Annotated in this window: 412 protein-coding genes, 11 tRNA genes, 1 other RNA gene and 1 riboswitch (2 of these 425 cut by a window edge); of the genes, 259 read left to right on the forward strand and 165 right to left on the reverse strand. The window is 55.8% G+C overall.

Features of this window, described 5'->3' with window-relative positions; genetic code table 11:
- On the forward strand, window positions 1-191 hold the end of the coding sequence (gene gndA, locus JYB84_RS05700) for an NADP-dependent phosphogluconate dehydrogenase (protein ID WP_207322464.1). 1,330 nt of this gene lie to the left of the window's left edge; only the last 191 of its 1,521 coding nucleotides appear in the window; the start codon falls outside the window, past its left edge; it ends in the stop codon at window positions 189-191.
- A gap of 65 nt (window positions 192-256) precedes the next feature.
- Here gndA and JYB84_RS05705 read toward each other — a convergent pair whose 3' ends face one another.
- Window positions 257-1,141, reverse strand: coding sequence for a 1,4-dihydroxy-2-naphthoate polyprenyltransferase (locus tag JYB84_RS05705; protein ID WP_207322465.1), 885 nt, complete (start codon window positions 1,139-1,141; stop codon window positions 257-259).
- Between the two features lie 187 nt (window positions 1,142-1,328).
- Here JYB84_RS05705 and JYB84_RS05710 point away from each other — a divergent pair, with 187 nt between their 5' ends.
- The 20 genes from JYB84_RS05710 (at window position 1,329) to JYB84_RS05805 (ending at window position 22,597) form a co-directional block, all read left to right on the forward strand.
- Window positions 1,329-2,219, forward strand: coding sequence for an SDR family NAD(P)-dependent oxidoreductase (locus tag JYB84_RS05710; protein WP_207322466.1), 891 nt, complete (start codon window positions 1,329-1,331; stop codon window positions 2,217-2,219).
- 89 nt (window positions 2,220-2,308) lie between these two features.
- Window positions 2,309-3,175: an acyl-CoA thioesterase II gene (gene tesB / locus JYB84_RS05715; protein ID WP_207322467.1), complete on the forward strand. Its 867-nt coding sequence runs from the start codon at window positions 2,309-2,311 to the stop codon at window positions 3,173-3,175.
- A complete protein-coding gene (locus tag JYB84_RS05720; protein ID WP_207322468.1) occupies window positions 3,176-3,571 on the forward strand; it encodes a YbaY family lipoprotein in 396 nt (131 codons plus the stop codon).
- A 14-nt stretch (window positions 3,572-3,585) separates the two neighbouring features.
- Window positions 3,586-4,152: a nucleotidyltransferase family protein gene (locus tag JYB84_RS05725; RefSeq protein ID WP_207322469.1), complete on the forward strand. Its 567-nt coding sequence runs from the start codon at window positions 3,586-3,588 to the stop codon at window positions 4,150-4,152.
- Window positions 4,153-4,444: 292 nt separating this feature from the next.
- Complete coding sequence (ompW, locus tag JYB84_RS05730; RefSeq protein WP_207322470.1) at window positions 4,445-5,083, forward strand: outer membrane protein OmpW; 639 nt, start codon at window positions 4,445-4,447, stop codon at window positions 5,081-5,083.
- 186 nt (window positions 5,084-5,269) lie between these two features.
- Window positions 5,270-6,214, forward strand: coding sequence for a homoserine O-acetyltransferase MetA (gene metA, locus JYB84_RS05735; RefSeq protein ID WP_207322471.1), 945 nt, complete (start codon window positions 5,270-5,272; stop codon window positions 6,212-6,214).
- A 260-nt stretch (window positions 6,215-6,474) separates the two neighbouring features.
- Window positions 6,475-7,659, forward strand: coding sequence for a thiolase family protein (locus JYB84_RS05740; RefSeq protein WP_207322472.1), 1,185 nt, complete (start codon window positions 6,475-6,477; stop codon window positions 7,657-7,659).
- Between the two features lie 116 nt (window positions 7,660-7,775).
- Entirely contained in the window at window positions 7,776-9,269 is a 1,494-nt protein-coding gene (locus JYB84_RS05745; RefSeq protein WP_207322473.1) for a CoA-acylating methylmalonate-semialdehyde dehydrogenase, read from the forward strand.
- A gap of 83 nt (window positions 9,270-9,352) precedes the next feature.
- A complete protein-coding gene (locus JYB84_RS05750) occupies window positions 9,353-10,510 on the forward strand; it encodes an acyl-CoA dehydrogenase family protein (protein ID WP_207322474.1) in 1,158 nt (385 codons plus the stop codon).
- 54 nt (window positions 10,511-10,564) lie between these two features.
- Entirely contained in the window at window positions 10,565-11,338 is a 774-nt protein-coding gene (locus tag JYB84_RS05755; protein WP_207322475.1) for an enoyl-CoA hydratase, read from the forward strand.
- A gap of 9 nt (window positions 11,339-11,347) precedes the next feature.
- Entirely contained in the window at window positions 11,348-12,448 is a 1,101-nt protein-coding gene (locus JYB84_RS05760) for an enoyl-CoA hydratase/isomerase family protein (RefSeq protein ID WP_207322476.1), read from the forward strand.
- 60 nt (window positions 12,449-12,508) lie between these two features.
- A complete protein-coding gene (gene mmsB, locus JYB84_RS05765) occupies window positions 12,509-13,420 on the forward strand; it encodes a 3-hydroxyisobutyrate dehydrogenase (protein WP_207322477.1) in 912 nt (303 codons plus the stop codon).
- 3 nt (window positions 13,421-13,423) lie between these two features.
- Entirely contained in the window at window positions 13,424-14,182 is a 759-nt protein-coding gene (locus tag JYB84_RS05770) for an SDR family oxidoreductase (protein ID WP_207322478.1), read from the forward strand.
- Between the two features lie 171 nt (window positions 14,183-14,353).
- Window positions 14,354-14,578 (forward strand): hypothetical protein, encoded by a 225-nt coding sequence (locus JYB84_RS05775; RefSeq protein ID WP_207322479.1) that lies wholly within the window; start codon window positions 14,354-14,356, stop codon window positions 14,576-14,578.
- 38 nt (window positions 14,579-14,616) lie between these two features.
- The gene (locus JYB84_RS05780; protein WP_207323118.1) at window positions 14,617-16,686 is read left to right on the forward strand and encodes a S9 family peptidase; all 2,070 of its coding nucleotides are present in this window, start codon (window positions 14,617-14,619) and stop codon (window positions 16,684-16,686) included.
- 132 nt (window positions 16,687-16,818) lie between these two features.
- Window positions 16,819-18,174, forward strand: a complete 1,356-nt coding sequence (locus JYB84_RS05785; protein ID WP_228290896.1) for an MATE family efflux transporter — start codon at window positions 16,819-16,821, stop codon at window positions 18,172-18,174.
- Between the two features lie 439 nt (window positions 18,175-18,613).
- Window positions 18,614-19,357, forward strand: coding sequence for a substrate-binding periplasmic protein (locus JYB84_RS05790; RefSeq protein ID WP_207322480.1), 744 nt, complete (start codon window positions 18,614-18,616; stop codon window positions 19,355-19,357).
- A gap of 197 nt (window positions 19,358-19,554) precedes the next feature.
- Window positions 19,555-21,147: an ABC-F family ATPase gene (locus JYB84_RS05795; protein ID WP_207322481.1), complete on the forward strand. Its 1,593-nt coding sequence runs from the start codon at window positions 19,555-19,557 to the stop codon at window positions 21,145-21,147.
- A 217-nt stretch (window positions 21,148-21,364) separates the two neighbouring features.
- The gene (locus JYB84_RS05800) at window positions 21,365-21,745 is read left to right on the forward strand and encodes a VOC family protein (RefSeq protein WP_207322482.1); all 381 of its coding nucleotides are present in this window, start codon (window positions 21,365-21,367) and stop codon (window positions 21,743-21,745) included.
- Window positions 21,746-21,883: 138 nt separating this feature from the next.
- Window positions 21,884-22,597, forward strand: coding sequence for a DUF6445 family protein (locus JYB84_RS05805; protein WP_207322483.1), 714 nt, complete (start codon window positions 21,884-21,886; stop codon window positions 22,595-22,597).
- Window positions 22,598-22,659: 62 nt separating this feature from the next.
- Here the strand turns inward: JYB84_RS05805 and JYB84_RS05810 are convergent, their stop codons facing one another.
- On the reverse strand, window positions 22,660-23,217 hold the full coding sequence (locus tag JYB84_RS05810; RefSeq protein WP_207322484.1) for a DUF1415 domain-containing protein: 558 nt from the start codon (window positions 23,215-23,217) through the stop codon (window positions 22,660-22,662).
- Between the two features lie 199 nt (window positions 23,218-23,416).
- Here JYB84_RS05810 and JYB84_RS05815 point away from each other — a divergent pair, with 199 nt between their 5' ends.
- Together JYB84_RS05815 and JYB84_RS05820 are read left to right on the forward strand one after the other, a co-directional pair.
- Entirely contained in the window at window positions 23,417-25,537 is a 2,121-nt protein-coding gene (locus JYB84_RS05815; protein WP_407696016.1) for a TonB-dependent receptor, read from the forward strand.
- Window positions 25,538-25,623: 86 nt separating this feature from the next.
- A complete protein-coding gene (locus tag JYB84_RS05820; protein ID WP_207322485.1) occupies window positions 25,624-26,847 on the forward strand; it encodes a PepSY-associated TM helix domain-containing protein in 1,224 nt (407 codons plus the stop codon).
- On the opposite strand, the gene JYB84_RS05825 is transcribed toward JYB84_RS05820, so the two are convergent.
- A complete protein-coding gene (locus JYB84_RS05825; RefSeq protein WP_207322486.1) occupies window positions 26,838-27,017 on the reverse strand; it encodes a hypothetical protein in 180 nt (59 codons plus the stop codon). The genes JYB84_RS05820 and JYB84_RS05825 overlap by 10 nt on opposite strands.
- A 158-nt stretch (window positions 27,018-27,175) precedes the next feature.
- On the opposite strand from JYB84_RS05825, the gene JYB84_RS05830 reads away from it, so the two are divergent.
- Window positions 27,176-29,824 (forward strand): glycoside hydrolase family 16 protein, encoded by a 2,649-nt coding sequence (locus JYB84_RS05830; RefSeq protein WP_207322487.1) that lies wholly within the window; start codon window positions 27,176-27,178, stop codon window positions 29,822-29,824.
- Window positions 29,825-29,912: 88 nt separating this feature from the next.
- Entirely contained in the window at window positions 29,913-32,942 is a 3,030-nt protein-coding gene (locus JYB84_RS05835) for a TonB-dependent receptor (protein WP_207322488.1), read from the forward strand.
- A gap of 79 nt (window positions 32,943-33,021) precedes the next feature.
- Here the strand turns inward: JYB84_RS05835 and JYB84_RS05840 are convergent, their stop codons facing one another.
- The 5 genes from JYB84_RS05840 to JYB84_RS05860 form a co-directional block, all read right to left on the reverse strand.
- Entirely contained in the window at window positions 33,022-33,840 is an 819-nt protein-coding gene (locus tag JYB84_RS05840; RefSeq protein WP_207322489.1) for a DUF2797 domain-containing protein, read from the reverse strand.
- A 171-nt stretch (window positions 33,841-34,011) separates the two neighbouring features.
- The gene (locus JYB84_RS05845) at window positions 34,012-36,912 is read right to left on the reverse strand and encodes a TonB-dependent receptor (RefSeq protein WP_207322490.1); all 2,901 of its coding nucleotides are present in this window, start codon (window positions 36,910-36,912) and stop codon (window positions 34,012-34,014) included.
- A 281-nt stretch (window positions 36,913-37,193) separates the two neighbouring features.
- Entirely contained in the window at window positions 37,194-38,195 is a 1,002-nt protein-coding gene (locus JYB84_RS05850; RefSeq protein WP_207322491.1) for a LacI family DNA-binding transcriptional regulator, read from the reverse strand.
- A gap of 22 nt (window positions 38,196-38,217) precedes the next feature.
- On the reverse strand, window positions 38,218-39,549 hold the full coding sequence (locus JYB84_RS05855) for a glycoside-pentoside-hexuronide (GPH):cation symporter (RefSeq protein WP_207322492.1): 1,332 nt from the start codon (window positions 39,547-39,549) through the stop codon (window positions 38,218-38,220).
- A 13-nt stretch (window positions 39,550-39,562) separates the two neighbouring features.
- Window positions 39,563-40,921 (reverse strand): GH1 family beta-glucosidase, encoded by a 1,359-nt coding sequence (locus JYB84_RS05860; protein WP_207322493.1) that lies wholly within the window; start codon window positions 40,919-40,921, stop codon window positions 39,563-39,565.
- Between the two features lie 196 nt (window positions 40,922-41,117).
- Between JYB84_RS05860 and JYB84_RS05865 the strand changes: the two genes are divergently transcribed.
- The 4 genes from JYB84_RS05865 (at window position 41,118) to JYB84_RS05880 (ending at window position 47,012) form a co-directional block, all read left to right on the forward strand.
- Complete coding sequence (locus JYB84_RS05865; RefSeq protein WP_207322494.1) at window positions 41,118-42,371, forward strand: sugar MFS transporter; 1,254 nt, start codon at window positions 41,118-41,120, stop codon at window positions 42,369-42,371.
- Window positions 42,368-44,920: a glycoside hydrolase family 3 protein gene (locus tag JYB84_RS05870; protein ID WP_207322495.1), complete on the forward strand. Its 2,553-nt coding sequence runs from the start codon at window positions 42,368-42,370 to the stop codon at window positions 44,918-44,920. Before JYB84_RS05865 ends, JYB84_RS05870 begins: the two co-directional genes overlap by 4 nt.
- Before the next feature lie 39 nt (window positions 44,921-44,959).
- Window positions 44,960-45,892, forward strand: coding sequence for a fructokinase (gene mak, locus JYB84_RS05875; protein ID WP_207322496.1), 933 nt, complete (start codon window positions 44,960-44,962; stop codon window positions 45,890-45,892).
- 244 nt (window positions 45,893-46,136) lie between these two features.
- On the forward strand, window positions 46,137-47,012 hold the full coding sequence (locus JYB84_RS05880) for a DMT family transporter (protein ID WP_207323121.1): 876 nt from the start codon (window positions 46,137-46,139) through the stop codon (window positions 47,010-47,012).
- 43 nt (window positions 47,013-47,055) lie between these two features.
- Here JYB84_RS05880 and JYB84_RS05885 read toward each other — a convergent pair whose 3' ends face one another.
- A complete protein-coding gene (locus tag JYB84_RS05885; protein WP_207322497.1) occupies window positions 47,056-47,556 on the reverse strand; it encodes a glycine cleavage system protein R in 501 nt (166 codons plus the stop codon).
- 189 nt (window positions 47,557-47,745) lie between these two features.
- Between JYB84_RS05885 and JYB84_RS05890 the strand changes: the two genes are divergently transcribed.
- The 9 genes from JYB84_RS05890 (at window position 47,746) to JYB84_RS05930 (ending at window position 57,585) form a co-directional block, all read left to right on the forward strand.
- On the forward strand, window positions 47,746-50,004 hold the full coding sequence (locus JYB84_RS05890; RefSeq protein WP_207322498.1) for an ABC transporter permease subunit: 2,259 nt from the start codon (window positions 47,746-47,748) through the stop codon (window positions 50,002-50,004).
- Window positions 50,005-50,055: 51 nt separating this feature from the next.
- Window positions 50,056-51,708: a phosphate ABC transporter permease PstA gene (gene pstA / locus JYB84_RS05895; RefSeq protein WP_207322499.1), complete on the forward strand. Its 1,653-nt coding sequence runs from the start codon at window positions 50,056-50,058 to the stop codon at window positions 51,706-51,708.
- A gap of 35 nt (window positions 51,709-51,743) precedes the next feature.
- Window positions 51,744-52,562: a phosphate ABC transporter ATP-binding protein PstB gene (pstB, locus tag JYB84_RS05900; protein ID WP_207322500.1), complete on the forward strand. Its 819-nt coding sequence runs from the start codon at window positions 51,744-51,746 to the stop codon at window positions 52,560-52,562.
- Between the two features lie 41 nt (window positions 52,563-52,603).
- Entirely contained in the window at window positions 52,604-53,314 is a 711-nt protein-coding gene (phoU, locus tag JYB84_RS05905; protein WP_207322501.1) for a phosphate signaling complex protein PhoU, read from the forward strand.
- A gap of 186 nt (window positions 53,315-53,500) precedes the next feature.
- Window positions 53,501-54,073: a DUF502 domain-containing protein gene (locus tag JYB84_RS05910; protein WP_207322502.1), complete on the forward strand. Its 573-nt coding sequence runs from the start codon at window positions 53,501-53,503 to the stop codon at window positions 54,071-54,073.
- A 94-nt stretch (window positions 54,074-54,167) separates the two neighbouring features.
- A complete protein-coding gene (locus JYB84_RS05915) occupies window positions 54,168-54,524 on the forward strand; it encodes a YajD family HNH nuclease (RefSeq protein ID WP_207322503.1) in 357 nt (118 codons plus the stop codon).
- Window positions 54,525-54,695: 171 nt separating this feature from the next.
- The gene (locus JYB84_RS05920) at window positions 54,696-56,228 is read left to right on the forward strand and encodes a peptide MFS transporter (RefSeq protein WP_207322504.1); all 1,533 of its coding nucleotides are present in this window, start codon (window positions 54,696-54,698) and stop codon (window positions 56,226-56,228) included.
- A gap of 67 nt (window positions 56,229-56,295) precedes the next feature.
- Complete coding sequence (gene bla / locus JYB84_RS05925; RefSeq protein ID WP_207322505.1) at window positions 56,296-57,060, forward strand: subclass B1 metallo-beta-lactamase; 765 nt, start codon at window positions 56,296-56,298, stop codon at window positions 57,058-57,060.
- A gap of 144 nt (window positions 57,061-57,204) precedes the next feature.
- Window positions 57,205-57,585, forward strand: a complete 381-nt coding sequence (locus JYB84_RS05930) for a hypothetical protein (protein WP_207322506.1) — start codon at window positions 57,205-57,207, stop codon at window positions 57,583-57,585.
- Window positions 57,586-57,639: 54 nt separating this feature from the next.
- On the opposite strand, the gene JYB84_RS05935 is transcribed toward JYB84_RS05930, so the two are convergent.
- Window positions 57,640-57,864: a DUF1289 domain-containing protein gene (locus JYB84_RS05935; RefSeq protein ID WP_207323122.1), complete on the reverse strand. Its 225-nt coding sequence runs from the start codon at window positions 57,862-57,864 to the stop codon at window positions 57,640-57,642.
- A 175-nt stretch (window positions 57,865-58,039) separates the two neighbouring features.
- Window positions 58,040-59,944, reverse strand: coding sequence for an alpha-amylase (gene amyS / locus JYB84_RS05940; protein WP_228290897.1), 1,905 nt, complete (start codon window positions 59,942-59,944; stop codon window positions 58,040-58,042).
- Between the two features lie 156 nt (window positions 59,945-60,100).
- Here amyS and JYB84_RS05945 point away from each other — a divergent pair, with 156 nt between their 5' ends.
- Together JYB84_RS05945 and JYB84_RS05950 are read left to right on the forward strand one after the other, a co-directional pair.
- Entirely contained in the window at window positions 60,101-60,331 is a 231-nt protein-coding gene (locus tag JYB84_RS05945) for a hypothetical protein (RefSeq protein ID WP_207322507.1), read from the forward strand.
- Window positions 60,332-60,382: 51 nt separating this feature from the next.
- Window positions 60,383-61,759 (forward strand): GGDEF domain-containing protein, encoded by a 1,377-nt coding sequence (locus tag JYB84_RS05950; protein WP_207322508.1) that lies wholly within the window; start codon window positions 60,383-60,385, stop codon window positions 61,757-61,759.
- A gap of 6 nt (window positions 61,760-61,765) precedes the next feature.
- On the opposite strand, the gene JYB84_RS05955 is transcribed toward JYB84_RS05950, so the two are convergent.
- The 10 genes from JYB84_RS05955 to JYB84_RS06000 all read right to left on the reverse strand — a co-directional run bounded on the left by JYB84_RS05955 (window position 61,766) and on the right by JYB84_RS06000 (window position 67,465).
- Window positions 61,766-61,981, reverse strand: coding sequence for a DUF7661 family protein (locus tag JYB84_RS05955; protein ID WP_207322509.1), 216 nt, complete (start codon window positions 61,979-61,981; stop codon window positions 61,766-61,768).
- 60 nt (window positions 61,982-62,041) lie between these two features.
- On the reverse strand, window positions 62,042-62,251 hold the full coding sequence (locus tag JYB84_RS05960) for a hypothetical protein (protein ID WP_207322510.1): 210 nt from the start codon (window positions 62,249-62,251) through the stop codon (window positions 62,042-62,044).
- A 170-nt stretch (window positions 62,252-62,421) separates the two neighbouring features.
- Complete coding sequence (locus tag JYB84_RS05965) at window positions 62,422-62,940, reverse strand: GNAT family N-acetyltransferase (protein WP_207322511.1); 519 nt, start codon at window positions 62,938-62,940, stop codon at window positions 62,422-62,424.
- The gene (locus JYB84_RS05970; protein ID WP_207322512.1) at window positions 62,937-63,455 is read right to left on the reverse strand and encodes a GFA family protein; all 519 of its coding nucleotides are present in this window, start codon (window positions 63,453-63,455) and stop codon (window positions 62,937-62,939) included. The genes JYB84_RS05965 and JYB84_RS05970 overlap by 4 nt, the downstream gene beginning before the upstream one ends.
- Before the next feature lie 2 nt (window positions 63,456-63,457).
- Window positions 63,458-64,369 carry an EamA family transporter gene (locus JYB84_RS05975; protein WP_207322513.1) on the reverse strand — a complete coding sequence of 304 codons (912 nt, stop codon included), beginning with the start codon at window positions 64,367-64,369 and terminating at the stop codon, window positions 63,458-63,460.
- A gap of 260 nt (window positions 64,370-64,629) precedes the next feature.
- A complete protein-coding gene (locus JYB84_RS05980; protein ID WP_207322514.1) occupies window positions 64,630-65,172 on the reverse strand; it encodes a hypothetical protein in 543 nt (180 codons plus the stop codon).
- 44 nt (window positions 65,173-65,216) lie between these two features.
- Window positions 65,217-65,417, reverse strand: coding sequence for a tautomerase family protein (locus tag JYB84_RS05985; RefSeq protein ID WP_207322515.1), 201 nt, complete (start codon window positions 65,415-65,417; stop codon window positions 65,217-65,219).
- Window positions 65,418-65,468: 51 nt separating this feature from the next.
- Window positions 65,469-66,104 carry a LysE family translocator gene (locus JYB84_RS05990; protein WP_207322516.1) on the reverse strand — a complete coding sequence of 212 codons (636 nt, stop codon included), beginning with the start codon at window positions 66,102-66,104 and terminating at the stop codon, window positions 65,469-65,471.
- A 240-nt stretch (window positions 66,105-66,344) separates the two neighbouring features.
- A complete protein-coding gene (locus JYB84_RS05995; RefSeq protein WP_207322517.1) occupies window positions 66,345-66,728 on the reverse strand; it encodes a GtrA family protein in 384 nt (127 codons plus the stop codon).
- Window positions 66,725-67,465 (reverse strand): class I SAM-dependent methyltransferase, encoded by a 741-nt coding sequence (locus JYB84_RS06000; RefSeq protein WP_207322518.1) that lies wholly within the window; start codon window positions 67,463-67,465, stop codon window positions 66,725-66,727. The genes JYB84_RS05995 and JYB84_RS06000 overlap by 4 nt, the downstream gene beginning before the upstream one ends.
- 131 nt (window positions 67,466-67,596) lie before the next feature.
- On the opposite strand from JYB84_RS06000, the gene JYB84_RS06005 reads away from it, so the two are divergent.
- Window positions 67,597-68,661 carry a glycosyltransferase family 2 protein gene (locus JYB84_RS06005; protein WP_207322519.1) on the forward strand — a complete coding sequence of 355 codons (1,065 nt, stop codon included), beginning with the start codon at window positions 67,597-67,599 and terminating at the stop codon, window positions 68,659-68,661.
- A 71-nt stretch (window positions 68,662-68,732) separates the two neighbouring features.
- On the opposite strand, the gene JYB84_RS06010 is transcribed toward JYB84_RS06005, so the two are convergent.
- The 3 genes from JYB84_RS06010 to JYB84_RS06020 form a co-directional block, all read right to left on the reverse strand.
- Window positions 68,733-70,466, reverse strand: a complete 1,734-nt coding sequence (locus JYB84_RS06010) for a tetratricopeptide repeat protein (protein ID WP_207322520.1) — start codon at window positions 70,464-70,466, stop codon at window positions 68,733-68,735.
- Between the two features lie 144 nt (window positions 70,467-70,610).
- Complete coding sequence (locus JYB84_RS06015; RefSeq protein ID WP_207322521.1) at window positions 70,611-71,381, reverse strand: thiol:disulfide interchange protein DsbA/DsbL; 771 nt, start codon at window positions 71,379-71,381, stop codon at window positions 70,611-70,613.
- 283 nt (window positions 71,382-71,664) lie between these two features.
- Entirely contained in the window at window positions 71,665-72,108 is a 444-nt protein-coding gene (locus tag JYB84_RS06020; protein ID WP_207322522.1) for a hypothetical protein, read from the reverse strand.
- Between the two features lie 132 nt (window positions 72,109-72,240).
- Here JYB84_RS06020 and JYB84_RS06025 point away from each other — a divergent pair, with 132 nt between their 5' ends.
- The gene (locus JYB84_RS06025) at window positions 72,241-73,368 is read left to right on the forward strand and encodes an IS110 family RNA-guided transposase (protein ID WP_207319884.1); all 1,128 of its coding nucleotides are present in this window, start codon (window positions 72,241-72,243) and stop codon (window positions 73,366-73,368) included.
- Window positions 73,369-73,716: 348 nt separating this feature from the next.
- On the opposite strand, the gene JYB84_RS06030 is transcribed toward JYB84_RS06025, so the two are convergent.
- The 5 genes from JYB84_RS06030 to JYB84_RS06050 form a co-directional block, all read right to left on the reverse strand.
- Window positions 73,717-74,169: a hypothetical protein gene (locus tag JYB84_RS06030; protein WP_207322523.1), complete on the reverse strand. Its 453-nt coding sequence runs from the start codon at window positions 74,167-74,169 to the stop codon at window positions 73,717-73,719.
- Between the two features lie 373 nt (window positions 74,170-74,542).
- A complete protein-coding gene (locus tag JYB84_RS06035; RefSeq protein WP_207322524.1) occupies window positions 74,543-74,923 on the reverse strand; it encodes a hypothetical protein in 381 nt (126 codons plus the stop codon).
- Window positions 74,924-74,947: 24 nt separating this feature from the next.
- The gene (locus tag JYB84_RS06040; RefSeq protein WP_228290898.1) at window positions 74,948-75,484 is read right to left on the reverse strand and encodes a hypothetical protein; all 537 of its coding nucleotides are present in this window, start codon (window positions 75,482-75,484) and stop codon (window positions 74,948-74,950) included.
- 1,062 nt (window positions 75,485-76,546) lie between these two features.
- Window positions 76,547-77,677: an acyltransferase family protein gene (locus JYB84_RS06045; RefSeq protein WP_207322525.1), complete on the reverse strand. Its 1,131-nt coding sequence runs from the start codon at window positions 77,675-77,677 to the stop codon at window positions 76,547-76,549.
- Window positions 77,678-77,884: 207 nt separating this feature from the next.
- Window positions 77,885-78,688, reverse strand: coding sequence for a sulfite exporter TauE/SafE family protein (locus JYB84_RS06050; RefSeq protein ID WP_207322526.1), 804 nt, complete (start codon window positions 78,686-78,688; stop codon window positions 77,885-77,887).
- A gap of 260 nt (window positions 78,689-78,948) precedes the next feature.
- Here JYB84_RS06050 and JYB84_RS06055 point away from each other — a divergent pair, with 260 nt between their 5' ends.
- The gene (locus JYB84_RS06055; RefSeq protein WP_207323125.1) at window positions 78,949-79,371 is read left to right on the forward strand and encodes a helix-turn-helix domain-containing protein; all 423 of its coding nucleotides are present in this window, start codon (window positions 78,949-78,951) and stop codon (window positions 79,369-79,371) included.
- Window positions 79,372-79,406: 35 nt separating this feature from the next.
- On the opposite strand, the gene fos is transcribed toward JYB84_RS06055, so the two are convergent.
- Window positions 79,407-79,805, reverse strand: a complete 399-nt coding sequence (gene fos, locus JYB84_RS06060) for a fosfomycin resistance glutathione transferase (RefSeq protein ID WP_207322527.1) — start codon at window positions 79,803-79,805, stop codon at window positions 79,407-79,409.
- A gap of 284 nt (window positions 79,806-80,089) precedes the next feature.
- Here fos and JYB84_RS06065 point away from each other — a divergent pair, with 284 nt between their 5' ends.
- From JYB84_RS06065 to JYB84_RS06085, 5 genes are all read left to right on the forward strand, one after another.
- On the forward strand, window positions 80,090-81,400 hold the full coding sequence (locus tag JYB84_RS06065) for a methyltransferase (RefSeq protein ID WP_207322528.1): 1,311 nt from the start codon (window positions 80,090-80,092) through the stop codon (window positions 81,398-81,400).
- A 146-nt stretch (window positions 81,401-81,546) separates the two neighbouring features.
- Window positions 81,547-82,596 carry a 3-oxoacyl-ACP synthase III gene (locus tag JYB84_RS06070; RefSeq protein ID WP_207322529.1) on the forward strand — a complete coding sequence of 350 codons (1,050 nt, stop codon included), beginning with the start codon at window positions 81,547-81,549 and terminating at the stop codon, window positions 82,594-82,596.
- 5 nt (window positions 82,597-82,601) lie between these two features.
- On the forward strand, window positions 82,602-83,597 hold the full coding sequence (locus JYB84_RS06075) for an alpha/beta fold hydrolase (protein ID WP_407696017.1): 996 nt from the start codon (window positions 82,602-82,604) through the stop codon (window positions 83,595-83,597).
- Window positions 83,594-85,267 carry an olefin beta-lactone synthetase gene (gene oleC, locus JYB84_RS06080; RefSeq protein ID WP_207322531.1) on the forward strand — a complete coding sequence of 558 codons (1,674 nt, stop codon included), beginning with the start codon at window positions 83,594-83,596 and terminating at the stop codon, window positions 85,265-85,267. The genes JYB84_RS06075 and oleC overlap by 4 nt, the downstream gene beginning before the upstream one ends.
- Before the next feature lie 38 nt (window positions 85,268-85,305).
- Entirely contained in the window at window positions 85,306-86,391 is a 1,086-nt protein-coding gene (locus tag JYB84_RS06085) for an NAD-dependent epimerase/dehydratase family protein (RefSeq protein WP_207322532.1), read from the forward strand.
- Window positions 86,392-86,417: 26 nt separating this feature from the next.
- Here the strand turns inward: JYB84_RS06085 and JYB84_RS06090 are convergent, their stop codons facing one another.
- Window positions 86,418-86,939, reverse strand: coding sequence for a cysteine hydrolase family protein (locus JYB84_RS06090; RefSeq protein ID WP_207322533.1), 522 nt, complete (start codon window positions 86,937-86,939; stop codon window positions 86,418-86,420).
- A gap of 143 nt (window positions 86,940-87,082) precedes the next feature.
- Here JYB84_RS06090 and JYB84_RS06095 point away from each other — a divergent pair, with 143 nt between their 5' ends.
- Window positions 87,083-88,072 carry a GlxA family transcriptional regulator gene (locus tag JYB84_RS06095; protein ID WP_207322534.1) on the forward strand — a complete coding sequence of 330 codons (990 nt, stop codon included), beginning with the start codon at window positions 87,083-87,085 and terminating at the stop codon, window positions 88,070-88,072.
- Between the two features lie 96 nt (window positions 88,073-88,168).
- Here JYB84_RS06095 and JYB84_RS06100 read toward each other — a convergent pair whose 3' ends face one another.
- On the reverse strand, window positions 88,169-89,290 hold the full coding sequence (locus JYB84_RS06100) for a transglycosylase SLT domain-containing protein (protein ID WP_207322535.1): 1,122 nt from the start codon (window positions 89,288-89,290) through the stop codon (window positions 88,169-88,171).
- Window positions 89,291-89,528: 238 nt separating this feature from the next.
- Here JYB84_RS06100 and JYB84_RS06105 point away from each other — a divergent pair, with 238 nt between their 5' ends.
- The 3 genes from JYB84_RS06105 (at window position 89,529) to JYB84_RS06115 (ending at window position 92,608) form a co-directional block, all read left to right on the forward strand.
- Complete coding sequence (locus tag JYB84_RS06105) at window positions 89,529-91,268, forward strand: phospho-sugar mutase (protein WP_207322536.1); 1,740 nt, start codon at window positions 89,529-89,531, stop codon at window positions 91,266-91,268.
- 165 nt (window positions 91,269-91,433) lie between these two features.
- Window positions 91,434-91,817, forward strand: a complete 384-nt coding sequence (locus tag JYB84_RS06110; protein ID WP_207322537.1) for a VOC family protein — start codon at window positions 91,434-91,436, stop codon at window positions 91,815-91,817.
- A 98-nt stretch (window positions 91,818-91,915) separates the two neighbouring features.
- Complete coding sequence (locus JYB84_RS06115; RefSeq protein WP_207322538.1) at window positions 91,916-92,608, forward strand: helix-turn-helix transcriptional regulator; 693 nt, start codon at window positions 91,916-91,918, stop codon at window positions 92,606-92,608.
- A 110-nt stretch (window positions 92,609-92,718) separates the two neighbouring features.
- Here the strand turns inward: JYB84_RS06115 and JYB84_RS06120 are convergent, their stop codons facing one another.
- Window positions 92,719-95,583, reverse strand: a complete 2,865-nt coding sequence (locus JYB84_RS06120) for a TonB-dependent receptor (RefSeq protein WP_207322539.1) — start codon at window positions 95,581-95,583, stop codon at window positions 92,719-92,721.
- 336 nt (window positions 95,584-95,919) lie between these two features.
- Here JYB84_RS06120 and agaR point away from each other — a divergent pair, with 336 nt between their 5' ends.
- From agaR to JYB84_RS06155, 7 genes are read left to right on the forward strand one after another with little or no spacing between them, the layout of a single operon-like run.
- On the forward strand, window positions 95,920-96,702 hold the full coding sequence (gene agaR, locus JYB84_RS06125; protein ID WP_207322540.1) for a transcriptional repressor AgaR: 783 nt from the start codon (window positions 95,920-95,922) through the stop codon (window positions 96,700-96,702).
- 18 nt (window positions 96,703-96,720) lie between these two features.
- Window positions 96,721-98,097: a Gfo/Idh/MocA family protein gene (locus JYB84_RS06130; RefSeq protein WP_207322541.1), complete on the forward strand. Its 1,377-nt coding sequence runs from the start codon at window positions 96,721-96,723 to the stop codon at window positions 98,095-98,097.
- A gap of 5 nt (window positions 98,098-98,102) precedes the next feature.
- Entirely contained in the window at window positions 98,103-99,371 is a 1,269-nt protein-coding gene (locus JYB84_RS06135) for a class II D-tagatose-bisphosphate aldolase, non-catalytic subunit (RefSeq protein WP_207322542.1), read from the forward strand.
- A 5-nt stretch (window positions 99,372-99,376) separates the two neighbouring features.
- Window positions 99,377-100,561 (forward strand): SIS domain-containing protein, encoded by a 1,185-nt coding sequence (locus JYB84_RS06140; protein WP_207322543.1) that lies wholly within the window; start codon window positions 99,377-99,379, stop codon window positions 100,559-100,561.
- An 11-nt stretch (window positions 100,562-100,572) separates the two neighbouring features.
- A complete protein-coding gene (locus tag JYB84_RS06145) occupies window positions 100,573-101,646 on the forward strand; it encodes an ROK family protein (protein ID WP_207322544.1) in 1,074 nt (357 codons plus the stop codon).
- Window positions 101,633-102,850, forward strand: coding sequence for an N-acetylglucosamine-6-phosphate deacetylase (gene nagA / locus JYB84_RS06150; RefSeq protein ID WP_228290899.1), 1,218 nt, complete (start codon window positions 101,633-101,635; stop codon window positions 102,848-102,850). Before JYB84_RS06145 ends, nagA begins: the two co-directional genes overlap by 14 nt.
- Before the next feature lie 19 nt (window positions 102,851-102,869).
- Entirely contained in the window at window positions 102,870-104,237 is a 1,368-nt protein-coding gene (locus tag JYB84_RS06155) for a sugar MFS transporter (RefSeq protein ID WP_207322546.1), read from the forward strand.
- Window positions 104,238-104,243: 6 nt separating this feature from the next.
- On the opposite strand, the gene JYB84_RS06160 is transcribed toward JYB84_RS06155, so the two are convergent.
- From JYB84_RS06160 to JYB84_RS06175, 4 genes are all read right to left on the reverse strand, one after another.
- The gene (locus JYB84_RS06160) at window positions 104,244-104,546 is read right to left on the reverse strand and encodes an AzlD domain-containing protein (RefSeq protein WP_207322547.1); all 303 of its coding nucleotides are present in this window, start codon (window positions 104,544-104,546) and stop codon (window positions 104,244-104,246) included.
- Between the two features lie 34 nt (window positions 104,547-104,580).
- On the reverse strand, window positions 104,581-105,285 hold the full coding sequence (locus tag JYB84_RS06165) for an AzlC family ABC transporter permease (protein ID WP_207322548.1): 705 nt from the start codon (window positions 105,283-105,285) through the stop codon (window positions 104,581-104,583).
- A 132-nt stretch (window positions 105,286-105,417) separates the two neighbouring features.
- Complete coding sequence (gene panP, locus JYB84_RS06170; RefSeq protein ID WP_207322549.1) at window positions 105,418-107,064, reverse strand: pyridoxal-dependent aspartate 1-decarboxylase PanP; 1,647 nt, start codon at window positions 107,062-107,064, stop codon at window positions 105,418-105,420.
- A gap of 85 nt (window positions 107,065-107,149) precedes the next feature.
- Window positions 107,150-108,289, reverse strand: coding sequence for a glycerate kinase (locus JYB84_RS06175; protein WP_207322550.1), 1,140 nt, complete (start codon window positions 108,287-108,289; stop codon window positions 107,150-107,152).
- A gap of 307 nt (window positions 108,290-108,596) precedes the next feature.
- Here JYB84_RS06175 and JYB84_RS06180 point away from each other — a divergent pair, with 307 nt between their 5' ends.
- On the forward strand, window positions 108,597-110,081 hold the full coding sequence (locus JYB84_RS06180; protein WP_207322551.1) for a M4 family metallopeptidase: 1,485 nt from the start codon (window positions 108,597-108,599) through the stop codon (window positions 110,079-110,081).
- A 45-nt stretch (window positions 110,082-110,126) separates the two neighbouring features.
- Here JYB84_RS06180 and JYB84_RS06185 read toward each other — a convergent pair whose 3' ends face one another.
- The 7 genes from JYB84_RS06185 to JYB84_RS06215 form a co-directional block, all read right to left on the reverse strand.
- Window positions 110,127-111,107: a sensor domain-containing diguanylate cyclase gene (locus tag JYB84_RS06185; protein WP_207322552.1), complete on the reverse strand. Its 981-nt coding sequence runs from the start codon at window positions 111,105-111,107 to the stop codon at window positions 110,127-110,129.
- A 48-nt stretch (window positions 111,108-111,155) separates the two neighbouring features.
- Window positions 111,156-111,758 carry a uracil-DNA glycosylase family protein gene (locus JYB84_RS06190; protein ID WP_207322553.1) on the reverse strand — a complete coding sequence of 201 codons (603 nt, stop codon included), beginning with the start codon at window positions 111,756-111,758 and terminating at the stop codon, window positions 111,156-111,158.
- Between the two features lie 204 nt (window positions 111,759-111,962).
- Window positions 111,963-113,048, reverse strand: a complete 1,086-nt coding sequence (locus JYB84_RS06195; protein ID WP_207322554.1) for a M35 family metallo-endopeptidase — start codon at window positions 113,046-113,048, stop codon at window positions 111,963-111,965.
- Window positions 113,049-113,428: 380 nt separating this feature from the next.
- Window positions 113,429-115,591 (reverse strand): OmcA/MtrC family decaheme c-type cytochrome, encoded by a 2,163-nt coding sequence (locus JYB84_RS06200; protein WP_207322555.1) that lies wholly within the window; start codon window positions 115,589-115,591, stop codon window positions 113,429-113,431.
- Window positions 115,592-115,652: 61 nt separating this feature from the next.
- Window positions 115,653-117,569 carry an OmcA/MtrC family decaheme c-type cytochrome gene (locus tag JYB84_RS06205; protein WP_207322556.1) on the reverse strand — a complete coding sequence of 639 codons (1,917 nt, stop codon included), beginning with the start codon at window positions 117,567-117,569 and terminating at the stop codon, window positions 115,653-115,655.
- A 30-nt stretch (window positions 117,570-117,599) separates the two neighbouring features.
- The gene (locus JYB84_RS06210; RefSeq protein ID WP_207322557.1) at window positions 117,600-119,675 is read right to left on the reverse strand and encodes an MtrB/PioB family decaheme-associated outer membrane protein; all 2,076 of its coding nucleotides are present in this window, start codon (window positions 119,673-119,675) and stop codon (window positions 117,600-117,602) included.
- Window positions 119,676-119,687: 12 nt separating this feature from the next.
- Complete coding sequence (locus tag JYB84_RS06215; protein ID WP_207322558.1) at window positions 119,688-120,644, reverse strand: DmsE family decaheme c-type cytochrome; 957 nt, start codon at window positions 120,642-120,644, stop codon at window positions 119,688-119,690.
- A gap of 378 nt (window positions 120,645-121,022) precedes the next feature.
- Here JYB84_RS06215 and JYB84_RS06220 point away from each other — a divergent pair, with 378 nt between their 5' ends.
- The 3 genes from JYB84_RS06220 to glnS all read left to right on the forward strand — a co-directional run bounded on the left by JYB84_RS06220 (window position 121,023) and on the right by glnS (window position 125,402).
- Window positions 121,023-121,277, forward strand: coding sequence for a FeoA family protein (locus JYB84_RS06220; RefSeq protein WP_207322559.1), 255 nt, complete (start codon window positions 121,023-121,025; stop codon window positions 121,275-121,277).
- Window positions 121,270-123,564 (forward strand): Fe(2+) transporter permease subunit FeoB, encoded by a 2,295-nt coding sequence (feoB, locus tag JYB84_RS06225; protein WP_207322560.1) that lies wholly within the window; start codon window positions 121,270-121,272, stop codon window positions 123,562-123,564. Before JYB84_RS06220 ends, feoB begins: the two co-directional genes overlap by 8 nt.
- A 167-nt stretch (window positions 123,565-123,731) precedes the next feature.
- Complete coding sequence (gene glnS, locus JYB84_RS06230) at window positions 123,732-125,402, forward strand: glutamine--tRNA ligase (RefSeq protein WP_207322561.1); 1,671 nt, start codon at window positions 123,732-123,734, stop codon at window positions 125,400-125,402.
- Window positions 125,403-125,629: 227 nt separating this feature from the next.
- Here the strand turns inward: glnS and JYB84_RS06235 are convergent, their stop codons facing one another.
- Window positions 125,630-126,226, reverse strand: a complete 597-nt coding sequence (locus JYB84_RS06235; protein ID WP_207322562.1) for a Yip1 family protein — start codon at window positions 126,224-126,226, stop codon at window positions 125,630-125,632.
- 181 nt (window positions 126,227-126,407) lie between these two features.
- Between JYB84_RS06235 and miaE the strand changes: the two genes are divergently transcribed.
- Complete coding sequence (gene miaE, locus JYB84_RS06240) at window positions 126,408-127,193, forward strand: tRNA isopentenyl-2-thiomethyl-A-37 hydroxylase MiaE (RefSeq protein WP_207322563.1); 786 nt, start codon at window positions 126,408-126,410, stop codon at window positions 127,191-127,193.
- Window positions 127,194-127,285: 92 nt separating this feature from the next.
- On the opposite strand, the gene JYB84_RS06245 is transcribed toward miaE, so the two are convergent.
- Both JYB84_RS06245 and JYB84_RS06250 read right to left on the reverse strand, forming a co-directional pair.
- Window positions 127,286-127,996, reverse strand: coding sequence for a UDP-2,3-diacylglucosamine diphosphatase (locus JYB84_RS06245; RefSeq protein WP_207322564.1), 711 nt, complete (start codon window positions 127,994-127,996; stop codon window positions 127,286-127,288).
- A 10-nt stretch (window positions 127,997-128,006) separates the two neighbouring features.
- Window positions 128,007-128,501, reverse strand: a complete 495-nt coding sequence (locus JYB84_RS06250; protein ID WP_207322565.1) for a peptidylprolyl isomerase — start codon at window positions 128,499-128,501, stop codon at window positions 128,007-128,009.
- A gap of 141 nt (window positions 128,502-128,642) precedes the next feature.
- On the opposite strand from JYB84_RS06250, the gene cysS reads away from it, so the two are divergent.
- A complete protein-coding gene (gene cysS / locus JYB84_RS06255; RefSeq protein WP_207322566.1) occupies window positions 128,643-130,022 on the forward strand; it encodes a cysteine--tRNA ligase in 1,380 nt (459 codons plus the stop codon).
- A gap of 93 nt (window positions 130,023-130,115) precedes the next feature.
- Here the strand turns inward: cysS and folD are convergent, their stop codons facing one another.
- Window positions 130,116-130,970 (reverse strand): bifunctional methylenetetrahydrofolate dehydrogenase/methenyltetrahydrofolate cyclohydrolase FolD, encoded by an 855-nt coding sequence (folD, locus tag JYB84_RS06260; RefSeq protein WP_207322567.1) that lies wholly within the window; start codon window positions 130,968-130,970, stop codon window positions 130,116-130,118.
- A gap of 300 nt (window positions 130,971-131,270) precedes the next feature.
- Between folD and JYB84_RS06265 the strand changes: the two genes are divergently transcribed.
- The 9 genes from JYB84_RS06265 (at window position 131,271) to ppiD (ending at window position 140,273) form a co-directional block, all read left to right on the forward strand.
- A tRNA-Pro gene (locus tag JYB84_RS06265) sits at window positions 131,271-131,347 on the forward strand.
- A gap of 64 nt (window positions 131,348-131,411) precedes the next feature.
- A tRNA-Arg gene (locus JYB84_RS06270) sits at window positions 131,412-131,488 on the forward strand.
- An 11-nt stretch (window positions 131,489-131,499) separates the two neighbouring features.
- Window positions 131,500-131,575 (forward strand) — tRNA-His (locus tag JYB84_RS06275).
- Window positions 131,576-131,828: 253 nt separating this feature from the next.
- On the forward strand, window positions 131,829-133,133 hold the full coding sequence (gene tig, locus JYB84_RS06280) for a trigger factor (protein WP_207322568.1): 1,305 nt from the start codon (window positions 131,829-131,831) through the stop codon (window positions 133,131-133,133).
- A gap of 89 nt (window positions 133,134-133,222) precedes the next feature.
- Window positions 133,223-133,831 carry an ATP-dependent Clp endopeptidase proteolytic subunit ClpP gene (clpP, locus tag JYB84_RS06285; protein WP_207322569.1) on the forward strand — a complete coding sequence of 203 codons (609 nt, stop codon included), beginning with the start codon at window positions 133,223-133,225 and terminating at the stop codon, window positions 133,829-133,831.
- A gap of 84 nt (window positions 133,832-133,915) precedes the next feature.
- Window positions 133,916-135,193 carry an ATP-dependent protease ATP-binding subunit ClpX gene (clpX, locus tag JYB84_RS06290; protein ID WP_207322570.1) on the forward strand — a complete coding sequence of 426 codons (1,278 nt, stop codon included), beginning with the start codon at window positions 133,916-133,918 and terminating at the stop codon, window positions 135,191-135,193.
- Window positions 135,194-135,325: 132 nt separating this feature from the next.
- Window positions 135,326-137,683, forward strand: coding sequence for an endopeptidase La (gene lon / locus JYB84_RS06295; protein WP_207322571.1), 2,358 nt, complete (start codon window positions 135,326-135,328; stop codon window positions 137,681-137,683).
- A gap of 256 nt (window positions 137,684-137,939) precedes the next feature.
- Entirely contained in the window at window positions 137,940-138,212 is a 273-nt protein-coding gene (locus tag JYB84_RS06300; RefSeq protein WP_207322572.1) for an HU family DNA-binding protein, read from the forward strand.
- A gap of 213 nt (window positions 138,213-138,425) precedes the next feature.
- Window positions 138,426-140,273: a peptidylprolyl isomerase gene (ppiD, locus tag JYB84_RS06305; RefSeq protein WP_207322573.1), complete on the forward strand. Its 1,848-nt coding sequence runs from the start codon at window positions 138,426-138,428 to the stop codon at window positions 140,271-140,273.
- Between the two features lie 83 nt (window positions 140,274-140,356).
- Here the strand turns inward: ppiD and ung are convergent, their stop codons facing one another.
- The 8 genes from ung to pspF all read right to left on the reverse strand — a co-directional run bounded on the left by ung (window position 140,357) and on the right by pspF (window position 148,897).
- Window positions 140,357-141,010, reverse strand: a complete 654-nt coding sequence (gene ung, locus JYB84_RS06310; RefSeq protein WP_207323126.1) for a uracil-DNA glycosylase — start codon at window positions 141,008-141,010, stop codon at window positions 140,357-140,359.
- A gap of 110 nt (window positions 141,011-141,120) precedes the next feature.
- A complete protein-coding gene (gene fabV / locus JYB84_RS06315; protein ID WP_207322574.1) occupies window positions 141,121-142,323 on the reverse strand; it encodes an enoyl-ACP reductase FabV in 1,203 nt (400 codons plus the stop codon).
- A 105-nt stretch (window positions 142,324-142,428) separates the two neighbouring features.
- A complete protein-coding gene (locus JYB84_RS06320) occupies window positions 142,429-143,214 on the reverse strand; it encodes an ATP-binding cassette domain-containing protein (protein WP_207322575.1) in 786 nt (261 codons plus the stop codon).
- Window positions 143,195-144,202, reverse strand: a complete 1,008-nt coding sequence (locus JYB84_RS06325; RefSeq protein ID WP_207322576.1) for a peptide ABC transporter ATP-binding protein — start codon at window positions 144,200-144,202, stop codon at window positions 143,195-143,197. Before JYB84_RS06325 ends, JYB84_RS06320 begins: the two co-directional genes overlap by 20 nt.
- A gap of 4 nt (window positions 144,203-144,206) precedes the next feature.
- On the reverse strand, window positions 144,207-145,097 hold the full coding sequence (locus tag JYB84_RS06330) for an ABC transporter permease subunit (RefSeq protein ID WP_207322577.1): 891 nt from the start codon (window positions 145,095-145,097) through the stop codon (window positions 144,207-144,209).
- Window positions 145,084-146,115, reverse strand: a complete 1,032-nt coding sequence (locus JYB84_RS06335; RefSeq protein WP_207322578.1) for an ABC transporter permease subunit — start codon at window positions 146,113-146,115, stop codon at window positions 145,084-145,086. The genes JYB84_RS06330 and JYB84_RS06335 overlap by 14 nt, the downstream gene beginning before the upstream one ends.
- On the reverse strand, window positions 146,115-147,749 hold the full coding sequence (locus JYB84_RS06340) for an ABC transporter substrate-binding protein (protein WP_207322579.1): 1,635 nt from the start codon (window positions 147,747-147,749) through the stop codon (window positions 146,115-146,117). Before JYB84_RS06340 ends, JYB84_RS06335 begins: the two co-directional genes overlap by 1 nt.
- A 68-nt stretch (window positions 147,750-147,817) precedes the next feature.
- Window positions 147,818-148,897, reverse strand: coding sequence for a phage shock protein operon transcriptional activator (gene pspF / locus JYB84_RS06345; RefSeq protein ID WP_207322580.1), 1,080 nt, complete (start codon window positions 148,895-148,897; stop codon window positions 147,818-147,820).
- Window positions 148,898-149,073: 176 nt separating this feature from the next.
- On the opposite strand from pspF, the gene pspA reads away from it, so the two are divergent.
- The 8 genes from pspA (at window position 149,074) to ffs (ending at window position 154,984) form a co-directional block, all read left to right on the forward strand.
- The gene (gene pspA / locus JYB84_RS06350; protein ID WP_207322581.1) at window positions 149,074-149,754 is read left to right on the forward strand and encodes a phage shock protein PspA; all 681 of its coding nucleotides are present in this window, start codon (window positions 149,074-149,076) and stop codon (window positions 149,752-149,754) included.
- A 23-nt stretch (window positions 149,755-149,777) separates the two neighbouring features.
- A complete protein-coding gene (gene pspB / locus JYB84_RS06355; protein ID WP_207322582.1) occupies window positions 149,778-150,017 on the forward strand; it encodes an envelope stress response membrane protein PspB in 240 nt (79 codons plus the stop codon).
- Window positions 150,004-150,402 carry an envelope stress response membrane protein PspC gene (gene pspC / locus JYB84_RS06360; protein WP_207322583.1) on the forward strand — a complete coding sequence of 133 codons (399 nt, stop codon included), beginning with the start codon at window positions 150,004-150,006 and terminating at the stop codon, window positions 150,400-150,402. Before pspB ends, pspC begins: the two co-directional genes overlap by 14 nt.
- Window positions 150,403-150,458: 56 nt before the next feature.
- Window positions 150,459-151,853, forward strand: a complete 1,395-nt coding sequence (locus JYB84_RS06365) for a YcjX family GTP-binding protein (RefSeq protein ID WP_207322584.1) — start codon at window positions 150,459-150,461, stop codon at window positions 151,851-151,853.
- Window positions 151,854-151,869: 16 nt separating this feature from the next.
- Window positions 151,870-152,958 carry a TIGR01620 family protein gene (locus JYB84_RS06370; RefSeq protein WP_207322585.1) on the forward strand — a complete coding sequence of 363 codons (1,089 nt, stop codon included), beginning with the start codon at window positions 151,870-151,872 and terminating at the stop codon, window positions 152,956-152,958.
- 108 nt (window positions 152,959-153,066) lie between these two features.
- Complete coding sequence (megL, locus tag JYB84_RS06375; protein ID WP_207322586.1) at window positions 153,067-154,245, forward strand: methionine gamma-lyase; 1,179 nt, start codon at window positions 153,067-153,069, stop codon at window positions 154,243-154,245.
- Between the two features lie 105 nt (window positions 154,246-154,350).
- Window positions 154,351-154,662: a ComEA family DNA-binding protein gene (locus tag JYB84_RS18435; protein ID WP_323128526.1), complete on the forward strand. Its 312-nt coding sequence runs from the start codon at window positions 154,351-154,353 to the stop codon at window positions 154,660-154,662.
- A 225-nt stretch (window positions 154,663-154,887) separates the two neighbouring features.
- Window positions 154,888-154,984, forward strand: an RNA gene (ffs, locus tag JYB84_RS06385) — signal recognition particle sRNA small type.
- A gap of 12 nt (window positions 154,985-154,996) precedes the next feature.
- On the opposite strand, the gene JYB84_RS06390 is transcribed toward ffs, so the two are convergent.
- The 5 genes from JYB84_RS06390 to dinG are packed head-to-tail and all read right to left on the reverse strand — an operon-like array spanning window position 154,997 to window position 159,634.
- A complete protein-coding gene (locus tag JYB84_RS06390) occupies window positions 154,997-155,281 on the reverse strand; it encodes a late competence development ComFB family protein (protein WP_207322588.1) in 285 nt (94 codons plus the stop codon).
- 18 nt (window positions 155,282-155,299) lie between these two features.
- Window positions 155,300-156,205 (reverse strand): histone deacetylase family protein, encoded by a 906-nt coding sequence (locus JYB84_RS06395; RefSeq protein WP_207322589.1) that lies wholly within the window; start codon window positions 156,203-156,205, stop codon window positions 155,300-155,302.
- Window positions 156,205-156,864, reverse strand: a complete 660-nt coding sequence (locus tag JYB84_RS06400; protein ID WP_207322590.1) for a DUF2057 domain-containing protein — start codon at window positions 156,862-156,864, stop codon at window positions 156,205-156,207. The genes JYB84_RS06395 and JYB84_RS06400 overlap by 1 nt, the downstream gene beginning before the upstream one ends.
- A 9-nt stretch (window positions 156,865-156,873) precedes the next feature.
- On the reverse strand, window positions 156,874-157,536 hold the full coding sequence (locus JYB84_RS06405) for a primosomal replication protein (protein ID WP_207322591.1): 663 nt from the start codon (window positions 157,534-157,536) through the stop codon (window positions 156,874-156,876).
- A gap of 25 nt (window positions 157,537-157,561) precedes the next feature.
- Entirely contained in the window at window positions 157,562-159,634 is a 2,073-nt protein-coding gene (dinG, locus tag JYB84_RS06410) for an ATP-dependent DNA helicase DinG (RefSeq protein WP_207323127.1), read from the reverse strand.
- A 112-nt stretch (window positions 159,635-159,746) separates the two neighbouring features.
- Here dinG and JYB84_RS06415 point away from each other — a divergent pair, with 112 nt between their 5' ends.
- The 9 genes from JYB84_RS06415 to JYB84_RS06455 all read left to right on the forward strand — a co-directional run bounded on the left by JYB84_RS06415 (window position 159,747) and on the right by JYB84_RS06455 (window position 173,431).
- Window positions 159,747-162,137, forward strand: a complete 2,391-nt coding sequence (locus JYB84_RS06415; protein ID WP_207322592.1) for a DNA polymerase II — start codon at window positions 159,747-159,749, stop codon at window positions 162,135-162,137.
- A 209-nt stretch (window positions 162,138-162,346) separates the two neighbouring features.
- Window positions 162,347-163,552, forward strand: a complete 1,206-nt coding sequence (locus JYB84_RS06420; protein ID WP_207322593.1) for a porin — start codon at window positions 162,347-162,349, stop codon at window positions 163,550-163,552.
- Between the two features lie 305 nt (window positions 163,553-163,857).
- Complete coding sequence (locus JYB84_RS06425; RefSeq protein ID WP_207322594.1) at window positions 163,858-166,662, forward strand: TonB-dependent receptor; 2,805 nt, start codon at window positions 163,858-163,860, stop codon at window positions 166,660-166,662.
- Between the two features lie 1,814 nt (window positions 166,663-168,476).
- Entirely contained in the window at window positions 168,477-169,259 is a 783-nt protein-coding gene (locus JYB84_RS06430) for a DUF3450 domain-containing protein (protein ID WP_207322595.1), read from the forward strand.
- Window positions 169,259-170,614, forward strand: a complete 1,356-nt coding sequence (locus tag JYB84_RS06435; RefSeq protein WP_207322596.1) for a MotA/TolQ/ExbB proton channel family protein — start codon at window positions 169,259-169,261, stop codon at window positions 170,612-170,614. Before JYB84_RS06430 ends, JYB84_RS06435 begins: the two co-directional genes overlap by 1 nt.
- Window positions 170,614-171,141, forward strand: a complete 528-nt coding sequence (locus JYB84_RS06440) for a MotA/TolQ/ExbB proton channel family protein (protein ID WP_207322597.1) — start codon at window positions 170,614-170,616, stop codon at window positions 171,139-171,141. The genes JYB84_RS06435 and JYB84_RS06440 overlap by 1 nt, the downstream gene beginning before the upstream one ends.
- Before the next feature lie 13 nt (window positions 171,142-171,154).
- Window positions 171,155-171,559 carry an ExbD/TolR family protein gene (locus JYB84_RS06445; RefSeq protein ID WP_207322598.1) on the forward strand — a complete coding sequence of 135 codons (405 nt, stop codon included), beginning with the start codon at window positions 171,155-171,157 and terminating at the stop codon, window positions 171,557-171,559.
- A 1-nt stretch (window position 171,560) separates the two neighbouring features.
- Window positions 171,561-172,181, forward strand: coding sequence for an energy transducer TonB (locus JYB84_RS06450; RefSeq protein WP_207322599.1), 621 nt, complete (start codon window positions 171,561-171,563; stop codon window positions 172,179-172,181).
- Entirely contained in the window at window positions 172,181-173,431 is a 1,251-nt protein-coding gene (locus JYB84_RS06455; protein ID WP_207322600.1) for a tetratricopeptide repeat protein, read from the forward strand. Before JYB84_RS06450 ends, JYB84_RS06455 begins: the two co-directional genes overlap by 1 nt.
- A gap of 54 nt (window positions 173,432-173,485) precedes the next feature.
- Here the strand turns inward: JYB84_RS06455 and JYB84_RS06460 are convergent, their stop codons facing one another.
- Window positions 173,486-173,995, reverse strand: coding sequence for a diguanylate cyclase domain-containing protein (locus JYB84_RS06460; RefSeq protein WP_207322601.1), 510 nt, complete (start codon window positions 173,993-173,995; stop codon window positions 173,486-173,488).
- Window positions 173,996-174,071: 76 nt separating this feature from the next.
- Between JYB84_RS06460 and JYB84_RS06465 the strand changes: the two genes are divergently transcribed.
- From JYB84_RS06465 to JYB84_RS06505, 9 genes are all read left to right on the forward strand, one after another.
- Entirely contained in the window at window positions 174,072-175,886 is a 1,815-nt protein-coding gene (locus JYB84_RS06465; RefSeq protein ID WP_207322602.1) for a DUF885 domain-containing protein, read from the forward strand.
- Window positions 175,887-175,997: 111 nt separating this feature from the next.
- Window positions 175,998-176,276 carry a peptidylprolyl isomerase gene (locus tag JYB84_RS06470; RefSeq protein ID WP_207322603.1) on the forward strand — a complete coding sequence of 93 codons (279 nt, stop codon included), beginning with the start codon at window positions 175,998-176,000 and terminating at the stop codon, window positions 176,274-176,276.
- Between the two features lie 33 nt (window positions 176,277-176,309).
- Entirely contained in the window at window positions 176,310-176,846 is a 537-nt protein-coding gene (locus JYB84_RS06475; RefSeq protein WP_207322604.1) for a GNAT family N-acetyltransferase, read from the forward strand.
- Between the two features lie 73 nt (window positions 176,847-176,919).
- The gene (locus JYB84_RS06480; protein ID WP_228289709.1) at window positions 176,920-177,150 is read left to right on the forward strand and encodes an RNA-binding S4 domain-containing protein; all 231 of its coding nucleotides are present in this window, start codon (window positions 176,920-176,922) and stop codon (window positions 177,148-177,150) included.
- 13 nt (window positions 177,151-177,163) lie between these two features.
- Window positions 177,164-177,559 (forward strand): ribonuclease E inhibitor RraB, encoded by a 396-nt coding sequence (locus JYB84_RS06485; protein ID WP_207322606.1) that lies wholly within the window; start codon window positions 177,164-177,166, stop codon window positions 177,557-177,559.
- 125 nt (window positions 177,560-177,684) lie between these two features.
- Window positions 177,685-178,458 (forward strand): TSUP family transporter, encoded by a 774-nt coding sequence (locus tag JYB84_RS06490; RefSeq protein ID WP_207322607.1) that lies wholly within the window; start codon window positions 177,685-177,687, stop codon window positions 178,456-178,458.
- A gap of 66 nt (window positions 178,459-178,524) precedes the next feature.
- The gene (locus JYB84_RS06495) at window positions 178,525-179,667 is read left to right on the forward strand and encodes an exonuclease SbcCD subunit D (RefSeq protein WP_207322608.1); all 1,143 of its coding nucleotides are present in this window, start codon (window positions 178,525-178,527) and stop codon (window positions 179,665-179,667) included.
- Window positions 179,664-182,729 carry an AAA family ATPase gene (locus tag JYB84_RS06500; protein WP_207322609.1) on the forward strand — a complete coding sequence of 1,022 codons (3,066 nt, stop codon included), beginning with the start codon at window positions 179,664-179,666 and terminating at the stop codon, window positions 182,727-182,729. The genes JYB84_RS06495 and JYB84_RS06500 overlap by 4 nt, the downstream gene beginning before the upstream one ends.
- Window positions 182,730-182,859: 130 nt before the next feature.
- Complete coding sequence (locus JYB84_RS06505) at window positions 182,860-184,149, forward strand: peptidoglycan DD-metalloendopeptidase family protein (RefSeq protein WP_407696018.1); 1,290 nt, start codon at window positions 182,860-182,862, stop codon at window positions 184,147-184,149.
- Window positions 184,150-184,218: 69 nt separating this feature from the next.
- On the opposite strand, the gene JYB84_RS06510 is transcribed toward JYB84_RS06505, so the two are convergent.
- From JYB84_RS06510 to JYB84_RS06525, 4 genes are all read right to left on the reverse strand, one after another.
- Window positions 184,219-184,596 carry a hypothetical protein gene (locus JYB84_RS06510; protein WP_207322610.1) on the reverse strand — a complete coding sequence of 126 codons (378 nt, stop codon included), beginning with the start codon at window positions 184,594-184,596 and terminating at the stop codon, window positions 184,219-184,221.
- 94 nt (window positions 184,597-184,690) lie between these two features.
- Window positions 184,691-185,194, reverse strand: a complete 504-nt coding sequence (locus JYB84_RS06515) for a M48 metallopeptidase family protein (protein WP_207322611.1) — start codon at window positions 185,192-185,194, stop codon at window positions 184,691-184,693.
- Window positions 185,195-185,198: 4 nt separating this feature from the next.
- The gene (locus tag JYB84_RS06520) at window positions 185,199-185,636 is read right to left on the reverse strand and encodes a DUF3010 family protein (protein WP_207322612.1); all 438 of its coding nucleotides are present in this window, start codon (window positions 185,634-185,636) and stop codon (window positions 185,199-185,201) included.
- 46 nt (window positions 185,637-185,682) lie between these two features.
- Window positions 185,683-187,005 (reverse strand): DEAD/DEAH box helicase, encoded by a 1,323-nt coding sequence (locus JYB84_RS06525; RefSeq protein WP_207322613.1) that lies wholly within the window; start codon window positions 187,003-187,005, stop codon window positions 185,683-185,685.
- Between the two features lie 258 nt (window positions 187,006-187,263).
- Here JYB84_RS06525 and rssA point away from each other — a divergent pair, with 258 nt between their 5' ends.
- From rssA to ribA, 5 genes are all read left to right on the forward strand, one after another.
- Window positions 187,264-188,247 (forward strand): patatin-like phospholipase RssA, encoded by a 984-nt coding sequence (gene rssA / locus JYB84_RS06530; protein WP_207322614.1) that lies wholly within the window; start codon window positions 187,264-187,266, stop codon window positions 188,245-188,247.
- Between the two features lie 274 nt (window positions 188,248-188,521).
- Complete coding sequence (nrdD, locus tag JYB84_RS06535) at window positions 188,522-190,639, forward strand: anaerobic ribonucleoside-triphosphate reductase (RefSeq protein ID WP_207322615.1); 2,118 nt, start codon at window positions 188,522-188,524, stop codon at window positions 190,637-190,639.
- Between the two features lie 44 nt (window positions 190,640-190,683).
- Window positions 190,684-191,184, forward strand: a complete 501-nt coding sequence (gene nrdG, locus JYB84_RS06540; protein WP_207322616.1) for an anaerobic ribonucleoside-triphosphate reductase-activating protein — start codon at window positions 190,684-190,686, stop codon at window positions 191,182-191,184.
- 51 nt (window positions 191,185-191,235) lie between these two features.
- Window positions 191,236-191,592, forward strand: coding sequence for a YibL family ribosome-associated protein (locus JYB84_RS06545; RefSeq protein WP_207322617.1), 357 nt, complete (start codon window positions 191,236-191,238; stop codon window positions 191,590-191,592).
- Between the two features lie 145 nt (window positions 191,593-191,737).
- Window positions 191,738-192,355 (forward strand): GTP cyclohydrolase II, encoded by a 618-nt coding sequence (ribA, locus tag JYB84_RS06550; RefSeq protein ID WP_207322618.1) that lies wholly within the window; start codon window positions 191,738-191,740, stop codon window positions 192,353-192,355.
- Between the two features lie 69 nt (window positions 192,356-192,424).
- On the opposite strand, the gene JYB84_RS06555 is transcribed toward ribA, so the two are convergent.
- From JYB84_RS06555 to suhB, 10 genes are all read right to left on the reverse strand, one after another.
- On the reverse strand, window positions 192,425-192,799 hold the full coding sequence (locus tag JYB84_RS06555; RefSeq protein WP_207322619.1) for a hypothetical protein: 375 nt from the start codon (window positions 192,797-192,799) through the stop codon (window positions 192,425-192,427).
- A 57-nt stretch (window positions 192,800-192,856) separates the two neighbouring features.
- Window positions 192,857-193,267 (reverse strand): VF530 family protein, encoded by a 411-nt coding sequence (locus tag JYB84_RS06560; RefSeq protein WP_207322620.1) that lies wholly within the window; start codon window positions 193,265-193,267, stop codon window positions 192,857-192,859.
- Window positions 193,268-193,370: 103 nt separating this feature from the next.
- Window positions 193,371-194,804 (reverse strand): carbon starvation CstA family protein, encoded by a 1,434-nt coding sequence (locus JYB84_RS06565; protein ID WP_207322621.1) that lies wholly within the window; start codon window positions 194,802-194,804, stop codon window positions 193,371-193,373.
- A gap of 119 nt (window positions 194,805-194,923) precedes the next feature.
- Window positions 194,924-195,634: a two-component system response regulator BtsR gene (gene btsR / locus JYB84_RS06570; protein WP_207322622.1), complete on the reverse strand. Its 711-nt coding sequence runs from the start codon at window positions 195,632-195,634 to the stop codon at window positions 194,924-194,926.
- Entirely contained in the window at window positions 195,631-197,307 is a 1,677-nt protein-coding gene (locus tag JYB84_RS06575; RefSeq protein WP_207322623.1) for a sensor histidine kinase, read from the reverse strand. The genes btsR and JYB84_RS06575 overlap by 4 nt, the downstream gene beginning before the upstream one ends.
- Before the next feature lie 298 nt (window positions 197,308-197,605).
- Entirely contained in the window at window positions 197,606-197,953 is a 348-nt protein-coding gene (locus JYB84_RS06580) for a ribbon-helix-helix domain-containing protein (protein WP_207322624.1), read from the reverse strand.
- Entirely contained in the window at window positions 197,940-198,608 is a 669-nt protein-coding gene (locus JYB84_RS06585; RefSeq protein ID WP_207322625.1) for an AAA family ATPase, read from the reverse strand. The genes JYB84_RS06580 and JYB84_RS06585 overlap by 14 nt, the downstream gene beginning before the upstream one ends.
- A gap of 72 nt (window positions 198,609-198,680) precedes the next feature.
- Window positions 198,681-198,983 carry a PilZ domain-containing protein gene (locus JYB84_RS06590; protein ID WP_207322626.1) on the reverse strand — a complete coding sequence of 101 codons (303 nt, stop codon included), beginning with the start codon at window positions 198,981-198,983 and terminating at the stop codon, window positions 198,681-198,683.
- A 203-nt stretch (window positions 198,984-199,186) separates the two neighbouring features.
- A complete protein-coding gene (locus JYB84_RS06595; RefSeq protein WP_207322627.1) occupies window positions 199,187-200,359 on the reverse strand; it encodes an NnrS family protein in 1,173 nt (390 codons plus the stop codon).
- Window positions 200,360-200,496: 137 nt separating this feature from the next.
- Complete coding sequence (suhB, locus tag JYB84_RS06600; RefSeq protein ID WP_207322628.1) at window positions 200,497-201,300, reverse strand: inositol-1-monophosphatase; 804 nt, start codon at window positions 201,298-201,300, stop codon at window positions 200,497-200,499.
- Between the two features lie 152 nt (window positions 201,301-201,452).
- On the opposite strand from suhB, the gene trmJ reads away from it, so the two are divergent.
- The 12 genes from trmJ (at window position 201,453) to ndk (ending at window position 210,475) form a co-directional block, all read left to right on the forward strand.
- On the forward strand, window positions 201,453-202,175 hold the full coding sequence (trmJ, locus tag JYB84_RS06605) for a tRNA (cytosine(32)/uridine(32)-2'-O)-methyltransferase TrmJ (protein WP_207322629.1): 723 nt from the start codon (window positions 201,453-201,455) through the stop codon (window positions 202,173-202,175).
- Window positions 202,176-202,183: 8 nt separating this feature from the next.
- Entirely contained in the window at window positions 202,184-203,005 is an 822-nt protein-coding gene (gene cysE / locus JYB84_RS06610) for a serine O-acetyltransferase (protein ID WP_207322630.1), read from the forward strand.
- A 193-nt stretch (window positions 203,006-203,198) separates the two neighbouring features.
- Window positions 203,199-203,660 (forward strand): Fe-S cluster assembly transcriptional regulator IscR, encoded by a 462-nt coding sequence (gene iscR, locus JYB84_RS06615; RefSeq protein ID WP_207322631.1) that lies wholly within the window; start codon window positions 203,199-203,201, stop codon window positions 203,658-203,660.
- 84 nt (window positions 203,661-203,744) lie between these two features.
- A complete protein-coding gene (locus tag JYB84_RS06620; RefSeq protein WP_207322632.1) occupies window positions 203,745-204,959 on the forward strand; it encodes an IscS subfamily cysteine desulfurase in 1,215 nt (404 codons plus the stop codon).
- A 33-nt stretch (window positions 204,960-204,992) separates the two neighbouring features.
- The gene (gene iscU / locus JYB84_RS06625; RefSeq protein WP_207322633.1) at window positions 204,993-205,376 is read left to right on the forward strand and encodes a Fe-S cluster assembly scaffold IscU; all 384 of its coding nucleotides are present in this window, start codon (window positions 204,993-204,995) and stop codon (window positions 205,374-205,376) included.
- 12 nt (window positions 205,377-205,388) lie between these two features.
- Window positions 205,389-205,712, forward strand: coding sequence for an iron-sulfur cluster assembly protein IscA (gene iscA, locus JYB84_RS06630; RefSeq protein ID WP_207322634.1), 324 nt, complete (start codon window positions 205,389-205,391; stop codon window positions 205,710-205,712).
- A gap of 14 nt (window positions 205,713-205,726) precedes the next feature.
- Window positions 205,727-206,251: a co-chaperone HscB gene (hscB, locus tag JYB84_RS06635; RefSeq protein WP_207322635.1), complete on the forward strand. Its 525-nt coding sequence runs from the start codon at window positions 205,727-205,729 to the stop codon at window positions 206,249-206,251.
- A 39-nt stretch (window positions 206,252-206,290) separates the two neighbouring features.
- The gene (gene hscA / locus JYB84_RS06640) at window positions 206,291-208,150 is read left to right on the forward strand and encodes a Fe-S protein assembly chaperone HscA (RefSeq protein ID WP_207322636.1); all 1,860 of its coding nucleotides are present in this window, start codon (window positions 206,291-206,293) and stop codon (window positions 208,148-208,150) included.
- Between the two features lie 9 nt (window positions 208,151-208,159).
- Window positions 208,160-208,495, forward strand: a complete 336-nt coding sequence (fdx, locus tag JYB84_RS06645) for an ISC system 2Fe-2S type ferredoxin (protein WP_207322637.1) — start codon at window positions 208,160-208,162, stop codon at window positions 208,493-208,495.
- A 256-nt stretch (window positions 208,496-208,751) separates the two neighbouring features.
- Window positions 208,752-209,648: a 30S ribosomal protein S6--L-glutamate ligase gene (gene rimK, locus JYB84_RS06650; protein WP_207322638.1), complete on the forward strand. Its 897-nt coding sequence runs from the start codon at window positions 208,752-208,754 to the stop codon at window positions 209,646-209,648.
- 108 nt (window positions 209,649-209,756) lie between these two features.
- The gene (locus tag JYB84_RS06655; RefSeq protein ID WP_207322639.1) at window positions 209,757-209,915 is read left to right on the forward strand and encodes a hypothetical protein; all 159 of its coding nucleotides are present in this window, start codon (window positions 209,757-209,759) and stop codon (window positions 209,913-209,915) included.
- A gap of 128 nt (window positions 209,916-210,043) precedes the next feature.
- Window positions 210,044-210,475 carry a nucleoside-diphosphate kinase gene (gene ndk, locus JYB84_RS06660; protein WP_207322640.1) on the forward strand — a complete coding sequence of 144 codons (432 nt, stop codon included), beginning with the start codon at window positions 210,044-210,046 and terminating at the stop codon, window positions 210,473-210,475.
- A gap of 87 nt (window positions 210,476-210,562) precedes the next feature.
- On the opposite strand, the gene JYB84_RS06665 is transcribed toward ndk, so the two are convergent.
- Both JYB84_RS06665 and JYB84_RS06670 read right to left on the reverse strand, forming a co-directional pair.
- A complete protein-coding gene (locus JYB84_RS06665) occupies window positions 210,563-210,916 on the reverse strand; it encodes a TraR/DksA family transcriptional regulator (RefSeq protein ID WP_207322641.1) in 354 nt (117 codons plus the stop codon).
- 98 nt (window positions 210,917-211,014) lie between these two features.
- Window positions 211,015-211,968, reverse strand: coding sequence for a tRNA-dihydrouridine synthase (locus JYB84_RS06670; RefSeq protein ID WP_207322642.1), 954 nt, complete (start codon window positions 211,966-211,968; stop codon window positions 211,015-211,017).
- Window positions 211,969-212,244: 276 nt separating this feature from the next.
- On the opposite strand from JYB84_RS06670, the gene JYB84_RS06675 reads away from it, so the two are divergent.
- From JYB84_RS06675 to JYB84_RS06730, 12 genes are all read left to right on the forward strand, one after another.
- Window positions 212,245-212,778 carry an HvfA family oxazolone/thioamide-modified RiPP metallophore gene (locus tag JYB84_RS06675; protein ID WP_207322643.1) on the forward strand — a complete coding sequence of 178 codons (534 nt, stop codon included), beginning with the start codon at window positions 212,245-212,247 and terminating at the stop codon, window positions 212,776-212,778.
- Window positions 212,779-212,864: 86 nt separating this feature from the next.
- Entirely contained in the window at window positions 212,865-213,698 is an 834-nt protein-coding gene (locus tag JYB84_RS06680; protein ID WP_207322644.1) for an HvfB family MNIO-type RiPP peptide maturase, read from the forward strand.
- A complete protein-coding gene (locus tag JYB84_RS06685) occupies window positions 213,695-214,438 on the forward strand; it encodes an HvfC family RiPP maturation protein (RefSeq protein ID WP_207322645.1) in 744 nt (247 codons plus the stop codon). Before JYB84_RS06680 ends, JYB84_RS06685 begins: the two co-directional genes overlap by 4 nt.
- 265 nt (window positions 214,439-214,703) lie before the next feature.
- Window positions 214,704-215,090 (forward strand): YbaN family protein, encoded by a 387-nt coding sequence (locus JYB84_RS06690; protein ID WP_207322646.1) that lies wholly within the window; start codon window positions 214,704-214,706, stop codon window positions 215,088-215,090.
- 177 nt (window positions 215,091-215,267) lie between these two features.
- Complete coding sequence (apt, locus tag JYB84_RS06695; protein WP_207322647.1) at window positions 215,268-215,813, forward strand: adenine phosphoribosyltransferase; 546 nt, start codon at window positions 215,268-215,270, stop codon at window positions 215,811-215,813.
- A gap of 126 nt (window positions 215,814-215,939) precedes the next feature.
- A complete protein-coding gene (gene dnaX / locus JYB84_RS06700; RefSeq protein WP_207322648.1) occupies window positions 215,940-218,486 on the forward strand; it encodes a DNA polymerase III subunit gamma/tau in 2,547 nt (848 codons plus the stop codon).
- A gap of 96 nt (window positions 218,487-218,582) precedes the next feature.
- Window positions 218,583-218,912, forward strand: a complete 330-nt coding sequence (locus tag JYB84_RS06705; protein ID WP_207322649.1) for a YbaB/EbfC family nucleoid-associated protein — start codon at window positions 218,583-218,585, stop codon at window positions 218,910-218,912.
- Between the two features lie 13 nt (window positions 218,913-218,925).
- Window positions 218,926-219,525 carry a recombination mediator RecR gene (recR, locus tag JYB84_RS06710; RefSeq protein ID WP_207322650.1) on the forward strand — a complete coding sequence of 200 codons (600 nt, stop codon included), beginning with the start codon at window positions 218,926-218,928 and terminating at the stop codon, window positions 219,523-219,525.
- Window positions 219,526-219,706: 181 nt separating this feature from the next.
- Window positions 219,707-221,620, forward strand: a complete 1,914-nt coding sequence (gene htpG / locus JYB84_RS06715) for a molecular chaperone HtpG (protein ID WP_207322651.1) — start codon at window positions 219,707-219,709, stop codon at window positions 221,618-221,620.
- Between the two features lie 52 nt (window positions 221,621-221,672).
- Window positions 221,673-222,533: a tetratricopeptide repeat protein gene (locus JYB84_RS06720; RefSeq protein ID WP_207322652.1), complete on the forward strand. Its 861-nt coding sequence runs from the start codon at window positions 221,673-221,675 to the stop codon at window positions 222,531-222,533.
- Between the two features lie 129 nt (window positions 222,534-222,662).
- A complete protein-coding gene (adk, locus tag JYB84_RS06725; protein ID WP_207322653.1) occupies window positions 222,663-223,307 on the forward strand; it encodes an adenylate kinase in 645 nt (214 codons plus the stop codon).
- 277 nt (window positions 223,308-223,584) lie between these two features.
- Entirely contained in the window at window positions 223,585-224,889 is a 1,305-nt protein-coding gene (locus JYB84_RS06730; RefSeq protein WP_207322654.1) for an inosine/guanosine kinase, read from the forward strand.
- A 56-nt stretch (window positions 224,890-224,945) separates the two neighbouring features.
- Here JYB84_RS06730 and JYB84_RS06735 read toward each other — a convergent pair whose 3' ends face one another.
- Window positions 224,946-226,259 carry a dicarboxylate/amino acid:cation symporter gene (locus tag JYB84_RS06735; protein ID WP_207322655.1) on the reverse strand — a complete coding sequence of 438 codons (1,314 nt, stop codon included), beginning with the start codon at window positions 226,257-226,259 and terminating at the stop codon, window positions 224,946-224,948.
- 220 nt (window positions 226,260-226,479) lie between these two features.
- Here JYB84_RS06735 and JYB84_RS06740 point away from each other — a divergent pair, with 220 nt between their 5' ends.
- Window positions 226,480-229,005, forward strand: coding sequence for an Ig-like domain-containing protein (locus tag JYB84_RS06740; RefSeq protein WP_207322656.1), 2,526 nt, complete (start codon window positions 226,480-226,482; stop codon window positions 229,003-229,005).
- A 96-nt stretch (window positions 229,006-229,101) separates the two neighbouring features.
- Here the strand turns inward: JYB84_RS06740 and astB are convergent, their stop codons facing one another.
- Window positions 229,102-230,436, reverse strand: coding sequence for an N-succinylarginine dihydrolase (astB, locus tag JYB84_RS06745; protein WP_207322657.1), 1,335 nt, complete (start codon window positions 230,434-230,436; stop codon window positions 229,102-229,104).
- A gap of 338 nt (window positions 230,437-230,774) precedes the next feature.
- Between astB and topA the strand changes: the two genes are divergently transcribed.
- The gene (gene topA / locus JYB84_RS06750; protein ID WP_207322658.1) at window positions 230,775-233,408 is read left to right on the forward strand and encodes a type I DNA topoisomerase; all 2,634 of its coding nucleotides are present in this window, start codon (window positions 230,775-230,777) and stop codon (window positions 233,406-233,408) included.
- A gap of 99 nt (window positions 233,409-233,507) precedes the next feature.
- On the opposite strand, the gene JYB84_RS06755 is transcribed toward topA, so the two are convergent.
- Window positions 233,508-234,284, reverse strand: a complete 777-nt coding sequence (locus tag JYB84_RS06755) for a hypothetical protein (RefSeq protein WP_207322659.1) — start codon at window positions 234,282-234,284, stop codon at window positions 233,508-233,510.
- A 218-nt stretch (window positions 234,285-234,502) separates the two neighbouring features.
- Here JYB84_RS06755 and cysB point away from each other — a divergent pair, with 218 nt between their 5' ends.
- Window positions 234,503-235,477 (forward strand): HTH-type transcriptional regulator CysB, encoded by a 975-nt coding sequence (gene cysB, locus JYB84_RS06760; RefSeq protein WP_207322660.1) that lies wholly within the window; start codon window positions 234,503-234,505, stop codon window positions 235,475-235,477.
- 75 nt (window positions 235,478-235,552) lie between these two features.
- On the opposite strand, the gene JYB84_RS06765 is transcribed toward cysB, so the two are convergent.
- Window positions 235,553-236,929 (reverse strand): L-serine ammonia-lyase, encoded by a 1,377-nt coding sequence (locus tag JYB84_RS06765; protein ID WP_207322661.1) that lies wholly within the window; start codon window positions 236,927-236,929, stop codon window positions 235,553-235,555.
- Window positions 236,930-237,275: 346 nt separating this feature from the next.
- Here JYB84_RS06765 and nagZ point away from each other — a divergent pair, with 346 nt between their 5' ends.
- From nagZ to JYB84_RS06780, 3 genes are all read left to right on the forward strand, one after another.
- Window positions 237,276-238,286 carry a beta-N-acetylhexosaminidase gene (gene nagZ, locus JYB84_RS06770; protein WP_207322662.1) on the forward strand — a complete coding sequence of 337 codons (1,011 nt, stop codon included), beginning with the start codon at window positions 237,276-237,278 and terminating at the stop codon, window positions 238,284-238,286.
- 139 nt (window positions 238,287-238,425) lie between these two features.
- Entirely contained in the window at window positions 238,426-238,965 is a 540-nt protein-coding gene (gene ycfP / locus JYB84_RS06775; RefSeq protein ID WP_207322663.1) for an alpha/beta hydrolase YcfP, read from the forward strand.
- 406 nt (window positions 238,966-239,371) lie between these two features.
- Window positions 239,372-239,647, forward strand: a complete 276-nt coding sequence (locus tag JYB84_RS06780; protein ID WP_207322664.1) for an acylphosphatase — start codon at window positions 239,372-239,374, stop codon at window positions 239,645-239,647.
- Window positions 239,648-239,699: 52 nt separating this feature from the next.
- On the opposite strand, the gene JYB84_RS06785 is transcribed toward JYB84_RS06780, so the two are convergent.
- From JYB84_RS06785 to JYB84_RS06795, 3 genes are all read right to left on the reverse strand, one after another.
- Window positions 239,700-240,782 (reverse strand): peptidoglycan binding protein CsiV, encoded by a 1,083-nt coding sequence (locus tag JYB84_RS06785; RefSeq protein WP_207322665.1) that lies wholly within the window; start codon window positions 240,780-240,782, stop codon window positions 239,700-239,702.
- On the reverse strand, window positions 240,779-244,246 hold the full coding sequence (gene mfd / locus JYB84_RS06790; protein WP_207322666.1) for a transcription-repair coupling factor: 3,468 nt from the start codon (window positions 244,244-244,246) through the stop codon (window positions 240,779-240,781). Before mfd ends, JYB84_RS06785 begins: the two co-directional genes overlap by 4 nt.
- An 83-nt stretch (window positions 244,247-244,329) precedes the next feature.
- Entirely contained in the window at window positions 244,330-244,896 is a 567-nt protein-coding gene (locus JYB84_RS06795; protein WP_207322667.1) for a hypothetical protein, read from the reverse strand.
- A gap of 94 nt (window positions 244,897-244,990) precedes the next feature.
- On the opposite strand from JYB84_RS06795, the gene JYB84_RS06800 reads away from it, so the two are divergent.
- The 3 genes from JYB84_RS06800 to JYB84_RS06810 all read left to right on the forward strand — a co-directional run bounded on the left by JYB84_RS06800 (window position 244,991) and on the right by JYB84_RS06810 (window position 248,316).
- Window positions 244,991-246,223, forward strand: coding sequence for a lipoprotein-releasing ABC transporter permease subunit (locus JYB84_RS06800; RefSeq protein WP_207322668.1), 1,233 nt, complete (start codon window positions 244,991-244,993; stop codon window positions 246,221-246,223).
- A 138-nt stretch (window positions 246,224-246,361) separates the two neighbouring features.
- Window positions 246,362-247,051 (forward strand): lipoprotein-releasing ABC transporter ATP-binding protein LolD, encoded by a 690-nt coding sequence (gene lolD / locus JYB84_RS06805; protein ID WP_207322669.1) that lies wholly within the window; start codon window positions 246,362-246,364, stop codon window positions 247,049-247,051.
- Window positions 247,048-248,316, forward strand: a complete 1,269-nt coding sequence (locus tag JYB84_RS06810) for a lipoprotein-releasing ABC transporter permease subunit (RefSeq protein ID WP_407696019.1) — start codon at window positions 247,048-247,050, stop codon at window positions 248,314-248,316. The genes lolD and JYB84_RS06810 overlap by 4 nt, the downstream gene beginning before the upstream one ends.
- An 88-nt stretch (window positions 248,317-248,404) precedes the next feature.
- Here the strand turns inward: JYB84_RS06810 and JYB84_RS06815 are convergent, their stop codons facing one another.
- A complete protein-coding gene (locus tag JYB84_RS06815) occupies window positions 248,405-248,911 on the reverse strand; it encodes a DUF2062 domain-containing protein (RefSeq protein ID WP_207322670.1) in 507 nt (168 codons plus the stop codon).
- 29 nt (window positions 248,912-248,940) lie between these two features.
- Here JYB84_RS06815 and JYB84_RS06820 point away from each other — a divergent pair, with 29 nt between their 5' ends.
- The 6 genes from JYB84_RS06820 to JYB84_RS06845 all read left to right on the forward strand — a co-directional run bounded on the left by JYB84_RS06820 (window position 248,941) and on the right by JYB84_RS06845 (window position 257,616).
- On the forward strand, window positions 248,941-251,226 hold the full coding sequence (locus tag JYB84_RS06820) for a DNA internalization-related competence protein ComEC/Rec2 (protein WP_207322671.1): 2,286 nt from the start codon (window positions 248,941-248,943) through the stop codon (window positions 251,224-251,226).
- Window positions 251,227-251,259: 33 nt separating this feature from the next.
- Window positions 251,260-253,068: a lipid A export permease/ATP-binding protein MsbA gene (gene msbA, locus JYB84_RS06825; RefSeq protein WP_207322672.1), complete on the forward strand. Its 1,809-nt coding sequence runs from the start codon at window positions 251,260-251,262 to the stop codon at window positions 253,066-253,068.
- A gap of 1 nt (window position 253,069) precedes the next feature.
- On the forward strand, window positions 253,070-254,074 hold the full coding sequence (gene lpxK / locus JYB84_RS06830) for a tetraacyldisaccharide 4'-kinase (RefSeq protein WP_207322673.1): 1,005 nt from the start codon (window positions 253,070-253,072) through the stop codon (window positions 254,072-254,074).
- The gene (locus JYB84_RS06835; protein WP_207322674.1) at window positions 254,064-254,243 is read left to right on the forward strand and encodes a Trm112 family protein; all 180 of its coding nucleotides are present in this window, start codon (window positions 254,064-254,066) and stop codon (window positions 254,241-254,243) included. The genes lpxK and JYB84_RS06835 overlap by 11 nt, the downstream gene beginning before the upstream one ends.
- A gap of 227 nt (window positions 254,244-254,470) precedes the next feature.
- A complete protein-coding gene (locus tag JYB84_RS06840) occupies window positions 254,471-255,196 on the forward strand; it encodes a BUD32 family EKC/KEOPS complex subunit (RefSeq protein WP_207322675.1) in 726 nt (241 codons plus the stop codon).
- A 452-nt stretch (window positions 255,197-255,648) separates the two neighbouring features.
- Entirely contained in the window at window positions 255,649-257,616 is a 1,968-nt protein-coding gene (locus tag JYB84_RS06845; RefSeq protein ID WP_207322676.1) for an Ig-like domain-containing protein, read from the forward strand.
- Window positions 257,617-257,693: 77 nt separating this feature from the next.
- Here JYB84_RS06845 and JYB84_RS06850 read toward each other — a convergent pair whose 3' ends face one another.
- From JYB84_RS06850 to JYB84_RS06880, 7 genes are all read right to left on the reverse strand, one after another.
- Window positions 257,694-259,409 (reverse strand): hypothetical protein, encoded by a 1,716-nt coding sequence (locus JYB84_RS06850; protein WP_207322677.1) that lies wholly within the window; start codon window positions 259,407-259,409, stop codon window positions 257,694-257,696.
- A 195-nt stretch (window positions 259,410-259,604) separates the two neighbouring features.
- Window positions 259,605-260,972, reverse strand: coding sequence for a sigma-54 interaction domain-containing protein (locus JYB84_RS06855; RefSeq protein ID WP_207322678.1), 1,368 nt, complete (start codon window positions 260,970-260,972; stop codon window positions 259,605-259,607).
- Between the two features lie 85 nt (window positions 260,973-261,057).
- Entirely contained in the window at window positions 261,058-261,948 is an 891-nt protein-coding gene (locus JYB84_RS06860; protein ID WP_207322679.1) for an MBL fold metallo-hydrolase, read from the reverse strand.
- Between the two features lie 97 nt (window positions 261,949-262,045).
- Entirely contained in the window at window positions 262,046-265,093 is a 3,048-nt protein-coding gene (locus tag JYB84_RS06865) for an efflux RND transporter permease subunit (protein ID WP_207322680.1), read from the reverse strand.
- The gene (locus JYB84_RS06870; protein WP_207322681.1) at window positions 265,090-268,326 is read right to left on the reverse strand and encodes an efflux RND transporter permease subunit; all 3,237 of its coding nucleotides are present in this window, start codon (window positions 268,324-268,326) and stop codon (window positions 265,090-265,092) included. Before JYB84_RS06870 ends, JYB84_RS06865 begins: the two co-directional genes overlap by 4 nt.
- Window positions 268,327-268,341: 15 nt before the next feature.
- Entirely contained in the window at window positions 268,342-269,403 is a 1,062-nt protein-coding gene (locus JYB84_RS06875) for an efflux RND transporter periplasmic adaptor subunit (protein ID WP_207322682.1), read from the reverse strand.
- Window positions 269,404-269,681: 278 nt separating this feature from the next.
- Window positions 269,682-270,971, reverse strand: a complete 1,290-nt coding sequence (locus tag JYB84_RS06880; RefSeq protein ID WP_207322683.1) for a citrate synthase — start codon at window positions 270,969-270,971, stop codon at window positions 269,682-269,684.
- Between the two features lie 411 nt (window positions 270,972-271,382).
- Here JYB84_RS06880 and sdhC point away from each other — a divergent pair, with 411 nt between their 5' ends.
- From sdhC to JYB84_RS06930, 10 genes are all read left to right on the forward strand, one after another.
- Complete coding sequence (gene sdhC / locus JYB84_RS06885) at window positions 271,383-271,778, forward strand: succinate dehydrogenase, cytochrome b556 subunit (protein ID WP_207322684.1); 396 nt, start codon at window positions 271,383-271,385, stop codon at window positions 271,776-271,778.
- Window positions 271,772-272,119, forward strand: a complete 348-nt coding sequence (sdhD, locus tag JYB84_RS06890; protein ID WP_207322685.1) for a succinate dehydrogenase, hydrophobic membrane anchor protein — start codon at window positions 271,772-271,774, stop codon at window positions 272,117-272,119. The genes sdhC and sdhD overlap by 7 nt, the downstream gene beginning before the upstream one ends.
- The gene (gene sdhA, locus JYB84_RS06895; protein WP_207322686.1) at window positions 272,120-273,886 is read left to right on the forward strand and encodes a succinate dehydrogenase flavoprotein subunit; all 1,767 of its coding nucleotides are present in this window, start codon (window positions 272,120-272,122) and stop codon (window positions 273,884-273,886) included.
- Window positions 273,887-273,899: 13 nt separating this feature from the next.
- Window positions 273,900-274,607 (forward strand): succinate dehydrogenase iron-sulfur subunit, encoded by a 708-nt coding sequence (locus JYB84_RS06900; RefSeq protein WP_207322687.1) that lies wholly within the window; start codon window positions 273,900-273,902, stop codon window positions 274,605-274,607.
- Between the two features lie 196 nt (window positions 274,608-274,803).
- Window positions 274,804-277,626: a 2-oxoglutarate dehydrogenase E1 component gene (gene sucA, locus JYB84_RS06905; protein ID WP_207322688.1), complete on the forward strand. Its 2,823-nt coding sequence runs from the start codon at window positions 274,804-274,806 to the stop codon at window positions 277,624-277,626.
- 29 nt (window positions 277,627-277,655) lie between these two features.
- Complete coding sequence (odhB, locus tag JYB84_RS06910; RefSeq protein WP_207322689.1) at window positions 277,656-278,852, forward strand: 2-oxoglutarate dehydrogenase complex dihydrolipoyllysine-residue succinyltransferase; 1,197 nt, start codon at window positions 277,656-277,658, stop codon at window positions 278,850-278,852.
- 77 nt (window positions 278,853-278,929) lie between these two features.
- Window positions 278,930-280,096, forward strand: a complete 1,167-nt coding sequence (gene sucC, locus JYB84_RS06915) for an ADP-forming succinate--CoA ligase subunit beta (protein WP_207322690.1) — start codon at window positions 278,930-278,932, stop codon at window positions 280,094-280,096.
- Window positions 280,096-280,968, forward strand: a complete 873-nt coding sequence (sucD, locus tag JYB84_RS06920; protein WP_207322691.1) for a succinate--CoA ligase subunit alpha — start codon at window positions 280,096-280,098, stop codon at window positions 280,966-280,968. The genes sucC and sucD overlap by 1 nt, the downstream gene beginning before the upstream one ends.
- A gap of 80 nt (window positions 280,969-281,048) precedes the next feature.
- Window positions 281,049-281,960 carry an AEC family transporter gene (locus JYB84_RS06925; RefSeq protein ID WP_207322692.1) on the forward strand — a complete coding sequence of 304 codons (912 nt, stop codon included), beginning with the start codon at window positions 281,049-281,051 and terminating at the stop codon, window positions 281,958-281,960.
- A 42-nt stretch (window positions 281,961-282,002) separates the two neighbouring features.
- Window positions 282,003-282,503, forward strand: a complete 501-nt coding sequence (locus JYB84_RS06930; RefSeq protein ID WP_207323130.1) for a GNAT family N-acetyltransferase — start codon at window positions 282,003-282,005, stop codon at window positions 282,501-282,503.
- Between the two features lie 79 nt (window positions 282,504-282,582).
- On the opposite strand, the gene fur is transcribed toward JYB84_RS06930, so the two are convergent.
- On the reverse strand, window positions 282,583-283,011 hold the full coding sequence (fur, locus tag JYB84_RS06935; protein WP_207322693.1) for a ferric iron uptake transcriptional regulator: 429 nt from the start codon (window positions 283,009-283,011) through the stop codon (window positions 282,583-282,585).
- Window positions 283,012-283,262: 251 nt separating this feature from the next.
- Between fur and cobB the strand changes: the two genes are divergently transcribed.
- A complete protein-coding gene (gene cobB, locus JYB84_RS06940; RefSeq protein WP_207322694.1) occupies window positions 283,263-284,009 on the forward strand; it encodes a Sir2 family NAD+-dependent deacetylase in 747 nt (248 codons plus the stop codon).
- Entirely contained in the window at window positions 284,009-284,464 is a 456-nt protein-coding gene (locus JYB84_RS06945) for an AAA family ATPase (protein WP_207322695.1), read from the forward strand. The genes cobB and JYB84_RS06945 overlap by 1 nt, the downstream gene beginning before the upstream one ends.
- A 21-nt stretch (window positions 284,465-284,485) precedes the next feature.
- Here the strand turns inward: JYB84_RS06945 and bioA are convergent, their stop codons facing one another.
- Window positions 284,486-285,796 (reverse strand): adenosylmethionine--8-amino-7-oxononanoate transaminase, encoded by a 1,311-nt coding sequence (gene bioA / locus JYB84_RS06950; RefSeq protein ID WP_207322696.1) that lies wholly within the window; start codon window positions 285,794-285,796, stop codon window positions 284,486-284,488.
- 99 nt (window positions 285,797-285,895) lie between these two features.
- On the opposite strand from bioA, the gene bioB reads away from it, so the two are divergent.
- From bioB to bioD, 4 genes are read left to right on the forward strand one after another with little or no spacing between them, the layout of a single operon-like run.
- Window positions 285,896-286,963 carry a biotin synthase BioB gene (bioB, locus tag JYB84_RS06955; RefSeq protein WP_207322697.1) on the forward strand — a complete coding sequence of 356 codons (1,068 nt, stop codon included), beginning with the start codon at window positions 285,896-285,898 and terminating at the stop codon, window positions 286,961-286,963.
- Window positions 286,964-286,989: 26 nt separating this feature from the next.
- Window positions 286,990-288,147, forward strand: coding sequence for an aminotransferase class I/II-fold pyridoxal phosphate-dependent enzyme (locus tag JYB84_RS06960; protein WP_207322698.1), 1,158 nt, complete (start codon window positions 286,990-286,992; stop codon window positions 288,145-288,147).
- 47 nt (window positions 288,148-288,194) lie between these two features.
- Window positions 288,195-288,956: a methyltransferase domain-containing protein gene (locus JYB84_RS06965; protein ID WP_228290904.1), complete on the forward strand. Its 762-nt coding sequence runs from the start codon at window positions 288,195-288,197 to the stop codon at window positions 288,954-288,956.
- Entirely contained in the window at window positions 288,956-289,636 is a 681-nt protein-coding gene (gene bioD / locus JYB84_RS06970; RefSeq protein ID WP_207323132.1) for a dethiobiotin synthase, read from the forward strand. Before JYB84_RS06965 ends, bioD begins: the two co-directional genes overlap by 1 nt.
- 112 nt (window positions 289,637-289,748) lie before the next feature.
- Here the strand turns inward: bioD and pepE are convergent, their stop codons facing one another.
- Window positions 289,749-290,459, reverse strand: coding sequence for a dipeptidase PepE (gene pepE, locus JYB84_RS06975; protein ID WP_207322699.1), 711 nt, complete (start codon window positions 290,457-290,459; stop codon window positions 289,749-289,751).
- Between the two features lie 296 nt (window positions 290,460-290,755).
- Between pepE and htpX the strand changes: the two genes are divergently transcribed.
- Window positions 290,756-291,616 (forward strand): protease HtpX, encoded by an 861-nt coding sequence (gene htpX / locus JYB84_RS06980; protein WP_207322700.1) that lies wholly within the window; start codon window positions 290,756-290,758, stop codon window positions 291,614-291,616.
- Between the two features lie 168 nt (window positions 291,617-291,784).
- Here the strand turns inward: htpX and JYB84_RS06985 are convergent, their stop codons facing one another.
- From JYB84_RS06985 to JYB84_RS07000, 4 genes are all read right to left on the reverse strand, one after another.
- Window positions 291,785-292,252 (reverse strand): OsmC family protein, encoded by a 468-nt coding sequence (locus JYB84_RS06985; protein ID WP_207322701.1) that lies wholly within the window; start codon window positions 292,250-292,252, stop codon window positions 291,785-291,787.
- 35 nt (window positions 292,253-292,287) lie between these two features.
- A complete protein-coding gene (locus tag JYB84_RS06990) occupies window positions 292,288-292,704 on the reverse strand; it encodes an MAPEG family protein (protein WP_207322702.1) in 417 nt (138 codons plus the stop codon).
- Between the two features lie 80 nt (window positions 292,705-292,784).
- Window positions 292,785-293,429, reverse strand: a complete 645-nt coding sequence (locus tag JYB84_RS06995; protein ID WP_207322703.1) for a hypothetical protein — start codon at window positions 293,427-293,429, stop codon at window positions 292,785-292,787.
- Between the two features lie 95 nt (window positions 293,430-293,524).
- Window positions 293,525-293,983, reverse strand: coding sequence for a hypothetical protein (locus JYB84_RS07000; protein WP_207322704.1), 459 nt, complete (start codon window positions 293,981-293,983; stop codon window positions 293,525-293,527).
- Window positions 293,984-294,105: 122 nt separating this feature from the next.
- Here JYB84_RS07000 and JYB84_RS07005 point away from each other — a divergent pair, with 122 nt between their 5' ends.
- Complete coding sequence (locus JYB84_RS07005) at window positions 294,106-295,233, forward strand: IS110 family RNA-guided transposase (protein ID WP_207319884.1); 1,128 nt, start codon at window positions 294,106-294,108, stop codon at window positions 295,231-295,233.
- A gap of 342 nt (window positions 295,234-295,575) precedes the next feature.
- Here the strand turns inward: JYB84_RS07005 and JYB84_RS07010 are convergent, their stop codons facing one another.
- The gene (locus JYB84_RS07010) at window positions 295,576-295,941 is read right to left on the reverse strand and encodes a hypothetical protein (protein WP_207322705.1); all 366 of its coding nucleotides are present in this window, start codon (window positions 295,939-295,941) and stop codon (window positions 295,576-295,578) included.
- A gap of 1,188 nt (window positions 295,942-297,129) precedes the next feature.
- Between JYB84_RS07010 and JYB84_RS07015 the strand changes: the two genes are divergently transcribed.
- The 9 genes from JYB84_RS07015 to JYB84_RS07055 all read left to right on the forward strand — a co-directional run bounded on the left by JYB84_RS07015 (window position 297,130) and on the right by JYB84_RS07055 (window position 309,826).
- Entirely contained in the window at window positions 297,130-297,609 is a 480-nt protein-coding gene (locus JYB84_RS07015; protein WP_207322706.1) for a group I truncated hemoglobin, read from the forward strand.
- Window positions 297,610-298,009: 400 nt separating this feature from the next.
- Complete coding sequence (locus JYB84_RS07020; protein WP_207322707.1) at window positions 298,010-298,363, forward strand: cytochrome c3 family protein; 354 nt, start codon at window positions 298,010-298,012, stop codon at window positions 298,361-298,363.
- 227 nt (window positions 298,364-298,590) lie between these two features.
- Window positions 298,591-301,338, forward strand: a complete 2,748-nt coding sequence (locus tag JYB84_RS07025) for a nitrate reductase (RefSeq protein WP_207322708.1) — start codon at window positions 298,591-298,593, stop codon at window positions 301,336-301,338.
- Complete coding sequence (cobA, locus tag JYB84_RS07030) at window positions 301,331-302,155, forward strand: uroporphyrinogen-III C-methyltransferase (protein ID WP_207322709.1); 825 nt, start codon at window positions 301,331-301,333, stop codon at window positions 302,153-302,155. The genes JYB84_RS07025 and cobA overlap by 8 nt, the downstream gene beginning before the upstream one ends.
- Window positions 302,148-303,410 (forward strand): ANTAR domain-containing protein, encoded by a 1,263-nt coding sequence (locus tag JYB84_RS07035; RefSeq protein WP_207322710.1) that lies wholly within the window; start codon window positions 302,148-302,150, stop codon window positions 303,408-303,410. Before cobA ends, JYB84_RS07035 begins: the two co-directional genes overlap by 8 nt.
- 232 nt (window positions 303,411-303,642) lie before the next feature.
- Entirely contained in the window at window positions 303,643-306,192 is a 2,550-nt protein-coding gene (nirB, locus tag JYB84_RS07040) for a nitrite reductase large subunit NirB (protein ID WP_207322711.1), read from the forward strand.
- A complete protein-coding gene (nirD, locus tag JYB84_RS07045; protein WP_207322712.1) occupies window positions 306,189-306,518 on the forward strand; it encodes a nitrite reductase small subunit NirD in 330 nt (109 codons plus the stop codon). Before nirB ends, nirD begins: the two co-directional genes overlap by 4 nt.
- Window positions 306,518-307,981 (forward strand): NarK family nitrate/nitrite MFS transporter, encoded by a 1,464-nt coding sequence (locus tag JYB84_RS07050; RefSeq protein WP_207322713.1) that lies wholly within the window; start codon window positions 306,518-306,520, stop codon window positions 307,979-307,981. Before nirD ends, JYB84_RS07050 begins: the two co-directional genes overlap by 1 nt.
- 51 nt (window positions 307,982-308,032) lie before the next feature.
- Window positions 308,033-309,826 carry a bifunctional protein-serine/threonine kinase/phosphatase gene (locus JYB84_RS07055; protein WP_207322714.1) on the forward strand — a complete coding sequence of 598 codons (1,794 nt, stop codon included), beginning with the start codon at window positions 308,033-308,035 and terminating at the stop codon, window positions 309,824-309,826.
- Here JYB84_RS07055 and JYB84_RS07060 read toward each other — a convergent pair.
- Complete coding sequence (locus JYB84_RS07060) at window positions 309,809-310,714, reverse strand: cytochrome b/b6 domain-containing protein (RefSeq protein WP_228290905.1); 906 nt, start codon at window positions 310,712-310,714, stop codon at window positions 309,809-309,811. The two genes, JYB84_RS07055 and JYB84_RS07060, sit on opposite strands and share 18 nt — an antisense overlap.
- 266 nt (window positions 310,715-310,980) lie before the next feature.
- On the opposite strand from JYB84_RS07060, the gene JYB84_RS07065 reads away from it, so the two are divergent.
- Window positions 310,981-311,610, forward strand: coding sequence for a LuxR C-terminal-related transcriptional regulator (locus JYB84_RS07065; protein WP_207322715.1), 630 nt, complete (start codon window positions 310,981-310,983; stop codon window positions 311,608-311,610).
- A 138-nt stretch (window positions 311,611-311,748) separates the two neighbouring features.
- Here the strand turns inward: JYB84_RS07065 and JYB84_RS07070 are convergent, their stop codons facing one another.
- Entirely contained in the window at window positions 311,749-313,509 is a 1,761-nt protein-coding gene (locus tag JYB84_RS07070) for a M61 family metallopeptidase (RefSeq protein ID WP_207322716.1), read from the reverse strand.
- A 224-nt stretch (window positions 313,510-313,733) separates the two neighbouring features.
- Here JYB84_RS07070 and hinT point away from each other — a divergent pair, with 224 nt between their 5' ends.
- The 9 genes from hinT (at window position 313,734) to JYB84_RS07115 (ending at window position 322,275) form a co-directional block, all read left to right on the forward strand.
- Window positions 313,734-314,087, forward strand: a complete 354-nt coding sequence (gene hinT, locus JYB84_RS07075; protein WP_207322717.1) for a purine nucleoside phosphoramidase — start codon at window positions 313,734-313,736, stop codon at window positions 314,085-314,087.
- On the forward strand, window positions 314,087-315,082 hold the full coding sequence (locus tag JYB84_RS18520) for a PaaI family thioesterase (protein ID WP_207322718.1): 996 nt from the start codon (window positions 314,087-314,089) through the stop codon (window positions 315,080-315,082). Before hinT ends, JYB84_RS18520 begins: the two co-directional genes overlap by 1 nt.
- 103 nt (window positions 315,083-315,185) lie before the next feature.
- Window positions 315,186-315,291: riboswitch (TPP riboswitch) on the forward strand.
- Window positions 315,292-315,341: 50 nt separating this feature from the next.
- Window positions 315,342-317,573 carry a TonB-dependent receptor gene (locus JYB84_RS07085; protein WP_207323134.1) on the forward strand — a complete coding sequence of 744 codons (2,232 nt, stop codon included), beginning with the start codon at window positions 315,342-315,344 and terminating at the stop codon, window positions 317,571-317,573.
- Window positions 317,574-317,629: 56 nt separating this feature from the next.
- A complete protein-coding gene (locus tag JYB84_RS07090) occupies window positions 317,630-317,890 on the forward strand; it encodes a YkoF family thiamine/hydroxymethylpyrimidine-binding protein (protein WP_207322719.1) in 261 nt (86 codons plus the stop codon).
- Between the two features lie 17 nt (window positions 317,891-317,907).
- Entirely contained in the window at window positions 317,908-318,549 is a 642-nt protein-coding gene (gene pnuC / locus JYB84_RS07095; RefSeq protein ID WP_207323135.1) for a nicotinamide riboside transporter PnuC, read from the forward strand.
- Window positions 318,546-319,508 (forward strand): phosphotransferase, encoded by a 963-nt coding sequence (locus JYB84_RS07100; protein WP_207322720.1) that lies wholly within the window; start codon window positions 318,546-318,548, stop codon window positions 319,506-319,508. Before pnuC ends, JYB84_RS07100 begins: the two co-directional genes overlap by 4 nt.
- A 634-nt stretch (window positions 319,509-320,142) precedes the next feature.
- Window positions 320,143-320,985, forward strand: a complete 843-nt coding sequence (locus tag JYB84_RS07105) for a DUF6279 family lipoprotein (protein ID WP_207322721.1) — start codon at window positions 320,143-320,145, stop codon at window positions 320,983-320,985.
- Window positions 320,986-321,041: 56 nt separating this feature from the next.
- Entirely contained in the window at window positions 321,042-321,650 is a 609-nt protein-coding gene (locus JYB84_RS07110; protein WP_207322722.1) for an HvfX family Cu-binding RiPP maturation protein, read from the forward strand.
- A gap of 76 nt (window positions 321,651-321,726) precedes the next feature.
- Window positions 321,727-322,275 (forward strand): NAD(P)H nitroreductase, encoded by a 549-nt coding sequence (locus tag JYB84_RS07115; RefSeq protein WP_207322723.1) that lies wholly within the window; start codon window positions 321,727-321,729, stop codon window positions 322,273-322,275.
- Here the strand turns inward: JYB84_RS07115 and JYB84_RS07120 are convergent.
- Window positions 322,272-323,003, reverse strand: coding sequence for an oxygen-binding di-iron domain-containing protein (locus JYB84_RS07120; protein WP_207322724.1), 732 nt, complete (start codon window positions 323,001-323,003; stop codon window positions 322,272-322,274). The genes JYB84_RS07115 and JYB84_RS07120 overlap by 4 nt on opposite strands.
- A 20-nt stretch (window positions 323,004-323,023) precedes the next feature.
- Window positions 323,024-323,635 carry a chemotaxis protein gene (locus JYB84_RS07125; protein WP_207322725.1) on the reverse strand — a complete coding sequence of 204 codons (612 nt, stop codon included), beginning with the start codon at window positions 323,633-323,635 and terminating at the stop codon, window positions 323,024-323,026.
- A gap of 103 nt (window positions 323,636-323,738) precedes the next feature.
- Between JYB84_RS07125 and JYB84_RS07130 the strand changes: the two genes are divergently transcribed.
- The 5 genes from JYB84_RS07130 to JYB84_RS07150 all read left to right on the forward strand — a co-directional run bounded on the left by JYB84_RS07130 (window position 323,739) and on the right by JYB84_RS07150 (window position 326,716).
- Window positions 323,739-324,236 (forward strand): GNAT family N-acetyltransferase, encoded by a 498-nt coding sequence (locus JYB84_RS07130; RefSeq protein ID WP_207322726.1) that lies wholly within the window; start codon window positions 323,739-323,741, stop codon window positions 324,234-324,236.
- 204 nt (window positions 324,237-324,440) lie between these two features.
- Window positions 324,441-325,055 carry a 2OG-Fe(II) oxygenase gene (locus JYB84_RS07135; protein ID WP_207322727.1) on the forward strand — a complete coding sequence of 205 codons (615 nt, stop codon included), beginning with the start codon at window positions 324,441-324,443 and terminating at the stop codon, window positions 325,053-325,055.
- Window positions 325,056-325,184: 129 nt separating this feature from the next.
- Window positions 325,185-325,784 (forward strand): GNAT family N-acetyltransferase, encoded by a 600-nt coding sequence (locus tag JYB84_RS07140; RefSeq protein WP_207322728.1) that lies wholly within the window; start codon window positions 325,185-325,187, stop codon window positions 325,782-325,784.
- Window positions 325,785-325,817: 33 nt separating this feature from the next.
- Window positions 325,818-326,270: a GNAT family N-acetyltransferase gene (locus tag JYB84_RS07145; RefSeq protein ID WP_207322729.1), complete on the forward strand. Its 453-nt coding sequence runs from the start codon at window positions 325,818-325,820 to the stop codon at window positions 326,268-326,270.
- A 44-nt stretch (window positions 326,271-326,314) separates the two neighbouring features.
- Entirely contained in the window at window positions 326,315-326,716 is a 402-nt protein-coding gene (locus tag JYB84_RS07150; RefSeq protein ID WP_207322730.1) for a hypothetical protein, read from the forward strand.
- A gap of 57 nt (window positions 326,717-326,773) precedes the next feature.
- Here JYB84_RS07150 and JYB84_RS07155 read toward each other — a convergent pair whose 3' ends face one another.
- Window positions 326,774-327,592 carry a substrate-binding periplasmic protein gene (locus JYB84_RS07155; protein WP_207322731.1) on the reverse strand — a complete coding sequence of 273 codons (819 nt, stop codon included), beginning with the start codon at window positions 327,590-327,592 and terminating at the stop codon, window positions 326,774-326,776.
- Window positions 327,593-327,930: 338 nt separating this feature from the next.
- Here JYB84_RS07155 and JYB84_RS07160 point away from each other — a divergent pair, with 338 nt between their 5' ends.
- Window positions 327,931-330,759 (forward strand): ExeM/NucH family extracellular endonuclease, encoded by a 2,829-nt coding sequence (locus JYB84_RS07160; RefSeq protein WP_207322732.1) that lies wholly within the window; start codon window positions 327,931-327,933, stop codon window positions 330,757-330,759.
- A gap of 58 nt (window positions 330,760-330,817) precedes the next feature.
- Here the strand turns inward: JYB84_RS07160 and JYB84_RS07165 are convergent, their stop codons facing one another.
- From JYB84_RS07165 to JYB84_RS07180, 4 genes are all read right to left on the reverse strand, one after another.
- On the reverse strand, window positions 330,818-331,138 hold the full coding sequence (locus JYB84_RS07165) for a YdbL family protein (RefSeq protein WP_207322733.1): 321 nt from the start codon (window positions 331,136-331,138) through the stop codon (window positions 330,818-330,820).
- Window positions 331,139-331,147: 9 nt separating this feature from the next.
- On the reverse strand, window positions 331,148-331,336 hold the full coding sequence (locus tag JYB84_RS07170; RefSeq protein WP_207322734.1) for a YnbE family lipoprotein: 189 nt from the start codon (window positions 331,334-331,336) through the stop codon (window positions 331,148-331,150).
- 14 nt (window positions 331,337-331,350) lie between these two features.
- Window positions 331,351-334,518: a YdbH domain-containing protein gene (locus tag JYB84_RS07175; protein ID WP_207322735.1), complete on the reverse strand. Its 3,168-nt coding sequence runs from the start codon at window positions 334,516-334,518 to the stop codon at window positions 331,351-331,353.
- Window positions 334,519-334,637: 119 nt separating this feature from the next.
- Window positions 334,638-335,741: an MBL fold metallo-hydrolase gene (locus JYB84_RS07180; RefSeq protein ID WP_207322736.1), complete on the reverse strand. Its 1,104-nt coding sequence runs from the start codon at window positions 335,739-335,741 to the stop codon at window positions 334,638-334,640.
- 129 nt (window positions 335,742-335,870) lie between these two features.
- On the opposite strand from JYB84_RS07180, the gene JYB84_RS07185 reads away from it, so the two are divergent.
- Window positions 335,871-336,482, forward strand: a complete 612-nt coding sequence (locus JYB84_RS07185; protein ID WP_207322737.1) for a TetR/AcrR family transcriptional regulator — start codon at window positions 335,871-335,873, stop codon at window positions 336,480-336,482.
- A gap of 134 nt (window positions 336,483-336,616) precedes the next feature.
- Here the strand turns inward: JYB84_RS07185 and JYB84_RS07190 are convergent, their stop codons facing one another.
- The 4 genes from JYB84_RS07190 to JYB84_RS07205 all read right to left on the reverse strand — a co-directional run bounded on the left by JYB84_RS07190 (window position 336,617) and on the right by JYB84_RS07205 (window position 339,291).
- Entirely contained in the window at window positions 336,617-337,462 is an 846-nt protein-coding gene (locus tag JYB84_RS07190; protein ID WP_207322738.1) for a D-hexose-6-phosphate mutarotase, read from the reverse strand.
- A 131-nt stretch (window positions 337,463-337,593) separates the two neighbouring features.
- The gene (locus JYB84_RS07195) at window positions 337,594-338,202 is read right to left on the reverse strand and encodes a DUF938 domain-containing protein (protein WP_207322739.1); all 609 of its coding nucleotides are present in this window, start codon (window positions 338,200-338,202) and stop codon (window positions 337,594-337,596) included.
- Window positions 338,199-338,801: a VOC family protein gene (locus tag JYB84_RS07200; RefSeq protein ID WP_207322740.1), complete on the reverse strand. Its 603-nt coding sequence runs from the start codon at window positions 338,799-338,801 to the stop codon at window positions 338,199-338,201. The genes JYB84_RS07195 and JYB84_RS07200 overlap by 4 nt, the downstream gene beginning before the upstream one ends.
- A 10-nt stretch (window positions 338,802-338,811) precedes the next feature.
- Window positions 338,812-339,291, reverse strand: a complete 480-nt coding sequence (locus JYB84_RS07205) for a L,D-transpeptidase family protein (RefSeq protein WP_228289742.1) — start codon at window positions 339,289-339,291, stop codon at window positions 338,812-338,814.
- Between the two features lie 259 nt (window positions 339,292-339,550).
- Here JYB84_RS07205 and JYB84_RS07210 point away from each other — a divergent pair, with 259 nt between their 5' ends.
- Both JYB84_RS07210 and JYB84_RS07215 read left to right on the forward strand, forming a co-directional pair.
- Window positions 339,551-340,390 carry an ion transporter gene (locus tag JYB84_RS07210; RefSeq protein ID WP_207322742.1) on the forward strand — a complete coding sequence of 280 codons (840 nt, stop codon included), beginning with the start codon at window positions 339,551-339,553 and terminating at the stop codon, window positions 340,388-340,390.
- Window positions 340,391-340,399: 9 nt separating this feature from the next.
- Complete coding sequence (locus JYB84_RS07215) at window positions 340,400-341,878, forward strand: MATE family efflux transporter (protein ID WP_207322743.1); 1,479 nt, start codon at window positions 340,400-340,402, stop codon at window positions 341,876-341,878.
- 2 nt (window positions 341,879-341,880) lie between these two features.
- On the opposite strand, the gene JYB84_RS07220 is transcribed toward JYB84_RS07215, so the two are convergent.
- Window positions 341,881-342,072 carry a DUF2986 domain-containing protein gene (locus JYB84_RS07220; protein WP_207322744.1) on the reverse strand — a complete coding sequence of 64 codons (192 nt, stop codon included), beginning with the start codon at window positions 342,070-342,072 and terminating at the stop codon, window positions 341,881-341,883.
- Window positions 342,073-342,259: 187 nt separating this feature from the next.
- On the opposite strand from JYB84_RS07220, the gene yqfB reads away from it, so the two are divergent.
- Window positions 342,260-342,580, forward strand: a complete 321-nt coding sequence (gene yqfB / locus JYB84_RS07225) for a N(4)-acetylcytidine aminohydrolase (RefSeq protein WP_207322745.1) — start codon at window positions 342,260-342,262, stop codon at window positions 342,578-342,580.
- A gap of 88 nt (window positions 342,581-342,668) precedes the next feature.
- On the opposite strand, the gene JYB84_RS07230 is transcribed toward yqfB, so the two are convergent.
- Window positions 342,669-343,112, reverse strand: a complete 444-nt coding sequence (locus tag JYB84_RS07230) for a hypothetical protein (protein WP_207322746.1) — start codon at window positions 343,110-343,112, stop codon at window positions 342,669-342,671.
- 90 nt (window positions 343,113-343,202) lie between these two features.
- Here JYB84_RS07230 and JYB84_RS07235 point away from each other — a divergent pair, with 90 nt between their 5' ends.
- Window positions 343,203-343,892, forward strand: coding sequence for a hypothetical protein (locus JYB84_RS07235; RefSeq protein ID WP_207322747.1), 690 nt, complete (start codon window positions 343,203-343,205; stop codon window positions 343,890-343,892).
- A 134-nt stretch (window positions 343,893-344,026) separates the two neighbouring features.
- On the opposite strand, the gene JYB84_RS07240 is transcribed toward JYB84_RS07235, so the two are convergent.
- Window positions 344,027-344,383: a glutaredoxin family protein gene (locus JYB84_RS07240; RefSeq protein ID WP_207322748.1), complete on the reverse strand. Its 357-nt coding sequence runs from the start codon at window positions 344,381-344,383 to the stop codon at window positions 344,027-344,029.
- 156 nt (window positions 344,384-344,539) lie between these two features.
- Entirely contained in the window at window positions 344,540-347,596 is a 3,057-nt protein-coding gene (locus JYB84_RS07245) for a DUF748 domain-containing protein (protein WP_207322749.1), read from the reverse strand.
- A 210-nt stretch (window positions 347,597-347,806) separates the two neighbouring features.
- Here JYB84_RS07245 and JYB84_RS07250 point away from each other — a divergent pair, with 210 nt between their 5' ends.
- On the forward strand, window positions 347,807-348,802 hold the full coding sequence (locus tag JYB84_RS07250; protein WP_207322750.1) for a 2Fe-2S iron-sulfur cluster-binding protein: 996 nt from the start codon (window positions 347,807-347,809) through the stop codon (window positions 348,800-348,802).
- A gap of 99 nt (window positions 348,803-348,901) precedes the next feature.
- Here the strand turns inward: JYB84_RS07250 and JYB84_RS07255 are convergent, their stop codons facing one another.
- A complete protein-coding gene (locus JYB84_RS07255; protein ID WP_207322751.1) occupies window positions 348,902-349,279 on the reverse strand; it encodes a VOC family protein in 378 nt (125 codons plus the stop codon).
- 190 nt (window positions 349,280-349,469) lie between these two features.
- Between JYB84_RS07255 and JYB84_RS07260 the strand changes: the two genes are divergently transcribed.
- The 5 genes from JYB84_RS07260 (at window position 349,470) to JYB84_RS07280 (ending at window position 351,634) form a co-directional block, all read left to right on the forward strand.
- Window positions 349,470-349,898 (forward strand): GNAT family N-acetyltransferase, encoded by a 429-nt coding sequence (locus JYB84_RS07260; protein ID WP_207322752.1) that lies wholly within the window; start codon window positions 349,470-349,472, stop codon window positions 349,896-349,898.
- A 70-nt stretch (window positions 349,899-349,968) separates the two neighbouring features.
- Window positions 349,969-350,673, forward strand: a complete 705-nt coding sequence (locus JYB84_RS07265) for a DUF445 domain-containing protein (protein WP_207322753.1) — start codon at window positions 349,969-349,971, stop codon at window positions 350,671-350,673.
- Window positions 350,674-350,705: 32 nt separating this feature from the next.
- Complete coding sequence (locus JYB84_RS07270; RefSeq protein ID WP_207322754.1) at window positions 350,706-351,056, forward strand: VOC family protein; 351 nt, start codon at window positions 350,706-350,708, stop codon at window positions 351,054-351,056.
- Window positions 351,057-351,058: 2 nt separating this feature from the next.
- A complete protein-coding gene (locus JYB84_RS07275) occupies window positions 351,059-351,403 on the forward strand; it encodes a 5-carboxymethyl-2-hydroxymuconate Delta-isomerase (protein ID WP_207322755.1) in 345 nt (114 codons plus the stop codon).
- 30 nt (window positions 351,404-351,433) lie between these two features.
- Entirely contained in the window at window positions 351,434-351,634 is a 201-nt protein-coding gene (locus JYB84_RS07280) for a DUF1289 domain-containing protein (RefSeq protein ID WP_207322756.1), read from the forward strand.
- 99 nt (window positions 351,635-351,733) lie between these two features.
- On the opposite strand, the gene asnB is transcribed toward JYB84_RS07280, so the two are convergent.
- From asnB to purM, 5 genes are all read right to left on the reverse strand, one after another.
- Window positions 351,734-353,398 (reverse strand): asparagine synthase B, encoded by a 1,665-nt coding sequence (gene asnB, locus JYB84_RS07285; RefSeq protein ID WP_207322757.1) that lies wholly within the window; start codon window positions 353,396-353,398, stop codon window positions 351,734-351,736.
- A 384-nt stretch (window positions 353,399-353,782) separates the two neighbouring features.
- Entirely contained in the window at window positions 353,783-355,414 is a 1,632-nt protein-coding gene (locus JYB84_RS07290) for a M28 family metallopeptidase (RefSeq protein WP_207322758.1), read from the reverse strand.
- A 158-nt stretch (window positions 355,415-355,572) separates the two neighbouring features.
- Complete coding sequence (locus tag JYB84_RS07295) at window positions 355,573-356,319, reverse strand: HAD-IIA family hydrolase (RefSeq protein ID WP_207322759.1); 747 nt, start codon at window positions 356,317-356,319, stop codon at window positions 355,573-355,575.
- A 202-nt stretch (window positions 356,320-356,521) separates the two neighbouring features.
- On the reverse strand, window positions 356,522-357,166 hold the full coding sequence (purN, locus tag JYB84_RS07300) for a phosphoribosylglycinamide formyltransferase (RefSeq protein ID WP_207322760.1): 645 nt from the start codon (window positions 357,164-357,166) through the stop codon (window positions 356,522-356,524).
- Window positions 357,167-358,204 (reverse strand): phosphoribosylformylglycinamidine cyclo-ligase, encoded by a 1,038-nt coding sequence (purM, locus tag JYB84_RS07305; protein WP_207322761.1) that lies wholly within the window; start codon window positions 358,202-358,204, stop codon window positions 357,167-357,169. It lies immediately after the preceding gene.
- 238 nt (window positions 358,205-358,442) lie between these two features.
- On the opposite strand from purM, the gene upp reads away from it, so the two are divergent.
- The 3 genes from upp (at window position 358,443) to JYB84_RS07320 (ending at window position 362,205) form a co-directional block, all read left to right on the forward strand.
- Window positions 358,443-359,069, forward strand: a complete 627-nt coding sequence (gene upp, locus JYB84_RS07310) for a uracil phosphoribosyltransferase (RefSeq protein WP_207322762.1) — start codon at window positions 358,443-358,445, stop codon at window positions 359,067-359,069.
- A gap of 185 nt (window positions 359,070-359,254) precedes the next feature.
- A complete protein-coding gene (locus JYB84_RS07315) occupies window positions 359,255-360,823 on the forward strand; it encodes a glutamate synthase-related protein (protein WP_207322763.1) in 1,569 nt (522 codons plus the stop codon).
- Between the two features lie 89 nt (window positions 360,824-360,912).
- Window positions 360,913-362,205, forward strand: coding sequence for a cytosine deaminase (locus JYB84_RS07320; RefSeq protein ID WP_228290906.1), 1,293 nt, complete (start codon window positions 360,913-360,915; stop codon window positions 362,203-362,205).
- An 83-nt stretch (window positions 362,206-362,288) separates the two neighbouring features.
- Here JYB84_RS07320 and JYB84_RS07325 read toward each other — a convergent pair whose 3' ends face one another.
- Window positions 362,289-363,614: a Na+/H+ antiporter family protein gene (locus JYB84_RS07325; RefSeq protein ID WP_207322765.1), complete on the reverse strand. Its 1,326-nt coding sequence runs from the start codon at window positions 363,612-363,614 to the stop codon at window positions 362,289-362,291.
- Window positions 363,615-363,899: 285 nt separating this feature from the next.
- Here JYB84_RS07325 and JYB84_RS07330 point away from each other — a divergent pair, with 285 nt between their 5' ends.
- On the forward strand, window positions 363,900-364,505 hold the full coding sequence (locus JYB84_RS07330) for a peroxiredoxin (protein WP_207322766.1): 606 nt from the start codon (window positions 363,900-363,902) through the stop codon (window positions 364,503-364,505).
- A 56-nt stretch (window positions 364,506-364,561) separates the two neighbouring features.
- Here the strand turns inward: JYB84_RS07330 and rnt are convergent, their stop codons facing one another.
- Window positions 364,562-365,254: a ribonuclease T gene (gene rnt, locus JYB84_RS07335; RefSeq protein ID WP_207322767.1), complete on the reverse strand. Its 693-nt coding sequence runs from the start codon at window positions 365,252-365,254 to the stop codon at window positions 364,562-364,564.
- Between the two features lie 142 nt (window positions 365,255-365,396).
- On the opposite strand from rnt, the gene JYB84_RS07340 reads away from it, so the two are divergent.
- From JYB84_RS07340 to JYB84_RS07420, 17 genes are all read left to right on the forward strand, one after another.
- Window positions 365,397-366,266, forward strand: a complete 870-nt coding sequence (locus JYB84_RS07340; RefSeq protein WP_207322768.1) for a flagellar protein MotY — start codon at window positions 365,397-365,399, stop codon at window positions 366,264-366,266.
- Between the two features lie 709 nt (window positions 366,267-366,975).
- Window positions 366,976-367,377, forward strand: a complete 402-nt coding sequence (ybgC, locus tag JYB84_RS07345) for a tol-pal system-associated acyl-CoA thioesterase (protein ID WP_228289712.1) — start codon at window positions 366,976-366,978, stop codon at window positions 367,375-367,377.
- Entirely contained in the window at window positions 367,367-368,056 is a 690-nt protein-coding gene (tolQ, locus tag JYB84_RS07350) for a protein TolQ (protein WP_207322770.1), read from the forward strand. Before ybgC ends, tolQ begins: the two co-directional genes overlap by 11 nt.
- Window positions 368,053-368,490 (forward strand): protein TolR, encoded by a 438-nt coding sequence (gene tolR, locus JYB84_RS07355; protein ID WP_207322771.1) that lies wholly within the window; start codon window positions 368,053-368,055, stop codon window positions 368,488-368,490. Before tolQ ends, tolR begins: the two co-directional genes overlap by 4 nt.
- A gap of 3 nt (window positions 368,491-368,493) precedes the next feature.
- A complete protein-coding gene (gene tolA, locus JYB84_RS07360; protein ID WP_207322772.1) occupies window positions 368,494-369,471 on the forward strand; it encodes a cell envelope integrity protein TolA in 978 nt (325 codons plus the stop codon).
- Window positions 369,472-369,480: 9 nt separating this feature from the next.
- Window positions 369,481-370,806, forward strand: a complete 1,326-nt coding sequence (gene tolB, locus JYB84_RS07365; RefSeq protein WP_207322773.1) for a Tol-Pal system beta propeller repeat protein TolB — start codon at window positions 369,481-369,483, stop codon at window positions 370,804-370,806.
- 24 nt (window positions 370,807-370,830) lie between these two features.
- Window positions 370,831-371,370, forward strand: a complete 540-nt coding sequence (gene pal, locus JYB84_RS07370) for a peptidoglycan-associated lipoprotein Pal (RefSeq protein ID WP_207322774.1) — start codon at window positions 370,831-370,833, stop codon at window positions 371,368-371,370.
- Between the two features lie 30 nt (window positions 371,371-371,400).
- Window positions 371,401-372,135 carry a tol-pal system protein YbgF gene (ybgF, locus tag JYB84_RS07375; protein WP_207322775.1) on the forward strand — a complete coding sequence of 245 codons (735 nt, stop codon included), beginning with the start codon at window positions 371,401-371,403 and terminating at the stop codon, window positions 372,133-372,135.
- 137 nt (window positions 372,136-372,272) lie between these two features.
- Window positions 372,273-372,348 (forward strand) — tRNA-Lys (locus JYB84_RS07380).
- A gap of 23 nt (window positions 372,349-372,371) precedes the next feature.
- Window positions 372,372-372,447, forward strand: a tRNA-Lys gene (locus JYB84_RS07385).
- Window positions 372,448-372,482: 35 nt separating this feature from the next.
- Window positions 372,483-372,558: transfer RNA gene (locus tag JYB84_RS07390), tRNA-Lys, on the forward strand.
- Between the two features lie 28 nt (window positions 372,559-372,586).
- A tRNA-Lys gene (locus tag JYB84_RS07395) sits at window positions 372,587-372,662 on the forward strand.
- A 36-nt stretch (window positions 372,663-372,698) separates the two neighbouring features.
- Window positions 372,699-372,774, forward strand: a tRNA-Lys gene (locus tag JYB84_RS07400).
- Window positions 372,775-372,794: 20 nt separating this feature from the next.
- Window positions 372,795-372,870 (forward strand) — tRNA-Lys (locus tag JYB84_RS07405).
- A 33-nt stretch (window positions 372,871-372,903) separates the two neighbouring features.
- A tRNA-Lys gene (locus tag JYB84_RS07410) sits at window positions 372,904-372,979 on the forward strand.
- Between the two features lie 36 nt (window positions 372,980-373,015).
- Window positions 373,016-373,091 (forward strand) — tRNA-Lys (locus tag JYB84_RS07415).
- A 124-nt stretch (window positions 373,092-373,215) separates the two neighbouring features.
- Window positions 373,216-374,400, forward strand: a complete 1,185-nt coding sequence (locus tag JYB84_RS07420; RefSeq protein ID WP_207322776.1) for a DcaP family trimeric outer membrane transporter — start codon at window positions 373,216-373,218, stop codon at window positions 374,398-374,400.
- 49 nt (window positions 374,401-374,449) lie between these two features.
- Here JYB84_RS07420 and JYB84_RS07425 read toward each other — a convergent pair whose 3' ends face one another.
- From JYB84_RS07425 to JYB84_RS07460, 8 genes are all read right to left on the reverse strand, one after another.
- A complete protein-coding gene (locus tag JYB84_RS07425) occupies window positions 374,450-375,976 on the reverse strand; it encodes an HD domain-containing phosphohydrolase (RefSeq protein WP_228290907.1) in 1,527 nt (508 codons plus the stop codon).
- A 14-nt stretch (window positions 375,977-375,990) separates the two neighbouring features.
- Window positions 375,991-377,340 (reverse strand): sensor histidine kinase, encoded by a 1,350-nt coding sequence (locus JYB84_RS07430; RefSeq protein WP_207322777.1) that lies wholly within the window; start codon window positions 377,338-377,340, stop codon window positions 375,991-375,993.
- A 108-nt stretch (window positions 377,341-377,448) separates the two neighbouring features.
- Window positions 377,449-377,706 (reverse strand): GrxA family glutaredoxin, encoded by a 258-nt coding sequence (locus JYB84_RS07435; RefSeq protein WP_207322778.1) that lies wholly within the window; start codon window positions 377,704-377,706, stop codon window positions 377,449-377,451.
- A gap of 57 nt (window positions 377,707-377,763) precedes the next feature.
- Window positions 377,764-379,503, reverse strand: a complete 1,740-nt coding sequence (locus tag JYB84_RS07440; RefSeq protein ID WP_207322779.1) for a DEAD/DEAH box helicase — start codon at window positions 379,501-379,503, stop codon at window positions 377,764-377,766.
- 1,063 nt (window positions 379,504-380,566) lie between these two features.
- Window positions 380,567-381,007, reverse strand: coding sequence for a hypothetical protein (locus JYB84_RS07445; RefSeq protein WP_207322780.1), 441 nt, complete (start codon window positions 381,005-381,007; stop codon window positions 380,567-380,569).
- Between the two features lie 190 nt (window positions 381,008-381,197).
- Window positions 381,198-381,530, reverse strand: coding sequence for a hypothetical protein (locus JYB84_RS07450; protein ID WP_207322781.1), 333 nt, complete (start codon window positions 381,528-381,530; stop codon window positions 381,198-381,200).
- A 289-nt stretch (window positions 381,531-381,819) separates the two neighbouring features.
- Window positions 381,820-382,329 (reverse strand): hypothetical protein, encoded by a 510-nt coding sequence (locus JYB84_RS07455; protein WP_228290908.1) that lies wholly within the window; start codon window positions 382,327-382,329, stop codon window positions 381,820-381,822.
- A gap of 730 nt (window positions 382,330-383,059) precedes the next feature.
- Entirely contained in the window at window positions 383,060-383,758 is a 699-nt protein-coding gene (locus JYB84_RS07460; RefSeq protein WP_207322782.1) for a TetR/AcrR family transcriptional regulator, read from the reverse strand.
- An 84-nt stretch (window positions 383,759-383,842) separates the two neighbouring features.
- On the opposite strand from JYB84_RS07460, the gene JYB84_RS07465 reads away from it, so the two are divergent.
- Complete coding sequence (locus tag JYB84_RS07465; RefSeq protein WP_207322783.1) at window positions 383,843-384,553, forward strand: CPBP family intramembrane glutamic endopeptidase; 711 nt, start codon at window positions 383,843-383,845, stop codon at window positions 384,551-384,553.
- Window positions 384,554-384,565: 12 nt separating this feature from the next.
- On the opposite strand, the gene JYB84_RS07470 is transcribed toward JYB84_RS07465, so the two are convergent.
- The 5 genes from JYB84_RS07470 to JYB84_RS07490 all read right to left on the reverse strand — a co-directional run bounded on the left by JYB84_RS07470 (window position 384,566) and on the right by JYB84_RS07490 (window position 390,631).
- A complete protein-coding gene (locus tag JYB84_RS07470; protein WP_207322784.1) occupies window positions 384,566-385,120 on the reverse strand; it encodes a hypothetical protein in 555 nt (184 codons plus the stop codon).
- 207 nt (window positions 385,121-385,327) lie between these two features.
- A complete protein-coding gene (gene ilvN / locus JYB84_RS07475) occupies window positions 385,328-385,822 on the reverse strand; it encodes an acetolactate synthase small subunit (protein WP_207322785.1) in 495 nt (164 codons plus the stop codon).
- Window positions 385,822-387,543, reverse strand: a complete 1,722-nt coding sequence (locus JYB84_RS07480; protein WP_207322786.1) for an acetolactate synthase 3 large subunit — start codon at window positions 387,541-387,543, stop codon at window positions 385,822-385,824. The genes ilvN and JYB84_RS07480 overlap by 1 nt, the downstream gene beginning before the upstream one ends.
- Window positions 387,544-387,907: 364 nt before the next feature.
- Window positions 387,908-389,071 (reverse strand): multidrug effflux MFS transporter, encoded by a 1,164-nt coding sequence (locus tag JYB84_RS07485; protein ID WP_207323138.1) that lies wholly within the window; start codon window positions 389,069-389,071, stop codon window positions 387,908-387,910.
- 159 nt (window positions 389,072-389,230) lie between these two features.
- Window positions 389,231-390,631, reverse strand: a complete 1,401-nt coding sequence (locus tag JYB84_RS07490; RefSeq protein WP_207322787.1) for an aminotransferase-like domain-containing protein — start codon at window positions 390,629-390,631, stop codon at window positions 389,231-389,233.
- A 97-nt stretch (window positions 390,632-390,728) separates the two neighbouring features.
- On the opposite strand from JYB84_RS07490, the gene JYB84_RS07495 reads away from it, so the two are divergent.
- Together JYB84_RS07495 and JYB84_RS07500 are read left to right on the forward strand one after the other, a co-directional pair.
- Window positions 390,729-391,337: a LysE family translocator gene (locus JYB84_RS07495; RefSeq protein WP_207322788.1), complete on the forward strand. Its 609-nt coding sequence runs from the start codon at window positions 390,729-390,731 to the stop codon at window positions 391,335-391,337.
- 152 nt (window positions 391,338-391,489) lie between these two features.
- Window positions 391,490-393,223: a SulP family inorganic anion transporter gene (locus JYB84_RS07500; RefSeq protein ID WP_207323139.1), complete on the forward strand. Its 1,734-nt coding sequence runs from the start codon at window positions 391,490-391,492 to the stop codon at window positions 393,221-393,223.
- A 31-nt stretch (window positions 393,224-393,254) separates the two neighbouring features.
- On the opposite strand, the gene JYB84_RS07505 is transcribed toward JYB84_RS07500, so the two are convergent.
- Entirely contained in the window at window positions 393,255-393,461 is a 207-nt protein-coding gene (locus JYB84_RS07505; RefSeq protein WP_228290909.1) for a hypothetical protein, read from the reverse strand.
- Between the two features lie 116 nt (window positions 393,462-393,577).
- A complete protein-coding gene (locus JYB84_RS07510; protein ID WP_228290910.1) occupies window positions 393,578-394,306 on the reverse strand; it encodes a glutathione S-transferase in 729 nt (242 codons plus the stop codon).
- A 156-nt stretch (window positions 394,307-394,462) separates the two neighbouring features.
- On the opposite strand from JYB84_RS07510, the gene trhO reads away from it, so the two are divergent.
- The gene (gene trhO, locus JYB84_RS07515) at window positions 394,463-395,479 is read left to right on the forward strand and encodes an oxygen-dependent tRNA uridine(34) hydroxylase TrhO (protein ID WP_207322789.1); all 1,017 of its coding nucleotides are present in this window, start codon (window positions 394,463-394,465) and stop codon (window positions 395,477-395,479) included.
- A gap of 69 nt (window positions 395,480-395,548) precedes the next feature.
- On the opposite strand, the gene JYB84_RS07520 is transcribed toward trhO, so the two are convergent.
- Window positions 395,549-397,003, reverse strand: a complete 1,455-nt coding sequence (locus JYB84_RS07520; protein WP_207323142.1) for a Ppx/GppA phosphatase family protein — start codon at window positions 397,001-397,003, stop codon at window positions 395,549-395,551.
- A gap of 58 nt (window positions 397,004-397,061) precedes the next feature.
- Window positions 397,062-399,224, reverse strand: coding sequence for a polyphosphate kinase 1 (gene ppk1 / locus JYB84_RS07525; RefSeq protein WP_228290911.1), 2,163 nt, complete (start codon window positions 399,222-399,224; stop codon window positions 397,062-397,064).
- Window positions 399,225-399,480: 256 nt separating this feature from the next.
- Between ppk1 and yegD the strand changes: the two genes are divergently transcribed.
- Window positions 399,481-400,854, forward strand: a complete 1,374-nt coding sequence (yegD, locus tag JYB84_RS07530) for a molecular chaperone (RefSeq protein WP_207322790.1) — start codon at window positions 399,481-399,483, stop codon at window positions 400,852-400,854.
- 19 nt (window positions 400,855-400,873) lie between these two features.
- On the forward strand, window positions 400,874-401,362 hold the full coding sequence (locus JYB84_RS07535; RefSeq protein ID WP_207322791.1) for a CreA family protein: 489 nt from the start codon (window positions 400,874-400,876) through the stop codon (window positions 401,360-401,362).
- A gap of 72 nt (window positions 401,363-401,434) precedes the next feature.
- Here the strand turns inward: JYB84_RS07535 and JYB84_RS07540 are convergent, their stop codons facing one another.
- From JYB84_RS07540 to pdsR, 3 genes are all read right to left on the reverse strand, one after another.
- Entirely contained in the window at window positions 401,435-402,628 is a 1,194-nt protein-coding gene (locus JYB84_RS07540) for a cystathionine beta-lyase (protein WP_207322792.1), read from the reverse strand.
- Between the two features lie 93 nt (window positions 402,629-402,721).
- Window positions 402,722-404,881, reverse strand: coding sequence for a proteobacterial dedicated sortase system histidine kinase (pdsS, locus tag JYB84_RS07545; RefSeq protein WP_207322793.1), 2,160 nt, complete (start codon window positions 404,879-404,881; stop codon window positions 402,722-402,724).
- Window positions 404,878-405,573, reverse strand: coding sequence for a proteobacterial dedicated sortase system response regulator (gene pdsR, locus JYB84_RS07550; RefSeq protein WP_207322794.1), 696 nt, complete (start codon window positions 405,571-405,573; stop codon window positions 404,878-404,880). Before pdsR ends, pdsS begins: the two co-directional genes overlap by 4 nt.
- 238 nt (window positions 405,574-405,811) lie before the next feature.
- Here pdsR and pdsO point away from each other — a divergent pair, with 238 nt between their 5' ends.
- Genes pdsO through JYB84_RS07565 form a run of 3 tightly spaced genes read left to right on the forward strand, consistent with a single transcriptional unit; the run spans window position 405,812 to window position 409,293 of the window.
- Window positions 405,812-406,579, forward strand: coding sequence for a sortase-associated OmpA-like protein PdsO (gene pdsO / locus JYB84_RS07555; RefSeq protein ID WP_207322795.1), 768 nt, complete (start codon window positions 405,812-405,814; stop codon window positions 406,577-406,579).
- 30 nt (window positions 406,580-406,609) lie between these two features.
- Complete coding sequence (locus tag JYB84_RS07560) at window positions 406,610-408,652, forward strand: marine proteobacterial sortase target protein (RefSeq protein WP_207322796.1); 2,043 nt, start codon at window positions 406,610-406,612, stop codon at window positions 408,650-408,652.
- On the forward strand, window positions 408,649-409,293 hold the full coding sequence (locus JYB84_RS07565; protein WP_228290913.1) for a class GN sortase: 645 nt from the start codon (window positions 408,649-408,651) through the stop codon (window positions 409,291-409,293). Before JYB84_RS07560 ends, JYB84_RS07565 begins: the two co-directional genes overlap by 4 nt.
- On the opposite strand, the gene JYB84_RS07570 is transcribed toward JYB84_RS07565, so the two are convergent.
- From JYB84_RS07570 to JYB84_RS07585, 4 genes are all read right to left on the reverse strand, one after another.
- Entirely contained in the window at window positions 409,242-410,297 is a 1,056-nt protein-coding gene (locus tag JYB84_RS07570) for a GGDEF domain-containing protein (RefSeq protein ID WP_228289717.1), read from the reverse strand. The two genes, JYB84_RS07565 and JYB84_RS07570, sit on opposite strands and share 52 nt — an antisense overlap.
- A gap of 105 nt (window positions 410,298-410,402) precedes the next feature.
- On the reverse strand, window positions 410,403-411,266 hold the full coding sequence (locus tag JYB84_RS07575) for a hypothetical protein (protein ID WP_207322798.1): 864 nt from the start codon (window positions 411,264-411,266) through the stop codon (window positions 410,403-410,405).
- 248 nt (window positions 411,267-411,514) lie between these two features.
- Window positions 411,515-412,429, reverse strand: a complete 915-nt coding sequence (locus tag JYB84_RS07580; protein ID WP_207322799.1) for an ATP-grasp domain-containing protein — start codon at window positions 412,427-412,429, stop codon at window positions 411,515-411,517.
- A gap of 20 nt (window positions 412,430-412,449) precedes the next feature.
- Window positions 412,450-412,899 carry a DUF413 domain-containing protein gene (locus tag JYB84_RS07585; protein WP_207322800.1) on the reverse strand — a complete coding sequence of 150 codons (450 nt, stop codon included), beginning with the start codon at window positions 412,897-412,899 and terminating at the stop codon, window positions 412,450-412,452.
- 133 nt (window positions 412,900-413,032) lie between these two features.
- Between JYB84_RS07585 and hdfR the strand changes: the two genes are divergently transcribed.
- A complete protein-coding gene (hdfR, locus tag JYB84_RS07590) occupies window positions 413,033-413,905 on the forward strand; it encodes an HTH-type transcriptional regulator HdfR (RefSeq protein ID WP_207322801.1) in 873 nt (290 codons plus the stop codon).
- On the opposite strand, the gene JYB84_RS07595 is transcribed toward hdfR, so the two are convergent.
- On the reverse strand, window positions 413,902-414,273 hold the full coding sequence (locus JYB84_RS07595; RefSeq protein WP_207322802.1) for a diacylglycerol kinase: 372 nt from the start codon (window positions 414,271-414,273) through the stop codon (window positions 413,902-413,904). The genes hdfR and JYB84_RS07595 overlap by 4 nt on opposite strands.
- A gap of 219 nt (window positions 414,274-414,492) precedes the next feature.
- On the opposite strand from JYB84_RS07595, the gene JYB84_RS07600 reads away from it, so the two are divergent.
- On the forward strand, window positions 414,493-415,368 hold the full coding sequence (locus JYB84_RS07600) for a DNA ligase (RefSeq protein ID WP_207322803.1): 876 nt from the start codon (window positions 414,493-414,495) through the stop codon (window positions 415,366-415,368).
- Between the two features lie 49 nt (window positions 415,369-415,417).
- Complete coding sequence (locus JYB84_RS07605) at window positions 415,418-415,849, forward strand: low molecular weight protein-tyrosine-phosphatase (RefSeq protein WP_207322804.1); 432 nt, start codon at window positions 415,418-415,420, stop codon at window positions 415,847-415,849.
- 31 nt (window positions 415,850-415,880) lie between these two features.
- On the opposite strand, the gene ylqF is transcribed toward JYB84_RS07605, so the two are convergent.
- Together ylqF and JYB84_RS07615 are read right to left on the reverse strand one after the other, a co-directional pair.
- Complete coding sequence (gene ylqF / locus JYB84_RS07610; protein WP_207322805.1) at window positions 415,881-416,825, reverse strand: ribosome biogenesis GTPase YlqF; 945 nt, start codon at window positions 416,823-416,825, stop codon at window positions 415,881-415,883.
- Window positions 416,826-416,927: 102 nt separating this feature from the next.
- Entirely contained in the window at window positions 416,928-417,767 is an 840-nt protein-coding gene (locus JYB84_RS07615; protein WP_207322806.1) for an isopenicillin N synthase family dioxygenase, read from the reverse strand.
- Window positions 417,768-417,868: 101 nt separating this feature from the next.
- On the opposite strand from JYB84_RS07615, the gene JYB84_RS07620 reads away from it, so the two are divergent.
- Window positions 417,869-418,774: a bifunctional methionine sulfoxide reductase B/A protein gene (locus JYB84_RS07620; protein ID WP_207322807.1), complete on the forward strand. Its 906-nt coding sequence runs from the start codon at window positions 417,869-417,871 to the stop codon at window positions 418,772-418,774.
- A gap of 60 nt (window positions 418,775-418,834) precedes the next feature.
- On the opposite strand, the gene JYB84_RS07625 is transcribed toward JYB84_RS07620, so the two are convergent.
- Both JYB84_RS07625 and rne read right to left on the reverse strand, forming a co-directional pair.
- Window positions 418,835-420,391: a SulP family inorganic anion transporter gene (locus JYB84_RS07625; RefSeq protein ID WP_207322808.1), complete on the reverse strand. Its 1,557-nt coding sequence runs from the start codon at window positions 420,389-420,391 to the stop codon at window positions 418,835-418,837.
- A gap of 176 nt (window positions 420,392-420,567) precedes the next feature.
- Window positions 420,568-423,792, reverse strand: coding sequence for a ribonuclease E (gene rne / locus JYB84_RS07630; RefSeq protein ID WP_207322809.1), 3,225 nt, complete (start codon window positions 423,790-423,792; stop codon window positions 420,568-420,570).
- A 599-nt stretch (window positions 423,793-424,391) separates the two neighbouring features.
- On the opposite strand from rne, the gene rluC reads away from it, so the two are divergent.
- Both rluC and JYB84_RS07640 read left to right on the forward strand, forming a co-directional pair.
- Complete coding sequence (gene rluC, locus JYB84_RS07635; RefSeq protein WP_207322810.1) at window positions 424,392-425,354, forward strand: 23S rRNA pseudouridine(955/2504/2580) synthase RluC; 963 nt, start codon at window positions 424,392-424,394, stop codon at window positions 425,352-425,354.
- A 44-nt stretch (window positions 425,355-425,398) separates the two neighbouring features.
- Complete coding sequence (locus JYB84_RS07640; protein ID WP_207323145.1) at window positions 425,399-425,998, forward strand: HAD-IIIA family hydrolase; 600 nt, start codon at window positions 425,399-425,401, stop codon at window positions 425,996-425,998.
- A 73-nt stretch (window positions 425,999-426,071) separates the two neighbouring features.
- Here JYB84_RS07640 and JYB84_RS07645 read toward each other — a convergent pair whose 3' ends face one another.
- Complete coding sequence (locus tag JYB84_RS07645; protein WP_207322811.1) at window positions 426,072-426,659, reverse strand: Maf family protein; 588 nt, start codon at window positions 426,657-426,659, stop codon at window positions 426,072-426,074.
- Between the two features lie 254 nt (window positions 426,660-426,913).
- Here JYB84_RS07645 and yceD point away from each other — a divergent pair, with 254 nt between their 5' ends.
- The 11 genes from yceD to JYB84_RS07700 all read left to right on the forward strand — a co-directional run bounded on the left by yceD (window position 426,914) and on the right by JYB84_RS07700 (window position 436,448).
- Window positions 426,914-427,438 carry a 23S rRNA accumulation protein YceD gene (gene yceD / locus JYB84_RS07650; protein ID WP_207322812.1) on the forward strand — a complete coding sequence of 175 codons (525 nt, stop codon included), beginning with the start codon at window positions 426,914-426,916 and terminating at the stop codon, window positions 427,436-427,438.
- A gap of 16 nt (window positions 427,439-427,454) precedes the next feature.
- A complete protein-coding gene (gene rpmF / locus JYB84_RS07655; RefSeq protein WP_011496728.1) occupies window positions 427,455-427,625 on the forward strand; it encodes a 50S ribosomal protein L32 in 171 nt (56 codons plus the stop codon).
- A 15-nt stretch (window positions 427,626-427,640) separates the two neighbouring features.
- Complete coding sequence (gene plsX, locus JYB84_RS07660) at window positions 427,641-428,669, forward strand: phosphate acyltransferase PlsX (RefSeq protein ID WP_207322813.1); 1,029 nt, start codon at window positions 427,641-427,643, stop codon at window positions 428,667-428,669.
- A gap of 15 nt (window positions 428,670-428,684) precedes the next feature.
- Window positions 428,685-429,644, forward strand: a complete 960-nt coding sequence (locus JYB84_RS07665) for a beta-ketoacyl-ACP synthase III (RefSeq protein ID WP_207322814.1) — start codon at window positions 428,685-428,687, stop codon at window positions 429,642-429,644.
- 55 nt (window positions 429,645-429,699) lie between these two features.
- Entirely contained in the window at window positions 429,700-430,626 is a 927-nt protein-coding gene (fabD, locus tag JYB84_RS07670; RefSeq protein WP_207322815.1) for an ACP S-malonyltransferase, read from the forward strand.
- A gap of 10 nt (window positions 430,627-430,636) precedes the next feature.
- Window positions 430,637-431,383, forward strand: a complete 747-nt coding sequence (gene fabG, locus JYB84_RS07675) for a 3-oxoacyl-ACP reductase FabG (RefSeq protein ID WP_228289719.1) — start codon at window positions 430,637-430,639, stop codon at window positions 431,381-431,383.
- A gap of 163 nt (window positions 431,384-431,546) precedes the next feature.
- Window positions 431,547-431,780: an acyl carrier protein gene (gene acpP / locus JYB84_RS07680; RefSeq protein WP_006081231.1), complete on the forward strand. Its 234-nt coding sequence runs from the start codon at window positions 431,547-431,549 to the stop codon at window positions 431,778-431,780.
- Window positions 431,781-431,987: 207 nt separating this feature from the next.
- Window positions 431,988-433,226, forward strand: a complete 1,239-nt coding sequence (gene fabF / locus JYB84_RS07685) for a beta-ketoacyl-ACP synthase II (RefSeq protein WP_207322816.1) — start codon at window positions 431,988-431,990, stop codon at window positions 433,224-433,226.
- A gap of 285 nt (window positions 433,227-433,511) precedes the next feature.
- A complete protein-coding gene (locus JYB84_RS07690; protein WP_207322817.1) occupies window positions 433,512-433,991 on the forward strand; it encodes an acyl-CoA thioesterase in 480 nt (159 codons plus the stop codon).
- 4 nt (window positions 433,992-433,995) lie between these two features.
- Entirely contained in the window at window positions 433,996-435,525 is a 1,530-nt protein-coding gene (locus JYB84_RS07695) for an FGGY-family carbohydrate kinase (protein ID WP_207322818.1), read from the forward strand.
- A 47-nt stretch (window positions 435,526-435,572) separates the two neighbouring features.
- A complete protein-coding gene (locus tag JYB84_RS07700; RefSeq protein ID WP_207322819.1) occupies window positions 435,573-436,448 on the forward strand; it encodes an NAD(P)-dependent oxidoreductase in 876 nt (291 codons plus the stop codon).
- Between the two features lie 77 nt (window positions 436,449-436,525).
- On the opposite strand, the gene cdd is transcribed toward JYB84_RS07700, so the two are convergent.
- Window positions 436,526-437,419 carry a cytidine deaminase gene (gene cdd, locus JYB84_RS07705; protein WP_207322820.1) on the reverse strand — a complete coding sequence of 298 codons (894 nt, stop codon included), beginning with the start codon at window positions 437,417-437,419 and terminating at the stop codon, window positions 436,526-436,528.
- Window positions 437,420-437,506: 87 nt separating this feature from the next.
- On the reverse strand, window positions 437,507-438,919 hold the full coding sequence (sbcB, locus tag JYB84_RS07710; protein WP_207322821.1) for an exodeoxyribonuclease I: 1,413 nt from the start codon (window positions 438,917-438,919) through the stop codon (window positions 437,507-437,509).
- Window positions 438,920-439,172: 253 nt separating this feature from the next.
- On the opposite strand from sbcB, the gene JYB84_RS07715 reads away from it, so the two are divergent.
- The 3 genes from JYB84_RS07715 (at window position 439,173) to JYB84_RS07725 (ending at window position 441,374) form a co-directional block, all read left to right on the forward strand.
- Window positions 439,173-439,973 carry a hypothetical protein gene (locus tag JYB84_RS07715; RefSeq protein ID WP_207322822.1) on the forward strand — a complete coding sequence of 267 codons (801 nt, stop codon included), beginning with the start codon at window positions 439,173-439,175 and terminating at the stop codon, window positions 439,971-439,973.
- 52 nt (window positions 439,974-440,025) lie between these two features.
- Window positions 440,026-440,865, forward strand: a complete 840-nt coding sequence (gene rlmA, locus JYB84_RS07720; protein WP_207322823.1) for a 23S rRNA (guanine(745)-N(1))-methyltransferase — start codon at window positions 440,026-440,028, stop codon at window positions 440,863-440,865.
- A 299-nt stretch (window positions 440,866-441,164) separates the two neighbouring features.
- Window positions 441,165-441,374 (forward strand): cold-shock protein, encoded by a 210-nt coding sequence (locus JYB84_RS07725; RefSeq protein WP_011072720.1) that lies wholly within the window; start codon window positions 441,165-441,167, stop codon window positions 441,372-441,374.
- A 221-nt stretch (window positions 441,375-441,595) separates the two neighbouring features.
- On the opposite strand, the gene JYB84_RS07730 is transcribed toward JYB84_RS07725, so the two are convergent.
- The 4 genes from JYB84_RS07730 to JYB84_RS07745 all read right to left on the reverse strand — a co-directional run bounded on the left by JYB84_RS07730 (window position 441,596) and on the right by JYB84_RS07745 (window position 444,949).
- Entirely contained in the window at window positions 441,596-442,495 is a 900-nt protein-coding gene (locus tag JYB84_RS07730; protein ID WP_207322824.1) for an ABC transporter ATP-binding protein, read from the reverse strand.
- On the reverse strand, window positions 442,492-443,334 hold the full coding sequence (locus JYB84_RS07735) for an ABC transporter permease subunit (RefSeq protein WP_207322825.1): 843 nt from the start codon (window positions 443,332-443,334) through the stop codon (window positions 442,492-442,494). The genes JYB84_RS07730 and JYB84_RS07735 overlap by 4 nt, the downstream gene beginning before the upstream one ends.
- 35 nt (window positions 443,335-443,369) lie before the next feature.
- Window positions 443,370-444,017, reverse strand: a complete 648-nt coding sequence (locus JYB84_RS07740) for a YceH family protein (protein ID WP_207322826.1) — start codon at window positions 444,015-444,017, stop codon at window positions 443,370-443,372.
- A gap of 98 nt (window positions 444,018-444,115) precedes the next feature.
- Window positions 444,116-444,949 (reverse strand): CvfB family protein, encoded by an 834-nt coding sequence (locus tag JYB84_RS07745; protein WP_207322827.1) that lies wholly within the window; start codon window positions 444,947-444,949, stop codon window positions 444,116-444,118.
- Between the two features lie 675 nt (window positions 444,950-445,624).
- On the opposite strand from JYB84_RS07745, the gene speE reads away from it, so the two are divergent.
- The 5 genes from speE to pdxH all read left to right on the forward strand — a co-directional run bounded on the left by speE (window position 445,625) and on the right by pdxH (window position 451,164).
- A complete protein-coding gene (gene speE / locus JYB84_RS07750; protein WP_207322828.1) occupies window positions 445,625-446,500 on the forward strand; it encodes a polyamine aminopropyltransferase in 876 nt (291 codons plus the stop codon).
- 30 nt (window positions 446,501-446,530) lie between these two features.
- Window positions 446,531-448,441, forward strand: a complete 1,911-nt coding sequence (gene speA / locus JYB84_RS07755; RefSeq protein WP_207322829.1) for a biosynthetic arginine decarboxylase — start codon at window positions 446,531-446,533, stop codon at window positions 448,439-448,441.
- Window positions 448,442-448,512: 71 nt separating this feature from the next.
- Window positions 448,513-449,442 (forward strand): adenosylmethionine decarboxylase, encoded by a 930-nt coding sequence (locus tag JYB84_RS07760; RefSeq protein WP_207322830.1) that lies wholly within the window; start codon window positions 448,513-448,515, stop codon window positions 449,440-449,442.
- Between the two features lie 31 nt (window positions 449,443-449,473).
- On the forward strand, window positions 449,474-450,403 hold the full coding sequence (gene speB, locus JYB84_RS07765) for an agmatinase (protein WP_207322831.1): 930 nt from the start codon (window positions 449,474-449,476) through the stop codon (window positions 450,401-450,403).
- 122 nt (window positions 450,404-450,525) lie between these two features.
- Window positions 450,526-451,164 (forward strand): pyridoxamine 5'-phosphate oxidase, encoded by a 639-nt coding sequence (pdxH, locus tag JYB84_RS07770; RefSeq protein WP_207322832.1) that lies wholly within the window; start codon window positions 450,526-450,528, stop codon window positions 451,162-451,164.
- 32 nt (window positions 451,165-451,196) lie between these two features.
- Here the strand turns inward: pdxH and JYB84_RS07775 are convergent, their stop codons facing one another.
- Window positions 451,197-451,409 (reverse strand): cold-shock protein, encoded by a 213-nt coding sequence (locus JYB84_RS07775; protein WP_207322833.1) that lies wholly within the window; start codon window positions 451,407-451,409, stop codon window positions 451,197-451,199.
- A 167-nt stretch (window positions 451,410-451,576) separates the two neighbouring features.
- Here JYB84_RS07775 and JYB84_RS07780 point away from each other — a divergent pair, with 167 nt between their 5' ends.
- The 4 genes from JYB84_RS07780 to JYB84_RS07795 all read left to right on the forward strand — a co-directional run bounded on the left by JYB84_RS07780 (window position 451,577) and on the right by JYB84_RS07795 (window position 453,439).
- Window positions 451,577-452,167 (forward strand): YceI family protein, encoded by a 591-nt coding sequence (locus tag JYB84_RS07780; RefSeq protein ID WP_207322834.1) that lies wholly within the window; start codon window positions 451,577-451,579, stop codon window positions 452,165-452,167.
- 88 nt (window positions 452,168-452,255) lie between these two features.
- Window positions 452,256-452,609, forward strand: coding sequence for a DUF3802 family protein (locus JYB84_RS07785; RefSeq protein WP_207322835.1), 354 nt, complete (start codon window positions 452,256-452,258; stop codon window positions 452,607-452,609).
- A gap of 98 nt (window positions 452,610-452,707) precedes the next feature.
- A complete protein-coding gene (locus JYB84_RS07790) occupies window positions 452,708-453,040 on the forward strand; it encodes a hypothetical protein (protein WP_207322836.1) in 333 nt (110 codons plus the stop codon).
- 27 nt (window positions 453,041-453,067) lie between these two features.
- On the forward strand, window positions 453,068-453,439 hold the full coding sequence (locus JYB84_RS07795) for a SpoIIAA family protein (protein WP_207322837.1): 372 nt from the start codon (window positions 453,068-453,070) through the stop codon (window positions 453,437-453,439).
- Between the two features lie 9 nt (window positions 453,440-453,448).
- On the opposite strand, the gene JYB84_RS07800 is transcribed toward JYB84_RS07795, so the two are convergent.
- Together JYB84_RS07800 and JYB84_RS07805 are read right to left on the reverse strand one after the other, a co-directional pair.
- Window positions 453,449-455,881 (reverse strand): PAS domain-containing protein, encoded by a 2,433-nt coding sequence (locus JYB84_RS07800; protein ID WP_207322838.1) that lies wholly within the window; start codon window positions 455,879-455,881, stop codon window positions 453,449-453,451.
- A gap of 228 nt (window positions 455,882-456,109) precedes the next feature.
- Window positions 456,110-457,618 carry a methyl-accepting chemotaxis protein gene (locus JYB84_RS07805; RefSeq protein ID WP_207322839.1) on the reverse strand — a complete coding sequence of 503 codons (1,509 nt, stop codon included), beginning with the start codon at window positions 457,616-457,618 and terminating at the stop codon, window positions 456,110-456,112.
- 410 nt (window positions 457,619-458,028) lie between these two features.
- On the opposite strand from JYB84_RS07805, the gene pheS reads away from it, so the two are divergent.
- Window positions 458,029-459,012 (forward strand): phenylalanine--tRNA ligase subunit alpha, encoded by a 984-nt coding sequence (gene pheS, locus JYB84_RS07810; protein WP_207322840.1) that lies wholly within the window; start codon window positions 458,029-458,031, stop codon window positions 459,010-459,012.
- A 15-nt stretch (window positions 459,013-459,027) separates the two neighbouring features.
- On the forward strand, window positions 459,028-461,373 hold the 5' portion of the coding sequence (pheT, locus tag JYB84_RS07815; RefSeq protein ID WP_207322841.1) for a phenylalanine--tRNA ligase subunit beta. Its footprint extends 42 nt past the window's final position; the window shows 2,346 of its 2,388 coding nt (coding positions 1-2,346); it begins with the start codon at window positions 459,028-459,030; its stop codon lies off the right edge, out of view.

The raw sequence follows: 461,373 nt of genomic DNA on the forward strand, positions 1-461,373 counted from the left end.
TACCTGCACCCTGCATCACCTCGGCACTGGCTTATTACGACGGCTACCGCTGTGAAACCCTGCCGGCGAACCTGTTGCAGGGCCAGCGGGATTACTTCGGTGCCCACAGCTTTGAGCGCACCGATACCCCGGCGGGGGAGAAATATCACCTCAACTGGAGCAGCCCCAAGCGTGAGTTGGTAAAACTCTGACGGCAAAAAGGTTGAACAAGAAAAAGGCTTCCCTCGGGGAAGCCTTTTTTGTGTTGCCCAGCTTATCAGCCCTTGGCGAGCACTATCAGTAAACCTGCGCAAAACAGCAGACTGAAAATCAGCGTCAGGCGGGCGGTGCGCCCCAGCAGCGGATTGAGGTCGGCGCCGCTCAGCTCGGCAAATTCCCGCGCCAGACGGCGGGCTATGATGAGCGACAGTCCGGCGAGAAACACCGGCCAGCCCGGTAACAGCCCCATCAGGAAACCACCGATTATGATGCCAAAGGGCAGGTACAGCAGGGCCTGATAGAGGATCCTCGCTTGGGCCTCACCCAGACGCACCGCCAGGGTGCGCTTGCCGGCCCGCTCGTCTGTGACCATGTCACGGGTGTTGTTGACCAGCATGATGGCGGCATTGAGTGACCCTATGGCCGTGCCCAGTAACCAGGCCTCCAGGTTGGTGTGTCCGGCCTGCAGAAAATAACTGCCGACCACGGCCACCCATCCGAAAAACACCAGCGCTGCCACTTCCCCCAGACCGTGTGATGCCAGCGGGTAGGGGCCGCCGCTGTAACCCAGGGCTGCCAGCATGGAAGCCGCCGCCAGCAGGGCTATGGGCAGGCCACCGTGCCAAATCAGGATACCGCCGACCGCCAGTGCAGCCAGCAGGCTGGCTATCATGGCCAGGCGCACCTTGTGGGGCGCTATCAGGCCGCTCTGGCTGACCCGCACCGGCCCCAGTCTGTCTTCGGTGTCTATGCCGTGTTTGAAATCGAAATAATCGTTGGCCAGATTGACCGCCACCTGCAGCAGCAGGGCGCAGACAAGGGACGCTATGGCTATGCCAACATGAAAGCTCTCCAGCCCCAATGCCAGGGCGTTGCCTACCAAGAGTGGACCTATGGCGGCGGGCAGGGTACGGGGCCGTATGGCCAGGAACCAGGGATTCATCGCGGGGCGAATGTCCTTATTTAATGGCTAAAGGCGCTTAGCATAACAAGTTTTGGCGTCCTTGTGAGCTGGATCTGTTATTGATAAAGCCACTGTATCTTCATGGTTATTTTGTAACCAGTGTCAAGGTTTTACCCGGGGGCCTGTGCTTTATTTGGCTTGAGGATTCCAGTGAAGGAGCAGACTCATGCGTTTTGACAATCAGCGGGCACTTATCAGCGGTGCCGCGGGTGACCTGGGACGGGCCTGTACGCTGGCGCTGGCGGAGCGGGGGGCGACCCTGGTGTTGGTTGACAGACCCGAAGCCGCCGAGAACATGGCCTATTTGCGCCAGTCCCTGGCGACCCTGGGCTGTGAGCCCAGATGCATCAGCCTGGATCTGGCCGACAGCCAGGCCGTTGCTGCCATGGCCGAAGAGGTGCTGGCAGAAGGCCCGGTGGATCTCCTGCTCAACAGCGCGGGCATTCGTGTTGCCAAACCCTTTGGCCAGCTGACCCTGGCCGATTGGCGCGCTCAGATGGCGGTGGATCTCGATGCCGCTTTCCTGCTGACCCAGGCATTCTGGCCCGGCATGTTGGCACGCAAATATGGCCGGGTACTGATGATGAGCGCTGCCACCGCGCTGTTCGGCGATCCCGATATGTGTGCCTATGGCAGCGCCAAGGCCGCGCTGCTGGGCCTGACCGCCAGCCTGGCCAAAGAGGGCGCCGAGCACAATGTCCATGTCAACAGCCTGAGCGCCCTCGCCGCTACCTCGATGACGGCCGGTCATTTGGCGCCCCAGGTGCAGGAGCTGTTTCCCAAGGAGCTGTGCACCGCCGCCATGCTGTTCCTGCTCGGTTGTAAGGCGCCTAACGGCCATCACCTGCAGGCCGCGGGCGGCAGTATCAGCGAACTGTGCCTGGCGGAATATCGCCATCTGTATCTGCTGCCCGAGCAGCGCACGCCGGAAATCCTCGCCCAACGTTGGGGCGACATAGTCCGAGCCTATCCGGTACTGGAACACGGCAGTGGTGAGGAGCAGACTCTGGCGCTGGCGCGCCGTGCCGCCCGGGAAATGGGCGTCAGCATTGACTGACGGCTGTGGGAGCGCGGCTCCGCTCCTCTGGTCAGTGGGGGCTCATGTCTGATAATCTTGGTTAATCCAAGGTTTAGCTGTGAGTTGCCATGAGTCAGGTATTGAACGACCTAGTGTCTTTGTTGTCCCTGGAACAGCTGGAAATCGGCCTGTACCGGGGCCAGAGCCAGGATCTGGGTTTTGGCCATGTGTTCGGCGGCCAGGTGATGGGCCAGGCCCTGAGCGCCGCCCGCCAGACTGTGGATCCCGAACGCAAGGTGCATTCGCTCCATTCCTACTTCCTGCGTGCCGGCGATGAGAAACTGCCCATAGTCTATGACGTGGAGATCATGCGCGACGGCGGCAGTTTCAGTGCCCGCCGGGTCAAGGCGGTGCAAAAGGGTCGGCCCATCTTCTACATGACCTGCTCCTTCCAGACCCCGGAAGAGGGGTTTTCCCACCAGCAGACCATGCCCCAGGTGCCGGGCCCCGAAGGCTTGCTGAATCAGCAGGAGCTGGCCATGACCCTGAGGGACAAGGTGCCGGCCAAAATGCTGGAAAAATTCATGGCCGATGCGCCGATTGAGATGCGCCTGGTGGCCCCCCACAGCGCCGTGGCGCCGGCATCACGGGAACCGAACCGCTACGTGTGGCTCAGGGCCAACGGCGACCTGCCCCAGGACAGCTGCATGCACGATTACCTGCTGGCCTATGCCTCCGATTTCAATTTTCTGGTGACCGCCGCCCAACCCCACGGGGTGTCTTTTTTGACGCCGGGGATGCGGATGGCCACCATAGATCATGCCATGTGGTTCCACCGTCCGGTCGATATTGGCCAGTGGTTGCTGTACAGTATCGACAGCCCCAATGCCAGCGGCGGCCGGGGCTTCGTTAAAGGGCATTTTTTCAATCGCCAAGGTGAATTGGTGGCATCGGCAACCCAGGAGGGACTGATGCGAATGGTAAAGGATAAATAAATGAAATTGTTGCAAACCCTGTGGCTTGGCCTGGCATTGTTGTTCTTGGGGGGCTGTGTCACCGTTGAGCCGCCAAAGCCTGTGATAGTCAATGGTGCCGCCGGCTATCTGGAGAAGCTGTTGTTGCCGCCGGACAGCAATATCACCATTGCCATCATAGATTTGGACACGCCCGGCGTGATTGTGGCCCAGAAGAGCTTCAACATAGTGCGTGCGCCCGTGCCCTTTAAATTCATATTGCCGGCGGAAACCGTCGATAAAGGCATCAACTATGGCGTGGTGGCCATGATAAAAAATCAGGGCAGGGTGCTGTTCCAGACCTATGATCGCTTCCCGGTGATCAGCAACGACAAGTACACCACGGAAGTCATAATGCGGGCCGTGGCCAATCCCTGAACCGCTTGCCATCCATGTCTCCCTTAGACCTGCGGCTGCTTACCCTGGTGGCCGACTGTCCGCTGCGGATGCGGGCCCTCAGGCATGCCGCGGCCGTCATGGCTGATGCCGGCATCGGGGACTGGTATCTTGCGGCCGGCGCGATTCGCAATCTGGTGTGGGACCAGTTGCACGGTTTTGTCAGCCCAGTGCCGGCGGATCTTGACCTTATCTACTTCAACACCCCGGACGGCGACATTGAGTTGGAGCTGCAATTGCAGCAACGCCTCCTACAACTCTCGCCGGACTTACCCTGGTCGGTCAAAGATCAGGGCCGGATGCACCTGAAAAGCGGTGATGAGCCTTATCACTCCACCCTTGAGGCCATGGGCCGCTGGCCAGAGCAGGAAACCGCCATAGGGGTGCGGCTTGAGGCCGGAGGACTGCAACTGGCGGCTCCCTTTGGACTTGAGTCCCTGTTTGACCTCAGGCTCAGCCCCAATCCGGCGCGCCCCCTGGCGCTGTTTCACTCCCGTCTGCAAGCCAAGCGCTGGCTTGTGCAATACCACCTGCTGCGCGCCCTTTCTGTGGCGGCCGATTAAGCTCTTCCAACATTCCTCTGTGGCTATTGTTCCGCGGCAACGGACGCCTTTTCACTGTGACAAGGATTTCGTGAAGATGCCGTATGTCAGCCGGTTACCGGCCGAGTTCAGCCTCTGAATTTGTGATCTGATTCATGGGCTCATTACCCCAAACTGGGTATCAGATCCTGAATTGATTTGGATCAAGAAAAAAATGCAAACACTCTGGCAGGGTAGCCGTCATTCGAACGGGATCAGCCCAAAAATAACCCGGGCGCCCAATAAATAAGCCCAAGTGGCCAAATGGAGATTGATGATGAAAAAGAGCACCCTGTCTGCTGTTATCGCCGCCACCCTGCTGAGTGCAGCCCCTGCCATGGCCCACCAGGCCGGAGATATCCTGGTCCGTGCCGGTGTTGCTACCGTAGCCCCCAATGAGTCCAGCCCAGTGGTGGCCGGTGTGGCCGAATTTGGCGTCAGTAACAACACCCAGCTGGGTTTGAACTTTGGTTACATGCTGACCGACAACTGGGCGGTGGAACTGCTGGCAGCCACACCTTTCTCCCACGATGTCAGCCTGGGTGCCCTGGGTAAGATTGCCGAAACCAAACACCTGCCACCCACACTGATGGCCCAGTACTACTTTGGCAACGCCAAGTCCAATGTCCGTCCTTATGTGGGCTTTGGTATCAACTACACCAACTTCTATGACACCAATTTCACCAACGATCTGGATGGTGCCCTGACCGATCTGAGCCTGAGCACCTCTTTGGGCTGGGCCGCCCATGCCGGTCTGGATTACCAGTTGAACGACAAATGGATGCTGAACGCCTCCGTGTGGTACGCCAAGATTGATACCGATGTGAAGTTCAAGCTGGCCGGTGAAGCGGTCAAGGTTAACACCGACATCGACCCTTGGGTCTACATGGTCAGCGTTGGCTATAGCTTCTAAGCAAATTACTGACTGAAAAGGGCGCCTGCGGGCGCCTTTTTTATTGCCCGGTACGGGAGGGCTACTGGCGGGGCAAAAGCAGAATACTATTCAAGTTGGCGGTATAGACATCCAGATGTCTTGGTGTATGATTGTGGCATTAAGGGGCCAAGGCCCTGGTTTTAGGTGAAAGAGGCACACAGCACTATGCCGGTAAAAATTCCCGATAACCTGCCGGCGGCAGGGATACTGGAGTCGGAAAATATTTTCGTCATGTCCGAGACCCGGGCGGCGCACCAGGACATCAGGCCGATGAAGGTGTTGGTCCTGAATCTGATGCCCAACAAGATAGAGACAGAGACCCAGCTGCTGCGACTGCTTGGCAACACGCCGCTGCAGGTGGATGTGGAGCTGCTGCGCATTCACGACCGCGAGTCCAGGCACACGCCGCTGGATCATATGAACACCTTCTACCGCGATTTCGAGCAGGTGCGGCACAAGAATTACGATGGCCTTATCATCACGGGGGCGCCCCTGGGGCAATTGGACTTTGCCGAGGTGGAATACTGGGATCATATCCGTGAAATCATCGACTGGTCCCAGCAACACGTGACCTCAGTGCTGTTCCTGTGCTGGGCGGCCCACGCCGGCCTGTATCACCTTTACGGGGTGGAAAGGCGGATATTGGCAAGCAAACGTTCCGGCGTGTTCAACCATCGTCGCAGCCTGCAACACTTTCCGCTGCTGCGGGGCTTTGACGATGAGTTCTTTGCACCCCATTCCCGCTATGCCGAGATCCCCCTGGCCGAACTGCAGCGCCATCCCGCGCTCAACGTGCTGGCCGAATCCGATGAGGCAGGGGCCTATCTGGTGCTCAGCAAGGACAATCGCAATCTGTTCGTGATTGGTCATCCCGAGTATCAAAAATCCACTTTGGGTGATGAATATCAAAGAGATACCTTGGCGGGTCTCAACCCCTCAGTGCCGCTGAATTACTTCAGAAACGACGATCCCGCGCAGGAGCCCGTAGCCCGCTGGCACAGCCATGGCAGCCTGCTGGTGAGCAACTGGCTCAATTACTATGTGTATCAACTCACCCCCTACGATTTGTCCGATATGAGTGCCAAGACCCCCTGGGAATCCAAGGTCTGATATTACCCCTTCGGCGGCGGCCCGATTGCCGGGCCGCCCGCATCCTTAAGCCCCGCTATGGGCTGCGTTCGCTGTAAGCAAACTGTAAATACAGAGTGACAATATAAGCCTGAGAAATGCGGCTCATTAGACCAATTACTACTTGCTTTACGTTCGCGTAAACGTCAGAGTGCAGATATTGGGCCGCCATCCCTTGGCGGCAGTGTGTTTGCGACGCCCGGACCCAGCTCCGGCGCCGGTTAGTCAATCTGGAGTGTGAAATGAGTGTAACTGATCAGGATATCGTCATTGTTGCGGCGAAACGTACCGCCATGGGTGGCTTTCAGGGCAGTCTGGCCTCTGTGCCATCGCCCAAACTGGCAGCCACTGCGGTCAAGGGCCTGCTGGATGCCACGGGCGTTGCCGGTGAGCAGGTTGATGAACTCCTGATGGGCTGTGTGTTGCCGGCCGGTCTTGGTCAGGCGCCTGCCCGTCAGGCCGCTCTGGGTGCCGGTTTGCCCCTGTCCGTCGGTGCCACCACGGTTAACAAGGTGTGCGGCTCTGGCATGAAAACCGTGATGCTGGCCCACGACCTCATCAAGGCCGGCAGTGCCGAAGTGGTGATCGCCGGTGGTATGGAGAGCATGAGCCAGGCACCTTACCTGCTGGATAAGGCCCGCGGCGGTATGCGCATGGGCCACGGCAAGGTGATGGACCATATGTTCCTCGACGGTCTGGAAGACGCCTACACAGGTGGTGCCATGGGCACCTTCGCCCAGAAAACCGCCGATGACTTCGGCCTGACCCGTGAAGCCATGGACGCCTTTGCCCTGAGCTCACTGGAAAAAGCCAATGCGGCCATCAGTTCAGGTGCCTTTGAAGCCGAAATCGTGCCCGTGACCGTATCCGGTCGCGGTGGCGACGTGGAAGTTAAAATCGACGAGCAGCCAGGCAATGCCAAGCCGGAGAAGATCCCGGCCCTGCGTCCGGCCTTCGCCAAAGACGGCACCATCACAGCCGCCAACTCTTCCTCCATCTCAGATGGCGCCGCGGCGCTGATGCTGATGAGCCGTGCCAAGGCCAGTGAACTGGGTCTGGAGGTTATGGCGACCATCAAGGGTCACAGCACCCACGCCCAGGAGCCATCCATGTTCACCACTGCGCCCGTCAGCGCCATGGCCAATCTGCTGGCCAAGCTGGGCTGGAACAAGGACGAAGTGGATCTGTATGAAATCAACGAAGCCTTCGCCATGGTGACCATGCTGGCCATCAGCGAGCTGGGCCTGGATGGGGCCAAGGTGAACGTCAACGGCGGTGCCTGTGCTCTGGGCCACCCAATCGGTTGTTCCGGTGCCCGTCTGCTGGTGACCCTGATCCACGCCCTCAAGGCCCGTGGCCTCAAGCGCGGTATGGCGTCTCTGTGCATTGGCGGCGGCGAAGCCACCGCACTGGCCATAGAGATCTGATAACCGGCGCTGACAGCGACTAGACTCAACAAGACCGGCCTGCGGCGAGAACCAATAATGATTCCAGGGTTCAGCCGCGGCCATCAGCTTAACCTCGACTCTCAAAGGGAAGCGATATGACCACTCAAGTTAAACATTACATCGGCGGCGAATTTACTCCAGGTACCGGCGATCGCGTTATCACAGTGACCAACCCGGCCAACAACGAGGCCATTGCCCAGATCAACTGCGCCACCGATGCCGAAGTGCACGGTGCCATTGCCAGCGCCAAGGAAGCCTTCAAGACCTGGAAAGAAGTACCTGTGTCCGAGCGCGCCCGGGTAATGCTGCGTTACCAGCACCTGCTGAAAGAGCACCACGACGAGCTGGCCACCATTCTGGCCAAGGAAACCGGCAAGACCTTCGACGACGCCAAGGGCGACGTCTGGCGCGGTATCGAAGTGGTTGAGCACGCCTGTAACATCGCTTCCCTGCTGATGGGTGAAACCGTTGAGAACGTAGCCCGCTCCATAGACACCTATTCCTACATCCAGCCCCTGGGTGTGTGCGCCGGTATCACGCCGTTTAACTTCCCGGCGATGATCCCCCTGTGGATGTTCCCCCTGGCCATTGCCTGCGGTAACACCTTCGTGCTCAAGCCTTCCGAGCAGGATCCCATGACCCCACAACGTCTGGTGGAACTGTTTGAACAGGCCGGTGCGCCAAAAGGCGTGCTGCAACTGGTACACGGCGACAAGACTGCTGTGGATATACTGCTGCGCCATGAAGACATCAAGGCCATTTCCTTCGTCGGCTCTGTGGGCGTGGGTCAATACATCTACAAGACAGGTACCGACCACCTGAAGCGCGTACAGGCCTTTGCCGGTGCCAAGAACCACTGCGTGATCATGCCCGATGCCAACAAGCAGCAAGTGATCAACAACCTGGTGGGTGCCTCTGTGGGCGCTGCCGGTCAGCGCTGTATGGCCCTGTCGGTTGCCGTGTTCGTCGGTGAAGCCAAAGAGTGGATCCCCGAGCTGCGTGATGCCATCGCCAAGGTCCGTCCCGGCCTGTGGGATGACAAGGAAGCCGGCTACGGCCCGCTGATCAGCCCCGCCGCCAAGGCCCGGGTACTCAAGCTGATTGAACAGGGTAAGGCAGAAGGCGCCGACTGTCTGCTGGATGGCTCCGACTTCACAGTCCCCGGCTACGAGTCCGGCAACTGGGTTGGCCCCACCATGTTCGACAAGGTGACCACTGACATGAGCATCTACAAGGAAGAGATCTTCGGCCCCGTGCTGTGCTGCATGGAAGCCGAGTCCCTGGATGCGGCCATCGAGCTGGTGAACGCCAGCCCCTACGGTAACGGCACTTCCATCTTCACCGCCTGTGGCGCTGCGGCCCGCAAGTACCAACACAATATCGAAGTGGGTCAGGTGGGTATCAACGTGCCTATCCCTGTGCCGCTGCCATTCTTCTCCTTCACCGGTTGGAAGGGCAGCTTCTACGGCGATCAACACGCCTATGGCAAGCAGGCGGTTCGTTTCTACACCGAAACCAAGACCATCACAGCCCGCTGGTTTGAGTCCGATATTCCAAGCGGCCCCAACATGACCATCACCCTGCGTTAATCGCGGACTTTCATCCACACGCATAGGCCGGCAGCATTGCCGGCCTGACACATTAAGTGACCCCAGAGTCACGGGAGTTCCAGATGGATTTCAATTTAAACGAAGACCAACGCCAGTTTGCCGATCTGGCCCGCCAGTTTGCCGCCGAAGAGCTGGCCCCCTTTGCCGCCAAGTGGGATGAAGAACACCACTTTCCGAAAGACGTGATCCAAAAGGCCGGTGAGCTGGGCTTCTGCTCGCTCTATTCCCCCGAGTCCGAGGGCGGCATGGGCCTGTCCCGTCTCGACGCCTCGATCATTTTCGAAGAGCTGGCCATGGGCTGTACCGCCACCACAGCCATGCTGACCATACACAACATGGCCACCTGGATGGTTACCACCTGGGGCAGCGAGTCCCTGCGCGCCGAGTGGTCCGAAGCCCTGACCACGGGTCAGAAGCTGGCCTCCTACTGCCTGACCGAACCCGGTGCCGGCAGCGACGCCGCATCCCTGGCCACCAAGGCCGTGCGCGAGGGCGACGAGTATGTGATCAACGGCAGCAAGATGTTTATCTCAGGCGCCGGTGCCACCGAACTCTTGGTGGTGATGTGCCGTACCGGTGAGGCCGGTCCCAAGGGGATCTCCGCCATCGCCATTCCCGCCGATGCCGAAGGCGTGATCTACGGCAAGGCCGAGGACAAGATGGGCTGGAACGCCCAGCCAACCCGTCTCATCACCTTTGAAAACGTACGCGTCCCGGTGGCCAATCTGCTGGGTGAAGAAGGCCAGGGCTTTACCTTCGCCATGAAGGGCCTGGACGGCGGCCGTATCAATATCGCCACCTGTTCTGTGGGTACCGCCCAGGCGGCCCTGGAGCGCTCCATCGCTTACATGAACGAGCGCAAGCAGTTCGGCAAGCCGCTGGCCGCCTTCCAGGCGCTGCAATTCAAGCTGGCCGACATGGCCACCGAGCTGGTGGCCGCCCGCCAGATGGTGCGCCTGGCCGCATTCAAGCTGGACAACAAAGATCCCGAAGCCACGGCCTATTGCGCCATGGCCAAGCGTTTTGCCACCGATGTGGGCTTCGCCGTCTGTGACGCCGCGCTGCAAATTCACGGTGGTTACGGCTACATCCGTGAGTACCCACTGGAGCGTCATTTCCGCGATGTGCGGGTACACCAAATTCTTGAAGGCACCAATGAAATTATGCGCCTGATCATCTCCCGTCGCCTGTTGGACGAGAGTGCCGGCTCTATACTGTAAGAAGGCCATAATTGACGGACTTTTCAGTCCACCCCAAGAGATAAGGAGAAGCACATGTCATACATCAAGGAACGCATTGAAGGTCATACCGCCATATGGACCATCAGCAATCCGCCGGCCAATACCTGGACCGCGGACAGTCTGGGTGAGCTTAAGACCAAGGTCATAGCGCTCAACCACAACAAAGATATTTATGCTCTGGTGCTGACCGGTGAAGGCGAGAAGTTTTTCTCCGCCGGTGCCGATCTCAAGCTGTTTGCCGACGGCGACAAAGACAACGCCCAGGCCATGGCCGATCACTTCGGTCAGGCCTTTGAAACCCTGAGCGGCTTCCGCGGTGTGTCCATCGCTGCCATCAATGGCTACGCCATGGGCGGTGGCCTGGAAGTGGCCCTGGCCTGCGATCTGCGCATTGCCGAAGAGCAGGCCGTAATGGCACTGCCTGAAGCCACAGTGGGCCTGTTGCCCTGCGCCGGTGGCACCCAGAACCTGACCGCCCTGGTGGGCGAGGGCTGGGCCAAGCGCATGATCCTCTGCGGTGAACGCCTCGACGCCGCCAAGGCCCTGAGCCTGGGTTTGGTGGAAGAAGTGGTGCCGACCGGTGAATCCCTGAATGCCGCCATTGCCCTGGCTGCCAAGGTCGCCAAGCAGAGTCCCTCTGCGGTCAAGGTGTGTAAGCAGCTGATCCAAAGTGGTCGCAACATGCCCCGTAACCAGGCACTGCCTCTGGAGCGCGAGCTGTTCGTCAGTTTGTTTGATACCGAAGATCAGGCCGAGGGCGTCAATGCCTTCCTGGCAAAACGCGCTCCGGCGTGGAAAAACTGCTAAGGAGGCGCCGTGTCACAACAGAAAGTGATTTTCCAGACCCTGGGCACTGCCTCGGGCAAGTTAATCGGGGTGGCGACCCTCAATGTGGAAGCCGCCCTCAACGCCCTGGATCTGGATATGGTGCGGGCCCTGACGGGCCAGCTCCAGGCCTGGCATAACGACAGCAATATCGCCATGGTGTTGCTGGACGGTGCCGGTGACAAGGCCCTGTGTGCCGGTGGTGATGTGCGTGCCCTGTATAACGCCAGCAAGGAAAACCCCGGCAGCACAGAGACCCTGGCCAAGACCTTCTTCGAAGAGGAATACCGCCTCGATTGCCTGATCCACAATTTCGGCAAACCTATCCTGGTGTGGGGCGATGGCATAGTCATGGGTGGCGGCCTGGGCCTGATGGCCGGTGCCAGTCATAGAGTGGCCACCGAGCGCTCGCGCATTGCCATGCCCGAGGTCACCATAGGTCTGTATCCGGATGTGGGTGGCAGCTATTTTCTGTCACGTATGCCCGGCAAACTGGGTATGTTCCTGGGGCTGACCGCCTGGCAAATGAACGGCGCCGATGCCTTCTTTGTCGGCACCGCCAATTTCTTCCTGGGCAGCAACGACAAGGAGCCCTTGATGGACGCCCTGGCCGAAGTGGCCTGGAGCGACGATGAGGCGGCCAACAGTGCGGCGCTGAGCGCCGTGCTGGAAAGCAGGCCACAGCCTGAGCAGGCAAGCGTGCTGCGCAAATACGAAGACGAGATCAACGCCCTGTGTGAGGGCAGCGTGGCCGACATCATGGCGCGCTTCGAGGCCCTGGATAACCCGGACTTTGCCCGTGCCCGCGGCGCGCTGCTGGCCGGCAGTCCCCTCAGTGTGCAGCTTATCTGGCGTCAGGCACAGCTGGACAAGGGCATGAGCCTGGAAGATTGCTTCCGCTGGGAGCTGGGGGTCAGCGTCAACTGCTGTGCCCTGGGTGACTTTGTTGAAGGGGTGCGCGCCCTGCTGATAGACAAGGACAGGAACCCAAGCTGGCAGTTTGCCCATGCCACAGAGGTCAGCGACGAGGCCATAGCCAAACTGCTGACCGCGCCCTGGTCAGCCGAGGCTCACCCATTGGCCGATCTCTGAGGCCCAACCCGACGATGAAACCACCGCAACAGCGGTGGTTATCCCTATAAGGAGTCAGTGATGACAAAGATTGCGTTTATTGGTCTGGGAAATATGGGCGGCCCTATGGCTGCCAATCTCATCAAGGCGGGCCACAGCCTGCAGGTGTTCGATTTGATGCAAAGCGCCATGGCCACCCTGGCACAAGCCGGTGCCAAGGCCTGTGACAGCGCCATTGAAGCCGCCACCGGTGTCGATGTGGTGATCACCATGTTGCCGGCCGGCAAGCATGTACGTGGTCTGTATTTGGGCAATGGCGCTACCCAGGGCCTGATAGAGGTGGTGAATCCCGGCACCTTGCTGATAGACTGCTCCACCATTGATGCCGGCAGTGCCCGCACAGTGGCAGAAGCTGCCGCCGCAAAAGGCCTGGAATTTATCGACGCCCCCGTATCCGGTGGCACCGCAGGTGCCGCGGCCGGCACCCTGACCTTTATCTGTGGAGGCACGGATTCGGCCTTCGAGCGTGCCAAACTGGTACTGGCCAACATGGGCGTGAACATATTCCACGCCGGTGGTCCAGGTGCCGGTCAGGTAGCCAAGATCTGTAACAACATGCTGTTGTCCGTACTTATGGTGGGTACCAGTGAGGCCCTGTCTCTGGGCATGGACAATGGTCTGGATCCCAAGGTGCTGTCGGACATCATCAAGGTGTCCAGTGGTGGCAACTGGACCCTGGAGAAGTACAATCCCTGCCCGGGCGTGATGGAGAATGTGCCTTCATCCAAGGGTTATCAGGGCGGCTTTATGGTGGATTTGATGGTCAAGGATCTTGGCCTGTCCCAGGAAGCGGCGCTGGCGAGTCAATCAAGCACCCCCATGGGCGCCTTGGCCCGCAGCCTGTACGTGTCCCATGCCAGGGCCGGCAATGGCAAGCGTGACTTCTCCAGTATTTTTGAACAATTTGCCAAAAGCGAAGAAAAAAAGGGATAAGCAATGGATATTCAGGGTAAGGTTGTTGTTATCACCGGTGGTGCCGGTGGTCTGGGACTGGCCATGGCACACAGCCTGGCCAAGGCCGGCGCCAAGCTGGCACTGATCGACGTGGATCAGGACAAGCTGGAGCGCGCCTGTGCCGAGCTGGGTGACGCCACCGAAGTCCAGGGCTATGCCCTGGACATCACAGACGAAGAAGACGTGGTGGCCGGTTTCCGCTACATCCTCGAAGACTTCGGCGCGGTCAACGTGCTGGTGAACAACGCCGGTATTTTGCGCGACGGCATGCTGATCAAGGCCAAAGACGGCCAGGTAACAGACAGAATGTCACTGGATCAGTTCCAGTCGGTGATCAACGTTAACCTGACCGGTACCTTCCTCTGTGGCCGCGAAGCTGCCGCCGCCATGATCGCTTCTGATCAGAGTGGTGTCATCATCAACATCTCCAGCCTGGCCCGTTGCGGCAACATGGGCCAGAGCAACTATTCCGCCTCCAAGGCCGGTGTGGCTGCCATGGCTGTGGGTTGGGCCAAGGAGCTGGCGCGCTACAATATTCGCGCAGCCGCCGTGGCGCCCGGTGTGATTGCCACCGAAATGACCGCGGCCATGAAGCCCGAGGCGCTGGAGCGTCTGGAGAAGATGGTGCCCGTCGGTCGTCTGGGGCAGGCCGAAGAGATTGCCTCCACAGTGCGTTTTATCATTGAAAACGACTATGTTAACGGTCGTATCTTTGAGGTGGATGGCGGTATTCGCCTGTAAGTCTCAGTTCTTTAGAGAGCCGGCAACGCCGGCTCTTTTTGTTTGTCCGGCAATTGCGGGCCGAGCGTTGACAAATCTTTGCTGGAATTGAACAATTCCGGTATGGGGAACACGGGGTTGTGCCTTGTTCCATCGGATGCCACCAAGCGGAGTCTGCAGTCAGAGTAAGTTATGTCCTGGCTCGAAAACACCATTAAAAAAATAATGCTCTGGGTGGGTTATCTGGGGGTAGTGATCATCTATGGCGGATTTCTGTTTCTGCTGCTCAGTGGCAGAGACACCAGAGGGATTCCCTGGTTCTTTTTACTGTCACCCTGGATTTGTATTTATTTCGGCCTGAGCGAGCAAGAGCAGCGCTCGGCCATGCGTTGGTTGCTGAGTCGTTTCAGGCGTTAAACCCTGAAATCGGGCGGCCGATTTCCCTGGGGGAGATGATGAAATATCGTAATGGCCTGCTTTGCCTTTTGGCGGCGTCGGCCTGGTCGCTGTGGCTTTGGGGTTGTGAACCCAGTTCGTCCAGGGGCCTTATCAGCGAACAGGAGCCGGTAAGGGCCGCTGCCTATGGCAGTTGGGCCTCGCCCCTGTCTGCGGCCGATGTGTATCGTCAAACCGATCAGTTGCTGACGCTGCAAAGTGTCGGCAACCGGCTGTATTTCTCCCAAAGCTATGGTGAACAGGGCGGTGGCGTGGGTGTTGGTCGTCTGGAGCCCGATGGCGCCGTGGTACCGGTAGTGGGGGCTGGCTTTGATGCGGTCAGCCGGATCCATGAATACGGCGGTGCCCCATTTCTTGCCATAGGGCAGACCCTGTTCGCCACCCGCCGCAGCGATCAGCTGTTTTACCGCTTTGCGCCCAATCAGCCTCCGTTGGCACTGACCCCCAACGGTACCCGCCATGGTGACTGTATTGCCTATCCCAAGGGATCACGCATCATCTGTGTCCGCGAAGATCATCGGCAGCAGGGCGAGGCCAGGGCCAGCCTGGTGACCATTAACCTCAATTTCCCCGGCGAAGGCGACACCCTGGTGGATGGCCATGATTTTATCAGCTCACCCACCATCAACGCCGACAACAGCCAACTGGCCTGGCTGACCTGGGAGCATCCCAATATGCCCTGGGATAACACCCAACTATGGCTTGCCGATCTCGACCGCAAGGGCCAATTGCAAAATGCCCGGGTGGTGGCCGGCAATATCCGCAAGGGAGCTGTGACCCAGCCTCTGTTTTCCCCGGCCGGCACCTTGTATTTTATCGCCGACTTTGACAATTGGTGGAACCTGTACCGGCTTAACCCCAATGGTCAGGTGCAGCAGGTGCTGCGCCGCCCTGCGGACTTTGCCGTACCTGCCTGGCGTATGGGGTCACACAATTTTGCCTTCGAATCCGAAAATCAACTGATAGCGGCCTACCTGCACAACGGTGAAGCATCCCTGGTGCGCATCACCCTCGACAGTGGCTCGGTGGAAAAACTGGCGGTGGACTTCGGCGAAATCAGTCAGGTGGTGAAGGGCCATGATGGCGTCTATTTTATCGGGGCCAAGGAAACACCGGAAAAGGGCATATACAGGGTGGCAGGCCGCGGCGTGGAACTGGTCTATACCCCCCAGCTGGCCAGCCTTGATCCCCGTTATGTGTCACGGGCACAAAATATCAATTTCCGCACCTCCGGCGATCAATGGGCCTGGGGTTACTTCTATTGGCCCCGTAATCCCCATTTCCAGGGGCTTCCTGATACCCGGCCGCCGCTGCTGGTGACCCTGCACGGTGGCCCGACCGCCAAGGCCAGTCTGGCATTTCGCAGTGATATCCAGTTCTGGACCAGTCGCGGCTTTGCCGTGCTCGACCTCAACTATCGTGGCAGCAGTGGTTTTGGCCGTGCCTATCGCCAAAGCCTGTACGGCAATTGGGGTAAGGCGGATGTGGAAGATGCCGTTTATGCCGCCAAACACTTGGTGGACAAAGGTTGGGTTGATGACGAGCGTTTGGCCATCAGTGGCGTCAGCGCCGGTGGAGCTACCGTGCTCGGCGCCCTGGCCTATGACGATACCTTCAAGGCCGGTGCCGCCCGCGGCGCCATCAGCGATCTGGAATCTTTGGCCCAGGAAACCCACAAATTTGAGAGTCATTACCTGGACAAGCTAATTGGTCCCTGGCCCCAGGCGCGGGAGGTATATCACAACCGCTCGCCTCTGTACCGCCTGGACAAGCTGGCCGAGCCGCTGCTGCTTGCCCAGGGACAGCATGATAATGTGGTGGCCCCAACTCAGGCGCGGGCCATACGCGATTCCTTGCTGGCGCGCCATGTGCCGGTCGCCCTATTGGAATTTCCTGACGAGGCCCACGGTCAATGGAAACCGGATAATCTCGCCAGGGTGCTGGAAAACGAGCTGGGCTTTTACGGTAAGGTGTTTGGCTTCACGCCTGCTGACCAGGTGCCTGTGCCGGATCTGATGCCCATGCCCGGCTCAGTCGTAAGTCCCGCGGCGGATGCCGGAAGTCATTAGTACCCGGACATACAAGTACCCAGGCATACAAGTACCCAGATATAAAAGTACACAATAACAGCCATGCTGCTGCGGATGAGTCGCCCATGAGGCGCAGCCCCACGGCAGGGCAATTGAAAACAAGGACAGTTGATGAAAGATCTTACCCAAGGCTCCATTGTGGGCCACCTGACCCGCATGTCTGTACCCATAGGCATAGGTATGCTGATTCAGACCTTATATTTTCTGGTGGATCTGTACTTTGTCGGCCGGTTGGGGGAGGCGGCGCTGGCGGGCGTGGCGGCCGCTGGTAATCTGCTGTTTCTGGTGATGGGCCTGACCCAGGTACTCAATGTCGGAACCGCTACCCTGATAGCCCAGGCCGTCGGCCGCAAGCAACAACAACAGGCCAATATGCTGTTCAATCAATCTACCCTGATAAGCCTGCTGCTGGGACTGGCGGTCCTGCTTGGTGGTTATGGCTTTGGCAGTCGCTATATGCAGACCCTGTCAACGGATGCGGCAACCGTGAGTGCCGGCCGTGATTACCTGTTGTGGATGTTGCCCAACATGGGGCTGCAGTTTGCCGCGGTGGTGATGGGGGCCGCCCTGCGGGGTACCGGGGTGGTCAAGCCGACCATGTTGGTGCAAATGTTGTCTGTGCTGGTCAACATAGTCCTGGCGCCAGTGCTTATCGCCGGCTGGGGCACGGGTCATCCCATGGGGGTGGCCGGTGCAGGGCTGGCCAGCTCTTTGGCCGCCCTGGTTGCCGTGGTCATGCTGGCTGTCTATTTCCAACGCCTGGAACATTATGTTGGATTTGACCTGGACTTGTGGCGTCCCCAGTGGCCTGTATGGCGCAAGATATTCGGTGTTGGCCTGCCTGCCGGAGCCGAGTTTATGCTGATGTTTGTCTACATGGGCGTGATCTTCTTTGTTATCAAGGGTTTTGGCGCCGATGCCCAGGCAGGCTTTGGGCTGGGTTACCGGGTAATGCAGGCCGTGTTTTTGCCTGCCATGGCGGTGGCCTTTTCCATTCCGGCCATCGCCGGGCAAAACTTCGGCGCCGGACTCGGAGATAGGGTACGGTCGACCTTCTATTACGGCGTTGCCATCACAGCTGTGTTGATGGCGCTGCTGGGGATCCTCTGTTATAACGAGGCGCCGCTGTTGGCGACCGTTTTCAGTCAGGATCCCGGCGTGCTTGCGATAGCCGCGGGTTTCCTGACCATAGTCTGCTGGAACTTTGTACCTTCGGCGATAGTATTTGTCTGCTCCGGATTGTTTCAGGGCTTGGGCAATACCTGGCCGGCATTGCTGAGCACCGCCAGCAGATTGCTGACCTTTGCCATCCCGGCACTGTGGATGTCACAACAAGCGGACTTCTATATCGAACAGATCTGGCTCCTGTCTGTGGTCACAGTGATTTTGCAGTGTTGTTTCAGCCTGTGGCTGTTGCAGCGGGAAATGAACAAGCGCCTCGATTTTGTCGAGATCCAACAGAGCTGATGCTATTTAGCCGGTAGGCAGCCAAGTCCCAGTAAATTAGTGCAATGAGGCTGGTGACCACCCTGACATCGATTTTGTCGAGGTCCAACAGAACTGGTGCTATTCACCCGGATGACCGTCCAAGCCTTCCAGAATAGGGCAGTGGGGCTGATGGCCGCCCTGGCATTGGGCCACCAGACCGGCCAGAGTGTGGTGCAGCTGCGCTATTCGGGCCATCTGTTGCGCCAGTGCCAGCAGATGCTTTTTCGCCGCCAGCTTGAGCCCTCAGTCACCGATTGGCAAGCGCGCTTAACTTGGTTAATGTTTTGATTATACGCAAGGTTTAAATTGATCTACTCTTAACCTCAGGTCGGGCGCAACCCAAGACTCTGGGCTGCACCAAGCGGTAATTTTGCAAGCGGCTGACCCGCACCCATGGCCCCCTATTGCCGGAGAATGAATGCCCAAACGCCTGTTGCCCGCGCTGCTGCTCCTGACTTGCATCTGTTGTGATGCGAGTCCGGCATCCATTGTGGTGGAGTATCGCGACAAGCCCCCTTACAGCTATACCGAGGCCGGTGTCCCCAAGGGGTTCTTGATGGACAGAACCCGGGCTATTTTCGAGCTGGCGCAGGTATCGGTGCATTATCAGGAAATACCGGTGCGGCGCATTTTGTCGGATATCCGCCGCAATCTTCAGCCTATTTGCTCCCCCAGCTGGTACAAGTTGGCCGAGCGGGAGCAGTTCGCCAAGTTTTCCTTGCCAATACACCAGGACAAGCCCCATATCATACTGGCTCCGGAGCGGGTGCTGGCGGCAGTGAAACGCCATAAAACCCTGGCATCCCTGCTCAGTGACGATTCCCTTAAGCTGGGAATAGTGGCCTATGTGTCCTATGGCGCCGAGCTGGACAGGGCCATTGCCGGTGTGTCCCAGGCCTCGATCCAGACTGCCCCAAGTCCGGATAAGTTGGCACGCATGGTGTCCCTTAACCATGGCGCCGATTACATGTTTATCGACCAGGAAGACTTTGCCCATATCAACCAAAACGGTGAACTCTCGGCCCTGGGCATGCGGCCGGTGGAATTTCCCGATATGCCCCAGGGATTGAAGCGCTATCTTATGTGTTCAGCCAGCGTGGATGATGAGACTTTATCGCGCCTGAATCAGGCGATCCTGACGTTGTTGCCCGAGTATAATTAGCCCTGTCCGTGCCTTGGATGGCACGCCGAACGGTTGATAATTCATCCTGTGATGTTATAGTACCGCGCTTTATCCGGTGGCGTTCCCTGTTGGCGCCCCTTGGTATTTTGCGGCACGTTTGCCCCCGTGGCAGCGAAGACCGGCCTGCATTGGCTCAGGCGGGTTTATTGTCCGCTCACTCAAATTGGAAAACGCCCTTGATCACTACAGCTAACATCACCATGCAGTTTGGCTCCAAGCCACTGTTTGAAAACATCTCCGTCAAGTTTGGCGGCGGCAACCGTTACGGCCTTATCGGCGCCAACGGTTGCGGTAAGTCTACCTTTATGAAGATCCTCTCCGGTGAGCTGGAACCCACCAGTGGCAACGTATCTCTGGATCCCAACGAGCGTCTGGGTAAATTGAACCAGGATCAGTTCGCCTATGAAGAGTTCAGCGTGGTGGACACAGTGATCATGGGCCATAAAGAGCTGTGGAAGGTCAAGCAGGAGCGCGACCGCATCTACTCTCTGCCCGAAATGAGCGAAGAAGACGGCATCAAGGTGGCCGAGCTGGAGATGGAGTTCGCCGAGATGGACGGTTACACCGCCGAGAGCCGTGCCGGTGAACTGCTGCTGGGTGTGGGTATTCCCCTTGAACAGCATTTTGGCCCCATGAGCGAAGTGGCCCCCGGCTGGAAGCTCCGTGTGTTGCTGGCCCAGGCGCTGTTTTCCGATCCGGATGTGCTGCTGCTCGACGAACCCACCAACAACCTCGACATCGACACCATCCGTTGGTTGCAGGGCATGTTGAACCAGCGCAACAGCACCATGATCATCATTTCCCACGACAGATACTTCCTGAACTCTGTCTGTACTCACATGGCGGATTTGGATTACGGTGAACTGCGCGTTTACCCGGGCAACTACGACGAATACATGACCGCCGCGAGCCAGGTTCGTGAGCGTCTGCTGGCGGACAATGCCAAGAAGAAGGCCCAGATTGCCGAACTGCAAACCTTCGTGGCGCGCTTCTCTGCCAACGCCTCCAAGGCCAAACAGGCCACTTCCCGTGCGCGCCAGATTGACAAGATCAAGCTGGACGAGGTTAAGGCCTCCAGCCGGGTTAACCCCTATATCCGTTTCGAGCAGGACAAGAAGCTGTTCCGTAACGCCTTGATCGTGGAATCCCTGAGCAAGGGCTTCGACAAGCCGCTGTTCAGCAATTTCAACCTGATAGCCGAAGTGGGCGAGCGCATCGCCATCCTGGGTGAGAACGGTGCCGGTAAAACCACCATGGTGCGTACCCTTATCCATGAACTGGCCCAGGATTCAGGTACCATTCACTGGTCCGAAAACGCCAGCATTGGCTACTACGCCCAGGATCATGCCAGCGATTTTGAAAACGACATGAACCTGTTCGACTGGATGAGCCAATGGCGCCGCGAAGGCGATGACGATCAGGCGGTCCGCGCCGTGCTGGGTCGCATGCTGTTTGGTGCCGATGACATCAAGAAATCGGTCAAGGTGTTGTCCGGTGGTGAGCAGGGCCGCATGTTGTTTGGCAAGCTGATGCTGCAAAAGCCCAACATCCTGGTGATGGACGAACCCACAAACCACCTGGATATGGAATCCATTGAGTCCCTCAACAACGCTCTGGAAAGCTACGAAGGCACCCTGTTCTTCGTGTCCCATGACCGCGCGTTTGTAAGCTCGCTGGCAAACCGCATCATAGAGATCACCTCCAAGGGTGTGAATGACTTCAAGGGCACCTACGACGAGTTCCTGCGCAGCAAGGGCGTGGAAGAATAATCCTGCCTGTCTGACTGAAAAGCCAACCCCAGGGTTGGCTTTTTTGTGTCTGCTTGCGGCTGAATCCTTGCCAATTACTTGTTTTTGAAACGGCTATGCACTTTACTGGGGGCTGACGTCCGGCCCTTAAGCGCCGGGCTGCCAAGCAAGCTTGTCGATAATTTCATTAACGCAACGGACGGACTGCGGGGTAGTTGCCCGCCAAGGGAGACAGACAATGGCAAAGAATCCGATTTCCTGGTTTGAAATCTATGTCAACGATATGGACAGGGCCAGGGCCTTTTATGAAACCGTGCTGGATGTAAAACTGGACCGGTTGGATGTGCCCGCCGAGCAGGGATTCCAGATGTGGTCATTCCCGGCCGATATGGAAAGCTATGGCGCCAGCGGCGCCCTGGTGCGTATGCCGGGCTTCGATGCCGGAAACAACAGTACCCTGGTGTATTTTGCCTGTGAGGACTGCGCGCTGGAGGAGTCCCGGGTGGTGGCCGCCGGTGGTCAGGTGCAGCGTCCCAAGATGTCCATCGGCCAATATGGTTTTATCACGCTGGCCATAGATACCGAAGGCAATATGCTGGGGCTGCATTCCATGAAATAGGTTGCTGGCCCCGGCAGGCTGGTTGACTCCGGGGGCCTTGGCAATCGACGCTGAGGCTCCCAGGATTGGAAAAAGATTTGTCGCCAATTTAACCCTGTTGTAACATTCCCGCCTCTTTCAGCCGCAAATGGGCGTTTTATGTTCCCGATTATCCCCCCAGGTGTCGAATTGCCTGCTATTCCAAACGGCGTTCCACGATTGGATTACGAGGCCCCGGAACAGGGCAAGAACTTCTGGGTGGTGGACGATTTTCTTGATAAGCCCATGGACGTCGCCAACCGCTGTTTCAACGCCACTAACTGGAAAAAAGGTCACCCTTACACCAAGGAAAAATGGCCCGGCATGCGCACCAAAAAAGCGCTCAAGGCCCCGGAGCTGGCCAAGCTGGAAGACTACGTCAAGTCTGTGACCGGCGCATCCAAACTATGGCTGCCGGAAACGGCCCCGGGGATCACATTGGACTCCAATGTGGCGCAGCTGGTGGGCAAAACCGAATCCGGCCCGCTGCCGCACACCGACAGCCTGAACCTGTGCCGCCTGGCGGCGGTGATCTACCTGAGTCCAACGCCGGAACCCGCGGCCGGCACCAGTTTTTACCGCCTGCGTTATCCCAACGGTGCTGCCGGTGGCAATATAGTGACACCGCCCCATATCAATCTGCGCGATGCCCTCAATGTGCAATCCTTGCCGCCCCAGGCCTGGTACGAAGAGTTGAAGGTGGAAAATCGCTTCAACCGCCTGTTGCTGTACAAATCCAATCTGGTGCACAGCGCCAGCGGCTACTTTGGTCAGGATAAGCGCGATAAACGCCTGACGGCGCTGTTCTTCTGGATGGCAGATCTGCCGGAATAAAATAACCGCCAGCCCCATGGGGGAACTGGCGGTCATCTTGGCTTGGCTTGAGCCCGGCGCGTTTATTTATCGGGCTTGATGCACTGGGCCAACAGGGCCTCGAAGAAGGCACTGCCCTTGCGCCGGGCAAAGGCGATGTTGCGCTCCGGGATGCTTTCGGGCTCGTTGTAGCTTGCCAGTGCGGCCGCCATGCCTTCTTCGCGAATGATATGCAGCGTGGGGTAGGGCGCGCGATTGGTGTAGTTGGCCGGGTCATCCTGGGGCTCGCCGTCGAAACAGTAATCCGGGTGAAAGCTCGCCAATTGGTAAGTGCCCTCGTAGCCTTCTTCCACCAGCAAATCTTCGGCGATACCCAGCAAATCCAGATAGAGGTAAAAGCCTTCAAATCCCCGTGGCAGGATGAAGAGGGTTGTTTCTATGCCGGGCTGCTCATCCAGCAGCTTGCACTCGTCCAGCAGCGCCTGCAGCACATAGTCCATACGGGTCTCTTCGCAGACCCGATAGCGAATGCTTTTTCGCTCCACTTCGCGGCGGGCGAAGGGGCATATGTTGTACTTCATGATGACCGACTTGACCCAGGCCTCGGTATGGGCGGCAACCTGGGCGGTATTCTCATCCATCAGTGACTCCTGAAATTCTTGCCCGGCAGAAAAGGGCGCCATCATAAGTCTTGTCACAGTGCGGAGCAACCGCAAGTGGCCTCTTGGGAGCGCGGTCTTGTGTGTCAAAACCCTTGTCACACTAATTCTCACTTGATCATTAAATAAAAATCATTATCATTCGCATCTGATTTTAATCAGAACCAAAGGACTCCTGCGAGTGAAACCATCCCAATATTCTTTACTGACCCTGGCCATAATGGCCTGCTTCCCGCTGGCGGCCCAACAAATGCCGGCTGACGACAAGATTGAACGCATCATAGTGTCCGGCAGTCGGGTGATTGAAAGCATTGATGAAATTCCGGCATCTGTAACCCTTGTCGACCGGAACACCATTGAAGAGCAAATGCTGGTCAATACCCAGCTGCAGAGCATACTCGGCCTCACTGTGCCGGGACTGTCGGCGGCGACCGGCACCAGCAGTGATTCGGGGCAGACGCTCCGTGGCCGGCAGGCGCTGATCATGATTGACGGCGTACCTCAGTCGACTCCACTGCGTGATGGTGCCCTGGGAAGCCGTACCCTGGATCCCGCCGCCATCGAGCGCATCGAGGTGATTAAGGGCGCGACCTCCATTTTCGGCAACGGCGCCGCGGGCGGGGTCATCAACTACATCACCAGGCGCCCCGGAAAGGGCGAACTGCAGGCCCGGGTGGGCGCATCGGCCAACATGAGCCTGGTCAAGGCCGAGGACACCCTGGGGCACCGCCTGGAGGCGGCGGCCGATGGCAGCCTCGGCAAATTCAGCTATGTAGTGACCCTGGCCCGTGAAGAAACCGGACTGCAGCGCGATGCCGAGGGGGACGTCATCGGCCTGCAATACGGTCTGTCCGACAACAAGGCGCAAAACCTGTTTACCAAGCTGGCCTATCAGTTCGATGGCGACAAGTCATTGCAGGCCAGTTACAGCTACTACGAGTCGCAAACCGATTCCGATCTGGTGGATGTTGTGGGGGATGTGAATACCGGCATCAAGACCTATGCGGTAAAAAGCAGTGCCGACAACCCGCTGAAGGGCGAACCCCAGGGGCCCCGTGGCAATCACAATCTGATGCTCAAGTACACCGATGAGGAGATCTTCAGCAACACCCAGCTTACCCTGGATGCCTATGGGCAACGAATTGAAAACGTGTTCTTTTTCTCCCCGGTATTGGCGAATCCCGATGAGGGTTACGACGGCGGCCAGTCGATGATCAAGTCGGAAAAAATGGGCCTGCGGGGGCTGCTCAACACCCAGTACCAGTGGCAGGACGTGGAAGCGATCTTTATCTATGGTACGGATCTGCTCAATGACGTCACCTCTCAGCCGCTGCTGGACGGGCGTATGTGGGTACCGGAAATGGACATGAGCAACCGCGCCTTTTTCCTGCAGACCAAGTGGGTGATCATGGATGACTTTGTTATCAAGGCCGGGATCCGCGACGAGTCGATAGCGCTGGAAGTGGATGACTACCACACCCTCAAGCTCTGTCGTAAGGCGGATCAGTGCTCGGTGCCCATGGCGGTAAAGGGCGATACCCTGGACTACAGCGCCACCACCTATAACCTGGGATTGCGCTACACAGGCAACAGCCTGTTCTCGCCTTTCATCAACTACTCCCAGGGTGCCGACATCTCGGACATTGGCCGCTTGCTGCGCACGGCAACGGTCGCGGATATTCACGATATCCGTACCGAGGCCTCCATCATAGACAACTATGAAGTGGGCTTCAGCAGCAAGCTGGATGCGCTGTTCTTCACCTTTGCCGCCTTCAGAAGCACGTCGGAGCTGGGCACCAGCAATGTGTTCGACGAGAAAACCGGGGTTTATATGCCGGTCAGGGCTCCGCAGAAGATTTGGGGCTATGAGGCCACCGCCGATTATGAGGTTAACGACACCCTGAACCTCAAGGCCGCCTACAGTTGGGTCGAGGGTAAGGACACCGAGACCAACACCTATCTGGATGGCAAACAGATCAGTGCCCCCAAATTCACCGCCGCGGTCAACTGGCAGCCCCTGGATAATGCCAGTTTAAACCTGACCTATCTGCTGGTGGGTGACAGAGACCGCTTTGACAAGGTCAATGGCAAATGGGTTGGTGCCCAGGCGCCGGTGCACAGTTATGACCTGTTGAATTTGAGCGCCAGCTACCGTCTGGGGCAGTTGAAGCTGTTTGCCGGTATCGAAAACCTGCTTAACCGCGATTACTACAGCGCGCGCTCACAGGTCTACACCTACAGCAGCTACAACACCAAGGCCCTGGGGACCAGTCTCAATCTCGGGCTGCAGTACCAGTTTTAACGCTCTGTCTTAAAAGGGAAAGCGCACTGCGGGTGCGTCTTTCCCTTTACGCATTTTTAGTGAGCAGGCGCTCAAGAGGAAAATCCGTGATAACCCACCTATTGCGCAAGCTGCATCTATGGCTGGCCTTGGTCAGCGCTGTGTTTGTGCTGATCCTGTCACTGACCGGCAGCCTGTTGGTGTTCGGTCAGGACATAGAGCACGGCTTGAACCCGGGACAATGGACCCGCTCAGCGCCCGGCACCGACTTCAATCTCGATGAGCTGCTGGCCACTGTGACGGCGCAGACCGACACCCCGGTGCGTTTCATCCAGCTGCCCGAGCACGGGGACGAGGCTTTGCTGCTCAGCATGAGCGATGGCCGCTACATCAACCTCGACCCGGATTCGGGCACTTGGCTTAAACACTATAAAACCGGCGACAGCTTCTATGGCTTTATGATGCAGCTGCATCGCTGGCTCGCCTGGACCACTGCCGACGGCAAGCGTCCCTTGCAGGATCTGGTAAGCCTTGTCTCGTTGCTGCTGATGCTGAACCTGCTGTTTGGCATGGCGCTATGGCTTAAACCCAAGGCCCGCCTCAAACGGTTGAAGGTGAAGTTTTCCGCCAATCCCAGAATAGTGCTGCGCCAGCTGCACGGAACTTTGGGGATCCTGGCTGGGTTCTGCTTGCTGCTTATCGCCTTCAGTGGCATGGCTTTTCATTGGCAGGGGCCGACCCAATTTGTGGTCGAGGCGCTGGCGGGGGAGAGCATTGAGTTGCCACAGGCACCGGTAGCAAGGCCGTCAGGTCAAGCAATTGAGGTTAGGAGTGAGATACAGGGGACAGGTGCCTTGGCAGCCTCTTTGCCAGGTTCATTGACAGCTTCAATGACAAGTTTAGAGCTGGCGCTTACCCGGGCGCAGCAGGTCTTGCCCGGAGCCAAGCCGTACCGCATCTATCCGGCAACGGCGGATAAGCCGGTGGCGCTCAGGATGCAACTGCCCGGCGAAACACACGCCAACAGCTGGGTGTGGCTGGACCCCTATTCGGCCGAGGTGCTGGGCAGCTATGATGCCAGTCGGGCCAATTTGGCGACCCGGATTTGGCATTTCAGATACAAGTTTCACACCGGGGATTTTTGGCACGGGTCACTGCGCTGGCTGTGGCTGCTGCTGTCGCTGTTGCCGGCGTTTTTTTGTCTCAGCGGCCTGTACCTCTATTGGCGGCGGCAACCTGCTTGGCGACCGCGGCAGGCAAGGGGGCGGGCTCAATTCATAACCCGTGTATTTGCGGATAGTGATCACCCCGGTATCAAAAATCAGGCATAGGCCCTTGATGCCTGGCCTTCCCCGAGATCAGTACTCGGGCGACAATCACTTTCATCACTGCGTTCCAGCACTCCTGCCAGGCCAAAACATTCCTGCCAGGCAAAACAGCGCGCCATCAAAAGTCTTGAATAAAGCAGGGCCGGGGCATAGACATCCGGTGCTGCTTTCATGATCTGCGCCGCACTGCTTAAAAAAAGATCTTGAAACTCACAATTCATTCACATAGTTTATACAAATGTAAGCGCTTACATTGAGGCTGCAAGATATCCACGATGCAGGCGTTTGCACAGCATATCTTCCAATTAACACTATGGGTTGGGCTCCAAAAATGATTAAGAATTCTGGAACGACCAAATGTATTTCTCTTGGATTCCTGATGGCGGCGTTGCAGGGATGTGGGGGCGATACCAATACCAACACAGATTTGAGCTCAGTCAAACTTGATGGGCCAACGGCGGGTTGGCAGCTGGTCTGGAGCGACGAGTTTGATGGCAGCAGCATAGATGCGGCCAAATGGGCACACGAGGTGGATTGCGCCGGGGGCGGCAATCAGGAGTCTCAGTGCTATACCGCGGATGCGGCAAACTCCTTCGTTGCCGATGGCATGCTTAACATAGTGGCATTGAAGGCGCCCGAGGGCGCTGAAAAGCCCTATACGTCGGCCAGACTGACAACCAAAGGCAAAGCGGATTTCACCTATGGCCGCTTTGAAATGCGCGCCAAATTACCGTCCGGGCAGGGCAGCTGGCCCGCCTTCTGGATGCTGCCCACTGACAATGTTTACGGCATCTGGCCCAGAAGCGGTGAAATCGATATTGTCGAGGCGGTGAATCTTAAAGCCGCCACCGCTGACGGCAATCCTGAAGCCTATGTTCACGGCACTCTCCACTATGGCCGTGAATGGCCCAAGAATGAGCAATCAGGCAAGGCCTATTTGCTGCCCAATGGCGCCAATCCGGTCGATGATTTTCACACCTATGCCATTGAGTGGCAGCAGGGTGAAATCCGCTGGTATGTGGACGACTACCTCTATGCCACCCAGCGACGTTCTGAACTGAGATACAACTCCAAGGGCGAGGCCGTTGGTCTAGCCCACAAAGGCTGGTTTACCGAATACTACGATCAGTCCAGCGGTGATTTGCAGCTCAGCTGGAGTGATGCACCATTTGATGAAAAATTCCATCTGATAGTTAACTTTGCCGTGGGGGGCGGCTGGCCTGCCTCGGTGAATGAAACCGGTATCGACGATACAGCCTTTAACGAAAATAATAAGTATCAAATTGATTTTGTGAAGGTTTATCAGTGTGCAGCCAACCCTGATACAGGCAAGGGCTGTGAAACTGTGCGGCCGGGCTATGACAAGCCAGAGGACGCACTGGTGGAAGGCAAGGCGCCTGTGCCGGTGCCGCCTTCCGATGGTACGCCAAAAGATTTGCTGATTTTCGACAGCACCCCCAACCCTAACTGGGCTGCCTGGGACTGCTGCGGTGGTTCCACCCCAAGCCTGGTGGACGACGCCGATAAGGGGGCCGTGTATCGCTTTGTGGTAGGCGACAGCCCCACGGTAAACGGCTTTATCAGCCGCGCAGCCTTTATCACAGATCCTGCCGGTGTCCCCAGTCCCTTTGATGCAGCGCCCATTGAGGCAAGTGGCGTATTGAGCTTTGCCATGAAAGTGGTGAGTGCGCCGGCAAATCCCGGCTCAACCTGGATGATAAAGGTTGAGAGCAATGAAGGCGCGACTGCCGTTGAACTGCCGCTGACAGCAAGCAGTGAAGGTGTGGCACCTGCCGTTGGTCAGTGGCAAACCTTCAGCTTCCCGCTGTCTGAGCTGGCGGCCAAAGGCCTGGATCTGTCTGCCATCGATGTGGTGATGGTGTTCCCCGCCTGGGGCACCGGCAGCGGCGCCGAGTATCTGCTGGATGAAGTGAAGATTGCCCGCCCCAATGCGAGCCTGCCGTCACTGACCATCTTTTCCGACAACGAGAACCCCGATTGGCCTATGTGGGACTGCTGTGGTGGCTCGACTCCGCAAGTGGTCTCTGATGATGCAGAGCACGGCATAGTCTCTGAGTTCAGCATTGGTGCCAGCCCCACTGTGATGGGCTACATCAACCGCACTGCACTCGGTGGTGGTGGTAATCCCTTTGATGCCTCAACCCTGTACGAAAGCGGAGTGGTGCAATTTGACTTGAAAGTGGTCAATGCGCCGTCCACAGCAGATGCGCCCTGGCTCTTTAAAGTGGAGTCTGACAATGCGGCATCTGCCGTGGAACTGCCGTTAACCAGCAGCATTGAGGGCGTGGTGCCATCTTCTGAATGGCAAACCTTCAGCTTCCGTCTGAAAGATTTGGCTGATGCGGGATTGGATTTAAGCGCCATCGATGTACTTATGATGTTTCCAGCCTGGGGGCAGGGTGAAGGTGCCGTGTATCGCATTGATAACGTCAAAATCCATCAACCCGGCAGCGGCGCGCCATCCGCCTTCAGCTTGTTTGCTGATGCCGTGGCAGATGCCTGGTCAATTTGGGATTGCTGCGCCGGCTCAACCCCCACGGTTGAGGCCGATGATGCTGCCCATGGCGCCGTGGCGGAGTACGTGATTGGTGCTCAGCCAACTGTGGTGGGCTTTTTCGCCGCTGATGGTGTCTATCACGATGCATCCGCTGCTGTGGATACCGGCGTGGTGCGCTTTGAGATGAAGCTGGTTTCTGCACCAAACGATTCAAGCTCGGTCTGGAAATTCAAGATTGAATCCGGTGATGCCAGTACCGCCGTTGAGCTTAATCTGACCGACAGTGCCGAAGGCAGCGCACCTGTTGTAGGTCAGTGGCAGACCTACACTTTCCCGCTCAAGACCCTGGCCGATATGGGGCTCGATGCCAGTGCCATCGATGTGGTGATGGTGTTCCCTGCGTGGGGTACCGGTGAGGGAGCTGTGTTCCGACTCGACAACGCACTGATAGGCACGCCCTGATCCACCTGACCTTTGGCATGAATGGGAATGGCCAGCCGGACCTTGGGATTTGTCCGGTGTGGCCGCAGCGAAATAATAAGAGGCAATTATGTTAGATAAGGCATTTAAGCGTAACCGGTTGTCTGCCGCGCTGGCAGCCATCCTCGGCGTTGGCGCCATCCCGCTGGTATTGGCGGCTGACGAGGCGGCAACCGCGGCCGATGGCGTCGTGGCCGCCCAGAACGGCGCAGAAGAAGAGACCATAGAAGTCATTGAAGTGCGTGGGATTAGGGGCAGTTTGTACCGTTCCATGGACTTAAAGCGCGGCGCCAACGGCGTCGTCGATGCGATTTCGGCGGAGGAACTCGGTAAATTCCCCGACACCAACCTGGCCGAATCACTGCAAAGAATAACCGGGGTCACGGTCAGCCGTGCCAACGGTGAAGGCAGCCAGATCACCGTCCGGGGTTTCGGGCCTGAATACAACCTCATTACCCTCAATGGCCGCCAGATGCCGGGTACTGGCTATACCCGCTCTTACAATCTGGAGAACCTGTCATCTGAGGGGGTGAAAACCCTGGAAGTGGTGAAAACCGCCCGTGCCGATACCCCAACCGGCGGCCTTGGCGCCACGGTCAATATCATCACCCACAAGCCGCTGGATAATCCCGGGCAGTCTTTCAGTTTTTCGGGCAAAGGTATTTATGATGAGTCAAATGAGCTGGGTGATGATGTCACGCCTGAGCTGGCGGCCATTTATAGCAATACCCTGTTTGATAATAGGTTTGGGGTCATGGTATCGGTTTCCCATCAGGAGCGGGATTTTCGCCAGCAAACGGCCAACAGCCAGGGATGGATTGCCCAGACAGACAATAGCCGTTTGCCAACACTGGCGGGTGACAAAGGCATAGATGGGCGTGAAACCGATGCCGATGGCAACCCTGTCGCCCGTTTCCGTGATGCCGAAGGCAACGCAGTAGCGCCTTTTTTCTTCGCGCGGGACATGAACTTCAGCATCAATGATGTAGAGCGTGAACGCAGCAACGGCATGGTGACGCTGCAGTTTGTGGCGGCGGATAATTTGATTCTGACCGCCGACTACGTGGCAACACGGGCGTTGACCGCATCTGATGGCTTTGGTTGGGGGATCTGGAACTCATCCACGGATGGTGCACCTGTGATTGGCTATGAGCTGGATGCCAACGGCACTGCGCTTTACTCAGATATCCGCGGCGGCGATGGCTCTTTTACCGCCAACCGCAGTACCACTGAAGTGAATGCCGAGTCTGTTGGCCTGAACATCGATTGGAGCCCCAACGAAGCCTGGCGCTTTACCCTGGACTATCACAACTCCTCCAACGACATAGACAATGGTGCTGATAAAGGCCTTGGCAGTGCCGGTCAGGTGATTTTGGGCTCAGATAAGCTGGTTTCCAAGGTCTATGACTACCGCACAGGCGAGGTGCCCCATTTCCTGATCAACTGGAACAACGGCACCCATGTGCTGGATGCCGGCGACATAGACTCCAACTTCAGCCAGTTCATTCACTCACCGGGCGAGAGTGACATCGAGCAAGTTCAATTCAACAGCAACTGGTACCCCGAGTTCAGTGAGCATCTGGTGAAGGTGGACTTTGGTGCCGCCTACACCAAGCAAACCATGTCCGGGACCACCGCCTGGAGCGGCCTGCGTGGTGGCCCGGGTTTTAATCCGTCCTATGCGGAAATCTTCCCCGATGCCATGTTTGTGCTGCAGGATGCCTCTGGCCTGCTTGATGCCCTTGGCGGTGGCGGCAGTGAGCTGATGCCCGATTACTATTACAGCTTCAATTTCGATGAAGCCGTGGCCCGTCAGCTGGCCTTCATCACCCCGGCAGTGGCAGGAGACAACTATTACTCCATCGACCCCTACTTTGATGGCGTTGACAGTGCCAGCCTGGTGGAAGAAAAGACCCTGGCGCTTTATCTCACCACCCAATGGGGCTTTGATATTGGCGATGTGCCTGTGAATGTGAATCTGGGGCTCAGGTACGAGCAAACCGATGCCTCAAGTACGGTCAAGCAGCGGGTTGAGAGTCAGGTGGTGTGGGCCAGCCCCACCGAGTGGATCATGCAATATGCTCCCGGTGGCGATGACAACTACTTCACCCAGGGGGGGGATTACAATGTCTGGTTGCCTATGCTGGATATCAGCGCCGAGCCACTGGAGGATGTGGTGGTGCGCTTCTCTGCCGGCAAAACCATTGCCAGGCCGCTGCTTGGCGACATGGTGGCAGGACGAAGCCTGAGCGGCAGCCCGAAAATCGGTGCCCGCCGCGGTGGTCTGGGTAATCCGGGCCTGCTGCCGCTGGAGTCGGTGAATTTGGACCTGTCGCTGGAGTATTACTACGGTGATGCCAGTTATGCGGCCATTGGGTTATTCCATAAAGACGTGGATAACTTTGTCTCCCGCTCGACCGCTCAGCTTACCATTGAGGGACTGCACGACGTTTACGATAGCCCCAGATACCAGGAAGCCATAAGTCAGTTGGAAGCTGCCGGCACGCCGGTCAGTGAAAACACGATTTTTGAGCAGATGATTGCCAATGGTTATGGCAATGCCGATGGCCAGATAGTGCCGCTCGCCAGCGATCCGCTGATTGTGTGGGACATCACCAGCCCCATCAACAGCGACAGCAAATCGGTGCAGGGGATTGAGCTGGCGCTGCAGCACGTGTTTGGCGAGTCAGGCTTTGGTTTCGGGATTAACGGCACTTTTGTGGAGGGAGACGTTAAATTTGACCCCTACAGCCTGGCGCAGCAGCAGCCATTGGAAGGTCTGGGTGACTCGGCCAACTTCCAGGCCTTTTATGAGAAAGACGGTCTGTCTGTGAAGCTGACTTACGCCTGGCGTGACAGCTATCTGATTGGTGTGGGGCAGTCTCAGGGCTCCGCGGATGCGCCGCCCCAGTATGCCAAGGCCTTCGGTCAGCTGGACGCCAGCATTAACTACGATGTAAACGAGTATCTGACGGTGTTCTTTGAAGGTATCAACCTCAATAACGAAACCGAACAGGGCTATGGCCGTTTCGAAGAGCAGTTCCTGTTTGCCCGCCAGTACGGCAGCCGTTACGCTCTGGGTGCAAGAGTGCGCTTCTAAAGCGTTGTCTTTAAAAGAGGCATAAATGAAAAACGCCGGGCAATGCCCGGCGTTTTTATTGGCGGCAGATTATCGTTTTTCAGTACTCGATACTGACTTCATAACCCGTGTATTTGCGGATATTGATCACCCCGGTATCAAAAATCAGGTATTGGCCCTTGATGCCGGTCAGCACGCCCTCAATGATGGGGGCCTTGTCCAGATTGAAAGAGGTCACCTTGGTCGGGAACTTGGTCACCGGGAAATCGATGGGCTGGGGTTGGCTGACAAGTTCCTGCACCGCATCCTCGCCATACTCGGCGCGGATGTCCGCAAGCACAGGCGCCACTTCACTGAGTAAACGTGCAGCTTCGGCGGCCAAATCCATATTGGCATTGTTACCCTTTAGCATGGCCTGCCAGTGGGTTTTGTCGGCCACGTGTTTGGCAATTTCCACTTCAATCAGACCCGAGATTTTGCGCGAAGCGACCTTGAGGATCGGCAGCCCCTGGGTGGCGCCCTGATCTATCCAGCGGGTAGGGATTTGGGTGTGACGGGTAATACCGACCTTGAGTCCGGAGGTGTTCGATAGATAGACGAAGTGGGGCACGAAACAATGACTCAGTCCCCACTGCGGCTCACGGCAGGTGCCTTTATCAAAATGGCAGGTTTCGGGTTTTAGTATGCACATATCGCAGCTGGCGAGCTTTTGCATGCAGACGAAACAATGGCCTTCGGAGTAGCTTTTCTTGGTTTTTCGGCCGCAATTGCAGCAATAAATATTCCCTGAGTAGATAAGCTGCAATGGCTTGCCTATCAGCGGGTTGAGGGCAACCTCTGTGTCACCTAGCATCAGGAAGTAGTTGGCTGTGCCCTGGGCGTCGAGCCCGGTACGCATTTTTGTCAATGTGCCTTGCATGGGGGTCCTTGCGGCTGTTGCTGTGATGGGAAAGTGGTTTTCCCCCGTGATTATTACCCCAGTGTACCAGCAGCCTTGGTCAAGATAAAAAAAAGCCGCGGCATCAGCCGCGGCAAAGACCTCTCCCGGGGGATGGAAACCCCGGGATTTCCCACTTTTACAAGCTTGCTATCAGAAGCTGTAGCGAGCACCGATGGCGTAACGGGCAGCGTTTTGCTGAGCCAGCAGCATTTGCTCCTCGTAGCGACCGTAAACGCGCTTTTCCTGCTCCAGAATGTTGATACCTTCAGCGAAGATGGACAGGTTGTCGGTGAGCTGGTAGCTCACGCTGAGGTCCAACTGACCAAAGGCTTCGGTGAACTGTGGCGCGGGGCCACCGGCTTCTGCCTGACCCATGCCAGAGAGGAAGGTGTCGCGCCAGTTGTAGGCCAGACGCGCCTGCAGACCATCTTTCTCATAGAACACGGAGAAGTTGGCGGAGTCTGACATGCCGGGCAGGGCAAATTGCTCATCCACGCGCTCCACATCGTACTTGGTGTCACCGGAGACCAGGGTATAGTTGATACCCAGACCGAAGCCGGTATCCCAGAGCCAGTGTTGCCAGGCCAGTTCCAGACCGTGGATATTGAGATCTTCCACGTTGTTTGGCTTGCTGATGTCCCAGCTGGCTATTGGGTCGCCACCAGCCTGGGGCACGCGGCCTTCGGCATTGCCATAACCATTGTCGATCAGCCATTGGAACACGGCTTCATCGCTTGGGGTCTCGTTGTTGGCGATAAGCTCGGCACGGGCCTGCTCGGCGGCAGCGCCTATGTAAGGATCGCGCAACCAGTCGAATTCCACCTTGGAAATGGTGTTCACCAGGAAGTTTTCCACTTCTTTGTTGAAGTAGCCTACCGACACATAGCTGGCGTCGTCATAGTAGTATTCCAGCGACAGATCTATGTTGTTTGAGCTGAATGGTTTAAGGGCCGGGTTACCTGCGAAGCCGGTGCGCGAGCCTACCTTGGGGATGGGTGTCAGCGATGTGGTGGCGCGCATTGAACCCAGGGTTGGACGGGTAATGGTGCGGCTGTAGGAGAAGCGGGCAACAACGTCTTCCATCAGCTCCAGATTGATATCCAGATTGGGCAGGAATTCCTTGTAGTCATGGCTTTCATGGCTGAAGGAGAAATCATCGGCATAGATGGTCTGCCACTCGGTGGGGTTGAGCCACACCAGTTGCTGGGCTTCTTTCTGCATGGAGCTGGCGGTCACATCGGTTTGCTCATAACGCAGACCTGCAACAATGTTCAGCGGCATGCCGTTGAAGTCGCTGTCGATATTCGCCTGGATATAAGCAGCTGTGGTGTCTTCCTTAATCAGGTGATCGTCCTGCCAGGGAGCTGCCACATATTCCACGTCGTACAGGGCCTGGGCCTTGTCCATGGCGGCCTGCTGATCGTAGGTGTAGTAGTAGGGGATCAGCATGTCGCTGCCGCCACCTGAGAAGTCAGACAGGAAGTCCGACCCCAGACCCACGTAGCTGACGTCATCCTTCCACAGGCCCATATTGCCATACCAACCGGCGCTGATGGGCCCGGTATAGGAACCCTGGGCACGGGTTTCCATGGAGGTGAAGGACAGGCCAAAGTCTATGGATGACAGGGCGTCGCTCTTCTCATTCACCCAGTGACCGTCGAACTGATACTGGTTGACATCTGTCTCGTTGCGACCGGCACGCACACCGGCAAACAGTGACGCATAATGCTCAGGCAACAGGTGGGGTTCACCGGCGGGATTGAGGTTGGCGTAATGGGCTCCCAGCAAAGGGATCTCTGTGCCGGTGGCATCGTAGGTTTTGTCTGCCACGTTCAGGGCGCCGAGGATGAAGAACACGTTGTCGGCGCTGTTGCCCAGGGTGCCTTCGGCGGTGGCCTTGGAATCATGGGCATCAAATGCCAGCTCAAGGTTATCTGTGGCCTGCCACTTGATGTTCAGACCCAAAGACTTGTTGATGTTGTCAGAGGCATTCTGTTGCATTGTGCCTGAATAGTCACCGCCCACTTCGGTCACATAATCAAAGGTGCCGTTTTCATTGATATGGGCGTAGGTGGCGTTGCCAGGACCGGAGAACCACAGACCCCAGGTGTCGGTGTTGGAGACATCGGACAGTTTGGAGTAAGTGTAATCAGCGGTCAGCTCCAGTCGGTCCGATGGGGCATATTGGAATACCAGCTGGGCGTTGCTGCGCTCACGTTCGGTAGCCTGGCTGGCAAAACCCATGTTGCGGGCATAAAAGGTGTTGCCGTAGGGGTTTTTGCTTTCATTGACCACCACGGCATTGGGGTTCAGTTCACCGTCGATGTTCTGGCGCCAGCCATCTATGGTTGCCTTCTTGAGGTTGCTGTCACGCTTCTGGTATGACGCAGTCAGACCCAGACCCAGGGTGTCATCCATAAAGGTATTGCTGAAAATACCGGATATTTCAGGAGTTAACTTGCTGCCTTCATCCAGGCCGACTTCATGGTGTCCCTTCACGCTTACCGTGGCCACCAGATCACGGGTGTCAAAGGGGCGGGCAGTGCGGATATTGATGGTTGAACCTATGCCGCCAGAGCTGATATCGGCCTTACCGGTTTTGTAAATTTCCACACCACTGACGGCATCGGATGCCAGGTTGCCAAATTCAAAGGAGCGGGTAGATTCACCGGCCACCTGGGCGGTGGGCATGGTGCGGTTGTTGAGCAGCACCAGGTTAAAGTCGGGGCCGAAACCACGTACCGTGACCTTGCTGCCCTCGCCGTTGACCCGGTCAATGGACACGCCGGTGATACGTTGCAGTGATTCTGCCAGGTTGGTATCCGGAAACTTACCTATGTCTTCGGCCGAAATGGCATCAACCACACCGGCAGACTGGCGCTTGAGCTCCATCGATTTGGCCTGGGAACCACGTATACCGGTTACCTGGATAACTTCGATGTTGCTGTCTTCTGGTGCATCGGCCGCGTACACGGGAACAGCGGTCAACAGACCCAGTCCCAATGACAGGCTGGTGGCCAACTTGGTTTTTTTGAATTGTTTTTGTCGCATCGGTTCCTCTCCCTCAGACCTTGGCCGCAGTACACAGTCTGGGCCAATTTTAATGATTAGCCTGCTTTTACGCCGGCATACCACAACCGCTGCCAGCACAAATGTAAGCGCTTACATAAAGTAGGGTAAGGTCAATTTGATGTCAATCATCTTGTTGGTAAATGTTTAATATATGTTGCATTAGCCCTTGCTTATTCGGACTTAATGTTTTGATTTAATGTGAAAATGAAAATAAAAAAAGCGAGGAAGAAAATCCTCGCTTTAATGAGTTGCAACGCCGTTCAGCTCAGCTTGGCCACCGAATCACGCACCACAAGTTCGGGTTCAAATTTGTGGTTGAACACGGCATCGCGGCAATCGTACACCTGCTGCAATACCCAGTTGGCGGCCATCTTGCCCATGGACTGGATGGGGTTGGTAACCGTGGTCAGTTTGGGGGAGATATAACGGGGGAAGGGGATGTTGTCGAAGCCCACAAAGGAAATATCTTCAGGCACCCGCAGGCCGCGCTCCAGGCACAGGGCAATGGCACCCGAGGCCATCTGATCGTTGGCGCAGACCACGGCCGTGAACGGCTTGCCGCTGTCCAACAGTTTGGCCATGCCTTCATAGCCGCCTTCCTCGATAAAGTTGCCCTCATGGAACAGGGCCTCATCGAAGGGAATGCCTTTTTCCGCCAGCGCCTGCTTGTGACCCTGCAGACGCTCACGGGCATCAAGTTTGAACAGGGGGCCGGAAATGTAGGCCACCTGGCGGTGCCCGGCATCCAACACAAAGCGGCTGGCCAGATAGCCCCCCCTGAGGTTGTCCAGATGGACACAGTATTCGGCAATGCCATCCACCATGCGATTGATCAGCACCACAGGGGTCTTTCCCCGGCACAGCTGCACCAGATAGTCATTGCTGACGATTTCCGCATCCACGATCAGTGCGTCACATCCCCTTGAGAGCAGAAACTCGACGGCATCTTTTTCCTGGGCCTCATCGCTGTGGCCGGCGGCGATGATCACATGCTTGTTTGCCGCCCGCAACACGGACTCCACTTCCCGCATCATGGGGCCGTAAAAGGGACCGTCCAGTTGCGATACCAACACCCCCACGCTGTTGGAACGGTTGGAGGCCAGGGACTGAGCTATGGTATTGGGCCTGTAGTCCAGCTGCTCCATGGCATCCATGACCTTTTGACGGGTCTTGTCGCTGACCTTGCCGGTGTTGTTTACCACCCGGGACACTGTGGCCAGAGAAACCCCCGCCAGAAAGGAGACGTCGTAAATTGTGGCCATAAGGCTGACTTTCCTTGGATCTTTATGCGCTTGATTGCTGCTCCAGAGCCTGGTGTATTTCAGCAACCCTTTGGCCGTTCAGTGTATATCGTCTCATGACAAAGGCAACCAGCACCGAACCTATTGCCGGGTAGAAGGTGAAACAGAGCAGGATCCCGGACAAGGTTTGCTCAGATTGGGCCTGATCGGCCTGGTAGCCATAGGCCGCCAGCAACCAACCGGCCAGGGCTCCGCCAATGGCCAGGCCCATCTTGATGAAGAAAATCACCGAAGAGTACACCAGGCCCGTGGTTCTGATGCCTGTTTTATATTGTCCATAGTCCACGGTATCGGCCATTTTGGCCCACAGCAGCGGTGTGCCCATGTTGATGGTGAAGTTCCAGGCCCCGTACAGCAGCAATGCCGGAATATAATCCGCGGCCGGCACGAACCAGGCCAGGCTGCACAGCACTGCCGCCGCCAACTGCAAGCGGATATAGGCCTTGACCTTGCACATGCGATCGGACAACCACTTGGCCAGTGCCATGCCAAACAAATTGCCGATAACCCCAGTGGTCACGAAGACGCTGATCATCTCCCCCTGATTGAGGAAATATTTAACGTAGTAGATGGCAAGGGTGGTTTTGAGCACTATGCCGGTCAGCAAAAAGATGGCCGCCGCCGACAAGACCCGCCATTGATCATTGGCCCACAGGGCCTTCATGGCGAGCTTGAGATTGCTGCCTGAATCTTCCACCTTTCGGTCCCGCTCACGGGTACCGGCAAAGCAGGCAAGAAACATCAGGGTGCCCACTATGCTCATGGCGAGCATGGTCAATTGATAACCCTTGGCCTTATCCCCGTTGCCAAACCAGTCCACCAGGGGCAGGGTGAGGGCGCTCACCATCAAACCGCCAAGCATGGCAAACACAAAGCGATAGGTCTGTACCGACACCCGCTCGGCCGGATCCGTGGTCAGGGTCGCCCCCAGGGCACAGTAGGGAATATTGATGGCGGTATAGGCCAGCATCAGCAGGGCGTAGGTCAGCAGGGCATAGAGTTCCTTGCCGCTTTGACTGAAGTCCGGGGTGGTAAAGGCCAGCACGCTGATGGCGCCAAAGGGGAAGGCAAACCACAGCAGGTAGGGGCGGTAGCGCCCCCAGCGGCTTTGGGTGCGATCGGCCAGGTAGCCCATCAGGGGATCGGTGACCGCATCCATCACCCGCACCGCCAGGAACATGGTGCCGACAAAGGCCGCCGATATGCCAAAGATATCGGTGTAAAAGAAGGTCAGAAACAGCATAACCGTCTGGAATATGATGTTGCTGGCGGTATCGCCGAGCCCGTAGGCGACTTTCTCTCTGACGCTTAACATGCTGCCTCCCGGGCTATTTGGTTAATGATGCACGTTTTTGTGTCATCAGGCCACGGTATGCCTGGGCACTGGATTTGAGCACCCTTGCCTGGCTCTGATAATCCACATACACCAGCCCAAAGCGTTTGTTATAGCCCTCGGCCCATTCAAAATTGTCCATCAAGCTCCAGGCAAAATACCCGCGGATATCGACTCCGTCGCGGATGGCGGCGTCCACCGCCAGCAGGTGCGTTTGCAAGTAATCCAGGCGCATGGGATCGTGGACTGCGCCGTCCACCAACTTGTCATCTTCGGCCGCACCGTTCTCCGTGATGAAAATCGGCGGCAGGGTAAAGGCCTTATTGAGTGACACCAGCAGGTCGGTCAGTGCCGCCGGCACTATTTCCCAGCCCATGGCGGTGCGGGGTACCCCCTCAATGCGGACCTCTTCAAAGCCCAGATCGCCACCGGCACGGTACACATTACGGGTGTAATAGTTTATCCCCAGATAGTCCAGTGGCGCACTGATGATAGCCATATCGCCGTCCTCTATGGGCGGACGTTCATCGCTTGCCAACGCCTCCATGATGTCCGGGTAACGTCCTTCCATCAAGGGTTGCAGGTACCAGAGATTGAAATACTCATGGGCCAGTTGGGCGGCGCGGGTATCGGCCTCGCAATCGCTTTGGGGATAGGCCGGACCGAAGTTCAGCACTATGCCCGCCAGCGCCTTGGGAGCCAGTTGCCTGAGTTCAGCCATCGCCAGACCATGGCCGAGCAATAAATGATGGGCGGCAGAGCGTCCCATGGCCCGGCTTTGGTGGCCGGGGGCATGTATGCCGGTTTCGTAACCGAGAAACGCACTGCAGAAGGGTTCATTGAGTGTCGAGTAGGCATATACCCTGTCACCAAAGGCCAGTGCCACGGCCCGCACGTAATGGGCAAAGGCATGGGCCGTATCCCGGTTCAGCCAGCCGCCTTTGTCTTCCAGGTATTGGGGTAGATCCCAGTGGTACAAGGTCACAAAGGGCTTGATGCCACGGCGGTTAAGTTCATCGAGCAGGTCAATGTAGAAGGCCATGCCGTCCCGGTTGACGCTGCCATCGGCGTGCATCACCCGGCCCCAGGACACCGACAGTCGGTAGGCATCGACCCCCAGGTTATCAATCAGATCCACATCGTCACGCCACAGGCGCACATGATCGCAGGCGACGCTGCCGTCGGAGCCGTCGGCAATTTTGCCCGCAGTGGCACAAAAGGTATCCCAGATACAGGGCAGGCGACTGTCGGCCGCCCCTTCTATCTGGAAGGACGCTGTTGCCACGCCAAACAAGAAGTTATCGCTCATCATGGGCGAGTCAGCCGGCAGTTTGAAAGGGGGGATCTGTGTCATGGTTGTTGTTTCCTGGTGGTCAATCCCGGCATCGAGGCACATTTCCGGGGGTAAAATTTGTTGACATTAGTAAAGCCGATGTTAAAAATGAAAGCGCTTACATTAATCTAGTGGCAGATGAAACAAAGGTCAATGCCAAGGTGCCCAAGCCACCTGGTGGACCGACAAGCCACAGTGTCATTCAAGGGGAGAAAAGATGGCCGCGACACCCATTTCCAGCACAGGCGGCGTTGCCGTCCCGGCAGCGGGAGAAACCTTCCGTTTTGCACTCGGATCTCTGACCACACTGTTTTTTATGTGGGGTTTTATCACCTGTCTCAACGACATTCTGATCCCGCACCTCAAGGCGGTATTTTCACTTAATTACACCCAGGCCATGCTGATCCAGTTTTGCTTCTTCGGCGCCTACTTTCTGGTGTCTGTGCCGGCCGGGGTTCTGGTCAAACGCCTGGGATACCAGAAGGGCATAGTGGTGGGGCTGTTAACCGCGGCACTGGGCTGTGGCCTGTTTTATCCGGCGGCGGTGTCGGCGACTTACAGCGTGTTTCTGGGGGCGCTGTTTGTGCTGGCCAGCGGCATTACTGTGCTGCAAGTGGCGGCCAATCCCTATGTCACTGCGCTGGGGCCGGTGGACACAGCTTCGAGCCGACTGACGTTGACCCAGGCCTTTAACTCCCTTGGCACCACCATAGCGCCTGCCTTTGGCTCGGTGCTGATCCTGTCGGTCGCCGTCGGCGCCTCCGCCGAGGCGGAAGCCGATGCTGTCAAACTGCCCTATCTGTTGCTTTGCGGCATGCTGATTGTGCTGGCGGCGGTGTTTGCTTTGCTGAAATTACCCCACATCCATGATCAGGAAGATGAGGTCGCGGCGCCTGTACGCAGCGCCTTATCCCACCGTCATCTGGTGCTTGGTGCCCTCGCTATCTTTATGTACGTGGGCGGCGAGGTGGCCATTGGCAGTTTGCTGGTGAGTTTCATGGGTGAAGCCCATGTCGCCGGACTCAAGGAAGCCGACGCGGCCAACTACATCGCCTTTTATTGGGGCGGCGCCATGGTGGGCCGTTTTATCGGTGCAGCCGTGATGCAGAAACTCTCGCCCGGAAAGGTGCTGGGCTTCAATGCCGGGGTAGCTGCCTTGCTGGTGATTTTGGCAATGAGCGGAAATGGTCAGCTTGCCATGTGGGCCATGTTGGCGGTGGGTTTATGTAACTCCATCATGTTCCCCACCATTTTCAGCCTGGCGCTGAAGGGCCTGGGACGAGCCACGGCCCAAGGCTCCGGTATCCTTTGCCTTGCCATTGTCGGCGGTGCCGTGGTGCCGCTGATGCAGGGACTGTTGGCCGATGCGGTGGGATTGTCGGCGTCCTATGTGTTGCCGGTAATATGTTACCTCTACATAGTCTTTTACGGCCTCAAGGGCTCGGTGCCCCGCGAAGAGGCTGCAAAATGAAACTGAATCGAATTTCCCTGTTGCTCGCCCTGTCATTGGGGGCATCGGCACCGCTGTTGGCGGACACAATGCAAGACTCGCTGCAGCTGGAGCGTTGGCCCGCCAAGGTATCCCCATTTACGCCCGATGCCGCCCTTGAAGCGCGTATCGACGCCCTGCTGTCGACCATGACAGTGGCGCAGAAAGTGGCCCAGGTGATCCAACCCGAGATCCGCGATTTCACCGTGGAAGACATGCGCCGCTATGGCTTTGGCTCTTATCTTAACGGTGGTGGCGCTTTCCCCGGCAACAATACCAGGGCCACGGCCGCCGATTGGGTGGCGCTGGCAGACAAGCTGCATCAGGCCGCCATGGACAGCAGCGAGGATGGCATTGCCATTCCGCCTATCTGGGGCACGGATGCGGTTCACGGCCATGGCAATGTGTTCGGTGCCACCCTGTTTCCACACAATATTGGTTTGGGGGCCGCCCGGGATCCCGGCTTGATTGCCGACATCGCCCGGGCAACCGCCAAAGAGGTGCGCGCCACCGGCATAGATTGGGTGTTTGCGCCCACGGTCGCCATGGTGGAAGACCTGCGCTGGGGGCGCAGCTATGAAGGCTATGCCAGGGATCCCCAGCTTATCCGCGACTATGGCCATGCCTTTGTTGAAGGCATGCAGGGCAAGGTGGGTGACGCCACCTGGTTGCAGGGAAACCACACCATAGCCACGGTGAAACACTTCATCGGTGATGGTGGTACCCAGGATGGCAATGACCGCGGTGATACCCGCATCGACGAGCAAACCCTGATTGAGCGCCATGCCCAGGGATACGTGGGCGCGGTGGCGGCCGGGGTGCAGACGGTCATGGCCTCGTTCAACAGTTGGAACGGCGAGAAACTCCACGGCAGCCGCTATCTGCTGACCGAGGTGCTGAAGAACCGTCTTGGCTTCGATGGCCTGGTGGTCGGGGACTGGCTCGGTCACGCCTTTGTACCCGGTTGTGATGGCACATCCTGCCCGGCAGCCATCAATGCCGGTGTCGATATACTGATGGCGCCCGGTGATGCCTGGAAACCCCTGTATGACAATACCTTGGCTCAGGCACAGTCGGGCGACATTCCGGCGGCGCGGCTCGACGATGCGGTAAGGCGCATTCTCAGGGTGAAAATCCGTGGTGGTTTGTTTGATGCGCCTTCACCGGCAAAACGCTTGTTGGCCGGTGAACAGCAGCAGATTGGCAGTGAGGCCCACAGAGCATTGGCCCGACAAGCCGTACGCCAGTCTCTGGTATTGCTGAAGAACAACGACCAAACGCTGCCGATAGCCGCCAATGCCAGGGTGTTGGTGATAGGCGATGGGGCCGACAATATCCCCAAACAGTCAGGCGGCTGGAGCATGACCTGGCAGGGCACCGAAGTGCAGAACCAGGATTTCCCCGGCGCGACCTCCATCTTCGCCGGCTTGGTGGCCGGTCTCAAGGCGGGTGGTGGTGAGGCCAGACTCAGTGTCGATGGCACAATCCCCGAGGGTTTTGAGCCGGATCTGGTTTTGGCTGTGTACGGTGAAGACCCCTATGCCGAGGGCAATGGCGATCGGGACAACCTCGAATACCAGCGCGGCGACAAGCGGGATCTCGCCATGCTCAGGGCCATCAAAGCGATCAAGACCACTAAGGGAACAGGACTGCCTCTGGTGTCCGTGTTCCTGTCCGGCAGGCCATTGTGGATGAACCCGGAAATCAACCTTTCCGACGCCTTTGTTGCTGCCTGGCTGCCGGGCACCGAGGGGGCAGGGGTGGCCGATGTTTTGCTCGCCACTCAGGATGGCAAGCCCGGCTTTGATTTCAGCGGCCGCTTGCCGTTTCCCTGGCCGGCGACTCCCTTTGATGACGGTTACGCCAAGCGGGATTCCGAACCCTTGTTTGCGCAGGGAGAGGGACTGGCATACGCCAACCCGCGTCAGCTTGCCAAGCTTGATGAGCTGCAAAATAAGCTCAATGCCGCACCGGCAAGGCTGCCGATTTTTGACCTCGCCATCAAGGCTCCCTGGCGCCTGACGGTGAGCGACGGGAAAAAGCTGCACAGCGTAAGCGGCGGGATTTGGCAGCAGGACGCTCTGTCGGTGCGCAGCGTGAACTGGCAGGTACAGGAAGATGCCCGGCGCTTCAGCTTAGGTGCGCCGGCGACCTTGAGTTTCCGCGACGATTTTCCCATGGACCTGCGACGTTTTGATCCGCAAACGGCGGTGCTGAGCTTCTCCATGGCGCTGCAATCCCTGCCCGAGGGCGGAGCGCTGACACTGTCGATGGCCTGCGAAAAGAGCTGTGGCCGGGCAGTTGATATTGCCGGACACACCCGGGCCGATGGCCAGTGGCGCCAGTTTGAAATGCCGCTTCGTTGCCTGGCATTGGGCGCCAATGAACTGGCTCAGGTGCTGAGCCCCATGACCCTGACCCTGAGCCAGGGCGGCACCTTGACCCTGGCCAGGATCGCCATAGAAGCCGGCAGTAACAGTGAGGCCGTGCGCCTGGATTGCGATGCCATTGCTGCAGCCCAGGGCCAGTGACCTGCGGCTGCCCGATAACAGACTGAGTTGGAGAGTGTTATGTACCGGATTGGAATTGACTTGGGCGGCACCAAGATTGAACTTGTGATGCTCGATGGTGCCGGAGTCGAGGTATTCCGCAAACGTCGCCCCACCCCCCGGGATTACCCCGGGACCCTGGCGGCAGTGGTTGAACTGGTTAAGGAAGCCGAAGCCGAGACTGGGCAGCGCGCCAGCATAGGCATAGGTATTCCGGGCGTGGTGTCGTCCCTGTCCGGCAAGGTGAAAAACTGCAATGCCACCTGGATCAATGGTCAGCCCATGGACAAAGATCTCGGTGCCATGCTGGGCCGCGAGGTGCGCATTGCCAACGACGCCAATTGTTTCGCCGTGTCGGAAGCCGTGGATGGCGCAGGTGCGGGCAAGGCGCTGGTATTTGGCGTTATCCTCGGCACAGGCTGCGGCGGCGGTATTGCCATTTCCCACAAGGCCCATGCCGGTGGCAATGGCATTGGTGGCGAATGGGGACACAATCCCTTGCCCTGGATGACGGCGGAGGAGTTCAATTCCACCCGTTGTTTCTGCGGCAATGCCGATTGCATAGAAACCTTTGTTTCGGGCACCGGCTTTGTGCGGGATTTCCGCGCCCATGGCGGCGAAGCCACAAGCGGTATCGAAATTGTGGCCAGAATGGCCGAGGGTGATGCACTGGCCGGGGCGGCATTTGAGCGCTTTATTGATCGTCTGGCCCGGGCCCTGGCCCAGGTCATCAATACCCTCGACCCGGATGCCATAGTGCTGGGCGGTGGGGTGTCCAATATTGACCTGATTTACCAGCGGCTGCCGGCGCTGTTGCCAAAATATGTGTTGGGGGGCGAGTGTGCCACGCCGGTATTGAAAAACCACCACGGTGCCTCCTCCGGTGTCCGCGGAGCCGCCTGGTTGTGGGCGCCCGGCGAGCTTGCTGCTATCTCACCCGAGGCCTGTGCCTGAGCCCTGAGCCGCGAAAAATATCCGGCCCCGGCAGTTAGCCGGGGTCCAATAGTAAAAGTTCCTTTCTGTCGTTATGTGCTTTTGGCGCCCTTGTGGCGCCCTTTTTTTATCCTGCTTTTTAGCCTGAGCCCATGGGTATTCGCAGCGAAATGTCCTGGCGCTCCGGTGCAGCCATTGCCTGAGGTGTGAGCCTTGGGGTAATGTGAGGGTTTTGAATTTCAAGGGGAAGTCTGTGGCAAATCTGATGTTGTTGGTGGCGGCGGTGATCTGGGGCCTGGGGTTTGTGGCCCAGCGGCTGGGAATGGACCATCTGGCACCCTTTGCCTTTAATGGCATCAGGTTTTTCATTGGCGCTCTGAGCCTGGTGCCGCTGATTTGGTGGCTGAAACAAAGAGGCAGTTTGACCCTGACGACCGACGGCCTGTGGCGGGGGGCGCTGCTCTGCGGTGGTCTGCTGTTTATCGGCGCTTCGCTGCAGCAGGTGGGGCTGCTGTACACCACGGCCGCCAACGCCGGTTTTATCACAGGTCTCTATATAGTGCTGGTGCCCGTGCTGGGCCTGGCGCTTAAACACAAGACCGGCAGCAACACCTGGGCCGGTTGTGTCCTGGCCTTGGTGGGCCTGTATCTCCTGAGTATCCGTGATGGCCTCAGCATTGGCCTGGGGGATGGACTGCAGCTGATCGGTGCCCTGTTCTGGGCCGTGCATATTCTGGCCATAGATCATTTCGCCCGCCGCCATGCGCCTGTGCTGCTGGCCTGCCTGCAATTTTTCGTCTGTGCCCTGCTCAGCGCCCTGGTGTCTGTGGTTTTGGAAACCACCAGTTGGAGTGGCGTTATCGGTGGCTGGCAGGCGCTGGCCTATTCGGGGCTGATTTCGGTGGGGGTGGCCTATACCCTGCAGGTGCTGGCGCAAAAGCATGCCCATCCGGCCCATGCGGCCATCATCCTCAGCCTGGAAACCGTGTTCGCTGCCATAGGCGGTGTGTGGCTGCTGGATGAGCAACTCGACGGCCGGGCCCTGGTGGGCTGCGGCCTGATGCTGCTGGGTATGCTGGTGTCCCAGGTGCCGCTGCGTTACCTGGTGAAATCCAGGCATCAGCAGCCGCTGCAGGACTGAGCCGCTTTCGGATTGAGAGCGGCTGCCAAGCCGGAAAGGGGCGTTAACGGCCGAGTTTGTCGAGCACCACATCGTCCCCGATTCGGTACAGGGATTCGGTCAGCCGGGCTTCCTGGTCCTGATTGTCGAGCCCCAGGGAGAAGGTGGCGCGGAACAGGGCAACCCCCGTGTGACTGGCGCTCTCATACTGGCTGGAGAACTGCTCAATATTGATCCCAAGGGCGGTGATCTTGTTGGAGATATCCAGTACCAGTCCGGGTCTGTCGTAGGCCACCAGGCTGTAACTGCGCCTCAGGGCGGGCTTCTTGGCCACAGAGGTGCGGGCATAGGTGAGGGTGAGGCCGTCTATGCACTCGAGATTTTCAATCAGCTCCTCCCATTGCTGGGATGGCAGCTCCAGCAGGAGTATGGCGGCAAAGATGCCGTCAATGTGCCTGAGCTCCGAATCCAGCCAATTACCGCCGTGGCGGCTGACGGCATGGGCTATCTGTTCCACCAGGCCGGTTCTGTCGGGGGCCTGCAGGGTGATCAGGTATCGCAGCATGGCAAAATTCTCCTCGGTTTGGGCGTTAACTCGGCTGCCGGAAATTCAGGGGATGTAACACAACTGTCATTTTTGCGTCATATAATCTGCGCATCCATCAATGGGATGGCTGCTTTAAGCTTATAGTTAACACGGCATCGTAGCCAATCACAGTGAAAAAAAGCGCAAGCTTTTCAACAGAGGTTATCAATGGACAGTCAGGTCACTGAGCCCAAGGCTATGGCCAATTTCCTGGTGGCAAAGGGTAACAGCCGCCGGGCCTTCAAAGACAAGGCGACCCAGATAGGGGTGAGCATAGGCGGCATCATGGTCTTCGTGGCCCTGCTGCTGATCTTCTTTTATCTGCTTTACGTAGTGAAACCCATCTTTGATGGTGCCGAAGTCAGCCCCAAAGCCAACATGAGCTACCCTGACAATCGCGCCGCGGCCCTGATGGTGGGCAGCGACGAGCAGAATGAAATTGCCTATCGGGTATCAATTGCCGGTGAAGTGGACTTCCTGCGCGTGGCCGATGGCAGCCTGATTGAGTCCCATGTGCCTGACTTGCCGGAAGGTGTGACAGTGGTGAGCAGTGCCGTGGCCACGGCCGCAGAGCAAAAGTTTGCCCTGGGTCTGTCCAACGGTCAGGCATTGCTGTACCGGGTGGAGTTTGGTGTGACCTATCCCGCCGAGGGCAAAAGGCTTATCACCCCCAAACTCAGGGCCCTCAATGCCGATGGCGCCATTCAAGTGGATGAAGCCGGTGGCAGTCTGGACCAACTGGCCTTTGGTTTGGCCAACAACCAGATGACCTTTGCCTATCGCAGCGGCGCCGGCAAATGGCGTCTGACCCACCTTGAAGGGGAAGAGAACCTGCTGACCGAGGAAGTGGAGTGGAGCGCCAGCAATGCTGTGCTCGACGATGCCCCGGCCAAGGTCAACAGCGCCCTGATGACCCCGGATCAACGCCAGTTGATGCTGCAGGCGGGCTCCAAGGTCTACGTTTACGACATCCGTGATGCCGACAGCCCGAGTCTGTTGCAGGTGATTGATGCCGAGCGGGGCAAACTGGCCCTGACCCGTATGCGCCTGCTGGCCGGTGCCAGCTCCATCTTGCTCGGTTATGACAATGGCGATGTGGCGCAATATTTCCAGGTCAACGGCGAAAAGGGCCGTCTGTACCGTGAAATCCGTGAATTCAAGGGGCTGGGCAAGGTAGATACCCTGGCCAGCGAGTTTTATCGCAAGAGCTTTGCCACCGTCAGTGACAGCGGCAAGCTGACCCTGCTGTACACCACCAGTGAGCGCGAGCTGCTGAGTGAAACCTTTGATATCGCCCAGCCAAAGGCCATGGGCTTCAGTCCCCGTTCCAATGCCCTGGTGGTGGATGCCGGCAACAAGCTGCACCTGTTTGCGGTATCCAACGCCCACCCCGAAGTGTCCTGGAGTGCCCTGTGGACCAAGGTGTGGTACGAGGGCTATCCCGAACCTGCCTATGTGTGGCAGTCCACTTCGGGTTCCGATGACTTTGAAGCCAAGTTGAGCCTGATGCCGCTGGCGTTCGGGACCATAAAGGCGGCCCTGTATGCCATGCTGTTCGCCGTACCTTTGGCCATAGCCGGCGCCATCTATACCGCCTATTTCATGTCGCCCAAGGTGCGCGCCCTGGTGAAACCCACCATTGAGATCATGGAAGCCCTGCCGACCGTGATCCTGGGCTTTCTTGCCGGTCTGTGGCTGGCGCCGCTGGTGGAAGACCATCTGCCGGGTATAGTGCTGCTGCTTATCCTCTTGCCGGTGAGCATATTGCTGAGCGCCTTTGGCTGGAGCAAGTTGCCCGGTCGCTGGAAGCAGCGTTTGCCCGAGGTGTACCAGGAGCTGATGCTGATCCCTGTGATACTGCTGGTGGGCTGGCTGGCCTTTGAATTCAGCCCCATGCTGGAAGTGGCCCTGTTCGGTGGCGACACCCGACTGTTTATCACCCATGAGCTGGGTATTACCTTCGACCAGCGCAATGCCTTGGTGGTGGGTATTGCCATGGGCTTTGCGGTGATCCCGACCATCTTCTCCATTGCCGAAGATGCCATCTTCTCAGTGCCGCGCCATCTGTCCAACGGCAGTCTGGCTCTGGGTGCCACCCCCTGGCAAACCCTGACCCGGGTGGTACTGCTGACCGCCAGTCCGGGGATTTTCTCGGCGGTAATGATGGGCCTTGGCCGTGCCGTGGGCGAGACCATGATAGTACTGATGGCCACGGGTAACACCGCCATCATGGAGTGGAGCGTATTCGAGGGTATGCGTACCCTGGCGGCGAACATTGCGGTGGAAATGCCCGAATCGGCCATCGGCAGCTCCCACTACCGTGTGCTGTTCCTGGCAGCCTTCGTACTCTTTATCTTTACCTTTATTTTCAACACGGTAGCCGAAGTGGTAAGGCAGCGGCTGCGTGAACGTTACAGCTCGCTGTAACCTGGGGATTGCACATGTTTGAATTTTTGTCTGCATTGAGGGAAGGCCGTCATGGGTAAGTGGTTCAAATCGGGTTCGCCCTGGATCTGGATGACAGGCGGTGCCGTCAGCCTGAGCCTGATAGCCGTGCTGGGCCTGTTGCTGCTGATTGCCTGGCGTGGTCTGTCCTACTTCTGGCCGGCCGATATCTATGAGTGGAAACTCAAGGATGCCAAGGGCGCCGAGTCCGTGCTTATCGGCGAGATTTATGATAGCGAAGTGGTGCCATCCGAGCGCCTGCTGGCCGCCGGTGCCGAGTTTGTGACGCCTCCAGGTGAGTTCGTGACCCGTTATCTGGTCAAGACAGGTAACCGTGAGTTCGTGGGGCTGGATTTCCGCTGGATATTGGAAACCGACATAGTCAGTCGCAGCACGCCGGCGGACGTGGCGGTGTTGGAGCGCTCCAAGAACGGCAACTTCTACGGTTATCCTGTGGCCGTGATTGAAAACGGTCAGCGCCTGGAACTGAGCGATGTGGAAACCTCGCTGCAGCAGCACATTGACCGCGCCGTGGCCCTGTCCAAGCGTGCCGAACAGTTGCAGAAGAAAGACATAGGCGCAATCAACTATCAGCTGGAGCGCCTGCGCCTGAAGGAGCGGGGTTTTGAGCTCAATAACGAGTTGACCGACAGTCGTAAGCTGGAACTGACCGCCGAGCGCAAAGCGCTGCAGGACAAGTACCTGGTGCTGGAAAAGGAACTCTTCTCCCTGCGTGACGATGCCGGCCGTGATGCCGTGATAGTGCGCGACATGCGCGGTGAAGAGGTCAGCCTCAAGCTCGATACCGTGCTGCACGTGACCTATGCCAACCGTCTGGGCCTTGGCGGCCGTCTGCTGGCCTGGTTCGCAGGCGTGGGTAATTTCGTCAGCGACGATCCCCGTGAAGCCAACACCGAGGGTGGGGTATTCCCGGCGATTTTCGGCACAGTGTTCATGGTGCTGCTGATGGCGGTGATAGTGACCCCCTTTGGTGTTGTGGCCGCCATTTACCTGCACGAATATGCCAAGAAAGGCCCCATCACCAAGATGATCCGCATCGCGGTGATCAATCTGGCCGGTGTGCCGTCCATTGTTTACGGTGTGTTTGGTCTGGGCTTCTTCGTTTACATGCTGGGGGGCTCACTGGATCAGCTGTTCTTCCCCGAGGCGCTGCCATCGCCCACCTTCGGCTCTCCCGGGGTGATTTGGTCGGCCCTGACCCTGGCGATTTTGACTTTGCCTGTGGTGATAGTGTCCACCGAGGAAGGTCTGTCCCGTATTCCGAGCGCCGTGCGCCAGGGCAGTCTGGCCCTGGGTGCCACCAAGGCCGAAACCCTGTGGCGTATCGTGATCCCCATGGCGAGCCCGGCCATCATGACGGGGCTTATCCTGGCGGTGGCCCGCGCCGCCGGTGAGGTGGCACCGCTGATGCTGGTGGGTGTGGTGAAACTGGCACCGACCCTGCCCATCGACATGAACTTCCCCTTTGTGCATCTGGAACGCAAGTTCATGCACCTGGGTTTCCATATTTATGATGTGGGCTTCCAAAGCCCCAACGTGGAGGCGGCGCGGCCCCTGGTGTACGCCACTTCCTTCCTGCTGGTGTCTGTGATCGTGGCATTGAACCTTACCGCCATCAGTGTCCGCAACCACCTGCGTGAAAAGTATCGCTCCCTTGAGCATTAAGATTGCCGCGCTTATCCTGACAATTGGTACAGAATATGATTTCGATAGACAGTTCAGTTATGAAAAATGACACTCTGGATCTGGTAAACCTGCCCGAGGCAGAAACCGCGTTGGAGATCCGCAACCTGGATTTGCGTTATGGCGACAAGCAGGCGCTGTTCGACGTGTCGATGAAGATCCCCAAGAAGAAGGTCACTGCCTTCATCGGCCCCAGCGGCTGTGGTAAATCGACCCTGCTGCGCTGCATCAACCGCATGAACGACCTGGTGGACAACTGCAACATCAGCGGTGAAATCCTGCTGCACGGCCAGAACATCTACGACAAGAAGGTGGACGTGGCGGCCCTGCGCCGCAACGTGGGCATGGTGTTCCAGCGCCCCAATCCGTTCCCCAAGTCCATCTACGAAAACGTGGTTTACGGTCTGCGCCTCCAGGGCCTCAACAATCGTCGTGAACTGGACGAGGCCTGTGAGCGTTCACTGCGCGGCGCCGCCATTTGGGACGAGGTGAAAGACCGTTTGCACGACAACGCCTTCGGCCTGTCCGGTGGTCAGCAGCAACGTCTGGTGATTGCACGTGCCATCGCCATTGAGCCCGAAGTCTTGCTGCTCGATGAGCCCACCTCGGCACTGGATCCCATCTCGACCCTGACCATCGAGGAACTGATCACCGAACTCAAGGCCCAGTACACTGTGGTGATAGTGACCCACAACATGCAGCAGGCGGCCAGGGTGTCTGATCAGACCGCCTTCATGTACATGGGCGAGCTGGTGGAATATGCCGATACCAACACCATCTTCACCACACCGGCCAAGCGCAAGACCGAAGACTATATCACCGGCCGTTACGGCTAATGCCGCCGGTCACCCGAGAATCAGCAAGGGTTTGAATATCAATGGACAAGTTAAGCACCAACAAGCATATCTCCGGTCAGTTCAACGCTGAGCTTGAGGACATACGCAACCGGGTTCTCGCCATGGGCGGGCTGGTGGAACGCCAGCTGGAGCAGGCGCTGGATGCCCTGGGCAGCCTGGACGCCGAGCTGGCGAAAAAGGTGATCGACGGCGATCACAAGGTCAACAGCATGGAAGTGTCCATTGACGAGGAATGCACCCGCATTATCGCCAAGCGCCAACCGGCTGCCAGCGACCTGCGTCTTATCATAGCCATCTCCAAGACCATTGCCGATCTGGAGCGCATAGGTGATGCCTGCGTGCGTATCGCCAAGGCGGCACTGGAGAAGCGCAACAATAACCAGCAACCCCTGCTGGTGAGCATCGAAAGCATGGGCCGTCACGCCACCCGTATGCTGCATGCCACCCTCGATGCCCTGGCCCGTATGGATGCCGATGCCGCTTTTGAACTGCACAAGGAAGACGCCCGTCTGGACAAGGAATACGAGGGCATTATCCGCCAGCTGATGACCTATATGATGGAAGATCCCCGTTCCATCCCCGGTGTGCTGGACGTGCTTTGGGCCGCCCGTGCGGTGGAGCGGGTCGGCGATCGCTGTAAAAACGTCTGCGAATACATCATCTATTACGTGAAAGGCAAGGACGTGCGCCATGCTTCCTACGAGGACATGGAGCGGGATCTGCACCTCTGATTGCTGCTGCACACAACAACGCCGGGCTTGCCCGGCGTTGTCGCTTTTGTTTACCGGTCGGTGAGTGCCGGCTGGCACCACATGGCATTCATGCTATTATCGCAGCCCGGTATGGTGCCACTTCCGAATGCAAACCAGGCCTGCACCCCAAGACAGTTATACAAGACCTTTACTCAAGAGCATCCCATGAAGCGTACCCTGACCCGCGGTTTAATGAATCTGTTGCCCATGGCGTTGAGCCTGTGGCTGTTCTGGTCCCTGTTTGAATCCCTCGATGGCCTGGGCAATGTGCTGCTGGAGCTGGTGGCCATCCACCCCGCCTTTATCGGCGAGGGATTTTTGCTGGTGGTGGCACTGATTTTTGCCGCCGGTCTGCTGTTTTCCGTCAGCCCCTTCACCTGGCTGTGGGGCAAGATTGAACGCGCCCTGATGCGCTTTCCGCTGTTCAAGTCCGTCTATGGCAGCATCCGCGATATTGCCTCACTGATGAACCGTGACGGCAAGCCCAAGTCCCAGCAGGTGGTGCTGGTCAGGCAAGCCAACGGCGGCTACGTGGTGGGCTTTATCATGACCGATGCGCCGCCAAAACCACTGCAAGATGCCTTGCCGGAAGGGGACTGGGTACCCGTGCTGTTTCAACTGTCCTACCAGATGGCTGGGGTCACCAGTTTGGTGCGCCGTGAAGATCTGCTGCCGGTGAACTGGAGCTTTGAAGAGGCCATGCGCTTTAACCTGACCGCAGGGATTTCCACTCACTGAGCCACTGGTGTGCCGTTCGCGGTGGCGGTATGCTAGAGGCAGATACACCGATAGGCGTTGCCCCGCAGGCGACGCCGTTTGACAGAGAAAAGCAATGACCCAAAGTAAGTTGGACAAGGTACTGGCCGCTGAGCGTGAGTACCGCGAAAAGCGTGAGGGTGGCTATCGTGAAAAGGCCCTCAAGTTGTATCCCTGGATCTGTGGCCGCTGTGCCCGTGAGTTTACCCACAAGAACCTGTCGGAGCTGACGGTGCATCACAAGGACCACAACCACGACAACAACCCGCCCGATGGCTCCAACTGGGAACTCCTGTGTCTCTATTGCCACGACAATGAGCATTCCCGTTTTGAAGAGCTGATCCGTTACGGCGGTACCCAGGAGGCCAAACAGGAGGCCGCCACCTTCAATCCCTTTGCGGATCTCAAGGCCATGATGGCCAAAAAGGGTTGATGCCCGGTTATTGTCAAAAAGCGCCCAAGGGCGCTTTTTTTGTGCTCACTTGTGGAACCACGGCACTGAATTTGTAACTAAATCTGTAACCTTGCGTGGGGGGATTGGTTTGTTAAAGCCGCCCACATATACTCGGCGAACAATAATTTTAATCAAGATGGAAGCAAGCTTATGACTTTAGGGAAACCTCAGGTGAGTCAGACCCGGTCATTTATGACCGTATCGCTCATCGAATTGTGGGAACGTTTTGGCTTTTACGGCATGCAGGCGCTTATCGTGTACTTCATGGTGCAGCGTCTGGGCTTTGAAGACAGCCGCGCCAACCTGGTATGGAGCGCCTGTGCGGCCTTGATTTATGTGTCACCCGCCATCGGCGGTTGGGTTGGTGACAAGATCCTCGGCACCAAGCGCACCATGCTGATTGGTGCCGCTATCCTGTCACTGGGCTACGCCCTGATGACAGTGCCCACCGAAAACACCTGGTTCCTGTTCTCCGCCCTCGGCGTTATCGTGGTGGGTAACGGCCTGTTCAAGCCCAATGCCGGTAACCTGGTACGCAAGATTTACGACGGCGACGATTCCAAAATCGACTCTGCCTTCACCATCTACTACATGGCAGTGAACGTGGGTTCCACCTTCTCCATGCTGCTGACACCCTGGATCAAGGACTATGTCAACGCCACCTATGGCAACGAGTTCGGCTGGCATGCTGCCTTCGCCGTGTGCTGCGTTGGCTTGCTGGTGGGCCTGGCCAACTACATGGTGATGCGTCACACCCTGGATGCCTACGGCTCGGAGCCCGACTCCCGTCCGGTGGAAATGAAAAAGCTGGCGGCTGTGCTGGGTCTGGCGGCCCTGTCGGTGGTGGCCTCGGCCTTTATCCTGGAATACGAGGATGTGGCGCGGGTATTCGTCTACGGTGCCGGTGTCTGCGTATTGGCGATTTTTGCTCACCTTATCCGCACCAGTGAAGTCAGTGAGCGCGCCGGTCTGATTGCCGCCCTGGTACTGACGGTGCAGACGGTATTCTTCTTTATTTTCTACCAGCAAATGTCCACCTCCCTGGCACTGTTCGCCCTGCGTAACGTTGACTGGGACTTCCAGATGTTTGGTGCCCACCTGTGGACCTGGTCTCCGGCCCAGTTCCAGGCCTTGAACCCCATTTGGATCATGCTGCTGAGCCCCGTGCTGGCCTGGGTCTATGCCACCGCCGGTCGCAATAACAAAGACCTGTCCATCGCCGCCAAGTTTGCCCTGGGTTTTGCCGTGGTGGCAGCCGGTTTCTTCATCTATGGTATCGCCGGTGAGTTTGCCGTGAATGGCAAGACCTCATCCTGGGTGATGATAGGTGGCTACGGCGCCTATTCACTGGGCGAACTGCTGGTGAGTGGTTTGGGTCTGGCTATGATCGCCCGCTATGTGCCCGAGCGCATGGGCGGCTTTATGATGGGCGCTTACTTCGTGGCCTCGGGCATTTCCCAGTACCTGGGTGGTGTGGTGGCCAACTTCGCCAGTGTGCCCCAGGGCCTGACCGATCCGCTGCAAACCCTGCCCATCTACACCAGTTTGTTCAACAAGCTGGGCATGGCAGCCCTGGTCTGTACCTTTATCGCGCTGGCCGTATTGCCGCTGATGCGTCGTCTGACCGACACTCACCACAGCCATAACGGTAACAACAACAGCCTGTTGGCCGAAGCCAACTGAGGCACTGAGGTCTGATAGAATGCCGATCCTCTGGATCGGCATTTTTTTTCACTGAAAAGGAGTTTGCATGCGTTCACTGATATCCCGCCCAAGTTTCAAACATCCAGGTTTCAAACGCTTAGGTTTGGCCCTGTTGGCCCTGTGCCTGTCCGCGGCCAATGCCGGGGCCGAAAACCTGACCCTGACCGAACTGGAGCCCGGTCTGTATCAGCACCAATCATTCCAGACGGTGAAGGGGTTTGGCCGGGTCAGTGCCAATGGACTTTTGCTGGTGGAGGGCAAAAAAGCCTTCCTGATTGACACCCCTTGGGGCAATGAAGACACGGAGCAGCTGCTGGCCTGGCTGAAAGCGCGCGATTTTATCCTGGAAGGCAGTTTGTCGACCCACTGGCACGAGGACAGGGCCGGTGGCCTGGCCGCGCTCAATGCCGCCGGCGTGGCCACCTTTGCATCGGCCCATACCAATCGCTTACTGGCCGAAAATGGTAAGGTGCAGGCAAGTCACAGCCTGGATGCCGGCCCCCAGTTGCTGTTCCATGGCCGGGTTGAGGCGTTTTTCCCCGGTGCCGGTCACAGTCTGGATAACCTGGTGGCCTGGCTGCCGGGGCAGAAAACCCTGTTCGGTGGCTGCCTGGTACGCAGCCTGGAGACCCAATCCATGGGCAATACCGCTGACGGCGATGTCCCTGCCTGGCCGGACAGTATCGAAGCCCTGCTGAGCCGCTATCCCGGGGCCGCAAGGGTGGTGCCCGGTCACGGTGACAACGGCGATATAGCGCTGCTCAGGCACACCCTGGCCTTGAGCCGGGCCGCCGCAGCAAAGCCGCAATAGTATTGAGGCTGAATCGAATCAAGGTCGCTGTCTCAGCGGCCTTTTTTTGTATGGGCTTGAGCCGGGGCCCGGGCCGGCTTGCCAATTGCCTGTGGCAGCCTAGGCTGAAAGTAACGGTTTGGGTATTCGCGCGGGGAAGAGCATATGAACTATCGTCGTTTTGCGGTAACCGTCCTGATTTTATGCCTCTTGCCCCTGAGCAGGGGGTGGGCCAACGACAGCATCAACAGTGAGTTGAGCCATTTCGCCGGCGGTGCAGCCATGGCGTTGGGGACCATGGTGATAGCCGATCACTATGGCCAAACCGAGCACAGAGCCTGGTTGGGATTTGGGGTTGCGACCGGCATTGGGATCCTGGGGGAAGTGGCCGATAAAGCCAAGGGCCATGAAGTGTCCTGGCTGGATATTGCGGTTAACAGTTTGGGGGCTGCGGTGGGCGCCTATGGCGGCGAGCGCTGGCTGCTGACGCCGGTGATAAAGCCCGAGGAACGCTTCGCCGGGGTGACATTGAACTATCTATTTTGAGGCGCTGCAACCGCCATCTTGACCGCTTGGCAACTTGACCCCTTGGCAACTTGATTATTTGGCCAACCTGGCCTCGGCTTCCAGCCACTTGGCCCGGCTCAGACTCTGGCTGTTTTCACCGCTGAGGTGTTCGCGCCGGGCGGGCAGGGCAGCAATAATCGCCTGTTTCTGTTCATCGCTGGCCTGACTCCAGGCGACGATTTCGTCTATGTGGCGCATGCAGCCCATACAGTAATCATCATAGTTCAGACCGCAACGGGCCACGCAGGGGGATTGGATCATTATGCTCTTCTTGGTGGATCTGAGGCGAGGGAGTCTAGCATGAAGAGGCCCCATCCCAAAGTCGATTGGGCTGGGGCCTTGGCTGGATAGAGGATTAAAGCGGGCCTCAGGGTATGAAGCCCGGTCAATACAGATTCAGTGCAACTCAGGTCCGGGCTGACGGGAGCCCAGGTCAGAATGTCCCCGAGGTGCTGCCTGTGCCACTGGCGGGAGAGGTGAAGATGTTGTTGGCACCGCTTTGCCACACCACCTGGCCATTGTTGACCTTGATGCATTTCCACTCAATCCGGCTATTGGCCGGTACGCCAATGGTGCCTTTCCAGGTGGGGTAATCCGTTGCCGACAGCACCACTGCCTTGGCGGGATCCCAGTTGCCCAACACATCGGTATTGCCAACGGCGGCGACATTCTCACCCCATTGGGTGATACCGTTGCCGCAACTGAAGTTGACCTGTACAGCGGGCTGTTCGACCCAGACTGAGTAGGAGCCGCCGTTGACCGGGAATTCCGCCCAACCATCGCCGTTGCTGACCACGGTTGCGCTCTGGTTACCGCTGATATCGGTAAAGCTTTTGTTTGTCCGACCCACATTCATCCATTTGCTGCCTCCCGGGCCATCGCTCATGATGACCGCCATGGCCTGGGGATGACTGGCGTCACCCAAACGGGTCCAGCCAATGATGTCATGGTGATCCAGATAACTCAGCTGCGGGCCATGGGCATATTGTTGCCGTGCCTGCAACAGCACATCGAGTTTGGCCTTCTGGGAGGCGATCACTATGTTACTGTTATTGCAGTTGTTGTCTGAGCTGGTGTAGTTGGCACCGTAATAATCGGCGTAGAAAATATTGGGGTAACCTTCCTCCCGCAGCAGGATAAAGGCATAGGCCAGGGGTTTGAACCAATCCTGCACCCGGGATTCCAGCGCCTGGCAGGGCTGGGTATCGTGGTTTTCCACCAGAGTGACCGCCAGACTTGGCTGCTCCTTCATCAGGGTGTTGTCCATCAGGGTCGCCATATTGTAATTGCCACCGCTGATGGAGGCCTGATGGAAATTCATGTGCAGCGGCGCGTCAAACAAGGACATGCGACCACCGGTGGCTGTGATGTAGTTGTGCAGTTCTTCCTTGTTGTAACTCCAATACTCGCCCACGGTAAACAAGGGTTTGCCGGTGCTGCTGCGGACGCTGTCGAGCCAATCGCTGAAGAAGCTGAATTTGATGTGTTTTACCGCATCAAGGCGGAAGCCATCGACACCGGTGAAATTCACGTACCAATCGCCCCAGTGCTTAAGCTCATCCACGACCTCCGGGTGATCCATGTCGAGATCGGCAAACATCAGGTAGTCATAGTTGCCGTTGTTGCCGTCCACTTCCCAATCCCAGGCCTTACCTATGCCGCGGAATTTGAAGATGGCGCTTTCATTGAGGTTCTGGGCCCAGTCGACGCCATCGAAATGGTACCAGTGCCACTTGAAGCTGGAGTAAGCGTTGTTGCGACCGGCAAAGTTAAAATCGGTCCAGGCATCTATCTGCACATCGCTGCCATATTCGCGATTGCGATCGTTCCAGTCGACCCTTACCGCCTGCACCGACTCGGTGGCATCGGCGCCGCCCCTGTGGTTGAACACCACATCGCCGTAGATCTGCAGGCCATTGGCATGGGCGCTGTTGATGGCCTCCAGGTACTCATCCTTGGTGCCGTACTTGGTGCGTATGCTGCCCTTTTGATTGAATTCACCCAGGTCATACATGTCATAGACCCCGTAACCCACATCGGCGGCCCCGGATGCGCCCTTGTAGGCCGGTGGCAACCACAGCGCGGTAATGCCGGCTGCGGCGAGATTGGGCGCCTCCTGGGCCACCTGGGTCCACAGGCTGCCGTCATTTGGCGTATACCACTGGAAATACTGCATCATCACGCCATTGTCGGCCTGTGCCGCCGAAGACATCAGGGTCAGCAGGCCTGCCAGGGTGCAGCCTGCCAATCTGGATGGGCGGGTTTTGGCAATGGATTGAGGAGTGAATACCGCGGGTTTGAGCTGTTGTGCCGGGTGTTTAGTGCTTGTGTGACTCATGGATAATCCCCATAAATGAGCGACCCATCCCTTGGTCTTTATTATTGTTTTAACCGCATTCCGTCTCGGGTCCCGTCCCGAAAACCGGTGTCTCAATATAGGCCGGTTATTGAATAACGGGCCACATACTGTGTTGCCAAATTGTTATGAATACGTATGCATATTAAGGGTGTTTTGTGCGGTAACCAGTGGTTTCACGCTGAAAAAGGCAATAAAAGCAAGGTAAAAGACCAAAAACGATCTGATGCACCGGCCTTTTTGCCTGCTACGGGCGGGAAGGCGGTAATTGGGCGGGAAACTGGTCAAGTCATTGGGAACCTGCGGGCTGGCGTTATTGGTCGTGCTATGCCTGGTCAGATGCTGGTAAGGCCTGAAAAGGCTTGCTAATTTGCCCCGACTTTCTAGGATCTGACTCAAGCCAAACACAGCAGAGCCGTCATGACCCAGTCCATACTTCACTGGATAAGCGAATCCATTACCCGCAAGATCGGCGGGTTATCCACCTTGTTGCTCAGCTTTATCTTCGTGGTGATCGTCTATTCCATAGTCAAGCTGACGCAGATTGGTGCCGAAATGCGTGAGGTGGCCGAAATAGACATACCGCTCACCGAGGTGGTTTCGGAAATTGAAGTGCTGCAGCTACAGAAGCACATATTGTTTGAAAAGATCCGCGTCGCCCGGGACGAACACCTGGCGCCGGCGGTGATCAAGCCTCAGCTGGGGGCTTTTATGGATCACGGCGTCCAGTTGTCCCGGCAGGTGGAAAAAGCCGAGCAGCTTATCCATCGCGGCCTGAGCACGGCCCAGATCGCCGAAGAGGTGGCCGAGCACAAGCGGGTGCTGAGTGCCATCGAACATTTCCAGATCCTGCGTCAGGAATACCTGCAAAAGGCCGGTGAACTTTTCAATAAACCCGAGGCGGAAACTGCCGCGGCCAATTGGCTCAGGTTAGAGACTCTCGACGAGCAGCTCGATAGTCTGGCGGAGCGCTTATTGCTGGATATCGAAGCACTGACCGAAGACATAGCCAAAAACGCCGAGCGCCATGAGCAGGAGTTTTTTATCGTCAATACCTCCCTCGGCGTCAGCGCCTTCCTGATTGGTATTTATGTGACCTGGTACATCATCCGCAGTTTCCGGCGCCGCCTGGGGTATATCCAGACCCAGATCGCCAGGTTGAACCAAAGCCTGACACCCGACACCCCAAGCACCACCAAGGATGAGCCGCAGCGCGGCCAGGATGAGCTGACCGAGTTGGCCTGGGACGTACAGCAGGTGGTGGAGCGTTTCTCCAGCGAGATGGTGAACCGGCATGAGATGGAAAAGCAGCTTATCCAGTTGGCTACCACGGACAAGCTGACCGGCGCCTTTAACCGGCATAAATGGGAAGATTGTCTTGCCATGGAGTTGGAGTACGGCCGCCGAGGCGTGCCAGTGCATCTCTTGATGCTGGATTTGGACCACTTCAAGGCCATCAATGACAATCATGGTCACGATGTCGGCGACCAGGTATTGCAACAGGCGGTGAAATTGCTCAAGGAGCACGTACGCCAGACCGACAGCCTGTTCCGTCTGGGAGGTGAGGAGTTTGCCCTGCTGTTCCGTCAGCACGACAGCCAGGACGTCCTGGCCATAGCCGAGAAGATCCGCATGCTGTTCGAGACGAACAAGGTGCCAGGGTTACCTTACTTTACCGCCAGTCTGGGGCTGACAAGATTCTTGCCGCAAGACGACAGGGAAAGCTTTATCAAGCGTGCAGACCAGGCCCTGTACCGCGCGAAACAGGACGGTCGCAACCGGGTGACTGTGCTGTAACCAGGCTTAACTAAGCTTAACTATGCGATCCCTTCCCGGGGTCGCCCACTCATGGAAGATACCGGCTATGTAGTCCTCAAGTTCGGTCTCATTGATGCCGGCGGGAATACGGATATCCTCGGCCTTGCGTTTTACACCGCCCGTGCCGCAGTAGCAGGCCCGCCACTCATCGCCGATTCGGGTCACTTCGAGGATTTTTTTGCCAAAGATGTCAAATTTCATAGTGCTGGCCCTGCGTTGTTAGCTTGTTCTAATGCTGGCTAGAAAACATTGAAGATAACCTCAGGCTTTGGGATAGAAGATATCAGCAAGTTCAAATATTTGGCTAATAGCGAGCAGTATACCGATAATGATAAAGACAGTAGGAGAGGCAAAGTTCACTGTTACGGCACGCACTTGTCTTAGCCTGTTGCCATGGAAAATGAAACCTACGGAAATGCACAACACCATAAAGTGAAGGATTAATTCGGCCATGGTATTTGCTGTCATCATGTACTCCATATTGTAAATCAATTCAGCAGAATACCGGAAAAATGCAAGTAGGGACATGGGGCAATGATGCCGAGCCAAGACCGGCACCTTGGCTTGGTGGATTGCAGGGCTATTTCACCATATCTATGCACATTACCGCCGCCAATATCAGCTGCCTTTCTGTATCCGCATTATGCCAATCTCAGCCCATATTTAACACAATCAAGCTGCCTGCCACTGTGCCAGGTAAAGTCGGGGATGAATTCAATTTGGGTAAAGTGGTTTTTCAGCAGCACCCGTGACGAAGCAGGATTATTCTCAAGCACGTAGGCGTACAGTTGCTTGAGCCCCAGGGGCCCGGCCGCAAGCCTGGCCAGCTCGGCCACGCACAGTGATGCCACGCCCTTGCCGGTGTGGGCCGCCGCAACCCGGTAACCCAGTTCCCCGCTGTGGCGCTTGTCGTCCAGCTCCTTGAGATTGGCGCGGGCGATAATGGACTGCCCGTCGAGCAACACCAGCGAACGGGCGAGCTTGAGTTCATGGGCCGACAACTGTGCGTCGATATGCCGGGCAATGCCCTGCTCACTGATAAAGCCCACCGGCCTCGGGGCTATCAGGGTTTCGAAATAGTCGCGGTTTTCCAGCTCGAACCGCAGCAGGGCACAGGCGTGTTTGGGGCTTAGCAACTCAAAGGTCATGCCAGTACTCATTGCTCTTTTAGTCCTGCCTTATAGGCCAGGATGTCGGGCAGTATCGCCTGGTAACGCGCCTGGCTTTCGGGCGGCCAGTACTGTTTGCGGTCATAGTATTCGCTGACCACGGGCGTGTCGTCCGCAAGCTGCACCCAGGGCTGTTTGGAGGCAGTGAAAATATGTATGTCCGGCGGCAGAAAATCCGGATTGTCTAAAGTGCCTACCCGCACAAAGCGCATAATGGGGCCCGAGCCGGCGTAACTGCTCCACAGCGCCACCAGGCACTTGGGGCAGCGGGCGATCAGCTGTCCCTTGCCGCTGGCGGAGGGGGTATTGATGATGACAGGTTCGCCGGACAGCAGGCTGACACGGTCGGCCTCTATCATGGCATTGAGGGCAAAGGAGGCGCCGGTTTCCCGCTGACACCAACGGCAGTGGCAGCAGTGTACAAACAAGGGGTTAGTCTCAAGGCGATAGCGAACCTGGCCGCAGTCGCAGCCTCCCTCGGCTGGAAAATGTGCTGATGTGTTCATGGTTAACAATCCTCCCGTTCAAGCCTGTTCAGGTTTTGCCGTCGCAGGTAAATCCCATTAAAGAGACGCTGACCCAGTATAGAGATGCTCAGCCCAAAAAGGATCAGGCTGCTGCCGGTCATTTCCAAGCCGGTCAAACGTTCATCCAGCAGCAGACCTGAGCCCAGCATGCCGACCACGGGGATTAGCAGTGCAAAGGGGGTTACAGTGGCCGCGGAGTGATTGCGCAGCAGCCAACCCCAAAGGGCAAAGGCAATAAGCGTCGACACATAACCCACATAGGCCAGAGATATCCAGGTTTTTGTCGTGGTGGCCGCCAGCAACGCGAGGGGATGCTGGGTTTCAAACAGGTAGGACAGAACAAACAAGGGCAGGGGCGGGATCAGGCTGACCCAAACCATGAAATGCAGCAGGTTAACCTGGCCCATGCGCTTCATGATGAGATTGGATACGGCCCAGAACAAGGCGGCACAGAGTATCATTGATACGCCGACTATGGTGGCGTTGCCCTGGCTATTGAGGAAAAACAGGCAAAATCCCGCCGCGGCCAACAGCATACCCAGGGCCTGGAAGCGGCTGATGGCCTCTTTCCAGAGTAAGACGCTGAGCAATATGGTGAAAATGACCTGGGCCTGCAACAGCAAGGAAGCGATCCCCGCCGACACATCGGCCTTCATGGCCACAAACAACAATCCGAATTTCAGCACCCCAAGGAAGAGTCCAACACCGACAATATTCCAGGCCGAGGTCTTGGGAAAGGGCACAAAGAACACCGCCGGCAGGGCGACAATCAGGAATCGCAGTCCGGAGAACATTATGGGCGGCAGTTCTTCCAGGCCAAATTTAATGACCGAGAAGTTCATCCCCCAGATAAACACCACCAGTAGGGCACAGCCCAGGCTTTTAACATCCATATAAGGTCAGTTTCCTTGTTGGTTTAATCCCTGTATTACGTGAGAGCTGCGTCGGCTCCTGCGCCTTAACGTTCATCACTATCTATGGGCGATTGTGCTTGAATTATGCGGCTGGGCATCACAGACCATATAAAGCAGCAATGCTCGTTTTATGTCATGACCCGGGGCTGATTGTCATGCTGATTTCGGCCAAGGATTCACCATCTATGCGGGGCTGAATATTGGACAGCTAGCCTGCATTATCAGAAAGCCGCTCGCCATCAGTCTTTGTAATCGCGCTGGATGCCGAGACCGCTGGCCTTTTTATTCACCGTCTTGGGATAGCTCACCTCGGGGTTGATGGTTTTAACGGCCTGGTACATGTCGCTGATCTTGTTGCCATAGTTCATCGAAATATGGAAAAAGCGCCCATCCCGCATCAGGATCCCGTGTTGCATCATGCCCTTGCCCGCATGGTTTGACGCCTGGCGGTTTTCAAATCCGGCAATCTCGGCAACGGCCACATCGAAGGACCAGGGGGCGTGGTCCGGATACCTGACCCTGAACCTTTCCCTGGTGATAATGGCTTCATATTCCGCAGGATGGCGCAGGTGCCACCAGGCAATGAAAAACAACACCATACTGGCAAGCGACAAGGCTATCAGCAGGGGCAGCCTGATAGCCTCCGGCACCCTCTGCTCACTGAGCGATTCATAGGCAAGCAGCCCCAGAATATACAGCCAGCAAAACAGCCCCATTCTGGTGAAGAGCTTGGCTCGTTGTTTTCTGGAGCGCTTAAAGTGATAAACGGGCAAATCATTCATAGGCTTAATTCCGAACCTGGCCGAGCTGCTGTCAGCTGGTCCATTCAGGCCTGCTGCTTTTTCCAGTCATCCGTGAGTTGGCCGGCAAAGCCCCAGTCCTCTTCGGCGATTTCCTGGATGACCACATGGGTGTATTCGGGTTTTTTACCCAGCACCCGGGTTAAAGACTCTGTGATATCTTTCACCAATTCGGCCTTTTGTTCCCGGGTCGCGCCCTTGGTGATTTGTACGTTGACGTAGGGCATTTATCGCTCCTTGTTTCCTTTGTGTCCGCGTGGTTTTCAGTCGGAGCCGGCTCAATTTTGGGTTGAGGTCAGCAGCTTAATTCCAAATACGCCAAACAAGCTTGCTGCGAGTCGGGTAAGCCACTTTTTAACCGCCTGATTGGCTGAAATTTTGCGGCTCATGGAGCTGGAGGCCCAGGCGATAAAGTGACACCAAAGCATGCCATTGAAGTTAAACACCAGGCCGAGGAAGAGAAACGCCAGTGGTTTGTTGTCGCTGGATGCTGAGATAAATTGCGGCATAAACGACAGAAAGAACAGCGCGACCTTGGGATTGAACAGGTTGGTCACAACCCCTTGAATATAGATGCTCTTCAGTGACGACTTTTCGGTTTTTGGCCCCTGAAGTTCAGTCGTCTGTTTACTTCCTCTGAACATGCTTATCGCCATGTAAATCAAATAGGCGCCACCGAGAATTTTCACCAGGGTAAAGGCGGTGGCCGAGGTGGCGAGAATCGCGGATAGGCCAAATGCGGCTGCCACTATGTGGATTAAAGTTCCAGTGCCAATCCCCAGCGCTGCTGCCGAGCCCGCTTTAAAGCCCTGAGTGGCGGCCCTTCCGGCAATCAGCAGGGAGTCGGGCCCGGGTATGATATTGAGCAGTATGCCCGATAGGACAAACAGCCATAAATTTTCTGTACCAAACAATGCAGCAACTCCTCTGATTCAAGACTGCGCAGATCCCGGTGAAAAAGCATGGCTACCGCAGGTTTTGCTTCATTCCAGGCTGGCTATTTTGGATTCTGAATCAGCATCTTGGCAGAGAACCTTGGTCCGCTGCAATGCCAAATTTGTAAGCGGAGTGTGTGTTTCCACTGGCGGCGGATATCAGCACTGAGTTTATCGACATATGGTGTGGTGACATTGGCTGCGGGTGTCAAAGGCACATCAGACAAACACCAGGCGGCGCGACAGTACAAACGACAGCAGTGGCATCACCAGTACTATCACCAGCAGTACCAGACGATAGGGCAAGCCCAGATAGCCGTTCAGGCCAAATACCAGCAGCTGGTTCAGCAGCAGCCCCATAACTGCCAGCAGTAAAAATTTGGGCAGCTGGACCGCGTGACGACCATTGGACAGGAAGGTCCAGTGGTAATGCCCCGTGTAGGAAAACAGCACGGCGCAGCAGAAGGCCAACAGGTTGGCAATAAAGGGTGAAAGCAGCAGCCCTTCGTTGAAGAGCAGGGCGCACAGCAGATGGATAAAGGTGGCGCCGCCGCCCACCAGGGCAAAGCGTCCCAGGCTTTTCAGGAGCGGCGGCCGGCTCATTTGGCGCTGGCCTCTTTACGGGCCACCAGCAGTATGGACACCCCAAAAGGCAAATTGAGACCCAGTCCCAACAGGCGTTTTTCCAGCAGCAATACCCCCAGCAGCAGGCGGTTGAGCCAGGGGGCGGGCATGCGGTCATCCGGGGCGCGGCTACCAAGCAAGCGTTTGAGCATTCTGACGCAAAAAATCAGTGGAAAGAGCAAGGTATTGAAGTGGCTGCATCTTGTCACCTCAAAGCCCGTCGCCTGCAGCAGCTGCTTCAGCTCCCCCGCACTATAGCGGCGCTGGTGATGGTGCTGTTCGTCATGCTCGCTCCACAGTTGGGCGCAGGCAGGAACCGTCAGCAGCAGTTGACCGCCGGGCCTCAGCAATCGATGCAGTTGCCGCAGCGATTCGTCATCGTCCGGAATATGCTCAAGCACATCCAGGGCGACCACCAGATCCTGGCTGCCTTCGGCAAAGGGCACGTCATGGGGCAGACTGCCGGGGGTGACTGTCACACCCCGGTTGCGCGCCACCAGCTCCCTGGCGCCCGCGTCCGGCTCCAGGGCCTGCACCTTGCCGAAGCGGGACAGCAGCGCCAGATTGCCACCTGTGCCGGCTCCGACCTCGAGAATAGTGGCATTCGGGGCGAGTTGCAGGTGTTGCAGCTGCTGGGCAATGATCTGCCGCCGCCCCACAAACCACCAGTGGTGCTCTTCCTGTGCGGCCATTCTCAAATATACGTCTGCATCCATAATTATTTGTAAAAAATAGACTTAGTATCTGTGCTAGTATCCTTGAACACCGGCAAACTTTCACTGGGCCATAGGCGCCAGGGGGCGTTTCCGGCAGGTTGAATCACAGCATATACCAATAAAGTTGCGCCATGACAGAATCAAAGCAAGTGCCACCCAAATCCGCCGTCTCGCTCACAGAAGCGCCGCTCTCCCAGTCGCAAGCCGCGCCGCTGTTGTCTGTGATTGTGCCCTGCTTCAACGAGGAGCAAAATATTCAGCCCCTGTACCAGCGGGTGGCAGGAATGTTTGAGCAGGCCGGTATTAGCTTTGAGCTGATTTTTATCAATGACGGCTCCAGCGATGACACCCTGGCGCAGATCCGTCGCCTGAGTCAGCAGGATGAACGGGTTCGCTTTGCCAGCTTCAGTCGCAATTTCGGCCACGAGGCTGCCAGCAGTTGCGGTTTTCGGCTGGCCCTGGGTCAGGCTGGGGTGATTTTGGATGCCGATCTGCAGGACCCGCCGGAGCTTATTCTGGAGATGATCGCACTTTGGCAGCAAGGTTTTGATGTGGTCTATGGCAGACGCAAAACCCGCATCGGTGAGGGGCGGCGTAAAAAAGTCTCTTCCTTCCTGTTTTACCGGCTGCTGAACCTGTTTTCCGATGTTCCCATTCCCACCGACGTGGGGGATTTCCGTCTGGTCAGCCGCACCGCCATGGATCATTTCAATGCCCTGCCTGAAAAGAACCGCTTCGTGCGCGGCATGTTTGCCTGGATAGGTTTTCGTCAGACGGCGCTGGAGTTTGAGCGCCAACCCAGGCAAGCGGGCAACAGCAAATACAACTGGACCCGCCTGTTGTTGCTGGCCTTTGATGCCCTCACGTCCTTCAGCGTGGCGCCGCTGCGGCTGTGCATGGCCTTTGGCGCCCTTGTCACCGCCCTGAGTTTTCTGGCCGCCGCTGTCATTATCATCCAGAAACTCTTCTTTAATCTGGATGTGCCGGGTTACGCCTTTGCCACCTCGGGGATGTTTCTGCTGGGCGGGATCCAGCTGCTGTTTCTCGGCGTGCTGGGTGAATACATAGGCAAAATTTACACTCAGGTACAGGACAGGCCCATCTACATAGTCGAAGAGCGAAGCGACAAGCTGGAAGGGCAAAGCGACAAGGTCCAAAAGCAAAGCGACAAGCTGGAATCCCAGAGCGACAGGTAACGCCCGGGTTGATGGGCGACCGCAGCTCTTAAAATAAGGCCATCGCCATCGCCATCGCCATCGCCACGTGCCTAGCGGCCGGCGTTGGCCCGCTGCAGGTAACGCCGGACGGCGGCCGAGATGTCCTCCGGCACCTGCGCCGGGTTCTGGCGCAATATGGCTTGTGCTGCCCATTGGGCTTGCTGCGGCCGGTTCAGGCTTTGACTGAGCATAAACAGGTTGTAGAGGGCATCCAGGTGTTCAGGCTTGTCCTGCAATGCACTCAGGTAAGCATCGCTCGCTTCCGGCAGGCGCTGCAGGGCCCACAGACAGTTTGCGGCACCTGTCCAGCCCAGATAGGCGAAGCCCGGCAGCCCGGCCAGCTCGCGGTAATATTTCAGGCTTTGGTCATAGTCCTGTTGCTGGGCCAGGGCAAAAGCTATGGCCTCAAGGCTGCCGGCCAGGACCGCCGGTTCCTGTGACCTTTTCTGTAGCGCATCCCTTGCCTTGTCATAATCCTCGATGGCCCCGGCCATATCCCCGGCATCAATCCGCGCCTGGACAAGGGTATTCCAATTGTCAGCGGAGGGATGGTATTTCAGCAGTACCCGGGCAAAGTCGGCCTGGGTGCGCCAACCCGGCAACTCGCGAAAATGGGTCACGCAGGCCAGCAACAGCAGCACGCAGGAAAACAGCAGCGCAGCGGGTTTGCCCCCGGGCGTTTTGGGCCTCAGCTGCCCCAGCAGCAGGCACAGGGCGAACAGCGGCAGATAAAGATAGCGCACCGCAAAGGCCCCCTTGCCGTGGAAGGCCAGCAGCAGGGGAATGCCGAGGGCGGCTATGATTAAGGCCAGATAAGGCCGGGTCCTGGGTACCCGGATCAGACTCAGCAGCGCCGCCAGCCACAGCAGCAGTCCAAGCCCATAGTCCAGCGCTGTGCCGACACCCTGGGGCGGATGGTCGCGGGTCAGGGGCAAATCCCAGGGCCACAGCAGCACTCTGGCATAGGTGGCAGCATAATCCAGCATGCGCAACAGGCTGGACCATTGCCAAAGCCACAGGCTTTGCCCGCCGCTCAGCATGCCCTGCAATATGATTTGCCGCAGCAGCAGATAGCCCAGCGTCAGCAGGGCAAAAGCCACTGCGGCCACCCAGGGAAAGCGCCGCTGCACGGGCCTTTGCCACTCAAGCACAAGTAAAAACACCGGAAAGGCGATGGCCGCTTCCTTGGTGAGCATGGCCAGCAGATAGCACAACAGCGACAAGAGCAGTCCGGAGAGGCTGCCGTGGCGATAGAAGCCATGGTAGCCCAACATCGCCAGTGCCAGCCAGAGCACCAGCAGCAGATCCGTTGAGGCGGAAATCCAGGCCACGTTCTGACTGGCGACAGGATGCAGCAGGAACAGCAGCACCAGCCCCAGACGCCACAGCTCATGGTGGTTCCCCGCGCGTCCCAGCAGCAGATACAGCAGGCAGCCGTTGAGCCCATGAAGCAAGAGGTTGGACAGGTGCCAGCCAAAGGGCGCTTCCCCGGCCACTTGGTACATCAGCAACTCCCATACCAGCCACAGGGGGCGATACAGGCTGCCATCGGCATAGGCGATATTGCTGTGATTCCAGACCCCGGTGACAAAAAAATCCGGCAGTTTTGACCAGTGGCCAAGGTGGTCGCCGTTGCCGGGGATCATGGCAAGATCATCAAATACCAAGCCGGCATTGAGGGCGGGAAAATAAACCGCAAACACTGAGATAAACACTGCGGCGACCACCAGCCAGAGCGGCAGTCGCAAGTGGTCTTTGATTATCTCCTGTTCACTGGTGATCACAGGCATGGCTTCCTATGCTGTTGCCCCGGTGACAAATGCCGGGCATTGAAAAACGCCAGTGTAACAAAGCGGCCGGGGAAAGGAGTTGATCTCAAAGACACTTGTTAAAAAAAAGCCCCGTCAAAGGCGGGGCTTGTGGCGGTGTCAGGCCAGGCGTCTACGACCCATGGCCGCCAGTGCCAGCAACCCAAGGGCTGCCCAGCCCAGGCTGCCGCCCTGGTCTTCGACCTTATCCTTCTCGGTGGCGAGATAGTTCATCAGACCGCTCAACTCTTCCAGGGTACGGATTTCCTGCAGATTGACCATGTACTTGTCGTTAACGACAAAGCTCGGGACCGACTGCACCGCAAATTCCTGTTGCTGTTGGCGCCACAGTGCCAGTTTGGCATCGGCTTCCTTGCTGTCGGCCAGCTTGTCGTATTGGGCCCCATCTATGCCAAACCCGGCAAATACCGCTTTGATGTCGTCACGGCTCTGGATCTGGGGTTCGTGGCTTTTGGCACTTTTGCTGTTGGTGCTGTGGCCCTCGGCACTGTGGTCGTGGTGGCCCTGGGCGCCATCGGCACCTTGAATGGCATTGAACATGGCGCGGGCCATCTCGGTTTGCCGCTCGCTGGCGTGGATCACCGCCAGGGCGCGCATCACCTCTGTGCCTATGTCGCTGTTCATAAAGTCCACATGCTTGGTGTCAAAGCTTATGTCACTTTTGAGTCCGGCCTTGATGGCGGGCAGGTACTGCACTTCCATATTGAAGCAGTTGTGGCAGAAGAAAGAGAAAAACTCGGTCACCTTGGGTGTCTTGCTGGGGGCCTGGTCCGAGATTTGGATGTAGTGTTTACCTTCGACAAAGTCGCCGGCAAAGCCAAAAAAGGGCAGGGCAATGAGGGCTGCGGCCAGGGAAAGACGTTTGGGCATGGTAAGACGTTTTTGCAAAGTAAGGTGTTTTGGCATAGATAGGCGCTTGCGCATAGTCGCTCCGAAGTCAGGCGAATTTCAAACTGAGTCGAGAATGAAAACAGTGTGAAAGAGAAGGCTTAATTATCTCTGAATGGCGGGCCGAAAAAACGCCCGGGAGTGTGATCCACTCCCGGGTTCCCGCATTTAATCCCGGCTCAGGGGGCCGGAGAGGGGCTTATTGGCTGCTGACCTGGCGGCTGACATCGCTGGGGAGGCATTGACTAAACGCCACAGTTACTTGTTAGCATTCTATTGCAGTCCAAGCAGTTAGCTCATTTAGGCATATTTTTTGAACGTGTTCAAACTTGAAAAAGTCCTTTTCGTTATCACTTAGGTATGGCTGATACAATAAGAGATCTTTGTCGAACCCGAGCAAATGCACGAAGCCAGTAACATCGCGTCTTTTCATGTTATGAAGATCAAAGACAGTTGTTAATATGCCGTGCAAGTTTCTTGTGATTGCTAAGAAACGACCACCAACCGAAATGGCAACGCCACGCCCCCAATATAGATTTTCACTTTCTTTTTTTTCATTAATATAAAGTTCAAAAAGCGCGTCGCCATGTGGCGGCTCAAATATGTATTTTAGAACTATTGTGCTTTTTAAGTTCGCATGGGACAGAATTACCTCTTCACCGTAGATGCATATACTTTTGCCGTCTTCCGGCAACGAAATAGTTGTCATTGAGCCACTCATAAAATGCTAGACATAATGATTCCCTGTGCAGGTGTCGGCCTCCGTGTTTTCTCGTGGGTTAGTTAAACCAGAGCCACACTGTTTGTTGATCCAATAGGCAAACAATCACAGGAGGCCGACATGTCTAAAGCTAACACACTTTTTATCGGTTTGGACGTGCACAAGGAGACCACTGACGTGGCCTGGGTTTCTGATAAGCCGGCTGACACAGTGCACTACCATGGCACTGTTCCAACCAACCTGCGTTCACTTGATAAACTCTTTAAAAACCAAACAGCCAAAGCCAGCAAGCTGTGCGTCATTTATGAAGCCGGTCCCTGCGGTTTCTGGCTCTATCGTCATCTGTTGCGCCGTGGCATTGAATGCTGGGTGGTAGCGCCGGCGCTCATCCCCAAGGCCCCGGGAGACCGGGTCAAAACCGATAAACGCGATGCCATGACCTTGGCCAGACTGGCCCGCAGTGGTGACTTGAAGTCTATCTATGTTCCGGACGAACGGGACGAGGCCATCCGCGACCTTATCCGCTGCCGGGAGGATGCCATGCTCGACTTGCGTCAGGCGCGGCAACGGCTGAAATCCTTCCTGCTGCGTCATGGCCACCCCTGCAGCGGTCGCCAACACTGGACCGAAGCCTATCGGCGTCATCTGGCGGATATCAGCTTCCCGGAAAGTGCCAGCAAAATTACCTTCCAGCATTACATCCACACCGTGACCGAGCGCTATGAGCGCTTGCAGCGGCTGGAGTTAGAACTGCAAAGCCTGGCTGAAAGCTGGCGCTGGTATCCGCTGGTGCAGCGCCTGACGGTGCTGCGGGGCGTGCGTTTTCTGTCCGCCATGACCTTGTTGGCCGAGCTGGGTGACCTGCGGCGCTTTGCCTCGCCGCGTTCCTTAATGAACTTTGTCGGCCTGACACCCAGTGAACGCTCCAGTGGCCAGCGGGAACGAAGGGGTGGTATCACCAAATGTGGCAATGGTCATGCCAGGCGCATCTTAATCGAATCGGCGTGGGCCTATCGATTTCCAGCCCGGGTCTCGCGGGAGCTGGAAAGTCGTCAGCAGGCGCATTCCATCAAGTTGCAAACCCGCTCCTGGGAAGTGCAGCAACGCCTGTGCCGACGGTTCCATGCCCTGAAGGCGCGGGGCAAAGAGTACAACAAGGTGGTCACTGCGGTGGCACGGGAGCTGACCGGTTACATCTGGGACCTGGCGCAGGGCTTTGACGCCGAGAAACCAATACAAGCGTTCTGAAGCTGATTTAAGCAATCACTCTGGCAGTACCGGGCTGCGGCAGCGGTGCGAGCAACCCTCGAGGGCGTTAAGCGGTCACATCCGCGCTCCTAGACTGAGGCAAGGCTCCAACGGCGAACACAAGTAATGCGAATAACCAAACTCGCGGATATCAGCAAGGTCAACCGCCGACACTTACTCGCCCAAGCCCGTCTGCCAGAGTGTCCTTACCGGAGCGTTTTTGGCCCTCCGGTAAGGACACTATTATCTATTTGACAAAGGAAATCATATCAACGCCCTGTTAAGTTAAAAATGGTTGGCTATAATAGCGAAGCGATGGCCGACTTTTTTATCAGTTTAAGCAGCTTGTTAGGCATTTGGTGCGACCACATAGGTAGTACCATGTTCATTTTCCATTGTGCCTATTCTAAAGCGTTTGGAATCAACCAGATTTAACAATGTCTCGTTATTATTCTTTTCCCAGTCTACACCCTCAAAGTCGTAAGGGGACGGGGAATCATTTTCGTATGGACTGTGTAAATACACTGCATCATCGTATGAATGCTCGTGTATGAACCACCAACTTTGAATTGGACCACTTACTTTAGATTTGAACTCTTCAGCCATGTTAAGAACTTCATAGCCCAGTTTTAGTGATGATTCTCGATTTTCGGGGTGCTTATCTCCCTTGCCCTGCCAATCAACATGGCAATGCCAGTAATCGAACCATCCAGAGGTATCGAGACTCGAGAAGCTTCTTATAGCGGAAGTCCTCATCCTTTCCCAGTACCTATCCATTCTCTTTTTATATCTGCGATCCATGATGTATTGATGCCTAACGCCGCCAGCAGCGGCCGAGTGAAAAGAGGTCCAGCAACCAACGGGCGCGTTGCTGGCTGGCCTTGTTATACGCCTCTGTGTTGAAATCTATGTTTTGCTTCAGCTAGCGCATGCTTGAATTGAAAAAAGGCACAAATGCTTAATGGAATTATAGAAAAATGGGCTACACTTTCGAATTTGAAATCATTTGAATATGTCATCTGTCCAATAAGATACCCCAGTCCAAACAGCGCTATCATTGGCAAAGTAGTTAGGCTAAACCAAAACCAAGCCTCATTAAGTTGTTTCATAGTGTAATCATCCTATCAATTCTCCACGCATATAACGCTCAAAGCAAGCGCGCGGAACGCATTGGTTAGCTGCCTTGCCAAATTTCGTAGCCCCTAACTCCAGATTTTCTTGAAGATTTTAGAGGGATTAGCCCTTGAAAAAAGTGGTGATCTATTTCTTCCATGTCTTCTACAACAAGATTGTGAAGCTTATATAGAAGTTCAACCACAGACAAAGAAATACCGTTATCGGCTTCAATAATTATCTTTCGGTCTACCTGATTGTCGTTTTCGTAAGTCCAATATTCGATTTCTATCATTCTTTCCAGAATACAAATTTCATCTAATAAGTTTTCCTCGAATCCCTCTAACTGATATTTCAGAAGCGCTACCCTAAATTCATCGGAGTTCGTGTAAGTAGCACCGATAAAGCTCCAGCAAATATTTTCGAGAACGATGTCTTTCATCGAGCCTCCATTGCAGCTAACGCTTCAAGAACCGGTGCGGCTTTCCGCATCCGTGTTGCTTGACTTGTTATGTGGCAACTTGTTAAAAAACCTGACTTTACTACCAATAATGGCAGCAAGCCCGATAGTTAAAACAGCAATTGGTAAATCTATAAACCATGTCGGGGAAACATAGAACTCGCCCATTAATATAGAAACTAACGCAAAGCCGAATAATTCAGACAGCGAAACTACAGCTAACAAATGAAGCAATGTCTGGCTGCTTTGAGTGTTAGCGTAGAAAGACAAGACCAGTAAGCTCACTAGAATTGACGGGATGTAGTGGTAAATAAACAAATTCGATGGAGATTGGCTTGCCAGGTTATCTACGCCGTATAGCATTGACGAAGCAGTACTTACTGCAGTTTTAATTACAAAAAGAATCAGCGAATATTTAAGAATACTAAGAAAGTTCAAGATGGCTCCTTGCCACATAACATTTGTATAGTGTGCCGGCTTATTTATCTCCGCGTGGTAGGCCGGAGGCCTTTCGGCTTCAACTAACGGAATGAAGCAGTTCATTCCGTTACCTTACAGGTACGTTTTCGTCCTCAGACCAGTGAAAAGTGCGCCGGAGAATTCATCGATTATTCTTCGGGTTAGCCGATTTTGTCCACATCAATTTACAAGCAAAGCGTGCTGGCACACTTTGTACTTTTTATCGGCCTGTTATCTGAGTTTGATGTTCATTTAAAGCACTGATTTATTTCAATAATAGCTTGATTAAGCCAATGAAACCGTGCCATGGAATGCAGGAAACCGTGCTTGCGTTTTTGCTGGTGGCAATAACACTGCGAATCTTTGCGATGCAGAGGGAAACCGGGCGGCATTCAGGTTGCAAAGGAGTCGGCAAGCGACATGGCTACCGCACGGGTTGAAGTGGTTTTCTTCATCCCTGATTGTGATTTTTATCTCCTGATTCAGCATCTTGGCAGAGATGCTTGCTGTTCCGCAAGCAGAAATTTGATGTACCTCTTTGCCTTTGGTTTGAAGCCGTACATTTGCCTGAGTGGAACACCCAAAATTGGCACTGCCGCACCAGCGACCGTCCGAGCCATGGATGGCGAGGGGAGGCTATAGGGACATATTTACGCCGTGTCACGGGTGCGGCAGTGCGAAAGCCCACTGCAAGTGATTAATTGCATCTAATGCTGGACGTCAGGACTAAGCACAAAATAGCCGCTTTGCCAGCGGTAGAAAGTCGCGGCCTCCCAGCCCGCCTCCGGGCAAGGGGCTTTGCTCATTCAAAGCCCCTTGCATCCCAAAGGATGCCCCCGAACGGAGCCGAAGGCCCCTCGGGTTTATGGGCGAACCGGCCAACGCGACAGACTCTCGGATTTACGTCCATATAAATCCACCCCAATTCGGCCTCCATGCCTCGGTTGTTGCCGTTTCTTGCCCAACACCCTCGACTCTGGCTCCTGCTTCGTCCTAACTCCTGCATCCATGCAGTCGTCGGCGGCTCCAAAGGAGGGATTCAGGTGCAACAGTCAGGCTTTTGAATTGCTATTAAGCAGGCTTGATGTTTCTGCCAATGCTGGGCGGAATTCCACGCATTGGCACAGTCGCATCTGTGACCATCGGCTAGGTATTGGTTACCTGAGCATTAACCCCGTCAATGCGTTGCGACTCATCCTTGTTTCTTGCCAGGTATTTGCTCCTCAGCTTCAGGAAGGGGCGCTCGACCGTGAGATACAGGATTGCGGCGCCGGCCAGGACTGCGCCGCCGTAGACGGCAAAGGCCAGATAGTCGTTGTCAACCAGTTGGGGGCCAATCAGGGTTTTAACCATCTGAAATACTGACTTATGGGTCAAGTACATGCTGTAGGCCAGTGTGGCCAGCAAGGCTGCCCCCGGCACCTTGAATTTGCCTATGAGGGAGTTGGTACTGGATGCGGCAGCCACAATGAAAGCCAGGCTGAATGACAGCAAGGGGAAGCCTATTACAGTTGCCGTGAAGCCAAAGCGCTCCTTGAAAATCCAGATAGCCAGGCCAAGTCCTGCCAGCCCCGCAAGCAGTACCTTGTTGCCATGCTTAACGACAAGCTCCCAATGGGAAGGCTTAAACACCTTCAAGCCGGCCAGCAATACCCCGGCCAAGAGGCCATCGAGTCGGTTATAAGTGGGGTAATAGATGTTCTCAACGTAAGAGCGATAGACGGGAAAGGTATCGAGCTTGGTCAGCCACAGGTGACCCCTAAGCGCCATGCCAAAACCGATAATGGCGATGGCAAGTGCAAGCACCTTTGCGGTACTGCTTCTGTTCATCAGCAACCAGACGATGAGCGGGAAAAACAGGTAGAAATGCTCTTCCACACAAAGTGACCAGACATGGGAGAAGGTGTTGGTGCCCACGTCCACCTGCAGGTTGACGGAGAAGCTGAGAAATTGCCACAGCGGCGGTAATCCGTGTCCTTCCCGGGTGAAGGGCAGTAAAAAATACAGCAATACGACCACAGCATAGGCCGGCAGGATCCTGAAGGCCCGGCTGATGTAAAACTTGCCTATGTTTAATTCCCGCCGTTGCGCGATTGGCTTTAATAATTGCTCGCCAATTAAAAAGCCGCTGAGCACAAAGAAGAGATCCACCCCCATCCAGCCGAGAATGGAAAAGTCTCTGAAGGGCATGCTGAGGCCGGCGCCGGCCGTATGAAACAGCACTACCCACACAATGGCAATTGCCCGTAATAAATCAAGTCCTGGAAGCCTGGTCATTTCATTCCCTGTGTATTTATCCCTGCCGACCCCGCTGTAGAGGATTGGCCATGCTTTTTTTGACGGGCCATAATGCCGTGCTCTTCAGCCTTTCTCAAGCGTTCAGTATGGGTTCCTGAAATAGACCTCGGACATTAAGGTCTTGACCTCTGTTGCCGCCGCTTTGGCTCCGCCGCATCCAAGGCCGGTGCGCGGCAATGTCGTTCGCTAAATCACGGTAGCCAGCATCTTGATGCTCAGGGCCAAGGACACCAGGCCGAAGATGCGTTTCAATTGCACATCGGGCAGATTGTGGGCGCAGCGGGCGCCCAGGGGAGCTGCGGCTATGCTGGAGACTGTGATGATGAGGAAAGCCGGCAAATAGACGTAGCCCAGGCTATAGGGGATGGCCGAGGTATGTGACCAACCACTTACCATGAACCCCAGGGCGCCGGCGATGGCGATGGGAAAGCCTATGGCGGCAGAGGTGCCTATGGCCTGTTTCAGCGGTACGTTTTTATGGCCCAGGTAAAGCAGGCTGAGAAAGCCACCGCCGACGGCGGCCAGGGCCGATACCGAGCCTATGGTCAATCCGGCGAGCAGCAGCCCCGGCGGGCTGGCGGGCGATTGGCTGGGCCTGGGGCGCCAGTTCATAAACATCTGCAACGCAATCACGGCCATAAAGAGCGAGAAGAACAGGGCGATAAAAACCGGGTTGATTTGCGATGACCAGCGCGCCATCAAAAAGGCGCCGGTCAGGATCCCGCCGGCCATAAAGCCGACCAAGGGCCATTGCACCGCGCCTCGGGCGGCGTGGGCTCGAATGCTGGCGGCCGAGGTAATTATCATGCAGGTCAGTGCCGTGCCAAGGGCCAGGTGGATAACCTGGCTTTCTGCCATCCCCTGATAGCCGAACAGCATGGCGAGCAGCGGCACCAGTATGCCACCCCCTCCCACACCTAAAAGTCCCGCCATAAAGCCGACAAAGCCGCCCAGGGCCAGGTACAGCAATACAAATTCGATAGTTAACATACACACCTCACCTTTGCCCCGGAGCAATACGCCCAGGCTCAACATGGCCGTCAATTTGGATAGTTCAGGTTATTCATTTCCGGGTCCCCGACAGGGCTTGACTCTTGTCTTCGGGACCTCTGTGGCATAGCCTACAAGTTAAAGTCGACTTTAAGTCAATGGTGTTTTTCACCGGCGTGGCAGATGGCTTGCTATAGGGCTATTTCTGAGCAGCCTGGTGTGAAACACCGGATGAAGATAGTTTCGGGAACAAAGACATGATGGATATAGCTGAGGTGGCCAAGGCCTCGGGACTGCCGGCATCGACCCTGAGGTATTACGAGGAAAAGGGCCTGATCCAGGCCTGTGGCCGCAGTGGTCTGCGGCGACAATTCAGTGATTCAGTGTTGGAGCGCTTGGCGCTGATCTCCCTCGGGGGCGCCGTAGGTTTCAGCCTGGATGAGATGGTGCGCATGTTCAGCACGGATGCCGGCAGCATAGACAGGGGCCTGCTGGCGGCCAAGGCCGATGAACTGGATCGCAGGATTAACGAGCTGGTGGCCATGCGTGACGGCCTGCGCCATGCGGCCGAGTGCCGCGCCGCCAGTCATTTCGAATGCCCCAAATTTTTGCGCATACTGAAGGTGGCTGGCCGTGGCCGTTCAAGGTCACCCAATAAACTCAAGGCCGTCCGGAAAGCCTGACGTTAAGTAGATAAGTAATAAGTAAGTTTTAAGCATTAAAGCCACTGCAAACCGGGATAGGGGCGGGCTTTAAGGGCCGCCAGCCGGGATTGCAGGCTGCCCACATGGATCTCCAGCTGGTGGTCGTCGGGATCCAGCAAATACAGGGATTGGTCTTCGCTGCGATTGTGTTTCCATTCATTGACCCCGGCACTGCGCAGTCTGGCGGCAAAACCCGGGAAATCGGCTTCGGCTATGTCAAAGGCAATATGGCTGTAATCCCGGGCGGGCAGGGCGGTGTCGCATGAAAGGCACAGCCACAGTGCTCCCAGACTCAGGTAAGCGCCATTGTCCCAGCGCACCTGGGCCCGCATGCCGAGCAAATCCACATAGAAGGCCAGCGAGGTATCCAGATCCGTCACCGCCAGGGTGAGGTGATTAAGGCCCATCAGCATGCTGGTTCTCCAATGAATTCCACTTTCAAATCAATATGCTGTCATAGTTCATTCAAGATAAGCAAACAGACAGGGAAAACCTGTAACAGACGTTGCTGCACTCGGCAATGAGTGGCCGAAACGGCATTGACGGAAACGGCACTGACTGCAAAGGTACTGACAGAAAGTACAGTGGCACTAAGTGCCATGTTATACTGACCGGCCTGATTTCATCGTCCCCAAGAGCGTTTTCCTTGCCAGCCGAATCTTCGACCGCCAGCCCTGAGTCCCTGAAAAGAGATCTCATGAATTACCAGCCCCAGGAAGGCTCGCATCTGGAATGTGAGCTGGTGGAGGTACGTGGGACACTGGCGCGACTGGCGGCATTGCTGACCGAGGCGGCGCCCCTTTGGACGCCGCGCAGTTTCGAGTGGCGCGAGTTGCCCTGGCAAGCGCAGTTCCCGCACCTGGCCGAGCTGTTGTGGCGACTCGATGATGACACACTGGAAGCGCTGGATGCAGATCAGGAAAAGTTGCTGGAAAGCCTCTGGCCCAGCCTGATTCAGGATTTAGAGTTCCAGAATCTTGAGTCCCAAGGCATTGCAGTAACAAGCAGCCCTGTGTGGGACAAAGCACTCTTCGGCTGGCACCTGACCCCTTATCCCGAAACCAAGGGCGAGCTGTTGCCAAGGCAGCAGGAGGTGCACCTGGCCGCCGGGATCAAGGGCCGCAAGTGGCAGCAAATAAGCCGTTTTGCTTCTCTGGTGGCCATGGAGCCCTGCGAGCTGCCGCTGCTGGAATGGTGTGCCGGCAAGGGCCATCTGGGGCGCCTGCTCACAGCTGCTACCGGCCGCGAGGTGCTGAGTCTGGAGTGGCAGGCGCAGCTCTGTGTCGCCGGTGAAGAAGAGGCCAAACGCCGCGGTCTCAAGCAGCACTTTGTCTGCGCCGATGCCTTTGCCGCCAGTGAAGATGTGCTTCAGTCACACCAGCACGGGGTGGCGCTGCACGCCTGCGGTGAGTTGCACCTGAACCTGATGCGCCGGGCGGCGCGGGCAGGCACCCAGAGGCTGTCGATTTCGCCCTGTTGCTATCATCTTATTCCCTCCGGCGATCTTGAGCCCATCAGCCAAAGTGCCAAAGCGCTTAATTTCCGCCTCGACCGCCACGGCCTGCAACTGCCGCTCAATCACAGCGTGATTGCCAATGCCAAGGCTCGGGCCGACAGGATGCAGGAAGTAAGCTGGCGCCTGGGCTTTGACAGCCTGCAGCGCCAATTGCGCGGTATGGATGAATACCTGCCGCTGCCATCTGTGCGCCAGAGCCAGCTGTCCGGCAGCTTCGAGGCGTTTTGCCGTTGGGGCGCCGAAGTGAAGGGCCTAACGCTGTCCGACGAACTGCCGCTGGAACCCTTCCGTCTGGAAGGGCAGCAGCGAAGGCGCCTGACCGCCCGCATCGATGTCGCCGCCCACCTGTTCCGCCCTGTGATAGAGCATTTTCTGTTGCTGGACAGGGTGGCCTTTTTGCTGGAGTCCGGCTACCGGGTGAGCCTCGGCGCCTTCTGCGAACAGCAGGTGACCCCCCGCAATGCCCTCATTCAGGCGGTGCGCCGCGGCTGATGGCCACGGACGCAGTGCTGTTAAGTGCGATTTTTTATTGAATACCCCGGCGATTCTTGGTCAAATGTCGCCAGTTTGTGGCGCCGCGCCACCTTATAGATAAGAAAAACACGGCCACCAAGGCCCGAGAGAGCGATTGGCTTTTAATGAAATATTCCCGCGTGTTTATCAATAGCCTGGCCTATGAACTGGCGCCGGAAGTGGTGTCCAGCTCAGAGCTGGAGCAGCGCCTGGCACCCCTGTACCAGAAGTTTCGCATTCCCATGGGCCAATTGGCGGCCCTGACCGGCATCAACGAGCGTCGCTGGTGGCCCAAGGGACACAAGCTGTCCGACGGTGCCATAGATGCTGCCCGCAAGGCCCTGGCCGAGACCGGGCTGAGCGGTGATGACCTGGGGGCTTTGGTCTATACCGGGGTGTGCCGCGATCAGCACGAGCCAGCCACCGCCTGCCGCATTGCTGCCGCCCTTGGTGTTGGCCGCGAGACCGCCATATACGACATCAGCAACGCCTGCCTCGGGGTGCTGTCCGGCATTCTCGACATTGCCAATCGCATCGAGCTGGGCCAGATTCGCGCCGGCATGGTGGTGTCCTGTGAATCGGCCCGCGACATAGTGGACGTGACCATAGACAGCATGTTGGCCGAGCCCACCATGCAGAATTTTGCCCAGTCCCTGGCGACCCTCACTGGTGGCTCAGGGGCCGTGGCGGTGATCCTCACCGACGGCAGCTTTGAGCTGGCCACCGACCGCAACCATCAGTTACTCGGCGCCAGCCATTTGAGCGCCCCCGAGCATCACCAGCTGTGCCAATGGGGCCTGCAGGAAGCAGGACATAAGCTGTACCGCGAATTTATGCGCACCGACGCCGTGGCCCTGCTCAAGGAAGGGGTGGAGCTGGCCAAGCACACCTGGCAACATTTCCTCGCCCAGCGCGACTGGCTGGTGGAGCAGGTGGACAAGGTCATCTGCCATCAGGTGGGGGCCGCCAACCGTAAACAGGTGCTGAGCGCCCTGTGTATTCCGGAAGAGAAAGAATTTCCCACCTTCCAGCTGCTGGGCAACATGGGCACTGTGTCCTTGCCCGTGTCGGCGGCCATGGCCCACGATCAGGGGTTCCTGCGCCGGGGCGATCAGGTGAGCTTCCTCGGTATAGGCTCGGGACTGAACTGCATGATGCTGGGGATCCGCTGGTAATGGACATGAAGATGGAACACACGCTTGAGCGCCTGCTGCCGTTCGCCAGAAACTGGTTTCACAACAAGGGTAACCGCATTCACTATGTGGATGAGGGCCCGGCGGCGCCCAAGGGCACCGTGGTCATGGTGCACGGCAACCCCAGCTGGAGCCTGTACTACCGCAAGCTGATTGGCGCCCTGAAACAGGATTACCGCTGCATCGCCATGGACAACGTCGGCTGCGGCCTGTCGGACAAGCCCAGCGACAAGGGCTACGACTACACCCTGGCACGGCGCATCGACGATCTCGATTCCCTGCTGGATAAGCTGGGTGTCGATGGCAAGGTCACCCTGGTGGTGCACGACTGGGGCGGCATGATAGGCATGGGCTACGCCGCCAAACACCCGGAGCGCATCGAGCGCCTGGTGATCCTCAACACCGCCGCTTTCCACATACCTGAGACCAAGGCCTTCCCCTGGCCGCTGTGGATCTGCCGCAATACCTTGCTCGGCACTGTGCTGGTGCGTGGCTTCAACGCCTTCGCCGGTATTGCCTCCTATGTGGGCGTCAAGCGCAAGCCCATGGACCCTGAACTGCGCCGGGCCTACGTGGCGCCGTTCAACAGCTGGACCAACCGCATTTCTACCTTAAGGTTTGTGCAGGATATTCCGCTGCACCCCAGGGACAGGGCCTTTGAGCTGGTGAGCAGCATAGAGCAGAGCCTGGGCCAATTTACCGAGACCCCAACTTTGATCCACTGGGGTCTGAAAGATTTTGTGTTCGACCGCCACTTCCTTGAAGTGTGGCGCCGGAAACTGCCCCAGGCACAAGTGCATGCCTACGATGACTGCGGTCACTACATACTGGAAGATGCCAGCGACGAGGTCATAGCCTCAGTGTGCCGTTTCCTCGGCCTCGATGTAACAGGTGCAGGCGTCAGTGTGCCAGCTCATGCCGATGCTGACAGCGCCAGCACAGAAAGTGCCGAGGCCAGTGCACACAGCGCCGGGGCCCAATGATGGCCAACCTCTGCCGCCATTTGCGTGAGGCCGCGATGCAGCGCCCCAATGAGCTGGCGGTGGCGGTGCAGCAGTGTCGCTTGGGCAAGGTATTCTACCTTGAACTGACCCAGGCCGAACTTGAGCGTCGCAGTGACGCCATAGCCCACGGCCTCAATGCCATCGGGCTCAAGGCCGGCATGAAGGCTGTGCTGATGGTGACCCCGGGGCTGGACTTCTTTGCCCTGACCTTTGCCCTGTTCAAGGCCGGCATTATCCCTGTGATGGTGGATCCCGGCATGGGCGTGCGCAATCTCGGCCAATGCTTTGAAGAAGCCGCCCCCGATGCCTTTATCGGTATTCCCAAGGCCCACCTGGCCCGGCGACTGTTTGGCTGGGGCAAGCACAGCATAAAGCAGTGTATCCGCGTTGGCGGCGGCCGTTTAATCTCAGGTGCCGGCGAGTCGCTGGCGGCCTTAGAGGCCCGCGGCGCATCCATGGGGGCCTATCCCATGGTGACCCTGGATGAGGATGCCCTGTGCGCCATACTGTTCACCAGCGGCAGCACCGGCATTCCCAAGGGCGTGGAGTACAGCCACGCCATGTTTGAGGCGCAGATCTCCGCCCTCAGACAGGACTATGGCATCAGCGCCGGTGAGCGTGACCTGTCCACCTTCCCGCTGTTTGCCCTGTTTGGCCCGGCGCTGGGCATGGCGTCCATAGTGCCGCACATGGATGCCAGTCGCCCCATCAAGGCCAGGCCCGAACTCTTGTTCGCGGCCATCCGCGACTATGGCTGCAGCAATCTGTTTCTCAACCCGGCGTTGCTCGACAAGCTCGGCCGGGCAGGGGAGTCAGCCGGACTTAAACTTGCCAGCGTCAGGCGAGTGATTTCCGCCGGTGCCCCGGCCAACCTCGATGCCATAGCGCGCTTTGCCGCCATGCTGGCGGAAGATGCGCCCATCATCAATTCCTACGGCGCCACCGAGGCCCTGCCCATTGCCCGTTGCGACACCAAACAGCTGCTTGAGAGCGCCGAGCGCACCGAGCAGGGCGGCGGCATCCTGGTGGGCAGGCCCATTGCCGGGGTACAGCTTGCCATCATAGCCATCGACGAAGCTGCCATAGCCACATCCAATGACTGGACAACCCTGGCACCCTGGGAGATAGGCGAGATAGTGGTTAAGGGCCCCATGGTCAGCCGGGCTTACTATCAAAGGGCCGAGGCCAACAATCTTTCCAAGGTGGCCGATGCCGATGAAGTGGGCTCCCTGTGGCACCGGATGGGCGATCTCGGTTATCTCGACGATCAGGGCCGCCTGTGGATGTGTGGCCGCAAGGCCCACAGGGTGGATGCCACCGCCCAGGGCGCCTTTGCCAAGCGCTATTTCTCCATTCCCTGCGAGCGGATTTTCAATACCCATCCCCAGGTCAAACGCTCGGCGCTGGTGGGCGTACACAGGCACGGCGACAAGATCCCGCTGGTGTGTATCGAACTCGACAAGTCCCAGGCCTGCGGCAATGCCAAGCAGCTGTACCGCGAGCTCAGGGAGCTGGCGGAGCAGCACGAGCTGACCCGCGGCATAGATTATTTCCTTATCCATGAGGGCTTTCCCATGGACGTGCGCCACAATGCCAAGATTTTCCGCGAAAAGCTGGCCCTGTGGGCGGAAAAGCAATTGCACCTTTGAAGCCCTAACAAAAGCCTGATAACGCCAGAGATCCCTTTATGACGACAACAGCCGTGGCCGCAGCAAGCCGGTTTGCACTCCATCCCAAGCATCTGCAAGCCGCCACCGAGCTTGGCAATCAGGTCAAGCGGGTGCTGGTGACCGGCGCCGGTGGCTTTCTCGGTAAGGCCCTCTGTCGCCAGTTGCTGCAGGGCGGTATTCAGGTGGTGGGGCTCGCCCGCTCAGACTATCCCGAGCTTGTCGCCATGGGCGTGGAAATGCACCGGGGGGATATTGCCGATCCCGCCGCCGTCGCCAGGGCCATGGCCGGTTGCGAGTTGGTGTTCCATGTGGCTTCCAAGGCCGGAGTTTGGGGCAGTCTCGACAGTTACCGCAGTGCCAATGTCGACGGCGCCGCCGCCGTGCTGGCCTGCGCTGCAAGTCACGGCGTCAGGGCACTGGTCTACACCAGCACCCCCAGCGTGACCTTTGATGGCGTGGATGAAGACGGCATTGACGAGTCGGCACCCTATGCCAGGCGCTTTCTCAACCATTACGCCGCCACCAAGGCCGAGGCCGAGGCCATGTTGCTGGCGGCCAGCTCACCCGAACTGCCGGTGACGGCACTGAGGCCGCACCTTATCTGGGGCCCGGATGACGCCCATCTGGTGCCCAGAGTGCTGGAGCGGGGCCGCACCGGTAAACTCAAGCTGGTGGGCGCCAAGGACAAGCTGGTGGACACCATTTATGTGGACAACGCCGCCCATGGCCACGTGCTGGCGGGCCTGGCGCTGCTGAAAGACAACAGCCCCTGCGCCGGCAAGGCCTATTTCCTCAGTAACGGCGAGCCCGTGACCATGGCGGAAATGCTCAACCGTATCCTGGCCTGCGCTAATCTGCCGCCGGTCGGCAAAAGGGTGCCGGCCGCTGTGGCCTATGGCGTCGGTGCGCTGCTGGAAGGCCTCTATGGCCTGCTTGGCAAGCGCGAGGAGCCGCTGATGACCCGCTTTGTGGCCAAGCAATTATCCTGCAGCCATTACTTCGATATCTCCGCCGCCTGCCGTGACCTGGGTTATGAGGCCCATATCAGCCTCGACGAGGGCATGGCGCGCCTCAAAGCCTCGCTGAAGCCTTTAGCTGGTTAAAGTCCTGAGCCGCAATCCTCCTTGCCTCAGGCAAACCAGTCCTGACTGCTGCTGACCGTCACCCTGTCCGCCAGGGCGCGGATGGCGATGGCATGCACCAGAGGATCAGGGGCGGCACACAGATCCTCCAGCACCACCATCTCCAGCCTCGTTCCCCAGGGCGACAGGGCCGTGTGAGTGATGCAGTTCTGGGTCATCATGCCGGCGAGCAGCAATCGGCTAACCTTGAGCTTTTGCAACAAGTCCGCCAGTTGGGTATTTCTGAAACTGTCGGCATGGCGCTTGTCCACTACCCAGCTCAATTCTTGCAGTTCGGGATGCAGTTCTAGGTGGAATTGTGCACCGGCGCTGCCTTCATTGAAAAAGGGCGCCGCAGCGGATCCCAAATGCCTGATGGCGATTATGGGCATCTGCGCCGCCTTGGCAGCACTTATCACTTGCCTCAGCCGCGGCAGCAGGCTATCTGCGCCATGCTGCGGATACTTGCCCCCCTCGAAATAATCGTTTTGAAAATCAATCAGCAGCAGCGCCGTGTTTTTGGTGTGCATCTCTGTTCTCCCTCTGTTGAATGCCCAGACAGGATGCCCTGAAATCTAAGGATGCAGCAGTGGCTTAGGCGACACATTCAGTGCAGAATGCGACATCTTGTTGATGGAGCAGTCGCAGCTGACTGAATAACGGGGAGTGGTGCATGGCACAGGATGATACAGGGCCTTTGAGTACTGGGCAGGCACAAGCGCAGTTTGGCCAACAGCCCATAAAAGAACGGCATATTGCCATCCTGGCCTATCCCGGGGTGTTGAATTCGGCGCTGCACGGGCTGGCGGAAATGCTGCTGCTCGCCAATCGCTGCGCCGCCGAGCAGGGCCTGCCCTGGCGCTTTTATCCTGAAACTTTGACCTGGCCCGACGAGCCCCCAAGCCGCTGGGATGCGGTGCTGCTGCCACCGGCCATGGACGATTCGGGTTATGGCCAGGAGAATGAGGCCTTGAATCAGTGGCTGCGGCAATGCCATGGGCAGGGTGCCCTGATTGCCTCGGCCTGTGCCGGTGCCTTCTTGCTGGCGGCTGCGGGACTCGATCGCGGGCGGCCGCTGACCACCCACTGGGGGCTGGAGGCCGCCTTCAGGCAACGCTTTGCCAAGGCCAAGCTGGACTGCGGCCAGATTATGATAGATCAGGGCGATATCATCAGTGCCGGTGGCATGATGTCCTGGCTGGAGCTGGGCTTCGCCCTGGTGGCCAGGCTCGGCGATCCTGCCCTGGTGTCCCAGCTGGGGAAATTATTGGTGGTCGACACAGGTGTTCGCGAGCAGCGCTTTTATCGCCGCTTCGAGGCCAAACTCAATCACGGTGACAGCGCCATTGCCGGGTTGCAAACCTGGCTGGAACAGCAACTGCACGGCCAAATTTCCGTGGTAGCCATGGCCGGATATTGTCACATGACCCCAAGGACACTGCAGCGCCGCTTTCTCAAAGCCACGGGGCTGCAACCGGCCCAGTACCTGTTGGAACTGCGCATGCAAAGGGCGCGGGAGCGGTTGGAATCAGGCAATGACAGCTTCGAGTGCATCGCCACAGAGCTGGGTTATGAGGATGTCAGTGCCTGCCGCCGGGCTTTCACCCGCCTGTGTGGGCTGAGTCCGGGTGAGTACCGCCGTCGCTTTCGCCGCTCGGGCTAACGGGAAAGGACTGACAGGAGAGGGGCATTTATAACCCCGTCCTTATTCCAGCTGCAGTACTTATTCCAGTCGCCGCACTCATTCCAACCTTAGCACTTATTCGAGTCGGAGCATTTGGCCCGGTTTGATTATGCTCTTTTCGGTCAGGCCGTTTAGGCCGAGCAGGGTCTTGAGGCTGATCCCATGGCGCTTGGCTATAGCGCCCAGGGTGTCGCCGGATTTAACCTGGTAGCTTGGCGCTTTGAGGGCGCTCAGTTGTCCACCCTGCCATTGGGCATCCAGGGGCAGCAGCAGGGAATAGTGTCCCGCTGTGGGTACGGTCGCGGTTCGAAATCCAGGATTAAGGGCCTTGAGCTGTTTGAGGCTCAGGCCATAACCCTTGGCCAGCACAGCCAGGGGCTGGCCGCTCACCGCCGCCTCCCGCTTGACGGCCGGGGCATTGGCTATGGGAGCCAGGGGCAGGGCCTCTTCCCGCAGCAGGGCTATCAGCGCCAGCCACTTGTACACTGTCGGAGCCTGCTTGCCGCTGAGTTTTAAGGACCAGAAATCTGTGCCCAGGCCCTTGGCTTGGTTGGCCTTGATGGCCGCCTGAATTCTGAGCTCACCCGAATTGTACCCGGCCACCGCATTGAGCCAGTCCTGGCCCAACGTAGTGTGCAGATGGACAAGATAATTGAGCACAGCTTCTGTGGAGGCCATGGGATCGCGGCGGCCGTCAAAGTCGGCACCGACCCGCAAACCAAAACGTCTGCCGGTGGCGGGGATCATCTGCCACAAACCGGCCGGAGCACCGCCGCTGGCATTGGCATTGAAGCCGCTCTCTACCGCAGGCAACAGCGCCAGCTCCAGTGGCAGGCCTTTTTGCTCCAGGGCCGTCACTATTTCGAACAGAAAGGGGGCCGCCTTGTCGCTGAGCTGGCGGGCAAAGCTTGGCCGCTGACGATAAAAGTCAACCCAAAGCTGCATTTGCGGCGAGTCATGCAAGACTATGTCGTTCGATGCTGCGATCTTGCGCCACAGATCCTGATACTGGGGGGCTTGCGGCGTTTGCGGCTCCCTTGTTGTTGCCTGTGGTGATTCAATCTCAGTGATCCTTGGCGCTGCATTTGTCTCATCGGGCTGCTGCTCAGACGGTGTTTGGCTACAGGCCGCCAGCCACAGCAAAAAAGTGATAAATGCCAGCGGGCGCAGGCAATGAAAAGCGCCTTTGAGAGACATTGGGGCGGACATTTTAGCTGACACTTTGGCTGGCATTGGGACTGACACTTGTTCTGATGTTATGGCTGACATCTGGGGCTCCTTGAACGATCGCGCTATGCTAATCTCTTTGGCAGACTTTGGCATCAGCAATTCGTTGCCTGAATGAAAAAAGAAAATTTGGCGCCAGGCCGGGCAGGAAGCCCCTAAGCTTAGGGAAAAGCCCCTGTCCTGACAGACGGTGCGAGAAGGAGGCTGTATGAACACCCATTTGCAACTTCAGCTCAATCACTGGCTGGGGCGGGATCCGGATCCCGCGTCCCGGGCAGCACTGGAGGCCATGGTAGCGGCAGGAGACGAGGCGGCCCTCGGCGCGGCCTTCTCGGGGCGGCTGGAGTTTGGTACCGCCGGGCTGCGCGGCGTGGTGGGCCCGGGGCCCATGGCCATGAATCGCCTGGTGGTACGTGAGACCAGCGCGGGTCTCGGGGCTTACCTTGCCAGTCATGTTAAAGATGCCCACAGCCGCGGGGTGATCATAGGTTTCGATGGTCGTCACGATTCGCGCACCTTTGCCCACGATGCCGCCAGCGTGCTCTGCGCCATGGGCTTCAAGGTGCATCTGACCGCCACAGTGGCGCCCACGCCTTTGGTGGCCTACGGTGTGTGTCATTTCCACGCCGCCGCCGGTGTGGTGGTGACCGCCAGTCACAACCCGCCCCAGTACAACGGCTACAAGGTGTACTGGGAAAACGGTGCCCAGATCATCCCGCCCCACGATGCCGGCATTGCCGCCTGCATCGACAGGGCCGCCAATGAAGCCATCCCCTTTATGGATCAGAGCGAGGCCACCAAGCGCGGCCTGCTGGAATGGTTACAGCAGGACTTTTTCGAGGGTTACCGCCGCGCCATCAAGCACAGCGCGCTGCTCAGCCATCACACCCGGCCCGATTCAGTGGCCATGGCCTACAGTGCCATGCATGGGGTGGGGGCCGAGATGGCCTTGACCCTGCTGAAGGACGCGGGATTCAGTGCCGTCTATCCGGTGGCGGCCCAACAACAGCCGGACGGTGACTTTCCAACGGTGAAGTTCCCTAATCCCGAGGAAGCGGGCGCCATGGATCTGGTGATAGCCGAGGCGTCGGCCAGGGGGGCCATGTTGGCCTGTGCCAACGATCCCGATGCCGACCGCTTTGCGGTGGCGGTGCGTCGCGACGATGGCAGCTATCGCATGCTGAGCGGCGATCAGGTGGGCTGCCTGCTGGGGGACTACCTCCTGTCCCTGAGTCCCAAGCCACAACTGGTGGGCAAGACCCTGGTGTCCTCGGGGCTGCTGGAGGCCATTGCCGGCCATTACGACGGCCGCTGTTACACCACACTGACCGGCTTCAAGTGGCTGATGAATACCGCCCAAAAGCTGCAAACCCCGAGCTGTCCCTTCCTGTTTGCCTATGAAGAGGCCCTGGGCTACACGGTTGGCCATCTGGTGTGGGACAAGGACGGGCTGTCGGCCCAGCTGGCCTTTGCCCAGCTCACTGCGGCCCTGGCGAGCGCCGGCATGACCCTTTGGGACAGGCTGGAGCAAATTTATCGCCGCCACGGTTTCCATCATAACTGCCAGGTGAGCATAGCCCTGGGGGCCGATACCCCCAATATTGGTGAGACGCTGCGAGCATCGCCCCCCGGCGAAATTGGCGGGCGCAAGGTCAATTGCTGCGAGGATCTCAAGTGGCTGACCAAGCGCTACGCCGATGGCCGTGAAGAAACCATTCACTTGCCCGCCAGCGACGTGCTGATTTATCACCTCGATGGCGACGAGGCGCTGCCACACAGCAGTGCCAGGGTGATAGTCAGGCCTTCCGGCACCGAGCCCAAGATCAAGTGCTACTACGAGCTGGTGTTGCCCATGGCTGAGGGTACCAGTCTTGCCGAGGTGCAACGCCTGGCCGAAACCACCATGGATCAATTGGTCACAGCCCATCAGGCCTCCTTGCCCCACTGACAGGTCTTTACCCCAAATATTTATAACCCGCAAAGCCCCCTGCTGACACAAGGCTGTCAGTAGGGGCCCCTTATGCTGTCCTCAGTTCGCTTCCCTTCGCAGCCACGGTGGCAGCGGGGAGCTGTCGGACATTAACCAGGTTTAATTCATAAGGAGATCAAGGTTATGATGCAAAATGCACCTTTGGTGTGGGGCGAACTCGCCGTCACCGACATGGACAGGGCCATGGACTTTTACGGTCAACATTTCGGCTGCCAATTCCGCCGCGAAGACAACGCTGAATGTCAGTATGCCGTGCTCGAGTGCGAGGACAAGCAGGCCGCCAGCATCGGCCTGATAAAACACCCCATGGCCAAGCCATCCATGGACGGCTCGGTGATTTATCTGCACTTTGCCGATAAGCTGGGCCCCCTGGTGGCGCGCCTGGAACAGGCGAACGTGGAAATATTGATGCCGCCCATGGGGATCAAGGAAGGTGAATGCGGCTATATTGCCCTGTTTGCCGACAGCGAGGGTAACCGTGTTGGCCTCTGGTGTCCGGCGCTCTAGTCCCGTGTTCCTGCTTCATGTGTGAGTGAAAGGCTTCCGGCGCCCAGGCGTCGGGAGCCCTGTTTGTTTTGGGGATTATTTAAGTTCAGGGAAAGCCTATGCGCCGCGCCGACCGGCTGTTTCAAATAGTGCAGATATTGCGTCACCGCCGCCTGACCACCGCCGCCATGCTGGCCGAGCGGCTGGAGGTGTCGGTGCGCACCATTTACCGTGATATCCAGGACCTGTGCCTGTCCGGCATTCCCATCGAAGGGGAGGCCGGTGTCGGCTATTTGCTGCGTCAGGAGGTGAATGTGCCGCCGCTGATGTTCAACGAGGCCGAGCTGGAGGCGCTGCAGGTGGGCATTCGCATGGTACAGACCTGGGGCGGCAAGGCCCTGGGGCAGGCGGCGGCCCAGGCGCTGATCAAGGTGGAAGCCGTGTTGCCGAGCCGCTTGCAGTCGCTGCAATCTTTGATGTTTTCACCGGACTTTTACCTCGACGAGGCCGAGTTTCAGTTTCTCGACCCGCTGCGCATCGCCGCCAGGGCAAGGCGCTATTGCCATATTCACTATCGGGATGCCAAGGAGGATGTCAGCGAGCGGCGGCTGCGCCCGCTGGCGATTTATTTCTGGCGTGGCACCTGGACCCTGCTGGCCTGGTGTGAACTGCGCCATGACTTTCGCAGCTTTCGGGTCGATCGCATTCAGGCCCTGGAAAGCCTGGAGGAAAGTTTTCCGGTGACCCCTGGGCAGGAGCTGGCGGACTTTGTCGCCCGCATGCGTGCCCAGAGCGGGCAACAGGCGGAATGAGTCTCTATTGTCAGACATAAAAAAGGACGGCCGAATGGCCGCCCAATGCTTATGCCACAAGCTTAGAGAGCTCGGAGACATGGCGGCCAAAACAGCCGCCAAATAGGGATTTAGAAGCTGCCGCGGATCCCCAGTGCTATCTGGGTGCCGAAGCGTTCCAGATAGTTCACCTGATCCGGGCGTTTGATGTAACCCGAGTAGCGGTTGTTATCCAGGTTGGAGGCTTCCATAAACACGGTCAGGTTTTCCATCAGCTCATAGCTGAGGCTGGCATCCAGCTGGCCGTAGGCGTTAATCCAGGCCGGGCCGCCCCAGGCCTCGGGATCCACCAGGAACTTGCTGCGCCAGTTGTAGGCCAGACGACCCTGCAGGCCGTATTTCTCGTAGTAGAGTACGGCGTTGTAGGAGTTCTCCGACATGCCCACAAAGGGCAGATCCAAGCGCTCGGGATCATCATATTTGCTGTCCACAAAGGTGTAGTTCAGCTGGATCCCGAAACCATCCATGGGCTCGGGGAGCCATTCCTCGAAGGATTGCTGCCAGGCCAGCTCGTAACCGGTGATCTTGGCGCCGTATTGGCCCGACTCGGGTTGGCTGACCAAATAGCGGTTGCCATCCACGTCCATCGCGTTTTCATCGTTTTCGATAAAGGACTTGATGTCCTTGATGAACACACCGGCGGCAAGGGAGCTGCTGTCGCCGTAGTACCATTCCAGGGTGACGTCACCCTGATAGGCTTCTTCGGCTTTCACCCCGGGATTGCCGCGGCTCAGGGTTGGCAGGCCTTCCTTGCGGTTGGTGAAATCGGGCGAGGCCCAGGTGCGCAGGGCGTACAGGGAGGGACGGCTCAGGGTTTGGGCGGCTGAAACACGCAGCAGCAGGTCATCCTGCAGGTTTACCCTCAGGTTGATGCTGGGCAACAGACTGTTGTAGCTGCCTTCGTATTCGGTGGCCACCACTTGACGCCAATCGTTGTTGCTTGGCTGACCTTCGCCGTCCAGTACCACCTTGGCAAGATCGTAACCAAAGCCGCTGGAGTCCACCTGGGTATGGCTGCCACGCAGACCCAGGTTCAGCATGTAGGGCAGTTCCCACAGCTCATCTTCCATTGTCAGTTGCACGAAGGCCGAGGTCACGGCTTCGGACACCTCGTAGCTGCCGGACTTGCTCTGGCTGGCGACTATGCTGGCATCGGCGGCTTCGCTGTTGATGGAGCGGTAGAATGCCAGCAGCGCATCATAGTCAAAGCTTGGCCAGGGATCCGGCGACACACTGTTTTCACCCTCAAGGAAGTTGTCGAAGTTGGCGGGAACAAAGACGTTTTCCGGAATGCGGAACAGCTCGAATTCGCCCTGGGTAAAGACCTGGCCGGGGGCAAAGTCATAGCCATCGCGGGTCAGGTAGTAACCGCCACGACTGAACTGGCTGGGGTTGCGCGATCTGAAGGCATCTTGGCCCTTGCTCTGCTTCACATAGTTGAGGCCAAAGTGCAGCTTGCTGATGATGCCATCATCGGGCTCGTAGCTGGCTTCGAGTTTGAGATCGCTGATCTTGTCCTTCACCCCGGTACCGCTGTTGTAGCTGTAGTGGGCGCCGTAGGTTTGGTCGGCGGTGAGCGCCGGGCTGATGCTGACATCCGGCAGGGTATTGCCGGTGCTGTAGTCAATGCCAATGCTGTCAACAAAGCCCCGGGCAACGATAAAACGGTTGTCACCCTTGTTCTTGTTGTCGGCCTGGGAATAGGCCAGATCCGCCATCACAGACCAATTGTCGGTGGGCTGCCAGGCAGCGTTGAGTCCCAGCTGCCAAGTGTCGGTCTGGCGGGGTTCGGAGATGTTGAGCAGTTCTACCATGGTATTGTCACCGGTCTGCTTCATCTTCACGACCCGGCCGAGCTCATCGAAGCTGGCGTCGGTAAACAGCGGTGTGCCCGGGGTCCAGGACTCGTCGTAGTTGACGAAGCCAATCTGGTACCTGTGACCATCGGTATTGTAACGGGAATAGAGGCCGTCGAGACTCAGCAACAGGTCATCACTGGGACGCCATTGCAGTGCCAAGGTGGAGCCTATGCGCTCCCGCACGTCCTGGGCATTGGCAAAATACATGTAGCTGGGGATCTTGGAGGCGTAAATTTCCCCTTCGTCTATGGCACCGTTGTTGTTGGTGTCCACCGGCACCCCGGCGCTGTCCACACCCCAGCCCTCGTCTTCATCAAAGAAACCGTCGGCGGAATAGGTGTCGGCCCTCAGGGTCTTTTTGGAATACACGGCCGAAAACAGGGCTCCCAGGGTACCCTCATCATTCTGATCGCCAATAATGAAAGACGCGTGGGGGTGGATATCACCGGTGCGGGATTCATGTATACCCTTGGCCGAGGCTTGCAGGGTAAAGCCATTCATATCCAAAGGCTTACGGGTCTGGATATCCACTATGGCGCCAATGCCGCCCTCGGTGAGGCGCGCCTCGGGTGACTTGTATACCGCCAGCACGTTCACCAGCTCCGAGGCTATGGTGTCGAAGTTGAAATCGCGGCCGGCAAATTCAGAGGCCAGTTTGCGGCCGTTGAGTGTGGTGACGTTGTAACCGTCCCCCAGACCACGCACCAGGATATTCTGACCTTCACCGCCGTTGCGGGTGATGGTGATCCCGGGGATCCGCTGCAGGGCTTCGGCCAGGTTCTCGTCGGGGAACTTGCCTATATCATCGGCCACCACCAGATCCACCACGCTGGTGGCATTTTGTTTTAAAAACAAGGATTCCTTAATACTTGAGCGGATACCTGAGACCTGGATCCGCTCCATCTCGCCGCCGTTCTCCTCGCTCTGTGCTTCCTCTGTTTGTTGCTTTTGGTTTGTTTGGGCCTGGCTCTTGTCCTTGGTGGCCGACCCGACGTCGGCTGCCTGGGACGGCAGGGCCCACAGGGCGGTACTGATTGCCAGCGCCAGGCTGGCCACTTGGGTACGTAACAATGTCATCTGCTCCCCTCCGGTGAAGGTGTTTCCTGTGGTTGTTGTTTTACGAAAGTCAAAGAAACTGCACAGAGCTTTCGATGTATTACGTATACTGTTAATGCTGTGAAAAAATCAACAAATAAATGTAAAAATGCTTTTGTTTTCTTTCGAAGTTGGGCATAGTAGTTTCATGCAAAAGCGGAGGGTGGGTGTTGGCTTTCTGTTAAGTTGATAAAAATAAAGAATTAATTTGCGAGATTATGACTTGGGTGGTGGTTCGAAAGTAAATGAAAGCTAAAGCTACTGAAAGCCAAGGGGCCATGGTAGAGTGAGCTTTTCGAAACCACACAGGTAAAGACGATGAATATGCTCAACACCATTGAAAGGCAGCAGGAGATAGTGCGCCTGACCCAGCAGCAGGGCAAGGTCTCGGTGACCGAGCTGGCGAGCCGCTTCGGGGTTTCCGAAGTCACTATTCGCAGCGATTTGGCGACCCTGGATCAGAAGCAGTTGCTGGTGCGCTCGCGGGGCGGGGCCATGGTCAACAGTGAGCTGAGCCGTGAGTTGTCGCTGAAGGAGAAGGGCAGTTGTTACTCGGCGCTCAAGCGTGAGTTGGGGGCCGCCGCGGCAGCCCTGGTGCAAAACGGCGATCGCCTGCTGCTCGATTCGGGTACCACCACGGAGCAGGTGGCCCATCACCTGATGCAGCATGAGGATCTGATCGTCATGACCAACGGGCTGAATATCGCCACAGTGCTGGCCAAGTCCGAGTCGGTGGAAGTGATGTTGACCGGCGGCCTGTTGCGGAAAAAGTCCATGTCGTTTTATGGCAGCAGCGCCGAGAAGAGTTTGGGGGATTACAACTTCAACAAGTTGATCCTCGGGGTGGATGGCTTCGACCTCAAGGCCGGCCTGACCACCCATTTTGAAAAGGAAGCCAGTTTGAACCGCATGATGGTGGAGCTGGCCACCGAGGTCATAGTGGTGACCGATTCATCCAAATTTGATCAGCAGGCCTTTCATGTGATCTGTGGCTGTCGCCACATTCACCGCCTGGTGACTGATACCGGGATCCCGCCGCATTACGTGGAGGCCCTGGAAAAACTGGGGGTGCAATTGCACCTCGTTGAACGAAGTCAGTAGTTATATAGGGGAGTGCTTATGTCGGGTTGGGATCGTCGTGGGTTTTTGAAGGCCTCAATGGCCTCGGTGGCGTCGGCCGCATTGGCCGCCTGTGCTCAGGGGGGCGCCACAGCGCCATCCGCCGGGATGCGAAAGTCAGTCGGAAAATCCGTCATGGGACTGGTGGTACCGGCCATGGCCGAGGTGCGGGTTGGACTTATCGGCGTTGGTGAGCGCGGCGTGGGCTACATCCATCACTTTAACAACATCGAAGGCGCCCGCATTACCGCCATCTGCGATACCGACTCCCTGGTGTTGGACCGGGCCCGCAAGATCATGGCCGAACACGGCAACAACCAGGTGGCCTATTTTGGTCAGGGCGAGCTGGCTTACCGCGACCTGTTGGCGCGGGAAGACGTGGACATAGTGGTTATATCCACGCCCTGGGAATGGCACCACCCCATGGCCAAGGACACCATGCTTGCCGGTAAGCACGCCTGTGTGGAAGTGCCCATGGGCCTCAGCCTCACCGAACTCTGGGATCTGGTGGACACGGCGGAACTCACCCAGCGCAACTGTATGATGCTGGAAAACGTCTGCTATGGTCGTGATGAGCTGATGGTGCTCAACATGGTGCGCCAGGGCGTATTTGGCGAGCTGCTGCACGGCGAGGCTGCCTACATCCACGAACTGCGCTGGCAGATGAAAGAGATGGAGCGCAAGACCGGCTCCTGGCGGACCAAGTATCACAGCCAGATCAACGGCAACCTGTATCCGACCCATGGTCTGGGCCCCGTATCCCAATACATGAATATCAACCGTGGTGACCGCTTTGATTACCTGAGCTCCATGAGTTCACCTGCCGTGGGCCGTGCCGCCTATGCCAAGCGAGAATTTGCCGCCGATCACCCCCGCAATGCCATGAACTACATTTGCGGCGACATGAACACCAGCCTTATTAAGACGGTCAGGGGCCGGACCATCATGGTGCAGCACGATACCACCACCCCAAGGCCCTACAGCCGCCACAATCTTATTCAGGGCAGCAACGGGGTCTTCGCCGGCTTCCCCAACCGCATTGCGCTGGAAAATGGTGGCCGCGGCAGTTACCACGACTGGGATCTGGACATGGAGCACTGGTACGGCAAGTACGATCATCCCCTGTGGCTGCGCATGGGCGCCGAAGCCGAAAAGAACGGCGGTCACGGCGGCATGGACTTTTTGATGTGCTGGCGCCTGATTTACTGCCTGCGCAACGCCGAGCCACTGGATCAGGATGTGTATGACGGCGCCGCCTGGTCCGCGGTGCAACCCTTGTCGGCCATGTCGGTTGCCGATCGTGGCAATTCAAAGGACTTCCCCGATTTCACCCGTGGTCTGTGGCAAAGTGCCAAGCCGCTTGGCATTGTGGGGTAAGGGCCATGTCATTGCTCAAGGCCATTATGGCCGCCAACAAGCGTGGCGAACGCAAGGGGATTTTCGCCGTCTGCTCGGCCCAACCCCTGGTGCTGCGTGCCGCCCTGCGCCACGCGGCAGCCAACCGGGCGCCGCTGTTGATTGAGGCCACGGCCAATCAGGTCAATCAGCACGGCGGTTACACAGGCATGACCCCGGCCGACTTTATCGCCTTTGTGCGGGAACTGGCCGAGGCCGAAGGGGTGCCGGCATCGCAGTTGATTTTCGGCGGCGATCACCTGGGCCCGGTGGCCTGGAAGCACCTGGGGCCGGAAGCCGCCATGGCCGAGGCCGAGGCCCTGGTGAGGGCCTGTGTGCTGGCCGGGTTTGATAAAATCCATCTCGATGCCAGCATGGCCTGCCATGGTGAGCAGGAACCCCTGGGGGATGCCTTGATAGCTGGGCGCGCCGCCCGGCTGTGCCGCGCCGCCGAAGAAGCCGCCAATGGTCGCGAGCTTTGCTATGTGATTGGCACCGAAGTGCCGCCTCCCGGAGGCGTGGCCAGCCTCGCCGCCCTGGAGGTTACGCCGGTGCCGGCCATGGAAGAGACAGTGGCGGCCCACAAACACGCCTTTGTGGCCGAAGGTCTTGCTGAAGAGGTGTGGAACAAGGTCATTGCCCTGGTGGTTCAGCCCGGGGTGGAGTTTGGCCACAGTCAGGTGCACCAATACCAACCCAGGCTGACCCGGGAGCAGCAGGGATTTATTCGTCATCAAAGTGGCCTGGTATTCGAGGCCCATTCCACCGATTATCAGCTGCCGGAGCATTACGGTGAGCTGGTGGCGGATCATTTCGCCATCCTCAAGGTGGGACCCGAGCTGACCTTTGCCCTGCGCGAAGCCCTGTTTGCTTTGGATCATATCGAAGAACTGCTGGTCCCGGCGGTCAAGCGTGCCGGTCTCAAGGCCATGTGCTTGGACAAGATGTTGGCCCAGCCCAAATACTGGCAAAGTTTTTACACCGATCCGCAACTGCGGGATTGGCAACTGGGCTTCAGTTACAGCGACCGTATCCGCTATTACTGGCCCGAGCTGGCCCTGACCATAGACAAGTTGCTGGCCAACCTCAAAGAGCCCATTCCCTTGCCACTTATCAGTCAGTATCTGCCACTGCAGTATCCCAGGGTGCTGCGGGGACAACTGCCCGCCACCGGACTTGAGCTGGTACTCGACCATATCAGCCTGGTGCTCGGTCGCTATGCCGACGCCTGCCAATTGAGCGCAAAACAAGGATAAATTTCATGCAAGTCAGTTCGTTATCAAAGACCAAGGTCTATCCTGAATTTGCCCGTGAGGCGTTGCATGCACCCCGAGAGGGGGCCGAATTCACCGCCGCAGAGATACTGCAGCAGCCCGCCTTGTGGGGGGAGCTGGCGGCGGCCTATGAACAGGTGTCCGCCACAATTGCTGCCTTCCTGGCGCCGCTGTTGGCAAGGGAAAACCTGAGGGTCTTATTGTGCGGTGCCGGCACCTCGGCCTACATAGGCGAGGCCCTGGCGGCCCATGTGGCGAAGCAACTGCCGCTGGCGGGCCAGAGCGCCGAAGCCCTTGCCACCACGGATCTGGTGTCCCATCCCCATTTACATCTGGACCCGGCGCGGCCGACCCTGGTGTTGTCCTTTGGCCGTTCGGGTAGCAGCCCAGAATCCATGGCCGCCATCGACATTTGCGATGCCCTGCTGCCCGAGTGCTATCACCTGCTGGTGACCTGCAATCCGGAGGGCAAAATGGCGGCCTATGCCCGCCAGCAACAGACCAGATGTTGTTTGTGGTTGATGCCGGAGGCCAGTCACGATCGCAGCTTTGCCATGACCAGCAGCTTCAGCTGCATGTACCTGGCGGTGCTGCTGCTGTTTTGCCGTGACGATAAAGCCCTGGCGCGGGTTGTCGCCATGGCCAACGCCCTGCTGGACGAGCGGCTGTCCGAGATTGCCGCCCAGGCGCTGGAAGACAACACCCGTCTGGTGTATTTGGGCGGTGGTGCCCTGAAGGGTGTAGCCAGGGAAGCGGCGCTGAAATTGCTCGAACTCAGCGCCGGGCGGGTGATTGGCCTCTATGAGACTCCGCTGGGTTTCCGTCATGGTCCCAAATCCCTGGTGGATGGCCAGACCCGGATAGTGCTGCTGGCCTCCTCTGAGCCCTATGCCAGGGCCTATGATCTGGACATGGTTCGGGAGCTTGAGGGGGATGAACAGGCCCGCGGCGTGACCATGCTGTGCGAAGAACGCCTGACGGCGGACGGACAGCGTTTGCTGGATGAGGTCTGGCTCGGCTTACCCTATGTGCTGTATTGTCAACTTTTGGCTTATTACACGGCGTTGAACCTGGCGGTGTCACCGGACAATCCCTGTCCCGGTGGCCAGGTTAACAGGGTGGTGCAGGGAGTGAATGTGCACTCACTGGACTTGTATCGCGCGCCGCTCTGAGGTGATTGAGCATGCATTACGGATTGGATATCGGCGGCACCAAAATCGCCCTGGCCATATTTGATGATGAACTTCAGTGCCGGGACCGCTGGCAGCTTGCCACCCCGGTGGATGATTACGAGGCGTTTCTGACGACCGTCTGTGGCCAGATAGCCCTGGCCGACGAGCGTTGCCGCGACCTGGCGTCAGAGCAAGCCCAGGCCGAAGAACATGAACAGGAACAGCAACAGGCCATGGCCTCGGTCGGCATCGCCCTGCCGGGGGTTATCCAGACCGATGGCACTGTGCTGTCGAGCAATGTGCCCTGTCTTAACCGGCGCCGGGTCGCCGAGGATCTCGGTGCCAGGCTCGGACGCAAGGTCGCCACGGGCAACGACTGTCGCTGTTTTACCCTGTCCGAAGCCCTGCTGGGGGCCGGAAGGGATAAGCGCCATGTGGTGGGGGTGATCCTCGGCACCGGGCTCGGTGGCGGCCTGTGTATCGATGGGCGGCTGTTCAATGGCGCCAACTGCCTGGCGGGGGAATTTGGCCACCAGGGCCTGGCAGCCTCGGTGCTGCTGGACCATGGACTGCCACTGTACGACTGCGGCTGTGGCCTCAGGGGCTGCGCCGAAAACTATGTGTCCGGCACCGGCCTTGGGCGCCTGTACCGGCATTTTGGCGGTGAAGCCGACACCTATCAATGGTTGGCGGCCTACCGTGAGGGGGAGGCATCGGCCAGGCGTGCCTTTGATGCCTATATGGATGCCCTGGGCAGCGTGCTGGCGGGGCAGATACTGGCGCTGGATCCTGATATTTTTGTCTTTGGTGGCGGCTTGTCCCAGGTACCTGAAATTATGGAAGCTTTGCCGGTGGCGACCCAAAAACACCTGTTTGCCGGCGTGAGCCTGCCGGAGTTTCGGGTGGCCGAATTCGGCGCCGCCAGCGGTGTCCGCGGCGCTGCGCTGCTTGGCAGAAACCAGCTCTTGAATGAAAGCCTGCTCTTGAATGAAAGCCGCATTTCCAAATCAAACGGCCCTAATTCCCAGGCAAGCGATGCCGTCAATCCCCCAAGCAAAAGGAGTATTGCCAATGGTTCAAGCTAGCGCATTCTGGCTCTGCCCGGCCAGGGCCTTGCTGGGTGAGAACATGGACGAGGTTGCCAGGCCCTTTTTGCGGCTGGCAAACGGCAAGATCACCCAGATAGCCACTTCGGACCCTGACAGCGCCGAGCCGGTTTTTGAATGTGACGGTCTTTTGGTGCCGGCATTGATAGATACCCAGGTCAATGGCGGCGGAGGAATACTGTTCAATCACAGCCCCACGGCTGAGGCGCTGGGCACCATGCTCGATGCCCATGGCCGCTACGGCACCGGAGCCTTGTTGCCCACGGTCATCAGTGACGATGTGGCCGTGATGAGCGCGGCACTGGATGCCGCCATTGAGGCCCGCCGACTGGGATTTGATGGCGTGGCCGGGATACATTTTGAAGGCCCCCATTTGTCAGTGACCAAACGGGGTTGCCACAGTGTGGCCAAACTCAGACCCCTGGGGGCGGCCGAGCTGGCCCTCTATGGCAGAGCGGTGAGGGAACTTGGCGCCTGCCTGGTGACCCTGGCGCCGGAGCGCGTGGAGCCGTCCGATATACGTGACTTGGTTGCGCTCGGGGTAAAGGTCAGTCTCGGGCATTCGGACTGCGATTTTGCCACCGCCATGCAGGCCATTAACGCCGGGGCCCGAGGTTTCACCCATCTGTTTAACGGCATGTCGGGACTGACCTCCCGGGAGCCGGGCATGCTGGGGGCCGCACTCTACAGCGCCCAAAGCTGCAGCGGCATCATACTCGACGGTGAGCATGTGCATCCGGCCACGGCCATGTTGGCCTGGCGCCTCAAGGGCCGTCGCGGTTTGATGCTGGTGACCGATGCCATGTCAACCGTGGGTACGGACACCACGGAGTTTGCCTTCTTCGGTGGCAAGGTGGTGCGGCGCGGCAATGCGCTCAGGGACAGCAACGGCTCCCTGGCCGGTTCGCTTCTCACCATGACGGGGGCCCTCAGATATGCCTGCCGGACCATGGGAATAGCCGTGGCGGATGCCGTTGCCATGGCAACCCATACGCCGGCGCAGTTTATGGGTTTTGAGGACCGGGGGGCCCTGGTGCCCGGCGCCAGAGCCGATTTGCTGTTGCTGGATGACCAATTGTTCCAATGTGCCCGCTGGCAGAGTGGCGTGGTGGTGGCCGGCACCGAGCCCGGTGCCGGGCTCACGCTGCCGCTGGCGCTGATCACCGGTCTGTCCCGAACTTAACCATTAAAGGAACGCTTTCATGACCCCTAATTCATCCCAGTCTTCAGGTACGTCAAAGGCCACCACAGGCACACTGCTGCCGATGATCCTTATCGGTATCTTGTTTTTTGTGTTTGGTTTTGTGACCTGGCTGAATGGCGCCTTGATCCCTTTTCTAAAAATTGCCTGTGAACTCAATGAGCTGCAGGCATACCTTGTGACCTTTGTCTTCTACATAGCGTACTTTGTGATGGCCTTGCCCCTGTCGACCCTGTTGGCGCGTTTCGGCTATCGGGCCGGCTTGCAGCTGGGGCTCGGGGTCATGGCCTTGGGGGCCGCGCTTTTTATTCCCGCCGCCTACAGCCACAGTTTTGCCTTTTTCCTGCTGGCGTTATTTGTGCTCGGTACCGGGTTGACCTTACTGCAGACCGCTGCCAATCCCTACATAGTGGTGATTGGTCCCAGGGAAAGTGCCGCCAGGCGCATCAGTTGTATGGGGCTGGTAAACAAGGGCGCCGGGATCCTGGTACCCCTGGCGTTCAGCGCATGGGTGTTGACCGGTATGGAGGCCTACAGCGAGACCGCTCTGGCTGCCATGGAGGTGACGGCGAGGGCCGAGGCATTGCAGAGCCTGTCGGCGCGCCTGGTGGGACCTTATCTTGCCATGGCCTTGGTGCTGGTGGCCCTGCTGTTTTACGTGCGTCTGTCGCCCTTGCCCGAACCTGAACTGGAGGGCAGCGGCTCGGGAGCTGCCAGGGACTGGCGAGCCCTGGGACAACATCCCCAGGTGTTGCTGGGGGCCCTGACCCTGTTCCTTTACGTGGGAGCCGAAGTGATCGCCGGAGACAGCATAGGTCTTTATGGCCAACATCTGGGACTGGCCAATTTCGGTGTGCTGACCTCCTATACCATGAGCTTTATGGTCGTGGGGTATGTGCTGGGGATTGTGGCCATACCCCGTTGGCTGAGCCAAAGGTCAGCGCTGGCGATTTCCGCCATGGCCGGATTGGTGTTTGCTGCCGGGCTTATCTGGGGCGATGAACAAAGCTATGGCCTGGCGCAAATATTGCTGCAGCCACTGGGGATAACACCTGTGCCCGACACAGTGCTCTGTCTGGCCTTGCTTGGGCTGGCCAATGCCCTGGTGTGGCCGGCGGTGTGGCCACTGGCATTGCAGGGGCTGGGACGTTTTACCGCCACCGCCTCGGCCTTGCTTATCATGGGCATTGCCGGTGGCGCCATTTTGCCGCTGCTTTATGGTGCCCTGGTGCATCAGGGCCTGAGTCATCAGGCGGGCTACATCATTTTGCTGCCCTGCTATGCCGTCATCCTGTTTTATGCCCTCAAGGGCCACAGTATCCGCACTGCGCATCGGCAATTGCAGGCGGATGAAGGCGTCAGTGGATAAACAGGGTCAGTGGATAAAAAAGAACACCGCCATGCTGATGATGACGGTCACCAGGGTGTTGCGGGTCAGCAGCACCAGCACGGTCGCCAGCAGGGCGCAGCTGAGATAGGGATTGAAGGGACTGAGGTTAAGGCTGCCATCGCGGAGAAACACTATGGGGGCGAAGATGGCGGTCAGCACCGCCGGGGCCGAGAAGCTTAAGAATGCCTGGGTGCGGCGCCCCAGGCGGATCGGCAGCTTGGGATCCAGCAGCAGATAGCGGCTGATAAACACCAGAGCCGCCATGGCCAGTATGGTTATCCAAATCATGGCGTTATCCAGCCTTGATGCAGCGCGCCATCGCTCATGACTTGCGTCCTCCCCATTGGCTGTAGCCATAGCCCACGGCCATGGCCGAGAGCGACGCTATCAGCAGGCCGCCTGGCACCGCCAGCGCTTCGCAGAGCACCGACAGGCACAGGGCAGTCAGCACACACAGCAAGCTGGCACCGTCTTTGACCCTGGGCACCACCAGGGCGATAAAGGTGGCGGCAATGGCAAAATCCAGCCCCAATGAGCCCAGATTATCCACCGCATTGCCGGCGAGGATCCCGGCAAGGGTCGCCAGGTTCCAGCCCAGGTAAAAACTCAAACCACCGCCCAGGGCATACCAGGGATCAAATTTTGCCAACTTGCCCTGGTTGGCGATGGCAAACAATTCATCGGTAAGCAGAAAACCCAGAATAAGGCGCCAGCGCAGCGGCAGGGGGCTGATGGCTTCGCGCATGGCCATGGCGTATAGCAGGTGTCTGGAGGTGATAAGGGCCGTGGTGACCAGAATGGCCATCAGGCCGCTGGCGGCCTTGATCATCCCCAGAGCCACCAGTTGCGCCGAACCGGCAAAGATAATGGCCGACATGGCCTGGCTTTGGATGGGGCTGAGACCGCTCTCCAGCGCCAGGGAGCCGGCGAGTATGCCCCAGGGGATCACGGCTATGGTCAGCGGCATCACCGCCAGGGTGCCGCGCCAAAAGGAACCTGCGGCGCTGCTGTTGGGACTGTCGGTCATGGCTCCTCCCTGGGCTCTGGGGACTTAGCTATTGAGATTTAGTCTATTAAGACGGATGGCGTGTGTGCTGTCTGCTCAGGACTGCCTAACTCACAAGCCCTCTTTTTCAAAAGCTCACTTTACTCACAGGCCTTACTCACAAGCGGCGCGCAGATCAGCGAGCAGGCTGGTTTCTCCGGCCGCCAGTTCACACTGTTCCGCCAGCACGTCCTGCAATATTTGCTCTGTGGTCAGGGGGTTGGCCAATACTACTCTGAATACTGTCACGGTTTCCCTCAGGTAGCGGGCCGGTTGGATCCGGGTACGGGAGACGAAGGATTTACCCTGTTCACGCTGGGTTTTCTGAATCGCCCGGGTCAGGGCATTGAGGCCGTCGTTGATGGCATTGACCCGTCCGCTGTCACCCTCGGCGAGGGCCTGGTCCAATGCGGCTTTGGCGAAGGATGGCACGTAGCGGTAGGTCAGCAGGCACAGCTCGGGTGCACTCACCAGCTCGAACTCCGGATGTGCCTCGATGAGATCGGCAAAATAGCGGGCTTTTTCCAGCGAGTTGTTTATCAGGATCTCATAACCTTCGCGGCCGATGATCTGCAGGCAGGCATGCACCAGCATGGCCATGCCGGGGCGGGAGCCCTCCAGGGTCTGGCTGCCCAGATCCTTGGAGCCGCGGCGCAAAATGTATTCGGCGTGATGCTCAATGGCGCTGGCCAGGGCCGGGTTGCGGAACAGTACCATGCCGGCGCCCATGGGCACGTACATCTGCTTGTGGGCATCTATGGTGACCGAGTCGGCTCGCTCTATGCCCTTGAGCAGGCTGCGATATTTTGCAGAAAGCAAGGTGGCGCCGCCCCAGGCCGCATCCACGTGGAAGTGGCAGTCGAGTTCTTTTGCCAGATCCGCCAGTTGTTCCAGCGGATCTACATTGCCGGTTTCTGTGGTGCCGGCAACGCCCACTATGGCCATGACCCGGATGCCTTCGGCCTTGAGCCTGGCGGCCTCGGCGCGCATCTTGGCCACATCCACCTTGTTGTCGGCATCCGTGGCTATGGTGATGATGTTGTCGCGGCCCAGTCCCAACAAATCCACCGCCTTGCCGAGGGAGTAATGACCCCGCTCCGACACCAGTATGGCCAGGTCCTGCCAGCCATAGTGTTTCAGCGCCCGCGGCAGACCTTCGCGGCTGACGCCACGGAAGTTGCCGTCGGCCTTGAGCAGGTTGTTGCGCGCAATCCACAGGGCGGTGATGTTGGCGACAGTGCCGCCGGAGCAGAAGGCCCCCAGGGAATGGTTGGCGCTGTGGAGCCACTGCTCATAAAAGTCGGCTTCACGGCCGAAGATCAGGTGATGGATCATGCCCAGCACCTGACGCTCCAGCGGGGTGAAAGCCTTGGAGGTTTCGATTTTAACCAGGTTCTGGTTCAGTCCCACCATCAGCTTGGACAGGGGCAGCACGAAGTAGGGCAGGGCCGAGGTCATGTGACCAATAAAACTGGGTGAGGCCGTATGCACCGACTGCGCCACCAGATGGGCCATGATATCGTCCACATAGTCGGACACGAACCGCGGTGCCTTGGGGATCTGCACGCTGGCGAAGTGTTCTTCGATGTCGGACAGGGGTTTTTCAAGCGCTGCTATGCTGTCGTTGAGAAAGCCTGCCAAATCCCGCGACAGCTGTTGCTCTATCCGCCCCAGGGTCGAATCTGCCGCCTCGGGGACGGTGAAGATTCTCATCAGGGTGGCTTCGGAAGCGGTAGCCTTGCGGGAGTGGTGCTGGGTCATAGCGACTGGGATCCGGTGTCTCTGTTTTCCGGGAAACCGGAAAGACCAAAAGGGAGCTAACTTTACTGCAACAGGCGGTATTCAATCAAGAGGCGGCGGCCTTGGCGGCCAGTTCCCGCGCAAGCTTGAGGGCACACAAATACAGGGCTTCACGGGCCTTGGCCTGGATTTCTGCCAGCGGCAGTCCGGCTTCCTGGGTGCCATAAAGGGCGGTGAAACCGGCATCCAGCAGGGCCTGGTACCCGTGCCCGAGACAACCGCCTATACCTATGATGGGCACCCCGGCCCGCTGGGCCAGTTTAAGCAGCGCCATGGGGGCCTTGCCGCGCAGCGTCTGGGCATCGAAGCTGCCTTCGCCGGTGATAAGCAAGTCCACCTGCCCGAGTTGTTCCTCGACCTTGAGCCGGGTGAGTATCCAGTCGGCACCGGACACCAGCCTGGCGCCGAGCAGACTCAGGGCGCCAAAAGCGGTGCCGCCTGCGGCTCCGGCACCGGACACCTGGCGCATATCCCGGTATCCCTGATCCACAAGTACATCGGCAAAGTGGGTCAGGGAGGCGTCAAGCTCGGCGACCATATCCGCATCGGCGCCTTTCTGGGGGCCGTACACGGCGCTGGCGCCATTGGGTCCGAGTAAGGGGTTGTCCACGTCGCAGGCCAGCAGCAGTTCGCAGTCCAGAATGCGAGGGTCAAGACCTGTGCTGTCTATCCTGTGCAGCCGGGCCAGGGCCGCGCCTCCGGGGGGCAGGCTTTGGCCCTCGGCATCCAGCAAGCGTACGCCGAGGGCCGTCAGCATACCGGCACCGGCATCATTACAGGCGCTGCCGCCCAGGGCCAAAATCAGCCGTTTGGGTTTGTGTGCCAGGGCAGCGCTGATAAGCTGGCCTGTACCATAACTGCTTGCACACAGCGGGTTCAGTTCGCCTGGCTGAAGCCACTGGATGCCGCTTGCCTGCGCCAGCTCTATCACCACCTCGCCATTCGACAGCCGGGCATAAACCGCCTGATGGGAACGGCCCAATGGATCCTGCACATCCTGCTGAAACAGGTCCCCGTTACCTTCCTGAACTATTGCGCTGACCGTTCCCTCACCGCCATCGGCCAGCGGCAGACACACACATTGTGCCTGGGGCCAGCCGTCATTGAAGCCCTGTTTGATGAGCGCGGCCACGTCTGCGGCGCCGAGGCTGTGCTTGAAACTGTCTGGTGCTATGAGAATTTGCATGACAACCTCTGGGTTGCGTAAATGTTAAATGTGTAGGTGCTTTAAGGTCTTATCCTGTTGGTTTGGAGCCTGAAATTACCGAATAGTATGCTGAATTATTACAGGATGCCGTACTTAAAATGGTGAAAATAAAGATTTTTCTTTAAACATCTTCTATTTGTATCAATTTGTAATTATATTGTTACGGAAAATCAACCTGAGTTTAATACTGCACCTTGTGATGTGAATCACTTTGTGCCAGTTTATCCCGACTGAGCGCGTTATCTCAGTCAAAATAACTACAAATAACGACAATAAGGAACGGAACATGAAAGCATACACCCTTATTCCAGCAACTCTGGCGTTGAGCGTTGCAGGTGCACTGCATGCCGGTGAATTCTCTGCTGCCGCTGATCAATCTCTGACTCACGCCATGGGTCTGGCCAAAGGTCATGCATTTGCCGCAGGCAAGTCTTTCACCACTGCCAAAGGTCTGCAAAAGACCAAGCAACAGCAGTTTTTCAACGGTGTGAAGGTATACGGTCATCATCTGGTAGTGGCTACCGATGGCGTTAACCAGTTCATCACCGGCGACGCTGCCGATATCGCTGAAGACTTCTCTGTTACTCCGGCTCTGACCAAAGGTCAGGCTATTGCCGCCCTGAACAAGGTTTTCCCCGGTTCAGATGCTTCTGGTCGCAAAGATGTTGAACTGGTTATCCTGAGCGAAGGCGATGCCCCTCGTCTGGCTTACCGCGTATCTTACCTGAGCGAAGGTAAAGAAGGTATCAGCCGTCCAGCCGGTCTGGTTGACGCCACCAGCGGTGAAGTGATCCGTCATTGGGATGAACTGATGACCGGTAAAGCTGGTAAAGGTCGTCCAGGTGGTGGCACCGGTGGTACAGGTACCGCTTTCCAGGCTACCGGCCCAGGTGGTAACGCCAAGACCGGTCAGTACTACTATGGTGCCGACTTCGGCTTCCTGGATGTACAGGAATCCAACGGCGTGTGCACCATGAACAACGCCAACGTGCAAACCATCGACATGGCGAACAGCACCCGTGGTGGTTCTGTGTACTCCTTCTCTTGCCCAGAGAATACCTACAAGGCTGTAAACGGTGCTTACTCACCGCTGAACGATGCCCACTACTTCGGTGGTGTGATCTTCAACATGTACAAAGACTGGTACAACACAGCTCCTCTGAGCTTCCAGTTGAAAATGAAGGTGCATTATGGCCGCAGCTATGAAAACGCCTTCTGGGACGGTACTGCCATGTCTTTCGGTGACGGCGCCAGCTACTTCTACCCACTGGTGAGCCTGGACGTATCTGCCCACGAAATCAGCCACGGTGTAACCGAGCAGAACTCTGGTCTGGAATACAGCGGTCAGTCAGGCGGTATGAACGAAGCCTTCTCTGACATGGCCGGTGAAACTGCCGAGTACTTCATGCACGGTAGCAACGACTGGATGGTTGGCTATGACATCTTCAAAGGTGCCGGTGCCCTGCGTTACATGGACAACCCAACCAAAGATGGCAGCTCAATCGATAACGCCGCCAACTTCACTTCTGGTCTGGACGTACACTACTCCTCAGGCGTGTACAACAAAGCCTTCTATCTGCTGGCCACCAAAGCCAACTGGAACACCCGTAAAGCCTTTGATGTGTTCCTGCGCGCCAACCAGATTTACTGGGCTCCTACCACCAACTTCAACCAAGGTGCCTGTGGCGTACAAAATGCTGCCGCTGACTATGGTTACTCAGTTGCTGACGTAGCTGCTGCCTTCTCTAGCGTAGGCGTAAGCTGTAACTAAGCCGAACTTAGTGCAATAAAATGCCCGGCATTGCCGGGCATTTTTTTATGATTTTTTCTTGCGTTGTTTATGGCTGTACAGGTTGAGGTCGGCCATCATTACCAGCTCCTCCAATTCCCGGGTGTCATCACATCCGATACGCAGCATACCGACCGAATAGCCTATGGCCGGCAGATTGGTAAGTGCCGCCAGGCGTTCATCAAGGCGTGCGAGCATGGAACTTTCCATGGCGTCGGTTTCCGAGTGTACCAATACCAGAAATTCATCCCCGCCCCAGCGGGCCACCAGATCGCAGCTGCGGCAGCTCTGTTTCAGATTGCGGGCGAAGGCGCTGAGGACTTCATCGCCCATGGCGTGGCCAAAGTTGTCATTGATGCTTTTGAATCCGTCCAAATCAAAGTTAAGCAGCGCCATTCTTCGCCCCAGACGCCTGGCCAATTGTCGGTTCTGCACGAACAGTTCTTCAAAGCCACGCCGGTTGTAAATCTGGGTGAGAGGATCGGTATAGCTCTGGGTCAGCAGTTGGGCCTCGCGGTAAAAATGGGCGAGATCGCTGTTGATGACATCGCGAATGAGGGCCAGCACCCGCATGTAAACCTCGGGGTAGTCCGTTGGGCTGGTTGACACCACGCACAGGCTGCCAAAAATGTGGCCGTCGGGCCAACTGATGGGCATCCCCAGGTAAGAAACCCAGTTATAGGTAGTGTATTCCTGGGTCTGCTGCCAGCGGGGATCGTCCTTGGCATTGCGAACATAGAGCGGCTGCTGTTTGGCAATGACCTGCTGGCTCAGTCCCTGCTCCATTGGGGGAGAAATAACGCCCGGACCAAATGCATCGCCGCCCTTTAACGAGCTGATAAGCACTTCAACGCCCTTGGTGTTGGCCTGGGTGATATAGGCTGCGGGTGCGGCGAACATTTCCGCCACAGTATCGACCAGACTCTGCCAGCGGGCCCAATCTATCTCATCCACCTGCATGTCATTGAAGGAGGTGTAACCATAGCCCGGAAGGGAGTGGCCGCCCATAGCGTCCCCTAAGCGCCAAAACACCAGATCTTAAGTGTAGCCAATAAGTCAGTCTATGAGTGAGGCAACGCGCTGGCGCAATGCGGGCAGGCAATCGGTTTCAAACCAGGAGTGACGTTTAAGCCAAAGGTTATTGCGGGGACTGGGATGGGGCAGCACCATCAGTGAAGGCCAGTGTTGCTGCCAGCGACCGGCTTCGACCGCCAGCCCCTGATGCCCCGGCAGATGATAGTCCAGGGCATACTTGCCCAAGACCAGGGTGAGTTCAATATGGGGCAGCTGGCCCAGAAGCCTTTGGTGCCAGGTGGCGGCGCATTCGGGCCTGGGGGGCAAATCACCGCGGCCATGGGCGTGGGTCCCCGGAAAACAAAATCCCATGGGCACTATGGCAAACCGGGCCGGATCGTAAAAGCAATCCCTGTCGACCCCAAGCCAGCTTCTTAAACGCTCGCCACTGGCATCATCAAATGGGCGCCCCTTGGCGTGGGTCAGGCGACCGGGGGCCTGGCCGGCAATCAAAATCCTGGCACTCTCCGCTGCCTGCAATATGGGTTTGGGGCCCAGGGGCAGGTGCGGCTCACAGAGGGTACAGCGACGTATCTCGCCGAGCAGGTTATCAAGTTGGCAGGCTTGGATGGCAGGTTTGCTCATTGGATACAGTTAAGGGAGGTTTGCACTACCTTGGCCCAGGAGGGGGGGAAACACAAGCCTTTGGGATGAGCCTTGGGAAAACAGCAACAAATTTCTGGGGGGAGCGGGAAATAGGTAAAAAAAGGGCGGAGCCAAGGCTCCGCCAATATTCACAAGGTCAGGTGTGGCCGGTGTCGGCCGAAAAGGAAGTCGTGAACGCTTCTATCAGTTTTGGAACGGGGTATTTTCTGCAAAATATTCGTGGCTGTCGGCGTTGTTCAGAGCCTGATCAGGGTTGCTGATGGCCAATGATTTGGCACCGCTTTGGCCGTAAACCACATCGTCAGTACCGGCAACTACGTCAAAGTGGCTGGTCTCGTGAACTATGGTGCCGCCCTTGGAGTCGGTACCTGAAACTGGTGCAGTCCAGTAAGCATTACACAGGTAGATCTTGTAAGGCTGGTTTGGATATACGTAAGCGTAGTAGCTCTTCTTACAGCTGCAGTCGAAGGTCAGTGGCTCGTTGTTCAGCGCCGAGTCAATCTTGTCGAAGTGTGTGGTGGCTGTGTTCCAACGGCTGCTGTTATAGGCACCGAACCAGGTGTTGTAACGCACTGAACTGGCAGGGCTGTTATTGCTCATCAGGTAGTTCTTGGCATCGGCCGCCATCACACGGGCCGCATCCAGACCTTGGAGAGCTTGGGTTTGTTGGGAGTTGCTGCAGCGACCGGAGAAGGACACGCCATTCACTGTGCCACCTGTGTCACCACCGCCGGTACCGGGTTTGACTGTATTGCCGCTGCCCTTGGCTTCTACGTAGAAGCTTACTGAATCTGAGTGGATGCCATCTATGCCCAGACGTGCCAGTTTCTTTTCCTGGCCAGGGTTGGGGGCAAACAGTTGCATGGAGCTGACATCGTAGCTGATTTCATAGGTACCTGTTTCGCTCATGTCATACAGGGAAGACAGCTCAACTTCATAAGACACGCTCTCGCCGGACTTGAGCTTGATGTAGTCTTGTTTTCCTGGCGCAGGGCGCTTGTAGTGGGCACCCAGATAGTGCTTTTCACTGCCGTTGACCGATACCTTGAACAGGGATTCTTCAACACCATCGGCAGCTGTGTACCACTTGAGGATCTTGACCGGTACATTCTCATCGTTGGTCAGGGTGACCTTGACCATGACATCTTCGCTGGCTTTGAAGTCCTGCTGGCTCATTTCCAGGCTGGCACGAATACCGTCTGCCAAAGCAGAGGTGCTGAAAATCACCGAACCCAGGGCGAGGGCGGAAAACAGTTTGCTGTGCTTCATTTGCTTGTCCTTATTGTGTGTTCTCAGGTTTGTTATTGTCTGAATGTTATTTTTATGTTGCATTTGTTGCGATTCGGAGTGTAAGACGAATTTCCGATAGATGGCAACATAAATTTGGGTTTTTTAACGGTTTTGCAGTCAATTAAACCTGACATTCCTTATTAAACCGGAATGCATACCATAAAGTGTTGGTTAGGTTGGGGAAATCACCAGGATGTATACGGGGCGATGTAGGGTAAAATGCTCGTAACCTCAGGGAAGGCTGCTATTTTCAGGCGGTAGCCGGTGATTGGGGGAGGTATCGGTAAAATATCAATTTTTGGGCTGTAAAAATAAACAGGCAGCACGAAGGCTGCCTGCAAATCGATGGGTATTGGATTTCAGTCAAATCGGATTGGGTGCACCTTATCAACACCGAATGCCTGGCCCTCGCCGTGACAGACGGCGCAGGTTTCGGCGCCAGCCTGGTAGGTACCACGAGGATCATTGGCTGCCCCGCCATTGGTGCGTATGTGTGACAACAGCGATTCCTTGGGACCGTGGCAACTGACGCAGGCCGAGGCTGTGGGTGAGTACTCAACCTCGTTACCCAGTTCGTCCACGGCCGGTGTGGCCGGCACCTTGTTCAATCCCGCCAGGGTCAACTGACCCGCTTTATGGCAGCTGCCACAATTGCCAATGTATTCAGGGAAGGTGATTTCTTCAGCCCGTACCACCGCTGTCTGCCCATGGCGGGCATGGATCAGTACCTTGAAGTCGATATGATCCTGAATCAAGCCATTGGCACTGCTGGCCCAGGCCGGGTTGTGACAGGTCTGGCATTCGCCCTCAAAGTTGCTGCGACGACCGCTGTGATGCATCTTGCTGGAGAATTTGGCCAGATACTGATTGTCATGGCACTGGGCACAGCTTTCATTGCTGACCACAGAGCGGCGTGGGCTGACGCCGGTGTCGCCACTGAGGTTGAACACCACGGCCTTGCCGGGGATCACCGACGGATTGAATGCCTCGTCGGTTCCTGTACCACAGGCAACGCCGGTGAGTGTGTCCCTGTCGACACACATCTGGGTGGTGATAAAGGCACTGGCGCTTGCGGCTGACACCTTGGTGGAGTCAAGGCTGGAAGCGACATCATAACTGTAGATGCCATCGGCACCCGCAACCGGTGCCAGGGTCAGCAAATTGATGGAGGCGCGGCCTTTGGTAAAGTCCACATCGTTGCCAAAACCAAGGTACAGGGTGCTGTATTTCAGTCTGGTATCGGCGTTGGGGCTAGGCTGGGCCACGCCCTTACTGTCCATAAAGCTGACACTGAAGCTCAACCTGCCGCCTTCGAGACGTGCCGAATTGGCCACCAAGGCTGCTTTATAGTCCAGACGTACATTTTCCTTGGCGATGGCATCGGTAACGTGGTGTCCTGCACCTTCATCGTCTTTTTCCGAGTGACAGACCACGCATTCATGCTCGGCCTGATAGCTGGCGTGCATTTCTTCCTTGATGGTCACAGGGTCGGTGGAATCCGAGTGACAGGAACCGCAGGCCAGGGCTCTGTGGTGACGGAAGTTAGCGGCATCCACCGGACGGCCTTCGCCTTCCTGGTGGCATACGCGGCAGTCATAGAGATCGGCGGGGAAGGTGACTTCGCTGAAGTCTTGGAGCCGGCCACCGTAACCCACCATCAGGTAATCGGCCTTGTGGATCTTGTGCACCATGTATCCGAGATCCAGCGGCGCGCCGGTTTCGGGATCGGCGGCATAGCTGGTATGACACATTTGACAATTGGCCGTGTCAATGCGCCGGCCACCGTGCAGGATCAAGCTGGGGGCGCTGCTCAGGGCATAGTTGTCACCGTGACAACGTAGACAGGAGTCCTGGGTATTCTCGACGATACGGGTCATCTCTTCGCTGGCTTCAAGTCCGGTGGCCGGAACGAAGTCATAATGGGTGTTGATCAGCCGAGCACGGTCGCTGTCGAGCCGCAGTTCCATGCTGACCCTGTGGACCAGGCTTGGCGCATAGCTGAGATCCAGTCCCTCAATGGCCGTCACACTGGCCAGGTTCTGGCGGAAGGTGTAACGGTAATGGCCGGGCTCAGGTTGGGTCAGACATTCCTGGCGGCAGCTGGTTTCGATTGTCGGCTGGACCTTGGGGCCGGCCTTGTCTTGGTAACCGGACGGTATGGCGGCACTGTTGGGGGCCACCAGGTTATTCATATAGTTGACCCATTGGGGCGTCTTGTAACCTTCACCTTCCTGGGGGACCAGTTTGGCTATGCCCATCCCCAAGGTGTCAACACCGGGGTAAGTGTCGAGATCTGTGATGGCAACGCCATTGGCATTGGTGAAGTCGAAGTCCACCATCACAGTGCCAGCATCTATGCTGACCTGGGTGATCTTGGCCTTGATGCTGCTGGCCTGATTGAGTGACATGCCGACCGTAGCCGGGGTTCCGGGTTCTCCGTCTTTGCCGTCATTGCCGCAGCCCCACAGCAGGCTGCAGGTCAGCAGGGGAAGCACGAGGGCTTTATATTTGAGTTCTATCATAGCTGTTTACCATTCCATATCATGAGCCGGGGGTTTAGGGCCCGCCAGGCGGGCCCCGCTGTCAGCGGATCGGGTGTACCTTGAGTACATCAACCGGTCCGCCCTGCCCATGGCAGGTGGCGCAACTTTCGGTGCCGGCGGTGGCATCGGCCAGGCTGGCGGCAAAGGCGGCGCCTTGTTGGATCATGTGGTTATGAGTCTGTTCATCCTCGTGGCAATTACTGCAAATTGCGGCAGTGGCACTGGTGAAGCTGCCATCGCTCAGGGCCAGTGGCTGCACTTCTTTTGCCAGCGGCAGTGCAATGCTCAGGACGCCACTGTCGTTATTGACGTGGCAGGTGGCGCAATTGCCGAGTTCACTTGGGAAATGCAGTTCTTCGAAGCCTTCAAACTTGCCGCCGTGCAGCGCATGGATAAGCTGCTTGAAATCCACGCTGGTATGGCTTGGGTTGGCGGCTGTGGCATCGGCGGTGCGATTGTGGTTGTGACACAACTGGCACTGGCCTTCCAGATCGTTACGGGCACCGTGAATGGTCAGTTGCTGATCGCCGTGGCAATTGCCGCAGCTGTCGTTGGCCACTATGGTGCGGCGTCCCTTGGCACTCAGTGCTGTGTTGCTGAAGCTCACATGGCTGGCCTTGATTGGCAGTGCATCCACGTTATCGCCGCAGGCGGTAAGTGAGGCGCCGTCGGCACAGATACGACCCTGAATGGCCAGGGTACCCAGATCCACTTCGGTACCAGGCAGTATGGTGAGACCGGTAATCTGGTAAGTGAAACTGCCATTGCTGCCGGAGATGGGCTCCACCTCGTGCAGACGGATGTTGCGGGCACTGCGATTGGTGTAATCAACACTCAGGCCCCAGTTGGCATAAATGCGCAGGTCACTGACGAAGGACAGGGTATTTGCCGCGCCAAAGACTTCGCCCGTTTGAGGATTGCTGAGCTTGACCGCTACTGTCACTGTGCCGCTGTCGTCCATGCTGGCCGAGGTGATATCAGCCTGGAACTGCGCCAATGCCATTTGCCGGTCGGCGTCACTGTGGACTTCCGCCGTCCATTCGGCATTGTGGCAGGCAACGCAATTACTGTTGTTGGCCTGTGCCGGATGGCCTGTACCGGCCACAAAGTCGATGTCCGTGTGGCAGCTGCCACAGGCTTCCATGGTGGGGACTGTGTGCCAATTATCGCGCTCTGCCAGCATGTCGTTGTCTTTGTGACATACCTGGCAGTCGGACAGGCTGCGGGGGAAGCCTTCCAGGTGTTTATTGTGGATCATGGGCGCGAACACATGGGCAGGGTCGCTGACCCGGGTCAGGTTATGGCAGCTGACGCAGGTCTGGGTCTGGTTGTAGTTGCCCCGGTGGAAAGCCAGATCCGTATGGCAGCCATTACAGGCCTCGATACTGACAATTTCGCGGCCGTAGACAGGGTCATTGCCGGCAACAGTCCAGTCCAGATGCTGGTTGGTCACCGGCAGAGCAGTTCCATCGGCAAGGTTGTCGCCACCGACCTTGACTATCATGCGCTCGGTGGCACCGGCAACCAGACTCTGGCCATTCATGCCGTCGAGCACTGTGCTGAATTTATAGCTGTAACTGCCGTTTTTGAAATCGGTAAAAATGCCCGGGCAATTGGCATCGCAGGTCTCGGCACCAAAATGTTGCCACTGGCTGGCATCACCGGCATTTGTGTAGCCCTGGGGCAGGAGTTGCGCGGCAATAAATCGGGCTGAGGGGATGCCGATTACGGCCTCGTCGTCCTGATTGTGTACCGAGAAATTGACCTCGGGAATGCCATCGGTCAGTTTCACCGAGTTAATATCAATGGTCAGGCTGTCGATGCTGATGGCCGGATCGCCTGCGGGGGCACCCGGTTCACCGTCTTTGCCGTCGCTGCCGCCGCAGGCCGACAGGCACAGCGCCAACAGTGGCAGTAAGCTTGCCCTGTGGCGCGAAATGAAAGAATTAGAGCTCATAATGCGTTCCTTTAATCCCTTTGAATGCCGTTACCAGCGATAACTCAGGCTGAGGCCCAGGTAATGTGCGCTGTAGTCCTGTCCCAGATCACCGAGCAATATCACATTGGGGATGCTGCTTGGGCTCAGGCCATCATTGCTCCAGTCTCTGTCTTCATAGGACTCGAACAGCCAATCCAGCCGCAGCGACATGCGCTCACTGAAGCTGTAATCGGCATGGGCCTTCAGGGTGTGGCGCACGCTGTCGTAATCGCCGTAGGGACTTTCCAGACCCATTTCGATATTGGTATCGCTTTGGCCGTCGGCGTATTGGTAATCAAGGCCAAGGGCCAGGCGATTGTCCATCAGGCCTGCCCAATCGAGCCCCAGTCCCGCTGCCGTGCTGCGATCCCGTATTTCGGCTTTCCAGTTGGGCGTGCTTCCCAGGGTGCTGCCTGCCTGGTCGCTGTCCCGCCAATCCTGATTGGCAAAACCGTGCAGGGACAGGTTTTCCGACAGGGGATATTGGGCCGACAAGGCCAGGCCCGTGTAGCGCACATCGGTCAGACCGACCAAGCTGTTGTCATAGTCTTCGCGGCCGCTGCGCACCGCAAATTGCACACCGAGCTCGCCAAAGCGGTGATCGGCTTCCAGCGATATTCTCTGGCGTTCGCGGTCTGCCAAATAGCTTTGACGTAAATAAGCGTTGCTTTGGCTGTTATAGTCACTGCCGTTGCGATCGGCGGCTTCGCCCTTGAGTCTGAGTTTCCAGTCCTCATTGATGCGCACCGCCAGGGTGGCATAGAGGCTGGATTCAAACAGGCTGTCCCGACTCAGTCCGCTGTAATTGTTGTGATCGTAGCGATAGCCGGTATCCAAAGACCAATCACGGTTGAACCTGTACTTGGCGCCGAGATCCAGTTTTTGGCGGGTTCTGTCGTAGCCGACATTATTGGCCAGACCGCGGTCGAGACTGTCGGTGACTATGATGGGGAACTGCGCTATCTGGGTCTGATTATCTCTGTCCAGATAGCTGTAACGGGCCCTTACCGATAACTCATTGGTGATACGGCCGTTATAGCGCAGCGACATGTCGGTGATGTTCACCTTGGCATCGGCACTGGCTACCGGCAAAACCGGACTTGCGCCATTGATGGTGGCGGGCAGCAAATCCTCGTCCTGAGTCAAACTACTGTAACCGGCGTGCATCAGCACTTGATGTCCGGCTTCATGCAGTTGGGAGTCCAGTGCCAGTCGAACCATCTTGTTGTCGGGAGCCACAGCATTCTGTCCGGCTATGGCGTCACCAAAGGTCGGTTGGAACGGGTTATTCCAATAGAGGCGGGTGTGATCGTTGCGATATTGGCTCATTTGCGCATTCATGCCCGCAAGCCAGCCTTCACCCTGCATGTAGAGTCTGGCATCAACACTGTCTGTGCTGTCGTCGATTGGACGAGCCACCATGGCACTGTTGGTAAGTAGGTTAACATTGCCACGCTGATGGCCATCCCGGGTCTCATGCCGATAGTCGAGCTTGCCCTGGAGTTTGTCGCCTTCGACGTTGGCATTGACACTGAAGCGCTGACGTTTCTTTTCCAACAACACAGCATTGGCATCGGTAAGACCGGGCATGTCGGCGCTGGTGGCGCCGGTTTGCCAATTGCTTGGCAACAGCAGTTCATCGCCTTGGACGGCAAACGGGCTCATTCCCGTGGAATCAAAGCTTGCAAGTCCCTGATAAGCGAGACGTACACCATAGCTGCCGGGTTTGCCGACATTAATCTCGGCTCGACCGGCATCGTAACCCAGCTTGTCGGCGTCAACGCTCAGGCGATAGCCGGAACCTGTTTTGTGGACCACTTTCGCGCTGACATAGGCGGCTGCGCCATCGACGTCATTGCCCGTGCTGTTGAGCAGATGCGGTTCGTCCTGTTGGTAGCTGGCGCCCAGGGTCACGCTGCTCTTGGGGTCTTCACTGACAAGACAACGTTTACATTCCCAGGCTTTCTTGTTGATTTTGTCCCGGTTGGCATTGGCCAGGCCATAACCCTCGGCCTGGGCCGTACCGCAGGCGAAGGCGACTGCGGTGGCAACCAGGCTGAGGACGGGGAGTGATACTGTTCTCATGGTCTGCTCTCCTTAGCGCTGCAGCAGGTTGCCGGAAGGGTGGTTGGAACCATGGACCTGTCCATGGCAGTTCATGCAACTTTGGCCTGCGGTAAAGGCATTGGGCTGGCCGTTGAAGTAGGCATTACCTGTATGTCCGACCGAGGCGTGGCACTGTTGACACAGTTGTGGGGCCTTGATGGTCAGCATGGCTTCGTTAACGCTGCCGTGGGGATTGTGGCAGTTGACGCAGTTATCCGTGACCGGTGCGTGCTCCCACAACATGGGACCGCGCTTCTCGGCGTGACAGCTGTAACAGTTGTCGTTGACGCTCATTTTTTTCAGGCTGGAATCCGCCAGGCTGCCATGGGCATTGTGGCAATCGCTGCACACCATCTGGTTATTCTTCAACGGATGGGCCGAGCGCTGGTGCAGCTGCGCCCTTTGTTCCGTATGACATTGGGTACAGATGGCCACTTCCTGGGATTTATCCCGGATGGGGTCGTTCGCAACGTGGATCTGGTGACAGCTGGCGCAGGGGACATCGGCATTGTCGTGATGATTGCCTTGCCAGGCCATGCGCTCTTCATCGTTATGGCAGCTTAAACAGATGCTGTTTTGCTTTTCAGCCGGAACAGGGGAGTTCAGCCCGAAGGTGATCATGGGATCCTTGCTGTTCTTCTTGTTATGGGTCCCAAGGGGGCCGTGGCAGGCTTCGCATTGGAGATCCGCCATGGGGCTTTTCGGATTGTCGAGGTTGCCGTGGGCACCATCAAACATGGCCATCACGGTGGCACTCTTACGGTGGCAGGTCAGGCAAGTATCCGCGCCTTTGGGGGAATACTTTCCGTCGGCAAATTTCTTGTCGAGTTGAGCTTCCACTTCGGCGGCGGGGACATCTTGCCAGGGCGTAGCCTGCAGGTGCAGGCTCGGCAACAACAGTAGCCCGATGGCAATCAGCCAACGGGTCATAGAGGATTCCATGTTCATTCTCATACTTCCTGGGCGCGTTCTGGTTGAGTTTGTTTTTTAATTGGTTTTTAGCCTGAGGCTAGTGAATCAGTGTAGAACATGATTATTACTTTCTGTTAATCGGGAACTAAAAACCAGACCGAAACTACTGATAATTAGGTATTTACTTTAGGCTGTGATCTCTATCACAGGGACGGTGGGCAGGAGCCATGGCCAAATGAGAGAAACTTGCATTGGCGGCATTTATTCTGCTGCCGTTTTGGCCCATAATAGGCAACGTTAGTGAAAACTATTATCGTTACCAGTTGGAAATTTGATCCAGGTTGGATTACTTGCTCTGGATTTTGGGTAAAATGCCGGAATCTGAGTCGGTGCTGTAACTAGAGTAAATTATCGATGAAATTGAGTGAGCTCAGTCCAGGTGAGCGGGCGGTGATATCCCAGGTGGGTCATCTGGATTTACCGCAGACAGTGAAACGCAAATTATTGTCCATGGGGATCACTCCTGATACCAGGTTGACACTGATCCGCAGGGCTCCCATGGGGTCCGGGCTCGAATTTGATATTCGTGGCAGCAAGCTGTGTATGCGCAAGGAATTGGCAGACATTATCGAAGTTAATCGCTGTGAGACGGGAGATATCAATGACTAAGCAGTTTCATTGTGTCACGGTAGGCAATCCGAATGCCGGTAAGTCCACTTTATTCAATGCATTGACCGGTGCCAATCAGCAGGTGGGCAACTGGGCCGGTGTCACGGTCGAGAAAAAGACCGGCCATTTCAGCCTGCACGGCGCCGATGTGTACCTGACCGACCTCCCCGGTATTTACGATATTTTGCCTGCCGGCAAAAACTGCGATTGCTCCCTGGACGAGCAAATCGCCCAGCAGTATCTGGCAGAGCAGCACATGGATGGCATCATCAACCTTATCGATGCGACCAATATTGAACGTCATTTGTACCTGACGGTGCAATTACGTGAACTGGGCATTCCCATGGTGGTTGTGGTCAATAAAATTGACGTGGCTATCAAGCGGGGGGTCAGGATTGATACGGCGCAAATGGCCAAAGAATTGGGTTGCCCTGTGGTGTCCGTTTGTGCCCGTGAAGCCACGGATGTAGCCAAGGTGCAGGCCCAGGTGGTGGATTTGCTGGAAGGCAAGGTATCCGAAGCTCCCCTGGTGCTGGATTATGACACTGACATCGAAACCGCCGTTGGCAATTTGTTGCATTCAGATGCCGATCTTAGCCGTGGCCGTGCCCTGGCCATGCTGGGTAATGGCTTGGGATGTGGCGCATGCAAGAACAGCCACTTTGAGGCCGAAGTCAGTCGTTGCAGCGATTCCCTGAATGCACGGGGGATGGACATTGAGCTCATGGTGGCGACCACCCGCTTCAACTTTGTTGAGCGCGTATATCGCAGTGCCGTAGCCAATGACGAAGCGCCGACCCTGAGCGATCGCCTTGATACCTGGGTATTGCACCCCTGGTTGGGTGTGCCGGTGTTTTTGCTGGTGATGTATTTGATGTTCATGTTTGCCATCAACATCGGCAGTGCCTTTATCGACTTTTTTGACATCAGTGCCGGCGCCCTGTTTGTGGATCACTTCGGTGCCTGGCTGACGAATATCGGTGCTCCCGCCTGGGTGGTTACCCTGCTGGCCGGTGGTGTGGGGCAGGGTATCCAAACGGTGGCGACTTTCATCCCGGTGATTTGTGCTCTGTTCCTGGCCCTGTCTGTACTTGAAGGTTCTGGCTATATGGCCAGGGCCGCCTTTGTGGTCGATGGGCTGATGCGTCGTATTGGCCTGCCCGGCAAGGCCTTTGTACCCATGATAGTGGGGTTTGGCTGCTCGGTGCCGGCCATTATGGCAACCCGTACCCTGGGCAGTGAAAGGGAACGGATAGTCACCGGCATGATGGCTCCCTTTATGTCCTGCGGCGCCCGCTTGCCGGTTTATGCGCTGTTTGCCGCGGCCTTTTTTCCGGAAACCGGTCAGGACTTGGTGTTCCTGTTGTATTTGGTCGGCATTCTGGCTGCCATAGGCACCGGTTTATTACTGCGCAGTACCTTGCTGCCCGGCACCAGCAGTGCCGTGGTGATGGAGTTGCCGAGCTATGAAATGCCCAAGTTCAAGGCGGTTATGGCCCGTACCACCAAACGGACCAAGAGCTTTATTTTGGGCGCAGGCAAGACCATAGTCATGGTGGTTACTCTGCTTAACTTTATTAACGCCATAGGTGTCGATGGCAGTTTTGGTCATGAAAATACCGACCAGTCATTGCTGAGTCTGGCGAGCAAAAAAGTCACACCGCTGTTTACTCCCATGGGCATAGAACAGGATAACTGGCCGGCGACAGTGGGGATCATTACCGGGCTGTTCGCCAAGGAAGCCGTGGTGGGAACACTCAACAGTCTGTACAGTGACGGTGCCGCTTCAGGAGCGGATTTGAAACCTCTGTCCGAGTCCTTTGACGAGGCGCTGGCCACCATTCCGGTGAACTTGTTTGGCATTGCACCGGATGATCCTTTATCCATGTCCGTGGGCCAGGTATCGGATATCAACGCGGCAGCAGAGGAGCAGGGGGTTGAACGTTCTACTTTTGCCGCGCTGCAATCGGGCTTCAGCGGTCAGTTGGCGGCTTTTGCTTACCTGGTGTTTATCCTGCTTTATACCCCCTGTGTTGCGGCCATGGGTGCGCTGGTCAATGAGTTCGGCAAGGGCTGGGCGGGATTTGCCGGAACCTGGACCTTTGCGCTGGCATACGGCAGTGCCACCCTGGTGTATCAGCTGGGGAGTTTTTCTGCCCATCCGCTGCAGTCCGGTGCCTGGCTGGTTGTGATAGTCGGTGCGCTGCTGGGATTCTTTATCTGGCTGAAGCAAAAAGGCCGCAAGACGCAGCAGATCATTCCGGGGATCAGAATTATCACCGAGTAACCAAAAACAAGTTACTCAAGACAAGAGTAAAGCGGCCTCGGGGCCGCTTTTTATTTGCCAGGGGCTTTCATGGCGCAGATTTTCGGTTTCAGGCATTGTAACTGCCCTGAAACTGTAGGATCATGCGGGTTTTGACAAAATTGCCATTGTTCGCAAAGAGGAAATCCATGAGTCATGTGGACAACGAAGTTCGTCCAAGTAACTTCATACGTAATATCATTGATGAAGATCTGGCCAGCGGTAAGCACACCGAGGTGCACACCCGTTTTCCGCCTGAGCCCAATGGCTATCTTCATATCGGCCACGCCAAGTCCATCTGCCTGAATTTCGGTATAGCCCAGGACTACAAGGGCAAGTGCAATTTACGTTTTGACGATACCAACCCTGAGAAAGAAGACATAGATTATGTCAACTCGATTCAGGTTGACGTGCAATGGCTCGGATTCAAGTGGGATGGTAATGTCCGTTATTCCTCTGATTACTTTGATAAGCTGCACCAATATGCGGTTGAGCTGATAAACAAGGGCCTGGCCTATGTGTGTTTCCTCAACGCAGAAGAGACCCGCGAGTACCGTGGCACCCTGAAAGAGCCGGGGCGCAACAGTCCGTACCGAGATACCACTGTGGCGGAAAACCTGGCGCTGTTCGAGAAAATGCGTACCGGTGGTTTCAAGGAAGGTGAGTGCGTATTGCGGGCCAAGATTGATATGGCGTCGCCCTTTATGTGTATGCGCGATCCCGTTATCTACAGGGTGAAATTTGCCCACCACCACCAGACCGGTGACAAGTGGTGCATCTATCCCATGTATGACTTTACCCACTGTATCTCGGATGCCATCGAAAATATCACCCATTCCCTGTGTACCCTGGAGTTCCAGGATAACCGTCGTTTGTACGACTGGGTATTGGATAATCTGAATGACTTCCAGGCTCCCAACCGCACCCGTCAATATGAGTTTTCACGCTTGAATCTGGAATATACCCTGATGTCCAAGCGCAAGCTCAATGACTTGGTTGTGCGTGGCATAGTGCAGGGCTGGGATGATCCCCGGATGCCAACCATAGCCGGCCTGCGTCGTCGCGGTTATACCCCGGCCTCGATCCGCGAATTCTGTCAGCGTATCGGTGTGACCAAGCAGGATAACCTGGTGGAAGTGGGCATGCTGGAAGCCTGTATCCGTGAGGACCTGAACGAAAATGCCCCTCGGGCCATGGCGGTGATCCACCCGATTAAGGTGGTCATTGAAAACTATCCCCAGGGTCAGCTGGAACAGCTCAATGCACCTGTGCATCCAAACCATGAGCATATGGGAAACCGCGAGCTGGCTTTTGGTCGCGAACTGTATATAGACGCGGCGGATTTCCGTGAAGAAGCCAACAAGCAGTACAAGCGTCTGGTGATGGGTAAGGAAGTTCGTCTGCGCAATGCCTATGTCATCAAGGCCGAGCGTTGTGACAAGGATGCTGATGGCAATGTCACTACCGTTTATTGCAGCTACGATCCAGAAACCCTTGGCAAGAATCCCAGCGATGGCCGTAAGGTGAAAGGCGTGATCCACTGGGTGGAGGCCAGCACAGCGCTGCCTGCCGAGTTCCGTCTGTATCAGCGTCTGTTCACCGATGCCAACCCAGCGGCCTTTGACACAGTTGATGAAGTGCTGAATCCCGAGTCTCTGACTGTGGCCCATGGCATGGTAGAGGCATCACTTGCCAATGCACCGGCAGAGCAGGCGTACCAGTTTGAGCGTGAGGGGTACTTCTGTGCCGATAGCAAGGACTCGGCACCCGGTCATCTGGTGTTCAACCTGACCGTGGCACTGCGCGACTCTTTTGAATAAAAGTTTTGAATAACACTGTTTGAATAGCAGTGCTTCAAGATAAAAAAGGCGCCGCGGCGCCTTTTTTATTAGGTACAGCTTCAGGTATTGCAGACGCTCAGGGTTCGGGCAAAAACAAAAGCCATCCGCAGGGATGGCTTTTGCTTGAGTTTAATTGCAGACGCTCAGGGTTCGGGCAAAAACAAAAGCCATCCGCAGGGATGGCTTTTGCTTGAGTTTAACCGGGGTTATTGCAGCATGGGGCCAAAACCCATGCTCCACAGGATGACGCTGCTTGCCATCAGGGCCACCAGAAGTACCAGGCCACTGGTTACCACTGAACTGGCATAGATAAAGCCTTTTTCTTCCGGAATGTTCATTATGATGGGAACCCCGGTATAGAGCAGGTACACGGAGTAAGTCAAGCCGACAAGGCCCACGACCATGATAAACCAGAGTACCGGATAGAGGGCGGCAAAGCCCACCATAAACAGGGGCGTGGCGGTATAAGTCGCCAGTTCAAGTGCCTGGGTAAAATCGGGTTTGGCGTCAAAGGTTTTGCCCATCCAGTAGGCCAGGTAAGCGAGGCCAAAAACGCCAGCGATCAGGCCAAAATACATGCCCATAGACATATACATGGCACTCTGACTGGTCAGAAACAGCGGCTCTCCTGCGCCTGGGTTCCAACCAATATGAGCCGTTGCGATATAACTGCAGACGGCGGGGATGAGCGCAATAAGCAGCAAATGACTCATGCTGCTCTTCAGTGCCTCATGGTTTTTCTCTATAGTGTGCCACTCTTGTTTAGGATGAGTGTAAAGCCCCATTAAGTGATTCAATATCATTATAATTATCCTTGTTTAGCAGTGATTTTCCATGCTCGCCAAACTTCAGACGAACTTTTTACAGCTCTGTGTTTATTTATTGAACATAAATAGGTAGTCGTCAAGAGGATACGGCTGAAAGACTATGGGGCTTGTCAATTAGCCGTTAGAATAACGCCAGCCTGTTTTACCGAGTGACCGCATGGATAATCTACTTGCCCCCATTAAATCCTTTCTTGGCTGTGAGACCCCCGATGCCTGGATAGCGCTTGCCAGCGAGCCGGCGCATTTGTCTGCCCTGTTGGTGGATCACTGCAACTGCGAGCTCAAGGCTGCCCAGACAGCCATGTTCCTTATCCGCAAATATGCCGTTGACAAGTCAAGTGGTGAAACCCTGCTCGCCTGGGCCAAGCCCTATGAGGAGTTTGTTTATCACAGGGACAGGGATTTACAGGCCTTTTTGGCCCGCGGTGGCAAGAAGAATGAATTGGCCGCGGAACTGAAGCCCAAAACCGGATTTGCCCATGGCGAGGATCTCATTGCCAAGATGGTGCGCTTAATCAAGGAAGAGTTTCATCATTTTGAGCAGGTGCTGGAAATCATGGCTGCCCGCGGCATCAATTACCAAAATCTCAGTGCCGGTCGCTATGCAAGGGGACTGATGGCCAAGGTACGCACCCATGAGCCGGCGACCCTGGTTGATAAGCTGATTGTGGGGGCCTTTATCGAAGCCCGCTCCTGCGAGCGCTTTGCCAAGTTGGCGCCCCACATGGATGAGGAGCTCAATCGCTTCTACGTCTCTTTGCTGCGCTCGGAAGCGCGCCATTATCAGGATTACCTGTCTCTGGCGGAAGCGATTGCGGGTGAAGACATCAGTGAGCGGGTGGCGTTTTTTGCCGCCCTTGAGGCCGAACTGATCCTGTCCGAGGATACCGAGCTTAGATTCCACAGTGGCAGCCCGGCAGAGGCTGGCGTCAGTTGTCACTAGCGATAACACTGGCAATAAAAAGCCGGGCTATGCCCGGCTTTTTATTGCTTATGCTGCGTTATTCCAAATTCTGCGTTATTCCAAATTCCGCGTTATTTCAAAGGCCGGCTGCTCAGGCTGGCGCCTGCTGCCGTCAGGGTCAGTACGCTGCTTTGGCTGTACCAGTCGCCCACCACAATGCGCTTGCGCTCACCGAGTGCATGAATTGCGGGTCTGTGGGTATGACCGTGGATCATTTGCGTGGCACCCGTGGCATCCAATAGCGCCTCCACAGCAGCATGCTCCACATCCATGATGTAGTCCTGTTTCTCGCTGTTGCTGCGTTGGCTCTTGGCGCGAATGGCCGCGGCAATCTTAAGTCGGCGTGATTGGGGCAGCAGGCCGTAAAGCCATTTGGCGATGCTCAGATTGCGGAAACGGCGGAATCTTTGATAAGCCTTGTCCAGGGTGCAGAGGCTGTCACCATGGAGCAGCACAGTTCTCACGCCATAAAGCTCGGTCACATGGACTTCATCAAGCAGTTGCATGCCGGACGCGTTGGCAAAGGCCTTGCCGAGCAAAAAGTCCCGGTTGCCATGGATAAAGTAAAGCGGGGTAGTGTCGCTCAGACGTTTGAGTCTGGCAGCTATATCCTGCGCGAAGGGTTCGGCCAGATCGTCTCCAACCCAGACCTCATACAGATCGCCCAAGATGTACAGGGCATCAACATCGCTGAAATCCTGCTCGAGGAAGCCGAGAAAAGCCCGGGTGATATCGGGGCGAGCTGCACTTAAGTGCAGATCGCCGATAAACAGGGTACGCATTGGGTGCGGATTAACCCTGGATGCTGACTTTTTCGATGATCACGGCGTCCAGCGGCACGTCCTGGTGCATACCACGGTTGCCCGTGTTGACGGATTTGATCTTGGTCACTACGTCCATACCGGCAACAACCTTGCCGAACACGCAATAACCCCAGCCCTGCATGGACTCGGATTTGAAGTCCAGGAAGGTGTTGTCATTAACGTTGATGAAGAATTGCGCCGTGGCTGAGTGTGGATCTGAGGTGCGGGCCATGGCTATGGTACCGCTCAGGTTCGACAGGCCGTTGTTGGCCTCGTTTTTCACCGGCTCGTTGGTGCGCTTCTGATTCATGTCTTCGGTGAAGCCGCCACCCTGGATCATGAACCCATCGATAACCCGGTGAAAAATGGTGCCATCGTAGAAACCTTCGCTGGCGTAACGCTCGAAATTGGCCGCAGTCAGGGGGGCCTGCTCGTGGTTCAGTTCGAGTTGGATATCGCCGAAATTGGTGTGCAATGTGATCATGTTTTAGCTACTCAATTAAAAACGTCGACGGATTCTAACTTATCCGCGACCGGCCTGAAAGTGCAGTATTCAAGCGGCATCGACCATGGTAGACTGAGGCGCTTGATTTTACACCCAAATGCTCAGTAGAAGAGAACATCGATGTTGAAGATATACAACAGTATCAGCCGCCAAAAAGAGGAATTTAAACCCATACAGCCAGGTAAGGTTGGCATGTATGTGTGTGGTGTGACCATTTACGATCTGTGTCATATCGGCCATGGCCGTACTTTTGTTTCCTTCGACATGATAGTGCGTTACCTGAGGTATCGCGGCTATGAAGTGAATTATCAGCGCAACATCACCGATGTGGATGACAAGATCATCAAGCGCGCCGCGGAAAACAACGAGAGTTGTGATGCCCTGACCGAGCGCCTGACCGGTGAGATGTACAAGGATTTCGACGCCCTGAATATGGCGCGCCCCGATTTTGAGCCCAGGGCGACGTTGCATATTGCCGAAATCATCGAGATGGTGACCCTGTTGCTGGAGCGGGGCCACGCCTATGTGGCCGCCGATGGCGATGTGCTGTTCGATGTTTCCTCTTATCCTGCCTATGGCCGTTTGTCCGGTCAGGATCTGGAGCAATTGCAGGCCGGTGCCCGGGTGGAAGTGGATCCCAACAAGCGCAACCCCATGGATTTTGTGCTGTGGAAGATGTCCAAACCCGGCGAGCCGACCTGGGATTCGCCCTGGGGCCCGGGTCGTCCAGGCTGGCACATTGAATGTTCGGCCATGAACAGCAAGCACCTTGGCCTGCATTTCGATATTCACGGCGGTGGCAGCGATTTGCAGTTCCCCCACCATGAAAACGAAATCGCCCAGTCCTGCTGTGCCCACGACACGCCCTATGTGAACTACTGGATGCACACCGGCATGGTGATGGTCGACAAGGAAAAGATGTCCAAGTCACTGGGTAACTTTTTCACCATTCGTGATGTACTGGAGCACTATGATGCCCAGACGGTGCGATACTTCCTGCTGTCCGGCCACTATCGCAGCCAGCTGAACTACAGTGAGGACAACCTCAAGCAGGCCAGAGCCTCGTTGGAGCGTATGTACACTGCGCTCAAGGGGTTGGATTTGAGTGTGGAAGCCGCGCAGGCCAGCGAGTTTGTCGAGCGCTTCACCGCCGCCATGGACGATGACTTCAACACCCCCGAAGCCTATTCCGTGCTGTTTGATATGGTGCGCGAAATCAACCGTCTCAAGGCAACTGACCTGGCCGCAGCCTCGGCCCTGGGTGTGGCCATGCAGCAGTTGGCATCTGTGCTGGGCATTTTATCCTCCAGCCCGGAAGCCTTCCTGCAGGGTGAAGGCAGTGATGATGAAGTGGCCGAGATTGAAGCCCTTATCGTTGAGCGTAACCGTGCCCGTGCCGAGAAGGATTGGGCCGCCGCAGACGTTGCCCGTAACCGCCTCAATGAAATTGGCGTCGTGTTGGAAGATGGTCCTGAAGGCACCACCTGGCGCAAAAAATAAGCCCCGGGGTGAAGCAATCCCCTGGGGAGTCAATAGAGTGACCCAATAAAAAACGCCGGCAATGCCGGCGTTTTTTATTGGCTGCAGAACCCATCAGTCGTGGTAGTTTTCCGCGGCGTACAGGGTATTTTCCAGCAGGCTGGCGATGGTCATGGGACCCACACCACCGGGAACCGGGGTAATAAAGGAAGCGCGTTCGGCGGCCACATCATATTGCACATCACCTACCAGACGGCCATCGGCCAGGCGGTTGATGCCCACATCTATGACTATGGCACCGGGTTTGATCCACTCACCGGGGATAAACTCGGCCTTGCCCACGGCAACCACCAGCAGATCGGCCTGGCGTACCTTGGACTCGAGGTCCTTGGTAAAGCGGTGACAGGTGGTGGTAGTGCAACCTGCGAGCAGCAGCTCCAGCGTCATGGGGCGGCCGACAATATTCGATGCGCCAACCACCACGGCATCCAGACCATAAGTATCGACGCCGGTGGAGCGGATAAGGGTCATGATCCCCATGGGAGTGCAGGAGCGCAGCACTGGAATACGCTGTGCCAGTCGGCCCACGTTGTAGGGATGGAAGCCATCTACATCCTTGTCGGGACGGATGTGCTCAATCACTTTGGAATCATCAATGTGCGCCGGCAGGGGCAACTGCACCAGAATGCCATCTATGCTGGGGTCATTGTTGCACTCGTCGATCAGCGCCAGCAGCTCCACTTCAGTGGTGCTGGTGGGCAAATCGTAGGAGCGGGAGATAAATCCCACTTCTTCACAGGCCTTGCGTTTGCTGCCGACATAGACCTGGGACGCAGGATCCGAGCCGACCAGAATAACCGCAAGCCCGGGAACACGCTGGCCGGCCTCTTTGCGGGCCTGGACTTTTTCGCTCAGCGTGCGGCGGATGGATTGGGCAATCGCTTTACCATCGATAATTTGGGCTGTCATGGGTGTAGGGTTTCCTTTATATGGCACCTGAGAGGAACCGGATGTTTTCGCGCGCATATTCTAACAGCGCTTGCCCTGAGTGTCATGGCTGAGTCCCCGACTCTGTAAGCGAATTCTCAATTCGGATGGAAAATCATCAGCCGCGCTTGGAGGACAAAAAAATCGTTGACGGTGAACGGGGCAGGGGATAAGATGCGCTCCGTTCCGAAGCACGGCTCCGACATTCAAATGTCGATGCTGGTATCGACGGGAACAACGGCAATTGTTACCTTGGCGAAAGTCATTGAAACAAAAGCATTTCGGTGATTAGCGCAGTCCGGTAGCGCATCTGGTTTGGGACCAGAGGGTCAGAGGTTCGAATCCTCTATCACCGACCAATTTTAAAAACAGCGCATGAAGCGTTGTTTCGTTCGGTTAGGCATGCAGTGTCACTGCAACCTTGCGCCCGTAGCTCAGTTGGATAGAGCATCCGCCTTCTAAGCGGATGGTCGCAGGTTCGAATCCTGCCGGGCGTGCCACTAAATCAGTGGTGATTGTAGCTCAGTTGGTAGAGCCCCGGATTGTGATTCCGGTTGTCGTGGGTTCGAGCCCCATCAGTCACCCCACTTCTTCTCTGAAGTAGAAAAAAGCGACCCCAGGTCGCTTTTTTTCTGTCCGCAAAGGGCCGATTGAGGCTCGACTCTGTAAAATACGTTGCTATAATGTCGCGTCTTGATATCTATCAACCATGAGCGACCAGTGCCGGAAGTCAGTTCTGACGGGCATTTTAGTCAAATTCAATGATCAAGAAACGAACACCTGAATAGTTGAATGACTCGGCTATTACAAAGGACGTTAGACATATTTCGAGGTAAAACAATGCAAGTTTCTGTTGAAACAACTCAAGGCTTAGAGCGTCGCCTAACTATTTCTGTACCAGCCGAACAAATCGAAACATTGGTAAAAGACAGTCTGCAACGCGAAGCCAAGCGTGCCCGTATTCCTGGTTTCCGTCCTGGCAAAGTACCCGTCAGCGTAATCAACAAGCGTTACGGTGACGCCATCCGTCATGACATCACTGGTGAAGTCATGCAGCGCAACTTTATCGAAGCCATCATTGCCGAGAAGCTGAACCCAGCCGGCGCTCCAACTTTCATGCCCGGCAAGACCGAAGGCGAAAAGTTTGAATTCGTGGCCACCTTTGAAATTTATCCGGAAGTGAGCCTGCAAGGTCTGGATGCCATCGAAGTTGAACAACCCAAGGCTGAAGTGACCGATGCCGACGTTGACAACATGATCGAAACCCTGCGCAAGCAACACGCTACTTTTGCTGCTGTTGAGCGTGCCGCTGCAGACGGCGACAAGGTTAAGATCAACTTTGTTGGCAGTGTTGACGGTGAAGAATTTGAAGGCGGCAAGGCCGAAGGCTTTGAACTGCAATTGGGCAGCGGTCGCATGATCCCAGGCTTCGAAGAAGGCATCAAGGGCCACAAGGCCGGTGAAGCTTTCGATATCGACGTGACTTTCCCAGAGGAATACCATGCCGAGAACCTGAAGGGTAAAGCGGCCAAGTTCGCTATCACCCTGACCGAAGTTCTGGCTGCCAATTTGCCGGAAGTTAACGATGAGTTCGCTGCCCTGTTCGGTATCACCGAAGGTGGTCTGGATGCCCTGAAACAGGAAATCCGCAAGAACATGAGCCGCGAACTGGATCAGGCCCTGAAAGCCAATGTGAAAGAGCAAGTGATCAATGGTCTGCTGGCTGCCAACGACGTTGAGCTGCCAAAAGCGCTGATCGATGGCGAAATCAATGTACTGCGTCGTCAGGCCATGCAGCGTTTTGGTGGTCAAGCCGCCAACATGCCTGAACTGCCAGCCGAGCTGTTCACCGAGCAAGCCGTACGCCGTGTAAAAGTGGGTCTGCTGCTGGGCGAAGTGATCAAGAGCAACGAGCTGACTGCCGAGGAAGAGCGCGTTCAAAACCTGATCGCTTCCATGGCTTCTGCCTACGAAGATCCAAGTGAAGTGGTTGCCTATTACAATGGCAACAAAGAGCTGATGCAAAACATGCGCAACGTGGCTCTGGAAGAGCAAGCGGTTGAAGCTCTGTTGAAATCTGCCAAGGTTACCGAGAAAGAAGTCGCCTTTGAAGATTTTATGAACAAGGCTACCGGTCGCGCTTAAGCTTAGCTTGACTTGCTTGGCTAAACGCCTTTTATAATGGCTCGTATGAGGCTCCTCATGCGAGCCATTTTTTATTCAGGGAATTCATAATGTACAAAGCGCCAGAATCAGTACTCAATGCTCTGATCCCAATGGTGGTTGAACAGACTGCCAAGGGAGAGCGTTCCTACGATATCTACTCCAGATTGCTCAAAGAAAGGGTGATCTTTATGGTGGGGCAGGTCGAAGAGCACATGGCCAATCTTATCGTAGCGCAACTGCTGTTTTTGGAATCTGAAAACCCGGATAAAGAGATCTACCTCTATATCAACTCACCGGGCGGTTCAGTGACTGCGGGTATGGCAATTTATGACACCATGCAGTTCATCAAGCCCAATGTCAGCACTGTTTGTATCGGTCAGGCCTGCAGCATGGGGGCCTTCCTGCTGGCCGGTGGTGCCAAGGGGATGCGTCACTGTTTGCCAAACGCCAGGGTGATGATCCATCAACCCCTGGGTGGTTTCCAGGGACAGGCGTCCGACATCGCCATTCATGCCCAGGAAATATTGGGCATCAAGAACAAACTGAATCAAATCCTCTCAGAGCACACAGGTCAGCCTTTGGAGGTCATTGAGCGTGACACCGACCGGGATAATTTCATGAGCGCTACCCAGGCAATGGAGTATGGCCTCATCGATTCGGTACTGACCAAGCGCTGATTTTTACCGTCTGCTGGGCTATGCTCAAACTGACGGGATTGAGAAGAGACAGGCGGCCAGAAGTGCTGCAAACGGGGTAAAGTAATGGGTGATAGTAAAAACGGTGACAGCGGCAAGCTGCTGTACTGCTCTTTTTGCGGTAAGAGTCAACATGAAGTCCGCAAGCTCATCGCAGGACCATCCGTTTATGTATGTGATGAGTGTGTCGAACTGTGCAACGACATCATTCGTGAAGAGATCAAAGAGATTTCGCCAAAGCGGGATCATGAAAAATTACCGACGCCGCACGAATTGCGCGCACACCTGGACGATTACGTAATTGGCCAGGAAAAGGCCAAGAAGGTGCTGTCGGTTGCGGTTTATAACCACTACAAGCGGTTGCGTAACGGTGTGCCTAAAGATGGGGTTGAGCTCGGTAAGAGTAACATCCTGTTGATCGGTCCTACCGGCAGCGGTAAAACCTTGCTGGCCGAAACCCTGGCGCGCTTCCTCAATGTGCCATTCACCATGGCCGACGCCACCACCCTGACCGAAGCCGGTTATGTGGGTGAGGACGTGGAAAACATCATTCAGAAGTTGCTGCAAAAGTGCGATTACGATGTGGAAAAAGCCCAGCGGGGTATAGTCTATATCGATGAAATCGACAAAATCAGCCGCAAATCTGATAACCCATCCATTACCCGCGATGTGTCCGGTGAGGGTGTACAGCAGGCGCTGCTGAAACTGATCGAAGGCACAGTGGCGGCCGTTCCTCCTCAAGGTGGGCGCAAGCATCCACAACAGGAATTTCTGCAGGTTGATACCTCCCGCATCCTGTTTATCTGTGGCGGCGCCTTTGCCGGTCTGGAGAAGGTGATTGAGCAGCGCGCTCACACTGGCACAGGTATAGGTTTCGGGGCCCAGGTGAAAGGCAAGGAAGACAAGGCCAGCATTTCCGACCTCTTGTCTCAGGTTGAGCCGGAAGATTTGGTTAAATACGGTTTGATCCCCGAATTTATCGGTCGTCTGCCGGTCGTGGCTACCCTGGCCGAGTTGGATGAAGCGGCCCTGATTCAAATCCTGGCCGAGCCCAAGAATGCCTTGACCAAGCAATACTCCGCGCTGTTTGAAATGGAAGGTGTGGAGCTGGAATTCCGCGAAGATGCGCTCAAGGCCATCGCCCGGAAGGCCATGTCCCGCAAGACGGGTGCCCGTGGTTTGCGCTCGATTGTGGAAGGCATACTGCTCGATACCATGTATGATCTGCCCTCGGTGGAAGGTGTTGCCAAGGCTGTGGTGGATGAATCCGTGGTGAACGGTGAATCCGCACCAATCCTCATCTATCAGCACAACGAGTCTCAGGCTGCCTCGGGTGAGCAATAATTCGGCACTCGATTGCCACTCTGTAGAGAAGGAGTCCAACTGGGCTCCTTTTTTTATTTTTGACATTGAAACAATTAAAACCGCCCCAATATACTCGTTAATACCCACCTATTTACCGGACGGAATCGAGTTATGACTCAAGAGCGTGAAGCGCATTTCGAACTGCCCGTATTGCCACTGCGAGACGTGGTGGTATACCCCCATATGGTCATTCCATTGTTTGTTGGCCGTGAGAAGTCTATCCGCTGTCTGGAAACCGCCATGGCCCAGGACAAGCAAATCATGCTGGTGGCTCAGCGGGACGCGGATCTCGATGAACCCAGTCGGGATGACATTTTTGAAATTGGTACCGTGGCCTCCATATTGCAGCTGCTGAAGCTGCCCGATGGCACGGTCAAGGTGCTTGTTGAAGGCGGTCGCCGTGCCCGCATCAACAAATATACCCAGGAAGAGCCCTTCTTTGTCGGTAAGGTCGAGTACCTTGAGTCCGAGCCTTTGAACGAAAAGGAAGAAGAAGTACTGGTGCGCAGTGCCCTGAGTCAGTTTGAGGGCTATATCAAGCTCAACAAGAAGATCCCGCCTGAGGTGCTCACATCCCTGTCAGGTATTGATGAAGCCGCCAGGCTGGCCGACACCATGGCGGCCCATATGCCGCTCAAGCTGGAAGATAAACAGTCCGTGCTTGAAATGATCAATGTGGGCGAGCGCCTTGAATATCTGATGGCCATGATGGAAGCCGAGGTCGACCTGTTGCAGGTTGAAAAGCGCATCCGTTCGCGGGTCAAAAAGCAGATGGAGAAGAGCCAGCGCGAGTACTATCTCAATGAGCAGATGAAGGCCATTCAGAAAGAACTTGGCGATCTCGAAGAGGGCCACGATGAGTTCGAGGGCCTGAATCGTAAGATTGAAGAGGCCAAGATGCCGGCCGATGCTAAAGAAAAGGCACTGGCCGAACTCAACAAGCTCAGAATGATGTCCCCCATGTCTGCCGAGGCCACAGTGGTTCGCAGCTATGTGGACTGGATGACATCCGTACCCTGGTTTGAACGTTCCAAGATTAAGCGCGATCTGGGCAAGGCCCAAGAGGTGCTGGATACGGACCACTATGGTCTTGAGAAAGTGAAAGAGCGGATTTTGGAATACCTGGCGGTACAAAGCCGGGTGAAACAATTGAAGGGACCGATACTGTGTCTGGTGGGACCACCGGGTGTGGGTAAAACCTCACTGGGACAATCCATTGCCAAGGCCACCGGCCGTAAGTACGTGCGGGTTGCCCTTGGCGGTGTCCGTGACGAGGCTGAGATCCGCGGTCACAGGCGTACTTACATCGGCTCTATGCCGGGTAAGATCATTCAGAAAATGGCCAAGGTGGGTGTCAAGAACCCGCTGTTCCTGCTCGACGAAATCGACAAGATGAGCTCGGATATGCGTGGCGATCCGGCCTCGGCTCTGCTTGAGGTGCTGGATCCTGAGCAGAATGCGACTTTCAGCGATCACTACCTGGAAGTGGATTACGACCTGTCGGATGTGATGTTTGTTGCCACCAGTAACTCCATGGATATTCCGGGTCCTTTGCTGGACCGTATGGAAGTGATCCGTCTGTCCGGTTATACCGAAGATGAAAAGCTCAATATCGCCAAACAGCATCTGATGCCCAAGCAGATTGAGCGCAATGGCCTCAAGCCAAAAGAAATCTCGGTCGATGACGGTGCCATTCTCGGAATTATCCGTTACTACACCCGGGAAGCCGGCGTGCGGGCCCTGGAGCGGGAGCTGTCCAAGATCTGCCGCAAGGTGGTGAAGCAGATACTGCTGGATAAAAATGTGAAGCATATTGCCGTGACCGCGGATAACCTCAAGTCTTTCCTCGGGGTGCAGCGTCATGATTATGGCAAGGCTGAGTCCAAGAATCAGGTGGGGCAGGTGACCGGCCTGGCCTGGACCCAGGTGGGTGGCGATCTGCTCACCATTGAGGCGACCTCAGTTGCCGGCAAGGGTAAGCTGACCTACACAGGATCTCTTGGCGATGTCATGCAGGAGTCTATTCAGGCAGCTCTGACCGTGGTGCGTGCCCGGGCCGAGCAGCTTGGGATCAATGCGGACTTTTACGAGAAGCGCGATATCCATGTGCATGTACCCGAGGGGGCAACTCCCAAGGACGGTCCATCGGCCGGTGCGGCCATGTGTACGGCGCTGGTATCGACCTTGACCGGTAATCCGGTTCGTGCCGACGTTGCCATGACGGGCGAAATAACCCTGCGCGGTGAAGTCTTGCCCATCGGTGGTCTGAAGGAAAAACTGCTGGCGGCCCATCGCGGCGGCATCAAGCATGTGCTTATTCCGAAAGAGAACGAGCGTGACCTGGAGGAAATTCCCGCCAATGTGATAGCGGATCTGCAAATTCACCCGGTCAGATGGGTAGATGAAGTTCTGAAATTGGCGCTGGAAAGACCGGTTGAAGGTTTCGAGGTCGTAAAAAACGCCGGATAAGGCAAAAATCTGTGCTATCACCCTAAAAAAAGTGAAAAAAGGGGCTTAACAAAACCCTTACCTGTGGTAGCCTAGGTCCGTGGAGAGCCATTCGCTCCAATCCCTTGGGGCGACTGGCTTTTAGCTGTATCCAATTTTATTTTTCGTTTTCGATTGAGGCTTGAACTTTGGTTTCAAGCTTGTTATAAAAGCCTCCGCAGACCGCTCTGGAGAAGGATTTGGTTGCGGCGCGAAAAACAACATTCAAGGGGATGACATGAATAAATCTGAACTAATCGAGAAAATCGCTTCTGGTGCTGACATTTCCAAGGCCGCTGCCGGCCGTGCACTGGATTCTTTCATCGACGCTGTGACTGAAAGTCTGAAAGATGGCGGTAAAATTTCTCTTGTTGGTTTTGGTACTTTTGAAGTACGTCAGCGTGCTGAGCGTACCGGTCGCAACCCACAAACGGGTAAAGAGATCAAGATTGCTGCGGCCAACATTCCAGCTTTCAAAGCTGGTAAAGCGCTGAAAGACGCTGTCAACTGATTCATTGACGACGCAGCCTGAATAAGGCGTTCGTATAAAAGCACTGCCAAGCAGTGCTTTTTACGAGATGAAGGTTGGTCTATCCCGGATAGACAACCGGAGTGACAACTTGAAACAGGTTATCCCTGGTTACTCCTGAACAGTTTCATAAAGGCGCATCCAGAAAGAGGTGCGCCTTTTTATTTTAATAATAATGCACAAGCGGGACATCCGATGTTAGAGAAGATTCGTGACGGTTCCCAGAGCGCGATTGCCAAGGGCATTCTCGTGCTGGTGATACTATCCTTCGCCTTTGCCGGCGTGAGCAGCTATCTGGGCTCGTCCCGGGAAGCGCCAGCGGCCAGCGTAAACGGCGAAGACATTTCCAAAAACGAGCTGGAGCAAGCGTTCCAGAATGAGAAAGCCCGTATGGAGCAGCAGATGGGCGAGATGTTTGCCGCACTGTCTGCCGATGACAATTACCTGCGTTCGCTCAAGCAGGGCGTGCTCGACCGTCTGGTAGCTGAAAAGCTGATGGACCAGACTGCCAAACGCATGGGGCTTAGGATCTCCGATGAGCAGATCAAGCAGGCCATCATTAACGAGCCTGCTTTCCAGACCGATGGCAAGTTTGACAATGATCGCTACCTCGCCATCCTGAGCCAGATGGGTTACAAGACCAACAGTTTCCGCGACATGATGCGTGTGGATATGACCCGTCGCCAGTTGATCAACGGTTTGGTGGGTTCTGAGTTTGTGCTGCCAGGGGAATCGACTGAAATCGCCAAGCTGCAGGCCCAAACCCGTGACGTGCGTTTCCAAATGGTTGATGCCGAGCCTTTCGTTGCCGGGATCAGTGTCACTGACGAAGATGCCAAAGGTTTTTACGATGCCAATCAGGATCAATTTATGACTCCTGAACTCGTGAGCCTTGAATATGTGGCCCTGAATGCTGCCGATTTGGCTGCTGCTATCAGCGTCAGCGATGATGAGGCCAAGAGCTATTACGATGAGCATCAAGGTCAATACCGCACTGCTGAAAAGCGTCTTGCCGCCCATATTCTGGTGGGATTCGGTGACGATGAAGCGGCTGCCAAGGCCAAAGCCGAAGCGCTGCATCAGCAATTGGTCTCCGGAGCCGACTTTGCCGAATTGGCCAAGAAAGAATCCGAGGATACCTTCAGCGGCGCTCAGGGTGGTCAACTGGATTGGTTTGAGCAGGGTGTAATGGACCCTGCCTTTGATGGTGCACTGTTTGCACTGCAAAAGGGCCAATATTCAGAGGTAGTGAAATCTGACTTTGGTTTCCACATAGTCAAGCTGCTGGACGTCCAGGGTGGTGAGCAAGCCAGCTTTGAGTCGGTAAAAGACAAGATCCTGGCGCAGCTGAAGGAAAAACAGGCCGTTGACCAGTACTATGGTCTGCATCAGAAGCTTGCTGACACCAGCTACGAAGTCCCTGACAGCCTGGCCGAGGCTGCCAAAGCCATAGGCGCCGAGGTGAAGGCTACTGAGCTGTTTGCCCGTGACATGGCTCCTGCTGCGGTGAATTTCCCTGAAGTTCTCAAGGCGGCATTTTCCGATGCTGTGCTGCACAGCGGTATGAACAGTGAAGTGGTGGAGGTTGCACCTAACTCTGTGATGGTAGTTCGGGTCAAAGAGCACAAGGAAGCCGGTACCCAGCCATTTGAAGAGGCCAAGACCGACATCATTGCCCGTCTGACTCAGGAAAAGGCCAATGAAGCCGCCAGCGCCAAAGCTCAGGAACTGCTGAGCAAGTTCAATGCCGGTGAGGCCCTGGAACTTGAGGTCAAGGCTGGTGTCGCCCGCTATAGCCGCGAACTGGACCCTTCCATAGTCAATAAGGCTTTCCAGATGGCCGTCGGTGCTGCCGATACCGTCAGTCTGGCTTCCGGCTACGCTCTGGTGGTGCTGGACAAGATCAATGAGGCGAGTTCCGTGGATGAGGCTACGCAAAAAGCCCTGGCCAGCCGCATGGCTTCCCAGAATACTGAAGCTGCTTATCGCGCTTTGATAGACAGCCTGAAGGCCAATGCCGAAATCAGCTACAGCGCGCTGTAACAGGTTATAACAACAGAAAAGGCCGCTGCTTATGCAGCGGCCTTTTTTATGGGATTTTGTCACTAACTGACCATTACAGAGGGTTACAACTGCCAGTGAATGGGGGCTACCCCCAGTTGCTGTAAAACTGTGTTGGTTGTTGCAAAATGGCCACAGCCAAGAAAGCCCCTGTGGGCTGACAAAGGTGATGGATGAGGGGCTTGTAATACTGTATGTTTTTTAGCGTCTATCAGTGCCGCTTTTTTACGGGCATGACTGCCCCACAACAGAAAGATAACGCCTTCCCTGTATCTGCTTATCCCTTGAATAACCTGGTCGGTGAACTGCTCCCATCCCAAATGGGCATGGGAATGAGCCTGGCCCCGTTCTACAGTTAATACCGTGTTGAGCAATAATACCCCTTGGCGTGCCCAGCTGCTGAGATCGCCGTGGCTTGGTATGCAGAAGCCGGGAACACTCTGCTGCAACTCGGCAAAGATATTGAGCAGCGAAGGTGGCGGACAAGGGTATTTTACCGAAAAGCACAGACCATGGGCCTGATTGGGACCGTGGTAGGGATCCTGGCCCAGTATCACCACCTTGATGTGCTCAAGGGGCGTTAAACGAAAGGCTTCAAATACCTGCTCCTTGGGTGGATAGACCTCAACGCCCAGGTTGCGGCGCTGCTGCACATAGGCCAGGGTGTCACGAAAATAGGCTTGCTGCTTTTCCTGTGCAAGTAACTGCGTCCAGTTCATTTCATTTTCCAGCTCAAGTTTCAGCGTCATTATTGAAAATCATCCCGGCCAGAGCAAATAAAAAACGCCGCTGAGTGCGGCGTTTTTTAAGTATCAATTATCCCGGAGAATTAGAACTCTTCCACGTCGAAATTGACTTCAGGATTGACGTCGGCATCGTAATCAATGCCATCGATACCAAAGCCGAACAGCTTGATAAACTCGGCCTTGTATTCGACGTAGTCGGTCAGCTGAGCCAGGTTTTCTGTGGTGATTTGTGGCCAGAGATCGCGGCAGTGTTGCTGGATCTCATCGCGCAGTTCCCAGTCATCCAGACGCAGACGGTTTTCGCTGTCGGTTTCAGCAGCTGAGCCATCGGCCTTGTAGAGGCGCTCGCTGAACATACGCAGGATCTGCTCCATACAACCTTCATGCAGTCCCTGTTCGCGCATTTTCTTGAACACCATGGCGATATACAGAGGCATCACAGGGATGGCGGAAGAGGCCTGGGTCACCACACTCTTAAGCACGGCCACGTTGGCGCTGCCACCCTTGGCTGACAGTTTGTCATTCAGGGCATGGGCGGCGCGGTCGAGATCCATCTTGGCCTTGCCCAGGGCGCCGTGCCAGTAGATGGGCCAGGTCAATTCGGTGCCTATGTAGCTGTAGGCCACAGTCTTACAGCCATCGGCCAGTACGCCGGCCTGGCTCAGGGCATCGATCCACAGTTCCCAATCCTGACCGCCCATCACAGTTACCGTATCCTGGATTTCCTGCTCGGTGGCCGGCTCCACACTGGCTTCAATGATGGTGTCTTTGTTGGTATCCACGGCAGTGGATGTATAAGGTTCGCCAATTGGCTTGAGAGATGAACGGATCAGTTCACCACTGTCCGGCAATTTACGTACCGGTGAAGCCAGTGAGTAAACCACCATATCAATCTGGCCGAGATCGGCCTTGATAAGGTCAATCACCTTTTGCTTGGCTTCATGGCTGAAAGCATCACCGTTCAGGCTCTTGGAATACAGACCTTCGGCCTTGGCGAATTTGTCAAAGGCGGCAGAGTTATACCAGCCGGCGGTGCCTGGTTTGCTCTCGGTGCCGGGCTTCTCAAAAAATACCCCTATGGTGGCGGCGCCACAACCAAAGGCTGCGGCAATACGTGAAGACAGACCGTAACCACTGGAAGCTCCGACAACCAGTACGCGCTTGGGGCCGTTGGCTATTGGGCCACGGGCCTTGGTGATATTGATCTGTTCCAGAACGTTGGCTTCACAGCCCTGGGGATGAGTAGTGGTGCAAATAAAACCACGGATTTTTGGTTTGATAATCATGTTTTAGCTTCTTCAGTCAACACTGGCATTAGGATAATGAGTTAGTCGTGGAATTGGCAGCCATTTTTAACAATCTACCGCCTTTTCACGAGTGGTTGGAGCAGTTCAGCGTTTGTGGTTGAACAGGCTCTGTTCTGCGATAAGTCTCTGGGTATACTCTTGTTTCGGCTCACAAAAAACTTGTTCGACCGGGCCTTTTTCTATCAATTTCCCCTTGTGCAATACCATTATCTTGTCACTGACATGGCGGATGATATTGAGGTTGTGGGATACGAAAATGTAGGACAGTCCCAGCTCCTTTTGCAGTTGCAGCAACAGATTGAGGATTTGGGACCGCACCGAAAGGTCAAGTGCCGTCAAGGCCTCGTCGGCAATAATGATCTTGGGATTAAGCATTAAAGCCCGGGCCACGGCGACCCTTTGCTTTTGACCCTCGGAAATCATGTGAGGATAGAACTCCGCATGCTCCGGCAGCAGGCCTACCTTGCGCAAGGTTTCGGCTACCTGTATCTGGCGTTCCTGGGCGCTCATCTCGGTATTGAATCTTAAGGGTTCTTCCAGCAGCTCGCCGATGCTCAATCTGGGATTGAGCGAGGTATTGGGGTCCTGGAAGATCATGCGGATGAGCTTGCAGCGCTGCTTGACGTTGCGGCTCTCCAACGCCGTGCCCTCAAAGAAGATTTCCCCGCCGCTGCGCTCTTCTGCACCCACCAGAATACGGGCCAGGGTGCTCTTGCCCGAGCCGGCCTCTCCGACTATTGCCAGGGTTTCACCCCGACCAAGTTCAAAGGATATGGGCGCCAGTGCTTCATGGTATTGACGCTGAAAACCGCGGTAACCGCTGAAATAGCGCTTGGTGAGATCATTGACCTTAAGCAGAGGTGTCGTCATGGCCGGTCTCATTTTTGTAGGGGAAGTGGCAAGCGTAATACCTGTCTTTCTGGTGGGTCAGCATGGGTTGTCGCACGCACTGACGCTGGGCCTCGGGACAACGGGGCCCCAGACGGCAGCCTATGGGCAGATGTTGCAACGCCGGCGCCGAGCCCGGCAAGGTTGGCATCAAGCTTTTGTGGGGCTGGGTTCCGGCATAGTCCGGCATATGCTGCAGCAGGGCCTTGGTATAGGGATGATAGGGCTCCTGCAGTAATTCCGCCGCCGGGCCTGATTCCATCACCTGACCCGAATACAGCACGGTTAGCTGGTTACACCAATGGGCGAGGGTCTCCAGCTCGTGGCTGATCAGCAATATGGTGACCCCCTGCAACTGGTTCAGCTGGGCCAGCAAGCGGAAGATCTGTGCCTGGGTGCTGGGCTCCATGGAGTTGGTGGGTTCATCGGCGATAAGCAGCCTGGGCTGATTCGCCAGTGCCATGGCAATCATCACCTTTTGGCATTCACCTTCGGAAGTTTCCCAGGGATAGCTGGCCATTACCCTCTTGGGATCCTTAATCCCGACCTTATGCAACCAGCGCTGGGCCAACAGGGTGCGCTCTTTTCTACGCCGCCAGAAGGGAACCTGCGGCTCTCTGGGCATGGCCTCAATCAGCTGACTGCCGATGGTTTGGATCGGATCCATACTGCCCGATGGGTCCTGGAAAATGATTGCCATGTCGGAACCCATCAGGGCCCGGCGCTCCGACTCCGACATCTCCATCAGGTTACGACCATCCCACATCATACGGTCGGCGGTAATAATCCAATTGGGGCCGGGGATCCCGAGAATGGCGCGGGCCAGCAGACTGCGGCCTGAGCCGGATTCGCCCACCAGACCATGGACTTCGCCTGCGCTCAGGGTCAGACTGACCCGCTCAAGCGCCTTGACCCGGCCGTGGGGCGTGTCCAGCTCAATGGTGAGATTGCGGATATCGAGTAAAGGCATAGGTTCAGTTCTTAATCGGCGCCAGTGCCGATCTCAGGCCGTCACCGACCAGGTTGACGGCAAGCACGCTAAAGAGAATGGCCAGTCCGGGAATGGTAATGGTCCAGGGGGCCGTCAGCAGGTTATCCAAGCCCTGGGCCACCATGGCTCCCCATTCGGGACTTGGGGCCTGGGCACCCAGACTCAAAAAGCCCAGGGCGGCAATGTCGAGTATCGCTGCCGAGATGGCCAGTGTGGTCTGGATAATCACAGTTTCCCAGACATTGGGCATAATCACAAACCAGAAAATCTGCAGAGGATTGGCACCATCGAGCTTGGCGGCGGTCACGTATTCCTTTTGCAGCTCTTCATGCACAGACTGGTGAATGGCGCGGACAAACTGCGGCGTCAGCGCAAAGCCCACGGCCCAAAACACGTTACCGAGACCGGGACCGAGTACTGCGACCACCAGAATTGCCATCAATAAAGACGGGATTGACAGCAGGGCGTCCAGCAGATGCCCGAGAATACTGGATTTAAGCCCTTTCATCATGCCGGAAAGAGAGCCGATGACAAAGCCAACCAACAGGGCCAGTGCCACCACGGCCAAAGACATACCAAAGGTCAGCTGTACACCATGGAGCAGACGACTGAATATGTCCCTGCCCAAATCATCTGTACCGAGGAAGTGCTCCACATGACCTTGGGGATCCCAGGACGGTGGCAAAAGCAGGGCGTTGGGATCTTGAACCTCTGGCATATAAGGCGCCAGCACTGGCCCCACCAGGGTCAACATTAGCAGGCTGACAATGACCCACAATCCGGCCAGGGCAAAGGGATTGGCCGCAAAACTGTGCCACAGTCGCAGCATGGGGGACGGAATGGTGTCGTCCTGATAAATCTTAATTCGAGGCATAGAGTTCCTTCCTGCTGAGCGGGTTGGAGGCCGTGTGCAGCACCTCGATAAGAATGCTGAGGAAGATGATTAATACCGACACGGCCAGTACGCCTCCGAGGATCACTGTGTAATCACGCTGATAGATCCCTGACACCAGCCAGGAGCCGACACCGGGCCAGGAGAAGATCACTTCGACCACAATGGCGTAGCTGGCGAAGGCGCCGAGCATCAGGCCCAGATGCTTAAGCAGTGGGATCAGAGCGTTGGGCAGAGCGTGGCGCACTATGATGGTGGCCGTGGCCAGACCCCGAGCTTCAGCTGCGCGGATAAAGGTCTGGTTCATCACATTCATCATGGCCGCGCGGGTAATTCGCACCACCACGGTAAAGGGCAGGATAGCCAGGGTGATCCCCGGCAGCACTATGTGACTCAGGGCATCCTTGAATGCAGGAATTCGATATTCTGAGTCGGATAGCAGGGTGTCTATGAGCATAAAGCCCGTGACCGGCTTTATCTCATACAGCAGGTTGATTTGTCCGGAAATCGGCAACCAGCCAAGTTCAACACCGAACCACAGCGCCAGAGACAAACCGAGCCAGAATACCGGAATGGAGTAGCCGGTCAGGGTGATGGCCATGATGGCGTGCTGGGTCAGCTTATGCTGGTTCAATGACGCCAGCACTCCCAGTGGAACCCCCAGCAGCAGCGCCAGCATGGCGGCAAAGGCGGCCAGCTCAAAGGATGCCGGCATGACCGAGGTCAACTCATGGGCCACGGGTTGTTGGGAGGTGACCGAAATCCCCAAATTACCGGAAAGCCGTTGATCCACAAACGCCAGAAATTGACTGAACTCTGACTTATCCAGTCGATAATCGGCAATGATTTGCATGGCCTCGGCAGCCGATGGATTCTCTATACCCGTCAGGGCAAAGGCCCGGTCCACCGGAAACATGGCGGTGACATAAAACAGGATCAGCAGCATCAGCAGTGAGGTAGCCAAGAACAAGTTAAAGCGTCGCAGCAAGTAAATGGCCATCAGTGTGCTTGCTCCTTGTCGGATTTTATACTGATCCTGTCAAAGGAAATGCCACCAAAGGCACTCAGGTGCATACCGGTAATTTGGTCGCTCTTCAGCAACATGCGTTTGGCGTGGGCAAAGCTCATCATAGGAGCCTGCTCGGCCAACATGGCCTCGGCCTCGTGGTAAAGGGCTGTGCGGGCACGAATGTCATTGATGGCTTTGGCGGCGCGTACCATGGCATCAAATTCGGTATTGCACCAACGCGATCTGTTGCTGCCGGATTCCACCGAGGCGCAACTGAGCAAAGGGGTGAAGAAATTGTCCGGATCGCTGTTGTCTGCGTTCCAACCGATGAGCACCGAGTCATAGTCGCTGTGTGACAGCTTTTGGGAGAACACACTCCAGTCGTAACTGATGATATTCACCTTGACCCCAATCTTGGCAAGATCCGCCTGAATAAGCTCGGCGGTTTTCAGGGCATTGGGGTTATACGCCCTTGCTACCGGCATGGCCCAAATATCAATGGTCAGTTTATCTATGCCTGCCTCGGTCAGCAGTTGCCGGGCTTTTTCCGGAGAAAACTCAAGACCAGTCCCGGCGTCACTGTTATAGGCCCAGGAAGTGGGGGGCAAAATACCTTTGGCCTCGATGGCACTGTTCTGATACACGGCCCGCAAAATGTTTTGTTTGTCTATGGCGTGGGACAGGGCCCGGCGGACTCTGACATCATTAAAAGGCTGCTTTTGAGTATTGAATGCCCAAAAGGCTACGTTCAAACCCGCAGTTTCATCCAGCACTAATTGAGGGTGTTCACTTACCCGTGTCAGTTCACCAGCCTTTGGCAGGGCTGATACGCTGCAATCCCCGGTAATCAGTTTTGATAAACGCACTGTGCTCTTTGAAGTGATATCAAATACCAGCATTTCTATCTCAGGTATTTTGCCCCAGTACCCCTCATGACGGCGGTAGCGGATGTACTCGTTTTTGACATATTCCACCAGGCGGAAGGGGCCTGTGCCTATGGCCAACTGGTCGAGTTTTTCGGGGGTTCCCGCCCGCAACAATTGCATGGCGTATTCCCGGGACAAAATTACCGCGAAATCGGTGGCAAGATTGGCCAGGAATGAAGCATCGGGCCGCGACAGATGAAACTCAATGCGGTAATCATCCAGCTTGGTCACAGAGGTTACCAGGTCGGCAAAGTCGATACTCTGAAAGAAGGGATAGCCACTGCGGGACACATAATGGTAGGGATGATCCTCATCCAGAATACGATGGAAGGAAAACAGCACATCGTCAGCATTGAGTGTCCGGCTTGGGGTGAAGATCTTCGAACTGTGAAAATTGACGCCTTTACGCAACTCAAAGCGGTAGCTCAGACCATCAGCACTGACGTGCCAGGCTTTGGCCAAACCGGGGACAATTTTACCGCTGTCATCGTCGTAATCCACCAGGCGGTTGTAGAGCTGGTGTGAGGTGGCATCTATGGTGGTGCCCGAAGTTACCAACTGGGGGTTAAAGGACTCGGGGTTGCCCTCGGAGCAATAAACCAACCCGGGAGGCAGTTGCTGCGGGCCGCAGGCAGAGAGCCAGCATCCCATCAGCAAGATTCCGGCGGTTCTGCAGAGCCTGATTGTCAGCGCATTCATTAATAAGTGGTTATCGATAATGGCGTTAATGGTTGATTTTAACAGCGCCGGTAAGGGATGGGCAATCTTTACGCCTTCTCCAGCAGATTGTATTTCTTCAAAATGCCCCGCAATTGGTGATAACTCAATCCCAGCAGATCGGCGGTCTTCTTTTGGTTGAACTGGCCCGCTGCCAATGCCTGCTGGATGATATCTTTCTCCAGATCTTCGCAATGTTGCTTGAGATCTATGGGGAAATTGACCCGACTGCCCGAGGATACCTGCAGTGGCTCAGGTGCTGAAACCTCGGTGTCGGTGACTTTCATGGGCTGGCTGTGGCCATTGCTTGAGCGTCGTTCCAGAGTACGGATCCGTCCCTGGGGCCTAAAGGGGGACTCGAAGGGATCGAGGATGATGTCTTCTATGGGTTCGCCCTCGGCACCGCTGCGGTAGACACTGCGCTCCACCACGTTTTTCAGCTCGCGGATATTGCCGGGCCAGTCATAATCCATGAGTTGCTCTTTTGCTTCGTTGCTGAAACCCGCGAAGAGGGACAGTTTGAGCTGTCGCGCCATCCCAACGGCAAAGTATTCGGCCAGCGGCATTATGTCTTCCGGGCGGCAACGCAAGGGGGGCAGGGTGATCACATCAAATGCCAGGCGATCGAGCAGATCGGCGCGAAATTCGCCGGCCTCCGCCAGGGAGGGCAAGTCTTCGTTGGCCGCGCAGATAAGGCGTACATCCGTCTGTATGGTTTTGCTGCCACCGACCCGTTCAAATTCACCGTATTCTATGACTCTGAGCAGTTTTTCCTGGATGAGCCCCGAGGTGTTGGCCAGTTCATCCAAAAACAGGGTGCCACCGTTAGCCCTCTCAAAGCGTCCTTCATGCTTGCCCTTGGCTCCGGTAAAAGAACCCGACTCATGGCCAAAGAGTTCACTTTCAAGCAGATTTTCGCTCAGTGAAGAACAGTTCAGCTTGATAAAGGTCTGATCCCAACGTTGGGATAGATAATGCAGTCGCTCCGCGATAAGCTCTTTACCCGTGCCGCGCTCGCCAATGATAAGCACAGGTTTGGACAGGGGGGCGATGCGGGAGACATGCTCCAGCACTTCAAGCAGGGCGTTGGACTGACCTATAAGGTTGTCCTGTTGAAAGGTATTGGGCACGGTAGGTGTTGGTATTATTCGCTATTATTTGGTGAAATTCATAATAAGACCAGTATCCTAATAAATAAAGAAAATCTTAAAATTAGTTTAAGCTTAAGAAAAATAAGAAAAAATCAAAGTTGGCACGCAAAGTGTATTAATCATGGCGAAACCAACAATCTTGTGAGGATAGAATTATGGGTATTTTCTCTCGTTTTGCAGACATCATTAACTCGAACATCAGTGCCCTGCTCGACAAGGCGGAAGATCCGGAGAAAATGGTGCGCCTGATTATCCAGGAAATGGAAGACACACTGGTTGAAGTGCGTTCAACCTCTGCTAAAGTACTGGCGGAAAAGAAAGAACTGCTGCGCCGTATCGCCAGGGTTCAGGAGCAGGTACAGGATTGGCAGGATAAGGCCGAACTGGCACTGTCCAAAGACAGGGAAGACCTGGCCAAGGCGGCCCTGGTTGAAAAACAAAAGGCTGCCAACCTGGCTGATACACTGGAGCAGGAACTGGCCGTAGTTGAAGAACATATACTGCGCCTGAAGGAAGAAATTGCCCAGTTGCAGGAAAAACTGGCCGATGCCAAGGCCCGTCAGAAGACCATCATCATGCGCAAGCAAACGGCCTCCAGCCGCCTGGAAGTCAAAAAGCAGCTGGACTCCAGCAAGATTGACACCGCCATGATGAAGTTTGAACAGTACGAGGCCAGGGTGGAAAGCCTGGAGGCACAGGTGGAGTCCTATGATCTGGGGCGCAAGTCCAGCCTGGAAGACGAGTTTGCCGCGCTCAAGGCCGAAGATTCGGTGACCGCCGAGCTGGAAGCCCTCAAGGCCAAGGTAAAAGGCAAAACCAAAGCCAAAGCAGAATAACATTAGAATTTCAGAGGTGAGTTATGGATATGGATTTGCTGATGGCGCCTATCATTGTCTTTATGGTCATTGTGGCACCCATTTGGCTGGTTCTGCATTATCGCAGCAAGCGACAAGTGAGCCAGGGACTCACTGAAGAGGAATTCAGTCTGCTCAATGAGCTTATCGCCAAGGCGGAAAAGATGAACCAACGTATCGAGACCCTGGAATCGATATTGGACAGCGAAGCACCCGAATGGAGGGCGAAACATGAGAGACGGTAATGGCCGAACCCTGTATCGCATCCCCGCCGAAGGCAAGATCGCCGGGGTCTGTGCAGGGATAGCCGACTACTTCAACTTTGAAACCTGGTTGGTGCGCGTAATCGCGGTGTCTATTTTCCTCCTCGGCGGCTCTGGCATTGTCCTGGTTATTTACGTCGCATTGTGGATGATTCTGGATATCAAGCCCGGTGGCCAGAAGAGACCCAAGGATGAGTACCGCGACATAGAGGTCAAGAAAAAGGTATGGCAGGCAGGAGAGCCCGCCAAGCAGGCCCTGATGGATGTCAATCGCCAGTTTCAATCCCTGGAAATGAGATTGCAGGAACTGGAACGCCACGTCACTTCAGATAACTTCGAGCTGAAGCGGCAGATAAATAACCTGTGAGTCACCGGGGCGGTTAATCCGCCCCTTGTCTTTTTCCGTCACCCAAGAATTTCGCCATGCTGTCAGAAAAATTGGAAAGCCTTTCCCGCAAGACCCAGTCCATTTTGGCCCGCAGTGCCGACAGGCAGTTGCGACTGGCGGTGACCGGTTTGGCCGGTGCCGGAAAAACCGCCTTTATCACCGGGTTGGTTAATCAACTGCTCAGTGCTGAGGCCGGCAAGTCGTTGCCCCTTTGGCAGGTATGCCGGGAGGGGCGCTTGCGTGGCGTTCAGCGCGCCATGCAACCGGACTTGGACATTGCCAGTTTTGATTATCAGGGAGCCATGGATAGCCTGCTGGCGGAAACGCCCACATGGCCCGAGTCGACCCGCAACCTGTCAGAAATTCGCCTGGCCATCCGCTTTGAGCCACGTCAGGGCCTGAGGGCCAAATTCAGCGAATCTGCCACCTTGTATCTGGACATAGTGGACTATCCCGGCGAATGGCTGCTGGATTTACCCATGCTGCGCCAGGATTTCGAGCACTGGAGCGCCTCGGTATTCGATGCACTGAAACGTCGCAATAGCTGCCCGGAATTGGAAGCTTTTCTGGCGGCCGTAGGCGCCCTGGATCCGGAAGACCCGGCCGATGAAGCCAGGCTGGATGCCATTGCGGTGTTGTATCGCAACTATCTTCAGGCGGCTGTGCATCAGCAAGGTTATTATCTGGCTCAGCCCGGTCGTATGCTGTTGCCCGGCGAGCTGGAAGGTACGCCCTTGCTGGCATTTTTTCCTCTGCCCCCGGGGACGGGTATGGCGGCAGGCAGTATCCGTGAGGTGTTGACCCGCCGTTATCAATCCTATGTCAGCAAGGTGGTTAAACCCTTTTTCCAGAATCACTTTGCCGGATTCGACCGCCAGTTGGTGCTGGTGGATTGTTTCACGGCCCTCAACCGCGGCCACAGTCAATTCAACGATATGAGTGCGGCCTTGAACGGCATTCTCGAGAGTTTTCAGTTCGGTAAAAGCAGTTGGTTCAGGCGGTTGTTTGCACCGCGAATCGACAAGTTGTTGTTTGCTGCCAGTAAGATAGATCACGTCAGTCGCGATCAGCAGGGCCATGTGTTGTCCCTGCTGCGGGAGTTGTTGTCCTCCGGCGAACACTTTGCCAGGTTTGAAGGCTCCCAGGTGGAAGCCATGGCCATCAGCGCCATCAAGGCGACACGTCATGGCATGGTCAACACCCCGGAAGGGGAAGTGGAAGTGGTCCAGGGACGGGCGCTGGACAGCGGCAAAGCGCAAACACTGTTCCCCGGCGAAGTGCCTGCTCACTTACCGGCTGCAGATTTTTGGCAGCAACAGGGTTTTGAGTTTGCCATGTTTGCTCCGCCATTGACGGGCCCCAAGGGACGCTTTGAGCATATCCGTCTGGATCATCTGCTGGATTACCTGCTGGCGGATAAACTGAAATGAAGCAAGAGGTTATTTTATGCAGTCCAAACCTGATATGCCGTCCCTGGCCCGGCGCCGGGATTTCAGTGACAGCCCGGTGGGCAATCTGGCTGAGGGAGAATCCAAGGCCGAACTCAAGGGAAAACTGGATTTCGATGCCGATGTGCCCCTGAGTGAAACCGAGCTGGAAAAGGCGGTTGACAGCCTGCCGTCCTTGCCCTTGCTTCAGGGGCGCCGTTGGCGCCCACTTACCCGCGCCATGCTGTGGTCACTGGCGGCTCTGGTGCTGACACAAACCGGGCTTGGCTTGTGGGACGCCTGGCAACAGAGTCCCTGGTTATTTGGGCTTTATAGCCTGGTAACCACCCTGGTGCTGGCCTGGGGAGGCAGTGCGGCACTGCGTGAATATCGGTTGCTGCAACGCCTTAAGGGGGCCGAAGATTTACGTGAGCAGGGCCACAGACTCAGCGCAAGTATGCAGATGGGAGAGGCCGATGGCTTTATTGCCAAACTTGGGATTGAAAATGAGCCGGAGGGCTGGCGCCACTATCTCAGTCTGTGCAGTGATGAGCACAATGATGCCGAAAAATTGAAACTGTTTGAGGCCAGCGTCATCACGCGCCAGGATGAGCGCGCCAGACGACTGGTGAACCGCTATGCCATGGAAGCTGCGGCCCTGTTGGCGGCAAGTCCACTGGCACTGCTGGATATGGGGATCATGCTGTGGCGCAATCAAAAAATGATCCGTGAGGTGGCGCTTTGCTATGGGGTGGAATTGGGGTACTGGAGCCGAATTCGCCTTATCCGCGGCATACTGCTCAATATCTTTTATGCCGGCACCTCGGAACTGGTAACCGATCTTGGGACCCAGCTTTTGTCCGTGGAGATGACGGGCAAGCTGTCGGCACGCCTGGGGCAGGGCCTTGGCGGCGGCTTGCTGACCGCCAGGCTCGGGTATCAGGCCATGGCCCTGTGCCGGCCATTGAGCTTCACTGAGACCAATAAACCCCGCCTGTCACGTTTGCACCAGCAATTGCTTGCTGATCTCAGAACCCGGTTCTCCGGCGCTCTGAATGGCTCGATGGATAGCCGTCTGCAACGTAACAAAGATTTTACAAATCAGTGACATTTATTTGCCCTGCCACCCTTGGCAGGGCCCGCCCAGTCGTTATGTTAATCCCCACGCCATCACAACCTGAATTCTTATTAAGATGGCGCTTTTGGGGAGTTTAAGATGCTTGAGAAAAGAAAGCTGGCCACCGAAGTGATTCACGCGGGCCATGAGCGCAACCAGCAGGGAGCCCTGGTAAGCCCCCTCTATCAAAGCGCCACCTTTGTCTTTGACAATGCCGCCCAGGGCGGTGCCCGGTTTGCCGGTGATGAAGAAGGCTATATCTATACCCGCCTGGGCAATCCCACCACGGCCGAGCTGGAGCGCAAACTGGCCGTGCTCGAAGGCGCAGAAGCCGCTGCGGCCTGTGCATCCGGGATGGCGGCGGTGTCAGCGGCCCTGTTGGCCAACTTATCCCAGGGTGAGCATCTGGTGGCCTCCCGTGCCGTCTATGGTTGCACTTTTTCTTTAATGACCAAACTGATGAGCCGCTTTGGCATCGAAGTCACCCTGGTGGACTTTACCAAGCCCGAGGCCATTGAAGCCGCAATCCGTCCCAACACCCGGGTGATTTTCTGTGAAACTCCGGTCAATCCTCATCTGGAAGTGTTTGATATAGATGCCATCGCAGCCATAGGCAAGCGCCATGGTGTGATGACCATAGTGGACAACACCTTTATGACTCCCTTGCTGCAACGGCCACTTGAGCACGGCATTGATATGGTGATCCACAGCGCCACCAAGTATCTCAATGGTCATGGTGACGTGATTGCCGGTATGGTGTGTGGCAGCACGGAGCAGATTAACAAGGTCAAATATGAGCTGATCAAGGACGTGGGGGCCGTGATGTCCCCCAATGATGCCTGGCTTATTCTGCGTGGTATGAAGACCCTGGATGTGCGTCTGGAGCGCCATTGTGACAACGCCGAAAAGCTGGCCCGTTTCCTTGATGCCCACCCGGCGGTGGAGCGGGTGTTTTATCCAGGCCTCGAGCATCATCAGGGCCACAGGTTCCTTGGCAAGCAAATGAAACGGGCCGGTGGTGTGCTGGCATTCGAACTCAAGACCGACTTCCAGGGGGCCATGGCCTTTGTTGACAGTCTGCAGCTGTTCACCATAGCTGTCAGCCTCGGGGATGCCGAATCCCTTATTCAGCATCCGGCATCCATGACCCACTCACCCTATACGCCTGAGGCTCGCGCGGAAGCCGGGATCAGCGACAATCTGCTTCGAATATCGGCCGGCCTTGAAGATGTGGATGACCTGATTTTCGATTTGTCGGAGGCCCTGAACAGGTTGTAACTGGCGCAATTTGGCAGTTTGACGTTTGCTGGCTACATTTTATCCATGGCCAAGGAGAAGGATACCAGGCCATGGGTAATCAACAGGAACGTCAAGGAGAAACCAATGAAGCCAATGTTACTCTGTTCAATCTTAGCTCTGACCTTGAGTGGCCCCATGGCCATTGCCGGCGAGGGCGAAACCAATAAGGTGCCCGAGGCCGCAGTGATGGCCAAGGTCAATACCAGCAAGGTCAATATCAACACCGCCACTGAAGCCGAGTTGCAGTTGCTCAAGGGTGTTGGGCCGGCCAAGGCCAAGGCGATTATCGAATATCGCAACCAATATGGTCGCTTCAGCACGGTTGATGATTTGGCCAATGTTTCCGGCATAGGCTTGAAACTGGTTGAAAGCAATCGCGATATTATCAGCCTGTAGCTGATACCCTAATGCAGAAAATCCGCGTCCCTTGTGATGCGGATTTTTTTTGGCTGCCATGTGTTGGCGTCTGTGGTCGCCGAAGCAAATAAAGTCAGTAAACGCCTAACTTATGTGCAGTCAGGTCATGGGAGAGAGGCACGGCCGGGGTTTTACTTGATTTATCAGTTTGCCTTGGGGATAATCCGTCCCGTTCCAGAACCTTTCTGGAAATCTATGGTGACCCCAGGGTCCCCCCGCAATGATAACCTGTGAACTCGGCCAGGTCCGGAAGGAAGCAACCGCAGCAGGCGACTCGTGTGCCGGGGTGTGGCTCTGGGGGAACCTCCAAACCTTACTCTTCCTGAGCTTCCCTCAATCTCTGTTGATTCCGTTTCTTCAAAAATGCCCGGGATCGTTCCAGCGCCGCCTGTATTTCATTCTTCATCTGTTGCAGCTCGTGGTAATCCTCGAAGAAATAGGCGTCCACCAGATGGCGTATGTATCTGACCGGCAATTGATTCAGTGTGATGCAGCTTAAATCCGCCAGATAGTCTTCGGGTAATTCATCCATCAGGCCTTCATCGGAGAGGATCTCCATCAACAGCACTTCATAATAATTACGGATCTCAAGTTGCATAGGTGACTCCCGGAGTTCTTATGGCCATAAGTGATTGGCTGCAAGGAATAATTGGCTGTGCCTTTGCGTTAATTGTAGTGGATCCGGACTATAGCCGCCGCCAATGACGGCCGCCAATGGGATGCCCCTCTGTTTGGCCTGGGTTAACAGGCTCAAATCACGAAGATACAGCCCCTGCAGAGACACGGACAAGAGCCCAAGCGCGTCATCGGCATGGATATCCACTCCCGCATCATAGAGAATGATGTCCGGTTTTTCCAGTTCCAGCAGATAGTTAACCGTGGTATTCACGCTGTCCAGGTATTCGTTGTCTCCGGTCCCCGGCGCCAGGGCTATATCATAGTCGGATTGGGGTTTGCGGGCAGGGAAGTTGGCATCGCAGTGGAATGAGCAACTGACGATATCCCGATCGCCTGCGGTCAGGGTGGCGGTACCATCGCCCTGATGCACATCGCAGTCGATGATCATGACCTTGTCCACCTCACCGGTGTCGAGCAGCTGCCTGGCGGCGAACACCAGATCGTTGAATACACAGTAACCGCTGCCGAAGTCGTGATGTGCATGGTGATAGCCGCCGGCCAAATGCAGGGCAATACCCTGATCCAGTGCCCTGCGGGCACACAGGGCCGTTCCGGCTACCGAGTGCAGGGTGCGGGTCACCAGATGCTGGCTCCAGGGAAATCCCAAACGGCGTATGGCCTTGGCATCCAGCGTTCCCTGAATAAATGCCTGCACATAGCCTGCATCATGTACCCGCTCCAGTTCGGCAGCGTGGGTTGGTTGAGGACTGATAAATTGCCGCTCGGATGCCAATCCTGAATTCAACAGATAGTGGTACAGGTGGGCATACTTGCTGATGGGAAATCGGTGTTTCGGAGGTAACGCCAGCCTGGAATAGCTGGCGTGATAGACGAGCGGGATCATCAGAGTTGCTTGATGGCCCAGCTCATGAATTCTTTGCGGGTCGCATCATCGGCTTGAAGCCACCAATATTGCAGCATCTGTTGGGCATGGATAGGGCTGTCCCCCTGGGGGGCGACTGCCGGTGCCTGCTGAGGCGCTGCTGCTGTTGTCGGCTTGACCTGGGCGCCCCCGGTAGCGGCAGCCACTGCGGCTTCGACATCCACTCCCCTGTTGCCGGTAAACAGCCGGGATACAAAACTTTCCTCTTCTATGTCCGTTTGCTCCAGACTGAATGCCACCGACTTGTCTGTGCTGCTGATGACCTCAATTTTCGGTGCCTTGGCATACTCTTTGGGCTTGGCGATGGCTTTGCCGCCGGCGGGACGCAATTGGTATTGCTGTTCACCTTTGACCGTCAGGGTCAGGATGAAGGGGGCCGATTTGACGAAGCTTTGGCTGTCGCTGAAATCGTCCTCAACCATGTCGTGATAACGTATGGCCACCTTATGGGTGCCGGGTGTCAGGTTCAGTTCGGATTGATGGCTAAAGCTGTTGGTCGCAATTTCCTTCCCATTGAGGGCCAGATATTCGAACGCCATGGGAATTTTCAGGGTGGCGGCGAAAACAGAGGATGAGGTAACAAGACCCACGAGGGCGGCGATGGACACAAAGGATTTCATTGTTGCTCCTTAACGATTTTGACTCTGATACGGCCGTTCGAATGCCTGGATCCTGTCTTCGATATAGCTGATGGCCTGGCGGCATTTGCCTAAGCGACGGTGCATCAAAAGGATCTCATTTTGCAGCTTGATTTTGTCAGCACTGTGACAATTATCAAGCCCGGTTTCCAGTTGCGCGATTTTTGACTCTATTTTTCGTGCCCAGTTCAAATGTTTGTTCAACTCTTCATACAATTGATGGCTGTTTTGCATCACGCCGGCGGCAATCCAGTCAAAACCACTGCTGTTGTGGGCCTGTTTTTGTCTTTGATGACTGCGGTTGCGGGCGCTTTGACGTGCTTGGGTGGCAGACTTGAGATTGATGCCAGTCGTGGTCAGGGCCCGTTTGACGGCGGTGAATCTGTCCTGGATCCGCTCGCAACTGGCCACAATGGTTGCCGCTGACAGGCCCAGGGTCAGCCTTTGTTCCAACTGTTTGATATCTTTTGCTATCTGGCCAATACAGGGCGCAAGTTGAGCGCCACTTTGGATGAACAGACCATCGTTGAACCTTTCCACATCCTGAATCAGCTTGCGTTGCTGCGGCGCCAGGGCGGCATCGTGCCTGAGCACTTCCTGCTCCAGCTGTGCCAATTGCTCTTTGAGCTTGTCTATCAGTTGCGCTCTGTTCAAAACCCGGCTCTCCTCGCCAATGCCGTTATTCGATTACCCGTCGGTAGGGCGGAAGGGCATCAAGCAAGGACTTGCCATAGCGCTTACTGACCAGACGCCTGTCCAATATGGTGATCCTGCCATAGTCCTGCTCTTTACGCAGCAGGCGGCCACAACTTTGTACCAGTTTACGGGAGGCATCGGGTATGGTCAGTTGCAAAAAAGGATTGCCGCCTTTGGCCTTGACGTACTCGGCATGGGCCTGCTCCACCGGTGAGGTGGGGACGGCGAAGGGCAGCTTGGTGATGATAAGGTTGGTGAGGTAGTCACCGGGCAGGTCCAGACCTTCGGAAAAACTGCCGGTACCGAACAGCACACTGGGTAAGCCCTTATCGCAGCGTTCTTTATGGGTATCAAGTAATTGCTGCCGGGGGGCACTGCCCTGGAGCAGCAAGGGCACCTTGAGCTTACCTTCAATCAATTCAGCCACTTTTTCCATTTGCCAGTAGGAGGCAAACAGCACCAGGCTCGCCATCTCATCGGCTGTGTACTGATGAACCAATTCCGCCAATTCTGCCGTGTAGGCATCGTCCGTGGGCTCGGTGCGCATTTTGGGCAGGAATAAGGTGGCATTGTTTTCAAAATCAAAGGGCGATTGCAATGCCAGGAAGCGGCTGCCATCGTTAAGCGACAACCCCACCTGATGGGCAAAATAGTCGAATTGGTTTACCGCCCTCAAGGTCGCACTGCAAAGGACCACGCCGGCCGCTTTTTCCCACAGCATGGACTCCAGCATGAAACCCACCTCTATGGGGGAGGAGCAAAAAAGGAAGTCCTGCTGCTTACCCGGCATCAACTCAATCCAGCGTGCCGTGGGGGCGCCTTTCTTGCTGTCCTCTTTGGCCATCATCTTCCACAGCTTATGTAAGTTCTCCAGTCGTTGCAGCATAAAGCCGGTTTCGCTTTGCAGACTGTCGGCCTGATGTCTGGGAATGTCGCCGTCCTTGATGGCCTCGGCCAGCAGCAATTGCATTTTATTGAATTGTTTCAGTGCCGATGAAGAGGCCGTGGCCAGGTTTTCCGCATGGCGCTTGAGTACCTCGGGCAATTCACCATTGGTAAAGCGCAGGCGGTTTTCCGGATTGTCAAATTTTGCCAATTGGCCGTCGCAGAAATGGGCCACTTGATTGAGCTGGGCGCACAGATCCGTTACATGGTCCTGCATTGCCTGGGCCGGGGCGATAATGTTGTTGCTCTTTATCTGATGCTGCAATTTTGCTGCGGTTTTGCCAATTTTCTCCAGCCAGTCACAGGCACCCCGCAAGGTGGCCTGGGCGCTGGAAAAATCCCGCGCCACTATGGGCAGATGATGGGCTTCGTCTATGACGTAATAGACATCTTCCGGATCCGGCAGTATCACACCTCCGCCCAACTCCAGATCGGCAAACAGCAGGCTGTGGTTGGCGATCAGCACATCCCAGGTATCCACATCTTCACGGGCCTTGTGGAAGGGACACTGCCTGTGACTGGACTGCTGCCTGTGACAGCTGTGCTTGTCGCAAGCGATTTGCTGCCATAAATGGTCGGGCAGGGGCGCTTCAAGGGTATCCAGCTCACCATTCCAGCGGCCCTTATGGAAGTCCTGATGCAGTTTTTGCAGCAATTCCACCTGTGCAGTGTCGGGTTTGGTCTGCCACATGGCCATCTGGGTGCCATTGTTGTCGCCGATGAGCATTTCGAGCTTGGCCAGACAAACATAGCGCTGGCGCCCCTTGACCAAACCGAAACGGAAGTTGAGTCCAGACTGTTCTTTAAAAAAGGGCAGATCCTTATTCAGCAATTGCTCCTGCAGAGCCACGGTGGCGGTGGCTATGCAGACCTTTTTCTTGCTTTCCAGCGCCAGCGGGATAGTGCCGAGAATATAGGACAGGGATTTACCAATACCCGTGCCGGCCTCAACCACTATGATGCGCCTGTGTTTGTCGTAGTCACCTGCCAGGGTCTTGGAGATCTCTGCCACCATATAGTTTTGTTCGCGCCGGGAACGGAAATGGGGCAGCGATTGGGCTATGTCTTTATAGATGGCCCGAATTTGGGTTTTCACTTTTTCTGGCAGCATGTCAGGCTCTGTGCTCTCGATAATGCTGTACATAATAACAGTGATTGCTTAGGCTAAGAACCATTAATTCGTCACGCCTGTCACTTGCAAGCCTTTATCTGTGGTCGTGCCCATGTCTGTTCCCGACAATCATCATTTATCCAGCCCAGTCACCTCGGTGATTAGCGGGCGCATCCTGACCCGGGCAAACAGGCTTGAGCAGGGACAGTCTGTGCTGGAATATTATGTGGCCACAGCGCAGGGCCCGGTCCAGGTGATTGTCAGGGATCAGCCCTGGCTTGCCTTTTGCCATCAGCAGGACGCGCTGCAGTTAAAGCGAGCCGTGGCACAGGCTGGTGGCCAGATTAAGCCGCTGAGCCTTAAAAGTTTCCAGGGGCAGGCGGTCAGCGCGCTCTATTTACCTTCAGCCCGGGCCCACAGACAAGTGCGGCGGATGGCAACGGATATGGGTATTCGCCTGTTTGAGGATGATATCAGGCCGGAGCAACGATTTTTAATTGAGCGTTTCGTGGCCTTGGATGCCGAGTTTTCTGGCTATGAAGTGGAGTGCCTTGCCGGTGTGCGCCGGTTTGAGGCCCAAAGGGTCAGGTGCGCTTCGCAGGATCCGGGGATAAGCCTCAAGGCCGTATCTGTTGATCTCGAGTGCAGCATGCAGGGCGAGTTCTATTCCATAGGTTTCTTCGGCGATGTCGCGCCCTTGGTCATTATGGTCGGGCAGGCGGGGGAGGCCAAGGCGGCGCCAAGCGACTGTGATATCCAATGGGTCAGCGATGAAAAAGCGCTGCTGGAAGCCATCATAGCTTGGTTTGCAGCAGCCGATCCCGACATCATCATAGGGTGGTCAATAGTGGGATTTGATTTGTCCCTGCTAAGCCGCCGCGCACAACACCATGGACTTGCACTGGCCATTGGCCGGGGAGGCAGCGAGCTTGGCTGGAAAGTCGCCGATAAGCACAGACCGGAAACCCTGGATTTACCGGGCCGGGTGGTGCTGGATGGCATTGATTGGCTTAAGGCCGCCTTCTTTCAGTTCGACAGCTTTTCTCTGCAGTCGGTGGCTTCTGCCTTGCTTGGCAAGGGGAAGGCTATCGACAAGGTGGATGACAGGGGGGAGGAAATCACCCGCTTATTCCTGAAGGACAAACCGGCGCTGGCCCGTTATAACCTGATGGACTGCCAACTGGTATGGGAAATCTTCGCCCAGACTCACCTGTTTGAGTTTGCCCTGGAACGGGCCAGATTGACGGGTCTTGAGCTGGGGCGGGTCGGCGCATCGGTGGCGGCATTTACCCACCTCTATCTGCCTCATCTACACCGGCAAGGTTATGTGGCGCCGGCCATGGGAGCCGTTCCCGGTCAGGACAGCCCCGGGGGATATGTGATGGATTCGCTTCCCGGTCTGTATCGCAATATTTTGGTGCTGGACTTCAAGAGTTTGTATCCCTCAATTATCCGTAGTTTTTTAATCGATCCCAAGGGCTTGATAGAAGGACTTCAGGAAAGCGAGCAAGACTCGGTTCCCGGCTTCAGAGGCGCCAGGTTCAGCCGCAAGCAACCTATTTTGCCGGGCATTATCGCCACTCTGGCCGCTCGCAGGGAGGAGGCCAAACGGGACGGTAATGTGCCCTTGTCCCAGGCTATCAAGATCATCATGAATTCCCTCTACGGGGTGCTCGGCTCCAGTGGTTGCGTATTCCACGACACCAGGCTTGCCAGTTCCATTACCCTGCGGGGCCATGAAATCATGCGCCAGACCCGCGCCTGGATTGAAGAGCTGGGTTACCAGGTGATCTACGGTGACACGGACTCCACCTTTGTCTGGCTTGGGGACGAGGCGGCAGATGCCGATGCTACCGGTAAAATGCTGGTGAACCGGGTCAATGAACTTTGGCGTGACAGGTTGTGGCAGGAATGGCAGTTGGAAAGTTTTCTGGAACTGGAGTATGAGCGTCACTACCGGCATTTTTTTATGCCGACCTTGAGGCACTCTGCCGAGGGCAGCAAAAAGCGCTATGTGGGGGAATATGACGATCATGGTCAGTCCCGCATAGTGTTCAAGGGCATGGAGCAGGTTCGCAGTGACTGGAGTCCACTGGCTAAGCGATTACAGCATGAGCTTTATCGCAGACTCTTTGCCGGTGAAGATATGGTTGCTTACATCAAGGACAATATTGATGCCCTGTTTAAAGGTGACCTGGATGATGAGTTGGTGTTCCGCAAGCGTCTGAGGCGAAAGCTTGTGGATTACAGTGCTTCGGCACCCCATGTGAAGGCGGCCAGGGTGTTACTCGAGAGTACCGGCGATCAGGCTTGGGGCCAAAGAGGCGCCAGAATAGAGTATGTGATGACGACTCAGGGGGCTGAGCCGCTGCAGCTTAGCCGCCAACCAATAGATTATGAGTATTATCTTGAGAAACAGATCCGGCCGATTGTCGATCCCGTATTTTCTGTTTTGAATATTAATTACAGCGAAATCCTGGGTAAACAATTATTGTTAATTTGATGTGTAAATTGGTTGTTTAAGGTGCAATGTCGTTACTTGGCTGTTTTAATTGCTGGCTAATTAAGTTCCTATTAATAAAAATCGTGATTGAACCGCGGTTTGGACCGGCTTTTCCTTTGTGCAGCTTGACCTACTTTGTTAATCTCGGCCTTAACGGATTGTAATTTAATTACGGAATTAGTGATTCAGTCATTCCAAAGGTAAGCATTATGAAAAAGACTCTCATCGCAGCCGCCATCACGGCAATCGCCATTGCACCGGGAGCCAGCGCAATCGAAGTGTATAAGGACAGCAAGAACGCAGTCGCTATCGGTGGTTTTGTGGATGCCAGGGTGATCCATACCCAGGATACAACCGAAGTGGTCAATGGCGCTTCCCGGATCAATTTCGATTTCAGCCGGCAACTCAAGGATGGCTGGCGTGCTTTTGCCATGCTGGAGTGGGGGGTGAATCCCTTTGGCAGCTCGGAAATTGTTTATAACAACAAGTTCGAGTCGGTGCAGGAAGAGTTTTTTTATAACCGTTTGGGATATGCAGGTATTGCCCACGACCAATATGGTTCGCTGACCATAGGTAAGCAATGGGGCGCCTGGTATGACGTGGTTTACAGCACCAACCTGGGTTTTGTATGGGATGGGAACGCGGCCGGTGTCTACACCTTTAACAAGGACGATGGCGCAATTAACGGCACAGGTCGTGGCGACAAAGTCGTACAGTATCGCAATGCCTTTGGTGATATCAGTTTTGCCGTGCAGGTACAGCTGAAGAACAGTAGCTTTTATACCTGTGATGCCGAGAATATCAGCCAGCAGGATTGTGAGTTGCTTTGGCAGGGCGGCGCGGCCGATGCCCAGCAGGTCGATTTCAACTATACCTATGGTGGTTCTGTTAGCTACCAGTTGGCAGAGCAGCTGACCCTGTCAGCCGGTATCAATCGGGGTGAATTCGATGTGTTGTACGGCACAGGCGAGCAAATCACCGCCGTAGATCTTATTTATGGTGTGGGCCTGACCTATGGCAACTTTGATGCCGAAGGGCTGTATGTTGCGGTTAACGCAAACAAAAATGAAAACCATGACACCGATAATATAGGACGTCTTATCCGGGATGCCTATGGCCTTGAATCCCTCATGTCTTATCGATTTGATAATGATTTCAGAGTGTTGTTGTCATATAACCTGTTGAATGCCGGCGATGACTACGTCATTCAGCCAAATAACACGGACCCTGACGATGTATTCAAGCGTCAATTTGTTGTAATGGGGCTACATTATATCTGGGACAAAGACACAGTGCTCTATATAGAGGGGCGCAAGGATTTCAGCGACTTCAGCAGCGCCGATGCGGCTCAGGAAGCGAGAATGTCCGTCTCTGAAGACGACGGTATTGCGATAGGCATTCGGTATACTCTTTGAGCAGAATTCATTTCAGAAAACTGTGTAATAAAAAAGGCGCCATATGGCGCCTTTTTTATTTTTTAAAAGCTTACCCTGCGAATGGACATGTTTGGTAGAGCGGTGGGTGAAAATTGTACTGGCAAGAGCGTGAATGCTGAGTTTTGCAAGCATTTTGCTGTTGAATAGTTGTGTTTGATGTGTTTACATACTCGGGCGAATGTTTCGTTGATGTATAACGTTGGTTGGTTTTGGTGGTGTTTAATTAACGCTGGAAACCGGCCGACAACATAAAAAAGAAAAATGTAAACCCAGGGAGATTGACAATGCTTAAGAACAGCATGCTGGCAAAATCTGTACGTTTTGCCTTGGTCGCTGGTGCGGCCACTTCTGCTTTAGCAATCCCAGCAGTATTTGCTGCTGACGATGGCGAAAAAGTTGAGCGTATCGAAGTAACCGGTTCGCGCATCAAACGCGCAGATATGGAAACTGCAAGCCCTGTTAGCGTCATTGATGCTTCTACCATTGCAGCCACTGGTGCTACTTCAATCGACGGTATCCTGCAAAGCATGGCAGTTGCCGGTGGTGCCATGACCAACCCAGGCATAAACAACGGTTCAGGCGGTAACGCCCGTGTTAACCTGCGTGGTTTGGGTACTGAACGTACTCTGGTGTTGGTTAACGGACGTCGTATGATCGCATCAGGTACTGGTGCAGCTTCTTCTGTGGATTTGAACACCATCCCAGTATCAATGATTCAGCGCATCGAAGTTCTGAAAGATGGCGCTTCAGCAATCTATGGTACTGACGCCATTTCCGGTGTGGTTAACATTATTCTGAAGCGCGACTTCGAAGGTTTCGAAGTGAATGCTCAGACTGGCATGTCTCAGCACGGTGACGGCGAAGAGTCAAGCATTGACCTGACTCTGGGGACTAACTTTGATAAGGGCAACGTTGTCCTGAACATGGCATATACCCATCGTGGTGATGCCAGCCAGGCTGACCGTGATTTTTCTGACTGCCCAATTTCTGAAACTGGCCCTAACGGTGCCAAGACCCTGTACTGTGGCGGTAGCTCTTTCTCCGAGGGTGGCCACGTTTGGGGCAACATGAACCACGGTATCACCGCAACCGGTCCTGATGGCGCATACGCTATCGGCGACTCAGGCCATTACGGTCATTACGTTGATAGCGGTAAAGTTGATAAAGATGGCAATGCAATTCCTGAATTCGAGTACTTCGACGGCATGAGTGAGGCCGACGTGAGTGGTCGTGGCGGTTCTTATCATGACTTTGTAAGTGCTGGTGACAACAACGACAAGTACAACTATGCCAAGGACAGCTACCTGTCTACGCCAATGGAGCGCTTGAGCCTGTCTTTTGCCGGTACCTATGAACTGTCAGACAGCATTCGTTTCTTCTCTGAAGCGACCTACACCAAGCGTTGGTCAAACCAGCAAATGGCTCCACAGCCAATTTGGAACAACGATTCCTGGGTGTATAACCCCATCAGTGGTGGCGGTGTAGACGGTGTCGCCGGTTGGATGACAGACGATCTGCTGCCATGGGCTCAAGTAGGTGAAAAACTGGACTATGGCCGTCGTATGGTTGAATCCGGTACCCGTGATTTCAACCAATCAGTTGATACTGTGCGTGCTGTGGTTGGCCTGGAAGGCGAGTTCGAAAACGGTTGGACTTGGGATGCTTCTTACAACAAAGGTAAGAACGACTCTGTAGATACCCTGGCTAACCTGCACAACATTGGTTCTATCAACGCGGCAGTATTGGCTGGTGAATTCGATCCATTCCTGCAGTCTTCTTGGATGGGCGAAAGCATTGCTCCGTTTATCTACACCGAAGTGAACAGCGGTGGTAGCGAACTGGATATCTTTGCTGCTTCTCTCTCTGGTGAACTGTTCGAAATGCCTGCGGGCTTCCTGGGCTTTGCTGCTGGTGTTGAGCACCGTGAAGAAGCGGCACATTACACTCCAGATTCTCTGACAGCTCAAGGTTTGGCTAACGATCCTCGCGTTGAACCCACTTCTGGTTCGTTCAACGTAAACGAAGCTTACCTGGAACTGGCAGTGCCACTGCTGAATGATTTGCCTTTTGCTGAGCAGGTCGATTTGAGTGCCGCAATGCGCTATTTCGATTACAGCACATTTGGTGATGATACCACTTGGAAACTGGGTTTGACCTGGAGACTGAACGACCAGATCATGGTTCGTGGTGGTCGCTCTACCGCGTTCCGCGCACCAACTGTGTATGAACTGTTTGGTGGTAAATCACCATCGTTCGAACAAGTTCAGCATCCAGCTTCTCAGCAAGATCAGGCTGAAGTTACCACCGGTGGTAACCCACTGTTGACTCCTGAAGAAGCAGATATCACCACTGTTGGTCTGGTAATTGAACCCAGCTTCGTTGAAGGCTTGTCTCTGACCGTTGACTACTACAACATTGACATCAGCAACGCTATCAACACCGTTGATGACTCCTATGTTGCGGCCCAGTGTTTGGGTTCCAATGGTCAGCTCATCAACACTGAAACTGCGTTGTGTCAGGCGTCCCATATTGCCATCGATGGCACAGGTCGTATCAGTTTTGATAACGGTCTGCAAAACCTGGGTGGTCAGAAGACTGCTGGTTATGACATCAACGTTGCTTACGCGTTTGATGCTGCTGGACTGAGCTGGCGTGCATCTTTGGACACTTCAATCCTTGATACCTTTGAAGAGTCTGACCAAGACGGCGCTGTCACAGACTTTAAAGGCTACATCACTGCTGGTGATGGTGCATATGCCAAGTGGAAATCTAACCTGAACATCACTGCTCGTGGCGATGATTGGGGTCTGACCTATGAAATGCGTTATATCGATGATATGACATCATTCTTGGGTAAGTGTACCGCTAATCCAGATGCATGCTATGCACCGACCGTCGACAGCATCATGTACCATGATCTGTCAGGTTACTATGATGTGACTAACAACATCACGCTGACTGCAGGTGTGAATAACCTGCTCGATGAAGAGCCTCCATATTTCACAGGTAACAACGATTCCAACACGGATCCTTACACCTATGACGTTATGGGACGTTACTTCTTCGTGCGTGCCAACATGAAGTTCTAAAAAGTTTAGAAACTAAAAAAGACCGCCTAATGGCGGTCTTTTTATATTTGTAGCGAATAGCGGGTTAAGCATATTTCTTGTGGCAAATTGTTTCTTGGTTGGCTTCAGAGCAAGCTTTGGTTTACAGATTTGTAAAGAGTTGGGCCAACAGAGCATAAGCCCAATAGATACAGTTCACTCTAGACCCTTGTAAGCGAATGTACGTGCGCTCTACTTGTTGAGCGGTACTTTATATTGGGTGTTGAACGTTTTCACCTAAAGGTACGGTAAAGCTGGCATGGTTCATTTCGTGTGATTATGGGTAAACTGATACCCTCAAAGGTCATTGAGGGCCTTCATGCAGCAGTTCGAAGTTTGGTCGTTTCTTTTTTAGCAAGTGTACGGCGCTGCATGATTCAAATAGCGACAACTTGGACAGTCATAGGCGCCTCATGCGCGTATAGCAAGACAAAGTCAGCCTATTGTGATGCGCTCGGATAACCAAGTTGACATTCATGTCGACGGTGATGTTGGCAAGTTAAAGTCCGACACCATACTTCACCCGTAGGGGGGGGGGATTTTCCAATCAGCAATGATGAAGTTTAGATTGATTGATCAAGTTGCTGACGTCTCGGAATGTCTATCGTATTGTTGCCGACGCCACTGGCCGTTATGAACACGTTTTTCGTGTTTGTTTATTGCAGCGCCGGATTGTCGGTTGTCGTGGTCAACGCTATCCAAGTGCGATGTTTGCACAGGCCATTGGGCGAAACCGATAGAGCCCGGACCGGCGTATTGGAGTGTTTTGGAGCCTCGCTAAAAGCGGAAATCAAACCGCTATCAGATCAACAATCCAGATTGGTTAAAGACTGGCTGGTAAGGCACATTCAGTTGCTTGATATGTTCACAATGGATAAAAGTCGCTTGAAACTAGAGCCGAATCTGCCATATACATCCATCGAATTCCCGCTCAAAAAACCTTGCAAAATAATTCGAAACACTGAGCAAGCGTGGTAACACAACATAATAAGCGGTCACCCTGACAAGCGATTCAGGCTTGGGAATGGTTTTTGCCTAGACCTAAACCCTGCCCAGTGACCTACCAGAATTAGGCAAACTCAATCGTAAGGATATTGCCACTTTAACAGCCACAGGCCCATGAGCCGGGAAAGCGTTGCTACCGGGGCAAGCGTCGTATCTAAAGTGGTTGACACAAAGTGCTAACCGCGATGTTCGTCGCCATGATGTCCGCAATCCAACTCCACCCGTTTTTCAAGCGTCACTATGAGCATTTGATAACTCAATGAAAGCAACCCAAAGTGCGCTTATCACTTGCAAGCGCAAGCTGCTAGTCACCCTGAATACCTTGGTGAAAAACGGGACTCGGTGGGGTGAGAAATTTGACGTTGAAGCTTAACAGCTATTGACGGAAAATCTCAGTCACTTGCTGGAATTTGGGGGGAGAGGCCGCTTTTGCTTGGAGGCTAAAACGTATGATGCTCTCATTGGGCATTAGCCAATGGATCTGATGCTCCTCACCGTGCACCGCAGGCTTCTGAATCGTTTGATCGAAAATAAGACGACCAAAAAATCCATAATGTCATTACCATTCAAGCAGGCTGCTTTTCCCCTGTGAATTGTTGACACTGGTCAACATTTTGTGGAATGATGCGAGCGGGTCTATGTCCTGCGGGGCATAGGAAAGGGAAAGAAAAAACTAACAATCACAAGAGAAAGACATACTTATGTGTGGCAAAGATGAGATTGGTAAAACAATCTGTCGATGTTACCCCTAAGTTAAACCTTTTTAATTCACTTCAAATTGGTTGGGAACTATGTCCAAGGTAAGCAATAGAACAAAAATCGCTGCTGCACTGGTTGGCGTGTTGGCTCTGGCCGGCAGCAACTTGGTGGCGGCAGATCCTCTTGCTGACGTGCAAAAGGCTGACGGTCAGATCCACGCTGATGCAGCTGCGTCTCAGAAGAAAGTTGACAAGTTTTTTGATCAGGCACAGGACATGCTGTTTGAATATGGCACTGTGGCTGATGAGCGCGAGTCGCTGAAAGCCTATAACGACTACGTTGCAACTCTGGTTGCCGATCAGGAAGCCTCTATGAAGGCTATCCAGGACGACATCAACGGTGTTGATAAGCTGCGTCAGGGCGTAGTGCCTTTGATGTTCAAAATGGTTGAAGCCCTGGAGCAGTTCGTTGCCTTGGATCTGCCATTCAACACTCAAGTGCGTAAAGAGCGCGTTGAAAACCTGAAAAATCTGCTAAGTACTGCTGAAGTTACCTTGGCAGAAAAATACCGTCTGATCCTGGATGCCTACAGCATCGAGCGTGAATACGGTAACTTCGTTGCTGTGACTACCGGTCAGTTGAATCTGGACGGTAAAGATGTATTGGTTGATTTCTTCAACCTGGGTCGTGTAGCCCTGTATGCCCAAAGCTTGGATCAAAAGACCGGCTGGATGTACAACCCTGAAACCAAAGGCTGGGACACCATGGATGAATCTCATCTGCGTGAACTGACCAAAGGTATTCGTATTGCCCGTAAACAGGGTGCTCTTGACCTCTTTGCATTACCAATTCCAGCTGCGGAGACTGCAAAATAATGAAGAAGTTAATTACTACTGCCGTGGTTGCAGCCAGCCTGTCGCTGACTGCCGGTATGGTGAACGCGGCCGATGCGCCTAAAACAATCGAACAACTGCTGCAACAGGTCAAAACTGACCGTGCCGCAGATGGCAAGGTTAATGCCAAGCGTGAGGCTGAATTCCAAGCCGAGCGTGGTGATAAAGCGGCACTGTTGCAACGTGAAAAGAATGCTCTGGCTACCGAAAAGCAGCGTGGCAAGGATCTGAACCAGGCTTTCCTGGACAACGAGCGTAAAATTGCGCAGTTGGAAGAAGATCTGAAAACCGCTCAGGGTGACCTCGGTGAAATGTTTGGTGTGGTTAAAGGTGAAGCCGGTGATTTCGCTGGTAAGCTGGTCGGCTCAAACATCAGTGCTCAATACCCGAAGCGTGACGCTTTCATCGCTGATCTGGGTGCTCGTAAGCAGTTGCCAAAAATTGAAGAACTGGAAAAGTTCTGGCAAGAGCAACTGTTTGAAATGGTTGAATCCGGTAAGGTTGTTAAGTTTGAAGGCGCTGTAACTGACATCGACGGTAACGTGCGTAACACCACTATTCACCGTGTTGGTAACTTTAACCTGACTGCCGATGGTAAGTATGTGGTTTACAACCCAGAACTGGGCCTGATCCAGGAGTTGTCACAGCAGCCTGAAGGTTACCAGGTAGCGCCTATCGCCAAGTGGGAAGGTGCTTCAAGCGGTGCTGAGAAATTGTACATCGATCCAGCCCGTGGCACTCTGCTGAACATCTTCACTCAGAAAGCAAGCTTTGAAGATCGTTTGGAAGCCGGTGGCCCAATTGGTTACATCATTATCGGCCTGCTGGCTCTGGGTATCCTGATTGGTCTTGAGCGTCTGCTGACTCTGACTCTGGTTGGCACCAAAGTTAATGCTCAGCGTAAGAACATCGCCAATCCAGGTAACAACGCTCTGGGTCGTATCCTGAAAGTTTATCAGGATAACAAAGATGTTGACGTTGAAACCCTGGAACTCAAACTGGACGAAGCGATTCTGAAGGAAACTCCAGCTCTGGAAGCCCGCATTTCCATCATTAAGGTTCTGGCGGCTATCGCACCTATGATGGGTCTGCTCGGTACAGTAACCGGTATGATTGCTACCTTCCAAAGCATCCAGCTGTTCGGTACTGGCGATCCAAAACTGATGGCTGGTGGTATCTCCATGGCTCTGGTAACCACTGTACAAGGTCTGATTGCGGCTCTGCCTCTGATGCTGGTTCACGCTATTGTTGTGGCTCGCAGCAAGTCAATTGTACAAACTCTGGAAGAACAAAGCGCTGGTATCATTGCTGAACACGCAGAGAAGAGGGCTGACTAATGATGCTATTCCTGATGGATGTCTGGGATTCCGTCAGGGGCTTCATGGCCACCGGGGGCGACGTCCTCTGGCTTGTTGCGGGTGTACTTTTCCTGATGTGGGTTTTGATGTTGGAGCGTTACTGGTATCTGAATTGGATATCACCTAAACAGCACCTCGACATCATTGCCGCATGGGATGCCAGAGAGGAAACTACCTCTTGGTATGCACACCGCATCCGTGAAGCTTGGGTATCCCAAGCGAAGCAAGATATGAATGCACGTATGCTGATCATTAAGACCCTGGTGGCAATTTGCCCCATGATAGGTCTGCTCGGTACTGTGACCGGTATGATTTCAGTGTTCGATGTGATGGCAGTTCAGGGGACGAGTAATGCTCGTTTGATGGCGGCTGGTATCTCAATGGCAACCATGCCTACCATGGCAGGTATGGTTGCGGCACTCTCAGGGGTATTTTTCAGTACCCGTTTGGATGCCAAAATGAGGATCAGCTTAGAAAAGCTAAAAGACAGCATGCCGCACCACTAGAGAGAGATTGAACATGGCTCGTAAAAAGCATTCCAATGTAGATGAGGAAGCACAGATCGATATGACCCCGATGCTGGACATCGTGTTCATCATGCTGATCTTCTTCATCGTGACTACATCATTCGTGAAGCCATCTGGTCTGGATTACAACAAACCACCAGCGGCCCAAGCGACCAAGAAGCCTTCGGCAAACATCTTTATTGGCGTCAGCAAGACCGGCGTCATCATGATGGAAAACCGTCAGGTGGATATTGAGCGCGTGACAGCAAACGTAGAACGTATGTTGGCCGAAGCTCCAGAAGCATCAGTGCTTATTCAGGCGGATAAAGAGGCCCAACATGGTCTGGTTGTCAAAGTGCTGGATCAAGTCAAGGCTGCTGGTATCGACAAGATAGCTGTATCTGCGGGGAACGACTGATATGTTGAGAGCACTAGTATCTATCATTATTGGTGCTACTGTAACTTTCGGCTTGTTTTGGTTTATGGCATTCCTGGTAGGTGGCGGCGCACAGCGCGCCGACACCACAGCTGAGACTCCGGTGATTGAAATCACCATGGACAGACAGGATTCCAAGGCACAGAACAAACCGAGGGTAGTACCTAAGCCACCACCACCACCGGAGCAGCCACCAAAGCCTGACACAACACCACCGGACACGTCGTCTAACATCGACACCTCTATGTCCTTTAACATGGGTGGTGTGGCAGCAGGTGGTCCAAGCACAGGTTTTAAGCTGGGCAATATGATGACCCGTGATGGTGATGCAACTCCTATCGTGCGTATCGAACCACAGTATCCTATTGCTGCGGCTCGCGACGGTAAGGAAGGTTGGGTGCAGTTGCGCTTTACTATCAACGAACTTGGCGGTGTAGACGATGTCGAGGTTATCGAGGCAGAGCCTAAGCGCCTGTTCGATAAAGAGGCAATTCGTGCGCTTAAGAAGTGGAAATATAAGCCTAAAATTGTTGATGGTAAGCCCATGAAACAACCAGGCATGACGGTTCAATTGGACTTTAAACTGGATAAAGGAGGTAAGTGATGCGTCAAGTGAATAAGCTTGCCAGCGCTTTATTGCTGTCCTTGTCTGCCGGCTTGGTATTGGCACCAGTAGCCAATGCCGCCGAAAAATGTCCAATGGAACTGCGCCAGTCAAAAGCTGTGGGCGAAAGCGCTGCCAAGAAAGTACAGAAGTCCTTTCAGTCCTATACCGACGGTAAGTTGGATGAAGCGATAGCCATTTTGCTGGAAGCCAACCCCAAGGGTGAGTTCGATAAAGCTTATGTCGATCGTATGCTGGGTAACTTCTATGCCGAAAAAGGCCAGATGGGAACCGCGATCAAATACCTCAAGAGTGCCGTAGACGCGGATATTCTCGGTGGCACTGATCATGCCGGTACCATGAAGCTTTATGCGGACTTGCTGTTGCAGGAAAAGAAATTCAAGGAAGCCATTAGTTATTATTACAAGTGGATGGATTTCTCCTGTAAGAAGGATGACTCTTCGGTCTATCGTCGCATAGGCGTAGCCTATACCGAGCTGAAAGAGTGGGATAAGGTTCTGTCAGTCGCTGACCAGGGACTATCTCATGCCACTTCGCCTGATAAAGGTCTTTATCAGATGAAGCTGACTGCTTACTTCAATAAGAAGCAGTACAAGGATGCGGTTAAGGTATTGGAAATCATGGTGCCTTTGTTCCAGGAGGACAAAACGCTGTGGGTCCAGTTGGCACAGTTTTATCTGCTGACTGAGGACTATACCAAGTCGCTTGCGACTTACGATTTGTCCTACCGCAATGGTTACCTCGATACCGCTGGCAACGTAACGCGCTATACCCAGTTATTGGCTCAGAACGGTTCTCCTTACCGCGCAGCTAAGGTGTTTGAAAAGCACCTCAAAGAAGGGCTCATTGAGACCAACGAGAAAAACTTGAGTATCCTGGCGGGTTTCTACCATAACGCCAAGGAACTGAAGGAAGCTGCCGAGTACTATGGTAAAGCAGCCGCGGTCAGTAATGATGGTAAGCTGTACCTGAAACAGGGGCGTTTGTTGGCTCTGGATCAGAAATACAGCGAAGCTATTCCTGTGCTGCAGAAGTCTGTCGAAGCCGGTTTGGATAATCCCGGTGAGGCGCACTTTGAACTGGCTCTGGCTCATCTGAGTCTGAAACAGTACAAGTCAGCCTACAAGGAAGCCAAGTTGGCTGCCAATGACAAGAAGACCGAGCGCAGTGCCAAGAGCTACATTGCTTATATTGAAGAAAAGGCACGGATCCACAAGATCACGCTGTAATTCATCAGATAAGCGAAGCTAATAAAAAGAAGCCACCCCCGGGTGGCTTCTTTTTTACTGTAGTCTTTCCAATACGATATGTTGATGAGGGTCAGACTCGATTTTTTTGCACAGTGCTTCGGTGCTGTTGAATAAGGTTTCAATTTTGTGCTCTTTGCTCGGGTGGCAAATACAAGCAATCAGTTTGTAGTTGTGCATCAAGCTTTTATCTTTGCCATATTTGGACTTGAACTCAGAAATTTGTTCTTCTATGCGCTTGGCTACTATGGCAGTGCCCTCAGCATCTATATTGAACAGCCCCAAGGCAAAGTGTTCCTTATCCAATCTGGCGATTAAATCTGTTGCCCGTTTCAGAGTATTTTGAATTTCATTGGTAAAGAGTTCCAACAGATGGGGTTGGTCGCTGCTTTCATGTATATTGGGGCACAGATAGAGCAGGGCTAAACTCTGGTTTTCCCTTAAGTGTCTGTGCCATTCCCTGTGAAAGACTTCCATGAAATAGGTTTGGTTATAGACGCCGGTTTCTGGATCCCTGAATCCGGAGTTGCGAAATGAGTAGATCATGGTGCGACTCCAAAAACGTATCTAATTCCAGTATAGAAAACTCCAGCGACAGCAGAGATAAACGGAGACATATAATATGAAAAAGGCAGTGCTGGCTTTCAGCATAGGTATCGCGCTTGCAGGATGCGATGACAATTCAGTCACCTCCAAGGCTAACTCTGATAGCACACAGACACAGGTTCAGGCGGAAGTCTCTGCGGCTTCCCAGTATCAGGCTTTGGTTGAGAGTTTCTTTAAAGAATATCTAAAACTTGAGCCACTGGATGCCACTTTCATCGGGGTTAACGATTACAACGGGGTTTTTGGCAATAATCTGACCGAAGAATACTTGAAAGCCCGCCACGACTTTAACAGTGGCTATTTGCAGCAGGCCAGGAAGATAGACAGAAGCCAACTACCTGCTGATTTGCAACTCAGCTACGATCTCTTTGTCTATGACCGTAACATGGCCCTGACCGCAGAAACCTTCCCAAGCCGCTTCCTGCCGATGAATCAGTTTTACAGTACCATGATCACCATGGTGCAATTGGGCAGCGGTGAAAGTGCGCAGCCGTTTGCCACGGTTCAGGACTATCTCAACTGGGAATCAAGGGTTGATGGCTTTATCGAATGGTTGGCATTAGCCGAGCAGAGAATGCAGGAAGGCATGGCCAGCACGGTCGTGTTGCCAAGAGTGTTGGTGGAGCGAATGATCCCCCAATTCAAGGCACAACAGGTGGAAAAGGTCGAAGACAGTGTCTTCTACGCTCCCATAGCTAAGCTTCCCGAAGACTTCAGTGAAGAAGATAAGGCGAAGCTGACCGCGCAATACCAAAGCATGATTAAGGATAAGCTGCTGCCGGCGATGGCGAAAATCGAGCAGTTCCTAAGCCAGACCTACCTGCCAGCGGCCCGTGCAACGGACGGTTGGTGGGGATTACCCAATGGCAAGCAGTGGTATCAGCATCTTGCCAATATGCATACCACAACCGACAAGTCGGTTGATGAAATACATCAAACCGGTCTCAACGAAGTGGCTCGTATTCTGTCGGAGATGGACAAGGTTCGCCAGCAAGTCGGATTTGACGGTGACCTCAAGGCTTTTTTCGCCAGTCTTTCCTCTGAATCGCAATACTTTTTCGATGAACGTCAGGGGCTTATCGATGGCTATATGCAGCTTAAAGACAAGATTAATGCTGTGTTGCCCAGTTATTTTAATGTCAAACCCAAGGCCGATTATGTCGTCAAGCCGGTGGAAGGTTTCCGCGAACAATCCGCCGCGGGCGCTTCCTATGAAGCTCCTGCCGTCGACGGCAGTCGTCCCGGAGTGTTTTATATCAATACCTTTAATCTCAAGGCTCAGCCAAAGTGGGGCATGACCACTCTGTCGTTGCATGAGGCGGCTCCCGGACATCATTTCCAGATTGCCATCAAACAGGAACTGACCGGTGTGCCTGAGTTCCAGCGTTTCAGTGGTTATACCGCTTTCGAAGAAGGTTGGGCATTGTACGCCGAGTATCTGGGGATTGAGATGGGGCTGTTTACCGACCCTTACCAGTACTTTGGCAAACTGTCAGACGAAATGCTCAGGGCCATGCGCCTGGTGGTGGATACGGGCTTGCACGCCAAAGGCTGGAGCCGCGAACAGGCCATCCAGTACATGAAGGATAATTCGCCTATGGCCGAGTCTGATATTGTGGCCGAAGTGGAGCGTTATATGGCCATTCCCGGCCAGGCTCTGTCCTACAAGGTGGGGCAATTGAAGATATTGGAACTCAGGGCCCATGCAGAAAAGGAATTGGGCGAGAAGTTTGATCTCAAGGCGTTCCACGATCAAATCCTGACCTCGGGCTCCTTGCCTATGGCGGTCATGGAACAAAAGATAGAACGTTGGATTGCTTCTCTGCGTTGATTGCCCCTGAAGCTTGTTCACGGGCCATCACTGTCCCTATACTGGCTTGGTGCAGTTTAGGGACGGTCGTTGGGCGCCCACAGATATCCAATAACTTTAAGGAGCTTTACCATGGTTCAAGCCACTGCCAGACACTTGTTGGTCGATACCGAGGAGCAGTGCCAGGCACTGAAACAACAAATCCTCGAAGGGGCTGATTTCGCCGAACTGGCCAAACGCCACTCCTCCTGTCCATCCGGGGCTCAAGGGGGCGATTTGGGTTCCTTCGGGCCGGGCATGATGGTCCGCGAGTTCGATGAAGTGGTGTTCAGTGCCCCACTGAATCAGGTTCAGGGACCGGTCAAAACCCAGTTTGGTTACCACTTGCTGGAAGTGACCAGCAGAGGGTAAAGTCAAAACGGCAGCTAAGCTGCCGTTTTTTTTATGGGAGAAGACAAAGTGGAAGTGGAACTCTATACCGACAGGTTGAGGTTGCGTAATCTCAGGGAGACAGACAAGCCCGACTTTATCCGATTGCATCTCGATGAGTCGGTAAACCGCTTGGTGCGCGACATTGAACCCCTGGCCGTGATTGAGGAAAAATTCAATCAAAGGCACTTACCCTGGTACTACGAATCGGGACTTTGGCTGACCTTGGTGATAGAGACCCTGGATGGCCGGTTTGTCGGTTACACGGGCTTCCATTGCGAAGATGGCGTATCAAAGCGTGCCGAAGTGGGCTATTTATTGGCACCGGAAGCCCAGGGCCAAGGGTTTGCCACCGAAGCAACCCGGGCCGTGATTGACTGGGGCCGCAATGTGTACGGGGTACACAAATTTATCGCCTGGTGTGCCGCAGATAACCTTGGTTCCAGAAGAGTGTTGGAAAAGTGTGGTTTTCAGCTGGAAGGGTTACTGAAGCAACATACGCTTATCGGGGGCCAATGGCATGATGACTGTATTTACGGCCTGTTGGCCTGATACTATTTCCTGCCGCCGGTCATGAACTGCTGGTATAATGCCACCCAATTTCTGCAACCTATGGAGTCCTCGCGTGAGCGAATCAATCCAAACCTTGTCCCTGCATGCCGGGGATGACTATATTGAACTGTATAAGGTATTGAAAGCACAGGGCATGTGCAGTGATGGTGGCCTGGCAAAGCACGTGATAGCCGAGGGTTTGGTCAGCGTCAATGGCGAGGTGGAAACCCGCAAACGTAAAAAACTGCTGCCCGGTGATGTGGTCAGTTTCCAGGGACAAACAGTGCAAATCGTTGCTGCGTAAGAGGAAAGTCAGAATGCAATTTCCGGATGATGATAACGGTCAAATGTTGGCAGCCATGCAAGAGGCCGGCATAGATTTAAGCCAGCCCCTTGAAGTGGATTTTTTTCTGGTATTTGATGATCAGCGCGATGCCGAATCGGCATTGGAAGATTTGAGCCAGTCTGAGGCACAGGGTGAGCTGGAGCTGAATTTCAGCGATGAGCTGGAAAAGTGGGAACTGATAGTCACCATCAATATGGTGCCTGAATACGATGCTTTGGTTGCCAAGGAAACCGAGCTCAACACATTTGCCGCTGAATATGATGGCATGACCGACGGTTGGGGTGTGATGCAGCATCAGGAAGGTGATGACGAATTCATGGATGATGAGGATGACGACCACGAATGTGGCGACCATTGCCATCACTGAGTTGTCTTGAACCTGGCCACCTTTCGGGGTGGCTTTTTCTTGCCCTGACCGCAGTGACCTTCGACTGCTGCATCACAGGCTTACAGGTCGGTGTGCCGACCATCCCCGGAGTTTGATACGTACCCATGGATTTTCAACTGACCCTGGAAATGGCCGCTTTACTGGTGGCGGCGGCAACCCTGGCCGGTTTTATCGATGCCATCGCCGGCGGTGGCGGACTGTTGACCATACCGGCGTTGATGTGGGCCGGATTGCCGCCAACAGCGGCGCTGGCGACCAATAAACTGCAGGCCTGTGGTGGCAGCTTTTTCGCCAGTCTGTATTTTGTCCGTAAGGGTATGGTGGATCTCGCTGCACTTAAAATGTCCATTTTGGCGGCCTTTGTCGGTTCCGCATGTGGCACCATAGCAGTGCAACTGATAGATGCAGGCATTCTGGCGCGGGTGTTGCCGTTTCTTATGTTGGCCATAGGTGCTTACTTTCTGTTTTCAAAAAAGATCTCAGAAGAGGACCGTCATCAAGTGCTGACACCGGCGCTGTTTGCCATGACCGCAGCACTTGGGGTAGGGTTCTACGATGGCTTCTTTGGGCCCGGCACCGGCAGCTTCTTTGCACTGGCATTTGTGTCCCTGGCCGGTTTTGGCCTGGCCAAGGCCACCGCTCACGCCAAGGTGCTTAATTTTGCCACCAACATTGCCTCGCTGTTGTGCTTTGCGCTCGGTGGCAAGGTGGTGTGGATGCTGGGATTGATGATGCTCGGTGGCCAGGCCCTGGGAGCCTCTCTGGGATCGAGACTGGTTGTCACCAAGGGGACCCGCATTATCAAGCCATTGGTGGTGTGTATGTCGGTTGCCATGAGCATCAAGTTGTTGGCCAGCCAATACCAGTGGAGTTTCTGAGCCGGCGCAGCCTGTTTTTTGCCCTTTAGATCGATAGCCGCAGTTTCACCCGATAGGGACATCCAGATGAAATTTATCCATACCTCAGATTGGCATATTGGCCGGCAACTCCATAATGAATCGCTGCTTGATGAACAAGCATTGATGCTGCAGCAGATTGCCTCACTGGCCGCTGAGCACGGGGTGGATGCCCTGGTGGTGGCAGGTGACATCTACGACAGGGCCATTCCGCCTGCCAATGCCGTGGCCCTGCTCAACCGCTTTCTCGACACCCTGCTGCTGGAGCTCAAAATACCCGTCATCATGATCGCCGGAAACCATGACAGCCACGAGCGTCTTGGTTTCGGCGCCAGGCAGATGAGTGGCAGCGGACTGCACATTTGTGGGCCGCTGGAGCGTCATATCAAGCCCGTCAGAATAGAAAGTGATTCCGGCGCCGCCCTGTTTTATCCCATTCCCTATGCCGAACCCGCCATGGTGCGCCAGTTGTTTGAGGTTGAGCTCAGCAGCCATCAAGACGCCATGGCCCTGCTGCTCGATGAGGTGCTGGGGCAAGACGGCGACGGACTGCCCAAGGTTGTGGTGGCCCACTGTTTCCTCGATGGTGGCAGCGGCTCAGACTCAGAGCGACCGCTCAGCATAGGCGGGGCCGATCGTATCGACCCAATGCTGTTCAGTGCTTTTGATTACGCCGCCCTGGGACATTTGCACGGGCCACAATTTAAAGGCGCCCCCCATGTGCGCTATTCGGGCTCACCGCTTAAATACTCCTTCAGCGAGCAGCACCAGAACAAGTCCGTGACCCTGGTGGGATTGCAAGCGGGGCAACCTGCTGTCATTGAGCTGTTGCCGCTGACTCCCAGACGCGATGTGCGCATTATTGAAGGTTATTTGCAACAGTTGCTGGAACAGGCACCAACCGATCCCGGCCGTGAAGACTATCTCATGGTGCGCCTGCTTGATACCCAGGCGCTGCTTGATCCCATGGGCAAACTCAGAAGTCATTATCCCAATGTGCTGCACCTTGAACGCACCGGACTGATGGCCAGGCAGGCCAGTGGTGACGTGGAGCGGGATAGGGTGCAAAAGGGCGAACTGGAGATGTTCAGCGACTTTTTCGGCCAGGTCCAGGGCGAGCCCATGAGTGATGCGCAGCGGCAGCTGATGACCGAACTTATTGAAGCGCTCCACCGGGAGGAAAGTCGATGAGACCCCTGACACTTGAACTGTGCGCCTTTGGCCCCTTTGCTGACAGGCAAACTATCGACTTCAGCGTCCTCGGCAGTAACCCGCTGTTTCTGATCAACGGGCCCACGGGGGCTGGGAAAACCAGCATCCTGGATGCCATCTGTTTTGCACTCTACGGCAAGACCACGGGAAACGAACGTGAAGCCAGCCAGATGCGTTGCGATACCGCCGATGATGGTCTGCTGACCGAGGTCAGCTTTGAGTTTGAACTGGGCGACAGACGTTATTTGGTGCGCCGGATCCCGGAGCAGTTGCGGGCCAAAAGTCGCGGCGATGGCAGCACGGTGCAAAAGGCCGAGGCAGAACTATGCCGTATCCATACTGACGGACGCCGAGAGGTGCTGGTGGCCAGCAAGGTCAGCGATGCCACCAGTCTGATTGAGGAACTGACCGGGCTGGATGTGGACCAGTTCCGCCAGGTCATGGTCTTGCCCCAGGGTAAGTTTCGTGAGTTGTTGCTGGCCGACTCCAAGGAGCGGGAAAAGATTTTCAGCCAACTGTTCCAGACCCATGTGTATCGCCGTATTGAAGAGCGTCTGAAGCAGCAGGCGTTGGACATCAAGGGGCAAAAGCGGGATTTGGATTCGCGTCGCAGCGGCATACTGCAAACCGTGGGCCTTGAAAGTCAGAACGAACTGGATGCAGCCATTGTCGCCTTGACGCCCGAGCTGGCACAGGCAAAGCTGGTGCGGGACAACACAGCTTCGGCCATGGCCGAAGCGACCAGGTCATTCGACCAGGCCCAGGCCTTGGCTCAGGAATTTGCCCAGCTTAGCCTTTTGGGGCAGCAACTGACCATTGTAGAAGCTGGCCGCGAGCAGCTAACGGCCAAAGAAACGCAACTGACCCTGGCACGCCAGGCCGAAAAATTGATGCCGCTCAAGCGTCAGTTGCTGCAGCGGCAGCAGGAAAATCAGGAAGCCGCGCAGCAACAGCAAAGTGCGCTTGAAGCACGGGCTTTGGCCGAGCAAGCACTGGTGCGCGCGAACGAGGCGGCCTCCAGGCTGCCCGAAGTGGATGCACAAAAACAAACACTGCTGGCGGAACAGCAGCAGTTGCAGGATTGGCAACCGAGAATGGCCGCCCTTGAGGACATAGAGGGGCAGTTGGCGCAGGCCGGTAGCCAACTGGAGTCGGCCCGCGGGCAGCAACAACAGGGGCTGCAAGAGCTGGCACGCTTGGAAGCGTCCCGACAAGCCATGCTTGAGTCCGTGAGCCCATTGGAGGCCAAGGCGAGCTTACAGGTGGAATTGACCGAACAGTTGGCGCGCCAGGACGTGATTCTGGAGCGGGTCCGGCAATTGGACGCTCTGGCGGGCCAGCAACAGACGCTCCATCGGCAACTCGGCGATCTCGAAAAACAGGGCCTGGAATCCAAGGCCGCCAAAGAACAGACCGAAAATCAGCGCAAAACCCTTGAGCTTGCCTGGCATACAGGTCAGGCCGCCATGTTGGCAAATGAACTCAAGCAAGGCAGTCCATGCCCGGTTTGTGGCAGCTGTAGCCACCCAAGCCCCGCGCAAACCGAGGTGCAACTGCCATCTCAGCAAGAGTTGGAGTCGGCCAGGCTGTTGGAGCAACATGCTCTGCAGCAATACCAGGAAACCCGCAGCAATTATGGCCACACCAAGTCCCGCTTAAAGGAGCTGGAACAGCAATTCAGGCAGTTGAGTGAACAGTTGGGGGAAGCCGCGGCCCAAGGCCTCGCCGCCCATGAACAGCATTTGCAATCGCTCAGGCAAGCCCTTGCCGATGCCAGCTCAGCCAGCGAGTCTCTACATAAACTCAGGGGCGATATTGCAAAGGCGGAGCAAGCCTGGCATACCCAGCGGCAGACAACCGAGCAGCTCGCCCGGCAGGCGGAAGAGGCCAATCAGCGGTTCATCCAACTTACTGAAAACAGGAAGGCAACCCTGGCGGCCATGCCCAAGGCACTTGCCGAACTGGAGCATCCCCGAGCCCTCAGCGGCCGGTTGGAGGCAATCGATACCTTGTTGATGTCCATTGCCACTGAGCAGCAAGGCTTGTTGCTGGCTCGTGACCAGGCTTCCAATGAGTTGGCGCGGGCAAAAGGTGCGGTTCAGGATACGGCGCAGCAATCTCAACGTGCCGCAAGCCGCCTGGCAGAGGCCGATGCTGAGTTTTCCCGGGCGCTGCAATCCTCCGGTTTTGCCGATACAGCTGCCCTTGAGGGCGCATGGCGCAGTGAGGCACAGCAACAGTCTCTTGAGCAGGAAATTCAGGACTGGCACAGGCAAAGGCACAGTCTCAGGGAACAGTTGGCGGCCCAGCAACGTAAATTGCAGGAGCGGCAAGCACCGGATCTGGATGCCCTGACGGCCCAAAAATCGGCTGCCGACGCTCGCTTTCAGCAATCCGATGAGCAATGGCTGCGGCTCAATGGGCGCATGCAGGAGCTCGGCAATGCCGCCAGACAATTGCAGCAGGAAGCGGACAGCGCCAGGGCACTCGACGCGCAATATGCCCTGGTGGGAACCCTGGCCGATGTGGCCAACGGCAACAGCCAGAGCAAACTCAGTCTGCAACGCTTTGTCTTGAGCGTGCTGCTCGATGATGTGCTGCGAGAGGCCAGTCAGCGCCTGCAACTGATGAGTAAGGGCCGGTACCGTTTGCTGCGCAAGGAAGACAGGGCCAAGGGAAACAAGGCGTCGGGACTGGAGCTGGAAGTGGAAGACGCCTACAGCGGCAAGGTGAGGGCGGTGGCAACCCTCAGTGGCGGCGAAAGCTTTATGGCGGCGTTGTCTCTGGCGCTGGGCTTGTCCGATGTGGTTCAGGCCTACGCCGGGGGGATAAAACTCGACACCCTGTTTATCGACGAAGGTTTCGGCAGTCTGGATCAGGAGTCGCTGGAGATGGCTATTCGGACCCTGATGGATCTGCAGGCCAGCGGTCGTATGATTGGCGTCATTTCCCACGTGTCGGAAATGAAGGAGCAGTTGCAGACCCGTATTGATGTGCTCAAGTCCGCCGCCGGCAGTGAAATTAGACTGCATCTGCCCTAGGGCAAGTTATAAATTACAGTTGTGTTGCTGTAAAAATTTGGTATAACAGTTTTTTGGAACTGTGCTACGCGTAGTTTTTATCACTGGAATTTATTCGCCACCAAGCCGAACCAAACGGGGATATTCAGGGTTGCAGACAGAATTTGCTATAAAAAACAATTTGCTGCTCGAACGTCTTGTTGCTTTGCCGCCACTGCACAAGCGTTTGATGCTGGCTTTGAGCCTGTTGATGGGCGTGGCGCTGCTGTCCCCGGTAGGCCCGACCCAGGTCAGTGGCCGTATTCCCGTGCATTTGGATATCGAATCTCTGGTACCTGATATCTCCAGCGCGCCCTTGCCGGCGCAGACATTGGACCATACCCCTGCGTTTGCACGTACCATAGTCTCGGGTGACACCCTCAGCGGTCTGTTTTCCAAGGCGGGTATCGATCAGCAAACCATGTACAAGGTGCTGGAGGCCGATCTTAACATTCTGGCCTTGGATACCCTGATGCCGGGCAACCGCATCAGTTTCTGGACCGACGAACAGGGCCAGCTGCAAAAGCTGCAACTCTGGTTTAACGCCGCCCGTCAGGTGGTGTTCAATCGATACGAAGACGGCAGTTTCAGTGTCGATGAAGTCGAGATTGAGGGTGACTGGCAACAGCGCATTGTCAGCGGTGAAATCCACGGCTCTTTTTATGTATCGGCCCAGCGTATGGGACTGGGTGCAGCCGAGATCCAGAAAGTGGAAACCCTGCTGAAGGAGAAGCTCAATTTTGCCCGGGACCTGCGTGCCGGTGATAGCTTTTCCGTACTGCTCAATGATCAATTCGTGGAAGGCGAATCCACAGGTAACAGCCAAATCCTCGGGATCAGCATCGACAGTGGTCGCAGTCATATCACAGCGTTCCAGCATTCCGATGGCAACTTCTACGACCAGCAGGGTCAGAGCCTGGCCAGGGCCTTCCAGCGCATTCCGCTGACAAAGCAGTACAAACTGACTTCGCACTACAATCCGAAACGTAAGAATCCGGTCACCGGCCATGTAGCGCCACACAACGGTACCGATTATGCGACGCCCATAGGCACCAAGGTGGTGGCACCGGGGGATGGTGTGGTCGTGATGGTGACAGATCACCAGTTTGCCGGGAAATACATAGTCATAGAGCACGGTAACAAGTACCGCACCCGTTATCTGCATCTGTCAAAGGCGCTGGTGCACAAGGGACAACGCGTCAGCCGTGGCCAGGTGATAGCGCTGTCCGGCAATACCGGCCGTTCAACCGGGCCACACCTGCACTATGAATTCCACGTCAACGGCAAACCGGTTGACCCCATGAAAGCCAATATTCCCATGGCCAGCCAACTGAGCGCCAAAGAGCTGGCCCAGTTCAGTTCTCTGGTGCGGGAGCGGCAGGCATTGATGCGTTTGGGATAAGAGTTTCGGCCATTGTTTCGCCATAAAAAAGCAGCCTGTTGGCTGCTTTTTTTATGCAAAGATCCGGGTTCAGCTGGCCTTGTTGCGCCTGGCGTACTTGAGGGCACACTGGCACAGACCACCACGGCGGGCCGCGCAGCCTGAGCAGGGGGAGGCTTTGAAAGGCTTAAGAGCAAAACTGCGGGCACTGGTTGCGGGGGTAAGACACAGGATTGTCGGCGCCGGATCATTGGCCGCAATTGAAATGCGACTGGCCTGTTTCAGATATTTGCGGGCGGCCTTTGTGCTGTCGCAGCCCTGGGTCAGCAGCTCTGCCATCCAGGTCTGTTTCAGTTCCTTCACCTTATGCTTGCGGGCTTTGCCAATCAGGGTAGTCGCCTTGTTGCGCACGGCCTTTCTGGCATGCTTTTTACAAAGCTTTTTGATGATTTTGCTGAGTTTGGCCATGAAAACAACCCGGCTGCTTGGATTGGGTTGAATTCTAAATGAAAACCATTATCAGTCAAGTTTTGTTGCTGAATACGCGGAACAGGTCACAGGATTAAAAAGGTGATTGGTTGGCGTCGATGGCGGTCAGCAGCAGCCTGAGATCGAATTCCAATTGATGATAGTCCGGCTCCATGTGGCAGCAGAGCTGGTAAAAGGCCTTGTTGTGCTCTTTTTCCCTGAGGTGCGCCAGTTCGTGCACCACCACCATGCGCAGCAAGGGCTCCGGTGCCTGCTTGAGGCGCCCGGCAATACGGATCTCATGTTTGGCCTTGAGCTTTTGCCCTTGAACCCGGGACACGAAACTGTGCAGACCCAGGGCCTGATGTTTGAGGGTGAGCTTATCGTCGAAGCAGATCCGGGCTATGGGGGGGGACTTTTTCATAAAGCGGCTTTTCAGCGCCTGGGTGTAATCGTACAGTGCCTTATCGCTGCGGATCTCGTGTTCGGCACTGTAGCGACGGCCCAATACCTGACCCAGTTTATTATCCGCCAGCAAGTCTGATACTTGCCGGCGAATACTGTCGCTGTAATGGGCTAGATAGGGCAGGGATTGCATCGGCTCAGAGCTTGCCGTAGATGCGGCCGTTAATGTAGGCGTAGGCGGCCTCGAACGCCGGCAGTTGGAAGCGTTTCAGATCCAGCGCATCGTAATCCACCTGGGGCGGGTTGCGCTTGAGCTGTTCCTTGATGCTGACAGGAGACAACAGGGTCACGGGTAATCCAGCCAGCTGAATGGCGGCCTCAAGCTTAAAGCTGGTGGCACTGCCTGCCAGCTTGCCTTTTTGCTCGCGACTGATGATGACCAGGTGTTCCACCTTGTAGTCTTCCATCAGCTTTTTGAAGGCAAAATGGAACTCACTGATGGCCTCCTGGGTTTCGGATGCCGAGACAGTGAAGGACTGTTTGCGGCACTCCGGTACATTGAAGGTATCACCTTCATTACTCAGCAGACTGATAATGGCTTCGCTGCCCTTGAGTTCAACGCCACATACTTTCATGTTACACCTATTAATAAATTGATTTTAAACTGGAATTCTGTCGGCATCAGGCTGCCGGTGTTTTGCGTTTGACCATGGGCGCATCACCCACATCCACGCCGGAAATAAAGCGTTTGTCCCGCTTGGGCGCGGTTTTTGGCGCGTTGGTCTTGGCTGGACGTTTGCTTTTGGGTTTGGCCGTTGCAGCCGGCTTGCTGCGGGACGGCTTTTTCGGCGCCAATCCCTTGAACTTGGGCTCCAGTCCCTCCAGGGTGCTGAAATCAAATTCACGGCGCAGCAGTTTTTGTACCGCCAGGAAATTGTCCCAATCCTTGGGGCCCACCAGGGAAATCGCATCGCCCTGGTTACCGGCACGACCGGTGCGGCCGATGCGATGCACATATTCTTCGGCAAACTTGGGCATGTCGAAGTTAATCACCAGGGACACATTGAGCAGATCCAGACCGCGGGAAGCCAGATCTGTGGTCACCAGCACCTGCTGCTGACCGCGGCTGAACTGATCCATGATCTGGTTGCGCTGGTTTTGGCGCAACTCACCGGACAGGGCCGCAGCCTTGATGTCCTTGGACTGCAACAGCTGTGACAGGCGCTCGGTATCACTGCGGGTGGCGGTAAAGATGATGGCCTGCTTATGGGGATGGCTCTCGAGCAGCTTAAGCAGCAGGGCTTCCTTGTGGTCAAGGTGATCGGCAAGGAAAATCTGCTCACTGATATCCTTGTGACCACTGTGGACCGCATCTATGGCCAGATGCTCGGGATTGTTGAGCAATTCGGCCGCCAGCGCATGGATCTCGTTGTGATCCAGGGTGGCGGAAAACATCAGGGTTTGACGCCGTCTGTGGTCAGCGGCGGCATGGATGGCCCTGAGCTGGGGTGCAAAGCCAAGATCCAACATACGGTCTGCTTCATCCAGGATCAGCAGCTCCAGACCATTGAGAAACAGATGACGCTGGGCCAGATGATCGGCAATGCGTCCGGGGGTGGCGACTATAAAATGCGGTTCCTTTGCCAGTGCCTTGGCCTGATCGTTGAAGTTTTCCCCACCCAGAATGCTGGCAGCCCGGTACTGGGTATTGGCCACCAAGAGCCTGAGTTGGGCATAAACCTGATTGGCCAGTTCCCTGGTCGGCAGCAGGATCAACACCCGCGGATCTTTCTTGCTCAGTGCCCGGGTCGCTATGACCCTTTGCAACGCCGGCAGCAAAAATGCCAGGGTTTTCCCCGAACCCGTCTTGGATGAGGCCATCAAGTCTTTGCCGGCGAGGGCGATGGGCAAGGCCCCGGCCTGGACGGCTGTGGGGGTTTCTATCCCCATGTGTTTCAGGCTCTGCAGCAGACGCTTGTCGAGGGAAAAATCACTAAATTGCAAAGGAAGGGCTCCGTTGGCGTGCGCTTTTGGCACGGGTAAAAATTTCAGCCGGACATTATACCCTCAAGTTGGCGCCCCGGCCACGAACTTTATGAGCCCCGTCGGACAAAAGTCTGCCGGTGAACATCGGCTTTGCCTGAGCTAATTGCTTGCTGTCGTGGCCGTTTTCATGCGCCCGCCAAGCTGTTAACCTTGATGGGATTCAGGCAATTCGCGCCGGAGTTGCCACCTGAGCGGTATCACAAAAGGACGTAGCATATGACCCCAAAGCCAGGCCCCAACAGCACCAGCAAGCATACAAGCTCCAAGCCCCCCACCATAGGGCTGGCATTGGGCAGCGGTGCCGCCAAGGGCTGGGCCCACATTGGGGTTCTGAAGGCCTTGTTGGCACTGGGGGTGAAGCCCGATAAGGTGGCCGGTTGTTCGGTCGGTGCCCTGGTGGGGGCGGCCTATGCCAATGGCCGCTTGCAGGAATTGGATAATTGGGTCAGTGGATTTTCCAGCTGGGATGTCCTTGGGCTGATGGATTTAAGCTGGCGCCGCGGTGGCATTATCGGCGGCGAGCGGGTGTTTGATGTGTTGCAATCACACATTGGCGACTTGCAGATTGAGGCCCTTGCCATTCCTTTTGCGGCCGTGGCCACGGATCTCTACAGCGGCCAGGAAATCTGGATCCGCGCCGGCGATTTGCGCCAGGCGGTGCGGGCTTCCTGCTCCATGCCCGGCATTTTGCCGCCGGTGCGCCTGGGGGAGCGTTGGCTGGTGGATGGTGCCGTAGTCAATCCTGTGCCCGTGTCTGTGTGCCGCGCCATGGATGTGGATGTGGTTATTGCAGTCGATCTCAGTGGTCACAGGCGCCAACGCAATGCGGAATTTCCGATTGAGATCCGCAGCGAGACCTCGTCGGCGCTGGAGCAGTCCCGGGCCCTGGAATCCCAGGGCAATGGCTTTATGGATTTGCTCGCCCGCGGCAAGGAATACGTCTCCAGTCTCAGCGACAAATTTGCCCTTGGAAATAACTCCGATCCCGGCATGTGGGCGGTGATGTCGCAGTCCATGGAAATCCTCGAACAAAGACACAAGCGGGCCCGCTTGATGGGGGATCCGCCCGATGTCTGCCTGCTGCCCAAGGTCAATGATATAGGCACCATGGAGTTCCATCGAGCCAGGGAAGCCATTGCCGCCGGTGAGGCCGCGGTCATGGCGTCGGCACATTTGATTGAAGCAGCCCTGGGCCGATAAGCAAGCATTTTAAATTCAAATACTTGCAGCTGATATTTTTGTCGGAAGCAGTCTTAAAGGGCGGCTTTCCTACCCGTGGGATTCGGCTCGGTCAAGGGCTTGGAAGCGAAAATATCGCTTATTTTTGCCTGTGACAACAGGCGTTTTCTTACATGATCCAGATCAAGGTATTGTCATTCACTTTGCCGCTTAATACGCAACATATTGTGTTTGTGCCTATATAAAGCACTAGATGATGTGGTGCATATTTCAACAGAGCCAAGAGGGAATGAAGATGCCGGTCGTGATAAAGAGGGATGGTTGCCAAGCCCCGTTTGATGAAACCCGTATCCGTGATGCCGTGATGGCGGCCTCTGCCCATGAGGGGATTGAGGACGTGGACTACGCCGCCACAGTGGCGGCAGTGGTGCATGCCGGTGTCAGTCACCTGCAGCAGGTGCACATCCACGAGCTGCAGTTGGCGGTGGAAAACTGTCTGATGGAAGGCCCCTACAAGGAGGTCGCCCGCCATTATATTGAGTACCGTCACGACAGGGACGTGTGCCGCGAGGCCAGCAGCAGACTCAATCAGGAGATCCGCTCACTGGTGGAGCAGACCAACGCCGCCCTGTTGCATGAAAATGCCAACAAGGACTCCAAGGTCATCCCTACCCAAAGGGACCTGCTGGCCGGCATCATAGCCAAGCACTATGCCAAGCGCCATATTCTGCCCAAGGATGTGGTGGCCGCCCACGAGGCCGGTGATATTCATTATCATGATCTTGATTACGCACCATTTTTCCCCATGTTCAACTGTATGCTCATCGATCTGGAGGGCATGCTGACCCGGGGCTTCAAAATGGGCAATGCCGAGATTGAGACTCCAAAATCCATTTCCACCGCCACGGCGGTAACGGCGCAAATCATAGCCCAGGTGGCAAGCCATATTTATGGTGGCACCACAATCAACCGCATCGATGAAGTGCTGGCGCCCTTTGTGGCCAAGAGCTACGAGAAGCATTACCAAACCGCGCTGACCTGGGGTGTCAAGGATGCCAAGGATTACGCCATCGCCCTGACAGAGAAAGAGTGCCACGACGCATTCCAGTCCCTGGAGTACGAGGTCAATACCCTGCACACCGCCAATGGCCAAACCCCGTTTGTCACCTTTGGCTTTGGCCTCGGAACCCGCTGGGAATCACGGTTAATCCAACAGTCAATCCTGCAGGTGCGGCTCGAAGGCCTGGGACGTAATCGCAAGACGGCGGTATTCCCCAAACTGGTATTTGCCATTCGCGATGGGATTAACCACAAGGCCGGCGATTGCAACTATGACATCAAGCAACTGGCGCTGAAGTGTGCATCCCAGCGCATGTATCCCGACATCCTCAATTACGAGCAGGTGGAGAAGGTGACCGGCTCCTTTAAAACTCCCATGGGCTGTCGCAGTTTCCTCGGGGTTTATGTGGAAAATGGTGAGCTCAAACACGAAGGCCGTAATAACCTGGGGGTAGTCAGCCTCAACCTGCCCCGAATTGCCTTGCTGGCCAAGGGCGATGAGAGTGAATTTTTCCGCCTGCTGGATGAACGTCTGGCCACGGCGAGGACGGCACTCGACACCCGTATCGAGCGTTTGCAGGGGGTCAAGGCCAGGGTTGCGCCGATCCTCTATATGGAAGGCGCCTGCGGCGTCAGGCTCAAGGCCGATGATGATATCGCGCCTATTTTCAAAAACGGCCGCGCCTCAATATCCCTTGGCTATATTGGTCTGCATGAAACCATCAATGCCCTCTATGGCACCGAAGAGCACCTTTACGATTCGGCCCGGCTGCGGCAAAAGGCGCTCGACATAGTGGCTCATATGCAGGCGGCCACCAAGCGCTGGAAGGCCGAAACCGGTTATGGCTTCAGTCTCTACAGCACTCCCAGCGAGAGCCTGTGCAGCCGTTTTGCCAAGATAGATGCCAGTGAGTTTGGGGTGATCCCCGGTGTCACCGACAAGGGGTATTACACCAACAGTTTCCACCTCGATGTGGAAAAGAAGGTCACGCCCTACGACAAGATTGATTTCGAGGCGCCATATCCACTGCTGGCCACCGGGGGCTTCATTTGTTACGGCGAATACCCCAACATGCAGCACAACCTGGAAGCGTTGGAGAACGTGTGGGACTACAGCTATAGCCGGGTACCTTACTATGGCACCAACACGCCCATCGATGAATGTTACGACTGCGGCTTTACCGGCGAGTTTTCCTGTACCAGCAAGGGTTTCGTCTGCCCCTCCTGTGGCAACCATGAACCGAGCCGGGTATCTGTGACCCGTCGGGTCTGCGGTTACCTTGGCAGCCCGGACGCCAGGCCGTTTAACCATGGCAAGCAGGAAGAGGTTAAACGCCGGGTCAAACACCTTTAATCCTGAACCACAAGGGGCGCTTTGGCGCCCCCGAGGGCGCACAGATGAACTTCCACAAATACTATCCGCTCGATGTGGTCAATGGTCCGGGTACCCGGGTGACGCTGTTTGTGGCCGGCTGCGAACACCAGTGCCGCGGTTGCTATAACCAGTCCACCTGGGATCTGCGCAGCGGGCAGGTGTTCGATAAGGCCATGGCCGATACCCTGATCCACGATCTCAACGACACGCGAATCCCTCGCCGGGGCCTCAGCCTATCCGGTGGCGATCCCCTGCATCCGGCCAATCTGGCCGCCGTTGGCGCCTTGTTGCAGCGGGTGCAGCGGGAATGCCCGGGCAAGGATGTCTGGCTCTGGACCGGCTATGTCCATGAAAACCTGAGTGACGCACAGCGCGCTGTGGTCGAGCTGGTGGACGTGCTGGTGGATGGCCCCTTTGTGCAGGAGTTGCTGTCACCGGGATTGCCCTGGCGCGGCAGCAGCAACCAGCGGGTGTTGACCCTCAAGCCAAATAATTCACGCCAGGCAGGCGCTTCGCTGTTATAATGCCTCCCTTGGCACCACGCAGGTGCATTAAGGTATTGAATAGGTAACAGCATGAATTTGAAACAAGAACTGCATGAGCTTAACGATAAGCTCGATAAATTCCGCCGCAAGCTCGCCGCTGCCGAGCAGCGGGGCGATCAGCATGTGGTAGCGCAGTTCAAGCAGGAAATGGCGGCCCTGACTAAACGCATCGCCAGTGTCAAACAGCAACAAACCCGGGAACTGGGCAAACAGGCCGGTGAAGTCAAGGATTTGCCGTTCAGGCGCGCCATCACCAAGGCCGAGCAGGCCGACATGGGTAAGCTGAAAAAGTCGGTCAAGGGACTGGTGGTGGTTCATCCCATGACGGCCCTGGGAAGGCAGATGGGCCTGACCGAGGTGACGGGTTTTGCACCCAAACCTTTCTGATATCCCAGTTATCCACTTGGGTATTCCTGTACCAGCCAAAAGTGCTTAGAATAGGGCTCCCGAGGCGCCGCAGTTGTCGGCGCCGTCTGTTTTGTCAGGGATTTCAGCTGTCTCATGGAATGAGAGCTGTCGTGAAGGTTGAAACATGTCGATAAAATACGTCGCCACTTCCAAATTGCCTACCCCTTGGGGCATCTTTGCCATGCACGGTTTTGAAGATACCGAGACCGGCAAGGAACATGTGGCGCTGACTTACGGTGAGCTGGACGCCAAGACCCCGGTGCTGGGGCGGATCCACTCCGAATGTCTTACCGGGGATGCCCTGTTCAGCCTGCGCTGTGACTGTGGTTTCCAATTGCAGACCGCCATGCAAAACATTGCCGAAGCCGGTTGTGGTTTTATCCTTTATCTGCGTCAGGAAGGGCGTGGTATAGGCTTGCTCAACAAGATCCGCGCCTATGAGTTGCAGGATCAGGGTGCCAATACCGTCGAAGCCAATGAGCGTCTGGGCTTTGCGGCCGATATGCGTAAATATGACATGATAGCCCCCATGCTGGCCCATATAGGTGTCACCCAGGTGCGTTTGATGACCAATAATCCGCGCAAGGTCAAGGCTATGCAGGATGTGGGCATGGACGTGGTGGAGCGGGTGCCGTTGCAGGTGGGTAAGAACCGTTATAACGAGGCCTACCTCAAGACCAAATCCGATGCCCTGGGGCATATGATGTCCGAGGTCCATTTTAACGATGACCATCAGGACTGAATGTGTTTCAGTGCTCACATATGAATAAAAATCAGCGCCTTATGGCGCTGATTTTTTATAGGGTCCGGGCTAAGCTCCCTTGCCCCGTCGGGCTGCTTTCAGCTGCTCCCCCGTCAGCGCAAGCAGCCTGGCATTTAGCTCGGTCAATTCACGCCCAAGCTGTTCTCGTCTGTGTTCGGCACTGTCCGAGTGGTTGCCTCTGAGCTGCTGTAATTCTTTGTTTAACTCCTGCAGGCGAACCTTAAGCTTGGCAATTTGTTGCTCGAGGGGATCCTGGTGTTCCTGTTGACGGTTTAGTTCAGAGGTGGCCTCACGGCTGGCACCAAAGGCTTCGGCAATATTCAGGGCCCGGACCAGGTCTTTGCTTGGCTCACTTGCCTGATTGAGCCTGGATGCAGGCACCACGCCAGGCAGGGCGGACGCAGGGGAAATCAACATGGCCATGACACAACCCTTTCTTGGACTCCAATATCAGGTTATCGGCCAATCGGGTGCCTGGCTTTAGCTGCGTTTGCCCCAGATATCGGCGTTGACAGCGCCGCTGACATACTCCTGCTTGGTGGTGCTTTTACCGGCAGGCGCCTCTTTGTCGGCCGGTTTGGCCTTGGCTATGTGTTTTGTTTGAGCAGTGTGTTTCGTTTGGGCCGGGTGTTTCGTTTGCGCTGAGTGTGCTTCAACCCTGGCCATCGGGACCGGCTGGCCGTGACACTCAAGGTACAAATGCTCGACTTTTTCCCTGGCCCAGGGGGTGCGACGTAAAAAAGTCAGACTGGATTTGATGCTGGGATCCTGGCTGAAGCAGCGTATGGCAATGCGCTGTGCCAGAGCAGGCCAACCGAGCTCAGCTACCAGATACTCCAGAATGTGTTTGAGTGTCAGGCCGTGAAGTGGATTTTTGGGTTGTTCGGACATGTGGGCTCTGTTTGACGGGCCGGTGGGCAAAACCTGATTGTAACCCGCCGGGGCAACAAAAAACAAAGGCCGGCATTGCCGACCTTTGTGCGTGCTGCCAGCCTCAGGCTTTTTCGGCCACTTCAACCGCCTTGCCCTTGGTGGTCAATAACAGACCGCCCGCCACAGTAACAGCGATAATGATGCCTGCCACGGTGGAGAGGGTCATGGGCAGACCGGCACCCAGGGTGGCGGAGTTGAGCAGGAAGGTCACCACCACAGTGGTCATAAAGGTAGCCGGCACAGTACAGATCCAGTGCAGCTTGTTATGACGCATCAGATAAGCGGAAGCAGTCCAGAGCATAAGTACGGCGGTGGCTTGGTTGGCCACACCGAAATAGCGCCAAATCACCCCGAAGTCCACCTGCGTCAGTATGGCGCCGACCACGAACAGGGGAATAGCCAGCAGCAGACGCTTGCCCAGCTCATTTTGTGGCAGATTGAAGAACTCTGACAGGATCAGACGGGCAGAGCGGAATGCGGTATCACCCGAGGTGATTGGCAGCACTATCACACCCAGTACCGCCATAAAGCCACCTATGGTACCCAGCAGACCGGTGGACGCTTCATAGACCACGTTGGCAGGATTGCCGGCCATGCCGCTGGCGAGGCCTTCAACACCGCCGAAGAACGACAGGGCAATGGCACACCAGATCAGGGCGATTATGCCTTCACCTATCATGGCGCCGAAGAACACGAAGCGGCCATTGGATTCATTTTCCATGCAGCGGGCCATCAAAGGTGATTGGGTGGCATGGAAGCCGGAAATGGCGCCACAGGCAATGGTGATAAAGAGGGCCGGCCACAGTGGCATATCCTTGGGATTGAGGTTGGTCAGGAAGTCAGACGCCTGAACACCTGGCAGCAAACTGTGTTCGGTCGAGACCAGCAGGGCTATGGTCAGTCCCACGGACATAAACAGTAGCAGGGCGCCGAAGAAGGGATAGAGGCGACCTATGATCTTGTCTACCGGGACTATGGTGGCTACCAGGTAGTAAACGAAGATCACGCCAACGAAGATGCTGATATCGGCACCGGTCAACTTGGCCAGCAGGCCCGCAGGTGCGGAAATAAATACTACGCCCACCAACAGCAAGAGTATGGTGGCAAAGACATTCATGAAGTGCTTGGCTTTCTTGCCCAGGTATTTGCCCGCCAGATTGGGTACCGATTGGCCCCCATTGCGTACCGACAGCATGCCGGAAAAATAATCGTGCACCGCACCGGCAAAAATACAGCCTATGACTATCCACAACATGGCGGCAGGGCCATAGAGCGCACCCAGGATAGGGCCAAAAATCGGACCCACGCCGGCAATGTTAAGCAGTTGAATAAGGTATACCTTGCCCTTGGACATGGGCACGTAGTCAACCCCGTCGGTTTGGGTAAAGGCCGGTGTTTGCCGTTTGGCATTGATCCCGAACACCTTCTCCACGAAGGTGCCGTAAATCACGTAGCCGCCTATGAGCAGGCCAACGCAGAGTAGGAACCAGGTCATTGCTTCTCTCCTTCTTTTTTCAGTACTGGCAGTTTATGGGAAGGAAAGCCACCCTGGTGGTGATTTTGACCGAGCGGTCAAATGGAAAGGTTGAGCGGTTATCTGCCGGCGTCAGTGGTTCAGTGAAATCCGAAATACTGCTTGAGTTCTTTAAGATAGCGCCTGGATACCGGCACCCTGGCACCGCTGCGGGTTATGACTTCGGCGCCGCCATCCTGCAACTCTATCTCGGCGATGGCAGCAGGCGCCACCAGATACTGGCGATGACAGAAGATGAGCCGGGTTTTTTCCTCCAGCAGTTTGAGGGTCATCTGGGTATGCACCAGGCCATTGGTCGTCGCCACGTGAACGCCGCCAACGTCGCTGAAAATAAATTCCACATCAGAGATGGGCACGACCTTGAGGCGGTTGCCACTGAAGCAGGGCAGGTGGGTGAGTTCGGCCGGGGTAACGGGCCCGAGATCTTTGGGGGCCAAGTCCTGCCTGAGCCGTGCCAGGGTATGTTCCAGTCTGTCGGGATCTATGGGTTTGAGCAGGTAATCGAAGGCATGGTATTCGAAGGCCTTGATGGCGAACTCATCAAAGGCGGTGACAAACACTATCCTTGGCATGGTGCTTTTATCCAGCATTGCCAGCAGTTCCATGCCACTTATCCTTGGCATTTGGATATCCAGAAACACCAATTGCGGCTTGAGTTCGTTGATGGCCTGCATGGCCTCAATGGCATTACCTACCTGAGCAAGAATAAGGATATCCGGCGACTTGGCCAGCAGTTCGGCCAGCGCCTCCCGGGCGTAGGGTTCGTCATCAACCAGGATGCAGGAAATCACGACTCTTTCTCCGTCAGTGGCAGGGTGATGGTCACCCGGGTATATTCGTCGGCCCGGCAGTCTACCTTTACCCCATATTGGTTACCGAATTGATTCTGGATCCGTTTATGCACCAGGTTCATGCCCAGGCCCTCGCTGCTTTCCTTGGCTTGATAGAGGCCGGCATTGTCGGTCACTTCCAGCACCAATATACCTGCTTCAGCCTTACCGGTAACCTGGATCCTGCCTTGTTCCAGCAGCTGGGAGGTGCCATGTTTGACCGCATTTTCTATGATGGGCTGCAGGGTAAAAGCCGGCAATTTTTGCTGCATCAGTTCCACCGGGATGCGGATATCGACACTGAGTTTGTCGATAAAGCGCGCTCTTTCAATGCCCAGATAGGCTTCTATGTGCTCAAGCTCATCGGCCAGCGACACCAGATCCGGGCTGCGTTTGAGATTGATGCGTAAAAACTGCGATAACTGCTGCAGCAGACTTCTGGCCTTGTCGGGATTGCGGCGAATGATGGCGCCTATGGTATTGAGTGCATTGAACAGGAAATGCGGATTGACCTGGGCTTGCAGTAATTTGAGTTCGGTCTGGGTCAGCAGGATTTTCTGCTGTTCCACCCGGCCATAAAGTATCTGGTTGGACAGCAGCCTGGCTATCCCTTCACCCAGGGTGCGGTTGATGTTGAGAAACAGTTTGTTTTTCGGTTCGTACAACTTGATGGTGCCTATTACCTCAGTATCACTGCGCAAGGGGATCACCAGGCTGGACCCCAGACGGCATTGGGGCGAGATGGAACAGGCGTAGGGCAATTCAACGCCATCGGCGAACATCACCTTGTTGTCCTGTATCGCCTCCAGGGTGATTTTCGAGGCGATTGGCGTCCCGGGAATATGGTGATCGGCCCCAATGCCGATAAAAGCCAGCAGTTTTTCCCTGTCTGTGATGGCCACAGCGCCGACATTGGTTTCCTCAATGACGATTTGCGCCACCTCGGCGCTGGTGCGCTCGTTAAATCCCTGGGAGAGTAAACCGACACTGCGCTCGGCAATTTTAAGTGCCTTGGTGGAAAAGCTCGACGACAGTTTGTCGAACATGGCCTTCTGATCTTTGAGCATGCTCATAAAGAGGGCCGCCCCCATGGAGTTGACCAGCAACATGGGCGGTGCAATCTGCTGGACCAGTGCCCAGGCGTCCTCAAAGGGCTTGGCCACTATCAGTATGATCAGCATTTGCATGATTTCAGCGTAAAAAGTTGCCAGGCCCGCCACCAGAGGATGATAGCTGAGTTCCGGTTTACCCAGTCGCCTCAGGGTGAGACTCAGCAGTCCCGCCGAAAGGCCCTCCAGTGTCGTTGACAGGGCACAGGCCACGTCGGTAAATCCACCCATGCTGTAGCGGTGCAGACCACCGGTAAGCCCCACCGCCAGCCCGGTCACCGGACCACCGAGCAAGCCACCCAGGACTGCACCCATGGCGCGGGTGTTGGCAATCGCCCCATGGGTTTGTTCGCCAAAATAGGTGGCCATGATGCAGAAGGTCGAAAAAATTAGATAGATGATGATCTTATGGGGGAGCCTGGGGGAGCTTTCGGTCAAGACCTTGAACAATGGGGTCTTGCTGGCCAGATAGACGAATACCAGATAAAGGCACATCTGCTGCGTTAAAAGCAGGATAAGCGGCATGCAACTGCTCTCCAAAAGCTCCGGCCCAAAGCGACGTCACAGGGATAAGACGCAGACTTAAGGCTGAAGGCGGGATGATTGCTGCTGACGCTGGCTGCAACAGCCAGGCTTCGCCGGCAACGTCCCCTTGGGTTAATCCAACTGTGTCTGATGGCAAGGATGTTAGCCCAGGCCCCGACAAGGCTCAAGCGGCTTACTTTCGCGGTTTCATGCACTTTAACGTGCTAAAAGATTGGCGGGTGTGAGCTGTGAACCGGGTGAAAAGGCAGGCTGTCGGCTGACAGCCTGGTCTTGGCAATCACAAATGATCGTCTTTACGGCGCTGCAATATATGGCCTTGCTCGCCCGAACTCTTGTCATAAAACTCTTTGATAAGGATCCTGAGCAATTTGGATTTGGCTATGCCCGACTCCTTGGCTATCTCATCCAGCTGGGCGATGCTGGCTTCGGTTAGGGTAAAGGTGGCATGACGATATGACTTGGTCGTCATCTTATCCAGGCCGCGCTTTGGCGGCTTGGATTTCTGACCCGCCAACAGGGTCGGTTTACCGGATGCATAATTGTTGGCATCAGCGATAAAGTCTTCCACCGAAATCTTGCTGCGGTCGACTTTGGGTTTCTTGCGTTTAAGGTCAGTTAAGCTCATAGCGATTTTCTGGTGGTATGGCGAGCAGTTCATCTGCGATGGCGCGAATTTCTTCCGCTGCCTTGCCATCGGGTTCGATTTCGAGGACGGAGGAACCGCTCTCTTCGCTGTCGTCGTAAATATTACGGCTGAAGGTGACTGAGTCCAGTACCCGCAGCCCGAAGGACTGTACCACTTCCTTGGCTTCCAGAATGCGTTTTCCCTGGGTTGGCAGGGCTGGACACTGAGTCAAAACCACGGTTGCCACCATCTTGGGGTTGACCATCTTACAGGTGGCCAGCATGTCTTCCATGTGGGGCAGGGTCTTGAGATCCCGACGTTTGGGACGCAGCGGTACCACCACATAGGTGGCCACCGACATGGCGGCACGCATCGCCAGGTTGTCCTGACCACCACAGTCGACTATCACATAATCGAAACGCTCATTCAGACTGAGCAAATCATTACGGATTTTGCCGTACAGCTGAATACAGTTGATTTGTGGCAAATCGGCAGCGTTGTTACGGGCCTGGATCCAGTCGGAAGTCGTGCGCTGGGGGTCGCAATCGACCATGAGCACGTTAGCATTGAATTTTTGTGTGATATGCACTGCGATATTTTGTGCCAGACAGCTCTTGCCGCTGCCACCTTTTTCACCGCCCACAAGCAGAATCATTTCTGGATCTCCAAATGCCTGTCATTTTTGTGTAAGTATAGAACAATATTGGGAAAATCCCTCTGGGTTCCGTCAGATTAGCTGCAGCGCAACATGGAAACTTTGCGAATTACGCTCGGAGCAGCGGCATACCTGTCCCTGAACTGTGTTTTCTTTGTCGCTGCCCGGATTGAAGACCACTTCCACCAGATCACCCATGGCGAAAGGACGGCGATACTCAAACAGCACGCCACGACGGGCCAGATCAATACAAATGCCATCGTCTGTGTGCACAACCCCGGCCCTGTCGGTCCAGCGCAGCAGAATGCGTTCGGCTTCCAAGTCTACCCTGAGCGAGCCACGACGCTCTTCGAAATCCTTTGGATTGTCATCCATTGCACAAGTCTCCAGCGATTAGATAAAAAACACTTAAAAATTAGCATAATTGCTTTTGCTAAGAATACCAATGACCAATTGAGTGGCATACGGAAAAACATCCGTAAAACGGGACAGAGTTGGCAAATTGACGGGGGAAGGGAATATGTTCTGTGGTGGGAAAAAGAAAAGGGGCCTAAGCCCCTTTACGAAAAACAAAAATGTCAGCCCGGACGACCATCAACCCTGGGGGCCATCAACATGGGGCCGTAATAGAAGATAAACAGGCCAAAGGCCACCAGCCACAACATGCCAGACAAGAATAACAGCGGCAGATAGGCTTCCGGAATAAGATTGGCCAAAGGACGGATCACACTGGCGGCGATCATAAAGCCAAATGCGGCGCTCATGGGGACCGGAGGCGTCAGGGTGCGGCCGGTATGACCCAGAGACACCCGAGCCATCATGGCCAGGATCATGCTGCCCATGCCGCCAACTGTGACCAGATGCAAGCCGGCAGACACCTCAGGCTTGGCGGCCATCAGCAGCAACCCCAGCGGAATGGCAACAAAACTCAGGTGCAGGGACCAGAGCAGAGGCACGCTGAAGCTGTGTCGCCAGCCCCAACGGGACCAACGTACCAGCAAGACCAGGCCGGCCAGCACGGCGACTACCTGAGTCAACAAAGCCACTCCGACAAACAGGCTGACGATAAGCGTCAACATCAGCACCACTGCAGCAACATCCAACGCCGGTACCGCCTGGGTTCTTTGCCATTGGGTTGCCCGTTCGGTGAAGAAGGGGATAACCCGTCCGCCCAGCAGTGACACCACCATAATCACCACCATGGCAGCGCCCTTGAGCGCCAATTGCGCCAGCTGCGGGTTCTGCTCCATCAAGGCCACGTGACTCATGCCGTTGAAGAAGGTCAGCAGCAGCAATATGGGCACAAATACCAGATTGCGCCATTGTTTCACCTTGAGCACGGCCATTGCCATAAAGGCGGCGGCCGTCAGCAGGAATCCCATGTCCAGTATCATGGCGGCAAGAGGCGGTAGCAGACTGCCATCAAGCAGCAGCAATCTCGGGGCAAGCCAGAGGACAAACAGCGCGATAAGGGGCCATCCCTTGAGGCCGGGAACCCCGGTCCAGTTTTGCACCGCCGTCAGCAGAAAACCGACTATGATGGCGCAGACAAAACCGAACAGCATTTCGTGGCCGTGCCACCACAGCAGATTGCCGTGGGGAGACAGGGTCATCCAACCGCTGAATTGCAGCAACCACAAGAGCAGGGCCAGCATGCTGAACAGGCTGCCGAACAGAAAGAAGGGTCTGAAGCCGAGGCGGAACAGGGCCGGTTTGAATTGCTTGGCGACGGGTTCATCAATATTGATCATGGCGCACCTTGGAAGAGGAACTGAGTTGGCCGCCATTATAAGGTGTATTTAAATGGCATGTAACAGTGGCGGCGGCGAATGATAAAAAAAACCGCCCTGGTGGGCGGTTTCTGTGACTCAGCTCGCGCTTCAGCGCTTCAGCGCTTCAGCGCTTCGTTCAGCAGGGGGCGCATGATCTTGACCAACTGGGTGGTGGCCTTGGGGGAGCCGGCCACTATGTTGCCTGACAGCAGGTAGTTATGGCCACCGGTAAAGTCGGTGACAGTGCCACCGGCTTCGCGGCAGATAAGATCGCCCGCAGCAATATCCCAGGGCTTGAGGCCCAGCTCAAAGTAACCATCCATACGACCGGCAGCCACATAAGCCAGATCCAGGGCGGCAGAGCCTGCGCGGCGCAGATCGGCACACTGGCTGAATACTTCGTTCAGTATGGCCATGTAGGATTCAGTGTGTTGACGGGATTTGAATGGGAAGCCGGTGGCAATGATGGCATTGTTCAGATCGTTGCCATTGCCGACGCGGATACGGAAGTCGTTGACCTTGGCACCGCGGCCACGGACCGCGCTGAACAGCTCTTCGCGAACTGGATCATAAACCACGGCGACTTCGGTTTTACCCTTGTACTGCAAAGCGATGGAGACGGCGAAATGGGGGATACCACGCACGAAGTTGGTGGTGCCATCCAGAGGATCGACAATCCAGACATAGTCTTTGTTTTCACCGCGGTCTTCACCCTTTTCCTCACCAACTATGGTGTGGTCTGGGTAAGATTTGCGGATCTGATAGATAATCGCTGCTTCTGCTTCCTTGTCTACACTGGTAACGAAATCGTTCACCCCTTTCACACTCACCTCAACGCGGTCGAGTTCGGTGTAGGCACGCATAATAGTTTGGCCGGCGGCGCGAGCGGCGCGCACGGCGATGGTCAGCATCGGATGCATTGCAATCCCCTGGATGTTAAAGAACGAAAAATAAGCGGCGCGTATTATAGCCGATCCACGGGGTATATCAATTACAGATTTTCATATAAGGTTTTGCCACCCCCTATGTTAAACTCGCGCTCTGTGTTTTATGAATTAAATTAAGTCGTTTCATGCTGAGCAATATTCGCGTCATTCTTGTGGGCACCTCCCATCCGGGCAACATCGGTTCCACTGCCAGGGCCATGAAAACCATGGGGCTGAGCAATCTGTATCTGGCCGAGCCCAGGGTGGAGCCCGATGGTCAATCCGTGGCGCTGGCTGCTGGTGCTTGCGACATACTTAAGAACCTGGTCAAGGTGGACTCGCTGGCCGAAGCCATCAAGGATTGCTCCCTGGTGATAGCCACCAGCGCCCGCAGCCGCACCCTGGACTGGCCCATGCTCGATCCGCGCCAGGCCGGCGAAAAATTGGTTGCCGAAGCGAAATCAGGGCCCGTGGCCATAGTCTTTGGCCGTGAAAATCATGGCCTCAGCAACGAAGAGCTGCAGCAGTGCAACTATCATGTGTTTATTCCCGCCAATCCCGAGTACAGCTCCCTTAATCTGGCGCAGGCGGTACAAATCATCTGTTACGAGACCCGGGTGGCGCATTTGGCTCAGGAAGCCGAGCCGCAGGAGATAGTGGAATATCCGCTGGTGGAAGATCAGGAGCGCTTTTTCGAGCACCTTGAAAAAACCTTGTTGTCCACCGGGTTTATTATCAAGAATCACCCCGGCCAGGTCATGGTTAAACTCAGACGTCTGTTCAGCCGGGCGCGGATAGAAAGTCAGGAAATGAATATTCTCCGGGGTATTCTGACTTCGATTGATCGTTGGGTTGAACCCAAAAAGTAGGAAGGTATATGGGCGTCATTTCCAGACTGAAAGAAGATATTGCCTCTATTTATCACAGGGATCCCGCGGCGCGTAATGCGTTTGAGATCCTGGTGAACTATCCCGGTATGCATGCCATTTGGTTGCATCGTATCAGCCATAAGCTGTGGAAGCGGGATTGGCGTTTCGTGGCGCGCACCCTGTCGACTTTTTCCCGCTGGCTAACCGGTGTCGAGATCCATCCGGGTGCCACCATTGGGCGGAGGTTTTTTATCGATCACGGTATGGGCATAGTGATAGGGGAGACCGCCGAGATTGGCGACGATTGTACCCTGTATCATGGCGTTACCCTGGGCGGCACCAGCTGGAATGCCGGCAAACGCCATCCCACCCTGGAAAATAACGTGGTGGTGGGGGCCGGCGCCAAGATCCTCGGTCCCATTACCATGCATCAGGGCGCCAGAGTCGGTTCCAATTCAGTGGTGGTAAAGGACGTTCCAGCCGATACCACAGTGGTGGGGATCCCGGGTCGCATAGTGACCACTCCCAGTCCCCAGTCAAAGGAAACCAGCGAAAGACGCAATGCCATGGCCAAGAAATATGGCTTTGATGCCTATGCTGTGGCACCGGACAATCCGGATCCTGTGGCCAATGCGATAGGCCAGATGCTGGACCATATGCATCTGATGGATTCCAAGGTTCAGGAGCTGTGTCAGGCAGTCCAGTCATTGGGAGGCAGTGTCTGTACCGAAAAGCTGCCTGAGCTGGATGTGGGCGAGTTCAGTGACGCCGAGATGGCTGCGGCAGAAAAGCGTCAGCATGCCATCGACGAATTCGATCCCATAATCTGAGGCGCCATGCGGATTAATTTGGCCATTAACGTTGAATAATGTGCCGAAAAAAGGTTAAATACCCCAGCCCGGCGCAGGGGTATTGTCGATGTGGGTTCGCTTAATACCTGACTGAATTAGTCGGATTTTTACTTGACTGAATTACTCGGGTATGTTGCAATACTCCCATATTTTATTGGGAGCTGTGGTAGTTATGAAACTTACGTCTAAAGGCCGCTATGCAGTAACAGCCATGCTGGATGTGGCAATCCATTCCGCATCCGGTCCTGTTCCCTTGGCCGATATCTCCGAGCGTCAGGGGATTTCGCTCTCTTATCTCGAACAACTTTTTGCCAAACTGCGCAAGCAGGGATTGGTGGCCAGTGTCCGTGGTCCGGGTGGTGGTTACCGTTTGGGCCTGGAGGCCTGGGAAATTTCCGTTGGCATGGTGGTCGCTGCGGTTGACGAGTCGGTTGATGCCACTCGCTGCCATGGCAAGGGCAACTGCCAGGGCGGCAGTCGTTGCCTGACCCATTCGCTGTGGGATGATTTGAGCAAACAGATTTCTGAATTTCTCAATGGCATCACTCTGGCCGGATTGATGCAGAAGCGCGATGTACAGTTTATTTCGGTCAAACAAGATAAGATCCAAATGGAGCACAGGGTATCGGCCTGAGCCTGACCCGTGTTGAATGTATTAAAAATAAAGCGTGTACGTTGTAAGTAGCCTCAGCTGAGACTGCGAAGTACGGAGTGTGTGATGAAGCTTCCTATCTATTTAGATTATGCCGCAACAACACCTGTTGATCCTCGGGTCGCAGAAAAGATGATGCAGTTTATGACTATGGACGGCGTGTTTGGTAACCCAGCCTCCCGTTCACACCGCTATGGCTGGCAGGCCGAAGAGGCGGTGGATATCGCCCGTGCCCAGGTGGCGGAACTGATCAATGCCGATCACCGCGAAATCGTGTTCACCTCCGGTGCCACCGAGTCAGACAACCTGGCCATCAAGGGTGTGGCTCATTTCTATAACAAGAAAGGCAAGCACATCATCACCAGCAAGACGGAACACAAAGCGGTACTGGATACCTGCCGTCAGCTGGAGCGTGAAGGTTTCGAGGTGACTTACCTTGAGCCGGCCGCAAACGGCATCATTCCCATGGAGCGTCTGGAAGCGGCCATGCGTCCCGACACCATTTTGCTGTCGCTGATGCACGTCAACAACGAAATCGGTGTGATCCATGATATTGATGCCATCGGCGAGCTGTGCCGCAGCAAGGGCATCATTTTCCACGTGGATGCCGCCCAAAGTGCCGGCAAACTGCCAATCGATGTGCAGAAGACCAAGGTGGACCTGATGTCCATTTCCGGTCACAAGATGTACGGCCCCAAGGGTATTGGTGCCCTGTATGTGCGCCGTAAGCCACGTATCCGTCTGGAATCCCAGATGCACGGCGGCGGTCATGAGCGCGGTATGCGCAGCGGTACCCTGGCGACCCACCAAATCGTTGGTCTGGGTGAGGCCGCGGCCATTGCCAAGGCCGAAATGGCGGAAGAAAATGCCCGTATCGCCCGACTGCGCGATCGCCTCTGGAATGGCATCAAGGACATAGACGAGACCTATATCAACGGTGATATGGAGCAGCGCTTCTGCGGTAACCTCAACGTCAGCTTCAACTTTGTTGAGGGTGAATCCCTGATGATGGCCCTGAAAGACTTGGCCGTATCATCCGGTTCCGCCTGTACCTCTGCCAGTCTCGAACCCTCCTATGTGCTGCGCGCACTGGGACTGAATGACGAGATGGCCCACAGCTCGATCCGTTTCTCTATCGGCCGCTTCACCACCGAGGAGGATATAGATTATGCAATTGAAATCATTCACAACTCTATCGGTAAGCTGAGAGAAATGTCACCGCTTTGGGAAATGTTCAAAGACGGTATCGACCTCAGTCAAGTGCAATGGGCACACCACTGATTAAGTGGTTCAAGAGAGATTTGGAGCAGTATCATGTCTTACAGTGAAAAAGTAATAGATCATTATGAGAATCCCCGTAACGTGGGTTCTTTCGACAAAAACGACCCGAACGTGGTGACAGGCATGGTGGGTGCGCCCGCCTGCGGCGACGTGATGAAGCTGCAGCTGAAGATTGATGCCAACGGCATTATCGAAGACGCCAAGTTCAAGACCTATGGCTGTGGCAGTGCCATTGCCTCCAGTTCGCTGGTGACCGAGTGGGTCAAGGGCAAGACCATAGAAGAGGCTGCGGCCATCAAGAACACCGATATTGCCGAAGAGTTGGCTCTGCCTCCGGTGAAAATCCACTGCTCTATCCTGGCAGAGGACGCCATCAAGGCGGCACTGGAAGACTACAAGTCCAAACACGGCAATTAATCCGGAGTCCCCATGGCGATTACTATGACGCCGGCCGCCAATGAAAGGGTAAAAGCCTTTCTGGCCAACAGGGGCAAGGGACTGGGGCTGCGCCTCGGTCTCAAGACCTCTGGTTGTTCCGGCATGGCCTATGTGTTGGAATTTGTTGATGATCTGAACCCTGACGATGAGCTGTACGAGATCGATGGCGTTAACATCATCATAGATGCCAAGAGTTTCATCTATTTGCAAGGCATTGAGCTGGACTTCGTCAAGGAAGGCCTCAACGAGGGCTTCAAGTTCAACAACCCCAATGCGAAAGGGGAATGCGGCTGCGGTGAAAGCTTCACCGTCTGATCCGAAGAAGGCGTATGAATTATTTCGAGCTGTTTAATTTCCCCGCTGCCTTTGAACTGGATACCCAGGCCTTGGCCGGCCGTTATCGTGAGCTGGCCAGTGCCGTCCATCCGGACAAGTTTGCCGGTGGCAGCGAGCAGGAAAAACTGCTCGCCGTCAGCCGCACCGCGATGATCAACGATGCCTTCCAGACCCTCAAAGACCCGGTACGCCGTGCAGAACACCTGCTGGTGCTCAAGGGCGTTGACATTCGTCATGAAATCCAAACGGTGCGGGACACCGCCTTTTTGATGCAGCAGATGGAATGGCGCGAAGCGCTGGAAGACATCAGCCACAGTGACGATCCCGGTCGTGAGATAGATGCGCTGCGCGACTCCTTCCGCGATTATTCAGCCGGGGTGACCGAGACTCTCAAGCGCCTGCTGGCAAGCAGTGTGGCCGATGATTGGCACCTGGCGGCGGATCAGCTGCGTAAACTCAAATTTATGAACAAGTTGCAAGCGGAGCTAGAACGGGCCGAAGACGCCCTGTTCGAATGACCCGCTTCAACCTGACGTCCAAGAACAAGTTGGAAATCTATGGCCCTTTTGCAGATTGCTGAGCCCGGACAAAGCGCCGCGCCACATCAACACAGACTCGCGGTCGGTATCGATCTGGGTACCACCAACTCCCTGGTTGCCGCCGTGCGCAGTGGCGAGCCGGCGACCCTGCCCGATGCCGAAGGCAGACATTCATTGCCGTCCATAGTGCGCTACACCGACGAAGGCGTTGAAGTGGGTTACCAGGCCGAGGCCGCCTCGGCCCAGGATCCGGCCAATACCATAGTGTCGGTCAAGCGTTTTATGGGGCGCAGTCTCAAGGATGTGCTGGCCGGTGAGCATAAGTTTCCCTATGACTTCGGCACCAGTGAACAGGGATTGCCCCTGTTCAATACCCCCCAGGGCATGGTCAATCCGGTGCAGGTGTCGGCAGAGATTTTGCGTCCGCTGATCCAAAGGGCTGAGCTGACCCTGGGTGGCAGTCTGGAAGGCGTGGTCATTACCGTACCTGCCTATTTTGATGACGCTCAGCGTCAGGGCACCAAGGATGCCGCCCAGTTGCTGGGCATGAAGGTGTTGCGCCTGCTCAATGAGCCCACGGCTGCGGCCATCGCCTATGGTCTGGACTCGGGTCAGGAAGGGGTGATTGCCGTATACGATCTCGGTGGTGGTACCTTCGATATTTCCATATTGCGCCTGAATAAAGGGGTGTTTGAAGTGCTCGCCACCGGCGGCGATTCGGCCCTTGGCGGTGACGATTTCGATCATCTGCTGGCCGCACACCTGGCGAACCAGTGGCAGCTGACGGATGACGGTGCCGTACTGGGCCGTAAACTGCTCATCGAGGCGCGCCGCGTCAAAGAGGCCCTGACCACAGATGCTGAGGTAGTTGCCAAGCTTGAACACCAGGGCCTGAGCTACAGCACGTCAGTGCAGGTTGAGACCTTCAACGAGCTTATCCGCGCCCTGGTGAAGAAAACCATCATGGCCTGTCGCCGCACCCTGCGCGATGCCGGTATCGAGGCCGCCGATGTATTGCAAACCGTGTTGGTGGGAGGTTCTACCCGGGTACCTTTGGTGCGCTCCGAGGTGGAGCAGTTCTTTGGCCAGGCGCCTTTGACCGGCATAGATCCCGACCGGGTGGTGGCCATAGGTGCCGCTATCCAGGCTGATATTCTGGTGGGGAACAAGCCTGATACCGACCTGTTGCTGCTGGATGTGATCCCCCTGTCTCTGGGGATCGAAACCATGGGCGGTCTGGTGGAGAAAATCGTGTCCCGCAATACCACCATCCCGGTGGCACGGGCCCAGGAATTTACCACCTTCAAGGATGGTCAAACCGCCATGGCCTTCCACGTGGTGCAGGGCGAACGTGAGCTGGTGGCCGATTGCCGCTCCCTGGCGCGCTTTACTCTCAAGGGCATACCGCCATTGGCGGCCGGTGCGGCTCACATCCGCGTCACCTTCCAGGTGGATGCCGATGGCCTGCTCAGCGTTACCGCCATGGAAAAGTCTTCCGGCGTGAAGGCCTCAATCCAGGTAAAGCCGTCATTTGGTCTGTCGGATACCGAAATTGCCACCATGCTCAAGGATTCCATGAAGCATGCCAAGGACGATATCAGCCGCCGTATGCTGGCGGAGCAGCAGGTGGAAGCCGCGCGGGTGCTGGAATCGTTGAACTCGGCACTGGCCAAGGACAAAGACCTGCTGGAACAAAGCGAATTGGACGCCATCCTCACTGCCATGGGTGTGCTTGCCGAAACAGCAAAAGGGGACGATGCCGACGCCATCAGCGCCGCTATCGCCCAAGTGGACGAGCAAACCCAGGAGTTTGCCGCCAAGCGTATGGACAACTCAATCCGCACCGCCCTCAAGGGGCAGTCGGTCGACACTATATAGGTAACAATCATGCCGCAAATCGTATTTCTGCCCCATGAAGAACTGTGCCCCGATGGCGCCGTGGTTCAGGCCGAAGTGGGTGAGAGCATTCTGGACGTGGCACTGCGCAGCGGGATCCAGATTGAGCACGCCTGTGAAAAGTCCTGTGCCTGTACCACCTGTCACGTCATAGTGCGTGAAGGCTTTAACGAGCTGGAACCTTCCGACGAGCTGGAAGATGACATGTTGGACAAGGCCTGGGGCCTGGAGCCCGAGAGCCGTCTTTCCTGTCAGGCCAGGGTGGTGGATGCGGACCTGGTGGTCGACATTCCCAAATACACCATCAATATGGTCAGCGAAGGCTAAGGCTGTTGCGATTTAAAAATCCCCGGTTAGCCGGGGATTTTTTTTGCCCAAGCCATTTGTCAGGGCGCCGGCAGTCTGCACCCCGCCAGCCTATTTCCCTCAAGTTAAATTCCGCGGTTTTTTCGGGGAATCGCCATAATTGCTGACACAGAAATCTCTCTTGTGTGCATTTCGCCGTCAGGGGCCAGTGAGCATGATTGCTTTTGGCTTCAGGCGGCGTATGATGCGCTCGTTTTCCTGATTGCCGGAGTTTTGAATGAAGATTGCGATTCTGTCGCAGGGCCCCACACTGTATTCCACCCGCCGTTTGGTGGAAGCCGCAGAGCAGCGGGGCCACGAGGTCAGGGTGATTAACCCGCTCGAATGTTATATGAACATCAATATGCGTCAGTCCAGCATCCATATCGGCGGTGAGGAATTACCCCAGTTTGATGCGGTGATCCCGCGTATCGGTGCGGCCATTACCTTCTATGGCTCCGCCGTATTGCGCCAGTTTGAAATGATGGGGGTGTATGCGGTCAACGAGTCGGTGGCCATTTCCCGCTCCCGTGACAAGTTGCGCTCCATGCAGCTGATGTCCCGCCGCGGCATAGGCTTGCCGATCACAGGTTTTGCCAACAAACCCAGCGATATTCCCGATCTTATCGATATGGTGGGGGGCGCGCCTTTGGTGATCAAACTGCTGGAGGGGACACAGGGTATAGGCGTGGTACTGGCGGAAACCCGCAAGGCGGCTGAAAGCGTCATCGAGGCCTTTATGGGTCTTAAAGCCAACATCATGGTGCAGGAGTACATTGGCGAAGCCAATGGTGCCGATATCCGCTGCTTTGTGCTGGGTGACAAGGTGGTGGCGGCCATGAAGCGCCAGGCGGCGCCGGGGGAGTTTCGCTCCAACCTTCACCGCGGCGGCACCGCCAGCCTGATAAGGCTGACACCGGAAGAACGCTCCATTGCGGTGCGGGCAGCCAAGACCATGGGGCTGAATGTGGCCGGGGTGGATTTGCTGCGTTCCAACCATGGCCCTGTGGTGATGGAGGTCAATTCGTCACCGGGCCTGGAAGGCATTGAAGGTGCCACAGGTAAGGATGTGGCCGGGGCCATTATCGCCTTTATTGAAAAGCAGGCCAGCAAAGGCAAGCCGGCTCAGGGCTGACAATCACCAGTCCTTTGATCGCTGTCAAATCAAAGTGTCGGTATTGGGGCTAGGCTTAGACTGCACACTTGGGCGTGCAGCCCGGCTTCGAACAAAAAGGATGTTGCCATGAAATACCTCTTGATACTTTGCTTGTTGCCTTCCCTGGCGCTGGCCCATGAAGGCCACGGTGGGGTAGGTCTGTTTCACCATCTGCTCGAACTATGGCCTGTGGTGCTTTTGCCGGCCCTGATGACCGCTTGGTGGCTGAAACGTCGCGATCGCTGAGCTTTATGACAGGACAGTGAACTCTTGGGGAGTTCGCTGTCTTTGTGCTCATAAAAGATAGGCTTTACCTTTTAAATCTCGTATAATCCGCGCGAATTTTTCCAACTTGCTCACAAAGGAAGCTAGTTATGGCGATCGAACGCACTTTTTCTATCATCAAGCCTGATGCTGTTGCCAAAAACCACATCGGTGCAATCTACAATCGTTTTGAATCTGCCGGTCTGAAGATCGTTGCAGCCAAAATGGTTCATCTGACCAAAGAGCAGGCTGAAGGTTTCTACGCTGAGCACAGCGAGCGTCCTTTCTTCGGTGCTCTGGTTTCTTTCATGACTTCTGGTCCTATCATGGTTCAGGTTCTGGAAGGTGAAAACGCCGTTCTGGCCAACCGTGAAATCATGGGTGCTACCAACCCAGCTCAAGCTGCCCGCGGTACTCTGCGCGCTGACTACGCTGACAGCATCGATGAGAACGCAGTACACGGTTCTGACGCCCTGGCTTCTGCCGAGCGCGAAATCGCTTACTTCTTCGCTGCCGACGAGCTGTGCCCACGCACTCGCTAATTCGGATCTGCGAATGAAAAAGGAGCCTCACGGCTCCTTTTTTTATGCTTGTACTTGGGTATTGAGACCCGGCCTTGCGTGTCCGGATCAGTGATTGAGCCTGAGCTCGTGTCTGTGCCCCATGTGGAAGTGGTCGGCGCAGGTCGCGCAGCGCTGCTCCGAAGGATCAGCCAGTAAACGATCCGCTTCAATGGGCTCTTCACAGTCGGCACACAGGCCATAGAGTCCCAAATCCAACTGACACCAGGCGGCGTCCAGGCGCAACAGGCGCTCGAACAATGGCGTTTCGCTCAGATGGAGATCTGTCAGGGTGTTGATGATATCGCTCAGTGGAGCCGTGGTCGCTATGGCGGCCACCTGCGGTAGTGACTGGTTACCAAGCTCTTCCCTGAGTGACGCTTCTAGCTGTGACAGTGCGTGTCTGATGTTTGGCATGCTCACGGCGGCACCTGTTATACCTTGATTGATGGATCTTCAGTCTAGTCTTGCTGCACAGGCAGACCATGATGCCGATCAAATACCTAGGTGATTTTACGGTTTTATCCGGCCTGATGCAGTTTTGCCTGTGCCGATTGCAACTCTGCCACTATGGCATCGGTGGTTTTATGGATCCGCAGCTCGCGGAACAGGGCATCGGCCTCGGGATATTGGCGGTTGAGATAACTGAACCACTGTTTGATACGGGCCGGATAATAGTCGCTCTTGTGACCACTGAGTTCCTGGGCCGTGTAGTCGAGCATCAACCCCAGGGTTTGCTCCCAATTGTAGGGTGAAACACAGTCCTTAATGGTGGCTGCCAGGTTGGGCAGGGATATTGCGCCCCGGCCAATCATGATGCTGTCACAGCCCGTGACCTGCATGCAGCGCTCGGCATCTTCACGGCTCCAGATTTCTCCGTTGGCTATGACAGGGATCGGCAGGCGTTCACGCACTTCGGTGATGTATTCCCAATAAGCCGGTGGCTTATAACCGTCAACCTTGCTGCGGGCGTGGATAGCCAGCTCGGTGGCGCCGGCCTCATAGACGGCGAGGGCGTTTTCCATAAACAGTGATTTGTCTTCATAGCCCAGGCGGATCTTGGCCGTCACCGGCTGCGTGTCGGGTACGGCATCGCGCATGGCCTTGACTATGTCGTGAATAAGCTCCGGATATTGCAGCAATACGGCACCGCCCTTACTGCGGTTGACCATTTTGGCGGGGCAGCCAAAGTTGGCATCCACCCCTTTGGAACCCAAGGCCACGGCCCGGGCGGCATTTTCAGCCATCCAACCCGGTTCCTGCCCCAGGATCTGCACCCTGACCGGCGTTCCGGCCCGGGTAGTACCGCCCTGCAGCAGTTCGGGACAAAGGCGGTAATAGACTTTCTCCGGCAGTAATTGATCCACCACGCGCACGAATTCGGTCACCAGCAAATCATAGGGATTGATGGCGGACAGTATTTCCCGCATCAGATGGTCAACCACCCCTTCCATCGGGGCCAGAATTATTCGCACTGCAGTGTCCTTGGAACTCGCTGCTAAAAGGGCGGGCATTTTACCGCGAGTTTCCATACCACTGAAGCACGATTTCTACTTCGCATTAAGCTCTTGATTAATCTGCACTTGCCAACTAAGGTGATCTTGCCTAACAGAGGGTGATTGGGAAAAGTGTGATTATTATCCCATGTTGCGCAATAAAATCATCGCTGCCGGGGTCTTTGTTTGCAGACCAACAAGGTAGCCGTTTTGTTGGTGACCCATAACAGCATCTACAAAAGAAGGAAGACAATTATGAGTTCAGTAAAGAAAACCGCAGTAGCAGTAGCCCTGGGTACCGTCGTTGTGGGTGCGGCATTTGCTGCCCAAGCCAACGCCAATCCCTTTGGCTTTGAGGAAATGCAGGCGGGTTACCAACTGGTTGGTGATGAAGGCAAGGGTGGCGAAGGTAAGGCCAAAGAAGGCAAATGCGGTGAAGCCAAATGCGGCGCCGACATGAAGGCCAAAGAAGGCAAGTGTGGCGAAGGCAAGAAGGCCAAAGAAGGCAAGTGCGGCGATGACATGAAAGCCAAAGAAGGCAAGTGCGGCGGCGACATGAAGGCCAAAGAAGGCAAGTGTGGCGATGACATGAAAGCCAAAGAAGGCAAGTGCGGCGGCGACATGAAAGCCAAAGAAGGCAAATGCGGTGAAGATATGAAGCGCAGTGCCGAAGGTATGGAGCACAGCATGGAAGGTAAGGCCGGTGCCGAAGCCAACAAAGCCAAGGCCAAAGAAGGTCATTGCGGCAGCGCCAAGAGCAAGGAAGGTCACTGCGGCGGCAAGCACTGATCTCCGGACGTTAAGCTTGGCAGAGGCCAGCCGCCTGGCTGGCCTTTTTATTGGCCGTCTTGTTATCGGTAAAAAAGGAGCAACAAATGTCCGAATGTGCCCTGGCGGGCCTGGGTCTGCGGCGGGAAATGCTTAACGAATTCTGCCTTGCGGTGCCGCAGGAGATAGATTTTTTTGAAGTGGCGCCGGAAAACTGGATGCCATTGGGGGGCAAGTTAGGGCGCCAGTTTCGTCAGCTGACCGAAAAACACCGCTTCTTCTGCCATGGACTGTCGCTTTCCATTGGCGGCCCCAATGAGCTGGACGTGGATTTTGTCAAACAGGTTAAAAGCTTCCTCGATTGGCACGGCATTGAGATTTACTCGGAGCACCTGAGCTACTGCTCCGGAAAGGGGCATATGTATGATCTGATGCCCATTCCCTTTACCTCAGATGCTGTGACGCACGTTGCCAAGCGGGTGCGTCAGGTACAGGACATACTTGAGCGGCCACTTATTCTGGAAAACGTTTCCTTCTATGCTGCTCCCGGCGCCGAAATGAGTGAACTGCAATTTGTTACATCGGTATTGGACGAGGCCGATTGTGGCCTGTTACTGGATGTGAACAATATCTATGTCAACTCGGTTAACCATGGCTATGATCCAAGGGCTTTCCTGGCCGCGATGCCGACCGAACGAATTCGTTATCTGCACATAGCCGGTCACCATGTGGAGGCCGAGGATTTGATAGTCGATACCCATGGCGCTGCAATAGTGGATCCTGTCTGGCAGCTCCTGGATGATTGCTATCGCATTCATGGGGTGCATCCGACCCTGCTGGAGCGAGACTTCAATATTCCCGCCACCGAAGTGCTGCTGGCTGAGCTGCAGCAGATCCACAGCGCCCAGCAGAAGGCTTTGCAGCTTAAGGATGCGTCATGAGTTTCATATCAATACAACAGCAATTTATTGAGGCCATCAAAGCGCCGGACATGGCCGTACCAACTGACGTGCCTGAGGCCAGGATGGCGGTCTACCGGGAGCTGTTCTTCAACAACGTTGAGGGCTTTGTCAGCAGTGCTTTCCCGGTACTCAAGAGTTTGTATACTGCCGGCGATTGGCTGCAGCTGGTGAGGTTGTTTTTCCGTAAGCATGATTGCCAATCCCCTTTGTTTGTGGACATCGCCGGCGAATTTTTGGCATTCCTGCAGCAGGAATATCAGCCGACCGAGCTGGATCCGCCTTTTATGCTGGAGCTGGCCCACTATGAATGGCTGGAGCTGGTGGTCAGCATAGCCCAAACACCTGACCATGAGGGCCCGCTGACCGGGGACATTGGCAGCGCACCTTTATTACTCGCCAGTCATGCAAAAGTGGTACAGTATCATTATGAGGTGCAGCGGATCAGAGCCGATTTTCGTCCCGCGGCACCCGCAGCAGAACCCCTGTTCTTTTGCGTATATCGCGATGCCGACGACAGGGTCTGTTTCCTGCGCCTCAACCCTCTGACAGCACAGGCGTTGGCGCTGTTGGCCGAGCGGCCCGGATTGGATTTGGGCGCTCTGAACCAGGCGCTGTCCGAGCTGTATCACACCTTGGATGAAGAAACCCTGGCCGCAGGCTTGTGGCAATTGCTGCAGCAGCTGGCTGACAAGGGCATCATTCAACAAAAATTGAAATAACCCTACTTTTAGTCTGTTTTTATTTTCGGGATCAACCGCTAGAATGGCGGCCATTTTGTGAGCCCTGTCACGCTCACCCGTCATTCAAACAAGAGGAGCTGTCATGAGCCAGCCATTTAAAGATCCATTTAACGTTCTGTATTTTCTTGGTTTCCTGCTGGTCATGATGCTGCCTACACTGCCCGCCAGCCTGTCCTGGCTCAAGCACTCCGGCCTTATCTAAGCCGCAAACAGCCACTGAATTCAGTGGCTGTTTTGTTTCCCTATGTTGATCCGTAGTCTGCTGTTACTTGTCGGTTTGCTCAGCCTGGGGTTGGGGATCCTGGGGATCTTCCTGCCGCTGCTGCCGACAGTGCCTTTCCTGTTGCTGGCGGCCTTTTGCTTTGCCCGCTCAAGTAACCGTCTGCATTTATGGTTGCAACAGCATCCCCATCTGGGTGAGCCATTGCGCCACTGGCAAGAGCGTCGTGCCGTGAGACCGGTTATCAAACGGCGGATTATGTGGCTATCGACCGCCAGCTTTGTCCTCAGCATTTATCTGGTGCCACTGTTGTGGGTGAAGGTCGTGCTTCTTGGTGGCATGCTGGTGTTGCTCTGGTGCGTGCACCGGATCCCAGAGTGGAACGATGAGGGAAAAGAGGGGCACGATTGAAGAAAAAGCCGGAACTGTGAGCCGCAGCCCAGAGTCAGATACCGGCACCTTCGTCGTCGGTTGCATCCGGCTTCAAAGGGGCTTAAGCTTTAGCCGGATTTTTGTTGGGTCCACCTGTGCGTGGACTTTTTTGTTGTTTAAGGCCAGCTTGCTGGCAAATCAAATGTGAAACCCGTTATGAACACACAGAGCCTAGCGCTTATCAAGCAGAGCATTAAAACCATTCCTGATTACCCCAAGGCCGGGATCATGTTCCGTGACGTGACCAGTCTGCTCGAAGATCATCAGGCCTATAAAATGGCCATGGGACTCTTCCTTGAGCGTTATCGTGACCAGGGCTTTACCAAGGTTGTTGGTACCGAGGCCCGTGGCTTCCTGTTTGGCGCGCCGCTGGCACTGGAGCTGGGTGTGGGATTTGTGCCTGTGCGCAAGCCCGGTAAACTGCCCCGTGAAACCATAGCCGAAAGCTATGAGCTGGAATATGGTCATGACACCCTGGAAATGCACGTTGATGCCATCAAGCCCGGTGACAAGGTGCTGGTGATTGACGATCTGCTGGCGACCGGCGGTACCATTGAAGCCACGGTCAAGTTGATCCGCCGTTTGGGCGGCGAAGTGGCTCATGCCGCCTTTGTGATTTCCCTGCCGGATCTGGGCGGTGAGCAACGCCTCGCCAATCAGGGACTGGAAATCTTCAAACTGTGTGAATTTGAAGGCGATTAATTCCCCGTTCCCGTCGCTGAAATCAGGCTCCCCATCATGGCCGTGTGGCATGTGTGCCAAGGGCGTGGTATGTTTGCCCCATGATGAGGAGCTTGCTCCCGAACGCGTTTATCTGTGGGGAGTTTCATGTCTTACCAGGTGTTAGCCAGAAAATGGCGCCCTGCCAAATTCGAGCAGGTTGTGGGTCAGTCCCACGTTCTGCATGCCTTGACCAATGCCCTGGGTCAAAACCGTTTGCACCATGCTTACCTGTTTACCGGCACCCGCGGTGTCGGCAAGACCAGTCTCGCCCGCCTGTTTGCCAAGGGATTGAACTGTGAGCAGGGGATCACTGCGTCGCCCTGTGGCGTGTGTGCCAGTTGTGTGGAGATTGCCCAGGGGCGTTTTGTCGATCTGATTGAGGTGGATGCGGCGTCCCGCACCAAGGTGGACGACACCCGGGAGATATTGGATAACGTCCAGTACCGGCCCAGCCGCGGCCGTTTCAAGGTCTACTTGATAGACGAAGTGCACATGCTGTCCAAGAGCAGTTTCAATGCTCTGCTCAAAACCCTGGAAGAACCCCCCGAACACGTTAAGTTTCTGCTGGCAACCACCGATCCGCAAAAGTTGCCGGTGACTGTGTTGTCCCGCTGCCTGCAATTCAATCTCAAGAGCTTGTCCAAAGAGCAGATAAGTCAGCAGTTGGCGCTGATCCTCAAGGCCGAAGGTCTGCCGTTCGAGGCGCCCGCGCTGGAGCTGCTGGCCAAGGCGGCCCAGGGCAGCATGCGTGATGCCCTTAGCCTGACCGATCAGGCCATAGCCTTCGGTGCCGGACAGGTGCTGCGCGAGCAGGTGCAGACCATGCTCGGCAGTGTAGATACAGGTCAGGTCATCAATTTGCTGCAGACATTGGCCCAGGCCGAGATAGCACCTCTGATGCAGGCGGCGTCGTCGGCATTGGCCTTTGGTGCCGATGCCGATGAACTGCTGCGTTCCTTGCTTGAGCTGCTGCACCAGATAAGCCTGAGCCAATTTGCTCCGGCCGCCGCTGAACTGTCTGAACACAGTGAGCAGGTGCTGGCCTTTGCCAAGGCGCTGGCCCCCGAGCAGGTGCAGCTTTATTACCAGATTTTGCTTGAGGGGCGCAAAGAGCTGCCCTTTGCTCCGGATCCCAGAACTGGGCTGGAAATGACCTTGCTGCGTGCCGTCGCCTTTATCCCACAGATGCCGGCCAAGCGTTGGCAAAAGGGAGAAGGCGTGGCGCTGGATATACCGGCGGCTCCCAAGGTCGTATCGGCAGCGCCGGTTGTGGCCACCCCAACGCCCCCGGTTGCCACGCCGGCAAGCGTTGAGGCCCAAACGGACCAAGGTGCAATAACACCAGCGCCCCAAGCCGATGTTACCGATAGCCATGATTCAGCCCCTGCACCCGGACAGTCCAGTCAGGCGGATATGCCTGAGCTTGACTCCGGGCTATGGGAAGACATGGATGAAGCGAATGCAGCGCTGGTTGCGGAGCAAAACCTGCTGTTGTCACAGGCCGAAAGTCAGGGCTTTGCCGGTGAAGACATGTTTGGTTTTGTGCCTGACGAAGCGCCTCAGGAACAGCTGATGCCGATGCCGGTGACTCAGGCCCAGCAGCAAGTTCCTGACTTGGACGCGCCTCAGGCGACAGTGCCACTGGCATTGGGTGATGACATTCTCGATGCGGTACTGGCGGCCAGAGACGATCTGCTGTCACAGTTGGGCAGCGATGTTGCCGAGGAAGGTGACCCAAAAAAGTCCTGGCAGCCACTAAGCCGTCAGCGCGAGGTCGTTGAGGCAAAGAGTAACAGCGCCGAGTCTGTTATTGCGCAAGATGAGCCGCAACTTGCGGCACCAGCACCAACAATGGCACCGACACCGGCAGTAACAGCCCCTGCAGATGAAGACAGACCGCCATGGGAAGAGGCTGCGAAGCCTGTGGTGGACGCCGCTGCCGAGACCTCATTGCCAGCCGAAGCCGAAGCTGAAGTGAAAGCCGGGGCCGCAATTGAGCCGCACCTGCCGGCGCCACAGCCAGAAGTGCCATTGCCAGCAGAGCAACAGCCAGAGGCCACACAGGCTGAGACCAAGCAGACTGATGCCAAACAGACTGCGGAAAAGGCACAGGATGGCCCGGGGCTTCCCGCGATTCCCGAAACCGCCAGCGGCATCGTTAACCTCAGTGTGCCCGCTGACTTGGGGGACATTACCGGGCATCAGGACGACTTGCGTTGGTACAAGCTGATGTCGGCCCTGGATATCGGCGGCCGGGTGCGGCAATTGGCCGTTAACTCTGTGTGCCTTGACTGGTCAGAACCACTGCAATTGGTGCTGAAGCCGGACCAGAAACATCTGGCGGCGCCCATTGCCATCACCCAGCTGGTGGAATCCCTCGGACGGGCGCTGGGGCATGCCACAGAGGTGCAGGTGGACGTGGGGCAGGTAGTGGGACGGGAAACGCCGCTGGAGATCCGTCAGCGTTTCCACCAGGAATTGCTGGGACAGGCACAGGCTTCTTTGCTGGCCGATCCCAACGTCAACTGGCTGATGACCTGGGCCGGGGCAGAATTGCAACCGGACAGTCTCAATTATCCCGGTGAGTTGCTGGGGGCCCGGGGCAGGGCTTTGCCTGCCTTGCCGCCGCTGCAACAACCACAGGAGGCCTGAGCGGCTTTCGCATTGCTAATCTGATTTATTTCAGTAAGATTAGCCAATTTCATTCCTCCGGCTCGGCCGGAACATCAACAGATAGAGATTAGGCATATGTTTGGAAAAGGCGGTATGGGCAACCTGATGAAACAGGCCCAGATGATGCAAGACAGAATGGCCAAGATGCAGGAAGAAATTGCCCGCATGGAGCTGACCGGTGAATCCGGTGCAGGTCTGGTCAAAGTCACCATGACCGGCAGTCACAGTGTACGCAAGGTCGAAATTGACCCCAGCCTGATGGAAGACGACAAGGAAATGTTGGAAGATCTTATCGCTGCTGCCTGTAACGATGCGGCACGCCGTATCGAAGAAGCACAGAAAGCCAAAATGGCAGAAGTTACCGGTGGTATGCAGTTGCCTCCCGGTATGAAGATGCCTTTCTAAGGAGCTTTGGTTAATGCGCTTCAGCCCGCTGGTGGATGAACTGATCCAGAATTTGCGTTGCCTGCCCGGGGTGGGGCCCAAGTCGGCCCAGCGCATGGCGTTTTCTCTGCTGGAGAGCGATCGCAAGGCCGGTATCAAGCTGGCGGATGCGCTGGCACGGGCCATGGCCGATGTGGGCCATTGCCAGTCGTGCCGCACCTTTACCGAGGAAGCCCTGTGTCCCATCTGCGCCAGTGCCAAGCGCGGCAAGGCCGATACCATTTGCGTGGTGGAAACCCCAGCAGACGTGCTGGCCATTGAGGCCGGGGGCCACTTCCAGGGCCGTTATTTTGTGTTGCAGGGACATCTGTCACCGCTTGATGGCATAGGACCGGAAGAGTTGGGTCTGGCCTTGCTGGAGCAACACCTGGGCAGAGATGAGATAAGCGAACTGATCCTGGCCACCAACCCTACTGTGGAAGGCGATGCCACGGCCCACTATATTGCCGACATCGCCAGACGTCATGGCGTCAATGTGAGCCGTATCGCCCATGGTGTGCCGGTGGGCGGGGAGCTGGAATACGTCGACAGCACCACCTTGGCCTTGTCCTTCACCGGACGTCAGCCACTGTAGTATTTCCGCGCCAATACTCGAAACCCTGCATCATGGCAGGGTTTTTGTTTGTTTTTTGCTCGATTGCGTGCTCAATCCCGACTCACCCTTGAAATGCCCCCGGGCGCCCCCATGTTATTTCCAACGACGGCGTGAGCCGGCACACTTTATGTAACATCAGGAATTGATAAGGGAACCCAGTATGTCGCATCAAGAAACCCATGGTTTTCAAACTGAAGTCAAACAGCTATTGCAGTTGATGATCCATTCTTTGTACTCCAACAAAGAAATCTTCTTGCGTGAATTGGTCTCCAACGCCGCCGATGCTGCGGACAAGTTGCGCTACCTGGCACTGACCAATGACGCTCTTTATGAGGGGGATGGCGAGCTCAGGGTCCGCGTCAGCGCCGACAAGGACAAGGGCACAGTCACCATTGAAGATAACGGCGTCGGTATGACCCGCGACGGTGTGATTGAGCATTTGGGCACCATTGCCAAGTCGGGCACCGCCGAGTTTTTCAAGAATCTGTCCGGTGATTCAGCCCGTGACTCGCAGCTCATAGGTCAGTTCGGTGTCGGTTTCTATTCTGCCTTTATAGTGGCCAGCAAGGTGGAAGTCTTTACCCGCGCCGCCGGCCATGACGCCGATGAAGGGGTGAAGTGGGTCTCCGAGGGTGAAGGCAGCTTTACCGTGGAAACCATCACCAAGGCCGATCGCGGCACCAAGATAGTGCTGCATCTGCGTGAAGAAGAAAAAGAATTTGCCGATGACTGGCGTCTGCGCTCCATCATCACCAAGTATTCGGATCATATCTCTATCCCGGTGGAAATGTGGCAGGAAGGCAGCCCGGAGCGCGAAGGCGAAGACGGCGAAAAGGTACCTGCCACCGAGGGGCAGTGGAAGGCCATGAACAAGGCCACCGCCCTGTGGATGCGCTCCAAGTCCGAGATCAGTGACGAAGAGTATCAGGAATTCTACAAGCACATTTCCCATGATTTTGCCGACGCCCTGGACTGGAGCCACAACAAGGTGGAAGGTAATCAGGAATACACCAGCCTGCTCTACATTCCATCCAAGGCGCCATGGGATCTGTGGCACAGGGATCGCAAACACGGCCTCAAGCTGTTTGTGCAGCGGGTGTTCATCATGGATGACGCCGAGCAGTTTATGCCGTCCTACCTGCGCTTTGTGCAGGGTCTTATCGACTCCAACGATCTGCCACTGAACGTGTCCCGTGAGATTTTGCAGGACAACAAGGTGACCCGCACCCTGCGTCAGGCACTGACCAAGCGCGTATTGTCCATGCTGGAAAAACTGGCCAAGGATGATGCCGACAAGTACCAGCAGTTCTGGGCCGAGTTCGGTCAGGTGCTCAAGGAAGGTCCGGCAGAGGATTTCGCCAACCGCGAACGTATTGCCGGTCTGCTGCGCTTTGCCTCAACCCATACGGGCAATGCCGCGCCAACCGTGTCCCTGGACGACTACATAGCTCGCATGAAGGAAGGTCAGGAGCGGATTTACTATATCGTGGCCGACAGCTACGAGGCGGCTGCCAACAGCCCCCATCTGGAACTGCTGCGCAAGAAAGGCATTGAGGTGCTGCTGCTGTCCGAGCGTATTGATGAGTGGTTGATCAACCACTTAAACGAGTACAAGGAAAAGCAACTGCACTCTGTGACCCGCGGCGATTTGGATCTGGGCGCACTGGAAGACGAAGCCGAAAAGGCCGAACACGAACAGGCTGTCAAGGAGGCCGAATCCCTGGTACAGCGTTTCAAGAGCGCCCTTGGCAACAAGGTTAAGGACGTCAAGGTGACCAGTCGTCTGACCGATACCCCGGCCTGCGTGGTTGCCGGTGAAGGCGAAATGTCCAGCCAGATGATTAAACTGATGCAGGCGGCCGGTCAGCCGGTGCCCGAGGTGAAACCCACCTTCGAACTGAACCCGGCGCACCCGCTGGTGGCCCGATTGGGTGAGTTGCAGGATGAGCAGGTCTTCGGTGAATGGGCCGAATTGCTGCTGGGCCAGGCGACTTTGTCCGAGAAGGGCAGCCTTGCAGATCCCTCAGCCTTTATTAAGCTGATGAACAAGATGCTGCTCGACAGCCAACAGTAACTGTCGCACAGGGGGGGGCTCAGGCCCCCCTGTTTACATGAGAAGAATTGATATGGACACACAACAGGTATTCGAGCTGGCGCTGACCAGAGACAATATTCAGCAGGTGGTGGACACCTCGCTTAACCAGCTGGTGGTACTGTGCTTTCACGCCCGCGCGCAGCCCGACAGCCAGACCATGTGCAGTCGCCTTGGTGTGATGGCCAGGCGTGCCCAGGGGCGCTTTTTGCTGGCCACTGTGGATTGTGAAGCTGAAATGGAAATAGCCTCCTATTTTCGTATCCAGGCGCTGCCGACCGTGTTGCTGCTCAGCCAGGGGCAGCCCATAGACGGTTTTGCCGGTGAGCGTGCCGATGCCGACATAGAGTCCATGTTGGAGAAACATTTGCCGCCCCTGTGGCAATTGAAACTGGCCGAGGCCAAGGTCTTGTTGGCCAAAGGTGACGCAGCCCAGCAAGCCCATGATTTGCTGAAATCTGTGTATCAGGAAGTCAAAGATGCCACTGTGGCCTTGCCCTTTGCCGATGCCTGCCTGCTGCTGGGGGATATAGCCACTGCTCAGCAATTGCTGGATACCATTGGCCTTGCCGATCAGGACGGTTATTTCCAGAGTCTCAAGGCAAAGCTGACTTTGGCGCTTGAGGCGGCGGATACACCGGAAATCCGCCAGTTGCAGCAGGCATTTGAGCAGAACTGCGATGATTATGGCGTCAGGATTGAACTGGCTCGCGCCTTGGTGGCAGCCCACAGGGAAGAGGAAGGCCTGGCGTTGCTGTTTGAGGTGCTTGGCAAGGATCTTGGTGCCCACGGCGGACAAATCAAACAAGTGTTTATGGACATGCTGACAGCAATGGGGCAGGGGAATAGCCTTGCAAATCAATACCGTCGCAAGCTCTATAGCCTACTGTACTGAAAAATGCACAGCGGTCACGACCGTTTTATGTGGCTAAAGTCGTAGCCAAAACCCTTCTATTGCGATGCCAGATGTGCGAAGATCGCCGCCCTAAGAAGAACGTCAATGCGAAATAAGAGGACTCTTGAAATGCGCATTATCCTATTGGGCGCCCCAGGTGCCGGTAAAGGTACCCAGGCTCAATTCATCATGGAGCAATATGGCATTCCACAGATCTCCACCGGCGATATGCTGCGTGCCGCGGTAAAGGCCGGCACCCCGTTGGGTCTGGAAGCCAAGAAAGTGATGGATGCAGGTCAGCTGGTGTCCGATGAACTGATCATTGGCCTGGTGAAAGAGCGCATCGCTCAGGATGACTGTGCCAAAGGTTTCCTGCTGGACGGTTTCCCACGCACTATTCCCCAGGCCGATGCCATGGCTGCCAATGGCATCAGCATAGATCACGTGATTGAAATCGATGTGCCCGATGAGGAAATCGTCAAGCGTATGAGCGGCCGTCGCGTACATCCAGGCTCCGGCCGCGTTTACCACGTGGTATTCAATCCGCCAAAAGAAGAAGGCAAGGATGATGTGACCGGCGAAGAGCTGGTGATCCGCCCTGACGACGAAGAGTCAACCGTGCGCAAGCGTCTGGCCATTTACCATGAGCAAACCAAGCCGCTGGTGGATTACTACGGCAAGGTGGCTGCTGCCGGCAACACCAAATACAGCAAGTTTGATGGTACCCAGAGTGTGGCCGAAGTGAGCAAGTTGCTCGTCTCCGCCCTCAGCTGATAGCGCTGGATCAAACTTTGAAGAAAGCCTGTTGATACAGGCTTTTTTTATGGCCGTTGCAATGCTAGTTTGCGCACCATGCCGGTGACTCCTTCAAAATGGCCCCGCCTCTGGTCAGCCGGGGATTTTGTGATAGAATCTGCCGCCGCATCGCCGGGGTGCTGGTAGTTACTGCTGATTTGGCAGCCAGATGGACCCCGGCCTACACTCTAGCGTTACGGAGCCGGGCCAGATGGCCCTGTGCAGGATCAGGGATGTCCATCGAAGAGAGCCTTATATGAAGTTTCCCGGTCAGCGTAAATCCAAACATTACTTCCCCGTCAAGACCCGTGATCCCCTGCTGGAGCAGCTGACGCAGCAGGCTCAGCCCCGCGCCACCTATATCAGCGGTATAGATCAGACCCTGGTGGACATAGAGGCCAAGGTTCACGATGAGCTGCTTGCACGCTATGGTTTGCCCAAGGGCAATTCGACCCTGATTGATGACGCGGCTGCCCATGCCTTGTATCAGGAGCTTAAAGGCAATGAACTCATCAGTGATGAGTTTGCCGGTGGCACCATAGGCAACACTGTGCACAACTACTCGATTCTGGCCGATGACCGCTCCGTGTTGTTCGGGGTCATGAGCAAGCACATAGAGGTGGGCAGTTATGCCTATCGCTACCTGTGCCACACCTCTTCCAAGGTGGATCTGAATTATCTGCAGCCCGTCGATGGCCCCATAGGCCGCTGTTTTACCCTGATTTCCGATTGTGGTGAACGCACCTTTGCCATCAGCAAGGGAGCCATGGATAAACTGACCCCGGAATTTATCAAGCGCGAAGTGGTAGAAGGCAGCGCAGCCTTGGTATTGACCGCCTACCTGATGCGTGCCAGCGATGGTGATGGCATTACCGACGCGGCAATGCGGGCGATCAATTATGCCAAGGCCGCCGATGTGCCCGTGGTCCTGACTCTGGGCACACGCTTCCTTATCCAGGAAGACCCACAATGGTGGCAGAATTTTATCCGCGAGCATGTGACGATTCTTGCAATGAACGAGGATGAAGGGGAAGCGCTGACCGGACATGCCGATCCCTTGCTTGCCAGTGAAGCCGCACTGGAATGGTGTGATCTGGTACTGACCACAGCAGGCCCCATAGGCCTGTACATGGCGGGTTATACCGAAGAGAGCGATAAGCGTGAAACCAGTCATACCCTGTTGCCAGGAGCGATACCTGAATTCAATCGATATGAATTCTCAAGGCCCATGCGCAAGCGCGACTGCCAGGAAGCGATTAAGGTCTATGCCCATATCTCGCCATACATGGGGGGACCGGAGCAAATCCGCAATACCAATGGTGCCGGAGATGGGGCACTGGCGGCCTTGTTGCATGACCTTGCGGCCAACAGCTTCCATAAAACCAATGTGCCGGGTTCCAGTAAGCACAAGAACGAAGGGCTCTGCTACTCGTCATTTTCGCAAATTTGCAAATATGCCAATCGGGTCGCCTACGAGGTGCTGGCCCAGCACAGTCCCCGTTTGTCCCGTGGTTTGCCTGAGCGGGAAGACAGCCTGGAAGAGTCTTATTGGGAAAGGTAAGATATAGATAATAAAAAAGGCGTCCGATGGGCGCCTTTTTTATGCTTGGGTGAAAGTCAAAGTGTGCGATGCACTTCCGCATCAAAACTGCCGCTGGTCTTGCCGGCCTTGGGATCCAGATACACGGCCTCGTTTAGTGAGCCCTCAGACTTGGCAATGATGACTGTGGCGACAGCATCGCCGGTGACATTCACCGCTGTGCGTACCATGTCGAGCATACGATCGACACCGATAATCAGTGAAATGCCTTCAACCGGCAAGCCCACCTGATTGAGCACCATGGCCAGCATAATCAGTCCTACACCCGGCACACCGGCGGTTCCTATGGATGCCAGCGTGGCGGTCACCACCACAGCTGCGTAGTCGGTGATCGTCAGTTCAATACCAAATACCTGGGCGATAAATACGGTGGCAACGCCCTGCATTATGGCGGTGCCATCCATATTGATGGTGGCGCCGAGTGGCAGGGTAAAGGAGGCAACCTTATTGTCAGCCCCCAGTCTGTGTTCTGCCGCTTCCATGGTAACGGGTAAGGTGGCATTGGAACTGGCGGTGCTGAAGGCGAATAACTGCACATCGCGCATCTTGCGGATGAAGATGAGAGGATTCAATCCGGAAAATGCTTTGAGTAAGGTGGGGTAGACCAAGAAAGCGTGGATAAGCAGCACGGTCAATACCAGAGCAAAATACTTGATAACACTGCCCAGGGTATCCAGTCCCAGGGTCAGGGTCAGTTTGCCCATCAAGGCAAAGACACCGTATGGCGCGAGCTGCATGATCAGGGTGACTACCCGCATTATGACCTCATTGAGATCGTCAAACAGTGCGGCAACCCGTTTGCCCCGTTCGCCTATATGGGACACGGCAAAACCAAAAATCACGGCAAAGATGATAATTTGCAACATATTGCCTTCGCTCATGGCCTGCATCGGGTTGGTGGGCACTATGCTGATTAACACCTCAGACAGACTTGGAGCGGCCTTGACACTGTACTCCATATTCTCTGTGGCCATGGAGGCACTGCCGGGGTGTACCAATACCGCAGCTAAAATAGCCAGGGTCAAAGCGACTGCAGTTGTGAATAAATAGAAAGCGAGGGTTTTGCCACCGAGGCGGCCTAATTTGGAGGGCTCACTCAGTGAGGAGGTTCCACACACCAGGGAAATAAATACCAGCGGTACTACCAGCATTTTTAGGCTGGAAATAAATATGGTGCCTATGACATGTAAAAAACCATTGGTGATATAGTCACTAACAAAGGTACTTTCCGGGAACAGAATTCGCAGCACCAGCCCCAGTGTAATACCGGCACCCATGCCGATTAAAATCTTGCCTGTCAGACCTATTTTGCTTGTTTTATTGGCTGCCATCGTCTTTCCTGTGTAATTTTTATGCATTGATTTTTGGCGCAATAAAGCCTAACAAGAAACAGAGTGCGATGAAATGGCTGCTAAAGGAAACTTTTCCGGCATTTTCGCTAAATAAAAGAAATCAGCGATGGAAAAGTTACATGAAAATTGTGTAATGTTAGCCTATAAGTAACAAGCGGAAAGCTTGCGTATTATCATTAGAGTAACAGGGAGTCTGACAATGAAGTCAGCTTATAAGTTATGGTTTGTCTCATTTTTGTCTTTTTTACTGATAGCTTGTGGTGGGGGAGGCGGTCTCTCTTCCGACGGTGATGGCGGGACACCGCCCACTGATACAATTACAGTATCGGTTTCTATTTCCAACACTGATATTGCTGCTGCCACCCCGGCCACAGTGACCGCCAATGTTACCGGCTCGTTGTCAGGTGCGCAGGTAGGCAAGTTGGTTACCTTCAGCCTGAGCAACGACAATCTGGGGACATTCACACCCAGTACTGGCACGGCCCTGACTGATGCCAATGGAAATGCCGTCATTACCCTTAGCACTGCAGATGTAGAAGGCGCCGGTACGGTGGAAGCCAGTATCGATAGCGGTGAGAAGGGCGTGGTTGGCTTCAATATGAAAGGTGATGGTGGTACCTCAAACGGCGGTGGTGCTCAGGTCAGTCTCACCTTGACCGATGCCAATGGCAATCCAATTGATACTATTTCCACAACCAAGCCTGGTAAATTGGTAGCCACAGTGGCTGGCGTGTCAAAAACCGTGATTGTGACCTTTGATTCAACTTTGGGTGATTTGCCAATTAAGACCGCCATTACCGATTCAAACGGTCGCGCCAGTGTGGACATTTATGCAGGGAGCCAACCTGGTGCTGCGCAAGCTACAGCTTCTCTGTCAACCGGAGAAAACGGACAGAAAGTGTTTGTGATAGGTGCTACCAATGTGTTGATGGGGACAGCGGAAGGCACTTTTGAATCTGGAAAGGCCAGTGTCAGTGCTACGAGTCTATCAGCGGGCGGTACAGCCTCAATATCTGTAAAACTTCAGGACGAGCAGGGTAACGCTTACACAGAGCCTGTCGATGTGCACTTTACTTCAACTTGCAGCAGCAAAACTCCTGCTGAAGCGGAACTGAGTACCCCGGTAACTGCTCTTGGTGGTTTAGCTACCAGCACCTATTTGGCCAAAGGTTGTGTGGCTAATGACGCTATCAGTGTGACCGCCAACGTAGGCGGCAAAAACTTATCAGCAACCGGTAATATTAATGTACTGGCAGCCGATGCTGGCAGCATAGTGTTTGTCAGTGCATCTCCTGAAAATATCAGCATCAAGGGAACCGGTGGTGATGAATCTTCCACTGTGAAGTTCAAAGTTCTGGACACGAATGGAAATCCGGTAGCTAACAAGTCCGTATCCTTCTCACTTAATACTAAGCCTGGTTTACTTAGCTTAAGCCCCACGACGGCTACCACCAACAACCTAGGTATTGTTCAGACAGTAGTGACTTCTGGAACTGTTGCAACGACCGTGCGAGTGACTGCGTCCATTGATGGCACTGACCCATTGATTTCCAGTCAATCCAGCGTTTTGGTTATTTCGACTGGCAAGCCTGATCAGGACAGTTTTTCTCTGTCTGCGGAAGTATTGAATGCCGAGGGCTGGGACGAAGAAGGTACCGAGGTTAAGGTTACAGCACGTCTCGCTGACGCCTTTAACAACCCCGTTCCAGATGGAACTGCGGTGTATTTCACCACAGAGGGCGGTGCGATTGAGCCTTCATGTACAACTGATAACGGCTTTTGCAGCGTAGTTTGGCGCAGCCAAAACCCACGTCCCGAAGGCTATGTCCTCGGTGGCAGACCAAGATCCGAACTTGCTGCCGATGGCGGCAATTTCTACGGTCAAAAGTTCGGAGGTCGGGCTACTATCACCGCCACTGCGGTGGGGGAAGAATCCTTCCCTGACAGCAATGGTAATGGTCGTTTTGACGCCTCTGAGATGAACGAATTTCTAACCGGCAAAGATGTTAACGGTCTTAAATATGATCTTGATGATGCATTTGGAGACTATAACGAAGACGGTGTTTTCAACCCTCAGCAAAGTGGTGGTGATGCCGAAAGCGGAAGAAACGAAGAACTGATCGATTTCGACTCTGATGGCGTTTTCGACCTGGCAGACAAAAAATATAATGGTGTGCTCTGTTCACTGCCTCCCCATGATGGATGCGCCGATGGCATCAGTGATTCGCAGTCTCTCTTTGTGAGAAAGAGTCTGGTAATGGTGATGTCTGGCAGTACCGCCTATGCAACGCCGAAAGGGCTGGTCGGTATTCAGGGTGATTATCGTGGAATGGTGCAGGAGGTTGACGAAAGCGGGAATCCTGTTGTTGATGGCAGTGGTAATCCGGTCATGGTGGCCAGTTACGCCGACAATGATGAAGGTAGCGCTAACGATGGCACAATAGATGTTCTTGGAAAGGGAACTGCCACAGTGGTATTTTCATTATCGGATTTGCACAATCAGCAAATGCCAGCAGGAAGCGTGGTAGCCTTCAAGGTCACTCCGGGTTCAATTGCAAGTACAGCGAGTTATTCTTGGCCGAGCAGTAATTATAACGGCGCAAGGCAGTATGCAGTGACCATAAAAGGTGCTGAACAGCCTGAAAGCGGCTTATTCAGTGTTGTAGTGACGACTCCAAGTGGCAGGACTACAGAAGTGCTTACAGTACCATTTGTCGTGCATTGATATAGTAAAAAAGCCACTCGAATGAGTGGCTTTTATAGCTATGTTTCGGATACTAGATAAAAAGCCCCTCAAAGGGGCTTTTTATCATTTTATATATTACTTCTGGAACCGATACACACTGCCAAGCTTCATGATTTGCGTCAGTTCATCCAGCGCGGTGCGGGATTCCACCAGGAGTTGGGGGTCGGCGAGGTCGGCTATGGTTAAGCGATCGCGGTAGTGCTTATCCACCCATTGGTTGAGGCGGTTGAACAGCGCGTCATTCATCATCACGTTGGGATTCACCGCTGCCAGTTCGGCTTCGTTCATGGCGACCCTGAGCCTCAGGCAAGCCGGGCCACCGCCGTTTTGCATGCTTTGCTTCACATCAAAATAGTGTACTTTTTTGATTGGCGTATTGAAGGTGACCAATTCAGTGAGGTAAGCATGAACGGCCGCATTCTCCTCGCAATCGGTTGGCGCTATGATTGCCATCTCACCATTGGGCAATGTGATGATCTGGGTGTTGAACAGATAGCTCTTGACCGCATCCTGCACGCCCACCTTGGCAGTTGGGACTTCAATGAAATGCATGTCGGTGTCCATCTTGCGCTGAATTTCAGCCAGTTTTTCCTGGGTGTGCAGGAAAGCCTGCTCATGGTAAAACAGCACATTTTGGTTGCCCACGGCAATCACGTCATTGTGAAACACGCCCTGGTCAATGACATCGGGGGTTTGCTGCATAAAGACGGTATTGTCGTCTTCCAGCTGGTGTAACCTGGCTACAGCTTGTGAGGCCTCCAGGGTTTGTCTGGCAGGATACTTCTTTGGCGCCGGCATATCCGGGCGGGTCACGGCCCGGCCATAGACAAAGACCTCCACGCCTGCGCGGCTATAATCACTGCATAAACGGGTATGGTTGGCGGCACCTTCGTCACCGAAGCTGGGGTGCTCTGGCAGGTGCTCGTGGTGATGGAAATGGCGGCTGTCTGCGAAGATGGCCTTAAGAATATTGCCCGTGGTGCTGGGTTCAATGGAGCGATGCAGCTTGTCCACCAGGTTGGCTGGGGTGAAATGCAGCTTGCCATCGCGGGTGTCGGCACTGGGTGAAACCGTAGCCGCATTGGCGGTCCACATGCTGGAGGCGCTGCAACAGGCCTGCAGCAGGGCCGGCGCCTGTTGTGCGGCCTTTTGCAAGACTTCGGCATCTGTGCCGCTGAAACCAATACGGCGCAGGGTGTGCAGATCCGGGCGCTCCTGGGGCGCCAGCATGCCTTGGACCATGCCCATGTCCGCCAGGGCTTTGGCCTTCTTGAGTCCTTGCTTGGCAGCATCTTTGGGATTGGATGTCAGGGCGGCATTACTCTGGGACGCCACGTTACCAAAGGAGAGGCCTGCGTAATTGTGGGTTGGTCCAACCAAGCCATCAAAGTTAGCTTCGAAGTGCTTCATTTATTGTCCTTTACCGGGGCTGAGGTCTTGTGATTATGACCAGAATTTGGTCTTGAGTTTCGCTCAGTATACGTGAGCAATCTCGCATAACAACCCGGCGAAATCGCGACAAATGGCCCATTTATGCAGGAATTGCATAACTATTGCTTGCTTGCTGGCGAATAATGAAATATTAGTTTTTAATTACGCAATATTATTTTTTACAAAAATTTCAACTTTGCTTAAAAAGTGACTCGCTGGTATGCATAAAAGAGGGATTAGCTTGAAACTCAAGGTTCAACCCTCTATATATGGTGCCAATTTCCACCTTCTCGAGACTGTTTGGCGCAAATAAAACTATGGGTAAATCGCTCGTCATTGTCGAATCGCCGGCCAAAGCCAAGACAATTAACAAATACCTTGGCAAAGATTTCATTGTTAAATCCAGTGTGGGTCACATACGTGATTTGCCTACATCCTCCACCTCGGAAGGCAAAACGGGTGCTAAATCCAGTGCCGATCTCAAGAAAATGACCGCCGATGAAAAGGCCCGTTACAAGAAGGACAAAGACCAACAGGCCCTGGTGGCCCGCATGGGGGTGAACCCCGAGGCGGGCTGGCGTGCCAACTACCAGATATTGCCTGGTAAAGAAAAGGTGGTGAAAGAATTACAGGCCCTTGCCAACGATGCCGATCAAATCTTTCTGGCAACGGACTTGGACCGTGAGGGAGAGGCCATTGCCTGGCATTTGCAGGAAGTCATAGGCGGCGATCCTTCACGGTATCAAAGGGTAGTTTTCAATGAGATCACCAAAAGTGCCATCCAGGACGCCTTCAGCCATCCTGCCAGCCTGAACACCAATATGGTCAATGCCCAACAGGCCCGTCGTTTCCTGGACCGGGTGGTGGGTTTTATGGTGTCGCCCTTGCTTTGGAAGAAGGTTGCCCGTGGTCTGTCTGCCGGACGGGTGCAATCGGTTGCGGTGCGTTTGGTGGTTGAGCGTGAAAGTGAAATCAAGGCCTTTGTACCGGAAGAGTTTTGGGACATCCACGCTGCCCTGAATACGCCAAAAGGCCAGGCATTGCTGATGGAAGTTCATCGCCATCTTGGTGCAGCCTTTGAACCACGCAATCAGGCCGAGGCCATGGCGGCTGTGGCCGAACTGCAGCATGCCAGCTTCAAGGTCTTGGAGCGGGAAGATAAGGCAACCCAAAGCAAGCCTTCTGCGCCCTTTATTACCTCAACCCTGCAGCAAGCAGCGAGTACCCGACTTGGCTTTGGGGTGAAAAAGACCATGATGTTGGCCCAGCGTTTGTACGAAGCTGGTCATATCACTTATATGCGTACCGACTCTACCAACCTTAGCCAGGAGGCCCTGGACAGCGTCCGTGCACTCATTGGTGACGAGTTCGGTGCCAAATACCTGCCCGATGCGCCCATACGTTATGGCAGCAAGGAAGGGGCCCAGGAGGCTCACGAAGCCATACGGCCTTCTGATGTCAAGGTCAGTGCGGTGCAACTGAGTGATATGGAACGCGATGCACAGCGCCTCTACGAGCTTATTTGGCGCCAATTTGTGGCCTGTCAAATGACACCAGCCCAATACGATGCCACCAGGCTTACGGTTAAGGCCGGTGATTATGAGCTCAAGGCCAATGGCCGCACCCTGAGGTTTGATGGTTGGACCCGGGTGCAACCGGCGCTGAAGAAAAAGAATGAGGAAGACAACACCCTGCCGGCGGTTGAGGTGGGTGAATCACTCACGCTGGATAAATTGGATCCCAAACAGAATTTCACCAAGCCACCGGCCCGCTACAGTGAAGCCTCCTTGGTGAAAGAATTGGAAAAGCGCGGTATAGGCCGTCCTTCCACCTATGCCACCATTATCTCTACCATTCAGGATCGCGGTTATGTAAAGGTGGAAAACCGTCGTTTTTATGCCGAGAAAATGGGTGAAATTGTCAGTGACCGTCTGGTACACAGCTTCAGTGAACTGATGAGCTATGACTTTACCGCCGGTATGGAACAGACACTGGATGACGTGGCCCGCGGTGAGCGTGAGTGGAAAAACGTGCTGGATGGTTTTTATGAAGACTTTACCGCCCAGCTCGACAAGGCGGAGCAGGAGCCCGATGCGGGCGGTATGCTGCCCAATGAGATGGTACTTACCGACATTCCTTGCCCCACGTGCGGCAGGCAAATGGGGATCCGCACCGGCACAACCGGGGTGTTCCTCGGCTGTTCAGGCTATGCGTTGCCGCCGAAGGAAAGATGCAAGACCACAATGAACCTGACGCCGGGCGAAGAGGCCATAAGCGAAGGTGATGAAAACGCGGAAACCAATGCGCTCAGGGCCAAGCATCGCTGTAACAAATGCGGTACCGCCATGGACAGTTACTTGCTTGATGAAAAGCGTAAACTGCATGTGTGCGGCAACAACCCAACCTGTGACGGCTATGAGGTGGAAGCGGGTCAGTTCAAACTCAAGGGTTACGAAGGACCGCTATTGGAATGTGACCGTTGTGGCGCCAATATGGAGCTTAAAAACGGCCGTTTCGGCAAGTATTTCGGTTGTACCAATGAGGCCTGCAAAAATACCCGCAAACTGCTGAAAAATGGTGAGGCAGCGCCACCGAAGGAAGATCCTATTCATCTGCCTGAACTCAAGTGCAGTAAGTCGGATGCTTATTTTGTATTGCGTGATGGTGCCGCCGGTATCTTCCTCGCAGCCAGCACCTTCCCCAAATCCCGCGAAACCCGGGCGCCGTTGGTGGAAGAACTGCGCAAATACCGTGAGCTGCTGTGGCCTAAATATCAGTATCTGGCCGATGCTCCGACCGAGGATGATGAAGGTAACAAGACCATGGTCAAGTTCAGCCGCAAGACCAAGGAGCAATATGTTGCTTCCGAGGTGGATGGCAAGGCCACGGGTTGGATAGCCCACTATGATGGCAAGCGCTGGGTCAGTGAAGCCAAGAAAACCAAGAAGTAACATGCTGCTCAACTAACTGTGAGCAAATAAAAACTCCCGAGGTTGCCCTGCGGGAGTTTTTTTATGGGGGATTGGAAGCCATACCGCTTCAGGCAGCGGTTACCATTTTTTCTTCGGTTGGAACAGCATATCCAGATCGTCTTCTTCGCTGCGCTTTTGACGACCCGCAGGCTCGGACATCTTCTGGGCACCCATGATTTCATCCAGCAGTTGCTTGGCCTCATCAACTTTGCGGCCAATAAAGGGGTCATTGGGGGTCTGTGCCTTGATGGCGTGCAAGGTCGCCAGCGCCTTGGAGACCATCTGCTTGGCAGAGCCATACTGCTTCATAAAGCAGGCGGCGCGGGCACGAGAAATCATGGAGTCCACGTTGATCCGCAATTGCAGACTGTCGATACGATTTTCTTCTTCGGCAAAAACCGTGGGGTCGACCTTGCCCTTATTGTGTTCGGCCCTGAGTATGGCCTTGAGTTTCTTCAGGGTTTGCACAACCACAAGCACTTGCTTGTCGTTGTCAGGCAAACGGAAGCTTTCTATCGGTGGCACATTGGAAGTGCCCTGCAGGCTCTCAATCTGAGCCTGAAGATCCAACAGACGGCGTTGATAGTCATTTTTTTGTGGGGGAACGGTCAGGTTGACCGCGTTGCTCAAGGCTTCCTGGATGCGCCGGTACAAAATCATGACTATGTAGCTTGAGCAGGGCATCATGCCTGTATTGGAAAGCACGCCTTCGGTTTCATCCAAAATGGCACGCTGTCTGGCCAACTCCATGCGACGTTCTGCTTCGGCCTTTTCTTTTTGTTGTTGGATCACATTGATCACTATGACCAGCAGTAACAATGCTCCAATGGAGAGCAGAACCAGGGTGAATATCATAGGTGTCCCATTCTTGAGTCAAGTCAACCAATGCTACAATAAATCAACAAACTAGCATAGTTATCTTAGCCCAGCTTATCGTGTCTGTCCCGTATTGCTGGCGGGGTGGACCGTTATTCCAGTTTGATTTAATTTTACCAATATACTATAACCCAAGATTATAGTTAAGACTCGCAACCGGCCGATTGCTCGGAACGGTTCTTTTGGTAGGACGCAACATGAAGCTGCAACAACTCAGGTATATTGTGGAAGTGCTGAACCACAATCTCAATGTCTCGGCGACAGCGGAAAACCTGTATACATCTCAGCCGGGGATCAGCAAGCAGGTCCGAATGCTGGAAGATGAGTTGGGGATCCAAATCTTTGGCCGCAGCGGCAAACACCTGACCCACGTGACCCCTGCCGGTGAGCAAGTGATAAACATCGCCAGCGATATCCTGGGCAAAGTGGAAAGCATCAAAAAGGTGGCCGAAGAATACACCAAGCCGGATCAGGGCGAACTGAACATAGCCACCACAGACACCCAGGCCCGTTATGCTCTGCCCGGCATTATTCGCAGTTTTATCAAACGTTATCCCAGGGTTAACCTGCACATGCACCAGGGTACTCCGACCCAGATAAGTGAACTGGCGGCCCGCGGAGATGCGGATTTTGCCATTGCGACCGAGGCCATGCACCTGTACTCGGATCTCATTATGTTGCCTTGCTACCACTGGAACCGCTCCATAGTGGTTACCCGGGATCATCCGCTGGCCAGTCGCAGCCATATGAGCATTGAAGAATTGGCACGCTTCCCACTGGTGACCTATGTGTTCGGTTTCGACCGTGAATCCCAGATTGAGCGTGCCTTTAACCGTGCCGGGTTGGAGCCCAGGGTGGTGTTCTCTGCCACCAGTGCCGATGTACTGAAAACCTATGTCCGTTTGGGGCTGGGGGTGGGGGTGATTGCCTCCATGGCCATAGATCCCAACATAGACAAGGACTTGGTGGCCATAGATGCCGGACACCTGTTTGCCCACAGCACCACCAAGATAGGCTTCCGTAAGGGCAGTTTCCTTCGAAGCTACATGTATGACTTTATCGAATTGTTCGCACCGCATCTTACCCGGGATGTGGTGGAAAAGGCGGTGGCGCTGCGTGACCCTATATTGATTGAAGAAATGTTTGCCGATCGTGAGCTGCCGATGCGCTAGCCCGGATAGCCTCGGATTTCCAAATATAGAGTCAAATAAAAATCCCGCCGAAGCGGGATTTTTTAATTGCGGCTGTCAGCACTCGACAATGTTGACCGCAAGACCGCCCTTGGCGGTTTCCTTGTACTTGCTGCGCATGTCCTTGCCCGTGTCCATCATGGTTTTGATGACCTTATCCAGCGACACCTTGTGGTTGCCGTCGCCGCGCAGCGCCAGGCGAGAAGCATTGATGGCCTTGACCGCGCCCATGGCGTTGCGCTCAATACAGGGAACCTGTACCAGGCCACCGACGGGATCGCAGGTCAGGCCCAAGTTATGTTCCATACCGATTTCGGCAGCGTTCTCCACATGCTCCACGGTACCGCCCATGATTTCGGTCAGCGCTGCGGCTGCCATGGAGCAAGCCACGCCCACTTCACCCTGACAGCCCACTTCGGCACCGGAAATAGAGGCGTTTTTCTTGTAAAGGATACCAATGGCGGCGGCGGTCAGCAGGTAGCGTGAACAGACATCCACATCCACTTCCTGCACGAAGGTATCGTAGTAACAAAGTACTGCTGGAATAATGCCGGCTGCCCCATTGGTGGGCGCCGTGACTACACGGTCGCCGGCGGCGTTCTGTTCATTGACCGACAGGGCAAACAGGTCTACCCAATCCATGGCGTTGAGCGGGTCGACGTTGTTGCGACCTTCGGCCTTGAGACGGCGGTACAGCGCCGGCGCCCGGCGTCTGAGTTTTAAGCCACCAGGCAATATGCCTTCCTTCTGATAGCCCTTTTCGACGCAGCTTTTCATGGTCTGCCAAATCTGCCACAGGCGGGCCTTGACGTCGGCCTCGGAGGCTATGCTGAGTTCATTGGCCAACATCAGTGAGGAAATGCTCAGGCCGTGGTCCGTACACAATTCCAGCAGATGGGTTGCACTGTTGAAGTCATAGGGAGCAGACTGAATGGGGGTTGCCGGTGAGGCGTCACGCTGGGCTATCTCATCCTCGTCCAGAATGAAGCCGCCACCCACGGAATAGTAGGTGCGTTGGAACAGCAACTCACCCTTGGCCAGGGCATAAAGGGTCATGGCATTGGCATGGGCGGGCAGCGTCTTGCGACGATGATAAAGTATGCCATCCTCGCGGGTGAACTTTACCTTGGTGCCGTTGGCCAGTTGCAGCTGCTCACTGGCAGCAACGTCTGCCAGGATTCCGTCGATGGCATCGGTATCGACGGTTTCAGGATCTTCACCCATCAATCCCAGGATAACGGCTTTGCCTGTGCCGTGACCTTTGCCGGTTTGTCCCAGGGAGCCGAACAGTTCAGCCCGCAGCTCATCGGTTTGTGCCAGCAGCCCCTTGGCTTCCAGCAGTTGAATAAAGAGTTTGCCGGCCTTCATGGGGCCCACTGTATGGGAACTCGATGGCCCTATGCCTATCTTGAACATGTCAAATACGCTAATCATAATCTGGCCCTGTGTCGTCTCGTTGTTATTTTAGTCTTTGTCATGGGGCTTGCTCGCCCATCAATCTAATCTGAGGTAATCTCTGCGACTGCGCATTCGGGAAATGGACGTGCGCCAACCTGGCCGCTGATCACCATAGGAACAGTATCCCATAGTTTGGCCTTGAGGCTTCATTAGATATTCTTATTCATGATGTTTCGGATAAATCTAGCTAAAGCATAATTGAACTGGCTTTAGTGCTTGGTTTCAGGGCTATTGCGGCAAATTAAGGGCTTAATCCATTTCGCCCCCTAAAGCTGGGGTGTAGTGGTTTTATTAATGATGAATTAATTTTTTAGGGGGAAGCATGGGCGTGCTCATGGTGGATCTGGAAGGGCTGGAGCTGACATCGCAAGAGCGTGAAATGTTGCGCAATCCCTTGGTCGGCGGGCTTATTCTCTTCAGTCGCAACTACAGGGAGCGCAGTCAGCTTTGTGAGCTGGTGCAAGCGGTACGAGCCATACGCCCGGAACTGCTGATTGCCGTCGACCATGAGGGGGGCAGGGTACAGCGCTTTCGTGAGGGCTTCACCCAAATTCCAGCCATGGGCGACATTCTTCCTGCCGCCGCCGAGGCCATGGCCCTGGCAAAGCGCTGGGCCAGCGAGTTGGGGTTTTTGATGGCGGTGGAGCTGCTGTCCTGTGATATTGATTTAAGCTTTGCCCCTGTGCTTGATCTCAATGGTATCAGTGAAGTCATAGGCAGACGTAGCTTTTCAGCGAGCCCAGCCCAGGTTGCGGCGGTGGCCGGTGCCTTCATTGATGGTATGCACAGCGCCGGCATGGCAGCTGTCGGTAAACATTTTCCCGGACATGGCAGTGTGCAGGCCGACTCTCATGTGGCCATGCCGGTGGACGAGCGTGAGCCTGCGCTTATCCTGGAGCAGGATATGGCTCCCTTCAGGTCATTGATAACCGAAGGGAAACTGGATGGCATTATGCCGGCCCACGTGGTGTACAGCCAGATTGACCCCAACCCGGCCGGTTTCTCCAGCCATTGGCTCAAACAGGTGCTGCGCATCGAGTTGGGTTTCAGGGGCGTGATTTTCTCGGACGATCTCGGCATGGAAGGGGCTGCCTTTGCCGGTGACTATCCTGCCCGTGCCAGAGCGGCCCTGGCGGCGGGGTGTGACATGATATTGGTATGCAACCAACGCCAGGGAGCACTGGATATCCTGACCGATTTGGCCGGCTCTGAATGGGAAAACCGTGCACAGGCACTCAGGCCCGATGGCCGTAAGGTGGCTGCTGCGCTTGAAAACCAGGCTCGCTGGGAAGAGGGGCGAGAGTTGGCTGAGCGCATTGGCTACCAGCCCTGATTGTTGCTACTGATTGATATGGCGCCATGTGCGCCATTTTTTATGCCCTTTATGGCCGCTTTGTGAACCCGCGCACCCCGGGTTGGCACAGATATGCTAGTGTGAGAGCTGTGTGTTCATTCGGGCGATGGAGTCGGCCATGATCCTTTATCTGCACGGCTATGATGCCACCAGTCCAGGCAATCATGAAAAAATGCGTCAATTGCAGTTCATTGACCCCGACGTCAGATTGTTAAGCTATTCCACCCAGTTTCCCCGTCACGATATGCAGCAATTGCTTAAGGATGTGGAGCGGGAGTTGAAGCATTGTGATGATCCCGCGCCTCTGATGGTTGGTGTTGGCCTGGGGGGCTATTGGGCCGAACGTATCGGGTTTCTCCATGGCCTGAAATCGGTATTGATAAATCCCAATCTGCACCCCGAAATCAATATGCAGGGGCGGATAGACAGACCCGAGGAATATGCCGACATTGCCAGTAAATGCGTAAGTGAATTTCGCAGCAAAAACCGGCAGAAATCCCTGTGTATATTGTCTGAGCATGACGAAGTTTTGGACAATTCCGCCACCGCCAGCCTGCTGTCAGCCTTTTATCCCATCATTTGGGACGAGCACCAGTCTCACAAATTTCCCCAGCTGGGGCCGCATTTGCCTGCCATCCACGCGTTCTGGCGCGGTTAACTGCGTCCACAGTACTTTCGTACAAATTTGTACATTTGTACCAGTTACCCTTTGGCTTAAACAGTGAGTCGTGCGGCAAATACTGGCTAAAAGTGTGATCTAGATCACATAAATCCCAGGGGTGCTCAATAGGACTTTAGTCTCAATTGAAAATTCCTCATCAGCGTGTACATTAGCGCCCTCCCAAGCAGATTGTAACAAATTGTAGCAATCCGCTGCCGAATTCGGTCCCCCTGGACCAACCCTTTGCGTATGTCGCCCGATACAGCTAACAGCAGTTTTGTTAGCTGTTTTTTTTAGTGGCATCCGTGACTCTGTACCCCTCGAGATTCCTTTCCGCCTTCAATTAGGTATATGTCTGTTTTTTGGCTTATTCTCAATGCATCGGCCGAGAAGGGAGCAACAGATGAAGCGGGTGTTAATCAGGGTGAAGGGAAAGGTTCAGGGGGTGTGCTTCCGGCGCTGTGCACTGGAAAAGGCGAGGGAGCTTGGGGTTACCGGGTATGTTACCAACCTGGATGACGGTTCGGTGGAAATCCTGGCTCAGGGGAGTTTTCCTGCGGTAGATCAGTTAATCGAATGGTGTTGGCTTGGCTCCCCCGGTGCCAACGTCAGTCAGGTGCTGGTGGAAGAGGACGTGGAAAATGAGATTTACCTGGATTTTTCCATTACCCAATCCTGAACCATTGCGACCGAGCCAACAAAAAGGGGAGCCAGGCTCCCCGTGAGTTTTGCTATTGCTGAGGCAAATCCTCTTCAACGACGCTTTCTTCGTCGTTTTCTTCCAGCACTTCTTTGACTTCTTCCCGGCTGCCTGGCTGGGCCATCTTGCGGATCTGTACCACCATGCCTAGCTTGGGATGATCCAGATAATGGATTTCACCGCTGCGCACCCGGCGATTTTGTACCATGGGGATGGCATACAGGAAGGCCTGCTGTTCCATTGGCGCTGCGGCTTGTGCTGCCACTGCCGGGTTATTTTCAATCACCTGTGCCAACAGCGGCACTTCGCGGGTGCCGGGCGTTCTTAACCTGAGATCTGTCTCTATGTAGAGATAGTGGCTGAGATAAATATTGACTGTGCCATCCAATTGCCATACCGGCTCGGGATCGGACTCGGCCAGCGGTTGTGCAGCCGCTTGCAACTCACCCGGTTCGCTGGTAGTACCCAGTTGGGCGGCGAGGGAATTATCGTCGCTGCGGATCTCAATTCCTGTGCTCGCGTCTTCTGCCTGCCCTTTGGCTTGTTCTTCGACCATGGCACTGCGTGGCAGGCCATTGAGCGCGTACCTGTCACTGAAGTTTTCACCGCCATAGAGACGCACCGGCAGCGCCTGGTAGCGGGAACCCATGGATTGCTGCCAGGTCAGGTGCAGCAGCGGCTTGAGTCCGGGTTCACGGGAGAGGGTCTTCATCACTTCGGCAAACTGGCTGTGGCCAGCATCCATTAATACCGCACCATCACCGGCCTTGACTTCGGGGGTGGTTTCCGCGGCAATGTTCAGCGGGACCAGGGCCGGATAATGCAGGGTTTTGTGGGTATACCTGGCTTCACACAGCAGTGGGTCAAGGGCTGCCTCGGCCTCGCTGCAGGGTTCCATGCCCTCGGCCAGGTGGGCTTGTTCCTGAACCACCAGGGGGGATATCAGATCCCTGGCCTTGGTCAGCGACGGCAGTGTTACCTCCTCGGGCCACACCTCACTGCTGGCCTGATTGCGTTCAAACAGCAGCACCTCCACCTCGAACCAGGCTTCGGCATGGGATTGCGCCACTGGCACCAGGGCCAGGACGGAGGACAACGCTAGGTGACGGATCACTGTTTATCTCCAAGACGGTTTGCAGACAGCTGCTCCAGCAGCAATTTGGCCAGGTCGAGCCTTTCCTTTGGGGTCTCTGACGGCAGGCTGAACTTTAACTTATTTGGTCCTTCCATTCGATAGATTTGTGGCTGACCCGAGAGCAGACCTATGATGAAGCCGGGATCTATGTCGTGCTGGTCGCCAAATTCCAGGCTGCCACCGCGGCTGTGCATCTCCAGCTTGGTGACCCCAAGGCGCGAGGCCTGATGCTTGTACAGGGTCTGCTCCAGCAGGTTACGGGCGGGATCGGGCAGCAGACCAAAACGGTCAATCAGTTCCACCTTCATCTCATCCAGGGCCTGCTCGCTGTCGCAACCGGCGATGCGCTTGTACAGCGACAGGCGCATATTAACATCGCCCACATAGTCTTCCGGCAGCAGTGCCGGGATCCGCAAGTCCAGCTCGCATTGCTGCCCCAGCATCTGGGCCAGGGATGGCTCCTTACCTTGCTTGAGTGCCTTGACCGCCCCTTCGAGCATTTCCATGTACAGGCTGAAACCAATCTTGGAAATATGGCCGCTCTGCTCGTCACCCAGCAGTTCACCGGCACCACGGATTTCCAGATCCTGGGTCGCCAGCATAAAGCCGGCGCCGAGATCTTCCAGCGCATCTATGGCCTCCAGGCGCTTGCGGGCATCCTGGGTCATCAGTTTGGGGTGGGGCGTCATCAGATAGGCATAGGCCTGGTGATGGGAGCGGCCGACCCGGCCCCTGAGTTGATGCAGCTGAGCCAGACCGAAGTAATCGGCCCGGTCGATAATGATGGTGTTGGCGCTCGGCACATCGATACCGGTTTCGATAATGGTGGTACACACCAACACGTTGAATCTCTGGTGATAGAAGTCCGACATTACCCGTTCAAGATCCCGCTCGCGCATCTGGCCGTGGGCCGTGACTACCCGGGCTTCGGGCAACAGCTCGCGGATCTCCTGGGCAGTTTTCTCTATGGTTTCCACATTGTTGTGCAGGTAATAGACCTGGCCGCCGCGGAGGATTTCCCGCAGTATGGCCTCCCGTACCGTGGCCCTGTCATACTCGCGCACAAAGGTTTTGACCGCCAGACGTTTGGCCGGCGGCGTGGCTATGATGGACAGGTCGCGCATGCCGGACATGGCCATGTTCAGGGTGCGGGGAATGGGGGTGGCCGTCAGGGTGAGTATGTCAACGTTGGCTCTCAGCGCCTTGATTTTTTCCTTCTGGCGCACGCCGAACCTGTGTTCCTCGTCAATGATCAGCAGGCCCAGGGCGTCGAAGCGCACCTCGCTGTTGAGCAGCTTATGGGTGCCTATGACTATGTCCACCTTGCCGGCTTCCAAGGCTGCCAGCACCTGATTTTGCTCCTTGGCGGTGCGAAAACGTGACATCACCTCTATGGTCACAGGCCAGTCGGCAAACCTATCCTTGAAGTTTTCATAATGCTGCTGGGCCAGCAGTGTGGTGGGCACCAGCACCACCACCTGTTTGTTGTTGCTGACAGCGAGGAAGGCGGCACGCATGGCCACTTCCGTCTTGCCAAAGCCCACATCGCCGCACACCAGGCGGTCCATGGCGCGGGGCTGGCACATGTCATCGAGCACCGCCTTGATGGCGCTTTCCTGATCCACTGTCTCTTCGAACATAAAGCCGTCGGCAAACTGGGCGTATTCGGTTTCATCCAGATTGCAGGGGTCGCCGGGACGGGCTTCCCGTCTGGCGTAGACATCCAGCAGCTCGGCGGCCACGTCGCGGATTTTTTCAATCGCCTTGCGTTTGGCCTTGGCCCAGGTTTCATTGCCGAGCCGGTTGAGACTGGCTTCCTGCTCTCCGCCCACGGCATAACGGCTGATAAGGTGCAGGGAGGCGACCGGCACATAGAGTTTGTCACCGCCCGAATATTCCAGGGTCAGGTATTCGGCCACCAGACCACCAGTGTCGAGGGTTTCCAGCCCCTGATAGAGACCGACTCCGTGTTCCAGGTGCACCACAGGCTGACCGACCTTGAGTTCGGCCAGGTTTTTAATCAGCAGATCCTGGCTCAGCTGCTTTTGCTTGTCGCGGCGCCGTTGTTGCGACACCCGTTCACCAAAAAGCTCGGTTTCACAGATGATGGCGAGATCTTTTGACTCATGCCGTTGCAACAGGCAACCCTGGGACAGTGGGGCGACGGCTATGGCACAGTCGAGATCCGAACCCCAGAACTCATCTATGTGGCTCAGGCGTTTGGGCTTCAGTTCAATCTTGGCCAGCAGCTCGGTCAGGGCCTCGCGCCGGCCCTCGGATTCGGCGATAAACAGCAGCCTTGGCCCGGTTTGGGCGAAGGACTGCAGCGCCTCCAGCGGTTGACGCAGTTTGTGATTGGCGCGGAGATCCGGCAAGGGTGCTGCGGCAAGTGTCTGGACGGCGTCGGCAGCTATCTGTACTCGCGGCAAGGCCTTGAAGGCGGAAAACAGTTGCTCGGTGAGCAGGTACAAATCCTGGGGCGGCAACAGTGGCCGCAGCGGATCGACCCGTCTGTCCTCAAAGCGACTCTTCACCTCATCCAGGTGATGATTGGCGGCCTGTTCCAGCTCGCCCACGGTCAGCAGCTGGCAGTCCCTGGGCAGATAGTCGAACAAGGTGGCGCAGCTTTCGAAAAACAGCGGCAGGTAGTTTTCTATACCCGCCGGCATCAGGTTGCGACTCACCAGCTGATACACGGACTCGGGGGCATTGACCACGGACTCAAAGGCGCGGCGGTAGCGCTGGCGAAAGCCTTCAATGGCGCTGCTGTCGGTGGGGAATTCCCGCGCCGGCAACATGCGGACGCTGTCGACCTCGGTGCTGGAGCGCTGGGTCTCGGGATCGAAATAACGGATGGATTCCACCTCGTCATCGAACAGCTCAATACGCAGTGGCTCACGGGCGCCGCTGGGAAAAAGATCCAAAATGGCGCCGCGGATGGCGAATTCGCCGTGCTCATAGACCTGCTCCACCAGATGATAGCCAGTGTCGGTCAGTTGCTGGCGCATCTGCTGCAGACTGTATCTGTCGCCTTTTTTGAGGATCAGCACATTGCCGGCGAGGAATGACACAGGTGGCAGGCGCACCATCAGGGTGGTGACAGGCACTATCACCAGGTGGCGTTTACCGGTCGTCAAGCTGGCCAGGGTTTCCAGACGCTGGGAGATCAAGTCCTGGTGCGGCGAAAAGCTGTCATAGGGCAGGGTTTCCCGGTCCGGAAACAGGCACACCTGCAGATCGTCGTGGCGCAGCAGGTAGGTGAGTTCGGCTTCCAGCGCCAGCGCCGAAGGGGTATCTGCGGTGACCAGCAAACTGGTGCCTGTGTGGGCCTTGGCGAGGTTTGCCAGTGTCAGGGCGCGGCCAACGCCCACGGGCGCGGCCAGAGAAAGCAGCTTGCCGTTGGCGGGGGCCTTGGGCGGCTGGTTTACCGGAAATGAAGTCATTGAGTAAGCAGCATGTTTCTGTCAAAAACCTGGGGGCATTGTAGTGACTTGCCCCCGGCTGTGCCAGTTAAACCTGTGCTGGGTCAGCCTTCCTGCTGCTGTTTGCGCAGCTTGAGTTGTTTCTGTTGCACGCTGAGGCTGGCGCGCACCAGTTGTTCGGTATCGGCATCACTGATGGCGACAAATTCCAGAGTCACCCGGAAGCCGTCATCCTCATGCACGCAGTGGCGCACTTCGGCGACACAGAGCAGGGCAATCAGTTCTTCGCGGATATACAGGGTCAGCAGGTGGCGGCTGCCATCGGCCATGGCAGTGGGCGAGCGCAGGGTGACACCGCTGCCGCCGAAACGCAGCCCGGCCAGGGGCTCACCTTCGTGGGGATCGTTGGCCAGCACATAATGCAGCACCATATCCACCTTGCGCGACTGCAGCTTGAGGTAGTCCACCAGGGCCTTGGTATCGGAACCCAGCTGCCGTAACTGCATCAGGCTGGTGGCCTCCAGGGCCTTGGCTTCATTGAGCAATTGCATGCCCATGGATCTCAGTTCCGCCAGGGCGGCATCGTCCGGCAGCGCAGACTCGGTCCAGGGGCGGGCATAAATACGGAAGGTATGAGGCACACTGAAGAAGGCATCGGGATCGGTTTGCAAGGCTTGCCTCTTTATTTATGGGAGTATTGTCCCTATTATCGTGCCCATCTTAATGATTTAGCAAGATCACTGCCCAGGAAGCCCCCAAGGTCCCATGACTCCAGCGCCAGCCCTGTTTATCGGCTACCGCTATTGGCGTTCGCGCAAGGCCAATGCATTTGCCTCTTTTATTACCCTGTTTGCCGTCAGTGGCATTTTTCTCGGGGTGACTGCCCTTATCCTGGTCAGCTCGGTCATGAATGGCCTTGAGGACCAACTCAAGCAGCGCATTCTCGGCGCCGTGCCGCAACTCATACTGCAGCAGGAGCAGGGATTCGAGGACTGGCAATCCCTGCGAGAACCCATATTGGCAGTTCCCGGGGTGCGTGGCGTGGTGCCTTTTGCCGCAACCCAGGCCATGGTGCAGTCTCCGAGCAATATCAGCGCGGTGCAGCTGCAAGGCATAGTGCCGGATGCTGAGCGGCAACTGTCGGCTGTGATGTCCCACAGCTATGCCGATGCCTTCGATGCCCTGGAGCCGGGCGAGTTTAGGATCATTCTTGGCTCTGTACTGGCCAATCAGCTCGATGTCGCCGCCGGCGATACTGTGCGGGTGCTGAGCGGCGATGGTGTGGTTTACTCGCCTTTGGGCCCTGTGCCGAGTCAGCGCAAATTTGTGGTGGCGGGGGTGTTCCAGATGGGGTCCCCCGTGGATGCCAACAGCGCCTTCGTACATTTGGCAGATGCTCGGCGCCTGATGCGCCGGCCGGCGCAGGTGATAGACAGTCTGCGCCTGTATCTGGACGACCCCTTCGCTGTGGTTGAACTGACACCAAAATTGCAGGACAAACTGCACTCCGTGGGGCAGGAGGTCAGCATCAGCGATTGGCGTGACAGCTACGGCCACCTGTTCTCTGCGGTCAAGATGGAAAAGAACATGATGTCGCTGATGCTGAGCCTGATAGTAGCGGTGGCGGCTTTCAACATAGTGTCGGCACTGGTGATGATGGTGGTGGACAAGACCACGGATGTGGCCGTGCTGCGCACCCAGGGACTGGGTACTTTGGCTGTGATGGGCATTTTTATGGTGCAGGGCTCGCTTAACGCCTTGCTTGGCCTGCTGCTGGGCCTGCTGGTGGGCACAGTGATGACCTTCAATATCAATCCCATTCTGGATACCCTCGGCATTTCCGTATTGGGTCCCGGGCAGCCGTTGCCCGTGGTGCTGCAATGGTCGCAGCTTGGGCTTATCGTCGCGGGCACAGTGCTTTTGAGCCTCGGCGCTACCCTGTATCCGGCGCTGCGTGCCGCCGGGGTGCAGCCGGCAACAGCCCTGCGTTATGAATAAAAGGCGCTGTGAATAAAGGGCTCTATGAATAAAGGGCGCTATGAATAAGCCACGCGACAAATAACGTATTGAATTTAATTGGGCGCCGAGGCACCCACCAGTTGCCGACATTGGTGTCGGCATGCAAGAGAGAGACAGATGCAGGACATATTGCTCAAGGTCGATAAAGTCAGCAAACATTACCGCGAAGGCAACATAGACACCCGGGTGCTCAGTGAGGTGGATCTTGAGGTCTATCGCGGCGAGCAACTGGCCATAGTTGGCAGTTCGGGCTCGGGCAAGAGTACCTTGCTGCACATCATGGGCACCCTGGATGCGCCCAGCAGTGGCAAGGTGATCCTGGCGGGTGAGGATATCTATGCCGTCGGTGCCGCGAGACAGGCGCAGATCCGCAATCGGGATCTGGGCTTTATTTATCAATTCCATCATTTGTTGCCGGAATTCAGCGCCATCGAAAACGTGGCCATGCCAGCGCGGATAGCCGGCAAGGGCAAGCAGGAGGCGGAGCAAAAAGCCGTGGCCTTGCTGGAACGGGTTGGGCTCGGTCACAGGCTGCAACACGCGCCATCTGAGCTGTCCGGCGGCGAGCGGCAACGGGTGGCCATCGCCCGCGCCCTGGTCAATGATCCCAAGCTGGTGCTGGCCGATGAACCCACGGGTAACCTGGACGCTCACAGCGGCGATGCTGTTTATCACCTGATCCGCGAGCTGGCGGCCCAATTGGGTACGGCGTTCGTGATTGTCACCCATGACAATAATCTGGCGGCCAAGATGGACCGGCAGCTCAAGATGCAGGATGGTTGTCTGTGGCAGGCGGTTTCGGCATGAGCCAAGCCAATAAGATGCCCTTGAGCATGGCCTTCTGGCTCGGTTGGCGCTTTTACCGTGCCCGCCAGTCCAACAGTTTTATCAGCTTTATCGCCTTCGCCTCCACCGCGGGTATTGCCCTCGGTGTGGCCGTGCTCATCATAGTGCAATCGGCCATGAACGGGTTTGAGGGCGAACTGGAGCGGCGCTTTCTCGACGTGGTGCCCCATGCGGAGCTGACCGGGGTCAATGAGCCCGTTCAGGACTGGCACGCCATGGCCATTGATGCCATGAAAATCCCGGGGATCCGCGGCGCGGCGCCTTTTATCCGCCTGCAGGGGCTGGTACAAAAGCCCGGCGGATTTCAGGGACTCAATCTGGTGGGCATTGACACAACCCAGGAGCCCAAGGTCTCAGGTATCGCCAACTATATGGCCAAGGAGCATTGGCAGGCACTCGGACGCAAGGACGACAGCATAGTGCTCGGCAAGGCGTTGGCCGACAAACTTGGTTTGGCCCCGGGCGACAGTCTGGTGCTGTACGTGCCGGATCTGGCGGCCGGTAAAACCGGACGCCTGGGGGCGGCGCGCAGTCACAGATTCGTGCTGGCAGGGACCTTCAAGCTGGGTGGTGAGCTGGAACTTGGCACGGGTTATGTGTCCATGGACTATCTTGCCGGCTTGCTGGAGTTCGGCGACAAGGTCAGCGGCGTGCGGATTGCGGTCGAGAATGTGTTTTCGGCTCCCAGGCTCATTCGCGAGCTGGGTTTCAGCCAGCAGCAATATGTCTATATGAGCGACTGGACCCGCACCCAGGGACACCTGTATCAGGATATCCAGCTGGTACGGACCCTGATGTATCTGGTGCTGGCGCTGGTGATCGCCGTGGCCTGTTTCAACATAGTGTCGACCCTGGTGATGGCGGTGCGTGACAAGACCGCGGAAATTGCCATTTTGATGACCATGGGGATCCGTCGTCAGGCCATAGTGCTGCTGTTTATGGTGCACGGTGCCGTCAGCGGTCTGCTCGGCACGGCTTTAGGTGTGGCCTTGGGGACGGGTATTGCCTGGAAGCTGCCGCAACTGGCCGCCGGTCTCGAGTCGCTGTTTGGGGTAAAACTGCTGTCAGCCGACGTGTACTTCATCGACTTTTTGCCGTCGGAGCTGATGTGGCAGGATGTGGTCTGGGCCAGTGTGATGGCACTTGTCATGAGTCTGTTGGCGACCCTGTATCCCGCCATCAAGGCCAGCAAAACGGCACCGGCAGCGGCCCTGGCGGGTCGCTGAACTGGTCTTGAACAAGCTGGATTTGACCAAGTAGAGACCACAGCCAGCCAATAAAAAACGCGCCTCAGAGCGCGTTTTTTATTGGCTGTCACTTATAGCGTTTGCGCCATTTAAACAGCACCGAATACTTCCACAGATTGTGGATCACAAAATAACCCAACAGGGAGCTGACAATACCTATCACGGCACAACCCAGCAGGAATGGCGGGCCTATGGTGGCCAGGGACGATTCCAGCCAGTGCCAGCTGAGCTCAAAGGCAAACTGTTGTGGCGTATGGCCGAGCAGTCTGGCACCCAGCAAGTAAGCACCATAGAACATCACCGGCATGGTCAGCGGATTGGTTAGCCACACCAGAGCCACGGACACAGGCAGATTGACGTTGAAGACGATTGCCAGCGCGGCGGCCAGCACCATCTGAAAAGGGATGGGGACCCAGGCACAAAGCAAGCCGACGGCAAAAGCGCCGGGTGCCGATTTACGGTTCAGATGCCACAGATTGGGCTTGTGCAGCAGGGTGCCGAAAATCTGCAAATGCTTGTGGTCGCGCAGCGACTCGGGTTTGGGCATGAACCTCTGAATGAACTTTTTTGGCATAGGCTGAAATGCTGTCTTAACTTTCTTCTGTGACCAATCCATTTATGCTGGGCTTTTGCGCCCTGGTGTTGTCTGCGCTGCTGTGGCCGCAGTTGTTGCCATGGTACCTCATCCCTGTGACAGTTTTGGGTGGGGTAGGGCTGCTCAGACAAAAACCTCTGCTAGCCGGTGCCCTGCTCGGGGCGACCTGGATAAGTCTCTATGTGCAGTACGTTATCCAACCGGAGCATCACTGGGGCAATGAGCCCGTCAGTGTCGAGGCCGAAATCATATCACCGGCCAGTGGCAGGAGCGACTGGCAGCATATAGATATTCGAATAGTTAAACCACAATTAATTTTACCTCCCGGAGTGAGAGTTAGCCAAAAGGTACGCCTTTCCTGGAAAGAGGCTCCTTTGGTGCAAGCGGGTGAACGTTGGCGCTTGTTGTTAAGGTTCAAAGCCATTGATTCTGTGCTCAATCAGGGGGGATTCAATGGCCAGCGTCAGTTGCTTGCCAAACATATAGGAGCGCGGGCGACAGTGCTCAGGGCCGAACGTCTGGCGCCTTCCACCGCATTTCGAACGGTCCTGGTCAACCGCCTCGATACAGGGTTGGCGTCACTCAGTCACAGGGACTTGCTGCAAGCCTTGTTGAGCGGAGACAGGAATGAGTTTGCTCCGGAGCTGTGGCAAGCGCTGAGAATAAGTGCCACAGGGCATTTGGTGACAATTTCCGGCTTGCACCTGTCGGTGGTGGCAGCCTGGATTTATGGCTTGGTATTTTTTCTGTTGCAGCGGTTTTTCCCCACGCCAACAAGGCGGAATCTGTTGTTGGCCATGGTCTTTGCAGCCCTTGCCGTCATTGGCTATGGCTGGCTTGCCGGCATGGGACTGGCTACACAAAGGGCACTGGTAATGTTGCTGTTGCTGATGCTACTGAGCCTGATGAAACGTTTTGCCTCACCTTGGGAGCGGCTGTTGTGGGCCTTGTTCTTTGTGCTGCTGTGGGATCCGCTGGCCATACTGGGGGGCGGACTCTGGCTGTCATTCTGTGCCATCGCCATCATCTTGTTGACGGTTGAGAATGCCCTGGCCTCAGAGCATAGCGGTATAAGGATGCGGCTGAAGCAATTTTTACGTTTGCAGCTGGCCTTGTCCCTGGGGCTGGCGCTGGTGCAGGGCTTGTTATTTGGTGGGCTAGGCCTTCACGGCGTGTGGATGAACCTGTTGATGGTGCCCTGGTTCTCACTGGTGGTGATCCCCCTGACCATGGCGGGACTGATGGGCGCCTTGATCCTGATGCCTCTGGATTTGCCCATTGATCTGCTGTTTCAGCCCGCCAATGCCGCGCTGTGGCCCTTTGTCCGTTTGCTCGATGCAGTCCAGACATTGCCGCTGGCCTGGTGGCCCCTGGCCGATGCGCAGGGGGCTGCGCTCTTGTTTGTGCCCCTGGCATGGATGCTGTGGCGCCTGAATAGCCACTGGAGTCGGTGGTTGGCCACTGTTTTTGTGTTGCCCTTGCTGCTGGCGGTCCTGGTTTCTACTCGGTCCGCTGACAGCTGGCGTGCACATGTGCTGGATGTGGGACAGGGGCTGGCAGTCGTGGTGGAACAAGATCATGGCGCCTTGTTATACGATACCGGGGCGGCTTTTGGTGACGATTTCAGCTATGCCGAACGGGTCATAGTGCCCTTTCTGCACAGTCGGGGCATCTCCAGGCTGGATTATCTGATTGTCAGTCATGAAGATAATGACCATGCCGGTGGGCTTGAGGTGATTAAGCGCAATGTGGCGGTTGACCGGTTAATCTCAGACGGTCCCTGGCCGGATGCCGAGCCTTGCAGGCCGGGAACGCTTAAATGGCATGCTCTGTCCTTGTCTTTCCTGTGGCCCGCTTCGCAACCTGCGGGGCGGGTGGGGAACAACGGCTCCTGTGTGCTGCATATCGGCGGGGGCGGGCAGAGCCTGTTGTTACCCGGTGATATTGAAAGGGAAGCCGAACTCGCCATGATGGCTGTTTTGCCTTCGGCTACTTTGCTGGTGGCACCCCACCATGGCAGCCGCACTTCATCCGGCAAGGAGTTTATCGCCCGGGTGCAGCCCGAGAAGACTGTGTTTGCTGCCGGCGCGGGAAACAGATATGGCTTTCCCAAAGCCGACATAGTTGAGCGTTACCGGGCTTCCGGCAGCGCAGTTTATGTCACAGGTGACAGTGGCCAACTCAGCTTTGAATTTGATGGCAGTCAGGTTCGGGTGCGGGGCTATCGCAGTGAGCTGGCGCCATTTTGGTATAACCGCCGCTTTGGAGTTGGTGACTCGTCCAATCCGGAGTAGAATGCAGCCTTTGTTATTATTTCAGACTTTTCAATGACAACATCTGCCAAGAATGAAGTATGGGTGGTTTTCCGGCGTCTGCTGGGCTATCTCAAGCCGATGAAATCCATCTTTGTAATGTCGCTACTTGGACTCATTACTTATGGCGCAGTAGACACCCTGTTTATCGCCTTCATTCAACCTTTCATCGACAAAGGTTTTAATGGATCCACTCCCCAGGTTCAGGGCATGGGCCTGGCCATGGAAGCAAACAAGGGCTTTGGCTCAGGTTCAGACGTGTTGCTGATGGCGCCGTTCGTGGTGGTGGGGATGTTTACCCTGCGCGGTTTGGCCAACTTTGTCTCCACCTATGGTATTTCCTATATGAGTGCCAGACTCATTATGGATTTGCGCCAGCAGGTATTTAATCACTACCTGACGCTGCCCGTGAGCTACATGGACAGGGAAAATGCCGGTAACCTGATTTCCCGGGTCACCTTTGATACCGAGCAGATTGCCAGGGCCTCCGGCAGTGCGCTGATCTCCATTGTCCGTGACAGCATTACCGTTATAGGTATGCTGGTGCTGATGTTCTATTCCTCCTGGAAGCTGTCCCTGTGCATTATTGTGGTAGGCCCCATCATAGGTTGGGTGATAGCGACCGTGAGCCGCCGTTTCCGCAAGGTGTCCAAACAAATCCAAACCGCCATGGGCGGTGTGACGGCGACGACCGAGCAGATGGTCAAGGGGCATAAAAACGTGCTCGCCTTTGGTGGCCAGGAGACGGAGCGACAAAGGTTTGCCAAGGTTAACGATCAGAACCGCCATCAGAATATGAAGCTGGCGGTGGCCCAGGCCATCAGCCAACCTCTCATCATGATCATAGGCTCCTTTGCGCTGGCGTTTGTTATCTATGCCGCCAGCCTCGACAGTCTCAAGCATGAGCTGACCGCGGGTACCTTTGCCGCGGTATTGGCGGCCATGTTGGCCATGTTGCAACCGATTAAAAACCTGACCCGGGTCAATGCCGAATTCCAGCGCGGCATCGCCGCCTGTACCACGGTTTTTGAGCTGCTCGACACTCCGTCTGAGAGCGATAAGGGCCATTATCACTGTGAGCGGGTTAACGGCAAGCTGACCTTTGACAAGGTTAAATTCCGTTATGAAGGCCAGGAGCGCCTGGCGCTGGATGACATCAGCTTTGAAGTGAAGCCCGGCCGTACCCTGGCGCTGGTGGGGCGCTCGGGCTCGGGTAAGTCCACCATCGCCAGCCTGGTGAGCCGCTTCTATTCGGGGCTTGAGCAGGGCGATATCCTGCTTGATGATGTCAGCATCTACGATTATCAACTGGCGAACCTGCGCAGTCAGGTGGCGCTGGTGTCCCAGCAGGTGACCCTGTTCAACGACAGCATCGCCAATAACATAGCCTATGCCTATCCGGGTGAAGTCACCCGCGGGCAGATTGAGCAGGCGGCGACCCTGGCACACGCCATGGAGTTCATCAAAGACTTGCCCCAAGGTCTGGATACCCAGGTGGGCGAAAACGGTGTGCTGCTTTCCGGTGGCCAACGTCAGCGTATCGCCATTGCCCGCGCCATCCTGCGCAATGCACCGGTGCTTATTCTCGACGAGGCGACCTCGGCGCTGGATACCGAGTCCGAGAAGGCGATACAGCAGGGGCTGGACAATTTGCGTCACAATCGCACCTCTGTGGTGATAGCCCACAGGCTGTCAACCATAGAAAGCGCCGATGAAATTCTGGTGGTGGATCAGGGCAGGGTGGTAGAGCGCGGCAACCATGCCGAGCTGCTGGCCAAAGATGGCATGTACGCCAAGTTGTACCAAATGCAGTTCAGTGGCTGATATGCAGCAGTGGATCCATGCCATTTGGTATGAGAACAAGCCCGGTAAGTGGTTGTTGGCGCCCTTGTCGCTGTTGTTTTGGCTGGTGAGCGCCATTAGGCGCCTGCTGTTTCGGTTGGGCGTCAAACAAACCGTCATCTTACCTGTGCCTGTCATTGTGGTTGGCAACATTACCGCCGGCGGTAGTGGCAAGACCCCTACGGTTATCCATCTTATTGAGTTGTTGCGCCGTGAGGGCTATACCCCCGGGGTGATCAGCCGAGGTTATGGCGCTGATATCAAGGGTGTTCGTGCTGTGCTCTCGGGGGCGTCGGCAAGCGAAGTGGGCGACGAGCCGGCCATGATAGTAGCGCGCACCTGTGTGCCCATGGTGGTCGGCAGAGACAGGGTGGCCGCGGCCAAAGCCCTGCTTAACGGCTGTGGTGTGGATGTCATCATTTGTGATGACGGCTTGCAACACTACCGTCTTGGACGGGATATAGAGCTGGCGCTTATTGATGGTCAACGTCGTCTGGGAAATGGCTGGTTGCTGCCGGCAGGCCCCTTGAGAGAGTTGCCGTGGCGTCTGCAACAGGTGGATTTTGTGCTCAATAACGGCGGCAAACCCTCGGCCGGTGAGTGGGCCATGACCCTGGAGCCGGGACCATTGCAAAGCCTGATGGCCGGGCACGCTGCCCCGGAACCTGGGCAACAGGTCAATGCCTTTGCCGGCATAGGCAATCCACAGCGATTTTTTGATACTTTAAATGGCCTTGGCTTCATTTTGGATAAGGTTCAGGCCTTTAACGATCATCAGGCCCTGACGATTGCAGATTTGGCTGCATTCGGTGACGGGCTGCCGCTGTTGATGACGGAGAAAGATGCCATCAAGTGCCTTGGCTTTGCCAAAGACAACTGGTGGTATTTGCCGGTCACGGCAAATTTCCCGATTGAATTCGACAGGCAATTAGTGGCTGCGGTGGCCAAGGCCGCCGCCAACAAGAAAGGACAGAGAAATGGCTTTTGATAAAAAACTGTTGGACATAGTGGCCTGCCCCGTGTGCAAGGGCAAACTTGAGTATGATAAGCAGGCGCAGCAATTGATTTGCAAGGTCGATCGTTTGGCCTATCCCATCACGGAAGGGATCCCTGTGCTGCTGGCAAATCGCGCTGTCCCCTGGCAGCCAGAGAACTGATGCACAACGCCTTCATACGCCCTCCCTTGAGGGCGTTGTTGTTTTTCCGTTGGCAGTTGTCTTTAAAATTCTTTCTGGAGGATTTAATAAAGCTGGATATCTGTAAATTTGTGGTTAATACAGATTGTTATCATGGTAAAAGTCAGTGAATAACGCTTAATTCTTATTGAGTTTCCACTCAAGCGTCACAATAATTTGCACTTTCAGCTGGGGAAAGGAGTCCAGAGGTGGAAGACGCAGAATTTTCTCAACTCGTATCCAATGTACTGCAACATCATCGTGGCAATCGCATCACGCCATTTGAATACCATGGAAAAAAATATTGGCTGAAGCAGGCTGAAAAGCTTGAAGGGGCCATGCGTTTTATGAAGTCAGATCCCAAAGAGGCGTTGCAGCGGGAAATTGCTGCTCTTAAGTTGCTTGGGGATAAGCAGGCGCCGGTTCCCCGGCTGGTTGATGCCGGCAACGACTATCTGGTGCTGGAAGATGCCGGGATCACGCTGAACCGTTGGTTGACAGTGGAAGGGCAGCCATCGCTGCAGTCTATTTTGAATGATGCTGCCGGCGCGTTGGCAGGATTGCATAAGCTGCAATTGGCTCATGGGCGGCCGGCGCTGAGGGACATAGGCTGGCAGCAGGGGAAGGTCACCTTTATCGATTTCGAAGCCAGTCAGCTGGGTAAAGATTTACTCAGGCAGCAAACCCGGGATCTGCTGGTCTTTGTGCACAGCCTGTATCGCTACCTGGGACCCAGACGCGAGATGATTATCGAGGCCATAGGCCAGTACTGTCGTAATGGCTGCCACCATGTTTGGCTGGCGGCGCAAAAACGGCTGAAAAAATGGCAATGGTTGCGCCCTTTCCTCAAGCCACTCCGTCACCGGGGAGGTCGTGATCTGCGTCCCGTTTATTGGGTCTTGGATCACTTTAAACACACACCTGGCTGCGCCTGAGCACACTTCTTTTGACACCCCTGAAAATGGGGTGTCAAATTCCAGTCAAGCGACTTTTTATTGACACACTGCAATAAAGTCCTGTTTCTCGAAAAAAAAGCACTTTTCCTTTTTTTGACACTGCTAACTAACGGAAAATGGTCAAAATTTCGTCTGGTCAAACCAGTATAAATTTTAATCAATCTTATTGGTTGTTTTACAAGGAAAAGGGCTGAAACCCGCGAAAATACTGGGTTTAACCCTATATACAAATTAAATCGATTCTTTATAGAATGTTCCTGCCGAACAGATCCACAGAGATTTGGGTAAAGTGAAGAAAAGCGTTTCAATCGGCGGATAGGATTTCCAGAAGCGCAGCTGACTTCCCGTAGTAATCACAAACAAATCCGAGACAGCCCAAACACTTGCTGTTTGAGCACGAGGGGACTTGTTTTGCCCAAAAGAGATGTAAGATGAAAAATTCCGCCCTGATGTTGCTTGCCACCCTGTCACTGAGCCAGTTTGCATACGCTGCCCCCTTGAAACTTGAAGGCCAGCTGTTGCTGGATTTTGAAGACTTCAATGAGCACGCCGTGCAGCAGTACAAACTCAAAGGCGCCAATGGCGAAATACACCAACTGGCATTCAGCCAAAAGCCTGACTGGGTCAAGCCCGGTCAAAAGGTAAGGGTGTTTGGCCAAGCCAAGGGCAAACAATTCCAGGTTGAAGAGGAGGGGATCTCCTTACTGCAGTCAACCGAGACTCAGACCCAGTCTACCAGTCTGAATCAGAGCACTGCCGCCGTCAGTGGCACCCACAGTGTGCTGGTGGCCGAGGTTAATTTCGCGGTCAATCCTATAGTGCGATTCACTGTGGCCGATATCGATGCCATGGTGATGCAGGATTCTTCAGCTTTCTTCAGCGAAAATTCATATGGTGCCATGTCACTTGGCGGTTCTGTGGCGGATCCTGTGACCGTGGATGTGGATGTGTCCGTGTGTAATACCGACGTAGTGGCAGCTGCGGCCGATGCCGAGCTGGTACGTCGTGGTTACAATATCGATGGTTTCGATCACGTGATGTACCTGATCCCAACGCATCCCAAGTGCACCTGGTCAGGAAAGGCCAACGTCAATGGCAAGCGCAGCTGGATCAAGCGTGTGCAACTGTCGACCATCAACCATGAACTGGGCCACAACCTGGGTCTGTATCACGCCAATAAGAAAGACTGTGCTGATTTGACCACCAAGCCCAGCTCACAGTGCACTGTCTATGAATATGGTGATTACCTGGCAGCCATGAGTGGCACCAATACTCCCAAGCACTTTACCTCTTTCAACAAGCAGTTGCTGGGTTGGATGCAGGGCCGCATGGTGACCGTCACCAGTGACAGCCGTGTTACCCTTTCTGCCGTTGAAACCGATGCCGGCAGCTTCCCTCAGGCCCTGCGTATTGCCAACGGCACAGACGAGAACGGTCAGCCACTTTACTACTATGTTGAATATCGTCAGGCGGTAGGTTTTGACAGTTCACTGGCTACCGAAGCTTCAAACTTCCTTAACGGAGTCCGGTTGCGTGAAGGTGCCGACAACAACCCTGCCAGTGGCTATCTGCTGGACCCAACCCCAAACAGCACCAGCTACGATTGGGACGACATCAGCCTGGCACCCGGACAAGTTTTTGAGCAGCAAGGTGTGCGTTTGGAAGTGGTTTCCTCCAATGCCGACTCTGTGGTACTGGATATCAGCTTCGGTGGCAATACCGCTCAATGTCAGCGTGGCAGCACTCTGGTAAGCACAGTAACTTCAGTCTCCAGCCTGCTGGCCGGTGATCAAGCCCAGGCTACCCTGAAGCTGACCAACCAGGACAACAGCCTGTGCCCATCCTCTGTGTATGACCTGACTTCATTGGGTGACGCCGGTCTGTACACCAGCCTGAACCAGAGCTATGTGACAGTACCAGCAGGTCAAAGTGTGAACCTGGCACTGACCCTGACTGCGGATGCCCTGGCAAGCGGTACCCATAGCTGGAAAGTGACAGCGCAACGTGCCGAAGAGTCTGCAGCTGTGAGCAAAACCGGTAGCCTGAGTGTTATAGCGCAAAGCAGCAACAGTGCCCCCGTTGCCCAGGATGACGCAGTCCTGACCTCTGGCACCGCCAGCATCAAGATTGTTGTATTGGCCAATGATAGTGATGCTGAAGGAGACGCACTGCAGATATACAGTACTACTCAAGGTCGTTACGGCAGTGTTAAGGTCAATGCTGACAACAGCCTGACCTATACTCCAGGCAAGCGTTTCAAGGGTAGCGACAGTTTCAGCTACACCATCACTGACGGTGAGCTGACTGCTACTGCGACAGTGACCCTGTCACCCGATAGCAGTGGCACTACCGACGGTGGCACCACCGGTACTACCGGCGGCAAAGGTCGCAGCAAGTAACAAGTAACAAGTAACAATAAAATAAGAAAAGGGCCGGTCATCCGGCCCTTTTTGCATTTTAGATTCACCGTTAAGGCTTACTCCTCGGGTACCACCAGAGGACACAGATCGCACATGGCGGTGTCTGATTCACCTACAGTGGCCAAAGGTCCTGTATCGACTACAGGGGAAGTGGCTTTGGCTGTGGCGGTATTGCTCAGGGTACCGTCTGTGCCGGATGGCATAGCAGTTGGCAGGTAATTACCTGTAGTGACATGACATACGTCACCACCGAAGTTACCTTCCAGGTCGCCATCGCCGTTGGCACACATCTGATTGCCGTTACAGGTATAACCCGCACTACAATCGGTATCAACCAGACATTGTTTCGCGAAGTCGAGCGCGAAATCTTCGTCCAGTGCCAGGTCGACACTGTCAGTCAGGTTAACATCCAATGGGGCGTCACCTGTATTACAAACAGTGATGTCGTAGTCCTTACGCACCGCGATCAAACTGCCTTGGTCTTCCAGTGACAGGGCACAGTTTTTAACTATGCTCAGCATAGGACTCAACGCCAGAGAGTCGCACTCTGCAATATATTGGTCCGCACTGATGCTGGTAGTGCCAAAGCTGACACTGGCATCCACTGTGTTGGTACCGCCGTTGACTGACGACAGGTAGTATCCTGAATATGTCAGTTCTTCATCAGGTCCCCAACCGTCGGCGCCATTGGCAAACAGGCTGACGTCTTGGTCGACATCAAATGCTGTACCATTGCTTGGACTATCGTGGATGCTGATGGTTTCATCGGCTGCGATTGAACCCACACCGGTATTCTTCAGCGTGATTGTGTAATCGATGCGGAACATATTGCCCGCTACCAATTCAGTTGCACCGCAAACCTTGGATGCAGAGATGCTGCACAATGGGAATGCGCCGCCCAGGAAGTCTTTCAGCTGAGCAGTTTCGGACCTGGATGAACGGGTTTCGATCATGAAGTTGGTAAAGCAGGGAACTTCACTGATACCAGCTGCCAGGAAGGCCTCGGTAACGTTGAAGCGTCCTTCAAACAAGGATTCGATTGGATAGGTATCGGCTATACCGGATTTGTTTTCATAGGGCCACAAACCGTTGGCAACACCAGCCAGTTCATCCTGTTCGTTGGTAATAGCACAAGCTATCCCTTCATCACCGGCTGTACCGCACTTGGCTCCTGAGGCGCCGGAGGCATACAAGAGCTCCAGATTTTCAGAAATATCACCACCTGAATTAACCCAGCGCATTACCTGTACGAAGGGCACAGAGTTTGAACCCTGGGGATATTCCATGATGATGAACACATCATTTTCCATGTGTTGGCCGGTAAACCTGTTACCTGCGCCTGTGCCAACTTGATCCTGGAAGAACCAGAAACCCATGATGGCATCACCGGAATTGGCGTAACGTTCGGCACCGAAGTAGATCACCAGGTCGTCGTGGCCACCGTCATTGAGGAAGTAGGCGGCGGCATAACCGTTACGCAAATCGTCCTTATCGGGCACTGAACCGTCTCTGTACCACCATTCAGTCACATCCAGGGTATCTTTTGAGCCCCCTTTCCAGAAGATGGTGAGTGGAGGTAGATCAGCCTTCAGGCCAGTCTTTACACTCGCACTGCTGCCATTCAAATTGATGTTTTGCCAGTCATCCACTGCCGTGTTCTGTATGGCATTACCATCGAGTTCTACTGCATCGGGGGGGAATGCCAAAGCCCCGTAACTACAGAGGGTGCAACCACACAACATGGCTGCATTCAGCCAGCTTTTGAGTTTCATATCTTGCTCCTTTGTTGTTAATCCCGGTGTGTCTGAGAATGCATGGGACACAGGCGCAACGGGCTAAACCGACGCGTTAGTGAAGCAAGACTTGGGCCGTGTTTTATGGTGTTGATATATATTGATATATTGTGGTTTTTTGGCTAAAAGTGTTGCGGTGTTGAAGCAGGTTGTCCCTTGGAATGACACACTGGGTCAATTGTTAAGATGACTCTTTTTCAGCAAGCGATAAAGGGTAGAGCGGGAGATATTGAGGGCCCGGGCTGCTGCGGAAATGTTATGCCGGTTATCGCTGATGGCTTTGAGTATGACCTCGGTATCCAGCTCTTCCCTCTGACTGGCAAGATCGTTTTGCCAACGGTGTAACATGGCTGGTTCCAAACCCAGATCCCTGGCGCAAATCAAGGGTCCTTCGACCATGACTGCGGCCCGGCGGATACGATTTTGCAGTTCACGGACATTGCCCGGCCAGTTGTAATGGCTGATGGCTTGCACCGCATCGTCACTGAAGGCCAACTGGTCATTGCCATGATTGAAATCGTCCAGGAATTGCTCGGCCAATAACATGATGTCTTCAAGATATTCTCTCAGGCTTGGCACATGCAGTCTGAGTACATTGATCCTGTGGTATAAATCTTCCCTGAATCGACCTTCATCAACGGCGCTTTCGAGATCCTGGTGTGAGGCAAACAGCAGTCGGCAATCCAGCTCCACTGGCTTGCAACCGCCGACGCGGAAAATGTGTTTGTCATCGAGAAACTGTAACAGGTTGACCTGTAAATCCAGCGGCAAATCGGCTATTTCATCCAGAAACAGGGTGCCTCCGTTGGCTTGTTCCAAATGGCCAATATAACGGCGTTCTGCTCCGGTGAAGGCGCCTTTTTCATGACCGAAGAGGGTTGATTGGATAAGACTGGCGGGGAGGGCGCCACAATTGACCACCACGAAAGGACCATGTTGCCTGAGGGAATACCTGTGCAGCCATTTGGCGCACAGGCCTTTTCCTGAACCGGTTTCACCGCTGAGCAGTACGGTTTCGTCCGATGGTCCCAGTTTTTCCAATGCATGACGCAGGTTTTTTATCAGTGGATGTTCCCCGCGAATGGGAGCCAGCGCGTGAGGTTCCCGGGCCCTGGCGTTGGCCGATGAAGCCAATTCGGACATGCCGAGTCCGTGTCCCAGCGCATCGTTGAATCTTTGCCAGTCCAGCGGCAGGTGAAAATAATCTATGACATTGACGGTCAGCAACCAGCTGCAACTTTGACCCAACACCTCATCGCTGACGGCCAGCCAATGAAGTTGCGGGAACTGTTGTTGGATGTTGACCAGATCTTTGGCGAGGCTGCCGGTATCGTTCTGATGGATCATGGCAACGGCAATTTTAATCCCGTGCCTGTCTATCAGTTTAAGGGCATCGGCGGCATTGGATACTTTCAAACAATGCCAGTGGTAACCAGACAATACTTGGCTGATGTCTGGCAAATCATTATTGGGATCCAGTACCAACAGCTCCCTTTGGCTGGCCCTGGTTCCTTTTGAATCGCTCGGAACACTAAGGTTCATCAGCGTTCAGCTCCGTGGGCTCATTAGACTTTGAGTTTAGTCGTCCCGGGCCCACCTCTCAAGCCGATTGCCGCTATTTCACTGCTTATTCCGAGTGGCCGGACAAGCCTTGATACAGGGTGTCTACCCAGCGTTCCGCCGAAACAAACTGCCAGCCCCAAGCTTGCCATTTTGGGGGTAAGGGGGTGGCTTTCATCTGTTCAAAACTCTTGCCGCTGGCCAATCCCTGTTGCATCCAGGCGATGCAGTCGTCCAGCATTTGTTTGAACTGAACCAGCTCCGCCTTGGTTGCCAAACCACCATGTCCCGGAATGACCTTGGTATCCTCATTGATCATCTCGAGCATCCGGCCAACATTATCCCTGTAGCCGGTAACCGAACCGCCACCCTCAAGATCGATAAAGGGGAAGCGGTGTTTGAAAAACAGATCGCCCATGTGCACCACAGACCCGTTCTGCCACAGCACCACAGTATCACCGTCCGTGTGCCCCGGACCCAGGTGCAGTAACTGTAAGTCTTCGCCATTAAAATGTACCGTCAGGCCATTGTCATAGGTCAGTACCGGCAGGGCTGCGGGTGCTATATCGGCTTGTTGCTCCAACCGTTTTAGCACATTGTGGTGTGCCATGATGGTGCCGTTTCGACCAAAATGGCCATTGCCTCCGGTGTGGTCGCCGTGGAAATGGGTGTTGATAACAAACCTGGGCTGTCCCAGGGTGTCGGCGGATCCTATGGCCTTGAGGGCTGTGACTATTTTATCGGCGAGAGGAGCAAATTGATCGTCAATGATCAGCAGGCCATCTTTGCCGGCAACCACACCTATGTTGCCGCCGGCACCTTCCAGCAAGTAACTGCTGTTGGTGAGGGGCGTGGTTTTCATGGTGACATTGGCGAATTTATCATCGTCTGCTGCAATGACGAAGGTGCTCAGCAGGGCCGAGGTCAGCAACCCGGCCAAGGGTAAAAAGCGGGACATGGAAGACTCCTTGTCTGTGAGTGACTGTGGGAATAGCTAATACAAGTTACTCACAGACAAGGAATTTGGCAAATTGCCCTTGGGTTTTATACCGAGATCAGGAAATCCAGGGCAAGAAGCGATTGGCGCGCTTATCCGCTTGCCACAGGCCCATGGCGGCTCTGTGACGCAGACGGTAGAGGGCCTGATAGCACAGTGGCACCAGATACAGACTGGTCACTGTGGAAAAACTCAGTCCGCCGATAATGGCAATGGCCATGGGCGCATAAGGTGGGCCACCGCCACCAATTTGGGTATCCCCCATGGCGAGAGGCACCAGACCCAGCACCGTGGTGCCAACTGTCATGAGCACCGGCCGCAGGCGGGTGATACAGACGGAGTGGATGGTGGCAGACAAGTCTTCCAGCGCCGGTGTCATCTGATTTATCTGATCCACCAGTACTATGCCGTTGTTGACCACTATCCCCATGAGGATAAGTATGCCGATCATGGCCATTACCGACATGGGGGTGCCGGTGAGCCACAGGGCCCAGAACACTCCGGTGATGGAGAAGAGTATGCTGGTGATGATGGCACTTGGCAGCAGCAGCGACTCAAACAGGGCCGCCATCACTATGTAAATCATCGCCACGGCTAGCAGCATATTGATCGCCATGATGGACTGATCCTCATCCTGACGTTCAAAACCGCCCCGCAGGGAATAGCCATAGCCTGAGGGGAAGTTCATGTGATCCATCGCCTGCTTGATTTTCTTTTGCGCATCTTCCGTGGTCAGCCCTTCCAGGTTGGCGCCTATGGTCAACGAGGTTTCCCTGTTGTAGTGCCTGATGGTGTCAAACCTGGGCACAATTTCAATACTGGCAAGGCTGCTCAGGGTATAAACCCGGTCGCCATGGCGCAGCACAGGTAACTGATTGAGCGCATCCAGCGAAGCCTGCCAGCTCTTGTCATAGGCCAGTTCGATACGCAGTTCGCCGCTCGGGTCATGACGGAAACTGCGCAGCATCTGCCCCCGCAATGCCATGGACACGCCCTTGGCCAACTCGGATAAGGGGGTCTGCAGACGGGCTGCCATTTGCGGGTCAATATGGACCAATACTTCCTGTTGGGCGCCACTGACCTCAGAACGCACGTCTTCCATCCCCTTGATGGCGCTGAGCAAAGGAATTGCCTCCTCGCTCAAGCGGATCAATTCCGAGGTTGAGCGGCCGGTGAGCGTTACCCTGATCCCCTGGTTGTCATCGCCCCATCCAAATTGAGGTTTGGCGATGGAAAACTTGGGGAAGCCTTCGCGGATTTGTTTCTTGAGAGCGTCAAGATCAAACTCCACATCCTTTTGCATCAGCAGCACCGAGCTGGCGCGGTCAGGACTGTAGTAGCTGTATACCGAGTCGATATGGAAAGCCTCTTTGTTGTCATACAGGTAGGTTTCCATCTGGGTGACCAGGGCTTCGGTAACTGCCAGGCTGTGACGGCCTTCAATTTGATAATTGATAAACAGCCTTTCCTTGCTGGCACCATCTTCCTGATCCTGCTTGACCATGCTCAGGGGCAGGGCAGTGGAAGCCAGCAGACCGATGGCGATAACAGTGCTGATTTTGGGATGAAGCAGGATCCAATTGAGACTGCGCTCATAACCCAGTTGCAACTTGTTCTTGTGCTCCACTTCCTCGTGGTGGATATGGATCCGGGTCAGCATCAGCGGGATCAGGGTTTTGGCCACCAGCAGCGATGCTGCCAGCGAGATACAGATAGCAATGGCCACATGCTCAAGGAAAATGGTCAGCTGTACCTTGACGCCAAAGATGTTGGGCAAAAAAACTATCGCCGTGGTCAGGGTGCCCGCCAGTACCGCCAGGGCAACCTTGTTGACGCCACTGAGAATGGCGGTTTCCTTGCTTTCATGGAGTTCGTGCTGCTTTTCCTGCAAAACGCTTTCGGTCACCACCACCGCATTGTCGATAAGCATACCCACAGCCAGCAGCAGGCCCATCATGGACAATATGTTCAGGCTGTAGCCGAGGAAATACATGCCGGCCAGGGTCATGCAAATGGAAATCGGCACCGACGAAACCACGATAAGTGTCATGCCCAGATTGCGCAGGAACAGGTACAGAATGGCGAAGGACAAGAGAGCGCCCAACAAACCCGCCATCAACAGGTCCCACAGCGAAGATTTCACCCCGAACGCCTGATCTTCCATAATGAACAGACGAATACCGCTGAATTGTTTATCGGCCTTGACCGCATCCACCACCTTCAGCACCCTTTCGGACACTTCCACCAGGTTGGCGCCGGACTCCTTGAATACATCCAACCCCACGGCATAGCGCTTGTCCAGGTGACGGCCTTCAACCCGCTCCGGCAGCTGGAAGCTGACCGTGGCCACATCGCCCAGGCGAATGCCTCTGGCCAACACCAGCTGTTCTATGTCCTGCAGGTTTTTGAATTCACCCTTGGGGGATACCTGGTAGACGGCATTGTTAGCCCTCAGGGTGCCGGCGGAAAGGGTAAAATTTTCCCGACTGAGGCGCTCGGTCAGCGCCGAGGCGCTGATGCCACTGGCTGCCAGGCGATCGGCGTCGATACGAATGCTGATCTGCTTTTGCTCGACCCCATAGAGGGTGACCCTGGAGACACCGTCAAGGCGCTCCAGCGGTTGCCGCAGCTGCTTGTCGAGCAGATCGAAGGCACCCGACAGTTCCCGTTCACTGGAAATGCGAATGGTCAGCATGGGCATGTCAGCGGTAGAGAACTGCTGGATATAGACCCGCTCCACGTCCTTGGGCAACAGGTGACGCACGGCGTCAACTTTTTCCCTGGCTTCCAGGCTCTTGGTGGCGACGTTCTCACCCCACTTCATGTTGACCTGGATTTCGGCGCCGTCCTGGCTGGAATTGGAACGCAACTCCTCGATACCGCCCATAGTGGCGAGCGATTCTTCCAGCACCCGGGTGATGTCCCGCTCGACTTCCGCCGGGCTGGACCCCTTGTAGGGCACGTTGATGAAGATCTGCGGTATGTCGATGCCGGGAAAAAGCTCCAGCGGCAGCAGGCGGCTGGACACCATGCCGAACAGCACTATCGACAGGAAGAACATACAGGTGGTCACCGGGCGACGGATCGCCAATTGGGTGATGTTCATATGTTGGCCTCCATCTCGGGCTCGGCAAATTGCTTGCGGTCAAACAGGGCATAGAGCACGGGGATCACCACCAGGGTCAGCAGGGTGGAGAAACTCAGGCCAAATATCACGGTAATGGCCATGGGGGCCCGCACTTCTGCGCCATCACCCAGTCCCAGCGCCATGGGCAGCAGGCCCAGGGTAGTGGTCAGCGTGGTCATCATGATGGGGCGCAGACGGGAACTGGCGGCTTCGCTGACTGCGGCCAGCTTCTCCATGCCCTCAGCCCGTAACTGGTTGATCCTGTCAACCAGCACAATGGCGTTGTTCACCACTATACCGGCCAGCATGATAAGGCCGATGAAGACCACCACCGACAGGTGAGTGCCTGTCATAAACAGCCCCAGTATGGCGCCACCGACTGCCATGGGCACCGCAAACAGGATCAGCAGGGGATGCAGCAGGGACTCGAACTGACTTGCCATCACCAGGTAGACCAGGAATACCGCCAGGGTCAGGGCAATTTTCAGCGACTGGAAAGAATGCTCCATCTCTTCGTTCTGACCACCGAAACGGACCTGCACCGAGGCCGGAATCGCCTGACGCTGCAACACGCTTCTGGCTTCTGCCACGGCTTCGCTCAGGTCACCATAGGCCAGGTTGGCAGACACCAGGGCTACCCTTTGCTGACTGATACGGTTGATGGCAGAGGGGCCCAGTTGCAGGCTGACATCGGCCACGGCGCTCAGGGGCAATGGCTGGGCATCGTTGGGGTTGATGACCATATTGGCAATGTCGCGCACCTCATCACGTTCGGACTGGGCACTGCGCACCAAAATATCAATCTTGCGATCCCTCAGGGTGTACTTACTGGCGATGGTGCCACCCACACGCTGGGCAATGCGGTTGGCCACTGTGGGTGCATCCATACCAAGGGCTGCCAGTCTGGCGGAGTCGAAACGGATGGACAATTCCGGCTGGCCATCACGCAGACTGGTGTTGATGTCGGTAAAACGTTGGGATTCACCCAAAGCCTTAACCAGGGTATCTGCGGTTTGCTTCAGTTGACCCAGTTCGTAACCGCTGAGTTCTATTTCCAGCGGCGTTTTGAAACTGAACAGTTCGGGGTACTGAATTTTGGCTTCAAGCTCAGGCAATTTTCGCGCCCGTTCGCGCAGCTTGCCTGCCACCAAATTAAACGCACCGTGATCGGCCAGCACCACTTGCAGGCGGCCCCAGTTTTCGCCGCCACGGGCGGTGTCTGAGGTCATCAGGCCGCCGCTGCCTGCCTGACTGTAGGCATGCTTTACTTCCGGCATATCCTTGATGGCCAGCGCCAGATACTGCAATACCTTATCGGTTTCAGATACTTCCGTACCTGGAGGCATCAGGATTTCGACATAGAACTCGCCCTGGTTCATGGGCGGGATCAGTTCCATTCCCAAACGTGGCAACAAGCCGGCGGCAAAGGCTGTGATACCGAGAGCCAGCACCAGGGTCATGACCTTGGCCTTGAGGGCGGCATTAAGCACGGGGTGATACAAGCGCTCCATGCCATGGTAAATCAGATTGAACAACTGGCTCAGGGGACGCATCACCAAGCCCAACAGCCATCCAAACAGACGGGTCAGGGTCAATGACAGCGTCAGCAGCAGTGCCGGCAGATAACGGAAAAGCAGTACAAAGGGGAAGCTGAATACCGTGGCACCGTAGTGCTTGAGTTTCCCCATGCGGGTGGTGGGCTTTTCACGATCCGCCTTGGCAACCAGTGGTGGCAACGCCTTGAACCCTTCCCTTGAGGCCAGCATGGGGATCGAGGTCAGGGCTACCAGGAGGGATGCCAGCAAGGCAAAGGTGACGGTCAGGGCCTGATCGGCGAACAGGGCGCCGGCAATGCCATCAACAAATACCAGTGGCACGAATACCGCCAGCGTGGTCATGGTGGAGGCAAAGATGGCGCCGGCCACCTCTCGGGTCCCCTTTACCGCGGCTTCCAAGCGCTCCAGTCCCTGTTTGCGATAGCGGTCGATGTTTTCCAATACCACGATGGCGTTATCTACCAAGAGGCCCACCGCCAGCGCGATACCGCCAAGAGACATGATGTTGAGGCTGATATCAGCAAAATACATCATGTTGAAGGTGGCAATCACAGAGAAGGGGATGGAGATGGAGATGATAAGTGTGGGGATAATGTCCTTGAGAAACAGGTAGATCACCAGCATGGCCAGCACCGAACCGATAAGGGCCGATGAGGTCACCTCACCAACGGCGCTTTCAATAAACTCGGATTGATCGTAGATAATTTCAAGGTTGGCCAGCGGGCTGTTCTTGTTGATGGCAGCTACTTCCTGCTTCAACCTTTTGGCCACGGCAACCGTATTGGCATCACCTTCCTTGTATACTGCCAGCTCAATGGATTCCTGATTGCCGATGCGGGTGATATCGGAGCGTTCCTTGTGGGCATCCTGGATATCGGCCACTTCAAACAGGCGAATAAGCCTTTGGTCATCCTTGTACACCACCACCTGACCCAGCTCATCCAGGCTGTTGAATTGATTCAGGGTACGTACCAGATATTCTTTCTCACCCTGAACCACTTTCCCCGCGGAGACGTTAAGGTTTTCGGCGGCGATGCGGTCGCGAATATCTGAGGCATTGAGGTTCAGCTGGGTCAGTTTTTCCTGATTCAGCAGAATTTGCACTTCCTGCTCCAAACCACCGGACAGACGCACAGCGGCCACACCGGAAAGGGCCTCAAGCTGACGCTTGAGTTCTTCATCGGCGTAGGTTCGCAATTGCTTCAATTTGGCTTCATCGGCATCGGGCACCGACAGGGCGAGGCGCATAATAGGGTCAAGATTGGGGTTGAAGCGCAACAGCAAGGGTTTTTGGATATCCAAAGGCAGATTGATGGTATCCAGCTTCTCGCGTACTTCCAGGCTGGCCATGTCCATGTCTGTGCCCCATTCGAATTCGAGGATCACATCGGACAGACCGGAGCGGGAGACAGAGCTTATTTTGCGCAGCCCTTTAACTATACCAACCGCTTCTTCGATGGGCTTGGACACCAGTTGCTCAACTTCAACCGGCGCTGCGCCATCATACAGGGTACGAATGGTGACCGTTGGGTAGCTTAGATCCGGCAGTAACTTCACCGCCAGACGGGAGAATCCCACCATACCGAACAGTATGACTGCCAACATAAACATCCATACTGTAACCGGCCGTTTTACGGACGTAGTGATAATAGACATAGTGGCTGTTCCTTATTACTTGGCAGAGGCCACGTCGAGGGAGCCTATCACTTCAACCTGTGACTGATCCTTGAGGTTTTGCTGGCCACGCACCACTATTTGCTCGCCCGATTGCAATCCGGCCACCACTTCCACTGTGTCGCCATCGCGGTAGCCCAGGGTCACCTCGCGGCGCTGGGCCTGGTTGTCGGCAATCACGTACAGGGTCTGCTTGTTATCCTGATTGATGATGGCGTTGAAGGGCACAGTGATCACATTTTCATGGGTGTCGTACTTGAGCTCAACCCGGGTAAACATACCGGCCTTAAGTTCACCCGTGTTGTTAGGTACTGCCAGGGTCACCTTGAAGGTACCTGAGGCCGCATCGACCACAGGACTTATCCTCAGTACCTTGGCATTGACTGCATGCAGTTGATTGTTGCTGGTGAATACATCGGCGCTTTGACCAAGCTTCAGCTGTGCCAGTTGGCGCTCGGGCAGGTACACTATGCCGTGCAATTCGTCCTGATTCACCACATAGAACAGCTCTTCAAATTCGCGGGCCATATTGCCGGCTTTCACATGACGTTTGGCGACAACACCATCCAGTGGTGAAACAATTTGGCTTTCCTTGACCTGCAGCGCGGCCAAATCGCGACGGGCAACAGCAGCCTGCAGGTTGAATTCCAGCTTGGCCATTTGATCGGCGCTGACGAACTCCTTGTTGTTCATCTTTTTGAGGCGGTTCAGCTCCTGTTCAATGATTTTGACCTCAGCCTCTGAGCGCTCCAGATCGTATTGCTGCCGTTTGGCATCGATAGTGGCCAGCACCTGTCCCTTGTGCACTTTTTCACCTTCTTCCACCTTGATGCTTTCAATCAGGCCGGCGATGCGGCTGACCACGTGGGCTTCGGCAGGCGCTTCCAGTGTGGCCGTGGTGCTGTAGAAGGAAGATACATTCCCCAGCATCACCAGCTGGGCCTCGACAGGTACGGCATATTTTTCTTCTTCAGGCTTCTTTTCTTCACCGCCGCAAGCAGCGAGTACTGAAATGAGCAGAACGGGCAGGGCGAGTTTGAATGGGTTGCGGGCTTCCATGTGATAGTACCTGTAAAGTTAACCATGATGGCAGCGATAAAGCACAAAGCATGCCACTAATTTTTATTCCTTTTAAACAATGGCTTAGGCGCGTTCTGGTTGTGGTGGTTGGTTACTTTCACCAAAACTGTAGCCAGTTTGTTTAATCTTTGGTGGGTTTAACTAAACGATGTTTACACTTGTTGCGCAACCAAAGCTTTGCAACAAAAGATGATCTGACGTTACAGGCATAAAAAAAGCGCCCGTAAGAGGGCGCTTTTTTTCAACAGCCAGTGAAATTAACCACGTTTGTCGATAGATACAAAGTCGCGGCTGGTTTCGCCGGTGTAAAGCTGGCGAGGACGGCTGATCTTGTGACCAGGCTGATCCAGCATTTCCTTCCAGTGTGCAATCCAGCCCACGGTACGTGCCAGGGCGAAAATCACAGTAAACATGGACGTTGGGATACCTATGGCCTTCATGATGATGCCAGAGTAGAAGTCCACGTTTGGATACAGTTTCTTGGAAATGAAGTACTCGTCGTTCAAGGCGATACGCTCCAGCTCCATGGCCACATCCAGCAGTGGGTCCTTCACCTTGAGTTCGGTCAATACTTCGTGGCAGGTTTCACGCATTACCTTGGCACGAGGGTCAAAGTTCTTGTAAACCCGATGACCAAAGCCCATCAGGCGGAAAGGATCGTTCTTGTCCTTGGCGCGCTCGATGAATTCAGGGATGCGATCCACAGTACCGATTTCTTCCAGCATGTGCAGGCAAGCCTCGTTGGCACCACCGTGGGCAGGACCCCAGAGTGAGGCAATACCGGCGGCGATACAGGCAAACGGGTTGGCACCCGAAGAGCCGGCCAGACGCACGGTGGAGGTAGAAGCGTTTTGTTCGTGATCGGCGTGCAGGATGAAGATCCTGTCCATGGCGCGTTCAACGATAGGGTTTACCTTGTACTCTTCGCAAGGTACGGCAAACATCATCGACAGGAAGTTACCGGCATAGCTCAGGTCATTGCGCGGATACTCAAAGGGTTGACCCACTGAGTACTTGTAGCACATGGCGGCTATGGTTGGCATCTTGGACACCAGACGGTAAGCAGCAATTTCACGGTGACGGGCGTCATTGACGTCCAGTGAATCCTGATAGAAGGAAGACAAGGCTCCTGTCACACCGCACAGCATGGCCATGGGGTGTGCATCGCGGCGGAAGCCACGGAAGAAGAATGCCAATTGCTCATGCACCATAGTGTGCGTTTTGACTGTGTAGGCGAATTCTTCGAATTGTGCCTTGGTGGGCAGTTCACCGTAGAGCAAGGCATAACACAGTTCCAGATAATTGGACTCGACCGCCAGTTGTTCTATTGGATAACCGCGGTGCAACAGCACGCCCTGGTCGCCGTCAATATAAGTGATGGCTGATTCACAGGAAGCAGTGGCGAGAAATCCCGGATCAAATGTAAAGTAACCCTTGCTGCCGAGCTTGCTGATGTCGATAACATCAAAGCCAGCAGTTCCCTGTTTTACTGGCAATTCAATTGATTCGTTCCCTGGTAGTTCCAACTTGGCTTTTAAATCAGCCATACCCCGTTCTCCTTACTTCATTCTTGTGTGAGTGCGGCATGTCAAACGGCCCATACTTTACCGCCAATGCAGATCACATTTCAATTTAAATAAGCGTTTAAATTCGTTAGACCAAGGTATAGGTCAGACCAATTTCCCTGACAAGACTAATACTTAACAGCCAAAAAAGCCAAAATTCGGGAAATTGCATAATGTGATGTTTGTATTTGACATTTGCGACGAGTATACTTGCTGCGGCTCGAAAGGGCTGCAAACAGCGCGGTTTCAGGCGTCTTTTTGAAAGGCTGAAAAGGCTGACCCCAAAAGCTTTAACTGTTTGTTTACACTTTTCTTTTGCGATGACCTGAACTGTGACCTGGGTCACGGCTTTTGTTTGAGCAAAAGCGGTTCACATTATAAAAAAAATGCTCAATGGAGCTGAGTGAGCAGAACGTGAAAAAGCAAAGACCTGTCCATTTAGATCTGCAGACCATTCGCTTCCCTGCGACAGCGATTGCGTCAATTCTTCACCGTGTTTCCGGTGTCATTATGCTGTTTGCCGTGGGAATTCTCATATGGCTGCTCAATGCCTCGCTGGCATCTGCCGAGAGTTTCCAGGGCGTACAGGCGATGTTTGACAACTTCATCGTCAAGTTTGTCATTTGGGGCATTATGACTGCGCTGGGTTACCACTTGCTGGGCGGCGTGCGCCACCTGGTAATGGATACCGGTCGTTGGGAAGAATTGACTTCAGGCAATGCATCGGCCAAGGCGGTATTCGTCCTGGCGGTGGCCTTTTCAATCATCGTGGGGATCTGGGTATGGTAACCAATGCAGCAAGTTTTGGACGCAGCGGTGTCCATGACTTTATTCTTCTACGCGCCAGTGCAGTGATCCTGGCTTGCTACACCATCTTTTTGGTGAGCTTCATCGCACTGAGTTCTCATCTCACTTTTGACATCTGGCACGGCCTGTTCAGCGCTCTGCCGATGAAAGTGTTTACGCTGCTGGCACTGATTGCCGTGCTGATCCATGCCTGGATCGGTGTTTGGCAAGTGCTGACCGACTACGTGAAAAACGTGGCTCTGCGTGGCGTATTACAGTTTGCTTTTGTGGTTGCCGCCTTTAGCTATCTGGCCGCAGGCACAGTGATTGTGTGGGGTGTTTAAGTGAGTATTCCAGTTCGCGAATTTGACGCAGTGGTGATTGGTGCCGGTGGTGCCGGTATGCGCGCTGCGCTGCAGATTTCCAAAGAAGGCAAGAGCTGTGCGCTCCTGTCCAAAGTATTCCCAACCCGTTCTCACACTGTATCTGCCCAAGGCGGTATCACAGTAGCCCTGGGTAACGCCCACGAGGATAACTGGGAATTTCACATGTACGACACGGTAAAAGGTTCCGATTTTATCGGTGACCAGGATGCCATTGAGTACATGTGCCAGACCGGTCCTGAGGCCATTATCGAGCTGGAACACATGGGTCTGCCTTTCTCCCGCTTCGAAAACGGCAAGATCTACCAGCGTCCATTCGGTGGCCAATCAAGAGATTTCGGTGGCGAACAGGCCGCCCGTACTGCGGCCGCGGCCGACCGTACCGGCCACGCGCTGCTGCACTGCCTGTACCAGCAAAACGTTAAGAACAAGACCCAGGTGTTCTCTGAGTGGTATGCCCTGGATCTGGTGAAGAACGAAGACGGTGCCATCGTTGGTTGTACCGCCATCGACATCGAAAGCGGTGAAATCGTGTACTTCAAGGCCAAGGCCACTGTGCTTGCCACTGGCGGTGCCGGTCGTATTTTCGCCTCTACCACCAACGCCCATATCAACACCGGTGACGGCGTGGGTATGGCAGTCCGTGCCGGCGTACAGCTGCAGGACATGGAAATGTGGCAGTTCCACCCCACAGGTATTGCCGGTGCCGGCGTACTGGTGACCGAAGGTTGCCGCGGTGAGGGCGGATACCTGCTGAACAAGGACGGCGAGCGTTTCATGGAGCGCTATGCGCCCAACGCCAAAGACCTGGCGTCCCGTGACGTGGTTGCCCGGTCCATGATGACCGAAATCCGTGAAGGTCGTGGTTGTGACGGCCCAATGGGTCCGCACATCAAGCTGAAGCTGGACCACCTGGGTAAAGAAACCCTGGAAGCCCGTCTGCCAGGCGTGTGTGAACTGTCACGTACCTTTGCTCACATCGATCCGGCCGATGGCCCAATCCCTGTGATCCCAACCTGCCACTACATGATGGGCGGTCTGCCGACCAAGGTTTCCGGTCAGGTTATCCGCAAGAATGAAGATGGCAGCGAGCAGGACGTAGTAGGTCTGTTTGCCGTGGGCGAAATCGCCTGCGTATCCGTACACGGTGCCAACCGTCTGGGCGGTAACTCGCTGCTTGACCTGGTGGTATTCGGTCGTGCTGCCGGTCAACATCTGGGCAAGGCCCTGGATGAGACTGCCGATCCGAAGGCGGCTTCCAACGCCGACATCCAGAAGTCTCTGGAGCGTCTGAATCGTTGGGAAAGCAACAAAGACGGTGAAGACCCAGCGCAAATCCGTAAAGATCTGCAGATGTGCATGCAGCTGAACTTCTCGGTATTCCGCAGCGGTGACGCCATGGCCGAAGGCCTGGAACAGCTGAAGCAAATCCGTGAGCGTTTGGCCAATGCCAAGCTGTCCGATAACTCCAAAGAGTTCAACACCCAGCGCATCGAGTGTCTGGAACTGGACAACCTGATGGCCACCGCCATCGCCTCCGCTTATGCAGCGAACTTCCGTACCGAGAGCCGTGGTGCTCACAGCCGTGAAGATTTCCCTGAGCGTGACGATGACAACTGGTTGTGCCACAGCCTGTTCGATCCCGTGACCGAAACCATGTCCACCCGTGAAGTGAACATGTCGCCCAAGTCACGCGAAGCCTTCCCACCGAAGAAGCGTACCTACTAAGGAGTTGTTGAAGATGAAATTGGAGTTTGCAGTTTATCGTTACAATCCTGACGTAGATTCCAAGCCACGCATGCAGGATTACAGTCTGGAAGTGCCTGATGGCTCAGACATGATGGTTCTGGATGCGCTGCTGAAGCTGAAGGAAATGGACCCGACCCTGTCGTTCCGTCGTTCATGCCGTGAAGGCGTGTGTGGCAGTGACGGCATGAACATGAACGGTAAGAACGGCCTGGCCTGTATCACCCCAGTCTCTACCTTTAAGGGTAAGAAGATTGAAATCCGTCCGCTGCCCGGTATGCCCGTGGTACGCGACCTGGTGGTCGACCTGAGCCAGTTCTACAAGCAGTATGAGAAGATCAAGCCTTATCTGATCAACGATGATAAGACCCCAGCCCGTGAACATCTGCAAAGCCCTGAGGATCGTGCGCATCTCGACGGCCTGTACGAATGTATCATGTGTGCCTGCTGCTCAACTGCCTGTCCGTCCTTCTGGTGGAATCCTGACAAGTTCGTGGGTCCAAGCGGTTTGCTGCACGCCTACCGCTTCCTGATCGACAGCCGCGACACCGCGACTGAAGAGCGTCTGTCCGAGCTGGATGACGCCTACAGTGTGTTCCGTTGCCACGGCATCATGAACTGCGTTGACGTGTGTCCAAAAGGATTGAACCCGACCAAGGCCATTGGACACATCAAGTCCATGCTGCTCAAGCGGGCTGTGTAAATGCAAGACAATGAGCTAATTAGAATAATCATATAGCTCTATCGAGAGTCACTCTCCTGTTGTGGGGAGTGGCTCTTTTGTGTGTAAAGGAACTACATCAGGCCGAAATTCTGGAACCTTCGGGGCGGCTGACCACATACTGCTCGGTATGTAAAACCATGGCTAAGCACGTGTATAAAGTTTGAAAGGATAAGAAATGCACCAAGGCATTATGAAAGCCTGGCTAGAGTCTTCTCATCTGTATGGGTCGAACGCGACCTATGTCGAGGAGATGTATGAAGCCTATCAAGAAGACCCAAGCTCAGTCTCCGACGACTGGCGTGCGGTGTTTGATAATCTCCCTCCTGTGAACGGTGCCTCTGCCGATGTACCTGAAGCTGCTCACTCCAAAATCCGTGATTACTTCCGCTCCCTCGCTCAGGAAGGCCGCCGTAAGGGCGCCGCACGGATGACCGATCCCGAAGTGGATGCCAAGCAGGTCAAGGTGCTGCAACTGATCAACGCCTACCGTTTCCGTGGCCACCAGAATGCCAATCTGGATCCGCTGGAACTGTGGAAACGTGATGCTGTTGCTGAACTGGATCCCGCATTCCACGGCCTGACGGCTGAAGATCTGCAGCGTGAGTTCAATACCGGTTCCTTTGCCCATGGTGGTGACACCATGAAGCTGGGTGATCTGGTCAAGGCCCTGAAGGCCACTTATTGCGGTGCCATTGGTGCCGAATACATGCACATTACCGACACCGAGGAAAAGCGCTGGATCCAGCAACGCCTGGAGCCGACCCTGGGTCGTGCCAGCTATGACAAGGGTGTTAAAACCCGTATCCTCGAAGGTCTGAACGCCGCCGAAGGCATGGAAAAATACCTGGGTGCCAAGTTCCCCGGTGCCAAGCGTTTCTCCCTTGAAGGTGGTGATGCCCTTGTGCCCATGATGCGCGAGATCATCTATCGCGCCGGTGAGGCGGGTACCAAGGAAATCGTTGTGGGTATGGCCCACCGCGGTCGTCTGAACGTGCTGGTTAACATCCTCGGCAAACGTCCTGCGGAACTGTTCGACGAGTTTGCCGGCAAACACGGCGAAAGCTCAGGCTCGGGTGACGTTAAGTATCACCAGGGCTTCTCTTCCGATTTCGAAACGCCCGGTGGCAATGTGCACTTGGCGCTGGCGTTCAACCCATCGCATCTGGAAATCGTCAACCCCGTGGTTATGGGTTCTGTCCGTGCCCGTCAGGATCGTCGTGGTTGTGCTGATGGCCTGTCGGTTATGCCAATCACCATTCATGGTGACTCAGCCATCGCCGGTCAGGGCATAGTCCAGGAGACATTCAACATGTCTCAGACCCGTGGCTTCAAGGTGGGTGGTTCAATCCGCATCGTGGTGAACAACCAGGTGGGCTTTACCACCTCGGCTCACCATGACGTGCGTTCAACCGAGTACTGTACCGATATCGCCAAGATGGTGCAGGCGCCGATTTTCCACGTGAACTCAGACGATCCTGAGGCCGTGGCTTTTGTGGCCCAGCTGGCCGTGGATTACCGCAATACCTTCAAGCGCGATGTGGTGATCGATCTGGTGTGCTACCGCCGCCATGGCCACAACGAGGCCGATGAGCCCAGTGCAACTCAGCCGCTGATGTACGCCAAGATCAAGAAGCATCCAACGCCGCGCAAGATCTACGCCGACAAACTGATTGCCGAGAACAGCATCAGTGCCGAGGAAGTGACCGCCATGGTCAACGGCTATCGTGATGCCCTCGACCACGGTGACTGTGTGGTCAAAGAATGGCGCCCCATGACACTGCACACAGTGGACTGGACACCATTCCTGAACCGTGAATGGGACGAAGCGTTCGAGTCTTCCATGTCGTTTGAACGTCTGCAGTCCTTGGCCGAAAAGATTGCCTACGTACCGGAAACCCATCCGCTGCAGTCCCGCGTAGCCAAGATTTACAGCGACCGTCATGCCATGGCCAAGGGCGAGAAGCTGCTTGACTGGGGCTTTGCCGAAACCCTGGCTTACGCCACCATACTGGAAGACAACAAGCGCGTGCGCATCACAGGTCAGGACTCTGGCCGTGGCACCTTCTTCCATCGCCACGCCGTGCTGCACAACCAGAACGATGCCACCACCTATATGCCGCTGCGCAACCTCGCGGCCGAGCAAGGCCCAATCGACATCACAGACTCTGTGCTGTCCGAAGCCTCGGTACTGGCGTTTGAATACGGTTATGCCACTGCCGAGCCAGGCGGCCTGACCATTTGGGAAGCCCAGTTTGGTGACTTCGCCAACTGTGCCCAGGTGGTGATTGACCAGTTCCTGTCATCCGGTGAACAAAAATGGGGCCGTCTGTGTGGCCTGACCATGCTGCTGCCACATGGCTATGAAGGTCAGGGCCCAGAGCACTCTTCAGCCCGTCTGGAGCGCTTCCTGCAACTGTGTGCCAACCACAACATGCAGGTCTGTGTGCCGTCGACTCCGGCCCAGGTTTACCACATGTTGCGTCGTCAGGTCGTGCGCCCAATGCGTCGTCCGCTGGTGGTGATGTCACCCAAGTCGTTGCTGCGTCATCCGCTGGCGGTTTCTTCCCTGGAAGAACTGGCTAACGGCAGCTTCCAAAACGTGATTGGTGAAATCGATGCCCTGGATCCCAAGGGTGTTGAGCGCGTGGTGTTCTGCTCAGGTAAGGTATACTTCGAGCTGCTGGAACGCCGTCGCAAGGAAAATCTGACCAACGTGGCCATTGTCAGGGTAGAGCAGTTGTATCCGTTCCCCGCCGAGGAAATGGCCAAGGTGCTCGAAGCCTATCAGCACGTGACCGATTTTGTTTGGTGTCAGGAAGAGCCTCAGAACCAAGGTGCCTGGTATTGCAGCCAGCATCACTTCTGGGCAGCTATTCCTAAGGGTGCAATGTTGACCTATGCCGGTCGTGAAGCCTCTGCGGCACCGGCCTGTGGTTATCCAGAGCTGCACACGCACCAGCAGGAATCACTGATAAACGCCGCTTTAAATCTGAAGTAATAGACATTTATAAAAAAGGATAGCTTTTCATGAGTATCGAAATTAAGGTACCCGTACTGCCAGAATCTGTTGCCGATGCAACCATCGCGACCTGGCACGTTAAGCCCGGTGAAGCGGTATCCCGCGACCAAAACCTGGTGGATATCGAGACCGACAAAGTGGTTCTGGAAGTGGTAGCACCGGAAGATGGTCACATCAGTGAGTTCCTGTTCAACGAAGGTGACACTGTGCTGGCCGAGCAGGTGATTGCCAAGTTTGTTGCCGGTGCCGTTGCTGGTCAGGAAGTGACCAAGGCTGAAGCCGAAGCTGCTGCTCCTGCTGCCGCCGCAAGCGACGAGAGCAACGATGCCCTGAGCCCATCAGTGCGCCGTCTGATCGCCGAGCACAACCTGGACGCTGCCAAGATCAAGGGCACAGGTGTGGGTGGCCGTATCACCAAGGAAGACGTAGAAGCCTTCGTGAAGTCTGCTGCCAAGGCTGCACCTGCCGCCAAGCCAGCCGCTGCACCAGTGGCCCTGTCTGGCGATCGCAGCGAGAAGCGCGTGCCTATGACCCGTCTGCGCAAGACCATTGCCACCCGCCTGCTGGAAGCCAAGAACTCCACCGCCATGCTGACCACCTTCAACGAGGTCAACATGAAGCCCATCATGGATATCCGCAAGCAATATCAGGATATCTTCGAGAAGAAGCACGGTATCCGCCTGGGCTTCATGTCCTTCTACGTGAAGGCCGTGACCGAAGCCCTGAAGCGTTTCCCTGAAGTGAACGCGTCCATCGATGGCGATGATATCGTTTACCACAACTATTTCGACGTCAGCATCGCTGTGTCTACTCCACGTGGCCTGGTTACCCCGGTACTGCGTGACACAGACAACATGAGCCTGGCCGATATCGAAAAGGCCGTGCGCGATCTGGCTATCAAGGGCCGTGACGGCAAGCTGACCGTAGAAGACATGACCGGCGGTAACTTTACCGTGACCAACGGTGGTGTATTCGGTTCTCTGATGTCTACCCCAATTCTGAACCTGCCACAAAGTGCTATCCTTGGCATGCATGCCATCAAGGACCGTCCTATGGCAGTTAATGGTCAGGTTGAAATCCTGCCCATGATGTACCTGGCACTCTCATATGACCACCGCATTATCGATGGTCGTGAGTCTGTTGGCTTCCTGGTGACCATCAAGGAATTCCTGGAAGACCCAACCCGTCTGCTGCTGGATATCTAAGCGCAGTCAGACAAAAACCTCGTGACTGGCCCTTCGGGGCCAGTTGGATTTGAATCGTAGTATACGGATAGATCATCATGAATTTGCATGAGTATCAGGCAAAAGCCCTCTTTGCCGAATATGGTTTACCAGTGTCAGAAGGCTATGCCTGCGATACCCCTCAAGAAGCGGTAGAAGCAGCCGGCCGTATTGGCGGAAACATGTGGGTTGTCAAGTGCCAGGTGCACGCCGGCGGCCGTGGTAAGGCAGGTGGCGTTAAAGTCACTGGCGATAAAGAAGAAATCCGCGCCTTTGCCGAGAACTGGCTGGGCAAGAACCTGGTGACTTATCAGACTGACGAAAAAGGCCAGCCTGTTGCCAAGATCCTGGTTGAGAGCTGCACCGACATCGCCAACGAACTCTACCTGGGTGCCGTTGTTGACCGTGGCAGCCGCCGCGTGGTGTTCATGGCTTCTACCGAAGGTGGTGTTGAGATCGAAAAGGTGGCCGAAGAGACCCCTGAGCTGATCCACAAAGCCATTATCGATCCTATCGCCGGTCCTCAGCCTTTCCAGGCCCGTGACCTGGGCTTCAAGCTGGGTCTGAACCCAACTCAAATGAAGCAATTCACCAAGATCTTCATGGGCCTGGCCCAGATGTTCCTGGACCACGATTTCGCTCTGCTGGAAATCAACCCTCTGGTGATCACCACCGAAGGTAACCTGCACTGCCTGGACGGCAAGATTGGTGTAGACGGTAACGCACTGTTCCGTCAGCCAAAGATCAAAGACATGCACGATCCTTCACAGGATGACCCACGTGAAGCCCACGCTGCCAAGTTCGAACTGAACTACGTAGCCCTGGACGGTAACGTTGGTTGTATGGTGAACGGTGCCGGTCTGGCCATGGGTACCATGGACATAGTTAACCTGCACGGCGGCAAGCCAGCCAACTTCCTCGACGTGGGCGGCGGCGCGACCAAAGAGCGCGTTTCCGAAGCCTTTAAGATCATTCTGTCTGACAGCAATGTGAAGGCCGTTCTGGTTAACATCTTCGGTGGTATCGTGCGTTGTGACATGATTGCCGAAGGTATCATTGGTGCCGTTAAAGAAGTGGGCGTGAAAGTGCCGGTAGTTGTGCGTCTGGAAGGTACCAACGCCGAACTGGGTGCCAAAGTGCTGGCTGATTCTGGTCTGGATATCATTGCTGCCAAGAGTCTGACCGACGCTGCCCAGCAAGTAGTTAAAGCTGCGGAGGGCAAATAATGTCTGTATTGATTAACAAAGATACCAAGGTTATCTGCCAGGGTTTCACCGGCGGTCAAGGTACTTTCCACTCTGAACAGGCTATTGCCTACGGTACAAAAATGGTTGGCGGTGTATCTCCCGGTAAGGGCGGCACTACTCACCTGGGTCTGCCAGTGTTCAACACTGTGAAAGATGCCGTTGCTGCCACCGGCGCCACTGCCTCTGTGATCTATGTACCTGCGCCTTTCTGTAAAGACGCCATCCTGGAAGCCATCGACGGTGGTATCCAGCTGATCGTTTGTATCACCGAAGGTATCCCAACTCTGGATATGCTGCAGGTGAAAGTGAAGCTGGAACAAACCGGCGTTCGCATGATCGGCCCTAACTGCCCTGGTGTTATCACCCCAGGCGAGTGCAAGATCGGCATCATGCCAGGTCACATCCACAAGCCAGGTAAAGTCGGTATCGTTTCCCGTTCCGGCACCCTGACTTATGAAGCCGTTAAGCAGACCACTGACGAAGGCTTCGGTCAGTCTACCTGTGTGGGTATTGGTGGTGATCCAATCCCAGGCACCAACTTCATCGACGTACTGGAAATGTTCCAGAACGATCCTCAAACCGAAGCCATCATAATGATCGGTGAAATCGGTGGTACCGCCGAGGAAGAAGCTGCTGCTTACATCAAGGCCAACGTGACCAAGCCTGTGGTATCTTACATTGCCGGTGTGACTGCACCTGCTGGTAAGCGCATGGGCCACGCCGGTGCCATCATCGCCGGTGGTAAAGGTACTGCCGAAGATAAATTCGCTGCCCTGGAAGCTGCCGGTGTAACTACCGTTCGCTCCCTGGCCGATATCGGCAAGGCACTGCGCGAAAAAACTGGCTGGTAATTCCTGCCATTGAAAAAGGCGCCTGAGGGCGCCTTTTTTACAGGCCAAATTTCGACACAATTCTGATTGCGGAAATCGCCATGTCCGTTTTTGCCATTGTTTTTCCTTTGCTGTTTATCGCCTCCCTGGGATTTTTTGCCAGCCGTTTCAAGTGGTTTAGCCGGGAGCAGGTGAGCGGCATCAGCCAATTTGCTTTCTTTGTCAGTATTCCGGCCCTGCTGTTTAACGCCATGCTCAAGGTGTCACTGGCTGAGACACTCAATCCCGCCATCTTTGTCAGCTTTTATGGCCCGGTACTGCTCTGTTTTGGCCTGTCCTTGCTGCTGTTCCGATTATTGAGCCACAAGCCATTGGCGGACTTGGCGCTGATGGGGCTCGGCGGCAGCTATTCCAACACCCTGTTGGTGGGCCTGCCGGTGGTGATCGCCACCTTTGGCCCGGCACAGATGAAAAGCGTCTTTCTGCTTATTCCCTTTCACAGTGCCTTGCTCTTTGGCCTGACCTTTCTGGTGGCCGGTAAAGCCCAGGCCAGCAATAACGGCGTGGGTGTGTTGAAAACCGTGCTGCTCAATCCCGTGGTGCTGAGTATTTCTCTGGGGTTGCTTGGCAATCTCGGTGGCCTCAGTTTACCGGCGCCAATGACTGGGGCGCTGGAGATGCTGGCCAAGCCCGCCATTGCCTGTGCCTTGTTTGTGCTGGGAGCGAATCTGAACCATTACCACATAGGCGAGGGCTGGCGTCAGGCGCTGCTGCTGAGCCTGCTGAAATTGCTGCTGTTGCCAACTCTGGTCTGGTTGCTGGCGAGCCTGCTCGGCGTCACTGGCGTGGAAAGAGCCGTGGCGGTGTTATTGGCGGCATCCCCCCTTGGGGTCAATGCCTATCTGATAGCGCTGCAACTCAAGCAGGATGAGGATGTGATAGCGTCGGCGGTGGTCATTTCCAGCGCCATGTCCGTACTGACTGTGATGTTTTGGTTATCTGTGTTAACGTGATGCGCCATATTGGAGTTGATAGTTAACAAGGAGACTGGCGTGATCATTACCGAAACCGACCGACTGGTGCTGAGGCATTTCAACGAGGGCGATATTGAGGCCCTGTTCCAGATGAACAGTATCCCCGAAATATTGACCTATATCCCCACCGAGCCTTTTACCGACAGGGCCCAGGCCGAGAAGCTGCTTCACGAGGTGATCTATGCCGACTACAGTTCCAGGGGATTTGGGCGTTGGGCGGTGGAGCACAGGGAAAGCGGCAAGGTCATAGGTTTCTGCGGTCCCAAATATATTCCTGAGTTCGACAAGGTGGAGCTGGGCTACCGCTATTTCCCCGAATACTGGGGCCAGGGCATAGGTGCCGAAGCCGCCAAGGCCGCCATTGCCGAATTCAAATCCATTTGTAAGGTGGACGAGGCAATAGCGCTGATCCTTGATGGCAACCTGGGGTCCATGGGTGTGGCCCGTAAGGTGGGCATGGAACCCAATGGTCGCAGTGAATTCATGGGCCATGGGGTGACGGTATTCCACCGCTGGCTCTAACGCCGACTTGAGCTAAATAAAAAAGCCCTGACATGCCAGGGCTTTTTTCATTGTGATACTGTTTATTCCCAATCAGGGCTTACTCGCCGTGATCGCACTCATCATTGGTGCAGACACCGTAGAGATAGAGGCTGTGGTTGGTCAGCTTGATATTATGCTTCATGGCGATTTCATGCTGACGACGCTCAATGGTCTCGTCGGAAAATTCAATCACCTTGCCACAGCTCAGGCACACCAGGTGATCGTGATGGTGTTGGCTCGCCAGTTCGAACACTGCCTTGCCGCTCTCAAAGTGATGGCGGGTGACTATGCCGGCATCATCAAACTGGTTCAGCACCCGGTATACGGTGGCCAGGCCAATTTCTTCGCCAATATCCAATAATTTCTTGTATAAATCTTCGGCACTGATGTGCTGATTTTCCGGTTCTTGCAACAGTTCCAGGATTTTTACTCGTGGCAGGGTGACTTTCAATCCCGCTTTTTTAAGGGCCTGATTTCCATCTGTCATGGCTAATCTCTTGATTGCAGAACCAATAGGTTCATCCGTAAATAGTCAGGCCATTATATGTGGCAAATGCCAAAACGGAAACCTTTGATCCGGCAATCGATCCCCTGGTGCCCAATATTTGTTTAAAATGAGCGACAATTGGGTTTAACTTTGGTAACACCCTTACAAGGGTCATGGTTATACCAAGGCCCAATTGCCTGCCTTCAGGGCTGGGGGCAGGATATGAATATCACCGGAACCAAGGACAGCAGATGTATCGCCATATAGTTGTACTCACAGGCGCCGGAGCCTCGGCAGAGTCTGGCCTCAGAACCTTCAGGGACCAACATGGGCTCTGGGAAGATCATGCCATCGAGGATGTGGCGACGCCGGAAGGCTATGAACGCGACCCTCTGTTGGTGGAGCGTTTTTATAATCTGCGCTGGCAGCAGCTGCACTCGGATGCGGTGCACCCCAATCAGGCTCACCTGGCGTTGGCCCGGTTGGAGCAGGAGTTTAAGGGGGAGTTTCTGCTTATCACCCAGAACGTGGATGACCTCCATGAGCGGGCCGGCAGTCGGCGTTTGTTGCACATGCACGGCGAACTCAACAAGGGCCGTTGTCCCCGTTCGCGCCAGACCTTTGTGCTCACTGAACCCTTTGGTCCGGAAAACCTGTGCACCTGCTGTATTCCGGCCCAGCGCCTCAGGCCCCATATAGTCTGGTTCGGGGAAATGCCCCTGGGGATGGACAGGATCCACCAGGCATTGGACAGTTGCGATCTGTTTATCGCCATCGGCACCTCTGGAACCGTCTATCCCGCCGCCGGTTTTGTCGATGCCGCCAATCACATGGGCGCCCAAACCCTGGAAGTGAACATGGTAGCGCCGGACCGGCACAGCCAGTTTCAGCTGCACCTGACGGGGGCGGCCGGTGAGCTGGTGCCCCGCTTGGTGGATGCGATATTGGATGGTCGCAGCCTCAGTGTATTGGCCGCTGATGTGGCGTTAGAGGGCTGATGGTGAGCGAAGAAACGGCAGTCCCATTGGCCATTATACTGCGGGGCTTGCCGGGCAGCGGTAAGTCCCATTGGGTGACCGAGCTTTTGGCCGTTCTGGCGGCAGAGGATGCCGAAAAGGTAGTGGTGTGCTCCACCGACAATTTGTTTATGGAGCAGGGAGAGTATCGCTTCGACGCCGCCCGCCTCAGCGAATACCATCAGCGCAACCTGGCGGCCTTTATTGAGGCGCTGGCGTTACACACGCCTGTGGTGATTTGTGACAACACCAATATGGCCCGCTGGGAATTCCTCTGCTACGAAACCGCCGCCAGGGCTCTGGGATACAGGGTAGAGCGCAAATTGATTGGCGAGCCCTGGAATAGCCAGCACCAACAAATCTGCGCCGCCCGCAACCGCCATGGCGTCAGCCTGGAGGCCATACGGCGCATGGCGGCACAATTTGAAGCTGACTAGCTGAGGACAGCCGACTAAAGATTAGCCGTGGCTGGGACTGTGCAGCCCTTTGCAAATGCCGGTCATGGCGGCCACCTCCAGCATGGCTGAGGTCAGCCGCGTTAGCTGCCCAGGGCTTATCACGTAAGGCGGCATCAGGTACAAGAGACGCCCAAAGGGTCTTATCCATACTCCGAGCTCCACAAAGGCCTGTTGCGCCAAAGCCACATCCACGGCGCCCTTCATTTCAATGACCCCCACGGCCCCCAGTACCCTGACATCCGTCACTTGTGGCAGAGCACGCGCCGGCGCCAGTTCGCTATTCAGCTGCGCCTCGATGGCGGCCACCTGCTGCGGCCAATGGTTTTCGTTGATGAGGGCCATGCTGGCGCGGGCAGCGGCGCAGGCCAGCGGATTGGCCATAAAGGTGGGGCCGTGCATAAAGACCCCGGCTGGGGAGTCACTTATTCCGGACGCCACCTCATCACTGCACAGGGTCGCCGCCAGACTGATATAGCCGCCGGAGAGTGCCTTTCCAAGGCAGAGGAGATCAGCCTCTATGCCCGCGTGTTCATAGGCAAAGAGTTTGCCGGTGCGACCGAAACCGGTGGCAATTTCATCGAGAATTAACAGCACCCGGTATCTGTCACACAGCTCCCTGAGCCCCTTGAGGAAGGCAGGACTGTAAAAGCGCATGCCGCCGGCGCCCTGCATTATGGGTTCGATAATGACGGCGGCGATGTGCGCGCCGTGATCAAGCAGTTGCTGCTCCAGGGACTGCAGATCGTCCTCTACCAGTGGCCGCTCAAAGCCCGCCGGTGGCGCGCTGGCAAAAAACTGCTTGGTGACTGTCTCGCCAAACATGCCGTGCATGCCCTGCTCGGGATCGCACACGCTCATGGCGGCGAAGGTATCGCCGTGATAACCACCGAGCACTGTCAGTATCTTTTGTTTCTGCGGTTGACCGCGGCCCTGCCAGTACTGAATGGCCATCTTGATGGCGACTTCCACGGCAATGGAGCCCGAGTCCGCCAGGAACACCTTGGTCAGGGATGGCGAGGTCATGGCTATCAGGGTGCGTGCCAGCTCCACTGCGCTTTCGTGGGTAATGCCGCCGAACATCACGTGGCTCAGTTGTTGGCTTTGCCTGCTGATGGCCTCCAGCAGTGCCGGATGGCCGTAACCGTGGACGCAGGCCCACCAGGAGCTGGTGCCGTCAATGAGGCGGCGGCCGTCATCGAGGACCAGTTCGCAGCCTTCGGCGGCCCGGACACCATAAACCGGCAGGGGAGAGTGCATGGAGGTATAGGGATGCCACAGGTGCTTGCGATCAAACTCGAAATCAATGCTCATAAAGTAACCATTAGTAAACCTTGAAAACTGGTTGGCGTTGACAGTTTACCGGCCAAGGGTATCCTAGCCAAGATTAAAAGCCACACTTAGGGTAGTCCCATGTCATCTTTTACCGTCCGTCACGATTGGAGCCGCAGCGAAATCGAAGCCCTGTTTGCGCTGCCGATGAATGACCTGCTGTTCCGTGCCCACAGCATACATCGTGAGGTATTCGATCCCAATGAGGTACAGGTCAGCCGTTTGCTGTCCATCAAGACCGGCGCCTGCCCCGAGGATTGCAAATATTGTCCCCAGAGCGCCCGCTACGATACCGGACTGGAAAAAGAGCGCCTGCTGGAGATCGAAAAGGTGCTGACCGAGGCCAAAGCCGCCCGTGATGCCGGGGCCACCCGCTTTTGCATGGGCGCCGCCTGGCGTAATCCCCACGAGCGTGACATGCCTTACCTCACCGACATGGTCAAGGAAGTGAAGGCCCTGGGGCTGGAAACCTGTATGACCCTGGGCATGCTGTCGGCGCACCAGGCCAGCCAATTGGCCGAGGCCGGACTCGACTATTACAACCATAACCTGGATACCTCGCCCGAATATTACGGCGATATCATCACCACCCGTACCTACCAGGACCGGCTCGATACCCTGTCAAATGTGCGCGCTGCGGGCATGAAGGTGTGCTCCGGCGGTATCGTCGGCATGGGTGAACAGGCCACCGACAGGGCCGGTCTGCTGCAGCAACTGGCCAATCTGGAACAACACCCGGACTCTGTGCCCATCAACATGCTGGTGAAAGTGGCGGGTACACCGCTCGACAGCCTTGAGGATCTCGATCCGCTGGAATTTGTCCGCACCATAGCCGTGGCTCGTATTCTGATGCCGCTATCCCGGGTGCGTCTGTCCGCCGGTCGCGAGAAGATGAGCGACGAGCTGCAGGCCATGTGTTTCTTTGCCGGCGCCAACTCCATTTTCTACGGCTGCAAGTTGCTGACCACGGCCAACCCCGAGGAAAGCGATGACATGAGCCTGTTCCGCCGTTTGGGGCTTAAGCCCGAGCAGGGCAAGGCTGCCATGGTGGAAGAGGATGCCGCTGTGCTCGCCAAGGCCAGCCGTGGTGCCGCCGACAAGCAGGAAAAAGACGCCGGCCAAGCGCTGTTTTACGACGCCACTCGCTGAAGACGCAGTCCCGATTGAGCATCAAGATGAATCCCTTGCTTGCGCGCTTACAGGCCAATCGCCTGGCGCTGACCGAGGCCGGTCTGTGGCGCCGGCGCCGGTTGTGGGCACCTGCGCTCATCGATTTTTCCGCCAATGATTATTTGGGACTTGCTCGCGAGCCGCAGCTGGCGGCGGCCCTTGCCGAAGGCGCCAACCGCTTTGGTGTCGGCAGCCGTGCCTCGGCCCTGGTCAGTGGCTACAGCCCGGCCCATGAGGCGCTGGAGCAGGAACTGTGCCGGGTAACTGGCCATGAAGCGGCGCTGCTGTTCTGCTCCGGATTTGCCGCCAATCTGGCATTGGCCGCGACCTTGCTGCAGGCGGGCGATACCCTTATCGCCGACAAATACATTCACGCCTCGGTCATTGACGGGGTTCAGGCCAGTGGCGCTGCGCTGCGGCGCTTCCCACACAATGATCTTGATGGCGCGGCAAGGCTGCTCGGCAAATACCCCGGCACGGCGCTGTGGACCGAGAGCATCTTCAGCATGGATGGCGATGGGGCGCCGCTGGCGCAGCTGGCGAGGCTGTGCCGCGAGCACAACAGTCTGCTTATCGTCGATGATGCCCACGGTTTTGGTGTCATAGGCGAGGAGGGCATGGGTGCCAGCCGTTTGCCGGAATTCACTCGCTCTGCGGGCGAGCCTGGCATAGATATTCAACTGGTCACCTTTGGAAAGGCCCTGGGAGCCCAGGGCGCCGCCATTTTGGGCTCAAAGGCGCTTATCGACAGCCTGGTGGCCTGTGCCCGCCACTACATCTATTCCACGGCCCTGTCACCGGCCCAGGCCTTTTGCGTGAGCGAAGCCATACGTCTTGCCGCCGGAAGCGATGCCCGTGCCCGGCTGTTCGACAATATCAATTATTTCCGCCGCGGCGCCCAAGCGCTGGGACTGGAACTGCTCGACTCTGCCTCGGCCATACAGCTGCTGCCCATGGCCGATGTTCCGAGCTGCATGGCGGCGGCAGAGCAGTTGCGGCAACAGGGGGTGCTGGTGGGCGCCATACGCCCACCCACTGTGCCGAGCCCCAGACTCAGGATCACCTTAAGCGCCGGCCACAGCCGGCCTCAGCTCGACGCCTTGCTGGCCGCCCTGGCGCAACTGCCCGCGGCAACACTTGGCAGTCCTGAGGTGCAGCCTTGAGCAAAGCCGCGTCTTTGAACGATCCGTCTTTGAACGGGCTGACAGCCTTGAGCGAATTGACTCAGGTGGCCGAGCACTTTTCCCGCGCCAGCCACTATCGGCAGCACAATGTGTTGCAGCGACTCACGGCGGCTGAGCTGATACAAAGGGCTGGCGAGGTTAAGGTCGCACCCGCCGGACGCTTGCTGGACCTGGGCGCAGGTCCTGGCACCGCCTTTAATAGTGACCCTGTGTCCGAGGTGCTGACCCTGGATATTGCCTTTGGCATGTGTGCCCGCCTCAAGCAGGAATTTCCCGATTATCACGCCCTGTGTGGCGATGCCTGTGCCTTGCCGCTGAGAACAGACAGCATCGACAGCCTCTATTCCAACCTGGCGCTGCAATGGTGTGAGCCCTTGCCACAGGCGGTGAGCGAGATGGCCAGGGTGCTGCGTCCCGGCGGCCATGCGCTGCTCGCCATGGTTTGCGACGGCAGCCTGCCGCAACTTGAGCAACTGGGCTTTGCCGTCAATCACTTCGCCACGGCTTCAGCCATGGCCGCGGCCTTTGATCCCACACAATGGCAGGTGCAGCACTGCGAGGCCGTGACCCACAGCCTGCACTTTGCCAATCTGCAATCCTTGCTGTATTCCATCAAGGGCGTCGGCGCCAATGCCCAGTATCGGGCCGATGGTGGCGCCAGGCTCAGGGGCCGGGGCGACTGGCAGGCCAAGCAGGCCGAGGCCGAGGCGCTGCGCACCGACGTGGGCCTGCCACTGAGTTACCGTATTCTTTATCTCATCGCCCGGCGGCGCGAGGAGCAGGTATGATCTATTTTGTCACCGGCACGGATACGGATTGTGGCAAGACTTTGGTGTCGGCGGCGCTCCTGACAGCGGCTGCCGAGCAACTGCCGGGCTGTCGCAATACTCTCGGAATAAAACCCCTGGCATCGGGTTGCCGCCTGACAGCATCCGGGCTCAGAAACCCCGATGCGGAACTGCTGATGGCCCATGCCAGCTGCGCCTTGCCGTATCACAGGGTCAATCCCCTGGCCTTTGAACCTGCCATTGCGCCCCATATCGCCGCCGCAAGAAGCGGTGTGGACATCAATCCCGAGGCAATTTTGGCCTTGCTTGACCGGGACGCCATGGACGCTGCGGATTTTTGTTTGCTGGAGGGCGCCGGCGGTTGGTGTCTGCCCCTGGGACAGGGCCGTTTTATGCCCGAGCTGGTGCAGGCCCTGGAATTGCCGGTGATCCTGGTGGTGGGTATGAAGCTCGGTTGCCTCAATCACGCCATGCTGACCCAGGAAGCCATCAAGGCCGATGGGCTGAGAATTGCCGGCTGGGTGGCCAATCGGGTGGATGCCCATATGGCCTGCTTTGAGGAAAACCTGCAAACCCTGCGCGAGGTGATGGACTCTCCATGCCTTGGGGTGATCCCGCATCTGACGGATGCCGATCCAAAAGCCGCAGCCGCCTGTCTGGACCTGTCTCTTTTGAAATAGCCCCTTGAAATAGCCCCTTGAAATAAGCCTCTGTGCCAAAGATGCGCAGTAAAAGAAAAGGCGGCCACAGGCCGCCTTTTCTTGTTTGGGTAATCGTTGGGCGGCTTGTGGCTTAAGCCAGCATGGCCGACAAATCACTGCCGGCGGCAATGACCTGCTTTTGGATCTCGCCCTTGAACAGGTAGCCTTCCTTGTCACCCAGCAGCTTCAGGCTGTCGCCTTCGCGCAGCAGGGCACTGCCTTCCTGTATGCCTACAACCGGGGTCAGGGGATCGACGCAGGTAAATTCCAGCAAACGTTGGGCGCGGGTTTCCCCGTTGTGACCCGGGGCTTGGTAGTCGGTGTAATGGGGATTGAGCTGGAATGGCAGCAGGCCTAGGGCGGTAAAGGACGGCGGCTCTATGATGGGCATGTCGTTGGTGGTGCGAATGCTCAGCCCCGCCACATTGGAGCCCGCGCTCCAACCTATGTAGGGTTTGCCGGCCGCCACTTCTTCGCGGATAAGGTGCAGCAGATCGTAACGGTACAGCTCGTGCAGCAGATGGAAGGTATTGCCGCCGCCCACCAGAATGCCATCGGCGTCGCGGATGGCCTGGCGCGGATCGCTGTGCTCATGAATGCCGCTGATATTGATATTGAGCGACGCCAGCCCTTCGCGGACCCGGGTCAGGTAATTGTCATAGCCCAGGCTGATGCCGGCATAGGGCACAAACACCCAGTTGCGGCGGCCGGTCGTCAGCGGCGCTATATAGGGCAGGGTATGTTGCAAATAGGGGCTGTCGCCTTCCCGTGAGCTGCTCAGCAGCAGGGCCTGTATTGTCATTTTAATATCCTTGGTTCGGGGTACACTGTCCGGGGACAGCCGACTAAGATGGCCGATGTTAACAAAGTTTCTCTGGAAAGACAGTGAAATAAAGATACGCCCTAGGGGCGCGGGGGATTAAGTTTCGCTTAATGCTGCCTGCATAGACTGGCCGGGATCCGGCTGATTTAGCCAGAGTGGCGCCTGCAGACAGGAAACGCAGGAAAATTTTTACCGGACACTTGAATTCGCACTATTCGGACATATTATGTCTGCATAGACGCATTGTGGCACTGATTGCCCACTAAGGAGCTGAAATGAAGCGCGTAGTTTTATTCCTCATTACCAACCTGGCTGTACTCTTGGTAATGTCGATCATCATGTCACTGTTGGGTGTGGATACCCACACCAAGGGTGGTTTGTTGGTGTTTGCCGCCCTGTTCGGGTTCGGTGGTGCCTTTTTCTCTCTCGCCATCTCCAAGTGGATGGCCAAGCGCAGCATGGGCTGTGAGGTGATCACCCGTCCACGCGATGGCACAGAGCAGTGGTTGCTTGAGACTGTTGCCCGCCAGGCGAGGGATGCAGGCATCAAGATGCCGGAAGTGGCCATCTACAATTCCCCTGAAATGAACGCCTTTGCCACAGGTCCCAGCAAAAACAATTCGCTGGTGGCGGTGAGCACCGGCCTCTTGTATGGCATGAGCCAGGATGAGGTTGAGGGCGTACTGGCACACGAGGTCAGCCACGTCGCCAACGGAGACATGGTGACCCTGACCCTGATCCAGGGCGTGGTGAACACCTTCGTGATCTTCGCCGCCCGCGTGGTTGCCGGTATTATCGACAACTTCCTCTCCGGTGACGAAGAAGGCGAGGGCCTGGGTACCTTTGCCTATATCACCGTGGTGTTTGTACTGGAAATGCTGTTCGGGATCCTGGCCTCCATGGTGGTGGCTTACTTCTCCCGGATCCGTGAATACCGCGCCGATGAGGGCGGTGCCAAGCTGGCGGGACGCAACAAGATGGTGGCAGCGCTTGAACGTCTGCGCACCGGCCCAGAGACAGGTGCCATGCCTGCCCAAATGGCAGCCTTCGGTATCAATGGCAAGCGTTCCATGGCCGAGCTGATGATGAGCCATCCTCCGCTGGAAAAGCGCATTGCAGCACTGAAAAGTCACTGATAATTAACGTCAAAGACGTCAAACAAAAAGGAGGCCAGCGGCCTCCTTTTTTAATTTTCAGCATCGAACTCAGCGACATTGGCTATCTCTTATGGCGCAGCAATGGCATTGATTTCCATACTTTGCTTTTTGCTCCGGACAAGACAACGGCTGCAGAGTCACAACGCCTCAATCGATGATCTCTGTGACGACCTGTGTTTTAACCGAGTTGGCAATAAAACACAGTTCATGTGCCTGGTGATGCATTTTTTCGAGCTCATCCCTTGAAGGGATTTGAGCGCCCGAAAACGCGACTTTGGGACGCAGCGTCACCTTGGTCATGGCGATGTTACCCGAGTCATCTTTTTCCATGATACCCAGCGCATCGTCTGTATAGCTTTCAACTACGTATCTCTTTTTGGCTGCGATTGAAAGGAAGAAAAGCATGTGACAACTGGATAAGGAAGCCACAAAGGCCTCCTCAGGGTCTACGTGAGTCTCAACGGAGTAGGGAAGCGGTACCACATGGGGTGACGAAGAGGCAGGTACGCGCACACCGCCATCAAATTCCCATACATGACCACGGCTGTATTTATTATCGACAAAGGCTTCATCTTCACCGCGATTCCATTTTACCGATGCACAGTACTCAGACATCTCATCTCCTTTTGAATGGTTAAGCTGCGCTCTCATTACAGCAGCGCCTCTAGTAACTTATAACACCAGTAGACACCAATAATCATTTGAACAGCAAATGCACTAAACCTGATTGTCACCGCTGTCGGGCTTAATGATGCGAGATGAATAAGTGACTGAACTATCCTTGCGCCCAGAAATATATACGCAAGCGGGTCTGTAATGGCCGCATTAGAAGTAACTAGCGCCGCAATCATCAGGCCGCCAAAAATTGGCAGACCCTCTATGCAGTTTGCATGAGCACGAGCCAACCTCTGCATAAATGATGACAAATTGGAGTTCTCAGGATTGAACCCGTTTGGAGCCACCTCTTTGGTAATAACCATTTTTGAACGAATAGACTCCATCAGAACAAGCAAAAACAGGGCCCATGCTATGAATCCTAGAAAAGCAATTATCGTTGGTGAGTTCATTCCTATTTGCCTCGCGCTATCCGTTGATTAACCATTTGTAGCTTAACGCCGTAAGTTCAGCATCCCTCTTTAACTGTTTGTTAGCTTTTTGAGTTTCTTAAAGTATCTACTTTCCAGAATTCACCATCTTCGGATGCCTTTCCGTCCGGATGACAACGAGTGACTTTTTTTTGGTTTAAGGGCATGTCGAGTCTAAACCAATTAAAGTTGTCATTATTTTTGTTAAGCATAAAAGATGGAATGTTGTTTATTTTTAGTCGATTTGGTTTAATTGGACTGCAAATTAAAAAATGTGGGACAACATTACTCCACTTTTCATTATCTTTACCAAAAATAGCACTTAACCTATTAGCTTTGCTCTGAAGCTGTTTATTAGTAAAAGATGTATCTCCTTTAGCTTCGATCATAATAATGTGGGTTTTTCCAGATTCATCCCCAAAAGCCAATAAAAAGTCGACATCTTCTTGGGTAGCTTTGATACACGAGGGAACTCTTGATCTAGGTTTATTTCCATGAACATGAGCTAATTCTAAACTTGCGTATATCCAATCTAAGTGATAGTCCATTGCAGAAAAGTAGGATATGGGTGTGTCCAAATGCAATAAGTCAAGAATTTTCTGCAATATATTTGGATCAAGGTTAAATTCAGTATTGCCCAGTAATTGGCCAACAAGATGAAAGCGCTCTTTTCTATTAAAGGATTTTAAATGTTCAATTATTTCCACATGAGCACCTAATTAACTCTGAAAGCTAACGCCGCCAGCCGCGGCCGAGTGAAACGAGGTCCAGCGACCGAAGGGAGCGGCGCTGGCTGGCTTGGTTATACGACAAACTTAACCTCATAGCATTTTATGTCTGCAACAATATCCTCTAGCAACTCTCTATCTTCCTCTAAGCTAGATTCCTTTAGTCCCATTACCCAACGGTCAAACAGCCTTATCACAGATTCTCTTTCACTCTGAGGCCATGTAGTCCAACCACCATACTCTAGCTTTGAGAGAAATAATCCAAAATCATATGGCGCGTTCCAATAATCCGTGATGTAAAGCTCAAAGATACGGGGTAAAAAGTGTTTGAAATCGTCTACGTCACCAAATGTTGTCATGGTTTGAGCAATGAAGAGCTGAAGATCATCCCATGCTAGCTGGGTCAAATCATTTTTGTGCAATAAATCATCTGCACTTTGCAGCTCACAATGAGGGCACCCTTCGATTTTCGATTTAAGAGGGTAACCACTGAATGCGCTGTATAAATCGCTGAATTGGGTTTGAGTGTTCATCAAGTCGTATAGACATAATGATTCCCTGTGCAGGTGTCGGCCTCCGTGTTTTCTCGTGGGTTAGTTAAACCAGAGCCACACTGTTTGTTGATCCAATAGGCAAACAATCACAGGAGGCCGACATGTCTAAAGCTAACACACTTTTTATCGGTTTGGACGTGCACAAGGAGACCACTGACGTGGCCTGGGTTTCTGATAAGCCGGCTGACACAGTGCACTACCATGGCACTGTTCCAACCAACCTGCGTTCACTTGATAAACTCTTTAAAAACCAAACAGCCAAAGCCAGCAAGCTGTGCGTCATTTATGAAGCCGGTCCCTGCGGTTTCTGGCTCTATCGTCATCTGTTGCGCCGTGGCATTGAATGCTGGGTGGTAGCGCCGGCGCTCATCCCCAAGGCCCCGGGAGACCGGGTCAAAACCGATAAACGCGATGCCATGACCTTGGCCAGACTGGCCCGCAGTGGTGACTTGAAGTCTATCTATGTTCCGGACGAACGGGACGAGGCCATCCGCGACCTTATCCGCTGCCGGGAGGATGCCATGCTCGACTTGCGTCAGGCGCGGCAACGGCTGAAATCCTTCCTGCTGCGTCATGGCCACCCCTGCAGCGGTCGCCAACACTGGACCGAAGCCTATCGGCGTCATCTGGCGGATATCAGCTTCCCGGAAAGTGCCAGCAAAATTACCTTCCAGCATTACATCCACACCGTGACCGAGCGCTATGAGCGCTTGCAGCGGCTGGAGTTAGAACTGCAAAGCCTGGCTGAAAGCTGGCGCTGGTATCCGCTGGTGCAGCGCCTGACGGTGCTGCGGGGCGTGCGTTTTCTGTCCGCCATGACCTTGTTGGCCGAGCTGGGTGACCTGCGGCGCTTTGCCTCGCCGCGTTCCTTAATGAACTTTGTCGGCCTGACACCCAGTGAACGCTCCAGTGGCCAGCGGGAACGAAGGGGTGGTATCACCAAATGTGGCAATGGTCATGCCAGGCGCATCTTAATCGAATCGGCGTGGGCCTATCGATTTCCAGCCCGGGTCTCGCGGGAGCTGGAAAGTCGTCAGCAGGCGCATTCCATCAAGTTGCAAACCCGCTCCTGGGAAGTGCAGCAACGCCTGTGCCGACGGTTCCATGCCCTGAAGGCGCGGGGCAAAGAGTACAACAAGGTGGTCACTGCGGTGGCACGGGAGCTGACCGGTTACATCTGGGACCTGGCGCAGGGCTTTGACGCCGAGAAACCAATACAAGCGTTCTGAAGCTGATTTAAGCAATCACTCTGGCAGTACCGGGCTGCGGCAGCGGTGCGAGCAACCCTCGAGGGCGTTAAGCGGTCACATCCGCGCTCCTAGACTGAGGCAAGGCTCCAACGGCGAACACAAGTAATGCGAATAACCAAACTCGCGGATATCAGCAAGGTCAACCGCCGACACTTACTCGCCCAAGCCCGTCTGCCAGAGTGTCCTTACCGGAGCGTTTTTGGCCCTCCGGTAAGGACACTATTATCTATTTGACAAAGGAAATCATATCAACGCCCAAAGCAGCGGCGCGCGATAGCGCGTCCAGCCCGCAGGGCGATGCTGCCTTTGCTTGTTAGTTGCTTACAGTACATAGCTAAGGTTACCGTCAACGAAGCCCACTGCAAAAGCTTTTACAACTTTTAGCTTGTGCGTATTTTTTGAGCTGGATTGAAAATAGAGCTTAGCCATTGCAAGAATATTTTCCTGCGCCTCTTCCCATGAATTACCGAAGATCGAATTAGAAACTGATACTGATCGATTTTCTGGAATCCAGTCTTCGTTACATGCCCAATCTTCATTATCAGGGTCGAATTCACTAGAACCAACTATTTCAATATTGAACGGAGATTCATATATGTTGATATTGAAAGCAACAATTTGGCTGGGAATATTTTCGTTCAACTGCCCATCAATCCAAGCAATAAAATCCTTCTCGTTTTGAATCATGCACCATTCTCTCTTTGGCAACTAACAGCTGTATAGTGCGCATGCGCGTTTTAGTCCTCGGAGGAGTGTGAACGCGCAACGCTAAATTTTTGTATTCATGATAGAAATTGAAATTGGTTCAAATATACCTGGCAGCAAAACGCGCATGCGCGGTTTCTAAACCTATTAACACTATCCCTTAAAGCATAAGACATTAATTTAAAATGACTTTTATTAATCGCTTTAAAATTAACGCGCAAGGTTTATGCGCTTTTTCGGTGCCTGTTTCCCCAATATCAAATACGACTGTACAAAAGCACTGTACACACTCAGTCATTCAGAGTTTGGAAAATCCGACGGTTGCACTCTCTATTGCATGACATAGATGCAGGCCCTAGGCCCTGCTATGTGCCTTGGAATAACATGGCTACCGCACGGGCTGAAGTAGTGTGCTTCGTCCCTAAACCTTGTTTTATCTCCTTGAATCAGCATCTTGGCAGAGATGTTTGCTGTTCGGCAAGCAGAAATTTGATGTACCTCTTTGCCTTTGGTTTGAGGCCGCACATTTGCCTGAGTGGAACACCCAAAATTGGCACTGCCGCACCAGTGACCATCGGCGACACGGACGTCGCCGGTGAGCGCCCAGGGAAGGGTTCACAGCGTGTCACGGGTGTGGCAGTGCGAAAGCCCACGGCAGGTGATTAATTGCATTTGATGCCGGAAGTTGCTGGGCTGGCAAAAGATAGCCGCTGTGCCAGCGGCAGAAAGTCGTGGGTCTCAAACCGCGGGCGCCGAGCCCACACCCGGGCAAGGTGCCTGGCTTGTCCACGGATAACTTCCTTTTTTAACAGCCAGCTCACCGTCCATGATTCGATTGGCGCTGCGGCGGCTCTCAAGCTGCCACTGCTGCTCTTCTTACTATGTCGCCATCCGGGTATGTTCCCAGATATAGGGAAGGCTAGGTGTCAGGCCGACACTGGGTATCGGGGCGGATGGGAGCCGGGAATAGCCGAGATCCATTCAATCAACAATCTGACCCCTGGGGATATTACCCCGGCAGTCGACTAAACTGTTTAATTCAGGTGTGTTTCAGGGCGCCGCTAAGCCATGGTGCAATGGCTGCCCGCGGAGCCTGCTGTCTGCGTCGGGACAACGAAAGCTGTTTTTGTGAGGGGATGTGGCGACGGGCTCCCCTGTGCCGAGGTGAATATGATTAAATCCAAGTTTTTCCTCTGGGCCTGGTTGGCCGTCTCAATGGCGGTTTTCCCCGTGATGGCCGAAGGCGATAACGCCGAGCCGGCAACTCCGAGTCCTTCACTGTATGACAGGTTGGGTGGCCTTATGCCCATCAGCGTGGTGGTGAACGATTTTCTGGATGTGTTGGTGGTGGATGATGAGCTTAACCGCAATCCTGCCATAGATGCAGCCCGCAAGCGGGTGCCTGTGGCTTACCTTAAGTACAGGGTGACCTCCATGGTGTGCCAGGTCACTGGAGGAGATTGCGAGTATCGTGGTCGGGCGATGCGAGAAACCCATCAACATCTAAATATCACCGAGAATGAATGGGACCGTATGATAGCGCTGTTCAAGCAAGTTCTGGCCAAGCATCAGGTGCCGGAGCAGGAAACGGCGGAGCTGCTGGATATTATGGCCTCAACCAAGGCCGACATAGTGATAAGCAAGTCTTAGCTTATTTCGCGTGTATGAAAAGCGAGTCGAATGGCTCGTTTTTTTGTTTTACATAATCAAAAAGCTACCGCCTCCAAGGGGCTGTTACTGAATCGGCACGGGGAGAAATTCTTAGATGTAACCAGGGCCGAGTACCCACAATGATATATTTGGCTAAATAACCATTTTTCGTTTATGGTTAAGCCACATGGAGGTGATAGCCCGTGTAAAATACTCACTGAAGCAGTTGGTTACATGATAAAGCGCACATTTTTTCGTATGTTGGCTTGTTAAAGTGAGGACACCCGGATGGTGAAATTATTGGCCCGGCAAGGGCAAATAAAGCTCGCCATTGCACGGCGGCCGATGGCAGCAACCCCATAAGAACTGCCACAGACCGTCAAGATTGGAGGAATTGAACGTGAGCAAAATCCTGTTATCAGCCTTATTCGCAGCGTCCATGGCGGCGTTGTCCCTGTCACCCGCAGCGTTTGCTGCCGATGACCAATTGCAATCCGACTTCCATGCTGCCAAGGATGGTTGTGAGGCCTGCCACCAGAACGAGACCATGTCCGAAGACGGCATGTTCGAAAATGACAAGTGTGTGTCCTGCCACAAGCCACTATCCGAAGGTGATGAAGTACATAAACCACACGACGGTGAAATTGTGTGTACCGACTGTCACGTGCAGCACGAGATGAAAGTGGGCGAGCGTCCAACCTGTGAGGAGTGCCATGACGATGGCCGTACTGCAGAATCAACGCTGAAAAAATAACAGCACAGATAATGTTAAACGCCGGCCAACCGCCGGCGTTTTTTATTGTGGCAACCAGCCTGAATGGAAACACCAAGCCGCATCGCTGAACCACAAGGGTGCAAGCTTTGCACCCTTGTGGTACGTGGGTCGAATGAATGGTTTTTAAAATCCCTTAAAATCAAATAGATAAACATTGGCTTGTCCCTTGCCTGTCTCCTCTCTCCAATACGAGATGGGAGAAGCCTGTGAGAGAAGTCAACACTACCTGCGCTTACTGTGGCGTTGGCTGTGGTGTCAGCATTGCGCCGGATGGCAAGGGGGTGCATGGGGATGCCAGCCACAGTGCCAACCTGGGGCGCTTGTGTCAGAAGGGTGAGCGCCTGCTGGACACCTTGCCGCTGCCATCCGCCCTGAGATACCCCCGTCTTCACGGCAAAACTACGGACTGGGATTCGGCCATTGCCCTGATGGCTGAGCGTTTTTCTGCGGCCATCCGCGATCACGGCCCCGGGTCCGTGGCCCTGTACCTTTCCGGGCAACTCCTGACCGAGGATTACTTCGTCGCCAATAAGCTCGCCAAGGGCTTTTGGGGTACGGCCAACGTGGATACCAATTCCCGCCTGTGTATGTCGGCGGCGGTCAGCGCCCATCAGCGGGCCTTCGGTGAAGACCTGGTGCCCGGCTGTTACCAGGATTTTGAACAGGCCGAGCTGGTGGTCTTGGTGGGCTCCAACGCCGCCTGGACCCATCCCGTGTTGTTTCAGCGATTGCTGCGTGCCCGTGAGTCCCGTGGCACGAAAATAGTGGTGATTGACCCGAGGAAAACCGCCACAGCCGCCCAGGCCGATTGGCACATCTCCCTGTCACCCGGTGGGGACCTTGCGCTTTTTTCCCTGCTATTGCTGGAATTATCCCGTCAGGGCGCGGTAGATCCCGCCTATGTCGAAGCCCATACCCAGGGGCTTGATGCCACCCTGGCCAGCCTGGACGCTGCCTTCGCAGACACAGGCGCCGCCGCCCGGGCCCTGGGGCTGTCCCTGCCTGAGCTGCAGAAGCTGGTGGATTTGTATCGCAGCAATAAAGTGGTCACCGCCTTTTGCCAGGGGGTGAATCAACAGGTAAGCGGCACAGACACCATCAATGCCATCATCAATTGCCATCTGCTGCTGGGGCAAATTGGCAAGCCGGGCTGCGGTCCTTTCTCCCTCACGGGGCAACCCAATGCCATGGGGGGCCGTGAGGTGGGGGCGCTGGCGACCCAACTTGCCTGCCACCTGTCCTTTGGCGACGCCGAGCGGCAGTTGCTGCACGGTTTCTGGCCCGGCAGTCAACTGCCGGATGCGCCGGGACTCACCGCCACCGAACTGTTCCAGGCCATGGCGGACGGTAAAATCAAGGCCGTGTGGATCATGGCGACCAACCCCATGGTGTCGTTGCCGGACCGGGAACTGGTGCAGCGGGCGCTGCAAACCTGTCCCTTCGTGGTGGTGTCGGATATCACCCCAGATACCGACACGGCGCAGCTGGCGGACCTGCTGTTGCCTGCGCTGGGCTGGTCGGAAAAGTCCGGCACTGTGACCAACTCGGAGCGCACCATCAGCCGCCAGCGGGCCTTCAGAGCGCCCAAGGGGGAGGCGAGGGCCGACTGGCAGGCGGTGTGCGCACTGGCGCAGGCCATGGGCTACGGCGGTTTTGACTATCCCTCAGTGGCAGCTATTTTCCGTGAGCATGCGGCGTTGTCCGCTGTGGTTAAAGGCGCCTTCCCGGAAAAACACTTCGATATCTCACCGCTCGCCACTTTGAGCGATGAGGCCTACGAGGCCATGGCGCCAATGCGCTGGCCCGTGGGCGCACAAGAGCCGCGGCTGTTTACCGATGGCCGATTCGCATTCAAGGATGACCGGGCGCGCTTTGTACCCCCGGCAGTCATACCATCTTTACCGGCAATCAAGGCGGCGCCGGCTATCAATGAAAGGCCGGCCAGGCTCACCTTGGAGCCGGGCTGCTTCCAACTGAATTCGGGCCGCAGTCGCGATCAATGGCATACCCGTACCCGCACCGGCCACGTTGCCGCCCTGTGCCGCCAGGAATGGGAGCCGCAGCTTTATCTGGCCCCCAAAGATATGCAAGCGCTCGCGCTCAAAGAGGGGGATCTGGTCGCGCTGGCTATGCAAGAACATGCAGAGCAGGCCGATGGTGTAGCGGTAAAGACCTCGGAGCTAAAGAATGTGTCCAAGGCGGAACTGTTTTTGCCGGTGAAAAAGGACGACAGCCTGAAACCCGGCCATCCCTTTGTCTCCATGCACTGGACCGGGCAGGAGCTTGGCTCCGGTGTCAATGCCGTGGTTGCCGCCGAGGTGGATCCCATCTCCCGTCAGCCCGCCTTCAAGGGGCAAAAGGTGAGGCTCAGCCCCCTCGGGCCCCTCTGGAAGCTGGTGCACTACGGTGAACAGGCATCCGGGCAGCAGCAGTATCTGAGGCGCCAGAAACTGTGTCTTGAGTCCGGCGCTGCCGAGGTGTTTTATTTTCCTCCCGGGGTAACGCCTGCATCAGGAGTCACGCCCGCGCCCGAGGGCAACCTGGGCTGGCAGCTGAAGGCTCTGCGCTGGCAGCTCAAGGCTGGCCAGAAGACGATTTGGTTGCAGGCCTGGATCCGCGACGAAACCCTGGCCGGTTTCAATATCTCCGCCAAGGGCGATTTGCCACTGGACCATATTGCCCTTGCCGCCATGGTGGGCAGGCCGCTTGACGGCGCGCTGCTCAAGACGCTGGAGTCCCAGGTCCTGGCGGGTGACAGCCCCCTGGTGTGCCTGTGCCGGGGCGTCAGTCGTCAGGGGATTGAAACGGCGTTGGCACAATGTCCGGACGGTGCGGAACCACTGCTTTGGGCCAGTGAGCAAACGGGCTGCGGCAGTGGCTGTGGCAGTTGTCTTGGTGAAGTCAGGGCCATTGCCGATGAATTTCTTATGTCTGTGGAGGTATCCCATGGCTGATCTGACGTCCTTGATTAGCGCCCTTGGGGGCGAGTTTTTACCCGGCACTGTGGTACTGGCGGGGGCCGGCTGTGGTGATGTGGGCAGTCTGACCCTGGATGTGCTGGCGCTGCTGCGCCGCTGTGATGCCCTGGTGTATGACGCTCTGGTGGATGAGTCTGTGCTGGCGCTGGCCAATCCCGGGGCCCGGCGCATTGCCATGGGCAAAAGAGCCGGTGGCCAGTCGGCGCATCAGGATGAGATTAACCTGTGTCTGGCAACGCTGGCCGGTGAGGGACTCAGGGTGCTCAGGCTCAAGGGCGGCGATCCCGGCGTCTTTGGCCGCGGCGGCGAGGAAGCGGCGTTTTTGCTGACACGGGGCATTGATTGTCGCTGGCTGCCCGGTGTCAGTGCGGCCCTGGGCTGCGGTGCCGCTGCCATGATCCCCCTGACCCACAGGGGGCAGTCGCGCTCGGTCACCCTGATCACGGGTCGCCAAATTGGCGGCAATGCCAGTCGCCATTGGCAGCAATCCCTGGCCCTTGGCAGCACCCTGGTGTTTTACATGGGCGCCGCCCAGGCCGCCGCAATTGCCGCCAGTCTCAAGCTTGCCGGGGCCGACGGCGCCTTGTCTTGTGCCCTGGTGCGCGACGGTGGTCGTCCCGGACAAAGGCTCGAATTCTGTTGCCTCGATGAGCTTGCCACCGCCGCCAGAAACCTGGGGGGTGACGGCCCTTGCCTTATCATGGTGGGTGAGGTCTGCGCCATAGGTGAAGAGCTGACCGCACTGCGGGCGGGGCTGGGCAGGTTGAGTGCGACGGAGGTGGCCCATGGCTGACGGATTTGATCACAGCGCCAAGGCGTTACTTAGGGCCATCGCCTGCGGCCCGAAACGGGCACGGACCTTAACCCTGGAGGAAAGCCGCGCCTTGCTCCTTGGCTGGTCGGCGCAGGAGGTCACCGACCTGTCCCTTGGCGCCGCGCTGATGGTGATGCGCAGCCGCGGCGAAACCCCGGCCGAAGTGGCGGGGGTGGCGCTGGCGCTGCGCCAGCTCATTGCCTCCGCTGCCGGGGAAGAAGCAAGTGCAAGCCCTGGTGCCGGCGCCAGCTCTACTCCCTTTATCGATTGGCCCTGTTATGCCGGCAAGCGTGGCCAGTTTCCCTGGCTGCTGTATGGGGTAAAACGCTTGCAGGCCGAGGGCATTCCGGTGCTGTTGCACGGCGATGATGGTCGCGATGCGGCCAGACCCGGCGGCTATAGCCGCCGCAGCCATGTGGGGCAGGCGCTGCACCATGTGGGGATCCCCACCGCAACTTCAGTTGCCGAGGCCCGCGCCTTTATTGGGGACGGTGTCAGTTGTTACCTGCCACTGTCGGCGATACTGCCGCGTTGGCGCGAGCTTGGCTCACTGCATGCCACCCTGGGTATTCGCAGCTTGCTGACCCAGGCGCTGAAATTTATCAATCCCTTGAATGCGCCCCTGGGCATGCGGGCCTTCTTTCACCCCAAACTGGAGCAGCACTACGCCGAGGTCATTGCCTTGATGGCCAGGGAGCAGGGGCACGGAGCCCGGCAGTTGTTGTTCCGCGGTTTTCAGGGCGAGGCCGAACCCAATCCCAGGGTGGAGACCGAGTTGTGGCAGATTGATGCAGATGCTTATGCAGAGGGCCATGCAAATGGTGCCTGCCCGCGGGTGCCGTCCTGGTTGCTGCCCGCCTGTGCTCCCGAGGGCACCCAGGCCAGCCTCAATGCGTTGGCCGACGATGCAATGGCGCACCGGCAACTGGGTGCATCGGCCTTGCCGGGTGCCGGGGATGACACCTGGCAGGGGGCCTGTGTCCGGGCGTCCCTGGCCGCCGCCTATCTGCTGACCGAACGGGCGGACTGCGCCGACGCGGCATTGGCACTGGCCTACTCGGGCAAGGCACAGGGTTCCGGGCCCGTTGGCCGGCTTTGTGCCCTGATGATGGCCGAAGGGGTGACCGAGGCCGAAGCGCTGGGATTGCTGCGGCGCCACTCGATGCACACGGGCCAATCCATGGCGGTGCTGGCCGATAGCCTGCTGCGCCAAAGGGGTGCAGTTGCCCAATAATGACGCACCGGTACAGGGATGCTCACCCGAGTAACAATGAAATAGTAAGTAAAAACAGCAAGATAAAAAGTGGCACGGTCTGTGCCTTATGAAAAGTGGCTTCCAACGTTCGGTAAGCCTGACCTGCGGTCAATTCGGGGCGCCAAGCCGCCCCACTCAATTTGAATCTTATGGCAAAGGCGCCTCGCTCCCATTACCGGAGCAGGTGCCTTTTTTGTTTTCTGGAGGTCTTATGTCCAATCACAAACCCCGGGTCGTCGTGGTCGGCAATGGCATGGTGGGGCACCACTTTGTTGAATATGTCTGTGAGCAGGGCTGGCAAGGCCGCTGGGACTTGCTGGTAATAGGTGCCGAGCGCCAGATTGCCTACGACAGGGTACAGTTGTCGTCCTATTTTCAGGGCCGGGCCCTGGATGAGCTGGCCCTTGGCACCGAGGCCCAATACCGGGCCTGGGGCGTTGAGCTGAAGCTGGGTTGCAAGGTGGTATCGCTGAACCCGGAAGATAAGCAGTTGACCCTGGATAGCGGCGAGACCCTGGCCTATGACCATCTGGTGCTGGCCACAGGTTCCTACGGCTTCGTGCCGCCCATTCCCGGTGCCGACAAGGAGGCCTGCCTGGTGTATCGCACCACAGAGGATCTGCTGGCCATCGAAGCGGCGGCCAGGGACTCCCGCTCCGGGGTGGTCATAGGCGGCGGTCTGTTGGGACTGGAGGCGGCCAATGCGCTCAAGAGCCTGGGGCTCAAGACCCATGTGGTGGAATTTGCCCCCCAATTGATGCCGGTGCAGCTGGATGCCGAAGGCGGCGAGCTGCTGCGCAGCAAGATTGAAGCCCTTGGGGTGTCGGTGCATACCGCCAGGGCCACCAGTGCCATCCTCGACGGTGAAACCGCCCGCTTGCGGCTGTCCTTCACCGACGGCGAAATCCTGGAAACCGATATGCTGGTGTTTTCCGCCGGTATTCGCCCCTTCGATGAGCTTGGCAAGGCCGCCGGGTTGGCCCTGGGCGCCCGGGGGGGATTTGCCGTCGATGGCCTGATGCGCACCAGTGCGCCCGGGGTGTTTGCCATCGGCGAGTGTGCCAGTTGGCAGGACAGGATTTTCGGTTTGGTGGCCCCGGGCTATCAAATGGCCCGCATTGCCGCCGACACCCTGATGCATGATGCCTTCGGCGCCGCCTTGCCCGAGGCTTTTGTCGGGGCCGACATGAGTACCAAACTCAAACTGCTGGGCATAGACGTGGGCGCCATAGGCAACAGTCGCGGCAACGACGAGCTGCCCTTTGTGGAGTTCAGTGATGCGGTCACGGGCGTCTACAAAAAACTCTGGCTCGACGAGTCCGGCACCAGGCTGGCCGGCGCATTGCTGGTGGGTGATGCCAGCGACTATGGGCGCCTGCTTGGCCGCTACCTCGGGGGCAGCGTCATCGACGGCAGCCCGGCGGCGCTGCTGTTGGGTGAGCCTGCCAGCACCAGCGCCGATGCCCTGGTGTGCTCCTGCCATCAGGTAAGCCACAGCGCCATAGTCAAGGCGGTCAAGGACGGCTGTGAAACCCTGGGCGACATCAAGCGCTGCACCAAGGCCGCCAGCGGCTGCGGCGGCTGTGGTCCCGAGGTGCAGAAAATTCTCGACACCGCTCTGGCCGAGGCCGGCAAGGCACGCGACAGCTCCCTTTGCCCCCATTTCGGTTACAGCCGCCAGGAGCTGTTTCACCTGTGCGCCCTGGAAGAGATCAAAGACTTCGAGACCCTGCTGACACGCCATGGACGCCCCGGCGCCCATCCCTATGGCTGCGCCGTCTGCCAGCCGGTGGCGGCCTCCATTTTCGCCACCCTGCATAACGATCATGTGCTGGGGGACGACAGGGCCAGGCTGCAGGACACCAATGATGCCTTCCTCGGCAACCTGCAAAAGGACGGCACTTACTCTGTGGTGCCCCGCATCGCCGGCGGCGAAATCACCCCGGAAAAACTGATAGTGCTGGGGGAGGTGGCCCGGGATTTTGATCTGTACACCAAGATCACCGGCGGCCAGCGTATCGATTTGTTCGGGGCCCGCCTCGAGGATCTGCCGGCCATCTGGACAGTGCTGGTGGAGGCCGGCTTTGAAACAGGTCATGCCTACGGCAAGTCCCTGCGCACCGTGAAGTCCTGCGTCGGCAGCACCTGGTGCCGTTATGGGGTGCAGGACTCGGTGTCCATGGCCATCACCCTCGAGCACAGGTACAAGGGGCTGCGCTCGCCACACAAACTCAAACTGGCGGTATCCGGTTGTGCCCGGGAATGCGCCGAGGCCCAGAGCAAGGACATAGGGGTGATTGCCACCGACAAGGGCTGGAACCTGTATGTGGGGGGCAACGGCGGCATGCGGCCCCGCCACGCTGATCTGTTTGCCAGTGATCTGTCCGACGAAGCACTCATCGACTGTATCGACAGGATACTGATGTTTTACGCCAGCACCGCCGATCGGCTGCAACGCACCTCGGTCTGGCTCGAGTCCCTCGAAGGTGGCGTCGACTATCTGCGCCGGGTGGTGCTGGAAGACAGCCTGGGGCTGGGGGCAGAACTCAGTCGCCGCATGCAGCAGCTGGTGGACAGCTACCGCTGTGAGTGGAAGGCCGCCATCGAAGATCCCGCCATCCGGCGCCGCTTTGTGGAATTTGTCAATCCAGCACCAACCGCTGCGCCTGAGCTGCCCTACCGCAGGGTAAGGGGCCAGAAAATGCCGCTGACCCCAGCCCAGGCCAAAGATTTGCGAATTGATATCAAGGAGTTGTCATGAACTGGACCCAAGTGTGTGAAAAAGAAGCCCTGCCCGAGGGCGCCGGTGTTGCAGCCTGGCTCGGCAGCCGTCCGGTGGCGATTTTCAATTTGGGCCACCGCGGCCTGTACGCCCTGGATAACCGCTGTCCGGCCACAGGCGTCAGCCTGCTCGCCCGGGGCCAGGTGTGCGAGCTGGCGGGGGAGCTGTATGTTTGCTCGCCCCTTTACAAACAACATTTTCATCTGACAACCGGTGAATGCCTGGAAGACACAGAGCTCAATGCCATCCCCATTGTGGTGAAAGCCGACGCAGCAGGGGTGTGGCTGGCCGGGGAGGGCGCATAATGGACAACAGATTCAACCTCTTTTCATTCAGCGGTCGCATGCGGGTGCTGCATCTGAGCTGGATTGCCTTTTTCGTGACCTTTGTGGTTTGGTTCAATGCGGCGCCGCTGCTGGGGCCCATAGCCCAGAGCCTGGGGCTCAGTAAGGAAGAGGTCAAGACCTTGCTGATCCTCAACGTGGCCCTGACCATTCCGGCCCGGGTCATTATAGGCATGGTGACCGATGCCTATGGCCCCCGCCGGGTGTACACGGCGCTGTTGCTGCTTTGCAGTCTGCCCTGTTTTGCCTTTGCGCTGGCGGAAAACTTCACCGAACTGGCCCTGTCGCGCTTTTTACTGGGCTTTATCGGCGCCGGCTTTGTGGTGGGGATCCGTATCATAGGTGAGTGGTTCCCGGCGCGGGAACTGGGCGCCGCCGAGGGGATTTACGGTGGCTGGGGCAATTTCGGCTCGGCGGCTGCCGCCTTTTGCCTGCCGCTGGTTGCCCTCTGGTTTGGCGGTGACGATGGTTGGCGCTATGCCGTGGGCCTGTCGGGCTTGCTGTGCCTGGCGGCCGGGGCGGCCTTTTATTGGGGCGTGCGCGATACCCCCAAGGGTTCAACCTACTTTAAACCCAAGCATTCCGGCGCCATGGAAGTCACCAGCAAGGGCGACTTTTACCTGCTGTGCCTGATGAAGTTACCCATGTACGCCACCCTGTTGTTGCTGTGCTGGAAGCTGTCCCCCAGCGGCGTCGGCCTGCTCGGCAGCACCAGTGTCATGCTGTGCGTGGCCTTTTTGCTGCTGGTGCTGGCAGTGGATCTGCGTCAGACCTTCAGGGTCAACCGCAAGATTTTCCATGAGCCGGTGCCCGAGTACGAACGGTATTCCTTCCGTCAGGTGGCTGTGCTCAACGTGCTCTATTTCTCCACCTTCGGCTCTGAGCTGGCGGTGGTGTCCATGTTGCCGCTGTTTTTCCGCGACACCTTTGGTTTGGGGCTCGCCGAGGCGGGGATGGTGGCCTCAAGCTATGCCTTTATGAACCTGATGTCGCGCCCCGGAGGCGGCTACCTATCCGATAAGTTTGGTCGCAAGACAGTGCTGCTTATTCTCACCACGGGCCTTGCCGTCGGTTACTTCACCCTGGCCCAGATAGGCAGTGACTGGCCACTGACACTGGCGGTGGCCGCCGTGATGGCCTGCTCCTTCTTTGTGCAGGCGGGGGAAGGCGCGGTATTTGCCGCCGTGCCCCTTATCAAGCGCAGGTTGACGGGCCAGATAGCCGGGATGACGGGGGCCTATGGCAACGTGGGGGCAGTGTTTTTCCTGACCCTCTACTCCCTGGTGTCGGTGGAGGCATTTTTCTATGCCATTGCGGTGTCGGCGCTGTTTGGTCTGCTGTGTTTGGCCTTTATGACCGAGCCCAAGGGACACATGGCCGAGGTGGATGCGGACGGACGGGTGACACTGATAAGTGTCGGTTGAGGACTCATCAGTGTCGGTTGAGGACTCATCAGTGTCGGTTGAGGACAGGTCTTGAGTGCAGTAGCAGAGAACTTAAGCGCAGCAGAGAAAATGGACTTGCCCCTGGGGCATGCCCCGAGCGTGATAGCCGGGGCCTTTTCCTGTGCCGGGCGCAAGGCCGAGAATGAGGATGCCCTGGGGGTGCGCTTGCCGCCGGAGGGACTGGGGGCCACCAAGGGGGTGGCCGCCGTAATCGCCGATGGGGTCAGCGCCGCCGAAGGGGGCGGCGAAGCGGCGCGGGTGGCGGTATCCGCCTTTCTTGGTGACTACTACAGCACGCCCCAAAGCTGGGGAGTGGAAACGGCGGCGCAGAAGGTGATAGGTGCCATCAACCACTGGTTGCTAGGGCGGGGGCGAGACTACCGGGACGCGGGGCGCGGCTTTGTCTGTACCTTCAGCGCCCTGGTGCTCAAATCCCGCAGCGCCTTTTTCTTCCACGTGGGGGATGCCAGACTCTATCGCTATCGCCGTGGCCAACTGGAGCGGTTGTCGCGGGATCATTGCGTGGGCAACAGACTAAGCGGTGGCCATTTTCTCACCCGGGCGCTGGGGCTGGATGCCAGTCTGGAGCTGGATCACCGGGTGCTGGCATTGGAGGAGGGGGATCTCTTTCTGCTGCTGACCGACGGGGTCCATGGCAGCCTCAGTGACAGGCAGATTATTGATGAACTCCAGCGTGACCGCGACCGTAATGCTGCGCTCGACAGCGAAGCTGCACTGGACAAACTCAGCGAAACCCTGGTGCAAAGGGCGCTGGCCAATGGCAGTGGCGATAACCTGAGTTGCCTGTGCCTCAGAGTACAGCAGCTGCCCGCTGTCACCCGTGAGTCTATGTTTCAGCAACTGTCGGAGCTGCCGTTTCCACCGCCCCTGATGCCGGGGCAGTGCCTGGACGGCCTCAGGGTGTTGCACATTCTGCACGAGAGCCGCCGCAGTCAGGTGTATCTGGTGCAGGATGAGGCCAGTGGCGAGCGTTTTGCCATGAAAACCCCCTCGGTCAATTTTATCGATGATGGCGCCTACATTGAGCGTTTCCTGCTGGAAAGCTGGATTGGCAGCCGCTTGAGTCACCCGGGTGTGATCCGCCACGTCCGTCCCAAGGGCGTGCAGACGGCGCTCTATACCCTGAGCGAGTGGTGCGAGGGCCTGACCCTGACCGAGTGGGCGAAGGCCTGTCGTCCGGGCTTTGAGGAGAAACTCAGGGTCATAGGACGGATAGAGCAGGGGCTGCGGGCCTTTCACCGCAAGGATATGATCCACAGGGATCTCAAACCCGACAATCTCTTGGTATGTGCCGATGGCCGGGTCAAGATCATCGATTTTGGCAGTGTGCTGGTGCGTGGCGTCGAGGAAATACACAGTCCCATTGAACGGGAACAGGTGCTGGGCACAGCCGAATACTCGGCGCCGGAGCTGGTGCTGACCGGCAGGGCCGACGTGCGCTCGGATCTGTTTTCGCTGGCGGTGCTGGCCTATGAACTCTTTACCGGCGAGCTGCCTTTTGCGGGCAAGCTGGCGGGTTGTCAGGGCCAAAAAGATTACCAACGGCTGGAGTATATCCCTGCCCAGGCCCTTTGCCCGTCGCTGCCGGGCTGGGTGGACAGGGCGCTGGAGCGGGCTCTGTCCCTTGATGCCGACAAGCGCTTTGCCGACAGCCACGAATTCTGGTTGGCCCTGTCGACGCCAACTGTGGCTGCACAAGGGCCCTTACCCTGGGCGGCCCGTGCTCCCGAGCAGTTCTACCGCAGTCTTTGCCTGGCGCAGCTTTTGATCATATTGCTCTTGCTGCTACTGCTGCTTGCCTGATAGCTCTTTGGTTGATAGTTCTTTGGTTGATAGTTCTTTGGTTAATAGCCCCTTGCCTGAATGTGAGTTGGGGGCATCGGCCGGTGCGTCCCGCAGCCACTTCTTGCCCGAGAACATGGCAGAAATAAGTCCGCCCTGGCGTCGGCAATCTGTGTAAATGACGGCGGTGATGTGCAGCAGCGCGAGCAGCCACAGGCAAAAAACGCCGTTAAGGTGCACTGTGCCTATCATGGACTTGAGCGGCTTGAGCGCTTCGGCTTTAGCGGGATCCACAAAAGTGTTGTCATAGGGCTTGATGGCGGCGGGATCTTCGCCATCCCTGACCAACTGCTGCTGGATACTGCTGCCAAAGGGCGGAAAATAGATATCGGTCCCGGCTCGGAATAGGCCTGTGGTGGCAATCAGCAGCATCAGCAGCACCATGGCCCCCACTGCCAACTGTCCCTTGGGGTTGTGACCCAGATACTGGGGCGATTCGCCCCGGGCCAGTGTGGCTTGGTAGGCCTTGAGTTTTTTCATGGTGGCAGGGCCGGGGAACAGTTGCCCCAGACTGCCATAGCCCCGGGCAAACAGGCCATAGAGCAAGCGGCAGAGCAGGTTGGCGACAAAACAATAACCCACCAGCACGTGGGCCGTCTTCAGTCCCACTCTGGCGTCTGTGCCATTCATGCCAAGCTCGCCTCGGAACAGCATCAAGAGCCCGAGCACTGTCATCATCAGCACCAGCAAGAAATTTAACCAGTGAAACACTCGCACTGGCAGTGGCCAGACCCGGTACTCGTGCACCTGAAATTCTGCCGGTTTGTTTTCGGGGGCTGTGGTGTTCTTGTCCATGTCCTTGTCCATATCCATGTCGATGTCTTGTTGTGGTGGCAAGAGTTTCATCATAGGCTTGGGGGGGCCGGAATAAAAAAGTCCTGGCGTCTCTTTGAACCGGGGACAGCTTAATATTAGCCGCTCCCACGCCCATGGTGGTAAGCCCGGTGCGTGGACCTTGGCCCTGATGTCGGAGATGGGAGCTTTTGCGGCACAGCAGACTGCCAAAATGAATTCTGTTGGCATAAGCTGTCGATTTAGTGTAACTTTTTGCCGTTATGCTAGGATGGGTTCCGGTACATCATGGTCTTTGCCGGACATACACGGAGGTTGTATATATGTTCAAAATCATTCACTGGATGGTGGTGTCGCGTTCACAATTGCTGGCGGATCTGCTTGATTGCAGATGGCCCCAGGAATTTTTGGTCAAGCTCGCCAAGGTTCAGCCCGAAGACATGGCCGATCGTCTGTATCAGAGCCAGGTGTCCCTGGTGGTGATGGATCTGGCTACAGTGGATCTGCAAAAAGCCTATCAACTGCAACGCCTGATTGAGCGTGAACACGCCGGGATCAAGGTGATCTTTGTCCATTTTCCCCGTCAGGTGGATGGCCGCTTCCTGATCCATCAGTCTGTGACCGCGGGGGTGTTTTACGCCGATGCCAGTCTGGCGGACATCAGCGAAGGTCTGGGGGAAATCCTCAAGGGCCGCAGCCAGATCCCGGCCACACTGCAGGGCAATGGTGCCGATGAAGCTGAGCTGGACAGCGACAGGTTGACCATTCGCGAGCGTGAGGTGCTGCAGGCGCTGTTATCCGGCAGCACCAATCTGGATATCGCCAATCAGCTGTTTGTCAGCGAAAGTACCATCAAGACTCACCTGTACCGCGCCTTCCGCAAGATTGGGGTATCAAGCCGTGGCCAGGCCATCGCCTGGGCCCAGACCCATCTGCACGAGGTTCAATTGTAGAAAGGTTCAGTTGTAGAAAGGTGCAGTTGTAACAGGTGCAGTTGTAACAGGTGCAGTTATAAAAAGCACTCTGGTTCAGGACAATAAAAAACGGGGCTAGGCCCCGTTTTTTATTGTCTGCTTTTTATGGCCCAGGGCTTAACAGTCGAGCCAGGCCTTGATTTTGCTTTCATCTTCCAGGTGCAGCGACACTGTATCCAGTGGCGCTGAGCGCAGCGGCAGCGAGCCCGTCATCAGCTCGTCGCGGCGGAACCAGTGCAGGGTGATTTCACCGCCTGGCTCAAAGCCCTGCAGCAGGCTTTCAAAGTTGCCATTGACCTGCAAACCATCGGCGGCGATCAGCAGATCGCCGGCGCTGAGTCCGGCACTGTGGGCGGCACCGCCCTCGGCGACCGTCTGAATGCGCACCCCCAGGCCCTCGGCCTTGTACTTGGCGCCCAGGCTCAGCTTCAGTGGTGTTGGCTTGCCGCCGCCATTGTCGCTTTGACCCGAGGCGGCCCTGAGCTCCATCCTGACGCCAAATTCCGCCAGCAGTTCGGCGAGCGGCAAATCTTCTGTGTTATCAAGCCAGGCAAACAGCTCGGCGGCATCCCGTCCCAGCAGTTCACTCACCAGTTGCTGATGGGTGTCATCATCCGTGCCTATGGAAGTCAGGCCGTGGCGCTGCCACAAAAGGCGCATCACATCGTCGAGGGACTTGCCGGCATCGCGGCGCAGCACCAGATCCAGCATCAGGGCAAACAGGGCGCCTTTGGTGTAATAGCTGACGATGGCGTTCTGGGCATTCTCATCCTGTTTGTAGAACTTGGTCCAGGCGTTGAAACTGGAATCCAGCAGGCTCTGCTTGAAGCGGCCAGTGCCACGGTAGACCCGGGTCATGGTCTCGCTCAGCATGTCCAGATACTGGCCAACATCCACGCGGCCGGCCCTCAGGGTCAGCAGATCGTCATAGTAAGAAGTGATGCCTTCATAGGCCCACAGCTGACGGGTATAGCTCTCGGCCGCCAGTTCATATGGCAAAAAGCGCTTGGGTTTGATGCGCTTGACGTTCCAGCTGTGAAAGTACTCGTGGCTGCACAGGGACAGGTACACCCGGTAGTCGCGGTTGACCTCGGCGTCCTGGGTGAGGGGCAGATCCTTGCGTGAGCATACCAAAGCAGTGGAGCTGCGGTGCTCCAGGCCACCAAAGCCATTGTCCAGCACGGTCGTCATGAACAGGTATTCACTGAAGGGCGCCGGGGTGGCGAACATGTCTATCTGGGTTTCGCAGATGGCCTTGAGATCCTGACACAGGCGGTCCATGTGGCAGCGATGGCGACCGCTCAGCACCACATGGTGTGGCACGCCGCGGGCCTCAAAGCTTGCCAGGGTGAAATCACCCATCTCCACCGGATGATCGATAAGGGCATCGTAGCTTTCGGCCTCGAATTCGCCAAAGCCCCAGGCCTCGCCGCTTGAGCGCGGCAATGTGGTGGCAAGGCGCCAGTGGGCCAGTGCGCTGTCCTTGGGCGCGCTGATGCTGACCCTGTGGGGCAGCTGCTCCTGACCTTCCACCGCCAGGAACACGCTGGAGCCGTTGAAAAAGCCGTGGGTCATGTCGAGATGAGCGCTGCGCACCGAGAGGTCAAAGGCATAGACCTGATATTTGATGCTGACCGGCGCAGTGCCGTCGCAGTCGAGCTGCCAGCTTTGTTTGTCCAGTTGGCTAATTCCGACCTTGTGGCCTGCGGTGCTGGCGCTCAGACCAATCAGGTTACGGGCGAAGTCGCGCACCATGTAGCTGCCGGGGATCCAGGCGGGCAGGGTGAGGCGCTGGTTTTTCGCCGGTTGGCTCAGCAGCAGGGTAACGGAAAACAGGTGTGCCTTGGGATCGCAAGCGTCAATCTGATAATGGATCATGGGTATAAATCCTGGGGAAATTCAGTGGCGCCATGCTGCCAAAAAAGCCGCTGTGACGCAAACGCCCTGCGGTCTGGCCAGCTCAATCCGGGCCGCGAAAGGGAAAATCGTCTTGATTCGCCTGCCTGTGCCGCTCGCGCAAGGCGCTGGCTTGCTATTATAATGTCATTGAATTCTATGGCAGAAGCCTAACTATCATCACTCAGCCCCAGTCGGAGTCCAAGATGGCCGAAGAAACCATTTTCAGCAAAATTATTCGCCGTGAAATTCCCGCCGAAATTCTGTACCAGGACGATTTGGTGACCGCGTTTCGCGATATTCATCCCAAGGCGCCGACCCACATTCTTATCGTGCCCAATCACCTGATCCCAACGACCAATGACGTCAAGGCCTCGGATGAATTGGCTCTGGGCCGTATGGTGACAGTGGCGGCCAAGCTTGCCGCCGAGGCCGGCATTGCTGAGGACGGTTACCGCATTATCATGAACTGCAATAGGCACGGTGGGCAGGAGGTGTATCACATTCACCTGCACCTGCTGGGTGGCGCGCCCCTTGGCCCCATGGTGAGCCTGCGCTGATGAAGGTCAATCCCGAGTTCTTTCCCCTGACCGAGCTGGCCAGCCGTTTTGTCAATCAGCTGGCCCAGTGCCGGCGCCTGGGCTTGTCGGTACTGGAGGCCAGCGAGCACCATGTGCTGATTGAGCTGCCCTACAGCCGCGCCTTGATTGGCTATCCGGACACCGGGGTTATCCACGGCGGGGTGATCACCACCTTGATGGACACCGCCTGCGGCTGCGCCGTGGTCTGTGCCATTCAGCAGCAATTCGGTTCGCTGGAGATTTCACCCACTCTGGATCTGCGGGTGGACTACATGCGCCCGGCCGAACCCAACAAGAGCGTCTACGGTTTTGCCGAGTGTTACCGCCTGTCATCCAACATCGCCTTTACCCGCGCCATCGCCTACCAGGACAGCATAGATAAGCCAATCGCCCACGCGGTGGGGGCTTTTATGCGCATCAGTCCGGAAATGGTGGGTGAGAAATTCCGCCAGGCGCTGCTGGAGCCTGGGCATGTGCTGGGGCCACAGGTGCAAAGCCTGCAGGCCGAAGCCCAGAAACCCGGGGATGGCGCCGCCGCGGCCCTGGATGTGAAGCAGATAGTGCGTCAGGTAACCGAACTCAACGACTTCAGCCCCCTGCTGGAGCAGGTGCCCTATGCCCGCTTTATCGGCATGGAGGCTTCGCGTTTTGGTGATGAGCTGGTGTTCCGCCTGCCGGCGAAAGACACCAACATAGGCAATCCCGTGGTACCGGCCATCCACGGCGGTGTGATTGCCGGCTTTATGGAAATGTCTGCCATAGTGCAGCTGATGGTGTTTATGCAGACCTCCAGGGTGCCCAAGGTGGTGGATTTCTCCATCGACTACCTGAGGGCCGGTTACCACAAAGACACCTTTGCCGAGTGCCGAATCACCCGTCAGGGCCGCAGGGTAGCCAACGTCAACATCAACTGCTGGCAGACCAACCGCAAGCAGCTGGTGTCCACCGCCAGGGCCCACTTCCTCATCGATTGAGCGACGGCCTTGAAGTGCTGAAATCGGCGCCGTGACCGGGCGCCGATTTTCATTGATGGCTTGCAACAAAAGTATCACTTTGCTTTTTGACTCGGGTATAATCGTCGCTGCCAAGGGGTGTCTGCCGATTGCAGACTGAGATGTCACATGACAAACCCTTAGAACCTGATCCGGCTGATACCGGCGTAGGAATGGGCCATCTGCACACTTCTAATCCGCTAAAGCGTTGCCGGATCTCAAACCAGACATTTGAGGTCCTATTTTGAGCAAGACATCGTTCAGTAAAAGTTTTTCTTCTCCGCTGCTGACCAAGGCGCCTGTGGCCCTGGCGATTGCGGCTGCCCTGGGCTCGGTTGCTGTTCAGGCCGCCGACGCGCCATCCGACAAGGCCGGTGCCGATCCCGAAGCGATGGAAGTCATGTTGGTGACCGCCGATTTTCGCGGTATCGCGGTGGAAAAAATTCCCTCCAGTGTGACCGTGATAGATGCGCAGAAAATCGAGGATGAGGGCGCCCGTCATTTTGAAGATCTGCTCGGCACTGTGGCCAACTTCAACTGGTCAGGCGGTACTTCCAGACCCCGCTATTTCCAAATTCGCGGTGTTGGCGAGCAGGAAGAATACAAGGGCGCGCCCAACTCCTCCATCGGCTACCTGATTGATGATATCGACCTGTCGGGTCTGGGTATGGTGTCCAGTATGTACGACATGCAGCAGGCGGAAGTGCTGCGCGGCCCCCAGGGAACCCGCTACGGCGCCAACGCCCTTGCCGGTCTGATTTACCTGAAAAGCAAGGACCCCACAGAGACCTTTGAGCACGGCGCCCGGGTGTCGCTGGGTAATGACAATCTGCGCACCTTCAGCGGTTTCAGCTCAGGCCCCATGATGGACTCGGGGGAACTGCTGTATCGGGTGGCACTGGAAAAACACTATCAGGACGGCTTCAGGGACAACCTGTATCTTGACCGCAGTGACACCAACGAGCGTGACGAACTGTCGCTGCGGGCCAAATTTCGCTGGTACGCCAGCGACACCACCCAGGCCGATCTGGTGCTGATGCACGCCAACTTTGACAACGGTTACGATGCCTGGACCTTGGACAACAATGGTTTCGATACCCTGACCGATGCGCCGGGCACAGATAATCAGCGCAGCACAGGCATAGGTCTCAAGCTGCATTTCACCGATATTGAGGGGGCCGAACTGACCTCGCTCACCTCCTACGCCGCCACCGATCATCACCATGGCTATGACGGCGACTGGGCCAACCCAGAATTCTGGGCGGCAAGACAGTGCGTCGATGATTACGATGTCAACGAGAACGGCGACTATGAGGAGCTGTTGCCCTGTCAATACGATTACACCTGGGACAAGCGCGGTGACAGGGCCACAGTGTCCCAGGAATTTCGTCTGACCAGCACGGATGCGGGCCGCATTTTCGATGGCAGCACCGACTGGCTGCTGGGGATCTACGGCATGGATCTCAAGGAGGACAATAACACCGAGTCCTTCTACAACGCTTGGCCCGATGAAATGCTGATCTCCAGCTACGAGGCCCGCAACCTGGCACTGTTTGGCCAGCTCGACAGCGATCTCGGCCAGGGTTACAACCTGTCGGTCGGTGCGCGTCTGGAGCGTCGTCATGCAGAGTACAGCGACGATGCCGGTGATGCCTTTGACCCGTCAGAAACCATGTGGGGCGGTCATATTGCCCTGGGCAAGGCCCTCAACGACAGCCACAATCTCTATCTGCGTTTGGCCCGAGGCTACAAGGCCGGCGGATTCAACATGTCGCTGCCGGTGGAGCTGGCCGACAAGAAGGAGTTTGATACCGAGATCCTCTACAACTATGAAATCGGTCTCAAATCCAGCTTCTTCGAGGGCAACGCCGACACCAAGCTGGCGCTGTTCTACATGGACAGACAAGATCAACAGGTATCCGCTTCCCAGCAGGATCCCGAAAAGCCGCAGCGCTTTATTCTGTTTACCGAAAACGCCGGCAGCTCCAGCAACTACGGCGCCGAGCTGGAAGGTAACTGGTACGCCAGCGACAACCTGCACTTCTACGGCAGTGTCGGCTATCTGCAAACCGAATACGGTGACTACAGCTATCAGGACAAGTATGGCGGCGAGGTGGATCTCAGCGGCCGCGAGCTGGCCCATGCCCCCAACTGGACCTGGGCGGTCGGTAGCACCTGGCGCAGCGATCGCGGTTTCTTTGTCAACCTCAATGCCAACGGCAAGAGCCAGTTCTACTATTCTGACTCCAATGATTCCAAGTCCAAAGGCTATGGGGTAGTGAACGCCAGAATGGGTTACGAGGCCGATGCCTGGTCTGTGTATCTCTGGGGGCGCAACCTGCTGGACAAGGAATACGGCGTCCGTGGCTTCTACTTCGGCAACGAGCCGGACAATGGTTGGGCCGATAAGCAATACATACGTTATGGCGATCCAAGGGCCTTTGGCCTGACCTTTGATTTGCGCCTGATGTAATCCGCAGAAAACAGGCGGGCCCGGTTAACCGCTGGGCCCGCCGGAGGGAAAAAGTAATGAAACTGACAGCCGAAATCAGCATGTACCCGCTTAAGGAAGACTATGTGGCTCCCATCCGCTGGTTTATCCAGCGCCTGGACAGCTATCCCAATATTGAGCGCCGCACCAATGCCATGGCGACCCAGGTGGTTGGGGACTATGCCGAGGTGATGCAGATGTTGGCCACCGAGATGCAGGCCGCCCACCAGCAGTTCGGCAAGGCAGTATTTGTCTGTAAATTTATCGGTGGCGCCCTGGATCTGGGCCACAGCGAGTGACGGACGTGGCAGAAGCAATGACGGCCTGGTTTGGCGCCCTGATGACCCCCTTGCAAACGGCGCTCGGTGAGATGCACGCCATGACGGTGTGGGAAGGTGTGGCCGTGCTGTTGGCGCTGGCGTATCTGCTGCTTGCCATGCGCGCCAGTGTCTGGTGCTGGGCGGCGGCGTTCCTCAGCACCGCCATTTATACCGTGCTGTTTTTCAAGGTGATGTTGCTGATGGAATCTTTTCTCAATGTGTATTACATGGCCATGGCCTTCTATGGTTATTGGCAATGGAGCAGGGGCGGGGAGCGACACCACGGGGTGCAGGTGTGCAGTTGGCCGCTGGCAACCCATTTACGCTTGATTGCGCTGACCTCCATCGTCAGCCTGGCCGTGGGCTATCTAATGGCAACCTACACCCAGGCCTCTTTTCCCTATCTGGATGCTGCCACCACCTGTTTTGCCGTGATGACCACCTATCTGGTGGCCCGCAAAGTGTTGGAAAACTGGCTCTATTGGGTGGTGATTGATCTGGTCTCCATTTATCTCTACCTCAGCAAGGGGCTGATGCTGACGTCCTTGTTGTTTGTGCTTTACGTGGGCCTGGCGGTGGGTGGATTCTTCCTCTGGCGCAACACCATGGCCGAGGAAGCCGAGGCGGTCACGAGATGACGTCGGTGCTGCCGGCCAATGCCTTGGCCTTTGTCGCTGCCCAGGGATTGGCACAGGCCACTGTTGAGCCCCTGACCCTGGGACTCAGCAACAGTAACTATCGCCTCAGCCTTGGTGACAGTCATTGGGTGCTCAGGGTTAACTCAGCCGCCAGCAGCGCCTTTTGCCAGCGGGACTTTGAAGCCGCCAACTGGCGTCAGGCCAGCGATGCCGGTCTGGCCCCCAAATTATTAGCCGTCAGCACTGATGGCCAGTGTTATCTGGCCCCCTGGCTTGAGGACGGCAACTGGCATGAGCTCAATACCGAACTGGCCTGGCGTGAGTGGCACACAGCTGATACCGAGCAAGAGCATGATCTCGAGCCTGAGCGCTCGACTCGGACAGGGCTGTTGTTTGAACTGCTTCAAGGCCTGGCAACCTTGCCCGTGCCCGCCAATCACAAGGGGTTCAGCCAGCAGTGGCAGGATTATCAGGAGGCCTTGGATGGCTGTTCGTTAGACTGTTCGTTAAGCTGCCCGGATGCGGACAGCGAGTGGGCGAGGGCCCATGGGCAGTTGCAAGCGAGGCTGCCTGCTATCGAAGCTCACCTGGCGCGTTTGGAGCACAGGTATCTGCCACTGCAATATGTCCACAGGGATCTGTCGCCGCTCAATCTCCTGCATCATGAAGGCCGACTCTTTTGCATCGACTTTGAATTCAGCTGTGCCTCCCACCCGCTGTGGGATCTGGCGACCGTGCTGGCATCCCATCAGTTGAGCGCCGCAGAGCGCAGCGCATTGGCGCAGGATTATCTGGCCTGGCATCCACAGTTGCAGCCGGAAGATGCCACTCTGCTGGGGGATGCCCTGGCCATGCACTGGTATTTCGCCGCCATCTGGGCGCTGTTGATGGCGGCAGGGAGCCAGGATAAGGTGTTTCTGCTTTGGTTTGACAGATACCTGCAACTGGCCAGCGCCTGAGCCGGCATTTGATCTGGTTTTCGTTATGCACAGCGTATTTTGCTGTCATATGCCGGGCGCTGTTGATGGCGGCCGGCAGTGGCAATCTCGTGTTTCTGCTGTGGTTTGACAGATACCTGCAACTGGCCAGCGCCAGAGTCGGTATTTGACTCGATTCTCTCCATGCACAGGGTATTTTGCTGTCATATGCCGGGCACTGTTGATGGCGGCAGGGAGCCAGGATAAGGTGTTTCTGCTGTGGTTTGACAGGTACCTGCAACTGGCCAGCGCCTGAGTCGGTATTTGACTTGATTCTCTTCATGCACAGGGTATTTTGCTGCCAAATACCGGGCACTGCTGATGGCGGCCGGTAGTAACGACAAGGTGTTTCTGCTGTGGTTTGACAGATACCTGCAACTTGCCAGCGCCTGAGTCGGTATTTGACCCGGCACTTCTCCATGCACAGCGAATCTTGCTGTCATATGCCGGGCGCTGTTGATGGCGGCCGGCAGTAACGACTCGGTGTTTCTGCTTTGGTTTAACAGATACTTACAATTGGCCAGTGCCTGACTCGCTCGCATTGATAGCCTTGCTTCCGTTCACTTGTTAGCCTTGCATTAGTCTGATTTTTCCGGAACAACAAGGAAGCTTGTCCATGAAGCGTGCCCTGGTGGTACTGATGCTGTGTTTTCTGGTGGGATGTTCCACCAAGATGTCCTATTACTTTCTCGACTGGGCCATCGAATGGCAACTGGATGATTATGTGACCCTGGACCGGAACCAACAGCACCAATTCGATGTGCTGCTTGACAATTTCCTTAAGTGGCACAGACGCGAGGAGCTTAACCGTTACGCTGAGCAGTTGACCGAACTCAAGACACAACTGCAGCAGGGCACCCTGACCCCGGCGCTGTGGGCCGAGCATATGGACAGAGCCCAGGCCCATTGGTTCAGGTTGTTTGACTATGGGCTTGAAGGCCTGCTGCCACTGATCCAGAGCTTTAACCAAGCTCAGGTGGATGAAATCATTGCTCAGCTGCGCAAGGATGAGGCCGAACTGGCCGAAGAATATCAGGGCAAGACCCAGGAGCAGTTGGTTAAAGAATCCGACAAGAGCTTGCAGGAGCAGGCAGAAAAGTGGCTTGGCAAGCTCAGCGAGCGGCAAAAGGCCTTGATCCATAACAGCAACGCCAATCGTCTGGCCACCCTGGATATGTGGCTGGAGTACCGCCATGAGTGGCTCAGGCAGTTTGAGCAGGCCCTGAATCAGCGCCAGGATGCGGCGCTGCTGCGCTGTCGCATGACACTGCTGATGACCTCCCCCCAGCGTCTCAAGTCCGAGGCGCACCAGCAGGCTGTAAGGCAGAACACCGAGAACTTCGGCCGTCTGGTGCTCGATATTTACCAGGATTTATCCGACAAACAGCGCCGCAAACTGTGGCGGGAATACGATGATCTGATAGAAGATTTGCGTGAATTGGCGGCTGACGCGCAATAAATGCCATTATTGCCGGGTCAGTTGCAGCATGACATTTCCTTAGCCCTGAGGTCCACATGCTCAACTTTATCACCTCCAGCCTGAATCAATTCGTTGCTTTTGCCCGTGTGACGGGGGAAAGCTGCGGCCCGCTGTTATTGCGCCTTTATCTGGCACCGATCCTCTTGCAGGCGGGCTACAACAAACTGAGTCACTTTGAGGATACCGTGGCCTGGTTTGCCAATCCGGACTGGGGCCTGGGACTGCCGTTTCCAGAGCTGATGGCGGCTCTGGCAGCCGGCAGCGAGTTTTTCGGTGCCATATTGCTGCTGCTGGGATTGGGCACCCGTTTGATTGCCGTGCCCTTGATGGTGACCATGTTGGTGGCGGCAATCACAGTGCATTGGGGCAATGGCTGGTTGGCCATTGCCGACCCTTCCAGCTGGCTTGCCAATGAACAGGTCATGGCCTCGGCAGAGCGCCTGGCGCGGGCCAGGGAGATCCTGCAGGAATACGGCAACTATGACTGGCTCACCGGCAGCGGTAAATTTGTGGTACTCAACAACGGTATTGAGTTTGCGATGACCTATTTTGTGATGTTGCTGGCGCTGTTTGCCATGGGGGGCGGTCGCTACAGCAGCCTGGACTATTGGTTGGCGCGGCGCTTTGGTAACACCCGGAACTGATTGCAGATTTTTACGCTTTTGGGCGGGGGAATTTGGTATCCTTGCCCCTTCAAAACAGATCACAAGGATTATAAGAGTGGATGCGAAGACACTGCTGCTGACCCGTCAGTCCTGCCCGCGCCTGGTGGCACCGGCTCCCGATGAGCAACAACTGCAAGTCATTCTGGATGCTGCGGCGCGGGTACCGGATCATGCCGGGCTCAATCCCTACGAATTTATCATAGCCACAGGTGAAGGGCTGGACCGTTTGGCCGCCATTTATGTGGCGGCGGCCAAGGCCCGTGGCGCAGATGAAGCGGCGCTCAACAAGGCACAAACCATGGTGTACCGTGCGCCCATGGTCATCACCGTGGTGGCCCGGTGCCAACCCCATCCAAAGGTGCCTGTGCTGGAGCAACAACTGGCGGCAGGTTGTGCCGCCATGGCGATGCAGATGGCGGCCTTCGCCCAGGGGCTCGGCGGGATCTGGCGCACCGGTGACTTCGCCTTCGATGCCAATGTGAATCAGGCCCTGGGGCTGGGTGAGCAGGATCAGATAGTGGGTTTTCTCTATCTTGGCACTCCGGCAGTGGTGGCGCCCATCAAGTCGACCCGTGATGGCAGCGCTTTTGCCCGCTGGCTCTAGACGGCGATCCCCACTTCCAGCTTGGCGAACCAGTCCAGAAACTCCTGGACCTGTTCGCCATGGAAGATGCGCCCGTGTTGTGGGCACAGATAGTCAATCTTGAGCTCCCGCACCCTGGCGACCCAGTCATTCTTGGCGCGGTTTGATGGCATCCAGCGTTGATGGAAATAGGCCATCTTGGGTATGTGACTGGCCACATCATCGACGAAGATATCCGCTTCAGCCCCTTCGAGGGCGGCGCCCACATCCCCCGACATCAACACTTTGGCCACGGGATCGTACACATGAAAGTTGCCCGAGGCGTGCAGGTAATGGGCTGGAATAAACTGCAACTCCACCTCACCGACCTGCAGCTTGCCACCCTTGTCGTCCAGCGGCTCGTAACTGATGTTGTGCATACCAAAGTGGCGAATAAAGCCCTCCCATAACCAGGGGGCATACAGCTTGGCCTTGGGCAGGGTTTGGTCCCACAGACCCAGTGAAGAGATAATGTCCGGATCCTGGTGGGAGGCGAACAGATAAGTGAGGTGATCCACCGGCAGGTGGCGTACCAGACTGGCCAGCATGGGAGCAAACAGCTCAATGCCGCCGGGATCCATCAAGAGTGATTGATTGCCACTTTGGACCAGGTACTGATTGGTATCGATAATTTTGTCATTTTTTTCAGGATCCCGGCCAAAATACAACCACTTGTGTGTCGGGGTCTCCACCAGTAACTGGCTTTTCATATTGCCTTCCTTGGTATGGGTTAATGGGAATCAAACAGGGAAATGGCGCGGTCTACCCGCTGGCGGATTTGGGCCGCCACTGTGTCGACCTTGTTGGCCACGTCCACGAAAATGGCCTGGGAGCGGCTGTCGATGCGACAGGCCTCCACCCGGCAGATGGAGGCGAGGGCGGTGGCACCGCGCAGGGATTGTTTGAGATCCGCCAGTTGCCCCTGCATCCGGTCGAGAATGCGCTGAAATTGTTGTTCCTGTTCGCTGAGGCTGTGTTCGGTCTGCTCTATGGCCTCGTTCATGCTGGCGTGATATCTGGCATCGGCGGCCTTGCGCTGCGCCAGATGGAAGTGACTCAGGGCCAACGCGGTGCGGGCGGTTTGGGTCGCCAACTTGCTGGCATCTCCGGCCAGTTGGTTGATGTCATTGGCGGCCTTTTTGGTGTACCCGGCCAGCTCATCTATGTAATGGGTCAGGGCCTTGAAGCCCAGAGCGGCGCTGCCGATGCGAGCCGAGGCGGCCTGGGCGTTGCTGGCGGTTAAATTGATTTCCTTGCAGCAGCCCAGGGTCTGATTGAGCTCGGCAGCGACCATGGCTGCCGTAACGTAGTAGGGTCTGCGTCCTTGTATCAGGTCTTTCATTGTCTTTTATCCCTATGGTGACGGCTAAAGTATAGCCAGTACTGGAAAAATGGTAGTGCCAAAGGCAATATGAAGTAACTGAGCCACAATGCCGGGAATACAGATGGAACCCATAATCACTGAGCGATTGCGCCTGCGGGAACTGACAGCCGCCGATGCCGCTTTTATGCTGGAATTACTCAACACCCAGGGTTTTATTACCAATATCGGCGATCGGGGTGTGCGTACCCTGGAACAGGCCCGCCAGTATTTGATGGATGGCCCCATTGCCAGTTATGCACAGAACGGCTTCGGCCTTTGGCTGATGGAGCGCAGCCTTGATGGCATGGCGCTGGGGCTGTGTGGCCTCATTCGCCGCGATACCCTGCCGCACGTGGATATAGGTTATGCGCTGTTGCCGGCCTTTGAAGGTCAGGGCTATGCCTTTGAAGCGGCGAGGGCCGCCATGGCCTTTGCTGTTGAGCAGGGTATCCATCCCGTGGTGGCCATAGTCAATCCCGATAATCAGGCGTCCATCCAATTGTTGCTCAAGTTGGGGCTTAAATATCAGCACCTTATCACTTTGCCGAATATCCCCCACGAGGTTGCGCTCTATAAATGATGTAGGTTGTTGATTTTAAGAAAAATTAACAGATTGCTTATTTCCTGTTTATCCCCTAGAATTCCGCCGGTTTCTGTTTGAGTCAGTCTCTTTGCCCTCCAAAGGGGCTGGCTTGTATTAACGCCCTACCTCGAAAAATCAGGCCTTCCCCCTCCCGGCCTTTGAGTACAGAAAAAGCGTAGTCTCTTATTGGATGTAGCATGTATGGTTTCGCAATTAAGTGAAGCGGTGCTGGATGTGATTGCGGATGCGTTGGTGGATAAAGGCTATTTATGCTTATCCGAGGTATTTCCTGCTGAGTTGACCGATGCGCTGCGGCGTTGTCTGCTTGAGGAAGAATTGCGTCCGGCGGCCATAGGCCGTGGGGCAGAGCAGCAGCTTAACCGGGATATACGCAGGGACAAGATCCGCTGGCTTGAAACCCATTACGAACCCGATAGTCACTATCTCGATCTGATGGAGCAGCTCAAGCAGGGGCTCAACCGTCGCTTGTTTCTGGGCCTGTTTGACTATGAAAGCCACTATGCCCTGTACGAACCCGGCGCTTTTTACCGCAAACATGTGGATGCCCTCAAGGGGAGCCAGAACCGCATTTTGACCACGGTTTATTTTATGAACCCCGATTGGCAACCGGGGCAGGGTGGCGAGTTGCTTATTTATGATGAAACGCAGCAACTGTTGGAAACTGTGGCGCCAACTCACGGTAAATTGGTGATATTTCTGTCCGAACGCTTCCCCCACGAGGTGCTGCCCACCAAGGTCAGACGGGCCAGCATTGCCGGTTGGTTCCGGGTTGCCGGCAGTCGCCATGGATTCTGAACAGGTGTCAGACTTTCGATTGGTTTGAATAAAAAATTCATAATTTTCAATGGAATTTTGCTGTTCATCCCCCCCTCGCATTTGTTACAAAGAAGGCAGACTGAGGTAAATGGAGGCGTCTGCCTGGATATGGTAACAAGTTCGAATTGCCTTGATGGCGAACTGGTCGTGTTGGAACCCCTGTCATTGGATCATGTGCCGGCGCTCAGCCTGGCGGTGGCCGATGGCGAACTGTGGCAGATTTGGTACACCAGTGCCCCCCATCCGGATGAGATGAAAGCCTATGTGGAAAAGGCCCTGGCCCAGGAAGCGGCGGGTCTGGCGCTGGCTTTTGTGGTCCGATGCAAGCACAGTGGTGAAGTGGTCGGCTGTACCCGTATTTGCAATTGGGATCAGCCAAACCGTCGTCTTGAAATTGGCTACACCTGGTATGCCAAACGCGCCCAGCGCACAGGCATTAACACCGAAACCAAGCTGCTATTACTCGGTTATGCCTTCGAGGTGCTGGATGTGATGGCGGTGGAGTTTCGCACCCATTGGCACAATCAGCGCTCCCGTGCGGCCATTGCCCGCTTGGGAGCCAAGCAGGATGGCGTCTTGCGTAATCACCAGCTGCTGAAAGACGGCACGGTGCGCGATACCGTGGTGTTTTCCATCATTGACAGTGAATGGCCGGCGGTGAGGCAGAACCTGCGTTTTCGCTTACAGCAATTTCAGACCGCACACTAGTCCGGTCGCCATAGCCAACAGGGATGCAAGACTATGACGTTCAGGATACAGCAGGCCGGCAGCGAACATTTGGATCAACTGGCGCCGCTCTTTGACGAGTATCGGCAGTTTTATGGTCAGCAAGCGGATCCGGAGCGGGCAAGGGGGTTTATTGCCGCACGGATGGCCGAGTCATCTTCGCTGCTGTTCATTGCCACAGATCAGCAGGGTCTGGGGCTGGGATTTGCCCAGATCTATCCCAGCTTTTCATCCATTGCGGCCAGGCCCATCTTTATTCTCAATGATCTGTATGTGACTCAATACGCCCGTTGTGTTGGCGTGGGCAAGGCCTTGCTGGCCCAGGTCAAGGCCTGTGCCAGGGATCGGGGCATAGCCGTCATCAAATTGGAAACCGCGGTGGACAACACCCGCGCCCAGGCCCTGTACCAGGCCCAGGGCTTTGTCAGGGAGCAGGGATTTTTCAGCTATCACCTTGATATTCAATGACGGCTAAAGTAGTTTGACCTCATTAACCCTGATGAGGAATACCTATGTCTCCAAACAAAAAGGCCCTGACGCTGGCTGTATTTTTCCTGAGTGTCGGTGCCCATGCCGGTGAGGCCGAGCAGGCCCTTGCCAATGAGCTGGTGGATTGCGCGGCCTATTATCAGATAAGCTCCGAAGCCATCAGTGCCATGAAGGACGCGCCGCAAATGCAGGTGGTCGGTGAACGTCTCAAGCAGTCCGCGACCGATACCCTGTCGCTGGCCGGAAAATATGCCGAAGGTTCGGATGTGGACGCCATGCTCAAGGAAGCCCGTGAACGCCAGGTAGCTTCCCTTGCCGGCTCCAGCAGCCTGGCGACCTTGATGGCCAAATACAAGGATCAATGCAAAGACATACTTGCCAATCCGGAGGCGCGGCTGGACTACTGGGTCATGTCAAAGATGTAATAAAAAGGAGACCTTGGGGTCTCCTTTTTGTTGTGCCTGATTACGGATTTGGCGCCATCACTTCTGTTTCGGGATGGCGACAGTGCCCACAGGCACACTGTTCCCCGATTGGGAAAGCAGATGATATTGACTGAGTAGCTGATGAAATGCCTGATCCTGCTGCACCTTGGCCAACAGGCGCAGCAGTGTCGCCGATTTGATGGGGCTTTCCGGGTGGACCAGGGCATAGTGTTGATAACGCTGATCCCAGCGTTGGGATACCGTCAGTTTGTCCTGCTGCTCCGGATGCTGCGCCAGGTAATACTGCAGATAAGACCAGGTGACAGGAGCCACATCCCCCCGCTCACGCAGTATCGCCTTGATGGCGGCCTCATTGCTGGGTACCAGGGAGGCGAGAAACCGGCTTTTGATGAATTGCTCGTCTGAACTGAACTCGGTCAGGCTGTAGTGATAGCCCCGCACCAGAACCAAACGCTTATCGGCGAGATTGTCGAAATAGCTGTCATCTTTCACCTTGCGGCTCAGGGCGATATAGGGTTCGCCATCCTGCACATCAAGGGCCACGGTCTGATTGGCTATGTGTTGCCAGCCCCACTTTGGATTTTCAAACAGGATCAAATCAAAGCGATGCATTTCGAATGCCTGGTAGCGATTTTCTATGCTGGTGGGCACAAACTCGAATTGAAAATCTTTTTGGGTGCGATTGAGCAGCGCCAACAGATCCGGTACCAAGCCCTTGGTGGCTTCTCCTGCGCTTATCACATAAGGAGGAAAGGGATATCCGCCAACGATGACCTTTATCGGCTCGGCCGATACCCTGCCAGCCAAAAGTAGCAAGGATAACAGCAGATAGCTCAGTCCCGGAGGTAATCGCAACAGCATTTCCTTCTTTAATGGCTGCACAGCTATGGCATAAATATCTGTGACAGGAGCATATTGAATGCATTTTTCCAGAATAACAGATGCCCCTATGCTTGCCAAAGGGATCTTTGTACGGTAAATCGGCAGCAAATCAGCGCCCGAACCCCTGCAACAATCACTGATGCTTAAAAATGCATCTCAGTCGTCAAGCCGGTTTGCCATACGGTTTGGTAAATCTCATTTACATATGCAACCTGAATGTAACCTGGCTCGATTATAGTAGCGCCGTTTTCCGGGAAGCCGTTTCCGGCAACGCGAAATAATAATCAACTATAAACATTTAGGGGTTAATCATGAGATCCAGAGCAAGCTGGCTTGCACTGGCGCTGGGGAGCGCGTCTTCCCTGGCCCAGGCGGCCGACACGCTAATCATTTCCGAATATGTCGAAGGCTCAGGCTATAACAAGGCCATCGAACTCTACAATCCAACTGCCACAGCGGTGGACTTGAGCCAGTATGAGCTCAAGTTCTTTTTCAATGGCAGCCAGACTGCCGGCACTACCATAGCCCTCGAAGGCACCCTGGCCGCCGGCGGCACCTATGTGGTGGCCGACAACGATGCTTCTGCTGAACTGCTGGCCAAGGCCCAGTTGCTGAGCACGGCGGCCTTCTTCAACGGCGACGATGCCATAGTGTTGCTGCACAATGGTCAGGCGGTAGACAGCCTGGGTCAGGTGGGTGTGGATCCCGGCACAGAGTGGGGCACGGGTGAGCTGTCCACCGCCGACAATACCCTGAGACGCAAGGCCGATCAGCTCCTGGGCGACAGCCAGATTGACGATGCAATGAGCTTCGACAGCTGGCAGGGTTTTGCCAAGGACGATATTAGCGATCTGGGCCTGTTTGCCGCCCAGCCGCCGGTGCCGGAAAATCCGCCTGCCGCCATGCAGTGTGGAAGTGATGCCACAGCTATCCACGCCCTGCAGGGCAACACCAATACCAGTCCGCTGAACGGTCAAATTGTCGAAGTGGAAGCCGTGGTCACCAGCAATCAGGAAGCCGGTCTCAAGGGCCTGTTTCTGCAGATGGCCGATGCCGAGGCAGATAGCGATCCCGCCACCTCTGAAGGTGTGTTCCTCTACACAGGCAACGCCCCAAGCGGTTACCTGGCCGGCGAACGCATCCGCGTCAAGGCCAAGGTCACAGAGTACCAGGGCCTGACCGAGCTGACCTCGGTTGCCGAGCACAAGCTGTGTGCCAACAATCAGGCGCTGCCGAGTGCCGCCCTGGTAAGCTTGCCGCTGGCCGACAGCGCCGATTTGGAAGCCGTTGAAGGCATGCGCGTCACTTTCAGCCAAAATCTGGTGGTAAACGAAGTCTATAACCTGGGCCGCTACGGTGAAGTGACCCTGGGCAGCCAGCGCCACTTTATGGGCACCCAGGTAGCCGCCCCCGGCGCCGATGCCCTGGCCGTGACTGCCGCCAACAAGTTGGACAGCATATTGCTGGACGATGGCCTGACCGCCCAGAACCCCGACCCTGTGCGTTATCCCTCACCCGGTCTCAGTGCCAGTAACAGCCTGCGGGTGGGCGACACTGTCACCGGCCTCAATGCCGTGATGCACTATGGCTTTGGCGTGTATCGCCTGATGCCGGTGGACACAGTCAATATAGTGGCCAGCAATCCACGTCTGAGCGCGCCGGAATTGGCCCTTGGCGGTAACCTGAAGGTGGCCAGCTTCAATGTGCTCAACTTCTTCAACGGCGATGGCATGGGCGGCGGTTTTCCCACCGCGCGCGGTGCCAACACCCTGAGCGAATTCGAACGTCAGAAGGCCAAGATTGTCAGCGCCATGGTCGCCATTGATGCCGATATCTTCGGCCTGATGGAAATCGAGAATGACGGTTACGGTGCCGAATCTGCCATTGCCGAGTTGGTGGCAAGCTTGAACGCCGCCATTGGTGAGCCCAGATACCAGTACATTCAACCCGGCAGTAACGGCATAGGCACCGACGCCATCAGCGTCGGCATGATTTACCGCGCCGATCGCGTGACGCCCCAAGGTGCGGCGAAGGTGCTCTCCAGCGCCAACTCGGCCCTGGACGATGCCGGTCAGCCCCTGTTCAACGATGGCAAGAACCGCCCCATGTTGGCCCAGGGCTTCAGTCATAATGACAGCGGCGAGCCTCTGGTCGTGGCGGTAAACCACTTCAAGTCCAAGGGCAGCGATTGTGTGGCCGAGGGCGATCCCGATCTGAACGACGGTCAGGGTAACTGTAACCTGACCCGCAGCCGCGCCGCCAGGGCCGTTGGCGCCTTCCTCGGTAGCGAGTTCGCCGACGCGCCCGTGCTGGTGATTGGCGATCTTAACTCCTACGCCAAGGAAGATCCGCTGACCGAACTGGCCAACGCCGGTCTGACCGAGTTGTTTGCCCATCTGGCCAAGGAAAATGCCTACTCCTACGTGTTCTCCGGTGAGTCGGGTCAGTTGGACCATGCCCTGGCGAGCGCCGCCCTGCTGGACAAGGTGGTGGATGTGACCGAATGGCACATCAACACGGATGAGCCGCGGATTTTGGATTACAACGAAGAGTTCAAGACCCAGACACAGCTGCAATCCCTGTATGCGCCGGATGCCTTCCGCTCCTCGGATCACGACCCCGTGGTGATCTCTCTGCTGCTGGAAGCGCCAAACCAGGCGCCGGTGGCCGACTTCAGCGTCAGCGTCGATGGCGGCAACGTCAGCCTGCAATCCCTGGCCACGGATGTGGACGGCACCCTGGTGAGCCATGTATGGGATCTGGGCGATGGCACCCAGGCACAGGGCGACAGCGTCAGCCACGCCTACGCCAAGTCAGGTGACTATCAGGTGACCCTGACGGTAACCGACGATGACGGCCTGAGCCACAGCCTGACCAAGACGGTCAGCGTGACTGTGCAGGGCGTGGCCCACAAGCCCGTCGCCCGCATAGTGCATTTTGACCTCTGGTTCTGGGATCTGTTTGTCTCCGACAGCTATGACGAAGACGGCGTCATCCGCAAGCAGCACTGGCAGTTCAGCGACAAGCGCCAGGGTGGCGGTAACTTTGTGTTGCGTCGCAAAGATGGCCGCGCCAATAGCGTCACCCTGACAGTGACAGACAATGACAAGCTGAGCGACAGCACCAGCCTGAGCTTCTGAGTTCACTAACAATGCAAAAAAGCCCGCGAATGCGGGCTTTTTCTATTTAAAACTAAGGCTATTTTCGCAACCAGTTGCCCTTGGCATCCTGGATCCACTCACCCTTGTCGGCGGCGCGGATGGCCTTCTCGGCCGCCAGCTTGGCCACATCGTCGGTGGAAATCTGGTTTTGGGCGGCGATTTTCTGATAGTGGGCCCGGCGCTTGGCGTTGACTTCGTCCATGATGGCCCTGGCTTCGTCATTGGCCTTCACCAGTCCGAGGTAACCGTCATTTTGTTCGCCCAAATAGCCCATGGACTTGGCCTGGTGCAAATCCATGGCCATGGCCTGGAATGCCAGCAGGGCAGGGACCAACAACAGCAGCAATTTCTTCATCATTCTTCTTCCCTAAAAGAGTTCATCGTTGGCCAGCAGGGCGTCGAGCTCCTTGTCGACCTTGATCTTGATTTCGTGCTCAATCTTAACGTTGAGATTGATGACTATGGGCTTGTCCGGCGGCTCTATCTTGACCGTGGGCGTACAGGCTCCGAGTAACAGGGCTGAGATGGCTGCCGCACAACAGAGGAATTTTTTCACTGGCGATATCCTTGTTATTTCACCGATTGTTCGATCTGATTCTGCAGATCTTCACCTATGCGCAGGCTCTTGAGCAACTGCAATAGATTCTCTTCCTGAGAGTAGTTCAAGTGGATGGGCCGTTCAATCCCCGGGTTACGGCCCTTGACCTCCACCTTCATCAGGGCATCGCCGCCGGGGGCCATGTCGAAACTGCTGGCCAGGCTGGAATATTGCAGGTGCTCCAGGGCGGAAAAGGCAAATTCCAGATAGGGCTGGGAGGCGCGCATTTGCTCCACCGCCGGGTTGTTGCGCACCATGATAAGGCCGCCCGGCGCCCGCGCCGCCAGTTTGCCGCCGCTGACACTCACCTGACCCTGGGCCAGCTTTACCGGCAGCACTCCGTCGAATATGCCGTCGGCATAGATGCCGGTCACGGGCTGCAGCTCCAGCAGTTTTTCCAGGCTCAGGCCCTGTAACACCAGATAAGCGCTGGAGGGCTCGGTCAATCGCAAAGCAAATTCGGGCAACAGGAACTCGCCATCAAGCAGCTTGCCTTCGCTGGTAAGGTTGATGTTCAGTGCCGACAGGCTGCCATCGGCGGCCTGACCCAGGGCCAGATCGCCCCGTCCCTGGATGTCGGACACTATTACCCCGGGATTGAACGAGGCCAGTTGCCAACTCACCCTGGGACAACCCAGCTCCAGGGTGTGTGCCACCCCAGAATGCAGCAGCCGGCAGTCGGCTTCGGCGGAGCCGCCCTGAAAGGGCAAGTTGTCCCAGGCGCCTTCGAGTTTTGTGAGCTTGGGGGTTAAGTTGATGCGGGTCAGCGCCGAGACAAAATCCATAGCCACATCGGCGCGCACCGAGGTGTCGCCGCTGAGCCGCAGTGCCGGCGGCATGGGCAATAGGCCGCTTCCCAGTTTGAGCCAGGCTCCCAGGCCGTTGTCCGCCTGCCAGTTGGCGGTAAGTTTGGCCGGGCGCCAGGGGCTGAGCTTATCGCTAGCCAGGTTACTAGCTTGGTCACTAGCCTGGTCACTAACCTGGCTTGGCCAAATGAGCTTGTGGCTGGAGTTGAGGCCGACATCATCCAGTTGCCACTGCTCCGAGGTTGAGAGGGTCTTGCCCTCGTTCTCGGGCACCAATCGGCCGTTGAATGTCATCTGTCCCAGTTGCCAGTGACGATTCTCCAGCCGTTTGCTGCCGGGACGGGGACGACTGTAATCAAGCTTGAGCGATTTAAGCCGGAAGTCCTGTTGCAGTTCGCCAAAGGTTTGCAGGAAAGGCTGGGGCGATTCCAAATGCAACAGCGCGTCCAGTTGCGACTTATCGAGACTGAATCCCGGCCCTGTCAGCTCAGTGTTTGCGCTTTGGACGCTGAGCTTGTCCTGGCTGTTGTCCTGAGTGCCCTTATTTTGAGTGCCCTTATTTTGAGTGCCCGTATTTTGAACGCCAGGGTGCTGCCTGTCGGCCTTCAGGCCCTGCAGCTGCAATTGCACTTGCCAGGGGGAGGCTTGCAGTTGCCACTCATCATCAGAGCCGTTTTCGCCCTGATGGCTTAAGGCATTACGGCTGAGGCTGAATCCCAGCGGCTGTGCCAATGACAGGTTAAGGGCGTCCAGCGTGAGCGACAGAGTCTCGTCCTGCTTCAGGGCTTGAGGCATGGCTGTTGGCTGAGGTTTGGCGTTCGCGGATCCTTGTGTGGAAGCAGGTATGGAAACTGGTGTGGAGGCCAGGGCCAGTTGCGTCAGGGCTAGCTCCAGCTCGCTGAAGGACAGGCTCATTTGTTGCCCGGTGGCTTCCTGCCCTGCGTTTGTGCCGCCCTGTTTTGGCTGCATCCTGGCGGGCTGCTTGAGCTGTACCCCGGCTGATTGCCTGAGCTGCAGATGACCCGAGCCGCTGAGATTCAGCCCGGCATCGTCGTTCAGTTGCCAGTCCCGCTGCCAGAGCGCCACGGCGTCCAGCGCTGGCAAGCGCTTTAGCAGTGAAGCGATAGAAGTGGCACCCTGTGCCCGCCAATCACCGTGAAGCTGTATTTGGCCCACACCGTCGCGCTCAAACCGCAGCTGAGACAGCTCAATATCCGCCTTGCTCTCGCCCTGGGACAGCGCCAGCCGGCCATCGAAGTTGAGGCTGCTGCCATCAGGATTGTGCCTGGCACTAAGGCCCTTGGACAGAGTCAATGCCAGGGTCAGGGGCTGATCGCCGAGCCAGGCAGGCGCCGAGGCCAGTCCGGCGAGTCGGGTCCAGGCCTCGGCACTTGGCTCCAGGGTCAAGCTCAGCGCCAGGGGGGAGAGATTGAATGACTGCCCCTCGGGACTGGAGTCGGCGCTGAACTCCATTAAGGGCGGCCAGTTGGGTTCAAGACCCAGGCCCTTGAGCTCAAAATTTTCAAGTTGGTGACGGCTGCTGATCGCGGCATCGGCAAGGCTCAGATTGACAGTGCTGGCAAGACTGCCGCCAAGCTGTATTCCTTGGGCTTGATAGACTTGTTCAAATTCGTCCAGCAGGGGCCAGAGGCTGTCGGTGCCGTCAACCTGTTTGATGGCCCGCGCCAGGGGCTCCAAACTGTCCAAATTCAGCTGGCTTTGCACTTGCCACTGCTTGAGACCAAGTTCGGCATCCAGGTTCAGCAGTGCCATGCCATCGAGTTTGAGCGCGGTGTGCAACAGCCGCTGTTGATCCAGGGACAGATAATCAAGACTCAGGCTTTGCCCGTTGGCGAGTGTTATGGTGACAGGCCCCAGGGCGATTTGCGGCAGGCTGGCAAGGCCTATGGCCAACCCCTGGCCGCCGCTGTCCCGGGAGTTTCCGGGGGGCGCCAGCTGCACCCCGGCGCTGCCAAGGCTTAATGATGCCAACTCTTGCTGCACTGCCAGGGTCAGGGCGGAAATGGTTTGGCCGTTGAGCCCCTGGCGCCTGAGGGTGTCAAACAGCAGATCGGGAAGGGGTTTTCGCAGGCCTATTGCAACTTGTTTGAGTGCGATGTGACTGCCGTTATAGCTGAAATTGAGCCGTTCCAGCCGCAGTTCTTGCAGATTTGGGTCGAGGGCAAGCCCCTCGGCCGAGCCGTCAAAGGATTGCAGCGCGCTGTTGGCCAGGGATTGCAGCAACGCCTGGCGCTGGTACCAGAGCACAGAGGCCAGCATGATAAGCAGCAGCGCCATGATCCAGGCCAGATGGCGCAGACGAAATTTCAACACTTGTCGGTGACTTCCCTGAATATCCTTGCAATGCGTGCTGGGGCCAGTCTAGCACGGCGAGGCGGTGAGGGCACAGCGACAAGTGTTAACCAACACTCGAGGCCTGATTGCTTAAGCGCTTAAGTCTTATCAGGAAAAAGCCGCAAGGAGCATAAACCCGACTCCTCCGTCAATGCGGCTATTGCCAGGTCTTGTTCGTGCATGAGTTCGCGCCACCAAAGACTCGTGGGCTTGGGACTGCGCAGCGACACGGGTTCACCGAATCTGGGGGTCAGCAGCACCACACCCTGACGCCTGGCTAGGGCCTCGATCCGCTCCAAAGGCTCATACCAGTCGTGCAGCGCCAGATCGAAGGTACCGTTGTGAATTGGCAACAGCGCCATGCCGGCCACATCCAAATGGGCCTGCAGGCTCTGCTGCGGATGCATATGGATATCGGCCCAGAGTTCGTTATAGGCCCCTGTCTCCATCAGGGTGATATCAAAGGGGCCAAAGCGTTCACCTATCTCCCTGAAACCCTCGAAATAACCGGAATCGCCGCTGAAAAACACCCGCGCCTGTTTGCCTGCCAGTACCCAGCTGGCCCACAGGGTATGGTTTTTATCCCACAGGCCGCGACCGGAAAAGTGCTGGCTTGGTGTCGCCGTAAGCTGGATGCTGCCAAGGTTGATGCCTTGCCACCAGTCGAGTTCGGTAATTTTTTCCGCCGCCACACCCCAGGCGCGCAGGCGCCGGCCGACGCCGAGTGGGGCGATAAACTGGCCTACCTTGGCATCCAGTGCCTTGATGGCTGCCTTGTCCAAATGGTCATAATGGTCGTGGCTTAATATCACGGCATCAATGAAAGGCAGTTGCTCAGGTGTCAGGGGGCTGTCATGGAAACGTTTGGGGCCGGCCCATTGCACCGGGGAGGCGCGCTCACTGAAGACGGGATCGGTCAGCAGCCATTTACCGTCGAGGCGGATAAGCACGGTAGAGTGGCCGAGGCGATAGAGGCGGGCCTCATCACGGGCCAGCTCAGCCTCATCTATCTCGCACAGAGGCATGTCGACATCGGGTCTGGGGGCGGCGCGTTTGGCGCCAAGATAGGCCTTGGTGACTTGCCACAGGTTGGCGGCATCGGTTTCAAAGGCTACCCGGGTATTGTGAAAGCGGCCCTGGTGAAATACCGCGCCTTCATTGTGAAACACTGGCTCAGCTGTCAGTTGTTGTGTGTGGCTCATACAACCCCCTTGGTATTCTGTTGGCAATAAACGCAAGTAAACTACACTGAGCAGTTTACTTATGGGTTTGATAAAAGTAAACCAGTCAGTGTAAAATCGTCTGCAAACCTTCATCGGGGATCCCCATAAGTGCAGAGCGGCAAACCTACCCGCAGTGAACTCAAACGCCAGGCCATACTGGATGCCGCCAGACAGGCGTTCCAGCAGCAGGGCGTGCAGGGCACCAGCATGGATGCCATCGCGGCCCTGGCCCAGGTATCCAAGCGTACCGTGTACAATCATTTCGCCACCAAGGAAGCCCTGGTGTTGGTGCTGATAACCGAAGTCTGGCACCGGGCCAATGCGGATCTCGGGGTGAAGTACCGGGCCGATGCAGCCCTTAAACCCCAGTTATTGCAAATGGCCAAGGCTCAGGTTGAGCTTATGAGTCGACCCGATTATCTGGAGCTGGTGCGGGTGGGCTTTGGCCACTTTCTGTTTCACCCGGAAGGCATGCGGGAGCAGATGAAAAATACCGATATGACGGATAACGCCATTGGGCGCTGGCTCAAAGCGGCGCTGGCGGATGGTCGGCTCAAGCCCATGGACGTGGGCGAAGCCATGGGGCAGTTGTCGGCCATGCTGAAGGGCGCGGCCTTTTGGCCGCAATTGACCCGCATGAGAGAACCTCTGACCAGGGAAGAGCAGCATAAGGTGGCCGAGGCCGCCGTGGACATGTTCCTCAATTATTATCAGGTTTGAATTTCACACCGATAAAAAATGCCGCAGTTGACTGCGGCATTTTTGTTTTCAGCCCTAAGCCACCTTCTTCAGAAGGTGGATTATTTACAGCGGCATTGTTGTTTAAGGCTATTTTGCCCGCATCAGCACCAGTATCAGCACCAACGGATGCGGGTGGTGAGGCAGTGGCGCTCGCCCGGCGCCAGCTCCAGCGCATCTTCCAGCACATTAGCCGCTTCCAGACACACCATGGTCAGGTAATCCTCATCATTGAAACGGGCAAGACGTTTGGACTTGTCTATCCAGGGATTCCACAGCACCGCCGAGTGGCTGTGTTCGCGGGACACCTCTATGGTGCCATCTGTGGTATGCAGCTGCTGCACCGGCCCCAGTTGGGTGTAGACCCGGTCGGTTTCTCTATCGAAGTGCACTTCATCGCCGTCCTGGGCATAGGGGCCCTCACCGAACTCGATATAGCGGGCACCGGCAAAACCCGTGGCCCGCAGGGCATTGATATCGGTAATGGGGAAATAGCTGTGCAGCGCCTGGGTGATGCGCACCGGCTCCTGGCCCAGATTGCGGTTGATAAGGCTCACCGTCAGGCTCTCGCCGAGCAGAAAATGCAGTTCCACCTGGGTGTCGTGGGGCCAGAAGCGGCGGTCGGTCTCCTGTATCTCCAGGCCGAATGCCAGCGCCAGCACTTCGCCTTGCCACTCATGGGACAACAACTGCCACTCCCGGGTGCGGGCAAAGCCGTGTTGGGGAAAGCCGTCGCGGCCATCCATGCCGAACCAGGGCCAGCACACGGGAATGCCGCCGCGGATGCCATTGCCGGGACTGTAGTCATCGGCATCTGAAACCCACAGCAAGGGCGCCTTGCCGGTGGGAATGAAGGAGTCTATCTGGGCGCCCTGGAAAAAAATCCGCGCCTGACACAGAGCGCTTTCCACCTGCAGATATTCCAGGCCGTTGGGGTGTTGGTGACGGGACAGCTTGCCCATTAGAAAATCCTCCCGGGATGAGATGCTTGTCTGGCTTAGGTAATTGGCTGCCAGCATAACGGTTTTTTGCTGTGGGGATAAGCGCTTGAACGGCCTGATTTGCGAGCGGCCTGTTCGCAGCGGCAAACAGCTCAGCCTTGGCTGTCTTTGCTTACTTTAGTTAAGTGCAGCAGGCGATTGTTGGCGGGCATGGCGTGATCCTGCACAAGAGCAAAGCCGGCAGTATCCGCCAATTGCAGTATCCATTCAATATCGCGGATGCCGCTGGCGCTGTCCCTGGCCTTGAGCCAGGCATCGAAGTCGCGGTTGCTGGCACTGGTATAGTTGCCGCCATAGTTGAAGGGGCCGTAGATACAGAGTTGACCGGCGGCGCCAAGCACTCGTCCTGCTCCGGCAAAGAAGCATTCGACCGAAGCTTTGTCCATTATGTGCAGGGTGTTGGCGCTGAAGATGCCATCCACTTCCAGTGCTGGCCAGGGGCCGGTGACATCCAGCACCAGGGCCTTGGACAGACGCCCCCGGCCTTCCAGGGCGAGGCGGGCATTGAGGGGGCTAAGATTGCCCATGTCACTGCACTGCCAGTTGATATGGGGCAGGGCGGCGCTGAAATACACCCCGTGCTGTCCCGTGCCCGAGCCAATTTCCAGCACCCGGGTCACAGAGGCAAAGCTGTGTCTCAGCACCTCAAGGATCGGCGCCTTATTGTTTTCACAGGCCTGGGAGAAGGGTAGCTGGCTCACGGCGCGGCTTTCTCGTCGGCTACCACGCTGGCATTCTCACTGGCAATAATGTCGCGAATGCCGTGGGGATGCAGCTTGATGCAGACCTTGTCATCACTGAAAGCCAAAGTGGGGTTGGCAAGGCGCTCATGCTCACCCTGGGGGGAGCTGGCCTTGATGCGCAGTGTTCCCGGGGCTTTAATGCGTTCTGCCACAGTGGGTAGCGCCTGTCCGAGGGCCGCTTCGAGGGCATCGCAGTCGGCTGCCTTGCAGGGGAACACCAGTTCTATATGTTCCCAACCTTCTTTCGGGTAATGCTTTTCGCCGGGGAAGGGTAGTTCGACACAATCGATGGACCAGGGGCCCAGTTGCAGTGGTTCGTCCAGGGCTATGATAAGGATTGGCCTGCCGTTTATCAGGTTATTGCTGATGACAGTGCCTATGGCCTCAAATTCCTGCACCAGCGCCTCGGCAGCCGTCGTGCTGTTGACCCGTAGCGCCACATGATCGCAGTGCCAGCCTTGGGCTGTGTCCATCAGGTCGAGGGATTGTGCCAGGGCTTGAATATCATCGGCAAAGGGCTGCCAATCTCTTTGCAGTTGGGCCAGAGTCAGAGACATGGGCACTTCCTCAGGGCCAGATTTCTATCGGCGTACCTTCGTCTATCACCTGCCAGAGTTCATCCATCTCCGGATTGGTGAGGGCGATACAGCCATTGGTCCAGTTATAGAGCTGGGCCTCTTCAGGACTCAGTTCCGAATTGGGGTTTTGGCCGTGGATCATGATCTGGCCGCCGGGCTTGAGCCCCAGGGCCTTGGCCCGCAGCAGATCTTCTTCATTTGGGTAGGAAATATGTATGGCGCGGTAAAAGGCGCTGTTGACCTTTTTATAATCCAGCCGGTAACGCCCCTGGGGGGTGCGTTGATCCCCTTCCTTCAGTTTATGGCCGGTGGGATTGTCACCCATGGCGATATGAAATTGCTTAAGCAGCTTGCCCTTGGCAAACAGCTTGAGGGTATATTCCGATTTATTGACCACCACCAGATCGGCCTTTTGGCCCGGGAGCCTGGAAGAGGCCGCTACCTGGGTGGCAAACAGCAGGGGCAGCATGGCAATGAACAGGGTACGAAACATGGACTCTCTCTGGGCAAAGGCCTCCTGGGCCGGTTGGGATGATTGTAACCATAAGCCGCTTTAAGGTGAACCGGGCGCATAATCTTTTTGAGCTTGCCCGGCCGCCATGGCAAACTGGGCGCTCGATCACATTAAGCCACTGAAATGTCAGTTGCCATGACCCCTATGGCCGACAAGCGACCGGTGAAGGTGCCGCCCATCAGAAACCCGGGCGGTTAACAGTGCAGGACAGTCAATGACAGAGCAAATTCCCGAGCCCCAGGAATCGCAGTTTAAACGCCAGCTGCGGATCATCATATTCGGCACAGATACTCCCGCCGGCCGCTGGTTCGACATAGGGCTGATTATCTCCATCATAGTCAGCGTGATGCTGGTGCTGCTGGACACAGTACAGTCGGTCAACAGCCGCTATGGCACACTGATCCATGTGCTGGAGTGGTGTTTTACCTTGTTGTTTAGCCTGGAGTATGGCCTGAGGTTGTATTGCAGTGCCAACAAGCGCCAATATGCCTTGAGCTTTTACGGTCTGGTGGACTTGTTGTCGATATTGCCCAGCTACCTGGCCATATTGTTGCCCGGCACCAATCTGGCACTGGTGGTCAGGGTGTTGCGACTGTTCCGGATTTTCCGGGTCCTCAAGCTGCTGCGGTATCTCAGCGAGGGCAACCTGCTGCTGCGGGCCATGATGCAGTCCAGTCGCAAGGTGTTTATCTTCTTCTTTTCGGTGAGCCTTATCATTATGGTGCTCGCCGCCATCATGTACCTGGTGGAGGGGCCGGCCAGCGGCTTCAGCTCGATTCCCAAGTCCATTTACTGGACCATAGTGACCATCACCACTGTCGGTTACGGTGATATTACCCCCAAGACGCCGCTCGGGCAGGCCATCGCCGCCTTTACCATGCTGTTGGGTTATTCAATCATTGCCATCCCCACAGGCATACTGACGGCGGAAATTTCCCAGGAAATGGGCCATAGACGGGATCTGCGTCGCTGTGACAATTGCCTCAAAACGGGGCATGAAGCGTCAGCCCAATATTGCAACCAGTGTGGCAGTGAACTGCCACAGGAAATCTAAGGTAACCCCATGGCCCACGCCAAGTTTGTCGAAGGCTCGATTCTGCGTCACATATTGGTGATGAGTTCCACCGCCGCCATCGGCATTTCCGCCCTGTTCGTGGTGGATCTGCTGGATATCTTTTTCCTGAGCATGCTGGGGGAGCACGAGCTGGCAGCCGCAGTGGGCTATGCCGGTACCATCAGTTTTTTCACCACCTCCATAGGTATTGGCCTCGCCATCGCCCTGGGGGCCCTGGTGTCCCGTGCCATAGGTGCACGGCAGGTGGAGCAGGCCAGGCGACTGCTGCTCAACTCGGGTCTGGTGACCCTGATAGTGGCCGTGTTGGTGTCCGTGCTGGTGTGCCTCAATATTCCGGCCCTGCTGGAGTTGGTGGGGGCCAGTGGCCATACCGCTGAGCTGGCGGCCAGTTATCTCTATATTCTGGTGCCGTCTTTGCCGCTGATTTGTCTGGCCATGGCCATGGGGGCCGCACTGCGGGCCGTGGGTGATGCCAAGCTGTCCATGGTGTCGACCCTGGTGGGCGGCGGCGTTAATGCGGCGTTGGATCCGCTGTTTATCTTTTTACTGGCCATGGGCATCGAGGGCGCCGCGGTGGCCTCTGTGCTGGCACGCCTGTCGGTGCTGTTGGTGGCAGGGCACGGGGTACTTGTTAAGCACGGCCTGCTCGGTCGCTTTGACTGGCAGGCATTTCGCGCTGATCTCGGGCCCATCTTTGCCATCGCCGGTCCCGCCATGTTGACCAACGTGGCCACTCCCATAGGCAATGGCTTTATGACCCGGGCGGTGGCCGAATTCGGTGATGCCTATGTGGCGGGCTGGGCCGTGGTTGGCCGGGTGGTGCCGGTGGCCTTTGGCATGATCTTCGCGCTTTCCGGCGCCATAGGTCCCATAGTGGGGCAAAATTTCGGCGCCGGTCGTATCGACCGTCTCAGGCAAATCCTGACCCAGTCCATTCTCTTTTGTACTGTTTACGTGCTGGCCATGTCACTGCTGCTGTTCCTGCTTAAAGATGCGCTGATTGGGGCCTTTGAACTTGGGGTTGAATCGGCGGAGTTTGTGCGCTTCTTTATGAGTTACATAGCCGTGTTCTTTGTCTTTTCCGGCATGCTGTTCGTGGCCAATGCCTCGTTCAACAACCTGGGTAAGGCCAAGTACTCCACCTTCTTTAACGTGGGCAAGGCCACACTGGGAACCATTCCCTTTATTTGGCTGGGGGCCAAGTGGGGTGGGATTTACGGGGTCTTGCTGGGGCAGGTGGCAGGGTCAGTGCTGTTTGGTATTGCGGGTGTGCTGACTGCCTACGCTCTGGTAGGCAGGATTGCCGCCGGGCACGCGGCTGAGCACACTGAAGCGGCGGAGGAAGTGCCGGTGTCGGTGACGCCGCTATCATCGTCCTGCACCCAAATGGCGCAGCTGACCGAAGAGCAGGACTGTGTCGGCGCCACCGCCGCCACCGAGCTGCCGGGATCGCGTCAGGAAGCCTGAGCTCAGGCGTCGGGCGCGTGTTCGCTCGACGCGGCTTCAGCCTGGTTTTGTGCTGCTTCGGCGGCTTCCAGCGTGGCGCGTTCAGCCTTGGAGATGTAACGCTCCTTGGCACCGACCTTGGGCTTTTCTTTCTTGTTGTCCCTGGCTTTGGCACGCTTGGCCAGTTTTTTGATGATGGCTTGTCTCTTGTTCATGGTATCGATCTACTGTGCGGGCCGCGCCCATGGCGGCCAAAAAGAGGCGGCATTCTACCCCAAAGCGGCCGCCGGGGCGACTTTTTGGGCGCCCGCTCGCGAAAATTGCCGTCGTTACCCTGTTGTTCTGGTCAAGTACCCGGCACTTGGGTATACAGGTAAGCCTTGATTTCTCAGGAGTAATACCATGACGCCCATGTCATCCATTTCCTTTTTCGAACGCTTCGAAGCGGATATTCTCAGCGGCCGCAAGACCATCACAATGCGGGACGAGTCTGAGTCGGGTCTGGTGCCGGGACAGGAGCTGCCGGTCGTTACCTTTGAACAGGGGCGTTGGTTTTGCGATATCCGCATTCTGGCGGTCACGCCGCTGGCGTTTTCTGAATTGGATGAGGAGCATGCCCGGGCGGAAAACATGTCACTGCCCGAGCTTAAGCTTTTGATTGGTGAGATTTATCCCGGGTTGGAACAGCTGTATCTGATACGCTTTGAATTGCTCAAGGGCTGAACCGGCTCAGCCTGGCTCAAGCTTGTTAAACCTTTCAGCCTTGTGATGCCCTTCAGCCTTGAGATGTCCTTCAGCCTTGCGATGTCCTTCAGCGCTGTGATGTAAAGTGGCGCCTGTCTTCTTCGCTGGCGCCTTCCTTGCATTCGCCGCGGATCTCGGCCCTGTCACTTTCCACCAGGCGGCTGATCTCTATATAGCCATCGCGGCAATAGCCGTTCATTTTCAGGGTGTTGGCCAGGCCCAGTTCAACCTGCTGCTCCCATTGCTCCAACGTGTTGTCCTGATCTTGGCGCCCTGTTTTTTGCTGTGGATGCTGTTGCGCAGGTCTTATCGGGGCGTTTTGAGTTTCCCCGCCACTGCGCATCAGGCTGTAGGTGAAGAGTTTCAGACCATTGGCGCGGATATCCTGCTCGAATTTATCCCTGACCTTGCCAATCAGGGCATCATTGCGCTCCGGCAGACCTTTGCCTTTGGCGCAGCCTTGCAGCAACACTGGCAGAATGGCGAGGATAAACAGGGATTTGACTTTCACAGGCACAATTTCCTTGGGTGAGAGCGCTGGATTGCATGATAATTCAAAAGCAAGAGTAATGGCTTAGGCCACAGATTGGAACCCTCTCCCATGGTGGAATTTTGGCAACAGACCCTCAGCGGTATTCATTGGCAGCTCAATGGTGCCATGTTGCTTGCCTGGTGCGCTGCGGCATTCTGGCTTTGGCTGATCTGGCCCGCGGTCGAGTTACGTCTTTGGCTGGGAGACAGGGCGGCACAGCGGCGCACCCTGGTGGCGCTGCTGGCCGTAACCGCGTTGTGGTTGATGCACGCCAGCGTGCAGCCGGCGATGCAGCTGCATTTCCTGGCCCTGGTGACCCTGATGTTGATGTTGGGCTGGCGTCTGGCTTCAGTGCTATTGCTCTTGCCGGCAAGCTTCTATTGTCTGCTGGTGCTCAAGTCACCGGCGGAGCTCGGCGCCCTGATGTTGCTGGGGTTCTGGTGGCCGCTGTTTATCGCCTTCGTATTTTACAATCGTTGTTTCCACATTCTTCCCAAGCATTTGTTTGTGTTTATTTTTTGTGGTGCCTTTATCAACGCCGGTCTGTCACAACTCAGCCATGAGCTGCTATGGGGACTTTGGTTGTGGTGGGGCCGGGACTATCAGGTCGGGGTGATCTGGGACAATTACTGGCAGTTGGCGCCCTTGCTGGCCTTTCCCGAGGCCTTGCTCAATGGCATGGCGGTGACCCTGCTGGTGGTCTATAAACCGGAATGGCTGGCGGATTACTCGGACCGAGTCTATTTGTGGAATAAATAGTCTATGGAAGAAATAGTCTATGGAAGAAATGGCCTGTGGAAAAAATAGACAGTCTGTAGAAGCATGAGAAGGCAGAGCCCAATTCCCGGCATCAACAAAAGGCCCGACATTGTCGGGCCTTTTGTTGTTTTGGCTCAGGCATAGCGCTGTTGCAGGAATTGGATAATCTCCCCTGACTCATACAGCCAGCGCGTTTCGCCCGCATCCTCAATGCGCAGGCAGGGCACCTGTACTTTGCCGCCTTGCTGTTGCAACAGTTGTTTATGTTCGGCTTGTTTGGCATCCACCAGGGCTATGTTCAGCCCCTGGCGTTTCATGGCGCGGCGCACCTTGACGCAAAACGGACAGGCAGCGTACTGGTAGAGCGCCAGCGGCTTGGTTTGCTCATCGAGCTGGGCCTGCTGCTCGGGGGCGCGCTTGGGTGCCCTGGGGCTGAAAAGGGCATCGAACAGCAGAATGAGCCGTCCGAGCAGCCAACGAATGATTGCCATAGAAATTCCTTTAATTACACATAAAAAACCGGCCCATCTGGGCCGGTGGCAGTGTATCCGAATGGGGGACTATTACAAGGCGCTTTCTGGTTTCAAGAGTCTGGTTTCAATATTTCTGATTCAATAGAGCGCTTCACTCAGCGCCCAATTCAGTCTTTAGTCTGCGCCCAGCTCCAAAGTGACCCTGGCGCCATCCTTGGCCAGCTTGATGCGACTTTCCTTGAGGAATATTCGCTCCGGTGCCAGCTGGAATTGTTCCACCAGAGCTGCCTTGACCGCCTGCGCCCTTTGCTGTGCCAGTGCCCCCAAACTGTCGTCCGAGCGTGGCATGGCCTTGTGCTGCAGATTGTAGAGGGCGATGTGCCAACGCTTGTTGGTTTCCTCGGACAGGGCATCCGGCGCGTTGGCAAATTCGGCTTCGGTGGCCAGCTTGGCGGCTATGTCGGCCTTGAGCTGGGCCGCCCCCTGATTGTTCTGGTTGTCAAAGCGACTAACAAGGGCATCGGCCAGGGGGCCATCCACGGGCCAGGCATTGGCGCCAAGGGCTTCCGGCAGCTCAGCATCGCCTGCCATAGCTTGCAAATCCTGTCGCAGGGCCAGTTCGGCCAGTGCCGGGCCGTCAAGCTTGGGATCCACCTGGCCTTCGAGGGTGATCTTGAGTGCCGGCCTTGCGGTCAGGGCCTTGGTCAGGGCACCCAGCTTACCGGTTTGGGCATCACCAAGGTTTGCCATGCCGGGGGCAAAGGCCAGGCTGTCCAATTCCTCGTCAGAGCCCACCAGCGCCGCCAGCAGCGAGAAGGGGGCCGTGACCGCTTTGGTGATCAGATTGGTAAAGGCCTTGAGCACTATACCGCCGATGCTGAAGCTGGGGTCATCCAGTTCGCCCTTAACCTCAAGCCCGAGATCTATCACCCCATTGCTGTCCTGCAACAGGGCGATGGCCAGGGTCACGGGCAGGGAGGTGGCGAGATCGCTGTGGCTGGGCTCGCCCAGCTTGAGTTGATCCACCACCACATGGTTGCTGCCCACCAGGCGGTTGTTGTCGAGCTTATAGTTGAGCTCCAGCGTCAGTTGGCCCCTGTCTATGTAGTAACCGGCATAGGTGCCGGAGTAGGGATTGACCGAGGTCAGCTCCACGTTGCGGAACGACAGGTCGAGGTCCAGATAGGGCTTCTCCAGCAAGGGATTCATCTCGCCCTTGAGTACCACGGGGGCGTATCTGTCCACCTTGCCCTGGATATCAATGCTCGAGCGCACCTTGGGATCGCTCGACAGCTGGCTTATCTTGCCCTCCAGCAGCTCAATACCCGAGGCAAAGTGGGGTGTCAGTGAGTTGTCGGCGAAGAAGGCCGAGCCCTGATGGATATTGATCTCGGCTATGCTGATGGCCATGGGCCTTGCAGGCTCTGCCTCAGTGCTTGCCTTGGCTGGCTTGGGTGCTGTGGTTTCCGTGCCCTGGGACTCGGGCGCCTTCACCAGAAGATCGCTGATATTGGTGGTTCTGTCTTCGTGAATTATGATGCGGCCATAGGGCTCAAACAGGTCCAGCGAGGCAATCTCGATACTGTTGGTCGCCAGATCGATTTGCAGCCCGGCAACGTCGAGTTTTTGCCATTTCAGCAAGGGTACCTTAGCCCGGGTATCCAGCACTGCCAACTGTGTCAGCGTCGAGTTACCTTCAAACCGCAGCTGTCCTTCACCATTGAGCTTGAATTGACCAGCGATCCCCAATATTCCCTGCTGCAGATCCAACTGCACCAAGGGCTCCAGGTAAGGGGCAAACTGACTCAGATCCAGCCCGGCCAACTGCAGTTGCCCTTCGGCCTGGCGACTGTCCGGGTGCACTGTGGCGTTAAGGTTCAATGCCGCCTGCTCGGGTTTGTCATTGCGCCCCAGGTTCAGGGATGCGGCCAGGGTTACGGCCTGAGTCAGATCGCTGCCAAGGGCACCTGTCTCCAGCTGGATATCGCTGATGCGCCAATCCACAACCTTATCCGAACGGGTGGACTCATGGACAAGCAGCTCGCTGTTGCCCAGTTCAAACCGGTCAAGGCGCGCCGTCCAGGCGTTGTTCGCATCGGGTTCTATCGCCGACTGTGGCGCCTGTGCTTCTGTGGCGGCAGCCGCTACTGTGTCGCCAACTTGTTCTGTCGTCTCTGGCGCCTGTGATTGCCACAATCTTTGCAGCCCCAGGCCTTGTTTATCGAACGCGGTGGCGAGCTTGAGACCGTCGATGGCCAGCAGTTCGGCAGTGGCTTGCTTACGGGTCAGGGACATCCGGATACCGTCCAGCGCCAGGCTGGCAAGGCTCAGGGGCTCGCCGTCTGCGGGCTTGAGCGCCACATCGGACAACACCATCCGGCCCTTGCTGAATTCCACTTCGGGTTTGGCATCGGTACCCAGCGCCAGGGTCAGTTTACCTCCCAGGCTCAGGCGCGCACTTTGGGGTTCAAGCAACAGCTTGCCTTCCAGGGCCGGCCAGAATTTCAGCAATGATTGATTGGCGAGTTGGAATTCAACCTCGGCCCCGGGTTGATTCAGGTCAAAATGGCCATTCAAAGAAAACTGCCCCTGGTTGTCGTCCGCCAGATGCAGTTCAAAGCGGTTATGTTCGATATCGGCCAGGGCGGCCCGGCTGTCCAGAGCCATCAGGCTGAAATTGATGTCCGGATAGTGCAAATCAATACCGTGGAGCTGATCCGTCACACTGAATTGGCCGCGGCCAAGTCGCAGCCTGTCGATAACGAAGGCGGGCATCGCCGCTGGCGCTGTGTCTGTGGGGGGGGCATCATTGGTTGGCAGCAGGGAGCTGAAGTTAAAGCTGCCGTCGGCCCGTTGCAGCAAATGACCAAAAGGTCCATCCAGTTCCAGATTTGCCAGGGTGGGGGCGCCATTGAAGATGCTTTGCCACAGGGAAAAGTTGAGTCCGAGACGCTCAAACCCTGTGAAGGGGCTGCCGTCGGATTCGGCCAGGGCAAATTCCCGGGCCTCCAATTCGAGTGTGAACGGGTTAATGCTTAGCTGGGTGAGGCTGACCGGGCGGCCTGTGAGGTCGCTCAGCTTACCGGGTAGCATGGCACCGAGCAGTGCAGGCAGTGCCAGCCCCAGGAGGGCAGCATAAACCAGATAGCCAGACAGCAAATAGCCGGCGATACGCAGACTGCGTGGCAGCTTTATAAAGCGCTGCCACAGGGATTTTACGGGGGAAAACATTATCAAAAACCTTGATAAGACAAGCGGGTTCCAGAGTCTAAGTGTAACCAATAGCCCGGTAATTTACCTAGCTTATTTGTGTTTAATGCAGTGCAATTACTCGGCACAAACTCAATTAAAACAATCTCTTTTCTTGACATTAACCATTTGGGCTTTCATCTTGTGGCTGACATCAGCACCCGTCGGTATCCAAGGGACAAGCTCCAGGCAATGACACGTTTTATCCTCGATGACAGCAATTTTAACGCACTGCCCGGTGAGACAGTGTTGGCTGCCCTCAGGCGCCACGGCGCCAAAGTGAATTATTCCTGCACCAAGGGCCAGTGCCGCAGTTGCTTGTTGCAACACAAGGCCGGCCCCATACCCAGACAGGCTCAACGCGGCTTGGAAGCGGGATTGAAACAGGCTGGGCTGGTGTTGGCCTGCCAATGCCCGGCCAGGGATAAACTGGTGCTGGCCAGCCTCGACCATGCCTTTTACCAGGCTGCGGTCATAGTCGACAAGCAATGGCTCACCGACTCGGTGGTGCGGCTGGTGCTCAAACCCGGCACCCCCCTGCATTTTCGGGCCGGTCAATGTTTAAGCCTGCTGGTACCCGGCATGTTCAGCCGTACCTATGGCATTGCCAGTCGTGAAAACGCCGAGACCCTGACCCTGCACATAAGGCGCAAACACAATGGCAAACTCAGCCACTGGCTGTTTCACGAGGCCAAAGTGGGAGAGCAATTGCAGCTCAGTCAGCCCTGGGGTGAGTGCTGCTACCGTGCCGAATTCGTTGAGGATGAATTGATAGTGGTGGCCGGTGGCACAGGTATAGGGCCGGCGGCAGCCATAGTGGAGGAGGCCATGGCTTCGGGCCACAGGGGCAAGATTTACCTCTACCACCATGGTCGCAATCTGGAGGATCTCTATCTGCACCGGGAACTGCTCCGGCGGATGCTGGAGCGGCGGGAGTTGCACTATCAGGCACTGATCAGCAGTCGCAGCGAGGCCGACAGGATAGACAACAACAGAGTTATCCTGGCCGAACCCCAGGATATTGTGCCGGCACGCCACAGTCTGGAGCGCCATCAGAGGTTGTTTATTCTGGGGGAACCGGCCATGGTGGCTGCCGTCCGTGAGATGGCGTTTCTTGCTGCCTTGCCCATGGACCGTATCCATGTGATGGGCTTTGAATACCGGGATCTGCGCCGCAGCCCGCGCTGAAAGCACTCAGTCTTTGGGGTACCTGATGGCCCTTTGCCCTTGGGTTAGCTGATGGCTCTTAGCTCTTGGGGACGCTGATGGCTCTTGGTACTTGAGATATTAGTCCTTGAGGTAGCTGATGGCGGCAATCACAGCTCCCTGGGGATCCTCAAGCCAGCAAAAGCGGCCTATACCGGCTATGTCTTGCGGCCCATGGAGCAGTTTGCCACCGAGGCGGCAGGCGTTGGCGGCCACTTCGTCCACATCTTCCACAGTGATATAGCCGGTCCAGCGGGCAGGTCCCGTACCTTTGTCGGGGGCAATACCCCCTATGGCCTCACCGTGAATTTCTATGATGTGATAGGGACCATCCTGCAATTTGATGGTTTTGAATTGCCAGCCAAAAACTTGACTGTAGAAGCTCATGGACTGCCTGGGATCCCGGCTGGCGAGTTCGTGCCAACCCAGGGCTCCCGGAGTGGTAAAGGGCGAATTCATTGGGTTTTCCACTCTTTCCAAGGGTAAGATCAAGTGTAGCCTTTACGCCCGCATGTGGTTGTAAAATAGCACTTTACCACCGTCAAAAATATGTTAATGTTGCGCAATAACAACAAAATAATTCCGTCTATTCACTGAATGACACATGAGGGCACTGCCCATGGTCGTAGTATTAATTCAAGGATGAAGTATGCAGATACGTTTGGCTTCGGCTATCGATCTCGATAATCTGGTTCCCCTGTTTAACGCCTATCGTCAAAGTCTCGGACAAGCCTCGGATCCCCTGGCCGCCCGCGAGTTCCTTGGGGCCCGCCTGCGGGAAAACGATTCGGTGATTTTCCTCGCCCTGGACGAAAACAACGCCGTCGGCTTTATCCAACTTTACCCCTCTTTTTCATCTATCCTGCTGAAACCATTATGGTATTTTGACGATCTCTATGTCACGCCGGCCTATCGGGAGCAGGGCATAGACAAGCGATTGATCCAAAAGGCCCAGGAATTGGCCCTGGAGGCCGAAGTGATGGCCGTGCGCCGCACCCATGTCAGCGCCAGCACCTCGGTGGTGCTCGATGAGCACAGCGGCGATCGCACCGTCTATGAGCTGATGGGACCCGTCTGACCCGGCTCGACTCGTGCCTGAATTTTGCTAAAATGCCGCCATTTCAGCGAATTCCTGCAGGAGTATTCCATTGAACAAGAGCTTGTTAACCAATGGCCTGGCCGCCGCCATGACCGCCGGAGGCCTGGTGGCCCATCAGCCCCTGCTGTTGTCCGTCGGTCTGTTTTCCCTCTCGGGCGCCGTCACCAATGAATTGGCGGTGCACATGCTGTTCGAGAAGGTACCCGGCCTTTACGGCTCAGGGGTGATCCCGGCCCGCTTTGAGGACTTCAAGGCCGCCATCCGCAACCTGATGATGGAGCAGTTCTTCACCGACGAGAATATCGACCGCTTTCTGAGCAGTAATGCCGGCGACAGGGCGCTCGACCTCTCAGGTGTTATCGAGCAAATCGACCTGGGGCCGGCCTTCGATGCCCTGGTGGCTACCGTGGCCCAATCCTCATTTGGCGGCATGCTCGCCATGTTCGGTGGCACCGAGGCGCTGATGCCCATGAAAGAGCCCTTTGAAGAGAAGATGAAGGCTTCCCTGGTGGCCATATCCGGCTCCGAGGAGTTCCATGGCTTGCTGAAGGCCGAGCTGGAGCGGCCGGACATGCTCAAGGATCTCAAGGCCCAGGTGGAGCAGATAGTCCAGAGCAGGCTCAACGAGCTGACGCCCGAGTTGGTCAAGACCCTGGTGCAGCAGATGATCCGTGAGCACCTGGGTTGGCTGGTGGTCTGGGGCGGGGTGTTTGGTGGCCTCATTGGCCTTGTGGCCGGACTGTTGCAGGCGTAAGCTGATAAAAAGCCAGTCAACAGGGAATCAGTATGGCAAAACATCACAGTATCAATTACCTGGAGCTTCCTGCCCGGGATCTTGAAGCCACAAAAGGCTTTTTCAGCGCCGTATTCGGCTGGCAGTTTCAGGACTATGGCCCGGACTACAGCTGCGTTCTCGACGCCGGCATAGACGGCGGTTTCTTCCGTGCCGAGGCCGACTTCAATACCCAAAGGGGCTGTCCCTTGCTGGTGATTTACAGTGCCGACCTTGAGGTCACCGAGGCCAGCGTCGTTGCCAAAGGTGGCGAGATAATCAAGCCGGTCTTTTCCTTCCCCGGCGGTCGCCGCTTTCATTTCACGGATCCCAGCGGCAATGAATTTGCCGTCTGGTCGGAGTAAGCATGCCCCATTGCGTCATTGAATATTCGGCCAATGCCCTGGCCGCAGACCAGGTTACCGCGCTGACCGATGCCGCCCACGGCGTCATGCTGAGCTGTGGCCTGTTTGAGCCCGCCTCGGTCAAGAGCCGCGCCATTAAACTGGAGCATTTCAGGCTGGGGGAGCAAGACGGCAGCTTTGTCCATATCAGCATTGCCATCATGCCCGGGCGCAGTGAAGGGCAAAAGCAGGCGCTGTTGCAGGCCATGGACGAGGCGCTTGCGCCCTGGCTTGGTGATTGCAACAGCCTGACCATGGAAGTGGTGGAACTGGTGCAAAGCGCCTATTTCAAGCGACTGCGCCCCTGATGCTGAGCACCTGCTAATAGTGAGGCCCAAATGAATCGCCAATCCTTGCCTTCTCCCTGTGTGCGCAACTGCTGCCTCGACGAGGCCGATGTGTGCCTGGGCTGTGGTCGTACCCTGGAAGAAGTGCTGCGCTGGCACCACGCGGACCTGGCCGAGCAGCAAGCTATTCTGGAGCGGGCCCAATCGCGGCTCGCGAAGCGCCAGCTGGCACAGCCGCTGCAGGATTACTGATTGGCAGCTTCTGCAAAGTTTTAAATGGCTTAACCATGAAAAAGAGCACACCTTGGTGTGCTCTTTTGCTATTTAGCAGTGGTCAGTTGTACAGGGCCGTCAATAACTCTGGCTGTGCACCGAGCGCACCGCACGTCCTGAGGGGTCGATGATCCCCTGCAGACTGGCATCCCAGGCAAGCGCCTCGGGGGTGGAGCAGGCCACACTCTTGCCGCCGGGCACCGTCAGTGCCGCCGACTCCAGCGGGAACAGCTCTTCAAAGAAGCTGCGGTAGAAATAGGCTTCCTTGGTGTCCGGTGTGTTGTGGGGGAAGCGGAAGCGGGCGTTGGCCAGCTGCAGATCGTCCACCACAGAGGCGGCATGCTCTTTCAGGCCATCAATCCAGCTGTAGCCGACACCGTCACTGAACTGCTCCTTCTGGCGCCAGGCTACCTCGGCCGGCAGCTTGTGCTCGAATGCCTGCCTAAGAATATGCTTTTCAATCTTGCCCTTGCCCGACATCTTGGCCTGGGGGTTGAGGCGCATGGCCACGTCCATAAATTCCTTGTCGAGGAAGGGCACCCTGGCCTCCAGTCCCCAGGCCGCCATGGCCTTGTTGGCCCGCAGGCAATCGTACAGGTGCAGCTTGTCGAGCTTGCGCACCAGCTCCTCGTGGAAGGCCTGGGCGTTCGGCGCCTTGTGGAAGTAGAGATAGCCACCGAAGAGTTCGTCGGCCCCTTCGCCGGAGAGCACCATCTTGATCCCCATGGCCTTGATTTTGCGCGCCATCAGGTACATGGGGGTCGCGGCCCTGATGGTGGTGACATCATAGGTTTCCAGGTGATAGATCACTTCCTTGATGGCATCCAGGCCTTCCTGGAAGGTGAAGTTAATCTCGTGATGTATTGTGCCTATGGCATCGGCGACCTTGCGGGAGGCGGCCAGATCCGGTGCGCCCTTCAATCCCACGGCAAAGGAGTGCAGCTGAGGCCACCAGGCGTCGCTCTGGCTGTTGTCCTCGATACGCTTCTTGGCGAAGGTCTGGGTGATGGCCGAGACAATGGAGGAATCCAGACCACCGGACAGCAGCACGCCGTAGGGCACATCCGACATCAGCTGGCGCTTGACCGCTGCTTCCAGCGCCTGACGCAGCTCGTCGATGTCGGCACTGTTTTCGGCCACGGCCTGATAATCGCGCCAATCCCTTTGGTAATAACATTGGGGCTGACCTTGAACCGAGCAGTGGAAATGGCCGGGAGGGAAAGTGGCCACCTGGCGGCAAACGGGTATCAGGGCCTTCATTTCCGAGGCCACATAGAAGTTACCGGCGGCGTCGTGGCCTGTGTACAGGGGAATGATCCCCATGTGATCGCGCCCAATCAGGTAACTGCCCCTGGCCTTGTCATAGAGCACAAAGGCGAAGATGCCGTTGAGTTTATCGAGAAATTCAACACCGTATTCCTGGTACAGGGCCAGGATCACCTCGCAGTCACTGTTGGTTTGATAGCTGTACTTGTCACCCAGCTCGGCCTTGAGTTCCCTGTGGTTGTAGATCTCGCCGTTGACCGCCAGCACCAGACTGCCATCCTCGCTTAACAGTGGTTGGGCCCCGTGTTCTATATCGACAATTGCCAGGCGTTCGTGTGCCAGTATCGCCTGATCATCGGCGTAGATCCCTGACCAGTCAGGGCCGCGGTGGCGCAACAGCTTGGACATTTCCAGCGCCGTTTGCCTGAGGGCCTTGGCATCGCCCTGAATATCCAGAATAGAGAAGATGGAACACATGCTGAGACTCCCGAATCGACAATGATGCTATGGGCACACTGTGCCAGCATTTGCCGGGAATGCCAAACTTAAAATTAATGAAAAATCGTATTTATGACGGATTTGCGTGAATATATCAGCCGTGAAATGCCAATTAAAATAAATAAACTACAATAAAAGAGCGATAAAGATGATGAAAGACCATTTGGCGTGTCGCAATATGGCTGGGCATTGTTTTTTCTCCATTGGATTGGTGAAAAAATGCATGTTTGCTAAAAATAACCGTGGTTGATTGATTTTTACCCTGTTGCAGCCGGCATTTTGATGGAACATCATCGCCCAAATATCGTCGCCCAAAAAAACGCAGCCCGGAGGCTGCGCTGTTTTTATGGCTCAGCTTCTGACTCAGCTGGCGGGTCTGAGGCTGTGGAATTCACTGCCCTTGAGATAACCCGGTCTGTCGCTGGAGTCGGCCAGCGCCCTGGCTGTGCCATAGAACACCGCCATGTCTTCCAACGCGCCACTCAGATCCCAGTCTTCACGATAATGGTCACAGACGTTGTGGTAGCAGCCCTTCATCTTCAGCTTCATCTGCTCCTTGTAATCTGCGGTGACCTGATCCACAGGTTCATCACCGCCCCCGGCGAACACCGCAGGGACCCCGTACTTGGCAAAACTGAAATGGTCGGAGCGGAAGAAACCGCCTGAGGCAGGATTTCGGTCGCCCACAGCCTTGCGGCCCTGACGGGTGGCGGCCTCAATCAGATAAGTTTCCAGCTGCGACTGACCTTTGCCCACTATGGTGAAATCCTTGGTACGGCCATAGACATTGGTGCTGTCCATGTTGAGCACGGCAATGGTGTCTTTCAGTGGGAACAGGGGATTGGCGGCATAATAACGGGATCCCAACAAGCCTTGCTCTTCACCCGTGGTGGCGACAAAGGTCAGTGACCGGCGCAGCTTGTGACCCATGGCGGCTTCGCGGGCAAACTGGCGGGCGATTTCCACTATGGCGGCGGTACCCGAGGCATTGTCGAGGGCGCCGTTATAGATCTGGTCTCCCTCTTTGGTCTCGTCCTTGCCTATGTGATCCCAATGGGCGGTAAAGAGAATGTGCTCATTGGCGGCATCTGTGCCGGGCAGGGTGGCGACCAGGTTATAGCTGTCGCTGTAGCTGGCCTCATTGGCAAACTGGATATTGGCCTTGCCGGCCAGTGCGACCTGGGTTGGCGCCTTGGCGGCCTGCTGCATCAGGGCGGTGAGATCCTGCCCCTGCTGCGTAAACAGCTTGTTGGCAAAATCCAGCGTCATCCAGCCTTCCACCTGCACCCTGGCATCGCGCTCGGCCTTGGCAAGCACCAGATCCTGTTGGGGACCGGTCCAGCTGTTTTCCACCACAGACCAGGGGTAGGAGGCCGGCTCTGTGTCGTGGATTATAATGGCGCCCAGCGCCCCCTGACGGCTGGCCTCTTCAAACTTGTAGCTCCAACGGCCGTAGTAGGTCATGGCCTTGCCGTTGAATTTGCCCGAGTCCGGCGCGGCAAAACCCGGGTCGTTGACCAGGATCACGGCTATCTTGCCTTTCATGTCGAGACCGGCATAGTCATCCCAATCGTATTCAGGTGCCTTGACGCCGTAACCGACGAACACCAGCGGCGCATCCTTGATGTCGACCCCGCCGTTATCGTGGCGACTGCCGAGCACTATGTCCTTGCGATAGCTTGCCTGGAGTCCGGCGAGGCTGACGCTTTGGTTTTCGCTGGCGCTGTAGGTCACCATGGGCACGCTTTGCAGGAAGCTGCCCTGGTTGGCGCCCTTGAGTCCCATGGCCTTGAAGGCGGTGACCAGGTAATCCAGGGTCAGTTTTTCGCCCTTGGTGGTGGGGGCCCGGCCCTCGAACTCGTCCGATGCCAGTACCTTGATGTCGTTTCGGTAACGCGCCTCGTTAAATTGCGGCCCGGTTGAGGCCTCCTGATTGCCGGCATTGCTGCATGCACTGAGCAGTGCCAGCAGGGTGAGAGGTAACAAAGGTTTCATTGGGTTCCTGCTTTCTTATAGTTTTTTAATTAACGCTTGTAGGGTTGAAGCGGCCCCATAATGACAAAGGCCGCCTGCCCAGTACAAGGCAAACGGCCACTTTTGTGTGACTTTTTGTTTCCGAATTTGTTACAGCTCTGTTCGGCGGCAACGCTCAGCTAAACCACGTCAATGTCACCTGCGCAGGCAAACACATGGTTGGGCCTGAATGGCTCCCGCTCAATATCCTCCAGCTTGCTGACGCCGCTGGTGACCAATATGGTCTCCAGCCCCGCCTGGAAGCCCGCCAGAATATCGGTGCGCATGTTGTCGCCTATGATGACGGTATTGTCCGAGTGGCCGTTGATGTGATTCAGCGCCGAGCGCACTATCCAGCTGCTGGGTTTACCGACATAAAAGGGCATCTTGCCGGTGATCCGCTCAATGGGCGCACACAGGGCGCCGCAGGCGGGGCTGTACGCCGGGCCATGGGTGTCCGGATTGGTGGCGATAAAGCGGGCGCCGTCGGCGATAAAGCGGGCGGCCTTGTGGATCATGTCCCAGTTGTAGGAGCGGGTCTCACCGACGATGACAAAGTCCGGATTGATGTCGGTAATGGTAAAACCGGCCTTGTACAGTTCGTGGGTCAGGGCGCCTTCGCCAATGACAAAGGCCTTGCTGCCCTCCTGGTGTTTGAGAAAATCGGCGGTGGCCATGGCGGCGGTATAGAAGCACTCCTCCGGCACCTGGATCCCGGCGGCGCCGAGGCGGTTTTGCAGATCCTTGCCCGTCTGCACCGGGTAGTTGGTGAGGATCACCAAGGGATTACCCTGCTCAAGAATGCGGTGAATAAAGCGGTCGCTGCCTGGTACCAGCTTGTTATCGTGCAGCAATACACCATCGATATCACAGATAATATTCTTCATTGCAACGTCCTGATTTATAGCCTGGGGGCTGGGGTATTTGTGGCTCGGATCATGGAATACAGCCTAGCGTCAAAGTGCGTGAGTTATCAATGGCAAAGCAAGAAAAGCGGGGCGGGCGTAACAAAAGCAGCAAAAAGTGTCAGACATAAAAAAAGCGGCCGCAGCCGCTTTTTAATTCATCCAGATGGACGGGAGTGAGTTATCAGTCCGGCGCGTAGCCCATGGGACCGATGGCGTTGCCATCGAGCCAGGCCTTGCCGCCCTTCATGGCCAGCCGGCCATTGGCAAACCACTTCACCACCAAAGGATAGATGGCGTGTTCCTGTTCGTGAACCCGCTCGGCCAGCAGCTCTGGGGTGTCGTCTTCGTAGACGGGCACCTTGGCCTGCAGGATAACCGGACCTGCGTCCAGCTCAGGGATCACAAAGTGCACGCTGGCACCGTGCTCGGTTTCACCGGCCTCGATGGCACGCTGATGGGTATCCAGACCGGTGAATTTGGGCAGCAGCGAGGGGTGAATGTTAAGCATACGACCCAGGTAGCGCTCTACAAAACCGTCGGACAGGATCCGCATAAAGCCGGCCAGCACGATAAGGTCCGGCTGATAGCTGTCTATGATGGCGGCGAGGCGCTCATCGTAGTCGGCGCGCTTTTCACCCTTTTGGGCAATGACGCAGCTGGTATCGATTTGGGCATGGTGGGCGCGAATAAGGCCATAGGCCTCTGGCTTGTTGCTGATAACAGCGACCACCTCGGCATGCTGCTTGTCCTGACAGGCGTCAATGATGGCCTGCAGGTTGCTGCCATTGCCTGAAATCAATACCACTACACGACAGCTTGCAGCCATTTACACTATCTCCACTTGCTCTTCGTCACCGTTGCGGGCAGCGATGGCACCAATGTGCCAGGCTTGCTCACCTTCGGCGTTGAGCAGGGCGAGGGCCGCATTTACCTTGTCTGCTGGCAGGGCAACAATCATGCCCACGCCGCAGTTGAAGGTGCGGTACATTTCGTACTGTTCAATGTTGCCGGCATTCTGGAGCCAGGAGAACACTGCGGGCCACTGCCAGCTGTCACCCTGGATCACTGCCTTGCAATCTTCGGGCAGTACGCGGGGGATGTTTTCCCAGAAACCGCCGCCTGTGATGTGCGCCATGGCGTGAACCTCGGACGCTTCAATCAGCTTCAGCAGCGATTTGACATAAATTTTGGTGGGTTCCAGCAGATGCTGGATCAGCGGCTTGCCGTTGAGATCCTGCTGCGGATCGGCCTTGCTCACTTCCAGAACCTTACGGATCAGTGAGTAACCGTTGGAGTGTGGACCGCTGGATGCCAGGGCGATCAGGGCGTCACCGGCCTTGACCTTGGAGCCGTCGATGATGTCTTCTTTTTCAACCACACCGACGCAGAAGCCGGCCAGATCGTAGTCTTCACCTTCGTACATGCCGGGCATTTCTGCGGTTTCACCACCGATCAGGGCACAACCTGACTGGAAGCAACCTTCGCCAATGCCGTTGACCACGGCGGTAGCGATTTCCACATCCAGCTTGCCGGTGGCGTAGTAATCGAGGAAGAACAGTGGCTCGGCGCCCTGTACTATCAGGTCGTTGACACACATGGCCACCAGGTCGATACCGACTGTGTCATGCTTTTTGTAATCAATGGCCAGACGCAGCTTGGTACCCACGCCATCGGTACCGGACACCAACACTGGGTGCTTGTACTTGGTGGGCAGTTCACACAGAGCACCGAATCCACCCAGGTTGCCCATAACTTCGGGGCGACGGGTACGCTTTACAGCGGATTTGATGTTGTTGACCAGTGCGTTGCCTGCGTCGATATCGACACCGGCGTCTTTGTAGCTCAGTGGGGTAGGAGTGCTCACGGAGATCCTCTCGGGTACATCGTTATGGATTTTATGCGGGCGTATTCTAGCAGCTTGTGCAGGGGGTCGAAAGGAAAGTTTTGGTCAATCAGGCGTCTTTCCGGGGAGAGTTTCCGACCTGGGTCACGAATTGAACGTCATTTGCCGTAATGGTGAAACTTTCTGTTTTACCTATAGAACAAATAAACTAAAATTCCGAAAATTTGCCTAAAACGAGTCAAAAAAGCAGGAGAATGACATGAAAGTTGTCGAAGTGAAGCATCCTCTGGTGCGCCACAAGATCGGACTGATGCGCGAAGCTGATATCAGCACCAAGCGTTTCCGCGAACTGGCAGCGGAAGTGGGCAGTTTGCTCACCTACGAAGCCACCGCCGATCTGGAAACCGAAAGGGTGACCATCGAAGGCTGGAATGGTCCTGTGGAAGTGGAGCAAATCAAGGGCAAGAAGGTGACAGTGGTGCCTATCCTGCGTGCGGGTCTGGGCATGATGGACGGCGTGCTGGAGCATATCCCCAGCGCCCGCATCTCTGTGGTGGGCATCTACCGTAACGAAGAAACCCTGGAGCCAGTACCTTATTTCGAGAAGCTGTGCTCCAACGTTGACGAGCGTCTGGCGCTGATTGTTGATCCCATGCTGGCCACCGGCGGCTCAATGATTGCCACCATAGATTTGCTCAAGCAGCGCGGCTGCAAGCAAATCAAGGCCCTGGTGCTGGTAGCTGCTCCTGAAGGCATTGCCGCCCTGGAAAAGGCCCATCCGGATGTGGAGCTTTACACCGCTGCCATCGACAGGTGCCTCAACGAGCATGGCTATATTCTGCCGGGCCTTGGTGATGCCGGTGACAAGATTTTCGGCACTAAATAAGCTGTCAAGAATGTAAGCCGTAAAGCATTTTAAAAAGGCGCCCCGGGGCGCCTTTTTTATTGCCCCCATATCGACTTGCTCGCCCATTTGGGCTCCTTCGGGATTTCACGCAAGGGACAGATTTCAGTGGCGTTTAGGGAGAAGGGCCTACACTTGAGTGGACAGTTGCCATTGGAAGTCCGCCCATGACCAAACCCGTAATCGCCAACAACAGGCCGGCCAAGGTGAATCTCGAGGCCGGTAAGGAATATCTTTTCTGTGTCTGCGGCCGCTCCGCCAGCCAGCCCTTTTGTGACGGCTCCCATGCCGGCAGTGGCCTGACGCCAAAGCGCTTTGTGGCCAAGGCCAGCGAAACAGCTTATCTGTGCCAGTGCAAGCACACAGGCAATGCGCCATTTTGCGACGGCACCCACAAGCAGTTTGACGATGACATGGTGGGCAAGGAAGGACCGGGCCTTGAAGCGAACGCCGGCGGTAAGGTCGCAGCTAACGTGACGCCCAAGGCCCGGGCCACGGCGGAGGAGCCCACGGTGGAGTTTATTCACCAGTTGGCGCGGGACGGATTGGAGGGCGTGGGCCGCCATGGCCCCATGACCGCCATGGGCGTGCCGAGGCAGCAATTGCCCCACTGGGATCTGTTGCAAATCATGGTGGCCCAGATGGCCACCAAGCCGCTGATGGAAGATGTGCCCGTGGCGACCGAGCTGGTGATTGGCCCCGAGGCCCGCAAGCCGCTGGTGCTGAAGATGCCGCTGCTGGTGTCCGACATGAGTTTCGGCTCTCTGTCGGAAGAAGCCAAGGTCGCCATGGCCATGGGGGCCGAGTTGGCCGGTACCGGCATTTGTTCAGGTGAGGGCGGCATGTTGCCCGAAGAGCAGGCGGCCAATTCGCGCTATTTTTATGAACTCGCCAGTGCCAAGTTCGGCTTCAGGGAAGAATTGCTGCAAAAGGTGCAGAGCTTTCACTTCAAGGGCGGCCAGGGGGCCAAGACAGGGACCGGCGGCCATCTGCCGGGAATAAAAAATCACGGCAAAATTTCCCTGGTGCGTGGTATTCCAGAGGGACAGGACGCCATCTCACCGCCCACCTTTAAAGATCTGGTCACTGTCGCCGATTTCCGCCGCTTCGGTGACAGGGTCAGGGAGATCAGCGGCGGTATTCCCATTGGCTTTAAGCTCAGCGCCAATCACATAGAGCAGGATATCCAGTTTGCCCTGGATGCCGGGGCCGATTACATCATTCTCGACGGTCGCGGTGGAGGCACCGGAGCGGCACCGGCCATGTTTCGCGATCATATCAGTGTGCCGACCATTCCGGCCCTGGCGCGGGCGAGACGTTACCTCGACAAGCAGGGCATGAGCGGCCGGGTGACGCTTATCATCACAGGTGGTTTAAGGGTGCCGATGGACTTCGTCAAGGCCCTGGCCTTGGGGGCCGATGGGGTGGCCCTGGCCAACAGCGCCATGCAGGCCATAGGCTGTGTCGGCGCCAGGATCTGCAACACCAACTTGTGCCCGGCGGGCATTGCCACCCAGGATCCCGAACTGCGCAAGCGTTTGAACGTGCCCCAGGCGGCGCAGCAGCTGCAGCGTTTCCTGGAGTCCTCCGTGACCCTGATGCAGGTGATGGCCAGGGCCTGTGGCCACAGCGCCCTTAAAGGCTTTAACCCCAATGATCTCGCCACCTGGCACAGGGACATGGCCCTGTTGAGCGGCGTAACCTACGCCGGCTACACGCTGCTTAACCGGGAATAACGCCGGTGGCCTTTCTGTACAGGGCTATCAGTTTGTAACATACTGGCGTTTATGAAAATTTCAGGATTCAGCTCAGGGGGATGCGGGACATGCAGGACTTATTGATCACCAATGTGATACTGGAAGAGGGCGGCGAGCTTAAGCAGATCCTTATCGAGTCGGGCCGCTTCAAGGCCATAGTGCCGTTGACGGAAAAGTTGGACTTCCGGGGCGAGCGGCTCGACGGCGAGGGCGGGCTGGCCATGGCGCCATTCTGTGAACCCCATATTCATCTCGACACCACCCAGACCGCGGGTTCGCCCAATTGGAACCAGTCGGGCACCCTGTTTGAAGGCATAGAGCGCTGGGCCGAGCGCAAGGCGCTATTGTCTGCCGAAGATGTGAAGGCCCGTGCCATCGCCACCCTCAAGTGGCAGATTGCCAACGGGGTCCAGCATGTGCGCAGTCATGTGGATGTGTCGGATCCCAAGTTGGTGGCCCTCAAGGCCATGCTGGAGGTGCGCAGCGAAATGGCGCCCTGGGTGGACTTGCAGCTGGTGGCCTTTCCCCAGGAGGGCATACTCTCCTATCCCAACGGCAAGGCATTGCTGGAAGAGGCGGTGCAGCTTGGCGCAGACGTGATAGGCGCCATCCCACACTTTGAATTCACCCGTGAATACGGAGTGGAATCGCTGCATTTCGCTTTTGAACTGGCGCAAAAATACGACCGCCTGCTGGATATTCACTGCGATGAGATAGACGACGAGCAATCGCGGTTTGTGGAAACCGTGGCCGCGCTGGCGCTGCGGGATGGCATAGGTGAGAAGGTGACCGCCAGTCACACTACGGCCATGCACTCCTATAACGGCGCCTATGCTTCGCGGCTGTTCCGCTTATTGAAAATGTCCGGCATTAACTTTGTCGCCAATCCGCTGGTGAATATCCATCTGCAGGGCCGATTCGACGACTACCCCAAGCGGCGCGGCATCACCCGGGTCAAGGAAATGCTGGCCGCCGGCATCAACGTCTGTTTTGGTCATGATGATGTGTTCGACCCCTGGTATCCGCTCGGCACGGCCAATATGTTGCAGGTGCTGCACATGGGGCTGCACGTATGCCAACTGATGGGCTATGAGGATATCAATCAGGGACTCAGGCTTATCGGCAGCCATTCCGCCCGTACCCTGAACCTTTCCGACTATGGCATTAAGGAAGGCAACAGCGGCAACCTTATCATACTGCCGGCCAAAAATGGCTTCGACGCCCTGCGCCGTCAGGTGCCGGTACGCTTCTCGGTGCGCCGTGGCAAGCTGATTGCCAGCACAGTGCCGGCCAGTACCCATCTGTTTCTGGAAGGTGAGGAGCGGGTGGACTTCAGCCAGCCACTGCCACCCAATCTCTGAGTTGAATCCATTCCGCCAACCGGCTGGAGCAATAAAAAAGCGCGGGTCTAACCGCGCTTTTTTTGTGCCTGCGAAGTGCTTGATTAAAGCACCATGGCCGCTATCCAGCCGAAGATCAGCAGCGGGATATTGTAGTGAATAAAGGTTGGGATCACACTGTCACGCATATGATCGTGCTGGCCGTCGGCGTTAAGTCCGGCGGTGGGGCCCAGGGTGGAGTCCGATGCCGGCGAACCGGCGTCACCCAGGGCGGCGGCCGTGCCCACCAAAGCTATGGTGGCCGGTACCGAGAAACCGAAGGACAGGGCCAGGGGCACGTAGATGGTGGCTATGATGGGAATGGTGGAGAAGGACGAGCCTATGCCCATGGTGATCAGCAGCCCCACCAACAGCATTAAAAAGGCCGCCAGCGGCTTATTGTCACCTATGAGTTCACCCAGGGAGCTGATCAGGGTTGCTACTTCGCCGGTTTGCTTCACTACTGCGGCAAAGCCCGCCGCCGCAATCATGATGAAACCTATGCTGGCCATCATGCGCACGCCCTGACTGAAGAGGTCCTGATCGCCAACGTGCTTGAGGGCGCCGGAGAAGCTGAAGATCATAAAGCCCACCAGGGCGCCGAAAATCATCGAGTCGGTCTTAAGCTGCACCGCCAACGTGGCGGCAATGGCCAGCAGGGCCGTGATAATGGAGCGGCGATTCAGTTCTGTGGCTATCTCGGGTTCTGCAGCCAGGATTTGTTGTTCCTGATAATCCCTGGGCTTGCGATAGCTCACCAGTACCGCCAGTGCCAGTCCCAGCACCATGCCGAGCGCCGGGATGATCATGGCCCCCGGTACCTGTTCGCGTACGGCGTTGAGACCATTGCTATTGAGATTGGCCAGCAATATGTCATTGAGGAAGATGCCGCCAAAGCCCAGCGGCAGCACCATATAGGTGGTAACCAGGCCAAAGGTGAGCACACAGGCCACCAGGCGCCGGTCGAGACGCAGTTTGGACATCAGGTGCAATAAGGGCGGCACCAGGATAGGAATAAAGGCGATGTGGATGGGCAGCAGGTTTTGTGAGGATATGGCCATGGCTCCCAGCGCCAGCAACAGCAGACGTCTCATCCAGGCCAGTTCTTTGGCATTGGCATCTCGTCCCAAGCGGCTTATCACGGTGCGGGAAATCAGGGTAGTCAGCCCCGAATGGGACAGGGCCACAGCAAAGGCACCGAGCAGGGCATAGCTCAGGGCTATTTGCGCCCCACCGCCCAAACCATCGTTGAAGGCACCTATGGTGGCGTCCAGGGTCATGCCGCCCATTAGACCTGCCACCAGGGCACTCAGGGTCAGGGCAACAACCACATTAACCCGTGCCAGGCTCAAACCCAGCATCAGGCACACGGCAATCACAACAGAATTCATGTTAAGGTCAATACCGGCTATTAACAGAAGGGCTATTGATGACAGGCTTTGACTCCACTGTCCAGTATCAGGCTTTCGATTGCGGCATAGGTGGTCAATTGCGGCTTATTCCGGCTGCCGTAGCAGCACAAAGGCCAAGTTCAGGCTCGCTGTCCAGTAGAACGCTGCAAAAATGTGATATTGATCCTAAATGGGTTGTAAGGCGCGTGGCAGCACTTATAATGCTGAATATCTGAAAGGATTTGTCATTTTATCCCTAGCTCAATCCATAGATGGAGGTAACAAATGAGCGTATTAGTAGGCCGTCCGGCCCCTGACTTTACCGCTGCGGCCGTTCTGGGTTCCGGCGAAATCGTTGACAGCTTTAACCTGACTGCAGCCATCAAGGGCAAGCCTGCCGTAGTCTTTTTCTATCCTCTGGACTTCACCTTCGTGTGCCCATCTGAGCTGATCGCCTTTGATCACCGCATGGATGAGTTCAAGAAGCGCGGTGTGGAAGTGATCGGTGTATCCATCGACTCTCAATTCACCCATAACGCCTGGCGTAACACCCCGGTAGAAAAGGGCGGTATCGGCCAGGTGCAATACACCCTGGTTGCCGATGTTAAGCACGACATCTGCAAAGCTTACGATGTTGAGCATCCAGAAGCCGGTGTGGCCTTCCGCGGTTCTTTCCTGATCGACAAGAACGGCATGGTACGTCACCAGGTAGTGAACGATCTGCCACTGGGTCGTAACGTTGACGAAATGCTGCGTATGGTTGACGCGCTGCAGTTCCATGAAGAGCACGGCGAAGTGTGCCCAGCCGGTTGGGTAAAAGGCAAGAAAGGCATGAGCGCCAGCCCAGATGGCGTTGCGGCTTACCTGGCCGAGAATGCTGAAGAGCTGTAATAGCCCGTCGAGCATAAAAAAAGCCGCCCAATGGGCGGCTTTTTTTATGTCTTCTATCAAGTGTCGCTGCTGTCTTCGTCTTCGGCACTCTCGTCGGTATTGTCGTCGACGAGCGGAGCAGCCAGAGGCCAGCCGCCCAGCGCCTTCCAGCGGTTCACTATATAGCAGAACAGCTCGGCGGTGCGCTCGGTATCGTACAGGGCGCTGTGGGCCTCGCGGTTATCGAACGGAATGCCCGCCATCTGGCAGGCCCTGGCCAGCACTGTGTGCCCCAGGGCCAGGCCCGACAGGCAGGCGGTATCGAAAGTGGCAAAGGGATGAAACGGCGAGCGCTTGATGTCGTTGCGTTCTATGGCCTTACTGACAAAACCATGATCGAAAGCGGCGTTGTGGGCCACGATAATGGATCGATGGCAATCTGCGGCCTTCTGGGCTTTTTTGACCGTCTTGAAGATTTCCAGCAGGGCTTCTTTCTCGCTGACGGCGCCACGCAATGGATTGGTGGGATCTATGCCGTTAAAGGCCAGGGCCGCGGGCTCCAGGTTGGCACCTTCGAAGGGTTCGATATGGAAGTGCAGGGTGTGATCCAGCACCAGGTTACCTTCGGCATCCATTTTCAGCAGGGTGACGGCAATTTCCAGCAAGGCGTCGGTCTGGGCGTTGAAACCCGCGGTTTCCACGTCTATGACAACCGGGAAATAGCCCCGGAAGCGGTACTTGAGCAGGTTGGCCTTGTTAGCGTCGGTCATCGGAAATCCAGGGAAATGAACAAGGGCGCTATTATGCTAAATGCCATCGGGCCTGTCATGTCCGATTGCTGTAAAACTGAGCTAAAGAACCCAAGTAAATGGCCGATACCACAGAAGTAACCCGGAATGGATGAGAATGGCTATGTGGCGAAAACTTCTTTTGTTGTCTTCTTTGCTGATGCCCGCCATGGCAAGCGCGGAATTACGCCACTATGTGGCTAACCTGGATGAATCCCAATGGCGTCTGAGTGCTGCCAGCCCCATCATGTGCCGCCTGGAACATGATATTCCGGCCTATGGCAAGGCGGTGTTCACCAGTCAGGCCAGCAAGGAGCTGAACCTGGCCTTCAGCCTCGATATGTGGTCCAAACCCGATGCCGCCACCAAGGCCACCTTGATGAGCAGGGCACCGGCCTGGCGTCCCGGGGTGAATTCCCACCCCATTACCGAGCTAAGGTACCAGAAGTACTTCAGTGGCGAGGTGCCAAAGAAGGCGGCCTGGTCGATGCTGACCGAACTGGAGCGGGGCATGGAACCCACCTTTTATTATGCCGATTGGTACAATAACGAAAGCAAGGTGGCGGTGGGCCTGTCTTCCGCCAACTTCAAGCGCAAGTACAATGAATTCAAGGCGTGTCTGGCAAACCTCTTGCCCTACAGCTTTGAAGACATTTCCTTTACCGTGCTCAACTTCGAGTCCGGTGGCAGCGAACTGAGTCGCTTTTCCAAACAGCAACTGTCACGTATTCAGGAATACCTGAGTTATGACCCCGAAGTGCAACTGGTGCTGATTGATGCCTACACCGACAGCTACGGTGGTCGCACGGTCAACAAGAAGGTCAGTGATCAGCGGGCCGACAGTATCAAGAGCTATTTCCTGGAAAAAGGCATTCCCGATGACAGGATCATGACCATGGGCCACGGCGAAAGCCGTCACGTGGCATCCAACGACTCGGTGGATGAGCGGGCCCGTAACCGCCGCGTTGTCATCCGCATCAGTAAGCCCATGTAATACAGAGATAAATTTAAAAAGCACCGCCATTGAGCGGTGCTTTTTTTTTTGAGTGCAGTGTCTGTCCCGGAGGATAAGGTCGGGTGGCAAAGGTTGTGACGACAGTGAAAATCGACAGATAAAAAAATGCCCGCTTGGTTTCAAGCGGGCAGCAAAAATAATGCATTGCAATCAACAAATTGAAGGAAGGAAGTCAAGCATAAGAACCAGGGATAGAACCGACGTCATGGACACCGGTTCAGGTGTTCTTGTTTTCAATACCCGTTGGGTGGGCACTTCCTGAAAACGCGCTCATTTTAGCCTTGACCATCTTATCGGACAAACTAGAAAAATTGCCTTAATCCATTAGTAAAACTAATCAGATAAACTGGCTAATGGCTCATTGCGCCTAGTTGTTCGGCATGTTGTGGTGTTTTACTCAGTTATTCGGCATAAAAAATCATATCTTGAATGGCGCCGTTCCTAAAACGGGCGTTTGCCTTTTTTATGTGCTGTTCTGTCCGAGAGCCGGCTTAAGGTGGCCTTTTACCTGGGGAGAAGGCCGATGACCCCGAGCCCATCTGCATAATTCAATATGACTGGCAAGGGGGCGCAGGCCATTTTGCTGCTTTTATTTCTTTGCATGGGGGGCTGTACCTGCCATTCACAATCTGGCGGCGGATCGGTATAGTAGGGCTCAATTTTGTATGTCCGGAAAATGGTTTTGCCCGTGTTTAACTGGCCAATTTCAGTCTATTACGAAGATACAGACGCAGGTGGCGTGGTGTATCACTCCAATTATCTCAATTTTTTTGAACGGGCCCGCACCGAATGGCTGAGATCCCTGGGGATCAGTCAAACCGCGTTATTGCAGGATGACATTGCCTTTGTGGTACGGCGTGCGGAGCTGGATTTTCGTAAGGCCGCGAAATTTGAGCAGAACCTTATGGTGCAAACCAGGGTCATAGAGTTGAAAAAGGCGTCGCTGGTGTTTCATCAGCGACTGGTTGATGGTGATGATGTTTGTTACTGCGAAGGCACCATTTTGGTGGCCTGCGTGGCCTTATCGAAAATGCGTCCCCATGCCATTCCCCCATTCATAGCGCAGGAGTTTACCCAAGGTGCAAGCTGATATTTCTTTTATAGGGTTGTTTCTTCAGGCCAGTGTGCTGGTTAAATTGGTGATGCTGGCCTTGCTCGGCTTATCCGTGATGTCCTGGGCCGTCATATTGCAGCGCCGTGCGCTGCTGAGCTCCGCCCGAGCCAAGTCACTCAAGTTTGAAGACAAGTTCTGGTCCGGTGTTGACCTCAACCGTCTGTATCAGGAACTGTCGGCCCGTACCGAGCACAACTCGGGTATGGAAGCCATGTTTGTGGCCGGTTTCAAGGAGTATTCGCGCCTGTCTCGTCTGAGCGGCAAGGTGCCCGGCGCCGTGATGGACGGCAGCTACCGTGCCATGCGTGTGACCCTGTCCCGTGAGCTGGAAAAGCTGGAAACCCATTTGCCCTTGTTGGCGACCATAGGTTCCACCAGTCCCTATATCGGCCTGTTCGGCACAGTGTGGGGGATCATGAACTCCTTTATCGCCCTGGGTGCGGTGGAAAACGCCACCCTGGCCATGGTGGCACCCGGTATCGCGGAGGCTTTGATTGCTACCGCCATGGGTCTGTTTGCTGCTATTCCTGCGGTTATTGCCTATAACCGCTTCTCGACCCAGGTGGAGAAAATTGAGGGCAGCTACGCCAACTTTATGGAAGAGTTTTCCAGCATTTTGCACCGTCAGGCCTACAGCGAGAAGGAATCGGCATGATGCAGGGCTACCAGCGCAAGCGGCGCCGCCCCGTGGCCGAGATTAACGTGGTGCCTTACATAGACGTGATGTTGGTGTTGCTGATCATCTTTATGGTGACAGCCCCCATAGTCACCCAGGGCGTCAAGGTGGACTTGCCCACAGCCAGTGCCGAACCATTGCCATCCGACAGCAAGCCGCCGGTTATCGCTTCCATCGATGCCGAGGGCAACTATTACCTGGATGTGGGCAGTACCAGCAATCACGAGGTACTGGATCTGGAAGATTTGGCTGAGCGGGTCGCTGCCATACTCCAGCTTGAACCAGAGCGTCCTGTGGTGGTCAAGGGCGATCGCAGCATTCCCTACGAGAAGGTGATCCAGTTGATGACCACGCTTCAGGGCGCCGGTGTGCCTTCCGTGGGCTTGATGACAGACTCACCCAAAGAGAAATAAGGTGTGGCAGTGAATTCAGACTTTAAGCTTCCACTTATCATTTCAGCTGCAATTCATGGCGGCGTGATACTTATCCTGGCGCTGGGCATAGACTTCCAGCACACACCGCCGCCAATGCCGGCGGCCAGTGCGCCTGCGGTGCAGGCTGTGGTCATAGACTCTGGCAAGGTGGCGGCGCGGGTGGAAGAGCTCAAGCAGAAAAAACGCGACGAGGAAAGGCGTGAGCGTGCCCGTCAGGAAGAGTTGGAGCGCAAGGCCGATGAAGCCAAGCGCGCCCGCGAGCTGGAGCAGGAGCGGATCCGCAAGCTGGAAGCCGAGCGCAAGCAGAAAGAAATTGAAACCCAGAAGGCCGCCGACGCTGCCAAGGCTGCCAAGCTGAAGGAACAGCAGGAAAAGGAAAAGGCCCAAAAGGCCGAAGCCGATCGCAAGCAAAAGGAAAAGGAGCGTCAGGCCGAAGAGGAAGCCGCCAAGAAAGCCGCCGACAAGCGCAAGGCGGAGGAAGAGGCTGCACGCAAGGCCGAGGAAGAGCGTAAGCGTAAGGAAGCCGAGCGCAAGGCCAAGGAAGAAGCCGAGCGTAAACGCAAGGCCGAGGAAGAAGCCAAACGCAAGGCGGCCGAGGAAGCCAAGCGCCGCGAGCAGGAACTGGCCGACATGATGGCGTCCGAGCAGGACACCATCAGTGCCGCCAAGAACCAGCAGGTGATGTCTGAACTGAGCCGTTATCAGGCGATGATCGCCAGCACGCTGCAGCGCAACGTACAGAAAGAAGACAGCATGCGTGGCAAGAGCTGCGAGATGGTGGTGAAACTGGCCAAAGACGGTTTTGTGATCAGCAGCCGCGTCAAGCAGGGCGACGCCCAGGTTTGCCGTGCCACCCAGGCCGCCATTCAGAGGCTGCAACGCTTGCCCGTATCACCTCAGGCCGAGGTGTACGAAAAGATGAAAGAACTGAACATTATTTACAAACCCGAGTTCAATTAAGGGAGCTACATGAAACTTTTGCTTAAATGCGCACTGTTGCTCGCGGCAGTGCTGAGCGTGCCGGCCCGGGCGGCGCTGGACATAGTGATCACCGACGGTATCGACGCGGCCCGTCCCATCGCCGTCATGCCCTTTGTTTGGCAGGGCACAGGCCCCGTGCCGTCACAGATTTCCGATGTGGTCGCTTCGGATCTGACCCGCAGCGGCACCTTCAAGCCGCTGGATGAACTCAATCTGCCACAGCGTGGTTTGGCTTCGGTGAAGCAGTTCACCGCCAAGGCCTGGAGTGGCATGAATGCCGAGGCGCTGGTGGTGGGTGCCATCAAGCCCTTTGGCCCGGACCAGTATATGGTGACCTTTGATCTTATCGATCTGGTCAAGGCCCAGGTGCCCGGTAATGGCCCCCGCGCCATGGAAGAATTGCTGCTCGACAGCCGTGAGACTGTCATCAGTGCCGCCCAATTCCGCCAATATGGCCACAGGATCAGTGACATAGTTTATGAGAAGCTCACAGGGATCCGCGGTGCCTTCCTGACCCGCATCGCCTACGTGGTGGTCAATCACAATGAGAAACTGCCCTATAAACTGATGGTTGCCGATTATGACGGCTATAACGAGGTTATGTTGCTGCGCTCCCCCGAGCCCTTGATGTCACCTTCCTGGTCTCCCGATGGTCGTCGTCTGGCCTATGTCAGCTTCGAGAACAAGAAGGCCGAAATCTATGTGCAGGACATTTACAGCCAGAACCGGACTTTGGTCAGCAGTTTCCCCGGTATCAACGGCGCTCCGTCCTTTTCTCCCGATGGCAAGACCCTGGCGGTGACCCTGTCCAAGGACGGCAATTCGGAAATTTACACTATTAATATCGATACCAAGGCCATCAAGCGCGTGACCAACCATTACGCCATTGATACCGAGCCTTCCTGGTTCCCCGATGGTCGCTCGCTGCTGTTCACTTCAGAGCGGGGTGGTCGTCCACAGCTCTATAGCGTAGAGTTGGCATCAGGCAAAATAGGCCGCCTGACTTTTGAAGGCGAATGGAACCTGGGTGGTTCCATCACCCCCGATGGCAACAGCCTGGTGTTTGTCAACCGTACCAACGGTAAATTCAATATAGCCCGGATGGATTTGGAAACCCGCTTTATGCAGGTGCTGACCTCCACCCGTCTGGACGAATCTCCCAGTGTGGCGCCCAATGGCACCATGGTGATCTATGGCACCACACACCAGGGCCGGCAGGTGCTCGCTGCCGTGTCCACAGATGGACGCTTCAAGGCAAGATTGCCGGTGGGGCAGGGTGACGTGAAATCACCCGCTTGGTCACCGTTTCTGTAACAGTTATCAAAGAAGGATTATTTAATGGAACTCAACAAATTGCTCAAAACTATGCTGATTGTGGTACCGGCCCTGGCGCTGGGTGCCTGTAGTTCGACCGATTCAGCCACAGACGCTACCGGCGGCAGCGGCTCCATGGGTGGCAGCGACAGCAGCATGACGGGTGGCGTTGAAACCGGCGGTGTGTCAACCATACTGTCCCCCGAAGAGCAGCAGCGTCAGATGGCAGAACAAATGCGCCGTGAGAATATTATTTACTTCGATTTTGACCGCAGCGAAGTGCAGGGTGAATACGTGGACATACTCAATGCCCACGGTAACTACCTGCTGGAACACCCCAGCGTGCGCGTGCTGATCGAAGGTCATTCCGATGAGCGCGGTACTCCCGAGTACAACATTGCCCTGGGTGAGCGCCGTGCCAAGGCCGTGGCCAAGTATCTGCAGGCCATGGGCGTGCAACCCGGCCAAATCAGCATAGTGAGCTATGGTGAAGAGAAGCCACAGGACATGTCACGCAGTGATGACGGCTTTGCCAAGAACCGCCGTGCGGTACTGGTTTACTGAGGATAACCCCAAGAGACAGGATTGAGATTGATGAATAAAAGCGTATTGGCAATGGCGTTGTTGCTGGCCGGCACTGCAGTGCAGGCGGCTCCCGCGCCGGTGGAAGATCTGGGTGGCGGCAGTCTGGACGAGCGTATTGCCCGTTTGGAGCGTGTGGTCAAGGCCAAGCAGCAGACGGAATTGGATCTGCTGCGCCGGGTGGACACCCTGCAACAGGAAGTGCTGGATCTGCGCGGTTTGACCGAACAGCAGAACTACCAGATCAATCAGATGCTGCAGCGTCAGCGTCAACTCTATGATGAGATTGCCAATCTGTCGGCCCAGCCGGCCCAGGCCAGCAGCAGTGTTGCGGCGACGCCGGAGGCCTCGGCCCCGGACGCCAGCCTGGACGAGACGGCACTCTATGAGCGGGCGGTCAATCTGGTGCTCAAGGAGCGCCAGTATGACGAGGCCACCGATGCCTTCCGGGGTTTCATCAAGCAATATCCTGACTCCACCTATGCTGCGAATGCCAACTACTGGCTTGGACAGTTGCTCTATAATAAGAACCAACTGGATGAAGCCAAGCAGGCGTTCACCGCTGTGGTCAATCGTTTTACCGATTCCGGTAAGCGGGGCGACAGCATGGTCAAGCTGGGTCTGATTGCCGAAAAATCCGGCGATAAAGCCGGCGCCAAAAATTGGTATCAGAAGGTACTGAAAGAGTACGCAAACAGCGCCGCGGCGCGGATTGCACAGCAGCAGCTAAGTGCTTTAAAAGGTTAATTAACTAAAAAACATACTCTTAGTTTGTTTTTCATGCAGACGGCAAAAAATAGGGAATTTGCGCTTGCATGCAAAGATGAAAAAGGTATTATAGGCGCCCTCGGAGCGGCTCAGGCCGTGACGGGGGCAAATTGAATGGGTCGTTAGCTCAGTCGGTAGAGCAGTTGGCTTTTAACCAATTGGTCGAAGGTTCGAATCCTTCACGACCCACCACTTCAACTTGTCCGTTTATCCGCGGGTCGTTAGCTCAGTCGGTAGAGCAGTTGGCTTTTAACCAATTGGTCGAAGGTTCGAATCCTTCACGACCCACCACTCCAAGTGTTGTTCCGGATAAACCATTGCCTAATGGGTCGTTAGCTCAGTCGGTAGAGCAGTTGGCTTTTAACCAATTGGTCGAAGGTTCGAATCCTTCACGACCCACCACTTTTGGTGGGGCAGGCAAACACAATATGGGTCGTTAGCTCAGTCGGTAGAGCAGTTGGCTTTTAACCAATTGGTCGAAGGTTCGAATCCTTCACGACCCACCACTCTTTCAAGAGTGCACATTCCGCGGTACCTCAGATGGGTCGTTAGCTCAGTCGGTAGAGCAGTTGGCTTTTAACCAATTGGTCGAAGGTTCGAATCCTTCACGACCCACCATCATCGCCGGAACACAATACGGGTCGTTAGCTCAGTCGGTAGAGCAGTTGGCTTTTAACCAATTGGTCGAAGGTTCGAATCCTTCACGACCCACCACCCTTGCGCCGGGGTACAGGCCAAATCTTTTGCGGGTCGTTAGCTCAGTCGGTAGAGCAGTTGGCTTTTAACCAATTGGTCGAAGGTTCGAATCCTTCACGACCCACCACTCTTTCAAGAGTGCACATTCCGCGGTACCTCAGATGGGTCGTTAGCTCAGTCGGTAGAGCAGTTGGCTTTTAACCAATTGGTCGAAGGTTCGAATCCTTCACGACCCACCATCATTTCTGCTTCCACAAGCTGCTGTTTTCTACTTTGGTCTCATAGACCTATTGCTAATATAACCCTGCTGTTTATTTGTTCATATTGCTGTTGACCAATAATAAAAATCAGGGAGCAAGCTCAATGAAACAAGCACCAGTATCAATCGCACTGGCAGCAGCACTTATGACGCTGGCCGGTGGCGCCAACGCCGAAGCGGGCAAAACCGACTTTAAGTTTGGCGGTTACATTAAAGCTGATGTGATGTTCAGTGATTACAGCAATGGCGCACCGGATTCGGGATATTTATCCCGACAGTTTTATGTGCCAGGCACTATCTATGGCAAGGCCGGCAACGGCGAGCAGGTGGTGGATTTCCATGCCCGTGAAAGCCGTTTTAACTTTAAAACCACCACGGATCTGGATGGTCATACTCTGAGTGGGTTTATTGAACTGGACTTTATGACCCATACCGATGGTGACGAGCGGGTCAGCAACAGCTATTCCCCCAGGATCCGCCATGCCTTTGTCAGTTACGATAACTGGACCATGGGTCAAACCTGGACCACCTTCCAGAACCCGGGCGCTCTGCCGGAAAACCTCGATTTCGTCGGTGCCGCCGATGGCACGCCCTTCGTGCGTCAGACTCTGCTGCGCTATACCGACGGCGGATTCCAGTTTGCGATAGAAAACCCTGAAACGACGGTCAGCGGCTCCGAAGTGAAGGAAAATGGCAGCCTTGTAGGCTATGCCAGCGGTAAAGACAGGATTGTCGGTGGTTCTGGCATGCTCCCCGATATGGTTGCCCGCTATAACTTCAAAACAGAGGGCGGCGCCTCATTTTCCGTGGCGGCGATTGGTCGGCAGTTGACCCTTGAAAAGCTCAACATCGATGACACTGTGCTGGGCTACGGAGCCAGCTTCTCAGGTGTTATTCCTGTGGGACAGGATGATATTCGCTTCACCGCAACCTGGGGTGAGGGCCTGGGACGTTATCTGGGGCTCAATTTTGCCAATGCCGCCATGATAGATGCTGATGGTAATCTCGATACCATCGGCTCTTACGGCGGCTTCATTTCATATCGCCATTGGTGGAATGACAAGTGGCGCTCCAGTTTCACTGTTTCCGGCATGTCGGTCGATAACGATGTCGATATTACCGGCAGCAACATCAACAAGGATGCCTATTCGGGCTACGTCAACCTGTTGTATTCCCCAAGCAAGCCGCTGACCTTCGGTGTGGAATACATGTATGCCACCAACAGCAAGGAAAATGGCGACGACGGTGATTTGAACCGGGTGATTTTCTCGGCCAAGTACGTGCTTTAACACGCGGGTTGGAGATTAAAAAACGAAGCTTAGGCTTCGTTTTTTTTGTCTAATTATCGGGGTAGCGGCGGCGTACCTCCTGGCACAGGTCGAAATTGTCCAGCAGCACCTGCACCAGTGACGGATCAAATTTTTTGCCGCTCTGCTCCAACAGATAGGCGCGGATCTTGGCCGCGGGCCAGGGGGTCTTATAACTGCGTTTGGAGCCCAGGGCGTCAAACACATCCACCAGGGCCATAATTCTCGCCTCCATTGGGATATCCTTGCCCTTGAGGCCTTCGGGATAACCGCTGCCATCCCAGCATTCATGGTGGTAGCGGGCCAGGGTGGCCCCCATGCGGGCAATGGGCAGGGAGGAGCGTGACAGCAAGGAGCCACCCACGGTGGCATGACTTTGCATTATGGCCCACTCATCGGGATCCAGCGGACCGGGCTTGTGCAAAATCGCTTCGGGGGTGGTGACCTTGCCGATATCGTGCAGTGGCGCGGCAATCTTGATGGCATGGACGAAGGAGGGCGGCAGCCCCAGTTTTTCGGCTATGAGTTCGCACAGCAGGGATACCCGTTTGACGTGGGAGCCGGTCTCCTTGCTCCTGGCCTCAATGGCGTCCCCCACTATGTACATCAGTTCATGCTGGGTCTGCTCCTGTTGGGCATGGGTGACCAGGCTTTCCAGCACCAGGGCCAGGTTGTTGGCGAACAGCTCCGCCAGGGAGGAATTGAAACCCTCACTGTGTTCGTTGTACTCGATGTACAGCACAGAGGAGGTGTCTTGACTGGTGGCAAACACCCCGACAAAGATGCCGTTTTCATTGCTACTCTTGCCGTTGCGAAAGGCGTTATCGATTCTGTTTCTGACTGTTTGAGGCAGATCGGCGCCATTGCTGTCGGTATCGAACCGACCACAACTTGCCAGGGCCACCTCCTGCTCTTCCTGATAGAAGTTTTTCTCCCGCCGTACTATGTAGAGTGCCGAGCTGTCCATGTCCATCAGGGACAACAGATTGGCCAGCGCTGCGCTGGCAAACTTACTCAGGTCACGGATTTTCAGTATGTCGGTGGAGCATTCAATCAGGCGTCTGAACGCCTCCAGGCTGCGCTGTATGGTAACTATGTCACGGTAGCCCCGGATAGCCGTATACACAGCTGTGACCAGCTTCTGGGCGGTCAGCTCGGTCTTGGTTTTATAGTCATTGATGTCGTAGCGGGTGATCACCTGATCCTCAGGTGCCAACCCCGCCTGTCCGGTTCTGAGGATCAGGCGTATGGTGCTGTTTTTCAGCTCGTTTCGGATCCAGTCCACCAAGGTCAGGCCGGCGTCGTCCTGCTCCATCACCACATCGATAAAGGCCATGGCAAATTCGGTGTCGCCGCCAAGCAATTCCCTGGCTTCGGCCGCCGACATGGCCGAGTGCAGCTGCAAGGGTCTGCCGAGCACCTGCTTGCGGGCCAGTACCAGGCGTGAGATCTGATGAATGGCGATTTCATCATCCACTATCAAAATATGCCAGGTTTGTTCCCGGGATGCTGTGGCTTCCGGCATTTGCTTGGTGTTGAAATTGGTTTTGAACTTCACTGCAGACACTCCAATCAGGTTCCGACGGCACGCTCTGGCTCGCCTGTCATGGCAAGATCAGCAAAGCTGTAACTGAGGCCAAAGCCGGGGGCATCATCGAGCAACCTCACCCGTCCCTTGAGCTGTTGATTGACCAGATTGAACACAATTGACATGCCCAGCCCCACGCCGCCCTTGTGTCTGGCCGTGGTGTAAAAGGGTTCGAACAGGTGCTTTTTGCTTTCGCTGGTCAGGCCGCAGCCATTGTCGCGGTAAATGATTTCGTACAGGCCATCGGGACTGCGCCGGCCCTGGATGCTGATCCTGTGGGGACCCGGGCCATTGAAGCCATGCTGGACGCTGTTGCTGACAAGGTTGGTGAGGATCTGGGCGTGGGTCCCGGCGATTGTTTCCAGATGCCAATCCTCGGGAATATCGAGCTCCAGCTCGGCCTGAACCGGCTTCAACAAAGGCTTGAGGGTTAGTAAGGCCTGTTGGTAATAACTGGCGATATCCAGCAGACTGCGCTCGCTGGAATGCTGATCGGCGGCGGTGCGGCGGAAACTTTGCACCAGTTCCACCGCCCGCTCCAGATTGAGCCGCAGCAGCGGCATGGCTTCCCGGGACAGAAGCAGGAAATCGCTCAGATCCTGCTCGCTCAGTTCCTGGCTGGCAAACTGCCTGGCCAGATTTTCCAGCTGCTCTTCCAGCAGGCTCTGGGTGGTGATAGCCACCCCAAGGGGGGTATTGACCTCATGTGCCAGCCCGGCCACCAGATTACCCAGGGCGGCCATTTTTTCCGACTCGATCAGATGATGTTGAATTTCTTTCAGCTCTTCGGTGGCCTGAGCCAGATGGGCGGTACGTTCGCGGATAAGCTTTTGCAGCTGCTGCTGGGCATTGAGGGCCTTTTCTTCCTGGTCAACCCGCTCCATTTCGGCCTCGATTCGGCCGGAGAAGAGTTTGAACAGCGCCAGGGTCTTTTGCTCATCTTCTATGGGCTGGTGATACATGGCGACTATGATGCCCATAACAGTGCCGTCGAGACTGTGCAAGGGCGTGCCTATGTAGCCTTGCACCTTCATCTCCTGCAGCAGGGTATCCGCCGGGTAGGCGGCACAGACATCGCTTGGGTAACAGCAAATGCTGTCATCTGCGGCATTGGCGCAGGGGGTACCCTGCAGGCTGTAGCTGATGTTGTCCACCAGGGAGTCACCCGCCGCCAGCGCCAGGGTATGGGCGCAGTTATTGACCCGGTCGATACGGGCCACCAGGGTAAAATCAGCCTTGACCGCCTGGTGCAGGGCCTGGGTAATGGTATTGAAAAACGCCTGACCGCGGGTGTTGGAGACGTTTTCAATAATGGTTTTCAACAGTGTTTCCATTGATGCATTCCAATGGTGACGACACAGTTAAAGCATAGACCAAGGCGTTGTGAACGCCGGATACAAAAAGGCCTGCGCGGGGCAGGCCAATCCAGAATTCAGGCAGGCTCAGAGCAGCTGATTGCTCATGACATAGGCTTCGAAATCGGTGCAGCCGCCAACGTGCTGATCGTTGAGAAAAATCTGCGGTACTGTCGCCACGGGTTTACCTATGGTCTTAGACAGATCTTCCTTGCTGATCCCTTCCTCATACATGTCCACATAACGGAATTTGAAGTCGTCACGCTTTTCGGTCAACTGCTCGGACAGTTGCACGGCGCGGACACAATAGGGACAGCCGGGGCGGCCAAAAATGACTACGTTCATGTCAGCTCCTCAAATAAATGTGCGCAATTTATACCACAGCCGCAGCGCAATTGATATTCACCCGGTAAAACGTGCGGCGCTGCTGTAGTGGCCCTGATAGTCGAAGAACTTGCGCACCAGCTCCCAGCCGTATTTGTTTTTTTTCAGCAGCAACAGATCGGGACTGCGAAAAAGCGCCCTGGCCGCCACCAGTTCCTCCGGGCGGCTGAACCTGGGCATGGCGGTGCCGGGCGCGCGGCTGTGTGGCAGGATAAACAGGGCATAGAGGGCGCGCCTCTGGGCGGCGGTGCTCATATGGAATTTCTCTTTGAAAGGGTTGCCATCCACGTCGCTGTAAATCACTTCCAGCACCTCATCGTTTGCCTGCAGCTGCATATCGCTGACCTTGAACAGGTGATGGTGCCTGTGGCCGAGCACGGCTTTCAGGTGTTTGTCCGGGTCCACCAAGGCCGAGCGGCATTGCTGGCATTCCCGGGCCGCCACATCGTTTTCGGCGCCGCAGTCGGGACAGATGCGGGCACGGAAGCGGAAGCTGCACTGCCGCGGTGGCTCAACACTTACCATTCCCTGGCAGCGGCGGCCGTAGTGTTCGACTATGTCGCCGTCGCCATCCAGTTTGCCCCAGAAGGTGTTGGCAAAGCCGCACTCGGGGCAGGGCACCTGTACAGGAACGCTGCGACTGTCGGGCCTGGGTTTGCCCACCTCGGGATAAAAGAGGCTGTAGCCATTGGCGGCGTAATCTATGATAAGGCAGTCATTTTTGCCCTCGGCGATGCGCAGGCCGCGGCCCACCATTTGCTGGAACAGGCTGACCGAGGCCGTGGGGCGGAGGATGGCAATCAAGTCCACGTGCGGCGCATCAAACCCCGTGGTCAGCACGGCCACATTGACCAGAAACTTAAGCTGCCGGGCCTTGAAGGCGCTGATGAGTTGGTCGCGTTCCTTGCCGTCGGTGTCGGCGGTTATGAGGGCCGCGCTCTCACCCTCAAGCAAGGTGAGGATTTCTTCACCGTGGCGCACCGAGGCGGCAAAGATAATCACCCCGGCGCGGCTGCGGCCAAGGTCGATAAGCTGTTTGATGATTGCCGTGGTGGCGCGGCCGCTGCTGTCCAATATGTGTTCCACCTCGGCGCCGGCGTAATCGCCGCCTTCGCCGGGTGTCAGGGCGCTGAAATCATACTGGGCCGCAAGGCCATCGAGGAGCAGGGGCGGACTGAGAAAACCCTGTTTTATCAGGGGCCGCATCGGCAATTCGAAGATGCAGCGCTCGAAGCTCGGATCTTTGTCATTGCCCACCTTGCCATGCACGTGCCAGCGATAAATAAAGCCCGAGCCAAGGCGATAGGGAGTCGCGGTCAGACCCAGCAGCAAGAGGTCGGGATTGCACTGTTTCAGTTGGCTCAGCAACTGCTGATATTGGCTGTCCTTGTCGACACTCACCCTGTGGCACTCGTCTATGATGACCAGGGAAAAGGGCGTGTCGAAAGCCTTGGGATTGCGGGCCGCCGACTGCACCGAGGCCACCACAGTCTTGTCGTTGGCCTGTTTTTGCCCAAGACCGGCGGAGAAGATCCCCGGCGCATCGGTGAGCACAGACACCTTGTCGGCATTCTGGGCCACCAACTCCTTTACATGGGTCAGTACCAGCACCCGGCCGCGGGCAAGCCGCGCCAGCTCGGCGATCACCAGACTCTTGCCGGCCCCGGTGGGCAGCACCAACACGGCAGATTCCTTGCTGCTTCGAAAATGGTGCAGCGCCGCATCGACGGCATCTTGCTGATAATTGCGGAGTTTCAATAAACAGTGCCCGGCAGTGGTAAAGGGGCCACAGTGTAGCAGCCGCAGGCTGCTGTCAAAAGACAAGGCCAGTCAAAAGATAAGCGGGGAAATGGAATAACCTGGGTGATTGTAAGTGGGACGGGATGAAGTCACAGGCAGCTACTCGCAGGGGAAAAATTAACTGAACTGACGTAATCATGATTGGCGGAATGCCACAGTCTCTCGTGATAACTCCATTCTACGCATCGCGAATTGGAGCGGTGAAGTAAGATGAAATGATGAAGAGGACTAAGCCAACAATGACAGCGAAACCCATGATTACAGGACTAAAACCGCCCAATAATTTACCCAGGAGATAGCCGCCAGATGTACCTATCAAGCACGATGGCCACAGGCTTGCTCTTCCTTCCGCTGATACGACAGACTTGCATGATGGGCAAATTAGCGGTTTTGTTTCCGATAATGTCATACGCTGCCGGATGATATTAAAAAAAGGCAGCGGTTTTGTGAAGTATGGACACGTTTTGATGGCTCACTCCTTTGAGTTATAACGCTTTGCATAGGGGCGGGTGGCGCCACAAGCCAGTTCTATGGAGTCAGCCTCGGCTGGCGAAGTAACCTTGAGCAATTTGTTATAAGTCCTCAGCCTTATCTAATTTAATTGTAAATAAAGTAATAATGAAACCGGTAACAGCAAGTGCAAATCCAATTTCTTCCAGGTAATAGTCAGCTAAAAAGGTTTTACCCAATATAGCCTGACTTGTTCCTAATAAAAGTAATGGCATGAATAAAAGTAGGCCAGATACCGACGTGCTATTAATTTTAACTGGATTATTACAGTACGGACAGACCTGTGTGCGCCGAGTTAACTGATACCATTTCGGCTTGGTTTTACGCTTTCGGCTACCTAAGTGTTGTGTAGAAATCTTTTCAGCACACCAAGGACATTTTGAACTTAGCACTTGTTCTCCAATGACTTATAATGACCGTGCAAAGCGGTTAGATTGAAGCTTGCTAATATTGGCGACGAAGGGGCACAGCAAGCTTTTAAGTGCCCGACTTTTTAAACGTCTAGTTATAACTATTTTTTATTTTCATCCAATATTATCTCTCTCAATGCCGGACGAACTACTGAAAGTATTAAGACAATGATAATGAGAGCTCCCATAACCAATTTGACCATTTTAAAAAACCATAGTCTCTGCCAAATTTTTTCTGTTTCCTCATTTGTCTTTTTTTGTTTGACGAATTCATCAAAAGCTTTATTCAGGTCACTATGCTTAGTTATCTCTGGGTACTCGATGACTATGCCTATTTTAGCAAGTGAAACACGAGCAAGCTCAGTCTGCTCTTGATTTACATAAAGCATATGATTTTTAACGTCTGCGTAATAAGTAATTTGCTCTTGATCTAACACATCGGCTATCTGAACAGAGTCAACCAAACGCATATCTTGTATCAGAGGTCTAAAAATAGGGCTATCTTCATTTGCCCATTTGATAATGAATATTGCAATAAGCATGCATATGCCTAATATCAATAGCAGTTTGTGTTCTTTTGTAATGAAGTTACTAATTTTATCTCTCCCTGATGCTAACAATACACCCTTGTCTAGTAGAAGTTATAACGCTTTGCTAAGGGGCTGGCGCCACGCGCCAGTCCCACGGAGCCAGCCTCGGCAGGCGGAGTAAACTTGAGCAACTGGTTATAGCTCAATTTGTGCATGTATACGAAAAAACCAATTTTGTATCTAATAGAGCCGCTGCTTGGTTTACAAAATTTGGAATATCAACAATCTGAGAGTCATAGATAGATGTAACTGAAATAAATATGTCTCTGTTAGAGTGAGAAACTTTAGCAGTCTCGATAAAATGTTGAATGACTGGGATGGCTTCATGTGATAATTCAACGACTGCTGTAATTTCTCCAGTTTTAAAGTGCCTACCGAAATTTACGTTTTTGAAAAATGACTTCAAAGAATTTGCTTCACCCTTAGATAGCGAGAGAAAACGAAAGCAGCATTCTAATTTTGTGTGTTCTTCCATGTTTCTCCTACTTCACAAGAGCTATAACGCTGCTGACTGGCCTTGTTAAGTTTCATTTTTTAAATGCCTTTTTGAGCATTTTCTCGATCTCTTTCTGCTCATAATCGGCTACAAGTGCTTTACCTTCTTCAGCAGCAACATCAATCAATGCGTCGTAATCATTAAGCTCATGTCAATTCTGGCATTCGAGCATATCTCCCGAAACATACTCTCTCTCAGTATCACCTTCTAACGGGCAATCACAAAACAAGCACTTCAGTTCAACAGTAAAGCTTTTGTCCTTCATAAATCACCCTTCAAAAATTTTGAGTGAGAGAGTTGCTAAAGCCAATAAGAAACCCAGAACAACAAATAGCCCCTTATGATCTTCAACATAATCAGACGCTTTTTTAAGAGGACCTCTAGAAGCTTTTTGCTCCTCAGATTTTCTTTTAGACCTTGCCGCACCAACACCTTTAGGAGTAATCCTCAAGCTGCCATACTTGCCACCACCCATGGTTGCATGCTCAAGCCATTCGTGTGCCAAGCACTTATCAGTAGCTTTCTCTAACTCGGTGAGCGTATATGAGGTTTTGTTTTGCTCATTTATCTGATCTACAAGTTCTTGATCAACAGATAAAGTAACAAGCTTATAGGTTGAACCTGTCGCTTCCATGTAGTCTATGACGTGATTGAGTATTTTGAACTCTGGCACAGCCTCTCCTTGAAACTTAACCTTTGTATAATGTGCCGGCTCATTTATCACCGCGTGGCAGGCCGGAGGCCTTTCGGCTTCAACTAACGGAATGAAGCAGCTCATTCCGTTACCTTACAGGTACGTTTTCGCCCTCAGACCAGTGAAAAGCGTGCCGGAGAATTTACCGATTATTCCTCGGGTTAGCCGATTTTGTCCACATCAATTTACAAGCAAAGCGTGCTGGCACGCTTTGCACTTTTTAACGGCCTGTTATCTGAATTTGGTTTTCATTGAATACTTTGATTTCTTTCAATAATAGCCACGTTAACCCTATGAAATCGTGCCATCAAATGCAGAAAACCGTGCTTGCGTTTTTGCCATTGGCAATAACAATGCAGAACCTCTGCGATGTAGAGGGAAACCGTGCGGCATTCAGGCTGCAAAGGAGTCGGCAAGCGGCATGGCTACCGCACGGGCTGAAGTGCTTTGCTTCGTCCCTGAACCTTGTTTTATCTCCTTGAATCAGCATCTTGTCAGAGGTTGTTACCGTTGGGCAAGTGGAAAATTAAAGTGCTTCTGAACTTAAACCTGAGGATTCACAATTGCCGGAGTGGAACACCTTTGAACAAGCATTGCCGCACCGGTGAGCGCCCATGGACGCTGATTTTTAAACCAAGAGTCAGCGTGTCACGGGTGAGGCAGTGCGAAAGCCCACGGCAGGTGATTAATTGCATCTGATGCTAGAAACAAGAGATACCCGCCGCTCCGGCGGCAGCAGGTCCTGGGTATCCAGCCGGGGGCGCCCAGCCTGCCTCTGGGCAAGGGTATTAACATCATAAAGTCCATCTGCGGCTTAATCGCTGAGACCTTGCTGTGCAGTAGCCTTGGCTGCCAGTACGCCGGCGGCATGCTTAATGGTCTCGGGCAGGGTGGTGCAGGCGGCTTCTATCATGCCGTCGTCATCCACGCCATCGCGCATCCAATCCCTGAGCCGGGTTTCCAGCAGCATCTGCGCCAGTCCATGGAGTTGCGACCACATCATGATGCACAGGGCGCCCGTGTGGCGACAGTCCGGCAGCAGCGCGTTGATGGACTGGCGCAGGGTCTCGAAAGCTTCCCGTGACATACGGGCGATATCGGGATCCGGGTTGGCTTCAAGGATATCCGACATAAACATCAGCCGGTACATGGCCGAATGCTCCAGGGCAAATTGCAGGTAGCTGCGGCCTACCTCGGTAAGGTTGGTGGTGACGTCATTGCTGTGGCTGCGCTGCCGATGTGCCAGTTCTCGGAAACCCTCGCTGGCCACGGCAGAGAGCAGGGCTCGGCGGTCGGTGAAATGGCGGTAGGGGGCGCTGTGGGATACCCCAGCCCGGGCGGCCACGCCCCGCAGGCTGAGGGCATCGGGTCCTTCGCTCGTCAGTATTTCGCCGGCGGCCTGTACCAGGGCGGCACGCAGATCGCCGTGGTGGTATTGGGTTTTCTTGTCTTTTTTGTCTTTCTTGTCTCGTACAGTGTCTCGTTCAGTGTCTCGTTCAGTATTTTTAGTCATGGTTCCAATTCATGTTGACAGTGACAACATTCGCATGGTCTCATGTTGTCACTGTCAACATCAAGCGTTTTGTCGAGGAAGCTTATGAGTACCACTTATTCCAATACCCCCGAGGGTGGGACCAATCTGACCACGTCCGTGAAGGGCCGCGCCCTTTGGGCCGGATTGGCGCTGGCACTCGGGGTGCCGACGCTGCTGGCCCTTTACAGCCCCAAGAGCTGGTTTCCGGGCGCCGGGCAGACTGTCAGCGTCGCCATTGGCGAGCTGTGTTTTTGGCTGTTGGCCGCGGCATTGCTGTTGACGGTGCGCTTCGGTGAGCGCTCACCCTGGTCGAGCATGGGCCTGAGCAAGCCGCGTTGGGCCGGCCTTGGCTGGGGTTTTGTCGCCGGGCTGGCGCTGTTGCTCCTCTATCCCCTGATACAGGGCTTGCTGAAGGCTGTGGGACTGGATCCTTCGCAGATGAACAGCCTGGATCTCAAGACGCTGCCGCCCTGGATGGTGATAGGCATGGCCCTCAGAGCCGGGATAGTGGAGGAAGTCCTGTTTCGCGGATATCTGCTGGAACGGCTGGGAACCTTATTTGGCCAAAGGCAATTGGGGGCGCTGTTGTCGCTGATCTTCTTTGTGGCCGTGCATGCCAGGAGCTGGTCTGCGGGACATTTGATTTTTGTGGCCATAGCCGGCGCCTTGTTGACCGGGCTCTATCTGTGGCGACGGGATCTGTGGACCAATATTCTGGCCCACACCCTGACCGATGGCGTGGGCCTGTTGGCACTGCGCTTTGCCCCGGCCTAATTCCACAGGCGATTAGTGCGAGGAGAATTGATTGAACCTGTCTTCGGCTTCCTGGAACAGCTTTTTGACCTTGACCACATCCCAGGGCTGTTCCTGATGGGTTTCGGGATCCCACTCGCTCCTGGGCTGTTCGGGAGCAAAGAAATCGCCGCCATAGACATGCAGGGCACAGGTCATCTTGCCTATGGGATTGAGTACCGAATGAATGGCATCGCTGCCGAGCACTGTGACATCGCCGGCGCCCAGAGAAGCTGCGCCGCTGGTCTCTATGCTGCCGGGGGTTCTGCGCCAAAAGATATTGTCCTCCCGGCCGCTGTAGATGCCGACCACGGAAAACATCTGGTGATTGTGGGGCATCAGGCTCATGCAGGGGGCCCAGACAAAGTGGATGATGGTGAGTTCGGCCGAGCGGTACAGTGGCACTATGCCCGCATGCTGAGGTTCGCCGAAGGCGGCAAACACGCCCTGGGGGCTGGCCACGGCGTTTAGCATCAGGTCACGCAGGGCATCGGCGCCGTCTTTTCTGGCACTGATACAGTCCTGGATAAAAGCGTCTTTATCAAACATGTTTTCCCCCGTGCCGTTTGGCCCTCGCTTGTGCGGGCGTCATGGCGGATTTCATGCCCGGGTGGCACCTTTAGAGTATATACCTGCTAAAACCATTGGGCTGAAGCATTCTTGCCGCCAAGGTGAGGCTTCAGTGCTTCGATAATAAACCGCGAAAAAACAAAGGCCAGACTGAGTCTGGCCTTTATTGATGGGCTGAGATCAGGTTCAGGCTCGCATGGCCTTGTCGCCACGGGCAAGGCCCACCACGCCGGATCGGGACACTTCCACCACCTTGGTGACTTCGCCAAGGGCAGCGATAAAGGCATCGAGCTTCTCGCTGGTACCGGCCATTTGTATGGTGTACAGCTGGGCGGTGACGTCCACTATCTGGCCGCGGAAGATGTCGGCGGTGCGCTTGATTTCTTCCCGCAGTTCCCCCTGGGCCTTGACTTTCACCAGGGCCAGCTCCCGCTCTATGTGGGCGGCCTCGGTAATGTTGGACACCTTGAGCACGTCGATAAGCTTGTGCAGTTGCTTTTCGATTTGCTCCAGTACCATTTCATCGGCGGCGACCGTGATGTTCATCCGCGACAGGGTCGGATCGTCCGTTGGCGCCACCGTCAGGCACTCAATGTTGTAGCCACGTTGGGAAAACAGGCCCACCACACGGGAGAGGGCGCCGGGTTGGTTTTCCAGTAACACAGATATGATTCGGCGCATCAGCTTTTCTCCGTTTTGCTCAGCCACATGTCGTTCATTGCCCCGCCGCGGATCTGCATGGGGTAGACGTGTTCGGTTTCATCGACATTGATGTCGACAAACACCAGGCGGTCCTTCATGGCCAGGGCTTCGGCGAGTTTGCTTTCCAGCTCGTCGGGCCGGGTGATGGTCATACCCACGTGGCCATAGGCCTCGGCAATTTTGGCAAAGTTGGGCACGGAATCCATATAGGAATGGGAGTGGCGACCTGAGTAAATCATGTCCTGCCACTGCTTGACCATGCCAAGGAAACGGTTGTTGAGATTGATGATTTTCACCGGCACATCGTATTGCAGTGCGGTGGACAGCTCCTGAATGTTCATCTGGATTGAGCCGTCACCGGTAACGCACACCACGGTTTCATCCGGCAACGCCATCTTGACGCCCATGGCGGCAGGCAGGCCAAAGCCCATGGTGCCGAGACCGCCGGAGTTTATCCAACGTCTGGGTTTGTCAAAGGGGTAGTAGAGGGCGGCAAACATCTGATGCTGGCCCACGTCCGAGCTGACATAGGCCTCACCCTGGGTGAGACGATACAGGGTTTCGATCACCTGCTGGGGCTTGATTTTTTCGCCGCTGCTCTGGTACGCCAGACACTTGCGCGCGCGCCACTGGTTGATGTCGTTCCACCAACAATCAAGGGCGGCTTCGTCGTTGCCCAGGGAGCTGTCAGCATCCAGCAGGGCCAGCATTTCATCCAGCACAAACTCGGCGCTGCCCACTATGGGAATGTCGACCCGCACCGTCTTGGAGATGGAGGAGGGATCTATGTCTATGTGCAAAATGGTGGCATTGGGGCAGTATTTTTCCACGTTGTTGGTGGTGCGGTCGTCAAAGCGCACCCCTATGCCGAAAATCAGATCGCTGTTGTGCATGGTCATGTTGGCCTCATAGCGGCCATGCATGCCAAGCATACCTATGTTGTTGGGGTGGGTGCCGGGAAAGGCGCCAAGGCCCATCAGGGTATTGACCACGGGAATATTGAGCCGCTCCGACAGCGCCAGCAATTGCTTGTGGCAGGCGGAAATAATGGCGCCGCCACCCACGTACAGCACCGGTTTCTTGGCCGCCAGCAGCGCCTGCAAGCCCCGGCGGATCTGGCCCTTGTGGCCTGAAACCGTGGGGTTATAGGAGCGCATCTTCACTTCGCCCGGATAGACGTAGTCGAATTTCAGTGCCGGATTGAGGGTGTCCTTGGGCAAATCCACCACCACGGGGCCGGGACGGCCGCTGGCGGCGATATAAAAGGCTTTTTTGATGACCTCGGGAATTTCCGCCGGATCTTTGACCAGGAAAGAGTGCTTCACTATCGGGCGGGAGATGCCAATCATGTCGCATTCCTGAAAGGCGTCATTGCCTATCAGGCTGCTGGGTACCTGACCGGAAAGCACCACCAGGGGAATGGAGTCCATGTAGGCGGTGGCTATGCCGGTAATGGCATTGGTGGCGCCGGGGCCCGAGGTCACCAGCACCACACCCACCTTGCCGGTGGCGCGGGCGTAACCGTCGGCCATGTGGACCGCGGCCTGCTCATGGCGCACCAGAATGTGTTCTATGCCGGAAATTTCGTGGAGGGCATCGTAGATATCCAGAACCGAACCGCCCGGATAACCGAAAATGTGTTTTACGCCTTCGTCGATCAGAGATCGAACTATCATGCTGGCGCCAGAAAGCTGTTCCATAGTGCATCCTTTTAATCAATATGCCGCCAAGGTAAACGGCAAGTGTGTCAGCGAGGGTCATCGCATTACCGGCGATTTGGCAGGGTGGTGCCAAAGCGCGCAATTGCCAGGGCCACCGGTAAGGTGCCGCGTCCGACTCAAGAGCCGTTGGCAACTGTCGCAAAAGGACAGACATTCATCATAAAAACTTTATCGCCGAGTGCAAGGCCTTATTCCGGATAAAAGCTCAGCATGAAGGATTTTCATCTACAGGTGGAACTCGTGCTGGCAATCTGCAGCAGTCAGCGGCAAAGATTAACGAAATCTCAGTGGATTGTGTGGAATTGCAAATAACAGGGGCCTCAAAAAGAGGCCCGCAAAGGGGTTAGTGTTCCTGACTTGCCAGACGCTGACTGACGAAGGCCAGCAGCACAGAGGCAAACATCAGCAGCGCGAAGGGCAGGGCGGTGCCGGTATAAAACAGCGCCAGCAGCGGACCTGCGAAGGCGCCGCAGCCAAATCTCAGGGTGCCTATAACCGCGGTGGCCGTGCCGGTTTCATGCTGGAATTTCAGCAGCACCAGGGCGTCGGCATTGACCGACATGATCCCCAGGCAAGCCATAAACGCCATCAGCACCAGCACTGTGATTTGATAATCCAGCTCCAGCAGATTCACCAACACCAGGCAGGCACCGAAGAACATGCCCAGCACAGTGGCGGCGTGGAGCATGCGCCTGGAGCCAAAGCGGCCGACGATACGGGTATTGACTATGTTGGCCGCCATCAGGGCGCCGACATTGCAGGCAAATACTATGGCAAACCAGTGACTGTCGAGACCGAAGACCTCCATAAACACAAAGGGGGAGGCGGTCAGGTAGCAAAAATAGGCAAACGAGGTCAGTACGCCGCTGCCGATATAGCCCTTGACGCCCCGGCGGCTGAGCACAGTGGCGTAGGAGCGTAAAAAACCGGGTTTGGCATCGTGACGCACCAGGGTCACGGGCAGGTGCAGCTTGCGCCACACCAGCAGCAGCGCCGCGCCGGCATAGAGGCTGAGCAGCCAGAAGATCATCTGCCAATGACTGATGCCGAGGATAAGACTGCCGATACTCGGCGCCAGCAGGGGCGCCAGCATCATAATCAGGCTCACATAGGACATGCCCTTGGCCGTGTGCTCGCCGTAAATTTGCTTGATATAACCCGGCACCACAACCGTGGCCGCCGCGCCGATAAAGGCCTGCAGGAAACGCAGCACCAGAAACAGCTCAATGGAATGGGCAAAGCTGACGGCAAGGCTGAGGACAGTGGCGCCGCCAAGGCCCAGCAACACCAGGGGGCGACGGCCAAAGCGGTCCGCCAGGGGGCCAAAGAGCAACATGCCGATGGCATAGCCTGCAAGGTACAGACTCAGGGACTGCTGCACCGTGGTGATATCGCTGCCAAAACCCGCGGCTATGTCCGCCATGGCCGGCAGGTACATGTCGATGGCCAGCGGATTGATGGCCACTATGGCCGCCAGCAAGGGGATGAGCAGCACCTTGCTCGGCATGGCAATGCTGCTGTCAATGGCTGTGTCTGTTTTGTCCAAATCTAACCTCGTTTGGCATTGAATTGTTGGTGCGCGAGCCGGTCAATGTTAGCCCTGCCGCTCCCGGCCGCCAATGACAGCCGACCGACTTTACTGCTCCATAATTGCAAGCAAATGTATTCAGGTAACGGCGATGCAGCCATAGAGCTGTTCCCGGATGGCCTGAGCTATGCGATTGAATATGTCCTGATATTTGTCTTCGGGCAGACGACCTATGCTGAGGCGCACCGCATTGGCGGGATCGCCGAACTCCGCGGCGCTGCGCAGCAAAATGCCTTCCGTTGCCAACTGGGTCACCAGGGATTGGGCCTGCACCTGGGGCGGCAGTTCAAGGAAACCATTGAGGCCGCGCCAGCGGCTTTTAAGCCCCAGGCTGTCCGCCATGGCAAGACCGGCGGCGCGGATCTGCCTGATTAAAGGGTCGCGCTTTTGATGAATGGCACCCTGTTGCAGCAGCTCGCAGGCCAATTCAATGTTGAGGCTGCTGACCATCCAGCAACTGGCGAGCAGCGCCTGATTGACCCTGGGTAACAGGGCCTGGGGCAGCAACATATAGCCCTGGCGCAGCCCACCGGCAAACCGCTTTGACAGGCTCGATACATAGACCACATTGCCCCGCTCCGGATTATGGCTTTGTCTGTCGCCGTGGTCCTTGGCCTCTTGGTGAATTTGATCGTAGTGCCACAGCGGCAGCGACCACTCATCATCCAGGCAGTAATTGACATCATCCTCAATGACCAGCACCTCAAAGCGTCTGGCCAGTGCCAGTATGGCAAGGCGCTGCTCCTTGCTGTAGCCGATGCAGGTGGGATTCTGGTTGTTTGGGGTGATGTAGAGCGCCTTGGGACTGTGCTCCATCATGGCTTGCTCCAGCGCCTGCAGATCAAGACCATCTTCGGTCAACGGCACAGCAAGGGTGTTCAGATGCAATTGACGGGCGGCTATGCCTATGCCGGTAAAACACCAGGCCTCGTGCAGCACGGTATCACCCGGGGCGCAGATGGCGCTGAGCAGGGCATGGATCCCTTGCTGGGCGCCCTGACAGAACAGCAATTGCTCGGGCCGTGCCTGTATCCCCTGGGTCTTCAACCAACTGCAGAACAGGCGTTGCTGGTGCGGCAGTGCATGGTGTTGGTATTGCAACAACTGCCCCAGGCGCTGCGGATCGCGTGCTATGCGCATCATGGCATCGCTGCATTGCTGGATCTGATCTGTCATGCGCTGGGCACAGCCGGCCAGATCGGAAATGGCCTCGGTCTGCTCTGTGATCTTGCTGCGATGGCGCACATAGGTGCCGTCACCCACCCGGGCCTCGACCCAGCCCCGTTGCTCGCACAGGCCATAGGCCCGGGTGACTGTGCCCACTGTGACGCCCAGGGCATCGGCCAGGCGCCGCTGGGGCGGCAGCTTGCAGCCCTGGGCCAGCTCGCCGCTTTCAATGGCGTTGGCTATGGCATTGGCCAGCTTGTGATACTTGCTGTCGCTGCCTTCGGCCAGGGTCGGTACCCAAATTGTAACCATGACAATATTTCCGTTGATTCGTGCAATTGTTCCTATAGTATGCGATCAAAATCACCCTTTCCAGTGATAATTGTACCCATACAATAAGGAGTGTTTGATGGATAGCAACCTGCTTACCCTGCTGATGTCTGCCGCGCTGTTTTGCATCACCATGACCATGACGCCGGGGCCCAACAATGTGCTGCTGGCCACTTCCGGCGCCAACTTCGGGGTGCGCCGCACCTTGCCGCACTTGCTGGGGATCCGCCTGGGCACCACCTCACTGCATCTGGCGGTGTTGCTGGGCCTGGGGTCGTTGTTCAGCCAATGGCCGCTGCTGCACGAGATACTCAAGTGGTTGTCCATCGGCTATCTGGCCTATCTGGCGATTGGCATTATGCTTGGTGGTGGCGCTTCCGCCGGCAACAGGGTTAGCAGCAAGCCCATGACCATTCCCGAGGCGGCCATGTTTCAGTGGATCAACCCCAAAAGCTGGATGGCGGTGATGACATTGTGCAGTGCCTTTACCCTGGCGGGTCAGGATTACTGGCAGAGTGCCCTGGGCGGGGTGCTGGTGTTTAATCTGGTGGGCTTTCCCGCCTCCTTTACCTGGGTGTGGGTGGGCAAGGCCATCGCCCGCTGGTTGCACACCCCGCGGCGGCGTCGCGGATTCAATCTCACTATGGGCATGGCCCTGCTGTCCACCTTGCCCATGCTGCTGCACTGACAGGGAAGCGCGAACTGCTGAAAATCTGCTCCGGATAAGGCCTGTTGCGGAAATATTTCATCCGAGGGGATAGACAAACTGCTATTTTTCAAGGATAAGGCAGGAGCTCAGGATCTGCAGGAGGTTAGCAGTTGGTGGATTGGCGTTCCCTGATGCCGGGTCTGGCATCTTTCAAAGATTATCGCCGTGAATGGTTTGCCGATGATATTAAGGCGGGATTATCGGTCACGGCCGTGGCCTTGCCCGTGGCCATCGCCTATGCCCAATTGACCGGGGTGAATCCCCTGGTGGGGCTCTACTCCTGCGTTCTGCCCATGTTGGTTTATGCCCTGATGGGCACCTCAAGGCAATTGATCGTCGGTCCCGATGCCGCCACCTGCGCCGTGGTGGCCGCCGTGGTGACGCCGCTGGCCGGTGGTGACAGCGTCAAGCACTGGCAGCTGGTGATGACCATGACGGCCATGACCGGCTTTTGGTGCCTGGTGGCAAGTCGGTTCAAACTGGGGATCCTTGCCGACTTCCTCTCCAAGCCAATCCTGATGGGACTGCTTAACGGTGTGGCCCTGACCATTATTGTGGGCCAGCTGTCGAAGATCCTGGGATTCAAATTTGACGAGCGCTACCTGCTGGACAGGTTGGCGGCCGTACCCAATTACCTGTCCGACGTGCACTGGGCCACCCTGGCCATGAGCCTGGGGGCCATTTTGGTTTACCTGCTGGTGAAGCGCTTTAAACCGAGCTGGCCGGCGACCATGGTGGTGATCCTGGCCTGTACCCTGGTGAGCTGGGGCGGGGATCTGACCCAATACGGTGTGGTCCTGGTTGGCGAGATCAGTTTGGACATGCCGGGGGTACAGGTGCCTGTGTTTGACCTGGGCCTGGCCCGTGAGCTGGTGATGCCGGCACTCAACCTGGCCATGGTCAGTTTCGTCAGCATGATGTTGACGGCCCGCAGTTTCGCAGCGAAAAACGGCTACGATATCGACCCCGATATGGAATTTCGCGCCCTGGGAATGGCCAATATCGCCTCGGCCCTGTCACAGGGCTTTGCCGTCAGTGGTGCCGATTCGCGCACCGCGGTCAACGATGCCGCCGGCGGTAAAACCCAGTTGGTGTCCCTGATAGCGGCTCTTATCATAGGCATTGTGGCCTGGTTGTTTACCGCGCCGCTGGCCTTTATACCCCAATCTGCCCTGGGGATAGTGCTGGTGGTGGCTTCCTGGTCGCTCATCGATCTCAAAACCCTGTGGAAACTCAGACTCAGGGACAAACGGGCATTTTTGCTGGCGCTGACCACCTTTGTGGCCGTGTTGCTGATTGGGGTGATCCCCGGCATTACCCTGGCCGTACTCCTGGGGCTGTTCCAGTTTCTGCAGGTGGTGATGCGGCCAACGGATCAGTGTCTGGGACTGGATGCCAAGGGGGTGCTGCGCAGCCTCGACGGCTCAGACAAGGCCAAGGCCGTGCCTGGGGTGTTTATTTACCGCTTCAATTCTCCGTTAACCTACTTTAACGCCAGCTACTTCAAACGGCGGTTACTGGAACGGATAGCGGCCGAACCCGTGACTCCCGAGTGTGTCATCATAGATGCGGTGCCGAGTTTTACCCATGCGGATATCAGTGTGATGGCCATGCTGTCGGATCTGCATAACCTCTTCAAGCGCAAACAAATACGGCTGATTTTGGCTGGGCGAAAGCGCCAGCTGCTGACCTGGTGCGAGGCCCAGGGGATACCTACGGGTGAGGGGGGCTTGCTGATCCGCTCGGATCTGTATCTGGCACTGAAGATGAGTCAGCTTTATCGGCAGGCACTCGCCGAGGGCCAGGCACCACCATTGAAGCGACCTGTTGAATTGGACCTGGTGCTGGAGCACAGCCACCTGTAAGAAATTGAGCCGGCATTGCCGGCTCAATAATTTAATCTTCGTGTATCATGTCGCAGGGGATGAGGCCCTGGTAGAAGTAGTAACCGGCGGGGCCGAAAATCAGGCTCAGCAGACACCAGAGACGTTTGCGCCCCGGGCTGATATCGACAACGGCCTTAAAAGCCTTGATGGCGAAAAACGTATGTAAGCTGGCCAGCAGCACCATCATAAGTGCTATTGCAATTTCCATATTTTCCATAATGTTATCCATTTCATCACCGGCTATCCTGCCGATGTGTTCCCTTGGGGGCCGAGTATAGGCTCAGCAGACCTTTGACCGCAAATGTCGGCGGTAAATCCAGTCCTGTGACTGATTCAGACAAGCCGGCACAATTGGCAGTCGCCGAAACTGTGTTCGGCGCCGCCGTCGGCAAACTCAACGTACTGGGTCATGATGGCGCTGAACAGCGGCCCTTGGAGCCAGCTTGTCAGCCAGGCAGCCAAACCGGACAGGGCGGCCTCGAACCAGTTGTTGTCCACCATAGCAAACTGACGCACAAAGGGAAACACGGCCAGGTCCGCCATTGAAGGGGTCGGACCATAGAGAAAGGCCTGCTTTGCCAGTCTGAGCTCCAGCGGCGCTAGAAATTCCAGGCATTGGCTGCGGTAATGGTCTGCACCGTGCTGTGGATAGCGATCGGCATACTTGTATTTGTCGAGCCAGGGTTTGAATTCCTTGTCCATTTGCCTGATAAGTTGCAGTTGTGGCTCTTGGTCTTTGACAAACAAATGATGTGGGTCCCTCTGCCTCAGGGCCCATACCATGATATCCAGGCTTTCGGTCAGCACCTCGTCTTCAAGTTGCAGCACGGGCACTGTGCCTTTGGGATTGATGGCCAGCAGCTGTGTGGGCTTACGTTTCAGCATCACCTCTCGCAGGCGCACCTCAATACCCGCCGAGGCTATGGCGGCGCGGGCCCGCATGGCGTAGGGACAACGGCGAAAGGAGTAGAGCAGGGCTTGGGGCATGGGCAATAATGACTGAGACAAGCGGTGGCGCCAGTCTAGCGCCGGCGGCCTGTGATTGCCATGGGTGACACGCATGGCGTGACGGCTTTCCAGGATTAGCGGATGCTAAAGCCCTACAAGCTGTCTGTGTTTGTGGGGAGAAGTCTGGGGTAGAATGCGCGCCCGCTGCTGCATGGTGCTGTGGCGTAATTGCGCCGGAGATTGAGCTTCGGACAGCAAAGAGAGATTTTTATGTTACCCAATTCCAATCAAGAGGCATCCACCCCAGCAATAGTGGTGTGTGCCCTGTACAAGTTTGTATCCCTGCCCGAGTATGAACAGCTCAAGGCGCCGCTGGAAAAAGTCTTGCTGGATAACGGCATCCGCGGCACCCTGCTGCTCGCTGCCGAGGGCATCAATGGCACTGTGGCCGGCAGCCGCACCGGCATTGACGCCATGCTGGCGTTTCTGCAATCCCAGCCCGGACTCGACAACCTGGTGTTCAAGTTGTCCTTCGACAGCGAGATGCCGTTCTACCGCACCAAGGTCAAGCTCAAGAAAGAGATAGTGACCATGGGCGTGGAAGGCATAGATCCACTCAAGGTGGTGGGCACCTATGTCAAACCCGCCGACTGGAACGCGCTGATCTCCGATCCCGAAGTCCTGCTGGTGGATACCCGCAATGACTATGAAGTGCAGATTGGCACCTTCAAAAATGCGCTTAACCCCAAGACCGAGACCTTCCGTGAGTTTCCTGAGTATGTGAAGCAAAACCTGGATCCGGCCCGTCACAAGAAGGTGGCCATGTTCTGCACCGGTGGAATTCGCTGTGAAAAGTCCACCGCATTCCTTAAGGAACAGGGCTTTGACGAGGTGTATCACCTGGAGGGCGGCATTCTCAAGTACCTGGAGGAAGTCCCCCAGGAGCAGAGCCTGTGGCAGGGCGAATGCTTTGTGTTTGATAACCGGGTGGCGGTCAATCACCAGCTGGAAAAAGGTCAGTACGATCAGTGCAACGCCTGCCGTATGCCCATCACCGCCGAAGACAAGTTGTTGCCCTCCTATGTGCAGGGGATAAGTTGCCTGCACTGCATCGACAGTCACAGCGACAAGCAGCGTCGCCGCTTTGAGGAGCGCGAGCGTCAGGTGCAGTTGGCCAGGGAGCGCCGCGAGGCCCACATTGGCAGCGATGTGAACGACATCATTCGTGCCCGCCGGGAAGCCAAGGAACTGGAGCGCAAGGCCCAGGCCGAGAAAAACGCTTCTTAAGGCGACAGCAGTAACAAGGCCGTTCAATGAACGGCCTTTTTTGTGTCTCCCGGTTTGATACGGATAGCGTTACGGCCTGTCCATACCCTCCAGTTCCAGCTTGAGTCCCAGTGGCGCGAGCCGCTTCTGTTCCCGCTGCAGATCCTTGAGCAGCAGATTGAACTTGGTGCCTTTCTGAGGGCGCACCAGCAGTTGCTCGCCGTCGATGGCCGAGCATTTGAGCGTCAGCGGCGGGGCGATGCGGCCCAGATGGGTCAGTACCCCAAGACGCAGCAGCGCCAGCAGCCTGACCATGGCCAACCTGTGCCCCTGCTCCAGGGCGCCTATGGCTTCCAGATCCGGTTTCTTGCGATGATTGGCTATCAGCAGGGCCAGATCCCGCTGCAAATCCTGGCTGAAGCCCGGCAGATCGCTGTGGGCTATGATGTAGGCACCGTGTTTGTGGTGACCGCGGGAATTGATGTGAATGCCAATCTCATGGAGGCTGGCCGCATAGGACAGCAGTCTGGCATGGGGTCTGAGCTGCCAGTCATCTGCCACCTGCTCAAACTGGGCCATGACGGTATCGCGAACCTTGGCCGCATGCTGCTGATCCACGTGGTACAGCTGGGCAATGCTTTCCACCGTGCGCTGGCGTATATCCTGATATTGGCCAATGCCCGCCAGTTCGTAGAGCACCCCCTCGCGCAGCGCCCCCTGGGTAAAGTCCAACCGCCCTATACCGAGGCGGCGGAAGAAGCTGATTAAAATCGCCAGACCCGCTGGTACCAGAGGCACACGGCGGGCTTCCACATTGGCAAGTTGCACCTGGCTTATTTCACCCCATTGCACCAGTCTGAGCTTGAGCTCCTTGAGCCGGGACAGGGTGACCGTCTCATCGCCGTAGAGTTCGGCCAGGGCCTCGCAAATGGCTTTCACCGAGCCCGAGCTGCCGAGCACCATCTCCCAGTTGCCGCTGAAGTATTCCTTGGACAGGGAGGCAAATTGTTTGTCGGCGGCACTTTGGGCCGCGCGGAAGGCCGCCAGGGTCAGCTGGCCATCGGCAAAGAAACGTTCGTTATAGCTGACACAACCGCAGCGCAAACTGGAGAGCTGCATGGGCTGGTTTTTCTCGCCTATCACCACCTCGGTGGAGCCACCGCCTATGTCTATCACCAGATTGCGTTTGCCCAGCACCTGGGACTGGGCTATGCCGCTGTAAATCAACCGCGCCTCTTCATGGCCGGGGATGATCTCTATGGGATAGGGGATGATTTTCAGGGCCGCGCTGACAAAGGCGTCGCGGTTTCTGGCGACCCTCAGGGTATGGGTCGCCACCAGACGCACCTGGGTTTCACACAGGTTGGAAAAGCGCTGACTGAAATCCCGCAGGCAGTTGAGGCCCCGCTCCATGGCGTCGTTGGACAGGATGCCGTCGGGGGACAGGCCCTGGGCCAGTTGCACCTGTTGTTTTTCCTTGTGCAGGATCTGCAGGCTACCGTCCTGTTCCCGGGCAATGACCAGGTGAAAACTGTTGGAGCCCATGTCTACGGCCACAAAGTGGCGGGGTTGTGCGTGTGGCAAGCGCTTATCCTTCACAAGCTTATTCTGTCAAAAAAGGCACGCCATTATCGGCGCTTTCCCGGGCCTGCGCCAGAGCCAGCGCCTCGGCCTCGGCATCTTCCGCCAGCAGGCGTGCCTGCTGCTGGCGCTCGAATTGGGTCAGATAGTGATGTATCGCCAATTGGGAGCGGACCTTGCGGCGGTTGCCCCTTGGCCGGTAGGGATTGCTCTGCTCCTTGTTGATGATTCTGGCCTTGGTATTGTCTGAAAATTGCAGCGACAGCAGGTCCATCACCATTTGCTTGAGCCTGTCATCATAGACCGGGGTGCTGACCTCGATACGGCTGTCGATATTGCGGCTCATCCAATCGGCGGAGCACAGATAAAGCTTGTTCTCGCCGCCGGCGTGGAACAGCATCACCCGCGAATGCTCCAGGAAGCGGTCCACTATGCTGTAGACCTCAATGTTGTCGCTGATCCCCGGGATCTGCGGCACCAGGGAACACATGCCGCGGATAAGCAGCTTGATTTTTACCCCCGCCATGGAGGCGTCATAGAGGCGGGAGATCAGCTGCTCGTCCACCAGATTATTGAGCTTGAGGGTAATGGCGGCCTTGATGCCGCTGCGGGCATTGAGGGTTTCCTGCTCTATCAGGCCACAGAGTTTCTGCCGGGCATCATAGGGGGAAACTATCAGGTGCTGAAAGTTATCCCGCCTATAGGGATGTTCAATCAGATCAAATACCTGCTCCACTTCACGGGCAATTTCCTGGTTGGCGGTAAACAGTGACAGGTCGGTATAGACCCTGGCGGTGCCTTCGTTGAAGTTACCCGAGCCTATGTGGCAGTAGAGCCTGGTTGCACCGTGCTCCTCCCGGCCTATCAGGCACAGCTTGGAGTGGACCTTCAGGCTTTCGATGCCGTGGTGAACCCGCACGCCGGCTTCCGCCAGGATCCGGGTCCATTCAATATTGTGTTCTTCATCGAAGCGGGCTCTGAGCTCGATAACCGCCGTTACCTGCTTGCCGTTTTTCACCGCGTCTATCAGGGAATTCATCACCCGGGACTTTTTCGCCACCCGGTAGAGGCTGATTTTGATAAAGCGCACCGCGGGATCGTAGGCGGCCTGGCGTACCAACTCGGTAAAGTGGGAAAACTTGTGGTACGGGTAGTTGAGCATGATATCGCCGCGGGCTATGGCCTCGAAGCTGTTGGCACTGTGACTGAAACCGGCGCTGTCGAGGGCCGCCAGCTTGTCGTTGACCAAATACTTGCGCCCGGGGTTGGGGAAGTTAATGAAATCCTTGAAGCTGTGGTAGCGGCCGCCGGGAACCAGGCATTCGGTGGAGCTGATCCCCAGCTGATCCTTGAGCATGGTCAGCATGTGCTCGGGCATGTCGCGGTCATACACCAGGCGCACGGGTTCGGCGGTCAGGCGTTTTTTCAGGCCGCGGGTCATTTTTTCCAGCTGGCCCTGATCCAGTTCGTAGGTGATATCGAAATCCGCGTCCCGGGTCAGCTTCATCGAATAGGCTTCGATGGACTCGTAGCTGAAGAAGGGCCCGAACAGCTCATCAACGCAGTGGCGGATAATATTGTCCAGCAGGATCAGGTGCTTTTTGACCTTGGAGCGTTCGGCGGGCAACTCGATAAAACGCGGCACGTTTTTGGTGGGCACTTCCACCAGGGCGTACTGACGTCGCTCCTTGCTGTGCAGGCATACCGCAAGATAAGTGGCGTTGTCATTGATGTGTTTGAGCAGATCCCTGTGGTTGCTGACAATAAGGGGGGCAATATGGCGCTTGAGATGATCGCGAAAATGCACCTTGAGCCACTGGCTGTGGAACTCGCTCAGTTGGTGTTCATTGATCAGCAATACATTGCGGCGCACCAGCTCCCGCAGCAACTCGGCATAGATGGCATCGAAGCGCTCCTGCAGCGACAGTACCCGGGTCTGGATCTTGGCCATCAGGTGACGACTGTTGTTGTGGCCATCCTGCAGGGTAGACAGCAGGATACCGCGACGCACTGCCGCGACCCTCACCCGGAAAAATTCGTCCATGTTGCTGGAGAAGATCCCCAGAAAACGCACCCGCTCCACCAGGGGCACCTCAGGATCGCAGGCTTCCTGCAACACCCGTTCGTTAAAAGACAGCCAGGACAATTCCTTGTCGATATACATCTTGTCGGTATTGGGGGACACTCGGAATACTCCTTATTTTCGAGAGCGCTGGCTTGGCACTACAATAGCATTTGGCATAATTTCCACAATCTCTGCCGCTGTTGAAGCTGTTGTTTTTTAATGGGCAATAGAGCCGCTGGCGGCCAAAATACGACACTTTTGTTGCACTTGCGTGACAGGGCTTGGGCAGCATATTTCGCACGCTGCCTGCGGATGTGGCTCCGGGGGCAACAATGTGCTAATGTCAGCGGCTTTTTTATTGGCGGGTGAGGGAAAGATGTACATAGGCTTTGATTACGGCAGTGCCAACTGCGCCGTGGGGCTGTTCAACGGTGACAGCGTGTCCCTGTTGCCTCTGGATGGCGATGACAGCTATCTGAGCTCAACCCTCTACAGTTATGACAGTGCCCTTATCGCCGAAGCTGTGCTGGCCCGTCTGCCGGAGGACCTGGCGTCTGGGTATCGCCATGCCCGGGCTGCCGAACTCAGCCGCGCCGCCAAGGCGCGCCGTGACTGGGATCTCGCTCCCAATGAGCAAACTGTGTTCGTCGGTAGGGCGGCCATAGAACACTATCTGGAATTTCCCGGTGAAGGATTTTATGTCCGTTCGCCAAAATCCTTTCTTGGCGCAGTGGGTTTAAGACCCGAGCAGCAGGCCCTGTTTGAGGACATAGTCACCCTGATGATGCAGGAAATCAAAGCCCGGGCCGAACGGGTTTTGGGCTCGGCCATCCGCGGTGCGGTGATTGGCCGGCCGGTGAACTTTCAGGGCATAGGCGGTGAAGACAGCAACCGCCAGGCGGAGTCGATTCTGCGTCTGGCTGCCGCCCGTGCCGGCCTGGAAGAGGTGAGTTTTCTCTATGAACCCCTGGCCGCCGGTTTTGACTTTGAGGCCAGGCTGGAGGCCGATGCCACCGTGCTGGTGGTGGATGTGGGCGGCGGCACCACCGACTGTTCTCTGGTACGTATGGGTCCGAGCCACAAGTTGGCAAAGGATCGCAGCCAGGATTGCCTGGGCCACAGCGGCCAGCGCATCGGCGGCAACGACCTTGATATTGCGTTGGCTATGCAGGCCTTTATGCCGAGTTTCGGTCTGGGTTCAAGCCTGGTGACGGGTAAGCCCATGCCGAGCCAGCCCTTCTGGCAGGCGGTGGCGGTCAATGATGTCAGTGCCCAGCGGGACTTCGCCGCGCTGGCTACGGGTAATCTGATTAAAGAATTGAAAAAAGACGCCAGTCAGCCCGAGTTGCTGACCCGGTTTGAACGGCTGCGCAGTCGCCAACAAAACTTCCATCTGGTGCGGCTTGCCGAAGCCGTCAAGGTGGCCCTGGGTGAGGCTGACAGCACCCGCACCGGACTGCCGAACGGCGAGGAAGAACTGGAGATAGGGCGCTTGGACTTTAACAATGCCATAGGTCCCCAGCTTGAGAAGATCGCTGCCCTGATGCACAGTGCAGTTCAAAACAGTGCAGAACAAAATGCCGGCGCAGCGCCGGACATAGTCTACGTGACCGGCGGCAGCAGTCGCTGTCAGGCGGTGGCCGAGCGCATTGGCCAGGTCTATCCCGGTGTGCCCGTGGTCAGTGGCGACCATTTCGGATCGGTGACGGCGGGATTGGCCCGCGCCGCCGCTGCACTGAACAGAAAGTGAGTAAATTTAAGGAGCGGATATGAGAAAAGGATTATGGATTGCCAGCCTGCTGCCCAGTGTCTTGTTGCCCAGTATCTTATTGCTTAGCGGCTGCGGCGATGATGTCGGCAAGGTGAGCCTGGGACTGTTTACCACCAAGGATTTGGTGATTGAGGCGCGCCAGGACCCGAAGATCCCTGGCGTCACCTGCCATATCAGTCGGGTGGAAGCGGATTTGTCCCTGGCCGATCCCTCGGACATGAGCATAGCCTGCCGTCAGACCGGCCCCATACATGCCGCCGAAATTGCCGCCATCGACAAGGGCAAGGATGGCGAGCTGGTGTTCAGTGCCTCCCTGAGTATCTTGTTTAAGTCCCTCAAGGTGAGGCGGATTTTTGATGCCGAGTCCCAGACCCTGCTGTACCTGTCCTATTCCACCAAGGAAACCTCCGGCAGCCACAAGCATGCTTTGTCGAGCGTACCTCTATACGGCACAGACGCCTGGCGGGCAACCGGCAAGCCAGACTAGTGGGAAAGCCATTTGCTGTTAATAAAAAACCTCGCCTTGGCGAGGTTTTTTAACGCTTTCAGGGCAATGAACTTAGCGGCCCATGACGGCATTATAGCGCTCGAAGGCTGCGGTCAGATCGGCAATTAAATCTTCGGGATCTTCCAGGCCTATGTGCAGGCGGATCAAAGGTTTGCTGCTGTCCCAACGGGTGGCGCTGCGGATCCTGTCTATGCCCGTGATGGCGAGAATGAGGCTTTCATAGCCGCCCCAGGAGAAGCCCATCTTAAAGTGCTCCATGCCTTCCACAAAGGCTTCCAGCGCTGCGTTGCTGCCATCCTTGAGCACGAAGGAAAACAGGCCGTTGCCGCCACTGAAATCGCGCTCGAAAAATTCATGGCCGGGACAGCTGGGATAGGCCGGGTGGCGCAGGTGGTCGAGCTCGGGACGGGTCAGCAACCAGTCGGCAATAGTGCGGGCGTTTTTATCCTGCTGTGCCAATCGGATCCCTAAGGTTCTCAGTCCTCTGGCCGCCAGGTAGACGTCATCGGGGGAGGTGGTCTGGCCCAGCAGGTAGCTGTGCTCGCGCAATTGATCCCAGTGACCGGCGTTGGCCGTGGCAGTGCCCATCATCACGTCCGAATGACCCACTATGTACTTGGTGGCGGCCTGGATGGAAATATCCACCCCCATCTCGAACGGCCGGCAATTGATGGGCGATGCCCATGTATTGTCCAGCATCACGGTCAGGCCGTGCTCCTGGGCAATGCGCGCCAGGGTGGGCACATCCTGCACTTCCATGGTGATGGAACCCGGGGATTCCAGGAACAGCACCTTGGTATTGGGGCGGATAAGCTCGGCTATGCCTGCACCTATCAGGGGATCGTAATAGCTGGTTTCTATGCCGTAGCCCTTGAGCACCTTGTCGCACAGATCCCGGGTGGGTTCATAAACGCTGTCCACCATCAGCAGATGATCCCCGGCCTTAAGGAAAGAGAGCAGGGCGGCACTGATGGCGGCGGCGCCACTGGGATACAGGGCCGTGCCCACGCCGCCTTCCAACTCGGCAATGGCGGCCTGGAAGCTGAAGTGTGTGGGGGTGCCGCGACGGCCATAAAACATTTCGCCATTATGTTTGTGCCTGGCCGCGTGGCGCATCTGCTCCATGGAATCGAAGACTATGGTAGATGCGCGGAACACGGGGGGGTTAATCACCCCCATGCTGTATTTTTTGTCGCGGCCGAGACTGACGATTTTGGTGGCGGTTTTCATGGGCTTGTCTGACATCTGTGACTGTTCCTGTCGCTGTTTAGGGCTTCATCTTATCATTCGGCAGCAGGGAATAAAGACCGCAGGCACCAAGCTGAATCATGTTCAGCATCAGGCCGGGCTGAGCGGCAATGCCAGGGTCAGCTCGACGCCGCTGTCATCTTCAAGATTGTGGGCCTGAATCTCACCCTGATGGAAGTCGCTGATAAGGCGCGCGATATACAGCCCCAGGCCCAGGTGGGGTTTACCCTTGACGCCTTCCGGGCGTACCGACACCATGGAGTCGAAGATTTGCTCACCCATGTCCTTGGGAAGCAAGGGGCCCTGGTTGCTGACCTTGAGTTTCGCCTGCTTGCCATGGGCGCTGAGGCTGATGCGAATTTCCGTGTCCGGGTGACAGAATTCCAGGGCATTGCTCACCAACTTGTCCAGCAACTGGGCCAGATACTCGGGTACGCCCTTGATGATCAGTGGCTCGCCAGGGAGTTCCAGGGCAAAGCGCTGCTCAGGGTAGGTCAGCTGGTATCCCTGGACGCAGCCACCGATCACCTGATTGAGCACGAAATCCTGCTTCTCGGCCTGCTTCAGGCTTTCTTCCATGCGGGTGGCCTCGCTCATGTTGGCGAGGATAAGGCTTAAGCGGCTGACGCCTTCCTGGGCGCGGTCGAGGTACTTTTGCTTGTCATCCCCCAGGCCCATCAAGGCCAGATGTTCCAGGGAGCTGCGCACCACCGCCACAGGGGTGCGCAGTTCATGGCCTAGGCGGGAGGACATGTTTTCCAGGTAGTGGTTATATTGGCCGAGACGACTGACTATGCTGGCAAAGCTGCGGGACAGATCGCCAATTTCATCGCGGACCTTGGAGGGCTGCAGTCCCTGGCGTACCCGGCCCTGGCTGTCGATGGCCTGCTCCGCCTGATCCCGCAGGCGCCGGATCCGGCTGGATATGCTGGAGGCAAAGAAAAACAGTGCCAGTGTACCCATGCTCATGACGGTGAGGATCACGTTGAACAGCTTTTCCAATGCCCGGTTTCTCAGGGTGCGAATGCCGTGGGTGGTTTCTTCGGCCACAACGGCGCCCATCACCTGATTGTCAATCCAGATGGGGCTGGCGGCGGCCAGTACCACGGCCTTGTTGTCGGGAGTCAGGCGCCAGGTGCTGCCCGGGCTGCCGGTCAACGCCGTTTGAATGTGGCTGCCGGCCAGCTCTGTGCTGTCCTTGAGTCCATCGACGAAGTCCTTGGGGGGCCGGGTAAGAATGCGGTAATAAAGTGGATAGAGATAGCGGCGCACCCAGGCATCAAAGCTGCCATCTGGCACCTCGTTTTCCACCGCCCGGGTCCAGACATTGTTGTCCGAGTGAATGTCGCCGGAGCGGGCCAGTACCCGGCCGTGACGGTCCACCACCCAGATACGAGCACTGTTATGGCCCATGCCTTTGATAATGTTTTCTATTTCCGGAGATGGCACCAATACCGTGCCCAGCTCGCCGGCATCGTCGGTGGCCGAGGTGCCGACACTGGCCACCGGTTGGCGGGTTCGCTTGTCGTTGACATCGTTGATGGCGAAACTCAGCTTGCTGCCGAGCATCTCCAGCGGGATCCTGAGCTCGATATTGTAGCCCTGCTCGGTGCGCTGCCACTGGCCCTGAATTCGGAGCTCAGGCTCAACCGGGGTGCGTTTGCTTGTATCGTCCGGCAGGGCAAAGGCGCTTATCCAGCCATCGCGGATATTGGCCACCAGATAGCGGCGAAATACCCCGGCAGGATCCAGGGTGGCTATGGCGAGAGAGTCGTTTCTGTCTATGGCCAGGCTGTTGCGGCCGCGCATCACGGGAAAGGGGTCGGTCACCTCGAAAAAGGCGTACAGGTAGTCACCGTATTTACCCACCATGTGGTTGAAGCTGAGATGACTGTCGCTGTCCTGGCCGCTCAGGCGCTGGTCCTTGCCATAGTTGAGCATATGGTGGCGGTATTCGTCCCAGTCGCCCAGCTTACCGTCGAGTTGGATTGGCGAGGACAGGGGATAGGCGTACAGATCCCGGCCCTTTTCCAGTTGGCTGCGGTAGCTGGCCTGGCTGTCAAACAGCTTGGGCCTTTCATGGAGGGCGGTGGCCAGGGCCTGGGTTGTGCCTTCAAGGGTGCGCTCCTGACCGTGGCGCAGGTATTTTTCCATTTCCCACACGTATTCATAGCCAAGCCAGGGCAGGCACAGCAGGAAAGTGGACAGGAGTATGACCTTGGTGCGCAGGCCAAAGGGCAGGGCCGTCATGGTTTCTGGCTGTCCCAGCGATAGCCCATGCCATAGACTGTATCTATGCAGTCGAAGGCCGGGTCAACCGCGAGAAACTTCTTGCGGATCCGCTTCACATGGCTGGTGATTGTGCTGTCATCGACAAAGATCTTGGCTTCCTGCATCAGTTCATTGCGGCTTTTGACGTGCCCCGGATGCTTGGCCAGGGCATGTACCATCCAGAATTCGGTGACCGTCAGCTCTATGGCCTGTTGCTGCCAATAGGCCTGAATGCGGTTGGCGTCTATGGTCAAAGGACCCCGCTCCAGCAATTGGGTGACAGTGCCATTGTTTTGCAGCGATTCGCAGCGGCGAAACAGGGCGGCGAGACGAGCCAACAGGTGCGGGAAGCTCACTTCCTTGCTCAGGTAGTCATCGGCCCCCAGGCGCAAACCGCAGACTGTATCAAAGTCGCTGTCGCGGGCGGTGAGAAACAAGATGGGCACAGTGGCCGACATGGCCCGCAGCGCCTGGCACAGGGCAAAACCGCCGTCGATTTCATCCTCCAGGCCTATGTCTATGATGGCCAGATCCGGCAAGCGAACCTGAAACGCCTTGAGCGCCGCCGGGCGGTTGGCGTAGGTCTGTACCTGATATCCCTGGGCCTGCAACACATCCTTGTAGTTTTCGCGGATGGCGGCCTCGTCTTCCACTATGGCAATTCTTTTCATTGGTTCTTTCTATTGCTGTCGCAACTCAAGTTGCGGTGGTGTCCTTTCTGCTGGGCTGACTATACCGCAATTGGCCGTCAAGAAAAGGGCCGGAGGCCAATTGCCATTTTGTTGCCACAATTGATAGCCGAAGTGCCATTTTTGCTCCGCTAAGTTGCCATTCCGCTTGGGTTTAATTGAGTCATCGACAGGAGGGCAGGTCGTCCTCCCGCCAACACCACTCAAAAGGAATGACATCATGAAACACACAATCATCGCCGGCATTGTTTCCCTGACCCTGTTTGGTCACTCTGCCCTGGCCGCTGAGACCTCGACCGAAGCCACCACGCCCCGCGAACACAAGGAAGAATTGATAGGTCTGGGTTCGGGGATCCTGCTGGGGGCCGCAGTCGGTGGTCCCGTGGGTGCCATCATAGGTGCATTCACCGGCGGCATCATTGGCAAATCGGTGGCCGATGAGGATCAACTCAAGGCCCAGGAGGCGCGCCTGGCACGGCAGGAGGAAGATTTGACCAGCCTGCGCAGAACCAAGGAAAGCCTGGAAAACCTCTCCGGTGAATACGCCAGGGTGCAACGTCAGCTCAATGAATTGAAGCAGAGCCGCGAGTCCCGGCTGCAGGAGCTGTCTTTGGGCCTTAATGTGCAATTCAAAACCGGATCTTCCGCTATCGAACCCCATTTCAAGGCTCAGCTTGATGATGTGGCCTTTGCCATGACCCAGGATCCCGAACTCAGGCTCGACCTCAAGGCCTTTGCCGACCGCCGCGGTGATGCGGATTACAACCAGGCCCTGTCGGAGCAGCGCCTGGCTGAGGTCAGATCTTACCTGGTGAGCAAGGGCGTGGCCGAAGACAGGCTGCAGGGTAAGGCTTTGGGTGCCAGTGCGCCGCTGGCACAGGCGTCCGGTCTGGAAGAGGACTTCTTTGACCGCAGGGTGAGTCTGCGCCTCAGCAGCCAGGAATTGCAAAGCCAAACCGAGGAAGCCCTGGCCAGCAACGGCCAGTGATCCGGACCAGGACAGGGAAGAAAGCAATTGATGATTTCAATGCGATATCAGGGCCTGAGCAGATGGGTGGCGGCTGTCGCCCTCATCTGCAGCGCAGGCGCGGGCGCCACGGGTAACGGCGCGGATTGGCAACAAGAGGCGGGTAAGGCCTGGGTTCACACAGAGGCGGCCGAACCCGGGATGGGATTGCTGCAATACCGGGACAGCCAGGGGCAGAAAAGGCAGCTAATTGCGGTTAACACCCGGGTGCAGATGCACGTCAGTGGCTGGCTGAACCGGGTGGTGCTGGAGCAGGAGTTTCTCAATCTCACCGGCGAGACCATTCAGGGGCAGTATCAGTTTCCCCTGCCCCAGGGCGCGGCGGTGGATGGTATGGAGCTGGATCTGGGGCCGCGCAAGATAGTCGGTGAGATCCAGGAAAAACAGGCCGCGAGGGCCAGATTTGAACAGGCCAAACAGCAGGGCCAGCGCGCGGCACTGCTGGAACACAGAAGTGCCAATCTGTTTCACACCGAAGTGGCCAACCTGATGCCCGGTGCCTTGCTGAAGGTGCGGGTTAATTACCTGCAGACCCTCAACTGGGAGCAGCAGGGATTTGAATTGCGCTTTCCCATGACCCTGACGCCAAGGTACTTAAGCCCCCTGTTGCCAATGGCCCAGGGCCAGGTGCCCATGTCGGCTTCGGCCATGCCAAGGCAAGCCAGGGTCAGTTTGGAACTGCTGCTGGAGGGCTTTGATATTCGCACTGTGACCAGCCCCTATCATCAAATTCAGGTGGAGCGGGAAGCAGAGGAACGTACCCGGGTGCGCCTGGAAGACTGGGCGGCCAACCGTGATTTTGTGCTGCGCTGGCAGCCAGGTCTGGAACAGGCGCCCAAGGCCTCGGTGCAGGTGCAGCAGGGCCTGAGCTATGGCGGGGAAGAGCAGGGCTACTTCCATGGTTTACTTTCCTTGCTGCCGCCGGCCACCGAGTTGGCGCTGGCTGTGCCTAGGGAGTTGGTGCTGGTGATAGATACCTCGGGCTCAATGACAGGGGAATCCCTGAGCCAGGCCAAGGCAGCCTTGGCCGAGGCACTGAATCAATTGACACCCGCTGACAGCTTTAACCTGATTGCCTTTAACTCGGATGTGACCATGTTGTGGCCACAATCACGCCCCTGGAGTGCCCAGAATCTCAAAACGGCGATGAAGTTTGTCCGCTCCCTGGAAGCAGAGGGCGGCACGGAAATGGCGGCGGCTCTGAATGCGGCCTTGCCATCCAATGCCAGCGGGGAACGCGTGCGCCAGGTGATCTTCATCACCGACGGTGCCGTTGGTCAGGAACAGGCCTTGTTTACCCAGATTGAGGAGCAATTGGGGGACAGCCGGCTGTTTACTGTCGGAATAGGGGCGGCGCCAAACGGCTTTTTTATGGAGCGGGCGGCTCAGGCGGGCAAGGGCAGTTTCACTTACATAGGCAAGGCGGCCGAGGTCAGCGAACGCATGCAGGCACTGCTTGAACGCATTGCCAAGCCCAGACTCAGCCATATCCGGGTGCAGTTTGAAGACGGCACCATTCCCGAGCACTGGCCCGCTGCCATTCCGGATCTCTATGCCGAAACGCCTTTGCAGCTGAGTTTCCGCCTTCCCGCCGCCAGCCATGGCGACCTCATGGTCAGCGGCCGAATTGGGGCAAAGCCCTGGCAGGTGCAACTGCCTTTGATACCGGTCGCGAGCCAAAGAGGGCTGGATCTGGCCTTTGGTCAGGCACAGATCTCCGCCCTGGAACGGGCCCGCAGTGCCGCCAATGGCGAGCGCACCCGGCAACAGATCACGGCTCTGGGGCTCAAATATCACCTGATGAGCCCCTACACCAGTCTGGTGGCCGTCGACCAGGAAGCCGTGAACCAGGGACAACCGGGCCCTCTGGTGCAGTTGGCGACACCCTTACCCGCCCATTGGCAGGGAGGCATGCCGCAGACCGCCCTTGGCAGTGCACTTTGGTTGTTGCTTGGCAGCGTGTGTCTGTTGCTGGCGCTGGTTTTTGAATGTCTTGGCCGGCTGGGACGTTTGCGATTGGCGTCGGCACCATGAAGGCCCGACGTTTACTGTCCCTGGCAGCACTGCTGCTGGGACTTATCCTGATTATCAAGGGAGGCTATATGCAGGCCAAAGCAGAGTTTGCCCAATTTTTAATTGCCAGGGCCTTTGAGCAGAGCCTGGTGGACGGTCAGCCACACAAACCCTGGGATTGGGCCGATACCTACCCGGTGGCCAGACTGGAGCTGCTCAAGGGGGGCTTACCTCAGCAACCCCTGTATGTGCTGGCGGGAGCCAGCGGACGCAACCTGGCCTTTGGACCGGCCTGGCTTGAAGGCACGGCCAGACCCGGGGCGCCGGGACACAGCGTGATAGCCGGCCACAGGGACAGCCACTTTGCCCAATTACGTGGAATGGCCGTGGGCGACAAGTTGCTGCTGACGCCCTTTTCCGGCCGGCAACAGTTGTTTGAGGTCAGTGCGCTCAGAATAGTGAGTGAGCATGATGGCCAGGCACTGGCCGAAGTGGAGGATGGGCTGACTCTGGTGACCTGTTATCCCTTTGATGCCTTGGGGGCCCGTTCGGAAAAACGTTTGCTGGTGTTCGCAAAACCCATGGCCAAACCCAGGGCGAACGCGGCGGCTCAGCCTGCCATCGGCATGACCCGATTACGGCCGAGTCGTTTGGCGTCGTAGAGCTGAATATCTGCTGCGTCTATGAGTTCCATCAGGCTCATACCTTCACGCCAGCTGCTGACACCGAAGGAGGCGGTCACATTGTTGATGGTATTGCCGGATTTGCGATCCTTGAGGCTGAGCTTTTCCAGGCCCCGGCGCAGCACCTCCGCCAACTGGCGGGCGATGGCCTGATCCCGGGCCGGGATCAGTATGGCAAATTCTTCACCGCCGCAGCGATACACCTTGGCGCCATCGCGGCAACCTTCCATCAGGCGTTTGGCCACGGCCTTAAGTACCTGATCGCCCAATTGATGGCCGTAGGTATCATTGAATATTTTAAAATGGTCTATATCGCACAGCACCAGGCAAGTACCTTCCGGAGCCTGCTCCAGGGTGGCACGCAAATCGGCATCAAAGGCACGGCGATTGAGGCAGCCGGTGAGCGCATCAAACAAGATATCCTTCTCGCTGGCGGCCAGACGCACCTTCAGGGCTTCGATTTCCTGCTGGGCCTTGTTGAGTTGGCGGGTGAAGTAGCTGGTGCTGGTTCGTATGGCATCGGATTCCTTGGCCATGCTGCGCACCAGTTCCAACATCTTGTCGAGGGTGAACTCCTCCCGCTCCAGCTGTTCCAACTTGCTGAAATTGCTGTCGATCCGGCTTTGGAATTGGTTGGCGTCCGTGTGGGTGTCTTTCAGGGACTGGGACAATTCGGTGACCATGGCATCGAGATTCCGGCGCATGGCACAAAGATCCACCGCCATGCTGTCACCCAGGTGCTCCCGGTACAGGAGCTCACTGTTGCTGGGAGGGCAGGTGCGGTGCTCGGCCAATACCTTGTCCATGGCGGCATTGAGTGCCGGTTGTTGCTCACCGACATAGGTATACCAGAGCGCGTAATTGGTGGGGGTGGTGGGGATCCTGTGTTTGAGCATCAGCGGCACAGCCTGCTTGAGGCGAGTCGCCGCCGTGTGCAGCAATGCCTGCTGATCTGCTTCCATCAGCTTGTGGCTGTCGGTCATTGTTGTGATTATCCCAAACCTGAATTACTGCCGCTAAGTGTCGCCGCAGTTGGCCGGACTAGTCAATCCAAACCAGCCACTCTTTCGTGCGAATTTGTATACGGCTTAGAACCTGTAACTGACGGAAAACATGGGACCAATAAAACTGTAACTTATATTGTAGTCGGCCACCTTGACTTGGTTGTCACCGGTTTGATGCACGTCCACATCAACCTTGTAATAGTTGTAGGCGACACTCATCTGCCAGTTGTCACCCAGATCGGCAGTGATCCCGGCACGCACATCCACCAGCGAGCCCTTGATATCATCCACTTTGATCTGGAAGTACTGGGCGTGGCCACTGAGTTTCCAGCCCGGCAGGAATTCGTAGCTGCCAAACAGGCCAATGTCGGGTAATGGCGCGGTTACGCTTTCATCCACAACCCGGGGGATGGCCTGGGTGCCACAGACGTTGTTATTGAGTTGGCTGCTGGTGCAGGCGCTGATGGTGCCTTCGAACATGGAGTCGATAAACATGGCGTGCAGGCCGAGAGACACGCCCAGGCTGTAATTGTTGCCCTGCAGAAACTCATAGCCGTAACCTATACGGGCGATATCTATGTTCAGCGTGGTGGCCAGTTTACCACCGGCCTTGACCTCATAAATGGTGTCATCGATTTGCACCTGAAAGGGGCGACTGACGGCCAGGGTCTCGGCGTCGCGGTGCAGCTGTTTCCAGTCGAGGTAGAAGCTGTGGCGATCGTTGAACCTGTATTCGAATGCAGCGGTTGGCAGAAACTGACTTTCCGCCAGTTCCAGATCAGATTCGAAGTCCAGTCGATAGTTCTGGCCGATCGTAGGATCGGTCACGTCTATGCTGGAGTCCGATTGAGAGTAAAAGCCGCCAACCTGTATGGTCATGTCCTTGGCGTTACACGCTTGGCTCACCCCTGCCAGCGTTACGGTGCATAATGCGAGAGCTTTAAACATTCAGCTGCTCCTGATACAGATTGTGTTACTCGGGGTGTTGCATCCGGTTTCAGGCCGGGCGGCGGGTGTTTTTATGGTATGGAATGCCGCGACAACGAAGGGCAGTGTAAACCAATGACTGACTGATGTGAAACATTTGTATCAAGATATTTGTATATATTTTGATCTGGTGCAGAATTTGTTCCGCAGATGTCAAAAAAGCGCCGAAAACGGCGCTTTTGACGCTAAGAAACGGGGCTTTTTTGTGATCAATCCCGATTGAACATCCCCAGGCGGATGCGGATAAAATGGAGGATCTGGGCGGCAATATCGACGTTCAGACAAGATTCCAGGCCCTCAAAGCCAGGAGATGAATTTGCCTCGCAGATCTTGTAGTGACCGTTGTCGAACAGCAGATCAATACCGGCCACGTCCAAATCCAGAATGTTGGCGGTTTGGGTTGCCAGCCATTCAATTTCCGGTGTGACCTCGAAGGGACGTGCCGAACCACCGGCGCTGACGTTGGCCTTGAAACTGTCTTCCTGACCACGGCGTTCATAACATCCCGCCACCCGGCCGCCAATGGTAAATACCCGCAGATCCCGGCCATGGCTGTTGGAAATGAACTCCTGCAATATGATGTTGGCATTCTTGTTGGTGGCCTCGATCAATTGCATCAGATCGTCAAACTCCCGGGCCTTGTGGGACAGGAACACCCCACTGCCCTGGGAACCGGACAGGGTTTTAATCACCACGGGAAAGCCGAGGTGCCGTTCCACCAGATCTATGTCCACCGGAAACTTCACCAGCATGGTCTTGGGGGTCGGCAAATTTTTCTCGGCCAGCAATTGCTGGGAAAACAGCTTGTCCTTGACCGTTTCTATGGCCCTGGAAGGATTGAGGCAATAGACCCCCAGACGTTCCAGATGGCGTATGATGGCCAGGGCAAAATAGGTGGTACCTGAACCCATGCGGGGAATAATAAAATCGGGCAGCTCCACTGGCTGCCCGTTCAACAAGATACTCTTGTTATCTTCGCGGGTGACTGTCAGGTCAAACTCGTCGGGCCCATAGACCTGAAGATCTATGTTGTCGGCCTTGGCGGCCTCAAGCAAACGATTGATTTCATACAATTCAGGTTTTAACTGAGTCGCGGTTTCTTTATAGAGGATCCAGCCGCGCATTTAGTCTTTAACCTTGATTTTCATGGAGTGTCCTTAAGCTCCTCCTCATCGGCCGGAGCGTCTTCATCATCGTCATCGATGTCGTCGAATGTCAGATCCGGCTCAGGGGCGGTAGCGGGCGCGTGCACTGTGCCAACCACGGCATAAAAGGGTTTTCCCTGCGCCAGTTTGCAATACTTTACCCATAAGTGCTCAAACAAGCTACTGGGGGCCAGCCGTCCGCTCGCGACTTCGACAAATTGCGCTTCGTCGGCGGTGGCAGGTAATTGCTTTCCTTCGGCAAGATCTTTCAGTACCTGACCATATTGTTCCAGTAAATCCGCTTCTTTACTGGTAAAATCACCGCAGCGTCTGAAGCCCTTGGGAAAATTGATATCATCGTAAAAGCGCCTTTTTGCCTGAAAGCCGGTAACTGCGACAGTGCTTGTCTGCGGTTTGCCATTTTCGTTTGAAAAAGCCTGTTGAGACATGGTGATTTCCTTGCTTGATTGACTCTTGATACAACAAAAACATTACTCTGGGTACGATTTGCAACTGGAGTATTGGCTAGTATTATTGAATTAGAAATCAAAAAAATTTGTCGTTTTTGGTCAAAGATATTTTATGGACACGGATCTGCTGAAAACCTTTTTGGAAGTCTCGCGCACCCGCCATTTCGGCAAGGCGGCGGAGAATCTGTACCTGACACGCAGTGCGGTCAGTTTCAGGGTCAAACAACTGGAGACCCTGCTTGGCGTTGAGCTGTTTGAACGTCAGCGTAACAATATTCAGCCGACACCGGCGGGCGAGCGCATGCTGGGGCATGCCGAAGCCGTGCTGACCGCTTGGGAGAGAGCCAAGCAGGATGTGTCCCTGAGTCTGTTGCAATCGACCCAGCTCACCATTGGCGCCGGTCCCAATATCTGGGATGCCTATCTACAGGGACACCTGCAAAGTCTGCATCAGGGGCTTCCGGGGGTGGCGCTGCGCACCGAAGTGTTGCCTCAAAATGTGATGACCAGGCAATTGATGGAACGCACCCTGGATATCGCTATTTCCTTCGACCCGCCCAAACTTGATGATTTCGAGCAGGTGCGAGTGGGTGTCGTGCAGCTGCAGCTGGTGTCAAGCGACGGTCCGCTGACCCTCGACGAGTGCAGTCAGCACAGGTACATCAAGGTGGATTGGGGCACGGCGTTCAATATTCTCCATGCCCAGGAATACGGCATGTTGCCATTGCCGGTACTGCACACCAGTTCATCGCGGATCGCACTGGACTTTGTACTGAATAATGGCGGCAGCGCCTTTTTACCTGACCATATGGTTCGCCCCTTGCTTGCCAGGGGGCGTTTACATCTGGTGACCGGTGCGGCTGCCATTCCCCGCAATGTGCATGTCGTCTATTGGGCCCAGAATGACAGACTGCCCCAAATTGAACAGGCGATAGGTTTTTTGCGTCGGGAAGATGAAGATGATGCCGAAGAGCTGCTGGCCTAGGCCAGCAGTGGCAACAGAATTGCGCCCCAGGTGAGGCCACACAGGCACAAACTGATAAATACCGCGGCCGAGGCAATGTCCTTGGCCTGCCCACTCAGGGGGTGGATCTCCTCCCCAACCCTGTCCACCACGGCTTCGATTGCTGAGTTGAGCAACTCAACTATCAGCACGATAAACACTGTCAGCACCAGCAGCAGTTTTTCCACCATGGAGACCGGCGCCCATGCCGCCACTGGCAACAAGAGCACAGCCAACATCACTTCTTGCCTGAAGGCGGCTTCGTGGGTCCAGGCCGATTTCAAGCCCTTGAATGAGAATCCTGTCGCGCGTATTACGCGCTTGATGCCATGGTTGTTGGCGGGTTTCATAGTTCTACCTTGCTTTGGAAAATGACCGGCTCTTGATTGTTGCAACCCCGGGCCAGTAAAAGGCCTGCGGTGCAGTTGACGGTAAGCCATGCCACAAAAGGCGGCAGTATAACAGCCGAAGATGTCTTGGTTAAGCTGTCGGCCCTATATTCGCGCCTATACTTGGCGTTACCCGCAGTTCGTCCACAGGCCGTGGACTGACACTTCAAGGAGGAAGTTATGGGGCATCACCTGTCTGGAATGGTTATCTGCCTGCTGGCATTGTGTATGCCGGGCCCGTCATTTTCGGCGGCAGTCGACAAGCTTGCAGCCTTGACGCCGAGCCGGTTGGCGCCGTTGGAACTGATAGGGCGCACCGAATTACCGCCGAATGTGATGCTTGAAGATTACCTGATCAGCGAAAAATATGATGGTGTTCGCGGGCGCTGGGATGGCAAAGCCATGTGGAGCAAACAGGGCAAGCCAATTGCGCTGCCGGTCTGGTTCGTCAACGATTTTCCGGCGCAGCCTCTGGAAGGGGAGCTGTGGCTTGGTCGGGGGCAATTTGAAGCCGTGGCCGGACTTATCCGGGGCAGACTGGATAATCCATTGTGGCAGCAACTGCGATTTATGGTATTCGACACCCCGATGCAAAATCGTCCCTTTGCCGAGCGCTATTTGTGGTTATTGGCACTGGGGGATAAGGGCGTGCGGCGGATAGTCCCGCAGCTGAGCATTGGCAGTGTGGCCGAGTTGCAGCGTTTGTTTGATGAGCGGGTGGCCGCTGGGGCCGAAGGGCTGGTGCTGCATCACAAACAAGCCCTGTATCAGGAAGGGCGCAACACAGCTCTTATCAAGCTTAAGCCGCTGCTGGATGCCGAAGCGACTGTGATAGGGTACCGGGCGGGGAAGGGCGAATTCAGCGGTATGCTGGGTTCGCTCAAATTGAGAACTCCTGAAGGACTGGAGTTTTATCTCAGCGCCGGCCTGACCCTGGAGCACAGGCGTCATCCTCCGCAGTTGGGGACTGTGATAAGCTTTCAATACCGGGGACTGAGCGCCAAAGGCGTACCCAGGGGCGCCAGGTTTTGGCGTGTACGACCACCTCAATCATGACCGAGGCTATATTTTGACCACCATAATTCGTTCCGTATTGTTTGTCTGCATGGGGAACATTTGTCGCTCTCCCACCGCCGAGGCGGTTTTTCGGCAGCGCAGCCTGAGGGCTGGTCTTGAGCTTGAGATAGATTCTGCCGGCACCATAGGTTATCACCAGGGCGAACGCCCCGATCCCCGCGCCGAAGCCGCCGGTAATCTGCGGGGCTATGACTTTGCCCAGATGCGTGCCCGCCAGGTGGTGGGAGACGACTTTGAGCGTTTTGATCTGATCCTGGCAGCCGACAAGCAAAACCTGTCCGATTTGCACCTGCGCTGCCCGGGGGAGCACAAGCATAAACTCAAGTTGGTGATGGCCTATGCCAATAATGGTGTCAGCGAGGTGCCGGATCCCTACTATGGTGGCGAAAGTGGCTTTGAACAGGTACTGGATTTATTGGAGCAGGCCGCCGACGGTTTGATTGCCGAGCTGCAGCGCTGAAGACGAAAACGGCGCCCGAGGCGCCGTAGTCTTAGTTCTGGATGCGTTTTCCCGAGCGTTTCAGTTTTTCCGCTTCCTTGCGCTCTTTTTCCCTGGCGGCTTTTTCGGCCAGGATCCGCTCTACTTCAGCCTGCTCGGCCTTGGCCATTTCCGGCGTTTCCAGGGACAGCAGACCGATTTTACCGCTGCGGAATTCATGCAACAGCAACTCAGAAGCCTTGTGCAAATCTATGTGCCCACCGGGGCGCAGGGCGCCACGCTTGCGGCCTATGGCCTCCAGCAGTCCCATGTCATCGGCGGGCATTTCATCGAGCTTATACCTGGCCATCACGGCTTCGGGATAGGCCTGGCGCAGGTAGCCTGCGGCAAACAGGGCCACATCCTCGTATTCCATGGCGGTGTCCTTGATGGCACCTGTCACCGCCAGACGGTAACTACTGGCTTCGTTGTCCACCTTGGGCCAGAGGATCCCCGGGGTGTCTGACAGCACTATGCCGTTTTTGAGGTTGATCCTCTGCTGTGCCTTGGTTACCGCTGGTTCGTTGCCGGTTTTGGCTATGACACGACCGGCCAGGGTGTTGATTATGGTGGACTTGCCCACGTTGGGAATGCCCATAATCATGGTGCGTATGTCTTTTTCAACCTTGTCGCGCGATGGCACCAGCTTGCGGCATAAATCAGGAATGCTGGTTTTGAGCATACCCGGTTGCAAGGTGGTGATGGCCATGGCCTTAACCCCTTGCTCCTGCTCCAGGAATTCAATCCAACGGGCGGTGACTTCGGGATCGGCCAAATCGCATTTATTCAGCAACTTGATACAGGGTTTATCCCCCCTGAGCTGAGTCACCGTGGGGTTTTCACTGCTGTAGGGGATGCGGGCATCCAGCACTTCAATGACCAGATCCACCTGGGGCATGGCCTCGGCAATTTCCTTGCGCGCCTTGTGCATGTGTCCCGGATACCATTGAATTGCCATAGTCTGCTTGTTCCTGCCATTGAATAAGGGCGGCTATTCTACCCGTATTGCTCCCCGGGTACAAAAAAAGCGTCCTGTTGGACGCTTTCGATTGATGCCGTTTTAAATTACGCCCAGTTCCCGCAGGCGTTCCATCAGGTAACTGTCGGCGGTGTAACGCTCGGACAGCACCACTTCAGGATTGGGATGCAGGAACAATGGCAGGGAAATCCGCGACTTGGTTTTGTCGGCTCCCTCGGGATTGATCACCCTGTGGGAGGTGGACGGGAAGTAGCCCCCCGAGGCTTCCTGCAACATATCCCCTATGTTGATAATGAGATTGCCAAAGTCGCTGGGCACATCTATCCAGCTGCCGTCTTTGGCCTGCACCTGCAATCCCGGCTCGTTGGCGGCCGGCAATACGGTCAGCAGGTTAATATCCTCGTGGGCGGCGGCGCGGATGGCACCGAGCTCTTCATCACCTGTCATCGGTGGATAGTGCAGTACCCGCAGCAACGTCTTCTGACTGTCCTTTATCATGTCAGGCAGCGGCATGGAGAAGTGCGCCTTGACGTCTTCCGGGCTGTGGGCTTCCACCCAAGACAGCAGCTCTGCCGCCAGGGCATTGGCTTCGCGGTAATAGGTCAGGATATTTTCCTTGAGACTATCGGGAATGCGACCCCAGGGATAGACATGATAATATTCCTTGATGTCCTTGACCGTGTGACCCTTGGCGGTTTCCGATACTTCGCTTGGGAAAAAGCCATCCTGGGTTTCGGGCTTGAACAGGAATTCCAGCTTGTTGTCACTCTGAAAAAAGGCGTGCCATTCTTTGTAGATGGCTTCCACCAGTTCCTGGCGGATAGGGTGGTTTGACAGTACGCCAAATCCGGTATCCCGCAGTGACTGAACAAATTGTTGTGCGCTGTCCGGCGCGCGGTAATCAATAGTTTCCAATTTCATTTTATGTTTCTTTTGTTATTGTGGTTAACCCCGGCGCCAGTGTAGCCGCGCAGCCCTTCAAGCGCAAATACCGCCGGGAGCCCAGGGACAAGGAGAGAAGAATGCGACAGTTGAATGAATTCGAGCGTTTTGTGATTGAGCAAAAGGGCACTGAACGTCCCTTCAGTGGCGAGTATTATCAGCACAGCGCCAAGGGCGTGTATTGCTGCCGCAAATGTGATGCCCCCCTGTACCTGTCTGAGCATAAATTCAATGCCCACTGTGGCTGGCCCGCCTTTGATGATGAAATTCCCGGTGCGGTTAACCGCCATCCGGACGCCGACGGCCGCAGGGTGGAAATCGTCTGCAGTCACTGCGGTGGTCACCTGGGCCACGTATTTGAGGGTGAATTGCTGACACCCAAAAATGTACGCCACTGTGTCAACTCAGTGTCTTTGCATTTCAAACCCTTGGAAGAAGAGCCTGCAGGCGAGCCCATGGCAAAGGCGACCCTGGGGGGCGGCTGTTTTTGGTGCCTTGAGGCTGTGTTCAAGGAGCTTAAAGGCGTGCATTCCGTGGTCTCAGGCTACGCCGGTGGTACCGAAGCCGATGCCGAATACAAGCGGGTGTGCAGCGGCCATACCGGCCATGCCGAGGTGGTGCAGCTGAGCTTCAACCCCGATGAAATCAGCTTTGAAACCCTGCTTGAGGTGTTTTTCCAGATCCATGATCCCACCTCTCTTAATCGTCAGGGCAATGATGTGGGCCCCCAATATCGCTCGGTGATCTTCATCCACGATGAGCAGCAGGCGCAAAGCGCCAATGCCATGATTACCAGATTGAATGAGGCCAAATTATGGGACAGGCCCATAGTGACCCAGGTAAGCGCCTTTGACGGTTTTTACCCGGCAGAGGACTACCACAGGGATTACTTCGCCCACCATGGGGAGCAACCCTATTGCGCTATTGTGGTGCGCCCCAAGGTGGACAAGTTCAGGGCGCAGTTTGCCGCGCTGCGCAGGCGCTGACAGCTATTGCCCCAACGAAGCTGTGTAAAAAAACAAGGCGGCCAATGGCCGCCTTTGTTGTTAATCCAGTTTATCGTCCGCCACCTTGTAGTGGGGATCTTCCATTAAATTCACTTCCACCAGATCGCCGGCCTTGGCCAGCAGGGCACGACAATCCTGGCTAAGGTGCCGCAGGTGCAACTTTTTCCCCTGACTGGCGTAACGCTCCGCCAGGGTATCAATGGCATCCAGTGCCGAGTGATCGGCGACCCGGGAATTGCCAAAGTCGACAATCACATCGTCGGGATCGGCCTTGGCATCAAACAGTTCCAGAAAGTGGGATACTGAGCCGAAAAACAGCGGGCCATTGAGTTCATACACCTTCCAGCCGTTGGCATCGTTGCGGGTTTGCACATTGATGTGCTTGGCGTGCTCCCAGGCAAACACCAGCGCCGACACTATCACGCCGACGAAGACCGCAAAGGCCAGATCGGTAAATACGGTCACAGTGGTGACCAGCACTATGACAAAGGCATCGTGTTTGGGCACCTTGCGCATGACTTTAAAGCTGGCCCACTCGAATGTGCCCAGTACCACCATGAACATGACGCCCACCAAAGCGGCCAACGGGATGATCTCAATAAAGTCGGCACCAAAGAGGATAAAGATCAGCAGTGCCACCGCCGCCGTTATCCCCGACAGACGACCACGGCCGCCGGAATTGATGTTAATCATCGACTGACCAATCATGGCGCAACCACCCATGGCGCCAAACAGACCGCTGGTGACGTTACCCACACCCTGGCCTATACATTCCTTATTGCCGCGTCCACGGGTGCCTGTCATCTCATCAATCACTGTCAGGGTCAGCAGGGATTCAATCAGCCCCACGGCCGCCAACACGAAAGAGTAGGGCAGAATAATTGACAGGGTTTCCAGGCTGAAGGGCACCTCGGGCAGGGCAAAAATCGGCAGGTTGCCGGCTATGGTGGCGTGCTCGTCACCACTCATGCCGCGCAGAAAGTCCAGAACGGTACGGGTATCCAGATCCAGCCCCACCACCAGAGCCGTCACCGTCAGTATGGCCGCCAGTGACGCCGGAAAGGCAGTGGTGAATTTGGGCAGAAAGTGAATGATGGCCATGGTCAGGGCCACCAGGGCCAACATCAGGTAAAGGGTGTTGCCTGTGAGCCATTGCAGCTGGCCCTCGGCATCGGGTGCCTTGAACTGACCAAGTTGCGCCAGGAAGATCACTATGGCAAGGCCATTGACGAAGCCCATCATCACGGGATAGGGCACAATGCGAATGAATTTACCCAGCTTGAAGATACCGGCGCCGATCTGTAACAGGCCAGCCAGCAGTACGGCGGCAAACAGGTACTGGACGCCATGGCTCGACACCAGGGCTACCATCACCACGGCCATGGCACCTGTGGCGCCGGAGATCATGCCGGGACGCCCCCCTATCAGGGCGGTAACCAAACCCATGATAAAAGCCGCATGGAGGCCAATCATGGGGGCAACACCGGCGACAAAGGCAAACGCAACGGCCTCGGGGACCAGTGCCAGTGCAACTGTCAGCCCCGAGAGCACATCGGCCCTGTGGCTGGCGGATTTATGGCGGATAATATCAAACATGCTGTTCCCGTGTTAATTAAGGGTGACGGTGATCACAAAATTCCAAGCGGCGCAGTCTAGCAAAAATGCGCTTCCGGATGAAGTCCGGTGGCCTGGAAACGAAAAGGGATGACATAAAAAGGGATAAAACAAAAAGGCCATGCATCGCATGGCCTTTTGTGCATTACCGCTTAGCCTCAGGGGCGAGCCATGTCCGAGCCGGCACTGTTGGCCTTGCTCACCATGGATTCGGTCGCCTTGGCGTCGGAGGCATCATACTCGCGGCCCTTGGGGGTCGCCACATGCTCACGGTTCTCCACCACAGGCTTGGTCATATCTGAACTGACCATGGAGCCGAAGCGGCTGCTGACGGCGCGGGCAGGTTTAACTTCGTTGCTCACCGGCGCAGCCTTGACCTCGGGAACCTTGTGGGCCTTCACCGGCTTGATGGCTTCCGGTTTGGCCATTGGGGCGCTGGCGGCAGTGGCCTTGGCTGCATCGGCTGCAGTTTTGGCGACTTCAGCCTTCTCTGTGATGACGGCTACCGGAGCAAGCTGTTCCTGAACCGCGTCTTGCTTAGCCACTTCTTCACTTACAACAGGAGCTTCAGTGACAACAGCGGTTTCGGCTACAGGGGCAGCCACTACTGGCGCTTCAACAGCCGCGGGCGCTGCGGATTCAGCTTTGGCAGCCGGCGCTTCTGTCGCCACAACCTGAGTTTCAGCGGCAATCCCTGCAACAACGGGGGCAGCAGAGGCGGCACTTTCAGTCACGTTTGCTTCGGCGACGGGCGCCTCAACAACAGATGCTTCAACGCCAGATGCTTCAACAAAAGTGGCTTCGACCTGGGTTGCCACTTCAGCGACAGCTTCATCGCTTTCAGGCAATTCACCGTTGGCTTCTTGCTCATCACGGCGACGGCGCTGACCGGCGGCACGCAGGTGACGGGGACTGCGACGGCTGCGACGTTGGCCATCGCGACCTTCACGCTTTGGCTTATCTTCGTCGGAAACCTCTGCATCGACATCGATCGCATCGGTGTCAACATCATCGCCTTGGGGCGCAGCGAACTCGTTTGATACCGCGACCTGGGTGACTGCGTCTTCGAGAACTTCAGCGGCTTCGACCACTTCAGTTGCTTCTGTTGCAGTTGCCTTGGTTTCGGCTGCCTCATCCATCTGCTCTTCGCTCTTTGGCTTGCGAGGCTGACGACGTGGCTTGGCAGGCTTGTCTTCCTGCGGCGCATCCACTTTGACTTCGGTTTGACCCATTTCGGCGGTTTGACCCACTTCGGCAGCCACCTGGACTTGTTCATTCAGTTCCTGGGACTCGTTGATGCGGACCTTACGACGCATGTTGCGACGCTGGCGACGCTCACGCACCACTTCCTGCTTGGGTTCATCGTCAAACTGGGCAACTTCTACCTGTTCAACCGGCTTTTCACGCTCAACGCGTTCACGCTTGGGAGCGCGCTCACGTTTTGGCTGTTCTTCACGCTCACGCAGTGGTTTGTCTTCGCGGCTGCTTTGGGCTTCCTGCTTGGTACGGCCGCCACGGCGACCGTCACGGCTGCCTTCACCGCGATTGCCTTCGCCGCGACCACCGCGCTTGTCACCCTCTTCACCGGGACGACGACGAGTACGGCTGCGGTTGGCGCCTTGGCGGGTTTCGGTCTTGGTCGGTTTCTCTTTCACTTCTTCCTGCTTTTCGGCAGGGGTGAAGATGGCACCAATGGCTGAGAACAGACGGCTGAAGAATCCTGGCTTCGCAGCCACATCAGCAGCGGGCTTGGCAACGGCAGCAGGCTTGCTGACCTGGGTTTCCATAGGTACGGGAGTTCCAAACCCTTTCAGCACCGGCTCAGGGGCGGCAGTGCGCTCCAGTTTGCGTGGCTCGTAGAGCTTGGTTTCAGGCTTTTCGGTACGCTTGTAGCTGGCTTCTTCAATCTCGTCATCCTTGCGGTGGCGGATAACTTTGAAGTCAGGCGTCATCATGTGCGGATCCGGGATCACGTACACTTCGACTTCATGGCGCTGTTCTGTGATGCGAATAGCCTTACGCTTTTCGTTCAGCAGGAAGGCGGCCACGTCCACTGGCACTATGGCCTCGATCTGCGAGGTGTTTTCCTTGATGGCTTCTTCTTCCATCAGACGCAGGATAGACAGGGCCAAAGATTCGGTGCCGCGGATAGTGCCCTGGCCATGACAGCGTGGGCAGATATGGGCTGCAGATTCTTCCAGAGACGGACGCAGGCGCTGACGGGACATTTCCATCAGACCAAAACGGGAGATACGACCCAGTTGCACCCGGGCGCGATCCTGATGCACTGCATCACGCAGGCGGTTTTCCACTTCGCGTTGATGACGAACCGGGGTCATGTCGATGAAGTCGATAACCACCAGACCACCCAGGTCGCGCAGACGCAACTGACGGGCGATTTCATCGGCCGCTTCCAGGTTGGTGTTCAGGGCCGTTTCTTCGATATCACCGCCTTTTGTGGCACGGGCGGAGTTGATATCGATAGAGGTCAGGGCCTCTGTGGGGTCAATCACAATCGAACCGCCGGAAGGCAGACGTACTTCGCGCTGGAAGGCCGACTCAATCTGGGATTCAATTTGGTAATGGGTGAACAGTGGCACTTCGGCCTTGTAAAGCTTAACCCGCTCAACAAAATCCGGACGCACCAGAGCAATATGTTGCTTGGCTTCTTCGAATACCCTTGGGTGGTCGATGAGAATTTCGCCCACGTCGCGGCGCAGATAGTCACGAATGGCGCGCACTATCACGTTGCTTTCCTGATGGATCAGCATGGGCGCAGGATGGGTCTCGGAGGCTTCCCTGATGGCGTCCCAGTGGCGCAGCAGCACCTTGAGATCCCATTGCAGCTCGGAGGATTCCTTGCCAACACCTGCGGTACGGACGATGAGGCCCATGCCGGCAGGCACTTCCAGATCCGACATGGCTTCTTTCAGTTCGGTGCGCTCATCACCCTCGATACGGCGGGAGATACCACCGGCACGGGGGTTGTTGGGCATCAGCACCAGGTAAGAACCGGCCAGGCTGATAAAGGTGGTCAGGGCGGCGCCCTTGTTGCCACGCTCTTCTTTGTCAATCTGGACTATGACTTCCTGACCTTCGCTGATCACTTCCTTGATATTGGGGCGACCCTGGAAGGAGTATCCCTTGGGAAAGTATTCACGGGCAATTTCTTTCAGGGGCAGGAAACCGTGGCGCTCGGCACCATAGTCTACGAAGGCTGCTTCGAGAGAGGGTTCTACGCGGGTGATTTTACCCTTGTAAATGTTGGCTTTTTTCTGCTCATGACCAGGACTTTCGATATCCAGATCATAAAGTTGTTGCCCATCTACCAGGGCTACACGCAACTCTTCTGATTGAGTTGCATTGATTAACATACGTTTCATGGTGACGTCATTCTTCTTTAAATGGGTCACCGGATAAGGCAATTGACTGCATTCAGGGCCTGACATATTCGGGACGGGGCCTGTCGGCCGGTCAAGTCAGGCTTTTTGGGTGCGCATTGCTGTTAGACGCAATCTCTGCGTGTCGCTACCGATTTATGGCTTATTTTTCAATGATTACAAAAACAAGGAATTCGTTGTAAAACATCAACCAACCCCATAAATTCAAATAATTTCTTTCCGTGAATGCCCAAAGTCGAGTGTCGTTGTCCGGTGACAAGTTACATTAGTCTTCGAATCCGGGACGGTTTTCAACAGAAACCATATTGTAATGGCGACTTAATGAGTTTAACCGTATAAAACCTGAGTTTTGATATTTTGTACTAAAAATACGGTTTGCAATTCAATGAATTGCGACCCAATGGTCGTTTATTTTACTCCGGTAAAACCGCGGTGTGCGCAGGGGAGTTGTGAACATTTTATCCACTGTAAAACCACCAGCGCCGAGGAAGAATAGCAACAATCAAAAATTTCGGCAATGGAAAGCCACAATTCTTGCCACATGTTGTACAATGCCCGGCGTTTATTGCAGATGGTTCACCATGAGTACAGAAACTTCCCCCACCCAGGTTCAGTTCGTCACCATAGACGAAGACAACGCCGGCCAGCGTATCGACAACTTTTTATTGAGCAAGCTTAAGGGCGTGCCCAAGAGCATGATCTACCGCATCGTTCGTAAGGGCGAGGTCAGGGTCAACAAGGGCCGTATTAAACCCGAATATAAGTTGGCAATCGGTGACGAGGTGCGTGTGCCACCCGTGCGCGTGGCCGAAAAGGACTACCGCACCGCGCCGTCCGCCAATCTGTCTCGGGTGTCCCAGTTGGAAGACAGGATACTGTTTGAAGACAAGCACCTGATAGTGCTGAACAAACCCGCTGGCATCGCGGTACATGGCGGCAGTGGCGTGGACTATGGTGTTATTGAAGCATTACGTAGCCTGCGGCCGCAGCAAAAGTTTCTGGAATTGGTGCACAGACTCGACAAGGATACCAGCGGTGTGTTGCTGGTTGCCAAAAAGCGCAGTGCGCTCAAGCATTTGCATGACCAGCTCAGGCATAAGCAGATGCAGAAGGATTACCTGGCGCTGGTGCGCGGCCAGTGGCAAAGCCATGACAGGGTCGTCAAGGCTCCGCTGCTGAAACTGACGCTGAAGTCAGGTGAACGCATTGTGCGGGTGTCCAGTGATGGCAAGCCCAGCGAAACCCGTTTCCAGGTCGTCAACTATTTTCAGGGTGCCACTCTGGTGCAGGCCAGTCCCGTCACCGGCCGTACCCATCAAATCCGCGTGCACTGTCAGTTTCAGGGCCACCCTATTGCCTGTGATGACAAATACAGTGAGCAGAAGTTTGATGACAGTATGCGTGCCCTGGGACTGAATCGCCTGTTCCTCCACGCTGCCAGACTCAGATTCACCCATCCTGACACCGAGACCGAGATGGTAATGGAAGCGCCGCTGGATGACGAGTTGCAGACCTTGCTGACCAAGCTGGAGCCGATGAAGTGAGTCGTCGGTTCGACCTGGTCATTTTCGACTGGGATGGCACCTTGATGGATTCCATCGACAAGATTGTCATCTGCATGCAGGCATTGGCACAGGAGCTGGCGTTGGCGGTTCCCTCAGATCAGGCCGTACGCGATATCATAGGTTTGTCGATGCCGCTGGCGATGGCGCAGCTGTTTCCGCAATTCAGCGACGCTGAGCGAACACATATGATGGGCCGCTATCGTGAGCATTATCTGGTGCTCAATGGCACGCCAAGCCCCTTGTTTGAAGGCGTAGAAACCCTTTTGGCCAGTCTCAGAGAGCAGGGCTACCGTCTGGCCATAGCTACGGGAAAGGCGAGGGCGGGACTTGAGCGCATTTTGGCTGAAACCGGTCTTGGACATTACTTCGATACCAGCCGCTGTGCCGATGAGACCCACAGCAAGCCCCATCCGCAAATGCTCAGCGAAATTATTGCTGAGCTGGGTGTGTGTGCCGAAAAAGCCCTGATGATAGGTGACTCGTTGCACGACCTTAATATGGCCAATAATGCGGGCATTGCCGCCATAGGTGTCAACTACGGCGCCCACAGCGCCGAGCAATTGACCCGGGCAGAGCCCCTGGCGATTATCTCTTCGCCCATTGAGCTGTTAACCCACCTTTAGCCACGGCTTTTATACGGGCCTTGAAATCAAGGCCTGATTTTAGGCAAGGCCTGATTTTAGGCAAGTCCAGGTTTTAGGCCAGTGGGTCCATACCCGCGTTCATCAGCAATTCACACAGGCTGATAAGTGGCAGACCCACCAGGGTATTGGGATCGCGGCCGCTCAAGGACTCGAACAGGCAAATTCCCAGACCTTCCGACTTAAAGCTGCCGGCACACCACAGCGGTTGCTCCAGCTCGACGTAGCGCTCAATCTGCTCATCAGTCAGTTGCCTGAAACGCACTTCAAAGGGTTCAACCACGCTCTGGCAGGACATGTTCCGGCTATCCACCAGTGCCAGTCCGGTATAAAAGGTGACTGTCTTGCCCCTTTGTCGTTTGAGCTGGGTTATGGCGTTTTCCACCGTCAGGGGTTTGCCGAGAATATGGTCATCACACACTGCCAGTTGATCCGAGCCTATGATCAACGCCGGAAAGTTGCAGCGTTTGGCCACTGCCAGTGCCTTTTCCCTTGCCAATCTCTCTACCAGTGCCAGCGGCGCCTCGCCCTCTTGGGGACTTTCATCCACGCCCGGGTCCATGGTATCGAAATCCAACGTCAGTTTATTGAGCAACTGCTGTCGAAAGGGGGAGGTGGAAGCTAAAATCAATTTCGGAGTCATTACGGATGAACAGCACAAAGAAAGGATGGCGTCATTGTCTGCCATTTGCTTGCCCGATGACAAGTCCATGGCAGCCTTGGCGAACGCGCTTATTTTGACCGCTTTTGGCTTGTGCTGTCCCCTTGGCTTGGGTAATATTTTGCGTCCGTCAATTTCTGTGCCGGAGAGAGGACTGCAACAGCCGCCAAAGTCGGTAGTAGATGCAGAAATTTTTCTTTGACTCCGGCGTGTTGAAACTATAATATGCGCGCCCTATGCAAACAGTAAAGATACCGGTTTCAATTGATCCCATTCGCGCAGCCTCGAGCCGCCTTGATTTTCAGGGTGTGGTCCCTGGCAAGCAGCTGAAGCGATTGAATGAGTTATGTGCCGGCGACTGTTCCGATGTGACAGTGTCGTTGGAATGTGGCGTGGATTTACAGGGGATAGTCTACCTGAAAGGGAAGGCTGTGACGGAGCTCACTCTGATATGTCAACGTTGCATGACACTTTTTACCACTGAGGTTACGGTCGACTTTTGCTTCAGTCCTTGCCGGACAGAAGCGGAAATCGATGAGCTCCCGGATGCGTATGACCCTATTGAGTGCAATGAAATTGGCGAGATACGTCTGCATCAATTGATCGAAGATGAATTGATATTGGCTGTACCTTTAATCCCGGCGCATGAAGACAATGATTGCAGCCTGGGTTCGCAAGATATGGTGGTAGGCGAGATTGACCCCGCTCAAGAGGAGCGTCCAAATCCGTTTGCAGTGTTAGAAAAACTGAAGAGCAAGTAATCCAGGAGACAGACCCATGGCTGTACAACAGAATAAAAAATCCCGTTCCAAGCGTGGCATGCGCCGTTCACATGACGCTCTGAGCACTGCTCAGCTGTCTGTAGACGCGACCAGCGGCGAACTGCATCTGCGTCACAACGTGACTGCCGATGGCTTCTACCGTGGTAAAAAGGTTATCAACAAGTAATTTGTTGATAGGCTTATGACGAATCTGACGCTTGCGTTGGATGCGATGGGGGGCGACCACGGCCCCCACGTCACGGTGCCTGCAGCCCTGCAGGCACTTAGACTAAATCCCGACCTTAAGATGATCCTGGTCGGCGATGAAAGCAAAATTCTCCCCATACTGCGTTCAGCAGACCCCGAGTTATCCCGGCGAGTTTCCCTAATCCATACCACTGAAGTGGTGCGCATGGATGATAAGCCCGTGCATGCCTTGCGCAAGGCCAAAAACAGCTCCATGCGTCTGGCCATAGAGCAGGTTCGTGATGGCCATGCCCACGCCTGTGTCAGTGCAGGGAATACCGGCGCCCTGATGGCCTCGGCCAAGGTGCTGCTGAAAACCTTACCCGGCGTCGACAGACCCGCTCTGGTCAGTTGCCTGCCGGCGGTGACGGGAAAACCCGTCTATCTGCTCGATCTTGGCGCCAATGTCTCCTGCGATTATGAGACCCTGTTTCAGTTTGCGGTGATGGGCTCTGTGCTGTGCGAGGCGGTGGAAAAGAAATCCCGTCCCAAGGTGGCACTGCTGAATGTGGGCATTGAGGAATGCAAGGGCAATGGCGATGTGCAGCAGGCGGCACAACTGTTGTTGCATACCCCGCAACTCAATTACACCGGCTTTATTGAGGGCGACGAAATCTATACCGGCTGCGTCGACGTCATAGTCTGTGACGGCTTTGTCGGCAACATCACCCTCAAGACCTCGGAAGGCATAGCCCGGCTGTTGGTGCACCAATTAAAACAGGGCCTGACCCAGGGTTGGCTGATAAGATTATTGGCGAGAGTGATTTCCCCCAGGATCCAGTCTGTTCTCAAACAGATGAACCCCGACCACTATAACGGTGCAAGTCTGATAGGATTGCGCGGAATAGTTGTAAAAAGCCATGGTAATGCCGATCAAGCTGCATATTTGCAAGCTATCAATCTGGCGGTTACCGAGGCTCAACGTCGGCTCCCCGAGATGATTAAAGATCGCCTCGAGTCGATTCTGTTAGACATCAACGGCTGATTTCTCCTAAACACTATGCATACAAAAATTCTTGGAACCGGCAGTTATTTGCCGGCGCAGGTGCGTAGCAATCTGGATCTGGAAAAAATGGTGGAAACCAGTGACCAGTGGATTGTTGAACGCACAGGTATTTCAGAGCGCCGCATTGCCGCTGTGGATGAAACTGTTGCCACCATGGGCTATCAGGCTGCCCTGGGCGCCATTGAAATGGCAGGCATTGACCCATCAGAGCTGGATATGATCATTTGCGGCACAACCAGTGCCAGCAATGCCTTCCCCGCTGCCGCCTGTGAAATTCAGGCCATGCTCGGGGTTCATACCATTCCGGCATTCGACCTGGCCGCAGCCTGCTCAGGCTTCGTTTATGCCTTGTCGGTAGCCGATCAGTTCATCAAAACCGGTGCCGCGAAAAAGGTATTGGTCATAGGTGCCGATGTGCTGTCGCGTCTTTGTGAGCCAGAGGACAGGACCACCATTATCCTGTTCGGCGATGGCGCCGGTGCCGCCGTGGTGGGTGCCAGCGAAGAGCAGGGCATAATCAACACCCATATTTATGCCGATGGCCGTCAGGGCGATTTGCTCAAATGTGCCTTCCCACCCCGCAAGGGCGAAGCCTCAGAAGCTGTGGGTTACATGACCATGAAGGGCAATGATGTCTTCAAGGTGGCTGTGACTCAGTTATCCCATGTGGTGGAAGAAACCCTGCGCCTCAACAACATCCAAAAGTCAGACATAGATTGGCTGGTGCCCCACCAGGCCAACTTCAGGATCATCAACGCCACCGCCAAAAAACTCGACATGAGTTTGGATAAAGTGGTGCTGACCCTGGCCAAGCACGGCAACACCTCGGCCGCCTCAGTGCCGATTGCCCTGGATGAAGCCGTACGTGACGGTCGCATCAAGCGCGGGCAATTGTTGTTGCTGGAGGCCTTTGGCGCCGGCTTTGCCTGGGGCAGTGCCCTGGTTCGATTTTAATCAGTGGCCGGCAAGTTGCCGGCCTCTTTAAACCCTTCCCAATAGGTTACCGAATATGGATAAATTCGCATTTGTTTTCCCGGGCCAAGGTTCACAGGCCGTGGGTATGCTGGCCGAATTGGCCGCCGAACACTCAGTTATCGCTGATACTTTTGCCGAGGCCAGCGCAGTCTTGGGTTACGATCTCTGGGCCCTGGTACAAAACGGTCCCGTGGAGCAACTGAATCAAACCGACAAGACCCAACCTGCCTTGCTGGCGGCCAGCGTCGCCATATGGCGCGCCTATGTGGCCAGTGGCAAGCCATTGCCAAGCGTGCTGGCCGGTCACAGCCTGGGTGAATATTCCGCTCTGGTGTGTGCCGGAGTGGTGAATTTTGCTGATGCCATTAAACTGGTGGAGCTGCGCGGTCAGCTGATGCAGGCCGCCGTGCCTGAAGGTACCGGTGCCATGTACGCCATTATCGGTCTGGATAACGATGCCATTGCCAAGGCCTGTGAAGTGTCAGCCGAGGGAGAAGTAGTCAGCCCGGTCAACTTCAACAGCCCGGGGCAGGTGGTGATCGCCGGTCAGAAAGACGCAGTTGAGCGCGCTGCCGCGGCCTGTAAGGCTGCCGGTGCCAAGATGGCCGTTGCGCTGCCCGTGAGCGTGCCTTCCCACTGTGCCCTGATGAAGCCTGCGGCTGACAAATTGGCCGAGGCACTGGCCGGTATTGAGTTTGGTATGCCGACCATTCCCGTGATCAACAACGTGGATGTGGCCAAGGTGGACAATGCCGATGGCATCCGCGATGCCCTGGTGCGTCAGCTCTATTGCCCCGTGCGCTGGACCGAAACCGTGGAACTGATGGCGGCCGAAGGTGTAACCCAGCTTATCGAATGTGGTCCTGGCAAGGTATTGACCGGACTTACAAAAAGAATTAATAAATCTCTTTCCGCCCAAGCGGTAAACGACGTGGCTTCGCTGGCTGCGTTGACTCAATAAGGAGTTTTTCATGAGTGTAACCCTGGATCTGACAGGTAAAGTCGCCCTGGTCACCGGTGCCAGCCGTGGTATCGGCAAGGCTATCGCCCTCACACTGCGTGACGCAGGCGCCACCGTCGTCGGTACCGCCACCAGTGCATCCGGTGCGGCAGCCATCGGCGAGTACCTGGGTGAAAAAGGTTTTGGCATGGTGTTGAACGTCACCAGCAGTGAATCTGTGGACACTTTATTTGCCCAGATCAAAGAAAAGGCCGGTGATGTTGATATTCTGGTCAACAATGCCGGTATTACCCGTGACAATCTGCTGATGCGCATGAAGGATGACGAGTGGCAGGATATCCTGGACACCAACCTGACATCCCTGTTCCGCCTGTCCAAGCCTGTGATGCGCAGCATGATGAAAAAGCGTTTTGGCCGTATCATCAACATTGGCTCGGTGGTTGGCACCATGGGCAATGCCGGACAGGTAAACTATTCAGCAGCCAAGGCCGGTTTGATTGGATTTACAAAATCTCTCGCAAGAGAGGTTGCATCTCGTCAAATTACGGTTAATGCTATTGCTCCTGGATTTATCCAGACCGACATGACGGACGAGCTGACTGAAGAGCAACAACAAGCCATCATGTCCCAGGTTCCGATGGAAAGATTGGGCCAGGCTCAAGAAATTGCCAACGCTGTGCTCTTTTTGGCCTCGGACGCTGCTGCCTACATCACAGGGGAAACTCTGCATGTCAACGGCGGCATGTACATGGTTTAAGGGCGAATGGCAGGGATACTGTCGCAATTGAGTGGCGATAAGGGTCTCATTTTTGCGAGTTTTCGTGGTTAGACCACGCAAACTTGGCTTGCAATGTCGACCAAATCGAATAAACTACTCGCAATCTTACGCAAGTGCGTAATTTGAATAGGAAAGAAAACTAATGAGCAACATCGAAGAACGTGTAAAGAAAATCATTGTAGAGCAACTGGGCGTTAAAGAAGAAGACGTTAAGCCAGCGGCATCTTTCGTTGACGATCTGGGTGCAGATTCTCTGGACACTGTTGAGTTGGTTATGGCTCTGGAAGAAGAGTTCGACACCGAGATCCCTGATGAAGAAGCTGAGAAGATCACTACAGTTCAAGCTGCGATCGACTACGTTTCCAAGAATCAGTAATACTGAATTCCAGAAAACAGGCGGCAATTATTGCCGCCTGTTTTTGTTTCTGAACCGCCTTGGCTGGTACAACCAGCAGCTGGCGCGGGATCACTTCTTTTCTTTGATCTTAATGACAGATCCCGGCCACTCAGGCACACAGAATGGCGCGCACAATCCCAAGCCGCTATTCTCAACCCAAGAATTTGACAACAGAAGGTGACGCCTGTGACTAAACGTCGCGTAGTGATTACCGGTCTTGGACTGGTAACCCCGGTTGGCAATGATGTGGACTCTACCTGGAAAGCCTTGCTTGATGGCAAGAGTGGTATAGCGCCCATTACCAAGTTTGATGCCAGCGAATTTTCCACCCGCTTCAGCGGTTCGGTAAAAGACTTTGATGTCGAGCAGTACCTGTCGAAAAAAGACGCCCGCAAGATGGATCTCTTCATCCAGTACGGTATGGCAGCAGGTATTCAGGCGGTACGTGACTCCGGCCTCGATATGAGCCAGGAAGATCCCGGTCGTGTGGGTACCGCCATCGGTGCCGGCATGGGTGGTATGTGGTTGATTGAACAAAACCACACTGCGCTGATGAACGGTGGTCCCCGTAAAATTTCTCCCTTCTTTGTGCCCAGCACCATTATCAATATGATTGCCGGTCACCTGTCCATCATGTATGGCATGACAGGCCCCAACTTCGCCGTGACCACGGCCTGTACCACAGGGGTGCACAACATAGGTTTCGCCGCCCGCACCATTGCCTACGGTGATGCGGACGTGATGATTGCCGGTGGTGCCGAAGACGTGACCTGTCCTCTGGGTGTGGGTGGTTTTGCCGCCGCCAAGGCGCTGTCGACCCGTAACGATGATCCCCAGGCCGCGAGTCGCCCATGGGATAAAGACAGGGACGGTTTTGTTATCGGTGACGGTGCCGGCGTACTGGTAATGGAAGAGTACGAACACGCCAAGGCCCGTGGCGCCAAGATCTATGCCGAGCTGGTTGGCTTTGGCATGAGTGGCGACGCTTACCACATGACCTCGCCACCGGAGAACGGTGCCGGTGCTGCGGCCGCCATGGCCAATGCCATCAAAGACAGCGGTTTGGCCCTGGAGCAGATTGGTTATATCAATGCCCACGGAACCTCTACGCCTGCCGGTGACAAGGCTGAAGCCGCTGCGGTTAAGTCCGTATTTGGCGATCAGGCCTACAAGGTGCTGGTCAGCTCCACCAAGTCGATGACAGGTCACCTGCTGGGCGCTGCCGGTGCGGTGGAAGCCATCTTCACTATTTTGGCCCTGAAAGATCAGGCCGTGCCGCCAACCATCAACCTGGATAATCCGGACGAAGGTTGCGATCTGGACTTCGTGCCACACGAGGCGCGTCAGCACAAGCTGGACTATGCCCTGTGCAACTCTTTCGGTTTCGGTGGAACCAACGGTTCCTTGCTGTTAAAACGCGTCTGAAGCCAAGAGTGAGTTCAGTGAAAAAGCGAGCCCCTGGGCTCGCTTTTTTTGTAATGTCTCACAGCAGGCAAAATGGCTCAAAGGGCTCTCTTTCTTTTGCAACAATCGCAGGTGACGGCTATGCAAGCCGAGCAATGCAACCAAGCTATGCAACCAAGCTATGCAAGCCCTGCTATGGGGCGATAGCGCCTGAGCAGGCGGGTGGCAAATTTGGGCAAGACCATTCTCGGCGGCCCCAATTTGGCGTAAACTCAAAAGAATTATCACTCCTTTCAAGGCACTACCATGGCCGGTATAGACAGACAGATCACCCTGCGTTTCCTGGCGGAGCCCGCCGATGTGAATTTCGGCGGTAAAGTACACGGCGGCGCCGTAATGAAATGGATTGACCTTGCGGCCTATGCCTGTGGCGCCGGCTGGAGCGGCAAGTACTGCATTACTGCCTATGCCGGTGGGATCCGCTTCGTTAAGCCCATTCACGTCGGCAACATAGTGGAGGTCAGTGCCAAGGTCATCTATACCGGCAGTACCTCTATGCACATTGGCCTGGATGTGCGCGCCGGCGATCCCAAGGAATCGGCCCGCCATCTGACGACTCACTGCATAGTTATCATGGTGGCGGTTGACGATGAAGGCAAACCCACCCCTGTGCCCGAGTGGATCCCCCAAAGTGAGGAAGACAAGGCGCTGCGGGAATCGGCCATTCGCCTGATGGAAATGCGCAAGAAAATCGGTGCCGAGATGGCCGCCCACGTCACTCCCTGAGTCTATGGATAATCAGTACTTCCTGGCTCTGGACTACGGTACCCAAAGCACCCGGGCCTTGGTATTTGATCCCAAAGGCAATCTGATTGCCAAGGCGCAACTGGCCAATGCCAATTGCCGTGAAGAGCAGCAGGGCACGGCCGCCGCCAGCCAGAGTGGCGACTATTGTGTCGCTCAGCTAACGGCCGTGGTGCAAAAGCTGCTGGCCGAATCCAGCGTTCGTCCGGGACAAATAGCCGCCCTCAGCCTCACCTGCCAGCGAGCCTGCCTGGTGCTGATGGACGAGTCCGGCCATGCCCGGTCCGATGTGTTTATGTGGTCCGACAGACGCCTGGCAGCAGAGCCGTTAATGCCTTTGCCCTGGTACCAGCGGCTGGGCTTTGGATTGCTGGGGCTTGGAAAACGCATTCACTATCTGCGCCGCTGCGCCAAAACCAACTGGCTTGACCGGCACAAGGTGGCGGAAGCGCCCAAAATTGGTTTGCTCAGTGGGCTGTTGTTGAGTCGACTGACGGACAAATTGGGCGATGGCGTGGCCTACCAGGTGGGCTATTTGCCCTTTGATTATCGACGGCGCCGATTTGCCAACGCCGGCAACTGGCGCTGGCGCGCCCTTAACTGTCGTCCGCAGCAAATGCTGCCGCTGGCCGAGGCCACCGCGGTTCACGGCGGGCTCAGCGCCGGCTTTGCCTCCCTAACGGGCTTGCCGACCGGTTTGCCTGTGGTATTGGCGGGGGCCGACAAGGCCTGTGAGGCCTATGCCGCCGGCGCCGGTGATCCCGGCCTTGCCTGCGTCAGTCTCGGCAGTGCCGCGACCGTGACCCTGGGGCTGGAGCGCTATACTGAGGCCTATCGTTACGCGCCGGCATTTCCGTCACTGGATTCAAAGCAGTTCCTGTCCGAGGTGCAACTGGAGCGCGGATTTTGGCTGCTGAGCTGGCTTATTCGCGAGTTTGGTGCTGAAGACTGTCAAGATGCCAAGGCGCTGGGACTGAGCCCGGAGGAGTATATTTTACGGCGGATTGACGCTGTTACGCCGGGGGCCGATGGTTTGCTGCTGAGCCCCACCTGGGCCCAGGGCGTAATTTTTCCAGGGCCCGAGGCCAGGGGCGCCATAGTTGGCTGGCGTCCCGAACACGGCCGTTTTCACCTCTACCGAGCGGCCATCGAGGGAGTATTATTGACCCTGGCTCGCGGTCTTAAGCGACTGCGAAAGGTCAGCGGCACTGTGCCGTCCCTTATCCGGGTGACCGGTGGTGGCAGTCAAAGCGACGTGGTGCTGCAGATGGCTGCCGACATATTCAACCTGCCGGTGGAGCGGCTTTCGGTGAGCGAAGCCTCAGGTCTCGGTGCGGCCATGTGCGCCGCCGTCGCCATGGGGCAGTATGAATCGCTCGCCGAGGCGCGCCTCGGTATGGCAAAATCGGCGCAACGTTTTGAGCCGGATCCCCGGCGGGTCGCGTGCTACCGGGTTGTGGCCTGGCAACACGCCAGGCTGTATCCAAGGCTGAAACCCTTGTTTCAGACCATGTAACTATTTTAAAAATAACTGATTATCTGTATCCGCAGTAAGGAACATCAATGGCAAAAGTCGCATTTCTGGGCCTGGGCGTTATGGGCTATCCCATGGCAGGACATCTGGTCAAGGCCGGTCACGAGGTGACCGTTTACAACCGTACCGAGAGCAAGGCCAAGGCCTGGGTGGAAGAATACCAGGGCCAATATGCGACCAGCCCCAGGCTGGCTGCCGCCGATAAGGACATAGTGTTCGTCTGTGTCGGCAATGATAACGATCTGCGCGAGGTGGTGACGGGCGAAGAGGGTGCTATCCATGCCATGGCGCCCGGCGCCGTGCTGGTTGATCACACCACGGCCTCCGCCGATGTGGCCCGGGAACTGGCGGCCCGTTTTGCCGAGGCTGGATTGGCCTTTATCGATGCGCCCGTGTCCGGCGGCCAGGCCGGTGCCGTCAACGGTGTGTTGACTGTTATGGCCGGTGGCGATCCTGCTGTGTTTGACAAGGTCAAGCCGGTGATCATGAGCTATGCCCGTTGCGCTGAACTGCTGGGGGACTCAGGTGCCGGTCAGCTGACCAAGATGGTCAATCAAATCTGTATCGCCGGTGTGGTGCAGGGCCTGGCCGAAGCATTGCACTTTGCCCGCAGCGCCGGCCTCGATGGCGAGCGGGTGGTGGAAGTCATCAGCAAGGGCGCAGCCCAGAGCTGGCAGATGGAAAACCGCTATCAAAGCATGTGGGCCGGCAAGTATGACTTTGGTTTTGCCATAGATTGGATGCGCAAAGACCTGGGGATCACCCTCGACGAGGCCCGCCGCAACGGTGCCAGTCTGCCGCTGACAGCCTTGGTGGATCAGTTTTACGCCGAAGTGCAGGCCATGGGCGGCAATCGTTGGGATACTTCCAGCCTGATGGCGAGATTGGAAAAGAACCGCAAATAAGCAATCACAAGAAGTAAGAAGACAAAAAACAACAGGCCCGCATTTGCGGGCCTGTTTTCTTTTCTCGTTGCGGCTAATCAGCGCACAGGATCCACCACCAGGTGTTCCAGTTGCACCGCGGCCACAGTATGCAGCGCATCCATGGTGGCGCCCACCAGGGAAATTTTACCGGCGGAAGACTCCAGCAATATGGCGCGGCTGATACTGGAAAATTCGCGGTTGTGGCGTACCAGATTCGACAGCGCCATTTGCATCGGCAGCATGGACGGGTTGAAGGCGGCGTTCTCCGCGTAGCGGCCACAGAAGGTGGCGCCGTCATCGGTTTCCAGCACCACGGCAGCATGGCACCGACTGTAGGGGGCATAGCTGAGGCTGGCGTGATCGAGTGCCTCAATCAGCAGCGGATCGTCACTCTCCAGTTCCAGCTCTGTCTGTTGCTTGCTGAGCAGGGGCGAAGTGACATTGAGGTCTGCGGGTCCAAAGGCATAGGGCAGGTAATGGGACAGGGGCGCCGTGGCTTGTCCCGGCAGGTGAATATGCACCTTCTGGCCATGTACCAGTTCATTGATGAACTGGCGGCAGTGGCCACAGGGACTGGCGTTGACCACTATGTCCTTGATTTCTACCTCGCCGCTGAGCCAGGCATGGCTGATGGCGCTCTGCTCCGCATGCACCGAATGAAACAGGGCTTCGCCCTCAAGTTCCAGGTTGGCGCCCATGTAGAAGTCACCGCTCTTGCCTATGGCGATGGCACCGACATAAAAGTCACTGACGGGAGGTTTGGCGAGGCTTGCGGCCAAAGGCAGCAGTGCCAGGCCCAGGCCGTGATTGTCGAGGCCGGAGACACGGCACAATTCTTTGACCTGCACCGCATCCAGGTGGCCGCTGAAGCCCTGGTTAAGCAGTGGCATGATGGTGCCGGCGAGGGCTTCCGGTAATTGGGTTATGCTGCGCACGAATCTGTCTTGCATTTCCCTGATTCCTTGGTTGTGTGGCTATTGGGTTGTCAGTCTAGTTATTTTATTACAACAGGACTGGGATCTGACGCGCATTTGTGGCTAGAGAGACTGCAGGTAACGGCACAAAGCGCCCAAAAGTTTTTGTTTGTTTTCATCATTCTGGGTTTCTTCCAGCAAATTTTCCAGCCTGATCACATAGTCAGGATCGCTGAGCCGCTGCTGACAGAACTCCCGCCATTTGATGCTTTCCTGATGGGACAGGGTATGCGGGTAGTTGCGGGCCCGGTAACGCCACAGCATCTGCGGCAAACGGCCATCGTCGAACTCCAGCGACAGCGCCGCCAGATTCTGGGGCTGAGTATTGCGGATAATCTCCATCTTGGCCCTGTCGGCGGGGGAGAAAAAGCCGCCGCTGTAGAGCATCAGATCCGGATCGCTGCCGTTTGCCACAGGCTCGTCATCGAACAGGGCAGTAAGCTTTTCGCGGATTTCCGGATGCTGTTTCAGCAGCTTGAATTGCTCGCGGGCGAATTCCTTGTCAATGCCGAGTCTTTCGGCATTGGTATCATCCAGGGTCTTGGCCGGGGCGATAAAGGGACACTTGTTGAGATGGATTTGTTTCACCGGCACCGGCAGTTCGTCTTCCGCCAATTCAGTGCGGGGTGTATACATACGCTCCCGCAGTTGCGCCACTTCCAGCTCAATCAAGGGGCTGATATCCATGGCCAGATTGACGCACACCACGGCGTTCTTGTTGCGCATATTGTGGGCCACGGGTGCTATCAGGGTGGCACAGCCCTGGGCGGCACTGATCTTGGAGCTCACATGCACCAGGGGCGTCATGGCCAGTACATCGACCTGCTCGCCAACCGCCTGCTTGCGGCGCAAACGGAAATAGTAATCGTACAGCTTGGGCTGCTTTTCCTTGATAAGGCGGGCCAGCGCTATGGTGGCGTAGACGTCCGACATGGCATCGTGGGCCTTGTCGTGGCCCAGGCCATTGGCGGCGGTCAATAATTCCAGCTTGAAGCTGGGGCTGCCATCCTCGCGGGTGGGCCAATTGATGCCGTCGGGGCGCAGGGCGTAACAGGCGCGGACCAGGTCGATGAGATCCCAGCGGGAATTACCCTGTTGCCACTCGCGGGCATAGGGGTCAATAAAGTTGCGGTAAAAGCCGTAACGGGTGACTTCGTCATCGAAACGCAGCGAGTTATAACCGGCCACACAGGTATTGGGCACGCTGAACAGAGACTGGATCCGCCCCATGAATTCGGTTTCCGGCACGCCCCTTTGGTTGGCGAGCTGTGGCGTGATGCCGGTGATGAGTATTGCCTCGGGTGAGGGCAGATAATCCGGCGCCAACTGGCAGTAGAAGGTTTCCGGCTCGCCAATGATGTTGAGATCCAGATCGGTCCGCACCCCGGCAAACTGTGCCGGTCTGTCTTTAGCCGGATTGGCACCAAAGGTTTCGTAATCGTGCCAAAAGATGGTGGGCTGGATGTAATCTGTCATTGGAATTTCGCGTCTGTCCATGAAGGTAGGGAGCTATCTTAACACTTGTGCCGGCAGATTCACCCTTGGCAGTCTATGGTGCTGGTTTATTGGCCAAATATGCAGCGGATAGTAACCGGAGTGAAAATCTACCAATGGTTCTTGGCTTTTTGACCTGGGCGATGTTTGCTAAGTCAGCTGTGCATATCGGAAATTGCGGGTGCTTAGCGCTTGTCTTGACGGTACAATCGCGCCATCGACAAGGGAAGTGTGTATGTTCAATCAATTTTTTGGTATGCCCATGGTGCAGGATCTCAAGCATCCGGGGCAATTTCAGTTACGTCTTGGCGACAATATCAGCGATTTGGTGCTTATTCAGGCCCTTCGCGCGCCCTTGCTTGAGGTGGTGGTGGCGGCCTGCGAACCGACTCAGTTACTGCTGACGGTGCGCTGTCAGCCACTGTTTGAGTTGCAGTGTGCCAAAGAGCAAGCCACTGCATCGGTGGAAAGCCTATTAGCGCGGGGCAGGGGCCAGGGCTTCAGACTGTACTGCCGTTTGGGAGTGGCGCCGGCGCGGCTGCTTGAGTCCCTGCGCAGGGGATTGCGACTGGATTTTATCCCCGACAGTCCGGGCCACTTTGCTTTGCTGGATAACGAACATTTCGAACTCTTGGCCCTTGAAGAAGATCTGCGGCTGTTGAACGAGCCCCAGGCGCTGTCACACGCGCGGGCGATTCTGGCGCGGGAATTTGATTACGGCTTGGGGGTGGCCATGTTGGCGGTACACATCAGTGAGCTGGAGCAGGCTTCTCGTGAACTGTTGGCGTTTCTGGAGAGCACGGCCAAGCACACGGTTCTTCAGGATGAAGCGCGGCGCATGGTGCCTTTGCTCAATCAAAAGCGCCAGTGGCTGCTCAGGCGACACAGTCAGCTCCAGGAGCGAACCCATTACGGTCACAGTGCCAATCAAATGGATGAACTGGAAAGTTTGAAGCAACAGTTGGAGTGTTACCAGTTGCTGGCCACCCCCGAAGTGACAGCCATGGTGCAGGCTCTGGTAAAAGAAGACTCCTGATGGTCGCCAATGTTTGTAAAATCAATACCTATTTAAAGACGAGGATGCCTTAATGACATCTCAACATCGCAGTTGGGGCGGGGTATATCAATGCCCTTTATGCCAGCTGCCATTGGCACAGCAAGCTAACCAGTACAGCTGCGCCAAAGGGCACAGTTTCGATTGTGCCAAAGAGGGCTATGTCAACCTGCTGCCTGTAGCCAAGAAAAGGTCCAAAGATCCCGGTGACAGCAGGGAGATGATCCAGGGGCGGCGGGCATTTCTCGACGCTGGTTACTATGAAAAGCTCAGTGACAGGATCAACGAGCTGGCATTGACCCATGCCCCGGGGGCGGGACAGGCGCTGGATTTGGGCTGTGGCGAAGGTTATTACAGTCACCGGCTGTTTCGGGCGATGAATGCCGCTGCGCCCATGACGCTCGATGGTCTGGATATTTCTCGGGCGGCGGTGCGCTACGGCGCCAAACGTTATCCTGATTTGGCCTTTTGCGTAGCCAGTGCCTACGACATGCCATTTCGCGATGCCAGTTTTGACTTGCTGCTCAGAGTCTATGCCCCCTCAAGGGATGCGGAGTTATTGCGGGTGATGCGTCCGGGGGCATGTCTGATTACGGTGCAGCCCGGACCCATGCACCACTTTGCCATCAAGCAACTGATTTACGCCGAGCCGAGACTGCATTCCGAGGATGATTCGGTCGCCGAAGGCTTCGAGCTTATTCATGCTGAGCGGCTGCAGTGGCAGCTGATGTTGGACCGGAGCGACATGACGGAGGCATTTCTTGCCATGACGCCTTACGCCTGGAAGCTCAGTCAGGAACAAAAGGCGGAGCTGTGCCGCACCGGACTTGGCTGTGAACTGGATTTCAGTATCAGGGTGCTGCGCAAGCGCTAACTCAATATAAACAAGGGCTTCAGGGACGAATTGCCGATTTTGAGTTTTTACACAAAAGCGCGTTTGGAAAAATGTGAGCCAACTCCACGAAATTTAAGTAAAAAAATACTGGGCGCCGATACCGATGCTTGTTGACTTATGTGATAAAAGGTTTATAGTCATTAAAGCTTGAAGGTTGGGCTTATATTTATGTGTTCAATACGACCAGTTCGTCCTGTAAACATCATAAGTAATACCGGCATTTTCCAGCTCCACCGCCGTTAAGGCTTTATATTGAAATATTTACAGGAAACATTTATATGTCTCAAGTTACTGGTGTAGTAAAGTGGTTCAACTCTGACAAAGGTTTCGGTTTCATCGAGCAAGAGTCTGGTCCAGACGTATTCGTTCACTTCCGTGCTATCAACTCTGATGGCTTCAAGACCCTGGACGAAGGTCAGAAAGTATCTTTCACTGTGACCCAAGGTCAGAAAGGTCCTCAAGCTGAAAACGTAACCGTTATCGGCTAATGTTCCCGCGGTGACTCAGGTCATCACGAGAAACAAAATCAGCTGTGGCAAATGCCGCAGCTTTTTTTTGTCTGTTTGTCAGCAAAACAGAGCATTTGGCAATTAAATTGCGACAGCTTTTCAATAACCAGCACACGGCATACAGACAGCAGCACCCAGGTACAGAACACAGGCAAATAAAAAGACCCACCAGGGTGGGTCTTCAGCTGATTGGCTAGCTCCTATGAAAACAGGGTGTCTTCCAGGGAGCGGCCATTTTGTAAAAGCTTGTACTTGGCACCCTGAGCCTTACAGAGTTCCAGCAGTTGCTGCTCCAGCACGTAAGGCTCACCGCCTTGATACTCAATCAGAAAGTCCTTGCCGTTCTTGGCCCTGACGCGGATCACCGACGGCAGCGATTCCAACCCCTGTTGCAACATGTCTGTTTCGCAGCTCTGCATACTCAGACTGAGGAAACTGGCGCCGCCTTGTTGTTCCAGTGACAACGACTGGGTCAGACGTCCCTGTTCCAGATACAGCACAGTGCCACAGAGCTTCTCCAGCTCATCGAGGTTGTGGGAGCTGATAATGAAATTAGTGTTTGCCGATTGGGCGCGCACCAACTCCCTGATGGCCCTGGCATTGGCGGGATCCAAACCGGCGGTGGGCTCATCCAGCAGCACCAATTCTGGCGATCCCATCAGTGCCTGGGCTATCGCGACCCGCTTACCCATACCATGGCTCAATGTTGTGGGCTTGCTCTGGGCCACTGTTTGTAAGTCCACCAGGGTCAACACCCGCATGGCTTCATCTTGGGCCTGACGATGGCCAAGACCCTGCAAGCGCCCGAAAAAACTCAACTGCTGCAACACAGTGAAATTGGGATCCAGCAAGCCATCCTGGGGCAGGCAGGAAACCCGGCCAAGCAGGGCCGGATCGCCGGCAGCGTGGCCCAGTATGGTGATTTCCCCCTTGCTGGGTTTGATAAAACCGCACAGCAGACTGAACAGGGTGGTTTTTCCGGCGCCATTGGGGCCAACAAGGGCGATGGGCGCGCCGGCCTCAAGTGTGAGGTCTACACAGTCGAGGGCCGCTTTGCTGCCGTAATATTTACTTAAGGATTGGGTTGTCAGCAGGCTCACAGGGCTCTCCTTTGCATGTAGAGGTGACCCAGGAGCAGCAACAAGGCGGCCTGTGCCAACGGAAGCGGCGCCGATGTCAGGGCTGCGCCGGCACTGCTGTTAATCATCCCGGACAATTGCGAGCCGGGCATCAGCCAGGACAGGAATCCTAGCCCGGGGAAGTAATAGGCTCCGAGGGAGGTGATTATCCACAGCAGGGTCCAAAATACCACGGCCAGCACAGACGCTTGTCTGGCGCTATTGGCATGCAGGGATAACAATGCCATGGCTGTGGTATAGGGCAGCACTATGATCAGCAGGTTCAAATAGATAAGTACCGTGGTGGAGAGGGCTTCACCCAGTAGCGAGGCATCCCGCATCAGGGTCATGATCAGTGTGGCCAGCAGAGCCGCCAACATATAAACCGACTGCAGCAGAAGTTGTCCCAATACCCGCCCAAGAAACAGGCCGGTACGACTCACCCTGAGCACCATGAACCTGAGGGTTTTGCGGCTGAGATCCGATGAAAAAACATCGGCAGCCACTACCAGGGTAAAGAGCGGAAACAGATACAGGGCCAGCACCCAGAAAACGGCCAGCTCGGCCACGGGCCAGGCAAAGAGTTTATCCAGGGTCTGGGTGCCAAACACGCTGCTCAGCAAGTCCCTAAATCCCTGTTGTCTGATAAAAGAAGAGGCCTGTCTGACCGGATACATGAGGATCAGACCCCACACCAGCAAAAATGCTGCCATGGACATCAAACCGCGGATATTTAAAAAGCCTTTTTTAAGTTCCTGCGTCGCCACCATAAAAATATGGCTGGCAATTGGCGGAACCTTTGGGGCCAGGGAATGGGACATGTGTGCTTCCTTGTATGGGCCTGGATCCCGCGGATTCAGGCTTGTTGTGCCAGCAATTGCTGCAATTGGGCTTCCAGTTTCGCGACACGCTCTTCCAGAGCACTTATCCTGTCGCCGGCCGGTTCCGCTTCGGCTGGTGCGCCAGCGGCTGCCGAAAATGCGGCCTGTGCCAGCTCAGTTTGTTCATCGGCAAACAGGTGCATAAAGCGGCTTTCGCGGCGGCCGGGTTCCCGCGGCATTTGTACCACCAGGGGCTGCTGACGTTTGGCAAGACGTTCAAGTGCCGCTTCGGCTTCGGCAATGTCAGTAAAATCATAGAGGCGGTTGCTGCGACTGCGCAGCTCGCCGGCGGTTTGTGGGCCACGCAATAGTAACAGACAGATAATGGCCAGCTCGGCCTTGTCCAATTGCAGTTCACCGAATTCGGTGTTGCAGAACCTGTGCTTGTATTTCACTACCCGGCTGCCAAAGCCGGATTGTTCGCTGATAAGACGCTTTTTGCTGAGATCATCCAAAGTGGCCTGGACCTGGGTTTCACTGAGTTCCATCACGGGATCGCGACTGGTTTTTTGGTTACAGGCCAGGGTAAGGGCGTTGAGTGACAGGGGGTACTGATCCGGGGTGGTGACTTCCTTTTCCAGTAAGCAGCCTATGACCCTGGCTTCCAGTTGATTGAATTGCATCGAAAACTCCTGTTGACAGCATGACCTTGTTATATCAAAGCCATGCCGCCATGCCTAGGAGAAACAAAGATTGTTACCTTTCTTTATTAAGCGAGGCATTATTCGGCAATGCGCAAACCATCGTTGTCTATGCTGAGCTGACCGGCCTTGAACAGGCCTCCAATGCTTTTCTTGAAAGCTTTTTTACTCATGCCCAGTTCGGCATAGATCACATCGGCATCGGTTTTATCCGTTAACGGCAGGAAGCCGCCGGCTTTGCGCAGCTTGTCCATGATGAGTTTGGCATGGGAGTCCAACTCTTCACGGTTGCCGCGCTGCAACTGCAGATCCAGTTTGCCATCGTGGCGCACCTGCTTGACATAACCTTGCACTTGTTGGCCGAAACGCAGTTTCTTGAACACTTCGTTGTTGTAAAGCACACCCCAGTGAGCCTGGTTGACTATGGCCTTGTAACCGAGATCCGAGGTGCCGGCGATGATAAGGTCAACCTTTTGACCTGGTTTGTAAAAAGCCGGGGTCTTGTCGAGGAACTTGTCCAGTTTGGCCGAGGCCACAATGCGATCGTCCGCATGGTTGATGTGTATATAGACCAGCACTGAGCGGCCTTCTTCCGGCGGGCGTTTTTGTTCGGCGAAGGGCAGCAGCAAATCCTTGTCCAACCCCCAATCGAGGAAGGCTCCGACCCGACTGATGGAAACCACTTTCAGCAGGGCAAATTCGCCGACCTGAGCCTTGGGGCGGGCTGTGGTGGCTATCAGTTGATCTTCAGAGTCCAGATACAGGAAAACATCGAGCCAGTCACCGACCTGACAGTCTTTGGGCGTGACCTTGTTGGGTAACAACACCTGACCGTATTGCTCGGCATTGAGATAGACACCGAAATTCACCTGTTTTACCACCTGCAGCCTGCAGGTCTTTCCAATCTGGATCATTGCACTCTCTTTATTGGCTGATTCGCATTTTACCGCGCGGATTATAGAGGAATTTCGGCGCCGCTGCCCAGTTTGTTTGCTCCCGCGCGGCCCGAGGCAAACAATCGCCAAACCGCGGTGGAAAAGCGACTGGGCACCCCTGGATTTTTGTATCAAATCTTTGTTTGAAAGTGCAGCTTAACTTGTTGTCTGTAAATGAAAAAAAATGCCGCTGCTGCAACACTGGTCAGACGGGTCTGTCAGACTGCAACAACAAAGTCACATTCGTGCTTGCATTCTGGAACTTAGCAGGGTTTAATTGCGCCGTTTCCGGGGATTCGCCCCCGGAGAACTCATCTGATTTATGGGGTTTTCTACGGTTTTATGGTTCACGAGTCATTAACCGTGTAATTGACTGAACGCCATTACACGGGGTTAAGAGGGTTTTAGCTAATGCACAACCATGTATTTACGACACATTGCCTTACCTTGGCATCAGCACTGGTTGCCTCACCGGTATGCTTTGACTCGGACGTAAAACACCTCACCCTGATCCGCATTAATTCTGGCCGCGAAGAGGCCAATAGTCCCAACTGACCCGTCGCTATTTTTTCGCGGCATTTGGCTACCCGGCATTCTCTGGCAGAGTGACCGGGCGGGGGGCATTTGAACTTTTACAGCAGAAAAGCGTGACATATGCAAAAGCAACACCTGTATTATGAGACCTTGCATTCCGGCTACGGTCAGTATTTCGAGGTTGATAAGGTACTGTTCGAGCAGAAAACCGAACAGTGGCACCTGACCATTTTTGAAAACAGTCGCTTTGGACGGGTGATGGCGCTCAATGGCGCCATCCAGACCACGGAAAAGGATGAATTTGTCTATCATGAAATGCTGACCCATGTGCCTTTGCTGGCCCACGGCAACGCCAAAAGCGTGTTGATCATTGGCGGCGGCGACGGCGGTATGTTGCGTGAGGTGGTTAAACACAGGCAACTTGAGCGCATTACCATGGTCGAAATCGATGCCTCTGTGGTGGACATGTGCAAGAGCTATTTCCCAGAGCACTCCCAGGGGGCCTATGACGACCCCAGGGTAGAGTTGGTGATAGACAATGCCATGACCTTTGTGGCCGATACAGACAAGAAGTTCGATGTGATCATATCCGATTGCACCGATCCGGTGGGGCCGGGAGAAGTCCTCTTCAGCTCCGCCTTTTATCAAGGTTGCAAGCGCTGCCTGAACGATAACGGTATTTTTGTGGCGCAAAACGGGGTTCCCTTTATGCAGCCCGACGAAATTGCCGATACCGTGCGGCGCATGAGCCCCTATTTGCAGGAGTGTTGGTTCTATATGGCCGCCGTGCCCACCTATGTGGGAGGCAGCATGGCGTTTGCCTGGGCCACCGACAATCTTGCAGCACGCAGAGTTGATTCTGCGACCCTTGAAGCGCGTTTTAATGCGGCTGGGATCAGCACTCGTTACTACACGCCGGCTGTACATCAGGCAAGCTTCGCCTTGCCAGCGTTTGTTGAACAGGCGATCCAGTCAGCCATGACTGTGACCGCTTAATATCATTTTTAAATAGACAGGCAAATATAAATGAACGATTGGTCTATTGATGATGCTCGTGCCGGGTACAACGTTGCCCACTGGAGCCAGGGGTTTTACGGGATCAGCGATCAGGGCGAGGTAACAGTATCGCCGGATCCTAAAAATCCTGAGTTTAAGATCGGTCTTAACGAGTTGGCCAAAGATATGGTCAAGGCCGGTGTAAACATGCCAGTGCTGGTGCGTTTCCCGCAGATCCTGCACCACAGGGTCGATAGCCTGTGTCAGGCCTTCAACCAGGCAATTCAGAAGTACGAGTATCAGGCCGATTACCTGCTGGTATACCCCATCAAGGTGAACCAGCAGCAGACCGTGGTGGAAGAAATTCTCGCCAGCCAGGTCAGCAAAGAAGCCCCACAACTGGGTCTGGAAGCCGGCAGTAAGCCCGAATTGATGGCCGTGTTGGCCATGGCCCAAAAAGCAAGCTCAGTAATTGTCTGTAACGGCTACAAAGACAATGAATACATCCGCCTGGCACTGATTGGTGAAAAGCTCGGCCACAAGGTGTACATAGTTTTGGAGAAAATGTCAGAACTGAAAATGGTTCTGACCGAATCCAAAAAGCTGGGTGTAACTCCACGCCTGGGTCTGCGTGCCCGTCTGGCATTCCAGGGGAAAGGCAAGTGGCAGGCCAGTGGTGGTGAAAAGTCCAAGTTTGGCCTGTCGGCAGCACAGATCCTAAGTGTTATCGAGCAGCTCAAGGCCGAGAACATGCTGGATTCGCTGCAGTTGCTGCATTTCCATCTGGGCTCGCAAATTGCCAACATCCGCGATATCCGTCAGGGCGTCGGTGAAGCAGCGCGTTTCTACTGCGAACTGCGTCAGCTGGGTGCCAAGGTTAACTGTTTCGACGTCGGCGGTGGTTTGGCCGTGGACTATGACGGTACCCGCAGCCAGTCAAATAACTCAATGAACTATGCCCTGGCCGAATACGCCAACAACATAGTCTCTGTGTTGACCGATACCTGTAACGAGTATGAGCAGCCGATGCCGCGGATCATATCTGAATCCGGCCGCTATCTGACTGCGCACCATGCCGTGTTGATCACCGATGTGATTGGCACCGAGACCTACAGTCCTGAGCTGATCATTGAACCTGCCGAAGATGCACCTCAACTGCTGCACAACATGTGGCAGAGTTGGACCGAAATCAGTGGCCGTTTGGATCAGCGTGCGCTTATCGAGATTTTCCACGACACCCAGTCGGATCTGGCCGAAGCCCACTCGCTGTTTGCCATGGGACAACTGAGCCTGGCCGACCGTGCCTGGGCCGAGCAGTGCAACCTGCGTGTTTGTCACGAGCTGCAGGGGCTGATGAGCACCAAGAACCGTTACCAGCGCCCTATCATTGATGAACTCAATGAGAAGCTGGCGGACAAGTTCTTCGTGAACTTCTCCCTGTTCCAGTCGCTGCCAGATGCCTGGGGTATAGATCAGGTGTTCCCCGTGCTGCCCCTGTCCGGTTTGGACAAGGTACCGGAGCGCCGCGCGGTCATGCTGGACATTACCTGCGACTCGGACGGTATTGTCGATCAATACGTGGACGGTCAGGGTATCGAAACCACGCTGCCGGTACCGACCTGGAGTGCAGAGAGCCCATATCTCATAGGTTTCTTCCTGGTGGGTGCCTATCAGGAGATCCTCGGCGACATGCACAACCTGTTTGGTGACACCAACTCCGCCGTGGTGCGCATCGACGAGCAAGGCCTGACCAATATTGAGTCAGTGCTGGCCGGTGATACCGTTGCCGATGTGCTGCGTTATGTGAACCTGGACGCCGTGTCTTTCATGCGCACCTATGAAGAGCTGGTCAATCAGCACATAGATGAGAGCGAAAGGGCGCTTATCCTCGAAGAGTTGCAAGTGGGCCTTAAGGGGTACACTTACTTGGAAGACTTTTAACAAGGCAAGGTGAACACAGTGCCGGAACACCAGGCGCCCCAGGCGCCGTTCCGGCCCTCTGGTAGAGAAAAATGTTTTTTGAAGGCTCAGAAAAAAAAATAGAAGTTATAGTCACACCCGGTTGTGGCTCTTTGCGCGAACTCGGTAAGGCGTTTTGGACCGAAATGGTTGCCAGCGCCAACGCTGAAATCCTGTCCTCCATCAGCAATGAAAAGTGTGATGCGTACCTGCTGAGTGAATCCAGTCTGTTTGTGTGGCATGACAGGTTCCTGATGCTGACCTGTGGTACCACCACCCTGGCCAATGCCGCACTGCGTTTTATTGAACAGATTGGCAGCGATAACATCGCCTTTGCCAGTTATCAGCGCAAAAACGAATACCTGTCCCATCTGCAATCGAGCGCTTTTGCCGATGATTTGGAACGTATTCGCACGCTGTTACCGGGCAACGCCTATCGTATAGGGCATCTGGACTCCCACCACCATTACATCTACACCAGCAGCAAACCTTTTCAGGCGGCCGCAGACGATGCCACGTCTGAGTTGTTGATGTATCACATTCGGGGGGAAGCCGCAGATTATCTGCGGGCGGAAAACCAGAGCGCGGCCGAAATCCGCCGTTTGCTGACGCTGGAAGCCATGCTGCCGGGCTTTGAATTCGATGACTTCCTGTTTGAGCCTTTTGGCTATTCAATCAATGGCGTATGTGGCGAACGCTACATGACCATACACATCACCCCCCAGGAAAACAGCTCTTACGTGAGCTTCGAAACCAATCTGCCGCTCGAAGGTGAACACAGTCAGCTGTTTGCCCGCCTTTTGGCGATACTCAATCCGGGCAGCTGGGATGTGATAGGTTTTAATTCCGGGTGTAACACCCAAGGTTTTCCCGAGCATCTGTGTCTGGGGAGCTGTGCTTTGCAAACCGAGCAAGGGTATAATATCGATTTCAGTCATTATCAGCAGCTGTGTCACGAAGTGCTGATCCCTGAACCCATGTAAATTCCGGCCCTGTGGCCATTTTGGAGACTGTATGACCACTATTGCAGAGAAACCCGATTATTCGCTGTATTCCAATGCGTTCGGGTATTTGCGTCAACCTTTGGATTTCAAGCCTTGCGACAGTGATGCCGATGTGGTCGTCATAGGTCTGCCGTTCGACATGGCCACCACAGGCCGCAGTGGCGGCCGCATGGGCCCCGATGCCATTCGCCGTGCCTCGGTCAACCTGGCATGGGAAGACACCCGTTGGCCATGGGACTTTTCTCTGGGTCAAACCATCAAGATGGTGGATGCCGGCGATCTGGTATTCAACTGTGGTGATGCGGCCGACTTTACCGAGCGCGTCGAAGCCTTTGCCACCAAGGTACTGGACAGCGGCAAGGCGCTGATGAGCTTCGGTGGCGATCACTTTGTGACCCTGCCGCTGCTGCGCGCTCACCACAAGAAATTTGGCACCATGGCGCTGCTGCACTTTGATGCCCACACCGACACTTACAGCCAGGGCAGCAAGTTTGACCACGGCACCATGTTCTTCCATGCGCCCAAAGAAGGCCTGGTGGATCCCGAGCGCTCCGTGCAGGTGGGGATCCGCACCGATTACACCAAGGAAGGCCATGGCTACCAGGTGATCGATGCCGCGACCGCCAATGACCTGACCGCCGAGCAAATCGTTGAGCAGATCAAGGCCCGCGTCGGTGATATGCCATTGTATGTGACCTTCGATATCGACTGTCTGGATCCTGCCTTTGCGCCCGGCACCGGTACACCCGTGTGTGGCGGCCTGACCAGCGACAAGGCGATGAAGATCATCCGCGGCCTGCGCGGTATGAACATAGTGGGTATGGATGTGGTGGAAGTGGCACCATCTTACGACCACGCCGATATCACGGCACTGGCCGGCGCTACCCTGGGCTATGAAATGCTGCACGTTTGGGCCGTGGCTAAGGGCTTGGTCAAGTAACGGCGGCTGTTGTTTAAGCCAATAAAAAGCCAACCATCAAGGTTGGCTTTTTTGTTGGCTTTTATAAGGTTACAATTCGGTACTCGCCCGTTTGGGGCCGGCCGCCAGTCGAGGAAGCAAACATGACAGATCTTAGCGATATTCGCCGCGAATATACCAAGGGCGGTTTACGCCGGGCGGAGTTGCCTGCCGAGCCCATGGCCCTGTTTGAAAAATGGATGGAGCAGGCCAAAGAGGCCGAGCTGTCCGATCCCACCGCCATGTGTGTGGCCACAGTGGACGAAAACGGCCAACCTTATCAGCGCATAGTGTTACTCAAAAGATTCGATGAGCGCGGTTTTGTCTTCTTTACCAACCTCGGCAGTCGCAAGGCCCAACAATTGGCACAAAACGCCCATGTCAGTTTGCTGTTTCCCTGGCATCCGCTTGAGCGTCAGGTGGCTGTTACCGGCATCGCCGAGCAGTTATCCAATGCCGAAGTGCTGAAGTACTTTGTCACCCGCCCCAAGGAAAGTCAGATCGCGGCGTGGGTGTCCAATCAGTCCAGCAAGCTGAGTGCCCGTCAGGTGCTGGAAGCCAAGTTCATGGAAATGAAACAAAAGTTTGCCAAGGGCGAGGTGCCTTTGCCCTCGTTCTGGGGCGGCTATCTGGTGAAACCCGACAGCATTGAATTCTGGCAGGGCGGCGAGCACAGGCTCCACGACAGATTCCTTTACAGCCGTCAGGGGCAGGGCTGGGAAATCAGCCGTCTGGCGCCCTGACATCCGCCTTGCAATGGCTCATATTCGCTGAGTTATATGACTGTCACGTTTTCGGCCTGGGGGCCTTTTTGTCCCGCAACCAGGCTGAAACTGACTTTCTGACCTTCTTTCAGTGTTTTGCGTCCATTACCATTAATGGCACGGAAATGCACAAACACGTCCGTGGCGTTTTCCATGCTGAGAAATCCAAAACCCTTTTCGTCGTTGAACCACTTAACTGTGCCAATAACCTGTTGATTTGACATAACAACCTCTAAGTTTGAGAAAATCGGTAGCAGTTTAGCCAGCTTATGTTGCAGCATCTTGACAGTCAGAGCGGCAATCCCAGCGGGCCAATAAGAAATACGGGCACAAATTTCCGGATCTGCTAAATTAAGTGTTTGGTTCCAAAAGTATTAATGAAGGATATGCTATGAAAGCTACACTCACGGCTCTGCTATTGGCTACGGGGACGTCTCTGGTGACCATGGCATCGGCACATGCTGGGCCCTGGCACAGTGTGCAGGATAAGTCGGTAATAAGTTTTGTATCTATAAAGAAAGGCGATGTGGCCGAGGTGCACGATTTCGGCGAATTTAAGGCGCAATTGGACGGCAAGGGGCACTTTGAGCTCGAAATAGCCCTGAGCTCGGTGCGTACCGGCGTTGAGCAGCGGGACGAGCGCATGAAAAGCATGCTGTTTGAGGTGGCGCAATTCCCAACCGTTTCGCTCAAGGCCAAGGTGGAAATGAGTGAGCTTGAGGACCTGGCAGTGGGGGCCGTGAAAATGCTGGCACTGGATGCTGAGTTGAGTATGCATGGCATGCAGGCCAATAAGAAAATCACCCTGGCACTGGCCAAATTGTCCGATTCCAGAATAATCGCCAGCAGTAGTGCACCCGTGATAGTCAATGGTGACGAATTTGGGTTCGCGGGCGGTATTGAAAAGCTGCGCCAGGTGGCCGGGCTTTCCGCTATTAGTCTCGCAGTTCCGGTTAACTTCGTGCTGACACTGGAAAAATAACCCGGGATTAGTGCAAACTGTTCCATACTCATTTACAGGTTGCCCATGACGGCAACCTGGTACCAAGGGCTGAGCAACGGGTTCCGACATGGTTACTGATAAAGATGGATATGTGCACCTCATTCAATATCTCACCGAGAATTTGGGGCTGTTTGAGACCCCTGAAGGCACGGGATTGGCCGACGAGACCGTGATGGAGCTGTTTGAGGAGCAATTGTCTGCTCAAATTATCATGGTCTGCGGACAGAACCCGGCATTGAATTTCGCCCAGCGCAATATGATTATTCGGGAGATCGATGCCATTGTGTACGATCTCGAAGAAATCCTCGCCAATGTCGGCGGTAAAAAGGCGACGCCGGAGCAGACGCTTTTTATTACCGAGTTTTCGGGCCTGATTAAAAATCTGTTTGATCAGGAAATCTCCAAGCTGTTACACGCCTGAAATAACAAACGCTTACACTTAGCTTAAGCCTGCCGCTTGCCCCCGTGATATTGATTCACTAGCGTCAAAGATAGGGGAATTCAACGGAGGGGACAGCTTTGTCTGCTGCTATTGCTCATTGCCGCATGCTGTGTAAACAACTGTGGCTGTCTTCGTCCAATGTCAGACCATGGCTGATTTATGGTTTGTTGCTGCTGTTTTGGTATTTGCTGACATTATTTCAGCACCACAGCTTCGAGATGGGCTGGGGCCTGGTCGCCCTGGTGATAAGCTTACCCTTTGTTCCCTTTGTGATGGTTTATTTGCTGCTGGAACTGCGCCGACATTGGTTGTTGCTTCGACGGGCAACGGGACGGAGCCGACACAGATATTTGCTGTACGGCGTGATTGAACTCATACTTATTGTGCTGTTTTTGATGCAGTTTGTATAAGGCACTCACCGAGGGAGAGGTCGGGCCATGTTCAGTATTCTTGAGGAAAATGCCAGTGAAGTGCTCACCGTTATTGTCAGTGACAGGGTCACGGGTGAGGATTTTGAGCAGGTGCTGTTGCCGGCAATAGACGCGAAACTGAAAGATCATGCCAGTATCGAGTTGCTGTTTGATATCGAAGATAGTTGCCAGGGCTTTAGCCTGACCTCGGTTTGGATGGACGCTTTATTGGCCCTGTTCCATGCCGGCGATGTGAGCCGGGTCGCTATCCTGGTGGATAGCCCGGGGCTTAAACTGTTGGCGCAGGCCCAGGCTTTGTTCATGCCCTGGCCCGTGGCCATCTATCCGCGCCACCGCAAGGGGGATGCCAGGAAATGGCTGGGTCTCACTGCCGCCTGAGAGGGGATACTACTCAGGTTGCGATTGTGGCAGCTTGCACCGCAGTTGCAGGCCTTGCTGGGTATCCGCAATTATGGTCCCGCCAACCACAGCAGTAAACCAGGCAGTCAGTGACTGCAGCGGATTGTCTTCATTTTCCCGGTCAGACAAGATTGAATTGTCCTTGAGTCCCACGAGCCTGGGGCAGGACAGTTGCAACTGCTGCTGATTGCACTCCAGCGTCCATTGGCTGGCTGATCTGTTTTTGGCGAACTCCGCCATTAGCTCAAACAGACAAAAACACAATAAGGTCAGATGCCAGGGATTGATATGTAACTTAAGATCATCGTTATAGCGGCATGTCAGTTGAATGCCCAATTGTTGCCAACGATTTGATTGTGATTGTTGCAACAAGGACAGCACCTCATCCAGCAGCACAGGTTTGGTGTCCTGTTGTACTCCCACTATCCGGTATATCAGCCGCAACTGGTCTCCCTGTGCCGTGACCCCTTGCTTGAGCAGGGCTGGATCATTAAAACTGTGCGACATGAGAGTGTCTTGTCTTTGCATCAGCTGACGGACAAGCGCCGTTAGCCAATGCTTGAGCATAGTGTCTTCCCAGCGGGCCAGTCGGTTTTGGCCGGCCTCGACTTGGTTTTGCCGCTGCAGTTGGTCTTTTTTCTGCTCCATGGCCTGAATTTCGCTGGACAGTGCTTTGATCTGCAACTCGCAGCCTTGCAATTTGGAGTGCAGCAGCTGCTGTTCCTGTTGCAGTTTGAGTTCCGCCCGCCGTCTGTGCTGGATGTCAAAAGCTATGGTACCGACAGCCTGTATGGCGCCTTCTTCGTCGGCAATGGCAAACTTGGTCATCTGAAAACGTTTTTCTCCGTGGAGGGTGGGCAAGGGCTCTTCCACTTGAATGGCTCCGCCCTGATTCAATACCCGCAGATCGTTATCCCGGTAAATATTGGCCAAATCCCGGGCAAACAGTTGCTGATCCGTGCTGCCAAGCAGTCGCGGCCGCTCAATACCCAGGGTTTCGCAATACTTGTCATTTACCAACAGGTAGCGTCCCTGGGTATCTTTGATATAGATAAGATTGGGCGTCGACTTCAGCAGTGCATTCAATTGATCCCGATAGCGCAGCAGCTCTTGCTGCGCTTCCTTTTGCACTTCGATTTGCTGCTCAAGTGCCAGGTTGCTGGCATCGAGGCTGGCCATGGTGATCTCCAATTGTCGGGTACGGCTGACAAAGGCCGATGCCAGGGTGCCTATTTCATCCTGAAAGCTTCTTGAGACAAGCTCCAGTGTGGCGGGCTGATTGTTTTTCAGGGCCTGAACCATGGCCACGAGTGGCCGGATCAGCAATTTGTGCTGGGCCCCGAAAAGTACCATCAGGGCCACAAGCTGAACCAGGATCAGCCACAGACCGGCCTGGCCAATCAGCAGCAAGGCTTCTTCACGCAGGGATGACTGGGGAGTGACTGTGACGACTTTCCAAAAGGTATCAGGCATTAAAAATACGGAATACTGGGCGGGTTCGTCGAGCATGGGGTCCCTTGCCATCGACAAGGTGCCCAGCAAAGTTGCACTGCGCGGCCATTGGCGGCCGCTGGCATTGAGCAGCGCCCGGAACAAGGCCTGCTGTTTTTTGGGGACCCCTTGCGGCAAATCGTCAAACCGAGCCGGACCGGCACCCGCTATTTCCTGCTCGATAAAGCGACTATCTGTATCCGCTATCAGCGACTTCAGCGGATTGAATTCCGCGGCCAGGCTATCCAATTCCTGTGGTTCTTGGGCGCTCAATTCCGGTCCCTTGGGAGCGGCTATCAAGCGGTTGACGGAGTCGAATACCATCAGATAGCCACCGAGTCCCTCTGTTTCCTGCAATAACCATTGCTCCAGTCCCCGAAGGCTGACGTCAACGGTGGCCGTACCCAGGAAAGCGTGTTGCTGCCACATGGGCACAGCTGCTGTGACCATGGCTTCCTTGCTGAATCTGTCTATGTAGGCCGGCGACCAGAGTACCTTACCTGCCGGGAAAAGCCTGAGGGGAGCAAACCAAATTTCCTGGTGATAATCCGCCTGTTGCTCACTGTTATAACCAGAGTTGGGCTGAAGTATGCCGAGCGCATCTCTTGCCCAAAACAGCTGGGGGCTGCCGGCCTCGTTGTTGTTTGTGCTATCGGGCCAGATCCCCCCCCCGGCAATCAAGCCTTGGTCGCCCGGAAAATTGAGCATGTGGGGCACGGTATTGGCCAGCAGGGCGTGGTTGGCGCTATTGATGCCGGCCATTTCGGCTGTGGCAATGGTGAGGGTATTAATCTGGGTGGTCAGCTGGGTTAACTTGGCCACCATTAATTGGCCATAGCTGAGATTCAGGTTTAACTCTTGTCTGCGCCTGTCATCCTTTTGAACCTGCAACACTATGCCTATGGTGGCGACCAACATCAGGGTTGCCACCAGGCTTTGCAAGAGCCCAAGCCGAAAGGGCAGACTGTGCCGCCAGCGGGGAAGGGGGGATGTGATCAGGCCGTTTTTGGGCATAGCAATGGGCTTTAGCGCTTATTCATTATAAATCAATCTGTTTCAGTTTATCTGGTTTACGGACACTTGCCACAATTTGTCATGATTTACGAAAGTCACAGGAGCAAAAAAAAGGGCGCAAACTGCGCCCTTTAGTCTTACGGGTTAAAGCTTTAACCCGACCAACAGCTGGTCCAACTGCTCGGCGGTGGCATGCAATTCGTCGCAGCCTGATACCGACTGGTTTGCCGATTGCTCCACATCGTGGGATTGATTGCGTATTTCCATCAGATTGGTGGCAATCTCATTGGCGACCGCAGATTGCTCCTCGGCGGAGGTGGCGATAAGCACGCTCATCTCGAACACCTTGGCACTGTGTTCGGAGATGCTCTTGAGATCTTCACCGGTTTTAATCACATGCTTTTTGCCTTCTTCGGCCTGCTCAACCGTGCGCGACATGACCTGGGTCAGGTTGCGGGAACCGGATTGCAGCGCCTCGATCATGGACTTAATTTCCACCGTTGCTGCCTGGGTACGACCGGCCAGAGTACGCACTTCGTCGGCGACCACGGCAAAGCCGCGGCCTTGCTCACCGGCGCGGGCGGCCTCGATGGCGGCGTTCAGTGCCAACAGGTTGGTCTGCTCTGAAATGGCGTTGATTGTGGTCACCACTTCATCAATCTTGCTGGCGTTTTCGTTAAGTACAGTCACCGCGGCTGAGGCATTGGCAATTTCATTGGACAGCTGGCCAATGGATTGCACCGTGGTGGCTATGTCGCGGGAGCCGGCATTGACCTGCTGATTGGCTTCCTGAGTTTCGGTGGAGGACTGCTCGGCATTGTGTGCCACTTCACGCACCGCGGCCGTCATTTCTTCCATGGCGGTGGCCAGGGAGTCCAGATGTTGCCTTTGGTGTGCGGCCAGAGATTGCCCCTGTTTGGCATTGGTTCGGAAACCCTCGACCACGTTTCTTATTTGGTCTGTTGCCTGGGCAATGCTTTTCACCAACTTGTGCTGCCGCTCGACCAGGGTGTCTATGCTGATGGCAAGAATACTGAACTCGTCCTTGACCTGGAAAAAGTTAAGCCTGCCGGTCAGATCGCCATCCGCAGCGCGTTTAAGGGCCATGACAGTGGTATAAAGGGCGCCACCAACAAAGGTGGAAATGTAATAGCTGAACATGATGATCACAAACAGCACAACGGCAATGGCACCAAACACAAAGGCCGCATCATCATTGGCGCTGACGGCCATTTTTTTCCGATCCAGTGTCACTATGGTCAATGTGTCGGCACCATTGAGGGCACTGATGGCTCTCAAGGTTTGGCCCTTGTCATCCACACCACCACCGCTGCGGGCCAAATTGGCCGCACGGCCATCGGCCTGATCCGCGCTCAGGGTCTGAGTGTTGCCATCCAATCCGGTCAGAAAGTCTTGCTTTTTGTCTTCCGGCAGATTGGCCAGTGCCGCTTCGGCCACCTGATTGATTCGATCGGCCATCATCCTGGCCTGCTGAATTTGAACCTGCTCCATGGTCCCGCTGAATTTACTGTCCAATGCCAGCGCCAACCCCACCAGCAGCACTATGGGGACAACGGCGAGAATGGCAAACTTGGTTTTTAACGTCATATGGATAAGGTATTTATCTATCCAACGGAATTTTACTTCTTTCATGGTGGCCCCTATGGCAGTCGCGGTTGTCTGAGACTTATCGGTTATTCGGTCCGTTTCTTTATGCCGCATTGCGCTTTAGTGTTTGAATGTACAATTATTGTGCTGATTATTTTTTTTAAACTGTCGCAGCGGTAGTGTACGGTTGACAGTTTACATTCGGCTAACATAGTCTGCCAATCCCGCTTACCATCGTCTGTGATTCAGCCTAAAAAAACACCAGTGTCTGCAAAAAATTAATTTGGCTTAACACACGATTTTTTCAGGCAAAAAGGCCGAATTTCCCCTAGTCAAAGCCGCATAGGTCACGTAGAATTTCCCTCTTTTGATTTGTTTTGGCTATTAAGCTTAGGGCACTAATGTCAAAAAGCCCTTCGGCGATGCCGGAAGGCGTGTTTGCAGTGGAAAATAAGATGCAGCAACTAACCGAGATAGTAGAGCAGGCGTTGGCCGCCATTGATGCGGCCGCCGATCTGAAAGCGCTGGATGATATCCGGGTGGACTTTTTGGGTAAAAAAGGCCGGATCACCGACATGATGAAGATGATGGCCACTCTCAGTGCCGAGGAAAAGCCCGCCTTTGGTCAGGCAGTGAACGACGCCAAACAAGCGGTGCAGCACAAGTTGGGTGAACGCATTGATGGCCTGCGCGCTGCTGAATTGGAAGCCAAGCTGGTATCCGAAAAGGTGGACGTGACCTTGCCAGGCCGCACCATGGACAATGGCGGTTTGCATCCTGTTACCCGCACCATAGAGCGCATCGAAGCCTTCTTCGGTGAGCTGGGCTTCACCGTGAAGCAAGGGCCCGAAATCGAGGATGATTTCCATAACTTCGATGCACTGAACATTTCCGAGCATCATCCGGCCCGTGCCGATCACGACACCTTTTATTTCAATCCCAAGCTGATGTTGCGTACGCAAACCTCAGGGGTGCAGATCCGCACTATGGAAACCGAGAAGCCGCCACTGCGGATCATCTCCCCCGGACGTGTGTATCGCAATGACTACGACATGACTCATACGCCCATGTTCCATCAGGTTGAAGGCCTGTTGGTGGACGAGCATGTCAATTTTGCCGAGCTAAAGGGCATACTGCACGACTTCCTGCGCAACTTCTTCGAGCAGGATCTGCAAGTGCGTTTCCGTCCTTCCTACTTCCCCTTCACCGAGCCTTCTGCCGAAGTGGACGTGATGGGCAAAAACGGCAAATGGCTGGAAGTGCTCGGCTGCGGCATGGTGCATCCCAACGTGCTGCGCAGTGTTGGCATCGATCCCGAAAAATACTCGGGTTTTGCCTTTGGTATGGGGGTCGAGCGCCTGACCATGCTGCGCTATGGCGTTAACGATTTGCGCGCATTCTTCGAGAATGACCTGCGTTTCCTCAAGCAATTCAAATAACGGAGCATGCTGTAAATGAAATTTAGTGAATCCTGGCTCCGCGAGTGGGTCAACCCGGCCATTGACCGTGATGCATTGGCCCATCAAATTACCATGGCCGGTCTGGAAGTGGACGGCATCGAAGCCGTTGCCGGTGACTTTTCCGGAGTGGTCGTGGGTGAAGTGGTCGAATGCGGCCAGCATCCCGATGCCGACAAACTGCGGGTGACCAAGGTGAATGTCGGTGGCGCCGAGCTTATTGATATAGTCTGTGGTGCACCAAACTGCCGTCAGGGCCTGAAAGTGGCCGTGGCCATGGTGGGCGCTGTGCTGCCGGGCGATTTTAAAATCAAGAAGGCCAAGCTCCGTGGCCAACCTTCTGAAGGCATGCTGTGTTCTTACAGCGAGCTTGGCATAGATATCGAGAGCGATGGCATCATTGAACTGCCGCTGGATGCACCGTTGGGCACAGATCTGCGCCAATACCTGAATCTGGATGACGCTGTTATCGAAGTGGATTTAACCGCCAACCGCGCCGACTGCCTTGGCATGGTGGGTCTGGCCCGCGAAGTGGGCGTACTGAACCGTGTCAACGTCGTTGAGCCCAGCTGGCAGCCGGCAGAAACCGGTTGTCAGGATGCCATGGACATCAAGCTGTCTGCACCTGAGTCCTGCCCTCGTTATCTGGGGCGTGTTGTGCGCAATGTGAATGTCAACGCCAAGACCCCTGACTGGATGGTAGAGAAACTGCGTCGCAGCGGTATCCGTTCTATCGATCCCATAGTGGATATCACCAACTTTGTGCTGGTGGAATTCGGTCAGCCGATGCATGCCTTTGATTTGAGCAAAATTGATGGTCACATCGATGTGCGCCTGGGCAATGGCGAAGAGAAGCTGACCCTGCTTGATGGCACCGAAATTACCGTTCCGACCGATACCCTGGTTATTGCCGATAACATCAAGCCGCTGGCGCTGGCCGGTGTCTTCGGTGGTCTGGATTCGGGCGTCAGCGATACCACAACGGATATATTGCTGGAATGTGCCTTCTTCGCGCCGCTTGCCATCATGGGCAAGGCCCGTCGTTTGGGACTGCATACCGACTCGTCCCACCGATTTGAGCGTGGCGTGGATCCCGAACTGCAACACAAGGTCATGGACCGGGCGACTCGCCTGGTGCTGGATATCTGTGGTGGTGAGGCCGGTCCCGTGGTTGAGGCCAAGTCAGAGGCTCATCTGCCCAAGCCTTGTCGTATTACCCTGCGTCGCAGCAAGCTCGACCGTATCCTGGGCCATCAGATCCCCGATGCCGATGTCAGCGAAATCCTGACCCGTCTGGGCTTCAGCGTGGTGGCAGGCGAGGGCGAATGGCAGGTAACTACCGCCAGTTATCGTTTTGACATGGCCATCGAAGAGGACCTGATTGAGGAAGTTGCCCGTATCTACGGTTACAACAATATCCCCAACAAGGCTCCGGTTGCGGCATTGCGTATGTCCGATCATCAGGAAGCCGCCATCAGCCTGAGCAAGGTTCGCTCAATGTTGGTCGCCCGAGGTTTCCAGGAAGCCATTACCTACAGCTTTGTCGATCCCAAGCTGCAGGAACTGGTGCATCCGGGGGAGCCGGCCATGGTGTTGCCTAACCCCATTTCCAGTGAAATGTCGGCCATGCGCCTGTCCATGTTCACCGGATTGTTGACTGCTGTTGGCCACAATCAGGCCCGTCAACAGGCTCGAGTGCGTCTTTTTGAAACTGGTTTGCGCTTTGTCCCTGATGCACAAGCAGAATCCGGCGTAAGGCAGCAAGCCATGCTGGGCGCGGTGATCGCGGGTCCAAGAAGCGATGAACATTGGTCGATGGAGTCGAAAACCGTTGATTTCTTCGATCTTAAAGGTGATTTGGAAGCCATTATCGGCTTGACAGTTTCCGTATCAGAATTTAGCTTTAAAGAAGCACGTCATCCGGGGCTGCATCCAGGCCAATGTGCTGAAATATTGAGAAATGATCGAGTCATAGGTTACATAGGTGCGATTCATCCTGCCCTTGAGAAGCCTTTTGGACTCAATGGTAAAACGATAGTGTTTGAGCTGGAATTGGATGCCCTGTTGCATGCCAATTTGCCACAAGCCCAGGCTATTTCTAAGTTCCCGGCAAACCGCCGAGACATCGCTGTAGTGGTCGATGAAACCGTCCCAGCAGCCGATGTGATGAATTTAATAAGAAAAGTTGGCGAAAATCAGTTGGTTGGCTTAAACTTGTTCGATGTATACCAGGGTAAAGGTGTTGAACCCGGCAAAAAGAGCCTGGCAATCGCACTGACGTTACAAGACAACACTCGCACACTTGAAGATAAAGAGATTGCAGAGGCGGTAGAAACTGTAGTT

Source organism: Shewanella cyperi, assembly GCF_017354985.1.
Lineage (GTDB): Bacteria > Pseudomonadota > Gammaproteobacteria > Enterobacterales > Shewanellaceae > Shewanella > Shewanella cyperi.

Bases quoted from the DNA above. Each gene is read 5' to 3' on its own strand.
- JYB84_RS06730 (WP_207322654.1), top strand. From the start codon at position 223,585: ATGAAGTTTCCCGGTCAGCGTAAATCCAAACATTACTTCCCCGTCAAG.
- JYB84_RS06020 (WP_207322522.1), bottom strand. From the start codon at position 72,108: ATGACAACTATTTCGTTGCCGGAAGACGGCAAAAGTATATGCATCTAC.
- hinT (WP_207322717.1), top strand. From the start codon at position 313,734: ATGGCCGAAGAAACCATTTTCAGCAAAATTATTCGCCGTGAAATTCCC.
- JYB84_RS06515 (WP_207322611.1), bottom strand. From the start codon at position 185,194: ATGCAATCCCTGCCCTATCTAGCCCATTACAGCGACAGTATTCGCCGG.
- JYB84_RS07420 (WP_207322776.1), top strand. From the start codon at position 373,216: ATGAAACAAGCACCAGTATCAATCGCACTGGCAGCAGCACTTATGACG.
- JYB84_RS18520 (WP_207322718.1), top strand. From the start codon at position 314,087: ATGAAGGTCAATCCCGAGTTCTTTCCCCTGACCGAGCTGGCCAGCCGT.
- purN (WP_207322760.1), bottom strand. From the start codon at position 357,166: ATGGCTGCAAGCTGTCGTGTAGTGGTATTGATTTCAGGCAATGGCAGC.
- JYB84_RS06680 (WP_207322644.1), top strand. From the start codon at position 212,865: ATGTCCGAATGTGCCCTGGCGGGCCTGGGTCTGCGGCGGGAAATGCTT.
- JYB84_RS07495 (WP_207322788.1), top strand. From the start codon at position 390,729: ATGGATAGCAACCTGCTTACCCTGCTGATGTCTGCCGCGCTGTTTTGC.
- sbcB (WP_207322821.1), bottom strand. From the start codon at position 438,919: ATGACAGATTACATCCAGCCCACCATCTTTTGGCACGATTACGAAACC.
- hscA (WP_207322636.1), top strand. From the start codon at position 206,291: ATGGCCCTTTTGCAGATTGCTGAGCCCGGACAAAGCGCCGCGCCACAT.
- JYB84_RS05745 (WP_207322473.1), top strand. From the start codon at position 7,776: ATGACCACTCAAGTTAAACATTACATCGGCGGCGAATTTACTCCAGGT.
- JYB84_RS06755 (WP_207322659.1), bottom strand. From the start codon at position 234,284: ATGATATTCACCCTGGTTCTGCTCTCCATTGGAGCATTGTTACTGCTG.
- JYB84_RS06485 (WP_207322606.1), top strand. From the start codon at position 177,164: ATGCAATTTCCGGATGATGATAACGGTCAAATGTTGGCAGCCATGCAA.
- nagZ (WP_207322662.1), top strand. From the start codon at position 237,276: ATGGGCGTGCTCATGGTGGATCTGGAAGGGCTGGAGCTGACATCGCAA.
- JYB84_RS05755 (WP_207322475.1), top strand. From the start codon at position 10,565: ATGTCATACATCAAGGAACGCATTGAAGGTCATACCGCCATATGGACC.
- JYB84_RS07580 (WP_207322799.1), bottom strand. From the start codon at position 412,429: ATGCGCGGCTGGATCCTCTATAAAGAAACCGCGACTCAGTTAAAACCT.
- trhO (WP_207322789.1), top strand. From the start codon at position 394,463: ATGTTACCCAATTCCAATCAAGAGGCATCCACCCCAGCAATAGTGGTG.
- JYB84_RS06395 (WP_207322589.1), bottom strand. From the start codon at position 156,205: ATGATCCCGCTCGTCTATCACGCCAGCTATTCCAGGCTGGCGTTACCT.
- JYB84_RS06090 (WP_207322533.1), bottom strand. From the start codon at position 86,939: ATGCACACCAAAAACACGGCGCTGCTGCTGATTGATTTTCAAAACGAT.
- fur (WP_207322693.1), bottom strand. From the start codon at position 283,011: ATGACAGATGGAAATCAGGCCCTTAAAAAAGCGGGATTGAAAGTCACC.
- sucD (WP_207322691.1), top strand. From the start codon at position 280,096: ATGTCTGTATTGATTAACAAAGATACCAAGGTTATCTGCCAGGGTTTC.
- JYB84_RS07780 (WP_207322834.1), top strand. From the start codon at position 451,577: ATGAAAGCTACACTCACGGCTCTGCTATTGGCTACGGGGACGTCTCTG.
- JYB84_RS07275 (WP_207322755.1), top strand. From the start codon at position 351,059: ATGCCCCATTGCGTCATTGAATATTCGGCCAATGCCCTGGCCGCAGAC.
- hdfR (WP_207322801.1), top strand. From the start codon at position 413,033: ATGGACACGGATCTGCTGAAAACCTTTTTGGAAGTCTCGCGCACCCGC.
- lolD (WP_207322669.1), top strand. From the start codon at position 246,362: ATGCAGGACATATTGCTCAAGGTCGATAAAGTCAGCAAACATTACCGC.
- hscB (WP_207322635.1), top strand. From the start codon at position 205,727: ATGAATTATTTCGAGCTGTTTAATTTCCCCGCTGCCTTTGAACTGGAT.
- JYB84_RS07245 (WP_207322749.1), bottom strand. From the start codon at position 347,596: ATGTTTTCCCCCGTAAAATCCCTGTGGCAGCGCTTTATAAAGCTGCCA.
- JYB84_RS07540 (WP_207322792.1), bottom strand. From the start codon at position 402,628: ATGTCAGACAAGCCCATGAAAACCGCCACCAAAATCGTCAGTCTCGGC.
- JYB84_RS07005 (WP_207319884.1), top strand. From the start codon at position 294,106: ATGTCTAAAGCTAACACACTTTTTATCGGTTTGGACGTGCACAAGGAG.
- JYB84_RS07205 (WP_228289742.1), bottom strand. From the start codon at position 339,291: ATGCTGCCCCTGCTGTTTGCCACCCAGGTAGCGGCCTCTTCCAGGCTC.
- JYB84_RS06560 (WP_207322620.1), bottom strand. From the start codon at position 193,267: ATGTCCGAACAACCCAAAAATCCACTTCACGGCCTGACACTCAAACAC.
- yqfB (WP_207322745.1), top strand. From the start codon at position 342,260: ATGACGCCCATGTCATCCATTTCCTTTTTCGAACGCTTCGAAGCGGAT.
- JYB84_RS05705 (WP_207322465.1), bottom strand. From the start codon at position 1,141: ATGAATCCCTGGTTCCTGGCCATACGGCCCCGTACCCTGCCCGCCGCC.
- JYB84_RS07725 (WP_011072720.1), top strand. From the start codon at position 441,165: ATGTCTCAAGTTACTGGTGTAGTAAAGTGGTTCAACTCTGACAAAGGT.
- JYB84_RS05975 (WP_207322513.1), bottom strand. From the start codon at position 64,369: ATGGATGTTAAAAGCCTGGGCTGTGCCCTACTGGTGGTGTTTATCTGG.
- JYB84_RS06145 (WP_207322544.1), top strand. From the start codon at position 100,573: ATGCATTACGGATTGGATATCGGCGGCACCAAAATCGCCCTGGCCATA.
- JYB84_RS05885 (WP_207322497.1), bottom strand. From the start codon at position 47,556: ATGCTGCGATACCTGATCACCCTGCAGGCCCCCGACAGAACCGGCCTG.
- JYB84_RS07455 (WP_228290908.1), bottom strand. From the start codon at position 382,329: ATGAGCTGCTTCATTCCGTTAGTTGAAGCCGAAAGGCCTCCGGCCTGC.
- cysS (WP_207322566.1), top strand. From the start codon at position 128,643: ATGTTGAAGATATACAACAGTATCAGCCGCCAAAAAGAGGAATTTAAA.
- fos (WP_207322527.1), bottom strand. From the start codon at position 79,805: ATGCTGATGGGCCTTAATCACCTCACCCTGGCGGTGACGGATCTGGAT.
- JYB84_RS07090 (WP_207322719.1), top strand. From the start codon at position 317,630: ATGAAACTGACAGCCGAAATCAGCATGTACCCGCTTAAGGAAGACTAT.
- JYB84_RS07135 (WP_207322727.1), top strand. From the start codon at position 324,441: ATGGTTTCGCAATTAAGTGAAGCGGTGCTGGATGTGATTGCGGATGCG.
- JYB84_RS07035 (WP_207322710.1), top strand. From the start codon at position 302,148: ATGGCTGACGGATTTGATCACAGCGCCAAGGCGTTACTTAGGGCCATC.
- JYB84_RS06135 (WP_207322542.1), top strand. From the start codon at position 98,103: ATGTCATTGCTCAAGGCCATTATGGCCGCCAACAAGCGTGGCGAACGC.
- JYB84_RS06860 (WP_207322679.1), bottom strand. From the start codon at position 261,948: ATGTCCCGCTTTTTACCCTTGGCCGGGTTGCTGACCTCGGCCCTGCTG.
- JYB84_RS06400 (WP_207322590.1), bottom strand. From the start codon at position 156,864: ATGAAATCCTTTGTGTCCATCGCCGCCCTCGTGGGTCTTGTTACCTCA.
- JYB84_RS05910 (WP_207322502.1), top strand. From the start codon at position 53,501: ATGAAGCGTACCCTGACCCGCGGTTTAATGAATCTGTTGCCCATGGCG.
- pstB (WP_207322500.1), top strand. From the start codon at position 51,744: ATGATTTCGATAGACAGTTCAGTTATGAAAAATGACACTCTGGATCTG.
- JYB84_RS06180 (WP_207322551.1), top strand. From the start codon at position 108,597: ATGAAAGCATACACCCTTATTCCAGCAACTCTGGCGTTGAGCGTTGCA.
- fabV (WP_207322574.1), bottom strand. From the start codon at position 142,323: ATGATTATCAAACCAAAAATCCGTGGTTTTATTTGCACCACTACTCAT.
- JYB84_RS05970 (WP_207322512.1), bottom strand. From the start codon at position 63,455: ATGAACACATCAGCACATTTTCCAGCCGAGGGAGGCTGCGACTGCGGC.
- JYB84_RS06065 (WP_207322528.1), top strand. From the start codon at position 80,090: ATGAATTACCAGCCCCAGGAAGGCTCGCATCTGGAATGTGAGCTGGTG.
- JYB84_RS07735 (WP_207322825.1), bottom strand. From the start codon at position 443,334: ATGTCCCATTCCCTGGCCCCAAAGGTTCCGCCAATTGCCAGCCATATT.
- JYB84_RS07640 (WP_207323145.1), top strand. From the start codon at position 425,399: ATGGATTCCATCGACAAGATTGTCATCTGCATGCAGGCATTGGCACAG.
- JYB84_RS06095 (WP_207322534.1), top strand. From the start codon at position 87,083: ATGGCACAGGATGATACAGGGCCTTTGAGTACTGGGCAGGCACAAGCG.
- JYB84_RS06075 (WP_407696017.1), top strand. From the start codon at position 82,602: ATGAAGATGGAACACACGCTTGAGCGCCTGCTGCCGTTCGCCAGAAAC.
- metA (WP_207322471.1), top strand. From the start codon at position 5,270: ATGCCGGTAAAAATTCCCGATAACCTGCCGGCGGCAGGGATACTGGAG.
- JYB84_RS07100 (WP_207322720.1), top strand. From the start codon at position 318,546: ATGACGTCGGTGCTGCCGGCCAATGCCTTGGCCTTTGTCGCTGCCCAG.
- JYB84_RS07620 (WP_207322807.1), top strand. From the start codon at position 417,869: ATGCGACAGTTGAATGAATTCGAGCGTTTTGTGATTGAGCAAAAGGGC.
- trmJ (WP_207322629.1), top strand. From the start codon at position 201,453: ATGCTGAGCAATATTCGCGTCATTCTTGTGGGCACCTCCCATCCGGGC.
- JYB84_RS06490 (WP_207322607.1), top strand. From the start codon at position 177,685: ATGGATTTTCAACTGACCCTGGAAATGGCCGCTTTACTGGTGGCGGCG.
- JYB84_RS06220 (WP_207322559.1), top strand. From the start codon at position 121,023: ATGAAATTGAGTGAGCTCAGTCCAGGTGAGCGGGCGGTGATATCCCAG.
- nirB (WP_207322711.1), top strand. From the start codon at position 303,643: ATGTCCAATCACAAACCCCGGGTCGTCGTGGTCGGCAATGGCATGGTG.
- JYB84_RS05960 (WP_207322510.1), bottom strand. From the start codon at position 62,251: ATGATGACAGCAAATACCATGGCCGAATTAATCCTTCACTTTATGGTG.
- JYB84_RS07510 (WP_228290910.1), bottom strand. From the start codon at position 394,306: ATGCGTGTCACCCATGGCAATCACAGGCCGCCGGCGCTAGACTGGCGC.
- JYB84_RS07445 (WP_207322780.1), bottom strand. From the start codon at position 381,007: ATGCTTATTGCAATATTCATTATCAAATGGGCAAATGAAGATAGCCCT.
- nrdD (WP_207322615.1), top strand. From the start codon at position 188,522: ATGCCGGTCGTGATAAAGAGGGATGGTTGCCAAGCCCCGTTTGATGAA.
- JYB84_RS05865 (WP_207322494.1), top strand. From the start codon at position 41,118: ATGGCCGCGACACCCATTTCCAGCACAGGCGGCGTTGCCGTCCCGGCA.
- JYB84_RS06215 (WP_207322558.1), bottom strand. From the start codon at position 120,644: ATGAACATGGAATCCTCTATGACCCGTTGGCTGATTGCCATCGGGCTA.
- rpmF (WP_011496728.1), top strand. From the start codon at position 427,455: ATGGCTGTACAACAGAATAAAAAATCCCGTTCCAAGCGTGGCATGCGC.
- agaR (WP_207322540.1), top strand. From the start codon at position 95,920: ATGAATATGCTCAACACCATTGAAAGGCAGCAGGAGATAGTGCGCCTG.
- rlmA (WP_207322823.1), top strand. From the start codon at position 440,026: ATGACATCTCAACATCGCAGTTGGGGCGGGGTATATCAATGCCCTTTA.
- JYB84_RS06325 (WP_207322576.1), bottom strand. From the start codon at position 144,202: ATGCCTTTACTCGATATCCGCAATCTCACCATTGAGCTGGACACGCCC.
- JYB84_RS06565 (WP_207322621.1), bottom strand. From the start codon at position 194,804: ATGACCTGGTTCCTACTCTGCGTTGGCCTGCTCATAGGCGGCTACGTG.
- tesB (WP_207322467.1), top strand. From the start codon at position 2,309: ATGAGTCAGGTATTGAACGACCTAGTGTCTTTGTTGTCCCTGGAACAG.
- bioA (WP_207322696.1), bottom strand. From the start codon at position 285,796: ATGAGCATTGATTTCGAGTTTGATCGCAAGCACCTGTGGCATCCCTAT.
- JYB84_RS06780 (WP_207322664.1), top strand. From the start codon at position 239,372: ATGAAGCGGGTGTTAATCAGGGTGAAGGGAAAGGTTCAGGGGGTGTGC.
- mfd (WP_207322666.1), bottom strand. From the start codon at position 244,246: ATGACTTCATTTCCGGTAAACCAGCCGCCCAAGGCCCCCGCCAACGGC.
- htpX (WP_207322700.1), top strand. From the start codon at position 290,756: ATGAAGCGCGTAGTTTTATTCCTCATTACCAACCTGGCTGTACTCTTG.
- JYB84_RS06250 (WP_207322565.1), bottom strand. From the start codon at position 128,501: ATGATCACATTGCACACCAATTTCGGCGATATCCAACTCGAACTGAAC.
- JYB84_RS18435 (WP_323128526.1), top strand. From the start codon at position 154,351: ATGAAGCCAATGTTACTCTGTTCAATCTTAGCTCTGACCTTGAGTGGC.
- JYB84_RS07470 (WP_207322784.1), bottom strand. From the start codon at position 385,120: ATGTTTGATAAAGACGCTTTTATCCAGGACTGTATCAGTGCCAGAAAA.
- JYB84_RS06925 (WP_207322692.1), top strand. From the start codon at position 281,049: ATGTCCGTTTTTGCCATTGTTTTTCCTTTGCTGTTTATCGCCTCCCTG.
- JYB84_RS06035 (WP_207322524.1), bottom strand. From the start codon at position 74,923: ATGAAAGACATCGTTCTCGAAAATATTTGCTGGAGCTTTATCGGTGCT.
- JYB84_RS07430 (WP_207322777.1), bottom strand. From the start codon at position 377,340: ATGGAAACACTGTTGAAAACCATTATTGAAAACGTCTCCAACACCCGC.
- JYB84_RS07585 (WP_207322800.1), bottom strand. From the start codon at position 412,899: ATGTCTCAACAGGCTTTTTCAAACGAAAATGGCAAACCGCAGACAAGC.
- JYB84_RS05775 (WP_207322479.1), top strand. From the start codon at position 14,354: ATGTCCTGGCTCGAAAACACCATTAAAAAAATAATGCTCTGGGTGGGT.
- bla (WP_207322505.1), top strand. From the start codon at position 56,296: ATGCGTTCACTGATATCCCGCCCAAGTTTCAAACATCCAGGTTTCAAA.
- JYB84_RS07325 (WP_207322765.1), bottom strand. From the start codon at position 363,614: ATGAATTCTGTTGTGATTGCCGTGTGCCTGATGCTGGGTTTGAGCCTG.
- JYB84_RS06685 (WP_207322645.1), top strand. From the start codon at position 213,695: ATGAGTTTCATATCAATACAACAGCAATTTATTGAGGCCATCAAAGCG.
- JYB84_RS06160 (WP_207322547.1), bottom strand. From the start codon at position 104,546: ATGATTTGGATAACCATACTGGCCATGGCGGCTCTGGTGTTTATCAGC.
- JYB84_RS06740 (WP_207322656.1), top strand. From the start codon at position 226,480: ATGAAGTCAGCTTATAAGTTATGGTTTGTCTCATTTTTGTCTTTTTTA.
- yceD (WP_207322812.1), top strand. From the start codon at position 426,914: ATGCAAACAGTAAAGATACCGGTTTCAATTGATCCCATTCGCGCAGCC.
- feoB (WP_207322560.1), top strand. From the start codon at position 121,270: ATGACTAAGCAGTTTCATTGTGTCACGGTAGGCAATCCGAATGCCGGT.
- JYB84_RS06835 (WP_207322674.1), top strand. From the start codon at position 254,064: ATGGCTTTTGATAAAAAACTGTTGGACATAGTGGCCTGCCCCGTGTGC.
- JYB84_RS07715 (WP_207322822.1), top strand. From the start codon at position 439,173: ATGTTCAATCAATTTTTTGGTATGCCCATGGTGCAGGATCTCAAGCAT.
- JYB84_RS05790 (WP_207322480.1), top strand. From the start codon at position 18,614: ATGCCCAAACGCCTGTTGCCCGCGCTGCTGCTCCTGACTTGCATCTGT.
- JYB84_RS06195 (WP_207322554.1), bottom strand. From the start codon at position 113,048: ATGAAGCACAGCAAACTGTTTTCCGCCCTCGCCCTGGGTTCGGTGATT.
- JYB84_RS07010 (WP_207322705.1), bottom strand. From the start codon at position 295,941: ATGATTCAAAACGAGAAGGATTTTATTGCTTGGATTGATGGGCAGTTG.
- ndk (WP_207322640.1), top strand. From the start codon at position 210,044: ATGGCGATCGAACGCACTTTTTCTATCATCAAGCCTGATGCTGTTGCC.
- JYB84_RS07015 (WP_207322706.1), top strand. From the start codon at position 297,130: ATGATTAAATCCAAGTTTTTCCTCTGGGCCTGGTTGGCCGTCTCAATG.
- JYB84_RS05800 (WP_207322482.1), top strand. From the start codon at position 21,365: ATGGCAAAGAATCCGATTTCCTGGTTTGAAATCTATGTCAACGATATG.
- JYB84_RS07140 (WP_207322728.1), top strand. From the start codon at position 325,185: ATGGTAACAAGTTCGAATTGCCTTGATGGCGAACTGGTCGTGTTGGAA.
- JYB84_RS07695 (WP_207322818.1), top strand. From the start codon at position 433,996: ATGGATAATCAGTACTTCCTGGCTCTGGACTACGGTACCCAAAGCACC.
- JYB84_RS06520 (WP_207322612.1), bottom strand. From the start codon at position 185,636: ATGAAAGTATGTGGCGTTGAACTCAAGGGCAGCGAAGCCATTATCAGT.
- JYB84_RS07330 (WP_207322766.1), top strand. From the start codon at position 363,900: ATGAGCGTATTAGTAGGCCGTCCGGCCCCTGACTTTACCGCTGCGGCC.
- JYB84_RS07210 (WP_207322742.1), top strand. From the start codon at position 339,551: ATGACAGAGCAAATTCCCGAGCCCCAGGAATCGCAGTTTAAACGCCAG.
- JYB84_RS06390 (WP_207322588.1), bottom strand. From the start codon at position 155,281: ATGCAACTTGAGATCCGTAATTATTATGAAGTGCTGTTGATGGAGATC.
- JYB84_RS07615 (WP_207322806.1), bottom strand. From the start codon at position 417,767: ATGAAATTGGAAACTATTGATTACCGCGCGCCGGACAGCGCACAACAA.
- JYB84_RS06155 (WP_207322546.1), top strand. From the start codon at position 102,870: ATGACCCCTAATTCATCCCAGTCTTCAGGTACGTCAAAGGCCACCACA.
- JYB84_RS05950 (WP_207322508.1), top strand. From the start codon at position 60,383: ATGACCCAGTCCATACTTCACTGGATAAGCGAATCCATTACCCGCAAG.
- JYB84_RS06085 (WP_207322532.1), top strand. From the start codon at position 85,306: ATGACGACAACAGCCGTGGCCGCAGCAAGCCGGTTTGCACTCCATCCC.
- cysB (WP_207322660.1), top strand. From the start codon at position 234,503: ATGAAGCTGCAACAACTCAGGTATATTGTGGAAGTGCTGAACCACAAT.
- JYB84_RS05830 (WP_207322487.1), top strand. From the start codon at position 27,176: ATGATTAAGAATTCTGGAACGACCAAATGTATTTCTCTTGGATTCCTG.
- JYB84_RS07485 (WP_207323138.1), bottom strand. From the start codon at position 389,071: ATGCCGAGCAAGGTGCTGCTCATCCCCTTGCTGGCGGCCATAGTGGCC.
- clpX (WP_207322570.1), top strand. From the start codon at position 133,916: ATGGGTGATAGTAAAAACGGTGACAGCGGCAAGCTGCTGTACTGCTCT.
- JYB84_RS05995 (WP_207322517.1), bottom strand. From the start codon at position 66,728: ATGAGCCGGCCGCCGCTCCTGAAAAGCCTGGGACGCTTTGCCCTGGTG.
- lon (WP_207322571.1), top strand. From the start codon at position 135,326: ATGACTCAAGAGCGTGAAGCGCATTTCGAACTGCCCGTATTGCCACTG.
- sucC (WP_207322690.1), top strand. From the start codon at position 278,930: ATGAATTTGCATGAGTATCAGGCAAAAGCCCTCTTTGCCGAATATGGT.
- mmsB (WP_207322477.1), top strand. From the start codon at position 12,509: ATGACAAAGATTGCGTTTATTGGTCTGGGAAATATGGGCGGCCCTATG.
- JYB84_RS06205 (WP_207322556.1), bottom strand. From the start codon at position 117,569: ATGAGCTCTAATTCTTTCATTTCGCGCCACAGGGCAAGCTTACTGCCA.
- JYB84_RS07065 (WP_207322715.1), top strand. From the start codon at position 310,981: ATGTTCAAAATCATTCACTGGATGGTGGTGTCGCGTTCACAATTGCTG.
- pspC (WP_207322583.1), top strand. From the start codon at position 150,004: ATGAGAGACGGTAATGGCCGAACCCTGTATCGCATCCCCGCCGAAGGC.
- JYB84_RS06655 (WP_207322639.1), top strand. From the start codon at position 209,757: ATGAAATACCTCTTGATACTTTGCTTGTTGCCTTCCCTGGCGCTGGCC.
- miaE (WP_207322563.1), top strand. From the start codon at position 126,408: ATGGATAATCTACTTGCCCCCATTAAATCCTTTCTTGGCTGTGAGACC.
- JYB84_RS07665 (WP_207322814.1), top strand. From the start codon at position 428,685: ATGCATACAAAAATTCTTGGAACCGGCAGTTATTTGCCGGCGCAGGTG.
- pdsR (WP_207322794.1), bottom strand. From the start codon at position 405,573: ATGAAAAGAATTGCCATAGTGGAAGACGAGGCCGCCATCCGCGAAAAC.
- JYB84_RS07785 (WP_207322835.1), top strand. From the start codon at position 452,256: ATGGTTACTGATAAAGATGGATATGTGCACCTCATTCAATATCTCACC.
- JYB84_RS06845 (WP_207322676.1), top strand. From the start codon at position 255,649: ATGAAAAATTCCGCCCTGATGTTGCTTGCCACCCTGTCACTGAGCCAG.
- JYB84_RS07625 (WP_207322808.1), bottom strand. From the start codon at position 420,391: ATGTTTGATATTATCCGCCATAAATCCGCCAGCCACAGGGCCGATGTG.
- pspB (WP_207322582.1), top strand. From the start codon at position 149,778: ATGGATATGGATTTGCTGATGGCGCCTATCATTGTCTTTATGGTCATT.
- JYB84_RS06990 (WP_207322702.1), bottom strand. From the start codon at position 292,704: ATGAACTCACCAACGATAATTGCTTTTCTAGGATTCATAGCATGGGCC.
- sdhD (WP_207322685.1), top strand. From the start codon at position 271,772: ATGGTAACCAATGCAGCAAGTTTTGGACGCAGCGGTGTCCATGACTTT.
- JYB84_RS06590 (WP_207322626.1), bottom strand. From the start codon at position 198,983: ATGGATGACAATCCAAAGGATTTCGAAGAGCGTCGTGGCTCGCTCAGG.
- JYB84_RS07340 (WP_207322768.1), top strand. From the start codon at position 365,397: ATGTGGCGAAAACTTCTTTTGTTGTCTTCTTTGCTGATGCCCGCCATG.
- fabD (WP_207322815.1), top strand. From the start codon at position 429,700: ATGGATAAATTCGCATTTGTTTTCCCGGGCCAAGGTTCACAGGCCGTG.
- bioB (WP_207322697.1), top strand. From the start codon at position 285,896: ATGTCATCTTTTACCGTCCGTCACGATTGGAGCCGCAGCGAAATCGAA.
- JYB84_RS06455 (WP_207322600.1), top strand. From the start codon at position 172,181: ATGCGTCAAGTGAATAAGCTTGCCAGCGCTTTATTGCTGTCCTTGTCT.
- lpxK (WP_207322673.1), top strand. From the start codon at position 253,070: ATGCAGCAGTGGATCCATGCCATTTGGTATGAGAACAAGCCCGGTAAG.
- JYB84_RS07050 (WP_207322713.1), top strand. From the start codon at position 306,518: ATGGACAACAGATTCAACCTCTTTTCATTCAGCGGTCGCATGCGGGTG.
- JYB84_RS06445 (WP_207322598.1), top strand. From the start codon at position 171,155: ATGGCTCGTAAAAAGCATTCCAATGTAGATGAGGAAGCACAGATCGAT.
- JYB84_RS06000 (WP_207322518.1), bottom strand. From the start codon at position 67,465: ATGGATGCAGACGTATATTTGAGAATGGCCGCACAGGAAGAGCACCAC.
- fdx (WP_207322637.1), top strand. From the start codon at position 208,160: ATGCCGCAAATCGTATTTCTGCCCCATGAAGAACTGTGCCCCGATGGC.
- JYB84_RS06335 (WP_207322578.1), bottom strand. From the start codon at position 146,115: ATGGCCATTTACTTGCTGCGACGCTTTAACTTGTTCTTGGCTACCTCA.
- JYB84_RS06510 (WP_207322610.1), bottom strand. From the start codon at position 184,596: ATGGCCAAACTCAGCAAAATCATCAAAAAGCTTTGTAAAAAGCATGCC.
- tolB (WP_207322773.1), top strand. From the start codon at position 369,481: ATGAAACTTTTGCTTAAATGCGCACTGTTGCTCGCGGCAGTGCTGAGC.
- astB (WP_207322657.1), bottom strand. From the start codon at position 230,436: ATGAAGCACTTCGAAGCTAACTTTGATGGCTTGGTTGGACCAACCCAC.
- JYB84_RS06960 (WP_207322698.1), top strand. From the start codon at position 286,990: ATGAATCCCTTGCTTGCGCGCTTACAGGCCAATCGCCTGGCGCTGACC.
- JYB84_RS07480 (WP_207322786.1), bottom strand. From the start codon at position 387,543: ATGGAACAGCTTTCTGGCGCCAGCATGATAGTTCGATCTCTGATCGAC.
- JYB84_RS06365 (WP_207322584.1), top strand. From the start codon at position 150,459: ATGCTGTCAGAAAAATTGGAAAGCCTTTCCCGCAAGACCCAGTCCATT.
- nirD (WP_207322712.1), top strand. From the start codon at position 306,189: ATGAACTGGACCCAAGTGTGTGAAAAAGAAGCCCTGCCCGAGGGCGCC.
- JYB84_RS05945 (WP_207322507.1), top strand. From the start codon at position 60,101: ATGCATATTAAGGGTGTTTTGTGCGGTAACCAGTGGTTTCACGCTGAA.
- cysE (WP_207322630.1), top strand. From the start codon at position 202,184: ATGGGCGTCATTTCCAGACTGAAAGAAGATATTGCCTCTATTTATCAC.
- pspA (WP_207322581.1), top strand. From the start codon at position 149,074: ATGGGTATTTTCTCTCGTTTTGCAGACATCATTAACTCGAACATCAGT.
- JYB84_RS07505 (WP_228290909.1), bottom strand. From the start codon at position 393,461: ATGGAAAATATGGAAATTGCAATAGCACTTATGATGGTGCTGCTGGCC.
- odhB (WP_207322689.1), top strand. From the start codon at position 277,656: ATGAGTATCGAAATTAAGGTACCCGTACTGCCAGAATCTGTTGCCGAT.
- pdxH (WP_207322832.1), top strand. From the start codon at position 450,526: ATGACAGATCTTAGCGATATTCGCCGCGAATATACCAAGGGCGGTTTA.
- sdhC (WP_207322684.1), top strand. From the start codon at position 271,383: ATGGAGCTGAGTGAGCAGAACGTGAAAAAGCAAAGACCTGTCCATTTA.
- yegD (WP_207322790.1), top strand. From the start codon at position 399,481: ATGTACATAGGCTTTGATTACGGCAGTGCCAACTGCGCCGTGGGGCTG.
- nagA (WP_228290899.1), top strand. From the start codon at position 101,633: ATGGTTCAAGCTAGCGCATTCTGGCTCTGCCCGGCCAGGGCCTTGCTG.
- JYB84_RS07795 (WP_207322837.1), top strand. From the start codon at position 453,068: ATGTTCAGTATTCTTGAGGAAAATGCCAGTGAAGTGCTCACCGTTATT.
- apt (WP_207322647.1), top strand. From the start codon at position 215,268: ATGAACACACAGAGCCTAGCGCTTATCAAGCAGAGCATTAAAACCATT.
- JYB84_RS06040 (WP_228290898.1), bottom strand. From the start codon at position 75,484: ATGAACTGCTTCATTCCGTTAGTTGAAGCCGAAAGGCCTCCGGCCTAC.
- msbA (WP_207322672.1), top strand. From the start codon at position 251,260: ATGACAACATCTGCCAAGAATGAAGTATGGGTGGTTTTCCGGCGTCTG.
- JYB84_RS07760 (WP_207322830.1), top strand. From the start codon at position 448,513: ATGTTTTTTGAAGGCTCAGAAAAAAAAATAGAAGTTATAGTCACACCC.
- JYB84_RS06005 (WP_207322519.1), top strand. From the start codon at position 67,597: ATGACAGAATCAAAGCAAGTGCCACCCAAATCCGCCGTCTCGCTCACA.
- JYB84_RS06810 (WP_407696019.1), top strand. From the start codon at position 247,048: ATGAGCCAAGCCAATAAGATGCCCTTGAGCATGGCCTTCTGGCTCGGT.
- JYB84_RS06415 (WP_207322592.1), top strand. From the start codon at position 159,747: ATGTCTGTTCCCGACAATCATCATTTATCCAGCCCAGTCACCTCGGTG.
- JYB84_RS07290 (WP_207322758.1), bottom strand. From the start codon at position 355,414: ATGAAACCTTTGTTACCTCTCACCCTGCTGGCACTGCTCAGTGCATGC.
- JYB84_RS06475 (WP_207322604.1), top strand. From the start codon at position 176,310: ATGGGAGAAGACAAAGTGGAAGTGGAACTCTATACCGACAGGTTGAGG.
- JYB84_RS07560 (WP_207322796.1), top strand. From the start codon at position 406,610: ATGATTTCAATGCGATATCAGGGCCTGAGCAGATGGGTGGCGGCTGTC.
- JYB84_RS06050 (WP_207322526.1), bottom strand. From the start codon at position 78,688: ATGTTAACTATCGAATTTGTATTGCTGTACCTGGCCCTGGGCGGCTTT.
- JYB84_RS06870 (WP_207322681.1), bottom strand. From the start codon at position 268,326: ATGTCTATTATCACTACGTCCGTAAAACGGCCGGTTACAGTATGGATG.
- JYB84_RS05930 (WP_207322506.1), top strand. From the start codon at position 57,205: ATGAACTATCGTCGTTTTGCGGTAACCGTCCTGATTTTATGCCTCTTG.
- JYB84_RS06850 (WP_207322677.1), bottom strand. From the start codon at position 259,409: ATGAAACTCAAAAGCTGGCTGAATGCAGCCATGTTGTGTGGTTGCACC.
- JYB84_RS07150 (WP_207322730.1), top strand. From the start codon at position 326,315: ATGTCTCCAAACAAAAAGGCCCTGACGCTGGCTGTATTTTTCCTGAGT.
- pdsS (WP_207322793.1), bottom strand. From the start codon at position 404,881: ATGACGGCCCTGCCCTTTGGCCTGCGCACCAAGGTCATACTCCTGTCC.
- cobA (WP_207322709.1), top strand. From the start codon at position 301,331: ATGGCTGATCTGACGTCCTTGATTAGCGCCCTTGGGGGCGAGTTTTTA.
- JYB84_RS05845 (WP_207322490.1), bottom strand. From the start codon at position 36,912: ATGCGACAAAAACAATTCAAAAAAACCAAGTTGGCCACCAGCCTGTCA.
- JYB84_RS07745 (WP_207322827.1), bottom strand. From the start codon at position 444,949: ATGATCCAGATTGGAAAGACCTGCAGGCTGCAGGTGGTAAAACAGGTG.
- dinG (WP_207323127.1), bottom strand. From the start codon at position 159,634: ATGCTGCCAGAAAAAGTGAAAACCCAAATTCGGGCCATCTATAAAGAC.
- JYB84_RS07270 (WP_207322754.1), top strand. From the start codon at position 350,706: ATGGCAAAACATCACAGTATCAATTACCTGGAGCTTCCTGCCCGGGAT.
- JYB84_RS06465 (WP_207322602.1), top strand. From the start codon at position 174,072: ATGAAAAAGGCAGTGCTGGCTTTCAGCATAGGTATCGCGCTTGCAGGA.
- asnB (WP_207322757.1), bottom strand. From the start codon at position 353,398: ATGTGTTCCATCTTCTCTATTCTGGATATTCAGGGCGATGCCAAGGCC.
- JYB84_RS07255 (WP_207322751.1), bottom strand. From the start codon at position 349,279: ATGAATTCGCCCTTTACCACTCCGGGAGCCCTGGGTTGGCACGAACTC.
- JYB84_RS05985 (WP_207322515.1), bottom strand. From the start codon at position 65,417: ATGCCCTACGTCAACGTACAAATCACCAAGGGCGCGACCCGGGAACAA.
- speB (WP_207322831.1), top strand. From the start codon at position 449,474: ATGACCACTATTGCAGAGAAACCCGATTATTCGCTGTATTCCAATGCG.
- JYB84_RS06045 (WP_207322525.1), bottom strand. From the start codon at position 77,677: ATGACCAGGCTTCCAGGACTTGATTTATTACGGGCAATTGCCATTGTG.
- JYB84_RS07160 (WP_207322732.1), top strand. From the start codon at position 327,931: ATGAGATCCAGAGCAAGCTGGCTTGCACTGGCGCTGGGGAGCGCGTCT.
- JYB84_RS07240 (WP_207322748.1), bottom strand. From the start codon at position 344,383: ATGGCAATCATTCGTTGGCTGCTCGGACGGCTCATTCTGCTGTTCGAT.
- JYB84_RS06070 (WP_207322529.1), top strand. From the start codon at position 81,547: ATGAAATATTCCCGCGTGTTTATCAATAGCCTGGCCTATGAACTGGCG.
- JYB84_RS07575 (WP_207322798.1), bottom strand. From the start codon at position 411,266: ATGTTTAAAGCTCTCGCATTATGCACCGTAACGCTGGCAGGGGTGAGC.
- JYB84_RS07565 (WP_228290913.1), top strand. From the start codon at position 408,649: ATGAAGGCCCGACGTTTACTGTCCCTGGCAGCACTGCTGCTGGGACTT.
- JYB84_RS06735 (WP_207322655.1), bottom strand. From the start codon at position 226,259: ATGGCAGCCAATAAAACAAGCAAAATAGGTCTGACAGGCAAGATTTTA.
- JYB84_RS05850 (WP_207322491.1), bottom strand. From the start codon at position 38,195: ATGGCCACAATTTACGACGTCTCCTTTCTGGCGGGGGTTTCTCTGGCC.
- JYB84_RS07450 (WP_207322781.1), bottom strand. From the start codon at position 381,530: ATGGAAGAACACACAAAATTAGAATGCTGCTTTCGTTTTCTCTCGCTA.
- pepE (WP_207322699.1), bottom strand. From the start codon at position 290,459: ATGACAATACAGGCCCTGCTGCTGAGCAGCTCACGGGAAGGCGACAGC.
- rne (WP_207322809.1), bottom strand. From the start codon at position 423,792: ATGAAACGTATGTTAATCAATGCAACTCAATCAGAAGAGTTGCGTGTA.
- JYB84_RS07805 (WP_207322839.1), bottom strand. From the start codon at position 457,618: ATGAAAGAAGTAAAATTCCGTTGGATAGATAAATACCTTATCCATATG.
- JYB84_RS07690 (WP_207322817.1), top strand. From the start codon at position 433,512: ATGGCCGGTATAGACAGACAGATCACCCTGCGTTTCCTGGCGGAGCCC.
- JYB84_RS06165 (WP_207322548.1), bottom strand. From the start codon at position 105,285: ATGACCGACAGTCCCAACAGCAGCGCCGCAGGTTCCTTTTGGCGCGGC.
- JYB84_RS06875 (WP_207322682.1), bottom strand. From the start codon at position 269,403: ATGGAAGCCCGCAACCCATTCAAACTCGCCCTGCCCGTTCTGCTCATT.
- JYB84_RS07600 (WP_207322803.1), top strand. From the start codon at position 414,493: ATGGGGCATCACCTGTCTGGAATGGTTATCTGCCTGCTGGCATTGTGT.
- upp (WP_207322762.1), top strand. From the start codon at position 358,443: ATGAAAGTTGTCGAAGTGAAGCATCCTCTGGTGCGCCACAAGATCGGA.
- tig (WP_207322568.1), top strand. From the start codon at position 131,829: ATGCAAGTTTCTGTTGAAACAACTCAAGGCTTAGAGCGTCGCCTAACT.
- JYB84_RS05835 (WP_207322488.1), top strand. From the start codon at position 29,913: ATGTTAGATAAGGCATTTAAGCGTAACCGGTTGTCTGCCGCGCTGGCA.
- JYB84_RS06185 (WP_207322552.1), bottom strand. From the start codon at position 111,107: ATGGGCGGCCACTCCCTTCCGGGCTATGGTTACACCTCCTTCAATGAC.
- iscR (WP_207322631.1), top strand. From the start codon at position 203,199: ATGAAACTTACGTCTAAAGGCCGCTATGCAGTAACAGCCATGCTGGAT.
- JYB84_RS06500 (WP_207322609.1), top strand. From the start codon at position 179,664: ATGAGACCCCTGACACTTGAACTGTGCGCCTTTGGCCCCTTTGCTGAC.
- JYB84_RS06470 (WP_207322603.1), top strand. From the start codon at position 175,998: ATGGTTCAAGCCACTGCCAGACACTTGTTGGTCGATACCGAGGAGCAG.
- JYB84_RS05870 (WP_207322495.1), top strand. From the start codon at position 42,368: ATGAAACTGAATCGAATTTCCCTGTTGCTCGCCCTGTCATTGGGGGCA.
- JYB84_RS06425 (WP_207322594.1), top strand. From the start codon at position 163,858: ATGCTTAAGAACAGCATGCTGGCAAAATCTGTACGTTTTGCCTTGGTC.
- JYB84_RS06495 (WP_207322608.1), top strand. From the start codon at position 178,525: ATGAAATTTATCCATACCTCAGATTGGCATATTGGCCGGCAACTCCAT.
- JYB84_RS06110 (WP_207322537.1), top strand. From the start codon at position 91,434: ATGATGCAAAATGCACCTTTGGTGTGGGGCGAACTCGCCGTCACCGAC.
- JYB84_RS07145 (WP_207322729.1), top strand. From the start codon at position 325,818: ATGACGTTCAGGATACAGCAGGCCGGCAGCGAACATTTGGATCAACTG.
- JYB84_RS07130 (WP_207322726.1), top strand. From the start codon at position 323,739: ATGGAACCCATAATCACTGAGCGATTGCGCCTGCGGGAACTGACAGCC.
- JYB84_RS05710 (WP_207322466.1), top strand. From the start codon at position 1,329: ATGCGTTTTGACAATCAGCGGGCACTTATCAGCGGTGCCGCGGGTGAC.
- JYB84_RS05770 (WP_207322478.1), top strand. From the start codon at position 13,424: ATGGATATTCAGGGTAAGGTTGTTGTTATCACCGGTGGTGCCGGTGGT.
- JYB84_RS07460 (WP_207322782.1), bottom strand. From the start codon at position 383,758: ATGACTAAAAATACTGAACGAGACACTGAACGAGACACTGTACGAGAC.
- adk (WP_207322653.1), top strand. From the start codon at position 222,663: ATGCGCATTATCCTATTGGGCGCCCCAGGTGCCGGTAAAGGTACCCAG.
- ylqF (WP_207322805.1), bottom strand. From the start codon at position 416,825: ATGGCAATTCAATGGTATCCGGGACACATGCACAAGGCGCGCAAGGAA.
- htpG (WP_207322651.1), top strand. From the start codon at position 219,707: ATGTCGCATCAAGAAACCCATGGTTTTCAAACTGAAGTCAAACAGCTA.
- JYB84_RS07520 (WP_207323142.1), bottom strand. From the start codon at position 397,003: ATGGGCTCCAACAGTTTTCACCTGGTCATTGCCCGGGAACAGGACGGT.
- JYB84_RS06210 (WP_207322557.1), bottom strand. From the start codon at position 119,675: ATGAGAACAGTATCACTCCCCGTCCTCAGCCTGGTTGCCACCGCAGTC.
- glnS (WP_207322561.1), top strand. From the start codon at position 123,732: ATGAGTCATGTGGACAACGAAGTTCGTCCAAGTAACTTCATACGTAAT.
- JYB84_RS07165 (WP_207322733.1), bottom strand. From the start codon at position 331,138: ATGATGAAGAAATTGCTGCTGTTGTTGGTCCCTGCCCTGCTGGCATTC.
- JYB84_RS07215 (WP_207322743.1), top strand. From the start codon at position 340,400: ATGGCCCACGCCAAGTTTGTCGAAGGCTCGATTCTGCGTCACATATTG.
- JYB84_RS06440 (WP_207322597.1), top strand. From the start codon at position 170,614: ATGATGCTATTCCTGATGGATGTCTGGGATTCCGTCAGGGGCTTCATG.
- folD (WP_207322567.1), bottom strand. From the start codon at position 130,970: ATGACAGCCCAAATTATCGATGGTAAAGCGATTGCCCAATCCATCCGC.
- JYB84_RS05920 (WP_207322504.1), top strand. From the start codon at position 54,696: ATGACTTTAGGGAAACCTCAGGTGAGTCAGACCCGGTCATTTATGACC.
- JYB84_RS05780 (WP_207323118.1), top strand. From the start codon at position 14,617: ATGAAATATCGTAATGGCCTGCTTTGCCTTTTGGCGGCGTCGGCCTGG.
- ilvN (WP_207322785.1), bottom strand. From the start codon at position 385,822: ATGCGCCGAATCATATCTGTGTTACTGGAAAACCAACCCGGCGCCCTC.
- JYB84_RS05825 (WP_207322486.1), bottom strand. From the start codon at position 27,017: ATGAAAGCAGCACCGGATGTCTATGCCCCGGCCCTGCTTTATTCAAGA.
- pdsO (WP_207322795.1), top strand. From the start codon at position 405,812: ATGAAACACACAATCATCGCCGGCATTGTTTCCCTGACCCTGTTTGGT.
- JYB84_RS07105 (WP_207322721.1), top strand. From the start codon at position 320,143: ATGAAGCGTGCCCTGGTGGTACTGATGCTGTGTTTTCTGGTGGGATGT.
- dnaX (WP_207322648.1), top strand. From the start codon at position 215,940: ATGTCTTACCAGGTGTTAGCCAGAAAATGGCGCCCTGCCAAATTCGAG.
- panP (WP_207322549.1), bottom strand. From the start codon at position 107,064: ATGACCCAGCACCACTCCCGCAAGGCTACCGCTTCCGAAGCCACCCTG.
- fabG (WP_228289719.1), top strand. From the start codon at position 430,637: ATGAGTGTAACCCTGGATCTGACAGGTAAAGTCGCCCTGGTCACCGGT.
- JYB84_RS06100 (WP_207322535.1), bottom strand. From the start codon at position 89,290: ATGTCTCTCAAAGGCGCTTTTCATTGCCTGCGCCCGCTGGCATTTATC.
- JYB84_RS07435 (WP_207322778.1), bottom strand. From the start codon at position 377,706: ATGAACGTAGTCATTTTTGGCCGCCCCGGCTGTCCCTATTGTGTCCGC.
- speA (WP_207322829.1), top strand. From the start codon at position 446,531: ATGAACGATTGGTCTATTGATGATGCTCGTGCCGGGTACAACGTTGCC.
- topA (WP_207322658.1), top strand. From the start codon at position 230,775: ATGGGTAAATCGCTCGTCATTGTCGAATCGCCGGCCAAAGCCAAGACA.
- JYB84_RS06015 (WP_207322521.1), bottom strand. From the start codon at position 71,381: ATGCCCAAACGTCTTTCCCTGGCCGCAGCCCTCATTGCCCTGCCCTTT.
- JYB84_RS06200 (WP_207322555.1), bottom strand. From the start codon at position 115,591: ATGATAGAACTCAAATATAAAGCCCTCGTGCTTCCCCTGCTGACCTGC.
- JYB84_RS07250 (WP_207322750.1), top strand. From the start codon at position 347,807: ATGACACGTTTTATCCTCGATGACAGCAATTTTAACGCACTGCCCGGT.
- JYB84_RS06620 (WP_207322632.1), top strand. From the start codon at position 203,745: ATGAAGCTTCCTATCTATTTAGATTATGCCGCAACAACACCTGTTGAT.
- JYB84_RS05720 (WP_207322468.1), top strand. From the start codon at position 3,176: ATGAAATTGTTGCAAACCCTGTGGCTTGGCCTGGCATTGTTGTTCTTG.
- JYB84_RS06880 (WP_207322683.1), bottom strand. From the start codon at position 270,971: ATGGCTGATTTAAAAGCCAAGTTGGAACTACCAGGGAACGAATCAATT.
- JYB84_RS06545 (WP_207322617.1), top strand. From the start codon at position 191,236: ATGAATTTGAAACAAGAACTGCATGAGCTTAACGATAAGCTCGATAAA.
- JYB84_RS05880 (WP_207323121.1), top strand. From the start codon at position 46,137: ATGTTGTTGGTGGCGGCGGTGATCTGGGGCCTGGGGTTTGTGGCCCAG.
- JYB84_RS06175 (WP_207322550.1), bottom strand. From the start codon at position 108,289: ATGCAAATTCTCATAGCACCAGACAGTTTCAAGCACAGCCTCGGCGCC.
- JYB84_RS06340 (WP_207322579.1), bottom strand. From the start codon at position 147,749: ATGAATGCGCTGACAATCAGGCTCTGCAGAACCGCCGGAATCTTGCTG.
- cdd (WP_207322820.1), bottom strand. From the start codon at position 437,419: ATGCAAGACAGATTCGTGCGCAGCATAACCCAATTACCGGAAGCCCTC.
- JYB84_RS06800 (WP_207322668.1), top strand. From the start codon at position 244,991: ATGACTCCAGCGCCAGCCCTGTTTATCGGCTACCGCTATTGGCGTTCG.
- JYB84_RS05810 (WP_207322484.1), bottom strand. From the start codon at position 23,217: ATGGATGAGAATACCGCCCAGGTTGCCGCCCATACCGAGGCCTGGGTC.
- JYB84_RS05855 (WP_207322492.1), bottom strand. From the start codon at position 39,549: ATGTTAAGCGTCAGAGAGAAAGTCGCCTACGGGCTCGGCGATACCGCC.
- JYB84_RS06585 (WP_207322625.1), bottom strand. From the start codon at position 198,608: ATGATTCTGCTTGTGGGCGGTGAAAAAGGTGGCAGCGGCAAGAGCTGT.
- JYB84_RS05890 (WP_207322498.1), top strand. From the start codon at position 47,746: ATGGACAGTCAGGTCACTGAGCCCAAGGCTATGGCCAATTTCCTGGTG.
- JYB84_RS06025 (WP_207319884.1), top strand. From the start codon at position 72,241: ATGTCTAAAGCTAACACACTTTTTATCGGTTTGGACGTGCACAAGGAG.
- JYB84_RS07490 (WP_207322787.1), bottom strand. From the start codon at position 390,631: ATGGTTACAATTTGGGTACCGACCCTGGCCGAAGGCAGCGACAGCAAG.
- speE (WP_207322828.1), top strand. From the start codon at position 445,625: ATGCAAAAGCAACACCTGTATTATGAGACCTTGCATTCCGGCTACGGT.
- iscU (WP_207322633.1), top strand. From the start codon at position 204,993: ATGTCTTACAGTGAAAAAGTAATAGATCATTATGAGAATCCCCGTAAC.
- JYB84_RS06575 (WP_207322623.1), bottom strand. From the start codon at position 197,307: ATGCCGCTTATCCTGCTTTTAACGCAGCAGATGTGCCTTTATCTGGTA.
- plsX (WP_207322813.1), top strand. From the start codon at position 427,641: ATGACGAATCTGACGCTTGCGTTGGATGCGATGGGGGGCGACCACGGC.
- phoU (WP_207322501.1), top strand. From the start codon at position 52,604: ATGGACAAGTTAAGCACCAACAAGCATATCTCCGGTCAGTTCAACGCT.
- JYB84_RS05785 (WP_228290896.1), top strand. From the start codon at position 16,819: ATGAAAGATCTTACCCAAGGCTCCATTGTGGGCCACCTGACCCGCATG.
- megL (WP_207322586.1), top strand. From the start codon at position 153,067: ATGCTTGAGAAAAGAAAGCTGGCCACCGAAGTGATTCACGCGGGCCAT.
- JYB84_RS07280 (WP_207322756.1), top strand. From the start codon at position 351,434: ATGAATCGCCAATCCTTGCCTTCTCCCTGTGTGCGCAACTGCTGCCTC.
- JYB84_RS06330 (WP_207322577.1), bottom strand. From the start codon at position 145,097: ATGCCTCGAATTAAGATTTATCAGGACGACACCATTCCGTCCCCCATG.
- JYB84_RS06420 (WP_207322593.1), top strand. From the start codon at position 162,347: ATGAAAAAGACTCTCATCGCAGCCGCCATCACGGCAATCGCCATTGCA.
- JYB84_RS06720 (WP_207322652.1), top strand. From the start codon at position 221,673: ATGGACACACAACAGGTATTCGAGCTGGCGCTGACCAGAGACAATATT.
- JYB84_RS07070 (WP_207322716.1), bottom strand. From the start codon at position 313,509: ATGATCCATTATCAGATTGACGCTTGCGATCCCAAGGCACACCTGTTT.
- pal (WP_207322774.1), top strand. From the start codon at position 370,831: ATGGAACTCAACAAATTGCTCAAAACTATGCTGATTGTGGTACCGGCC.
- iscA (WP_207322634.1), top strand. From the start codon at position 205,389: ATGGCGATTACTATGACGCCGGCCGCCAATGAAAGGGTAAAAGCCTTT.
- JYB84_RS07220 (WP_207322744.1), bottom strand. From the start codon at position 342,072: ATGAACAAGAGACAAGCCATCATCAAAAAACTGGCCAAGCGTGCCAAA.
- JYB84_RS06580 (WP_207322624.1), bottom strand. From the start codon at position 197,953: ATGAGCTTAACTGACCTTAAACGCAAGAAACCCAAAGTCGACCGCAGC.
- JYB84_RS06815 (WP_207322670.1), bottom strand. From the start codon at position 248,911: ATGCCAAAAAAGTTCATTCAGAGGTTCATGCCCAAACCCGAGTCGCTG.
- JYB84_RS06030 (WP_207322523.1), bottom strand. From the start codon at position 74,169: ATGGATCGCAGATATAAAAAGAGAATGGATAGGTACTGGGAAAGGATG.
- acpP (WP_006081231.1), top strand. From the start codon at position 431,547: ATGAGCAACATCGAAGAACGTGTAAAGAAAATCATTGTAGAGCAACTG.
- JYB84_RS06055 (WP_207323125.1), top strand. From the start codon at position 78,949: ATGGATATAGCTGAGGTGGCCAAGGCCTCGGGACTGCCGGCATCGACC.
- ung (WP_207323126.1), bottom strand. From the start codon at position 141,010: ATGAACTGGACGCAGTTACTTGCACAGGAAAAGCAGCAAGCCTATTTT.
- JYB84_RS05915 (WP_207322503.1), top strand. From the start codon at position 54,168: ATGACCCAAAGTAAGTTGGACAAGGTACTGGCCGCTGAGCGTGAGTAC.
- JYB84_RS06985 (WP_207322701.1), bottom strand. From the start codon at position 292,252: ATGTCTGAGTACTGTGCATCGGTAAAATGGAATCGCGGTGAAGATGAA.
- JYB84_RS06320 (WP_207322575.1), bottom strand. From the start codon at position 143,214: ATGACGACACCTCTGCTTAAGGTCAATGATCTCACCAAGCGCTATTTC.
- JYB84_RS07570 (WP_228289717.1), bottom strand. From the start codon at position 410,297: ATGACCGACAGCCACAAGCTGATGGAAGCAGATCAGCAGGCATTGCTG.
- JYB84_RS05725 (WP_207322469.1), top strand. From the start codon at position 3,586: ATGTCTCCCTTAGACCTGCGGCTGCTTACCCTGGTGGCCGACTGTCCG.
- JYB84_RS07465 (WP_207322783.1), top strand. From the start codon at position 383,843: ATGAGTACCACTTATTCCAATACCCCCGAGGGTGGGACCAATCTGACC.
- JYB84_RS07315 (WP_207322763.1), top strand. From the start codon at position 359,255: ATGACCAAACCCGTAATCGCCAACAACAGGCCGGCCAAGGTGAATCTC.
- nrdG (WP_207322616.1), top strand. From the start codon at position 190,684: ATGAACTTCCACAAATACTATCCGCTCGATGTGGTCAATGGTCCGGGT.
- JYB84_RS05980 (WP_207322514.1), bottom strand. From the start codon at position 65,172: ATGAATGATTTGCCCGTTTATCACTTTAAGCGCTCCAGAAAACAACGA.
- JYB84_RS07060 (WP_228290905.1), bottom strand. From the start codon at position 310,714: ATGATGAAACTCTTGCCACCACAACAAGACATCGACATGGATATGGAC.
- JYB84_RS07000 (WP_207322704.1), bottom strand. From the start codon at position 293,983: ATGAACACTCAAACCCAATTCAGCGATTTATACAGCGCATTCAGTGGT.
- JYB84_RS05965 (WP_207322511.1), bottom strand. From the start codon at position 62,940: ATGAGTACTGGCATGACCTTTGAGTTGCTAAGCCCCAAACACGCCTGT.
- JYB84_RS05805 (WP_207322483.1), top strand. From the start codon at position 21,884: ATGTTCCCGATTATCCCCCCAGGTGTCGAATTGCCTGCTATTCCAAAC.
- JYB84_RS06370 (WP_207322585.1), top strand. From the start codon at position 151,870: ATGCAGTCCAAACCTGATATGCCGTCCCTGGCCCGGCGCCGGGATTTC.
- pnuC (WP_207323135.1), top strand. From the start codon at position 317,908: ATGACGGCCTGGTTTGGCGCCCTGATGACCCCCTTGCAAACGGCGCTC.
- rluC (WP_207322810.1), top strand. From the start codon at position 424,392: ATGAGTACAGAAACTTCCCCCACCCAGGTTCAGTTCGTCACCATAGAC.
- JYB84_RS06595 (WP_207322627.1), bottom strand. From the start codon at position 200,359: ATGATCAATATTGATGAACCCGTCGCCAAGCAATTCAAACCGGCCCTG.
- JYB84_RS07500 (WP_207323139.1), top strand. From the start codon at position 391,490: ATGCCGGGTCTGGCATCTTTCAAAGATTATCGCCGTGAATGGTTTGCC.
- JYB84_RS07740 (WP_207322826.1), bottom strand. From the start codon at position 444,017: ATGCAATTCAATCAACTGGAAGCCAGGGTCATAGGCTGCTTACTGGAA.
- pstA (WP_207322499.1), top strand. From the start codon at position 50,056: ATGGGTAAGTGGTTCAAATCGGGTTCGCCCTGGATCTGGATGACAGGC.
- JYB84_RS06450 (WP_207322599.1), top strand. From the start codon at position 171,561: ATGTTGAGAGCACTAGTATCTATCATTATTGGTGCTACTGTAACTTTC.
- JYB84_RS05750 (WP_207322474.1), top strand. From the start codon at position 9,353: ATGGATTTCAATTTAAACGAAGACCAACGCCAGTTTGCCGATCTGGCC.
- JYB84_RS07700 (WP_207322819.1), top strand. From the start codon at position 435,573: ATGGCAAAAGTCGCATTTCTGGGCCTGGGCGTTATGGGCTATCCCATG.
- mak (WP_207322496.1), top strand. From the start codon at position 44,960: ATGTACCGGATTGGAATTGACTTGGGCGGCACCAAGATTGAACTTGTG.
- JYB84_RS07120 (WP_207322724.1), bottom strand. From the start codon at position 323,003: ATGAAAAGCCAGTTACTGGTGGAGACCCCGACACACAAGTGGTTGTAT.
- recR (WP_207322650.1), top strand. From the start codon at position 218,926: ATGCGCTTCAGCCCGCTGGTGGATGAACTGATCCAGAATTTGCGTTGC.
- JYB84_RS06705 (WP_207322649.1), top strand. From the start codon at position 218,583: ATGTTTGGAAAAGGCGGTATGGGCAACCTGATGAAACAGGCCCAGATG.
- ybgF (WP_207322775.1), top strand. From the start codon at position 371,401: ATGAATAAAAGCGTATTGGCAATGGCGTTGTTGCTGGCCGGCACTGCA.
- JYB84_RS06130 (WP_207322541.1), top strand. From the start codon at position 96,721: ATGTCGGGTTGGGATCGTCGTGGGTTTTTGAAGGCCTCAATGGCCTCG.
- JYB84_RS07260 (WP_207322752.1), top strand. From the start codon at position 349,470: ATGCAGATACGTTTGGCTTCGGCTATCGATCTCGATAATCTGGTTCCC.
- JYB84_RS06245 (WP_207322564.1), bottom strand. From the start codon at position 127,996: ATGCGTACCCTGTTTATCGGCGATCTGCACTTAAGTGCAGCTCGCCCC.
- JYB84_RS05740 (WP_207322472.1), top strand. From the start codon at position 6,475: ATGAGTGTAACTGATCAGGATATCGTCATTGTTGCGGCGAAACGTACC.
- JYB84_RS07605 (WP_207322804.1), top strand. From the start codon at position 415,418: ATGGGGAACATTTGTCGCTCTCCCACCGCCGAGGCGGTTTTTCGGCAG.
- JYB84_RS07645 (WP_207322811.1), bottom strand. From the start codon at position 426,659: ATGACTCCGAAATTGATTTTAGCTTCCACCTCCCCCTTTCGACAGCAG.
- oleC (WP_207322531.1), top strand. From the start codon at position 83,594: ATGATGGCCAACCTCTGCCGCCATTTGCGTGAGGCCGCGATGCAGCGC.
- JYB84_RS06190 (WP_207322553.1), bottom strand. From the start codon at position 111,758: ATGAGCAAACCTGCCATCCAAGCCTGCCAACTTGATAACCTGCTCGGC.
- JYB84_RS06460 (WP_207322601.1), bottom strand. From the start codon at position 173,995: ATGATCTACTCATTTCGCAACTCCGGATTCAGGGATCCAGAAACCGGC.
- rimK (WP_207322638.1), top strand. From the start codon at position 208,752: ATGAAGATTGCGATTCTGTCGCAGGGCCCCACACTGTATTCCACCCGC.
- JYB84_RS07535 (WP_207322791.1), top strand. From the start codon at position 400,874: ATGAGAAAAGGATTATGGATTGCCAGCCTGCTGCCCAGTGTCTTGTTG.
- ppiD (WP_207322573.1), top strand. From the start codon at position 138,426: ATGTTAGAGAAGATTCGTGACGGTTCCCAGAGCGCGATTGCCAAGGGC.
- JYB84_RS05840 (WP_207322489.1), bottom strand. From the start codon at position 33,840: ATGCAAGGCACATTGACAAAAATGCGTACCGGGCTCGACGCCCAGGGC.
- JYB84_RS06900 (WP_207322687.1), top strand. From the start codon at position 273,900: ATGAAATTGGAGTTTGCAGTTTATCGTTACAATCCTGACGTAGATTCC.
- JYB84_RS07235 (WP_207322747.1), top strand. From the start codon at position 343,203: ATGGTGGAATTTTGGCAACAGACCCTCAGCGGTATTCATTGGCAGCTC.
- JYB84_RS07125 (WP_207322725.1), bottom strand. From the start codon at position 323,635: ATGAAAGACCTGATACAAGGACGCAGACCCTACTACGTTACGGCAGCC.
- JYB84_RS06945 (WP_207322695.1), top strand. From the start codon at position 284,009: ATGGTGAGCGAAGAAACGGCAGTCCCATTGGCCATTATACTGCGGGGC.
- JYB84_RS06865 (WP_207322680.1), bottom strand. From the start codon at position 265,093: ATGAACATCACCCAATTGGCGATCCGTCGCCCGGTGACCACCTGTATG.
- JYB84_RS06765 (WP_207322661.1), bottom strand. From the start codon at position 236,929: ATGATTAGCGTATTTGACATGTTCAAGATAGGCATAGGGCCATCGAGT.
- JYB84_RS07180 (WP_207322736.1), bottom strand. From the start codon at position 335,741: ATGAGCCACACACAACAACTGACAGCTGAGCCAGTGTTTCACAATGAA.
- JYB84_RS07110 (WP_207322722.1), top strand. From the start codon at position 321,042: ATGCTCAACTTTATCACCTCCAGCCTGAATCAATTCGTTGCTTTTGCC.
- JYB84_RS05955 (WP_207322509.1), bottom strand. From the start codon at position 61,981: ATGAAATTTGACATCTTTGGCAAAAAAATCCTCGAAGTGACCCGAATC.
- clpP (WP_207322569.1), top strand. From the start codon at position 133,223: ATGTACAAAGCGCCAGAATCAGTACTCAATGCTCTGATCCCAATGGTG.
- JYB84_RS06555 (WP_207322619.1), bottom strand. From the start codon at position 192,799: ATGGCCATGTTGATTTCCCCTGCGTCCGCCCTGCCTGGCGTGGTGCCT.
- JYB84_RS06120 (WP_207322539.1), bottom strand. From the start codon at position 95,583: ATGACATTGTTACGTACCCAAGTGGCCAGCCTGGCGCTGGCAATCAGT.
- ribA (WP_207322618.1), top strand. From the start codon at position 191,738: ATGTCGATAAAATACGTCGCCACTTCCAAATTGCCTACCCCTTGGGGC.
- JYB84_RS06235 (WP_207322562.1), bottom strand. From the start codon at position 126,226: ATGATATTGAATCACTTAATGGGGCTTTACACTCATCCTAAACAAGAG.
- JYB84_RS06105 (WP_207322536.1), top strand. From the start codon at position 89,529: ATGAACACCCATTTGCAACTTCAGCTCAATCACTGGCTGGGGCGGGAT.
- cobB (WP_207322694.1), top strand. From the start codon at position 283,263: ATGTATCGCCATATAGTTGTACTCACAGGCGCCGGAGCCTCGGCAGAG.
- rssA (WP_207322614.1), top strand. From the start codon at position 187,264: ATGACCCCAAAGCCAGGCCCCAACAGCACCAGCAAGCATACAAGCTCC.
- JYB84_RS06300 (WP_207322572.1), top strand. From the start codon at position 137,940: ATGAATAAATCTGAACTAATCGAGAAAATCGCTTCTGGTGCTGACATT.
- JYB84_RS06115 (WP_207322538.1), top strand. From the start codon at position 91,916: ATGCGCCGCGCCGACCGGCTGTTTCAAATAGTGCAGATATTGCGTCAC.
- suhB (WP_207322628.1), bottom strand. From the start codon at position 201,300: ATGCATCCGATGCTGACCATCGCCGTGCGCGCCGCTCGCGCCGCCGGC.
- JYB84_RS07595 (WP_207322802.1), bottom strand. From the start codon at position 414,273: ATGAAACCCGCCAACAACCATGGCATCAAGCGCGTAATACGCGCGACA.
- ompW (WP_207322470.1), top strand. From the start codon at position 4,445: ATGATGAAAAAGAGCACCCTGTCTGCTGTTATCGCCGCCACCCTGCTG.
- JYB84_RS07295 (WP_207322759.1), bottom strand. From the start codon at position 356,319: ATGAAGAATATTATCTGTGATATCGATGGTGTATTGCTGCACGATAAC.
- JYB84_RS07190 (WP_207322738.1), bottom strand. From the start codon at position 337,462: ATGGGCAAGCTGTCCCGTCACCAACACCCCAACGGCCTGGAATATCTG.
- ycfP (WP_207322663.1), top strand. From the start codon at position 238,426: ATGATCCTTTATCTGCACGGCTATGATGCCACCAGTCCAGGCAATCAT.
- pheS (WP_207322840.1), top strand. From the start codon at position 458,029: ATGCAGCAACTAACCGAGATAGTAGAGCAGGCGTTGGCCGCCATTGAT.
- JYB84_RS06690 (WP_207322646.1), top strand. From the start codon at position 214,704: ATGTTGATCCGTAGTCTGCTGTTACTTGTCGGTTTGCTCAGCCTGGGG.
- tolR (WP_207322771.1), top strand. From the start codon at position 368,053: ATGATGCAGGGCTACCAGCGCAAGCGGCGCCGCCCCGTGGCCGAGATT.
- JYB84_RS06435 (WP_207322596.1), top strand. From the start codon at position 169,259: ATGAAGAAGTTAATTACTACTGCCGTGGTTGCAGCCAGCCTGTCGCTG.
- sucA (WP_207322688.1), top strand. From the start codon at position 274,804: ATGCACCAAGGCATTATGAAAGCCTGGCTAGAGTCTTCTCATCTGTAT.
- JYB84_RS07775 (WP_207322833.1), bottom strand. From the start codon at position 451,409: ATGTCAAATCAACAGGTTATTGGCACAGTTAAGTGGTTCAACGACGAA.
- JYB84_RS06140 (WP_207322543.1), top strand. From the start codon at position 99,377: ATGCAAGTCAGTTCGTTATCAAAGACCAAGGTCTATCCTGAATTTGCC.
- amyS (WP_228290897.1), bottom strand. From the start codon at position 59,944: ATGAGTCACACAAGCACTAAACACCCGGCACAACAGCTCAAACCCGCG.
- JYB84_RS06675 (WP_207322643.1), top strand. From the start codon at position 212,245: ATGAGTTCAGTAAAGAAAACCGCAGTAGCAGTAGCCCTGGGTACCGTC.
- JYB84_RS07320 (WP_228290906.1), top strand. From the start codon at position 360,913: ATGCAGGACTTATTGATCACCAATGTGATACTGGAAGAGGGCGGCGAG.
- JYB84_RS06855 (WP_207322678.1), bottom strand. From the start codon at position 260,972: ATGAACCTTAGTGTTCCGAGCGATTCAAAAGGAACCAGGGCCAGCCAA.
- JYB84_RS07200 (WP_207322740.1), bottom strand. From the start codon at position 338,801: ATGTCTCTGACTCTGGCCCAACTGCAAAGAGATTGGCAGCCCTTTGCC.
- rnt (WP_207322767.1), bottom strand. From the start codon at position 365,254: ATGACCGACGCTAACAAGGCCAACCTGCTCAAGTACCGCTTCCGGGGC.
- JYB84_RS05860 (WP_207322493.1), bottom strand. From the start codon at position 40,921: ATGACACAGATCCCCCCTTTCAAACTGCCGGCTGACTCGCCCATGATG.
- JYB84_RS06430 (WP_207322595.1), top strand. From the start codon at position 168,477: ATGTCCAAGGTAAGCAATAGAACAAAAATCGCTGCTGCACTGGTTGGC.